The organism is Leifsonia sp. 2TAF2 (assembly GCF_052115085.1).
Taxonomy (GTDB): Bacteria; Actinomycetota; Actinomycetes; order Actinomycetales; family Microbacteriaceae; genus Leifsonia.
This window is the reverse complement of sequence record NZ_JBFRFY010000001.1, coordinates 674,756-1,123,469: the sequence shown is the minus strand read 5'-3', so window position 1 is coordinate 1,123,469 and position 448,714 is coordinate 674,756. Positions and strand designations below refer to the sequence as shown.

Sequence of the window (448,714 nt, the reverse complement as noted above, 5' to 3'; positions counted from 1 at the left end):
GTGGATGCGGTGGCCCGCCGCAGGGTCGGCCTCCCGTTCCATGTGAGCGGCGCGATCCTCAAACAGGCGCCCGCGACTTTCGTACTGATGGTGCCGATCGCCTTCGTCGCCTACGTCGCCACCTGGGCCGGCTGGATCTTCAGCAGCAACGGCTACTACCGCCACTGGGCGGAGAGCGTGCACCTGCAGTGGACCGGCGGCCTCAGCTGGGTGCCGCTGTGGGTCCAGAATCTCTGGCACTACCAGACGGAGATGTACAACTACAGCATCAACCTGCACACGCCGCATCCCTATCAGTCGAACCCCCTGACGTGGACACTGCAGCTGCGGCCGACGAGCATGTACTACGTCGGTACGACGCAGGGTCAGCAGGGATGCGACTTCAGCTCCTGCTCGGCGGCCATCACCTCCCTCGGCAACCCGCTGATCTGGTGGGCGGGGACGGCCGCGATCCTCTTCCTCACCTACCGGCTGGTGCGGTATCGCGATTGGCGCATCGGCCTCATCCTGACCGGATTGGCCGCCGGCTACCTGCCCTGGTGGCTGTACATGGGGCGCACGATCTTCTCGTTCTACGCGATCGCCTTCGAGCCGTACCTGATCCTGGCGCTCACTGCGGCCATCGGGATGGTGCTCGGCACACGGACCGATCCCGAGCCACGTCGACGGCGCGGCATCCTCTGGACGGGCGTCTTCCTGGCGGCGTGCGCCGTGCTGAGCGTGTTCTTCTGGCCGATCTGGACGGGTCAGCAGGTGCCGTTCTGGTTCTGGCAGATCCACATGTGGCTGCCCAGCTGGGTCTGAGAGCCGCCTCAGCCCGGGCTCGTCCCGGCTCTGTAGGTTGTCGGAGGCCGGTGGTAGACCGAGGGGTATGACCGATCCGCAGAAGCCCCTCGACCTCGTCCCCCTGCCCGGCAGCGACCGCCCCGACCGGCCCGGCTTCCAGGCGCACGGTGGCCTCGCGCCCGACTCGCGGGTGGAGGCCACCCTGGTCCTCCGGCGGAAGGCGGAGCTGCCGTCGAGCGCGTTCACTCAGCCTCTGACCCGGGACGAGCTGGCAGAAGGGTACGGTGCGTCGCCCGAGGACGTGGACCTGGTCCGCCGCACGCTGGAGGGGCTCGGCCTGACGGTCGAGGAAGTGGATGCGGGCGCGCGCCGCGTGCGCGTCTCCGGCCCGGTGCAGACGGTCGCCCGCGTCTTCGGCACCGACCTCGCCCAGTCGACGCGCGACGATGCCGGCGACGACGCGCCGACCTACCGTCAGCGGACCGGCGGCCTGAGCATCCCGGCGGCGCTCTCCGGCGTGGTGACCGCCGTGCTCGGACTGGACGACCGGCCGCAGGCGCGGGCGCAGTTCCGCTACGTGCCCGCCGCCGCCGTGAACACGAGCTACACCCCGCCGCAGCTGGGCACGGTGTACTCCTTCCCCGAGGGGACGGACGGCAGCGGCCAGACGATCGCCATCATCGAGCTCGGCGGCGGGTACGTGCAGTCCGACCTCGACACCTACTTCGCGGGCCTCGGCATCCCCACGCCGAGTGTGCGCGCAGTCGGCGTGGACGGCGGGTCGAATGCGCCGGACGGCAACCCGAACGGAGCCGACGGCGAGGTCATGCTCGACATCGAAGTCGCCGGAGCACTCGCGCCCAAGGCCGAGATCGTCGTCTACTTCGCCCCGAACACCGACGCCGGATTCCTGGATGCGGTGAGCACCGCCGCGCACGCCGACCCGACCCCGGCGGCGATCAGCATCAGTTGGGGCCAGTCGGAGGACCAGTGGAGCGCCCAGGCGCGGACCGCGTTCGACGAGGCGCTGCAGGATGCGGCCGCGCTCGGCGTCACCACCACGGCGGCGGCCGGCGACGACGGCAGCAGCGACCGGGTCGGCGATGGGCGTCCGCACGTCGACTTCCCCGCGTCCTCGCCACACGCGCTGGCCTGCGGCGGGACGCGACTGGAGGCCGACACGACGACGGGCGCTGTGCGGTCGGAGGTCGTCTGGAACAACGGCACCGGTGGTGGTGCGACCGGCGGCGGCGTCAGTGCCGTCTTCCCGCTTCCGTCGTGGCAGACGGGAGTCGGCGTGCCGTCGGGCGCTGACGGAACGGACGCGGGCGGCACGGCGAACGGCCCGGGCGGACGCGGGGTGCCGGACGTCTCCGCGGTGGCCGACCCGCAGACCGGGTACCGCATCCGCGTCGACGGGCAGGACACCGTGATCGGCGGCACCAGCGCGGTCGCTCCGCTGTGGGCGGCGCTCGTCGCCCGGCTCGTGCAGTCGACGGGGCAGCCGCTGGGGCTGGTGCAACCGCGCCTTTACGACTCGGTGCCCGCCGGGACCGTCGCGGACGGCTTCCGCGACATCGTCACGGGCGACAACGGCTCCTACCGGGCGGCTCCCGGCTGGGACGCCTGCACCGGCCTCGGCGTGCCGGACGGGACGCAGCTGCTGTCGTCGCTCTGATCCGACGAAGTGCTCGCCAGAATGTACTGGTGAGCACTCCGTCCTTCTCTGTTCGCCGACCCGTCCCCTGGCTGCCCGGCCTCGTCGTGTGCGCGGGGGCCGCGGCGGTCGCTTGGGCGGTGCACTGGCTGATCCCCGCGATCCCGCTGCTGACCGCCGCGGTGGTGCTCGGGATCGTGGTGGGCCAGGTCCCCGTCGCCCGTCCGGCCGTGGTGGGCCCTCTCGCGCCCGGCCTGTCGCTCAGCGCCAAGCGTCTGATGCGGGTCGGCGTAGTGCTCCTCGGGCTCAAACTGAGTCTCGGCGACATCGCAGGTCTCGGCTGGGTCACCATCGCGAGCACGGTCGCCGTCGTCTTGATCAGTTTCGCCGGGACGTTCTGGATCGGCCGGCTCTTCCGTCTGCCGGGGCACCAGCCGCTCCTGATCGCGACTGGGTTCTCCATCTGCGGGGCGTCCGCGATCGGCGCGATGAGCGGTGTGGTGAAGCCGAAGGACGAGGAGGCGGCCACCCCGGTCGCCCTGGTCACCCTCTGCGGGACGCTCGCGATCTTCGTGCTGCCGCTGCTGTGGCATCCACTCGGCCTGGATGCGGCGCAGTTCGGCCACTGGGTGGGCGCCGGTGTGCACGACGTGGGCCAGGTGGTGGCGACCGCGCAGATAGCCGGCGCCGGTGCGCTCGCCGTCGCCGTGGTGGTGAAGCTGACCCGCGTGCTGATGCTGGCGCCGATGGTGGCGATCGCGTCGGTGGTCGAGCGGCGGAGGCAGGTGGAGGGCGACCCGGCTGCCAAGCGGCCGCCCATCGTCCCGCTGTTCGTCGCGGGGTTCATCGTCGCCGCCCTGGTGCGCACGTTCCTCCCGCTGCCGGCCGTCGTGACCGATGGTGCCGACACCCTGCAGACGGTTCTCCTCGCGATGGCCCTCTTCGGCCTCGGGACGGCGGTCCGGCTCCGCACCCTCGTCGGCACCGGCTGGCGGGCGCTGGTGACCGGGCTCATCTCGTGGCTCCTCATCGCCGTGCTGGCCCTCGGCGCTGTGTGGTTGTCGGCCCGCTGACGCGGCCGATTTCCGTCTGTTACGCAACCGGCAGAAGCGTCGGTGGCGTCGGGTAGCGTGACCTCATGGCAGATCGTGAATATGGCTTCCGCACGCGTGCGATCCACGCGGGCAACATCCCCGATCCGGTCACCGGCGCGCGAGCGCTGCCGATCTACCAGACCAGTGCGTTCGTCTTCGACGACACCGCCGATGCGGCCGCGCGCTTCGCCCTGCAGAAGTACGGCAACATCTACTCGCGGCTCGCGAATCCCACGGTCGCCTCGTTCGAGGAGCGGATCGCCAGCCTCGAGGGCGGCCTCGGCGCGGTCGCCACGGCATCCGGTCTCAGCGCGCAGTACATCACCTTCGCGTCGCTCGTCGGCGCGGGCGACCATATCGTCGCCTCGGCCAACCTGTACGGCGGATCCATCACTCAGCTGGATGTGACCCTCCGCCGCTTCGGCGTGGAGACGACGTTCGTCCAGAGTTCCGACCCGGCCGACTACGCCGCTGCGATCACCGATCGCACCAAGATCGTGTTCGCCGAGACCATCGCCAACCCGTCGGGCGAGATCGCGGACATCGAGGGACTGGCGGAGGTGGCCCATGCGGCGGGGCTCCCGCTCGCCATCGACTCCACGATCGCGACCCCCTACCTCAACCGGCCGTTCGAATGGGGCGCCGACATCGTCATCCACTCGGCCACCAAGTTCCTCGGGGGCCACGGCACGACCCTCGGCGGCGTGGTCGTCGAGAGCGGCCGCTTCGACTGGCACTCCTCCAAGTTCCCGCTGTTCAGCCAGCCCGTCCCGTCCTACGGGGGCCTGCAGTGGTCAGGCAACTTCGGCGAGTACGCGTTCCTCACCCGCCTCCGCGCGGAGCAGCTGCGCGACATCGGGCCGGTGCTCGCGCCGCACTCGGCGTTCCTCCTGGCGCAGGGCGTCGAAACGCTGCCGTACCGGATCCAGGCGCACGTCGACAACGCCCGGGCGGTCGCCGAGTGGCTGGATGCCGATCCGCGCATCGAGAAGGTCTTCTGGGCGGGCTTGCCGGAGCACCCGCACCACGACCGCGCACTCAAGTACTTGCCCAAGGGTCCGGGCAGCGTCTTCAGCTTCGTCGTTAAGGGCGGCCGCGAGGTCGGCCAGAAGTTCATCGAGTCGGTCAACCTCGCCAGCCACCTCGCCAACATCGGAGACGCGAAGACGCTGGTGATCCATCCCGCCTCCACCACGCACGCGCAGCTGACCGAGCAGCAGCTGCTCGACGCCGGCGTGCTGCCGGGCGTCGTGCGGATCAGCGTCGGCATCGAAGACGTCGATGACATCATCTACGATCTGGATCAGGCGCTCACGACGGCCCTCGAGGAGGCGAACGCGGCATGACCACCGCCACCACCGAGCACACGGACGCGACCACGCAGGTTCAGCTCGCCAACGGGCTCAGCTGCGCCCTGCCGTCCGACTCGCCGCTCGCCAAGCTGCTGAAGTCGCAGCGCACGTGGGTCGGACCGGACGCCAAGGAGCGGCTGAAGATCCTGCGCGGCGCGAAGTCGATCGCGATCGTGGGGGCGTCGCCGAATCCCGCGCGCTCCTCCTACTTCGTGGGCACCTACCTCCAGCAGTCCAGCGACTACCGGATCTACTTCGTCAACCCGAACGCCGACACCATCCTCGGCGAGAAGGCCTACCCCGACCTGGCGTCGCTGCCGGAGGTCCCGGACATCGTGGACGTGTTCCGCAAGCCCGCCGACATCCCCGCGGTGATCGACGAGGCCCTCGCCGTCGGCGCACCGACGGTCTGGGTGCAGCTGGGGATCTGGAACCAGGAGGCCGCGGAGTACGGCGAGTCGAAGGGGCTGACGATCGTGATGGACCGCTGCGTGAAGATCGAACACGCACGCTTCCACGGCGGACTGCACCTGCTCGGCTTCGACACCGGACAGATCACGGCGCGCAAGACGATCCGCTGACCCGCCCCGGTCGACCGGCCGGCGGGATGGGTCCACGCCTCAGGCGCGCGCCACGATGTGGAAGACGTGCCAGTGCTTCGGGCCTTCGAAGGACATGCCGCGCTTGTCGTCCTCGACCAGCTGGATCACGTCCATCCCCGTGAGCATGCCCTCGACCTGGGAGCGGTCGTGGAAGCTCATGCCCGGCCGGCCGGCCCACTCGTCGTTCGGGCCGAACAGCTCGCCGGCGAAGAGCCCGCCTGGGCGCAGCGCCTCGCGGATGTCCGCCCAGAGGTACGGGAAGTGAGACTCGTCGCAGAACGGCAGCGCGAAGCCCGCGTAGACGAGATCGGCCGCGGGCAGCTCCCCCAGCTTCTCGAACGATGACCGGCGCACGGTGACGCGCTCCGCCGCCTGGCTGGAGAGTCCGGAGCGGACGCGCTCCTCGACGCCAGGGTCCGAGTCGACAGCGAGCACCCGCCAGCCGTGCTCGGCGAGGCTGCGCGTCTCCACGCCGTCCCCGCAGCCGAGGTCGACCGCTTCGCCCGGCGGGCCGTCCCACGCCTCCAGAGCGCTCTGGAACGTCGGCCTCACGCCGCGACCGCCCTGTTCCTCGTAGAACTGCGACCAGTCGAATGCCATGGGCTGAGCCTACGCGGCGCGCGCACCGGCGTCAGCGGCACTGGCTAAGATCGGCCCGTGCAGTCCGTCCCTCCGCCTCCCCGTGTGGCCGTGCTCGGCCCGGTGCTGGTCGAGGACCGCGCGGGCGCTCTCGCCGAGCCGGCGGGCGCACTCGGGAAGAGCCTCATCGTCGCACTGGTGCTGGCGCGCGGGGTCGCGACCGTCCCCTCCCTGATCGAAGACCTGTGGGATGACGCGCCTCCCCGTCAGGAGCGCGCCGCCCTGCAGACGCTCGTCTCGCGCGTCCGGACGACGAGCGCGGACGGACTGCTGGAGTCGACCCCCAGCGGATACACGCTGGCCGTCCCTCACGAGCAGACGGACCTGGGTCTTGCCCGTCGCGCCCTGGACCGTGCGACGCGAGCCCTGCAGTCCGGCGACGCCTCGACCGCGGTCGGCGAGTCGACCGGCGCGCTGGGGCTGTGGCGCGGCGAACCCGGCGCCGAGCTCGGTGCGACCCCGCTCGCCGGCGAGCTCAACCGGACGGCCGCCGCGCTGTACGACGACCTCTTGCTGACGCGTGCCCGCGGCCTGCTCGCCGCGGGCGATCCGGCGGGTGCGCTGGACGACCTCCGCCCGCTCATCGAGCGACGCCCGCTCGACGAGGGTGTGCGTCTGGAACAGCTCCGTGCCCTGGCGGCCGCCGGTCGCCGCAGCGACGCCCTGCTCGCCTTCGCCGAACTGAAGGAGGCGCTCCTCGACCGGCTGGGAACGCGTCCAGGGCCACAGCTCGTGGCCCTCAACGCCGAGCTGCTCGCCGCCGATGACGAGCAGCGGCCGAACGCTCCGCGCCGCGTCCGCATCGGGCTCCGGTCGGCTCCGAACGCCCTGGTCGGGCGCGAGTACGACGTGCAGGCCGTCGAAGACCTGGTCGCGACCTCCCGGCTCACCACCATTCTCGGCGCGGGAGGCCTCGGCAAGACGCGGCTGGCGCAGGAGATCGGAAGCCGCGCCGTCCACACGCCCGCGGTGATCGTGGTCGAGCTCGCGAGCGTTCGCAGCGGCGAGGATGTGGAGCTCGCGTTCGCCTCCACTCTCGGCATCCGCGAGGCACGCACCGCCCGGCCTGCCGACCCGGGCGCGCAGCTCGACCTGCGCTCGCGCATCCTGGGCGTGCTGTCCGAGCGCGACACCCTGCTCATCGTCGACAATTGCGAGCACATCGTGGATGCCGCAGCGGCCTACGTTCAGGACATCCTCGACTCCACCACCAACGTCCGCGTGCTGGCGACGAGCCGTGCCCCGCTCGCGATCGGCGCCGAGCACGTGTATCCGCTCGACTCGCTCCGGAGCACCGACGGAGATGCGGCAAGCGCGGGCGAGGCGGAGTACGGCCCCGCTGTCGCCCTGTTCCTCGAGCGCGCCCGGGCCGCCCGCCCCGGCGCCGTGCTGCCGGTCGACGTCGTCGCCCGCCTGTGCGACCGTCTCGACGGCGTGCCCCTCGCGATCGAGCTCGCCGCCGCACGCACGCGGTCCCTCTCCGTCGACGAGATCGAGCGCAGGCTCGGCAACCGCTTCGCGCTGCTGACCGGCGGCGAACGGACCGCACCGGAACGTCACCGCACCCTGTTCGCGGTGATCGAGTGGAGCTGGAACCTCCTCGGCACCTCCGAGCAGGCGCTGCTGCGACGACTCTCCCGCTTCCCCGACGGCTTCAGCGCCGACGCCGCGGAGGCCGTCGCCGGCACCCGCGGCGCCCTCTCTGTGCTCGACGATCTGGATGCGCTGGTCACGCAGTCCCTGGTGGCCGTGACAGAGGACCGCACCACCGGCCTGCTGCGGTACCGGATGTTGGAGACGGTCCGCGAGTTCGGCGACCGCGAGCTCGTCGCGGCCGGCGAGCAGGACGAGGTGCTGGCCGGCATGGACGCCTGGGCCGTCGCCTTCTGCCGGAGCACCCTGAGCGCCATGCACGGACGGGAGCAGGTGCCGACGTTCCAGCGGGTGACCGCCGAGCAGGACAACCTGGTGGCCGTCCTCCGGTCGGCGCTCGACGGCAGCAGGAGGGAGACGGTCGCGACCGTGTTCGCGACCCTCTCCTACTACTGGTCGCTGCGCAGCGCGCACTCCGAGGTGCTCGGTTTCGGCTCGGCCGTGATGGATGCGCTGAACGGCTGGCAGCCGACGACGGCACACCGCGACGCCGTCGCCGCCTGCTACACGATCATCGGCGGCACCTTCCTGTTCATCGACCTGCGGACCGCCGCCCGTGCGATCTCCCGGCTACGGCGGATGCGCCGCGCCGAGCCCTTCTCCGATTCGCGGCTGGATGCGCTGGCCTCCCTGGTGCTGCACGCCGGCCGAGCCGATTCCGGACTCGCTCTCCTCGCCGAGTACGCCGCGTCGAGCGATCCAGAGCGCGCCGCCGTCGGCAACCTCCTGACCGCGCAGCTGCACGAGAACGCCGGCGAGCTGGATCAGGCCCTGGCGGCGGCCACGCGCGCGTGGGCCAACGCGCAGCAGGCGGGGGACGCGTGGTCGATGGCGTCCGCGGCACAGTCGCTGGCGCAGTCGCACAGCCAGCTCGCGCATCCCGCCGAGGCCCTGGAGTGGGCGCAGCGGGCGTACGACCACATGGCGATGCTGCAGGCGGACGGCGACCTGCGTCAGCTCGACTGGCTGATCGCCATCAATGCGATCTCGAGCGGCGACACCGCCCGGGGCCGGCGCCTGCTGGAGCGCTACCTCGCCGTCGAAGTCGACCGCACCGGTTTCGACTACGCCGACTACTACGCGATCGGGTACGCCGGGATGGCGGAGATCGCGCTGGCGGAAGGAGACCAGGCGGAGGCGATCCGGCTGTACGGCCGGGCCCTCAGCGCCTTCGGCGGCTCCCCGGCGCCCCGGGAAGTGGCGCTCAACCCGTGGTTGACGATGCTGGGGGCCGCGGCCCTCGTCGTGCGCCTGCGCACGCATGCCGAGCATCCCGAACTGCTCTCCTGGGCCGAGACGGATGAGGCCGCCGCGACACTGCGCACCCGCACCCTGGTGAACGCGCGGCTGAACCCGCCGTACAACGACCGTCCGGTGATCGGTTCAGCCCTGGTCGGATACGCCGCGTGGATGCTCGACCCGCACACCGCGTCCGCTCACGGCGACGATGGGTGGGTCGCATCCGGCTTGTCGCTGTTCGCCTTCGCTGGGCGTGCGAACTCGCGTCAGGATGTCGCGAGCCTGCACCGGGAGGTCGTGGCCGACCGCCTCGCGGCGAGCTGGGGGCAGGACCGGGTGGATGCGGCGCTCGCGGCGGTCGGTTCCATCACGCCGGAGGTCGCCGTCACGCGCGCGCTCGCTCTGCTCTCCGACGTACGCGCCTAGCAACTTTGGTTGACAACTCGCAATAAGCAACTATAGTTGCTTCCATGAACCCCACACCGTTCCCGGACCCCGTCGGAGGCGTCGCCGACGGTCTCGCCGCCGTCGTCGCCCTCCGCGAGCTCGCCGACCGGCTCGAAGACGCCGAGGTCGAGCGCGCGCTCCGCGAGGGCTGGAGCTGGACGCAGATCGCCGACGCGCTGGGCATCACCCGGCAGGCAGTCCACAAGAAGCACCTGCGACGGGTCGCCGCCGCCGGCATCGAACTGAGGAGGCGCAATGTCTGACATCCATCACGGCGGCAATGCCAACCTGCCCGGGCAGCCGCTCTCCCGCGCGCTCCGGCAGCTGGTCGTCCGCTCGATCACCGAGGCGCAGCTGCGCAACGCAGGCCTCGTCGAGGCCGAGCACCTGCTGCTCGCCCTGTCGCGCGAAGGCAGCGCGCCGATCCGCTCGGCACTGGAGGGCGCAGGTCTCGACCCCGACGGACTGGGGACGGCCCTCGACGCCGAGCGGGCTGCCAGTTTGCGCGTCGCCGGGGTGACCCCCGTCCCCGCCGAACGGCTGGCGGCGTCTCCGCGGGTCATCCGGCCGCGCTGGGGCGCCTCCTTCAAGGATGCGCTCGCGCGGGCCCACCGGGTCGGCACGGCCAACCGTCACCAGCGGATGGGCGAGCTCGACCTGCTCGCCGCCCTGCTGGGCCTCGAGCTCGGCACGGTCCCCCGCGCCCTGACGCTCGCCGGGGTCGACCGGCAGGCAGTGCTGAGCGCAGCACGTCGCGCGGCCTGAGCGCGGGTCGCCGCTCACACCCGCTGACATCCACTTACACGAGCCCTCGCGCGCTGTAAGCGCCACGTAAGGGCGGTGTAAGCGCGCCCCGGCAGCATCGGAACATCACCAGTCCACACGAAAGGACCATCATGACTCGAAGCTCAGAATGGGCCGTCGAAGCCCACGGGCTCGTCAAGGTCTTCGGCGACAACCGGGCGGTCGACGGCGTCGACCTCACCGTGCGCGCCGGCGCCGTCTACGGCGTCCTCGGCCCCAACGGCGCCGGTAAGACCACGACCATTTCCATGCTCGCCACCCTGCTCAAGCCGGATGCCGGCGAAGCCTTCATCTTCGGCCACGACATCCGCAAGGAGCAGCAGGTCGTCCGCCAGCTGATCGGCGTGACCGCGCAGTTCGCCTCCGTCGACGAGACGCTCTCGGCCAACGAGAACCTCATGATCTTCTCTCGGCTCCTCGGCCTCAGCGGCCGGGAGGCCAAGCAGAAGACCGCCGAACTGCTCGAAGAGTTCGGACTGACCGAGGCGGCCAAGCGCCCGCTGAAGAAGTTCTCCGGCGGTATGCGCCGCCGCCTCGACTTGGCCGCCAGCCTCATCGCGCAGCCGCCGCTGATCTTCCTCGACGAGCCGACCACGGGCCTCGACCCGCGGACGCGCTCGCAGATGTGGGACACCATCCGCCGCCTCGTGGCGACCGGTTCGACCGTGCTGCTGACCACGCAGTACCTCGACGAGGCCGACCAGCTCGCCGACCGCATCGCGGTCATCGACCGGGGCCGCGTGGTCGCCGAGGGCACCGCCGACGAACTCAAGGCGTCGGTCGGAGAGTCCTCGCTGCAGCTGCGCCTGGCCGACCCGGCCGACATCGAGGACGCCCGCCGCGCCATCCAGACCGTGCTCGGTGTGGATGCGGTGGTCTCGCCCGAAGGCTCCCGCCTGACGGCCCCGATGCGCGACGCGGACGTGGTGACGGACCTGTTCGTCACGTTCCGCGAGGCCGGCATCCACCTGCAGGAGATGTCCGTGCAGAAGCCCACGCTCGACGAGGTGTTCCTCACCCTCACCGGCCACGGCGTCGAAGAGGAGACGGCGGATGAGACCCCCGCCGAGGAAGAGAGTGCCAAGACTGTAGAAGGAGCCAGGGCATGACCGCCATCGCCACCATCACCCCGCCGTCCGAGCGACGGCTCAAGAACCACGTGAGTGTCACGCAGACCGTCGCCAACACCTTGACGATGGCCCGCCGCGGCCTCCTGAAGATCAAGCGCACGCCCGAGCAGCTGTTCGATGTGACGCTCCAGCCGATCATCTTCACGGTGATGTTCGCCTACCTGTTCGGTGGGGCGCTCGCCGGGAGCGTCCAGGCATACCTGCCCGATCTGATCCCCGGCATCCTGGTGCAGACCGTTATCACCACCTCCGTCGTGACCGGGGTCCAACTTCGCGAAGACATGGACAAGGGCGTGTTCGACCGCTTCAAGTCACTGCCGATCGCCCGCATCGCGCCATTGTCCGGCGCTCTGCTGGCAGATACCCTGCGCTACACGATCGCGACGACGATCACCTTCGTGGTCGGGTTCGTCATGGGTTACCGCCCGGCAGCCGGGCTCGGCTTCGTCATCCTCGCCGGACTGCTGGTGGTCGCCTGCGCGTGGGCGATCAGCTGGATCTTCGCCTTCTTCGGCGTGATCGCGCGGACGGCCGGATCGGTTCAGGGCATCTCGTTCCTGGTGCTGTTCCCGCTGACGTTCTTCTCGAATGCCTTCGTGCAGCCGAGCACACTGCCGAGCTGGCTGGAGTGGTTCGTGAACGTGAACCCCGTGTCGCACCTCGTCACCGCAGTCCGCGACCTCGCGAACGCGGGCACCTTCGGCGCCGACGGCTGGATCGCCCTCGCCGGCGCCGCCGTCATCGTCGCGGTGTTCGCCCCGCTCACGGTGCGGGCCTACATGCGGAAGGCCTGAACGGCACTTCCGCTCCTCGAACGGCGGCCGTCACATCCTGCGGAGGGATGCGACGGCCGCTTTCGTGTGTGCGCGCGAATCGTGCGCGGATGCGCGCGCGGACGCCGAAAAGCGGCGCCACCGGCGACATACACTGGAGAAGTGACAGCGTACGTCTCGGCCTTCGACCTGTTCTCGATCGGCATCGGTCCCTCGAGTTCGCACACGGTCGGCCCTCTGCGGGCGGCCGCCGCGTTCGCCGAACGCCTCGCCGGCCAGGGGACGGACGCCGGGATGCTCGACCGCGTCGACCAGGTCACCTGCACCCTCTACGGGTCATTGGGTTCGACCGGGATCGGCCACGGAACACCGGACGCCGTCATCGCCGGCCTCCGCGGACTCCAGCCGGAGACGTGCCGACCGGAGGACGTCCGCGGCGCCTGGTCTGACCTCGCCCCGGGCGCGGAGCTGCTGCTCGCCGGCCGCCGCCGTATCCCGCTGTCGAAGGACGACATCGCTTTCGAGCCGCGCACCCGCCTCCCCGGCCACCCCAACGCATTGACGCTGCGCGCCTGGGGTAGGGATGAGACCGGCGACCGGTCGCCGCTCCCCCTGCTGGAGGAGACCTATTACTCGATCGGCGGCGGCTTCATCCGGCGCGACGGCGAGGAGGCGGACCTCGCGGCGCGGCACGCGCATCCACTGCCCTACGACAGCGCCCAGGAGCTGATCGCGATCTGCGACCGGAACGGCATCCCGATCTGCGAAGTCGCACGACGCAACGAGGTGGCGCTGCACGGCGAGGACGCGACCCGCGAGCGGCTCGACCTGATCTGGGAGGCGATGGCCGAGTGCGTCGCCCGCGGCCTCCAAGGCGACGGCACCCTGCCCGGCGGTCTCGGCGTGTGGCGGCGGGCCGCAAAAATGCGGGAGCACCTGGAAGCGGTGCAGGACGACCCCGGTCGCGCGACCGCCCTAGAGTGGCTGCATGCCTTCGCCCTCGCCGTGAACGAGGAGAACGCGTCCGGCGGCCGGGTGGTCACCGCCCCGACCAACGGCGCGGCGGGCATCGTTCCCGCTGTCGCCCACTACTACCTGCGGTTCGTTCCCGGCGCGTCGCTGGAGGGCATCCGCCAGTACCTGCTGACGGCCACCGCGATCGGCTCGCTGTTCAAGGCCAACGCGTCCATCTCGGGTGCGGAAGGCGGCTGCCAGGCCGAGGTCGGCTCGGCCTGCGCCATGGCCGCCGGCGCGCTCTGCGCTGTGCTCGGCGGGACGCCGCGCCAGGTGGAGAACGCCGCAGAGATCGCGATGGAGCACCACCTTGGCCTCACCTGCGACCCGGTCGGCGGGCTCGTGCAGATCCCGTGCATCGAACGCAACGCGATCGCCTCTTCCACCGCCGTCTCCGCTGCACGCTTGGCGCTGCACGGCGACGGATCGCACCTGGTGTCGCTCGACACGGTCATCGAGACCATGCGCCAGACGGGGATGGACATGTCCACGAAGTACAAGGAGACGAGCGAAGGCGGGCTCGCCGTCAACGTCATCGAGTGCTGAGGCCGCGTTACGGCCCATTGCGGTCTCCGTTCCCGGCGTCGGAGGTCAACGTTAGCGTGAGCGGGTGACCACGACCGACCTCGTATCCGACGTCCCGCCCGACTCCGGCGCGCTGCGCGCTCCCGACCAGGACCTCGCCTCCGCCGCGCTGGCCGCCGCCCTCGACGGCCCCCTCGTGTCGACGCAGTGGCTGGCCGACCACCTGGGCGCCGACGGACTCGTCATCGTCGACGCGACGGTGGTGCCCTCCCGGTCGGCGGAAGGAGGTGCCGCCTACCGGAGCGGACTCGAGGAGTTCGTGACGGAGGGACACATCCCCGGCGCCGTGTTCGCGGAGGTGCTCGACCGGTTCAGCGACCCAGCGGGCCGCTTCCCGTTCACCCGGCCGGATGCGGACGCCTTCGCCGCAGCGACCGCAGAGCTCGGCATCCGGGCTGGCACGACGGTCGTGGTGTACGACGCGGCCGTTGGGCAGTGGGCCGCGCGATTGTGGTACCTCCTCCGCTCCTTCGGGCACGATCGCGTCGCCGTGCTCGACGGCGGCGCGGTGAAATGGCGCGCCGAGGGGCGTCCCGTCGAGCGGGGCCAAGTGGCAACCGCTGCCGCGACCGCTGGGACCGAAGGGCCCGGCAACGCCGATGAGGGCGCCTTCCTGCCGCGCGAACGACCCGGCTTCTGGGTGGAGACGGCGGATGTCGCAGCCATCGTCGCCGGCGTACGCACCGGCACACTGGTGTGCGGAACCCCTCCCCGCGATTTCGCCGCCCGTCACATCCCGGGCAGTGTCAGCGCTCCCGCCGTGCGGCTGGTGGATCGGGAGAGCAACGCCGTTCTCCCCGCGGCGGAGTTGCGTGCGGTCTTCGCCGACGTGCTGGAGGCGCCCGGGCCTATCGTCGCTTACTGCGGCGCAGGAATCGCCGCGGCCGCCGACGCGCTCGCCCTCGCGCTGCTCGGGAGGGACGACGTGCTGCTCTACGACGGTTCCCTCTCCGAGTGGACAGCGGACCCGGCCGCGCCCGTCGCCTCCGCCGTCTCCCCGTCGGTCTCGCCGTCCACCTCCGCCGCCTGAGCAGACCCCCAGGGAGCCGCCCAGACTCCTAGGCGGCTCGAAGCGAAGCGCAATACGCTCTCCATCATGACCGTGATGGACATCCCCTTCCACACCATCGATGGCGAGCAGACCACCCTCTCCGCATATGCGGGGCAGGTCATCCTCGTCGTCAATGTCGCCTCCCGGTGCGGGCTCGCACCCCAATACGAGAAGCTGGAGCAGCTGCAGAAGACCTATGGCGACCGCGGATTCACCGTGGTCGGCTTCCCGAGCAACCAGTTCCTCCAGGAACTCAGCTCCACCGACGCCATCAAGGAGTACTGCTCCACGACCTGGGGCGTCACGTTTCCGATGATGGAGAAGGTGCGCCTCAACGGGCGGAACGCCCATCCCCTCTACCAGGAGCTGACGAAGTCACCCGATGGTGAGGGCAAGGCGGGCCGGGTGAAGTGGAACTTCGAGAAGTTCGTCGTCACACCGGACGGCGCCGTGCACCGCTTCCGGCCGCAGACGGAGCCGGACGACCCGGCGATCGTCGGCCTCATCGAGGAGTCGCTGCCCGCGGCTGCGTGAGCTGCTGGCGCTGCCGCGATTCAGGCGCGTCGCTCAGGCGCGTCGCTCAGGCGCGGCGGAACCACCGTCCGCCGACCCGCTCGGTGAGCCGCCACGCGCCGGTGTCAGCGAGCGTGCGGATGCGCGCCACGGTGTGCTCGGCGACCCGGAATGCCGTGCGCGCCGAGTCCTCGGTGAACCGGATGGTGAGCCGCGCCTCGCCCGCGACGACGCCCACACTTGACGCCTCGACGACGGCGAGTTCACTGGTCGCCGCGGCGGCCGTGGGCTCGATCGTCGTGGGGTCCACTCCCGGGTGCAGGCGGCCGACGGCAACGATGACGCGGAAGGAGGGCACCCGCTGAGCCTACGCGCGTCGCGGCCGCAGATCCGGCCGGGCGGGCGTACCCTGACTCGATCAGATGCGGTCGGGGGATCGGAAGGGATGCACTGATGCAGGAAGCACGGATGGATGAGCGGATGCGGACAGACGAGCCGGAGACCGGCGAACTGACGGTTCTGAAGGACGTCGACGTCCTCACCGCCGAGGAGCGCCAGGAGCTTGAGGCCCTGCTGCACGAGCGGCGGCGCGGCGATGTCGCCGAGGCACAACGCATGGCGGAGTCGCTGGGTGTGCTGCTGGCGTCGCGGTCGGAGTCGACGGCGGACGACGAGCACGATCCGGAGGGTCCGACGCTGTCCTCCGAGTGGAGCCGGCTGCAGGCGCTGCGGTCGGATGCCGCGCACGACATCATTGCGGTGGACGCCGCCCTCGAACGCATGGCCCGCGGCACCTACGGGGTGTGCACGCGGTGCGGTGAGGCGATCGGCGTCGATCGGCTGCGAGCGCGGCCGACCGCCGAGTTCTGCATCCGCTGCGCGGTCGCCGTCGAGAGCTGACGCCGGCCGCCGCGCCCGCCTCGGCGGGGTCAGGGCGGGGGTCAGGCGATCGGACGGGACGCCCGGTACACCGCTTCCGTGCGACTCGACGCGCCGACTTTGCGCAGGATGCTGGACACGTGCACGCTCGCGGTCTTGGCGCTGATGTAGAGCCGCTCGCCGATCTGCTTGTTGCTGAGGCCCTGTTCGATGAGGGCGAGCACCTGTTCTTCGCGCTCGGTCAGCGGCTGGCCGTGCGCGGTCGCGGAGGCGGCCGAGCGGCCTGCGGGATGCGCGGACAAGTCGTCCGCCGCGGCCACCAGGACGCGAATTCCTCCCGTCTCGGCCAGCGCGCGAGCTTGGGTGACGAGCACGTCGGCCCGCGAGCGGTCGCCCGCCGCCAGCGCGACCCGGGCCGCCCGCAGCAGGGCATACGGGTGCAGGTGCACAGGCGCGAGGGCGTCGGCAGTATCGACGGCGGCGCGCTCCCAGGCAGCGACGGCCTCGGCGAAACGCTCGGCGCGGTCGGCACGGTCACCACTCTCGGACCTCGCCGCCACCGCCGCTCGGGCGGTTGCGAGCTCTGCCTCGATCACCGGCGACCAGACGCGCGCGGTCGGCCAGTCGCGGAGCGGCTCGAGCACCTCCGTGAGCCGTTGCACCTCGGCGGGCACATCGAGCGCCCGGCCGTCGGCCGTAGCATCCCGCATCGCCAGTTCGGTCAGCGCTCGTGCTGCGGATGCCAGCACGGGGAGGTCGTAGCCGGGTAGTGACCGGAACGGCGGCGCGCCGATTCCGCGCGTCTCCGCCCACGCACGCTCGAAGTCGCCGAGGGCGATCGCCACCTCGGCGGTGGCGCGCGCCACCGCCAGCCGTGTCTGCTGCTCGAGTTCGGCGAGTGCCCGAAGTGCCGTGCGCATCCTTCGCAGCAAGGCGTCGGCCCGCTGCGGCTCGCCGTGCCAGACCCACAGACGGGCGCGCTGCAGCTGTGCGGTGACACCGGTGCGGTCGTCGGAGCCGAGCGCGATCCTCAGCATCTCCTCCGCGCGGTCGAACTGCCCGAGGGCGATCAGCGGCTCGGCCGTGTTGGCCGCAAGCCACACACCGGAGGTGCGCTCCACGCCGCGCTCGCGGGCGCGCGCGACGCCGGATTCGGCGAGGCGGACCGCCGCCGCGTACTGGCCGACCGAATTGAACGCGTCCGATGCATTGACCGCGTACCGCAGGGTCGCTCCGGCATCCCCCGCCGCGAGCTCCCCGGCGATCTCGAACTCGCCGAACCCTTCCTCGATCTGCCCGTATTCGATGAGCGAGGCGGCCAGGATGTTGTGCGCCACCGAACGCATCGGCGGCGCCGCCTGCTCCGCTTCGGCGATGGCTGCGCGCGCCGTGTCGATTGCAGAGCCGAAGGTGCCCGCCAGCATCCGCTGTGCCGCCAGCTCGGTCAGCAGGTGCGGCCGCAGCGGGTCGCCCGCGGGCACGGCGCCGGGCGGCACCAGCTCGAGCGCCTGCTCCAGCAGGTCGGCACTCCCCGGACGGTTGAGGTTGGCGAGGTACTGCCCCTTGTCACGGAGCAGCCGCGCCCGGCGCGACGGCGCGAGCTCGTCGGCCTCGGCCAGCGCCACCTCGACGAGGGCGAGCGCCCGCTCACTGTTGCCGGCGTTCCGCAGCGCCGACGCGGTCTTCGCGATCACGGCGACGCGGTCGCGGCCGCTGAGCTGCTCCGCATCCGGAACGCTGTCCCAGAGCTCCAGCACGCGATCGCCCATCGCGGCGGCGGTCGCGTAGGCGTACGAACGTCGCGCCTCCTCCATGGCCTCCACCGAGGCGACGAACGCGCGGCGCAGGTCGTGCGCAGCCAGCCAGTGCGCCGACAGCTGCACGGCGGAGCGCTGCGGGCTCGCCTCCAGCGCCTCCGCATACCGGGTGTGGAAACGCGTGCGCTCACCGGGCAGCAGGTCGGCGTGGATGGCCTCGCGCACCAGCGCGTGCCGGAACGAGTACTCGGTGGAGTCGGCCGAGAGCAGGTTCGCCATGACGGCCTCCCGAGCCGCGGCATCCAGCTCGTCGGGCGTGCCCTCGAAGACCGCCGCGAGCAGCTCGTGCGTCACGCAGACGCCGCCGGCCGCGAGCACGCGCAACAGCCGCTGCGCCGGATCGCTGAGCCGCTCGAATCGCGCCAGCACCAGCTCGCGCAAGGTCTCGGGCAGATCATCGCCGGAGCGCAGGCCGTCGATGCCCACGAGCTCCTCGACGAAGAACGGGACGCCCTCGCTGAGCTCCGTCACCCGCTGCAACGACTCCTCGTCCGGCGTGCGCCCGAGCAGCTCCTCGACGAGCTCGCCGATCTGCTCCCGGTCGAGCCGGGCCAGCTCCCAGCGGGTCACCCGTCGCGTCCGGTCGAGTTCCGGCAGCCATGAACGGAGGATGTGACCCCGCGGCACTTCGTCGCTCCGATAGGTGAGGAGCACCAGCAACCGGCCGCCCTCCGCCATCCGCACGATGAACCGGAGCAGTTCGAGCGTCGACCGGTCGGCCCAGTGCAGGTCTTCGATCGCGAGGATCACCGGCCGCTCGGCGGACAACTTCTCGAGCAGCACCGTGACCAGTTCGTACAGCCTCTCAGCGCCGGTCCGCGGCGGAACAGCCGACTCGTCGGCGAGTTCGGGCAGCAGGGCCGACAGCACTCCCGCGCCCGAGCCGGCCGCATCCAGGACCCGCTCCAGCCCCACCGTCTGGATGAGCCGGCGCAGCACCGCCGCGAACGGTGCGTACGGCGCCCCGTCGTCTCCCAGGTCGACGCACCTGCCCACGAGCACGATCGCCGCCGACTCCTCTTCGGCGCCTGACCCGTGATCGGACAGCGACTCCTGCGCCGCCAGGAACTCCTCGAGGACGCGGGACTTGCCGATCCCCGCTTCTCCCCCGATCACCACGGCCTGCGGGTCGCCCGACGCGGCCGTGCGAAGCGCTGCGCTCAGCGCTTCGAGGTCGGACTCCCGCCCGACCAGTGTGGTGCTCGCCGCCGCTGCTCGCATGACTTCATCGTGCCACCGACCACCGACATTCGAGCGGTCCGAATCGGCGGCTTCGCGGCGAGCAGACGGCGCACCCCCGCCGCCCTTACCGGGCGGCGTGGGCGAGCTCCCGCTCGTACTCCGCACCCTCCACGACGGCAGCCGCGACAGGGCGCTCCGCAGCGGGCTGCACCCCGCCCGCCCTCTCGGCGACCGCGCGCATCCGCCGTGCCGCCGACCGAAGCCACCGGCCGTGCTCCTCCACCTGCCGCGCCTGCTCGCGCTCGCGCTCCTGGCGAACCGCGTCCCCTGCACCAACTCGGAAATCAACGAATTCCTCGAACATCATCTTCCCGCTCCCTCTCCTGCGATGACCTCAGACTGCTCGCTAAGGCCCCCACCGGACATCGGGAAGATGCCCTATTCCGGCCCTTCCTTTACCCACCACCACCTCAGGGCTTCACACTCCGCACGGCGCGGGGCAGCATGGCACCCATGGCGACCATCAACGAACTCCAGCCCCCGTACGCGGTCGGTTACTTCGTGGGCAGTCTGTCCGCGACGTCGGTCAACCGCACGCTCTCCCGGGCGCTCCTGAAACTCGCGCCGTCCGACCTCACCTTCACCGAGATCCCCATCGGCGGCCTTCCCCTCTACAACCGCGACCTCGACGGCGACTTCCCGCCCGAGGCGCGCGAATTCAAAGCGCTGATCGCCCAGCAGGATGCGCTGCTCTTCATCACGCCCGAGTACAACCGGTCCATCCCGGGCGCGTTGAAGAACGCGATCGACTGGGCCAGCCGGCCGTACGGCGAGAACGTCATCGCGCGGAAGGCGACGGCCGTGATCGGCGCCTCCCCCGGCCAGATCGGGACGGCGGTCGGGCAGCAGCACCTGCGCAGCATCCTGAGCTTCCTGCAGGCGCCGCAGATGAACGCACCGGAGGCGTACATCTGGATGCGGCCCGGCCTCATCGAGGAGGACGGCACGGTCACCGATCCCGGCACGGAGGAGTTCCTCCGCAGTTACATGAATGCGTTCTTCGAGTACATCGAGCGCGTGCTGACGGTGGTGCCGAGCGCATCGTGAGACTGCAGGACGAGGGAGGTGGGCGCGGCGTCGAGCTGCGGCCGTCGGCGCGCGACGCGGACGGCGACCGCGTGGTCGTCGAGGCGGCGGTCGACGACGGCGACCGGCGCTGGACCCTCAGCGAGGCCTGCCTGACCTGGACGGAGGCGCGCGACCTCGCCGCGTGGCTGGCCGGGATCGCCGAGGACGCGACAGCAGGGGCCGACGAATGGACCTCGCTCACCTTCGCTTCGAACGCCCTCTCGATGAGTGGCCACCGCATCCCGGGCGGCACCGTGGAGCTGCGGATCGCGCTGCTCCGGATGGTCGCGGCGGCCGATCGCACCGCCGACGTTGTCGTCGGCTTACGCGCTCCGCAGGAGGAGGTCACCGCCGCAGCGCGCGACCTCCTCCGCGAGCTCGACGCGCTGCGCTAGCGACCGCCCTGTTCTAACCTCCGCCTTGGCGCCTCCCTGCCTCATTTCCGTCGAGTTGTCACAACACGCCGTCACGCGGGTGGACGCGACGGCGTGTTGTGTCAACTGGATGGGCGGATGGGCGGACCGCCGCTAGCGACCGCCCTCCCTCTTGCGGTGCCGCTGCTGCACGGCCTGCTCGCCGTACGGGTAGATGTCCGTGTGCGGGCTGCTCGCCTCATCCAGCCGCTCGCGCTGCGCGTCCGTGAGTTCTAGGTCGGCCGCGCCGAGGTTGTCCACCAGCTGCTCGACCGTCCGTGCGCCGAGAATGACCGAGGTCACCGCCGGGCGGTCGCTCAGCCAGGCCAGCGACACCTGCGACGCCGACGCGCCGGTCTCCTGGGCCACCGCATCCACGGCGTCGATGATCTCCCACGTGCGCGGATCGGCGTTGCGCGCCTCCCACGCCTCCATCCCGCGGGTCGGATTCTCGCCGAGGCGCGTCGCGCCGGTCGGCGGCTCGTCGCGGCGGTACTTCCCGCTCAGCCAACCACCGGCGAGCGGCGACCACGGCAGCAGCCCGACGCCCCCATCCAGTGCCGCCGGCACCACTTCGTGCTCGATGCCGCGCACGATCAGGCTGTACTGCGGCTGCAGCGTGACCGGCGGCGCCCAGCCCTCGGCACGCGCGACCTGCACCGCCTTCGTCAGCTGCCAGCCGAGGTAGTTGGAGAAGCCGTAGTACGAGATCTTGCCCGCCGTCACGGCGTCGTCGAGGAACCGCAGGGTCTCCTCGATCGGCGTGAGGGCATCCCACGCGTGCATCTGGTAGAGGTCGATGTGGTCGACACCGAGCCGGCGGAGGGATGCGTCGAGCGCGTAGCGCAGGTGCGTCCGCGACAGCCCGAGCTGGTTGGGCTCGTCGCCCATCGGGAACCGCCCCTTGGTCGCGATGACGACCTCCTCCCGACGGCCGGGGTTGCGGGCGAGCCACCGGCCGATGATCGACTCCGAGGTGCCTGCGCTATATACGTCGGCGGTGTCGATGAAGTTGCCACCGCCCTCCAGGTAGCGCTCCAGGATGGCGTGCGAAGTCTGCTCGTCGGCCTCCGCGCCGAAGGTCATGGTGCCGAGGGCGAACTCCGACACGATCGTTCCACTGTTTCCGAGGTTGCGTAGATCCATAGCGCGAAAAGTAGCCCCGTCCCGACGGTTTGCGTACTGTGTGCCTTCGTGAAGCTGCTTCTGATCTCCGACACGCACGTCCCGAAGCGCGCCCGGTCGCTGCCCGCGCAGGTGCTCGCGGCGGTGGATGCGGCCGATGTCGTCATCCACGCCGGGGACTGGGTGGATGCGGCGACGCTCGACCTGCTGGAGGAGCGTTCGCGGCGTCTGATCGGCGTCTACGGGAACAACGACGGCCCGGAGCTGCGCCGCCGGCTGCCGGAGGTCGCCCGGGTCGAGCTCGGAGGCGTGCGGTTCGCGGTCATCCACGAGACGGGGTCTGCGACCGGGCGGGAGGCGCGGTGCGAGCGCGAGTTCCCTGACGTCGACGTGCTCGTGTTCGGGCACTCGCACATTCCGTGGGACACCGTCTCGCCGCGCGGCCTGCGCCTCCTCAACCCCGGCTCGCCGACCGACCGCCGTCGGCAGCCGGTCGGCACCTATCTCACCGCGGAGGTCGTCGACGGGCTAATGGATGCGGTCACGCTCGTCCCCGTCGACCGCGGCCTCTGACCCCTACCCCCGCAGGAACCCGTCCACGAGGAGGCCGCGCACCGCGGTGAGCAGCTCGCGCCGGAGCGCATCCTCATCCACCTCCAGCAGCTGGGCGAGGGCTGCCGCGATCGCGCCGACCGAGAGCTCGCCGTCGCAGGCGCCGACCAGCGCCGCGAGCCCTGTGTCCGCCGAAACGACCCGGCCGAAGCCGCCACCCTGCCGCAGCAGGATCGCCGTCGGCGAGTCGGCGCCCGGCCAGAGGTGCCGCTCCTCGGTGACGTCGCCCGCGACCACCGGCCGCAGCCGGGCGAGCTCGTCGTCCTCCAGCGCCGCCTGGAGGTCGTGGGCGGCCAGCGCCTCCCCCAGGTGCACGCCGAGTCCCGCCTCGTTGGCTCCGAGCGATCCGTGCAGCCGCTCGAACCGGCGCAGCGTCGGGATGCCCGTCGCCACGCCCGCAGGGCGTCGGAGGAGGAGGTAGCCGAAACCGACCGACTGCACATCCCGCCGCTCGAAGTCGTCGAGCCACGCGCCCATCAACTGCTCGAACTCCGGCGTGCCGTGCCGCGTGCCGCCGTCGCGGATCCACGTCTCCGAGTAGCGCACCGCGTCCTCGACGTCGCGCTCGATCACCCAGGCGTCGAGCGGCGCCGGGGACGCATCCACCCAGTCGCGGACCCGCTCGAGCCCGTCGCCCGCGCCGCGGTACTCCCAGTTGCCGAGCAGCTGCGCGACCCCGCCAGGCGCGAGGTGCTCGCCGCAGCCGCTCACGAACGAGGCGACCAGGGCGTCGCCGACCATGCCGCCGTCGCGGTACTCGTAGGCGGGAACGCCCTCGACGCGCGGCGTGATCACGAACGGCGGGTTGGACACGATGTGGTCGAAACGCTCCCCCGCCACCGGCTCGAACATGCTGCCGAGCCGCAGCTCGACGCCGTCGATCTCGTTCAGGGCGAGGTTCAGGGCGGCGAGCCGCAGGGCGCGCGGCGAGATGTCGGTCGCGACGACCCGGCGGGCGTGCCGGGCGGCGTGCATCGCCTGGATGCCGCATCCCGTCCCCAGGTCGAGCGCCGTGTCGACCGGCGTCTGCAGCATCAGGCCGCTGAGGGTCAGGGAGGCGCCGCCGACGCCGAGGACGTGGTCCTCGGGGAGCGCATGCCCGAGCGCCAACTCGCCGAGGTCGGAGACGATCCACCACTCGGCGGGGCCCGCGGCATCCACGAAACCGTATGGACGGAGGTCGATGGCCGGAGCAGCGGTGCCGGTGCTCTCGTCGAGCGTCAGGAGACCGAGCTCGATCGCGCCGGCGACGCCCAGGGCCGGCAGCGCCGCGGCCGCCTCCGCCTGCGGCACCGGCCGGCCGAGCACGAACAGCCGCGCGAGGGTCGCCAACGCCGACGGCTCGCGCCGCGCGAGCGCACGCTCGGCCGGGGTCCGCTGCCCCCGGTGCAGCGCCTCCGCCGCCTCCTCGCCCCACAGTGCGGTCAGCGCGTCGACGGTCAGCCCGGCCCCGATCAGGTCGGACCGGAGGTCGGGGATGCGTTCGGCGGCCGGTGCGGTCATCCCTCCATTGAAGCGCATGCGCCCCCGGACGGATGCGGGGAGCACAATGGGCGTGTGATCCGTAGGAGAGCGATCGTGACCGGTGGCGTGCAGGGTGTCGGCTTCCGCTGGGGCGCGCGGGAGGCCGCGCAGCGCCTGGGGGTGACGGGATGGGCCCGCAACCGCCTCGACGGAAGCGTCGAGGTCGAGCTGGAGGGCCCACCGGAGCAGGTCGACCGGATGCTGGACTGGCTGCGCACCGGGCCGCCCGGGGCTGCGGTGACGGCCCTCGAGGTCTCCGACCTCCCCCCGACCGGCGACGACGCCTTCCGCATCCACGAAAGCGCCTGACCCGCATCCCTTCGGGGCAGAATGGGAGCCATGACGCGCGCGACTCTGCTGACCATCACCACTCCGACCGGGACGCCGGAGGCGGGCGACCCCGGCTTCGTGGTCTCCGACTTCGCCACGCCGCAGGTGCGCGTCACCGACCTGTCCGTCACCCGCGGCGATGGCGTGTTCGAGACCATCGCTGTCATCGACGGGCACCCGCAGGCGCTCGAGCCGCACCTGGCCCGTCTCGCCCACTCGGCCGAGCTTCTCGACCTTCCGGCGCCCGCGCTCGACGTCTGGCGGGAGGCGGTGCGCGCCGGTGTCGCCGACTACCTGACGCGCAACGGCGGCGGGGATGCGGAACTCTACGCGAAGCTGATCTACAGCCGCGGCGTCGAGGGGTCGAACCGGCCCAGCGGCTGGCTGTTCGTCGACCTCGGCGAGGACTTCTCGCAGGCGCGACTCGGCATCCGCGTCGTCGCGCTCGACCGGGGCGTCCGCCACGATGTCGCCGCGACCTCCCCGTGGCTGCTCGCCGGCGCGAAGACCCTCTCGTATGCGGTCAACCGTGCCGCGCAGCGCGAGGCCGTCCGCCGCGGAGCGGACGACGTGCTGTTCGTGAGCAGCGACGGCTTCGCCCTCGAGGGCCCGACCTCGAACGTCGTGACCCTGAAGGACGGCGTGGTGCGCACCCCCGACATCGATCAGGGCATCCTCGCCGGCACAACACAGGCCGCGGTGTTCGACTTCTTCACCACGCGCGGGTTGCGCACCGAGTTCGCCCCGCTCACCCTCGACGACGTGATCGCCGCCGACGCGATCTGGCTGGTCTCCAGCGTCCGTCAGGCCGCCCCGGTCACGCACCTCGACGACCGCGAGTACCCGGTGGATGCGGCACTCACCGCCGACCTGAACGCGTACCTCCTCGCACGCACGGAATGACCCCGGCGTAGCGCGCTGCCGGCACGAGTGTGGCGCCGGGATGACGCCGGGCCGCTCGCAGGACGTCGCCGCGATGTCACCGCGGCGACGCCCAGACGACACCCAGGCGACACCTTAGACGAATCGTTGCACCCCGATTCGCGCCGTGTCGGCGGCAGCGCCTAGGCTGTACGCACCGCGCGGGCGACGGAGCCCGGGCGTACGGCGCAGAGCCCGTCCACGACCCGGGGAAGGAGGGCGCGAGATGACCCATCAGGTGCCCCGCAGCATCGAGTTGCTGCGCCAGCAGGCGCGCGACGAGCTCTCCGCGATCATCGAGCACCGCTGCCGCGCGGGCGAAGACCCCTGGCAGTTCATCCCCGACCTTCCGAGCGTCGACGAGCAGGTGGTCATCAGTCTCCGCGCGACCGCGATCGAAGCATTCGACCTGGCCGAGGAGCAATCGCGGGCTCACCACCCCTCCGCCGGACGCGACGTGTTCACGCGGTTCGAGTACGGAGTGCTGCGCCGCATCGCGCTCGAGCATCCCGAACTCAGCGAAGCGGTGTGGGGGATGCTCGACAAGGTCGAGCGCGCCTGACTACCCTGCGGGCATGGGAATCGTCACCGCGGACATCGGAATCTCGCTCGACGGCTTCGCCGCCGGCCCCAATCAGTCGCTCGAGCAGCCGATGGGTGAGGGCGTCGACGGGCGCCTGCACACGTGGATGTTCGAGTACGCCGACGCGCACACCGAGGAGATCGACGCCATCACGGCCGCCGGCGCCTACGTGATGGGCCGCAATATGTTCGGACCGGTTCGGCACGAGTGGCCCGCTCCCGGTGAGCCGCTCGGCGACTGGGCCGGCTGGTGGGGTGACGAGCCGCCGTACCATGCGCCTGTCTTCGTGCTGACCCACTACGAGCGGGAGCCGCTGGAGCTCACCGGGACGACCTTCATCTTCGTCACCGACGGCATCCACTCGGCAGTGGATCAGGCCCGCGCGCTTGCAGGAGATGCGGACGTGTCCATCGCCGGGGGCGCCGAGACCCTCAACCAGGCGCTCTGGGCGGGCGTCGTCGACGAGCTGAGGCTGCACATCGTCCCGATCACCCTCGGCGCCGGCGAGCGCGTCTTCGACCGCGTCCCGTCACTCGATATGCAGCTGGTGCGCGAGCGGGTGACCCCCGAGGTCGCCCACCTCACGTACCGCGTGCTGCACTGAGCTCCTGCGGGGTCGTCGCGGGGAGGCGGCAGACGAACTCGCGGCACAGGTAGGCGGTGGGCAGCCCGTCCCGCGTGGTGCGCCCCTCGAACAGCGTGAAGCCGTCGGCCGCCAGCGTCTCGGCCTGCCCCTCGGTGGCGAAGGCCACCAGTGCTGCGTTGTGCCGACGCGCCGCGGACACGAGGTCGGATGCGGACCCTGCGCTCTCGCGCCCCTCAACCCCCTCCGGAAGGACCACGACGAGCTGCTCCGCCTCCGCCGCAAGCCGCGACATCAGCGCGAGCGAGGTCCCGAACGCGCTCGGCACCCGGACCGCCTGAGCGGCGACCAGCCGCATCCCCTCGCGCGCGGCGCGCTCGTACCGCCGCTCGCCCGTCAGCAGGTACAGCGTGTGCGCCGCCTGCGCCATCGACGACAGGCCCGACGGGTAGGCGCCCTCCGACGGGTCGACGTGCACGGCGAGGCCCGTCGCTTCGAGCACCGGATCGCCACCTCCGGGCGTCTCGAACGGGCACGTGCCCTCGCCCGCGGCGTCGAGGCACAGGTCGACCAGGTCCCGAGCGGATGCGGCAGCCGAGGCGTCCCCGGCTGCGAGCGCCAGCTCCAGGAGTCCCGACGCCAGGCCGCCGTAATCCTCGAGCGTCGCGCCGGCCTCCGAACTCCGGTCGCCGAGCGAGGTGCGCAGCAGCGTCCCGTCGTCGCGCCGATGCCGGGTGAGCACCGCATCCGCCGCCTTCCGCGCCGCCGCCAGCCACGCCGGACGGTTCAGGATGCGACCGGCCCGGGACAGCGCGCCGATCGCGAAGCCGTTCCAGCCGGTCAGCACTTTCGCGTCGAGGGGAGGCGGATCGAGCTGCGCCCGCTCGGCGACCGGAAGCGTGTAGTACGTGCCCTCCACCCGGGCGCCGTCGATCGTGCTCTCGGAGTCCTGTGCTGAGGCGAACCCGCCGGACGGCTGTCGCAGCACGTCGAGCAGGAAGGAGGCGATCCCGTCTGCCGTGCGCTCCGCCCACTCTTCGCCGGTCTGTTGCCAGGCGCGCGCGTACGCATCGAGGAGGAGCGCGTTGTCGTACAGCATCCGCTCGTAGTGCGGCTCGCTCCAATCGCGTCTCGTCGCGTACCGGAAGAACCCGCCGTCGACCGGGTCGCGCAGCGGCGACTCGGCCATCCGGCGGAGCGTCCGCGCGGCGAGCTCGTGGCCGGAGGGCCGGGCCAGCAGGAAGTCGAGCGTCGGCGCCACCGGGAACTTCGGCGCGCCGCCGAAGCCCCCGAACTCGGGGTCCTCCGCCTCGGCCAGCTGGGCGACCGCCGCATCCAACTCAGCGCCGCCCGGAAGGTCCGACACGGAGGTGGCGGCCTCGGCGGCTGCGGCGAGCGCCGCCTGGACCTTCCCGGCGTCGGACTCCACCTCGGCGCGACGCACGGTCCACGCATCCCACACCGCATCGAGCACCTGCCGGAACGACGCGCGCCCGGCCACCGGCTGCGGCGGGAAGTAGGTGCCGGCGAAGAACGCCTTGCCATCGGGCGTCGCGAACACGGTGAGGGGCCAGCCGAGGTTGCCGGTGAACGCGCTCGCCGCCGATAGGTACGCGGCATCGACCTCGGGATGCTCCTCCCGGTCGACCTTGATCGCCACGAACCGCGCGTTCAGCTCGTCGGCCGTGACCGGGTCGCTGAAGCTCTCCCGCGCCATGACGTGGCACCAGTGGCAGGTGGCGTAGCCGATCGACACCATCACGGGCGCATCCCGTCGACGTGCCTCGGCGAACGCCTCGGCGCCCCACGGGAACCAGTCGACCGGGTTGTCCGCGTGCGCGCGCAGGTAGGGACTGATCGCGTCCGCGAGCCGATTCGCCATGGGCTCACCCTACGACCGGGGGCCCCGAACGGAACCCCGGGCGGTCAGCCGACCGTGTCCATCCCGCGCAGCCGCACCGACGAGTTCAGGTAGAAGGCGGCGAGCACGGCGTAGCTGAGGCACGAGATGGAGGGGATGAACGCGTCCTCCGGGTCGCTCGCCAGCGCGCCGACGCAGGAGATGAACGCGGCGACGGCGAGCCCACCGCCGATCCAGAAGCCGGCCGCCGGCCGCGCTGTCGCACGCCACCAGGGCCGCGGATCGGTGCGGTTCTCCTCCGCTCCCCGGAAGATGCGGACGCCGATGACGACGTAGGCGATGTTCAGCGCAGCGACGATCATCACGTCGAACGTCGGGTTCACCAGCCGGTTGAAGATGAAGACGTTCAGGATGAGGATGAGCGCGAACACGCCGACGACGTAGCTGATCTTCCCCGTGACCGTCGTGATCCTCACCCCACGAGCCTAGCTGGGAGGGCCGACATCGCTACGCCGCGCCCTCCCGGCCGGGTCTCAGTTGACCTCGTTCGGGTGCGCGCTGACGCGTCCTTCGCGCTCGAGCGAGCTGATCGCAGCAACTTCGTCGGCGGTGAGCTCGAAATCGAAGACGTCGAAGTTCTCGACCATGCGCTCCCGCCGGTTCGACTTCGGGAAGACGATGTTGCCGGTCTGCAAGTGCCAGCGGATGACGACCTGCGCTGGGGTCTTGCCGTGCGCGTCGGCGGCCTGCGACACCTCGGGCGTCTCGAACAGCGGGTACTTGCCCTGGCCGAGCGGTCCCCACGCCTCGATCTCGATGCCCTGCTCGCGCGAGAACGCGGTCACTTCCGGCTGCTGGTGCGCGGGGTGCAGCTCGATCTGGTTGACGGCCGGGACGATGCCGGTCTCCGCGAGCAGCTTCTGCAGGTGCGGCACCAGGAAGTTGGAGACGCCGATCGCCTTCGCCCGACCGCTCGCGTAGATCTTCTCCAGCGACTTCCAGGCCTGCACGAAGGTGTCCTTCTGCGGCGTCGGCCAGTGGATGAGGTACAGGTCGACATAGTCGAGCCCGAGCTTGCCGAGGGACTCCTCGAAGGCGGCCTCGGCATCCGTCTGGCGGTCGTTCCACAGCTTGGTGGTGACGAAGAGTTCATCGCGCGGGATGCCGGATCCGGCGATCGCGCGGCCGACGCCCTCCTCGTTGCCGTAGATGGCGGCGGTGTCGAGGTGGCGGTAGCCGACCTCGAGCGCGTCGGTCACGATCCGCGTCGTCTCGGCCGGGTCGACCTTGAAGACGCCGAATCCGAGCTGCGGGATGGTCGTCCCGTTGTTGAGGGTCAGGAGCGGGGTATTTGCGTGTGCAACCATATCCGCCACGGTACCAGGGGCACCCGGGTCAGCCGACCGGCTGTGCGCCCTCCGCCTCGAACCGCGCCACCAGTTCCCGCTTCAGTACCTTCCCGCTCGGACCGAGCGGCAGCGTCTCCAGGATCTCGACCCGCCGCGGGAACTTGTATGCCGCCACCTTCTCCTGCGCGAACACGACCAATTCGTCCGGATCGGCCTCGCTCCCGGGCATGAGGGTGACGACGGCCATGATCTCCTGCCCGTGCGTCTCGTGCGCCACTCCGAACACCGCCACCATCGCGACAGCCGGATGGGTGGACAGCACCTCCTCCACCTCCCGCGGGTACACGTTGTAGCCGTTGCGCACGATCATGTCCTTCTTGCGGTCGACGATCGTGATGTAGTCGTCGTCGCTCTTGGTGCCCAAGTCGCCGGTCCGGAACCAGCCGTCGACGACCGCCTCGGCGTTCGCCTCGGGCAGGTTCAGGTAGCCCTTCATCAGGTTGTGGCCGCGCACGACGATCTCACCCAGCTCGCCGCGCGGCAGCAGCTCGATTCTGTCGTCCACCTCGGCATCGGCGATCTCCACATCCACGCCCCAGATCGGCGTGCCGACCGTGCCGACGCGGGTCGGGCGTCCCCGGTGGTTGAAGGAGGCGACGGGCGAGGTCTCGGTGAGCCCGTATCCCTCGTGCACGTCGATCCCGTAGACCTCCTTCATGCGCTCGATGACGGCGACGGGGATGGCCGCGCCGCCGCTCATCCCGTAGCGCAGCGGCGGCCGCTCCGGGTTGCCCTTCGCCGCCTCCAGCAGGGCGATGTACATCGTCGGGACGCCTGTCATGATGGTGCACGCGTGCGCGTTGAGCAGCTCCAGCGCCGTCGCGCCGTCGAACTTCGGCACCAGCACCACGGCGGCGCCCGCTCGGAAGCCCATGTTCATCACGCAGGTCTGCCCGAACGTGTGGAACAGCGGGAGGCAGCCCAGGATGCGGTCGTCCGGCGTCAGGTCGAGTGTCCCCTGCAGGAGTACGTTGACCTGTTCCACCAGCGAGAAGTGGCAGCCCTCTGCGCCCTTCGGCTTGCCGGTCGTCCCGCTCGTGTACAGGATCGTCGCCGTGTCGAACGGATCGCGTGGAACGTACGTGTCGACCGGCTCGGTGACGGCGGCGAGGTCCTCCAGCCGCGGGAACGGCGCCTGCTGCACCATCGCATCCGGAACCAGCACCGACACGGTCGGGATGCCGGCGAGCCCCGCACCGGGGGCGCCCTCGCCGAGCAGCGGGGCCGCGCAGATCAGCAGCGACGCGTCGGAGTCCTTGAGGACGTAGGCGATCTCCTCCGCCTTCAGCAGTGCGTGCACCGGCACCACCACGCCTCCGAGGGCGAGCACGGCGTAGTAGGCCCGGGGGAAGTCGGGCACGTTCGGGAGCATCAGAGCGACCTTGTCGCCCGGCTCGACGCCGAGGTCGCGCAGCGCGCCTGCGTACCGCAGGGTCTGCTCCCAGAGTTCGCCGTACCGGATCTCCTGCCCGGCGAAGATCAGGGCGACACTGTCGGGCATTCGCTGCGCCGTCTCCGCCAGGATGCTCGCGACCGACATGGTGGCATAGCCGTGACTCATGGGTTCTCCTCGTCTCCATCGACGCCGGACCCTCTTTTTCGGGTTGAGGCGAACCTACGTCACCCGCGTGCGGAGGGCAACGCCCCCGGGTGGGGCGCGTTCGCGGATAGACTGGAGGGCTCATGTCGACCACCGCGACCCTCCCCCGCATCGTCTTCCCGCCCGAGCTGCCGGTCAGCCGGATGCGGGACGACATCGCGCGCGCCATCCGCGACAACCAGGTCGTGATCGTGGCGGGAGCGACCGGTTCCGGCAAGACGACGCAGCTCCCGAAGATCGCGCTGGAGCTCGGCCGCACCAGCATCGGGCACACGCAGCCCCGGCGCCTCGCCGCGCGCACGATCGCCGAGCGCATCGCCGAGGAGCTCGGGCAGTCGGTCGGCGAACTCGTCGGCTACCAGGTCCGCTTCACCGACAAGGTGTCGCGCGCCACCCGCATCAAGCTGATGACCGACGGCATCCTGCTCAACGAACTGCGCCGCGACCGGATGCTGCGGGCCTACGACACGATCATCATCGACGAGGCGCACGAGCGCAGCCTCAACATCGACTTCCTCCTCGGGTACCTGAAGCAGCTGCTGCCCCAGCGTCCCGACCTCAAGCTGATCATCACCTCGGCCACGATCGACCCGCAGAGCTTCGCCGAGCACTTCGCCTCGGCCGACGGCACGCCCGCGCCGATCATCGAGGTCTCCGGCCGCACATACCCGGTAGAGATCCGCTACCGGCCTCTCGTTGCGGAGGCGCTGGAGGACGACGAAGACGATCCCGACCCCATCCCTTCTGCCGACCGCGACTACCTGCAGGGCATCAACGACGCGCTCGACGAGCTGGCACGGGAGGCCGCAGGCGACGTCCTCGTCTTCCTCTCGGGTGAGAACGAGATCCGGGATGCGGCCGACGCCATCCGCGGCCGCAATCTGCCCGGAACCGAAGTGCTGCCGCTGTACGGCCGGCTCTCCTCCGCCGAGCAGCACCGCGTCTTCCAGCGGTCGGCCACGCCCGGCGTCCGGCGCCGCGTCGTGCTCGCCACGAACGTCGCCGAGACCAGCCTCACCGTGCCGGGCATCAAGTACGTGGTGGATGCGGGGACGGCGCGCATCAGCCGCTACAGCACGCGCGCGAAAGTGCAGCGTCTGCCGATCGAGGCCATCTCGCAGGCGAGCGCGAACCAGCGCTCGGGCCGGTCCGGCCGCACCAGCGACGGCATCGCCATCCGGCTGTACTCGGAGGAGGACTTCGCCAAGCGTCCGGAGTTCACCGAGCCCGAGATCCTGCGCACCAACCTCGCGGCCGTCATCCTGCAGATGATCTCGCTCGGGCTCGGCGACATCGCGGCCTTCCCGTTCCTCACCCCGCCCGACTCGCGCGGCATCAAGGACGGCCTCGACCTGCTGACTGAGTTGGGCGCGATCACCGTCGCGAAGAGCGGGAACGAGCTCACGAAGGTGGGGCGCCAGCTGGCGCAGCTGCCGATCGACCCGCGCTTCGCGCGCATGGTGGTCGAATCCAAGCGCCACAACACCTCCCGCGAGGTCATGGCCATCGTCGCTGGGCTCACGATCCAGGATCCGCGCGAACGCCCCGTCGAGCGTCGCGGCTCGGCCGACGAGAAGCACGCCCGTTTCGCTGACCCGACCAGCGACTTCCTCACTCTGCTGAACCTCTGGAACTACCTGGAGGAGCAGCAGAAGGAGCTGTCCTCGAGCGCCTTCCGACGGCTGTGCAAGGCCGAATTCCTCAACTTCCTGCGGGTGCGCGAATGGCAGGACGTCTACCGCCAGCTGCGGCAGCTCGCCAAGCCGCTCGGCCTGACGATCGGCGACCCGTCCGCGAACCCGGATGGCATCCACCGCTCTCTGCTCGCCGGCCTGCTCTCGCACATCGGGTTGAAGGATGTGCGCGAGTCAGGCAACAAGGGCGGGGCGCGCGGTGCACGTTTCTCGGAGTACCTCGGCGCGCGGCAGACCCGCTTCGTGATCTTCCCCGGCTCGACGCTGGCGAAGAAGCAGCCCAACGCGGTGATGAGCGCGGAACTCGTGGAGACGTCCCGGCTGTTCGCGCGGATGAACGCCTCCATCGAACCGGCCTGGGCGGAGCCGATCGCCGGCGACCTCTGCAAGCGCCAGTACAGCGAGCCGCACTGGGAGAAGAGCCAGGGATCGGTCGTCGCCTACGAGCGAGTGACCCTGTTCGGCGTGCCGATCATCCCGCGGCGCCGCGCCCAATACGCCCGGATCGACGCGGCACTGTCGCGCGAGCTGTTCATCCGGCACGCCCTCGTCGACGGCGAATGGGATTCGCACCAGGCGTTCGACCGCGCCAACCGCAAGCTGCGGGCCGAGCTGCGCGAGCTGGAGGAGCGGACGCGCCGCCGCGACATCCTCAACGACGACGAGGCCGTCTTCGAGTTCTACGATGCGCGCATCCCGACGGATGTGGTGTCGACCCGGTCGTTCGAGGGCTGGTGGAAGAAGGCCCGGCAGGAGACACCGGACCTGCTGACGATGACGCAGGAGGCGCTGCTCGACGAGGACGCCGCGGACGTCGACGAGGAGGCGTTCCCGCCGGTGTGGCGGCAGGGCGACCAGCGGCTCACCCTCCGCTACCGGTTCGAGCCGGGCGCGGAGGACGACGGCGTGACCGTACAGGTGCCGCTGCCGCTGCTCGCGGGGCTGCTGCCCGACGGCTTCGACTGGCAGGTGCCAGGCCTTCGGCAGGAGCTGGTCACCGCGCTCATCAAGTCGCTGCCGAAGGCGATCCGCCGCCAGGTCGTGCCCGCCGCCGACTGGGCGCAGAGGCTGCTCGGTGAGCTCTCCACAACCGCCGGGATGCGCGCCCACGAAGGCGAGCGTCCGGCCGGCTCCCTGGTGGACACGCTAGCCGCAACGATCTCGCGGCTGACCGGCTCCCGTGTGAGCGGCTCCGACTTCGACCTGGATCGGCTCCCCGCACACCTGCGGCCGACGTTCCAGGTCGTCGGGGAGCGCGGACGAACCCTCGCGAGCGGCAAAGACTTGGCCGCGCTACAGGACCGCCTCCGCTCACGCGCTCGCGACTCCGTCGCCGCCGTCGCCGAGGCCCGCACCCCGAACGCGCTGGAACGCACCGGGCTGACGACCTGGGACTTCGACGAACTCCCCCGGTTCCTCGACTCGACGCACACCGGCCCTGGCGGCACGAAGAACGTGATCCGCGCCTACCCGGCGCTCGTCGACGATGGCGCATCCGTCAGCATCCGGCTCATGGGCACGCCCGCCGAGCAGGCGGCAGCCATGCCCGGCGGGGTGCGCCGCTTGCTGCTCGCGAGCATCCCCTCGCCTGTCGCCTACGTGCAGCAGCATCTGACGTCGACCGAGAAGCTGACCCTCGCGGCGAGCCCCTATCCGAACACGAAAGCACTTTTCGACGACTGCCTCCTCGCGGTCGTCGACTCGGTGCTGTACCGGATGAAGCCGGACGGCCAGCTGTTCATGCGGGCGGAGTTCGAGGCGGTCCGCGACCGCGTGTCGGCGATCGTGATGGATGCGATGTTCGAGACGGTCGGGCTCGTCACGCGCATCCTCACCGCCGCCCGCGCCGCCGAGAAGGCGATCTCGGGAGTGACCGCGCTGACGTACCTCTCCGCGCTGAACGACGCGAAGGGGCAGCTGGGCGGTCTGGTCTACCCGGGGTTCGTCTCAGCAACGGGCCTCGAGCAGCTGCGTCAGCTTCCGCGGTACCTCGCGGGAATCTCCCTCCGGATGCAGGCCCTGCCGACGAACCCCGGACGCGACCGGGCGTGGCAGACGCAGGTGGAGACGGCCGTCGCGCTCTACACGGACGCCGGCGGGCGCATCCCGCTCGCTCCGGGATCCCCACCTGCTCTCGTGCACGCCCGGTGGATGCTCGAAGAGTTCCGCGTCTCGCTCTTCGCCCAGTCTCTCGGCACCGCCGAGTCGGTCTCCCTGCAGCGCATCCGCAAAGTCCTCGCCTCCTGACGCCCGGCTCCCAAGCCAACAGCTCCTGAGTTTTTTCCGCCATTTCGCGCCGGTTAGCCCGAAAAACTCAGGAGCTGATGGATTGGGATGCGGACGCGAGTCAGACGCCGAGGTGGAAGCCGCCGTTGGAGTGCAGGAGCTGGCCGTTGACCCAGCCGCCGCTCACCGACAGGAGGAAGGCGATGAGGTCAGCGGTGTCCTGGGGGCGGCCGAGCCGGCCGAGGGCGGTCTCTGCGGCCAGCTGCTCGGCGAGCTCCGGCGTCATCCACCCGGTGTCGATCGGGCCGGGATTGACCAGGTTGGCCGTGATCCCGAGGTGCGCGAGTTCGACCGCGGCCGCCTTCACGATGCGGTCGAGCGCGCCCTTGCTCGCTCCATAGGGCAGGTTGTGCGCGGTGTGGTCGCTGGTCAGCGCCACGATGCGGCCGAGACCGAAGCCGGACGAGTACTGCTCGGCGAACGCCTTGATCAGCAGCCAGGTGCCGCGGGTGTTCACCGCGAAGTGCACATCGAACGCCTCGACGCTGGTGTCGAGGATGCCGCTGTCGACGGAATGCGCATGGCTCGCGACCAGCGCCTGGATCGGCCCGAGAGCGGCGCGCACCCGGTTCAGCGCCAGCGCAGGCGCGTCGGGGTGCGAAAGGTCTACAGCCACAGGAAGGGCGCGAGCACCGAGCGCCCGGAGTTCGTCCGCGAACACGTCGTGCGCCCGCTCATGGGCACCCCACGGCATCGAGGCGTCGTAGTCGTCCCAGAACGCGAACGCGACATCCCAGCCGAGGGAGGCCTGATTCCGGGCGATGGCGGCGCCGATCGACTCCGGCCGGCTGGCGCCGGTCACGAAGACGACGGGACGGGCTGAGCGGGCGTCGATGTCCATCCGACGATTCTGTCAGACGGCCGACGCCCGCTCCCGTATGACTAGAGCACCTTCGAGAGGAACGCCTGCGTGCGCTGGTGCTGGGGGTTGCTGAGCACCTCGCGCGGGTCACCGGACTCGACGACGACGCCGCCGTCCATGAAGACCAGCTCGTCGGCGACCTCGCGGGCGAAGCCCATCTCGTGCGTCACGACCACCATGGTCATGCCACTCGCGGCCAGCCCCTTCATCACGTCGAGCACTTCGCCGACGAGCTCCGGGTCGAGCGCGGAGGTCGGCTCGTCGAACAGCATCAGCTTCGGGTCCATCGCGAGCGCCCGGGCGATCGCGACGCGCTGCTGCTGCCCACCGGACAGCTGCGACGGGTAGTGGTCGCCCTTCTCACTCAGGCCGACACGGATGAGCAGCTCATTGCCGCGCTCCACCGCCTTCGCCTTCGAGAGGCCCTTCACACGGATCGGCGCCTCGATGATGTTCTCGAGCGCCGTCATGTGCGGGAACAGGTTGAACCGCTGGAACACCATCCCGATCTCACGACGCTGGCGGGCGGCCTCCTTCGGCTTCAGCTCGTACAGCTTGTCACCGTGCTGGCGGTAGCCCACCACCTCGCCATCCACCGAGAGGCGGCCGGCGTCGACCCGCTCCAGGTGGTTGATGCAGCGGAGGAAGGTCGACTTGCCGGATCCACTGGGGCCGATGATGCACAGCACCTCGCCCTGGTTCACCTTCAGATCAATGCTCTTGAGCACCTCGTTCGAGCCGAAGCTCTTCGAGACGCCCTCGGCCAGCACCATCGGTGTCGCTTTGGTGTCGGTCATCCCTTGCCTCCGAGGTCGTTGCCGTCCGGTGCACCGGCGGCAGGCAGAGCGCCGGTCGCGAGCGCGGGGTCGTTGCGGTCAGGGCGTCGAGCGTTGACGCCGCGCGAGAACCGCTTCTCCAGGAAGTACTGGCCCACCATCAGCAGCGAGGTGAACAGCAGGTACCAGAGCGACGCGACGATCAGCAGCGGGATGGGCGTGTACGTGACCGCGGAGATGTCGCGCGCGACACCGTACAGGTCGGTGGTCAGCGGGATCGCGGCCACCAGCGACGTCGTCTTCAGCATCGAGATGACCTCGTTGCCGGTCGGCGGGATGATGACCCGCATCGCCTGCGGGATCACGATCCGGGTCATGGTCTGCCACCACGACATGCCGAGCGCCGTCGCGGCCTCCTCCTGGCCTTCGTCGACCGAGAGGAGTCCTGCGCGGACGATCTCCGCCATGTAGGCCGCCTCGTTCAGCGCGAGGCCGATGATGGCGATGACGAACGCGTTCTGCATGAACCCGAGGTTCAGATCGAAGCCGACCTGCGTCCACGGCACGCCGAGGAAGACCTGCGGGTAGATCAGCGAGAACAGGCCCCAGAAGACCAGCTGCACGTACACAGGAGTGCCGCGGAAGATCCACAGGTACAGCCAGGCGACCGACTTCACCACAGGATTCGGCGAGAGTCGCATGACGGCGAGGACGAGGCCGAGGACCACACCGATGATCATCGAGTAGATCGTCAACTGGAGGGTGACGAGCGCAGCTGCACTGATGCGCCGGTCGAAGACGTATTTGCCGACGTACTGCCAGCCGTAGGCGTCGCGCTGGGAGGCGTCCACGATGAACCAGACCAGCAGCAGGATGAGGATGGCCGCGAAGACGATCCGCCACGGGTGCCGGAGCTTGATCGCCTTGATCGGTTCGGGGCGGGTCCCGCCCGGCGACGGGACGGATCCCGTCGCCGGCCGGGCGGTGTTGCTTTGGGACATGAAGGTCAGCCCTTCGAGGCCGCGTTGACCTCGGCGGACTGAACGGCGCCGTCGGCGACGCCCCACTTGTCGAGGATCTTCTTGTAGGTGCCGTCGTCGATCAGGGCCTGGACCGTCTTCTGGAGCACCGGCACCAGCTTCGAGTCCTTCTTGACCGGCAGACCGTACGGCGCCTCATCGAAGGTCTTGCCTGCCTCCTGGAGCTTGCCGTTCGACTTGGAGATCGCGTACAGCGTGACGGGCGAGTCGGCGCTGAGCGCATCCGCCTTGCCGAGGATGACGGCGTTGGTCGCGTCATCCTGGGTGTCGTACCGGAGCGCCTGGATGGCGGGCTTGCCCGCATCGGTGCACTTCTTCGACTTGGCGGGGACCTCGTCGGTGTCCTCGTACGTGGTCGACTGCACGGCGACCTTCAGGCCGCACGCGTTGTCCGGGTCGATGGTCTTGCCCTTCTGGGAAGCCCAGAGGATGCCGGCCGAGTAGTAGTTGACGAAGTCGACCTGCTGCTCGCGCTCGGTGGTGTCGGTGAACGACGACATCCCGAAGTCGTCCTTGCCGCCGGTGATGCTCGGGATGATGTTGTCGAATTTCGCGATGGCGAAGTCGACCTTCAGGCCGAGCTTCGCGGCGATCGCGTTGGTCAGGTCGACCTCCCAGCCGACGGGCTGGCCGTTGTCGTCCTTGTACTCGTTCGGCGGGTACGTGTTGTCCATGCCGACGACGAGCTTGCCGGCGTCCTTGATGTTCTGGGGCAGCTGCCCCGCGAGGGTGTCGTCCTTCTTCACATCCGCCGCAGCGCTCGACGTTGAGCCTGAAGTAGGGGTGGAGTTGTCGACGCAACCGGTGAGCGCGAGCGCTGCAACGGCGGCTACTGCGACGAATGGTGCCGCGGTACGAATGCGCATAGTGTCGTTGTCCTTCTTCCTGGTGCAGGAATGGTCGTGTGATTGCACGGGTAAGGGGAGGATACCCCAGCGGACGGGCCGCCCCTCAACACTAATTCGCGCAGGGAACGGCGTTTTTCGCGGAGGTTTCCGTCACGTTTCGGCGTTGAGGGCGTCGGAATCCTCCGAATCGTGCGTGATCAGGCACGGAAACGCGGGCTGTCAGTCCCCTTGTCGCGATGGGCCTGTGGCGATGGGCCGCTCGGGGTCGTTCGACCACGCGGAGTACGACCCCACGTAGAGCGACGGAAGCGGAAGACCGGCGACGACCAGCGCGAGCGCTTCGTGGGCCGCTGTGACGCCGGAACCGCAGTAGACGCCGACGGGCGTGTCGCCGTGGATGCCGAGAGCGGCGAATCGCGCGGCGAGCGTCTCCGCCGGAAGCATGCGGCCGTCCTCCCCGACGTTCTCGGTCGTCGGTGCACTGACCGCTCCGGGGATGTGGCCGGGGCGCGGATCCACGGGCTCCACTTCGCCGCGGAACCGTTCGCCCGCGCGGGCGTCGAGCAGCACGCCGTCGCGCGCCGAGGCGAGGGCCTCCGCGCCGTCGGCGTCGAGGGTCGGGAGTGCGCCGAAGTGCACGTTGATAGTGCCGGGAGCGGTCAGCACAGCGCCGGTTTCGACCGGCATTCCCGCCTCGCGCCAGGCGGCGAAGCCGCCGTCGAGAACTCGGACGTCGCTGACGCCCGCGTGCCGCAGCAGCCACCAGGCCCGGGCTGCGGAGGTGCCGGAGACGTCGTCGTAGACCACGACGGCGTCGCCGTCGCTGAGCCCCCACCGTCGTGCGGCCTCCTGGAAGTCGGCCTCCGTCGGCAGCGGATGGCGGCCGTCCGTCGGCGCGCCGTGCCCGGCGAGCTCGCTCTCGAGATCGACATATACCGCGCCGGGGATGTGACCGCGCTCGTACTCCTCGCGGCCTGGCGGCCCGCCCAGCTTCCAGCGCACGTCGAGCACGCGCCACGACGAACGCCGCCGGCCGGCGCCGCTCCACAGGGATTCAGCCCCGAGAGCGACGTCCAGCGCGGCGGCGGTGATCAGCGGAGGGGGCTCCGTGGTCATATTCAGCGTCCGTTGGAGTTTCAGCGTCCGGTGGATGCCTTGGCGTTCGACTCGTAGGAGGTGTTGGTGGCTTCGAAGAAGTTCACCAGCTCCAGCGTGTCGTTCGCGGTCGCCATCCACTTGGCCGGGTTCGACACCTTGTACTCGGCCTCGAAGCCCAGCTCCTCCAGGCGGCGGTCCGCCAGGTACTTCACGTACTGGTTGATGTAGTTGGCGTTGAGGCCCAGGATCCCGCCGGGAAGGAGGTCGCGGTTGTACTGCTCCTCCATCTCCACGGCATCCAGGATCATCTGACGGATCTCGTTGGCGAACTCCGGCGTCTGCAGCTCCGGGTTCTCCTCCAGCACGGTGAGGATGAGGTTGATACCGAACTTGAGGTGCAGCGACTCGTCGCGCACCACCCAGTCGATCAGCGATCCGAAGTTGCGCAGCAGGTTCCGCTGGCGGAACGACAGCGCGACCATGAAGCCCGAGTAGAACCAGATCCCCTCGAGGATGACGTTGTACGCCACCAGGTTGCGGATAAAGTCCTGCTTGCCCTCGGTCGTCGTGATGTCGAGGGTCTGCTCGGTCATCCGCTTGATGAAAGCGACCTCGAACTCCTCCTTCTTCGCCATCGACGGCACGTCGACGTGGGAGTTGTAGGCCTGCCCGCGGTCGATCGGGAACGTCTCGAGGACGTACTCGAACGACATGCAGTGGTTCGCCTCCTCCCACATCTGCTTGGCGAGGTAGAGGTGCGCCTCAGCCGCGTTGATGTACGGGTAGACGCCGAAGGCGAGGGCCTTGTTGACCAGCAGCTCGTTCGGGTTGAAGTAGCTCATCAGGAAGGTGACCGCGTGGCGTTCCTCGTCGGTCATCCGCTTGAAGTCGGCGATGTCCTCGCCGAGCTGGATCTCGTTCGGGAACCAGGTGTTCGCGACAGCCTGGTCGTAGAGGTCCATCGCCCACTGGTACTTCACGGGCTTGAGCAGCAGGCCCTCTTCGATTCCTGTTCCCAGAATCCCCATCGTTGTTCTCTCCTCGTTGCTTCTACGGCCGGATGCGGTGGTGGCCAGGACTACTGGCAGGACTCGCACTGCAGGTCGTCCATCGGGTCGACCGGCACGTAGTATTCCTCGATCTTGGTGCTGTTCACTTGTTCTCACCACCCGACGTGGTGCTGGTGGAGGACAGGCCGCCGAAGCCGAAGCCACGACGTGCGGGGGCCGGCGCCGGAGCAGTTTCGGTGATGGCCGGAGCGGCGGCGGGCGTGCCGGCGCCGACGGTGGCGAAGCCCTTACGGCCGCCCGAGATCTCCTCCGCCTTGTTCACCTTGACGGTGGACTGCTCGGCCTGGTGACGCGGCTTCATGTGGAGGTAGTACGTCGTCTTGACGCCCTTCTCCCACGCCGCGTAGTAGATGTCCATCATGTCGCCGAGGTCGCGCGTCTCGAGGTACATGTTCCGGCTGATCGCCTGGTCGATCCACTTCTGCGCACGGGCCGCGACCTCGATGAAGGAGTACGGCGAGAGCTGGAAGCTCGTCTTGAAGGTCGCCTTCACCTCGTCCGGGATCTCGGCGATGTTCTGGATGTCGCCCTGCGAGCGCAGGATCGCCTCACGGACGTCCTGCCAGAGGCCCCGCTCCTGCAGCGCCTCGACCAGGTTGCGGTTGACCTCGAGGAACTTGCCCGAGGAGGTCGCCCGGCTGAAGATCTGCGAGAACTGCGGGTCGAAGCCGGGCGTGGTGCCCGCGACGAGACCGATGGACGCGGTCGGCGCGATGGCCATGAGGGTCGCGTTGCGCATCCCGCCCTTGACCTTCTCGCGCAGGCGGTCCCAGTCGAGGCGGATGGTGCGGTCGACCGTGATCGGGACGCCGCGGTCGGCCTCGGTGAGGGCGATCGAGTCGTAGGGCACGAGACCCTTCGACCAGCGCGACCCCTCGAAGTTCGGGTACGCGCCGCGCTCCTGCGCCAGGTCGGCGCTCTCGTCGATGGCCGCGTACGAGACGTGCTCCATGATCTCGTCGATCAGGGCGTACGCCTCCTCGCTCTCGTAGCTGATGCCGAGGCGCTCGACGATGTCGGTGAAGCCCATCACGCCGAGGCCGATCGCGCGGTTCTGCTGGTTGGAGAAGTCGGCCTCGTCGACGCTCGACACGGTGATGTCGATCAGGTTGTCGAGCTGGCGCACCGCCTGGCGTGCGCTCGCCTCGATGCGCTCCCAGTCCATCTTCCCGTCGATCAGGTGGCGCGAGAGGTTGATCGACGCCAGGTTGCAGACCGATACGTTGTCGCGGTCCTGCGGCAGCGTGATCTCGGTGCACAGGTTGGAGAGGTGGATGGTGCCGGTGTTGTTGTTGAGGGCACGGTTGTTGATCGTGTCCTTCCAGGTCAGCCACGGGTGGCTGGTGGTCTGGAGGCTCATCAGGATGTCCTTGAACTGCGCGCGGGCGCTGATCTTCTTGAACATCCGCAGGTTGCCGGCCTCGGCCTCGGCGACGTAGTGGGCGTAGCGCTCGGAGAACGCCTTGCCGTACAGCTCGTTGAGGTCGCCGACCTCCAGCGGGTCGAAGAGGTACCAGTCCTCGTCGTTCTGGACGCGCTTCATGAACTCATCGCTGATCCACACGGCGGTGTTCGCCGTGCGGGTGCGGCGGTACGGGTCGCCCGAGTTCTGGCGCAGGTCCAGGAACTCCGGGAAGTCCATGTGCCAGTTCTCCATGTAGAAGCAGAGGGCGCCGAACTTCTTGCCGCCGCGGCTGACCGCGCGCAGCACCGAGTCGATCGTGTGCATGAACGGGATGGGACCCGTCGAGGTGGTGTTGTTCGAGCGGATGGGCGAGCCCTGCGCACGGAGCTTCGTGACCGCGAGGCCGATGCCGCCGGTGCCCTTGGTCAGCCACATGACGTCGCGCACGCTCTTCGCGATGTGCTCGATGTCATCCTGCATCTCCATGACGAAGCAGTTGGAGAGCTGCGGGTACGCCGTGCCGGCGTTGACCAGGGTGGATCCGGCGGCCAGGTACTCGAGCTTCGACATCTTGTCGTAGAACGCGATCGCGTGGCTGGTGGGGTCGGCCTCGTTGAGGGAGAGGCCCATCGCGATGCGCATCCAGAAGAACTGCGGGACCTCGAGCGAGTCGCCGTTGCGCGCCTTGATGCCGTAGCGGTTGTTGAGGGTGACGACGCCGATGTACTTCAGGAGCTCGTCGCGCGACGGGTCGAGGTACCCCGCGAGGCGGTCGAGGTCGAAAGCGGTGGTGAAGCGGCCGTCGAGGAGCGTCTCGGAGACACCGCGCTCGATGTAGCCACGGAAGCGGGAGGTGTGGAGCTCGACGAGCTCGTCGTGGCTCTCGTAGTCGCCGAGGACGCGCTTGTAGATCGTCTTGAGGAGGAGGCGTGCGGCGACGGTGTCGAACGCGGGGTCGTCCTTGACGTTCTGGAGGGCGACCTGGATGACCGCCTCGTCGAGCTGCTGCGTGGTGATGCCGTCGAACAGAGTGAGCTCGAGCTCGCTCGCGATCTGCGTCACCCACGTGATGTTGTCGTCCAGACCCTGGGCCGCGTTCTCGATGGCCAGGTTGATCTTGTTGGCGTCGTACGGCTCCCGCTCGCCGTTCCGCTTCACGACTGTGATACCCACTGTCTCTCCCTCTTCGATGTGCCGCCTGAGCGGCTGAAATCCCCGCCGAACCGTGCCCTCTCGCATCGTGGGAAGGCTGACCGGCTCTGTGTGCTCGACCACTATATAGCGGGGGTCCGACATTTCCATTCCCCCACATCTAGTGGGCGTGTCGTCCACAGGTGGGGAGAACTTATGCACAGTTTCCACACCCCGCGAAGTGGGGATAGCGCCCTGTGGAGACTCGCCGAAACCGCTCCCCGGACCGATAGTGTGGATGGCTGTGAGCACCTATTCGAGCCTCCTGAAGACGCCGGGCGTCGCCCGCATCATCGCGGCTCAGCTCACCGCGCGCTTCCCGTTCGGGATGCTCTCGCTCGCCTTCCTCCTCCACATCGAGCGGGTCCACGACTCCTACGGTGCGGCGGGACTGGTGCTCGGCGCGATGAGCATCGGTCAGGCGATCGCGGGCCCGATGACCAGCCGGCTCATGGGCGTGCTCGGGATGCGCGTCGTGCTCTGGACGACCCTCGGGTTCTGCTCCGCGGCCGTCGCGGCGATCGGCATCTTCGTGATGCCCATCCCGCTGACCATGGGCGTCGCCTTCTTCGCGGGCCTCAGCATGCCGCCCATCCAGCCGGCCGTGCGCACGATCTACCCCAAGATGGTGAACTCGCGGCAGCTCACCCCGCTGTTCTCGCTCGATGCGTCGGCCCAGGAGATCATCTGGATCGCCGGGCCCGTCGCGATCACGTTCGTCTCGACCCAGCTCGGCACGGTCGAGGGCATCCTCATGTCGGTCGCCATCATGCTGGCCGGCGGCTGCTGGTTCATCTCCTCCCCGGAGGTGGGGCGGGTGCGCATCCCGCGCAGCAAGCGGCGGTTCGGGACGGTGCTGGCGCGGCCGCCCGTGCTGCTCGCGACGGTCGTCGGGTTCCTGCTCATCGGCTCGTGCTCCGCGGTCGAGGCGGGCGTCGTCGCGACGTTCGGCGACGGTTCGCCCCTCGCCGGCATCGTGCTCGCCATCTGGTCGCTCGGGTCGCTGGTCGGCGGCCTGGCGTTCGGCCACATCCCGATCGGGCCGTGGGCGACCGCGCGCCGAATGCTGATCGTGTTCATCGGCGTCGTGCTGTCGTCCTTCATGCTCTGGTCCTGGTGGGGCCTGTCGCTCACGCTCCTGATCGCGGGTGTGGGCATCGCGCCCGCCCTGGCCGTGCTGTTCGCCATCGTGTCGGCAAGCGTGAAGTTCTCGGACACGGCCGAGGCGTACGGCTGGGTCGGCACCGGCCAGCTCATCGGCGCAGCCCTCGGGTCGGCGCTCGCGGGGTTCCTCATCGACGGTGTCGGACCGGTCGGAGCCTTCTGGGTCGCCGGGGCCTTCGCCGCGGTCGGCTTCGTGGTCCCCGCCCTCGCGCACCGCATCCACCCCGACCTCCGCGGCCGCGACGCATCCCCCATCCCCGACACGGAACCCGTCCCGGTCCAGCCCTCCTGACCGGCCCCCGTCTTCCCGCGCGGTTCCCCCCTCCCCTCATTCTGTGAGGTGCTCGTAGTTGCGCCCGACACGCCGGGCGCAAGCGCAACTACGAGCACCTCGCGGAGGTCTGTGGATAGTTCGCTGCGGGAAAGCGAGGTCGGTGGCAGGGTGTTCCGATGGATCACCGTTCACCGAGCACACCGTTCACAACGGAGGACGCCCTCCAGCAGGGTCTCTCGCGCGCCCATCTCCGTTCGCGCACCCTGGTCGCTCCGTTCCGAGGGATGCGGATCCTCCAGGAATCCGACGGCGCAGACGCTCGGCTGAGGGCGTTCGCCGTCCATCGCGCCGTCGATTTCGCGTTCAGCCATACGACCGCCGCCGAGCTTTATGGAGTGCCGCTGCCCTCCTGGTGCGCAGCGGACATCCACGTCAGCGTGCCGGGCTCCTGTCGGGCGCCCGTCGTTCGGGGATTCGTCGGCCACAAGCTCACGCGCTGGCAGACGGCCGAGGTTCGCGGGTTGCCGGTCACCCGTCCAGAACAGACCTGGCTCGACCTCGCGACGCTCCTCGAGGACGAAGACCTGATCGTCGCCGGCGATTTCCTCGCCGGAGGGCGGGAGCCGCTCACCACGTTCGAGCTGCTTTCGCCCGCGGTGGCGGACTCCGCAGGCCGCCGAGGCGCCGCCCGCGCACGGCGCGCGCTCGAGCACGTCCGCTGCGGGGCGGAGTCGCCAGGTGAGACTCGATTGCGTCTCCTCCTGGGCGACGCAGGGTTCCCGGAACCGACGCTGAATCACCGGATCGTCGACCGATCGGGGCGGTTCATCGCTCGTGTCGACCTCGCCTACGTCGACGCTCGGATCGCCCTGGAGTACGAGGGCGACATCCACCGCATCGACCGCGCGACGTGGCGGAGAGATATCTCGCGACGAGAAGAGGTCGAGGACTTGGGCTGGCGGATGGTGCGGATCACCGCCGCCGACTTGCACGACCGCGAGACCTTGATCTCGCGCGTCCAGCACCTTCTTCTCTCGCGCATCCGCATGTCGGAGACGTGAGGTGCTCGTAGTTGTTGCGGCCGACGGTGTGTCACCCGCAACTGCGAGCACCTCGCGCGCCCTGAGAAGCGAGCGCTACCAGCGGGGGTGGACGGCGGCGCGGAAGTGGGCGTCGTAGATGCGGTGGACTCCGGCGTCGAAGGTGTCGGGAAGGCGGACGGATGCGGCGGCAGCATTCGCTCGCGCCTGCTCCGGCGAGCGCGCACCCGGGATGACCGTGGTGACGCCGTCTTGGGCGACGATCCAGGCGATCGCGGCCTGCGCGGGCGTCGCACCTTCCGGGACCAAATCAGCGAACTCGCGCGCCGCCTTCACACCCTCGGCGAAGTCCACGCCCGAGAAGGTCTCGCCCACATCGAACGCTTCGCCGTGGCGGTTGTAGCTGCGGTGATCGTCCGCCGCAAACGTCGTCTGCTCGGTGTAGCGGCCGGTCAGCAGCCCGGAAGCGAGCGGCACACGGGCGATGATGCCGACGCCGGCCTCTCGCGCCGCGGGGAGCACCCGGTCAAGCGGCTTCAGGCGGAACGCGTTCAGGATGATCTGCACGGTCGCCGTTCCCGGCCGGGCGATCGCGGCGAGGGCCTCCTCCGCCGTTTCCACGCTGACGCCGTAGTTCTCGATCGCGCCCTCCTCGACGAGCGTGTCGAGGGCGTCGTAGACCACATCCGTCGAGAACACGGGCGTGGGTGGGCAGTGCAGCTGCACGAGGTCGAGCCGGTCGACGCCGAGGTTCCGACGGGAGCGGTCGGTCCACTCGCGGAACTTCTCGAGCGTGAAGTTCGCCGGGTCCTGCGCCTCGCGCCGTCCCATCTTGGTGGCGACGGTCAGGGGCAGTTCAGGATGCTCGGTCACGAATCGCCCGATGATCTGCTCGCTGCGCCCGTCGCCGTACACATCGGCCGTGTCGAAGAAGGTGACTCCGGACTCGGCGGCCGCTTCGAGCACGCCGAGCGCGTCCTCTTCCGAGACGTCGCCCCAGTCCGCTCCGAGCTGCCAGGTGCCGAGTCCGACGACCGACACCTCCCGACCGGTCCCACCGAGGATGCGCTGTTCCATGCTCCCAGCCTAGGCCGCGCCGACCGTGCCTACCGTGCCGACCCCGGCAGCCGGCCCGGCTGCCTCCAGCCCGGCTGCGTCCACCCCGACCTCGACCCCGCCGGTCCCGGGCCACCATGCCGGCGTGAGCCGCCGCACCAACGAGAGGAACGCATCCACGTCCCGTGGGCGCGGCCGGGTGAGCCACGCGTCGATCGCCCCGATGGTGCCGTCGGCGAGGTACCGCGAGATCGCCTCGCGCTCGATCTCGTCGCGGGCTGGCACGACCACGCTGTGCTGCTCCAGCAGCAGATTTATGGACCCCTGGAAGTGCTCGCTGAGCATCGCGTGGAGGCTGGCCGTTCCGCTCTCGGCCCCGAGGCCGCGCCGGTAGATGACGTCGTAGTGGTCGACGTGCCGGAGGACAGCGCGCGTGACGGCGACGACGGCGGCGGCCGCGTCCGGCGGCTCCACGTCGATGAGGTGCTCCGCACGCAGCGCATCGAGCTCGGCGCGCAGCACGCGTTCCAGCAGGTCGGCCGGTGAGGAGGCGTACTCGTAGACGGTCGAACGGTGGACTCCGGCCGCCGCCGCGAGCGCGGACACGGTCACGTCGGTGACCGGCATCCGCGAGGCGAGGTCGAGGATCGTGGCGCTCAGCCGGGTGAGCGTCTTCTGTTGGCGTGCGTCCACCGAACGATCGTACAATGGAGTTATCCGACAGGTGTCGGATAACGAAAGGAGTTTTCCCATGGCTCAGTACGACGTCGCCGAACGGTCCGCCATCGTGACCGGAGGCGGCTCGGGTATCGGCCGCGCCATCGCCCTGACCCTCGCGGCGAGCGGTGCTTCTGTCCTCGTCACCGACCTGAACGAGGCGAACGCGAAGGCGGTCGTCGCCGAGATCGAGGCAGCCGGCGGTACCGCCGCGGCCCTCGCGGGCGACGTGACCGACCCGGAGTTCGCGCAGGCCAGCGTCGCCGCCGCGAACGAACTCGCGCCCCTGCGCATCGCGGTCAACAACGCCGGCATCGGAGGCGCCTCCGCCCCGGTCGGCGACTATCCGCTCGATTCCTGGCGCGCGGTCATCGAGGTGAACCTCAACGCCGTGTTCTACGGGATGCAGCCCCAGCTCGACGCGATCGGCGCCAATGGCGGCGGCGCGATCGTGAACATGGCCTCCATTCTGGGAAGCGTCGGCTTCGCGAACTCCTCCGCCTACGTCACGGCGAAGCACGCGTTGCTCGGCCTGACGCAGAATGCGGCACTGGAGTACGCCGGCAAGGGCGTCCGCGTGGTCGCGGTGGGCCCCGGCTTCATCCGCACCCCGCTCGTCGCTTCGAACATGGATGCGGACGCGCTGGCCTTCCTCGAGGGCAAGCACGCTCTGGGCCGGCTCGGTGAGCCGGAGGAGGTCGCGGCGCTCGTCGCCTTCCTCGCCTCCGACGCCGCGAGCTTCATCACGGGCAGCTACCACCTGGTCGACGGCGGCTACACCGCTCAGTGATCCGTCCACAGGCGCCGCTTATCCACAGCTGCGCCCGAGGACTGCCGCGCTCGGTCACGCTCCCCTACTCTGAGGATCGTGACCGAGCACCCCACCCCCGCACCCGCTGACCCGCTTACCGATGATCTCCTGGCGCGCATCCGCGAGCGTGCGGCGGGCTACGACCGCGACAACCGCTTCTTCACGGAAGACTTTGCCGAACTGGCGGATGCCGGCTATCTGAAAGCACTGGTGCCCACAGAGTTCGGTGGGCTCGGACTGAGCCTGGAGCAGACGGCCCGGCTCCAGGTGCGGCTGGCGGGCGCCGCACCGGCGACCGCGCTCGCGGTGAATATGCATCTGGTCTGGACCGGCATCGCGAAGACCCTTCGCGACCGCGGCGACGATTCGCTCGAATTCGTCCTCCGTGAAGCGGGTGCGGGCGAGGTCTTCGCTTTCGGACTGAGCGAGGCGGGCAACGACCTCGTCCTGTTCGGCTCCACGACCGAGGCCCGACCGGAGCCCGACGGGTCGTACCGCTTCCACGGCCGCAAGATCTTCACCTCCCTCTCCCCCGCGTGGACGCGCCTGGGAACGATGGGGCTCGACAGCACCAGTCCCGACGCGCCCAAGATCGTGTACGGCTTCATCGAGCGCACCGGCGGCGGCTTCGAGATCCGGGAGGACTGGGACACGCTCGGGATGCGCGCGACGCAGAGCAATACGACCGTGCTCGACGGAGCCCGGTCGCCCGCCGACCGCATCGTGAGGCGGCTCGACCCAGGCCCCAACCCCGACCCGCTCGTGTTCGCGATCTTCGCCAACTTCGAGATTCTGCTCGCCGCGGTGTACACCGGCATCGGTGAGCGAGCCCTGGAGCTCGCGGTCGAGGCCGCTCACCGTCGCACCAGCCTGAAGAACGAGGGCCGGAGCTACGCCAACGACCCGGACATCCGGTGGAGGGTCGCCGAGGCGGCGATCGAACAAGACGCCTTACTCCCTCAGCTGGATGCTCTGGCCGGCGACGTAGATGCGCTCGCCGATCACGGGCGACTGTGGTTCCCCAAGCTGGTCGGCCTGAAGGTCCGCGCCACCGAGACGGCCCGCCGCGTGGTCGACCAGGCCATTCGCGTCTCCGGCGGCTCGACCTTCTTCGCGGGCAACGAGCTCGGACGCCTGTATCGGGATGTGCTGGCCGGCCTCTTCCACCCGTCGGATGCGGAGTCCGCCCACAACACGGTGGCGAACGCCTGGCTCGGGCCGGTCGAGGATTAGCCGCGGCACGGAGGGAGCAGCGACCATGAGGGAGATCACCGCGCGACACTTCGCCGAGCGCCTGCAGCGCGGGGCGACCCACGCGCACGCGGCAGGCTTCGACGGACTCGTGGTCGCGCCCGGTCCGGACCTCGCCTACTTCGCCGACTACCTGCCGGTGGCGACGACCGAGCGCATCACTCTGCTCGTGATCCCGGCAGACGGCGAGCCGACCATGCTGGTGCCTGCGCTGGAGCACGGAGGGGCGGCCGAGACCCGCGCTGCCGGCGCCATCCGGCTCATCGACTGGGCGGACGGCGAGGACGAGTACGTACCTGCGGCCGGGTTGCTCCGGCCGGACGGTCGCTACGCCATCTCCGACTCGACGTGGGCGATGCATCTTCTCGGCCTGCAGGACAAGCTGCCGGCAGCACGCTTCGCGGCGATTTCCACCGCCCTTCCGCTCCTCCGGGCGGTAAAGACGGCGGACGAGGTGGACCGGCTGGCCGCCGCGGGCGCCGCGGCCGACGCCACCTTCGAGGACGTCCTGCGGCTGCCGTTCGCCGGGCGCACCGAGCGTGACCTGGCGGCCGAACTCGACCGGCTGCTCCGCGAGCACGGCCACACGCAGGTCGACTTCACGATCGTCGCCTCAGGTCCCAACGGAGCGGATCCCCACCACGAACCGGGCGGGCGCACGATCGCCGACGGCGACATGGTGGTGCTCGACTTCGGCGGTCTGGCCGACGGTTACGGCTCCGACACCACGCGCACCGTTCACGTCGGCGAACCGACCGATGAGGAGCACGAGGTCTTCGAAGTCGTCAAGCACGCGCAGCAGATCGCGTTCGAAGCGGTCGCGGTCGGTGTCCCGTGCCAAGAGATCGACCGAGCCGCGCGCCGTGCCATCCGGGATGCCGGGTACGGCGAGTTCTTCATCCACCGGGTCGGGCACGGGATCGGCGTGACGACGCACGAACCGCCGTACCTGGTCGAGGGAGAAGAGCGTCCCATCGAAGCCGGGATGTGCTTCTCCATCGAACCGGGGATCTACCTGCCCGGCCGGTTCGGCGTCCGCATCGAGGACATCGTGGTCGCTGCGGAGGACGGCGCTCACCGGCTGAACAACTCCAGCCGGGAACTGCACATCGTCGGGTGAGGTCGGTCGGCTGAAATCTGTCGGGTGAGGTCGGTCTGCTGAGCTCGATCGGCTGAGGTCGGCCTAGCGGGTCGGGCGCTCCAACGCGGCAGGAGCCGCTTCCGCACTCCGCCGCCGGCGCGCGATCGGAAGGGCGACCAGGCGCCACCCGACGAGGAACACGCCCAGCACGACCGCGGCGACCGCGATGAACGACGGCTGCACGCCCTGGCCCGCGGAGGTGCGGATCAGCATCCCGACCGCGACGGTCATCAGCCACACGGGGATGCCGGCCCAGACGATCGCGAGGGGACGGCGCCACGCCCAGGTGACCAGCCATCCGACGACCAGCCCGACCAGGAACGGCCAGAGCGTCTCTGCGATGCCGGACACGGTGGCCGCCTCGGCGTGGCTGCGCCGGCCGACCAGCACGAAGAGGGTCACGAAGGCCGCGTCGATGACGAATGCGGCGAGCGCGGTCCTCCAAGATTTCACGGGCTCCAGGCTACGCGGAGACCCCCGAGCATTCCCTGGACGGCACCCGTGTTGATACCGAGGGTTATGCGCAATCGGCAGGTTGTCCACAGATGCGACGGGGCCTCGACACGGCGTCCGTGGCCGCTTATTAGACTGACCGCTGTCCGCCGCCGAGCCTGGGAGCCCCGTTGCCGAATTTCGACTTCCTCAGCCAGCCCGCGCTGCCCCGACCAGAGGTCACGCCGGAGGACGCAGCGTCGATTGCCGCCTCATATTTTGGTCTCGAGGGCACCGTCACTGAGCTGGGAAGCAATCAGGACCGCAACTTCCGCATCGACACGGGCACCGACCGCTACGTACTCAAGCTGGCGAATCCGGTGTTCGCAACCGACGAGCTGCTGGCCCAGAACGCGGCGCTCACCGCCCTCGCCGGCTCCGGCATCCGCATCCCCGACGTCATCCATTCACGGAGCGGCGAGGAGCTCGTCGCGGTCGATGTGCGCGGCGTCACGCTGCACGCGCGCGTCCTCCGTTACCTCGACGGAGACCCGCTGACCGACGTCGCCCGCCCGACGCGGGAGCAGCTGCGCACCCTCGGCACCCTCGCGGGCCGGGTGGCGGCCGGACTCGCCGGGCTACGGCATCCAGGGCTCGACCGCACGACGCAGTGGGACGCGCGGATCAGCGGCGAGGTGGTCGACCTGCTGCTCGACCACGTAGAGCAGCCCGCCAAACGTGCCGTCGTCCGGGAGGCGACGGATGCGGCGCTCGCCCGCCTGAAGCCCGTGCGCGAGCGGCTGCGCATCCAGGCGGTCCACGGCGACGTCACCGATGACAACATCGTGCTCGGTGACGGCGGCCCGGGCGTCATCGACTTCGGCGACGTCGCCGACGGCTGGCTGGTCGCCGAACTGGCCGCGACGGTCACGAGCGCGCTCCACCACGTTCCGGACGATCCGCTCGCCGTGCTGGAGGTGGTGGACGCCTTCCACGCCGAGGCGCCGCTCGACGATGCCGACCTCGCCGCCCTCTGGCCGCTGGTGGTCCTGCGCGGCGCCGTGCTGGTCGTCAGTGGTGAGCAGCAGGTCGCGCTCGAAGCCGACAATGCCTACGCCGCCGAGAACCGTGCGCACGAGTGGGTCGCGTTCGACGTCGCTCGCCGGTTGGATGCGGATGAACTGGAGACACTCATCCGCGCCCGGCTCGCCGCGCGGCCGACCCCGTCGACCGCGCTGCCGCCGTTCGGACGCCTCGTCTCCCTCGACAGCACTCCGGCGAACCTCGCCGACCTGTCCGTTCTCTCCCGCGACCTCGACGCCGGAGCCTGGCTCCGCTCCGACGCCGAGGACGCGACGCTCGCCCGCATCTGCCGCGAACACAGCCACGCCGTCACCCGTTACGGAGAAGCCCGGCTGACGCGCGCACGGCCCGACCGCTCCCTCCCCTCGGCGACGGTCGCCCTCGCCGTGACCGTCGAGGCGCCGACGGGCGTGGACATCACCGCTCCGTTCGGCGGCGAGCTCGCGCTCGCCGCCGACTCCTGGCTCCTCCGCGGTGAGGGGATCGACCTGTGGCTCGACGGTCTGGCACGGCCGCTCACGACGACCACTGTCACCGTCGGCGAGCGGATCGGCACCGCCGTGCGCCTCACCGCGCAGCTGAGCACGCTGCGCGGTCAGCGGCCTCCCGCGCTCGTCACGCCGCCACTGCCCTTCGACCGCTGGGCCGCCGTCTCCCCCGACCCATCCGTCCTGTTCGGGATCGACCTCACCGTCACCGCGCCGGATGAGGCCGAAGCGCTGGCCCGGCGGGATGCGACCCTCGCCGCCGTCCAGGAGCACTATTTCGCGCATCCACCGCTCATCGAGCGCGGCTGGCGCCATCACCTCGTCGACACGCGCGCGCAGAGCTACATCGACATGGTCAACAACGTCACGCAGATCGGCCACGGGCACCCACGACTGGTGGAGGCGGTGCGCGATCAATGGGCGCGGCTCAACACGAACTCCCGCTTCCACTACGACGAGTTGTCGCGCTTCACCGAGCGCCTGGCGGAGATCGCTCCGGACGGGCTCGACACCGTGTTCCTCGTCAACAGCGGCAGCGAGGCGGTCGACCTGGCGCTCCGGCTGGCGCAGATCCACACCGGTCGCCGCACCATCCTCGCCGTCACTGAGGCGTACCACGGCTGGACAATGGCCTCGGACGCCGTCTCCTCTTCTCTCGGTGACAACCCACGGGCCCTCGAGACGCGACCCGATTGGGTAACGCTGGTCGCGGCCCCGAACTCGCTGCGCGGCATCCATCGCGGCCCGGATTCCGCCGCGGCGTACCTTGCCGATCTGGATGCCGACCTCGCGCGCCTCGATGCGGCGGGCACCGAGGTCGCCGGCTACATCGCCGAGCCGGTCTTCGGCAACGCGGGCGGGCTGATGCTTCCGGACGGTTACCTGGCCGGGGTTTACGAGCGCATCCGGGCACGCGGCGGCGTCTGCATCGCCGACGAAGTGCAGGTCGGCTACGGCCGGCTCGGGCACTACTTCTGGGGCTCGGAGCAGCAGGGCGTCGTACCGGACGTCATCACCGTCGCCAAGGCTATGGGCAACGGCCAACCGCTCGGCGCGGTCATCACACGTCGCGAGATCGCGGAGTCGTTCGCCGCCGAGGGCAGCTTCTTCTCCTCGGCGGGCGGAAGCCCGGTCTCCGCCGTGGTCGGCCTCACCGTGTTGGATGTGATGCGCGACGAGGGCCTGCAGCAGAACGCGGCCGTCGTGGGCGATCACCTGGCCGCGCGCCTGCGCGCGCTCGCCGAATGGCATCCCCTCGTCGGCGCCGTACACGGCATGGGGCTGTATCTCGGGATGGAGCTGGTGCTCGACCGGGAGACCCTCTCGCCCGCGACATCCGAGGCTGCGCTGGTGTGCGAGCGGATGCTCGCCGAAGGCTGCATCGTCCAGCCGACCGGCGACTACAAGAACGTCCTGAAGATCAAGCCGCCGCTGTGCATCACTCGGGAGAGCGCTGACCGCTTCGTGGACGCGCTCGACCTGGTGCTGGCGACGCTGTAGGACGCAGCACTCGGCCCGCCTCCTCCGCGATGGCGCCGGCGACCGCATCCAACGCGCCCGACCGCAGCGACCACTGGTGCCAGTACAGCGGCACCTCCGCGACGCGCTCAGGATCGAGCACGACCAGTGCGCCCTGCGCGACCAGCGCGTCCGCCTGCAGGTCGGGCAGCATCCCCCATCCGATCCCGAGCACCGCAGCGTCGACGAACTGAGTGGATGCGGGAATGAGGTGCCGGGGCGGCCGCGCACCGGCGGCGAAGGCGTCGAGGTAGCGGTCCTGCAGGGCGTCCTTGCGGTCGAACACCAAGACGGGCGCTGACGCCGCCGCCTGCTGCGTCCACCCGTCCGGGGACCAGCGGCGGACGAACGCGGGACTGGCGACGGCGCGGTAGGTCATGGACCCGAGCGGCCGGGAGGTGCACCCCTGCACGGGTTCGGCATCCGATCCGATCGCCGCCATCGCCGTCCCGTCGCGCAGCCGATCGAGGGTGTGCTCCTGGTCGTCGAGGACGATCTCGAAAGCGATGCCCTCCAACCGCGCGAGGGCCGGGAGCACCCAGGTCGCGAACGAGTCCGCATTGACGACGAGTGGGATGGGAGTCGCGGCCACCTCGTCGTCGCCGGCGAGGGCGGCCGCCGCCTCCGACTCCAGCAGCGTGAGCTGCCGCGCGAGCCGGAGCAGCACGCTCCCGGCCTCGGTGGGCTCCACCGGCTTGCTGCGCCGGACCAGTACGCGCCCACTCTGCTCCTCCAGCGCTTTGATCCGCTGACTGACGGCCGACGGCGTGATGTGGAGCACGGCGGCGGCCGCCTCGAAGGTACCGCCGTCGACGACGGCTGCGAGGGTGCGGAGCTGTTCCACATTGGCGGCCATGAAGCCACACTAATCCACCATAAGAAACGTGAGCTGTACTTAGGGCCAGCCACGACCTAGCGTCGAAGGGTGCTCGCAACATTCTTCACCGGCCTCGGCTCGGCCGCCTCCCTCATCATCGCCATCGGCGCGCAGAACGCGTTCGTGCTGCGTCAGGGAATCCGGCGCCAGCACGTGCTCCCGGTCGTGGTGATCTGCGTGCTCAGCGACGCCATCCTGATCGCTGCGGGCGTCGCGGGGATCGGCGTCCTGGTGAAGAGCGCGCCGCTGGCCCTCGAGATCGTGCGCTGGGCCGGATTCGCGTTCCTGATGGGTTACGCCGTCTTCGCTGCGCGGCGGGCTCTTAGACCTGAGTCCCTGACCACGTCCGGCACCGTCGCAGGCTCGCTCGCCGCGGCCATCGGCACCTGCCTGGCGATCACCTGGCTGAACCCGCACGTGTACCTCGACACGGTCCTGCTCCTCGGGTCGCTCTCGGCCTCGCACGGGGACCCGGGCCGCTGGGTGTTCGGAGCGGGCGCAGCCACGGCGAGCCTGCTTTGGTTCAGCATTCTCGGATTCGGAGCCCGGTTCGCCGCCCCGGTCTTCGCCAAGCCGATCGCCTGGCGCATCCTCGACGGCGGGATCGCGGTACTCATGCTCGTGCTCGCCGTGCTGCTCGTCGTCTGAGCGAGCGCGCCAACCGCCCAAGAGACGAAAAAGGCCGCCCGAAACGGGCGGCCTTTCCGGTGGTGGTGGAGCTAAGGAGATTCGAACTCCTGACCTCTTCGATGCGAACGAAGCGCGCTACCAACTGCGCCATAGCCCCGGGAACTGCTTAGAAAGACTAGCACCCCACGCGGGTCGAGTCGAAATCGAGCGACGCTCAGCTGGCGGCCCGGCGGCGACGCAGGACGGCATCCAGATCGAGGCTCCCGGTCTCCGCGTCGTCCAGGATTCCCATGCTCGCGTAGCGGCTCGGGACGGGCGCGGCGGCGGCGACAGCGGCCACGGGAGCGGCAGCAACGGCGACCGGCGCAGCCACACCAGCGGCCGATGAGGCCGGCGCAACCGCCACGGGACGCAACGGCACCGGCGCAGCCGCGGGCGCCTCGGCCTCTGCGGCCTTGCGCTCGAACTCGGCGCGGGCGGCCGCCCGGCGCAGTTCCGCCGCCGCATCCACCGACGCCATCGCGGCGGCCGCAACAGTCCCCGGTGACAGGTGCAGCGGCTTCGGCAGCGGCCGGGGCGTCCAGCTCTGACGCAGGCGCTCCTGCACCGGCACCTCGTGCTGGGCGTGGTCGTAGAGTTCCGGCGCGACGACCGAGGTGCGAACCAGAGGCTGAGCGGCGGCGACGGGCTGCTGCGAGCGCGCCAGGCGCCCGAGCATCCACCCGGACAGCGCCACCGCTCCGGCGGAGACCACCGCCAGCAGGGCGGCGCCGGTCTCGAAGAGGACGACAGTTCCGGAGACGAGCCCGATCAGTCCGGCCACCAGCACGAGGGTCGAGAGTCCGCGGGCCCGGCGAAGCCGCCTGCGGCGCTGCGGCGACAGCGCGGGCTTGGCCGTCGCGGTCGCCAGGACACGAGCCCGCTGGGCCGCGGCCGCGCGTGCAGCACGCTCCATGGCGATCGCCTCCGCGGCCGCACGCTCCGCCTCCTCGGCGGCGCGACGGCGCTCCTCCGCGATGGCCTGCTCCCGGCGGGCGTGAGCGGCGGCCTCTGCGCGTGCGGCGGCCAGGGTCTTCTGCTCGGACCTGCGCAGGATGCGCTGCTGCTCGGCGACCGTGCGCGCGGTCGCCTCCATGCGCACCTCGTCGGGTAGCTCGCTGGTCTCGGCGAGGATGCGCAGCGTCTGCTGCAGCCGCACGGCGTTGCGCTCCGTCGCCAGGTATTCGCGGCGGCGCAGCCACACCGGGACAAGATAGGCCAGCCAGAGGGCGGCCGCTATGGCGACGACGACCCCACCGCCCATCACATCCCCGTTCATGACCTCTACGGTAGGGGCGGCGGCGCTCTGCCTCCGTGACGCCGGAGGGTGTGTCACGCGATCAGCGCCCTCCCAGCGGATGCTCGGGCTGCCGATCAGCGGGCTGCCGGTCGCCGGGCGAAGCTCAGCGGTGACGGGCGATGGGCAGCGGGACGGCGGCGGCCGCGCGATCCTCCGCGGGGACGACCGCCGCATCCGCCGGGACATTTCCGTCGAGCCAGCGCCGCAGGACGCCCTGACTCAGCTCCTCCGTCACCAGGCCGAAGCAGAAGTGGTCGCGCCAGTCCCCGTTGATGTGGATGTAGCGCCGGCGCAGCCCCTCGTAGCGGAAGCCGAGCTTCTCCACGACGCGCAGGCTCGGCCCGTTCTCCGGCCGGATGCAGATCTCCATCCGGTGCAGGCCCAGCTGGTAGAAGCAGTAGTCCGTCGCGAGCGCGACGGCGGTCGGCGTGATGTTGTGGCCGGCGAACTCCTCCGCGACCCAGTACCCGATCGTTGCGCTCGACAGCGAGCCGTAGGCGATGGATGAGACGTTCAGCTGGCCGGCCAGCCGCCCGTCCCACTCCACGATGAAGGGGAGCCCGTGCCCGGCGCGCGCATTCGACAGCAGCGACCGGATGCTCGCGCGGGTGTCGAACGAACCGGGCGCGTACGGGCTCGTCGCCTCCCACTGCCGCAGCCAGCTGCGGTTGTCGAGCAGCGACCGCTCCAGCGGACGCGCGTCACGCAAGCGGATGGGACGCAACCCCACGCGACCCTCCGAGAGGGTGGGGACAACGAGCGCCACAGAGTCCTCCTTCGGCGGTCGTCAGCGCGACCGGTCGGAGAGCGTCTGGATGGGCCCGGTCGGGTCGGCGGGCATCTGCTCGACGAACTCCGTGGGCGCATCCCCCAGGTCGGCGGCGAACTCGCGCAGCCACGGACGCAGCTCCGGCCCAAGGTCTTCACGATCGGCCGCGAGGCGCACGATCGCCTTGATGTAGTCCAGGCGGTCACCGGTGTCGTAGCGGCGGCCGCGGAAGACCACGCCGTAGACGCCGCCGGTCCAGTCGGGCGCCTCCGCCATCGACTGCAGGGCGTCCGTCAACTGGATCTCTCCGCCGCGACCCGGCTCCGTGCGCTCCAGGACGTCGAAGACCTCCGGGCGCAGCACGTAGCGGCCGATGACGGCGTAGTTGGAGGGCGCGTGCTCCTTGTCCGGCTTCTCGACGAGGCCCGTGATGCGGACGACGTCGTCCTCATCGGTGGCCTCGACGGCAGCGGCGCCGTACAGGTGGATGGAGTCGGGGTCGACCTCGAGGAGCGCGACGACGCTGGCGTGGCGTTCGGACTGCACGGTCAGCATCCGGCTGAGCAGCTCATCCCGCGCGTCGATGATGTCGTCGCCGAGGAGGACGGCGAACGGCACCCGCCCGACGTGCATCTTGGCGCGCAGCACGGCGTGGCCGAGGCCCTTCGGGTCGCCCTGGCGCACGTAGTGCATGTCGGCCAGGGCGGTGGAGTAGTTGACCTTCTCGAGGCGGTCGGTGTCGCCCTTCTTGGTGAGGGTCTCTTCGAGCTCGGCGTTGCGGTCGAAGTGGTTCTCGAGGGCGTTCTTGTTGCGGCCGGTGATCATCAGGACGTCGTGCAGGCCGGCGTCCACCGCCTCCTCGACCACGTACTGGATGGCCGGCTTGTCCACGACCGGAAGCATTTCCTTCGGCATCGCCTTCGTCGCCGGCAGGAACCGGGTTCCGAGGCCGGCTGCGGGGATCACTGCTTTCGTAACGCGGTCGTGATTTGCCATGCCGCCTACAGTATCCGCATTTCGGCGGCGCACAGGATGGCATCTCCTAGGATTGCCTCATGGACCCGGACACTGCCGCTCATCGCAAGCGCGCCCTGCGCGCCGAGCTCCGCGAGCGACGGCAGAACCTCACCAGCACCGAGCGCCAGAGCGCGACCGCCGGCCTCACCCGCAACCTGGTCGACCTCGCGACGGACCTCTCCGCCCGCTCCGTCTCCGCCTACCTGTCCACTCCGATCGAGCCAGACACCCGCCCGTTCCTGAACTGGGCGTACACGCAGGGGATGCGCGTGCTGCTCCCGATCTCGCGTGAGGACGGTCTCCTCGACTGGACCATCGGCGACGGCGAGAGCGAGACCGAAGGCCTCTACGGCCTCCCGGAGGCGATCGGCGAGCTGCTCGGACCGATCGCGATCAACGACGTCGACCTCATCCTCGTCCCGGCCGCCGCCGTCGACGCCAGCGGGATGCGGATGGGCTGGGGCCGCGGCTACTTCGACAAGACCCTCGGCAGCATGGAAAAATGTCCCCCGGTGTACGCCGTCCTGTTCGACGGCGAACTCGTGGACGAGGTGCCGCGCGAGCGTCACGACCAGCCGGTGGACGGTGCGGTCACCCCGACCCGGATCGTCCAGTTCACCTGACTCCCACGCGCAGCGGAAGAAGAATGCCCACCTACTCCTACTCGTGCCGCGACTGCGGCCACGCCTTCGACATCCAGCAAGCCTTCACCGACGACGCCCTCACGGTGTGCCCGAACTGCGGCGGCTCGCTCCGCAAAGTGTTCGGCGCGGTCGGCGTGACGTTCAACGGCTCCGGCTTCTACCGGACGGACTCCCGCGGCGGAGCGAAGGGCGGGGGCTCGTCGGGTTCGTCGGCGGCTAAGCCCGCGTCGACCGGCTCGGCGCCGAGCTCTCCGGCCCCGTCGTCGTCGCCGTCATCATCTCCGTCGTCCCCGTCATCCACCCCGTCCTCCGGTTCGGCAGCGTAGAGAGGGATCACCCGTGCTCAAAGGCTTCAAGGAGTTCATCCTCCGCGGAAACGTCATCGACCTGGCCGTCGCCGTGGTCATCGGCGCGGCGTTCACAGGTGTCGTCACAGCGATCGTGAACAACTTGATCAATCCCCTGATCAGCGCGTTCTTCAAGGCGAGCGATCTGGACAACGCAATGGTCGTGACACTGAATAACTCCGACATCAAGTTCGGGGCGGTGGTTGGCGCGATCATCAACTTCCTGATCGTCGCGGTGGTCGTCTACTTCGTGTTCGTCTACCCCCTCAACCACGTCAAGCAGCGTGCCGAGCGCCTACGTAAGAAGGGCGTGGTGGAGCCCGACAAGCCCGTTACGGAGCTCGACCTCCTATCGGAGATCCGCGACCTCCTCCAGACGCAGCAGGCCCCGCCGCAGGCCGCCGGCAAGCACGCCGACCCGCTCCCGTAGGCGAGCTGCCGTCGAGCGGTGACTCGTTGCGCCTATCGCGCGCGGGTTGCGACATCTTGTCACCACTCGGTGGACTGAAGCCGCCTTACCAGTGCGGCGGCACGTCCTGCCGGAGACGCTCGTCGTTGGACGACCACGAGGGCGTCGCGTCCGTGTCGGCGGCGGCCCCCTCCTCCGCAGGCTCGACGCGCGGCTCGGGGTCGGTCCCGGGCGCGCCGGGACGCTGCACGCGCCTGTGCCGCCGCCTCCCCGGTGTCTCGCTCATCCGTCCAGCCTAGAGCGACAGATGAAATCGCAGAGCGTCATCCACCTGGAACATGACCCACGACGGCGTGTCCCCGAGCTCCCTCACGACACGATCGACCGAGATCGCCCTCATCTGCTCGGGTTGCATTTTCGAAACGACCTGGAGTCCCATGTGCCTCAGGGCGTCTTCGTCATCGACGAGGACCTGAGCCGCGGGATGCACGTGGAGTGTGTTGGACGTGATGGGAACGACGACGAGCGTGCCGATTCGCGCGCTTACCGCGGCTCGGTTGGCACCGATGTTGCTCACAACGACGCAGGGCCGAGTCTTGGCGGCCTCACCGGGGTAAGCAGGATCGAACTGAGCGAGGAGGACGGTTCCGCGCCTCACTCGCTGCTGCCGAGTCCATCGGCCACCGTGGTGTTCCACAGCTTCTGGTCTTCGGACCCTTCCCATTCTTCGAACGCCTGACGATAAGCGTCCTCGTACCGGATCTCACGGAACAGGCGAACCATGTCGTGGATCACCGCGGACCGGTTGCCGTTGCGCTCGGCCGACGCGATTTCATCGAGGTAGGCCACGTCCTCGTCCGACAGGCTGACGCTCAGCTTGGTGGTCATACCGTGATCCTACCAGCGGCTGAGCAGGATGCGTCAGAGCGCCGGCAGCGTGATCGGCGCGGTCTCCGCATCCGGCTCGCCCTTGCCGATGAGCTTGGCGATGCGGCCGGCGACGGCGTCGGGGTCGGCGAACAGCTCGAAGCTGTGCACGCGCAGGTAGTGCCAGCCGAGGCGGCGGAGCACGTCCGGGCGGAGCCGCAGCGACTCACGGAGGCTGCCCTTCGACACATCCTGGTCCGTCTCGACGACCACCGCGCGGCCGCCGTGCGAGGCGACCAGCGTCAGCTTGCCGCGGTAGCCGAAGTGCACGTCGAGGCCGCGGCGCGCGAGGCGCTTGGCGAGGTCGAGCACCATCGGGTCCGCATCCTGGCTCAGGTATTCGGGTGCGGCCGCCTGCAACTGGTCCGCCTCCCCCAGCACCTGCGCGAGGGCGGCGATGCCGTGGCGCATCCGGGTCTCGTCGATGTCCTCCGGCGCGAAGCAGGAGACGATGTCCATGCCGCGGCGCCCGCGGGTCATGCCGACCGCGAGCAGGCGGTCGCCGCCCGGCTCGGCGAGGGCGCCGAAGTTCGACAGCAGCCGGCCGTGCGGGGTGCGGCCGTAGCCGATGGAGAAGATGACGCGGTCTCGGCTCTGCCCGACCGACTGCTCCAGTGTGACGACCGTGAACGGCTCGGCCCGGTCGCCCAGGATGAAGTCGGCGAGCTCGGTGCGCTTCGCGAACGCCGCCAGCACGGCCTGGTTGACCCGCACAGCGTGGCGCTCACTCGCGGTGATCACCATGAGGGATTCGCGCGGCCGCTCGGTCGCGTGCGCCAGCACCAGCTCGACCACCTTCGCCACCTCGGCGTCGGTCGACTCGACCGCTCCCGTGTCGCTGTCCGGCATCCCCTGGCCGCCGCTGACGTAGTGGAGGGCCAGGCTGCCGTGGCCGAGGTACGTTCCGGCCCACGGCAGGGAGTCGATCATCCCGCCGTAGAAGCGGCGGTTGACGAGCTCGGCGAGGTCTTCGCCGCCGGCGCGGTAGCTGCGGCTGAGCGTGTACACCGGGAGCAGTTCGGAGAGGCGGGCGAGCGCGGAGTCCGCGTGCAGCGCATCCACGTCGACGTTCTCGACCGTCGTGCCGTACTCGTGTACGCCGATATCGAACCGCGACGGCGTCTGCGTCACCGGGTCGCCGAACGCGACGACCTGCTTGGCGCGGCGGATGACCGGGACGTTCTCGGCGAGACTGGATGCGCCCGCATCCACCAGCAGCACGGCGTCGAAGGCGACCTCACGACCGATCGTGGGGATCTCGTACGGCGAGATCAGCCACACGGGAGCGAGCGGACGGGCCAGGTGCGGTGCCGCCTCGGTCAGCGTGCTGGCCGTAGGCGCACCGCTCTTCAGCAGACGCTTCAGCGCGGCGGCCTCGTCCGGCCAGTCCACGATGCCGATCTTCCAGGTCTCGGCGAGCATCCACGCGAGCTGCTTGCCGGTGGCGGACGCATGCGCCTCGTCGACCAGCCGGAAGTCGGCCTCCAGCCGGTCGAGCACGCCGGTGTTCGCGTTCAGCAGGGCGCGGTCGGAGGCGAGCAGCGACTCCAGCACCGACTGCCACCAGGCGAGCTCGAGTTCGGCGCTGACCTGCGACTCGGGCACGTGGCGGATCGAGAGGTCCGAGATGAGCGGGTCGAGCTCCAGGTCGCGCAGCTGCGTGAGCAGGGCGGTGCGCTCCTGCAGGTTGGCCAGCACCTCCGACTCGGCGGCGAGGCCGGCGACCTGCCGGACCAGCTCCTCCACGGGCAGCACGGCGAGCGACTGCGGTGTGCCCACGCGGCGCAGCGGGATGTCGAGCCGGGCGAGGTCTTCGGCGACGCGCTGGTACGCGACCTGCACGTCCGCGATGCCGACCGGCACCTCGGGCACGACGCCGGCGACGGCGAAACGGTTCCAGAGGATGCGCTGCTGCTGGATGCGCCGCAGGCTCTCGTTGAGGTCGGTCACATGCACGCCCGGGCGCACGTATTCGAGCGCGTGCTTGCGCAGACGGCGTCGGTTGGCGCTCGACATCGACGGCGACTCTCGGCGGGATGCCGTGGCCGCGATCAGCTCGGTCAGCGAGCGGTCGAAGACCGACGGCGTGAACTTGTCGAGCGTCTCGCGGATGTCGAGGAGCAGCCGCAGGTAGACGCCGAGCTCGGCGATGGAAGCGAACGGCCGCATCCGGGTCTGACCGATCAGGGCCTGCGCACGCTCGATGAGGCGCGGGAGTTCGGCGCGGCTGAGCTTCTTGGCGAGCTCGTGCGCGGCCTTCCCCTCCTCCGTCGTCGTGAAGGATGCGCCATACCAGGGCGAGTCGTTGGGGCCGTACTTGAACTCGCCCAGGCGAGCCGCGCGGATCAGCGCGTCGGCGGATGCCGCCCGGTCACGCGCGAGCAGCTCGATCGCCCGGCGACCGAGGCGCGCCGTGGTCGAGGGAGGCGACGGGAGCAGTGAGAGACGGGAGAGCTCGCGCAGCGCATCCAGCACGGAGACCCGAAGCACGGGGTCGCGACGGGTCAGCGCGGCGCGATAGTCGACCAGCACCTTGCGCAGGCGCACCAGCGCCTCGTCCACGTCGGTGACCTTCGGCTGCGCGGCCTTCTCGTTGCGGCCGATGGACTGGACGAGGTCACGGCGCAGCGTACGCGGCGTGACGGCGAGCCCGGCGAGGCCGACGTGGCTGAGCCGCTGGGCGATGTCGTCGAGGCTGGAGCGACGCGGGCTGACGACGAGCACTCGCTTGTGCTGGCCGACCAGGGCGCCGATCGCGTTGACGATGGTCTGCGTTCCGCCCGTGCCCGGCAGGGTCTTCACGACGAGGGAGTTGCCTGCCGCGACCTGGGCGACCACGTTCTCCTGCGCCTCGTCGGCGTCGAGGAGGAGGGTGTCAGTGGCGGGCGGGCGCTCGTCCTGCCGGATGGGCTCCACCGGGTTGAAGGCGCTCTCGACCGTCGTGCGGGCGCTCGGGTTGCCGGCCAGCGCATCCAGGAGCACCGTGTCGAGGTCGCGGGCTTCCTCGGTCAGCGCCGGGGCGACATCGGCGAACGAGGAGGCGACCAGCCGCGGCTGCACATTGAACCAGGGCAGGTGCGAGGTGAGCCCGCGGAGCCGGTCGATCACCGGCTGCGGCTTGAAGACGCCGTTGCTGACGGCGAGCGCGACGAAGGCGTCGGCATCCAGCGTGATCTGGAACTGCTCGTTGAGCGCCCGGGCGAGTTCCGGGTTGAGGAAGGTGTGGCCCTTCAGCTTCAGCTCGAAGTCGCGGCCGTAGCGGCGGATGGCAAGCGGACGCAGCAGGATCGGCGCGAAGTACTCCTCGGTGCCGTGCCGCCACTGGGCGAGGCCGATCGCGAGGTGCACCGACTCGATGCCGCGCACCGAGCGCAGCTCGATGCCCTTCGTCGTGATCGCGTTGGCCGCCGCGCGCGCGGTGCGCAGCGCCAGTTCGTCGCGGATCAAGCTGGACAGCAGCGTGCTCTGGCCCGTGATGAACTGCGGCAGACCGCCGGGATGCGTCGTGCTCAGCTCGATGCGCGTGCGCGGGCTGTCCTCGAAGTGGAGCAGCGGGGAGTCGCCGCCGATGGCCGCGATCTCGTCGCGCCAGCGCTTCCAGACCGGCTCGGCGATGTTGCCGGCGACGAGCCCCGGATCGCCCAGGCTGAGGGTGTGTGGAGCGGTCGACGTGCGCGGATTCAGGGCATCGTCGTCTGCGATGTCCGACGTCGCGTCGTCATCCTCGGTTTTCCTGTCCAGTCGCCACACACCGACACCCTACGTTCACATCCGCGCAATCACCGGGAACCCGGGCGGGTTTCGCGGCAATATCACGCGTGGAATGTCGGCAGAGCGAATGTGGGGCCCGCGCGTCAGCGCGACGGCGTGGGCGTCGGCGTCGGCGTGGACGTCTCCGGTGACGGGGTCAGCGTCCCGTACGGCACCAGCGCACCGGTGACCACCGGCACCTGCAGCCCGACCGACTCGCCCCCGCTCGTGACGGTCACCGTCGTCAGGGAGCCCGGCGCCGCATCCAGCCCGGTCACGAGGCTCTCCTCGGTCGGCGGACTCCCGATGCGGCGGGTGGCACGCGGGTCGAGTGAGAGCTTGATGCTCTGCCCGCTGGTGGGCACGATCTCGACCTGCTGCGTGTCCGAGCTCTCGTTGACGAGGGTGACGACGAGATTGGCGGAGTCACCTTCACCGCTCACCAGCACCGCGTTGCCGACGAACACCTCCCCGACCATCGCACTCACGCCGACGCTCGCCTCTTCGATGTAGAGGGTGTCCTGCGGGGCGAAGAGGTCGCAGGCGGTCAGTCCGGTCAACGCGGCGGCGGCGACGGCGGCCGCTGCGGCCGTGCGACGGAACAGCCGGATGCGGAGCAGCGGGGTGCGGGACATCATCAACCACCTCCGGAGGACCACGGTGGCAGCACCCTAGCGCCCGGAGGGGCCGCTAGGTAAGACGTGTCCTGTCGCGCAGGGCCACGATCCCGATCACACCGCACAAGAGATAGAGGGACGCCTGCACGTCGAGGATCGGCACGATGTCGCCCGAGTCGGCGAGCAGGCCGCCGACGAGCAGGCCGATCGCCTGGGCCGCGCCGTCCACCGTCGTGATCGCCGCGATCACCCGTCCGAGCGCACGCGGCGGCACCGACTTCTGCACCAGGGTGATCTCGCCCGTCGCCGTCGTGACGCCCGGGATGCCCATGGCGATGAACAGTCCCGCGTAGACCCACAGCGCCGTGGTGAACGGCGCGAGGTTCCAGGTGAGCAGGGACAGCATCCCGAACAGCAGGTACCCGCCGCCGATCATCGAGCGCGGGCCGAAGCGGCGCGCCAGCAGACCGGCGACGAGGCCGCCGAGCACTCCGCCGATCGCCTGGACGCCGCGGATGATGCCCGCTCCCGTATCCCCCGCGCCCAGGTTCTGCGTCACGTAGACGAGGAAGAGGACGAGGAAGAGGCCCTGCGCCACCCCGCCGAGACCGGCGATGAGCGCGATGGTGCGCAGGGTCGCCGAGCGGGCGATGAGGGCCAGGCCCTCCGTCCATTCGCGCAGGATGCGGCGCTCGGCCTTCGCGGTCGGTTCCTTGGCCGGGCCGCTCTCGCCGTCGGCTTCAGCACCGGCCGCCGCCGTCTCGGTCACCGCGAGGGGATGCGGCCGCACGAACGCGACCAGGCCCGCCGTCACCAGGTACGAGGCCGCGTCCGCGATCACCACCCCCGGCAGCCCCCAGAGTGCGAAGCTCAAGCCGCCGAGCGGCGAACCGACCAACCGCGCCAGGTTGTCGCTCACCGCGATGAGGGCGTTGCCGCGTGCGAGCTGGTCTGCCCCTACCAGTCTCGGGATCATCGCCTGCCGTGCCGGATTGATGATCGCCCCGAGCACCGCCTCCACCGCCGCGACGGCGTAGACGATGCCCATCCGGTCGGCGCTCGCCGCGAGCAGCGGCAGCAGCAGCACGCCCTGCAGCAGGGCGACGATCACGATCGTGCGGCGGTGATCCCAGCGGTCCACCAGCACGCCGAGGAAGCTGCCCACGAGGAGCATCGGTACGAGTTCCACCAGGAAGACGGTCGACGCGCCGAGGGCCGACCCGGTCGCCGACAGTGCGAACAGCGGCAGGGCGATCATGAGCAGCCAGTCGCCGGTGTCCGAGACGAGGCCGGCGGTCCAGACGAGCGCGAAGTCGCGACGGAACAGCGGCGAGCGCGAACGGCTCGGGGATTCGGTGGCGGTCATGAGCGGTCCTCGGCGTCCGGCTGCGCGATCGCCTGAGCGGCCGCGAGGGCGTCGGGATGCCGGAACGCGTTAAGATGCAGCGCGACGACGTCGCTCCCCTCGGGCGGGTCTGCGCGCGTCAGAGAGATGTACGGGCGGATCAGCGCATCCAGCTTCTCCCCCAGCTCGCGGAGTTCGGCGGGCGTCACCCGGAGCGCGTACCCGCTGAGCATGCTCGCGTCGCGCCACTCGACCGGCTGCTCGTCGCGCTGGGCGATGGCCCGGTGCACCAGCGCGCCCTCGTCGTCGACCTGCCGGTCGGCGAGAGCACGCTCGACGGTGTCGGTGCCGAAGCTGTACTCGGGGTCCTCCGTGCGACCCAGACTGAGCCCGGTGGAGGCGGACCGCCAGGGGCGCTCGCGGCCGTCCTCCGCCTCCGCCGCCTCGACCAGCCCGACGCGGGCGAGGGCCCGCAGGTGGTAGCTGCAGTTCGAGGGGGTCGAGCCGACGACCGCGGCGCATTCGCTCGCGGTGCGCGGACCGAACGACATCAGGTGGTCGAGCAGCGCGATGCGGAGGGGATGCGCGAGCGCACGGAGGGCGCGCGGGTCGGTGACCGTCGTGCGGCGCTCCTGGCGGGGAGCCGGCGCCGCCGCGTCCGCTGCGGCACTCGCAGCCGCACTCGCAGCCGCATCCTCGTCCGATATGAAAGACATGTTTCAGATTCTCGCGCGACTCTTCTTTCACGTCAAGTGGGAATGCCCGCACCCTCGACACGTTGTTGATGGATATGAACGAACCCACCCGAGCGAGTGTCGGCTTCCGCTCCGAGCGCGGTCCCATCCTGATCGCCCTGATGCTGACGACGGGGCTCGTGGCCATCGACTCCACGATCCTGGCGACGGCCGTGCCCTCGATCGTGCAGGACCTCGGCGGGTTCGCCCAGTTCCCGTGGCTGTTCTCGGTGTACCTCCTGGCGACGGCCGTGTCGGTCCCCGTCTACGCGAAGCTGTCCGACACCGTCGGCCGCAAGCCGATCGTGCTGATCGGGATCGCGCTGTTCCTGATCGGTTCCGTCCTCTGCGGATTCGCCTGGAGCATGCCCGCCCTCATCGCGTTCCGCGCCCTGCAGGGCCTCGGCGCCGGCGCCATCCAGCCCATGTCGATGACCATCGCCGGCGACATCTACACCGTCGCCGAGCGCGCCAAGACGCAGGGCTACCTCGCGAGTGTGTGGGCGATCTCCTCCGTCGTCGGACCGACGCTCGGTGGCGTGTTCTCGCAGTTCCTGTCGTGGCGGTGGATCTTCTTCGTCAACGTGCCGCTGTGCATCCTGGCCGGGTGGATGCTGATCCGCGCCTTCCACGAGAGCATCGAGCGCCGCAAGCACCGCATCGACTACGCGGGAGCTGCGCTCCTGACCGGCGGGATGACCCTTCTCATCCTGGCGGTGCTCGAGGGCGGCCAGGCGTGGGCGTGGAACTCGGTGTGGAGCATCGGCGCCTTCGCGCTCGGCGCGCTGCTACTGGTCGCCTTCGTCCTGGTGGAGCGCCGGGCCGCCGAACCCGTGCTGCCGCTGTGGGTGTTCTCCCGGCGGCTGCTCGTCACCACGACCCTGATCTCGCTCGGCGTCGGCGCCATCCTGATCGGCCTCACCTCGTTCGTGCCGACCTATCTGGAGGGCACGATCGGCGTCGCACCCATCGTGTCCGGCCTCGCGGTCGCCGCGCTGACCCTGGGCTGGCCTATCGCGGCCAGCCTCTCCGGCCGCTTCTACCTGCGCATCGGTTTCCGGAACACCGCGATCCTCGGGATGGGGATCGCGATCGTCGGCGCCGTCGCGCTCGCCGCGACCTCCGTCGCACCCTCGGTGCTGCTGGTCGCGGTCAGCTGCTTCGTCGTCGGCCTCGGGATGGGCCTCATCGCCACCCCGACCCTGATCGCGGCGCAGTCGAGCGTGCCGTGGCACGAGCGCGGTGTTGTCACGGGCAGCAACATGTTCGCCCGTTCGATCGGCAGCGCCGTGGGCGTCGCCGTGTTCGGCGCGATCGCCAACGCGATCATCGGCGCGTCGGCGGGCGGCGCGCATGCGGCCGCGACCATCCAGCAGGCGTCGACCGCGGTCTTCGTCTCCGTGGCGATCGCCGCGGTGCTGACCATCGTGGCCGGCCTGGCGATGCCGCGCTCCCGGGTGGAGGACGTCGAGTTCGACCGCACCGCTCCCGCTGCGGCCGACTAGCGCGCACTCGCCCTTTTCCCGACTCTCGCGGCATCTAATGGTCGCAACACGCCGTCACGGCGATGCGCCTAACGGCGTGTTGGGACCACTGGATGGGGCGCGACGGTCAGCCGTCGCAGCCGATGCCGTCGCCGTCCCGGTCGAGGCCGTAGATGTCACTGCCGACGACGCGGACCGGGCCTTGGACGTAGGCGGGGCCGTTACCGCTCCCGCCGGCGCAGTCGACATCGCTGGCGATCGGCACGCAGGCGTCCGCATAGTTGGGGTCGCAACCCGCTTGAGCCGGCGGCGCCTGGACCGGCGCTGGAGCCGGAGGTGGCGGAGGCGGAGGCGGCTGGCGCGTTCCGACACTGGTCACCTGGTCGACCGGCGCCTGAGTCACAGCCTCCGATACCAGCGACCGAGAGCTCTCCTTACCGTTGACGTAGATCACCTTGTACGTCCGAGTGGTCACACCGTTCTGGCCGGTTGTGGTGACGGCGCTCGTTCCGACATCCCTCGCTGGATCATCGACGTTGGTGCTGGCGAAGGGGACGGCGACATCCTCGGTGACCTCGCGCACGTCGACGCTGGAGGTCGGTTCCGTCGTCGGGGTCTCGTTGGCCTCCGCTACAGAGCTCGCGGACAACGGCTCCGCCGGGGAGCCGGAGTGCGATGCAGCGTTCGCCGCCATACCCACTCCCACGAGCAGGAGGGCGCCGACCCCAGCCGTCACCCACACTGTCTGACTGCGCTTCGTCACCGGAACCCTTCGCTCGCTTGGACGCGAGTATGAAGTGAGCGAAGCTCAGCGACAAGCCACCTCAACAGGGGGTGCGGCGGCGGAAGGCGGACTCCCCGGGTACGGCACGCGGTACAGGGCCTTCAAAGCAAAGTCCCCCTACGATCAGGTGAGAACTGTCAATTGTCGATGGGATGAGCTGAATGTCAAGTGGCCGGGGAACTTCGGGTCCGACCAAACGCGACCGCCGCGAAGAGGCACGCGAGACCGCCAGGAAGATGCGCGAGGAGGCCGCCAAGAAGGCCAAACGTCGCAAGGTGGTCGTTCAGAGCTCGGTCATCGTCGGCATCGTCGCAGTGCTCGCGATCATCGCCGTGTTCATCTTCACCGGCATCGGTGGGGCCGGTGGCGGCGCGGCCAACCCGAAGAACATGGCGAGCGGCGGCATCGTGCTCACCTCTCCGACCAAAGCGGTGACGACGCCCGCCATCGCGAACGGCGCGAAGCCCACGCCGACGAAGATGAAGCTCGACGGCAAGATCGCGCACATCCAGATCTGGCTCGACTACCAGTGCCCCTTCTGCAACCAGTTCGAGACCACGAACGACGACCAGATCAAGCAGTGGTTGAGCGAGGGATCGGCGACGCTGGAGACCCACCCGGTCGCGATCCTCGACAGCAGCAAGAACAACCAGTACTCGACGCGCGCCGCCGGTGCCGCATCCTGCGTGGCGAACTCGGAGCCGGACAAGTTCTTCGACATCAACTCGGCCCTCTTCGCCAACCAGCCGGATGAGCAGACCGGCAGCGGTCTCACCAACGCCGAGATCCTCAAGGTGTTCAAGGATGCGGGCGTCGAGTCCAAAGCGATCACCGACTGCGTGAACAACGAGACTTTCTCGTCGTTCGCGACGCGGATGACACAGGAAGCGACGGCCAACTCGCAGCTGAAGAACCCGACCAGCGGCGGTTTCGGCACCCCGACCGTGTTCGTCAACGGCGAGCGCTACCAGGGCGGCTTCACCGACGCGGCGCAGTTCGCGGCGTTCAAGGATGCGGCCGTCAAGGACGCAGGCAGCGGAAAAACGATCACCTTCCCGACCGCCAACTGACCTCCAACCCACCCACTCCAACCGGCCCCACCGTCGAGTCCGCAGAGTTTGCACACCGCTTCGGCGTGTCGCGTGCAAACATCGCGGACTTGACGGTGGGGCCGTTGCGTTGGAGGTGTAGGTTCCGAAGCGAAGCCAGTGAGAAGTGAGAGGGGCGAACGCATGGAACGCATTCCGGACGACGGCGTCGACGACGTCGAGGTCGGCGAGTCCGACGCCGGCGAGACTCCCGGCTGGTCCGACCCGGCCGACGGGGACGTGGACTACGCGCTCAACGACCCCGAAGCCGAGGCCAATTTCGCCGACGAGCTGGTCACGAACGACGCGGTCGCCGGCGAGACCATCTGGTCCGGCCCGGGCGACGGCAACGACGGCCCGACCGGCGGCCAGGCCCGCGAGGCCGAGCCCGAGTACGACGAGCACGGCGGCGACGACGTGGATGCGGGCGTGCTGACCGAAGAGGACGTCGAGGAAGAGGGCATCTAGCCCGCGCTGCTAATCCGCGGGCGCGCCCAGCGCATCCACGACCCCGCGGGCGCTGCGCTCGAGGAAGCCGACGATCTCCTCCGACGCCAGTTCGGTGCCGATCGCGCTCTCGACGAGCGCCTCCTCAGCGAAGGCGACCCACGAGCGGAGGGCGATCCGCAGCATCGGCGTGTCCGCCACCCCGAGTTCGAGGAACACGGCGATCACCCGCTCGGCCTGCTCGGCGCGCGCCTCCTCCACCACCTGCCGCACCTCCGTGTCACCGGAGGCGACGCCGCGGACCAGCGAGTAGAACGTGCCGCTGTGCTCGCGCACGAACGCGACGATCCGCGTCAGCGTGTCGTGCAGGCGGTCGAGCGGCGCGAGACCGGGGACCGGCTCCGTCGCGTGCAGCATGCTGTCGCGCGCCGTGCGGACCACCTCTCGGTGAAGCCCCTGCTTCGACCCGAAGTAGTGGAACAGGAGCCCCCGCGAGACGCCCGCGCGCGCCGACAACTCCTCGATGGAGAGCTCGTCCAGCGGGTTGTCCGCGAGGAACGCCACCCCGAGCGCCACCAGCTGCGCCCGGCGCTCGTCCGGCGTGAGCCGCGTCCGCCGGTCCGTCTCCATCTTCCGAGCCTAACCGCCGGGCCGCTGCGCCAGAGGTGCCGCCTCGACTATTGACACGGTGTCAATAACGTCTAAGCTCGCACCTGGACCTGACTGCGCTGAGGCTGTCAAGTCCCCCGAACAGGAGGATCGATGAAGTTCCGAAAGCTCGCCGGGTCGCACGCCGGACGGATCGTGCTCGCCGCGGTCCCCGTCGCACTCGTCTCCACCGTGCTCATGACCGGCGTGGCGCAGGGCGCCGTCCCGGTCTCGTTCGCGGTGTCCGGCAGCCAGTTCCAGATCAGCGCGTCGAAGCTCGACGGCACCGGCTTCTCGCAGTACGCGGGCGTGGCGCCCGACACCGCAGGCGTCCAGCACCAGGTCGCGATCGCCAACATCAAGTCCGCCACCCTCGCCGACCTCTGCCAGGCCGTCGTCACCGACACCCCGCTCGGCAAGGTCGGGATGCTGATCACCGCGGGCGGCGGCGGAACCCCGGCGTCCGCCTCCGACCTCCAGATCGGGATGACGGACCTCAAGGGCGACTCCGAGTTCCACAACATCCGCATCGGCGTCGATGCCTCCACGGTGAACACCACCGCCAAGGGTTCCGCCGGCGACTTCGCTCAGGATGCGGACGCGGTCACGATCACGGGTCTCCAGCAGACCGCGTGGAGCACCCAGGCGTCCGTCTTCACGCTCAGCGGCATGCACGTGCAGCTGACGGACGGCTCGAAGGGATGCTTCTGATCGTGGATCGCTTCCGCGCCTGGCGCCGTGGTCGCCCGTTCGTCGGCGGCGTCCTGACCGCGCTGGGCGGCATCGAGATGTTCTTCTCGGGCCAGCTCGACATCGGGAAGATCCACGTCCAGCTCGGCATCGAGGGGCTCCAGGCGACGATCATCCCGATCCTGCTGGTGCTGCTCGGCATCCTCGTGATCGCGATGCCCGCGCACCGCATCTTCTACGGCGTGATCGCGCTGGCCGTCGCGGTGTATTCGCTCGTCGGCGTCAACCTGGGCGGCTTCTTCATCGGGATGCTGCTGAGCAGCGTGGGCGGCATCCTGACCGTGGCGTGGATGCCGAAGAAGGACGTCGTGGAGGTGGATGCGGCCGAGCCCGCCGCGGAAACGACCGACGCTGGTCCGGTCGGACCGGCGACCGCCTCGACCGAGGGCACGACCGCATGAGGCGACCGAAGTCGGGGATCGTCGCCGGCGCCCTCGTCGCCTGTATCGCCGCCGCCTTGGCGGGCCTCGGCGCGGCCCGCGTCCCGACGGCAGCGCCGGCCGCACTCTGCATCCCGATCATCATGCCGTGCAGCACGCCCACACCGACGCCCGGCTCGACCGGCCCCGGCGCGCCCGGCGTCCCGTCGCTGCCGCTTCCCACGGCCTCCGCGACCCCGGGCGCACCCGCGCCCTCCGCGACTCCGACCGCTCCCCCGACCCCCGCCGGCCCGGACGCGACAGCCCCCGTCTTCACGCAACCGCCCGCGCAGCTCGGCAGCCAGTCCCTCTCCTTCTCAGGACTGAAGGGGATCAGCGTCGTCACCGTCCCACTCGCTGACGGCAGCCGCATCCCGGTGCTCAAGATCTCGGCCGACAGCATCACCATCGACGGTTTCAGCCTGACCGTGCGCAAGGACACCGGCCCGAAACTCGCGACGACGGCCGACCAGATGGCCTTGCGCGGCAACGTCCAGGTCTACGTGGATTCCGTGACCGCGACCGGCCCGGACGGCAAGTCCTTCACGCTCGGCGCCGCCACCCCGCCCCCGGCCGACGGCCTGCCGCCGCAACTGCTGCGCGTGACCCTCGGGCTCGTCGGAGTGACCGCTGACAGCATCCACTTCACCAACCCGCATCAGCACCTGACGGAGTAGCGGCCTACCCCGATCGATGGGTCGCAACGCGCCTCTCGCCCGGGTGGATCACGGCGTGTTGCGCCCCATGGATGCGTGCTCAGCGTCCCGACTGGCGGCGGAACCGGCGGCGCTCGCGCCACGACATCGCCGCGTACGCCTCCTGCTCGGCGCGGCGGTTCGCCTCGGCGTCGCGGAGGCGCTCCTGCCGACGCTGCCTCCAGCGCTCGAGTTCTGCGTCCACGTCGCGGGTGGGCGTGACGACCGGCGGTCCGCCCTGCAGCTGACGTCGCGCCTCTACGATGCGCCGGTTGAAGGTCTCGAGGTGCTCGCGGACCGCGCTCTCCGAGGCCAGCCGGTCGAGCTTCGCCTCCAGCTCTTTGTCCTCGGTCCGGAGGAGAAGCGCCGGCGGCCCGAGCCCGGTGAGCTGCTCGCGCTCGATCTTGCGGCGGATCCACCAGTCGGGGTCGTGCGTGCCGGTCAGGCCTGGAAGCGGTTTACCGGCCCCGGGGAGGTTGTCGAACTCGCCCCGGCGGATGGCCTGCTGGATGCTGTTCTCGATGATCTGCGCCCGCTGCTCCATGGTGGGCTGGCCGGGATTCGCCTCCTCCACCTGCTCCCCGCGCGCCTCCGCGTCACGCCGCACGCGGTACCGCGCGGCTTCGACGAGCGGGTCGGACTCGCGAGTCGCGCGACGGGTTTCGTCGCGGTTCCGGGCCATGTTTTCACCCTACGCCCGGCCTCCGACACCAGGTCAACCCCGCCTGCCGCACTGTCTGTGGTCACCGCTACGGTCAACAGATGGAGTTCCGTATCGAGGTACCGCAGCCCGTTCTCGACGACCTGCGGAGACGCCTGGACGCCGCCATTCTGCCGGAGCCGACGCCCGGCCCCGACTGGTCCAACGGCATCCCACCGCACATGCTCGCGAGCCTCGTCGACCGCTGGCGCACGGGGTACGACTGGCGCGCGTTCGAGCGCCGACTCGACCAGTACGAGCAGTGGATGGTCGACCTCGACGGCTGCGCTGTCCACGTCGCGCGGGCGCCGGCGCAGAATCCGAGCGGACTGCCGATCGTGCTCACCCACGGCTGGCCCTACTCGTTCGCCTCGATGCTCGACCTCGCCGACCTGCTCCGCGCCGAGCGCGACGTCATCATCCCGTCGCTGCCCGGTTACGGGTACTCCGCCGTCCTGCCCGAGCCGTTCTCCTCTGTGGGCGTCGCCGATCGCTGGAACGCCCTGATGACCCGCGAGCTCGGCTACGACCGCTACCTGACCTACGGGGAGGATGTCGGCGCCGGCGTCAGCGACTGGCTGGCGGGAGCGCATCCCGAATCCGTCGCGGGAATCATCGCGACGCACGCGTCCTTCTCCGGCCGCTCGCGGCCCGGCGTCGAACTGACGGACGAGGAGGCGGAGTTCCTCCGCTCGGTCGCGAACCCTCAGGAGTCGGGCTACGCGCACGAGCAGGGCACGCGACCGGACACCCTCGCCGCCGCCCTGATCGACTCGCCCAGCGGCCTCCTCGCCTGGATCGCCGAGAAGGTGGCCGCCTGGAGCGACGGCGACGGACTCGAACGCTTCGACGTGGATGACGTGCTCACCAACGTCGCGCTCTACTGGGTGACGAGGTCCATCGGCACCAGCTTCCGTCCGTACCGCGAGTCGCCCGACGGGGACGACCTGCACCCGATCGTCACGGTGCCGGCGTCCATCCTGATCCAGCGGCACGAAGCCGCCTACCCGCGGTCGCTCGCCGAGAATAGCTACGCCGACATCCGCGCCTTCGAACGTCTGGAACGGGGCGGGCACTTCACCGCCTGGGAGGCGCCGGCCGCGGTCGCCGCGGCCGTTCATGAACTCGAGGTGAACATACGAACATCCTCGCGCCAGAGCGGTTGACATTCGCGCCAGGCGTTTTATTGTGTGCACTAAGCAACGGATGGCAGGCTGAACCGCAGGGGGCGGGCAGCTGTACTGCGTTCCCGGTGCGCGGCGGTCGACTTTTTCGGGTGAGTCGACCGCCGCTATTTCTTTTCGGGCGTGAATCGGCCGGTTGCGCCGGGCGTTCGCGTCGCTACGCTGGCGTGCGTGACCGATGATGAGCGGGCCAGCCACGAGCAGGCCAGCGCCGAGCACCTGAAGGCCGTGCGCGAGCGGTTCGACGACCGCGCCCCCACCTACGACGACAGCGCGATGCACCGCGGGCTCGCTGCAGCCGTCGCCGCCTTCGCCGACCTGACCGAGGTGGATGCGGTGCTCGACGTCGCGACCGGAACCGGCCTCGTCCTCCGAGCCCTGCGCGACCGCGGCTACGCCCGTTCGATGACCGGCGTCGACCTCTCTCCACGGATGATCGATGAAGCGCGCCGCCACCTGCCCGACGCCGAGCTGCTCGCGGCGGATGCGACCGAACTGCCCTTCGCCGACGACACGTTCGACCTGGTCACGTGCGTCACCGGGCTGCAGCTCTTCCCACATCCACAGGCCGCCATCGCCGAGTGGATGCGCGTGCTCCGCCCCGGCGGCCGGGCGATCACCGCGACGTTTCTCGCCTTCGATCCGAGCCGCCACCGCGGTGCGCCCGCAGCCGCGCACATCGACCACACCCCGTTCGACTCGCTGGAGCGCCTCGGCGAGACGGTCGCGCCCGCAGGCTTCATCGTGAATCGCAGCGACACGTGGACGGACGGTGCCGACGAGGTGCTCATCGCCGAGCTGATCTCGGCGCGCTGAGCAATGCGGCTGCAGCCGGCTTACGCGCGCGACTCCCGCGACAGCCGTCGCATCGTCATGAAGCACCCGAGCACCGCGAACAGCAGCGCGAGCCCGACCTGCGGCAGGTACGCCTGCCACATCTCCCCGTTGCTGAAGACGTTGTCCGCGAACAGCTCCCAGAACTCTGGTCGCGTCAGCGCCTCCGTGAGCGGGATGCCGACCGCGCCCGCGAGGTCGGTGAAGATCCCGGCGAGCAGGCTGAGCACGATGGTCACGATGACGATCGCGACGATGCCCCAGAAGGCGCCGCGCGTGACGCGCGCCTTCGAGCCCACGCGGTACAGCCAGACGGCGCCGAGGGCCACACCCCACGAGACGATGGATGCGATGAAGCCGATGTTCCAGAGGACCGTCCACACGATGATTCCGGCGGGGATGATCAGCAGCGCGAGGGCGATTCCGCGACCGACCCGTTCGTCCTGAGTAAAGGAGGACGGCGACGGCGCCTGCTGGCCGGACGCGTCGGATGTCGTGTCCTCCGGCGTCGTCTCCCCGGTCGCTACCGGCGGCGCGTCGATCCCGTCGATCGCGTCGATCGCGTCGGTCGTTTCGCTCTTGTCGGTCGCATCGGTCGCGTCGGTCACGTGTCTCCCCCACCTGCGTCTCGCGGTGAGGCGCGGTGGACAGCCTGCCACAGCGGCGCCGCCCGCTGGGCCGCGGGCGTTCCCCCATTTCGGGGGAACGCCCGCGCCCTCAGCCTTCCGCCCCGAACCACCGCTGCAGGTGCTGGCCCAGCGCATCCTGCTGGTCGCCGATCCACGCGACGTGCCCGTCCGGACGCAGCAGCACCGCGGGAGCGTCGAGCGCGTCCCCGACGTCGGACACGTAGTCGACCCGGTCCGCCCATCCCCCGACCGCCAGAGCGCCGGTCCTGTCGAGCAGCAGCCCCGTGCCGTCGTGCATCAGCTCGTAGAGTCTCCCGTGGGCCAGCGGGAGGTCGCGCATCCGCCGTCCAAGCAGCTCTGGCCCCTCGCCGACGTCGTAGCGGATGCCGATCCCGGACACCTTTTCGGCGAAGAACCGGCCGACCTCCTCGAAGCCCATCAGCTCGGTCAGCAGCCGCCGGACCGCCTGCGGCCCCGGGTCGGGCGAAATCAGCTCGCTCTGCGCGCGGGTGATGGTCAGCACCTCCTGCGCAGCCGGGTGCCGCTCGGTGAAGTAGGTGTCGAGCAGCCCCTCCGGAGCCCGGCCGCCCACCTCGGCCGCCAGCTTCCAGCCAAGATTGAACGCGTCCTGGATGCCCAGATTCAGCCCCTGCCCGCCGAGCGGTGGATGCACGTGGGCCGCATCCCCGGCGAGCAGCACCCGCCCGACCCGGTACCGGTCGGCGAGCCGCGTCGCGTCCGTGAACCGGGTCAGCGAGCGCGGCGAGTGGACGCCGAAGTCGGTGCCCGCATACGCCCGCAACTGCGCCCGGAAGTCCTCGAGCGTCGGAGCGACCGTGCGATCCTCCGAGACGGACGCCGCCGGCACGACCGCGCGGAACAGTCCGTCGCCGGCCGGCCCGATCCCGAACCCCCGGTGTGTCTTGCGCACCTCCTCCGACACCGCCGCGATCTCGTCCGCCGACGCCGTCACCTGCACCTCGCCGAGCAGCCACTCGGTCGTCGCCATATCGCCCGGGAACCCGACCCCGAGCAGCCGCCGCACCAGGCTCCGCCCGCCGTCGCACCCGACGAGCCAACGCGACCGCAGCCGTTCGCCGTCGGCGAGCTCGACCGTCACGCCGTCCGCATCCTGATCGAACCCGGTGACCTCGCTCCCCCGCCGGATCACCGCCCGCAGCTCGGCCGCACGCTCGGCCAGGATGCCGTCGGTGACTGGCTGCGGAATGCCGAGGATGTAGTCGTGCGCCGTGTCCAGCCGGATGGGATGCGGGCTCACGATGCCGGCGAAGCGGCCGCCCATCCCGGGATACTGCGTTCCGTGGGCGAGGAACCGCTCCAGCAGCCCCCGCTGGTCCATGATCTCGAGGCTGCGCGGGTGCAGCCCGAGCGAACGGACCAGCCGGGTCGGCTCCGCGTCCCTCTCCAGCACCAGCACATCCACACCATGCAGTCGCAGCTCACTGGCGAGCATCATCCCCGTCGGGCCGCCGCCGCTGATGATCACGTCGAACACGTCAGAACCCATCGATTCCCCCTTCGTCGGCCGAACCGTTTCCGGCCGCGACCAGCCATTCTGGTGCACCGTGGGGGCCTTGCCGCAAGACCGGGGTCGTCCGGTATCCTGGAAATGCGGGAGGGGACGGTCAGGTCGTCGCGCGCTGCTGGTCCTCGCGCTGGCGATACTCATCCGCGAGCAGCCCGAGCAGCACCTCGTCCAGGAACTCCCCCATCACCCACGCCGACTTGCGCAGCACCCCCTCGCGGACGAATCCGTTGCGCTCGGCCGCCCGCAGCATCGCGTAGTTGTCGGCCAGCGTGTCCACCTGCAACCGCTGCAGCCCGCGCACGGTGAACCCGTACGCGCACAGCACCGCGACCACATCGCTCCCGTACCCCTTGCCCCGCTCCGCCGGCAGCAGCCCCAGCCCGATGTGCGCGAACCGGTTGTGCGTGTCGATGCCCCACAGGTTGGCGGTGCCGATCAGCCTCCCGCCCTCCAGCTCGATCACCGAGAACGAGACCACGTTCTCCTTGGATGCGTCGGGCTTCAGCCGCGCATCATCCGTCCCCGGCATGACCGGCCGCCACGGCCCGCCCTCGGCCCGCGAGGACCCGGCCACGTCGTCGAGCAGCTCGCTACGGAGAATCGGAATGTCGTCATCGTGGCGGGCGCGCAGCCCGACCGTGGTGCCGGTCAGCATGAGTCCTGTTTACCGGAGAGGGGTGGGGCTTCGCGAGGGGTGAGGGTGCGATGCCTCCGTGCTGCCACCGACGGCCGTCGCAATCAACCAAGTGTCGTCCGTTCCGCGCCCCCATACCGGCTGACGGTTGCTAGCGTGACATCGTGACGAACGAGACAGTGCGCGATGCTCTCCGCGCCTTCGTGGGTGAGCGCGATTGGGCGCAGTTCCACTCGCCGGAGAACCTTGCGAAGAGCGTGTCCATCGAGGCGGCCGAGCTCCTCGAGTGTTTCCAGTGGAGTTCTGACGCCGACCCGGATCGCGTGCGCGACGAGCTCGCCGATGTCCTCACCTACTGCCTCCTCCTCGCGGACAGGCTCGGCGAAGACCCTGACAGCATCGTGCTCGAGAAGTTGGCTCGAACACGCGAGAAGTACCCCGTCGAGAAGGCGCACGGCAGAAGCACGAAGTATGACCAGCTTTGACGTTGTGCCGTTCGACCGCACCGATGCGAGCGGCGCCGTCGCTGTCGATCCGCGACTGAAGAACTGGCCCGTCGTCTACGTCATGGACGGGCAGCGGCAGGTCTATGTCGGCGAGACCCTCAGCCTTATCTCGCGGATCCGCCAGCACGGTGCAGATTCTAAGAAGAACGCGCTCACGTCCGTCCGCGTCATCCTCCACGATGAGTTCAACAAGTCCGCCTGCCTCGATCTCGAGTCGTACCTGATCCGGATGTTCGCCGGCGATGGCAGGTACGAAGTGGTAAATGCCGTGCCCGGAGTTCGGGATGCGGCCTACTTCGATCGCCAGCGCTATCAGGCGTACTTCGATCACATTTTCGAGGAGTTGCGAGAGCGTGGGCTGTTCGAGCGCACCGTCCCCCAGATCATAAACAGCGACCTCTTCAAGTTCTCGCCGTTCAAGGCGTTGTCCGTCGATCAGGCCGTCGCGGTCGAGAACATCCTTGAGGGACTGTTCGAGGACATCCGCGAAGGATCCGCCGACCCGATCGTCATCCAGGGCGATCCCGGCACTGGGAAAACCGTTGTTGCGGTCTACCTGCTCAAACTGCTCAGCGACATTCGCGCCGAGTCATGGCAAGGCGATCCCGACGAGGAGACCGTCTTCGCCGAGTTCTTCGTTCCGGAAAACGCCGCACTTCTAAGCGACTTCTCTGTCGGGCTCGTGGTGCCGCAGCAGTCGCTTCGCGCAACTCTGCAGAGAGTCTTCGCTCTCACCCCCGGGCTCAAGGACGTGCCTGTGATGACGCCTTTTGAGGTCGGCAAGTCGGGCCGTTCCTTCGACCTGCTGATCGTCGATGAAGCTCACCGACTCAACCATCGGGCAAACCAGCCGGCGGGTCCGCTGAATGCTGCCTTCGCGTCCATCAACGAAGCGCTATTCGGCCGCGACGGCGACGAGTTCACCCAGCTGGATTGGGTGCGGGCCAAGAGCACGCATCAGATTCTCCTTGTCGACCCGGAACAGAGCGTTCGACCGGCCGATCTCCCCGCCGAGATCATGGCCGATCTCGTCGAGACAGCGAAAAGCACCCATCGGTACTACCCGCTCCGGTCGCAGCTAAGGGTCCAGGCCGGCGATGACTACACCCCCTATGTCCGACGAATCCTGCGCGGCGATCATGTCGCGCCGCGTAGGTTTCCGGGATACGACCTGCGGTTCTTCGACGACCTCGCGGCGCTGCGCGAACAGATCGAACTTCGCGATGCGGAAACCGGGCTCGCCCGCCTCGTAGCCGGTTACGCCTGGAAATGGCAGAGCAAAAAAGATCCTGAAGCGTATGACATCGAACTCGACGGCGTCAGCCTTCGATGGAACGGGACCCAAAGAGACTGGGTCTCCTCCCCAGGGTCACTTGCCGAGGTCGGATCTATTCACACTATCCAGGGCTACGACCTCAACTACGCCGGCGTCATCATCGGCCCGGATCTCCGTTACGACGTTGTCGAACGGAGGCTCGTCTTCGACCGTGACAACTACTTCGACACGAAGGGTATGGAGAACAACAAGCGACGCGGGATCACGTACACGGACGCCGATATCCTGGAGTACGTCACGAACATCTACGGCGTGCTGCTGACGCGCGGCATACGAGGGACGTACGTTTACGTTTGCGACCCCGCGCTGCGGGAGTTCCTGCGGCCCTATTTTGCCGGTAGCTAACACGTTGCCCTTACGCCCGAGCTCACATCGCTCGCGCCTCAGAGTGGCGATGTCGTTGCCGTTAGCCCCATTCGCTGCACCGGAGATCGCTTTGGTCAGGGCAAACGAAAGTGAATTTTCCTCACTCTCCCATAGCCGGGAGCCGGCGCGCGGGAATAGCGTGCCCCCATGCGCTTCTTCTTCGTTGTGCCGGTCGGGTTGGTGATCGCTGCACTGGTTCTGGCGGCCCAAGGCGCCTTCTGGATCGCAGTCACGGTGCTGCTCGTGGCCGCACCGTGTGTCGCTATCGCAAGCCTTCAAGGGGTAATCACCCGCTGGTGGGAACGGCGTTCGTTCGCCAAGACTCTCAGGCAACAACAGGCTGGCACTTACGTGGAGGAATGGCGGCGTCACGTATAAGCCGACCGCGCGGACACAATCCGCGCTTGGCTAGTGCACTGTCGCTACTTCATCGAAAGTCAACCCAAACTCAACGCATATCGTCTCGCGTTGGTCGACTCTGGAAAGGGCCGGCTGACGAGAGGCGGACGACCACGCAACAATGTAGTGACGAATTCACATCACTCTGTCATCCTGGTCGCGTCGGACCGACGGGACCCCCTGAACCACGGCTGGTCGCGTATCCATCCTCTCGATCGCCAGACGGCCCGCGTGATTACCGCCGCCGCCCCACCCGGGCACCGATGGCCCAGCCATCCCCGCACCTCCACACCACCCCACACCCGAGGGGATCCCGTCATGGACGCACTCCCGATTGTCTACTGCCGCGGCTACGCCGGCGCGACCAGCAACATCGACACCACCGTCGACGACCCCTTCTACGGGTTCAACGAAGGCGCCACCCACACCCGCGTCGACGGTGACGGCGATCCCCGCTTCTACCAGTTCGAGGGTCCGCTGCTGCGGCTGATGGGCGAGCACGACTACAAGCTGCTGGTCCGGGGAAGCCAGGCCGAGCTGCTCGCCGACGCCGTCGACGCCACCCTCGATCCGAAGACGATTTGGGTGAGCCGCTTCTACGATGTGGCCGCGACCACCTGGGCCGCCGACCCTGCCGACGAGCACGAGAACGCGGTCGAGAAGTTCTTCGACCGAGTGAAGCACGGCATCCATGACCACCTGACGGCCGACGGATTCGATATCGAGCGGGCCGCCACTGAGCTTTACACACTCATCACCACGGTGATCGACAAGACGGAGGGGCACCCGAAGGTCAACCTGGTCGCCCACTCCATGGGCGGACTCGTCGCACGCTGCATGATGCAGAAGATCTGCGAGACACCCGATCAGCACGGCAACCCTCGCCGCCCCGCGAAGGACATCGTCGCGCGGCTGTTCACCTACGCGACCCCGCATGGCGGCATCAACTTCACCGCGGGCCTGCTGAACTGGGCGATGGAGACGTTCGGCCCCGACGGATCGGAGGTCTTCTCGCCGCCCAAGATGTACGGGTACCTCACGAAGGGTGCAAAGTTCGGGGACACACCGCCCGCAGGCCTCAAGCCTCCGTGGGACCCCCGCGTCATCCCGACGGATATCTTCGACACCGACAACGTCTTCTGCCTGATCGGCACCGACCAGCAGGATTACGGCGTCTCGAAAGAACTCGTCGGTCCGCAGAGCGACGGACTCGTGCAGATCCAGAACGCCTACGTGAAAAACGCGCACCGGGCCTTCGTCTACAAGTCGCATTCCGGGCGCTACGGCGAGGTCAACTCCGAGGAGGGATACCAAAACCTCGCGCGGTTCCTCTTCGGCAGCTGGGCGGTGAAGGTGGAGTTGTCGGGGATGCCGCAGACGAACGACCTAGAGAACGGTGTTGCCTGGCAGGCGGACATGCGGCTGGCGATCCGCGGACTGTCGGTGCTGATGACCGAGCAGACGGCCGCGCACTACTGTCCCATCCAGTTGAACGAGGCACGGGATCCGGACGCGACCGACAGCATCGATACGCCCGTTCCGCTGGTCGGCACGTTCCTGCTGCAGAAGGAACCACCCGAAGACCTCGCCCCGACGCTTGTGGCCGCGGACGGTGACGCCACTACACCCGCCGACGCCCTCGCGCCGGCCCTCTCGTCGACCGCCGACCAGCTGTCGCGCTACGCGCTGAGCATGAAGGTCTACCAGGTCGAGACGAGCCGCCGGACCGGCGCGTTCGACTTCAGCGATCACCTTGAGCAAGTGGGCGACTGGAACGACGTACTCATCGTGGATGTCGGACGCCCGAACCCCGCTGCGCCCTTCGGAGTCTGGACCGGCTGGAACACAGAAGTCCAAGGCCCGATCGCCGAACGAGCTCAGATGCCGAATCCACTCGAGTTGTCGAAGCAGGAGAACACCGCGGTGCGCGTCGGTCGCGTCCCGCTGCCGGCGCGAGCGCTCACGCTCCCGATCTTCGACGAGAACACGACCCTCCTTATCACCATCACCGAGCGCCCCTGACTTCATTTGCCCACTTCGTGCTGCGCCTCCAACGGGGGACGGCGAAGACCCCTCGCGGCTCGCTAACGTCGAGAACGCTAGGCCGATACCAGTTCGGTCACCAATGCGGGAGTCGGGCGGGCATGCAGCAGGGACCTAGGGACTGGCTGTCCGGCGGGCGACACTGGGACGAGACCCCGACGGCGGGCCGATCCACCCCCCGGCCTCCGGCGGCTGGCCCGCGGCTCGCCTACCGTCCCGCATCCCGCCGAGGCTCGTGGTTTTGGACGGTGCTCGCCGTGATCATCGGAGCTGGGGCCGCCGCCGCCTTGTACGCGTCGTCGCAGCTCCCGGGTCGCGTGTCGCCCATCTTCGGGCTGGTCGGAGGCGTAGGCGCCGTGATATTCGGCATCGCGGCGTGGAGGACCCGCCCGTATCGGGGAGCCGGCTGGTCGGTCCTCCTTCCTGCTGCGGCGATAGCGGCCGGAATCCTGAGCACGGGGGTCACGGCTGCGACGTTCCACTCGCTGACCATGGCGCCTTCCGCGTCAGCGTCTACGGCCGGTCAGCGTGAGGTGGCTCCAATCGCGGCCCGCGCGGAGACTCCTGCTCCCCCGCCTGCCGCGGTTGCTACCCCGGTGCCGGCGGATGCTCCTGCAAGGCCAGCCGCAACTCGGCTTTCGCTGGCTCAGACCCTCGGAACTCTTCAATTCGCGTTGAAACTTAACCGCAGTGCGGACGGATTGGAGTCGCCCACCCTCGCGGTGACGAGCGACGGGCGCGTCCTCGACCCCTTCTCAGCATCGCCCGACTATGTCCTCGCGGTCCTGCCGCAGGATACGACCCTCACCTACGTTGCGTCGGTCGACCGGCGGAACTACGCACTTGTCCTCGTTTCCAACGCCGACCCAAGTCTCGTAGCTCGATTCGACACGGTGAACGGGACGGTCCAGTTCGGATGATCACCGGTCCTGGACGGATTCAGCGGCTCAGCGCCTGAGCGGGGATGATTCATCCCACCACGTACTGCAGCCCCACCGCCGACTCGAGAGTCGCACCCGCAGCACGAAGCGAAACGCCCCACGTCTGATCCCCCACGATGCCATCCGCCGTGACGCCACCCCACCGCTGAAACGCCTCAACCGCGGCCTTCGTGTGCGGGCCGAAGATCCCGTCGATCCCTTGCGGAGTGACTCCTCCCCACTGATCGGCGCCGTTCGTCAGCACAGTCTGCAGACTCGACACGACAGGCCCTCTCGAACCTTCCTGCAGCACCGGCATGGGGCCGCCATCCGGCAGCGCCGCCCACGTGAGCGGACCGACGATCCCGTCGGCCGCCAGGCCGGCCCCCTGCTGGAAGTCGACGACCGCAGCATGCGTCGCCGGGCCGAAGATGCCATCCACGACGATGCTCAGATTCGGTGTCCGCCTCAGCGCGCGCTGCAAACGCCTGACGGCGGTTCCGGTGTCGCCCTGATGCACCGTCGGCTGCCCTGGATTCGACATGATCGCGTTCCTCCCCCGAGCGCTGTCCCCAAGCCCGGCGGGTGTCGGTGCTCCGCGGCGTTCTGCGTGAAGTGTCCCAGACGGTGCTGTCTACGGCTAGCGTCCTTGCCGCTTCTTGTACGGCTTCGGCTGCCCCTTCACGGCCGGAGCGCGACCCTTGCCCTTCGAGGCTTTGGCTTTTCCGCCCGCCGGAACGACCGGCTTCTCGGCCGGCGCAGGGGCCGCAGCGATCTCCTCCCGCGCCGTCACAAGAAAGAGGGTTCCGGCTTTCGTCAGCCGGGTTCCGTTGGAGTCACGGGTGAAGAGCGGGGCTCCCACTTCGTCTTCGAGCTTCGAAATCGACGAGTAGAGCGAAGTGAGAGGGATGTTGAGGGCCTTGGCCGCCCGCGGAAAATGCAGCTCCTCCGCCACGGCGACGAACCGGACGAGCAGGGTGATGTTCACAGGAGGCCCTTCATGGTGGTGGATGCGCGCGGCTACGCGGTCAAACCGGACTGAGCGGGACGCGCTCCCCCGACGGGACCTCGACGCGGATTCGGTCGCCTCGCCGCACGATCCCTCCGGTGACGACGACGGCCATGACGCCGCCTTTTCGTTCCACCGAACCGTCCTCATCCCGGCCGAGCACCTCGCGCAGCAGTCCGGGCTCGAAGCCGTTGATCTGCTGGCACGGGTTCCGCAATCCCGTGACACGTACGCACGCGTCAGCGCCGAGGTACAACAGCGTGTCCGTCGGCAGGCCGAGGAGGTCGATTCCGCGAGTCGTGACGTTCTCGCCCAGCTCTCCCGGGGCGACCTCAAACCCCGCCTCGGCGACTTCGTCGAAGAGTTCGGCGTGCATCAGGTGCACCTGCCGCAGATTCGGCTGCGACGGGTCGCGGGCGACGCGGGATCGGTGCTGCACGGTCGTCCCCGCGTGCGCATCGCCCTCCACGCCCCATCCCTCGATGAGGACGACGTGGTCGACCACGGGCTTGCTGAAGCGATGGGCGGCATCCATGCTCACCTCGGCGACGTGGGGCTGGTCTCCCTGATTCGCGCTCACGGACAGACCCGGACCCTGCGTCCCTCGAAGGTGACGATGTCGCCGAGCTGCAGCTGCCGTCCGCGTCGGCGATCGACCTCACCGTTCACGCTCACGTAGCCGTCGATGATGGCCTCTTTCACGTTCCCGCCGGAGTCGAGGAGCCCAGCGAACTTCAGGAACTGCCCGAGGCGGATGCCGTCGCCGCCGATCGAAATGTCGTCGATCGGTGCCTGCTTGGTCATTCCCAAATGCTAGCCCAGCAGGTGGAGCGGCCGCGTTCAGCCTGCGATGGGCGTCAAACAGAAGGGATGGCCGGCCGGGTCCAGCATGACGACCCATCGTTCGTCGGGTTGGAAGGATGCCACCTCCGCCCCGCACTGCTCGGCCCGCGCCCGGAAGTCCGGTAAGTCATCCGGCTCGCAGGTCAGGTCGAGGTGGACGATCGACGCTCCCGGCCAGGTCGGCCGGGTATACGGCGACACCCGCTGCGCGATCAGCTTGTAGCTTCCGGCCGAGACCCCGGCCGCCCTATCGGTGAGCCAGTCCACCTCGCCGTCGAGAAGCCGCGCGTAGAAGTCAGCGAGCTCGCGATGATCCGCGCAGTCGAGCGAGACGCCGGCCACACGAGCATTCCGCACCACGTCATCCATGGATCGGATCGTAGACCTCGACCATGATGGACCCATGCCCGCTGCTCACCGTCCCGGCCTCCGGGTTGACGCCGGACTCACGATCCCCGAGTCCGAGCTGTCGTGGCGGTTCTCGCGGTCATCCGGTCCCGGCGGGCAGGGCGTGAACACCGCCGACTCGCGGGCGGAACTCGTGTGGGATGTGGCCGCATCGGCCGTTCTCTCGCCGTCGCAGCGCGAGCGGCTGCTCGAGCGCCTGGGCGGGCGCATCGTCGACGGAACGCTGACCATCGCCGCATCCGAGCACCGCGCGCAATTGCGCAACAGGGAGGCCGCGCGAGCTCGGCTGGCCGAACTCGTGCACGACGCCCTCCTGCCGCCGGCACCGCCACGACGACCGACGAGGCCGAGTCTCGGCGCCAAGAAACGGCGATTGGATGCGAAGAAGCGGCGCACCGACATCAAGCGGCTGCGCCGACCTCCGCACGACTGATCCCGGCCGAGCACACACGGACCGCGACAGAAGAAGTAGCCTCACACCGTGAAATCGATGTGGCTGTTCCTCGTACTCGGCGTCGTGCTCGTCCTCATCGGACTGCTGTGGACGCTCCAGGGCCTCAACGTGCTCGGCGGGTCCGTCATGAGCGGATCCCCGGTCTGGGGCACCATCGGGCCCATCGTGCTCATCGTCGGAGTCGTGCTGATCGTCGTCGGAGTGGTGCGCCGGCGCCGGCGCTCAGGCGCCTGACGCCGGACGACCGCTCCGTCTCCGCTCCGCGTCGAAGGCTGTCTCAGACGCGTCGACTTCCCGTGAGCATCCGGACGAGCCACACGATCACAGCGAGAACGAGCAGGACGATCCCGACCCAGAGCAGGAAGTTCAGCGACGAGACGAACCCTCCTGTGAGCAGGAGGATGATGGCGATCACAGCAATGACGATCAGAAGAATGTTCATCAGAGGACCCTTTCTGGTTGGTGGGCTGATGGTTCCAAACAACCACCGGCGAGGGTCGGTCGCCTCACCCCTAGGGGTGTAATCTCGCGCCATGTCGGCAGCCCCCGCAACAACGACGAAGCCGTTCACGATCGCACTCGTGGACGACTACGACGTCGTACTGCTGGGCCTCGCGCGCATGTTCGACGACTACCGCGACACACTCGTCGTCGCCGAAATCGACGCCAACGAGCCACTCAGCGAGCCGATCGACGTCGTCCTGTACGACGCCTTCGCTCAACCGGAGTCCAGTCACTCGCAGATCGGCGAACTCGTAAAGAACCCGCGCGCACGCCATGTCGTCGTCTACACGTGGAACTTCCATCCCGAACTCATCGAGAGCGCAAGCGCTCAGGGCGTTCACGGCTACCTCTCGAAGACCCTCCCGGCGCCAGAGTTGGTCGCAGCTCTCGAAGCGGTGCATTCGGGGAAGATCGTGGTGAGCGACTCCCCCGCACGCGCTCGCAGCGCTGAGGGACTGGATTGGCCCGGTCGGCAGGAAGGGATCACCGACCGCGAGTCAGAGATCCTGGCCCTGATCACGCAGGGCAAGAGCAACGCGGACGTCGCCGAGCTCACCTATCTCAGTCCCAACACGGTCAAATCGCACATCCGCAGCGTCTATCGCAAGATCGGGGCCGACAGCCGCAGCCAGGCCGTCCTCTGGGGAGTGGAGCACGGCTTCACCCCGGACCATCGGCGGATTGAGCGTTGGCTGGGCCCCGGGGAGTGAGCGGATGAGACCACTTCGCTACTCCATCAACGTCACGCTCGACGGCTGCGTCCATCACGAGGCAGGACTCCCGCCCGACGAGGAGTCGATGCGCTACTGGACCGCGGAAATGCAGCGAGCCGATGCCCTGCTCTTCGGCCGGGTCACCTACGGGATGATGGAGTCGGCGTGGCGGAGGCCGGTCTCGGGCGCATGGCCCGAGTGGATGGACGACTGGCAGCTCCCCTTCGCCGAGGCCATCGATGGGGCGAAGAAGTACGTCGTGTCGAGCACGCTTAGCAAGGTCGACTGGAACGCTGAGCTGCTGCAAGGCGACCTGCGGCAGGCGGTCGAGCGGCTGAAGCAGGAGCCCGGCGAGGGCCTGTTCGTTGGCGGGGTGACCCTCCCCTTGGCGTTGGCGAATCTCGGAGTGATCGACGAATACGTGTTCGTGGTACAGCCTGTCCTCGCCGGCCACGGCCCCACGCTGCTCGCGGGCCTGCGCGAGCGCATCCAGCTCGACCTCGTGGATCGCCAGGACTTCCGGTCGGGAGTGACCGCGCTGCGCTACCGGCCCGGCGAGTAGCGGCGACCTGCACCTACTTAAGCAGACCTTCTTTCGTCAGCCACTGCTGCGCTGCTGTCGACGCCTGGGTCTTTGTCGTGCCCTCGACCTGGTCGCGCAGGGCGATCAGCTCGCCGGTCGTGAGCTTTGCGGAGATCGAGTCGAGTACTGACGCGAGCTTGGCGCTGTAGATGCTCTTGTTCAGGAACGGTACGACGTTCTGCGCGGCGATCAGATGCTTCGGGTCGTCGAGGACCTTGAGCTTCTTCGACACCAGGTCGGGCGAGGTGGTGTAGATGTCTGCGACCTGCACCGCGTTGTCCACGAGGGCTTTGACGGTCGCTGGTCCGCCGTAATCTTCGATCGACGTGAAGGTGACCTTGGTGACGCCGTAGGTCTGCTTGAGTCCCGGGATGCCGTACGGGAGTTCCCCGAACTGCGGGTTGGCCCCGAGAGCGAACGGCTCGATCTTGGACAGGTCACTTATCGAGCTGAGCCCGTCCTTGGCAGCGGCGGCCTGCGTGACCACGTACGCGTCCTTATCTTCGGCCGGTGAAGGCGTGAGGATCTGGAAATCGCTCGGCACTGCGGTCTTGAGGGCGCTGTCCACCTCCGCCGTGGTTCGCGCTGTGGCTTTCGTGTCGTAGAAGAACAACAGGTTGCCGTTGTATTCGGGCATCAGGTTGATCGAACCGTCTTTGAGAGCGGGGATGGTGGTCTGGCGCGGTCCGAGATTGAACTTAGTAGAGACGTCGAAGCCTGCGTTCTTGAGCGCGAGAGCGTACATGTTGCCCAGGATCTCGCTCTCGGGGAAGTTGAAGGATCCGACCACGATCTTCGCCCCGTCGGCGCCGCCCGTGGCAGGCGCGGCCTTCGTCGGATCCGAGGTGGCGCAGCCCGAGAGCACGAGGAGCGCGCTGATCCCGAGGATGCCCGCGAGAACGCGGGTCTTCTTTGTGGGCATGAACATCAGGTGTTCCTTTCTTCAGCGGACGGGCCGCTGCTGCGGGCCGCAGAGGACAAAACGAGGGGCTCGGGTTCAGCGCGTGCCGGCCGACGACGCCCGTCGCGACGCGTGAGTCGCTGGACGAGGGCGAAGAGACCGTCGACCGAGAGGGCGAGCGCCGTGACCAGGAGAGCGCCCCCGAGGATCCGGTTGTTGTCGTTGAGGCTGATCCCTGACGCGATGATGGCGCCGAGTCCGCCCAGCGAGATGTAGGACGCGATCACTGCCGTTGCGATCACTTGCAGCACTGCAGCCCGGATCCCTCCGATGATCAAGGGCAGCGAAAGCGGGATCTCGACCTTAAACAGCAGCTGAAGCTCGCTCATCCCCACCGACCGCGCAGCATCCACGACTTCTTGGTCGACGGACTCCACGCCGGCGTACGCCCCGGCGAGGATCGAGGGGATGGCGAGAACGATGAATGCGATCATGGAGGCGATGAACGCGGTCGCGGTGAAGGGCACCGTCAGTCCGATGACGACGAACAGCGCGCCGAGGAGTCCCAGGGTGGGCAGAGCGCGCATCGCACCACTGAACCCGATGACGAACTGGCGGCCGCGACCGGTGTGACCGATGTAGAAGCCCAACGGCAGGGCGATCACCGCGGCAATGGCGACCGCGATGACGGTGTACAGCAGGTGTTCGAGGATCCTGTCTTGAATGGGCAGCGGACTTTGGGACCCGGGCACCCAGTTGGCGGGATCGACGAGCCACGCGAGAGCGTTGAGGAAGAACTGCATGGTCAGGCTCCCCGCTCGACAATGACGAGGGATGCCTTCCGTTGCAGGCGCTGCATTGGCTGGGGCCAGCGCATCAGGGAGCGTCCGATGAGGACCAGGATCGTGTCGAAGGCCAGTGCGATCACCAGACTCGCAATGACGCCGACCAGGATCTCCTCGAAGAACTGGCGTTGCATCCCGTCGGTGAACAGGTAGCCGAGATTCGCTGAACCGACGAGCGCTCCGACGGAGACCAAGGCCACCGTGCTCGCCGACACGACTCTGATCCCGGCCAGCAGGACGGGACCGGCAAGCGGCAGCTCGACCGCCCAGAAAAGCGACCGTCGGGAGTGGCCGACAGCCGTTGCGGCCTCGACGGTGTCCGCTGGGACGGAGGCGAACGCATCCGAGGCCGAGCGCACCATCACAGCGACCGCGTAGATCGTCAGCGCGACCACAATGTTGACCGGGTCTGTGATCCGGGTGCCCAGCACATACGGGAGGATCACGAAGAGAGGAAGGGACGGAATCGTGTAGAGCAGACTCCCGCCGCCGACGATGATCGACCGCCAGGGCTTCCACCGGCTGGCGAGCCAGCCCAGGGGCACGGCTGCGACGAACCCGATCAGAATCGGGGGGATGCTCAAGAGAACGTGGTTGAGCGTGAGCTCGCCGATGAGGCTGATATTCGAAATGATCCAGCCCATGCAACCGATCCGTTCGCCAGGGAAGACACGCGCTCGGCCGAGAAGCACTCGGCCGAGCCCGATTTATCTACCTTAGCTAGCAATTCCGGGTTGCGGCGAGGGTGGCGGACGCATTCGGGGAACTATGAGTCGCAGAGCCGGCGGGCCGCTAACGAGGCGAGCCTTATCGGGTGCCCCTGGAGGGACTCGAAAACTACGACCACCCTTTAAGCACCGTTCGCGTGATGCCAAAAACCGCGGAATTCCGCCCTTTTTGAGCTCCTGGAGATGACTGCGATCACATAGGAACTCGCCCGATTGTGGGCAAATTGTGGGCAAATCGGACGAGGGGTGAAATCTAAAATGAGAATTCGTCCTACCTGGGCCGAGGTGTAACTCGAGGGAGGTTGCTTAGCGACGCGCGCGTTTGACCACAGTCTCCGTCAGCCCGCGACTCTGGGTCGATACCCTAACTCTTTCGAACCTCCGCTCCTGAACGAACGCATCACTCGCAGATCCCCACCCACAGCCCATCACGCGGCCAGGGGCAAACCCACGTACAACTCGCGTCTTTGTGTCGATTCTCCGCACGTCTGGGAGCGTTCAGACGAACGGTGAGACGGCGACCACAGAAGTTGATGTGGACGGAGGCGCTAGAACTCTGTCGTCGGATTCTCGCCGCGAAGATGGGCTAGAAACTCGTGGACCGCGGCGGTTCTCATATTCGCCGGCTCACCCACCCAGTCAATGAACCTGTCCGTACCGAGGATGCGCATAACCCCGCTCAGCGCTTCGCTGTTACCCGCACGAACAGCTGCGGTGTACCACTCGACAGCAAGATCGAGCTTGTGTCGCTGTTCGTAGTTCCCGCCGAGGTACAGCATTGCTTCGGCCTCGCCGAGATCGGCCGCTTTCCTGTACCAGTGGATGGCCTGCTCCTGATGCCCCTGGTGCGTGAACACTCCACCGAGACCGGTCATCGCTGCACCGTCGCCGTCTCGAACGCGGGTTAGAAGGTCGAGAGTAGCGCCGGCGTCCGAGTTCACGGCCGCCATTCTCGTGTACCAATTCACGGCCTGGTCGATATCGCCCTGAAGCGCATAGTGGCCGGCGATGATTGGAAGGGCGTCGTCATCGCCCGCTTCCGCAGCGGCCTTGTACCAGCGGATCGACTGTTCGACGTCTCCTCGTTCGGCATAGCGGTTCCCCAGATTGAACATCGCGTCGCGGATCCCTGCGTCAGCAGCCTTGATGTACCACTGAATCGCCTTTTCGGTGTTGCCTAGCTCTTGCTCAACGATGCCAAGCCTGAACTTCGCTTCGGCGTGTCCTCCCATGGCCGCGTCTTCGTACGAAGGGACCGCTACCTCAAGTTGTCCACTCTGCTCAGCCGCCAGGCCGCGCCCGAACGCTGAAGCGGTGTCCGTCGTTGGGGCCTTCTTTCGCCATCGCTCAAAAGCCACGTGTGTCCGACCCTCTCTCAAAGTGATGCATCCAACGTCCTCCGAAGATCCTCCTGGCGCAGTCACGACCCGAACTACTGGCAGTGCGCGTTGTAGTCGGATTGCAGTTGCTCAGCCTGCTGCTTCAGTGACGGACCGCCATGCTCAACGTAGTAGGTGTAGCGATCCACATCGTCGTAACCGATCCCGTTGAACTTCTCCCAGTTCGTCACGCCCGTGACTGGACGCGGTGGCGAGGTTGGGGGAACCCACTTCGTCCAGGCCATCTTCGCGTTGATCTCGGCTACCAGTTCGTCGTGCTGCTGGTTCACAGCGGCCAACTCCGACTTCCAATCGGCGCACGTCTGAGCGACCTTTGCAGCTTCGTCGGCTTCCGCTTCGGCTCGGGCACCGGACACCGCAAGATTGACGACAACGAAGGCAACCAAGACCGTAATGGCGACGGGAAGCCAAATCCATGTCCACCAGGCCTTCCAGCTGCGGCACCACACCCACATCGCGATGCTCGCGACGAGAGCAACAATGCCGCCGGTGGACAGCCGCCCACCCCAGCCGACCTCGACCCCTAGGGTGGATGCTGCAAAATAGGGCGCGAAGGTTGCCGTCACGGCCAGAACGAGAAGGGCGGCAGCAGCAAATCTGCCCCCGCCGCTCTTCCGCGCGGACTCGTTCGGGCTCGACGGAGGAACGGCATTGGATGATGTGGGAACGCTCACAAATCGACGCTATCGTTCGACTGGATCGCGCGTGTACAACCAAATCGGGGGTCGCTGCGTGGCCGGGCTCCCCCGGTGGAGGGAACGTTCCCGTGATCACGAGGGAGCGGTCAATCCGTCTCGCTGTCCATGGGCGACCCGCCGGATGCAAGAGGACGTAACCTGCAAGCAAATCGTCGTAGCGACACATCTCCCGACATCGCGCTCAAAAACCGGATCTCATCGCCGCGGACTTCGGTCGAGTTGGTGCTGGTCGAGAACGAGCGGCCGCGATCAGGTGCCGTGGAGCTGATTCGGGCGACCTGACCCGCACGCGACTCGGAGACGCCCGTGTCGGACGCAAAGGCTGAGCGCACGGTCACTGTCGTGATAGAGCTCGGCCGGTTGAAATTCTGTTATCGAACGATCTCGATCTGTTCAGCGGAATGCAGCTCCATCTGCGCAACGCCGTTGTACAGCGTGATCGGGCCGGCGGCGCAGAGGGTCGTTCCCAGTGGAATAGCTTCGACCCCACCGACGTCCCAGAGGACGAACTGAAAGCGCCCCGGATCGGGATAGTCGAGCCCGAGATTGAGGAAGACGTCGTCCTCGGACTGTCCCGACCCGGCCAACGGCCCACAGACCCGCTGCGTCGTTCCGGTGTGATCGATTGCTTGATTCCAGGCAAGTCCGCCGCCGGGCTGAGCCTGCTCGCCGGACTGTCCGCTCGAGGGACCTCCGGTGCAAAGCGCATCAGCGCTCAGGAGTTCGACGGCTTCCTGCCTGATGCGCTGCGCCCATTCGCTGCACGCCTCGGTGCCGAACTGACGCGCTGAAATGCGCGCCGAGGAGTAGTCCGCGAACGTGTCGTACTCCGTCGGGCAATGCGTGGTGAGCCATGCGATTTGTTCGTTGATGTAATCGGTGGTATCCCCTGAGCGCTCCCGCTCGATAACAGTGGACAAGATCCCGCTGCAGGTCGCGCCAGGGTTCGGAGGGCGATCGCTGGCGCCGTACCCCTTGGTGCAGGCAGTAAACGCTGTGATCATGACGATGACGACAAGGATCGATCGGACGATTCTCGGTCCTCGTGTTCGCTCGTCCGTCATGCGACTTTCCTTGTCTGCGGATCGTGGATTTTTTCCGCTTTTCCGATGTTCGTCGAGGTACCGGTAACCGCTCGCACGGTGACGCGCAAGCTAACCGACGACCCTGTCGTCAAACTCGCCTTTCGATTCCCCACGCAACGACGCTACCGCCGCCATCCGCCAGTCAGCCTGCCCCAAAGGTGGGGATCAGCGGCGGCAACGTCGGCGCTTGCGCCTTGGGCGAGCCATCCCAACGGAGCCACCGGCGGAAACTCGCTACATCCGCCGCATCGCCCATCCACTCCGATGCGGCGAAGGGGCGGATCTGTTCGAGGAAGCCGAAGTGCCCGTCACGCGCAGGGTCCTCACCGGTCTCGCGGACGTAGAGAATCGCAATTCGGGCGGGCCGCCCATCCTTCTTCAAGCGGATAACGCGTCCCATGCGCTGAATCATCTGGCGTGGCGTCTGGCTTGCGGCGACGATCAACGCGAATTCCGCCTCGGGAACGTCGATACCCTCGTCGAGGATGCGCGGTGCGCACAACGCCTTGAGCCGCCCGCGCTCGAAGGCGCGTATGGTCTCGTCGCGTTCCGTTGCAGAGGAGTCACTCGTCAACGGGAACGCGGAGGTGTGGCGGTCGACGATATATGCGAGCCGCCGCGCGCTTTCGTTGGTCTCTGTGAAGATCAGGCTCCCCGACATGTCCCCCAGCTCCGAGGCAACGGCGCTCAGGAACGATTCCTTCGCTCCTGCTTCGGCCCTGAGTCGCCGCCGTTCGGCGAAGGCGCTCATGTAGGAGGAGCAGAGTTGGCGCTCTTCGTCCCAGTACGAGTCGTGAGCCAGCCGCGCGTTGACCGCTGCGAAGAAGGCGCTCCAGTCGCCGGGGTAGTCGAACTGCTCGATTAGGTCTGTCATCGCATCGCTGCATCGCTCGCGGGCCTGCTTGTATTCCCGCGCCTCGGCGTCGGAGAAGTCGACGCCGATCAGTGCCAGGTGAAAAGGGGCGACGACCTTGTCCTCGAGAGCCGATGCGTAGCCATACGAGGAGGTCACCCCGTCGAAGTACGGCAGGAGGTACCTCTCGACGCCTTCATCGAGCTGTCGCTCGAGAGTACCCGTCAAGCCGAGCCTGCGTTCGTAGCGCTCGTGTAGCGCTTTCGAGAAGGCTTGTGAGCCGTAGCGGTGCACCTCGTCCGCGACGACAAGCCCGAGGCTGATGGGAACCGGCTGCGCCCGATACGCAGACTGAATTGTCGCGACCAAGACGTCGTGGTCCCGAAAAGTGTCCGCTTGTCCGCTCGTGAGCAATCCGATGGAGGTGCCCGGAAGTGACTTCCGCAGCGTCAACGCCCACTGCTTCAGTAGCGCCCTGGTGGGGACCAGAACGAGCGCCTTCCCGCCGCCCACGACCACTGTTTCGTGGATCGCGGCGACGCCCACTAGCGACTTTCCAGTGCCCGTAATGGCCTCGACGATGCCCCGATGCCCCGCGGCGCGCCAGCGGTCAAGGGCGGTCGCCTGCCACGACCTCAGCGCTGGGCCGGCGTACGTTCCGTCGAGCGTCGAGGGCGCGGATGCGGAGGTCCACTCGTGTGCGTACGGGTCCTCCGGCACAGTGTCCGGGACCTCCTCCATAGCTAGCGCGATGGGGACGGAAGCACCCTTTGGCGCAAACGTGAGGGCGGAGGATGCTGCACACGTCGACCGCTGGAACAGATAATCTCGAAGAACGCCGCCGCGCGAGACTCTTACCAGTTCGCCACAACGAGGACACTGCTGTCTCTGGGGCGCCCTCGATGCCATGCTCCCATGTTATGGATACGCCCGTTCCGCGTCCGGCCCCTCTTCGAGCCACACTGCCGGCGGGCGCTCACTCGCCTCTACCGTGCCCGGTCTGCCACGCCTTCATGCGTTGGTTGCGTGCAGCGACGAACCGGAGCGTGGCGTCGCGGTACGCCGCGTAGTGCGGGAGTCTCCGCGGAAGCGGATCGCCGTCGAAGCCCTCGAAGGGCGAGAGGAATGCGATTTCGCCTGTCTCGCCGACAAGGTCCTGCAGGTGGAAGAACGTGACGTATCCGGAGAAGTCCACGAAGAGGTCGAAGAAGGCTCGGTAGCGGTCGAGGGTCGCTTCCAGCGGACTCGACTCTCCCCGGTAGAAGCGGCGGATGCACTCGAGCGTCAGGTCGAATCGGTCGCGGATGCGTGGACTCATCCCCCGGTGCTGGTTGATGCTCCATCCTCGCGTCGCGCCCCCGACCGGGAAGACGATGGAACCGCCGATCGAGTATCCGCGTCGGTGGAAGTCGAGGTTCTCCTCCGGAGGCATCTGCTGATAGAGCGCCCGGAGGGTTCCGCGGTGGGAGGTCACGATGGTGTCACTCGCCACCGTGTGGACGCCGAGCTCGTCGGATTCGTGGCGGAGGTAGACGCCGCGAGTTCCAGGGCGGAGCTGGAGTCGGTACCCATTCGGCAGCGGCTTGCTCCACAAGAGTTGGTGGTAGCGCCTCAATGTCGGGCTTGCTGCGTCAGGGTCGCGCCCATTCGCGTCCGACCGCATATCGAAGTCGATGTCGATCTCATCGTCCACGCCGGTCTCCCCACCCATCCTGGCACCTGCTGCCCGATCCACAGGCTATTGGAGCGGGCCCACCGGCATACGCCGGGTAGGGCACGCCCGGCGCTGACGCCGTACGGATCCCGGTCGATATGGTTCATTGTGTCGCCCCACCGCCCGTGAAAGGACGAAGATGAGTTTCGCTGAGACGCCGACGCAAGCCCACGACGACGCCGAGCTTCAGCAACTGGCCTCGGTCATCCTCCCAAACGGGCGAGGCGACCAGTCCGTGCGCGATGCCGCAGCACTCTTCGTTGACGCCGGCCTCAGGCGGGGCGACTCGGTCTTCGCGCCCGGACGGGCCGTGTGGACGCAGGCGAATGTCGACGAGCTGGTGACCCGCTTTGTCCAGCAGCCGCATGTGGCGGGCGGATCCTTCGCCGAGAAGCTGTCCCAGCAACTGGCGGATGCGCCGGACGACGCCAAGCTGCTCATGGCCGAGTTGGTGACCTGGCAGCTGCTCCCGATCTGGATCGGCACCATCGGCGAAAAGAAGAAGCGGGCGCGCGTCGAGGCCGTCCTCCGCCTGATGGAGCATCCGGTCACCATCCCCGAGAGCATCCTCGCCGCGTTCCCGGCCGGCGCCTTCAATCCCGGGACGCGGATGGGCAGCCAGTTGTACGAGGCGATGACGATCATCGTCAACATGGTGAAGGCGTGGACTCAGCTCTCGCCCGAGCGGCAGGAGGACCTCCTCGAACACCCACTGCGCCTGCGCGACTTCATACGCGACGAGGTCGCCGGCGAGTCGTTCCCGACACAGCGGAACGCCCTTCTCTATCTGATCCGGCCGGACTACTTCCAGTCCATCGTGGCCGCCGACCACAAGCTCGCCATCCGGGACGCCTTCATCGGCGACGCCGGCGGCGCGGCCGAGGACATCGACGCCGACCTGAACCGCATCTCGCTCGCCCTGCAGACGAAGGGCGGCAAGCCGTTCGACTTCTACGACGAGGAGTACCTCCGGGTATGGCGACCCGAGGAGGCTCCGCAGCCGGAAGATCAAGAGGACTTCGCCCCGACCCCGGTCTCCGACTACCCCGCGGCGAGCGAGGAGCTGGCCCGGCGGGTCTTCATCGGAACCGAGTGGCTCGACCGGACGCTTGCCTTACTCCATCGCCGCAAGCAGATCATCTTCTATGGACCGCCTGGCACCGGAAAGACCTTCATCGCTCGCGCGCTGGCCGACCACATCACCGGAGGCGATGGGGGCGTCCGGCTCCTCCAGTTCCACCCGAGCTACTCGTACGAGGACTTCTTCGAGGGGCTCCGGCCCAGCACGAAGGACGGCGCGCTCACCTACACGCTCCAGGCGGGACCGATGAAGCGGATCGCGGACGAGGCCGCCAAGAATCCGGAGCTCAACTACGTTCTGATCATCGACGAGATCAACCGCGGCAACCTGGCCAAGATCTTCGGCGAGTTGTACTTCCTGCTCGAGTACCGCGACGAACGAGTCAGCCTCCTGTACGAGCCGGAGACGACCTTCGCCCTCCCGGCGAACGTCTACATCATCGGCACGATGAACACCAGCGACCGATCCATCGCGCTCATGGACGCGGCCATGCGCAGACGATTCGCCTTCATCGAGCTCCACCCCGGCGAGGCGCCCATCGCCCGGGTTCTCCCCAACTGGCTGCAGGCCAACGGTCTCCCGGCAGAAGTCGGAGAGCTGTTCGCTCTCCTCAACGACCGGATCGAGGACCGGGACTTCCGCATCGGGCCGAGCTACCTGATGGCACGCGACGGCAACCTGAGCCCCACCCGTCTCGACGAGATCTGGATGTTCGAAGTGCTCCCTCTGCTCGCCGAGCATCACTACGGCGATGGGGTCGACGTGAACGCCCGCTACGGGCTGGAGGCGCTCAGGGCCGAACTCGAAAGTCGTTCCGCCTGACGATGCACATCCAGCTCGACGAGTGGGCCACGCCCCGGGACATCGACCTTCCGCGTGCGGTCGCATCCGCGCTGAATTCGCGCCAGGTGGCATCCGTGGTCCCCACCGAGATCGATGGCCGCTGGACGGTGAGCCAGGTCCGGAAGGTCGGTTCGCTCACGATCGACGGACACCGCGTCGACATCCGTCCGAAGCTCCCGATCAGCAGGCTGTTCTTCCTCTTCGGCTACGCCCAGCGCCGCAGGCTGTGGTTGGCGGAGGAGACGCGCCTCGACTCCACTCCCGATCTCGTCCCCGCAATCGCGACCGCGTTCCTGCGGCAGCTCGGCGTCGCCGTCGAACAGGGACTTCTGCAGGGGTACCGGGAGCGCCACGACAGCGACACCGTCGTGCGCGGGCGGATCAACTTCGTGGAGCAGTTCAAACGACGACCCGGGCTCGCCTCACCACTCGAACTGCGGTTCGACGAGTTCACCGTCGACATCGACGAGAACCGGATTCTGGCGGCTGCTGTAGAGCGGCTCATGCGGCTCCCCCTCCTGGACCCCGCTTCGAGACGCACACTGCTCCACTTCCGCGGCATGTTCGCCGAGGTCGAGGCATTGCCGCGCGGGCTGCCCCTGCCCCGGACCCGCGAAGATCGTCGCAGCGAGCACTATCAGCCCGCACTGTCCCTGGCTCGACTCATCCTGACGAACGCCTCGATCGAGCACCGCGTCGGCGAGCACACGGCGTCCGCGTTCCTCGTCGACGTCGCGCAAGTGTTCGAGGACTTCGTGTCCGTCGCGCTTCGAGACTCCCTCGAACGCTCGGGCGGCCAGGTGCTCAGCCAACGAAGCGACCGGCTCGACGCGTTGGGGTACGCAGTGGTGCGCCCGGACATCGTCTGGCAGAGCCACGAACGGATCGACGCGGTCATCGATGCCAAATACAAGGCGGAAAGGCCGGCCGGCTACCCGAACGCCGACCTCTACCAGATGGTGACGTACTGCACACGGTACGGCCTTCGCGACGGTCACCTCGTCTACGCATCCGGCGAGGAGACGCCCAAGAGCGTGAACATCATCGGAGCTCCCATCACGGTGCACTGCCACGCTCTGGAGTTGACCGGCTCGCAAGAAGAGATTCTTGGGAGCGTGGACCGCGTCGCAGAGGCGATTGTCGCGTCAAGGGCCTCGGCGGACCTCCCGCCACTCTTGAATGATGTCCGCTTCGACACGGAGATCGAGCGCTAAGCCATGCTCCACGTAAAGCCGCGGGCCGCTCGTGCCCTACGGTGGATCTCATGCAGGAGAAGAAGTCCGTGCTCGAGCAACACATCGCGGTGTTCGGTGAAAGCGGAAGCGGTAAGACCGTGCTGGTCTCGTCGTTCTATGGCGCGGCCCAGGAAGCATCGTTTTTGAAGCAGAGTCTCTATCGGGTCGTCGCTGACGACATCGGGCAGGGGTCGCGGCTAAACCGCAACTACCTCGGCATGCGGGACGAGGCTAAGGCCCCCGACGCGACGCGCTTCGCGGCGACGTCGTACGCGTTCTCGATCAAACTGAAGGATCCGCCGAGCGTCAAGGCGGCCAAGGCGCGCCCGTTCGAAGCGCTTCGCCTCGTCTGGCACGACTATCCCGGCGAGTGGTTCGAACAGGGCGTGAGCGGCGAGGAGGAGGCAACGCGCCGCGTCGACACCTTCCGTTCGCTCTTGGGGTCCGACGTTGCCTTGCTCCTCGTCGATGGTCAGCGTCTCGTCGACCACGCAGGCGAGGAAGAGCGGTACCTGAAGTCGCTCTTCAGCAACTTCTCGAACGGCCTTCTCTCCCTCAAGGATGACCTGCTCGATTCCGGGAAACCGCTTGCCCAATTCCCTCGGATCTGGATCATGGCTCTGACGAAAGCCGACCTCCTTCCGGAGATGGACGCTTTCAGGTTCAGGGACCTCCTGGACCTCAAGGCCGCCGATCACCTGAACGAGCTCCGCAGCGTCCTCGCCGGATTCGTGCAGTACCCCGACGCAATGTCGGTCGCCGAAGATTTCCTCCTGCTATCGTCCGCGAAGTTCGAGCCGAACAAGATCGAGGTCTCCAAGCGAGTCGGCATCGATCTCGTACTGCCGGTGGCTGCAATCCTGCCGCTCGAGCGCCACGCCAGGTGGGCCAGGGTCCAACAGTTGCCTGCCAAAGTGGCCGACGGGATCATCACCAACGGTGCGCGGTTGCTCGCTGCAGCGCTACTCGGGAAGGACCATCCCGGCGTGCTGGGGAAGGTCCTCGCATTGATCAATCCGGACGTTGTGGACGAGGCCGCTCAAATAGCCGGTGACAAACTTCGAGAGCTGAACCAGCAGGCAATCACCAAACAGAACTACGTCACTGCCACACTCACTCGCTTCCAGATGGACTTGGACCGAGGAGAGGAAAACCAGGTCCTGCTGCGGAGCCTCAAGTGACTCTTGAGCCGGGTTCGTTCATCTGGGCGACGCGCGGTCGTCGGTGGGGCTTCCGCTTCCTGCGCGACGGGGGCTACGACGACCCACTCCCGGTCTACGAAGCTGCCTTCGCCGGCTTAACCGATCGGCGGGAGGTCTGCCAGCAGGCGGACGAAGCGATTATCCTGCGCTTTCCGGATCCCGACGGACGGCAAGACCATTCGCGTCGAATCATCTCGCACGACTTCGTAATCCGGCCAACCAGCTCAGGCCAGCTGCCCGCCGTCGAGGATGCGCCCGATATTGCCTGGGCAACGGTGTCCGCGGACTACGCACAGCTGTGGGACGCAGATCCAGCGGACTGAGTAACACCTACCATCCTCAGTGCCTGGAGGGCATCTCGAACGCCTTGGCCCCGTCAGCCTCGACGAAGCGGAAAAGATTCGACCCACATCGGCTCGAGCTCGTCCCGGATCGGATTCAGGCGTTCCTCGTCACCCACCTCCTCGTAGTAACGCTCCAGGCTCTGGAGCGCCTCCCTCAGCTGGTCGCGGGCATGCGCTTTGCGGAGCGTAATGCCAGACCGACTCTCATCCGCTGTGACGTGCGCCACGGCGCGAAGAGAAGGCAACTGCGCTTCGAGCTCACGAGCCAGCTGGTGGGGCAACTGGTCGGCCCAGCTGAACTCCTGGCTCCCCAGCCACAGCTTCCCTTCCTCGTACCACCCGTGGAAGATCTCCCAATGGTTGGGAGCGCGGTAGGCGGCGACGGCGTACTCGAAAGCTTCGCGGCGGCGTAGGGCTTCAATTCCCACCTGGCACATGCGCTCCACGGCACCGTGCTCTTCGTCCGCGGGGAAGTCGTTGCCGAGCTGTTCCCGCAGCTCGTCGGGAGTCATGACGGAAGCGCGTCGGCCGTCGACGTTTCGCGCGACGAGAACAAGTGTCGTCTGGGGCTGCGACCGCTCGAGCTTGTGCAGAAGCGGCGCGAGCGACTCCGGATCGATCGCGCGCTCTGACACCGGCGGCTCCTCGACGAGGGTGAGTCCCGCCGCGGCCACCTCGCGGAGACCCACTCCGATCGGTCCGAATAGTGGACGCGTCCGCGGGCCGGCCTGGTCCATCGGGGTACCTCCCCACTGTCCCGGCCGCTCGGTATCGAACTCTCGCGCTTTCGGGTCAGCACCGGCATTGAGCAACAGCTGCACCAGCTCAACGTGGTCCTTGCCCGCCCCGAAATGCAAAGGAGTCGTACCCAGCGTCGTTCGGCGGTTGACGTCGGCGCCGGCGGCGATCAGCCGCTTGGCAACATCCACGAGCCCCCGCTGGCACACGGTGTGCAGCGCGGTGTGGTTGAGAACCTGCTTGCCAGGAAAGACGATCGCGTTGGCCGCATCGGGATCGGCTCCGTGCGCCAGCAGCGCTTCGACAGCGTGCGACCGCCCATCGACGCACGCGGTCAACAGCGGCGTCTCCCAGTGGGCGATGTCGTCGTCGTACTCGATGCGCGCGAGTCCGTTGAGCGGCGCTCCCTGACGGAGCCAGTAGCCGACGCCCTGCCGAGTGTCTTCCGCGTAAAGGCCCCACTGCGACCCCTGCGAGGCCATGAACTCACTGTCGAGCGATCGGGACGCGAACGCCTCTTGTGCTGCTCGCGCCGCGTCCGCTGACGAGTACGTATTTAGTACCAACCGCAAGATTTCCTGGGGGGTGGAGGGCTGGTCGCCGGCGTGGGGAATGAATTCCGCCGGGCCCGCCTGTGCGGACGGGAGAGACTTCTCGTCGCCGCCTGATTTTGCGCCCCCACCCAGCCGACCCCAAAATCCGCCTCGTCGCTGGTTCCGCACAGGTCCCCCATCATGTCCGCCGTCGGCTACACGGCCAGTTTCGAGCATCTGCAGCGCGACCGCTCGCCCCAATTCGAGTGGTGTGCGTTCTTACAGAATCGTCGAAGGGAGAGCGGAGAACATTCGCTGCGCGCAGCGTTTCGCGGAGGCGCGAGTTGGAGTCAATGAGCCCCAAGGTACACCTAAAGGACCTAGAAACTGCGACTACCCATCAATCACCACTACTGGCGGTCCAAAGTCGCGGAATTCCGCGCTTTTGACCTTCCCGAGACGACTGCGATCTCAAAGGAATTCACGGAATTCTGGGCAAATCGTGGGCCAAACGACTTTCTTGCCTCGCCGATGTCCCAGGAAGCAGCACGTCCTTCGCGCATCCCTCTTGTTGCCTCCGGCAAAGAGAACGAGCGGTCATCCTGGGACACGACCCTGGTTCAAATACCCCACAATCGGTGGTTTGTGCTACGCAGGCAGAAGCGCGTCGTGAGCGACCCGATCAAGTTCGCTGCTCGGTACCAGGTTCACGTCGAGGCTAGTCCAAGCTTCCCGCGCCGCGAAGAAAACATCCATTTGCGACTGTTGCTGACGCCTGCCCGCAGGAGTTTGATAGACAGCGGAGATCGGGACTTCGGGGGATATGCGCCGCTCAAATAGTCCTGGCTTGGCGCCGAGTACTCCGCCGCTATCACGAAGTCGGGTCACGAGGAAACTCCAAGCATGAATGTCCTGCTCTAACTTCTCCGTATCTGCAAGATCGAAAGACCAAACCTGTGAAAGCTGCGTGACGTCTTCATTGACCACGGCGAAATCAAACCTTCCGCGCTGAAGGCCCGCGCTTGCCTGGGGTCGCGTTTCAAGAGTCCTGCCAACATCGCTGAGTGCCACCAAGTCGTACTGCTCACGAAGCTGCGTTACAAGCCGGCGACGAGTCATCGAGCGAGAAGGTACTGAAGCCTCGCTGACCAAGAACTGATACAAGAAGTCCGCCGTCTCGGCTGCGCTCTCCCCTTCGACCGATGTTGGCTCGGAGATCTGGATCGCGTTGTTGAGGCGCGATTGGAGACGATGGACTCGCGCCGAGGTGAAGGCCTCAAACCTCTCGTCACGGAACATGGGGAGTGCTGGGCGCTGGTACGAGTCAATTTCGCGCTCTAGCCATTCGAGCCATGGACGGACACGACTCGCATCCCCTCCTAGCCGACCCGCGCGGCGGAAAGACGAAACTCGGCGAAGGGCCCAGTCACCTCCATCTCGCCCCACAAGTACCCCGACATTGACCATCTCTCCGCGCAGCGTATCCGGTACGTAACGGAGCAACCAGTAGCTGTATCGCATCACTAATTCTCCTAACCACTTATCGGCTTTAGCGTGCCGGCGAGGTGTGAAATTCTGTCAGCGACCACTGACTTTCGGTTGAAAAGAAACCAGCCTAAGGTCTCAAGGTCTTGATCAGATGTGCCCCATTCGGTCGGCACGCCGGCCAGGACCGCCAGGATCTCTTCCGCACTAATGGTATCGAGCCTACCTGCGCACTCGATGAGGCTACCCGGGTCCATCCCCTGGAGGTCTTCGGACCAAGACCAGTCGCGGTGCAGGAGTCTCCTGAGCATTTGCGCGTTCCAGTCGCCACCGTCACCTCCAAGCCAGAATCCGTGATCGAACGACCACAACCTGTAATCCCCAGCCTGGTCGTACAACCACTGAGGATCGCTTCCCATACACAGGTCCCAGAGTGCGGCGAGCGTCGCTCTGCGTTGTGGGTTCCCGTCCCGACGCAAATATACGATCTCGTCCCGCTCTTCCGCGTTCTCGAGATGTAGGGAGCCATGCGCGACGCCGGTTCGAAACCGAGCTGGCCCGTACTTGTCCCCATCGAATCCCGAAGGGATCTGGATCAATGCGGTCGGCCTGACCGGGGCGCCAATTAGTCTCCCAACTCCGGACACGACTGCTTCCGTAACCAGAATCTGATCCCCCTGCGGATTGCCTAGCGCTTTGATCCAGTAGCTCTTGCGATCGTCTGTGATGCAAAGCGTGGCATAAGTCCCGTCGCCGTAGGAGCGCACCTTTGCTCGCATCGTGGAGGTTGGGACCGCCCGCGGACGGTTCCCAAGTGCACCCATCCACGCCTCCAGAGACTCGGGCTGCACGATGGACACCACGGGGTGCAGTCTAGCGATTCGCACGGTTTGGCGAGCGTGAGCCCGCGCGACTCGCATTGAAATCACCTAGGGACCGGTCCACGTCGGTCTTGCAGCGATCGCTTCTACGGGCCGTCCCTTCTCTTACTCCGCCGATGCACCGATTCATGAAGGCTCGCGAATGTAGGTCACGCCGAACGTGACGACCTAACGAAACTCCTGGTGTCGGCACGGTGGCTGAGCAGGCATTCACGACAACCTCTGGGCTTATCAGAGATCGTCTGCCCGCTCCTAAGCGGTCGGAGGAGAGGGACGCGTCCGCTACCGACGTTGCAGACCTGCTCGGGCGGCCTGCGGCGCTGAGGGACTCGGGTGTCCTCACGGAGGAGGAGTTCCAGACGAAAAAGACTGAGCTGTTGATTCGGCTCTGACTGCCGAGCATAGCTACTCAGCGCGTCGGCCTATTCGAAAAGCGCACGACGTGTGCGGCGGGCTTCGGATTACACGCTGCTTCTTCGCTTCTGACCACCTCTCTCGCAAAATGGGAGGCGAACGGGAGAAGTTTGGTGATCGCCGTCCCCCGGTGGCAAAGCGAAGAGCTGCGACCACCCATCCAACACCGTTGCAGAGCGACCGCATTACTTCACGGATCGAATCTGGGGCGAATCACGTATGCCCAGCAAAGCCGAAGGCGTGCCCTTCCAGGAGACAACCAGACCGTCGCGGGCTCGACTCGCTGCCACGTAAAGCAACGAACGCTCCCTCAGCAGCGCATCGGCAAGCTCTTCTGGAGCGATGTCCTTGATAACCCACTGATTCGGGATCGTGCCGTCCGATACGTCAAACAAGACCACCCTCGAGAACTCCATGCCCTTAGCGGTGTGCATCGTCAGGACAACGGGCTGCTTCGCCGCGGAGCGTGCGGACGTGAGCAGAGTCACCGATTCGCCGCGCTGCGCGAGACCGTCTTGGACCTTCTTGGCTTGGTTGTTCGATCTTGCCAAAACGGCGATCGTCGGCGGCGCCACGCCCTCGTCGATCCATTCGCGAATCAGTTCCGCGATATTGCCAACTTGTTCCTCGTCGGACTTCGCCGGCAGCAGCACGGGCGCAGGCCCACGTCTCGCTGAGCGATAGCCAGCGACGCTCTCGAGTGCGGCTTCGCTATCGAGATAGTCGGCACCGGCGAGCACACCCAGCGCGAACTGTAGGTTCTGCTCGGTGGTTCGATAGTTGAGCGTAAGTCTACGGGAGCGGCCGGTGATCTTGATGCCGTATCGCGATAGCACGACGTGATGACCGTAGATTCGCTGATGCGAGTCTTCTGCAATGAAGAGGTCATTCTGTTGCGGGCTAACCAATGCCCTCAGAAGCTTCCAGTGCGAGGGTATGAGGTCCTGGCCCTCATCAACGAGTACGTGGTCGGAGACCGTGCTACCGCTCGCACGTTGTGTCTCAAGCCATGCAGCGCCAATTTCGGCGACCTCGGCAAAGCTCAGCGCGCCGGAAAGCCTCGCGGACTTTCGGTACTGTTCCACAACGGACCAGAGCGCGGCTCGCTTCTTGCGATCCAGCGCCACCCCGCGGCCCGGACGTCGGATCGACAGATAATCGTCCCAGGTCGTCACTCGACTTGGGAGCACAACCTGGAGATACTCGGCTTCGAAGAACGCTGGGTTGAGGATGGACTCGGGCAGGTCCGGGTCAATGTCGTCGATCGCGTCCTGCCACCCGTCGGCATTCGAGCGGAGAACCGCCGCCTGATCGAGCGGGACACCGAGTACAGCCAGAGCTGCGAGCCCGAAATCCTTTCCTGCCCGATCCCTCACTTCCGCGGCGAGGGCATCGATTCCCTTCACCAGAACGCCCGTGTCGCCAAGGGTCGTGGCTGTTTGGATCGACGGGTCGAGGCGTTCCAGGTCGCGCTGGAGGTTCCCTGCCAGTGCCTTCGTGAATGTCGTGAGCACGGTGCGGGTGCCGGGGTCTGCCTCTTGCAGGTGACGTGACCGGTGGAGCAATACGACGGTCTTTCCGGTGCCGGCCCCGCCCGAGAGCCGGAACGGCCCGTTGTAGTTCTGGGTCGCGTACTTGCGCTGCTCCGGGTGGAGGAAGACGCGCCAGGCTCCGAAATCCTCGTCCTCGAGAACGCGTCGAAGCTCCTCATCATCCTCGACAAAAGTGAACTGCATCTGCGCCGCAGGGTGTTTGAGCGACGACAGTATTCGTGCATCCTCGGACGGCGGCGCCGTGTCCTCCGCTACTGTCTCATCCTCGATTGCATTGTCGAGTCCCAGATCTGAGCGGATCTTCTCAATAGAGTCGCCGACGGCGAGTCCGAGTGCGGCCGCGCTCTGCCACTCGTTCTCAAGACGTTCGGCCGACTCAAGCAACGAATGCTCGTCCGTGGCGGCGAGCAGTGAGACCGCCACCGACTCGCTCAGGCCAAGGCCCTCCACAAGGTCGGTGCGCGAATAGCCTCGGGTTTCAAGGTAGGAGGCGGCTGGTGCGACTTGGACCGCCGCGCTCTCTTCGCCTTGCCACGCAGCTGCGATCGGCGCGGCATAGGGGGCGTCCGCTGGAGCCGTCACTTCGATCAGCTCTGCGATTCCGTTAATCGGGTTCACCTGAAGCTTGCGGGTGCGTGCCCGTTCTATTGCTTCGTCGTGCGGCCACGTTCCTGCGTACACGTAGGTGTGCTCGGCCTCGCCGACGTCGAGGCGGTAGAGAACCGCTCGAAGGCTCTGGTCGACGCGAGCCGTCCGCGCTCGAGAGTCGACGGAGTTCTGCATCTTCTCGATATGGAGCCCCGCTGACGTATCGTCCTCGGTCAGTTTCGAAAGGAAGTTGAGGATCTTCGCCTTCACCGATTTGTCGTGGTCCTGGCCTTTCACTTTGGTCAGCACGATGTGGGGCATGTCAGCTTCTCTTCTCGTCGAGCGCGGCGATGATGGCAATGGCGTCTAATCCAACGACCATCCACCCCGCGTCAGTCAGTTCGTGGATGTCAGACTCGGACAGATCAGCGCTGGCGGCTACGCGCTCCGTGGTCCAGACCAGCGAGACAGGGATGCCGTCGCCGAGTTCCAGCCCGATGTCGGGTGGCGAAACCGATCCATCGTTTGCCAAGGACACAAGCACGGCAGCCTCTTGGTCGTTTGCTTCGGCGAGTGCCTGTCGCCAGTTCTGATCAATCTCTTCGCTGACGAGTTCGGGTTTGCCTTCGGACGTCGCGGCACCGGAGGCGATTTCGCTGAACGCGACGATTCGCGCAGCGCTCGGGGAGGTATTCGGCCCTAAGACGTTGGCCAGCCGGAGCCACAGCCGCCACGCGTCGGGGAAGCCGGCGCCCTGGAGCGTCGCGCTACGGTCGTCGACGGCCAGGACGCATTCCGTCGTGCCGTTCTGATCGAGCAGGCGTCCCACCAGTGCTGTAGCTCCGAGCCGGAGCAGGAAAGTGTCGGGTTGATCGGTTGCAGCGATGTACGCACCCGAGAGCGCTTTAACCGCCACCTCGTCGAGGCCCAGTCCTTCTCGATCGATGAATGTCCCCATCGGATTCATCACGAGAACGGGTAGCGATCTCGCGATACCGGCCCACCGTTTCTGGGCCGAGACGGGGTCCTGAATCCAGTCCATGATCTGGTTGATCGGGTTGGCGACGATGTGATCGAGCGAACTGAGCGACAGCCCGAAATGGCCCGTGAAATTGGCCGCGACGTCCTTGCTGAACCACGCAGCACTGGGCTCGGGTTGTGCCTTCTCGGCGCGCTCAACGTCGTCCCAGGTCACAGCGATGACGTGGTATCCGAGATCCCGTGCCCCGCGTCGTTTTGCGGCGTCATCAGCGATGCGGTTGTGGGCGACCGTGGCGTGGAATGCTCGCCCGTCGGTGTAGATCGCGAGGGGTATCACCCCGCCGCCGTGGCTCTCGAGCACAAAATCGGGCGTCGTGTGTCCCAAAGGGACCTGGGGCCGCAACAACCAGATTCGTCGCGAACCGGGCACGGTCACCTGGACCTTGTTGCCCCAGTCTCCCGCGATCTCCTTGACGGTCGCACCGAGGGCACGTGCGCGATCGATGAACACCTTGCGGAAGTACTGCTCGATGACGGACTCTCCGGACTCCTGTCCGTTATCGACCTGCGTAACCGTCCAGCTTCCTGGCTCACCGTCGGAATCGACGTCGAGGAGCTTCCTCAGCGCTTGCTCTGCGCTGGCACGGGCAACGTTCTCGCCGTTTCTTCCCGGCGCGAACGGGAGAACACACCTATGACAGGCATTGCGGTTCTCGTTCGCGCACGGGCAATCCCGAACAATCCGCCACGCGGTCTCGAAGACCGATCGGATCTGGGGGACATTGGCCAGCTCGGCGAGATACCCGGTACCTCCGGGCACGGAATCGTGAATGAGGAGCGATGGGATGTTGTCGCCACCGTCGCTCAGAACGGGATCGACGATGCTCACCACACGCAGGTGATCGGGGTCTCCGCCGAGGGTTTCTCGCAGTCCGAGCATAATTGCCGCAACAAGGCTCGGGACGGCCAGACTGTCACCTATCGTGAGCGCCAGCGGCAGGCGGAGCACCACTCCCTGGGTCGTCAGCGTTCTGCTCAGCGCGAGATTAGTCACATGCTCGGAGGTTGAGGTCCGATACGGACACCAAAATCGATGCTCCCGCCGACTGTTGGCATTGGCCGCGCTGTCGAGCTTTCCACACACCTCGCATACCCGGAACAGGGAGCTCTGTCGTTCTTCGCCAGCGATGATTTTTGATGGGCTGAAGCCTCCGATCCGGCCGAGATTGAGCCAGCGGATCGTCAGGTCGCGAACGTACTTGACGCCGAAGCCCGTCTCAGCGACGAACCACTGGTTCGTGACTGAGGCTGGGTCGATGTCGGCTGCGACATGGATCGAGAATCGGGTCCGCTCGCGATCATCGCGACGATCGTTGATCGTGGCCTCATCACGTCGAACTTCGGCCGATACCCGCTCGAGCTCGACCACGCTCATCCGTTGGGCCGCGTCGGCGATTGCCTTCGAACCGCATCGTGGACACGTGTTTGGTGCAGGCGAGAGGGCCGTGTCCTGCGCGAATCCGCACGCCGGGCAGTAAATCCATTCCTTGACGGCTTCGCCTTCGATACCGAGGTCGACGGCGTCGATAGCGATCTCAGCTCCCTGCGCATAGAACGTGGCGCCGGGCGCGAGTTCGCCGAGAGCAACCCCGGCCCCGCGCTCGTAGGTGATCGCATCGTTCTGGAACTCTCCCGTGTCGGGCTCGATCCAGGACAGCGCAACATCGAGGCGCACCGCGTCGTCGAGGAGAGTGTAGTTCGGTAGGAGCCCGAACCGCTCAAGCGCCCCGATCCACGGCTCGTTCCTCAGCTCCTGGAGGACTCTCGAGACCAGTTTGTAGGAGGCTCGGGCGGCTCGCGCTTCCGTCTTCAGTTCCTCGGTCGCGGCTGGATGGTCGGCCTCCTTCTCGAGGCGCTCTAGCGCTTCAGAGACGGCCTTTCGACGATGTTTCAGTAACGAGAGCTCGGCATTCCACCGCTGCACCGCGTGCCGGGCCGCTTCTGCAAGTCCGCTGCTTCCGGGTTCCGTACCGGGTGCTGCCCACGCCCGGAGCGAATCGACGCTGGAGGCGCTCAGCCCCGGAAACGCGCCAAGGAAGTCTGCGGTACGCGCTGCGTGTTCTTGCTCCGCATCGGAGATCAGGTCTCCCAGGAAGCTCCGCTCCTCCGTGGAGGCGAGAACGTCACGCGCCCGAGTGGGCGGCGCGAGCAATCCGGATGCGCGCCGGTCGATGAGCCCCGCGAGGTACTGCCTGCGCAGGATCTCTTCGGCGTTGAGGTAGGTGGCCGGTGCCCGCACCTGACCGTTGATGACGGAGAGGGGGTCGCCGATCTTCGGCAGCTGTTCTCCTCGTCCCGTCACGAACGCCAGCGAAAGCGAGTTTCCGGTGAGACGTCCGGCGCGGCCGACTCGTTGCAGGTACGACGCAACGCTCCTGGGCAGCCCGGCCAGCATCACGGTCGACAGATCGCCGATGTCGATGCCCATCTCAAGCGTCGGCGTGGCAACGAGCACATTTGGAGCGTCAGGTTGGTCGCTGCCGGACTTGAAGCTGGTCTCATAGTCCAGGCGGATGGCGTCATCGAGCAGGCCCGTGTGCTCGCGCGCCACGACCCTCCGCATGTCACCGCCGCCGTAGAGCCGGCGGTAGTAGTTGTCTGCGGCACCTTCTCGTCGGAGCGTCCCTGGGCATCGTGCTGCAGTGCAGGGCCCGTCTGCGAGTTGATCGATGACCTGTGCCGTCCCGGTGACCGGGTTCTGACAAATGTCGCAGACGAGCAGGTGGCGCCGCAGCACCCAATCGTCCAGGCGAATCGGAGTGACGGTGACCCGGCTCGGGCTCAGTTGATAGGCGATCGCGCCGGATGCGCCGATGGGCACGGCACTGATGACGCCGTCGGCCGCCAAATGCGCTAGAAGCGATTTGCTCAGTCGCGCACCATCGCCCGCGGTGACACGGAGCACCTTGCGCGTCCACACCGCGAACCAACTTTGGGGAGAAGTCACCACGTCGAGCTGCGTCTTTTGATTGTCCTTGCCCCCTGGAGCCGGGCCGCCTACCCGTGGGTATCCGGGCGCATCCCGTCCCTCTGGGAACGCCGGCATGCCCTCGCCGCGGGGGCGGCCGCCCCAGACGGCCCAGCGCCGGCCATCGCTTTCGATGTATTTGGTGAACCACTCGTGTTGGATGGCTCCGCGGTCGCGCATCCGCTCGAGAACGCCTCGAACCCACAGCACGACGGTTTCTGGATACCGCTCTGCGGGTTCGATCTCACCGAGCTGCGCTTCTCGAGTGAAACCGTCGAGCGCGGTGCGTCCGATGCTCTCCAATTTCGACGGGGCACCGGCGTCTACTTCGGCGGCAACGGAGCCAGTGAGTTCGAGCGTTCGACCGACGCGGGACTGTAACCCGAACTCAAGTTCGACGTCGAGGAGGAGCCTTTTGCGCACCCTTCGCACGACCGGGGCCGGGACGGCGCGGGCTGTCGGCTTTTCCCAGAATGGTCGGAACTCGGCCCGTTCTGCGACGTCCGGCCCGAGCAGCCGATACCGTTTGAACCGGTCATCGCCGGCCAGTTTCAACAGTTCGTCGACGAGTGCATCGAGCGCGATCGGATAATCGCCGATGGCTTCTCGAATCGCGTTGCGAAGCGTGAAGACGTGCGATCGGCTCTGTACGAACCCAGCGCGATGCGCTGCATCCTGCACGCTGTCGGTGAAGACGAGCGCCTTCTTCTCGCTGCCGTCGAGCCGCGCGTCTCCGAAGATGGTGGTCACCGCGACGGAGAGCATGGTCGCGATGGCGCTACCGAGAAAGCGGATGCCGTCGGCCCGCTGACATGACGGGCAGGTATCGTTGCGCGAGTCGTCATCTGCATCTTCGCCGGTCAACGCTAGAACCGGGAGCACCTGGCCCCGCTCGAATGCGTCGCCCGACAGATCCGGGGTCTCTGGGCTGACCTTGCGTTCGACTGTCCAGAACCAGCGCAATCCCTCCATGGGAGGGGCATCGTGATCGCCCGTGATGCTCGGATCGTGATCGGCCTCGGCTGGCGCGTACATCAGCGCACGGAAACGCCCCTCCCGTGCCAGATGGTTTCGACGGATGGCGGCGTCGTCAGTGTCGAGGTCGTATCCGGTCGGGGCAAGCTGCACACCCCACCCGCTTCTGCCGCAGTGACGACAGTAAACCGCCGGATATTCGGGCCGCCCTTCAATCTCGAAAGGGTCGACGCTGTCCGTGACGTCGCTCAAACCATCGTCATCCCACCGGAACGCCGTGGTCGGCCCAGCAACACGGTTGATGCGTGTCAGCGCACGGGTCCAGAGGTGCAAGTCGACGGAAAGTGCGGCCCGGCCGACGAGGAAACGCACGTGACTCAGTGCTCCAATGATTGCGGCGAGGACCTCGTGTCTTGCGGCGGCGCGGTCTTCATATGTTTCCGTCGACGCGAGTCCGGCAGGTAGAACGGCCTCAGCAAGTTCGGTCAGCGACACGGCGAATTCCGCCCCGCGGGTCAGGTCGTGAGTGAACGGATGCGCCTGCGTCAGGGCCAGTGCGAATTCTGGATCGTCTCGCAGCCGACGCGAGTGCGGCTCGATCCAGCCGTCGTACAGGGCAGAGAATACGGCCTCCGTTAGGGCATCGGGCCCGCTCTCCTGCGAGCCTTCGCGAAGTGCCCGCACTCTGCTGGCCAGATTCGAAATCATCGCATTGTCCACCCGGGCGGCCGCAAGCCCGGCGCGTTCGATCTCCGCGGGTGCGCCATCCGCCCAGTCTTCGAGAGTCAGTCGTGTCTCGGTGATGACCGCGTCGTCATCGAACTGCTGCCCGAAGACCGTTTCAGCAAAGGTCAGCATCGCCTTGGGATCTTCCCTGTCGCCGAGCGTCGCCGACGTCGCGACCGGGGTCATCAAGCCGAGCGGACGCGCGTAGGCTTCCGCGTCGAGAAGCGGATGTTCGGACGGCCAGCCGCGCTTGAGAGCAAGACCGAGGCGGCGAAGAAGCATCGCGACGTCGGTGCCCTGTGCGCCGTCGTAGGTGTGGAACTCGTCGAGCACCAGATAGCGCAGGCTCGTGGCGCTCTCCTTCCACAGGTTCTGGTCGGCCGTGCGCAACAAGAGCTGATCAAGCATCTTGTAGTTAGTGAGCAGGATGTCGGGTGGGTCGGCCCGCATCGTTTGACGATCCGTGATCAGTCCGTCGGGGCTGACGACCGACCTATCCGGACCCTTCTGCCCGGTGTAAAGGGCGGCGCGAACGCCGGCGAGCGCCGGCTGAGTGGTGATGAGCTCGGTGAGTCGTCGAGCCTGGTCGTTGGCCAGGGCGTTCATCGGGTAGAGGATGAGCGCCTTAATGCCGGGCTCACCCGCGCGCTTGGCACGGATGACGTGGTCGAGGATCGGGTAGAGGAAGGCCTCGGTTTTGCCGGAACCGGTTCCTGTGGTTACCAGGGTCGCCAGCGGCCGCGGTTTGTCGGCGCTCAGGTTGGAGCTACTCAGTCGCTCGAATGCCCGGGCCTGATGACCGTAAGGAGCGAAGCCTTCGTGCCATTCGAGGCTGTCGCGCCACCCGTCATCGGCGGGTCGAAACGGAACACGCAAGCGAACGAACGGGCCCTTGAACACGCCATTTTCGGGGTCTGTGAGGAAGTCCTGCAGGGCGAGTCGTGCTTCCGGGTCGGACAAGGCGAAGGTCGTCGTGAGGTAGTCGACTAGACCTTCGCGGATGTCGTCGGCCTGGATACTCGGAAGCAGCTCGCTCAAAACTCTCCCTGGAGGATGCGCTCGAAGTGGGTGTATGCGTGCCGCATGTCCGCTTCTCGGTCGAGCGTTGTGAACGGCAGCTCGTACACGTACGTGTTGCCGCTCGCATTGGTCGCCGTGCGTTCGTCCGAGCTGATGCGTTCGCCCTTGGTGCGCCACATTCTGAGGACATCATTCGGAACGAGTCGGCCGTTCGCATCGTAGTAGTACGTGTTGCGGTCGTACCCGTAGAGCACCGCGAACTGGACGCGGTAGATGGTGCACAATTCGTCAGCTGTGAGTCCAAGTGCCAATGCGACGATTGCATCGATTTCCACGAGTGCCTGACGTCTGTCGGAAGCTCGCCTCAACGGAGTCGAGGGGGTCCAATCAAGCTCAACATCGTTGAGCTCCCTTCTTCCGGGGTAGTCGATACCCCCCGCCCACGTTTCCCCCGGACCAGATTCTGTTCCCGCGAGCGACCAGAGGGATCTATACGCATCGGTCGTGCAGGTGAGACGCAGATATCTGAGGGCCAACGCTCGACCAAAAACACCGAGGTCAGGAAGAGGCATTCTCGCGATTGTGGCGAAAAGTATCTCTGATTTTGAAACCGATCGAACACTGAAGTCGGCAACGAGGCTGGAAATCGCCGCCGCGGCGTGAACCAGCGTCAGGCTGTCCTGGACGCCTACCGCAAACGTGTGGACCGGATGGACGTGCGCTGCGCCGGGCGGGATTACTGCCGAGATGAGGGTCCTCTCCCCCGTGTTAGCGGCCATTCGTCTCCACGCGACACGGTAAAGGTCCCGAGCCGGAACGCGTGCTGGCCCCCAGTGCGTGTACGCGGCATCGTAGCGGGGGGCGCTGATTGCCGGCTTGTATGCGGTAATCGGGAGCGCGTCTTGAGGCAACGCCTCCAGGTCGATCGCTGACCAGTCCTGATTGTGCAGCATCGTCTCGTTCGGCGACTTGTAAAAGGGATTGGCGACGAACAGGTGTGGGCCCTGCAAGATTGCGTCCTTCCACGACGTGATCTGCCCCCATTCCTTCACGAAGTAGCCCTTATTGAAATCGGTCGTCTCGTTCCATCCTTGTGAGAATTCGAGACCAAGGTCCCCAAGCCGCTTCGCCCGAGACAGCTTGTCAAGCACGGCAGCGGTCGCACGGTTTACCGCGTAGACCATTCGTGTTTGGTGCACCGGAACTGCGCCGTCTTCGAGTACCGCATGCCATGTCAGGAGCGTCTCATCTCTAACGGAGACGATCCGATTTCGATGAGGACGAAGGTCCCAATGGCCATCTGGATCCTTGAGCCCAGGCTCCTCTCCCGAGCCGTCGTGAAGGTACGAGCGCTCGACAGTATCTGGATGATAGAGGGAAGTCGCCATGTCGAAGCGAACGCGCTCGACGGGACCGTAAACATGCACTCCGTACGACACAAGATGGTGAATCTCAAACAGTTGCAGTTCATTGACAAACTGCCAGTGGCGCCGTAGCCGAGAATATGCCGAAGACCGCAGCGGTCCGGCTTTCTCGTCTGTGAAATGCGTCTCAGGGTGGATGAGCCCGATGACCCCGCTCTCCCTGTTGTGCCTCCAAGTCTGTTCCATGAAACACCGGTAGAGGTCCGGCCGGAGTCCCTGGAGAAGTGGATAGCTCACGACGTGGGACAAGGACGCTCTTGTAGCGAGAACATCTAGAAGGTCAGCGAGATACGCGGAGCGCGCGGGCCCCAGCTCGAGCACTTTCTGCCGGTGGTTCGCGAAGCTTGCCGTTGATGGTTTATTTGTAAGGGCAAACCAAACGTCATGTTCGGCAAGTGAGGCAGTCTCGTCAAATTCGGGTCGCACCCATGGCGGGTTCCCCACTTGCAGGTCAAAACCTCCTGCGGCGAAGACTGTCGCGAAATCGAGTTCCCAGTGGAAGAAACCTCGCTGAGCAGCCAGGCGTTCAGCGACCCCGAGCCACGGGTGCGTCGCGACAACGACGTTGACGTCAAGCGCTCCTGCGAACCCGAGGTCGAGCTCTTCCGCATCCCCCAGCGCCTCCCACCCGGTCGGCAGCCCCAGCGTTTCGCCCCCTGCGGTTCTGCCTGTCTTCTTGCCCTCGAAGTGCGTGCCGAGGAGCCCGGTGAGTCCCGCGATCCACTGATCGAGGGAGGGCGGCTGCTCGCCTCGCGTGACCGTGTCCGTGAGCGGCCAGAACCACAGCGCGTTCCACGCGTCCATGACGCGATGAAGGCGCTGGAACGAGCCCTGCGCATCCTGAAGCTTTCGCTCGATCTCCTCGCGCGAGACCGCCTCGGCAACGAGTTCGTGCTCGGTCGTCCATTCGGCGCCCCATAGCGGGATCGCACGACGGACTTCTCGTTCGGCGATGTCGAGGCGGCGCAGCGCGAATTGCCAGAGCGTCTCCACCCGGAGGGCGAGGTTCACCAGCTGATCGAGCTGCTTCTTGGACGGCTTGGCCTTGATCGCCGTGCGCCACTTCTTGAGGGCGGCGAGAGCCTCCGGAGCCAACTCTTTGGCTTCCTTCGCTTCGACCGCGCTCCCCCAGCCGTCCGCCGGCAGCAGAAATTGGTGGATCGCGCCGGAAGCCTTGCCCGCAACACGACCCTCGAGGAGGTTTTCGGCAAGTTCCGTCAGCGGAATATCGCGTGGTGCCTCCTTGAGCCACGCCTTGCTGTTCACCTGGTCCCGCGTGTACACGGCCCGGCGGGCTCCGATAAGCGAATTGCCACGCTTGAGGTGGAGTCCGAACCATGGCGCGGCCAGCCCGCTCACCATGGTGTCCAGCCAGAGCGAGATCTCAGCCAATTCCACGGCGGTCGCGTTCAGGTCCACGCCGTAGACCTGATGGAGGGCGATCGACGCCTTCACCCGCTGCAACTCGGTCGGATACTGGTCGGGGTCGATCTTCGTACCGAGCTCGGCCTGACGCCGTTTCAGATACTCCTCGGCGAGCTGCCTGACCGCTTCGATGGCGAACGCACCGGAACCGAGCGCGGGCTCGCACACGCGCATCGTGAGGATTTCCGCCGCGGAGGTGATGCGATCATCCCGATCCATCAACTCCGCGAGGGCCTGCGACACCGTGAACCGGGTGAGCACTTCGGGGGTGTAGTACGACGCGGACTGCTGGCGCTCGCGCCCAGCGAGCCGGAAGACGAAACTTCCGGCGTTATGCAGTGCGGGCCGTGTTTCGCCGGTCAACGGATCGGTGACCTGCACGAAATCGACCGCATCGATCCCCGAGGAACGCTCGACTGGGACCACCCAGGAGCCTTTTTCGTCGTCGCCGCCCTTGGCGACCTCATACATATCAGTCTCCGCGAAGAAGCCGGTGTACGACATCAGGCCCTCGTACACCGCGCCCAGCTGGTTGATCCCCAGGTTCGCGTAGCTGATGAATCCACGGTCGGTGCCCGTCCGTTCCTTGCTTAGCAGGAGGTACGCAAGCACCTCCTGCAGTGCGGCGTCGCCGAGCTTAACCTCGTCGATGAGTGCGACGGCTTGGGGGAGGAAGAGGTCGGCTTTGAGGCTGTTGAACACGAGCCCGTTTCCGCTGGACGATCCGCTGCTTGCCGCGGACATCGACTCGCTGTGGTGCCCGACGTCGACCAGCCGGAACAGGAGCGCGAGCGACTCGTAGATGTGAGTTCGGTGCGCCGCGTCGTGGCTCAAGTCGACCTGCACGAGCTCGCGCAGTCTGTCGAGGCTGTACCCCTCTTCATAGTCCGCATCGTTCGTCGGAAGCACTTCGAGCTCGGGCGACGCCTCGGCGAAGAGCAGGAACAGTATCCGGTACAGATACCGCAGCGCCTGCTTTCCTAGGGGCTGCGCGAACTCCGCGCCGAGTGGTGGTAGCCCTCCACTACGCCGGCGTCGCACCACCTCATTGGCAATGATCTCGATCGACTGCCGCACGCCTTCGCGCAGGTCTTTGGAAACCCCCACGGTGTGCTTGACAGACTCGGCGAGCACGCCGGTCCACCACACCGTCCCATCCGACTGGGGAACCAGGGATTCCGCAGCCAGGCATGCGACCGCGCTATCGATCTCGCCGCCGCGCGCGGTGTGATGGCGGTCGGCCACGAGCTGAAGGTCGACAGCGAGATAGCGGCCCTCGGGCCAGTGTTCGCGATCGGTCAGCAGCGCCCATTTGCCGGCGAAGACCACGGCGAAGCCGACTCCCTCGTTCTCGACGAAGACGGAGGAGAGCAGACGCGCGACGGAGGTAATCGGATGATTGTCCTGTTCCGGCGGAAGGTACGGTTCAAGAAGGATGGCGTTGTCACGCTGCAGAACCTCTTCAACGGACTCGACAGCGACGGCCTCGATGGCCGCGAGCGCCGCGCCTTCTTGCTGGTCGATCGGGGCGATGAGCGTGAGCGGTCCGCGTGTTTCGCGTCGAAGCGCCGGCCCGTTGTATCCGAGAGCCGCGCGAAGCGGCTCGTAGATTCGAGCCCGTAATTCGTCGGCGGGCACGCCCTCCGCCAGAGTCGCGAACGCGCTCGATAGGTCGCCTCGCGCGGCCAGGAACTGCGAGCGCGCGGTCATCGCTCCGGCTGTCCCCGACTCGTCCCATTCCTTACGGGCCTGAAGTACTCGAGCGAGAAACGATTGCGATTTCGAGTCGGTCGTGAAGTAGTGCTCGCTGATCCACTCTTCGCCGACGATGAACGCATCCGACACTTACTTCTCCTCCACATCGCCGGCGGGAACAACGACCAGCAGCGGTCGTACCAACGTTTGCTCGGGAAGCATCGACTCGGCGATCTGACGTTCTTGCTCAACGGTCGTCCGACGCGATCGAAGCTCCGCAATCTGCGTCAGGCCGGTTGCCGCTTGCTGCCACTGATCAACTCGATCCGACCACTCGGCCACCCGCCGATGCACGTCCTCGCCGGCAGCGGCCGCGAGGGTGCGCATCTGGCTTATCGCCTGCGACACTGCCGGCGCGATGATCGCCTGGAGCTCATCCGTGATGTCAACGGGGCCGCTATTGACGAGCTGCCCGGTTAGCCCCGCGGCAGCGATCGCGGCACCGGCTGAGGGATGCGCGGAGACTAGCGCGAACTCCGGCGTATCTAGCATCGGAACTTCGACGGTCAGGTACGACGCGGCAACAGTCTGACCACGTCGATTCGTGAGGGTGCCCACTAGCACGACCGTCGGTGAACTCACGTCACCGCGGATGGCGAACACCTCATTTCGCCCGAGTCGCCCCAGAGCTCTGTCGCTGGCCCACTCGAGGACCGGGTGAAGCGGTCCCAGATAGTGTGCCTCCGGCCACAGCGTCCGCCCCTCCGGATCGTCGATGGCGTCCTGCAGCACCGTCTTGGCACGCTGTCGCGTCGTCGCGAGCATCAGGCGCTCTGTCACGTGTCGTTCGGCGAGGTAGCTCTGGGGCAGCACCGAAAGGCGCTGCTTGAGGTCCTTGCGTGGGGCGAGTTCCACGGTTCCATGTGCACCGTGCTCGCGCCAACTGACCCCTCCACCTCCATCCGGCGTCGCCGATGCGCCCGGGGTGGTGTAGACCTCGGTCAGTGCCTCGCGCAGGTAATCGAGTTCCGACGCGAACAGACCGTTTTCCGCGCCCTGGCCGGATGTGAGCGGAGCGGGCGCGAGATCCGGCGCTGTTCCCGCCAGTCGTGCCAGCAACGCACCGACCGAGTCTCCCGCCGTCAGCGCATGCTCAACCGCTGGAACGACCTGGTCGATGTTCGCCTGGTTCGCCAGGGCCTGTTTGATCGCCTCTTCTTCGGCTCCAACGTCGTATTTCCCCATAAGAGAGGCGGCGTCGCCCAGCGCGGTGTGGGCCTCTTCTTCACGCTCCAGAAGCCGCTGCAAGACGCGCACATCCCCCGAGAAATCCGCGTTATCGGGGCTGAGCAGCAGGGTCGTGATCTGTGGCCGCTGCCGCTGCCCGTATCGGTCGATACGACCGTTTCGCTGCTCGATCCGGATCAAGCTCCAGGGGATGTCGAAGTGGATAAGCTCGTGACACTGCGAGTGCAGGTTGACACCTTCGGATGCGACGTCGCCCGTGACCAGCACCCGGATCGGCGAGGACTGCTGCTTGAAGCTCTCGACGATTTCCTGCTGCTCGACGTCGGTCAGGCCGCCGTGAAGAATGCGGATCTGGTCGTCTTTGAGCTTGAGGTCGCGGCCCAGATTCTTGCGCAGCCAATCGAGGGTCGCGACGCGTTCGGAGAAGACGACGGCACGCACATCACTCGGCGAGCCTACGCTGATCGATCGCAGGTATTCGAGGAGTCGCACGTACTTCGCAGAGGGCTGATCGAGCGATGTCCTGGCGAGCACAAGGAGGTGCTCAAGCGCGTCACGTTCGCGGCGCTGCTCAATTGACAACGCAGTTCCCAGGCGACGGACGCGCTCGGAAATCGATTCGACGAGTGCCGCCGGCGAGGAAAGGAAGGCTTTGGCGAGGGTCCAGGGGAACAGCCCTTTGTTACTCCCGGAGTAGGGAGAGGACCCGGATTCGGGGTGAAGCCACACGCTCGAAAGCTCGTCAGCGACCGCGTTTTCCGCGGGCGACGCCGCGACGAGGAGATTCCGGGGCGGCATCCGTTCAGCCCAGTCCGCACCGACCTCACGGGCGACCTCCGGACTGTGACGATGGCGGCGGATGATGAGGCGGCGCACTTCATCCTCGATGATGTCTCCGTCGGGTGTGACTGCCGTCGGCTCCAACAGGCGGATCAGCTCTGCGAACGACTCCTTCTTTCCGTTGTGAGGAGTCGCGGATGCGAGGATGAGCGCCTCGGTGTTCGGCGCGAGGGTTTTCGCGAGTCGATTGTTCAGAGTCGCACCGGTGATGTTGTGCGACTCGTCGATGACCACCGCATCCCATCGCTGCTTCGCAAGGTGCGCACGGTACTTCTCCTGCTTGAGCGTGTCGATCGAGATGATCGCTCGCTTGTACAAGCTGAAGGGGTTGCGGGTCGCGGGCAGAGTCTGCCTCACCCGCTGGATGCCGACAGAGTCCAGGCGCACGAACGGTAGCGCGAATCGCGTCCACATCTCGTACTGCATTTGCTCGAGCACGTGGCGTGGAGTGACGATGAGGATTCGCTCCCCACGGCCGCGGCGCACCAGCTCCGAAAGGATCATGCCGATCTCGATTGTCTTCCCAAGACCCACAGCATCGGCGATTAGAATTCGCGGTCGAAGTGTCGCGGAGCTGAGCACCTGTCGCACCGCGGCCTGTTGGTAGTCGAGCGGATCCGACAACATTTGAGTGGAGACGGTTAGCTCGTCGGCTCCGAGAGGAACAGCAGTCTTCCGCAGCGTCGCCTCAAGCCACAGCTTCGCTCGTCGATACCCCGCCGAACTATCGCCCACAATTCGCGCCTGCGATGGGTCGAGCGGAGTGATCTCGTCAATAGATTCGTAAAAGGCCGCAGTCGTATCGCGCACCAGTTCGGAGAGACCCTGCACGCGAATCAGCGCACCGTCACCCGTCGACTCGACTGCCGTTACCAGCCACTCCATGTCTCGAACGACAACGACGGAGCCCGGCGCCACGTTCAGGCGCTCATCTTGCTTCCGCTCACCCGTCGGAGACAACGACATTCAGTTTCCTATCTGTGGCGAGGACGATCGTGGCGAAGTCGCACGGGCTGACGCACTGCGGAGCATTCTTGGCGGATGCACACCTCGTCGGATCGCCACCGAGTGGATGATCACACATGCAATGCGTGCATTCAGGCTACCGGGCTTGAACGGGACCACGTTTACCCCGCTTTGGGTGACGACAGACGTCCCAACGGGTTCGATCGTCCATCGACTGACCGTCGTTAAAGCCCGGGCATCCCCTCGTCGGGCGGCGCTACGCACCGCCCGACGAGGCAGAGTTCTCAGCGTCACCTTCGCGCTGCTAGGGATGAATGGTCACTGAACGCTGTCGCAGGTCAAGCACCCTGCGAGCCGACAGGCGGCTGCCCAATCGGACCTGCGCCATGCAACGCCCACCCTCGAGAGGCTCCCTCGGCACAGGTCAACCAGCGATCGGTCTGGCCGTGGACAGGGCTTGAGACGAGGTATCAATTGTTCACGGGCGCCGCGGGAGTTGTGTAGCAGACCAATGACCGGTCCGCAGAATGGCCCGAGCTTTTGTCACCGGGGAAAGTGACGAAGGGGGCCACCAAGACGAACGGAGACTAGAGATCGGAAATAACGATCGAACCCAAGCCAAGAGATGCACGAGACTAGGACCGAATCGAACCAGGAGCAAATGAAGCCAGAGCGAATGCACGTAGGCACTTCAGTGGAACGGCCCGCGAAGTCGTGCGCACAGAGGGTCCTTCAGCCTCACTTTCGGGCCCGATCTCGCTGCCTCTTTCCGCTGAGCGGATGCGGGTGCTTGCCCTGCCGGCAGGTAAGCTCTCCGGGGTTAGAGCTCGCTGATGATCGCGGCCCAGGGGCTGTCGAGCAGGTCGGAAGTGTCGCCTGTGTAGTGCGCGGTCGTGGTCACGCACGCCCCGCGGTTCGGGATGAGGATTCTGAACTGGCCGTAGATGTTCGGCAGGCTCCTTCGCGGCGTAGTGGCAATCGTCGTCTACTTCATCACCCGATAGCCGCCGGATCTCGGACGCCGCGAGCGGCGCTGCCCCTTGTCGTTTGAGGGCCTTTCCGTCGCCCGATCGTAGTTCGCTCCCGGTGCTCCGTGCCGGGCTTTCGCGGCATATCCTCGCTCCGCTGCGGTATTCCACGGTCCCGGCTCTGCACACCTCCCACTCGCTCTCGATCACCCGCCGGAAAGGCACTCAAAAACGATCGACCTAGGGAGTGAGTGAGATGCGGGTATTCATCATCGACGCCATCAACATGGATCCGGAACTGCACGGCGGACTCATTGGAGTGGAAGGATCTGCGAACCCGTCACCTGCTGAGAAGCAGGAGTGCACAGAGACCGTCAGCCGGTCCGTGCTCGACGGGTGGGCCATCGCAGCCGACCCGCACACGCCGATTGGATGGCTCCCCGCTCTCACCGCCGAGACGGCATGCGTTCCCTTCGTCAACGTTACCCGACTCGCTCCGAAAGCAATCCACCCAGACCGAGCACGTCTAGCTCATCGAGCTCCGCCGCCGTGCTCTTGATGCGTCGGCGCCATCCGGCGGAACGCTTCCCGACGAATTTCGGATTTGCGCGTCAAAACCGGCTCGGGAACACAACGTGTAGGTATGAGGGCATTCGATCTCAGGAGTGCGATGCAACGCGGCCCCGCGCTGGCGTCCATCACAAAGGCGACACACGCCGTCGCGGCTGAAGACAAGAGACCTGCCGGAAGAAGGTCCGTGCGCGCTCATAGCGCGCGAAAAAATCCCGCCAACCGGAAGTACTAAGTGAGAGCGAGAAGTCTCAACTCTTAGCAGAGCCAGACGACGACCGGACACGAAGGGAGGCGGGCACCGGTGCGAGGTGGAGTAGCCAGATGGAAGCGGGGACAGCAGTCCCACGGTGTCAACCAGGCGGTGAACTACGCGTTCAACGGCACCTGCGACGCCACCCTCACCGCAAAGACTCCTGAGGGTGTCATCGCCGCCGCCGGCTACGCCGATGCCGTCATGACCCGGTACATCGTCGAAAACGGCGCCATTCGCGACGACCTCCTCACCCGCGACCAGCTCAAAGACTGGGTCGACGGACTCGACCCGCTCAGTGGGGAGCGTCGCGGCCGTGACCTTGAGTCGCCCGTCGCGGACCTGATCTTGGATGCGACGATCAACGCTCCGAAGTCGTTCTCGATCGCCGCCATGCTCGACTCCGACATCGCCGCCGCGTATGACGACCTCCAAGACCGGCTGCGGGACCGGATCGTGAAGCTGTGGCAGTCTGAGCTCAACGCCCGCCGCGGCAGGGGCGGTGCGATCCGCGAGGACTTGGCCCGGATTGAGGTCGTCGAGCTCCGACACGAACGCTCTCGTTCTTTGGATCCGCACAAGCACCGCCACCTCTGGCTGAACGTCAAAGCGCAAGGCCGGGACGGCAAGTGGTCCAACATCGACACTCGCGTTGCGTTGCGGTTCCAGAACGTCATCAATGCCGAAGGCGATCTCGCCTCCCGCACCGACCCGGCCTGGATCCGTGCACTTGCCGCCAAGGGGTTCACCCTCGACGAGGACGGCGAGATCGCCCAGCTGCAGCCCTTGGTGCGGCCGCTGTCGAAGCGGTCCGCACAGATCGAGGCGAACAAGAGCATCCGCACCGCCTGGTGGAAGGAACAGCATCCCGGCCAGGAGCCTTCGCACGATGTGCTCAGCCAGATCGACCATTGGGCGTGGGCTGTTGGCCGGCCCAACAAGCCCGGCGACCTGGACGAAGACGGGTGGGCCGCGCTCGTCCGTGAGGAACTTCTTGTCGCCGACCCCACGCTCGGCATGCAGCGTTCTCCTGCGCGGCTGACTAGCATTGCCGTTCAGGCTCTCGACCTCGAGTTGCTGGCCGCGAAGGCCGTCGTCGACGCCGACGCCCGATCAACTGGCAGCGGTGGCCGCTTCAGCATCATGGATGTGCGGGCCGGCGCTCTGCGCGCGATCGCCACGACAAGAGTGGTCGCCGACCGAGACGAACTCGCCGACCTCGCCGACGACGTCGTGTCGCATTCAGAAACAGTGACACTGATCTCCGAACCAGACGCCCCGAAGCACATCAAGCACCTCATGGCTGTCTCCACCGCGTCCCTGAAGGCCACCCTCGCCCACAAAGTCGACGTGCTCTCCGCCCCCGGGCAGATCCTGGACAGGGACGTGGTCGCTGCGATCGGTCGTGCGATCGAACCCGACCGGAGGCTGGATGACGGTCAGCTCGCTGGTGCGGCCGCGATCGCCGGTACCTCCCGCAACGTCGTCATCTCCGGCCCGGCCGGGACCGGCAAAACCACGATGCTCAAGGTGGCCGGGGCCGCGCTCGGCCGACGCGGCCACAAGATGATCGTCGTTGCGCCAACCAAGAAGGCTTCGGTTGTGGCGGGACGCGAGACGAAGAGTCACTCATCGTCGCTCCACCAACTCCTGCACGATTACGGATGGCGCTGGTCGACCACCGCGTCTGGCGCAACTGAGTGGCGGCGGCTCTCGGTCGGCGAGAGTGACCTGACATCGGGCGGCATCTATCGCGGCCCTCGAATCAGCATCAACCCTGGCGATCGCATTGTCGTGGACGAGGCCGGAATGCTGGACCTCGAGGCCGCCTCCGCGCTCCTCGACGTCGTACATCAAACCGGCGCGGGCGTCGCTTTGATCGGGGACCAGCGACAGGCGTTGCCAGTCGGGCATTCGGGCGCGATGGCGCTATTCTGGCGCCGTTCAGCCGATCGTGTCGAGCTCACAACTACCCACCGCTTCGACGACCAAGCCTGGGCCCAACTAGCTCTTCGTCTCCGCGACCCACACGGCCCAGACGAAATTCACGAGATCGCAAAGGAGCTCATCCGGACAGAGCACGTCGTATTCGCAGATAACGACGTCTCCGCCCGCGAAGCGATGGTCCAAGGATGGTTCGACGCGACGCAGCGCCGTCAGACGATTGCTCTAGTCACGTCGACCCACGCCGAAGCGCAGGAGATCAGCGAAGCGATCCAACGCCGCCGGCTCGAATCTGGAGCGATCCGTCCCGGGCCTGCACTCACCGGGCAGTTCGGACAGCCGATCTTTGTCGGTGACGTTGTCCAGACGCGACGCAACGACAGCGCTGCGGACGTGCAGAATCGTCAAAACTGGGTAGTGAAGGCGATCGGCGACGACCATGTGATCCTCGCCGCCAGCACCGACACGACCGACCTTCGGAATGTCAGTCTCGCTTACGCCGAAGAGCACATTCACCTCGCCTACGCAACAACCGTCTACGGAGTCCAAGGCGAGACCACCGACACCGCCCTAGTTGGACCCGGCGTCGATGCCGCGGGCCTCTATGTCGGGCTCACTCGTGGGAAGCAGCACAATGCCGCAGTGCTGGTGGCCTCGACCGCGGACTCAGCAAAGTCGCAACTGGTCGAGCTGATGCAACGAAGCGCGCTCGAAGAGACAATGGCGAAGTCCCGAGCCGCGGCGCAGGCCGAACTTAGGCGAGCTGCTCGAACGCCTGCAGCACAGATTGTCACGTCGCCTGATCCTCAACCTTCCTCGGTCGGCGTCAGATGACCCGATCGCTAGTTCGGCGAGGTTGTAGCCTTCGCAAGCAAATCGCGGCCAAGCATGTTCACACCGTCCAGCGTGCCGCCCTGAACGTCGAACCAGAAAATGGCGATCGCGAGTTCGTCGGCTCTAACTCGAGCGAATGGACTCACGCCGTGGCGCGCGAAGACCAATCCCCGACGACCGTCAGCCGCGACAACTGCCGCCGCCCGCTCAACGAGTTCGACTTCCAAGTTGCCTCTCTTGTTCTCGACCCAGCCGAGATAGCGAGATCCATACAAGTCACAGACCCGGCGGGAATCACCCGCAGCGACGACCGCATCTGTGGCGCCGAGGTAACGCATCCACTCCCGACAAAGCTCAACTACCTCTTCGTCCGATGCTCCCAAGTGCTTTGGTTCCGGCGGCTCTCTCACACGTCTAGAGTGCACCCATCCTCAGATAGCCGGCGAACGCGCTTGCTCCGATCGATGCCAGCGGGCCCGGTCGGTGGCGAGCGTTAGGTTCTGCAAGTGGGAAGCATCGACGCGTACGATTCGGCCAAAGGCCGGCGCTATCGCGTGCGTTGGCGCGACCCCGAACATCAGCAACGCGAGAAGCGCGGGTTCCGCACCAAGCGCGAAGCGGAGCTCTACAACGCAACCGTCGAGGTAGCGATGATGAAGGGGAGCTACTTCGAGGCGTCTCAATCCAAGATCACTGTCGGTGAACTCGCCGAGGAATGGCTCGCCAACAAGGAGCAAGCGCTCAAACCCTCCAGCTTCTCCCCCATCCGTATCGCTTGGCGCGTCTACGTCGAGCCGCGCTGGGCCGCAACCCCCATCGGCGCGATTCGCCCTTCCGCGGTCGAGAAGTGGATCCGAGAGCTCAGCCAGGGCAAAGCTGTCACGGTGCGGGTCCGCGTGGGCAACGCGGGCAAACCCCGATCAGCCGGCGTCGTCCTCCGCGCGGTCGGGATCCTCGCCGGAATTCTTGACGTTGCGGTACGCGATGGCAGGATTCCCGCGAATCCGGCACGAGGCGCCAGCAATCTGCCACGGAAGGGGACCAAGAAGCGTCGCCGGTATCTGACCAACGAGGAGGTCTTCCGCTTCTCGCGCGCTGTGCCCGATGACAAGCGCAGCGTCCTCGTGCTGACACTGGCTTACACCGGCATCCGGTGGGGTGAAGCCGTCGCGCTCACCGTCAATGACATCGACCTTGAGCGTTGCCGTATCGCCATACACGAGACCGCCACTGAAGTGGACGGGCTGATTCACGTCGGACCGCCGAAGAGTTGGGAAGCTCGTTCGGTACCCTTCCCTGCGTTCCTCGCCCCTCGCTTCGAGGCGCTCCTCGATGAGAAGAAGGGCGGCGACCTCGTATTCCCCGCCCGTGCCGGCGGCTACCTCGCGCGACCAGACACCGCCTGGAACCGTCAATCCTGGTGGCTGACCGCGCTGCGCGATGCCGGACTCGAGCACATGACCCCGCACGACCTCAAACACACTGCCGCAAGCCTGGCCGTTAGTGCCGGCGCCAACGTCAAAGCCCTTCAACGTATGCTCGGGCACAAGTCGGCGGCAATGACACTGGACACCTACGCCGATCTGTTCGAGGACGATCTCAGGTCGGTGGCGGATCGACTCAACGAGCGGGTGCTCTCAGAAAGCGGCGGCAGCTTGTGGCAGCTGAAGCGACCTTGATCCGACCAGACCAGCCCGTCAGACGCTCAGCCCCCGCCGTCGCCGTCGCCGAAGCACGATCAGCAGGATCCCAGACAGCAGCAGCCCCACACCAGCGAGACCGAGTCCCCATCCGATGATGCTCCCGGTCGAGGCCAGACCGGCCGGGTCCGCCGTCGCCGCGACATGGTCGATGCGCGCGCTCGACGGGCCTGAGCCGACCCGGCCGCCGCCGGGCGTGCCGGCGGTGGCGGTGGCCGTGTTGGACAGGGCGGTCCCGTCGAGGTCGGCGCTCACCACGGTGTAGGTGGCGGTGCAGGTGATCGTCTGGCCGGGAAGGAGTTCCCCGGTCGCGCACGTCGCGACCGGTTTCGGGCCATGTCCGGTGAAGTCGCCCTCGATGACCGAGATCCCGGAGGCGGTGGTGTTGCCCGTGTTCGTGACTGTGAAGGTGTACGGCACTTGCTGGCCCGCGGCCGTGATGTGCAGCACGTCCGTCGTCTTCGACAGGGCCAAGCCCGGCTTCGCGGGCTCGGGCACGGTCACCGTCGACACCGGTGAGGTCGGCGGGGTGACTCCGCTTGGTCCGGTTCCGGTGGCGGTGGCACTGTTCGCCACCGAGCCGGCATCGATATCGGCCTGCGTGACGGTGTAGATAGTGGAGCACACCAGTTGTGCCCCGGGCGCCAGCGGACCAGTGCTCGGGCACGTCGGTGCGGAAAGGGGCCCGGATCCGCTGAAGGTGCCCTCCTGCACTCCGGCTCCGGTAATGGTCACATTGCCGGTGTTGGTGATCACGAACGAGTAGGTGATCGTCTGACCGGCCCGGAAGTCCGCCGGTGCGGCCGGCTGCGCCGACTTCACGAGAGAGAGCGCCGGAGTGCGGTCGATCGTCACCGTCGCGGTCGCCGGTGCGGAGTTCACAGCCCCCGCGGAGGCGACGGCTGTGTTTGTCAGCGTGCCCGCGTCCACGTCGGCCTGCGTCACATTGTAGGTGATCGTGCAGGTGCGGTCGGCTCCAGGAGCGAGTGGACCGGCGCCGCAGTCGGGCGCTGTGAGCACTCCCGTTCCCGAGAACGCGGTCTCCGCGATCGTGACGCCCGAAAGGGTCGTGTTGCCGGTGTTCGTGAAGTGGAACGTGTACTTTACGGCGTCGCCGGCGGCATCCACGGTCCCCGGGGACGCGGTCTTCTGCAGCGCGAGCGAGGGCGACTGGGTGGCAGCTACGGCGACGGTCGACGGGTCGGACAGGACCGGTGCGCCGTCGGGCCCCTGCGCGAGCGCGGTGGCCGTGTTGTCGACGCTACCGCGGTCGAGGTCCACCTGGGTCGCCGCGTATTCCGCGGTGCAGGTCACGCTCTCGCCCGCTGCCAGCTCGGTCGTCGGGCACAGGATGTCGCCGAGCCGGCCGGTGCCGCTGAACGCGTCTTCGATCACGCCGACTCCGGTGAGGGTGATGTTGCCGGTGTTCGTGATGAGGAACGAGAACCCGATCGGATCGCCGACCGTGTCGTAAGTTGCGACATCGGCCGACTTCACCAGCGTGAGGGCCGGCGCGGCGTTCGCCGTGACCGTCGCGGTCGAGAGGGCCGATGCCATCTCGGCGTCGGTCGGGTCGCTACCGACGGCGCGGGCCGTATTGACGATGGACCCGGCGTTCATGTCCGCCGCCGTCACCGTGTAGGTGGCGGTGCAGTCGACCCGCTGACCCGGCACGAGGATGCTCGTCGGGCATGTGATCGCCGGTTCGCCTCCCGATCCCGAGAAGGCGGTCTCCTCCACGTGGACGCCGTGGGCGGTCACATTGCCGCTGTTGACAACGGCGAACGTGTACGTGATGGCGTCGCCGGCAGCGTTCACGAAACCCGTGTCCGCGGTCTTCGTCAGCGTCAGCCGTGCGAGGGGTGTCTGCGGTGTCGTCACCGTAGAGTCGCCCGAGACGACCGGACCGGAGGGCGCGGTACCGGACGCGTGCGCCGTGTTGATCAGCGAGCCGGAGTCCACATCTGCCTGAGTGAGCGTGTACGTCGCGGTGCAGGTGAACTGGCTCGCCGGAGGGAGCGATGTCGCCGGGCAGCTGATCGCTGTCAGCGCGCCGGAGCCCGTGAAGGCGACCTCGTCGACGGTGATCCCGGTGACCGGCACGTTGCCTGTGTTGGAGACGACGTAGGAGTAGGTGATGACCTGCCCGGCGTTGTACGCGGCCGCCTCCGACGGCGTCGCGGACTTCACGACGGTTAGGCCCGCCACCTGGTCCACCGTCACAGAGGCGCTGGAGTCGGCGGAGGTCACCGAGGCGCCGGACGGGTCGAGCGCGGCCGCCTCCGCCGTGTTCACGATCGAGCCCGCCGTCAGGTCGGCCTGCGTGACGGGGTAGCTGGCCGTGCACTCCACGGACTGACTGGGAGCCAACGCATCCGGAGGGCAGCTGATCGTCGACAGGGATCCGGAGCCGCTGAACGATGTCTCGTCGACGCCGACCCCGTGCAGCGTGACATTGCCCGTGTTCGTGATCTGGAACGTGTAGTCCACTTCATCGCCGACAGCATCCACCGTCCCAGGGGTTGCGGCCTTGGTAAGGCTGAGCGCGCCGTTCTGGGTCGCGGTGACGATTACGACGCCGCTGCTGTTGCTGAGGCCCGGACCTGTGGGCGGGTCGGCGGTTGCGGTTGCCTGGTCGGCGATCCGTCCGTGGTCGAGGTCCGCCTGCGTCGTGATGTACGTCGCCGTGAACGTCGCCGACTGACCCGCCGCCAGGGAGGTCACCGCACCGGAGCACGGCGCAGCGGGGGCGGTGAGGGATGCGCAGCTCGCCGTGGGTGCGACGCTGGACGCCGCCGAGTCCACAAGCGCGTCGGCGACCCGCACGTTGCTCAGGGTCACAGCCGTGTTGTTGGTGACGGTGAACGTGTACACGATCGGCTGGCCCACCGCATCCACCGTCGCCCGGTCGGCGGTCTTCGTGATCGCCGGCTGCGCGCTCTGCGCCTGCAGACCGGTCAGTGACGACTCGGCGGCACCGAGGAGGGCGTCGCCGGCGGTGACGTTGGTGCCGATGCTGTTCCAGGCGACGTTCCCCGCCGCGGACGGCGGCGTGCTGACCGTGTAGGTCGCTGTGAACCCGGTCGAGACGAGCACGTTTCCTGTGTACGTGAACCGCAGCGCCGTCGTCTTCGAGGGCGGGGACGGCGGTGCCGGCGACCAGTCGTCGACGCATCCCGGGTTGGAGGTGAGCACCTCGGGACGGCAGGGATTCGTGGCCTGCGAGTACGCGACCGCGAGGTTGGCGGGCAGCGTCCCGATCGCGGCCAGCGTGACCGGGAACTGCGAGTTGCGTGGCGCCGTGGACGTGGCTCTGGTGTCGCCGACCCGTGGAAGCAGGTCGTACATGACCGGGTTCGCCAAGGTCGACTGTCCGGTGTTAGTGAAGGAGATCGTGTAGGCGGCGGTACCGCCGGCGGCGCTCACATGACCGGTGCCTCCGGAGCCGATCGGCGTCGGGTCCAGGTTGCCCTGCACCTTCTTGTCGACGCTGAAGCCCGGGTTCGTGGCCGTGACCTTCAACGGCGCGGATGCCCCGCAATAGTTGCCCGCGACCGGGGAGCCGTTGGTGTTCAGCGCCGGGTCGCCGGCGGGCGCCAGCGGCGGCGTCTGATTGACCCCGGAGACGGCGCAGCCCGGGATGGCCGTCCCGTAGCCGATGGTCATCGCGTTCTGGAACGTCCCGGCGCATCCCGCACCGAGATTCACGTCGAATCCGGTCATGCCGAGGGTGTAGAACCCGGGCACCGTCGCCAGACCCGCCGGAATGGTCCACTCGATCAGGGTGCGGCCCGTGCCGTTGTAGTCGGTGACCTGCCTCGTCGGCACGACACCTGCAGCGGTGAACGTCTTGCCGTTCCCGCCGGTCAGGGTGAAGGAGAGCGCGGGAACGGTGATCGCGCCTACGCCCGCCGGCGCCAGGTAGTCCAGGTAGATGGCCTTCGACGGAGCCTGGGTGATCTCCATCCCGCTGCCGGTCGGCTGCACTCGCTCCACGCAGCCTCCGCTGTACGCGGTGCTGAACGTCGCGAACGTCAGTGCGCCGTCGCCGTTCGCGGTCGGGTCGGCGACGAGGATGCTCGCCGACTGCCCTTGCGCCGTCTTGATCGGGGTGGAGGTGCCCGACAGGTACGCGTTGACGGCCGTCGTGTTGGTGAGGATGTGGCCGGGAATGGCGGCCGGCGAGGCGTACCCCGTGATGTGGAAGGTGATGACCGCGAAGGTGTTGGAGCCCTCCTGCGTGAAGGGCGGGATGTCGATCTCCGAGACCGCGGGCGAGGTGGGAAGCGTCCAGCCGGTCCCGGCCACGTACGCCACGGTGCGGGTGGTCCCGTCGGACATGAGCAGGGTGATGGTCGCGCCCGCTGCGGGGGTGAAGCCGCTGACCGTCACGACCCGCGGAATGTAGGCCGGATTCGCGCAGACGGCGCCGGGCGCGTTGCTCTGGTACTTCGCTCCCGAGACGTTGTCGATGCACGGCAGCGGATCCTTCAGGTCGTAGCTGAGGCCCGAACCGGCCGTCGCCGGCTTCGTGTTGACGGTGAGGTCGTAGGTCGTGGTGCTCCCGCCATCCCAATCGCCGGGGAAAGTGTAGAGCGTCGGGGTGCTGCCGTCGAGCGCCGTGTACTGGCCCCGGTTGACCATGGTCTTCGGCGTGACGACCTTGTTCGTCGTCCAGTCGATGTCGATGACCGTGGCGCACGGTGATGCCGGCGTCGAGGTCGCCGTGGCGGCGACGCCGTCGATGTAGGTGAAGCTCGCGCTCGCCGTGTGGCACACCTTCGTGCCGACCGCGTCCGGCACCCCGTTGGTGGATGCGGTGCCCTGCACCGTGAACACGATGCGGTTGTTCGTCGGGTTCAGGCACTCCGATCCGTCGCCCGTGTAGGTGATCGACCCACCCGAGCTGCCGACGGCCGGCACGGTCAGGGTCCCCGGGAGCGCGGCCGGCGCTGTCGAGACGCCTGCGAAGGTGAAGTTCGCGGGCAGCACGTCGGTGATGTTCAGGGCGGACAGCCCGAGGTCGCCGGCGGGGCTGGTCTGGCTGGAACCGCACCCGAAGCTGAAGCTGAGGGTCGTGGCGGCGCCGCTGAGGACGCTCGACGGGTTGACTCCGGCGCCCATGCTGTCGTTGTGGCCGGCCGTCAGGGTGAGGACAGCGGGCGACGGAGCGGTCGCCGACCCCCCGCTGCTGGTGAAGGTCGGCGTGATCGTCGCCTTCGCCCCGTTGAGCGTCGTCTTGTTCGGAGCGCGGACGGTGAAGTTGCACGAGTGGGTGCCGGTCTGGACCGTGCCGAGCGTGAAGACGACCTGGCCCGCCGACTTCGTCAGCGCCGGGCACGTGCCCGCTGCCACCCACGAGGAGAAGTCCGTGTTGGATCCGTTTCCGGTGACCGTGTTCGTGGGGATCGTCACCGCCGCGTTGAGGCAGTTGCCGGAGGTGCTGCAGGAGTACGTGAGTGTGTAGGTCGTCAGCACGTTGCTGGCGGCGGTCGTCGAGGCCGGCGAGACCGAGATCGAATCGACAGCGTACGCAGGGGCGGCGACGGCCGTCCCTCCGATGATGAGGCCGAGAACGGCGACTCCGGCAGCGATCAGCCGGGCAGCGCGTGAGCGCGTGTGCATCTGACTCCCTCTCACGGGCCAGCACACAGCGCTGCCCTCGCTCGCACGCTATCGGCGGCTGCGCGCTCAGACGGCGTTTTTCACCAGCCGATCACCCCTCCCCCGTCCGGGGGTGGCGTCGTGGCGTCGACGTGGCTTCGCCCGTCCGGTCAGTCCTCCGCGACGAGCAGATGCCGCTCCAGCGCGACGGCGACCGCATCCTCCCGGTCGGAGACGCCGAGTTTGCGATAGATGCTCCGCAGCTGCGTCTTGACCGTGTTGGCGGAGACGACGAGCGTAGTCGCGATCTCGGGGATCGTGCGGTTGTGCATCACCTGCTCCAGCACCGCCAGCTCGCGCGCGGTGAGCAGGAGGCGGGGCTCGACGTCGGGAAGGAGGTAGCGGTCAGGAAGCTCGGCTGTGATCGCCCCGTAGCCAGCGGCGTCCAGCGCCTCGGCCACGCGTTGCCGGTCCTGCGGTGGGAGGAGTGCGACGGCGAGCCGCTGCCCGGTCCGCTGCAGGAGGGTGCCCAGCCGTTCGATGACGCCGTCGCGCCGAGGCGTCGGTGAGATCCGGAGGAGTACGGCCGCCTCGATCGCGGCGGCGTCGGCCACCTGCCGGCTCGACAGGTGCTCGGCGGTGATCGACCGGAGCTCGGTCAGCGCGCTCCCGTTCTGCCCCAGGGCCAGGGCGACGCGGGCCCGCTCCAGGTGGCCGACCGGTCCCCCGGCGATCTCCCGCTTCACGATCGCCGCGGCCGCGTCCGGGTTGCCGAGCGCGAGCTGGAGCTGCGAGCGGATCGGCGCGAGCGCGGCGTAAACGCGCGGGGATCTGCCGCCGAGGCCGTGCTCGGCCACGGACGCGTCGAGCTCGGCCAGGCCGGTGCCCGGGTTTCCGGCGACCAGCTCGGTGAGTGCCCGGACCTGGGCGACGGTCACCCAGTGCTCCGTGCCGTGACGGCCGTGGATCAGAGAGCCGAGCTCGGCGCGCGCCCGGTCGGCGTCGAACCGTTCGAGCGCTACCACCGCCTCGGCGATCCGGTAGAACACTCCCGAGTACATGCTCCGCTGCAGGTCCGTCCACGGACCAGTCCGCGCGTAGTGAATGTGTTCCAGCGCGTAGGGAATGTCCCCGCGCAGGGCGTGCACGCCGGCGAGCAGGGCGAGTGCGCCCATCCCCGTCGACGGCGGCGTCGTGGGCGCCTCGGCCAGCCCGTGCGCGGCCGCATCCAGTGCCTCTTCCGGAAACCCGCCGTAATAGAGCGAGACACCGATGACCGCGTAGATGCGGGGCACGTCCGCGATGAGGGCGCGCTCCTCGTCGCTCAGCCGCTCGAGCTGTTCGCGTGCGGCCCGTGCCGCCGGAACGGATGCCGCCGTTCGGCCGAGCAGACGGAGCGCGCCCGACTCCGCCGCCCGGATGAGCACGCGGTCCACCGGGAGCAGGTCAGAGGCCTGGGTCGACCGGGCGGCGCGCACGGCCATGACGAAGTAGCGGATGGCGCGCAGACGGTGAAACCGGAGCTTGTTGAGGACGATCCCGAGTTCCGTCGCGATCAGCGGATCCGCGCGGAGCACGTGTGCCGGCACCCGCTCGAGCAGTGCCCGGGTGGTGTCACTGTTCTCGTCGGTGACCAGCATGAACCATCCGCTACGCACGGCGTCCGTCACCGCCGGCCAGTCGGCCGCCTCAATGGCGGTGCGGAGCGCACCGAACGCGTCTTCCCTCGAGTCCTCCGACGCTTCGTCCGCGGTAGCCGCGCCCTCCCGATCGCTCACCGCCGCGAACCCGCCCGGGCGGCCGGCCCGCGGCGCAGCGCCACGCGTGCTGCCAGCCCGGCCAGCGTCGACGCGGCCACCTGCCCGACCAGCCTTCCGCCGAGCACCGCGAGGAGGAACAGCCAACCCCGGTTCGTCAGCACCGGCATCGAGACAAGGAACAGCACGAGGGCCGAGACCGCCGCAGCGGCGACGAACACCCCTTCCGGCGAGCGGCCGTCACGGCCGAAGCGGGCGAGCGCCCAGATCGTGGCATCGTAGGCGGCTCCCCCGGCAAAGAACGGCACCACGATCAGCACCCCGACCGGGCTGATCGGCACGGAGAGCATCCCAGCGACCACCCCGGCCGCTGTCGCCGCCCATCGGAAGCCCAGCACCCGCCGCGCGAGGAAGGGGAACACGCTGTACCCGCCCGCGACCACGGCATACAGCGGCGCGGAGAACGCGGCCGTCGCCGCGCTGTACGGCGAGAACGCCAGGACCACCAACGCACTGGCCACACCCGCGATCACCACCGACATCAGTACCTGCAGCAAGGACAAACGACGGTCGGCTGCTGCGGCCTCCGGGTAGATCGACACAATGGCTCCTTCGCGGGGAGGACGACATTCGTATTTTGGCACATGGGCGGGCGGGCTTTTCCTTCTGCCTGCACAACGGATACCTCGACTGTGGCAGACCCGCAGCGTCCGCCCCGTGGCGACAAGCTGGACTCTGGCCGCGACGCTCATGGGTGACCTGGTCGAGTCCGTCGACCCAGGCTCTGAGCTTCGAGCTACGAAGGCGAGCGAGCGCCGAGCTGCTGGGGCGCGAACCACAACCACACGCTCAGAGTCTGTTGGAGCTTTTCGGGCATTGCTGTGGGCAAATTGTGGGCAAAATCGAATCGGAGAGTTCCGATTTCCCGAAAAAACAGCCCTGACCAGCAATTCCGTTGCACTAGAAAGGTGCCCCTGGAGGGACTCGAACCCCCAACCGTTTCCTTAGGACGGAACTGCTCTTCCATTGAGCTACAGAGGCTGGCCCCCCGAGTCTAGCGAACGCCATCCCGCGCCCAGAAAAAACTCCACTATTCAGTCTTGCTATCTACCGGTACTCATGCTTACTATGTACCGGTAATCAGCAACACTGACTAGTGAGGAGGTTCCCATGGGCAAGCAAGAGACCGAGATGCTCAAGGGGACGCTTGAGGGCATCGTGCTTGCCGTCCTGTCACGCCAGCCGGCGTACGGGTACGAGATCACCGCATGGCTACGCGACCAGGGGTTCGCCGACATCGCGGAGGGCACGATCTACGCCCTCCTCGTCCGGGTCGAACAGCGCGGGCTCGTCGATGTCGAGAAGGTTCCATCCGAGAAGGGTCCGCCGCGCAAGGTGTACTCGCTCAACGCCCGGGGTCGTGACTACCTCGAAGAGTTCTGGAGGACGTGGAGCTTCCTCGCAGAACGTATCGGACAGCTCCGCGAAGGGAACTAAACATCATGGCCGCGAAGTGGATCGAGACCCTCACCGGATCTCTGGAACAGAAGAAGCAGTACAAGCAGTACAAGGCCCGCGTGCAGGCCCTGCCGGAGCCGTACCGCGGCGCCGCGAAGGCGTTCGAGCGGTACTTCATGTACAACGGCGGCATCACCGACGGCGACACGCTCGTCACGATGCTGACCGATTTCGCCGACCTGGTCGAGCGCGCTGCGGTCGACGGGACGCCGGTCAGCGACATCGTGGGTGCAGACCCGGTCGAGTTCGCCGAGACGTTCACCGAGTCGTACGGCGGCACCAAGTGGATCGACAAAGAGCGGGCACGCCTCAACAAGGCGGTCCAGGAGGCGGAGAAGGAGCAGGAGCGATGACAGACACGGCAATCAGCGTCAGCGGCATCCACAAGTCGTTCAAAGACCTCGAGGTGCTCCGCGGAGTGGACTTCGACGTGCAGGCGGGCACCATCTTCGCCCTGCTCGGCTCCAACGGGGCCGGCAAGACGACGCTGGTCCGCATCCTCTCGACCCTGCTTCGCGCAGACTCGGGAACCGCCACCGTTCGCGGCGTCGACGTGGGCGAGAAGCCCGCCGACGTGCGCGCACAGATCAGCCTCACGGGGCAGTTCGCCGCAGTGGATGAGGTGCTCACCGGACGCGAGAACCTCATCCTGGTCGCGAAGCTTCGCCACCTGAAGAACCCGGGCGAGGTCGCCGACGAGCTGCTCGCCCGGTTCTCGCTCACGGATGCCGGCAAGCGCAAGGCGGCCACCTACTCCGGCGGGATGCGGCGCCGGCTCGACATCGCGATGAGCCTGATCGGCAACCCGCCGATCATCTTCCTCGACGAGCCGACCACCGGGCTCGACCCGCAGGCGCGCATCGAGGTCTGGGAGACGGTCAAACGCCTCGCCGGGCAGGGCACCACGGTGCTCCTCACCACGCAGTACCTGGATGAGGCCGAGCAGCTCGCCGACCGCATCGCCATCCTCCACAAGGGGACGATCATCCAGAACGGCACCCTCGCCGAGCTCAAGCGGCTGCTGCCGGCGGCGAAGGTCGAATACGTCGAGAAGCAGCCGACGCTCGAGGAAGTGTTCCTCGCGCTGGTCGGCGAGACCGGCGAGACCGGCGAGACAGCCGCGACAGACAACACCGACCACGACCGCGCCGCGGACGCCGTCCCCACACGGAAGGAAGGACGATGACCACCCACGTTCTCGCGGACACCGGTGTCCTCACCGGCCGCTCGCTCCGCCACATTCTGCGGAGCCCCGACACGATCATCACCACCGCGGTCACGCCGATCGCCCTGATGCTGCTCTTCGTGTACGTCCTCGGCGGCGCCATCAACACCGGCGCCAGCGGCTCGTACGTCAACTACCTGCTGCCGGGCATCCTGCTCATCACGATCGCCTCGGGCGTCGCGTACACCTCGTACCGGCTGTTCCTGGACCTGCAGGGCGGCATCTTCGAGCGGTTCCAGTCGATGCCGATCGCCCGGTCGAGCGTGCTCTGGGGGCATGTGCTGACCTCTCTGGTGGCCAACATCGTCTCGATGGCGATCGTGGTCGGCGTCGCGCTCATCATGGGGTTCCGCACGGGGGCGTCGGTCGCCGCGTGGCTCGCCGTCGCCGGCATCCTCATCCTGTTCACGCTGGCGCTGACCTGGCTGGCGGTCATCGCGGGGCTCTCGGCGAAGACGGTGGACGGGGCCAGCGCGTTCAGCTACCCGCTGATCTTCCTGCCCTTCATCAGCTCGGCGTTCGTCCCGACGGACTCCATGCCCGGGCCGGTGGCCTGGTTCGCCGAGAACCAGCCGGTCACCTCCATCGTCAACACCATCCGCGCACTGTTCGAGCAGCAGCCCGTCGGAGGCGACATCTGGATCGCGCTCGCCTGGCTGGTCGGCATCCTCGTCATCGCCTACGCGTTCGCGATGACCATCTACCGCCGCAAGATCACCGCAGGCTGACCGGGCGCCAACGCGGCCGACGCCCGGCCGCCGAACGGGAGGTTCCGACAGGACCTCCCGCTTCGGCCGTTAAGAATCAACCGGCCAGCTGCAGCTCGTGACGACGCCAGGGCTCGGTGAACTCCTCCCAGCTCGGGTCGTTCCAGCGCATGCTGATCAGGGACGCCATGTTCAGGTGCGGCTCCTTCAGCTCGAACGGCAGCTTCCAGCCCAGCTCGCTCAGCAGGCGGTCCGACTTCACGTTGTTGCAGCGGAAGCAGGCGATCACCACGTTGTCCCAGGTGTGCGTGCCCCCACGCGCACGCGGAACCACGTGGTCCAGCGTGTCGCCGAACTTGCCGCAGTACGCGCACACGTGCCCGTACCGTTCCAGCGCCGACTTGCGGGTCAGCGGGATGCGGCGGTGCGGAACCTTGATGAACTGGTTCAGCAGGACGACGCTCGGCGCATCCAGCACCAGGGAGCGGCTGTGCAGCTGCGCCCCGCTTTCAGCGATCGTCGACGCCTTCCCACCGAGCACCAGCAGGATGGCGCGCCGCGTCGAGATGACACCGAGCGGCTCATAGCTGGCGTTGAGGACCAGAGTCTTCATCTGCGACCTTCCTGGGCAAGGGTGAAGGGAGTGTTCGGGATGTTCGGGATGCGCGAGATGCGCGGGGAAACAAAAAGGGCACTGTCCGTGCGGACAGCGCCCAAGGAGGAGGCGGCATGGTGGCGGCAGGCCACATGGTGGCGGTGGCAGGCCTCGACGTGGTGACGGCAGGCGAGGAAGTCGCCCCAGCGGGAGAGCACCATGCTCGATCCCGTCAGGAGGCCGCACTCGTCCCACCCGGTCGCACTGAGCGGCCCGGCGGAACGTGTTCCGGCCATCGGATCCTCCGAGTTCTGCGGCTGCGCAGCGCAGCGTCAGAACGCCAGGGTAACCCAGAAACGGCGCGCCACCTATTCGGGGCGCGCCGTTTCCGGTGCTGTGGGGCGGAGCTCAGATGCCCAGACGGACGATGTAGTAGTCGCTCGTCCAGATCGGGCGGATCGAGATGGAGCGGCCCGTGTCGGGTGCATCCATGATGTTGCCGTTGCCGGCGTAGAAACCGTCGTGGCCCGGCATGATCACCAGGTCGCCCGGCTGCGCGTCGGCGATCGAGATGCGCTTGCCCATGGCGGCCTGACCGGAGACCGAGTGCGGGAGCGAGATCCCGAACTGGGCGTACACATACATCACGTAGCCGGAGCAGTCGAAGCCCGCGGGGCTCGCGCCGCCGTAGACGTACGGGGTGCCGATGTACTGCTGGGCCACCGAGAACACCTGCGGAAGGCTGAAGCTGGGGTACGGCGGGTTGGCCAGGAAGTCGGACACCGAGGGGCCGGTGGAGTTGCTGGCGTAGGTCGTGAGCTCGATCGCGGCCTGGCGACGGGCGGCTTCTGCGGCAGCAGCGGCGGCGACGGCCGCCTTCTGCGCATCCAGCTGCTCCTGCGTGGTCGCAGAGGCGACGTCGCGGCTGACAGCGGAGGCGGCGACCCCGCCGACCTCGACGGTCTGCGACTGGGCCTTCTTCATGGAGTCGGCTGCGCTCGGGCCGAAGCCCGCGCTCTTCGCGTCGGCCGGGTTGAAGGCGAACGCGGGAAGGGACATGGTGGCGACGAGTCCGGCCGCGACGGTGATGACTCCGGCGTTGAGGATCCAGCCGCCCTTGCGCTTCTTCTTCGCCTGGGCGGGCGTGGAGCCGGTGGTCGCGCGGGCCGGCGACACTGCCGGGCGGGTCGCGGCGGTGGTCTCACGCACCGCGCGCTGGGCGCGACGGGAGACGGCGGAAGAACTGTGGACCGGGTTCGTTCGGTCCTGGGTGGGACCGGGCGTGCTCGAGTCTGCCAAGGTATGACCTCCAACGCTCCGGCAGCACTAGGGAACTGCCCCCGTCCGACGAGTGGCTTCGGCGTCACGGATCGAGAGACGGGTAAGGGGGGTGGAGCGTCTCGATCCGGGGTCCTGATGGGCCGGCTTCTGACCCGTTAGGACTTGTTAGACCCTACGGGACCGAGCGCGGTTTGTCACACTTTTTGAGCCCTTTTTAACGAATCGGTAACGGGATTCAGGCGTCGACGAAGATGTGTGCGGCGAGCTCGTTGGGCAGTTCGAGTCCCGATTCGAACCCGTCGATCTGCACCGCGACATACGATCCGGCAGGAGAGAAAGTGCCGGTGGAGCCGGGAAAAACACCCGCCTGCTTGAGCTGGAGCAGCAGCTCGGGGTCGATCTGGGCCGGCTCGCCGAGACGACGGATCCTGGCAGTCACCCCCGAATCGCTGCCGCGGACGACGTCGACGAGGTTGATCAGGCTCTCGGTGGAGACGGACGACTCGACGGCGCCCAGCTCTCCGAGCCCGGGGATGGGGTTGCCGTACGGAGACTCGGTCGGGTGACCGAGCATCGTCAGCAGCTTGCGCTCGACCTGCTCGCTCATCACGTGCTCCCAGCGGCACGCCTCTTCGTGGACGTACTCCCACTCCAGCTCGATGACATCGCTCAGCAGGCGCTCGGCCAGCCGGTGCTTGCGCATCACGTGCACGGCCTTGCGGCGGCCGTCGTCGGTCAGCTCGAGGTGGCGGTCGCCGGAGACGACAACGAGACCGTCGCGCTCCATGCGGCCCACCGTCTGCGACACCGTCGGCCCGGAGTGACCCAGACGCTCGGAGATGCGCGCACGCAGGGGGACGATGTTGTCCTCCTCCAGCTCGAGGATGGTGCGAAGGTACATCTCGGTGGTGTCGATCAGGTCGGTCATGGGCCCCTCCATATGACGGCGCGCGAATGCCGGATATCAGACTACTTGGTGCGGCTGACAGGCGTCGGCAGGCACGACCGGAATGCGGTGCCCGGGCCGTCCCCCTCCTGCAACAGCCAATACACTTCAGTTATGCCGGACGTCACGATCCCCTCTGACTTGCTGCCCGCCGACGGTCGATTCGGATGCGGACCCTCCAAGGTCCGGCCCGAGCAGGTCGCCTACCTCGCCGGCCCCGGCGCCGAGCTGCTGGGCACCTCCCATCGCCAGGCTCCGGTCAAGAACCTGGTGGGCCGCGTGCGCGAGGGCCTCGGCGAGCTGTTCCGGCTCCCCGAGGGCTACGAGGTCGTCATCGGCAACGGCGGTTCCACCGCGTTCTGGGATGCGGCCGCGTTCGGCCTGATCGAGAAGCGCAGCGAGAACCTCGTCTTCGGCGAGTTCGGCGGGAAGTTCGCCAAGGCGGCGCAGACGCCGTGGCTCGACGCACCGCACGTCATCGAGGCGCCCGGCGGATCCCGCAGCGAGGTGGAGGTCGTCGCCGGCGTCGACCTGTACGCCTGGCCGCACAACGAGACCTCGACGGGCGTCATGGCGCCGGTCCGCCGCGTGAACGGCGACGAGGGCGCGCTGACGGTGATCGACGCGACGAGCGCGGCCGGAGGCGTCGACCTCGATGTCAGCGAAGCGGATGTCTACTACTTCGCGCCGCAGAAGAACTTCGCGTCGGACGGCGGCCTCTGGCTCGCCCTCTTCTCCCCCGCGGCCCTGGAGCGGGTGGAGCGCATCGCATCCAGCGGCCGCTACATCCCCGAGTTCCTGAGCCTTGCGAACGCGGTCGACAACTCCCGCCTCAACCAGACCCTGAACACGCCGGCCATCTCCACCCTGGTGCTGCTGGAGAACCAGCTCGAGTGGATGAACGGCAACGGCGGTCTCGCCTGGGCCGACGCCCGCACCCGCGAATCGTCGCAGGCCCTCTACACCTGGGCCGAGGGTGTGGACTACGCGACGCCGTTCGTCGCCGACCCCGCACATCGCTCCCAGGTCGTCGTCACGATCGACTTCGACGACCGGGTGGATGCGGCAGCCGTCGCCAAGACGCTCCGCGCGAACGGCGTCGTCGACACCGAGCCGTACCGGAAGCTCGGCCGCAACCAGCTCCGCGTCGCCACCTTCACGGCCATCGAGCCGGCGGATGTGCGGGCGCTGATCGGCTGCATCGAGTACGTGGTCGAGCGACTGGGCTGACGAGCGCCATGCGCCTCTGGCTCCGCGACGACGAACGACGGCCCGACCCGGTCCCCGTGAAGACGGATGACCGGCGGGCCGTCGTGGTCGGTCTACTGCTGTGGGTGATCGCCCTGGTCGTTATCCTCGTCGCCGGCGGCACCGGCCTCGGCGGCGGCACCTGGCTGTGGACGATCGTCGTCGGACTCGCCCTCGGCGTCGTCGGACTCGTCTACCTCACGGTCACCCGTCGTCGCTGACGCGGCGCCGTCGTCTTTGTCTTCTTCGTCGTCGTCGACATCCTCGTCGGAGTCATCGTCGTCGTCGTCCTCGTCCGAGAGGGCCGCAGCCTCCTCGGCCTCCAGGTCGAGATCGCTGTCGACGTCGGTCTCCTCGTCGAAGTCCACATCCACGCTGTCGATGTCGACCCCGTCGAGGTCGTCATCGTCGTGCAGGTCGTGAACGTCACGGTCGTCCTCGGAGTCGTCGAACGCATCCTCGTCGTCTTCGTCGTCCTCGTCCCGATCGTCGTCATCGTCCGACTCGGCGGATTCGTCCCCGTCGTGCGGCCCGTCGGCGGCCAGCGCCTCCTGAGCGGCCTGGTAGTCGGCCAGGCGCTCCGACCACGGCACCCAGTCGGGCGCGAGCAGCGAGCCGTCGCCGGGCATGAGTTCCGCCTCGAGCACGGTGGGCTCGTCGTCGTCGGTGCGGCCGACGGTGACGGTCCAGTGCCAGTCCGGGTAGCCGGACATGCGGCTGGCGAAGAACAGGGAGACGACGCCCGGCGCCTCGACGACGTGACCGAGAGGCTCGCCGATCGTGTTCGCCGGTGTGATCTCGGTCAGCGCCTGGAGGGCAAGCGGCCGCGCCGCGAGCAACTCGGGGTCGGCGACAAGCTCGACCTCGACGGCCTCGGTCTCGACCGCCTCGGTCTCGACTGCCTCGCCCTCGGCGGCGGAATCGTCGCCCAGCTCAGGCATCCAGGTCGTCCGCGACCTTGCGGAGCACGGCCGCGATCTTCGCGCCGTGCGCCTTGTCGGGGTACTTGCCCCGGCGCAGGTTCGCGCCGATGCCGTCGAGGAGCTTCACCAGGTCTTCGACGATGATCGCCATGTCGTCGGCCGACTTGCGCTTCATCTTCACCAGGCTCGGCGGAGCCTCCAGCACGCGCACCGACAGCGCCTGTGCACCGCGCTTGCCGTCGGCGATGCCGAACTCGAGACGGGTTCCCGCCTTGACGACCGCGCCGGCCGGGAGGGCCGAGGCGTGCAGGAAGACTTCTTGGCCGTCATCGGAGCTGATGAAGCCGAAGCCTTTCTCCTCGTCGTAGAACTTGACCTTGCCGGTTGGCATGGGAACCTCACTTCGCATGGGGGATGGGGCGTATCCAATTATCCTTGATTTCGTGACCCAGCAGACCCCGCCGCCCGCATCGCGGCCCCAGCGCATCCTCGCCTACATCGTCGCCGCGCTCGTCATCGTTTCCCTGGTCTGCATCGCAGCCATCCTGATAGGCACCGCGGCGGGGCAATTCGCCGCCCAGGGCTCCGGTCAGGGGCTGTGGCCGGCCGTGTTCCTGTTCCCGCTTGTGGGCCTCCCGATCGCCTTCGTGCTGATCATCGCGCTCATCATCGTGAGCGCCCGCCGCAACCGGGCCGCGAACCGCGCGTCCGGCGGCGGACCGGGCCGGCGCTAGCGGCGACGGCCGGTCGCGCGCGATGACGACGACACTCGCTCTTGCAGCCCGACTGCGGGAGCTGGACGACGCCGTTCTCGTCGCCTCTCTGCACCGACGTTCCTACCGCCGCACGGGCGTCGCGGACTTCTTCGATCTCGCCGACGCGCTGCTCGACGCAGACTCGCTGCAGCGCGCTCTCGCTCCGCTCGACCGCACCCGCCTAGCGGCGCTGGTTGTGCTGGGGCGCGCAGGCGCAGCGCTTCCGGCTCGGGAGCTGACGGCACTGCTCGACGGGGAACCGGCGACCGCCGGAATCTCGGCCGAGGCCGTCGACGCCGCGCTGGAGGAGCTCGACGGACTGCTCCTCGTCCATCCGGGCGAGGGAGCGGGCGCGGCGGATTGCGCCGTCTACGTCGCCGTCGCCGATCACCTCGAATCCTGGCCGGCCGCGGGCCTGCCCTCGCCTCGCGAACTGCTGACCGCTCCCCCGCCGCCGGCGCTGGCTCCGGTTCCCGACACGGAGACGCGCTTCACCGACCGCCTGGCCGCCGAGCGGGCGTTCGAAGCGGTGACGGCCGTGTCCGAGCTGCTCGCCGAGCTGGCCCGCGAGGGCGCCAGGCGCCTGCAGAAGGGCGGGCTCGCCCTCCCCGCCGTCAAGCGGCTGGCCGAGGCGCTGTCGGTGGACGCCGACCTCGTCCCGGTCGCACTGTCGGCCGCCGAGCGTGCGGGCCTCGTCGCCGTCGAGGACGGGATGTGGCTGCCCACCGAGCGCGCATCCGGCTGGTCGCACTCCCCCACGCCGAACCGCTGGCGCGCCCTCGCGGCCGCCTGGCTCGACGCCCTGCCCGCGGACGTCCGCATGCTCCTGGCGCTGCGCAGCCGTGCCACCTGGGGCGACAGCCTCCGCGAACACGTCGCGTGGCTGCATCCCGCTGCCGTCGAGGAGGCGCAGCGCCGGGTGGATGCGCACACCCGGCTCGCCGAGTGGCTCGGGATCACGGCGCACCAGGCGCCGTCCTCCGCTGGCGGCGCGCTGGTCGAGGAGGGCCCGGACGCTGCGACCGCCGCGATGACGGCACTCTTCCCCGCGGAGGTCGACAAGGTCTACCTGCAGCACGACCTCACGATCGTGTCCCCCGGACCGTTGACGCCGGAGATCGAGTCGCGGCTCCGCGGCTTCGCCGACGTGGAGTCACGTGCGCTCGCCTCGACGTTCCGCCTGTCTGCGACGTCGGTGGATCGCGCGCTCACCGCGGGCGAGACCGCGGACGGCATCCGCGACTTCCTGGCCGCGATCTCCCTCACCGGGCTTCCCCAGCCGCTCGAGTACGTGATCGCCGACGCCGCAGAGCGGCACGGGCGCGTGCGCGTGCACGACGCGAGCGGTGAGAACGTGAGCGCCGCCGTGCGGTCGTCGGATGCGACGCTGCTCCGCACCATCCAGGTCGATCAGGCACTCAGTTCGCTGCGACTGGCACCGAGCGGCGACGGGCAGCTGGTGAGCCGGTTCCCGCGGGATGTCGTGTTCTGGGCGCTCAGCGACGCGCGATACCCGGTGGTCGCGGAGGACGCGGACGGCCGCGAGGTGACCCTCCGCCGGCAACGCGTGGCGCATCCCCGGGAAGCCGAGACGGATGATCGCGACGCGGAGCTGGTGACTCGGCTGCGGCAGGCGGACGCCGACGCGGACGAGGACACGGGCGAGCGCTGGCTGGCGCGCCAACTCGACACGGCCGTGAAGGCGCGGCAGACCGTGATCGTGGAGGTCGGCATGCCGGACGGCAGCGTCGTGGACTACCTGCTGGAGCCGACAGGCGTGGGAGGAGGACGGCTGCGCGGACGTGACCGCGCCGCCGACATCGAGCGCACGCTGCCGCTGTCGAGCATTCGGGGCGTGCGCCCGGCGCCATAAGCCTCGCCGCCGCGAGCCTGAGAAGTCGTGCGTTCGTGCTCTGGTCCGGTGCCGAACCCTCCCCCTAGGTTGTTCTCAGCGGACGGAACGGGGATGTCGTGGCCAGGTATCTTCTCGAGGTTCCCGGCTTCGCCCGTCGGAGCACGTGGGGGTACAACGAGCTGGACGAACTCCTCGTCGCATCCGTCCTGCCCGACGACGCGCCCGACTCGACGCAGCCGGCGCTCGTGACGGCCGTGACGATCGACCAGTTGCTCGACCGGATCGACCTGGCCACCGGTTCGCGTCATGGCATGGCCCGGATGGTGCTGCTGCTCGGCCGTGCGGAGGTTCGCGAGCCGGTGCGGTCGTGGCTGGCGTCGCGCATCCGGCTGGTCACCGATCGCGCGCTCCTCGGTGAAGCGGCCGGATCGGACGCAGCATGGCTGGCGGCCGAAGCCCGGAACCACCCGCTCTTCGAGCGCGCTGCACACGACGCGGTCGTCTGCCCGGAATGCGGGGCGTCGGCGATGCCGTAAGGGTGCAAGGGCGCGCTCCGCCCACCCACAGGAGGCATGCCGCGCGGGGGCGTAGGCTGATGAGCTATGTCTGATGGCCCCCTGATCGTCCAGAGCGACCGCACCGTGCTGCTCGAAGTCGCGCACCCGGACGCCGAGGATGCGCGGCATGACCTCGCCGTCTTCGCCGAGCTGGAGCGGGCGCCCGAGCACATCCACACCTACCGCATCACCCGGCTGGGGCTGTGGAACGCGCGAGCCGCCGGGCACACCGCCGACGACATGCTCGGGACGCTGGAGCGCTACTCGAAGTTCCCCATCCCGCAGACCGTCACCGTCGACGTCTCCGAGACCGTGGCCCGCTACGGCCGGCTCGTGATCGAACGCGACGACGAGGGGACGCTGCTGCTCCGGTCCGCCGACCTGGCCGTGCTCACCGAGGTCGCGAGCGCCAAGCGGATCGCCCCGCTGCTGCTGCAGCGGCGCGACGACACGACGTTCGTCGTGGAGGCGTGGGCACGCGGGCAGCTCAAGCAGGAACTGGTCAAGCTCGGCTGGCCGGCCGAGGACCTCGCCGGCTACACCCCCGGAACTCCCCACGAGATCGGGCTGAAGGAGGACGGCTGGGCGCTACGCGACTACCAGCGCAAGGCCGTCAGCAACTTCTTCGACGGCGGCTCTGGCGTCGTCGTGCTCCCCTGCGGCGCGGGCAAGACCCTCGTCGGCGCCGGGGCGATGGCGACGGCGAAGACCACGACACTCATCCTCGTCACCAACACGGTGTCAGCGCGGCAGTGGCGCGACGAGCTGCTGCGACGGACCACGCTGACGGCGGAGGAGATCGGCGAGTACTCCGGCCAGGTGAAGGAGGTCAAGCCGGTCACCATCGCGACCTACCAGATCCTCACCGCCAAGCGGAAAGGCGAGTACGCCCACCTCGCGCTGCTCGACGCGCTCGACTGGGGCCTCGTCGTCTATGACGAGGTCCACCTGCTCCCCGCGCCCGTGTTCAAGCTGACGGCCGAGTTGCAGGCCCGCCGTCGCCTCGGGCTCACCGCGACGCTGGTGCGCGAGGACGGCCGCGAGGGCGACGTGTTCAGCCTGATCGGGCCGAAACGCTTCGACGCCCCGTGGAAGGAGATCGAGGCCCAGGGCTTCATCTCGCCCGCCGCCTGCTACGAGGTGCGCATCGACCTGCCGCCGTCGGAGCGGCTCAGCTACGCCGCCGCCCCCGACGACGAGCGCTACCGCCTGGCCGCCACCGCGCCCGCCAAACTCGACATCGTGCGGCAGCTCGTCGATCGGCACGAGGGCGAGCGCATCCTGATCATCGGGCAGTACCTCGACCAGATCGACGAGCTCGCGGAGGCGCTCGACGCGCCCAAGCTGACCGGTGCGACGCCGGTGGATGAGCGCGAGCGGCTGTTCCAGGAGTTCCGCGACGGCCGCACCAAGGTGCTGGTGGTCAGCAAGGTGGCGAACTTCTCGGTCGACCTGCCGGAGGCGACCGTCGCCATCCAGGTGTCCGGGTCGTACGGCAGCCGGCAGGAGGAGGCGCAGCGACTGGGCCGCCTGCTGCGGCCGAAGGAGTCGGGGCTGTCGGCCAACTTCTACACGCTGGTCGCGCGCGACACGGTGGACCAGGACTTCGCGCAGAACCGGCAGCGCTTCCTCGCCGAGCAGGGCTACTCGTACACGATCCTCGACGCGCACGCCCTGCAGGCGGCCTGAGCCGTCTCGTCCCCCCTCCTCACCTCGCCTCGCCTCGCCGACGGCACATTCGGCACGAATGTCGCTTTTGGTACCGCCAAAGGCGACATTCGGCACGAATCTCGCCGTCACCACCGAGCGGGATTCGGCACGAATGTTGCTTTTCGCAGCGTGGAAGGCGACATTCGGCACGAATGTGCTGCTGCGGAGGCGCGGGAAGAGTGCGTGCGAGGGAGAGGGAGAGCGTCAGGCGAGGAGGCGGGCCAGCGTCGCGCGCGACTCGGCGTCGTCGGGGCGGTCGCGCACGGTGATCGCGGCCTTCCACAGGGCCCAGCCGCGCGCTCGCGACCAGGTCGCCTCGTCGAGGCCGACGGTCTCGCGGAACGCGTCGCGGGCGGCGCCCTCGAACATCGTCCACGCGGGCACCAGGTCGCACGCGGGGTCGCCCACGCCCGAGGTGCCGAAGTCGATCACCGCCGACAGCCGGCCGTCGGTGGTGAGCAGGTTGCCGGGCGCCACATCCCCGTGGAACCAGACCGGCGGCCCCTCCCAGCGCGACGCCGTCGCCTCGTGCCAGAGTCCGCGGGCGCGGTCCGCGTCGGAGCCGAGCAGCGCGAACGCGGCGAGCGCCTCCTCGCCGTAGACCTCCGGCGGGGCGCCACGGAAGAAGTTGTGCGTGCCCAGTCCCGGGCCGTCCTCCGCCGGGATCGACCGCAGCGCCACCAGGAATCGCCCGATCGCCGAGGCGAGCACGGCGTCCTGGGACACATCGCCCAGCAGCACCACCGGCCGCCCCGGCAGCCACCGGTACACCGACCAGGGCAGCGGATACTCCGCGGTCGGCGCACCCTCTGCCACCGGCTCCGGGATGGGCAGCGGCAGCAGCGGCGCGAGGCGTGGCAGCCAGCGCTGCTCCTTCGCCACCTGCTCCCGGTACCCCGCTGCGCTCGGGAGCCGGACGCTCAGCTCGTCGCCGAGCCGGAACGTGCGGTTGTCCCACCCGTCGTGCTGCACCGTCCGGATCGGCAACCCGCTCCACTGCGGGAACTGCGCATCCACCAGCCGACGGACCAGCCCCGCGTCGATCTGCGGACGCAGTTCGCTCACATCACTTCCGGACATACCGGAGCAGCAGCGTGTCGTCTCCCGTCAGCGTGTGCGCCAGCCGCAGCCCCTGCGGAACGATCGGAGCCGCCCCGGTGGCGATCCGCGACGACGTCCCGCCCTCCAGCCGCGGGCTGATGGTCAAGCACAGCTCGTCGACGGCACGGGCGGCGATCAGGTCGGCGAACAGGTGCGGACCCCCTTCACAGTGGATGCGCGTCAGCCCGCGCTCATGCAGCACCGCGAGCCCGCGCTCGGCCTGCACCCGCTCGCGTCCGCACACGACCACGTCGGCGACCTCGGACAGCGCCTTTCGCGCCTCCGGACGCGACAGCTCGGTGGTCAGCACGATCGGCCGCTCGGGCGCCTCCGCGAAGATGGAGCTGCGCGGGTCGAGGTCGAGTCCGGCCGAGACGATGGCGAACACGGGATGCGCCGTCATCCCGGCCACGCTCCGCACGCGGGCAGACGCCGGGGCGACCCGCATCGCGCCGTAGCCTTCGGCACGCACGGTGCCCGCGCCGACCAGCACCACGTCGCAGAGGCGGCGGAGCAGCTCGAACACGCGGCTGTCCACATCGCTGGAGAGGCCGCCGGAGAGTCCCTGATGCGTGGCGGCACCATCCACGCTGCTGACGAAGTTGACGCGCAGCCACGGCTCGCCCGCCCCCTCCTGGTACAGCGCGGTGATGTCGTCGTCGCTGAGCTCGGTCTGCGACGGCAGCGGCGATAGCCGGTGGATGGCCGATTCAGTCATTCACGTCTCCCATGTTGTGGCGGAGGTAGGCGGGTTCGCGCAACCCCAGCACCGCCTCGGTCATCCGGACTGCGGCGACCGAGGCGCGCACGTCGTGCATCCGCACGATCCTGGCGCCGTTGACGATGCTGATGACGGCGGCCGCGAGCGAGCCCTCCAGCCGCTCCGCCCGCGGCGCGTCGAGCGTCTCCCCGATGAAGTCCTTGTTGGAGACGGCGGCGAGCGCGGGGAACCCGAGATCGGCGATCTCGGCGAACCGGCGCGTCAGCTCGAGCGAATGGAGGGTGTTCTTGTTGAGATCGTGGCCCGGGTCGACGATGATGCGCTCCTCGGGGACGCCTGCAGCCATCGCGCGCTCCACCCGGTCGAGCAGGAACGCGGACACCTCCGCGACGACGTCGTCGTAGTGCGGACGCGGGAAGGGGCGGCGCGGCTCGGCCAGGCTGTGGGTGATGACGAGCGTCGCCTCGCTGTCGGCGACGACCGGCGCGAGGTCCGGGTCGCGGAGCCCGGTCGTGTCGTTGATCACGGTCGCGCCGGCGGCGATCGCCTCGCGTGCCACAGCGGAGTGGAAGGTGTCGACCGAGATCACCACGTCCGACCCGGCGCGCAGCGCCTCGACGACCGGGACGACGCGCTCCACCTCCTCCTCGACCGGCACCGGCTCGCCCGGCGCGAACGGCGCTCCGCCGATGTCGACCCAGTCGGCGCCCAGCGCGACGGCCTCGAAGCAGGCGTCGACTGCGCGGTCGAAAGCGTACGTCCGGCCCTGGTCGAAGAAGGAGTCCGGAGTGCGGTTCACCACCGCCATGACGGCCACCTGCCGCGAGAAGTCGAAGGTGCGTGCACCGATCCGCCGGACGGGGATGCGCAGCGGCGGCAGGTAGGGCACCGCGGGGCGCACGTCAGAGGGCGGCAAGGTCGACGCTCTCGTCGGCGAGACGCTGCGCATCCACCCGGTCGCCCGAGCGGATGAGGCGCTGGATGTCATCCTGCACGTCCCACACGTTCACATTCATGCCGGCGACGACGCGGTCGTTCCGCAGCCAGAACGCGATGAACTCGCGCGACTCGGTGTCGCCGCGGTACACCACCTGTGCGCCCGCGGCGAGCGGCGCGTAGCCCGAGTACTCCATCCCCAGATCGTATTGGTCGGTGTAGAAGTACGGGATGTCGTCGTACGACGCGCGCTCCCCGAGGATCGCGTGGGCGGCCACCTTGCCTGTCGTGATCGCGTTCGCCCAGTGCTCGCTGCGCAGGTGACGGCCGATCGCCGGAAGGAACGGGTTGGCGACGTCGCCCACGGCGTACACGTCGTCGATGCTGGTCCGCATCCCCTTGTCGGTGAGGACGCCGTCGGCGACGCGCAGGCCGGACCGTTCGGCGACCTGCGTGTTGGGCACCGCGCCGACACCGGCGATCACCACGTCGGCCGGGATGCGCTCCCCCGTCGTGAGCACGACCGCCTGCTCCTCGCCGCCGTCCACGCCGACGACGCCGGCGCCGTTGCGGAAGTCCACACCGTTGTCGCGGTGCAGCCGCTCGAACACGCCGCCGAGCTCGCGCCCGATCGCCCCGCTGAGCGGCACGGCCGAGTGCCCGATCACGGTCACGTCGTTGCCGTAGCCGCGGGCCGCCGCAGCAACCTCCAGGCCGATCCAGCCGGAGCCGACGACGACCACCCTCCGGCCGCCGACCTCGATGGCCGCGCGCAGCCACGCCGAGTCCTCGCGCGTGCGCAGCGTGAACACGGCGCCGTGGCCGCTGCCGGGAACACCGAGGGGACGCGCGGTCGCTCCGGTGGCGAGCACCAGGCTGTCGTAGGTGATCCGGCCGGCGTCCGAGACGAACAGCTCGTGCGCTCCCGGTTCGAACGACCCAGCCTCGACGCCTGGCACGAATTCGACCGCATTGTCCGTGTACCAGGCGGCGGGATGCACGTCGGCCTGCTCGATCCCGCCCTCGCCCTTCAGGTACTCCTTGGACAGCGGCGGGCGGATGTACGGGTGGTGCTCCTCGGCGCCGAGCAGCAGGATGCGGCCCTCGAAACCGTGCTCGCGCAACTCGGTCGCGGCGGTCGCTCCGGCGAGGCCGGCGCCTGCGATGACGACGGTGGGATTCGACATGACTTCAGCATCCACTCTTCACACGGACGGCGCCAGACCTGCGCACTCACCACACACCGACGGCTCACAGGTAAGACCCAGCCGACGCGCAGATACTGTCTTCATGAACGCAGGACCCCGCATTCTCATCGTCGACGACGAGCCGAACATCCGCGATCTCCTCACCACCAGCCTCCGCTTCGCCGGGTTCGCCGTGCGCGCGGTCGGCAACGGGGCTCAGGCGATCTCCGCGGTCCTCGAAGAGGAGCCCGACCTGATCATCCTCGACGTCATGCTGCCCGACATGAACGGGTTCGGCGTTACCAAGCGCCTCCGCGGTGCGGGCTACACGGCCCCGATCCTCTTCCTCACGGCGAAGGACGACACGGAGGACAAGATCACCGGCCTCACGGTCGGCGGCGACGACTACGTCACCAAGCCGTTCAGCCTCGACGAGATCGTCGCCCGCATCAAGGCCATCCTGCGCCGCACGATGCAGGCCGACGAAGACGCGGTCATCCGCGCCGGCGAGCTGACCATGGACCAGGACACCCACGAGGTGTTCGTCGGAGACACTCCGATCGAGCTGAGCCCGACCGAGTTCAAGCTGCTTCGCTACCTCATGCTCAACCCCAACCGCGTGCTGTCGAAGGCGCAGATCCTCGACCACGTGTGGGAGTACGACTTCAACGGCGACGCCGGCATCGTCGAGTCCTACATCTCCTACCTCCGCCGCAAGGTGGATGCGCACTCCAGTGAGCCGCTCATCCAGACCAAGCGCGGGTTCGGGTACATGCTGAAGGCCGCCAAGGCCTGAGATGCCGGGCCGGGCGGTGCGCGACGGGGCCCACACGTCGCGCACATCCCCGGCACAGCATCCCCTGCATAGACTGACGGCCTGATGCACTCACGCCTGCTCGACCGCTGGAACGCGATCTCCCTGCGCACGAAGATCACGGGCGTGACCGTGCTCATGCTGACCCTCGGCCTGCTCGTCACGGGCATCGGCACGATGTCGATGCTCAAGCCGGTGCTGCTCGACCAGCTGGATGCGCAGCTCTCGGCCGCCTCCGGCGCCTCGTATCTGAACACCTACCTGTTCAAGTCGACCGCAGACCAGGACCAGATCGCCACCGACGCCAGCCCGTCGGACTACTTCGCCGCGCTGTACGACAGCAACGGCAAGCTGGTGACGACGAACTGGAAGAACATCCCCTACGCGCACCGGCCTGACATCCCGAAGAGCCTGACCCTGTCCGAGGCCAAGGCGATGCCCGCCGGCGGGTTCACGCTGCACAGCAACGACGGCCGCACCACTTATCGGGCTCTGACGACGACGCAGACGTTCGAGGGCACCGGCGAGCTCGCCACAGCGCTCGTCGCGACCACGACCTCCCAGATCGACACCGTGATGGCGAGCTTCCTCGCGATCTTCCTCGGCTTCGGCGTGATCGTCATCATCGTGGGCGCCGGACTCACGCGGATGCTCGTCACCACCACGTTCTCGCCGCTGCGCGAAGTGGAGCAGACCGCCGCCGCCATCGCCGACGGCGACTTCAGCCAACGTCTGGGCGGCGCGACGCCCAATACCGAGGTCGGGCGCCTCAACCGCTCCCTCAACACGATGCTGAACCGCATCGACCGCGCCTTCAGCGACCGCGCGCGCACGATCGACCAGATGCGCCGCTTCGTCGGCGACGCCTCCCACGAACTCCGGACGCCGCTGGTGTCGCTGCGCGGTTACGCCGAGCTCTACCGGATGGGCGCACTGCAGACCCCGGAGGACGTCACGCAGGCGATGGACCGCATCGAGAAGGAGGCGATCCGGATGGGCATCCTCGTGGAGGACCTGCTCGAGCTCGCCCGCCTCGACGAGACGAAGCCGCTCGACGTTCGGCGTGTCGACCTCGTGAAGATCGCGCAGGATGCGGCGATGGATGCGATGGCCGGCTCCCCCGGGCGCGTGGTCAGCGTCCTCCTCCCGACGCCCGTCGTGCCCGAGTTCGAGGACGACGAGGAGCCTGGACTCGACACCGTCCCGATGACGGTGCCGGACTCTGCCGCGCGGGCGGCGAACACGACGGGACCGATCTCGTTCGCGGGGAGCGCCCTGGCGCGCCTGCGCCGCGGGCGCGGCCGTCGCGCCACGAGCGACCCGCTGCCCATCGCCACCGGCGAGAAGATCGTGCTGGCGCAGCCGGCGCCGACGGAACCCGCGATCGTGCTCGCGGAGGAGAACAAGCTCCGCCAGGTCGTCACCAACCTCGTCGGGAACGCTCTGCGGTACACGCCGGAAGGCACGCCCATCGAGATCGCCGTGCAGCTCGACCACCGCACCCAGCGAGCCATCATCGAGGTGCGGGACCACGGCGAGGGCATCCCGCCGCAGATCCGCGAGAAGATCTTCCAGCGGTTCTGGCGTGCGGACACGTCCCGTGCCCGCGAGACCGGCGGCAGCGGGCTGGGGCTCGCGATCGTGTCGTCCATCGTCGCGGCGCACAACGGCACCGTCGACGTCGTCGACACGGAGGGCGGCGGAGCGACGTTCCGCGTCTCGCTGCCGCTGGCGGACTCGCCGGCCGCGCCCAAGCCGCTCACGCCGTAGCGGCCTCGCGCAGGAGGGTCGCTGAGCGGCGCACGTCCTCGACCATGGAGCGCGCGGGGGTCATCTCCACGGGATGCCACAGTTCGAGGCCCAGCCAGCCGTCGTAGCCGGAGTCCACCGCCGCGCGCACGATCGCTTGGATGTCGAGGTCGCCCTCGCCGAGGTCCTCGGTGGGGACACTGCCCCGCATGTTGCGGAAGTGGAAGGCGAACACTCGCTCGGGATGCTCGCGCAGCCAGCCGAGCGGGTCGTGGCCGGCGAACCACGCCCATCCCGTGTCGACGCACAGCCCGACGGACGCGTCGGCGTACTGCAGCACCGAGTCGAGGTCGAGCTGCGCCTCGTCGAACGTGTGGGCGTGATTGTGCAGCGAGACCCGCAGGCCCAGCGGGGCAGCGAGGTGCGCGACCCGGGAAAGGTTCTCGCCCTGGCGGCGTGCGCCGTCGCTGGTCTTGGCGACGGGATGGTCCCAGTCGGCCTGGTCGGCGTTCAGGATGAGGTCGGTGCCTCCCGCCGCAGCCAGACGCTCGGCGATAGGCAGGACGGTGCGATCGGTGTCGAGCTCCTCCCACGGCAGATGCAGCGGCAGCCCGATGTACGACGACGAGACGGCGAGTCCGAGCCGCCGGGCGACCGCGACCTTGTGCGGCTCGGGGTCGGTCTCCACCGCGTCCACGCCGGACTCGGCGCAGGCGCCGTAGAGCGCATCCCAGTCCCACTCGACGCCGTCGTGGGCGAAGCGCTCCATCCAGCCGTACAGGGCGGTGGTGACGCCGCGGATCACGCGACGGTCCGCGTGGTCTGGTCGCCGAACGGGATGCTGGCGGGTTCGCCGGTCGCAGCGACCTCGTAGAGCGCGCGCACGGTGCGGAACGCATCCACCGCCTCCCGTCCCAGCAGCGCCCGGCTGGGCCGTCCGCGGACCGCGTCCACGAAGTGCTTCAGCGGGTAGTCGAAGATCGTGAAGGGCGCTCGCGGCTCCGGGTCGGCGACCCGCTCGACGGGGCCGTCGCCCTCGTCGGTGCGCAGGATGACGTCGGCCTCGGAGTCGAAGGGAGCCCAGCGGACCGATCCCCGGGTGCCCTCGAGCTCGGCGCGGAAGATCTCCTCGCCGTGGGTGCCCGAGGCGCGCTGGAAATCGACCAGCAGGTCGCCCGCAGCCCGGTGCAGCACGAGGGATGCCGCCGCGGCGGTCTCGACATCGAAGACGGTGTCGGACGGGTCGGCGCTGGTCACCGGACGCGACGTGGTCGCGGCGGTGACCGAGATCTGGTCTGGCGCGAAGAGGTCGGTGAGGGTCGCGAGGTCGTAGGGCCCCCAGTCCATCAGCACGCCGCCTCCGCTCTTCGACCGGTCCAGGAACCAGCGGCTCGCCGGCTGGTACTCGATGCCCGAGCGGCTGCGCGCCCACTTGTTGACCCAGCTGAGGTGGGTGAGCTCGCCGAGCACTCCTGAATTCAGGACGCGCTTCACGGTCTCGGTGTGCGGCAGGCCGCGGAAGCGGACGCTGCAGCACCCCAGCAGGCGACCGGCCGCCTCGGCCGCGTCGAGCATCCGCTCGGCCTCGTCGGTGGACATGGCGAGCGGCTTCTCGCAGAGGACATGGCGGCCGGACGCGAACGCCTGCAGGGTCGGCTCCAGGTGCGCGAACGGTGGGGTGGCGACGATGACGATGTCGTCTTCGCGGGCGGGCTCCGCCAGCATCGAGGCGGCGTCAGGGTAGCGCGGGATGTCGGGGTACGCCTCGCCGAAGGCGGCCAGCATGGCGGGGCTCACGTCGGCGACGCGGAACTCGATCGGTCCGTCGAGCTTCGCGGCAGCCTCCACGTGCGTGCGGGCGATGACTCCCGCTCCGACCAGGTACACCCTCATTGGACCCTCGCTCTCCGTCGCGCTTCGTGGTGTGGGAACGTTACCACACCACCGAGTGCGATCGAGTGGTCGCAACACGCCGTATGGACAGGGGCGAGACGGCGTGTTGGGACCACTAGATGCTTCGAGAGGCGGAGGCGGAGCACGAGGAGGAGGCGCTGGCCGCCGCCACCGCAGACGCGAAGAGGGCGCCTCCCGAACGGGAGACGCCCTCTTGACGTGGTTCGGACTTAGAAGTCCATGCCCGCACCCGGGTCGCCCACGGGCGCCGGGTTCTTCTCGGGCTTGTCGGCGACGACGGCCTCGGTGGTGAGGAACAGTCCGGCGATCGACGCGGCGTTCTGCAGCGCGGAGCGGGTGACCTTCACCGGGTCGTTGATGCCGGCGGCCAGCATGTCGACGTACTCACCGGTCGCGGCGTTGAGGCCGTGGCCGACAGGCAGGTTGCGGACCTTCTCGACGACGACGCCGGCCTCGAGGCCCGCGTTGATCGCGATCTGCTTCAGCGGAGCCTCGATGGCGACCTTGACGATGTTGGCGCCAGTGGCCTCGTCACCGGTCAGCTCCAGCTTCTCGAACGCGGTCTTGCCGGCCTGGATGAGGGCCACGCCACCACCGGCGACGATGCCCTCCTCGACGGCGGCCTTCGCGTTGCGGACGGCGTCCTCGATGCGGTGCTTGCGCTCCTTGAGCTCGACCTCGGTTGCCGCGCCCGCCTTGATGACGGCGACGCCACCGGCGAGCTTGGCGAGGCGCTCCTGCAGCTTCTCGCGGTCGTAGTCCGAGTCGGTCGACTCGATCTCGTTGCGGATCTGCTGCACGCGGCCGGCGATGGCCTCGGAGTCACCGGTGCCCTCGACGATCGTGGTCTCGTCCTTGGTGATGACGACCTTGCGGGCCTGGCCGAGCAGGTCGAGGGTGACGTTCTCGAGCTTGAGACCGACCTCCTCGGAGATGACCTGGCCGCCGGTGAGGATCGCGATGTCCTGCAGCATGGCCTTGCGGCGGTCGCCGAAGCCCGGAGCCTTGACGGCGACGGACTTGAAGATGCCGCGGATCTTGTTGACGATCAGGGTCGCCAGGGCCTCGCCGTCGACGTCCTCAGCGATGATCAGGAGCGGCTTGCCGGCCTGGATCACCTTGTCGACGATCGGCAGGAGGTCCTTGATGTTGCTGATCTTCTGGTTGGCGATGAGGATGTACGGGTCCTCGAACACCGCCTCCTGGCGGTCCTGGTCGGTGACGAAGTACTGCGACAGGAAGCCCTTGTCGAAGCGCATGCCCTCGGTCAGCTCGAGCTCGGTGCCGAAGGTGTTCGACTCCTCGACGGTGACGACGCCCTCCTTGCCGACCTTGTCGATCGCCTCGGCGATGATCTCGCCGATGGTGGTGTCGCCGGCGGAGATGGATGCGGTTGCCGCGATCTCTTCCTTGGTCTCGACCTCCTTGGCGGAGGCGACGAGCTCGGCGGTGACTGCCGCGACGGCCTTCTCGATGCCGCGCTTCAGCGTGATCGGGTCGGCGCCGGCGGCGACGTTGCGAAGGCCTTCCTTGACGAGGGCCTGAGCGAGGACGGTCGCGGTGGTGGTGCCGTCACCTGCGACGTCGTCGGTCTTCTTGGCGACCTCCTTGACGAGCTCCGCGCCGATCTTCTCGTACGGGTCGTCGAGCTCGATCTCCTTCGCGATGGAGACGCCGTCGTTGGTGATGGTCGGGGCGCCCCACTTCTTCTCGAGCACGACGTTACGACCGCGCGGGCCCAGCGTCACCTTGACCGTGTCGGCCAGGGTGTTCAGGCCGCGCTCGAGGCCGCGACGCGCGTCCTCGTTGAAAGCAATGATCTTTGCCATGTGTTTCTCGTCCCTCCCGGACGTCTGCGAAAGATTCCGTTTATTAGCACTCGATCAGATGGAGTGCTAAAGCGATTCTGGCACTCGACGTGGTGGAGTGCAAGGCGCGCGGTGGGGAACGGCGAAGCGCCGCCCCCGACGGGGACGGCGCTCGCGCACTCGATGTATCGCTGTTGCTCAGGCCAGCCGTACCGACTCGGCCTGCGGGCCCTTTTGCCCGGAGCCGACCTCGAACACGACCTGCTGGCCCTCTTCGAGAACCTTGTATCCCGCCATGTCAATCGCGGAGTAATGAACGAAAACGTCCTGTCCCCCACCCTCGACGGTGATGAAGCCGTAGCCCTTCTCAGCGTTGAACCACTTCACGGTCCCGTTCGCCATGCATTACTCCCATTGCTGTGTCGCTCGCGCGATCCATCGCCGCACGTTGACTCCCGATCCTAATGCTTGCAATGGCCCCGGATACCAGTGTTTTTCTGAATCGATTACGAAATGAAGCGAAACTTAAACACGGCTGAAACAAAGCCGGATGTGCGCCGCGGAGCTCCCGGTCAGCCCTGGTAGTTCGCACCGACGACGACCGTGATATCGGCACCGGTGTCGTCGAACGCGGTGCTCTGCTGAATGGTGGCCCCGGGAAGCGACTGCACGACCCCCAGCGCCGCCGCCTGGTTGGCCGGGTCGCCGTAGTAGACGATGGTCGTCGCGAGGTCGGTGCGGTCGGCGTTCGCGAGCGCCGCGACCTTCCAGCCGGCGGCGGTCAACTTGTCGCCGACGGTCTGCGCCAGGCCCTCCGTCGCCGTGCCGTTCAGCACGTTCACGTTGAGCGCGGGGTTCACGGTCGGGACGATCGTCGGCGTCGGTGTGGGGGTCGGTGTCGGCGTACGGCTCGCCGAGGAGGACGGCCCGTGGAACGAGAGGTTGCCGTTGATCACGGACAGGCCGAAGATACCGGCGCCCACGAGGACCACGGTCGCGAGCGCCGCCCAGCCGACCGCGATCCAGGCCCTGCCGCGGGGACGGGGGGCCCGGTGTGCGCCGACGCGCTTCAGGTCGTCCGGGATCTCGTCGAACCGGTCGCGGGGGAACTTCTCTGCCATCAGGGGGTGTGGTCCTTGGGGGTCAGTCGCCGGACGGGAGGGTCCGTGCGTGTCGTGCGGCCAGCCGCGCTTCGCGCAGCCGCAACAGCCTCTTGACGAGCATGGGGTCGTGGCGGAGTGCGGCGGGACGGTCGATGAGCGCGCCGAGCAATTGATAGTACCGAGCCGCGGAGAGACCGAACTCCTCGCGGATGGCCTGCTCCTTCGCTCCGGCGTGCCGCCACCACTGGCGTTCGAACGCGAGGATCGAGGCATCCCGATCGCTCAGCGCGTCCGCCCCCGAGTGGTCCTGCTCGGCGGTGGGCCGTTCGTCGGCTGACCGGGTCACGCGCACCGCCTTCCCTCGTGGCGAACGCCAAGCGGCCGGCATGCCGGTCGAGCCCCGCGCTCGCGGATCATCCTAGGGCGCAGGTGCTGTGTGTTGGCCGTTTCGCAGCGGCACGTCGCAGGACGAAACAGGGAACAGACGCGGGACGACGCCCGTTTAGTCTGGAGACGACGAAAGGGAGAGGTATGTCACAGAACGACACGGCCCAGGACGGCTACACCGTCGCGAAGAGCGAGAACGAGTGGCGCGAGGAGCTCAGCCCCGAGCAGTACGCGGTTCTCCGCGAGGCCGCGACCGAGCGTCCGTGGACCGGCGAGCTGCTCGACGAGGGTCGCGCCGGCCTCTACACCTGTGCGGCGTGCGGTGCGGAACTGTTCAAGTCCGGCACCAAGTTCGACTCGGGATGCGGCTGGCCGAGCTTCTACGAGTCCGTGCGGCCGGAGGCGGTCCAGCTCATCGAGGACACCAGCCTCGGCATGGTGCGCACCGAGGTCCGCTGCGCCTCCTGCGGCTCCCACCTGGGTCACGTCTTCCCGGACGGCTTCGGCACGCCCACCGGCGACCGTTACTGCATGAACTCGATCTCCCTCAACTTCACGCCGGAGGCCTGATGGTCGACGGCGGGCCGGCGGCCGACCTCGTCGATCGCGTCGCCGCGCGGAGGTCGTTCTCCCGGGTGACCCCGGATGCGCCCAGCCACGAGGAGCTCCTGCCGCTGGTGGCAGCTGCCGGACGGGTCGCCGACCACAGCGCGCTGCATCCGTGGCGCATCATCGAGCTGCGCGGCGACGCGCGGATGCGGCTCGGGCAGGCGTTCGTGACGGATGCGAAGGCGAGCGGATCGGACGCCGAGAAGCTGGCGGCGAAGCCGCTGCGCTCCTCTCTTCTGCTGGCGATCGTCTCGGTGCGGTCAAAGAGCGAGAAGGTTCCCGGCTGGGAGCAGGACGCCGTCGCGTCCGGCGTTGCGCACATCCTGAGCCTGCTGCTGCACGACGCCGGCTGGGGTGTGATGTGGCGCACGGGTCATCACACGCGCTCGAAGGCGGTGCACCGGATGCACGGCCTGGCTAAGAACGAGCGGCTGCTCGGGTGGCTTTATGTGGGCGGCATCCCCGCCGACAGTAAAGAGGGACACCGGAAGGCGCTCGATCCCGAGCGGTTCCTGACGACGCTGGAGTGACCGGGACGCCGTCCTGTATTCAGGACGGACGGACGCGGTGGCCCCACCGCACGCTGGCGATGCCGACCGCGACGATGGCGAGGAGGGTCCCGCCGATGGTGGAGAACGCGAGCGGGTGACCCGCCGTCGGCAGGAGCAGGTCGAGCATCAGGGCGGACGCCAGCTGGCCGGCGACTGTCGCTAGGCCGAGGAGCAGTACGCCGGTGATGCGCACCAGCAGGGCCGTGACGCCGATGAAGACGCACCCCAGCGCGCCACCGACGTAGAGCCACGGTTCGGTGGGCAGTTGCGCGGGAAGGCCCGCGACCGCCCAGCGGCCGAGCATGAGCACGACCAGCACGGTCGTCCCGACGGCGAAGTTGATGAACGTCGCCGTGAGGGCGCTGTTCGCCACGAGCCTCACCTGGCCGTTGACGGCCTGCTGCCAGCCCGTGCCGAGGCCCGCGATGAACGGCAAGAGCATCATCCACACCGGAGCACTGCCGCCGAACTGGGCCGAGACCGCCCACGTGACGGCGACGAGGGCCAGCAGCGCGCCGACGAGGCGAGCGGCGGTCAGCGGGCGGCGGCCGCCCGGGCCGAGGCCCACCCGGTCGAGGACGAGGCCGCTGATCGTCTGACCGGCGACGACGGCCACCGTGAACAGGGCGACGCCGAGCGCGGCCGCTGTGAGCCCCTGCGAGAGCACGAGGAACGAGCCCGCAGCGCCGCCGCAGACGTACCACCAGCGAAGGCCCCGCCCGCGGAGCGCCTCGCGTACCCGCGCGAGTCCGCGGCGGCCGGCCGGGGCCACGGCGAGCCCGACCGTCAGGATGATGAGCCCCGAGCCGAACGAGATCGCGGCGGCGGTGAAGCCGTCACCGAGACGGGCGCCCAGTTCACCGTTGATCCGCGATTGGATCGCGACGAGCGCGCCGCACAGCAGCGCGAAGACGAGGGCCAGCCAGAGCGGGAGGGATCGGGGAGTCACTCCGTCAAGCCTAGGCCCGGGCCCGATCGATCAGGGCGCGGGCGCGTCGCCGTCGGTCGGCTCCGGCTTGGGCAGCCAGTCGATGTTCTCCTCGGGCGCGACCTCTTTCTCCACGCTGAGGTCGTAGTCGTCGTCGTTCTTCTTGTCGCTCATGCCGCCACCCTACGCTCGGCCCCCGACAGCGCCAGGGAGGTCGGCGAGGGCGCCGAGCGGCGACTCGATGGCGTCGGCGACCTCACGCAGGAACCCCGCCGCGACTCCCCCGTCGGTGACCCGGTGGTCGAACACCAGCGAGAGCTGCAGGATGCGCCGGGGCACGATCGCGCCGTCCACGACCCAGGGCCGTTCGATGGCGCGGCCGAGGCCGAGGATGGCGACTTCCGGGTGGTTGATGATGGCCGCGCTGCCGTCCACGCCGAGGCTGCCGTAGTTGTTGATCGTGAAGGTGGAGCCGGCAAGCTCCGCGGGTGGGAGCGTGCCCTCCCGCGCGGCGCGCGCCAGCCGGTCGAGCTCCGCGTCGAGCTCGCGGACCGACATCCCCTCGGCGTGCCGTACGACCGGGACGAGCAGGCCGCGGTCGGTGTTCGCCGCGAAGCCGAGGTTCACGCCCTCGAACGTGATGAGCCCCTGGCCGTCGGCGCCGACGCGACCGGCGAGTTCGGGATGCCGCGCCAGCGCCGCCAGGGCGAACCGGGCGACGAACGACAGGAACGACGGAGCGCGTCCGGTCGCGCCGAGGCGGCGGCGGCCGTTCCAGAGGTCGGTGGCGTCCACATCCACCCACACGGTCGCCTCGGGGATCTCGGACCGGCTGCGCGTCATGGTCTCGGCGACCGTGCGGCGGAGGCGCGAGAAGGGGGTCGTGGCAGCGACGGCGAGCCCGGTGCGCGGGTCGGTGTCGCGGGGCTGCGGGGAGGGAGATGGCGAGGGCGACGGCGTCGGCGAACCGGCGAACGCTTCCTCCACGTCGCGTCGGGTCACCACGCCGTCCGGGCGGCTGGGACGCAGCGTCGAGAGGTCGATGCCGTGGCTGCGCGCGAGCGAACGGACCACCGGCGAGACCACCGGGACGATGCGGGAGGATGCGCGGGGCGCCGTCGCCGCGGACGGTGCGGTAGCCGTCGCAACGGCCGGCGTACGCGTCGCAGCGGGTGCCGAGCCGCGGGATGCGCGAGCACGACGCCCGGCGTGGGTCGTGGTCCCGTAGCCGACCAGCACCTGGCCGGAACCGCTCGACGCCTCCTCCACCTCGATCAGCGGAGCCCCGACCAGAATCGTCTCCCCTTCGTCGCCGTGCAGCGCCGCCACCCGGCCCGCATACGGCGACGGCACCTCGACCACGGACTTCGCGGTCTCCACCTCGGCGATCGGCTGGTCGGTGGTCACCGTGTCGCCGACGGACACCAGCCAGTGCACCAGTTCGGCGTCGGTGAGGCCCTCCCCGAGGTCCGGGAGGGTGAAGATGCGGGCGGTCACGCGTCCTCCCACTGCAGCGCATCCACCGCATCCAGCACACGATCCACGTCGGGCAGGTAATACCGCTCCAGCTTCGGCGGCGCGAACGGGGTGTCGAAGCCGGTCACCCGGCGGACCGGGGCGAGGAGGTGGTGGAAGCAGCGCTCGGAGACGCGCGCCGCGATCTCGGCCGCCATGCTCGCGAAGCCCGGGGCCTCGGCGATGACCACGGCACGGCCGGTCGCGCGGACAGCAGCGCACACGGTCTCGTCGTCGAACGGCACGAGCGACCGCAGGTCGATCACGCCGAGGCTGCGTCCGTCTTCGGCGGCCGCCTCGGCGGCGGCGAGCGCGATCGGGACCGACGGACCGTACGCGATCAGCGTCGCATCCGTGCCCTCCCGCGCCACGCGCGCCCTCCCGATCTCGGGAAGCGGCGCGTGCGTATCCACCTCGCCGGTCGACCAGTACAGCTTCTTCGGCTCGAGGAAGATGACCGGGTCGGGATGCGCGATCGCCGCACGCAGCAGCCCGTATGCGTCCTGCGGCGTGGTCGGCGACACAACGGTCAGTCCAGGCGTGTGCACGTAGTACGCCTCAGACGAGTCGGAGTGGTGCTCGACCCCGCCGATCCCTCCTGCATACGGGATGCGGATCACCATCGGCAGGCGCATCCGGCCCCGCGTGCGGTTGCCCATCTTGGCGACGTGATCGACGATCTGCTCGAAGGCGGGATACGCGAACGCGTCGAACTGCATCTCGACGACCGGGCGCATCCCGTTCATGGCCATGCCGACGGCGGTGCCGACGATCCCGGCTTCGGCGAGGGGAGTGTCGAAGCAGCGGTCCTCGCCGAACCGGGCGGTCAGACCGTCGGTGATGCGGAAGACGCCGCCGAGAGTGCCGACGTCCTCGCCGAAGACCAGCACGGACGGGTCGGCGGCGAGCGCGTCGGCGAGGGCGCGGTTGAGCGCCTGCGCCATCGTCAGGGTGGCAGGAGCGGGCGTGGCTGTCGGCGCGGTGGTCGCGTCGCCCGGCCGCTCGGCCGGAGCATCGTGCATGAGCGTCATCGGGAGACCCCCTCGGTGCTGCTGCTGTTCGCCGCCGCGAGTTCGGCGGACAGTTGCTCCGCCTGCTCCCGCAGCTGCGGGGTCGGCGTCGCGTAGACGTGGGCGAACAGATCCTCGGGGTGCGGCTCCGCATCCGTCATGATCGCCGCCCGCAGGTCGGCCGCGACCCGCTCGGCGTGCGCGTGCGCCTCCGCGTCGTCGCCCTCGTCGAGCGCGCCCTTCGCTGTCAGCCAGGAACGCATCCTGAGCAGCGGGTCGCGCGCGAGCCACGGCTCCACCTCGTCCTTCGTGCGGTAGCGGGTGGCGTCGTCGGCGTTGGTGTGCGACTTGACGCGGTAGGTGACCGCCTCCACGAGGGTCGGGCCGCCACCCTCACGAGCCTCCTCGACCGCCTCCCCCAGCACCGCGAGCAGGGCGGCCAGGTCGTTGCCGTCGACGAGGCGGCCACGCATCCCGTACCCGACGCCCTTGTGCGCCAAGCTCGGCGCGGCTGTCTGCCGGCTCAGCGGCACCGAGATCGCGAAGCCGTTGTTCTGCACCAGGAAGACGACCGGCAGGTGGAAGACGGCGGCGAAGTTCATCGCCTCGTGGAAGTCGCCCTCACTGGTGGCGCCGTCGCCGCACATCGCGAGCACCACGGTGTCCTCGCCGCGCATCCGCGCCGCATGGGCGAAGCCGACCGCGTGCAGCAGCTGGGTGGCGAGCGGTGTGGACTGCGGAGCGACGTGGTGCTCCGTCGGGTCGTAGCCGCTGTGCCAGTCGCCGCGCAGCAGCACGAACGCCTCGAACGGGTCGACGCCGCGCTCGATCACGGCGACCGTGTCGCGGTAGGTGGGGAACATCCAGTCCTCGTCGGCGAGCACCATCGCGGCGGCGACCTCGCACGCCTCCTGGCCGTGCGACGACGGGTACACCGCGAGGCGTCCCTGCCGCACCAGCGCATCGGCCTGGTCGTTGAGCCGGCGGGCGAGAACGAGCCGGCGGTAGCCCTCGCGCAGGAGCTCCGGCGAGGGGATGCGGGCGGGGGCGATCGCCGCAGAACCGGCGGGATCGTCCGCCCCGTCCTGGTCGATGAGCCGCAGCGGGGTGTCGCCCGGCAGCAGGTCGTCCGCGCGCAGCGGTGCGTCGGCGTGCATCCGTTCTCCTTTGAAAGACGTCGCTCCCCTTCAGGATGACTTTGCTGGACCTCCGGCGCTACGGGTCGTACGGAGTTGAGACGAATGGATGCGGTGGCGCGGTTTCGGTGCCAGACTGTCCACCACCATGGACGACATCGACGTACGCATCCTGGACGCTCTGCGCACCGACGGCCGCGCCTCCATCACCGCGGTCGCGGAGGCGGCGCACGTGTCGCGCGCCAACGCCTACGCGCGGGTCGCCCGGATGGTGTCGGACGGCGTCATCACGGGGTTCACCGCGAAGGTCGACCCGCGGCTGGCGGGGCGGACGTCGTCCGCGTACGTGACCATGCGCGTGGAGCAGTCGGCGTGGCACGACCTGCGCGACCGGCTGCGGAGCATCCCCGAAGTGGAGCACTTCGCCCTCACCGGCGGCGACTTCGACGTGATCCTGCTGGTGCGGGCGCGCGACAACGAGGACCTGCGGCGGGTGGTGCTGGAGGAGTTGACGAGCATCCCGTCGGTGCGCGACACGAAGACCTCGCTCGTGTTCGAGGACCACGACCAGCGCTGAAGACCCGGAGTCGGTCACCGGGCGGCCTTTCCCGCCTGAGCCATCGTCGGTGTGAATCGTGCAAATCTCCGACGTACCGCGGTGGGGACGGAGATTCGCGCGCTTTGGCAATGGATCTCCGCCCGTGACCCGAGGATCTCCGACCGTGGCAGGGAGGGGGTCGGCGCCACGCAGTGGCGGCCGGCAGCTAGCGGCCGCGCCGAGCACTTGCCCGGCTGCGGCGATTCTGCGACGATGCAATTGCTGAACGTTCGTTCGGTAATTCGTGCGTTCGAGGAAGAGGGCAGCGATGGCGGAGGCCTACCTCGTCGGCGGCGTGCGCACGCCGGTCGGCCGCTACGGCGGCGCCCTGGCCGGCGTTCGGGCCGACGACCTCGCCGCGCTGGTCGTCGCCGAAGCGGTCCGCCGCTCCTCCGCTCCGCCGGAGCTGATCGACGAGGTGATCCTCGGCGCTGCCAACCAGGCCGGTGAGGACAACCGGAATGTGGCACGGATGGCGGTCCTGATTGCAGGACTCCCCGACGAGATCCCGGCGATGACCGTCAACCGGCTCTGCGCCTCCGGACTCACCGCTGTGATCCAGGGCGCGCAGGCGATCCGGGCCGGGGATGCCGACCTGATCGTCGCGGGCGGCGTCGAGTCGATGACCCGAGCGCCGTGGGTGCAGGCGAAGCCGGAGAAGCCGTGGTCGCGTCCCGGCCCGCAGTTCGACACCTCCATCGGCTGGCGGTTCACCAATCCCCGCCTGCTCGCCCGCGACAAGGCGACCTACACGATGCCGGAGACCGCGGAGGAGGTGGCCCGGATCGACGGGATCAGCCGCGAGGAGGCCGACGCCTTCGCCCTCGAGAGCCACCGGCGGGCGGCCGCCGCAGCGGACGGCGGACGATTCGACGCCGAACTCGTGGCCGTCGAGACGCCCGGTGGCATGGTGGATGCCGACGAGGGCATCCGGCGCGACACCAGCGCCGAGGCGCTCGGGCGGCTGAAGCCCGTCGTCGCCGGCGGCAGCGTGGTCACCGCGGGCAACGCCTCCCCGCTCAACGACGGCGCCTCTGCGATCGTCATCGCGAGCGGAGCCGCTGTCGAGCGCTACGGCCTACTCCCGCGGGCACGCATCGTCGCCGGGGCCAGCGCCGGGGTCGCGCCCGAGGTCATGGGACTCGGACCGGTGCCCGCGACGCGCAAGGCGCTCGCCCGCGCCGGACTCGACATCGCCGACCTCGACGCCGTCGAACTCAACGAGGCGTTCGCCAGCCAGGCCATCGCCTGCATCCGCCGCCTCGGCCTCGACGAGACCCGGGTGAACGCAGACGGCGGCGCCATCGCACTCGGCCACGCGCTCGGGTCGAGCGGGTCGCGCATCCTCGTCACACTGCTCGGCCGGATGGGGCGGGAGGGCGCCCACCGCGGGCTCGCCACCATGTGCGTCGGCGTCGGCCAGGGCACCTCGCTGATCGTGGAGGCGGTATGAGCGACGACCGTAGCCTCCGGGTCGAGGAGCGCGCCGACCGTGTGGTCGTGACGCTCGACCGCCCCGACCGCCGCAACGCGATCGACCAGGCGATGGTGAACGAGCTGCACGCGGTGTGCGCGGCGCTCGAGAGCGAGCCGCGCATCCTGCTTCTCACCGGCGCCGGCGGGGTGTTCGCCTCGGGGGCCGACATCGCCGAACTGCGAGAACGCACCGCCGCGGACGCCCGGCGCGGCATCAACGACACGATCTTCGACCGCATCGCCGCCCTCCCGATGCCCGTCATCGCGGCCCTCGACGGGTACGCGCTCGGCGGCGGCGCCGAACTCGCCTACGCCGCCGACCTGCGGATCGGCACCCCGCGCTTGCGGATCGGCAATCCGGAGACCGGCCTCGGGATCATCGCCGCCGCGGGCGCACTTTGGCGGCTGCCCCAGCTGGTCGGCCTGCCGCTCGCGACCGAGCTGGTGCTGACCGGGCGCATCCTGGACGGGGCGGAGGCGCTCGCAGCCGGCCTGGTGTCGTCGCTCCACGAGCCGGACGACCTGCTGGCCGCCGCCCACACCCTCGCCGACCGGATCGCCGCGAACGACCCGCTCGCGACGCGGCTGACGAAGCGCGTGCTGCGGGCGCCGCTCGCCGAGCATCCCGACGCCGAGCGGGAAGCGCAGGCCGAGCTGTTCGAGTCGCCGGAGAAGCGGCGGCGGATGACCGAGTTCCTGGAACGGAGGAAATGATGAGCAGCGAGGCGAGTAACCACTTCCCCGAGCGGGTCGCCGTCATCGGCGGCGGACGGATGGGCGCCGGGATCGCGCACGCCTTCCTCATGGCGGGAGCCGACGTCGCCGTCATCGAGCGTGACGCCTCGGCGGCCTCCGAGGCGCGCGACCGCATCCTCGCCGCGGTCGAGGGCAGCGTCCTGCGCGGTGCGGCGGCGCCCGACCCGGCACGACTCATCGTCACGGTGACCTGGGAGTCGCTGAGCAGCGCAGGCCTCGCGATCGAGGCGGTGCCCGAGGTGCTCGGGCTCAAACGCGAGGCGCTACGGCGTGCAGAGGATCTGCTGCCTGTGGATGCGGTGCTCGTCACCAACACGTCGTCGCTGTCGATCGACGCCCTGGCGGCGGCCCTCCAGCGGCCGGGCGCCTTCCTCGGGCTGCACTTCTTCAACCCGGTTCCCGCATCCACTCTGGTCGAAGTGGTGCTCGGCACGGCCACCGCGGCGACGGCTGCGGAAGCCGCCGAACGCTGGGTGCGCGCCCTCGGCAAGACCGCCGTGACCGTGCGCGACTCCCCCGGCTTCGCCTCCTCGCGGCTCGGCGTGCTGCTGGGTCTCGAGGCCATCCGTATGGTGGAGGAGGGCGTCGCGACACCCGACGACATCGACACGGCGATGGAGCTCGGCTACAAGCATCCGGTCGGCCCGCTCCGGTTGACCGACATCGTCGGGCTGGATGTGCGGCTCGACATCGCCGAGTACCTCACGCGCGAGCTGGGGCCGCGGTTCGAGCCGCCGGAACTGCTGCGACGCATGGTCGCAGAAGGGATGCTCGGCCGGAAGACCGGCCAGGGGTTCTTCGCGTGGAATGCCGACGGGTCGCCGCTGCCTACCGCTGGGGAGCGTCCACGATGAGGTTGGTGATGCGCGCCGTGCAGAGCCGGTTGCCGTCCTCATCCGACACCACCACCTCGTGCGAGGTGATCGTGCGGCCGAGGCGGATCGCCGTTGCCACACCGGTCACGACCCCCGCGCGGGCGGCCCGGTGGTGCGTCGCGTTGATGTCGACGCCGACCGCGCTCTTACCTGGACCGGCATGGATGACGGCCGCCCACGACCCCAGCGCCTCCGCGAAGGCGACCGAGGCGCCGCCGTGCAGCAGCCCGAACGACTGGCGGTTGCCCTCCACCGGCATGGTCGCCACCACGCGTTCTGCGGACTGCTCCAGGATGCGCACGCCCATCTTCACATCCAGCTCGCCCAGTTCGATCGTCCAGTCAGCGTCGGCCATGCGGCCAGCATACGCATCCCACCACGTCCCCTTTTCCGGAGGTCACCGATGATCCTGCCCAGCTACGTTCGCGACGAATGGTGGACGCCCGATACCGAAGACGGCGCGGAAGACGCCGCCGCCGAGGTGCTGGATGCCTCCACCGGCGCACTGCTCACCCGCGTCAGCACCGCAGGGCTCGACCTCGCCGGCGCCCTCGACCACGCCCGCACGGTCGGTCAGCGCTCGCTCGGCGAGCTGACCTTCCACCAGCGCGCCCTGCTGCTGAAGGGACTCGCGCAGGCCCTGACCGAGCACAAGGACGAGCTGTACGAGCTCTCGGCCCAGTCGGGAGCGACCCGGGCTGACGCCTGGATCGACGTCGACGGCGGGATCGGCGCCATGTTCACGTACGGGTCGAAGGGCCGCCGCGAGCTTCCCAACGCGCAGGTCGTGCTCGACGGTCCGGCGGAGCAGCTGTCGAAGGACGGCAGCTTCCTCGGCCGTCACGTCTACACCCGTCTGCCCGGTGTCGCGGTGCAGATCAACGCGTTCAACTTCCCGGTCTGGGGGATGCTCGAGAAGCTGGCCCCGTCGTTCCTGGCGGGCATGCCGACGCTCGTGAAGCCCGCGACGCCGACGGCATTCGTGGCCGAGGCGGCGGTCAGGATCATGGTGGAGTCGGGACTGCTGCCCGCTGGCGCCCTGCAGTTGGTGAGCGGGTCGGTTCCCGACCTGTTCGAGAACCTGCGGCTGGGCGACCTCGTGGCCTTCACCGGGTCGGCGAGCACCGCCGAGCGGCTGAAGGCCCACGACTCGGTGCAGACCGGCGGAGTGCGGTTCTCCAGCGAGACCGACTCCATCAACGCTTCGGTCCTGGGGCCGGATGCAGTCACCGGCACGCCCGAGTTCGACGCGTTCGTGAAGGGGCTGGTCGTCGAGGTGACCGCCAAGTCCGGGCAGAAGTGCACCGCCATCCGCCGAGCGATCGTGCCGGAGCCGCTCGTGGAGGACGTGATCGGCGCCGTGCGCGAGCGCATCGCCTCCCGTGTCGTCCTCGGCGACCCTCGCGCCGAGGGGGTGACGATGGGGCCGCTCGCCTCGCGCACCCAGCGCGAGGAGGTGCTGCGTCAGGTCTCGCGGCTCGTCGCCGCGGGTGGCGAGCTCGTGATCGGCGGCCTCGACCAGCCGACCGTGACCCACGCGGACGGCACGGTCGGCGCAGCACCCGAGGGTGCGTTCGTCGGACCGATGCTGCTCCGCTTCGCCGACGCGTGGACGCCCGAGGCGCACACCGTCGAGGCGTTCGGGCCGGTCGCCAGCGTGCTGCCGTACGGCAGCCCGGACGAGGCCGTGGCGCTGGTCGCCCGCGGCGGCGGATCCCTTGTGACGAGTGTCGCGACGCACGACCCCGCGTTCGCACGCACCTTCGTGCTGGGGTCGGCGGCGTACAACGGCCGCATCCTGGTGCTCGACCGGGATGACGCGCGCACCTCCACCGGCCACGGTTCGCCGATGCCGCACCTCGTCCACGGCGGACCGGGGCGAGCGGGCGGCGGCGAAGAACTGGGCGGGATCCGCGCAGTGCTGCACCACATGCAGCGGACGGCCTTGCAGGGCTCGCCCGACCAGCTGACTGCGATAACGGGTGTGTGGCATCCCGGCGCCGCGGCCGATGCTGCGCCGCCGCATCCCTTCCGCAAGTCCCTCGCCACCCTGAAGATCGGCGACCAGGTGCAGTCCGGCTCGCGCCGCGTGACCCTCGACGACATCGAGACGTTCGCGACCTTCACCGGCGACACCTTCTATGCGCACATGGATGAGGAGGCCGCAGCCGCGAATCCGTTCTTCCCCGGACGGGTCGCCCACGGCTACCTGCTCGTGTCGTGGGCCGCCGGGCTGTTCGTCGACCCTGCGCCCGGGCCGGTGCTCGCCAACTACGGGCTGGAGGATCTGCGCTTCTTGACGCCCGTGGTCGCCGGCGACAGCATCCGCGTCGCCCTCACTGCGAAGCAGATCACGCCGCGCGAGACCGACCCGTACGGCGAGGTGCGGTGGGATGCGCGCATCCTGAACCAGCGCGACGAGCTCGTCGCCACCTACGACGTCCTCACCCTCGTCTCCAAGTAACTCCCGCCTCCCAAGCAAACAGCTCCTGACTTTTTCGCGTTCGCAACGGCGATTCGCCCGAAAAACTCAGGAGCTGTTGGCTTGGGCTCCGGGGAAGCGCGGTCAGCGGAGGGCCAGGGCGAGGATGGTGTCGGCGAGGTCGTCTGCGGTCAGCGAGCCGGCGGGGGTGTACCACTCGGTGAGCGAGTTGATCATGCCGAAGAGGAGGCGCGCGACCACGGCCGGGTCGGCGTCGGTGCGCAGCGCGCCCTCGGCGCGGGCCTCGGCGACGAGTGCGGCGACGGCGTGGTCGAAGTCGCGCCGGCGGGCGAGCGCGGCGCGCTCCACCTCGGTGTTACCGCGCACCCGCAGCAGCAGCGTCACGTACGGCAGTCGGTCGGCGAGCACACGGACGGCGCCGCGCAGCACGAACGCCAGCCGTTCGGCCGCAGCGCCGGTGGTCGCGTCCGGCGCACGCAGCACGCCCTCCAGGCCGTCGAGGGCCTCGTCGAGGGCGAGCCGCAGCAGCTCCTCCTTGGAGGCGACGTGGTGGTAGATCGCCGACTTGGAGAGCCCGAGGCGGTCGGCGAGCATCCCGATGGAGGTGGCGTCGTAGCCGTGCTCATTGAACGCGGCCACCGCGACTTCGAGGATGCCGCGCTGGTCGTATCCGGGCCTCCCCCTGCGGAGCGCCTCGGTACTCGCCACATCGACGGTCTCGGTCACCCGCCCAGTCTGGCATGCGGCCTCCTCGTACGGATATACTGAACGAACGATCAGTAAGTTAGTGATCAGTGACTGGAGGGTCGACGATGACCACCGCAACGGAACTCGACGCCGATACCGACGCCGACACAGCCGCCGGCCGAGCGCGCTTCGACGAGCTCATCGCCGCCGACTCCCGCGTCGAGCCGCGCGACTGGATGCCCGACGACTACCGCCGCACCCTGATCCGGCAGATGTCGCAGCACGCGCACTCCGAGATCATCGGGATGCAGCCCGAGGCCAACTGGATCACGCGGGCCCCGAGCCTCAAGCGCAAGGCCATCCTGATGGCGAAGGTGCAGGACGAGGCGGGCCACGGGCTCTACCTCTACTCGGCGACCGAGACCCTCGGCATCACCCGCGACGAGCTGACCGAGCAGCTGCTCTCGGGCCGCGCAAAGTACTCCTCGATCTTCAACTACCCCACCCTCAGCTGGGCCGACATCGGTGCCATCGGCTGGCTCGTCGACGGCGCCGCCATCTGCAACCAGGTGCCGCTCTGCCGCTGCTCGTACGCGCCGTACGGCAGGGCGATGGTCCGCATCTGCAAGGAGGAGTCGTTCCATCAGCGGCAGGGGTTCGAGATCCTGCTCTCGCTCATGCGCGGCACCCCCGAGCAGCAGCGGATGGCTCAGGATGCGGTGGACCGCTGGTACTGGCCGTCGCTGATGATGTTCGGACCGCCGGATGCGGACTCCCCGAACTCAGCCCGCTCCATGGCCTGGCACATCAAGCGGTTCTCGAACGACGAGCTGCGCCAGCGCTTCGTCGGCATGCTGGTTCCGCAGGCGGAGGCGCTCGGCGTCACCCTGCCCGACCCGGACCTGCGCTGGAACGAGGAGCGTCAGGCGTACGACCTCGGCCCGATCGACTGGAGCGAGCTGCAGGAGGTCATCGCGGGCCGCGGCGCCTGCAACGCGCAGCGGCTGCAGCGCCGGCGGGAGGCGCACGAGGAGGGCCGCTGGGTGCGTGAGGCCGCTGCCGCGTATGCGGCCGCCAAGAGCGAGTCCGCCCGCGAGGCTGCCGCCGCCGAAACCGCAGGAGCCGTCGCATGACCGCCGAGCAGTGGCCGCTCTGGGAGGTGTTCGTGCGCGCATCCCGAGGCCTCAGTCATGTGCACGTCGGCTCGCTGCACGCGCCCGACGAAGAACTCGCCCTCCGGAACGCGCGCGACCTGTACACCCGCCGCAGCGAGGGCGTCTCGATCTGGGTGGTCCGCTCTGACCTCATCACCGCGAGCGACCCGGATGCGAAGGACGCGTTCTTCACCTCGCCCGAGGGCAAGAACTTCCGCCACGCCACCTACTACACCGCAGCCGAAGGGGTGAAGCACCTGTGACGGATGCGACAGACCTCGACGCAGACCACGACCACGACCACGGCCACGGCCACGTGGAGCTCAGCGCCGTCATCCTCTCCGACGAGTTCGTCTCCGGCACCGCTCCCGCCTCCCCCGAGGTCGCCGAGTACGCGCTGTGGCTCGGCGACGACTCCCTGATCCTGGCCCAGCGGCTGGGGCAGTGGATCACCCGCGCACCGGAGCTTGAGGAGGATGTGGCGCTCGCGAACATCGCGCTCGACCTGCTCGGCCACGCTCGCTCCCTGCTCCGCTACGCCGGCTCGGCGACGGGCCGCACCGAGGATCACCTGGCGTATTGGCGCGAGGAGGGCGACTTCCGGTCCGCTCACCTGTTCGAGCAGCCGAACGGCGACTTCGCGCACACGATCGTCCGCCAGTTCGCGGCCGCCCACTACCTGTTCGCGCTGTACGACAGACTGCGGCTCTCCTCCGATCCGGTGCTCGCCGGGGTCGCCGCGAAGGCGGTGAAGGAGGTCGACTACCACCGCGATCACGCCGACCAGTGGATGCTGCGCCTCGCGCTCGGCACCGACGAGTCCCGCCGCCGCACCCTCCGCGCGCTGGACGACGTCTGGCCGTACGTCGACGAGCTGTTCTCCGACGAGTCGACCGGCGCCGAGCCGCTTCTGGATGCGCTGGACGGCATCGCCCCGCGCCCGTCGACCCTGCGCGAGCCGTTCGACACCGACATCGCGCCGATCCTCGCCGAGGCCCGGCTCGAACTCCCGACCGCCTTCCATGCGGCCGGGGGCGGGCGACGCGGACGCCACTCCGAGCACCTCGCGCCGCTCCTCGCCGAGCTGCAGGTGCTGGCGCGCCAGCACCCGGGGGCATCGTGGTGACGCATCACGCAGAGGCCGCGCGCGCCTGGTCGGCCGCGGCATCCGTCGTCGACCCGGAGGTCCCGGTCGTCAGCATCGACGACCTGGGCGTGCTGCGCGCGGTGACGGTGACCGACGACGGGGTCGACGTGGTCATCACGCCGACGTACTCGGGCTGCCCGGCGATGGATGCGATCCGCGAGGACGTGGTCCGCGCCCTCACCACGGCTGGCTTCGGGGACGTCCGCGTGCACCTCTCCCTGTCGCCCGCCTGGACGACCGACTGGATCAGCGCGGAGGGCCGTTCCGCCCTCCGCGACTACGGCATCGCTCCTCCATCGGCCGCGGGCTCGGTGCGCCTCCGCCTCGCGGTGAAGTGCCCGCACTGCGACTCGCTCGACACCCGCGAGGTCGCCCACTTCGGCTCCACCTCGTGCAAGGCGCTGTTCGTCTGCAACGGCTGCGGCGAGCCGTTCGACCACTTCAAGCCGCTGTGAGCGTCCGCTGATGGCGCGGGCACGATTCCATTCGCTCGCGGTCGCCGAGGTACGGCCGCTCACCTCGGCGAGCGTCGAGGTCACCTTCGCGGTGCCGGAGGACCTGCACGGCGAGTACGACTACCTGCCCGGGCAGCACGTCGCGCTCCGCGCGCACGTCGGCGGCCGGGAGTTGCGCCGCAGCTACTCGCTCTGCCGCCCGCCGACGCCCGGCCGGATCAGCGTCGCCATCAAGCGCGACCTCGGCGGAGCCTTCTCGAGCTGGGCGACCAGCGAGCTCCGCCCGGGCGATGTGATCGACGTGATGAGCCCGCAGGGCACTTTCACCCTCGCGCCGGACCGGATCGAGGGCCGCCACATCGTCGGGATCGCCGCCGGCTCCGGCATCACCCCGCTGATGGCGCTCGCCTCCGGCATCCTGTCCGGGTCCACCTCATCGCGCGTCACCCTCGTGTACACGAACCGCACGGCGATCGACGTGATGTTCCTGGAGGAGCTCGCCGACCTGAAGGACCGCTACCCCTCGCGCCTGGCCCTCCACCACGTCCTCTCGCGGGAGCAGCGGTCCGCGCCGCTGCTCTCCGGCCGCATCGACGAGGAGCGGCTGCACCGGATGCTGGATGCGCTCATCCCGCCGACCACCGTCGACGAGTGGTTCCTGTGCGGGCCGTTCGAGCTGGTGCAACTGTGCCGCGACGTGCTGGAGGGATACGGGGTGGAGCGGTCGCGCGTCCACTTCGAGTTGTTCACCACGGGCGAGCCGACCGAGCCGCGCGGCGACGTCGGCCGGCCGGTGGTCGTGCACGACGGCGAGCGCACCGCCCGCATCGACTTCACCCTGGACGGCCTCTCCTCGAGCGTGACCACCCCGGTGGATGCGAACGAGTCGGTGCTGAACGCGGCCCTGCGGGTGCGCCCGGACGTCCCGTTCGCCTGCACCGGCGGCGTGTGCGGCACCTGCCGTGCGCGCCTCGTGTCGGGCGACGTGCGGATGACGGAGAACTACGCGCTGGAGCCCGAGGAGCTGGAGCGCGGCTACGTGCTGACCTGCCAATCCCATCCCCTGACCGACCGCGTCGTGGTCGACTACGACGTCTGAGCCGCGGAGGCCGCAGTGATCGATCTGGACATCGCCGACGGGATCGCCCGTGTCACACTGAACGCGCCCGAGCGGCTGAACGCGCTCGGGCCCGACGACCTGCGCGCGCTCGACGCCGCGTACGAGGAGGCCGAGCGCGCCGGCGTGCGCGCCCTGGTGCTTCGGGGTGAGGGCCGCGCGTTCTGCGCGGGCCGCGACATCGCGGGCGTGGACCCGGCGACGGATGACGTGACCGGCTACCTCGACGGCCTGGTCACGCCGCTGCTCCGGCGGATCGCCGCGTTCCCGGCGCCGACCTTCGCCGCCGCGCAGGGCGCCTCCCTCGGGGTGGGGCTGGGGCTGCTGATCGCGACCGATGTGGTGTACGTGGCCGAGGATGCGAAGGTCGGCTCGCCGTTCGCCGCCCTCGGCGCGGCCCTCGACTCGGGCGGCCACTGGCTGCTGGTCTCCCGGCTCGGCCCGCACCGGGCGCTCGACCTGATCTACTCGGGGCGGCTGCTCTCCGGGGTCGAAGCGGTCGCGGGCGGACTGTTCTCGCGCGCGGTCCCCACCTCCTCCCTTCAGGACGACGTGGATGCGGCCGCCGCGGCCGCAGCATCCGGCGCCACCCAGGCGTTTCTCGCGAGCAAGCGCATCGTGGGGGGCCTCCGCGACGGTTCCCTCGACCTCTGGGCGTCGGTGGATGCGGAGAACGCCGCCCAGGCGCAACTGCGCGACACAGCCGACTACCGCGAGGGCTTCCGCGCCTTCCAGGAGAAGCGGAAGCCGGGCTTCACCGGCCGCTGACCCGCCTCAGCCGACGCGCGTCGCCAGCAACCGCTGCACGGCCGCGAGCGGGATGGGGATCCACGCCGGGCGGTGCCGCGCCTCGTACGCGATCTCGTACACCGCCTTGTCGAGCTCGAATGCGTCGAGCAGCTGCTGGAAGTCCTCGACCTCGGAGCCCGCGACCGAGGCGTAGCCGTCGAGGTACGCCTTCCGCGCGTCGGACGCCCACGCGCTCGCGTCGACCGGCGGCTCGCGGCGCGCCAAGGAACCGGCGACGTAGTCGAAGGAGCGCAGCATCCCGGCGACATCCCGCATGGTCGCGTCCGGTATCGCCCGCTCGGAGAGCGGCCGCAGCGGCTCCCCCTCGAAGTCGATGAACTGCCACCCGCGCTCCGGCGAGTACAGCACCTGGCCCAGGTGCAGGTCGCCGTGGATGCGCTGCAGCACCGGGAGCGGCGCCGCGGCCGCCTCCTCGTACACGGCGGCGATCCCGGCTCGCAACTCCTCGACCTCCGGCACCTCGGTCGTGGTGACCGTCAGCCGCCGGAACATGCCGTCGAGGGCGAGCGCCACATCCTCCTTCGACGCACGCTTGGTGGGCAGCACCTGCGCCATCGACCGGTGCAGCTCGGCGGTCCCTGCTCCCAGCAGGAAGGCGCGCTCGGTGAAGTCCTCGCCCGCCTCCGCGGCACTGACGGCCAGCTCCCATCCGTCCTCCGAGCCGGGCAGGAAGTCCTGCATGAGGGCGAGCTCCCCGGATGCGGTGCCGCCGTCGGCGGTCGGCCAGCGCCCGGTCAGCCAGCCGAGCAGTGACGGAGTCCGCCGCGAGCCGCCGGCGGTGAGCGCGGCCAGCGTCGAGACGTCCGGGTTCTCGCCGTCCTGCACCACCCGGAAGACCTTGATGAGGGCGGGGCGGCCATCCTCCAGCTCGCCGACGATGGAGGTGTTGGACTGTTCGCCCGTCAGCCGTCGGGACGACCGGACCGCCACCCGCTCGCCGAGCGTGTGGCCCTGTGCGTGCGCGTCGCGCCCCTCCGCCCGGTCCTCCCCGGTCATCAGCTGCACCAGCGCGGCGACATAGGCCTCCTCGGTCGGCCCGTCGTACAGGAACCGACCGCCCGCCTCGCCGATCAGCGCGGCCTCATCGCCGTCGCGGTTCGTCCGGGCCACCACGGGCACCTGGTAGACGCGCGGTGTGCGCGGCGCGTCGTCGCAGAAGAAGTGGGTGACGATGCGGACGTCGGGTTCCGCCGGTTCTACGTCGAACGAGGCAAGCAGTCGAAGGCGCGGCTCGACATTCTTCGTCGAATACCACCGCTGGCGTCGCATCCACGTCCCGACCAGCTCCGTGAGTTCCGTCATGCCTGAACCGTACGCCCGCTCCGGCGTTTGCGGGCGGGGTCCAGGGAATCCAGAGGATCAGCGGATTCCGAGCACCACCCCGCGGGCTGCCATGAACGGCTGCGGGTCGATCTGGAGGCCGTTGACGCGCACCTCGAAGTGCAGGTGGCATCCGGTGGAGAGGCCCGTGGAGCCCACCTGAGCGATCGGCTGACCGGCCACGACCTGCTGGCCGACGGTCACGCCCAGCCCTCCGTCACGGATGTGCCCGTACGCCGTCTCGACGCCCCCGCCATGGTCGATGAGGATGAAGTTGCCGTAGCCGCTGAACGGGCCCGCGCGCTCCACGGTGCCGGAAGCGGCCGCATAGATCGTCGTGCCACATGCCGCGCCGACGTCGTCGCCGGGGTGGAACGGGTCCGTGCCGAGCGGGCGGGAGGGGCGGGGTCCGAACACGTCGGTGAGGGAGCCGTGAACCGGGAGCGCCCATCCGCTCGCCACCAGCGCCGGGTCGGACGTGAGCACCTGCCAGTTCGAGCCCGCCTCGATGACCGTAGGAGCCGCGGCGAGCGCCGCCGAGGCGGCGTTGACCTGGTCCTGGGCGGCCAGTACGGCCTGCTGGCTGCTCTCGACGTCGATGGCTGCGACCGCATCCGCCGCACCCTGCGCCTTCTCCGCCAGGGACTTGGCCGTCTTACGCTGCGCCGAGGCCTCGCGGATCGCGGTGTCGCGGGACGCGGACAGTGCGGACAGCCGGTCTGCGGCGCCCAGCTTGGTCAGCAGGTCGCCGGGACCCTGGAGGGCCGCGCTCACCGGATCCTGCGTCAGCAGACGGGTTCCGGAGGAGCGGATGAGGGCCGTCGCGAAGGCCGCCGCCTTCGTGGCCTGCTTCTGTGCCGCGTCGGCCTGCGCCTGAAGTGCGTCGGCCGCTGCCTGTGCGCGGTCGTGCTCACGCTGGACGCTCACCGATTCGTCGTTCGCTTCGGCGAGCTGCTCCTGTGCGGTCGCGAGGTCACTGGCGAGCTGAGCCGCCTGCGCCAGGTCAGCGGGATTGGGCTCCGGGAATTCCGGCAGGTCGGGAGCGGAGAGGGTGATCTCGTCCGTCGGCGCGGGGGCCGGGGCGGGAGGCTGCTGGGCGGGAGGCTGCGGAGAGGGCGGCGTCGGGGTGGGAGTCGGTGTGGGCGTGGGAGTCGGGGTCGGTGTGGGCGTCGGTGTCGGTGTCGGTGTCGGGTCCGGCGTAGGCGTGGGGTCGGGAGTCGGCGTCGGGTCCGGCGTGGGTGTCGGGTCGGGCGTCGGGGTGGGTGAGGGCGTCCCCTTCGCTCCTGCGCCCGGATCGCCCGAGCCGTCGACGACCGACGGGACGCATGCCGTCGTGCACTCGTCGGCTACGGCCGCCTGCGGAACGCCCAGAAGGCTGCCCGCGACGAGCACGAGCACCGCCCACGCGGGAGCCAGGCGCAACCCCGTGGGCCGCGTCGCCGTCCTGTGTCGTGCGAGCGATCTCCGCATAATGCAAACGGGCTGACAGCACATGCTGGCAGCCTTACTGAGATGTTCTCACCGCGCGCCGCAGCGAGCAAGACACCCGAACGAGGTTGGATGCGGCTCACAGGCTCCGCACGTTACGGTGAGAGATTGTGACCGACAGTACTGCCACCGCGCGCCCGCGCCGAGCCGCCCGGCGCACGTCCAGCTGGAAGACGCTGCTGCGCGATGTGGTGGTCATCTTCGTGGTCGCGGTGCTGGTGTCGTTCCTCATCAAGACGTTCGTCGCCCGCTCGTTCTACATCCCCTCCGGGTCGATGGAGAACACGCTTCAGATCAACGATCGCATCATCGTGAACGAGCTTCAGCCGAAGGTCTTCGGCCTGCAGCGAGGCGATGTCGTCGTCTTCAAGGATCCGGGTGGATGGCTGCCGCCCGCCCCTCCGGAGACCGGCAACGCCTTCCAGCAGGGCGTCGGGGCTGTGCTCGACTTCGTCGGTCTTGGTGCGTCCGACTCCGATCAGCACCTGGTGAAGCGCCTCATCGGATTGCCGGGCGATCACATCAGCTGCTGCAACGCGCTCGGTCAGCTGAGCGTCAACGGTGTTCCGCTCAAGGAGCCGTACGTGCTGCTTCCCGCAGGAGTGCAAGCGGTGTCGGAGAAGTCGTTCGACGTCACCGTGCCTGCCGGGTCCGTCTGGGTGATGGGCGACAATCGCTACAACTCGGCCGACTCCCGCTACCACATGGACGATCCGGGCAAGGGCTTCGTCCCGCTCTCGGACGTCGTGGGCAAGGCGTTCGTGATCAGCTGGCCGGTCAGTCACTGGTCGTGGCTCGATGACTACCCGGATGTGTTCCGCGGCGTCGAGCGCGACGACAAGTAGCCCGTCCTGTATTCAGGACTCCGCGCCACGCATCCACGCCGAGGGGTGAGTTGTTGCGCTTATCGGGGCCGAATAGCGACAACTAGTCGCACCTCGGCACCGCCCGGCACGGGGACGGTCCTGAATACAGGTCAGTTCTCGGAGCGGCCGAGGCGCCAGTAGCCCATGAACGCGACGCGGGAGCGGTCGATGCCGTGCTCGCGCACGAGCAGCCGTCGCAGCGTCTTCACCGCGGCGGACTCCCCCGCGATCCACGCGTAGAAGCCGGTGTGGGCACCCTCCGGACTCTCCCAGAGGATGTCGCGGTCCACATCCACGTCGTCGAGGCTCTGCGACCCTGCCGCTGCGGCGCCGGCGACGATGCGCGCGTTGTCGGCGAGCCAGCGCTGCACAGCGGGCAGCAGCACGGCTCCGGGATGGGCCCCGCCGCGGGGCAGCCACGTCGCCGTGACCTCGTCTGCCGTGCGCAGCGGGAGGGCATCCTCCGGCGAGGGCGCCTCGATGAAGGCCCGCGCGCGGCGTCCTTCTGGAAGCGACTCGAGAATTGATGCGATGGCCGGCGCAGCCGTCTCGTCCCCGACGAGCAGCAGCTCGCGCGCATCCCCGGGGCGCCAGTCGATGCCGACGCCGCGGTGGGGACTGCGCGCGTCCGGGCCGATGATCACGACCTCGTCGCCGGCTCCGGCGCCGAGGAGCCAGCGTGCGGCCGGACCGCCGTCGCCGTGGACGACGAAGTCCACGTCCAGGCGGCAGCCCTCCGTGTCGATCGCGCGCGCCGTGTAGGTGCGGAAGGCGTTGCGGCGGTGGTCCGGCAGTGCGCGCCAGCGCTCGTACCAGTCGCCGGCCAGCAGCGCCTCTTCGTCGTCGAGCCCGAGGTCGCCGAAGGTGCCGTCGGCGAGCGGGAACAGGAGCTTGATGCGCTGATCCAGGCACTCCGTCCCGAAGTGCTCGAAGTCGTCGCAGCGGAACGTCACCCGGGTGAAGTGCGGACTCAGTCGCTGGACCCGGTCCACGGTGGCGCGGTACGGCCGGTAAGCGGGCCTCGGGCGCTGGGTGGGGGTCGGGGCGATGATCGTCACGGCGGCCTTCCGGGCGGAGTCGGAAACGGGGTCGGGAACTAAGGTAAGGCTACACTAACCTCGTTCTGAACCGCCTGTCGATCGGCCGAAACCTTCACCCCGGAGAGCATCCGGGACAGAATGTCGAACAGGGGCCGTCCTGTTCGACGTCCGGATGAAGCGTTCGCGATCGAAAGGACAGAACGATGAAGTACATGATGTTCGTGGTCACCGACACCCAGCGGGACACCGAGTCCGATGAGTCCGATGTCAACGTCTGGGTAGACGAGCTCGACGCGTCGGGGAAGCGCGTGATCGGGGAGGTGCTGCAGGCGCCGACCGAGTCGCGCGTCGTGCGCGTCCGCGACGGCAAGCGGTACGTCACCGACGGGCCCTTCGCCGAGACGAAGGAGTGGATCTGCGGGTTCGACATCCTCGAGGTGGACAGCCTGGAGGAGGCCATCGATATCGCTTCCCGGCACCCCATGGCGCGCAACGGCCAGCTCGAGCTGCGCCCGTTCATGCAGTGGGAGGAGACCTCCCCGGCGTGAACGGTCGACCGGTCGTCGTCGCGGCAGCGGGCGCGGTCCGCGGCCGTTACGACGGCCGCGTCGCCGCCTGGCGCGGTATCCGCTACGGCGAACCGCCCACCGGCCCTCTCCGCTGGCGCGCGCCTGTACCGGCGGCGTCGTGGAGCGGGATCGCCGACGCCGACCAGTTCGGACCGGCCGCGCCGCAGCGACCCAACCCGGCGGTCCCACTCGGGCCCGACGGCGCTGTTCGCATGGACGAGGACTGCCTGTTCCTCAATGTCGTGCGCCCGTCGGGCGATCCACCCTCCCGCAACCTCCGGCCCGTCATGGTGTGGCTGCACGGCGGCGCCTACGCGCTGGGCGCATCCAGTCAGCTGATCTATCGCGGCGACGTCTTGGCGACGAGCGGGGATGTCGTGATCGTCACCCTCAACTACCGCCTGGGAGCGCTCGGCTTCCTCGACCTGCGCTCGGCCGGCGTCGACGGCGCCGAGACGAACCTCGCGCTGCGGGATGTGCTGCTCGCGCTGCAGTGGGTGCGCGACAACATCCGCGCGTTCGGCGGGGATCCGTCGGCGGTGACGATCTTCGGCCAGAGCGCTGGGGCGGGTCTCGTGACCGCGCTGCTGGCCTCCCCCGCCGCGGCCGGCCTGTTCCACCGGGCGATCGCGCAGAGCCCTCCCGCCGGCTCCATGTACGGGCCCGAGCGGTCGGCGACGGCCGCGCGGAGTTTCCTCGACCGTCTGGGCATCGCGCAGGGCGACGGCGACGCGCTCCGGGCGTTGCCGGTCGACGCCATCGTGGATGCCGCCGCTGAGGTGTACACGGACATCCCGCGCGAGCATCCGGGCATGCTGGCCTTCGCCCCGGTGGTCGGAGACGACCTCCTCCCCGAGGCACCGATCCGTGTGCTCAGCGGAGGCCGGGGGCTTCCCGTCCCGCTGCTGATCGGCACGAACCGCGACGAGGCGACGTTGTTCCGGCTGATGCGGTCGCCGCTGCTGCCCATCCGGCGCGCTGCGCTGCAGCGGATGTTCGACACGATGCAGGCCGAGCAGGAGCAGGGTGTTGAGCTGCCGCCGGCTGACCGGATGCTGGCCGCCTACGACGGACGCCGGTCGTCCCGAGGCGTCCGGGTGGCCACCGACATCGCGTTCCGGATGCCGGCGCTGTGGGCGGCCGCCGGTCACAGCGCCGTCGCCCCCACGCACCTCTACCGCTTCGACTTCGCCCCGCCGCTGCTGCGGCTCAGCGGCATCGGGGCGGCGCACGCCACCGACCTGCCCTACGTCTGGGGAGAGTTCGGCGCGCTCCCGCGCGATCCGTCGTTCCTTCTCGGCGGGCGGCGGGATGCTGCCGCCGTCTCCGAGCGGATGCGCGCCCGCTGGGCCGCGTACGCCCACGACGGCATCCCGGGCGACGACTGGCCGGCCTACGACGCCGACGGGCGGGCGACCCTCGTCATCGACCGGCGCGACCGGCTGGTGCCGGATCTCGACGGACGGCTTCGGCAGAGTTGGGGCGAGCGGGTCCTGACCTTCGGCTGAGGCCCCCTAGAATCGCGACATGCTCGTCGTGCCGCTGCTCGTGCTCACACTGTTCGTGTTCGCGCTCGTCGACCTCATCCTGCGCCGGAGCGACCACGTGAAGCACCTGCCGAAGGTGGCGTGGGTGTTCATCGTGATCCTCCTGCCGCTGATCGGCAGCATTTTGTGGTTCGCCGTCGGGCGCGAGTACGAGACGAGCGTCTCCCGGCCGCGCACGCTCCGGATGCCCGCAACGCGCAGCGACCCGTGGTCCGCCAGCGGCCGATCGCGGGCGTCCGACCTCGACCCGGCGAGCACGGAGGCCCAACTCGCCGCCCTCGAACGCGAGATCGAGGACGCCGAGCGCGCCGAGCGTATCCGACGGCTCGAGGACGAGCTGCGCCGCCGCAGCGACACCGGCGAGACCGCCTGAGCCCGCGGCCTGCTCAGCGCCACGACGCGTCGCTCACAGTTCTGTTGAGCGCTCCGAGATGAAGCGCAGCGTGTCCTCCACCATCGCCTCCGGGATGTCGTGCCCGGCATCCGGGTACACCCGCTCCTCGAGGGTCGTGTGCGCAGGAAGGAACTCGTGCATGCGGGCGATGTCCGTCGGGTTGATGACGTCGTCCTTCGCACCATGACCCCAGAACACCGGCGGTCGGCGTTCCGCGAGCACCGCATCCCCCCGCTCTGCATCGAGCGTCGTGAAGCCGCCGAGCGTCGCCACGAATCGCAGGCTGTCGGGGGCGCGCCGCAGAGCGTGCAGCGCGGTCGCGCCACCCTGCGACCAGCCGACCGCAGCCACCGGCGCGTCGCCGACGTTCTCGTCGATCCACGCGAGCAGCCGATCCGCCGCCGGAGCGGCATCACTCGACATGGCTCCCGGCGCCTCCTCGTAGGCGACCGAGAACCACTCGAACCGATCGCCCAACGGCACAGAGCCCTGGAGCAGCACCGTGCGCCACGGCGACGGCACCTGTTCGGCGATCCAGGCGAGGTCGTCGCGCACCCCGAAGCGGCCGTGCAGGAAAAGCAGGACGGGCTGAGAACCGGTGGTCATCTCCCCATTCAGCCCCGTCGGAGGCCGAGCGTCCAGCCATTCGTGCGGTGATCCACAGGTTCGGTCGCGTCATACCGGCCGCCCACGGACCGTCAGTACCTATGGGACGACACGATCGAGACGCCCCCGGATCGGAGGAGAGAAATGGCCGACATCACCATGACGGAGCGCGCCTCCGACCGCAGCGCAGTGCGCCAGATCGCCTGGCTGCAGTTGCGGTGCGCGATCGCCGAGGAGTACGTCTCCAAGCTGCCCGAGACCCTCACCATCGACGAGTTCGCTCGCTTCGCCGGCATGACCATCGGACAGGTGAGGCATGCCACCACGACGGGCGACCTGGTCGTGTCGATCCGCGAAGGCCACCGCGGAATCGCCCCCGCCGACAACGTGGCCTTCCTGCTGCGTGAGCGGATGCTCCAGCTCCACTTCGACAAGCCGGCGTGGCCCGCAAGCGACCGGTCCCTGTCGATCAGCGAAGCCGCCTACGAGCGGGTCTGGGAGGAAGCCGTGCGCTCCTCCACTACGCCGATGGATGCGCTCGACCGGCTGATCCTCGCCTCGACCGCCGCTTCGGCTGCTGCTCCGGCACCGGGAAGGGTCGAGTAGCCAGCCTCCTCCGAGGTCCCGCTGCGACGGTCGATAAGCCATGCGCTCAGGCCGCCGGCGAGGACCAGGGTGACGACGAGCCCGGTCGCGACCGCTGCGACCACCACCGCCGCGCCGCCCAGCGGGGCGACCCACAGGTGGATCACGCCGAGTGCCGACACGAGCAGGCAGGTCGCGCCGATGAGGGTGGCGACGAGCGCGGCGAACGTGTCGCGTTCCAGCCGGCGCCGTGGCGCGGGGGCACCGAGCACGTGGTGGGTGCGGGAGGACAGTGCCGCCCAGGTCTCGTCGCGGGAGTCATTGGTCACATCAACAAGAGACGCGCGAAGCGCGTTCACTATGACGCGAGGGAGCCGGCTGCGGGACTCGAACCCGCGACCGCTCGCTTACAAGGCGAGTGCTCTACCAACTGAGCTAAGCCGGCGGCGGCGGTCACCCGCCGCCTACATCCTAGGGCAGCGGGCGCGACCGCCCGGTTACGGGGTGGGCGTGGGCGTCGGGGTGGCGGTCGAGGTGTACTCGTCGCCCTGCGCCTGCAGCACGAACGCCTTGAAGTCGTCCGCGTCGGTGAGCGAACCCGTGTACGGCTTGCCGTTGACGAGCACGAGCAGGGCGTTCGTCATCTTCTTGACGTCGGAGTGCGGGATGGGCCCGCTCAGAGCGCGATCGCTGGCGGTCATCACCCAGGTCTTGAAGCGGCCGTCGTCGATGCAGGAGTCGATGTCGCCGGTCTTGGTGGCACCGGCCGCGGCGGCGCGCTTCTTCAGCCCGTCGTCGCTGAGGCCGGGTCCGCCTTCGGCAGGCTGCTTCTCGAACAGGGAGGCGTTGAACTTCCAGAACGCACTCGGCTCGTAGTTGGCCACGCAGGCCGCCGCGTTCGCTGCCCGCAGCGAATACTTCGTGCCGGCGGAGTGGCTCGTGTAGATGGCGACCGGGTGCATCTCGACCGTGACGGCACCGGCCTTCACCAGCGGCTCCAGCTGCTCGAGGTTGGTGCGCTGGAAGTCGCCGCACAGCTTGCACAGATAGTCGGCGTAGATGCGGATGTCCACAGTGCTGCCCGCGGGATCCGGCGTGCTCGCGACCGGCTTGGCGTCGGCCGCCAGGGCGGTCGTGGTCTTCACCTTCAGCCCGGAACCGACGACGACACCGTCGCTGGCCATGTTCTTCGGTCCGGGAACCGTCGGCCGGATCGCGCTCACGATGACGACGGCGACGATGGCCACCACCGCCAGGACGGCCAGCGCGATGCCGCCGGAGAGCAGCAGGCGGTTGCGTCGGTCCTTCTTCTGCTGCGTGGTGCGGAGCTGGCGTGCCTTCTCCCGCGCGGCTGCGCGGACGTCGCCGTTGCGGCTGTCGTCGGGATAGTTCTCTGGGCTCATATCTTCCGGATACTGCTCTCGGGGTCGAACGGGCCGCGCGGGGGACGCGGCGGGCAGGCGCACCCTTCGGCGCGTACAACCGGGACAGCGTAAACCGGCAGTCTGGGAATGAACCAGACGGTGGCTGGACGCGCGGGGCACAGCGGGACAGCACTCACTGAGTGACGGTTCGCGCACAACCGGGTGGGGGCCCGGTCGAAGCAGGTCCGTCGATGCCATATTATGGCCACGTGGCATCGACGCCATCGGACGTCGACCACGTTCATCCATTCACAACGGATCGTCCGGCACGTACCTGCCGGTGAAGGAGACAAGAAGAAAATGGCGACAGTCACCTACGACAAGGCGACCCGGCTCTACCCGGGATCCACCCGCCCCGCCGTGGACGCACTGGACCTGGAGATCGCAGACGGGGAATTCCTCGTTCTCGTCGGTCCCTCCGGTTGCGGCAAGTCCACCTCCCTCCGCATGCTCGCGGGCCTCGAAGAGGTCAACGACGGCAACATCTTCATCGGTGAGCGCAACGTCACCGATGTGCCGCCGAAGGACCGCGACATCGCGATGGTGTTCCAGAACTACGCGCTCTACCCGCACATGACCGTGGCGGAGAACATGGGCTTCGCGCTCAAGATCGCCGGCGTCGGCAAGGAGGAGCGTGCACAGCGCGTCCTCGAGGCCGCCAAGCTGCTCGACCTCGAGCCGTACCTCGGCCGCAAGCCGAAGGCCCTCTCCGGTGGTCAGCGTCAGCGTGTCGCCATGGGCCGCGCCATCGTGCGTTCGCCCCAGGTGTTCCTCATGGACGAGCCGCTGTCGAACCTCGACGCGAAGCTCCGCGTGCAGACCCGCACGCAGATCGCGTCGCTGACCCGCCGCCTCGGCGTCACCACGGTCTACGTCACCCACGACCAGACCGAGGCGCTGACCATGGGCGACCGCATCGCGGTGCTCAAGGACGGCGTCCTGCAGCAGGTCGGCACCCCGCGCGACCTGTACGCGCAGCCGAACAACGTGTTCGTCGCCGGCTTCATCGGCAGCCCGGCCATGAACCTGTTCTCGGCCGACGTCACCGATGGCGGCGTCAAGTTCGGCACCTCGGTCGTCCCGATCGAGCGCGAGATCACCGCGAACGCCGGCCCGTCCGTCACCATCGGCGTGCGCCCGGAGGACGTCGTGGTCTCGACCACCGAGGGCACCGGCCTGAAGGTGACCGTCGACCTGGTCGAGGAGCTCGGCGCCGACGGCTACCTGTACGGCCACTCCGAGATCGAGGGCAAGCGCACCGACATCGTCGGCCGCGTCGACGGCCGTATCCACCCGAACGCGGGCGACACCGTCTACATCACCCCGAAGCCGGGCCACGTCCACGCGTTCCACGCGGAGTCGGGCGAGCGCCTCGGTGGGGCGGTCGTCGACTAAGGTCTCGTCGACTACAGTCCTAGAGGCGAATCCTCACTCTGCCGCAGTCCGAATCTCCGGGCTGCGGCAGAGTGGCATTAACCGCACGCGCTTCGCCGCCCCTGCTACCGACCGGAGGAACACCGTGGCCGGATCCGTGAACATCACCGCAGCGACCGTCGACCCGGCGCTCCTCGACCTCCCCTGGAACATCCCGCTGGAGGACTGGTCGAACGAGCACATCGCCCTCCTGCCGAAGGGCATCAGCCGGCACCTCGTCCGCTTCGCCAACCTCTCCGGGTACGTCATCGCCATCAAGGAGACGACGGCGGAGATGGCTCAGCGCGAGTACGACATGCTGCGCACGCTCCAGCGCTACGACGTGCCCTGCGTCGACCCGGTCGCGGTGATCAAGAACCGCAGCGACGACGACGGCACCCCGCTGAACGCCGCTCTGGTCACCCGGCACCTCAAGTTCTCGCTCCCCTACCGCGCCCTGTTCTCGCAGACGCTCCGGCCCGACACCGCGACCCGGCTGGTGGATGCGCTGGCCGTGCTGCTGGTGCGCCTCCACATCGTCGGGTTCTTCTGGGGAGATGTCTCCCTGTCCAACACGCTGTTCCGTCGCGACGCGGGCGCGTTTGCCGCGTATCTGGTGGATGCGGAGACCGGGCAGCTGTACGAGGGCGGCCTCTCGAACGGTCAGCGCGAGAACGACCTGGAGATCGCCCGCGTGAATATCGCCGGCGAGCTGATGGACCTGGAGGCCGGCGGCCGTGCCGACGAGGAGCTCGACCCGATCCGCGTCTCCGACGGCATCGTGGCCGCGTACCGGTCGCTCTGGAAGGAGCTGACCGGGAGCGAGTCGTTCTCGTCGTCGGAGCGCTGGCGGATCAGCGAGCGGGTGGAGCGACTCAACGAGCTCGGCTTCGACATCGAGGAACTCGCGATCAAGACGTCGGAGGAGGGCACCAAGGTGCGCATCCAGCCGAAGGTCGTGGATGCGGGTCACCACCAGCGGCGTCTGCTGCGGCTGACGGGCCTCGATACCGGCGAGAACCAGGCGCGACGGCTGCTGAACGACCTCGACTCGTACGCGGCGACCCTCGGCAACCCGGGGCTGGACGAGGAGGCGATGGCCCACGAGTGGCTGTTGCGCGTCTTCGAGCCGGTCATCCGGTCGATCCCGTCCGACCTGAAGGGAAAGCTGGAGCCGGCGGAGGTCTTCCACCAACTTCTGGAGCACCGCTGGTTCATGTCGCAGAAGGAGGGGCGCGACGTGCCCCTCGCCGAGGCTCTCACCTCGTACATCAACGACATCCTCCGCCACCGCCGCGACGAGGCGACCGTGATCGCCCCGCCGACCGAGACGATCAGCATCCCCGTCCTCGGCGGCGCAAGCGCGACCGACGACGAGGACGAGGACGACTGGCGGTCGAAGGTCTGACGGCCGCGGCGGCGCCCGCGCCCGCTGCGGCGGCAGGCCGCTGTCGCTACCGCTTCGCGGCCGCGGCCTCCGCTCGCAGCTTCGAGATCTCGTAGAGCGTGACGCTCGCCGCGATCCCGGCGTTCAGCGACTCCGTCGTTGCGGTGATCGGGATGGACACGACGGCGTCGCACGTCTCGGTGACGAGACGCGACAGGCCCTTGCCCTCGCTGCCGACGACGATCACCACGGGGCGATCGGCGAACGACAGCCCGGGGAGGGTGGTGTCGCCTCCGCCGTCGAGCCCGAGGACGAAGACGCCGGCCTTCTTGAACTCCTTGAGCGTGGCGGTGAGGTTCGCCGCCATCGCGACGGGGGTCCGCGCGGCAGCGCCGGCCGACGTCTTCCAGGCCGCGGCCGTCATCCCGACGGAGCGGCGCTGCGGGATGATGACGCCCTGCCCGCCGAACGCCGCGGTGGAGCGGATGATCGCGCCCAGGTTCCGTGGGTCGGTGATGCCGTCGAGCGCGACGAACAGCGGCGTCTGACCCGTGCGGACCGTCCGGTCGAGCAGTTCTCCCGGGTGCGCGTACTCGTACGGCGGCACCTTCAGGGCGACGCCCTGGTGCACGGCGTCGCGGCCGGCGAGCCGGTCGAGCTCGGGCCGCATCACCTCGAGGATGGGGATGCCGCGACCGGTCGCGATGGAGAGGATCTCCTTCATCCGGTCGTCGAACTCGACGCGGGCTGCGACGTACAGCGTCGACGAGGGGATGTGGGCGCGCAGTGCCTCGAGCACCGAGTTGCGGCCGGTGACGATCTCGCTCTCATCGCCGCTCTTGGCGCGGCGCGAGGCTCCGGACGCGCCGCGCGGCGCCGTATCCCGTCCTCCCCCGCGCTGCGCAGCCTTGGCGGCCGCCCGCTCGCGCAGGGCCTTCGCCTTGCCCGCGGGATGGTAGTCGCGGTCCTCCGCCTTGGGCGTCGGCCCGCGGCCCTCCAGTGCCTTGCGTCCGTGCCCGCCGGTGCCGACCGTGGCGCCCTTCTTGCTCTTGCGCACCGCCCCGGCGCGGGGCTTTCCACCCGAGTTCTTCATGATCCGATGCTCCAATGCGACCCCGATGGGGTGTCTTCGATAGTGATTCCTGCCGCCGTCAGTTCCTCGCGGATGCGATCGGCTGCGGCGAAGTCGCGTGCGGCCCTGGCATCCTGCCGGTCGGCCAGCAGCCGGTCGATCAGCTCGCCCAGCGCCGATTCGGCGGCCGACGTGCCACCGCTCCGCCACTGCGGCGAGAGCGGGTTGATGCCCAGTACCTCCGTCATCGCGAGCGCGTGCCCACGAGCGGTGGCGGCCGCCTCCAAGTCTTCCGCATCCAGCGCAGCGTTGCCTGAACGTACGGTGTCGTGCAGCACGGCGAGCGCCTGCGGCACGGCCAGGTCGTCATCCATGGCCTCCGCGAACGCGTCGGGGACGACCTCCACGCCGTGGCCGGCGAACCGCGTGCCGGCGAGCCGACGCTCGACGCGCTCGAAGAATCCGGCGATGCGGTCGAGTGCTGCTTCGGCCTCGCTCAGTGAGCCGTCGTGGTAGTCAATGGTCGACCGGTAGTGCGCCGATCCGAGGTAGTACCGCACCACCAGCGGGCGAGCGGCACCGAGCAGGTCGGCCGCGTAAACCGAGTTGCCGAGCGACTTGCTCATCTTCTGACCGTTGACGTGCACGAGACCGTTGTGCACCCAGTAGTTCGCGAAGGGGTCGCCCGCTGCCGTCGACTGCGCGATCTCGTTCTCGTGATGCGGGAACCGCAGGTCGAGCCCGCCTCCGTGGATGTCGAACTGCGGGCCGAGGTAGCGGCGCGACATCGCGGAGCACTCGATGTGCCATCCGGGCCGGCCGTCTCCCCAGGGCGATGGGAAGGCGGCAGACTCGGGCTCGTCGTCCTTGCGGCCCTTCCAGAGCGCGAAGTCGCGGGGATCGCGCTTCGCCCGTGGGTCGGCGTCGGCGGCAGCCTCCATGTTGTCGATGCTCTGACGGGTCAGCTGGCCGTACGACGGCCAGCTCTTCACGTCGAAGTAGACATCGCCCGAGCCGTCTTCCGCCGCGTAGGCGTGACCGCGTTCGATCAGCCGGCCGATGAGCTCCTGCATCTGAGGGATGCTGGCGGTCGCGCGCGGCTCGTACGTCGGCGCCTGCACGCCGAGCGCCCGGTAGGCGTCGGTGAACTCGAGCTCGAACCGGTACGCCAGCGCCCACCACTGCTCGCTGCCGCCCTCGGCCAAGCCCGCGGCGGCGTTGACGAGGATCTTGTCGTCGATGTCGGTGACGTTGCGGACGAGGGTGACGTCGAACCCGCGGTAGCTGAACCACCGGCGCAGCTGGTCGTACACGAGCGCGGAACGGAGGTGACCGATGTGCGGCGACGACTGCACCGTGGGGCCGCAGACGTACATTCCGACTTCGCCGTCGCGAAGCGGGACGAAGTCGCGCAGCGCGCCCGCCTGGGTGTCGAAGAGTCGAAGAGTCACGGCATAAGCCTACGGGCCGCGCCCCTTCCCCCGCGTCGCCGTGTCGGACCGGTGGAGAAGTCCCCTCCGGGCGGCGCTGTGGACGAAATCAGCCCAGCAGCAACGCCGTCGCCTGAGCGGTGAGGCCTTCACCCCTCCCGGCGAAACCCAGGCCGTCGGTCGTGGTCGCGCCCACGGAGACCGGGGCCCCGAGGATCTCCGACAGGGTCTCCTCCGCTTCCCGCCGACGCGGCGAGAACTTCGGCCGGTTTCCGATCAGCTGGACGGCAACGTTGCCGATCCGGAACCCGGCCTCCTCCACCAGTCGTCGCGCCTCCGTCAGGAAGACCTCGCCGTGCGCCCCGGTGAAGCGCGGATCCCCCGTCCCGAAGACTCCCCCGATGTCGCCCAGGCCTGCGGCCGACAGCAGGGCATCCACGATCGCGTGAGCCACCACGTCGCCATCGCTGTGACCAGCGAGCCCCGGCTCCCCCGGCCAGTGCAGGCCGGCGAGCCACAGGTCGGCCGCCGGATCGAAGGCGTGCGTGTCGCTTCCGGCGCCGATGCGGGGAACCGCCGAGCCACGCAGCAGCTCCTCGGCCCGTCGGAGATCCCAGGGGGTGGTCACCTTGAACGCGTGCGCATCCCCGGGCACCACATCCACCCGGAAACCGGCGGCGGCGACGAGGCCCGCATCGTCTGTCTCGTCGCTCGTCGCGAGCGCGTAGGCGGTCAGCAGCTGTTCGCGGGGAAACCCCTGCGGCGTCTGCACGGCGGAGAGACTCGACCGGTCGACGGTCTCGTGCACCTCGCCGTCGTCGGTCACCCGCTTGACGGTGTCGCTCACCGGCAGCCCGGGGATGACGCCGTACCCGCGCTCGCGCACCGAATCCACGACCGCATCGAAAAGGGACGACGGCGCCAGGGCGCGCGCCGCGTCGTGCACCAGCACCACGTCGGTCGCAGGATCGACGACCACCAACCCCTCTGCCACGGAGGCCTGCCGCGTCGAGCCTCCCGCGACCACGGTGATCTCGCCACCCATCACGCGCGCTGCGATCGAGCGGGCCTCGTCGAGGTGATCCGCCGGCGCGACGACGATCGGCTCGGCCGCGTGCCTCATGCCGCGGACGGCATGAAGCGACCGCTCCAGCAGCGTCCGCCCCTGCAGGTCGACGAACGCCTTAGGAAGGTCGGCACCCAGGCGCGTCCCGGATCCGGCTGCGACGATGACGACCGCGACCCGCGGTCCGGTGAAGCTGTCCACGCGACGAGCGTACCGCCCGCCGCGCGCGCATCCGCCGCGCGCGACCGCACCCCCGCACGACGACGGCCCCGCTGCCGAAGCAGCGGGGCCGTGGATTCGTCGGGAGCGACCTTAGGAGGCCAGCACCTCGTCGAGCAGGCTCGAGGCCTTCTCGTCGTCGGTCTTCTCGGCCAGCGCCAGCTCGGAGATCAGGATCTGCCGGGCCTTGGCGAGCATGCGCTTCTCGCCGGCGGAGAGACCGCGGTCCTGATCGCGGCGCCACAGGTCACGAACGACCTCGGAGACCTTGATGACATCGCCGGAGGCGAGCTTCTCAAGGTTGGCCTTGTAGCGGCGGGACCAGTTGGTCGGCTCCTCGGTGAAGGGAGCTCGCAGCACCTCGAAAACGCGGTCGAGGCCCTCTTTGCCGATGACATCGCGCACACCGACCAGGTCGACATTCTCGGCGGGAACCTCGATGGTGAGGTCACCCTGAGTCACGTTGAGCTTGAGGTACAGCTTCTCTTCACCCTTGATGATTCTCTTCTTTACTTCGGTGATCGTTGCGGCACCGTGGTGCGGATAGACGACGGTCTCGCCAACCTCGAAAAGCATAGATTTGTTGTCCCTTCAGCAATGAATAGGATACCACACGAGGCACGTGCTAAGGTTCGCCCTCACGCCTCCGCGGGGCCAGGAGCCCCGTCCCGATGCGATAGAGTTGCAGGGAAAAATCGCACCTGGAGGGTCATCCGTGAAAGCTCGAGTCGTGACGTCCGTCGCCCTCGCCCTGGCCGTCGCATTCGGCACTGCCGGATGCGGTTTCATCGCCCCGCAGGCCACGACCAAGCACTACGACGCGAGCGACGGCGTGAGCGGAAGCGTCGGCTCGATCGACGTCCGGAACGCCATCATCGTCACGGATGCGAAGGACGGCACGGTCGGCAACCTCGTCGTCACCCTGGTGAACACGGGCTCCGAGAGCCGCCGCGTCGCGATCAGCGCCGGCGACCAGAGCTCAACCGCCGCGCACGTGACGGTGCAGCCGGGCCAGGTGAAGCAGCTCGGGCAGGACCCGGAGAACGGTGGAGCGAGCAACGTGCTCATCCCCGAATTCACCACGAAGCCGGGCGGCCTCTACTCCGTCTACTTCCAGTACGGCGACCAGACCGGCGTGAACCTCAAGGTCCCGGTGCTCGACGGCCAGCTGCCCGAGTACTCGAGCCTCGTGCCGCCGACCATCCTTCCGGCCGCCCAGTAAGCCGAGGCGCAACGGCGCGACCCGGCCGGCACCGCCTCACGCGTTGAAGCGGTACCCGAGTCCCCGTACCGTCACGAGCATGCGGGGCTCCGACGGGCTCTCCTCGATGCGCGAGCGGATGCGCTTGATGTGCACATCCAGCGTCTTGGTGTCACCGAAGTAGTCGCTCCCCCACACCCGGTCGATCAGCTGACCGCGGGTGAGCACTCGTCCGGCGTTGCGCAGGAGCAGCTCCAGCAGCTCGAATTCCTTGAGCGGCATGGAGATCTCCTGGCCGCTCACCGCGACGGTGTGACGGTCCACATCCATCCGCACGGTTCCCGCCTCGAGCACGCCGTCCTCCTGCTCGTCCTCCTCGACGCGGCGGCGGAGAACCGCGCGGATACGTGCCAGCAGTTCGCGCGAGGAATACGGCTTGGTCACGTAGTCGTCCGCCCCGAGCTCCAGCCCGACGACGATGTCCACCTCGGAGTCCTTCGCCGTCAGCATGATGATCGGCACGTTGGAGCGGGTCCGGATCTCGCGGCAGACCTCGGTGCCCGGGATTCCAGGAAGCATGAGGTCGAGCAGGATGAGGTCGGCGCCGACCCGGTCGAAGGCGGCGAGGGCCGACGGGCCGTCCTCCGCCACCTCCACCTCGTAGCCCTCCCGCTTCAGCAGGTACGCGAGCGGCTCGCTGAGCGCGGCCTCATCCTCGACGAGCAGGATGGTTGTCACGGAGTGTCTCCTATCGGGGGTCGTACGGTGGAGGCTTCAGGCAGCCGGATGGTGAACGTCGAGCCGCGGCCGGGCTGGGACCAGACGCGGACCTCGCCCCCGTGGTTCTGTACGGCGTGCTTGACGATCGCGAGCCCCAGCCCCGTCCCGCCGGTGTTACGCGAGCGCGCCTGGTCGACACGGAAGAAGCGCTCGAACACGCGGTCGAGGTCGTCTTCGGGGATGCCTTCGCCCTGGTCCGTCACGGCGATCTCGACCACGCCTCCCGAGGTCCGGACGCCGATGCCGATGCGGGAGTCGTCCGGCGAGTACTGGATGGCGTTCGAGATGAGGTTGTGCACGGCCGTCACGAGCAGACTCTCGTTGCCGAGCACGAACGCCTGCTTCTCGCCCCGCATGGCGAGTTCGATGTTGCGCCTCTCGGCGGCCACCCTGTTCTGGTCGATGGCCGCTTTGACGACCTTGCTTGCCGACAACTCGGACGCGTCGCCGAGCGCATCCGTCGCCTGCAACCGGCTCAGTTCGATGATGTCCTGCGTGATCCGGGCCAGACGCTGGGCCTCCTCGGAGAGCCGCAGGGCGAAACGGCGCACCTGGTCGGGGTCGTCGGACGCGTCGTCGAGCGCTTCGGCGAGAAGGCCCACGGCTCCGATCGGCGTCTTGAGTTCGTGGCTGATGTTGGCGACGAAGTCGCGGCGCACGGCCTCCAGCCGGAACGACTCCGTCCGGTCCTCCGCGAGCAACAGGATGTACCGCGACCCCAGCCGCGCCACCCGGACGCTGAGGTGGATGTTGGCGTCGCCGAACGGCCCACGGGAGAGCTCGCACTCCTCGGTGAGGGACTCGCCGGTCCGGCGGACGCGATTCACCAGGTCGATGAGATGAGCGTGGACCAGGGCGCCGTTCCAGACCAGCCCCACCGAGTGAGCACCCGGGGAGGCCTTGATCACGTTGTTGGACGGGTCGAGCACCACGCCGGCGGACTCGAGCGCGTCCAGCACCTGGTCGACGCCGTCCGGCACCGCAGGGCTGACCACCTGGCGCGCGTGGTCGCCCCGTCGCGCTGCGATGTGCAGGATCCACACGAAACCGGCGCCGACGGCGAGCCCCAGGCCCAGCGACAGCAGCACCAACCAGGTGGAGTCCATGGCCCCAAGCGTAGGTGATGGCGATGTACGCCCAGCGACGCGTCCCTCCCCTCGCCGCGTGTTTTCGCGGGTACGTTAGACACTGTTCAGCCCCGCGGCACCGTTTGTTAACCTGCCGCGGCGAACATGCAATACGGGGCCAGAAGGCCCCGACATCCCGCGTGCCCTCGCACGCCAGGAAGGACCACACCCCATGCGCGAAGTCTTCCAGCAGGAGCTGGCGGAGGTTCAGGACCGCCTCGTCGAGATTGCCGAGCTGGTCGTCCACTCCATCAAGAATGCGACGCTGGCGTTCAACGAGTCGGACGTGAGCCTCGCCGAGGACGTCATCGTCAACGACCACCGCATCGACGAGCTCACCGTCCTCCTGGACGAGCTGTCCATCCAGATCCTTGCCCGCCAGCAGCCGGTCGCCCGCGACCTGCGCATCGTCGTTAGTGCGCTCCGCATCAGCGCGTCGCTGGAGCGCATGGGCGACATGGCCGAGCACATCGCGCAGCTGGCGCGCTACCGCTTCCCGGACAAGGTGGTCCCGAAGAGCCTGCGCTCGACGTTCGCGGAGATGGGCCGCCTCGACGTTCAGATCGCGGAGAAGCTGACGGAGCTGCTGCGCACGCAGGACATCCGTCTCGCCGACGAGATCCGTAACGACGACGACGACATCGACGAGTTGCACATCAGCGTCTTCGACAAGGTGCTCGGCGAGACGTGGAAGGGCCAGGCGGTCGACACGGTGGATGCGACCCTCGCCTCCCGCTACCACGAGCGTTTCGCCGACCACGCGGTGTCGATCGCGAAGAAGGTGCAGTACCTCGCGACGGGCGACTGGGCTCCCGAGCTCGCCTCCTGACGCCCTTCGTTCGGAACGCCTGCCGTCGAGGTCAGGTGGCGACGGCCGTGCAGCCCGTGACGATTCCGGCGAGCGTCAGGGTGAACGAGTAGACGACGGCTCGCGACATCCACCCCGTCGCCGGGTCACGGACGACGACGTGGATCGCGATGGTCCCCCCGAAGAACGTGCTGCCGAGGCCTTCCAGGAGGGTGTCCGGGATGGTGGTCGTGTACACGCCTCCGGCGAGCGAGGAGGACTGTCCGGTGACAGTCTGACTCTCCCCGTCCTTGTGGGCGCTGAAGGTCACGTTCGCCAGGGAGTAGCCGCTCGGGAGCGCCCATTGCATGCTCAGAGTCTGGTTGGTGAGCACGTTGGTCCAGGAGCAGTGGGGAGCGGCACCAGCGATGGTCACCGGCGGGATGGTCTTGGCCGTGAACCTGGCCGTCACGATCTCTCGATCCGGCCAGGACGCTTCGGCCGGGGCCCCTACACTGCCGACGGCGAGCACGCACGCCGCCACCACCGCAGCGAGCACGGCACGCCTCCGCACCTCACGCATGGTCACCCCCGAGGGCGGCGGTCGAGCGTTCCGATCGTCGACGCCGTGAGGCACATCCGGCCAGCATGAGGCCTGCGACGACGGCCGCTGCCGCCAGTGCGCCGTATACGCCGAGCCTGGCCCCGGTATCCGCGAGAGCCGATCCCGCCTGATCCGGACCGCCGTCGGGTCCCGAGGCATCCACTCGCAGCACAGCGACTGCGAGCAGGCCCGCCGTGTCGTTCGTGGACTGTGGCGTGTAGGTGACGCGGACCTGCAGGTAGCTCGTCGTCGAGGAGGGACGCACCCCCGCCTGCAGGTTCTCGCGCACCCCGGGCAGCCGGTCGACCCGGGTGAGGGGCAGCACAGCGCGGGAGCCGACCCGGCACCGGTCGCCTGCCCAGGGCGCGGTGCAACTGAGGACCTCTGCCGAGAGCGCTCCGGATGCGGCCAGCTCGCCGGTGGCGGAGAGCTGGCCCTGGAGGCTGTCCACGGCTTCCCTCACGGTGCGGACCTCGACCGGCCAGACCACGGTCTCGCCCGGCACGAGCAGATGCACCGTCCCGGACGGTTCGCTGGTCACGACCAGCGCCGGGACGGACGACGGGCCGGGTTCGACGGCTGCCGCGGCGGGCGCTGCGCCGAGGAAGCCTGCCCCGAGAAGACCTGCCGTGATCCCGCCCAGCGCCAGCGCAGCGGCCACGAGCGCGAGCAGCCGCCCCCTCATGTCGGCCCCGACGCCGGGGGACGCCGCCGACCGGCCGGCCAGAACGTCCACGCCACCAGCCCCGCCACCGCGACGGTCAGCGCGCCGATGACAGCCGGATGACCGAGCCAGCTCACGACGTACGCGAGGCCGGGCGCCGACCACAGCACCGTGCGCACTGTGCCGACGTCGTATGGCTCTGCGTCCACAGTGGGATTCGCGTCGCCCTTGAGCACGAGACGTGCCCATCCGGACGGCGACCCCGCCGGCACGCTGGTCGACACCACCCGGTGGGTCACCGGCAGCGCGCCGGGGCGATCGACGGTCACCACCTCCCCCACCCGGGCGTCCGCTGTCGGGATCCGGTGCACCAGCGCCAGAGACCCGGCCGGGATGGTCGGCGACATCGAGCCCGTACGGAACATGACGAGACTCAGCTGGAACCCCACCGCAGCCACCACGCACGCGAGACAGAGCACCCCGCCCGCCGCCGCGACGGTGAGCAGCCCCGTCCGAACCACCTCGGCCGGCCGGCGCTTGGTGATCGGGACGGCCTCCGCGGTCAGTTGGACGCTGCCTGGAACTGCCACGTCGCGGTCCCCGTCTGAGATTGCGTCAGCCCCGCTCCCGCGCGGACCACGAAGCACAGCGGCACGGCGGTCCCTGGGTTCGTCGTCGGCGTCCCGGCCGCAAGCGCGAAGGTCACCGTTCCCGGCACCGAGCCCACCGCGGTGTTCGTGGGAACCAGGGTCGTGCCCGTCGTCGCAGCCGAGCATCCGAACGTGCTCGGCTGGATCAGCGAGTAGGTGAGGTTCGCCACCGTGCCCGAGGTCGACGGAGCCGTGACCGTCACCGTGGCGGGGCTGCTGGTGTTGGCGGCGAGCCGCACCGCGTACGGCGCATACACGACGTCTCCCGGCGAGAGGTTTGCCGCATTCACGCTGAACCCGAGCGCTGCGCCCGGTGCGGAGGCGTGGTCGGAGTACGCGGCCCCGTCGGTGGAGCCCTGCATGTTGAAGCTCCCCGCCTGGAACGTCCCGGTGACGAACTCGGAATCGTTCCATGCGGCCAGCGTCACGGTCGCGCCGACCCCCAGCACCAGTCCGGCGGCCAGGATCGCGCGCACCCTCCCGGACCGTGCAACCACCGTGTCATCCGTCTGTCGAACTGCCTTCTGCGTCATTGCATCCCCATCTCATCGAGCCGGCCTCGCAGGCCGGCGCTCAGGCAGGTCGTTCTCCCGCCTCACTGAGGTAGACGAGTGGTTCTGCATTCTGTGACGCGATGTTTTCAAAACGGGCAATATTGGCCCACGCGGGATGTGCTCAGGGAGTGAGCGGGATGCGCGCGGCGACCAGGCGCGTGGATCGCGGCGCCCGCGCGACGACGGACACCTCGGCGAGGAGCGCATGCTCGCCCGGGTGCAGCCGGCCCTCACGCTGGTCGGTGACGTGCGGGCGATACCCGTCGCGGAGGTGTCGCTGGTCACGGATGCTCGCACCCGCCGCCTCCAGCGCATCCACCATCGCGGTGTGCAGCGACTGCAGGGCGGCGGACTCGCGCAGCACGGTGACCGGGACGGTCGCGTGCGCGCCGAACCGGTCCCGGCCGGAGGCGACCACCGGGATAGGCGCGACCTGCGGCACGAGCTCGGCCACAGCTGCAGCGTCGAGCTCCGTCTCGAACGGGGGCACCAGGGTGACGTGCAGCGGCCAGTCCCCGGCCGGGAACTGCTCCGGAGACGCGTCGTCGCCGCGTCCCCGGAGGAACGCGACGACGACGAAGGTGCTGGTCGTGGCTACTTCTTGCCCTGCGCGGCGACCGCGGCCGCACCGGCCGCTGCGGCCTCCGGGTCGAGGTAGTACGACGGCTCGAGCGGCGTGAAGTCCTCACCGAGCTTGTAGACCAGCGGGATGCCGGTCGGGATGTTGAGCCCGGCGATGTCCTCGTCCGAGATGCCGTCGAGGTGCTTCACCAGCGCACGCAGCGAGTTGCCGTGCGCCGTCACGAGCACCGTCTTGCTCTCGGCGAGGTCGCGCGTGATGTCCGACTCCCAGTAGGGCAGCATCCGGGCGATGACGTCCTTCAGGCACTCGGTGCGCGGGAGCTGGTCGCCGAGTCCGGCGTACCGGGGGTCGCCGACCTGCGAGTAGCGGCTGTCGTCGGCGAGCGGCGGCGGCGGCACGTCGAACGAGCGGCGCCACAGCTGAAACTGCTCGGGACCGTACTGCTCGAGCGTCTCGGCCTTGTCGAGGCCCTGCAGCGCACCGTAGTGGCGTTCGTTGAGGCGCCAGGAGCGCTGCACGGGGATCCACAGCCGGTCGGATACATCGAGCGCGTAGTTCGCCGTCTGGATGGCGCGGGTCAGAACCGACGTGTGCAGCACGTCCGGCGCGAGGCCCGAGTCGCGCAGGAGTTCGCCCGCGCGCTTGGCCTCGGCCACGCCGGTCTCGCTGAGTCGCACGTCGACCCAGCCGGTGAACAGGTTCTTCTCATTCCACTCGCTGCTGCCGTGGCGCAGGAGGATCAGGGTGTAGGGAGCGGCCATGCCCCCAATCTATCGGACGCTGCCAGGATGGATGCATGGCTTCCGGCGCCGTCGGCACGGTCACCCGTGGCACGACCAACACCAACCGGCTGCGTCGTGTGGATCGGTGGATCGCGGCGCAGCCGGAGCTCCGCCGCGCCTCCGACCCGGTCGCGGTCGACCTGGGCTACGGCGCCAGCGGGGTCACCGCCCTGGAGCTTCACCAGCGGCTGTCGAAGGTGCGCCCGGACGTCGAGGTGGTCGGGCTGGAGATCGACCCGGGCAGGGTCCGGACGGCCACCGAGCAGCTGGAGGCGGTGCACGCGGGCCGGACGGGCTTCGCCCGGGACGCGCACATCCGGTTCGCCCTCGGCGGCTTCGAGGTGCCCCTGAATGGCGGCCGGAAAGCGGCCGTGATCCGCGCTTTCAACGTGCTCCGGCAGTACCGGGAGGACGATGTGCCGGCGGCCTGGGACCGGATGCGGGCACGCCTGCAGCCGCAGGGCCTGCTGGTCGAGGGCACCTGCGACGAGATCGGCCGGATCTCCAGCTGGGTGGCCCTCGGCGCCGAGGGTCCGCGATCCCTCACGGTGTCCCTTCGGTTGCGGGAACTCGAGGCGCCGTCGATCGTGGCCGAGCGGCTGCCGAAGGCGCTCATCCACCGCAATGTCCCCGGCGAGCGCGTGCACGCGTTCCTGTCCGACCTCGATCGGCTGTGGCGCATCCACTCGCCGCTCGCCGCCTACGGACCGAGCCAGCGCTGGATCGCGGCCGTGCAGGGGATGCGCGACTCCGGCTGGCCGGTGAGCGGCGGCCGCTCCCGCTGGCGGCTGGGCGAGCTCACGGTCGCGTGGGACGCCGTGGCGCCGCGAGCGTGAGAAGGGCGGGCGCGCGTCACGCGTCCGCCCGTGACCGCCACAGCAACCAGAGGAAGTAGGGCGCACCGACAACCGCGGTGACGAGCCCGACCGGGATCTGCGCGGGCGCGATCAGCGTCCGGCCCACGGTGTCGGCGACGCTGACGAGGATCGCCCCGAGCAGCGCGGCCACGGGGAGCACGCGCGCGTGCCGCTGTCCGACGAGTGACCGGGCGGCGTGCGGGGCGACGAGCCCGACGAATCCGATGACGCCGACCGCCGCCACCGCCGCGCCGGCCAGGGCGACCGCGATGGCCAGCAGGCCGAACCGCGCTCGGCCGAGATGCACGCCGAGCACCCGTGGAGTGTCCGGGTCGAGGCGCACCAGGTCGAGTTCCCGAGTGGATGCGGCCAGCAACGGCACCGCCACCAGTAGGACGACCAGCACCGGCAGCACCTGCGGGAACGTCCGCCCATAGGTCGAGCCGGAGAGCCACACCAGCGCTTTCGCCGCGTTGTACGGATCGGTCAGCACGATGAGCAGGCTGGTCAGGGCCGTCGCACCGGAGGAGACGCCGATCCCGATCAGGATGAGACGGTTCTGCTCCAGGCCACGTCGCGCGGCGAGGCCGAACACGAGCAGGGCGGCCGCCGCCGCTCCCGCGAGCGCCGCGCCTCCCACCAGCCAGAAGCTCGCCAGCGGGATGGCCGTGATGACCGCGATCGCGCCCACTCCCGCTCCCCCGACGACGCCCAGGATGCCCGGCTCGGCGAGCGGATTGCGCGAGACGGCCTGAACGATCGAGCCGGACAGCGCCAGAGCGGCGCCGGCGAGAAGTGCGGCGCTGACGCGCGGGATGCGAGTGTCGAGCACGAACGTGACGACCCGCCCGGCGTGCCCCGTGATCCCGTTCCACACGTCGCCCAGGAGGAGGCGCGCATCCCCGAGCAGCACCGCGGCGACCACCGCTGCGATCAGGGCTGCACAGCACACCACGAGGGTGAGCAGGAACGCCCGTCGGCTGCGGAGCTTCACGAAGGCCCCGGACATCGTCTCCGACGAGGTGTCGCGCGACCGGTACGCCAGGTACACGAGCACCCCGGCGCCGAAGACGGTCGTGACGATGCCGGTCGGGACGGCGACGGCCGTCTGCGCCCCGAACACCGCTCGCAGGAGAATGTCGGCGATGAGCACGACCAGCACCCCCGCGACCGCTGAGGCGGGCAGGAATGCGCGGTGGCGGGCGAGCCCGGGGATGCGCGGTGCAAGCAGACGCACGATCGCCGGCGCGCACAGACCGACGAACGCGATCGGACCGGCGATCGTCACCGCGACCGCCGAGAGCAGCACCGCGAGCACGACCACGACAGTGCGGGTCGTCCGGGGGTCGACGCCCACGGAGACCGCGCCGTCGTCGCCGAGGGCGAGGATGTCGAGGCGCCGGCCGAACACCAGGAGGCCTACGAAGGCGACGACCGCGAGCGGCAGCAACGGGGCGACCCCGTCCATCCCGGACTGCCCGAGTGAGCCGTTGCCCCACGCGAACAGGCCCGTCGTCTCCTGCGAGTACAGGAGGAGCAGCATCCCGCTGACGCCGCTGAGCGCGAGGGCCAGAGCGGAGCCGGCCAGCACGAGCCGCACCGGGCCTGCCCCTGCGCGCGAGAGCCCGAGCACGACGACGGCCGCCAGCAGGCCGCCGACGAACGCGGTCGCTTCGGCTGGGAGGGCCGGAAGAGCCACACCGAAGGCCGCCACGGCGACAACCGCCAGGTAGGCACCGGCGTTGACCGCGAGGGTGTCCGGCGAGGCCAGCGGATTACGCGACACGGACTGCAGGGCCGCGCCCGCTGCTCCCAGCGACGCGCCGACGACGAGACCCGCAGCAAGCCGGGGCAGCCGGGATGCCGCGAGCACCGCATCCGCTTGACCCGCTCCCGTGCCAGTCATGGCCCGCCAGAGGGCATCGGTTCCGACGGCGGCCGTGCCCTGCGAGAGATGGACCAGCGCGAGCGCGAGCACCGCGACGACGGCGGCGCCCGCGAGCAGGGCGAGCCGCCCACCGCGGAGACGGCGGGCGGCGACCGCCTGGCTCACGCCGTCAGAGCGTCGACCAGCGCCGCGACGTACTGCGTCATCGAGGCGGGACCGCCGAACATCCAGATGCCGTCCGGGAGGCGGTGCACGTCACCCGCCTGGACGAAGGGGAGGGAGGTCCAGACGGCGTTGTCCTTCAGCGCATCCTGGAACGGGTCGGTGCCGTCGCTCTCGTTCGCGATGTAGGCGAACTGCACGTCGCCCAGCGCCGTGAGACCCTCTACGTCGGTCGCCGCCAGCCCATAGGCCTCGTCGCCCTTCAGCTTCCAGGGGTCGACGAGTCCGAGTTCGGTGTTGACGTCGGAGATCAAGGACCCGGCGGCGTACGGGCGCACCGACACGGTGTTGCCCTGCACCCAGCCGTCGGCGAAGGCGACCTCGGCGCCCGCGAGCCCCGCGTCGGCCAGCCTCTTCTTACCCTCGGCCAGCGCCTTCTCGAAGGAGGCCAGTTCGGTCTTCGCGCGAGCCTCGGTGCCGGTCGCCTTCGCGATCAGGTTCACGTTGTCGGAGAGCTGATCCAGCTGCCGCGAGGCGTCGGCCGAGCGGACAACCAGCACGGGCGCGATGCGCTCGAGCTGCTCGATGGCCGAGTCGGACAGGTCGGTCGTTCCAACGACCAGGTCGGGCTTCAGGGCGGCAACTGTGTCGACGCTCGGCTCGCCGCGCGTCCCGATGTCCGTGACGCCCTCCGGCAGCTTCTCGGCGGTGTCCCATGCGGAGTAGCCCTTCACATCCGCTGCGCCCGCCGGAGTAACTCCGAGGGTCAGCAGCATCTCGGTGACGCCCCACTCGGTGGCGACGACCCTCTTCGCTGGGCCGTCGAGCGTGACCTTCTCGCCGCGGGAGTCGGTGACCGTCAGGGACGAAGCGCCGGCGGTCTCCCCGCTCGCGGGTTCGGTCGTGCCGCAGCCGGTGAGGGCGAGCGCGGCCGCGGCCACGAGGGCCGCCGCGGGGAGGAGTCGTCGGCTGTTCATCGGATCCTTTCGGTTCGGAGGTGGTGGGAGCCGACGGCCCGCGTGCGCGGGACGCCGGAGATCGGGTCGGGCTCGACCTCGATACGAATGCCGTAGACGTCGGTGAGGAGTTCGGGGTCGTACACCTCAGCTGCCGTGCCTGCGGCGACGACGCGGCCGGAACGCAGCAGCACGACGCGGTCCGAGACGGCGGCGGCCTGATCGAGGTCGTGCAGGACGAGCCCCACCGTCACGCCGTGGACGTCGGCCAACTCGCGCACCAGATCGAGGATCTCCACCTGGTAGCGCAGGTCGAGGTAGGTCGTCGGCTCGTCGAGAAGCAGGATGTCCGTCTCCTGCGCCAGGCCGCAGGCCAGCCACACGCGCTGCAACTGCCCGCCGGAGAGCGATTCCACGCCGCGATCCGCGAGCTCGGCCACACCCGTGAGCGTGAGCGCGCGCTCGATGGCGGCGAGGTCCGCCGCGTCCGGCGAACGGAAGCGGCGGCGGTAGGGGTGACGGCCGAAGCCGACGACTTCCCGGACGCTGAGGCCCGCCGGCGTCGGTCGGCTCTGCGCAAGGAGGGTGACGCGGCGGGCGAACTCGGCGCGGGAGAGCGCGAGCGCGTCCAGCATCCCGGTGCCGTCGCCGTCGCCGCTGCCGTTGCCGTGGCCGTTCTCCGCGATCAGCACCGACCCGCTCCGCGGCTGCTTCAACCGCGCGACGGCTCGGAGAAGAGTGGACTTGCCGCTCCCGTTCGGCCCGATGAGTGCCGTGACGCGGCCTCTCGGAAGGAGGAGGTCGGCGCCGTGGACGACGTCGGTTCCGTCATAGGCGATCGTCACGTCGGAGGCGGAGAGGCCGGCGGTCGCAGTCACGGAAGTTAGGTTAGCTTAACCTAACTCGACTGCCAAGCGGCAAGCGAAATCCAGCGGCCCAGCGGGAAGCAGGCTAAGCGCGCGGCGTACGCGTGACCGCGCCGAGGCGAGGGATGCGAGGGATGTGCGCCTCCGCACCGGCCTCCGGCGGCACCACGATCTCCTGCGCCGCCGCGACAGCCGTGCCATCCGCATCCACGATCAAAGTCGCGGCCGGGTCGGTGGACCTCTTCACCACGGCCAGCGCGATCGGCCCCAACTCGTAGTGCAGACCGGCCGAGGTGACGGCCCCCACCTCACGTCCGTCGAGCGTCACGACAGCTCCCGGCGAGGGATGCACCCCCTCCGACCCGTCGAGGTGCAGCATGACCAGCCGGCGCGGCGGATGCCCGAGGTTGTGCACCTTGGCGACGGTCTCCTGCCCGCGGTAGCAGCCCTTGCTGAGGTGGACGGCCGTGCGCAGCCAGTCCAGCTCGTGCGGGATCGTGCGCTCGTCCACCTCGGTCGAGAACCGCGGACGCCACGCGGCGATCCGGAGGGCGTCGGCCGCAAGCGTGCCGGCGACCGAGAGCTCGCCGGACTGCACCCGGCCGACCAGCGAGGGGAGGGCGTCCCGCGGGACGAGGCGCTCGCTCCACGACCAGCCCGCGCCGGGATGGTCCCCGACGGCGTACTGGTGGCCTCCGGGGGCAACCGCCCGCCACGGGTCGTGCCAGATGAGCGGCACTGCGTTCGGCGCGGCGATCGGCAGCGGCGGATCGCCGAGCGTGCCGATCGTGGCGAGCTCCGCCGTGCGGTCGGCTAGCTCGACCCGCAGCATGAAACGCATGCGGTCGAGCCACGCCAGCAGGCCCTCGGCCTCGGGGCGGTCGACCAGCATCCACAGCGTCTCGCCGTCATCGAGCAGCCGGACGGCATGCTCGACGCGGCCCGTCACATCCAGCAGCAGGGTCTCGGACGACTCCCCCGGCCGCAGCCCGGTCAGCGCCTGGCTGGTGAGCGAGTTGAGCCAGCTGAGCCGGTCGGGGCCCTGGATGGTGAGCACCGCACGGTCGGACAGGTCGACGATCGCATCGCCCTCGGTCAGCGCCCGCTGTTCGGACAGGGGGCTGCCGTAGTGGGCCGGAACGCCGTTGCCCTCCGTGTCGACCGCGCCGGGAAGGTCGAGGAACGGCGAGCGCGCCGCCGTGTCCGTGTGTCCGTCCGTGTGAGCGTCCATCAGGCCGCCGTCTCCTTCAGTCGACTTTGGCGAGCCGCGCGGACGCGTGCGTCCGCAGCTCCTGGCCGAGCGCGGCGATGTCCCACGCCCACAGCAGGTGTCCCTCGACCAGGCCGTACAGGCGGGTCGCCGCCGTGTACTCCTTGGCGCCGGCCGTCCGCAGCACGGCGTCTGTGGCGAGGTCGATGCGCGGACCGGCCACCTGGCCGAGGTAGAGCTCGCTCACGCCGTCCGGGTGAATGATCGACACGTCGATGTCGAAAGCGCCGTTCGAGTTGCGCAGCGCTTCGACGGACTGCGCGGTGCTGAACGGCCGCACACCGGTGCCCGGGAGCATGGCCGGGCCGGCATCCCCCTCCACCAGCTTGCGGTGCAGGCGCCAGTAGCCGGTCTCGGCGGCGAGCGGAGTGCTCTGTTCGTCGAGCACCCACGAGCTGGCCGAATAGTTCAGGTAGCCGAGCCCGTCATGGCTGAAGCTGATGCGCTGGCCGAACTCCAGCTGTGTGTGCTCCTCGTCGATGGCGTAGTCGAGCACGCCGGTCCCCTCCCAGACCCCGATGAGCCAGGAAAGAGGAACCAGCTCGGCGGGGAGGTCGGTGGGGATCTCGATCATGACCCGGACCTCGACGCTCAGCGCTGACCGCGGAAGAGGTTGTAGACGACCAGCCCCGAGACGCCGAGGATGGCGAGAGTTGCCAGGCCCAGAAGGCCGACGAAGAAGAGTTCGAGAGCGACCAGCATGAGTCCAGTCTAACCAGGCAGAACCGACATCCGGTCAGGATGCGACGTCGATGAGAGCCAACACGCCGCCGATGAGACCGAGGACGACGAAACTGCCGGCGAAGGTCACCGCCAGACGGTCGATGAACCCGTCCTTCTGCTGCGTCGCCAGCTGGGCCACGAAGCCGAGCAGCACGCACACGGCGAGCCCCAGCGAGATCCAGGAGGCGTACCCCGCGGGCTGCGAGAGCACACCGATGAGGATGCCGAAGACGACGGCGACCAGCCAGACCGAACCGATGCTGACGACGCTCGCCCACAGCGGCAGCGGCGGCTGCGCGGGCCCCGCCGCCGCGGCCGGGCCCATCACGTGCGGGGTCGGAGTGTCCGGAGTGTCGTCGCTCACGCCTCCATTCTGCCCCGGCTCGGCCGTGTGAAGGCTGCGGGAAGAGCGGGCGGCCGTTTCCGGTAGCATTACGGCACGAACGGTGAGGAGGAATGAGTGGCGCAACTTCTGATCCTCACTTCCGCGCCCTCGTCGTCCGCTCCCCGCACTCCGGGGTCCCCCGCTTCCTCCGCCGATTCCGGGCCGGGCGCAGAAGTACTGCCGTCCCTCGCACTGCTCAGCCACCGCGTCCGCCAGATCCCCGCCGAGCCGGCCTCCCTCGTCAACGCCCCCAGCTGCGACCTGATCTTCGTGGATGCGCGACGCGACCTGGCCAGCGCCAAATCGCTCTGCAAGATCCTCACCACGACCGGTGTCACCGTCCCCCTCCTCCTGGTGCTCACCGAGGGCGGGCTCACCGCCGTCAGCGCCGACTGGGGCGTCAGCGACGTCGTGCTCGACAACGCCGGGCCGGCAGAGCTGGATGCGCGCATCCGGCTGGCCATCGGCCGCCAGACGCAGGAGCACTCGCAGTCCAAGATCCAGGCGTCGGGCATCACCATCGACGAGGCGAGCTACTCGGCCAAGGCGCACGGCCGCCAGCTCGACCTCACGTTCAAAGAGTTCGAGCTGCTGCGGTTCTTCGCGACGCATCCCTCACGTGTGTTCACTCGGGAGCAGCTGCTCAGCGAGGTCTGGGGCTACGACTACTTCGGCGGCACCCGCACGGTCGACGTTCATGTGCGGCGCCTCCGGGCGAAGCTCGGCGACCTCGAGTCGCTGATCGGCACGGTGCGCAACGTCGGCTACCGGTTCAACGTCTACGAGGAGGAGAATGACCGCCTCCCTACGTCTGTCCGTCCCTGACCTAGCCGATCCGCAGCAGCGGGAGGCGTTCTTCGGCGTCGCCGCTGCGGCCTCCGAGGAGGACGGCGCCGACGCCTTCAACGAACAGGCGCGGCTCGACCTCCATGCCGGACGCCGCTCTCCCGTCGTCGCGACCGCGACGGGCGGCGCGGGCGACGGCCGGATCGTCGCGGCCGCGGCACTCGGGCGGGGCGAGCTCGACCTGGTCGTCGATCCCCTCTTCCGCGGCCTCGGGTTCGGCGAGGCGATGCTGGACGGAGTGCTCGCGACCGCGAAGGGCACGCTCTCCGCGTGGTCGCACGGCGACCATCCCGCCGCTGCCCGGCTCGCCGAGCGGTTCGGGTTCGAGCCCGTCCGCCGGCTGCTGCGGCTGACGGCGCCGATCGCTCCGGACGTCGCGTCGGCCGACGAAGTGCCCGCTCCGTTCACGCTGTCCGCCTTCCGGCCCGGCGTCGACGAGGAGGAGTGGGTGGAGCTGAACGCCACGGTCTTCTCCTCGCATCCCGAGCAGGGTTCGCTCACCGTGGCGGATCTGCGGGACCGGATGGCCGAGCCGTGGTTCGACGCCGCCGACCTGCTCGTGCTGCGCGATGGGGACGGACGCATGGTCGGATTCGACTGGCTCAAGGTGGAGGGCGGCGCGGCCGAGGTCTACGTGCTCGGCGTCGATCCGCGGCTGGCCGGGCGAGGGCTGGGGCGTTCGCTGCTGCGGGCGGGATTCGCCCGGCTCTCCGACCGTGGCGCCGACCGAGTGGACCTGTACGTCGAGGGCGACAACACCACCGCGCTTGCGCTGTACCGCTCGGCCGGGTTCATGGACGACACCGTCGATGTGCAGTACCGCCGGGAAGGGCGGGCGCAGGCGACCTGACCGTCCTGAGCTGCGCACATTTCTCCACAGGCGCCGTTTATCCACCGTTTACGTCCGGCCGTCCCTGCCAGGTGTCGGCGGTGACATGATGGGTGGATGGACGAGCGCACGACTCTGGAGAACGGCCTTCTCGACACGGGGCTGGGCGGGAGCCTGGGCAGCGATTTCGACGACGACTTCGCTCCCTTCATCTACGAGCCCGACCCGACGCTTCCGGACAACCGGTACCTCGACCGCGAACTGAGCTGGCTGGCGTTCAACCAGCGGGTGCTCGAGCTCGCGGAGGATCCGCTGCTGCCGGTCCTCGAGCGAGCCAACTTCCTCGCGATCTTCGCCAGCAACCTCGACGAGTTCTTCATGGTCCGGGTCGCAGGACTCAAGCGGCGCATCGCCACCGGCCTCGCGGTTCCGACCAACGTCGGCCGCGCTCCGCAGGAGGTGCTCGCCGACATCTCCGAGAAGGTGCACGAGCTCCAGTTGCGTCACGCCCGCGCCTACCACGACCTGGTGCTCCCGGCACTTCTCGAAGCGGGCATCTCGGTGGTCACCTACGACGGCCTCGACGACGCCGACAAGCTCCAGCTCCGCGAGATCTTCTCGCAGCAGATCTTCCCGGTGCTGATGCCGCTCGCTGTCGACCCGGCGCATCCGTTCCCGTACATTTCCGGCCTCTCGCTCAACCTGTCGGTGCGCGTGCGCAACTCGCGCACAGGCAAGGAACAGTTCGCCCGGCTCAAGGTGCCGCAGATGCTGCCGCGTTTCGTCCGCATCGACCAGCGCGAGACCGTCGGCCAGGTGCGTTTCATCACGCTCGAGGAGCTCATCGCCAACCACTTGGGCGACCTCTTCCCCGGCATGGAGATCCTCGACCACCACGTCTTCCGCGTCACCCGCAACGAAGACGTCGAGATCGACGAGGACGAGACCGAGAACCTCATCCAGGCGCTCGAGCGCGAACTGCTGCGCCGGCGCTTCGGGCCGCCCATCCGGCTCGAAGTGACCGACGACATGGATCCGGTGACCCTCGGGCTGCTGGTGCGCGAGCTGGATGTGACCGAGCAGGAGGTCTACCGCCTCCCCGCGCCGCTCGACCTCGGTGGTCTGTTCGACCTGGCCAAGATCGACCGGCCCGACCTCCACTACCCGAATCACGTGCCGACCACCCCGGCGCAGCTGATGCCGAGCGAACCGAACGCCAAGCCCGACATCTTCGCGGCGATCTCGCGGCAGGACGTCCTGGTCCACCACCCGTACGAGTCGTTCGCGACCAGCGTGCAGGCGTTCCTCGAGCAGGCCGCCGCCGACCCGCACGTCCTCGCCATCAAGCAGACGCTGTACCGCACCTCGGGCGACAGCCCGATCGTCGAAGCCCTGATCGACGCCGCCGAGGCGGGCAAGCAGGTGCTGGCCCTGGTTGAGATCAAGGCCCGTTTCGACGAGCAGAACAACATCTCCTGGGCCCGCAAGCTCGAGAAGGCCGGCGTTCACGTCGTGTACGGGCTGGTCGGGCTGAAGACCCACTGCAAGCTCGCCCTGGTCATCCGAGAGGAGAAGGGCGTTCTGAGGAGCTACAGCCACATCGGAACGGGCAACTACAACCCGAAGACGTCACGCATCTACGAAGACCTGGGACTCTTCACCGACGACGACCAGGTCGGCAAAGACCTGACGCGCCTCTTCAACGAGCTCTCCGGCTACGCCATCGAGAAGAAGTTCAAGCGGCTGCTCGTCGCTCCCTTGCACCTGCGCAAGGGACTCCTGAAGCGCATCGAGACCGAGCGGGCAAACGCCGAAGCGGGGCGTCCGTCCGGCATCAAGATCAAGCTGAACTCCATCGTCGACGAGGCCATCATCGACGCGCTGTACCGTGCCAGCAACGCCGGTGTGCCCGTCGACCTCTGGGTCCGCGGCATCTGCGGCGTCGTCCCGGGGCGCGAGGGGCTGTCCGAGAACATCAGGGTGCGCTCCGTGCTCGGCCGCTACCTGGAGCACTCCCGCGTCTTCGCGTTCGTCAACGGCGGTGAGCCGCAGGTCTACATCGGCAGCGCCGACATGATGCACCGCAACCTCGACCGCCGGGTCGAGGCCCTGGTGCGGCTGACCGACCCCGACCACCTGCGCGAGCTGGAGGACCTCTTCGCCCTCGCGTTCGACGAGCGGACCGCCACCTGGCGCCTCGACCAGGATGGTGTCTGGACGAGGCATCACCTCGACAAGGATGGCAAGCCGCTGGCCGACCTGCAGAGCAAGCTCATCCAGCAGTACAGCCACCGTCCGCGCAGCACCCGTACGGGAACGAGGCGGTGAGCCCGGCCATCTACGCCGCGGGCGCCCTCTGCTGGCGGGTCGTGGAGGACCGCATCGTGGTGCTCGTGGTACACCGCACCAAGTACGGCGACGTCACCATCCCCAAGGGCAAGGTCGACCCCGGCGAGACGCTGCCGCAGACGGCCGTCCGCGAGATCCTCGAAGAGACGGGGCTCAGGATCGGCCTGGGCGTCCCTCTCGGCGTCTCGACGTATGCGCTCGGGAGCGGCCGCGACAAGATCGTCCACTTCTGGGCCGCCGAAGTGTCCGACAAGGCCATCGAGCGGTCGACGTTCGTCCCCAACAGCGAGATCGCCGCCATCGAGTGGGTCACGATCAAGAAGGCCCGCGGCTACCTGACCTACGAGCGCGACGTCGAGATCCTGGATGCCTTCGACGGTCTCGTCCACCAGGGGATCACCTCGACGTTCGCCCTCATCGCGCTCCGGCACGGGAAGGCAGCGCCGCGTGACCGGTGGGACGGCTCCGACGCCGCCCGGCCCCTCACCGAGCGCGGCGTGAAGCAGGCCGCCGCCGATGTCGGCACCCTGCAGGCGTGGCGTCCCAAGCGGATCGTGACGAGCGACGCCGTCCGCTGTGTCACCACCGTCGCCCCGCTCGCGGCGGCGACAGGCATCAAGCCGCACCGCGACCACGGCATCAGCCAGGAGGCCTACGAAGAGGGCCAAGGGGATGTACGCGGCGTCGTCGGCAAGCGCATCCGATCGCGGAAGACGGCGGTGCTGTGCAGCCATGGGCCTGTGCTCCCCGAGATCATGCGCGAGATCGCCCTTGCCACCGGAACCATGCCGGGCGCCTACCTGAACGATGCGGCAGATCTCGACACCGGTGGCTTCTCGGTGGTGCATCTCTCGGCCACGAATCCCGCCTCGGGCATCGTGTCGATAGAGACGTACGCCCCCGCAGAGACATGACGGTATTGACCGCAATTATGAAACATCGGTGAGTCTGAGATTTCACTCTGGTAGCGTCGGCGCGTGCCGCTCCGGCACGTCACAGAACCAGAGGAATTGAATGACCAGCTCAACGCGCATCCGTTTCGGCGCACTGGCCGCAGCCGCAGCCGTCGTCGCCGGCGGCTTCTTCGCCGCCGCCCCCGCCAACGCCGCCACCGGCACCATCACCATCGCGAACACCACCTTCACCGAGGGCGACTGGGGCACCGGCCTCGACGTCACCGGGAGTGGCTTCACGGCGGACGCTGTGGTCACGATCACGGTGGCCGACTCCAGCCCGGCGACGCTCGACTCGCACCAGGTGACCGCCGACGCGACCGGCGCCTTCCACGAGGTCTACGTACCCACCGGCGCGCTGGCACCTTCCCTCGGCTCCACCGTCTCCGTCACGGCGACCAGCGACCAGGGCGACACCGCGAACGAGGTTCCGCTTGCCCTGCTGCTCCCCAAGGGCATCGCGTCCAGCGTCTCCACCATCTCCACTGCCGACCTCACGAACAAGGACAAGGGCATCGCGATCCTGGCCACCGGGTACACCCCTGGCGAGACCGTGACCGCGACAGTCGACTACAACGGTTCCACGCTGGACGCCGGCACCTACACGGCCTCCGCCGAAGGCGCGGTGCTCTTCCGCGTCTGGCTGGCGAGCGGCGACGCGGTGGCGGGCACCTTCACGGTCACCGTGACCGGCGAGACGTCCACGGTCACGCAGTCCGTCGACATCCAGGTGACCGGCGACGACCTCGTCGTCGGCGGTCCGCCGGCCGTCGAGGGTTCGACGACCGCTCCGGCCTCCGTGCCGGCACAGGCGACCAAGCTCCCCGTCGTCAGCGGCTGACACCCTTCCGGCGACGCGGCGGCGTGGACCTCGGTCCGCGCCGCCGCGTCGTAGCATCCGATCTCTTCCCTCTACCCGTGAGACCCATGCCGAATCGCCGCATCCTTCCCGCCCTCCTCGCCTCTCTGTCTGCCGTCGCGCTCGTGGCCGCCCTCTCCGCCTGTAGCACCGGTGCGCCCGCCCCGACCTCTCGCGCCTCCAGCACAGACGGCCCCACGGCGGATGCGGGCCCCGCACTCCCGCCCGCGCTGCCGGGAGACGACCTCGCCGCGCTCCCGGCCACGACGTACGACGCCGTCATCCCCGGTCTCCTCGTGGCGCCGGCAGACCCACGCATCCGCGCGGCGGCCCGGGTCGCGTTCGACACCGCCGCCTACGCCGCCGACTTCACGACGCCCGTCGCGCGCATCCCGGCCACCGACTTCCTCGGGCAGCCGACGGTCATCGTGCCGGTTCAGACCAGAGGCCGGTGGTCTCTCGTTCTCACTCCTTCCCGCCAGCAGCTCCCGTCGAAGTCGACCGAAGCCGCCCCCGCTGCCGCCCAAAGTGCCGCCTGGGTCCTCACCCAGTCGCTGCTCCCCGCGGGGCCCCTGACGAAGCGGATCGTGATCTCGACGTCGAAGCAGACCCTCAGCATCCTCAACGACAAGGGCGCGAGTCTCCAGAGCTTCCCTGTCGGCATCGGCACGAGCACGACGCCCACTCCGACCGGGACCGGATACCTCCAGGCGCGCTACCTCGACCCTGCGCAGGGCCAGGGCGAGCACCGCATCCAGCTCACCTCGCTGCACGCGACGGCGGCGGACGAGCCCTACGGCGGTTCCGACGGCGGCCTGATCGGCATCCACTTCCAGACGACGGCGACCGGCGCCGTGTCTCACGGCTGTGTGCGGCTCTCCGCCGAAGCCATTGCCGCGGTCGACGCCCTGCCGCTCGGAACAGCGGTGCAGATCACGGGGTGATCCGCGGATTCACAGGACCACAGGGCCAAGAGAACACCCCGCGTTAACCTTCCGTTTACCGCTGCGGGGGACTCTGGACAGACACCGGGAATAGCGTCTCACGCGGGTCGCACCGACCCCGTCCTGTTGTTACTGATCCCCGAAGGGACAACTGTGAAACTCAAGCGCATCGGCGCTCCCGTGGCGCTCCTCGCCGCAGCCGCCATCTCCCTCACCGCGTGCGCGGCGAACGAGGGCAGCACGCCGTCGACCACGACGGCCAAGGCCTCGAACCTGTCCGGAACGCTGAACGGCATCGGCTCGTCCGCACAGGGCGCGGCGCAGACCGTGTGGGCGGCCGGCTTCCAGGAGGCGAACCCCAAGGCCACCATCAACTACGACCCGCAGGGCTCCGGCGCCGGACGCAAGAGCTTCATCGCGGGTGCGGCCGACTTCGCAGGCTCCGACGCCGCGCTGAAGGACGAGGAGCTCGCCTCCACGTTCGCCGGTTGCGCCGCGGGCAGCAAGGGCATCGACCTCCCCGTCTACATCTCCCCGATCGCGATCGCGTACAACGTGGACGGCGTGAAGGACCTCAAGCTCGACGCCGCGACCATCGCGGGCATCTTCTCGGGCAAGATCACCACCTGGGACGACGCGAAGATCAAGGGCCAGAACTCGGGCGCGACGCTCCCGTCGGCTCCGATCACGGTCGTGCACCGCTCCGACGACTCGGGCACCACGCAGAACTTCACCGAGTACCTCGCGGCGAACGCGCCCGACGTCTGGACGGCTCCGGCCTCGCAGACCTTCCCGTTCCAGGTAGGTGACGCGGCCAAGGGCACCTCGGGTGTCGCGGACGCTACCAAGAACGCGAAGAACGCGATCACGTACATCGACGAGTCGGGCTCGGCGGGCCTCAGCATCGCCCAGCTCAAGGTCGGCGACAACTACGAGAAGATCAGCGCCGACGGTGCTGCCGCCGTGGTCGCCGCCTCCCCGATCGCCGACGGCCGCGAGGCCAACGACCTGGCCATCAAGATCGACCGTAAGGACACCTCGAAGGGCGCCTGGCCGCTCGTCCTGGTCTCCTACGTGATCGCGTGCCAGGAGTACAAGGACGCCACCAAGGCGGACCTGGTGAAGGGCTACGTCGACTACATCATCTCCAGCGACGCCCAGAAGGCCGCCGCGGAGCAGGCCGGCTCGGCCCCGCTGTCGAGCGACCTGGCGGACAAGGTCTCGAAGGCCACCGCCAGCATCAAGTAACACCGGACCGCTCGGCCTGGGCTGCACTCGCTGCCCGGGCCGAGCGGCGCTTCCGTCCTCAGCCTCCCCCCAGGCGCACCCGATGAGAGAAAGCACTAAATGACCGCCGGAACCGCAGGAGCCATCAGGCCGAAGGCGAAGATCCGCCTCGGCGACCGGGTCTTCTCCAGCAGCACGATCGTCGCAGGGTCCCTGATCCTCGCCACCCTGGCCGCCGTGGCGCTGTTCCTGGTCGTCCAGAGCATCCCGGCCCTGTTCGCCCACGCGGGCGAGCTCCCCAACAACGCCACCAACTTCTGGTCATGGGTGTGGCCGCTGGTCTTCGGCACGATCTGGGCGGCGCTGATCGCCCTCCTGATCGCGACACCGCTCTCCATCGGCATCGCCCTCTTCATCTCGCACTACGCGCCCCGCCGGGTCGCCGCGGCGCTCGGTTACATCATCGACCTGCTCGCGGCCGTCCCCTCGGTCGTCTTCGGCCTGTGGGGCATCGCGACCCTGGCCTCGTTCGTCCAGCCGTTCTACGTCTGGCTCGGCGAGAACCTGGGCTGGATCCCGCTGTTCGCGCCCCCGGTCTCCGGCACCGGCCGCACCATCCTCACCGCGGGTCTCGTGCTCGCCGTGATGGTGATCCCGATCATGACCGCCATCTGCCGTGAGATCTTCCTGCAGACGCCGCGTCTCCACGAGGAGGCCGCACTCGCCCTCGGCGCGACCCGTTGGGAGATGGTCAAGATGGCCGTGCTCCCCTTCGCGCGCAGCGGCATCATCTCCGCGATCATGCTCGGCCTCGGTCGTGCCCTCGGCGAGACGCTCGCCATCGCGATGGTCCTCTCCCCCGCACTCATCGTGAAGTTCGCGGTGCTGCAGGCGCAGAGCCCGAACACGATCGCCGCGAACATCGCCCTCCAGTTCCCGGAGGCGACCGGCATCAGCGTCAACGCGCTCATCGCCTCGGGTCTCGTGCTGTTCGTGGTGACCCTGCTCATCAACATGCTCGCCCGCTACATCGTCAGCCGCCGCAAGGCCTTCTCAGGAGCGAACTGATGGCCACCACGACCGCCGGCGCCCCGCCGCGTCCCCTCGCCAACTCCTACACCGCCGGAAAGCTGCCCGGCTGGGCTCCGTGGACGATGCTCGTCGCATCCTGGATCATCTTCGGCGCCGTCTTCGCCATGCTGGCCGCGAGCGGGGCCACCAAGGACTTCAACATCGTGGGTGCCGTGTTCTTCGGAACCGTGTTCTTCGACGTCGCGATCTATACGACGTCTCTGCTGATCGAGGGCTCGCGCAAGGCGGCGGACCGGCTGGTCACCTCGCTCGTCGCCACCGCCTTCATCATCGCGCTGCTCCCACTGATCTCCCTCGGCTGGACCGTCATCGCGCAGGGCCTCGCCCGCTTCGACGTAGCGTTCTTCTCGGAGTCGATGCGCAACGTGATCGGCGCGGGCGGCGGCGCACTGCACGCCATCACCGGGACGCTCGTCATCACCCTCCTGACCGCCGTCATCTCGGTACCGATCGGCCTGCTGACCTCCATCTACCTGGTGGAGTACGGGCGCGGGATGCTCGCCCGCGGCATCACCTTCTTCGTCGACGTCATGACCGGCATCCCCTCGATCGTCGCCGGCCTGTTCGCCTACGCGCTGTTCGCTCTGATCTTCGGTCCGGCGGTCCGCAACGGCTTCATGGGCGCCATCGCGCTCTCCGTGCTGATGATCCCGGTCGTGGTCCGCTCGAGCGAGGAGATCCTGCGGATCGTCCCGAACGAGCTGCGCGAGGCGTCGCTCGCCCTCGGCGTCCCGAAGTGGCTGACGGTCCTGAAGGTCGTGCTGCCGACCTCCATCGCGGGTCTCGTCACCGGCGTGATGCTCGCCATCGCCCGCGTGATCGGCGAGACGGCCCCGCTCCTGATCGTCGCCGGTTTCACGACCAGCATGAACTACGACCCCTTCAACGACCGGATGATGACCCTCCCGGTGTTCGTGTACACCCAGTACACGCAGGCGGCCGGGCTGCACGCGCAGGCCTCCATCGACCGCGCGTGGACGGGCGCCCTCGCCCTCATCATCATCGTGATGCTGCTCAACCTGGCCGGCCGCATCATCGCCAAGGTCTTCGCCCCCAAGTACGGCCGCTGACCGCGTCCGCCACCCGAAAAGTCAAGGATTCAAGGAATAACGTGTCCAAGCGCATCGAAGTCAACGACCTCAACGTGTACTACGGCAACTTCCGCGCCGTCGAGGGCGTGTCGCTCACCATCGAGCCTCGCACCGTCACGGCCTTCATCGGCCCGTCGGGCTGCGGCAAGTCGACGTTCCTCCGCACCCTGAACCGTATGCACGAGGTCATCCCCGGCGCATACGTCGAGGGTGAGGTTCTGATCGACGGCAACAACCTGTACGGCACGGGTGTCGACCCAGTGCTCGTGCGCCGCCAGGTGGGGATGGTGTTCCAGCGCCCGAACCCGTTCCCGACCATGAGCATCCGCGACAACGTGCTCGCCGGCGTGAAGCTCAACAACCGCCGGATGTCGAAGAGCGATGCGGACGACCTCGTCGAGAAGTCGCTGCAGGGCGCGAACTTGTGGAACGAGGTCAAGGATCGCCTGGCCCTTCCCGGCTCGGGGCTCTCGGGCGGCCAGCAGCAGCGTCTGTGCATCGCGCGCGCCATCGCGGTCTCCCCCGACGTGCTGCTGATGGACGAGCCGTGCTCCGCCCTCGACCCGATCTCGACCCTCGCGATCGAGGACCTGATCGAGGAGCTGAAGAACGACTACACGATCGTGATCGTCACTCACAACATGCAGCAGGCGTCGCGCGTCTCCGACCGCACCGCCTTCTTCAACATCGCGGGCACCGGCAAGCCGGGCAAGCTGATCGAGTACAACGACACGAACCAGATCTTCTCGAACCCGACCGTCCAGGCCACCGAGGACTACGTCTCCGGCCGCTTCGGTTGATCCGCGATTCCGGCCGTCCGGCCGGGTAATTCCCGCAGGTCGTTGTTATGCACCCCGCTGATCGATAGCGTGAGCCCATCGGGGAGGGGTCACCATGGGGATGGACGCACAGGGTCTGCCGGGCGAGCTCGCGGGGGTCGTGATGGACGGCGAGCTGCCCGCTCGCAGTTCGCTGCCCGTGATCTTCGACGAGCTGGACTACCAACTGGCCTGCCAGGCGTATCTGTGGGCCCTGCCACTCGTGTCGTTCGCCGAGTGGCAGAACCAGAACCGCGAGGTGCTCGGCGCGACATCGAGCGATCTGGTACGCTACGTCACCTACCGCGACCGCCTGGGAATCATCACCGCAAACGCGACGACCCCGTACATCCTCAGCTTCGTCGACCTCAGCGAGACCGGACCGTTGGTCGTGGATCTTCCGCCCGGTCCGACGGCCGGCGGTGTCAGTGATTTCTGGCAGCGTGAGATCGCGGCGATGGGCGAATTGGGCCCGGACCACGGCGAGGGCGGCAGGTACCTGATCCTGGCTCCCGGCATGGATGCGCCTTCCGATCTCCCCGACGACTACCGAGTACTGACCGCGACCGGGGTGAACATCCTGCTGGGCTTCCGCACCCTCGACCCCGACCCTGTGCGGGCCGAGGCACTGGTGGCCGCCCTCCGGGTCTTCCCCTACAGCCAGCGGGATGCGCCACCGCCGACCCGCCTCCTCTCGCCCGAGGGACGGGCGTGGTCAGGTGTCCAGCCTCGAGGACTGGCGTATTGGAAGCGACTGCACGCGATCTACCAGGACGAGATCGTCGACGAGCGCGACCGCTTCTATCTGGCGATGCTGAAGCAGTTGGGTATCGAGAAGGGCAAGCCGTTCGAACCGGATGAGCGTCTTACGCGCATCCTCGAGCAGGGCGCTGCTGCCGGGGAGCTGATGGCGCAGGCCAACACGTTCGCGAAGCGTTTCGACCAGGGCACGTACTGGCCCGACCGCGTGTGGGAGCTCGCGATCGTGCTCGACAACTCCGCTCAGCGCGGCGACGACTACGACGAACTCCTGGAGCGCGCATCGTGGTTCTACGAGGCCGTCACGTTCTCCGAGGCGATGAAGAGCCGGACACCCGGAGCCGGACAGGCCTACCTCGGCTCGTACACCGACAGTGACGGCGACTGGCTTGACGGCGGCCGGAACTACACGCTGCACGTGCCCGCCGACGTGCCGGCGAAGCTGTTCTGGTCCGCCACGGTCTACGATGCGGCATCTCGCTGCCTGATCGACAACGAGCAGCAGCGCGGCGACCGGGGTTCCCGTGACACGGACGTGGTCGTGAACGACGACGGCTCGGTCGACCTGTTCTTCGGGCCGGAAGCCCCGGAGGCGGGAGAGTCGAACTGGGTGCAGACCATCCCGGGCGCGCACTGGTTCTCCTACTTCCGCTTCTACGGTCCCCTCGAACCGTACTTCGACCGCAGCTGGAAGCTCGGCGACATCACGAAGGCCGCCTGAGCATGGGCAGCGTGATCGGGGACATCCTTCCCCTCGCCATCGGGATCGCGATCAGCCCCATCCCGATCATCGCCGCGATCCTCATGCTGCTGTCGCCGAAAGCGCGCGGCACGAGCGTCGGCTTCCTGATCGGCTGGGTCCTGGGCATCGTGGTCGCGGTCGTCGTGTTCACGCTGCTGTCGTCGATCATTCCGCAGGACAGCGGCGGCTCGAAGCCGATCGCCGGCGTCATCAAGATCCTGCTGGGCCTCGGACTGCTGTTCCTCGCGTTCCGGCAGTGGCGAGGGCGGCCCGCTGCGGGCGTCGAACCGGCCATGCCGAAGTGGATGTCGGCCATCGACACGATGACCGCGGCGCGCGGACTCGTGCTCGGGTTCCTGCTCTCGGCGCTGAACCCGAAGAACCTGCTGATGGGGATAGCCGCGGGCGTCGCCGTCGGGTCCGGCGGGCTCACCGTCGGAGAGTCGGCCGTCGTGATCGTCGTCTACACGATCATTGCGTCCATCACCGTCGCCGGCCCGGTGATCGCCTACCTCGTCGCATCCACGCGGATGGTCGGGCCGCTCGAATCCCTGCGCGGCTGGTTGCTGCACAACAACGCGACCGTCATGGCGGTGCTGCTGCTCGTGATCGGCGTCGTCGTCATCGGCAAGGGCATCGGCAGCTTCTAGGCGAGCTTGCCGGGCCTCGGCTGGCCTGGGCGACTAGGAGGCGATGGTGACGACCGGCTGCGTGGTCGGCTGATCGGAACCGCCGCGCGGTTCGACCGTGACCCCGACCGTGTCCCCCGCGGCCATGTCGCCGGCGAGGACGCGCCAGGTCGACCCGGAGCCCTCCGGGGTCATGGTGCCGGCCGGGATCGCCTTGCCGTCGCGCATGTACCAGAGCTCGTAGGTCTTGTCGTTCGGCAGGGACGGCAGGTCGTTCGCGACGAGCGCTGAGCGCCCCAGCTCACCGGACCAGACCAGAGTGGCGGTTCCTCCGCCCTCGACCGAGGCCGTCGCGCGCTGGGCGTCGGGTGCCGCGTTGATCTCGGCGAGCGCGGACGCCTGCTGCGCCTGATAGGAGTTGTTTCCGGAGAGCGTGGAACCGACGAAGGCGCCGCCGATGAACAGCACGACCGCGGCGGCCGCGGCGGCGAGGATGAGTCCGGGGCGCTGAAACCAGCGGCGCTGGGCGGTGCGCTCGGCGGGTCCCGCGGGTGCGGCCGGCGCGGCGGGCGCGGCGGGCGCGGCATCCTGAGCGGGGAGTTGCGGCGTGCTCGCCAGCCGGGCGAACAGCGCCGCTTTCAGCTCCGGGCGTGGCTCGACGGGGTCGGCGGCGAGAGCCAGCTCGGCGGCGACGTCCTCGAAGGCGCCAGCTTCCTGGTCGTCGTCCGCACCCAGGCGGTAGCCGAGGCGCGCACCGTCGCGGTGGTCGTCGCGGTCGTCCTCGTAGCTCATGTCGTCACCCCCAGTTCCTCTCGCAGCCGTATCATCGCATCGCGCAGCCGAGTCTTGGCTGTGCCGAGCGGGATGCCCAGTTCGGCCGCCACTTCCGACTGGCTGAGCCCGCCGTAGTACGCGAGGGTGACGGCCCGTCGCTGCGGCTCACTCAGTTTCGCCATGGCCACCTCCACCCTCTCGTGCTCGACCCGCACCTCGACCGTCTCGGCCACCTGGTCGTACGCGGTCGGCAGGTCCCGGATGCCGATCGCGGTGTCCCGGTCGCGCGACGCCTGCGAGGCGCGGATCCGGTCCACCGCGCGCCGGTGTGCCATCGTCAGGATCCACGTCTGCGCTCGACCTTTATTCGGATCGAACCGCGCAGCGGATTGCCACGCCTCCAGGAACACTTCCTGGGCGACCTCCTCCGACTGAGCACTGTCGATGAGGAGCCGGCGAATGAGCCCGAGGACGCGCGAGGCGGTCAGATCGTAGAAGCGCGAGAAGGCGTCCTGGTCGCCGGACGCCGTGCGGATGAGGAGCGCGTCGAGGTCGGCCGCAGGGGCGTCGTCCACGTCGTCTCCGCTTCTCGTCCGGTCCGTCAGCGGTGAATGCTGCCTCTAACAGGCTGCCTCTGACAGAAAGTGCCGGGCCGCAGAACGCCTCTCGGCGCGAGGCCGCTCGAAGCGGCTAGTTTTGGAGCCCGGGGTTACTGCGGCCCGGCGACATCCAGTGTACAGGAGCGGTTCTGCCGTCGTCCGGCGTGGCGTTCGCGGCCCGAGAACGCGGATCCCGTCGGAGGGGTTGACCGCTCGCCTCGTCAGTCGAGCGAGTCGGACCGCCACAGCCGGGCGCATGCCGTCAACTCCTCAGCCGTGCGGGTGAAGCGCAGGGCGCGCGTCGTCAGCTCGCTGGCGCGCTCCGGGTCGAGCACGTCCCGATCGTCGGCGACGGATGCGGCACCCGCCGCGGCGACGCGGCAGAACGCCGCAGCGCGGTCCAGCGCGACGGCGAAGTCGCCCTCGAACAGCCCACGCAGGATGCGGTCCGCAAGCTCGGTGATTTCGGTCGGCCCCGTCGGATTCGGCGCCCCCGCGACGACGACGTCGATCGACCCGAGCACCTCGGTTCCCCGCTGGTAGAGGTACGCGGTGCCCTCCGCATCCTGCCGGATCAGCAGACGCAGCAGGTAGATTCGCCACAGGGCGCCCGGCAGCGTGCGCGGGTTGGACCGCGACCACAGCTCGGCGAGCGCGTCGATGCCATGCGCGTCGGTGAACGCGACCAGCCGGTCCACCACCTCCGGGTCGGGCTTCTCGCGCACTCGGGCGAGCAGCGCCCGCGCCGTCTCGTGCGCGACGCGGCTGATCTGCGCGGGATCCTCGCCGCCCATGAAGGCCTCGAACATCCCGCTCGTGAACAACGCCGGCTTGTGGAAGCGGTCAGACATCCCCCTATTCTGCCCCTGCGACGCGACCGGGTGAATCCACGCTAGATTGGAGGCGAGGGCCTGTAGCTCAGTTGGCAGAGCATCGGACTTTTAATCCGCGGGTCGTGGGTTCGAGCCCCACCGGGCCCACCCTCTTCGCCCGCCCGAGGTGCTCGTCGTTGCGGAGCCACACGGCGTGTCGGGCGCATCTGCGAGCACCTCACGGCACGCCTGGGGCGGCGGCGGCGGCGCGGGGCGCGCTCACGCCACGCCGGTGACGCGCGCTCGCTCGAGGAGGTAGCCGACGGCGACCGCACCCGCGATGCACAGCATGAGGGGGACGAGCAGGTCGGGGCCCTGGTTGGTGAACTCAATCGTGAGGAGCAGCGCCGTGATCGGCGCGCGCATGGTGACGGCCAGGAAGGCCGCCGCGCCGATCAGGGCGAAGGCGGGGAGTTCGGCGCCCGGCCAGAGGAGGTTCCAGGCGGCCCCGCCGGCAAGTCCGAGGCCTGCGCCGATGGCGAGCGACGGGGTCAGGGTTCCGCCGGCCGCGCCTGAGCCGATGGTGCCGAGCGTCGCCGCGGCCTTGACGAGGGTGGTGATCAGGATGAGCAGCACCGGGAGGGAGGCGGCGAACGCCAGCTGGCCGAGGGCGCGGCCGTTCCCCAGGATGGCCGGCAGCCAGAGGGACGCGATCCCCACGGCGATGAACGTCAGCGGCATCGCGATGAGGATGCCCCACGACGCCGGCCGGTGGGCCTGCGCGAACCGGGCGGCGCGGACGAACGCGACGGCGGCGAACCCGATCAGCGGACCGGCCAGCACCGACCAGACCACGACGGTCGCCGTGAGGTGCATCGGGGGCAGCGCGTACAGCGGGTTCGCGGGCACCCAGATCCGCGCGACCAGGGCGGCGACGGCGGACGCGGCGAACGCCGGCAGCACGGTCGCGAAGCTGATCTCTGCGAGCAGGATCTCGATGGCGAAGACCGCGCCACCGAACGGGACGTTGTAGACCGCCGCGAGTCCGGCGCCCGCCCCGCAGGCGACGAGGATGCGACGCTCGCGCGCCGAGAGACCGGCCCGCTCCGCAAGCCAGCCGGCCCAGAGGGCGCCCACCTCGCGCGGCGCGACTTCCCGGCCGATGGAGGCGCCGAGACCGACGATGATGACCTGCAGCGCGGCGTTCAACAGCGTGACCAGGGCGGGCATCCGCCGACCGTTCACCGACTGCTCCACCGAGACCACGGCGTGGGACGGCGAGCGCCTCCCCCAGCGCCGCAACGCCCACCAGCCGACACCGCCGAGCACACCGGCGATGGCGAGCGCCACCACGCGGTTGAGCGGGGGCGCATTGAGCAGCCCCTCGAAGAAGTCGCCCTCGGAGTAGCCGAACGCGAGGTGCTGGAGGGCGTGCAGCCCGAGGTACACCAGGCCGCCGCCGACGCCCGCGCCGGCACCGACGAGCGCGGTCACCACGACGAGGCGGACGACCCACTGCGGCGTCGCCGAGCCGGGCGCGAAGCGGGCGGAGGGCACGAGCCCAGCGTAACGGCGTCGCCGGGTGGCAACCGTCCGGAATCCCGCAACGAACCGTTCACCGGCCGCCGCTAGCCTGACGACGTGTCCATCACCCGTGACGGGATCCCCGAGCTCGCGCTCGATCCGGCGCGCCCGGAATCCGACGAGCGGCCGTCACGACTTCCGTCCGGGCGCGTCAGTGTCCGGGTGATGACTCTTCTGATGATCCACCGGCTGTGGCCGGCGTTGACCGCGCTCGCGCTCGGCTGCCTGACGGCGGTCGTGATCCTGGCCCTCGCGCTGCAGACCGAATTCCCGCTCTTCTCGGAGGCGTCTGCGGCACGCGGACGCGACTGCGCGACCATTCGCAGTGCTCGGCACGCACTGGACCGCCAGCTGGAGGTAGAGCTGGCTGCGCTGAGCGCGCATCCGATCGAAGCGGGGCAGGGCGTCCAGGATGCGGTGGCAGGGTTCCACGCGGCGACCCGCGACCTCGGCACGCCCTCAGTGGCCAGGGCCCTCGGTGACGTCGACCGGCGGCTCGATGCTCTGACGAGCGCGGTCAACGGGACGGGGACGGACTCCGCCGGCGCGGACACCGCCGCGGAGATCGCGCGGGCCAACGGCGAGGTGCAGGTCTCCTGGGAGGGCGCGATCGCGCGCGTGTGCTCCTGAAGCCAGCGGCGACAGGTCAGCCCGCGACCAGCGCGCCCACGGTCAGCAGCGAGACCGACTCCGAGGTGCAGGCCGTCACGCCCGCATCCTTCACGAACAGCGACTCCGTCGAACCGGGCGGGTAGACGCGGAAGCCGTCGGCCGGCTTCGGCTTGCAGTCCGCCTCCGGGTAGTTCAGCGCCTGCGTGATCTTCAGCGGCGCCTGGGCGGTTCCGCCGGGCTGCAGCACGACCGTGGGATGCGGCGTGCTGCGGTCGAGCTCGGCCGCGGCACCCAGCTGCGTGCCGTTGCCATCGCCCACGAGGGACACGCCCGGCCAGCCCTGGAGCGAGCACTCCTTCGAGCCGTTGTTGGTCAGCACGATGGTCACCTCGACACTGCCGGCCGCTCCCCCGCCGCCCTTGCCGATGGTCCCGGAGAGGTCGCCCGTGTCGCACTGCCCGTCGATCGGCACGGCGGTCGTTGTGGATGTCGGCCGCGGGGACGACGACGCGGAGCCCGACGCCGACGGCGATGCGCTGTCGGTGGTGGGCGCCGAGTTGGGCGTGCCGCATCCCACCATCGCGAGCGCGAGCGAGAGAGCGACGACGGCGGGGCCTGCGACGCGGAGCGTCCTCATCCTGGTCATGGCTCCATCCAACAGGCCGGGCCGCGCAAAATCCTGCGACCCGCCGAAGCGCGGCTGGCAGGATGGACGCATGAAGGCGATCGGATCCTGGCTGGCACGGTGGTGGACGATCGGGGTGCCGGCCATCGGCGTGGTGGTGCTGATCGCGTTCTGGACGGTGGAGCTGAGCCCCGTCGCCGTCGGCTTCATCGCGGTGGTGCTGGCGGGCACCGTGCTCGCGGCCGTGCAGCACGCGGAGGTCGTCGCCCACCGGGTCGGCGAGCCGTTCGGCTCCCTCGTACTGGCAGTGGCGGTGACCGTCATCGAGGTGGCGCTGATCGTCACCCTCATGACGACGGGCAAGGATTCGCCCGAACTTGCCCGGGACACCGTCTTCTCCGCCGTGATGATCACGATGAACGGAATCGTGGGGCTGTCGCTGCTGTTGGCCGCCTCCCGGCACCAGTCCACGAAGTTCAACGCGGAGGGCAGCGGCGCGGCCCTCGCGACCGTGGCGGCGCTCGCGACTTTGACCATGGTGCTGCCCAGCTTCACCTCCACGCCCGGGCCGGTCTTCTCGGCGCCGCAACTGGTGTTCGCGGCAATCGCCTCCCTCGCCCTGTATGGGATGTTCGTCTTCACCCAGACGGTCGCCCACCGCGACTTCTTCCTTCCGGTGGGGAGCAAAGGCCTGCCGCTGCCGGAGGACGAGCACGCCGACGCGCCCACGACGCGGACCGCCTGGATCAGCCTGGGCCTGCTCCTCGTCTCCCTCGTCGCGGTCGTCGGACTGGCGAAGCTGGAGTCGACCCCGATTGAACGCGCGGTGACCGGGCTCGGCCTCCCGCAGTCCTTCGTCGGTGTGGTGATCGCGCTGCTGGTGCTGCTGCCGGAAGGCATCGCGGCATCCAAGGCGGCGATCCGCAACCGCACCCAGACGAGCCTCAATCTGGCGCTGGGCTCGGCGATGGCGAGCATCGGCCTGACGATCCCGGCGATCGCGGTCGCCTCGATCTGGCTCCCGACCGCGCTTCACCTGGGGCTCGGCGCGAGTCAGATCGTGCTCCTGGTGCTGACGGTGCTCGTCAGTACCCTGACCATCGTGCAGGGACGAGCGGTGCGGCTGCAGGGCGGCATCCACCTGGTGCTGTTCGCCGCGTTCATCTTCCTGTCGATCGCGCCGTAGGCCGGCCCGGCGGGTTCAGGCGTGCGCGACCGCCGCGTCGAACAGCTGCTCGGCCGCGAGGCGTGCCGCCTCCGGTGTCCCCCCGCGCATGGCGGCACTCGCGGACGCACCGTCGAACAGCAGGGTGAGCTGGATGGCGAGGATGTGCGCATCCACGGCGCCCGCGGCGACCGCCTGGCGCTCGAAGTAGGCGGTCAGCTCCTCCTTGAAGTGGCGGGCGACAACGGCGGCGGGATGCTCGCGGTCGCGCAGCTCGGTGGCCACGTTGACGAAGGGGCAGCCGAAGAACTCGGCGACCTGGGCCGCCTCGTGCAGCGCCTCGAAGACGTGGAGCGTGCGCTCGCGCGGAGTGCCCTCATCGTCTGCGGCGAAGTACCCCGCGACCACGCGCGGCCCGTACTCGCTCAGCATGGCGGCGACGATGTCGTCCTTGCCGTCGAAGTGCTGGTAGATCGAGCGCTTCGAGACCTCCGCCTCCTGCGCGAGGCGATCCACTCCGACCGCGTTGACGCCCTCTCGGACGAACAGCTCGGCCGCCGCAGCGAGCACGCGCTCGCGGGGCTTCGGCCTGGGCAGGGTCTGTGGGGTGGTCACGGAGCGATTCTACGGAAGGGGTTGTGAAAAGTAAACCGATCTGTGTACATTGCTCGTACACCGATCGGTGTACTTTTTGGAAGGAATCCCCCATGACCGACATCACCGGACGCGTCGCCCTCGTCACCGGCGCCAACCGCGGCCTCGGCGCCGCCTTCGTCGCCGCTCTCCTGGAGCGCGGAGCGACCAAGGTCTACGCCGCGGCCAGGCGCCCCGAGACCGTCGCGTCCGACGACCCGCGCGTCGTTCCGCTGACGCTCGACGTGACCGACGCGGACAGCATCCGCCGGGCGGCGGAGACCGCTGGCGACGTCAGCATCCTCGTCAACAACGCCGGGATCGCCTCCGGCGAGTCGCTCGTCACCGGCGACTTGGATGCCATCCACCGCGAATTCGACACGAACTTCTGGGGTCCCGTGCTCCTCACCCGCGCCTTCGCCCCGGTGCTCGAAGCGAACGGGGGCGGTGCCATCGTGAACATGCACTCGGCCCTCAGCTGGCTCGCGGTCGGCTCCTACAGCGCGACCAAGGCCGCTCTCTGGTCGGCCAGCAACTCCGCGCGCGTGGAGCTGGCGCCGGCGGGCATCCAGGTCGTCGGCGTGCACGTCGGCTACGTCGACACCGACATGGCGGCCGACGTCTCGGCCGAGAAGGTGCCGCCGCGCCAGGTCGTCGACGAGGCGCTCGACACCGTGGCGGACGGCGGAGCCGAGGCGATCGTCGGCGACACCGCGAAGCACGTCAAGTCGCGGCTGCACGAGGACGTCCGGGCGCTCTACCCCCAGCTCGCCAGGTAGGCCTCGCCGCCGAACCCATCCGGACGGATGCCCCAGCTCACGGTCCAGGTCTCGCCCGGCGCAAGCCAGCGCAGCCCTCTCCCTGAGTTGAAGGCGTCCGCCGGAGCGGTCATCGGCTCGATCGCGAGCGCGACACCGCCCGGCTTCGTGGCGAACGAGCGATGCGTGAACACCTGCACGTAGCGGAAGGCCTCGTCGCCCCACAGCACGACCTGCCGGCCGTCGTCCGCGGCGAGAACATGCTCCACGGGCCCGGCGGGCAGTTCGGCGAAACCGGTGTCGAGGTCGAGGTCGCTGACGCGGCGGCCGCCGGAGAGGTCGAACGGGGTGCCCTCCACCGGGAGCTCGTCGGTGACGTTGCTGCGCGCATCCACCTCGAAACGGGTGCGTGCCGCGACGGTCACCGTCAGCTGCTCGGGCGGCACGTCGGCGATCCGGAGGTAGGGATGCGCCCCCACAGCCACCGGCGCCGCCTCGTCGCCCACGTTCGTCACGACGTGGCTGACCTGCAGCCCTTCGGTGTGCAGTTCGTGCGTCACCGCGGTGTCGAGCAGGAACGGGTACCCCGGCTCCGGGTAGATCGTGGCCGCCTGCGTCACCACCGAGTCGGTGCGCTCCACCAGCTCGTAGGGGCGTCGCCGCAGCAGGCCGTGGATCGCGTTGCGCTTCGCCGGCTCGGTCAGATCGAGCTGCCGCGGCTGGCCCTCGTGCACCCAGCGTCCGTCGGCCACCCGGTTCGGCCACGGGACGAGCACGATTCCGCACGCCGACGGCGGCTGCTCCTCGGCGGGGTAGGGCTCGGTCAGGTCGGATTCGCCGAAACGGAGCGAGCGGATCCCCGCCCCCACCTGCACGATGGTGGCGCTCAGGTCGCCGAAGTCGAGTTCGTACTGTTCACCGGTCGCGGGTCGCATGGAACCAGGTTAGGCCTCAGGCGACGACCACCGGGAGTCCGGCTTCGCGGAGGGCGTCGACGGCGTCCCGCGGCGCCGACGCGCCCGTGATCAGCTCGGCTACCTCATCCACGGCGGCGATCCGGCCCAGGTGCGTCCGGCCGAGCTTCGTGCCGTCGGCGACAACCACGGCCCGCTCCGCCGAGCGCACCATGACCCGCTTGAGGTCGGCCTCCGGCAGGTTGACGTTGGTGATGCCGCCCGAGGGATGCACGCCCGTGCACCCGATGAACGCCACGTCGGCGTGCACCCGCTCCAGCAGGACGGCGGCGAGCGGCTCGACCAGTGAGTGCTGGAGCGGACGCAGCGTCCCTCCCGTCACGACGACCTCGAACCTCGGGATGGCGCGCTCCAGTTCGAGCGCGATGGTGAGGCCGTTGGTGATGACGGTGACCTGCTCCAGGTCGTCGCGCTCGACGAGAGCGCGCGCGATCGCGGCGGTCGTGGTGCCGACGTCGAGCAGGACGCTGCTGCCGGGCGCGACCATCGCCGCAGCGGCCTGCCCGATCCGGCGCTTCTCGTCGGCGGACGCCTCCAGGGCCTCTTCGAAGCTCGGCTCGCGCATCCCGGCTGTTCGCAGCATCGCCCCGCCATGCACCCGGCGGATGCTGTTCTCGCGGTCGAGCGCGTCGAGGTCGCTGCGGACCGTGACGTCGGAGACCTGGAACGCCTCACTGAGGTCGGCCACGCGCGCGAACCCCGATCGCCCGATCAGTTCGAGCATGCGTTCACGGCGGAGAGCCGCGGGCAGAGGTTCGCTCATATCCTCATGCTGGAGCGCTTCCGAATTCTTGTCAATACAGAAGCGATTGCGTATTCTGACTTTCGGAATCGAAAGGATCTGATGGCCGCGATCACGAAGCGTCCCACCCGTCTCTCCGACGGCCGGGACCTCATCTACTACGACGACGCCGACACGACGCTCGGCGCCGAGCGCAAGCCGGACCTGCGGGAGCCGTCGCCGCGCCCCGCGACCGCCACCATGCGGCAGGATCCCCTCACCGGCGAATGGGTCTCGATCGCGGCGGCCCGTCAGAACCGCGTGATGCTGCCGCCCGCCGAACTCGACCCGCTCGCGCCGGCCACCCCGTCCAATCCCTCCGAGATCCCCGACCTGTACGACGTCGCCGTGTTCGAGAACAAGTCACCGTCGTTCGGTCCGCTGCTCGAAGACGACAACGCCCCCGAGGGCACGGACGACCTGGCGCAGGTCGGGCTTGAGCGCACCCGCACCTCCGTCGGGCGGTGCGAGGTCGTCTGCTTCAGCCCCGCGACCGCCGGGGCGTTCGGCAGCCTCACCCCCTCCCGTGCCCGCACCGTGATCGAGGCCTGGGCCGACAGGACCACCGCGCTCTCCGCCCTCCCGGGCGTGCGCCAGGTTTTCCCGTTCGAGAACCGCGGCGAGGCCATCGGCGTGACGCTGCACCACCCGCACGGGCAGATCTACGCCTACCCGTACATCACGCCGCGGACCTCCGCCCTCATCCGCTCGCTCGACTCGTACGGGCCCACACTCTTCGCCGACATCCTGGAGCGGGAGCGCGCATCCGACCGCGTCGTGCTCGCGGGCGAGCACTGGACGGCGTTCGTGCCGTTCGCCGCGCGCTGGCCCATCGAGATCCACGTCCTGCCGCACCGGCACGTCGCCGACCTCGCCGAGACGAACGATGCGGAGCGCGACGAGCTCGCCACCTTCTACCTGCGGGTGCTGCGCGGGGTGGATGCGCTGTACGACTCCCCCACGCCCTACATCGCCGCCTGGCATCAGGCGCCGGTCGGCGTCCGCCGCGACGAGATCCGCCTGATGCTGCAGTTGACCTCGCCCCGGCGCGGCGCGGATAAGCTGAAGTTCCTGGCCGGCTCCGAGGCCGCCATGGGCGCGTGGGTCGGCGACATCCCGCCGGAGCAGGCTGCCGCAGCCCTCCGCGAGGCCGTCGCCAGGGCCGACCGGGACGACCCGGTCGGCGAGCTGCCCGTCGCGGTGTCGGGACTCGTCACCGCCCCCACCACAGACCGAGAGGCTGACCGATGACCGACCTGCGCACCGGCGTCCGCGACGACTTCGCCGAGGTGTTCGGCCACGAGCCCGACGGCGTCTGGTCGGCGCCCGGACGCGTCAACCTGATCGGCGAGCACACGGACTACAACCTCGGCTTCGTCCTGCCCTTCGCCATCAACCGGCGCACCGTCGCGGCCGTCGGCGCTCGGGACGATCGGGTCATCCGGGTCGGCAGCACCTTCGCCGACGAGTTGGTGGAGGTGCCGCTCGACGGCCTCCGGTCCGATGACCTCAGCGGCTGGTCGGCGTATCCGCTGGGTGTCGCCTGGGCTCTGAGCGAGTTCGGCGCCGACCTCGGCGCCGTGCCGGGCGTCGACATCCTCATCGACTCGAACGTACCCGTCGGCGCAGGCCTGTCCTCGTCGGCCGCCATCGAGAGCGCCGTGGCGGTCGCCCTCAACGAGCTCTGGCGGCTCGGACTCGACCGTCGCACGCTCGCCCGCGTCGGCCAGCGCGCCGAGAACGTCGCCGTCGGTGCGCCGACCGGGATCATGGACCAGTCCGCCTCCCTTCTCGGCGAGGCCGACGCTGCCGTCTTCCTCGACTGCCGCTCGCTCGACTCCGAGGTCGTGCCGCTGGGGCTCGAAGCCGCCGGCCTCGAGATCCTCATCATCGACACAGGCGTGGAGCACTCTCACGCGACGGGCGGGTACGCCGACCGCCGCGCATCCTGCGAGAAGGGCGCCCGCATCCTCGGCGTCGAAGCGCTCCGGGATGTCTCGGTCGCCGACCTCGATCGGGCGCGCGACCTGCTCGACGACGTGACGTTCCGGCGCGTCCGCCACATCGTCACCGAGGACCAGCGGGTGCTCGACACGGTTCGCACGCTGCGGGAGCAGGGACCGGCGGCGATCGGCGACCTGCTGGACGCCTCCCACGTGTCCATGCGCGACGACTTCGAGATCTCCGTCCCCGAGCTCGACCTCGCCGTCGAGACGGCACAGGCGAACGGCGCGATCGGCGCCCGGATGACCGGCGGCGGCTTCGGAGGCTCGGCGATCGCTCTCGTCCCCGCCGACGCGCTGAGCCGGGTGCAGGTGGCCCTCGACGGCGCATTCGCCGAGCACGGGTTCGGGGCGCCGGACGTCTTCACGGTCCGGGCGTCGGAGGGCGCGCGCCGCGAGAGCTGAACGGGGCCGCAGCGGGCCTCGCCGAATCGTTCACCCGCCGGTTACCGGCACGCGGCAGACTGTGACGCGTGAATGGACAGCGCGTGAACGACCCGGTCATCGAATGGCTGGATGCGGACACCGTCCAGGTGCGGCAGCCGAAGGCATCGCACTGGGAGGCGCCCTTCCTGTACCTGCTGTTCGGGCGGGAACGGGCGCTCCTCATCGACACCGGCGCGACGGCCGATGAGGCGGTGTTCCCGCTGCGCGCGACAGTGGAGGGGCTGATCGCCGACTGGCTGCGCCGCAACCCCGTGGTGTTCACCCGGCCCTATCCCCTGGTGGTGGCGCACTCGCACGCGCACGGCGACCACATCGCCGGGGACCCGCTGCTGCGGGACCGGCCGGGCACGACGGTCGTCGGGACGAGTCCGGCCGAAGTCATCGGGTTCTTCGGCTTCCGCGCGTGGCCGGACGAGTCGGTCGCTTTCGACCTGGGTCGCCGGGTCATCGACGTGATCGGCGGGCCCGGCCACGAGCCGTCCGCTGTGGTCTTCTTCGACCGGCGGACGGGCATCCTGTTCACCGGCGACACGGTGCTGCCCGCACGCCTGTACGTGCGCGACCTCGCCCAGTTCCGGGCGACCATCGACCGGCTCATCCGCTTCCGCGACGACCCACCCGCGCCGGTGCGCGAGCTGCGCGGCGCGCACATCGAAATGTCGACGACGGGCTTCGACTACCCGGCGGGCACCGTCGACCAGCCGGATGAGGCGCCCCTCCCCCTGCGACCCGGGATCCTCGATCGGGTGCGCTCAGCGCTCGACGACCTACGGGGCGAGCCGGGCGAGCGCGTCGAGCGCAAGCGCTTCGTCGTCGTGCTCGACCGCTAGGGGTCGACCGCTAGGAGTCGGCCGCTAGGGCTCGGCCGCTAGGGCTCGACGGGAGTGGGCTCCCCGCCGGTGAGGCGGACGAGCTCGTCGAAGGTCGTCGGGAAGACAGTGTGGGCGTGGCCGGCGGCCGCCCAGACTTCCGGGTAGGCGGCGAGCGCCACATCCACCACCGTGCGGAGCGGCGCAGGATGCCCGACCGGCGCGACGCCGCCGATGGTCTGGCCGGTCGCCGCCTTCACCGTCTCGGCGTCGGCACGGCGGATCCGACCGCCCAGACGTTCACCGAGGAACGCGGTGTCCACCCGGTGGGCGCCGGAGGTCATGACGAGAAGCGGCTCGCCGTCGAGCGTGAAGACGAGGGAGTTCGCGATCGCGCCGACCTCGATGCCCAGTTCGGCCGCGGCTGCGGCAGCCGTGGGGGTCGCCGTCTCGAACCAGCGCACGCGCGGTTCGACTCCGGCCGCCAGCAGGGCCGCCTCCACGCGCTCGACGGCAGGATGCGTCCGCTCCGCCGATGCTGCCCGCTCGTCCGCCGCTCCACTCACCGCAGTCCCCTCTCCGCCGCCTCGACCACATTCTGCAGCAGCAGGGCCCTGGTCATCGGGCCGACGCCGCCAGGGTTGGGCGAGATCCACGACGCCACCTCAGCGACCTCGGGCGCCACATCCCCGGCGACGACGCTCTTGCCGGTGACCGGATCCTCGATGCGGCTGACGCCCACGTCAACGACGACCGCGCCCGGCTTCACCTGGTCCGCAGTCACCAGCCCGGCGACCCCGGCGGCGGCGATGATGATGTCGGCCCGGCGCAGGTGCGCGTCGAGGTCGCGCGTGCCGGTGTGCGTGAGGGTGACGGTGGCGTTGAACTCGCGGCGGGTGAGCAGGGCGCCGATCGAACGGCCCACGGTGACGCCGCGCCCGACGACCACCACATCCGTGCCGCGGATGTCGATGTCGTGCCGCAGCAGCAGCTCGATGACACCCCGCGGCGTGCAGGGCAGCGGCGAGGTGATCGGGCGGTTCGCGTTGAGCACGAGCCGGCCGAGGTTCGTCGGGTGGAGCCCGTCCGCATCCTTCGCCGGGTCCACCAGCTCCAGGATGGCGTCGGTGTCGAGGTGCCGGGGCAGGGGCAGCTGGACGATGAAGCCGGTGCAGTCCGGGTCCTCGTTGAGCTCCTCCACCGCTCCCTCGAGCTCGGTCTGGGAGATGTCGGCGGGCAGGTCGCGGCGGAGGGAGGCGATGCCCACCTCGGCGCAGTCGCGGTGCTTGCCCGCGACGTACCACTGCGAGGCGGGGTCGTCGCCGACGAGGATGGTTCCGAGCCCGGGGACGACGCCGCGCTCACGCAGTGCGCTGACCCGCTCCTTCAGCTCCGCCTTGATCTCGACGGCGGTCGCCTTCCCGTCCAGAATCCGTGCCGTCACGTTCGCACCTTCCGCAGAACGACGCCGCCAGCTCCTGAGTTTTTCGCCTCGAACGGCGTGAATCGCCCGAAAAACTCAGGAGCTGTTGGCTTGGGGATGCTAGATCGAGGAGGGGAGCTCGACGGGGAAGCCCTGCTGGCCGGAGGCGGTCAGGCCGGGGTAGAGCGGGAACGCGGCGGTCAGGGCGTCCACCCGGGCGCGCAGGGCCCGGGTGTCGGCGCCAGGACGCAGCGCGAGCGCGATGATGTCGGCCACCTCGGTGAACTCGGTGTCGCCGAAGCCGCGCGTCGCGAGCGCCGGGGTGCCGATGCGCAGGCCCGAGGTCACCATCGGCGGGCGCGGGTCGAACGGCACGGCGTTGCGGTTCACCGTGATGCCGACCTCGTGCAGCACGTCCTCCGCCTGCTGGCCGTCGAGCTCCGACGTGCGGAGGTCGGCCAGCACCAAGTGCACGTCGGTGCCGCCGGTGAGCACATCCACGCCGGCCGCCCGGGAGTCCTCGGCGGTCAGTCGCTCGGCGAGGAGCTGCGCGCCACGGATGGTTCGCTCCTGGCGGTCCTTGAACTCCTCCGTCGCCGCCAGCTTGAACGCCGTCGCCTTCGCGGCGATCACGTGCATGAGCGGTCCGCCCTGCTGGCCGGGGAACACGTTCGAGTTGAGCTTCTTCGCAAGCTCCATGTCGCGGCTCACGATGAAACCGGAGCGCGGGCCGCCGATCGTCTTGTGTACGGTCGAGCTGACGACGTCGGCGTACGGCACCGGCGACGGGTGCAGGCCCGCGGCGACGAGACCGGCGAAGTGGGCCATGTCGACCCAGAGCTTGGCGCCGACCTCGTCCGCGATCTCGCGGAAGGCGGCGAAGTCGAGCTGGCGCGGGTAGGCCGACCAGCCCGCGATGATGACCTGCGGCTTGTGCTCGAGGGCCTTGTCGCGCACGACGTTCATGTCGACGAGGAAGGTCTCCGGGTCGACGCCGTACGACACGGCGTTGTAGAGCTTGCCCGAGAAGTTGAGCTTCATGCCGTGGGTGAGGTGGCCGCCGTGCGACAGCTCCAGGCCCAGGATGGTGTCGCCGGGCGTCGCGATGGCGGAGAGCACTGCGGCGTTCGCGGACGCACCGGAGTGCGGCTGCACGTTCGCGTACTCGGCGCCGAAGAGGGCCTTCGCCCGGTCGATCGCCAGCTGCTCGGCGATGTCGACGTACTCGCAGCCGCCGTAGTAGCGACGGCCGGGGTAGCCCTCCGCGTACTTGTTGGTGAGCACCGAGCCGACCGCTTCGAGCACGGCACGCGGCACGAAGTTCTCGGAGGCGATCATCTCGAGGTAGTCGCGCTGGCGACCGAGCTCGAGCTGCAGTACCTCCGCGATCTCGGGGTCGACTTCCGCCAGGGGGGCGGTGAAGGTCGAGGGGAGGGTATCGGTCATTGCCGGCTCCTTCGTACAGGGATGGACCAATTGCGTAGCGACCCAGGCGCGCGGCCGCATCCATCCGTGTTTTCGAGGTACCGTGTCGCTCCCCGATGGTGACCATCTGAGCGCCAGTCGCGACGTGGGCAAGCATAGCAAAGGCCGCACTGCGCGGAACCCTTGCCGATAAGTTAGGACCCCTGCAATACTCACTGTGGCCGACCTACGGGGCGGGCGGGTGCCGGCCGTTCCGCACCCCTGACGACTGAGGAGCCCCAGCGTGGTCGTGCCCCGTCCTGTCCGCGTCGAATCGCATGACGCGTCGCCGTTCGTCCTCAGCCCGTCCGGGCGTATCAGCATCGCCGGTCCTGGAGCGGATGCCGTGGCCCGCCTCCTCCGCGCCGAGCTCGCCGCCGATTGCGGTCGCGCGCCGACCATCGTGGACGAGCCGCCCGAGTTCGGCGACATCGCCATCGTGATCGCGCCGGGCGAGGGTCCCCACGAGGACGGCTCGGACAGCGAGGAGGGCTACACCCTGGAGGTCTCCGCCGAGGGCGTCCGCATCGGCGCGGCGACCGAAGCGGGCGCGTTCTGGGGCGTGCAGACGCTCCGCCAACTGCTGCCCGCCGCCTGTGACGGCGAGGCGCTCAGCATCGATCCCGTCCGCATCCACGATCACCCGCGCTTCGCATACCGAGGGGCGATGCTGGATGTCGCCCGGCACTTCTTCACGCCTGACGAGGTGAAGCGGTTCGTGGATGCGATCGTGCTGCTCAAGGTGAACCATCTGCACCTGCACCTGACGGACGACCAGGGCTGGCGCATCCACATCGAGTCGTGGCCAGAACTCACGCGCATCGGCGGCTCGACCGGCAGCGACGGCAGCCGCGGCGGCTTCTACTCGCAGGACGAGTTCCGCGACATCGTCGCGTACGCGGCCGAACGGCACGTCACCGTCGTGCCCGAGATCGACATGCCCGGGCACACGAATGCGGCACTCGCGTCGTACGCGGAACTCAACGCCGACGGCGTGGCGCCCGCGCTCTACACGGGCTCGGACGTCGGGTTCAGCACCCTCCGGACCGGGGACGAGCTCACGGAGCGCTTCGTCCGCGACGTCGTGCGCGAAGTCTCCGCCTTCACCCCCGGCCCGTTCCTGCACCTCGGCGGCGACGAGTGCCTGAGCACGCCGCCCGCTGACTTCATCGCGTTCGTGGAGGATGCCGCCGCCGTCATCGAGGAGAACGGCAAGACGCCGGTCGGCTGGCACGAGGTCGGGAAGGCCGGCCGGTTGCCTGCAGGCACAATCGGCCAGTACTGGGACTTCACCACCCCGCGCGGCCGTGCCGCCGAGCTCGCCCTGACGTTCGTGCGGGGCGGGGGTTCGCTGATCATGTCGCCGTCCGACGTCTCCTACCTCGACATCGTGTACGAGGAGGGCGACCCGATCGGGCAGGACTGGACGGGCGGTCCGACCACCCTGCGAAGCTCGTTGGTCTGGGACCCGGCCCGCATCGTCCCCGGGGTGGGCGATGCGCACATCCTGGGCGTCGAGGCCCCACTGTGGACCGAGACGGTCGCCACCATCGAGCAGGTGGAGGAGATGGTGTTCCCGCGGCTCGCCGCCATCGCTGAGATCGGGTGGTCACCGGCCCCTGCGGACACCGAGCCGGTGGAGGCGGCCCGTGACCTGGACGAGTTCGCCGAGCGCCTCGCCCGCCTGGCGGAGCACTGGGATGCGGCGGGCACCCAGTACCGGAGCGCGGTGGAGCTCAGGGCAGCGCGGAGCGGTGCCGCGACCCCAGCGCCGAGGGAGCCTGCGACCGAGGTACAGACGGTATGAAAGGTCGACGCCGAGCCCGGCTCACGGGTACCCGATGAACCACAGCAGCACGATCGCGACCGGCTGAAGTGCCACGCAGGTGATCAGCGCCGCTTTACGCGCGCGCCGGTTGCGCGTCAGCCCACGGGCGCCCGCCAGCGGCGACAGCGGCAGCAGCAGCCGGAACGTGCTCTGCTGCGGCAGGAACACGGCGAACAGATACAGCCCGTAGCTCACCGCGTAGGCGACCATCTCCGTCCCGAGCGCACGGACCGACGGCCGCGTGACCACCCAGGTGAAGCCCGCGACGATTGCGATCACGATGAGCGCCCCGAGGATGCTGAGGTACCGCCAGCTGAGCAGGAACCACGGCGTGAGCGGGATGAACGCCACGTTGCCGATGAACCCGGTCCACCACGACAGCTCGGTGCTGAGGTAGGCGTCGCCCGTGCCCGTCACCGCTGCGGCGATGATCGGCCAGGAGAGCCCCGCCAGGGCTAGGATCCCGCCCGTCACGATGATGGCGATCCGCTCCCGGGGGAGGAACCCGTCGCCGCCCCGCCGCGATTGAACGGTACGGACGATGAACACGATCGCGAGTGCCAGCGGCAATGCGAGCTCCCCCGGCCGGGTGAAGGCGGCGGCCACGCCGAAGGGCAGCATGAGCCAGTGCCGGCGCTGAATCATCATCAGCAGCGCGGCGAACATCAGAAAGAAGAACAGGCTCTCGGCGTAGGCGATCTGCAGGACGAACGAGAGCGGCCCGAAGCAGAAGAACGCGGTCGCCCAGAAGGCACTGGAGACGCCGGCCCGCGCTGCGACCAGCCGGAACAGCACGACGCTCGCCGCCGCTCCGAAGGCCATCGCCACCGCGAAGCCGGCCGGATAGAAGCTCATCCCGGTCAGCAGCATCACGACCCGCACGATCATCGGGTACAGCGGAAGGAAGGCCCACGGGTTCTGCTGCACCGAGCCGTCGCTGTCGAGCGGCAGCGAGGTCGGGTAGCCCTGCTCGACGATCTGGCTGTAGTAGGCGCCGTCCCAGGATCCCGAGAACGTGAAGAATGTCGGGTTCATGCTGGGGCTCGCGAAGTCCCAGTGCCCGAGCGTCGCAGCGAGGAACATCGCCAGCATCAGCATCGTGGTCAGCACCCGCGAGACCGCGTACAGGATGAGCACGGCGGCCCACCAGGGCACCTCGCGCCCGGCGAAGCGGAGTCTGCGCGGTACGCCGAGGGGGGCTCCCGTGATCTCCGGTCGCCTGGTGCTGGTGGTGCCCGCTGTCATCGTCCCGTCCGGTAGCCGTCCATGAATCGCCTTTCGGATGGTACCGCCGACGAACGGCCCCGGGCAGCGGTTGACTCGGGCCTGAGAATGTCCTCATCCGGCGGGAGGCGACCGCATCGCGCCACACGAGCGGCGCCTCCCGCCTGGCCCTTACTCGAGAAGCTTCCAGACCGAGGGGCTACTTCACGCTGCCGGCGGTGAGGCCACCGACCAGCCGCTTCTCGATGAGCATGAACAGGATCACGACGGGGATCACCGCGACCACCGACACCGCGAACACGTACTGCCAGGCCGCGTCGTACTGCCCGACGAACTTGGTGAGCGCCACCGACAGCGGCTGGTTCGCATCCGTCGAGAGGATCACCAGGCTCGCCGCGAACTCGTTCCACGACGCCACGAACGTGTAGATGATCGCCGTGACGATCCCCGGCCAGACCAGCGGCAGCTGGACGCGGAACAGGACCGTCCACTTGCCCGCACCATCCAGCTGTGCCGCCTCGTCGACCTCCTTCGGCACACCGGCGAAGAAGCTGTGCATGATCCAGATCGCGAACGCGAGGTTGAACGCCGCGTTCACGAGGATCATCGCGAGCCAGGTGTCGTTGATTCCGAGCGCCACCATCTCCTTGAAGAGGCCTGTGGCGAGCACGGTCGGCTGCAGCATCTGCGTGACGATCACGAGGAACAGGAAGATCCCTCGGCCCGGGAAGCGGAACCGCGCGGTGTAGTACGCGGCCGGCACGCACACCAGCAGCACCAGCGCCGTCGCGAACACGGAGATCACGATCGTCGAGATGAGGTTGTACGGCAGAGGGGTCTCCGGCGTCGACCACATCGTGAGGTAGTTCTCGGGATGCCACTGCTCGGGCAGGTAGGTCGGCGGCACCGCGAGGATGTTGTTCCTGCTCTTGAACGAGCCGACCAGCATGATCAGGTACGGCGCGATGAAGACCAGGGCGATGACGAGCCCTGCGAGCATCTTCCCGGCGGTGCGCCAGGTGAACGCGGACTCGCGGGGGCGGCGGCTGCGCGCTTTCGGCGCTCCAGCGATCAGAGTCGGGGCCGGCGCGGTCACGAGACCTCCTTCATCGGCTTGACGACCCACAGGTAGATGCCCACGACCACGAGCACGATCAGGAAGTTGATCACGCTGAGCGCGCTGGAGAGGTCGATGCGCTGCTCGTTCTGCAGCAGCTTGAACACGTACGTGGTGGTGGTGTCGGCCTTGTAGCCGGGGATCGACCCCGTCATGAGTTTCAGGATGGGGAGCGAGTTGAACACGTTGATGATGTTGATCAGCGCAGCCAGTGCGATGGCGTTGCGCAGGTTCGGCAGCGTCACGCTGAAGTAGGAGCGGGTGGCGCTGGCCCCATCCATTTTCGCCGCCTCGAGCATGTCGCCCGGGATGCCGGCGAGCCCGGCCAGGATTGTGTAGGTCGTGAACGGCAGGGAGACGAACACGGCGATCCCGATGGACGAGATGAACGCCGGGATGGGCTCCTTGGTGAAGCCGAACGGCTCGGCGAGCACGTGGATGTCGACCAGGAACTTGTTGATGATGCCGTAGAACGGGTCGAGCCCGTACACGAAGACGGTCGTGGTCATCACGACGCTGGCGGCCCACGGGACGATGATCGCCATCCGTACCCAGCGCCGGCCCGGGAAGTTGCGGTTCAGGAACTGCGCCAGGGCGAGCGACACCACGACGGTGATCACGACGACCGAGACCACCCAGACGAGCGTGTTCAGCAGGATGCCCGGAAGCTCCGGGCGGGAGAGCACCGTGAGGTAGTTCTTCAGGCCGACCGATCCGTGGTCGACGCCGGCGAGCGAGATCTTCCGGGTGGAGTTGTAGATCATGTAGCCGGCCGGGAACAGCACGACTCCGAAGATCAGGATGAGGGCGGGCAGCGTCCACGGCACGGCGTGCCAGAGGTCGGACGATCCGCCGCGGGGCTTGGGGGACGCCCCGCCGCGGGGACGGCCGGTGGCCGCCCCCGCGCGGGTCGCTTCAGTGGTGCTGGTCATCCGGACTACTGGCCGTCGGCCTTCGCCTGGATGGACTTCAGCAGCTCTTCGGGGTTCGCACCCTGACCGAGCTGACCGATCTGGCTCTGGATGGCGCCCTGCGCGGCCGACCAGTTCGGGTTGGTGGACGGGTAGAACTTCGCGTTCGGCAGCAGGTCGAGGAAGGGCTTGATGGTCTCATCCGAGCCCATCACGTCGGCGCCCGACTTGGTGGTGGGCAGGAAGCCCTCCGCCTTGACCCACTTGGTGTAGACGTCCTTCGAGTAGAAGTAGTCGAGGAACTTCTTGATCGAGGCGGTCTTGTCCGTCTTGTTCTTGAAGGCCATCAGGTGGTCCGCCACGCCCAGCGTGAACGCCGAGCCGTCCTTGGTGGGGATCGGCGCGATGCCGTACTGCAGCGACGGGTTCTTGTCCTTGAGCTGTCCGACTGTCGGCGGGAGGCCCACCTGCATGCCGAGCTGGCCCTGGATGAAGACGTTCAGCAGCGGTGTGCGGTTCGTCGAACCCGGGTTCGGCTGGGTGTAGCCCTGGTCGATGATCTTCTTCATCTCCGTGGCGCCTGCGACGTTCTCAGTGGAGTCGATCGTCAGCTTCTTGGCGTCGCCGTAGCCGCCGCCTGCTCCGTAGAACCAGAGGGCGGTCTCGGCCTGGGCCTCCTCGCTTCCGAGCGGCATGCCGTAGGGGGTGACGCCGGCCGCCTTGAGCTTGGCAGCGTCCTCCTCGAACTCGGCCCAGGTTTTCGGCGGGGCCGAGATGCCGGCCTTGCTGAAGTCGTCCTTGTTGTAGAACAGCGCGCGGGCCGAGGCGATGAACGGCAGGCCGTACTGGGTGCCGTCGATGCTCGCGTTCTTCTTGAAGGCGTCCTGGAAGTCGTTCAGCGTGGCCGAGGAGACGATGTCCTTGGCCGGGTAGAGCAGGTCGTCGGCGGCGAAGCCGGCGAACGCGTCGATGTTCAGGATGTCCGGCTGCTTCTGAGCCTGGATGCGCGTCTTGATGACGTTGTTGATGTCGGTCCAGGATTCGACGTCGAGGTTGACCTTGATGTCGCTGTTCTTGGCCTCGAAGTCCTTGATGATCTGCTGCCACTCGGACTTGGTGTTGTCCGAGTAGCTCGCGACCATCAGGTCGAGGGACTGCGCGCCGCCGGACGAGCCCCCGGACCCGCCGCTGAAGCCGCAGGAGGCGAGCGTCGTGGTGGCTAGAGCCGCGGTCGCAATCGCAGCACCCCACCGCAGTGACTTCTTCATTGACTTCCTCACTTCTTGGAAAGAACACGAACCGTCACTGCTGATGGTGCCCTGCGCGACGATGCGTAGCTGTTGATGCTTAGTGATTTGTTTCGTGAAGAAACAAGCACTTGCACTCATTGGATGTTCGAAATCATGGCGCGTCCGTCTCCCCGCGTCAAGGAGCGGGCGGAAGATCGTTACATGGGGTTTACACGGGAGGCTGCTGGCTCCGCCTCCTGGGTCGTAAACGATTGAACATGATCACTAGACAGAGCGATCGATCATCAGCGATCATTGAGCCCAGAGATGCGCGCACTCAGCCGCGAAGAGCAGAACAGGAGCGATCAGTGACGCACGCACCCACCGCCGGAGCCCACATGGAGGCCGAGCTGCGGTCGCAGCCGCAGACCTGGGCGACCGCCGCGGACCTGCGCGAGGAGCAGTCCCTGCTGCCCGCCGCCGGTGAGCGCATCGCCGTCGTCGGCTGCGGCACCTCGTGGTTCATGGCGCAATCGTATGCGGCGCTCCGCGAGAGTGCGGGCCACGGGGTCACCGACGCCTTCGCCGCTTCCGAGGCGTTCGTGGACCGCGGTGCATTTCTTGCCAGGAACTATGGTGCGGTCGTCGCGATCACCCGCTCGGGCACCACGACTGAAGTGCTCGAACTGCTCGATGCGATGCGGACTTCCGGCAACAGCGCGCGGACGATCGGCATCGTCGGCGACCCGGAGACGCCGCTGGTCGACCTGGTCGACACGGCCATCCGCCTGCCGTTCGCCGACGAGCAGTCGGTGGTGCAGACCCGCTTCGCGACGACGGCGCTCGCGCTCATCCGCGCCTCCCTCGGCCATGACCTCTCCCCCGCCATCGACCAGGCGGCCGCCGCCATCGAGGAGGAACTCGACGACGAGTTGATCGCCGCCGAGCAGTACGCCTTCCTCGGCGCCGGATGGACGGTCGGCCTCGCGCACGAGGCGGCGCTCAAGATGCGCGAGGCCTCGCAGTCATGGACCGAGTCGTACCCGGCCAAGGAGTACCGGCACGGACCGATCGCGATCGCGGCCCCGGGCCGCGTGACCTGGATGCTCGGCGAAGCGCCCGCTGGACTCGCCGGCGACCTCGCGGTCACCGGTGCGCGCTTCGAGGACCGCCCCATCGACGGGATGGCCGACCTGGTCCGCGCGCAGCGGGTGGCGCTGGCGCGTGCCCGCCGTGCGGGCCTCGACCCGGACAGCCCGCGCAACCTGACCCGATCGGTCATCCTCCCCTCGTGAAGCCGGACCCCGTGAGCGCAGACCCCGTGAACCCAGACCCCGTGAACGCCGACGTGGCGCACCCGTCACCGGCCGCCGCCCCGCTGGGGGCAGGCGAGCCGGTGCTGGCGTTCGACGTCGGTGGGACCGACACCAAGGCGGCGCTGGTCGATGCCGAGGGTCGGCTGGCGAGCGTGGTGCGCATCCCCACGCCGCATGCCGGGGCGGCCACGGGCGAAGCGGTCGTGTCCGCACTCGGTGAGCTGGCCGCGCGATTCCGCGCGAAGCACCCGGAGATCGTGCCGGGGGCCGCAGGCCTGCTGGTTCCCGGTCACGTGGATGACGACGCCGGCATCGGCATCTTCGCCGAGAACCTGGGTTGGCACGATTTCCCGTTCCGCGACCGCGCGACAGACGTGCTCGGGATCCCCGTCTCGTTCAGCCACGACGTGCGCGGCGCGGGCGAGGCGGAGCACCGGCTCGGTGCGGCGGCGCCCTACCGGGACGTCGTCGTGATGGTGATCGGCACCGGCATCGCCGGGGCGATCTTCCTCGACGGTCACCTCTACGCGGGAGGCGGCCTGGCCGGCGAGATGGGACACTCCCGGGTCGCCGACGGACCGCTCTGCGCGTGCGGCGGGATCGGCTGCCTCGAGGCGGTCGCGTCGGCTGCGGCGATCGCCCGTCGCTACAACGCCGCGACCGGAGCCGACCTGCCCGGGGCGCGCGAGGTGCTCGCCCGGGCGAAGGACGGTGATCCGATCGCCGCGCAGGTCTGGGACTCGGCGCTCGACGCGCTGGCGCTCGACCTCTCGCACACCGTCGCGCTGCTCGCACCGGAGGCCGTGGTCATCGGCGGCGGACTGGCGCAGGCCGGCCCCGCACTGTTCGAACCGCTCGCCGAGAAGCTGGACCGCATCCTCACCTTCCACCGGCGGCCCGCGCTGCTGCCGGCGAGCATCGGTGAGAACGCAGGCGTGATCGGGGCGGCGCTGCGAGCGCGCGATCTGCTCGCGCTGACCGCATCCACTCGGGTGATGGATGCGGAGGCCGCGACATGATTCTCACCGTCACGCCGAACCCGGCTCTCGACCTCACCTATCGCGTCCCCGCGCTGCTGCCGGGCGAGACGCATCGCGCCGCTCCCCCGGCCATGCGCGCCGGGGGCAAGGGGCTCAACGTCGCGCGGGTCATCGCGCAGACCGGCGGGCATGCGTTCGCGCTGACCACGGCGGGCGGCCCAGCGGGTCTGCGGCTGGCCGACGAACTGGAGTCCGCTGGGCTGCCGTCCGAACTCGTCCCGGTCGAGGCGGAGACCCGGAGCAGCGTCGCGATCGTCGACGCGACCACCGGCGAGACGACGGTGATCAACGAGACCGGGCATGCGCTCACCGCTGCAGAGTGGACCGCGCTGGACGACGCCGTCGCCCGGCTCGTCGTGCCCGCGGCGTGCGTCGCCGGCTCGGGAAGTCTGCCCGCGGATGCGCCAGACGACTTCTACGCGCGGCTCGTGGCCGCCGCCGAAGCACGCGGACTGCCCAGCGTCATCGACGCCGTCGGAGCGGCGCTCGTTCTCGCGGCCGAGGCCGGGGCCTCCGTCGTGAAACCCAACCGTCGCGAACTCGCTGAGACCACCGGAAACGACGACCCCGTCGAGGGTGCCCGCGTCCTCCTCGACCTCGGCGCAGGGCTCGTTCTCGTGTCGCTCGGCGCCGAGGGGATGCTCGCCGTTCCGCGCTCGGGCGAGCCCCTGCACGCACGGCTGCCCGAGCCGCTGACCGGCAACGCCACCGGGGCAGGGGATGCCGCCGTCGCGGCGGTCGCCTCCCTGCTCGCCGAGGGGATCGACGACCCCGGCACCCTGCTGCGCCGGGCCACGGCGTGGTCGGCCGCCGCCGTACTCGCGCCGCTCGCGGGCGAACTCGATCCGTCTTACCCGGAGTTCGAGGCACGCCTCGTGACCGGCTGAACCCATCCCGCCACCGTCCACCGCATCCATCGCACCCATCGCACCCGCCGGAGCCGCCGTCATGCCTCTCGTTCCCACCGCCGACCTGCTGCACGCGGCCGTCGGCCGCCGCACCGGGCTCGCCGCCTTCAACGTCATCCAGCTGGAGACCGCCGAGGCGCTCGTTGACGCTGCCGAAGTCACCGGCCTCCCCGTCATCCTGCAGATCTCGCAGAACTGCGTCGCCTACCACGGCTCGCTCGAGCCCATCGCCGCGGCGACGCTCGCCCTCGCCCGCGAGTCGAGCGCGCACGTCGCCGTGCACCTCGACCACGCCGAGGACGAGCAGCTGGCCCGGCGGGCTGTCGAATCCGGCTTCGGCTCGGTGATGTTCGATGGATCGAGACTCGACTACGAGCACAACGTCGCCGCGACCGTGCGCGTGGTCGAGCACGCGCATGCCAATGACGTGCTGGTGGAGGCAGAGTTGGGCGAGATCGGCGGCAAGGACGGCGCCCACGCGCCCGGGGTGCGGACGGACCCCGAGGAAGCCCGGCGCTTCGTCGAGGAAACCGGGGTGGATGCGCTCGCGGTCGCCGTCGGCAGCTCCCACGCCATGACGGAACGCAGCGCCGAGCTCGACCTCGACCTGATCGCCCGGCTGCGACACGCCGTACCGGTTCCGCTCGTCCTGCACGGGTCGAGCGGCGTCGCGGATGAGACGATCATCGCGGCGATCCGCGCAGGGATCACCAAGGTCAACGTCTCCACCCACCTCAACCGGTTCTTCACCGAAAGCGTCCGGGAGTACCTGGCCGCGCATCCCGAGGCGGTGGACCCGCGGAAGTACGTGCGGGAGGGGCGGACCGCGGTGACGCGGGAGGCGGCTCGACTGATGATCCTGTTCGACGTGGCAGGCGGAACGGAAGCGGGACAGCGATGAACAGAGCGGAGCGCCTCAACGCCGTGCTCGACCTCCTGGCGGAGGCCGGAACGGTCGAGGTCGACGACATCGTCGCCAAGCTGGATGTCTCCGCCGCGACCGCGCGGCGCGACCTCGACGCCCTCGCCTCCCAGCAGCTGCTCACCCGGACCCGCGGCGGGGCGATCGGCCAGTCCGTCGCCTACGACCTGCCCATCAGGTACAAGCGCGAGCAGCGCGCGCCCGAGAAGCTGCGGATCGCGCAGGCGGCGAGCGCGCTCGTGCCGCGAGGCGCGGTCGTCGGCCTCTGCGGGGGGACGACGAGCACCGCGGTCGCCACCGTGCTGGGATCGCGCCCGGACCTGATGGAGCCGTCGCCGCATCCCAGCCTCACCGTCGTCACCAACGCGATCAACATCGCCGCGCAACTCGTGATGCGCCCGCAGATCAAGACGGTGATGACCGGCGGCGTCGTGCACGCCCGCTCGTACGAGCTCGTCGGCCCGTACAGCGATGTGGTGCTGGAGAAGATCACCATGGACATCGCCTTCATCGGCGTCAACGGCATCGACCCCATCGTCGGCGCCACCGTCCACGACGAGGGCGAGGCGAGCGTCAACTCGCTGATGGCCCGCCGCGCGACCCGGGCCGTGGTCGTCGCGGACTCGACCAAGATCGGCCGCAAGGCCTTCGCGACCCTGGGCGGCCCGAAGGTGCTGACGACGCTCATCACGGACGACGGGATCACCGCCGAGCAGCGGGCCGCGTTCGTGGAGCAGGGCATCGAGGTGATCGTCGCGTGAGCGGCGGCCACGTCATCCACTCGGCACGGCTGGTCGACGGCGGGACGATCGTCGACGACGGCTGGGTGCGGTTCGAGGGCGACCGGGTCGCGGCTGTCGGTACGGGCGGGGGCTGGCGGGAGGCGGGTGCTGACGCAGACGCCGACTCGTCGACGGATGCGGCGGGCGCCTGGCTGACCCCCGGCTTCATCGACATCCACGTGCACGGCGGAGGCGGCGCGAGCTTCGACGACGGCGGCGAGGCCATCGCGCGCGCGCTCGACCTGAACCGGCGGCACGGAACCACCCGGACGGTGATCTCTCTGGTGACCGCTCCGGTGGAGGACCTGGCCGAGCGACTGCGGGAGGTGGCCCGTCTCACGGCGGTCGACCCGCGCATCCTGGGCTCGCACCTGGAGGGGCCGTTCCTCGACGTCGGTCACAAGGGCGCGCACGATCCGTCGCTGCTGCGCCCGCCCACCCCGGCGGACGTCGGGCTGCTGCTGGACGCCGCCGACGGAACCCTGCGGCAGATCACCATCGCGCCCGAACTTCCCGGTGCGATGGATGCGGTGCGCGCGTTCTCCGCAGCGGGCGTCGCGGTCGCGGTCGGGCACACCGACGCGGACTACGACCAGACGCTGGCGGCGTTCGACGCCGGGGCGAGCATCCTCACCCACGCCTTCAACGCGATGCCGGGGCTGCACCACCGGGCGCCCGGACCGGTCGCCGCAGCCGCGCGGACGCCCGGCGTGACCCTGGAGATCGTCAACGACGGCGTCCATGTGCACCCGGAGATGGTGCGGATCGCGTTCGCCTCAGCGCCCGGACGGCTGGCCCTGGTGACGGATGCGATGGCCGCAGCCGGCGCCGCCGACGGAGACTACCTGCTCGGGTCGCTGGAGGTGGAGGTGCGCGACGGCGTCGCCCGGCTGGCCGGCGGCGGCTCGATCGCGGGCTCGACCCTGACGCTGGACGACGCGCTCCGGCGCGCGGTGCTCGACGTCGGCATCCCCGTCGACGACGCCGTGCGCGCGCTCACCGAGACGCCCGCCGCCGCGATCGGCCGCGGCTCCGACCTCGGCCGGCTGCAGCCCGGCTACGCTGCCGACGCCGTCCTGCTCGACGCCGACTTCCGCGTCCGCCAGGTCTGGAGCGCGGGCACGCCCGTCCTCCCGTGATCTAGTGGTCGCAACACGCCGTCAGCGGGGGCCGAGTGACGGCGTGTTGCGACCACTCGATCGCAGGATCCGGTCAGACGGCAGCCTCGGCGCCGACGGGAACGCGGCTGTCGGCGGCGTCGACCGTCACGTCGCCGCACAGGTGCACGTTCACGCCCAGCTCGGCGAAGAACGCCGCCTTCGCGCGCAGCGCCCGATCGGCGGCCTCCGCATCCGGAGCGTAGGCGACCTGCGCGTGGTTGGCCTTGTGCCGGGCCATCAGCTGGTCGCGGCTGACCCCGTGCAGCACCGCGTGCATGATCGGCCACTGCGGGTCCGTCGCGTCCAGCCGGCGCTGCGTCTCCTCCTCCGGGAGCTCGACCACATGACCGCGACCGAGGTCGACGTGCAGTTCGCCGTCCATGATGAACACGCGCGACCAGACGATCTCCCCGGGCTTGGAGACGCCGCTCAGCGTTCCGCCGCCGAGGGGGAAGAACATGGGAGGCTGCCGCATGCTGTAGCTCTTGTCGTAGCCGCCGTTGTGGGAGGCCGGCACGGAACCTGAGATCTCGAACACCCAGACGAACTCGCCGTCGAACTCCTCGCCCCAGCGGATGTCGTGCAGGGTCGTCGCCGGGTCGAATCCCATCGCGGTCCAGATGCGGTTGGTGACCAGCGCGTCCACCGCGACGCCTTCATCCACCTCGTTGAAGTGCGGCAGCGGCGCACCGGCGTAAAGCTCGCGCGCGCCGTCGCGGCTGAGCACCGGCGGGCGCTCGACGTTGTTGAGCAGCCCCTCCGCCAGGTCACTGGCCGGGACGGTGTCCTTCAGTCCCTGCTGATACTGGATGCCGACCGCATCCAATCCGAAGTCGTCGCTGATGCGCACGGCCGCGATGTACATCTTGAACTGGCTGAGCACCTGCGCCTCGGTCAGCTCGGTCGCCTCATCCGTCCCGAAGTGGAACGTGAACCCGCGGTCGTCGAGCCAGCCGCGCACGGCGAGGGCCTCCTCGTCGGTCACCCGGTTCATCTCGGCGACGAGCGCACTCTGCGAGAGGCGCTCCTTGTAGATGCCGAGCGGGTTCAGGAGTTCGTCGTCGATGATCGCGTTGTACATGCCCATGCAGCCCTCGTCGAACACGCCGACGATGGCCTTCTCGTCGGCGAGCTGCCGCGCGAGCGCCGCCCCGAGGGCGACCTCCGGGTCCTCCGGGTCGAGAGCGGGCAGGTCGCGGACGTGCGACTGGTCGTGCTCCACGTGCCCGGTCTCCAGCCACGCCCGCAGGCCGTCGCGGGCCCAGTCATCGGTGAAATCGGGACTCCAGAGGGCCGAGTACTCGACGCCTGCCTTCGTCATGCTGCCGGTGAGGTTCAGAAGGCCGACGAGTCCAGGGAACTCCCCCGACCAGTTCGCGACGACGAGGATCGGCCCGCGGTGCGTTCGCAGCCCGGCGAGCACGTGGTGGCTGTACTGCCACACGGCGTCGACCACCACGAGCGGTGCGGTCGGCGGGATGTTCTTGAACACCTCGATCCCGGCACGCTGACTGTCGATGAATCCGTGCCCCTTGGCGGCGTCGAAGGAGTGCCCGCGCTCCACCGACCAGCCGAGCGACTCGACCGCGCCGGCGAAGTCCCGCTCCAGCTGCTCCTGCGTCGGCCAGCACTTGATGTTGGCGCTCGGCCGCAGATCGCCGCTCGCGACGGTGTAGACGGTGCGGGGGCGCGCCTCCGGCCGGGAGAGCGGCTGAGGCAGCGAGTAGGTGCTCATGGGCGTGTTCCTCCGATGTGTTGTTGTGGTTCGTAGGCCGGGACGAGCTCGAGCACGTCACCCGGACGCAAGTGGATGTGCGATGCGCCGAAGCGGGCCCCGTCGGGGTGGTCGAAGCGGAGCTCGTCCGCGTCGATCCGCCCGCCGTGGACGAGGAGCCGGGCGACTCCGTCGCGAAAGGTCAGCTCGCCCCAGCCGCTGCCGGTGGTGACGATGGTGCGCAGCTCGCCGTCGCGGAAGGCCGCGGGCCGGGGGCTCAGCGACAGCGTCCGTTCGACCGCATCCGCTTGCACGCCCGTCAGTGCGAGCAGCACGCCCCAGCTGGCGAGGGAGCGTGCGTAGTGGTTGCCGCACTCGACCTCATTCCAGGGGTTGCGACGGATGCCGTCATGGCGGAATCGGACGGCTCGCACGATCTCGAGGCCCTCGTCGACGAACCCCTCGAAGATGAGATGGGCGGCGACCTGGTACTCGATCCCCGTCCAGACCTCATCGGAGTACACGAACGGAATGCGCGGGCGGCCGCCGCGCGGCCAGGAGCACAGCACCAGGCCGGACTCGTCGTCCAGCGCGTAGGTGCGCTGCGCGCTGCGGTGCCCGGTCAGCTCACGCCGGAAGTTGTGCGCGTGCACGGCCTTCACCGCACTTCGGACATGATCCGGCGGCAGGATGTGCCCCAGACCGGCGAGGTGGGCGACGCTCTGGCCGAACAGCTGGTCGCTCAGGCAGCCGGTCCCGTACTGGTAGCGGCGCTCGTCCACATCGTCGAGTCGCTGCTCGTAGTACTCGCCGTTGAACAGGAGCGCGTCCATCCGCTCTGCTCCGCGCGCCGCGGCCTCCCGGAACCGGGTCGCGGTCTCGCGGTCGCCAACATGCTCGGCCATGGCGGCCGCCGCCGTGAGCGCGGCGAAGAACATGGAGTTGGCGAGGGAGTTGGGGCCGTAGAACTCGATGTCGTAGGTGTTGTGCTGGCGGCTGTCCAGGACGCCGTCGCCGTCCGCATCCCACTCGGTGAACGCGAACTCGACCGCACGGCGCGCGGCCGGCCACAGCTCGAGGAGGAACTCGTCGTCGCCGCTGTACCGCCATTCCCGGTACAGCCGGACGACCGCCCCCAGCTGGCCGTCGACGGCGGGATGGAAGTCCCACGGTTCGTTGCCGAACACGCTGTTGGCGCGGAAGTTCATCCTGCCGTCCTCGCGCGTCTCGTGCAGGAACTCCGTGCGCCGGGCGCTGCGTTCGAGCTCCGGGAAGAGCTGGGCGAGCGTCTGCGCGTAATTCCACACGTGCGTGCACGTGCCCTCGCAGCTTCCGGAGTGGTCGAAGCTGCCCTCCCACGCGGCAAAGACCCCACCCTCCAGGCGGAAGCATGTGGTGCTGCGGGCGGCGACCAGCGTCGAGGTGACGGCGTCGACAACCTCGGGCGGGAGCGTGCCGTCGAAGAGCACGTCGTGGAATGTGCGGGTCGCAGCTTCCAGCTCCGGAAGCCGGTCGACCAGGTGACGCGCCGCGTCCCACGCGCTCTCGAACAGAGTCGCGTAGTGGTTGCGGACGGTCTCGCCGGCGTTACCGTTGTCGAGGTTGATGTTGCCTTGCCAAGCGCGGTGCCGGTTCGGGAAGTGCCAGGCCAGCTCGAACTCGAAGTCACGGCTCTCGCCCGGTGCGAGCGTGTGGACGATCCCGAGAGAGCCGACCCGCAGGCGAGCGAACCAGTCCGGATAGGGCGGCTCGTCGATGCTGAACGCCGTCTCCGGCTCGAGCAGGCCGTCAGCACTGAAGTCGTCCCAGAAGACCTGGACGCCGTCCTGCCAGAAGCCGGACAGCCACTGGGGCTTCACCGTCACCGAGGTGTCCGCCGTCGTGAGGGCGACGGTGCCGGCGAGCGGGTCACGGGCGGGAAGGTCGCTGCTGCAGCGAAGGCCGCGGAGTGTTCCGTCGTCGGCGTAGTCGATCCGGGGTTCGCCCCTGAACTCGGGGAAGTGGAAGACGTTCCAGCCGGTGATCCCGACAGGGTTGGCGAGCGAGCCGGCGATCGTTACGTCGACCGGTGCGGTGGTCGGGTTGGTGACGGTGTAGCGGAGGACGGCGGCGGGGATGCCGGAGGCATCCGCATCCAAGGGCACAAGGGGGGTGAAGGCGGTCAGCCGGACGTCGACGGGCAGTTCGTCGTCGTCGAAGTCGACCGTGGCGATCGGATACTCGCCACGCAGCCGGCTTCCGGCGAGGCGCGGAAGGCCGGCGAGGCGGCCGGCGTCGTAGCCCTGGTCGCCCTCGTGCGGCCCGGGCAGCCGGCCCTCTAGGATGCGGGTGACCCGCTCCCCGCCCGTTGCGGTGTGGATGGCGAAGAACGTGAACGGCAGCACCGTGCCCTTGTCTGGCCCGTTGACCAGCTCCCAGTCGCGGAGTTCGCCGCGGGCTCCGAGCGAGACGTTGCCGGTGCCAATCCCGCCGAGCGGGAAGGCGGCGACCCGCGCCTCGGGGCCGAGCTCGCGGGACGCGCGAGGCGGTGCTGCGTTCGTCGTCATCGACGCTCCTCGTTTCTCGGCCAACGTGGCGTGAAATCGGTTTCAAGTATGTCGCGCTTCTGGCGCCGATGCAAGCTCATGACGCCTGAAACAAGCGGGATGCTGTCGTGAAATCGAATGCAGTACCGCGCGCGGGTCGTTATCCAGCCAGCACCAGCGACGCGGACCGTCGCTGCAGGTCCGCCAGCGCATGCGCGGTCTCCGCCGTGCGCACGTAGAGACCGCGGTACAGCGCGTACAGCTCGTCGTAGAGTTCCGCCGCCTCCGCACGCGGCGAGCGCACGTCGACGACGGGGTTCCACCGGTCGATATCGGCCGGACCGACTGCGGCAGCGGCCAGGAACGCGGCGCCGAGGCTCGCTCCGACGACAAGTGACGGGATGGCCTGCGGGCGTCCCGTCACATCGCTCACGATCTGGGTCCACAGCGTCCCCTGCGCACCGCCGCCGACCGCGACGATCCGGTCGATGCGACCGCCCGCCGCCTCCATCACCTCGATGTTGTGGCGGACCCCGAACGCAGTGGCCTCCAGGGCTGCACGGTAGAGGTCGCCGCGGGTGTGGCTGACGGTCAGGCCGACGATGACGCCGCGCGCGTCCGGATCGGCGATGGGCGTCCGCTCGCCCGCGAAGTACGGCAGCATCAAGAGCCCTCCGGCTCCGGCGGGCGAGCGCTCCGCGAGTGCGATCAGCTCCGGGTATCCCGGAGAGCCGAACAGCTCGCGCAGCCAGGCGGTGATGGCGCCCGAGGTGGCCATCCCACCTGCGAGGTTGTGCGTGCCGGGAAGAGCGCCGACGGTGCCCCACAGCGCGGACGAGGTCACCGGCTCCGGCACCGTGTTCACCAGGAACATGGTCGTCCCGTACATCAGCATGAGGTCGCCGTCGTTCTGCGCGCCGACGCTGAGGGCCTCCGACCAGGCGTCGATCGTCCCGGCGATGACGGGCACGCCGGCGGGAAGGCCGGTCGAGGCGGCGGCGTCCACGGTGACTCGCCCGGCCACCTCGCCGGGCCACAGCAGCGGCGGCAGGTCGACCCACGGCGCGACGTCGTGCGCCCATTCGGGGATCCAGTCCTGCGCGGACGCGTCGTGCAGCGGCGTGCACTGGCTCGCCGAGTGGTGGTCCAGGTAGTACTCGCCGGTCAGCCGGAAGCCGAGCCACGAGCTCGGCATGAAGAGCCGCCGGCGCCGGGCGGCGACTTCGGGTTCGTTCTCGGCAAGCCAGGCGAGCTTGGGGCCGACCGCCTGGGTCGACAGGGCGGAGCCGCAGCGCTCGCGGATGGCGTCGGCTCCTCCGAACTCCTCCGTGAGCCGTTCGATCTGAGCGGTGGACCGGGTGTCGATGCCGTACAGGATGGCCGGGCGAAGCGGCTCCCCCGCGTCGTCGGTGATGAGGGCGCACGGCCCCATCCCGCTCACACCGACCGCGACCACCGCGACGCCGTCGGCAGCCGGGGCGGACAGCAGTTCGCGGCAGATGCCGGCGAACTCGTCCCACCAGATGCGCGCATCCATCTCGACGAACCCCGGCTTCGGACGGTCGACCGCGTGCTCGCGCGTGGCGGTGGCGAGGACATCGCCGTCGGTCGTGACCAGCACGCCCTTGCTGCTGGAGGTGCCGATGTCGACGCCGACGGTGGCGGCTCTGCTCATGCGCACAGCGTCGCAGAAATCGATTTCACCGTCAAGCAGGGATGCGGCGCCCGCGCGTCAGCGGGGCGCCCGGGCCCTACTCGCCGGTTCCCACCTCGTTACGCAGCACGATGGTGCGCGCGGGCTGGTCGTCGCCGTTGATCCGGTCGAGCAGCAGCTTGGCTGCCGTCACTCCGAGGTGTCGCGCAGGAAGGTGGACGACCGTGATCTCCTTCGGGGCGAACCCCGCGTACGGCAGGTCGCCGAAGACGGCCATCCCGAACGCCGGCGGCACCATCCCACGCTCGGCCAGCAGCTGCAGAGCGCCGACGCTCATCAGGTTGTTGGTCACGAACACCGCGTCCGGCGGCTCCGGCAGCTCCAGGAGTTCGCTCATCGCCTCGAAGCCACCACTCACCCGGTAGTTGGAGTAGCGCAGGTAGCGGTCGGGATCGGAGACCCCGGACCCTGCGACGACCTCGCGCCATCCATCGGCGCGCTCCTGCGCGGTCTCGACGTCACTCGGGCCGGTGATGCAGGCGATCCGCCGGAAGCCCTGCTCCAGCAGTCGACTCGTGGCCGCATGGCCGCCCGCGCGGTTGTCGACCATTACCGCGTCGATGTCGAAGCCGTGGGGACCACGGTCGACCGCAACGACGGGCCGGCGGCGCTCCAGCAGCTTGCCGAGGTCGGTGTGGTCGCCGGCGACGGCGATGATGACGCCGGCCATGTTGTCGCTGATCGCGATGTCGAGGTACTTGGTCTCCTTCTCCGGGTCCTCATCGGTGTTGCAGAGGACGACGGAGTACCCGGCCTCCTGCGCCACATCCTCGACACCGCGCGCGAGCGAAGTGAAGAACGGGTTCTCGATGTCGGGGATCAGGAGGGCGATGACCTCCGAGTGCTGGCGACGCAGGGTGCGGGCCGCGCGGCTCGGGGTGAAGGACAGCTCGGCCGCAGCCTCGCGCACCAGGCGAGACTTCTCGGGAGAGACATTGAGGCCGTTGAAAACGCGTGAAACCGTCGCGGGAGACACCCCCGCCAGGGCCGCCACTTCGTAGATCGTCGGCATCGGCTCTCCGTGTCTTCGTGCGGCGAACTCGCCGGTTTCCGTACTGTAGCGCGCACGGCGTCCGTTGTTGACACCCCCGCTCCTCGACTCTACAGTGATGAAATCGATTGCACCAAGGTCCTGGTTGACAGCAGGATCCGTCGGCTGCAGCAGACGCGCCCCTCTCATCCGCACGACGACGTACAGGAGAATCCGTGACGAACGCCGACCTCAGCTCGATCTCGCACTTGCGGGCCGTGGAGACCCGCTCGATCAGCCCGGAGAACTTCGACGGCTCCCGCGGCGGCGGCGGCCGGGCGACCGAAGGCACCGGCGCCGCCAGCGCACGCGACCTCGGACCAGGGTGGAAGATCTCCCCCAGCGTGGACATCCCGGCCGGTGAGACGTTCGAGCTCGTCTCGATCGCCGGTGCGGGCAAGATCACCCACATCTGGATCACCACGCACAAGGACAACTGGCGGACGCTGTTGTTCCGCGCGTACTGGGACGGCGCTGATGAGCCTGCGATCGAGGTGCCGTACGGCGACTTCTTCTGCAACGGCTGGGGCGAGTTCGCCCAGGTCAGCTCGCAGCCCATCGCGGCCAATCCGAACGGCGGGTTCAACTCCTACTGGCCCATGCCGTTCCAGGATGGCGCCCGCCTGACCATCGAGAACGTCTCGACCGTGCCCGTGCGGGTCTACTACCAGGTGACGTACGAGCTCGGCGGCGACTATAGCGCCGACGGCTACCTGCACGCCCAGTGGCGGCGCAGCAACCCGCTCGAGCACCTCACACCGCACACCATCGTGGAGGGCATCGAGGGCAGCGGCCACTACGTCGGCACGTACATCGCCTGGGGCGTCAACAGCAACGGCTGGTGGGGCGAGGGCGAGATCAAGTTCTACCTCGACGATGACGACGAGTTCCCGACCATCTGCGGCACCGGCACCGAGGACTACTTCGGCGGCGCCTGGAACTTCGACATCCCCGGCCAGGGCTACACCGAGTTCACCACGCCGTACCTCGGGATGCCGCAGGTGCTCCGGCCGGACGGCCTGTACCGCAGCCAGCAGCGTTTCGGGATGTATCGCTGGCACCTGCTCGACCCCATCCACTTCGCCGAGCGCCTGCGCGTCGACATCCAGGCCCTCGGCTGGCGTTCCGGCTGGCGCTACCTGCCGCTGCGCGACGACATCGCCTCGACGGCGCTGTTCTACCTCGACCGGCCGACCGCACGCCGGCCGAAGACCCCGAGCGCCGACGACCTGGAGGTGCACTTGGGCAAGGAGGCCGTGCCGGACCTCGGCGCCCTCCCACCTCGCGACCCGAGCTGACCCGCCGAACGCCGAACCGCCCCTGCCGTCAGCGACAGGGGCGGTTCTGCGTCTCCTCAGAGCGCGAGCGGCACCGCGAGCCCTTTGCGCAGGATCAGATTCCCGAACGCCCGCGTCTCGCCCGTGCGGACGAGGGCGAACGCCTCCGCCGCCCCGCATAGAGGGCATCGCGGCCGAGAAGCGGCAGCGAGCGGTCCGCGAGGCCCACCGCAGCGTCCGTCTCGGAGTGGATGGCCGGCCACCGGGGGCGGCGTCGGGTCCATCGTCGGCGATCCCTAGCGAACGACAACGTGCCCCGAATCTCCTTCAACTGGCAGTAGTGAAGGAGATTCGGCCGCAACGGATCCGAATCTCCTTCACTGGCGACGGGGCAAACGTCGGAGAAACCGGCCCGATTCTCCGACCCACCGCGGTGCGGATGGTGATCCGCGCCCAGATCGCACATATCTCCGACGGTGGCCTTCGGATCTCCGACGGTGCCAGGCGGTGCGGCGGCACACGCCCCTCCTAGCTCGCCGCGAGCGAGACGTCGTCGAGCTGGACCCAGATGTCGCCGTGATCTGTCCAGACCCCGCCGTAGACGATCACCGCGGTACGGCTCCCACTTGCGAAGTCGACCGTGAACCGCGTCCACGAGCCCACCGAGGTGAAGTGCGCCTCGGAGATCACCGCGCCGGCCGTGTCCCGGACCCCGAAGAACCCGTTGTCGCTGTTCGCGGAGGTCCGCACCCAGCCGGTCAGCCGATACGAGGTGTTCGCGGTGACCGGCACGGTCTGGTGCACGTCCTGCCAGCCGCTGTTGTACCGGGCGAACGCATTGTTGTCACCCGAGTAGCCCCAGTGGCCGGTGTCGATGCCGCAGTTGGCGCTGCACGCCCACGAGCCCCCGGTGCCGGCCGATGTGAGCGCCGACCGCTCGAAGCTCGGGTCCCCGACCAGGTTGGGCTTCACGATCTGCGCGCTCGTGTTCAGCTGCACCTTCATCAGGTAGACGTTGTACGGATCCCACTGCGACATCGTGAAGTAGATCGTGCCGTTGGCGCTCCACGGGTGCATGAACCCGCCGTACAGCCCCGGGTAGTCGGCCGAACTGACGACGACCTGAGCGGAACTCCAGGGCCCGGTCGGGCTGGATGCGGTGCGCAGGATGATGTCCTCGCCCTGCAGGTACATCATCAGCCACTTGCCGGTGTACGCGTCGTACCGCACGGAGAGCTCCGACACCGGGGCACTGACGATCGCCGCGGCCGAGCTCTCGGAGGCGACCCAGGAGGAGCCGTTCCAGTACTGATACGCCGACTGCGTCAGCACCGACGCCTCGGCGACCCGGGCGACGTAGGCGCTGCCGCCGCGGCCGCTGGGCGTGCCGAAGACGTAGAGGTAGCCGCCATTGCGCGCGAATGCCTGCATCTGGAAGTGGTCGGTCAGCGACGGGTTGTTCCAGGTCGGCGTCCCGGTCGTCGTCCAGGTGGTGCCGTTGTCGTCCGAGTAGGCGAGCCGCGCGTAGTTGGTGTCCCACTGGCCGGGGTCGCCCCAGTGCTTCACCGACATGTACGAGAGGTACTGCCGGGAGCCGATGGAGATGCCCGCTGTCGGGATCTTCGTGACCTCTCCCGCCGCCTCGTTGTGCACTCCCGGGATGATCTCGCGAGCGCGGCCGTCGCTGGCGGTGACGGCGCTGGAGTAGTCCATTCCGTCGGCGAGCGTGGTGTCGGTGGAGCGGAGCAGGACGTTGCTGCGCCAGTTCGCATCCCCGGCGCCGAGTGCCCCGCCGCCCGGCCCGACCCAGGCGTCGCCGAAGGTGTCGCCGAACGCGGAGAGTACCTGGCCTGCGCCGTTGTCCCACATGATGCCGAGGTCGGTCGCCTTCACGTTCCAGCGGCCGTAGGTGTTGTTCGGCGAGTCCGGCCCGGTCAGCTTCTCCACCAGGCTGGCCGGGGTATGCGTCGTGCTCGCGACTGCAGGCGTGGAGCCGACGATGCCGCCGGCCACCAGGCCGGCGGCGGCGAGGACGGCGGCCACGCCGCCTGCCGCCCGCCGGTGGAATCGGAGTTCGTGCGTCATTGCGTTTCCTCTCTTCCTCGCGGGGCCGATCAGCTCCGCGTCAGCAGTGCCTCCAGCGTCGCCTGGGCGCCGTCGCGGTGCAGGGCGACCAGCGCCGCCGCGTACTCGCGGGTGAAGCGGTCGTCCTCGGCCAGGTCGCCGAACAACGAGGGCTCGCGCAGGAACGCGAGCTCGTCGTCGCCGTAGCGCCGGGCGTTCGCCATCACGGTGTCGCGTAGTCGATCGACCACCTCGAAGCTCTCGCCGCTCTCACCAACGCCCTCGGCGTAGCGTGCCCAGCTGGCGACGATCGCCGCCGAGAGGCGGACCGGTCCACCGGCGGCGAGCTGCTCGCGCACGACCGGCAGCAGCCACTTCGGGATGCGGTCGGACGACTCCGCGCACAGCCGCGCCAGCGTGTCGAGGACGTACTCGTTGCCGAACCGCTCGAGCAGCGTCCGCTTGTACACGCCTAGGTCGACGCCGGGAACCGGACGGAGCGTCGGAGTGGCTTCCTCGTCCATGTACCGCATCAGCAGCTCCGCGATCAGCGGATCGCGCGCCGCCTCGTGCGCGTACGTGTAGCCGCTCAACCGGCCGAAGTAGCACATCCCCTGGTGGCTGGCGTTGAGGAGCCGCAGCTTCATCAGCTCGTACGGCTCGACGTCGTCGACCAGCTGCACGCCCGCCCGCTCGTACGGCGGGCGTCCGCCGGGGAACGCATCCTCGAGCACCCACTGGAAGAACGGCTCGGCGACCACGGGCCAGGAGTCCTCCACCCCGAATTCGGCGGCGATCTCCTCCCGGTCGCGATCCGTCGTCACGGGGGTGATGCGGTCGACCATCGAGTTCGGGAAGGAGACGTTGCTCCCGATCCACTCCCCCAGCTCAGCGTCCTTCAGCCGCGCGAAGGCGGTGAACACGCGCTGGGCGATATGACCGTTGCCCTGGATGTTGTCGCAGGACATCACCGTGAACGGCGGGATGCCCCGCTCGCGCCGGCGTCGCAGCGCCTCGGTCACGAGGCCGAAGACGGTGGAGGGTACCGCGCCCGGCTGCAGATCGGCCACGACTGCCGGGCCGGTCGCGTCGAACTCCCCGGTCACCTGGTCGATGCTGTAGCCGCCCTCGGTGATCGTCAGCGAGACGATGCGGACGCCGGGGTCGGCCATCCGCTCGATCGCCGCCTCCGGGTCGTCCGGCGCGTACAGGTACTGCACGATGGAGCCGATCTCGCGTGCCTCCCGCCGGCCGTCCGGGTGCTTCAGCACCAGCGTGTAGCGGCCGTCCTGCGCGCGCAGCACGTCGCGCATCCGCTGGTCCTGCGGCAGCACGCCGATGCCGCAGATGGCCCAGTCGGTCGCGAGCCCCTCCCGCATCAGATTGTCGACCACCATGGCCTGATGCGCGCGGTGGAACCCGCCGACGCCGAAGTGGACGATGCCCACGGCGAGCGCGGAACGGTCGTACTGCGGACGGTCCACCTGCCCCTGCCCGGCGGTCACTTGATCCCCGAGATGCGCACACCGTTCACGATGAACCGTTGGAAGATCAGCAGCAGCACGATGGTCGGCAGAGCGGCGAGCGTCGAGCCTGCCATGAGCATCCCCCAGTCGTTTCCGCGATCCGAACGGAAGTTGCCGAGGAACTGCATGATCTGCGTCAGGTTGGGGTCGGTGATCGTGAGGATGGGCCAGACGTACGCGTTCCAGTAGGCGAGGTAGGACGCGATCCCCATGACCACGAACGGCGCGGCCGACTGCGGCAGGAACACCCGCAGGAAGATCTGCCAGCGGGTGGCGCCGTCGATCAGCGCCGCCTCCTCCACCGCCACCGGGAAGCCCAGGTAGAACTGCCGGATGAAGAACATCTGAGCAGCGGATGCCGCACCCGGGATGATCAGCACGGCCAGGGTGTTCAGCATCCCGAGGGCCGACACGACCATGAACGAGGTGAGCAGGATGGCCATCATCGGGATGAACATCGGCATGATGCAGTAGACCCACCAGAACCGCTTGCCCCGGAAGTCGAGCCGGGCGAACGCGTAGGCGGCGAGGGAGTTGATCACGAGGCTCAGCGCCGTGAAGATCAGTGCACCGACGAACGTGATCACCATCGCCCGCGAGAACTGCGGGTCCTGCAGGATCTTGACGTAGTTGTCGAACCGCCACACCTCAGGGAAGAACTGGAACGGCGAACGCAGCACCTCGGTCTTGCCCTTGAAGCCGGCGATCGCCATCCAGGCGAGCGGGAACAGGACGCTGACGCTGATCAAGACGATCAGCACCGTGGACAGCACCCGCTGGGGGACGCTCTTCTTCATTCGTTCTCTCCCGCTATCCGTCGACTGCTTTGTCGGAGTTGATGAGCCTGAACACGACGATCGAGATCGCGCCGAGCACGACGAACAGCAGTAGCGCCGCGGTGAGCGAGAAGCTGGTCGCGTACGGCGTGAGATCGCGGAAGCTGTTGAAGATGAACAGGTTCGGTGTCGTGGTCGCGTCGACCGGGCCGCCGCCGGTCATGATCAGCGGCAGGTCGAGCATCTGGATCGCCAGGGTGAACCCCGTGACGATGAGGTACAGGAAGACGTTCTTCAGCAGCGGGATGGTGATGAACCAGGTCCGCTGGAGGAAGTTGGCCCCATCCAGCTGTGCCGACTCGTAGTAGCTGTCCGGGATGTCGAGCAGCCCCGCCAGGAGGATGAGCGTGGTGACGCCGAAGCCCAGCCAGATGCCGGGGATGGCGATGGCGGGGAGGGCCGTGGCCGGGTCGTTCAGCCAGGCGACCGGTCCGGCGTTCAGCAGGCTGAGCAGCCAGTTCGCCACTCCCTGGTCCTGGTAGATGAACACGAACAGGACGGACGCGACGACGGTGGATACGACCGCGGGCAGGTAGACCGTCGTCTTCATGAAAGATGCCGCCTTCTTGCTCAGCGTCTTGATGAAGCTCGCCAGCAGCAGCGCGAGGATGAGCCCCGTCGGCACAACCAGCACCGCGTAGTACAGGCCGACGCCGATGGACTTCCAGAACCGCGGACTGACCAGCACGTACTGGTAGAACTGCAGGCCGACGAACTCCGGATCCTTGTAGAAGCTGATCTTGAACGTGCTCAGGTAGACGGAGTAGATGAGCGGCCAGATGACGAAGATGGTGAGCAGGATCACCATCGGCGCGATCATCAGGTACGCCGTCCTGTTGTCGCGCAGATGCTTGGCGACAGGCTGCACGGTCTCCCGGCGCCGCCTGCGCCTGGTCGCGGTGCCGTCGGCGGCGTCGGCGATCACCTGGGCTTCGGCCGGCGGGGTCTGAACCTCGCCGGCGGGATTGAGAACTGACACGGGAGATCCCCTCGGCTGGCCGGTGCCCGGCGACGCGGGGGGACGTCGCCGGGCACCGGGTACTCGTGACTACTTCTTGGGCGCCGTCCCGGCGAGCGACTGCTTCTGGATGACGTCGTTGATGGCGTCGTCAGCCGTCTTCAGCGAGGTGGGCACGTCGGCGCTTCCCTTCATCGCGGACTCCAGCGCCGTCCCGAAGGCGAGCGAGATGTCCCACGGGTAGGAGGGCTCCTGCTTGCCGTTCGGCACGATCTGGTCCGAGATGATCTTCATGAACGGATCGTTGTGCGCCTCCGGAGTGTTGGCGAGGGCGTCGTCGACCGAGGTTCGGACGGTGTACTTGGAGTAGCCGCTGGTCTTGAAGAAGTCGGCCATGATCGCGGGGTCGCCCGCGAGCAGGTACTTGATGAAGTCGGCGGCCTGCTGCTTGGCCTTCGACTTGCCGTCGACGGTCAGCGTCCATCCACCCAGGGTCGCCGTCGTCTTGTCGGGCGAGCCGGACATCGACGGGAACGGAGCGACGGCAGTCTTGGCGACCATGTCGGGGAAGTCGTTCTTCAGCTGACCGACGGCCCACGAGCCGTCCGCCATCATCGCGACCTCGCCCTGACCGTACGGCGTCGCGTCCGCATAGCCGACCTTCGGCTGCTGAGGCATGAGTCCGCCCTGGTAGAGCGACTTGTAGAAGTCGGCGAGCTTGGCGAAGCACGGGTCGGTGGCCGTCGCCTTCGACCAGTCCTCATTGACGGGCAGGTGGCCGCACGCGCTGTACTGCAGGCCCCAACTCGACCAGCCGAGGTCGGCCGCCACCGAGGCGATGGTCATGCCCTTCGTGTCGCCGGAGGTGAGCTTCTTGGCCCACTCGAGGAGCTCGTCCCACGTCTTGGGCGGGTTGGCCGGGTCGAGACCGGCCGCCTGGGCGAGATCCGTGCGGTAGTACAGCACGGTCGACGGCTCGACGAGCATCGGGTAGGCGAAGTGCTTGCCGCCGATGGTGACGAAGCTCTTGACGTTGTCCTTGATGTCGCTGAACGCCTTCGCCGGGATGAGCCCGTCGAGGTCGGCGAACTGTCCGTTCGCGACACCGGCGGCGATGTTTCCGTAGTTGGTGGTCGCGACGTCCGGCGACTTCCCCGCCGCCTGCGCGGCCTTCAGCTTCTGCGGCCAGGTGTCGGCGGGGACGACCTGGTAGTCGATCTTCACCTTGTCCTGGGACGCGTTGTACTTGTCCACATACTTCTTGAACCAGGCCTGCTGGTAGTCCTCGAACTTCTGCTGCCAGAAGGTCACGACCGTCTTGCCGTTCTCGGTCTTGGCGCCTCCGCCCGCGCCGGAACAGCCGGCGAGGACGAGGCCGGCCGCGACCGTGGCGGCCACTGCGAACAGCAGCCTGCTGTGCCTCTTGTGCATGTGTTGTTCCTCCTCGTGATGCGGCTCGTCGTCGAGCCGGGGTGGTGGGCTATCGGCGGACCAGGTCGGCCTTGTACCAATAGACGTTGTAGGGGTCCCAGACGGAGAGCGTGAAGTAGATCGTGCGCCCGCCGTTCGCGGTGAGATTCGGGGAGAGGAACGGGGCGTAGAGGCCGGGCACCTCGTCCTGGGATGCGAGGGTGATCTTCTCGCCCCACGGTCCCCACGGCGTCGCTCCCTCGCGGATGACCGCGCTCGCGGCGCCGCCGTCGGTGTAGCTCATGATCCAGCGCGAGAGGTAGTCGTTCCAGACGACCGACAGCTCGCCGACCGTGTCGTCGACGATGGTCTTCGCGTCGGAGGCGCTGGAGCTCCACCGCGGCGAGCCGTCCGCGGCGGTCCCGGAGAAGTACCGGTATGCCGCCTGCTTCTCCACATCCTTCTCGGGCACCGTCATGAGCTGCACGCCGCCGAAGCGGCCATGGGTAACGCCCCAGAAGTACAGGTCGCCGTCGAGCTTCGACACGCTCACCTGGACGAAGTTGCTCTCGCCGCCCCAGCGTGGGGCGTCGAGCTTGGTCCAGGTATGGCCGCCGTCGGTCGAGCGGGCGAAGCCGGCGTAGTTGGTGTCCCACTCGCCGGGCTCGCCCCAGTGCTTGACGGACATGTAGGCCAGGTACATCGCGCCGTTCGCCTCGAAACCGTAGGTCGGGATCGCGGTCATCTCGGTGCCGTCGACCTTCTTGCTGTCGATCAGCTCCTTCGCCCAGCCAAGATCGTCGGCGACGTACCCGTCGAAGCGGATGCCGTCGGAGGGGTCCGTGTCCGTGGAGTAGGCCAGCGCGTTCGAGCGCCACTCGGTGCCGCCTCCACCGGTCAGACCGGCGTCGCGCTGGCCGAACGTGTCGCCGAAGACGAACCACGTCTTGCCGTCGGCCTGGAACATCGAACCGAGGTCCTGGCCCGCGATTTCGAACCGGGCCGTGGAGTTGAGAGAATCATGCCCGGTGAGCTGCGCCACCCGCTTCACACCGGTCACCGCTGACAGAACGAAGGGCTTGTGCGAGACATCGAGCCGAGCGGCGGAGGCGGACGTGCAGCCCGCGAGAACCACTGTGGAGAGGAGAGCCGCCGTCGCCACGACCGCACCACGGCGGGTGCGGGTGCCGATCGGCTGGCGCGATGTCACGGTGGTCCTCTCCGTCGAGTGCCGATTCCGCCCCGGAATCGATGGCTATCAGTAGATCGCAAGAAATCGGTTTCGTCAAGAGGCCATGCCAAACGCCACGAAGTGGCCGCGATCACAGTGACTGATTGCCAGAAACCGATTTCACGTCCGAGCCTTTCGCGCTACAGTATCGGGCGACGCCGCCACGCCGCTCGGCGCCGAGGAAGGAGCTCGCCGATGAGCCGCACCGAGACATCCCCGCACCAGCAGAGCTGGCTGCGCCCGGACGCTACCACGGCCGCTGAGCCGGCCGCAGAGCCGCGGTGGGGACACCCCGACGGCATTCAGGTGGGCCTTCACCCGCTCCCCGGTCCGCGCGGTCTGCTCCGGATCTTTGCCCCCTACCTCGGCCACCCCCGAGATCGCCTGCTCAATTTCATCGCGCTGGAGCCGATCCCTCAGGGAGAGACCGCGCGCGGCTACTCGGAGCTCGAACACAGCGCACTCGACGACGCGCCCGGCAAGCGCTTCTGGAGCGCCGACGATCTCTCTGACATCGCCCCGCGGGATCCGTTGTCCCCGGCCCAGGGTGTGGTGGAGCTGGTGGATGGCGTCGAGACGCTCACCGTGCACATCCTGTCGGAGCGGTTCGACAACGGCGCCGAGGTGGCCGTGCGGGTCCGGTTCCGGAGCGATCGGCCGCACGAGCTGGCACTCGCGACGCTCGCGCTGCCCGGGTCGGCGCCGCTCGAGTACCTCGTCGTCACGGCGACGATGGGCAACTACGCGCGGCTCCGCCGACTCGCGCTGGCGGACGCGACCGTCACCCCGGCCGAACTCTGGCCCGGCTTCACTGGCGCCCACTTCGCCGAGCACGCCGAGTTCGCGCTGGACCGCCTGCCGAGGAACGCGGCGGGCGAGGTGGAGGTGTCCGCGACGACCGACGAGGCGGATCCGGAAGCAGCCGTCTACGACTCCGACGTCGCCGAGCACTGGAAGTACTCGGGCCTCCGCGCAGTGCAGACCTGGATCGCCGCCGATCCCGACCCGCGCCTGCGAGTGCTGGTCAACGCGCGGGCGGCGTACTGGGCGAGCACCGCGACGATCCCCGGCGGCCCGTCCTTCGAGAACTTCGAGTTCGTCGAGCCGTTCCGGCAGGGCCGCGAGTTCCGCTTCCGGATCGAACCGGTCGCCTAGATGCGGTCAACTAGAGCGCGCGCCTGCGCGTCATCCGGCCGACCACCGCCACCAGAACGACCGACACCAGCAGCAGGCCGACGTAGCACCACGGCAGCAGCATCAGACCGCCCGCGTCGTAGACGAGCGAGCCGACCAGGGCTCCGCCGCCGATCCCGACGTTGAAGGAGGTCGTGTAGAGCGCGCTCGCGGTGTCACGGAAAGCCGGGGATGACGTGTGCAGCAGGCGGGTCTGCAGCAGCGGCGGCAGGGCGCCGAAGGCGAGCCCCCACAGCATGAACGCGATGAGCGCGGGGATGGGCTGCGCGGCGATCACGGCCAGCGCAGCCACCGCCGCGCCGGTCACGAGCAGCGCCAGGATCAGCCCGAGCTGCGGGCGCGGCCCGAAGACCGAGCCGGCCAGGATGAGACCGACCGCCCCCACGATGCCATAAAGGAACAGCAGAGCTCCGACGTTGCCCGACGGGATGCCCATCGGACCGGTCAGGAACGGCACTACGAACGTGTAGAACGCGTAGTGCCCCACCATCGTGACCGCCGCGATCAGGCAGACCATGATGACGGCCGGGATGGTGCGGTCCTTCTGGCGGGGAGCCGAGCGGTCTCGGCGGCGCCCGCCCGCATCCGCGTCGCGCTCCACGGCGGGCAGCAGCTTCCACACGACGACGGCGCCCACGACCATGAGCGCGGCGAGCAGCGCGAACGACAGGCGCCAGCCGAAGACATGGCCGGCGAACGTGCCGAGCGGCACGCCGAAGATGAACGCGAGAGTGCCGCCGCCCAGCGTGATCGACACAGCCCGGCCGATCTGCTCCTTGGGCACCAGGTGGCCGGCGTACGCGCCGACGATCGACCAGAACATCCCATGGGCGACACCACCGAGCACGCGCGAACCCACGACGAAGGCGTAGTCCGGCGCGATCGCCGTGAGGGCATTCGAAATGCCGAGCACGACGAGGATGCCGATGAGCAGCCCGTGCCGGGGCCAGCGTCGCGTGAGCGCGGTGAGCGGGGTGCTCGTGACCACGACGGTGAACGCGAACACGGTCACGAGGAGCCCGATCTGGGCTTCGCTCACCCCGAGCGACGCGCTCATGTCCGGCAGCAGGCCGGTGGGGATCATCTCGCTCGTGACCGAGAGGAAGGTGGCCGCGGCGAGCGCGATGAGGCCCACCCACGGGAATTTCGGCGCGACGCGCGCCGGAGTCGGCGAAGTGACTGTCATACGGATTCGTCCAACGGACGGCGTTCCCCGGCCATTCCGCGCAGGATGCGTCGGACCGGATGAACCGGGAAGGAATGGCGGGTCGACTACGCGCCCATGTGCGCGCCCAGGGCCGTGCGGGAACCGCCGACCACAAACGATTCTACGGCAGGTCCCTGAGTACGGAAGAGCTGTCCGTGATCTCGATCAGCGGGGCGTACAGGGCCATGGCGTCGAGGGCCCGCTGATGGTCGGCATCCGAGAGCCCCGCGCAGGCGTCCGCGGCGACTCGGATACGCACCCCGGCATCCGCTGCGCCGAGTGCCGTGCTGAGAACGCAGCAGTCGGTCGAGACCCCGGCGAGGACCACATCCTGAGCGCCGCCGAGTGCCTCGCGGAGGTCCGGACCCCACTTGCCGAAGGTCGGCTCGCTGACGACCGGGTGGCCGGTGTCGCGGAACGGGAGGACGAGGTCGTAGATCGGGTCGTCCGCCGGCACCAGCGCGAACGGCCACTGCTCGTAGTACGGCACCCACGCGCCTTCCGGTCGCTCGGGTGCGATAAACCGCGTGAAGATGACGCGGCGGCCGAACGCGGGCACCATCTCCGCGATCACGGCCTCCGCCTCCGAGAAGCGCGGGGTGAACCACTGGCTTGCAGGGTTGCCGAACACCTGCTGCATGTCGATGACGACGAGGACGGGGTCGCTCATCGCGGTACGGTCCCGGTGCTCGCCGCCGACTCTGCGGCCACCGGCAGCTCCTCCTGGCGGCGGACCGCTGCGCGGGAGAAGAGCAGCGTTCCGAGGTAGCCGATCACGAGTGCGACCAGCACTCCGAGATTCGCGAACGCCCAGTCGCCCTCCTTGCCGCCGATCGGCCCGAGCAGGTAACCCTGCCAGGTGAGCCAGGCGGCGGAGCCGTTCGTGACCAGGCCCCACCCGATCGCGGTGCCGACGACGATGAGCGCGATGGGCAGCCAGCGCACCGCGCCGTACCGTCCGCGGCGGTCGTACAGCTCGGCTTCCGCATAGTCACGGCGGCGCAGCTGGATGTCCGCGACGAAGATGCCGCACCACGCGGCGATCGGAACGCCGAGCGTGATGAGGAAGCCCTGGAACGGCACCAGGAAGTCGGTGGCGAAGAACACCACGTAGATGGCACCGGCCGTCATGATCACGCCGTCGATCAGGGCCGCGACGTAGCGCGGGACGCGGACGCCGACGCTCAGCAGGGCGAGCCCGGAGGAGTAGATGTCGAGCACCGCGCCGCCGACGAGACCGAGCACGGCGACGATCACGAACGGTACCAGGAACCACGTGGGCAGCAGCGAAGCGAGCGCACCGATCGGGTCGGAGGCGATCGCGTCGCTGAGCTTCGACGACGACCCGGCGAGCAGCACACCGAAGATCAGCAGGATCACCGGCGCGAGCGACGAGCCGAAGGTAGTCCAGCCGACGACTCCACCGCTGCGAGAACTCCGCGGCAGGTAGCGCGAGTAGTCGGCGGCGGCGTTCACCCAGCCGAGTCCGAATCCGGTCAGCATGAAGACGAAGCCGCCGATGACGTGCGGTGCGTCGCCTGCGGGCAGCGCGGCCACGGCGCCGAGATTGATGTGATTCAGGACGAGCAGGATGTACACGACGGTGAGCACACCGGTCACGATCGTGATGATCATCTGCATGCGCATGATGAGGTTGAAGCCGATCACGCCGCCGATGATGACGAGGGCGACCACGACGATGAGCGCGACCAGCTTGGTGACGACGCCGCCCTCCCAGCCGAGCTGCTCGAACACGGTCGCGGTGGCCAGGGCCGCAAGCGACACGAGCACCGTCTCCCAGCCGACTGTCAGCAGCCACGAGAGCAGCGACGGGACGCGGTTGCCCTCCACCCCGAACATCGCGCGGCTGAGCACCATCGTCGGGGCCGACCCGCGCTTGCCTGCGAGCGAGATCACGCCGCAGAGAAGGAACGACGCGACGATCCCGACCACGCCGACGATCGTCGCCTGCCAGAACGAGATCCCGAATCCGAGCAGGAACGAGCCGTAGCTGAGCCCGAACACCGACACGTTCGCGCCGAACCACGGCCAGAACAGGTCGCGCGGCCGCCCCTTCCTCTCACTCTCGTGGATGGTGTTGAGCCCGTTCAGCTCGACGTTGAAGGCGGACGCTGCGCTCGTACGGGTATCGGGCGCATCCTCACCGGTGCTGGTCATGCACCGATCGTGGTCCACCGTGCGTCCGCGCGTCAACAGCCGCGCCGTCGGCCTGCGCAGGGATCTCTTCGAAGGCTTCCACGCGGTTCCGGACGTACTCGACGAAGCCGATCTTCCGGATGCCCGGCCGCGGATCGACGGGTTGGCCCACCGCCGCCTGACCGAGAATGTACTGCACCTCTTCCGCGAGGCTGCGCCGGGACCCCTCGGCCAGCCGCTCGATCGTTTCGTAGATGTCCTTGTCGACACCGACCGTGACCGTCACTTGTTCCATCATCGCGAGCCTCCTAATGCAGACATATTTTGCATATCACGTCAGGCTAGCACCCCGACCGCTACCCTGATCTGGTGACCGACTCCTCCCCCTCCAATCACTGGGTGCTCACCTTCAGCTGCGCCGACCGCCCCGGGATCGTGCACGCCGTCAGCGGCGCGATCGTCGCCGCCCGCGGCAACATCACCGAGAGTCAGCAGTTCGCGAGCACCGACACCGGCCGCTTCTTCATGCGGCTGCAGGTGGAGTCGGAGGCCGGTCGCGACGAGTTCGAGCGGGCCCTCGCCCCGGTCGTCGAGACGTTCGGGATGACGCACCGCGTCGACAACGTCGGCCGACCGCTGCGAACGCTCGTGCTGGTCTCGAAAGCGGCCCACTGCCTCAACGACCTGCTGTTCCGGCAGCGCGCGGGACAGCTGCCGGTCGAGATCCCGCTGGTGCTGTCGAACCACGACACGCTGAGCGACCTCGCCGGCTTCTACGGCGTGCCGTTCGAGGCGCGGGCGGTCACGGGGCCCGAGTCGAAGGAGGCGTTCGAGGCGCGCATCCTCGACGCGGTCGAGGAGCACGATATCGAGCTCGTGGTCCTCGCCCGCTACATGCAGATCCTCTCGCCGGAGCTGTGCGCGCGGCTCGCGGGCCGGGCCATCAACATCCACCACTCCTTCCTCCCCGGGTTCAAGGGCGCGAACCCGTACCGGCAGGCGCACGCGCGCGGAGTCAAGCTGATCGGCGCGACCGCCCACTTCGTCACCAGCGACCTGGACGAAGGGCCCATCATCGAGCAGAACGTCGTGCGGGTCGACCACAGCAACACGGTGCAGGAGCTGGTCGCGATCGGTCAGGACGAGGAGAGCCGCACGCTCACCCAGGCGGTGAAGTGGTTCGCCGAGGACCGGGTGCTGCTCGACGGCGCCCGCACCATCATCTTCCGCTGACGGTCGCGTAGTCTGCTGTGGTGACATCCGCACCCGAACAGCACGCCCGCCCGACGGTCGGGCCGAACGACATCCTGCGCTTCGTCCTGGAGCTGTTCGCCATCGTGTCGCTCGGCATCTGGGGCTTCCTGGCGTGGCCGCTCCCCTGGAACATCGTGGTCGGCATCGGCGCGCCGGCCATCGCGATCCTGCTGTGGGCCCTGTTCCGCTCGCCCCGGGCCGTGCTGCACGTCGACCCCTTCGTGAAGGCGATCGTCGAGATCGTCGTGATGGGGTCGGCGGCTTTCGCCTGGTGGGACCTCGGGCAGCCCGTCGTCGCGATCGTCTTCGCGGTGATCGCGACGGTCAGCGGCGTCCTCAACGGCCGGCGCGAGTTCTCATGACCGGCCTCGTCGTCCACAGTGCCCGCAAAGTGGATGCGGAGGGCCTGGTCGACGACTTCTGGCTGGTCACCGACGGCGCGCACATCACTGCCACCGGCACCGGCGCGAGCTGGCGCGAGGCGGCCCGCGACAACGCAGACGCCCGTGTCATCGACGCGAAGGGGCACTGGCTGACCCCCGGCTTCATCGACCTGCACTGCCACGGCGGAGGCGGCCATCCGTATGACGACGGCATCGAGCAGATGCGCGCTGCACTCGCCACTCATCGTGCCCACGGCACCACGCGCTCGCTCATCTCGCACGTGGCGAACCCGCTGGCCTCGCTGCGCGAGAGCCTCGCGGTCGTGGCCGAACTCGCCGCCACCGACCCGCTCGTGCTCGGCTCCCACCTGGAGGGGCCGTTCCTTGCCCCGGAGCGGCGCGGCGCGCACGACGCGCGCTTCCTCCGGGACCCCGAGCCGGAGGCCGTCGAGCAGCTGATCGCGGCCGCACGCGGAACGCTCCGCACCGCCACCATCGCTCCGGAGCTGCCGAACGCGCTGGAGGCGATCGGCGTGCTGATCGAAGCGGGCGCGGTCGTCGGCGTCGGGCACACGACGGCCGACTACGACCTGGCGGCCCGCGCTTTCGAGGTCGGAGCGCGCCTGCTGACGCACGCGTTCAACGCGATGCCCGGCATCCATCACCGCGCGCCGGGGCCGGTGCTCGCAGCGATCGACAACTCCGAGGTGACGCTCGAGCTCATCCTCGACGGGCTGCACGTGCATCCCACCGTCGCGGCCATGCTGTTCCGCGAGTCGCCGGACCGCGTCGCCCTGGTGACCGATGCGATGGCGGCCGCGGGCGCGAGCGACGGCAACTACCGTCTCGGCGACCTCAACGTCACCGTGCATGACGGGCTCGCGGTGCTGTCCGGCACGAACACGATCGCCGGATCGACCTTGATGCAGGATGCGGCGCTCCGCAACGCGGTGACGCGCGCCGGAGTGGACCCTGTCCACGCCGTCGCCGCCCTCACCCGCACGCCGGCGCGGGTGCTCGGCGAAAGCCACCGCCTCGGCCGGCTGCATGCCGGTTACGTGGCCGACGCGGTGCTGCTCGACCACGACTGGCGCGTGACGACGGTGGTCGCCGACGGCGCCGTCCTCAGCTGACGCGATCCCCTGCCGCCGAGCGGTGAGTCGTTGCGTGAATCGCGGCCGAGTGGCGAAATGATGTCACCACTCGTGGCCGCTACAGCGTCTGCCAGGCGGGCTTGTTGGTGTAGGCGTAGCGGTAGTAGTCGATGTTCTTCAGCCGCGAGGCCGCCGCTTCGTCGACGAGCACCGTGACGTGCGGGTGCAGCTGGATGGCCGAGCCCGGGTTCGAGGCCGACACCGGTCCCTCGACCGCGCCCGCCAGAGCCTCCGCCTTGCCCTCGCCGAACGCCAGCAGCATCAGGTGGCGCGCTTTCAGGATGGTGGACAGCCCCTGCGTGATGCAGTGCATGGGCACGTCGTCCTCCGACTCGAAGAAGCGCGCGTTGTCCTTGCGCGTCTGCTCGGTCAGCGTCTTCACGCGGGTGATCGAGGCGAACGATGAGCCGGGCTCGTTGAACCCGATGTGGCCGTCCGTCCCGATGCCGAGGAGCTGCACATCCACCCCACCGGACTCAGCGATGGCCTTCTCGTAGTCGGTGCCGGCGTGCTCGATGCCCTCCAGCGACCCGTTCGGCACGTGGATGAGCGACGGCGTCAGGCCCAGCGGCTCCACCACTTCGCGGGTGATGACCGCGCGGTACGACTCGGGGTGACCCGCGGGCAGCCCCACGTACTCGTCGAGCGCGTAGCCGCGGACGTGGGACACATCCACACCGCGTTCATGGATGCCGCGCTCGAGCGCTCGGTAGACCGCCAGCGGGGTGGAGCCGGTGGCGAGCCCCAGCACCGCCTCGGGCTTCGCGGTGATGAGGTCCAGGATGCTGCGCGCGGCGAGGTCGCCGGCGGCGTCCTGGTCGCGGACGACGACGATTTCGGCCATCAGTTCTCTCCTACGAGCGCCGCGCCCAGGGCTGCGACGGGGGTGCCTTCGGGAACGAGGCGCACCCGGGCGGGAAGGTCGAGCGACGCCAGGAACGGCGACGTGCGCTCCCAGTCGTGCAGCACCTCGTGGACGCCGCCGAGCAGGCGCGACCCCAGGTGGCTCAGTCCGCCGCCGATGACGACGGTGCCGACATCGACGGTGAGCACGAGGACGCGCACCGCGGAGGCGATGCCCGCTGCCAGCCTAGCCGTGATCGCCCGGGCTTCGGGGTCGCCCGCGGCGGCCGCTGCGAAGAGCGCGCGGACGGGCAGCGGGTCGTCGGTCGGCCACTGCCGTGCGACGCCCGAGCCGCTGGCGACCGTCTCCAGGCAGCCACGCTGTCCGCAGGCGCAGAGGGCTCCGTTCGGGTCGACCGGCAGGTGGCCGATCTCGCCCGCGATGCCCGTGCTCCCGCGCCACAGCCGGCCGTCGACGACGATGCCGGCGGCCATCCCGGTGCCGAGGTTGAGGAACGCCATGCTGCCACTCAGCCCGAGCAGGTGGTAGGCGCCGAGCGCCGCGGCCTTCACGTCGTTCTCGACGCGGACGCCGACCCCCAGCCGGCCGGCGAGCATCCCGCCGAGTTCGAGTCGCTCCAGCCCCAGGTTGACCGCGTGCGCGACGTCGCCGGATGCGGTGTCGACCATCCCGGGCACACCGATGCCGATGGACTGGAAGCCGCCGGGCGCGAGGCCTGTCAGCTCGCCGATGCGGGCCACCGCCGTGACGGCCGTCTCGACGACGGCCGCGTCGCCGAACCCGGTCGCCAGGCGAACCCGCTGGGCGAGCGCTCCTCGCTCATCGACGGCGACCGCGTCGGTCTTGGTGCCGCCGATGTCGATCCCCAGCCTCACGAGCGGCGCCCGAGCAGTTCCAGCAGGGCGCGGCCGACCAGCCGGGAGGCGCCGAAGGTGGCGATGTCGGCGTAGGCGCGGTCGTCGCTCGGCCAGCCCATGTCGACGACGAGCACGCGCTCCCGCTCGGCCCGAAGGCGGTCGATCGCGGCGCGCGCGAATGCGTGCCGGTGGTTGTCCCTGCCGATGACGAGGACCGGCGACTGCGCGGCGAGCACGAGGTCGGGATGGTCGTCCTCGGTGAAGAGGACCGCCGGGTTGGCGCTGAACGCGACCGCCCACGGACTCGCCGGGTCGGCTTCCACCTCGGCGAATGGTCCCCACGGCGCGGTTCCGACTGCGATGTTCGCGACCGTATCGATGCGCACCACCGAGTACCGTCCCCCGGCATGCTCCTGCAGCCACTCACCGGCGTACGCGCTGACGTCGAACGCCCGCCCGACCGCTGCGACATCCCCCTCCCAGATTCCCGCCGCCTCGCCCCGGCCGGCTCCGCCTTCCGTCGAGTCCGCGATCTTTGCACGTCCCTCCGGCGCGTCGCGTGCAAACTCTGCGGACTCGACGGTGGGGGCGGGAGAGAGGGAGACGGCGCGAGCGAGGGTGAGGACGCGAGTGGCGGCTGCGGCGACGCGAGTGGGGGCGAGGCGACCGGAGGTGACGGCGGCGGCGATCGAGTTCTCGATGGTGGCCAGCTGCTCGTCGGTGTTCTCGGTGCCGATGCAGAGCAGGTCGCAGCCCGCGGCGAGCGCCAGCACGGCCGCCTCGGGGATGCCGCGTTCCCCACTCGCGCCGTGCATGTCGAGCGCATCGCTGACGACCACGCCCTCGAATCCCAGCTCGCCGCGCAGCATCCCTTGGATGATCGCCGGGCTGAGCGTCGCAGGCAGGACGGCGTCGAGCTGCGGCAGCAGGATGTGCGAGGTCATCACGGCGCGCGCCCCGGCTTCGATGACGGCGCTGAACGGGACCAGCTCGCGCTCGCGCAGCTGCTCAGCCGACAGGTCGACCACGGGCAGTTCGAGGTGCGAGTCCGTGCCGGTGTCGCCGTGCCCCGGGAAGTGCTTCGCGGCGACCGCGACGCCCGCGGACTGCAGCCCGCGCGTCCATGCCGCCCCGTGCTCGGCCACCACCGTGGGCGACGTGCCGAAGCTGCGGACGCCGATCACCGGGTTGTCCGGGTTGGAATTGATGTCGATGTCGGGCGCGAAGTCGAGGTTCACCCCGGCCCCACGAAGCTCCTCCCCCACCCGCTGAGCGACGCGCTGCGTGTACGCGGCGTCACCGAGCCGGCCAAGGATGGCGTTGCCAGGGTAGGGCGAACCGCTCCCGTAGTACAGCCGGGTGACGTCGCCTCCCTCTTCGTCGATGGCGACTATGGCGTCCGGGTTCGCCGCGTAGATCGCGTCGGTGAGGGTGCGCAGCTGGTCGGCCGAGACGATGTTCTGGCCGAACAGGCACACTCCGCCGAGGCCGCCGCGGAGCCGAGCCTCCAGCCACGCGGGCAGCGTCGTCCCGAGGAACCCCGGGAGCAGGGTCGCGGCGATGCTGCGGCGCAGGTCCGGATCGGTGACGGCGGTATCGGCGAGGGACGCGCCGCTCACCCCTTCACCGCCCCGCTGACCAGGCCGCTCGTCATGCGGCCCTGCACGATGAGGAAGAAGATGATCACCGGGACGGCGACCAGCGTCGACGCCGCCATGACCTGACCCCAGTCCGTGGCGCGGGAGGCGGACTGCTGCACGAAGCCGCGCAGCCACAGCGGGAGCGTCGCACTGCTCGACTGCGGCAGGATGACGAGCGCCACCGTGAACTCGTTCCAGGCCTGCAGGAAGGCGTAGACGCCCGAGGCGACGAGTCCGGGTGCGAGCAGCGGGAAAGTGATCCGCAGGAACGCCTGCGTGCGGCTGAGGCCGTCCACCATCGCGGCTTCCTCCAGATCCGCGGGGATGCCGGCGACGAAGCCGCGCAGCATCCAGATCGTGAAGGGCACGACCGCGGCGATGTACAGGATGCTGACGCCGATGACCGTGTTCAGGAGACCGAGGGTGCCCATCAGCTTGTACTGCGCGATGAACAGCCCTTCGGCCGGAAGCATCTGGATGAGCAGCACCGCGAGCACGAACGACCGCCGCCCGCGGAAGCGGAACCGGCTGATGGCGAGGGCGGCGAGGAACGCGAACGCCAGGCAGCACACCACGGTGATCAGCGCGACGGCGACGCTCATCCCGAGCGCCGGGAAGAACGTCCCGCCGTCGACGACGGCCGAGAAGTTGTCGAACGAGCCGCCGAACGGCAACCAGGTGGGCGTCGAGTTCTGCAGGAGGACGTTCGGCAGCAGCGACGAGTTCACCATCCAGTAGACCGGGAACACCCAGATCAGGGCGAGCACGACGGCGAGCGCGCCGAGGAGGACACGGGACGGACGGATGCGGCGGCGGAAACGCGGGCGCTCCGTCACGGCGGGCGGTCGGGTGCCAGATTTACGCAGCGGGGTGGCGGCGGTCACGATTCGTCCTCCTTGAGCAGGGAGCGCACGTAGAACCAGCTGAGCGCGATAGTGAGCACGAGCACGAAGACGCTGACGGCGCTGGCCATCGCGAAGTCGCTCGAGCCGACGCCGAGCTGATAGATGTAGGTGCCGAGCAGGTTGGTCTCGCTGGCGATCGAGCCCTTGTCCTGCAGCAGCTTGATCTGCGCGAACACGCGGAGGTCCCAGATGATCTGCAGCAGCAGCACGATCCCGAGCACCGGCCGGATGATCGGCAGGATGATGTAGCGCAGTCGCTGCCAGCCACGCGCCCCGTCCATCTGCGCGGCCTCGACGACCTCGGTCGACACCTGTGTCAGACCGGCGTACACCGAGAACGCGACGAAGGGGACGCTCATCCACGTCACGATGACCATCGCGACGAAGAAGAACGAGAGCGGATTCTGCAGCCAGTTGTGGTCCTGGAAGTCGAGTCCCCACGAGCTGAGCGTGTAGTTGACGACGCCGCGGCGCCAGTCGAAGAGCCAGTTCCAGACGGTCATCGCCGCGACCACGGGCATCGCCCAGGCGAGCAGCAGCGAGACCTGCAGGATGATGCGGACGGCCTTGTTCACCGCGTTCATGAGCAGCGCCATCCCGATGCCGATGACGACGGTGACGAGGGCTGTCACCAGGCAGAAGGCGATGGAGCGCCCGACGACCACCCACGTGTAGGAGTCGGTGAACAGTGTGATGTAGTTCTCGAACCAGACGAACTCGGCGGGCTTGCCGAACTGCTGGGCCAGGCCGAAGTGCTGCATCGAGGTGACGAGCTGCCACACGATCGGGTAGCCGAGCGCGACGAGCAGGATGATGATGGCCGGCAGCAGCAGGGTGTACGGCGTGAGCTTGCCGCGTCGGCGGCGCTGGGCGTCCCGCTTCGGGATGTGCGGCGGGGCCACGGCGATGCGGGTGTCCTCGGTGGCGGTCACGTTCGGCCTCCTTCCGTGATTGTGGTCGAGTTGACGCAACACGCCGCGCCGGTGCGTTCCGGCACGGCGTGTTGCGTCAATCAGGTGACGAGCTAGCTCTTGACGTTGAGCAGCGCGTCGATCTTCTTGTCGTACTCCTGCGCCAGCGCCTTCAGGTCGGCGGCGTCGCGGATCTTGGAGAAGAACTCCTCCATCACGTTGCCCGCCTCGACCGACGCCCAGCCGGGTGCGGCCGGGGTCAGCTTGGAGTTGGAGGCCGACTCGATGAGCGCCTTGGCGAACTGGTCGTCCCCGAGCGAGGAGGTGTACTTCGAGTTCGCCGGGCCGAGGCCGTTCTTGCCCAGCATCTCCTGGTACTCCTTGGAGAACATGATCTTCAGGAGGGTCTTCGACAGGCCCGGCTCCTTGGTCTTGGCCGAGATGCCGATGTTGGAGCCGCCCGCGAACACCGGGGCCGGCTTCCCGTCGTTGCCCGGGAGGACGAAGGTGCCGAAGGTGGCGTCGTTCCAGGTGCGCGTCGGCTTGCCGTCGTCACCCTTCCCGAGGTCGCCGATCGACCAGTGCGCCCATCCCGGAGCCATGATGGTGGCGGCGGCAAGGGACGTGTCACCCGTCTTGTTGCCGTCGGCGTCCAACGTCTGGTCGGTGTCGTTGAGGTAGATGTACTGGTTCGAGTCCTTTGCGTCGTTCGGCGCCTTGGATGCGTTCTTGTACAGGTCCTGCAGCTGCTGGAGGCCCTTCAGCGAATCCTCGGACTCGAGGGTGGCCTTCCACTTGTCGCCGTCCTTCTTGGCGATGTCACCGCCGTTGGCGAAGATCCAGGAGATGCCGTCGCGCCAGTCCTGCCCGCCGAGGAAGAAGCCGGAGAAGTTGGCGATCCCCTTCGGGTTCTTGGCCGTGATGTCCGTCACGCCCGTGTTGAACTGGTCGAGCGTCGTGGGGACACTCACGCCGGCCGCCTGGTAGACGTCCTTGCGGTAGAACATGTAGCGGGATCCGAAGTAGTACGGCAGTGTGTAGTTCTTGCCGTCCACCTTGCCGGCCTCGACGAACGACTGGAGCAGGTCACTTCCGCCCAGGTCCTTGTACATGTCGGAGATGTCGAGGAACGCGCCGACGTTCGTGAAGGTCGGCGACTGGGTGTTGCCCATCTCCGTCACGTCCGGCGTGTTGTTGGCGTCGGGCAGCGCAGTGGTGAGCTTGGTGACGATGTCGCCCCAGTCCTGCTGCTCGATCTTCAGGTTCGCACCGGTCTCCTTGTTGAACTCCGTCTTCAGGTAGGTGCGGAGTGCATCCGGAGTGTCGGAGCCGACGAGCCACAGGGTGACCGTCTTGCCCTTGCCGTCGGTGCTGGCTCCGGTGGAGCCTCCCGAGGCGCATCCGGCGAGCACGAGAGCGGAAGCTGTTGCCACAGCGGCGAGGCCGACGAGCTTTCTCTTCATTGCTGGTTCCTTTCGTGAATGTCGGTGTGTGCGGGTGCAGACACCGTCGGTGCAGGGGTCGTTGATTCGGGTGGTGCTGTGTTAAGAGACCCCGAGTTGTCCGGAGAGGACGAGTACGGCCGCGCCGCGGAGGACGATGTCCTGCCCCTGCGTGGTCATCCGGAGGGACAGATCGGCGTGGTTCTCGGCCATCGTCCGGTTCCGGAGCGTGTGGACGGTCGCCTCGGCGAGGGGGCCGTCGAGTAGTTCGGTCGGGCCGCTGAGCACGATCTCCGACAGGTTTAGCGCACCCACGACGGGCGCGAGCGCGATGCCGAGCCGCTGGCCGGCTTCGCGCAGGATGGGCGTCGCATCCACACCGTCGGCCTGGGCCTGCTGGATGCCGCGCTGCAGCTGCGGGACGCTCAGCCAGTGCTCGAGCACCTGATCCCGGCTGTACGTGGCCTCGAGGCCGAGGTCGGTACCGACCATGACCTGCCCGATCTCGCCGGCGGCGAAGTGGCTGCCGTAGACGAGCGCGCCCGCGACGAGGAGGCCGGCGCCGATGCCGTGGCCGATGCGGATGAGCATCATGTCGCCCTCCGCGTCGCCGTAGGTGTGCTCGGCCAGGGCTGCGACGTTCGCGTCGTTCGCGACCACGACCGGGCGTCCGGTGCGGGAGGCCAGCTGCTGCTGGAGCGGCAGGTCCAGCCAGCCGAGGTTCGGCGCGGTGAGGATGGTGCCGGTCAGGTCGACGACACCGGGCGACCCGACGCCGATGCCGAGGATCGGCGCGGTGGCCGCGGCGATCAGGCGGTCGACGAGCGCATCCACCTTGGCGGCTGCGGCCTCGCCTGTCGCGGGATCGGCCCCTTCACCGTCGGCGAGCATCACCTCGGCGCGGGCCAGGATGTCGCCGTCGAGGTTCATGACGGCGCCGCGGAAACGATCGTGGTCGCTGAGGTCGACGCCGATGATCTGGTGCGCCGCGCGGTCGATGTCGAGCAGCACGGCGGGCTTGCCGGGCCGCGCCGATTCGCGCTGGCCCAGCTCGATGACGAGACCCTCAGCCAGGAGTTCGGCGACGAGATCCGAGACGGTGACGCGGGTCAGTCCGGTCTCGCGGGCCAGGTCGGCCCGGCTCCGCTGCCCCGAGCGGTACAGCGTCTGCAGGACGAGGGACCGGTTGTGGCTGCGGGCGTGCTCAGGGAGCACTTTGGCGCGCGGACGGAGCACCCGGCCCGGGGTCAATCCCCCGGTGCTGCTCTGCACCTCGGTCGTCGTCATGTTTGTTAGTAAAGCTTACGAACAAATGAAATGCAAGAGACGAAACGAAGTCGTTACATGCACGATCCGGTGCCGCCCGCGGGAGGATGAGCAGATGACGAACTCGAGCCCCACCGTATCCACTCGCGCCCCCTTCTCCCTCGCCGGCTCGCGCGCCCTGGTCACCGCCGCCAGCCGCGGACTGGGCCGGGAGATCGCGCTGGAACTCGCCGGGCAGGGGGCGGACGTCGTGCTCGGCGTCCGCGACCCGGACAGCTCGAGCGCGCTCGTCGACGAGCTGCGCGCGTTCGGCGTCCAGGCGACGGCCATCCGGACGGATGTGCTCGACCTGGATGCGTGCCGCACGGCGATCGACGCGGTCACCGCCGACCTCGGGCCGATCGACATCCTGGTCAACAACGCCGGAGGAGGTATCGATGCGCCTGCGCTGGAGGTCACCGAGGACGACTTCGACCACGTCTGGCGGCTGAACACGCGCTCGACGTTCTTCGTGTCGCAGCACGTCGCGAGGAGCATGCTCGAAAACGGAGGCGGTTCGATCGTGAACATCGCCTCGCAGGCGGGGCTCGTCGCGCTCCCCGGCGAATCGTCCTACTGCACCGCCAAGGCCGCGGTCGTGCACCTCACCCGCTGCCTGGCGGTCGAATGGGGCCAGTACGGCATCCGCGTGAATGCCGTCGCGCCGACGTTCATCGAGACCGACGGCACCTCCGCGGCGCTCTCGGACGACGCCTTCCGCGCGGACACGGTCGAGCGCATCGCGGCCCTCCACCGCATCGGGGTACCGCGGGAGGTCTCCGGCGCGGTGGCGTTCCTCGCCTCCCCCGCCGCATCCCTCGTCACCGGCCAGACCCTCGCGATCGACGGCGGCTGGACCGCCCGCTGAGCCGCGGCGCGCGCGGCACCCGCAGCACCCGCAACTACTCGGCCGCCCGCTCCGCGACCCGGCGCCGCCGGAGCGACGGCTCCCCCACCTCCGGGCCGCGGTAGACCATGTCCATCGCGCCGATGCTCTCCCCCGGCGGGACGATCGCGTCGATGCGGTCGAGCACCTCGTCCGGTAGCGAGACACCCACGCCGGCGAGAGTGTCCTCGAGCTGCTCCATCGTGCGCGGACCGGCGATCGCCGACGTCACCCCCGGGTGCGCGATGACGAACGCCATGGCGAGGTGCGTGAGCTTCACGCCGACCTCGTCGGAGAGTGCCACGAGCTGCTCCACGGCGGCGAGCCGACGCTCGTCGCGGAAGTGCTGCATCCCGGTGCGAGTGGAGCGGAAGTTGTCATTCTCCCCTCCCGCCCGGTATCGGCCGGTGAGCGTTCCGCCGGCGAGCGGGCTGTAGACCAGAGTGCCCATGCCGTAGCGTTGGGCGACCGGCAAGATCTCGCGTTCGATCTCCCGGTCGAGGATGGAGTAGTTGGGCTGCTCGGTCCGGAACCGTTCGAATCCCCGCCGCTCCGACGTCCACTGCGCCTCGACGATCTCGGAGCCCCGCATCGACGACGACCCGATCGCCCGCACCTTGCCTTGACGGACCAGGTCGGTGAGCGCCGAGAGCGTCTCGTCGATGTCGGTGTCCGGGTCCGGGCGGTGCAGCTGGTAGAGGTCGATGTGGTCGGTCTGGAGGCGGCGGAGCGACCGCTCGACGGCTTGGACGATCCACCGCCGGGATGCGCCGCGGTGGTTGATGTCATCGTCGACCGGCCCCCAGAACTTGGTGGCGAGCACCACGTCGTCGCGCCGGCCCTTCAGCGCCTCGCCCACGACGTCCTCGGAGTCCCCGTAGCGGTCGGCGGTGTCGATGAAGTTGATTCCGGCGTCGAGCGCCCGGTGGATGATGCGGATGCCCTCCGCGCGGTCGGGATTGCCGAGCGAGCCGAGCATCATCGCGCCGAGCGCGTAGGGGGTGACCTTGATGCCGGTGCGGCCGAGGGTTCGATACTGCATGAGTTCTCCTGAGGTCTATGATCGGATGAATCGGAACGTCATTCCGGTTGCGCTCGCATGCGTATCCGGAACGTTGTTCCGCTTAACCGACTGTACACCGCATCGCATCCCGACCACCAGAGGAGTCGCCCATGCCCGCCGGATCACGGGCCGCAGCGGCCGCCGTCGCGCCGACCCGCCCGCAGCGCGCCGACGCCCGGCAGAACGTCGCCTCCCTCGTGGAGGCTGCGAAGGCGGTCTTCGGCGAGTCCGGCGTGGATGCGCCGGTCCGGGCCATAGCGGAACGCGCGGGCGTCGGAGTGGGCACGCTGTACCGGCACTTCCCGCTCCGGTCGGACCTGATCTCGGCCGTCTTCCGTCACGAGATCGACGCCTGCGCGGAGGCGGCCGTCGCGATCGAAGCCAGCTACCCGCCCGGCGAGGCCCTGGACCGCTGGATCATGCGGTACACCGAGTTCGTCGCCACGAAGCGCGGCCTGGCTGCGGCGCTGCACTCCGGCGATCCGGCCTATGAGCCGTTGGCGGAGTACTTCTCCAGCCACCTCTCCCCTACTCTGGCCCGACTGCTCGACGCGGCCCGCGCCTCCGGGAGCATCGCCCAGGAGGTCGATCCCACCGAGCTCCTCGGCGCCGTGGCCAACCTCTGCCACGCCGACGGCCCGCACGCCGCCGGGACGCCCCCTCGCGCCGGCCGCATGGTGCAGCTCCTCCTCGCCGGCCTTCGCACTCCGGCACCGTGAGACGCAGAAGGGCCCGGCGGACAGTGTCCGCCGGGCCCTTCCGTTTGCGTCAGGCTCAGGCCAGGCGCGCCTTGAGGTTCTGCGCGATCGCGTCGAGGAACTCCTCGGTGGTGAGGAACTTCTGCTCGGGGCCGACGAGGAGCGCGAGGTCCTTCGTCATCTTGCCCTCCTCGACCGTCTTCACCACGACGTCCTCGAGGGTGTGGGTGAAGTCGATGAGGTCCTGGTTGCCGTCGAGCTTGCCGCGGTGCGCGAGGCCGCGCGTCCAGGCGTAGATCGAGGCGATCGGGTTGGTCGAGGTGGGCTTGCCCTGCTGGTGCTGACGGTAGTGGCGGGTCACCGTGCCGTGCGCGGCCTCCGCCTCGACGACCGAGCCGTCCGGAGTGGTCAGCACCGAGGTCATGAGCCCGAGCGATCCGAAGCCCTGCGCGACGGTGTCGGACTGCACGTCGCCGTCGTAGTTCTTGCAGGCCCAGACGTAGCCGCCCTCCCACTTGAGGCTGGAGGCGACCATGTCGTCGATGAGGCGGTGCTCGTAGGTCAGGCCGGCGGCCTCGAACTTGTCCTTGTACTCGGCGTCGAACACCTCCTGGAAGAGGTCCTTGAAGCGGCCGTCGTAGGCCTTCAGGATGGTGTTCTTGGTCGACAGGTACACCGGGTACTGGCGGTCGAGACCGTAGTTGAAGGACGCGCGCGCGAAGTCGCGGATCGACGCGTCCTGGTTGTACATCGCCAGCGCGACGCCGGCACCCGGCGCCTGGTAGACCTCGAACGACTGGGCCTCGCCGCCGTCGTTCGGCTGGAAGCTGAGGGTCAGCGTCCCTGGGCCGTCGAAGACGAAGTCGGTTGCGCGGTACTGGTCGCCGAAGGCGTGACGGCCGATGACGATCGGCTTGTTCCAGCCCGGCACCAGCCGCGGGATGTTGGAGATGATGATCGGCTCGCGGAAGACGACGCCGCCGAGGATGTTACGGATGGTCCCGTTCGGGCTCCTCCACATCTTCTTCAGCCCGAATTCCTCGACCCGCGCCTCGTCGGGCGTGATGGTCGCGCACTTGACGCCGACGCCGTGCTTCTGGATGGCGTGGGCGGCGTCGATCGTGATCTGGTCGTCGGTCTCGTCGCGCTTCTGGATGCCGAGGTCGTAGTACTCGAGGTTCACGTCGAGGTACGGGTGGATGAGAGAGTCTTTGATGGCCTTCCAGATGATGCGTGTCATCTCGTCGCCGTCGAGTTCGACGACCGTTCCGTCAACCTTGATCTTGTCCATGGTTCTCCTGAGGTGTCTGCCGTTTTACGCCGACGACAGCTTACCTGAGCGCGACAACTATCTTGACATCGAGACAGTTTCTCTCGGCGGACGGTCGGGAAGAGCGCGACTATGCTGCGATCGTTCCCGCACGTTACCCTTTCGTCATGGCTGAGTTGAGACTGGAAGAGTTGAGCGCGCGGACCGTCGTGGCGGCGAACGCGCTGACACTGAAGCCGGGCCAGGAGCAGTTCATCGCTCCGGTCTCCTACTCGGCTGCGGCCGCGGTCGCCGACCCGAACACGTCGTGGCAGCGCGTCGTGCTCGACGGCGACGAGGTGGTCGGCTTCATCATGGGCAATTTCGACCCGAACGCGGAGCACGACGAGTTCAAGGCGATCCTCTGGCGCATCAACGTGGATGCGGACGATCAGGGTCGCGGGATCGGCACGTTCGCCGTCCGCGCCCTCGCCGACGAGGCGCGCGCCCGCGGGCACGACCGTCTCCACGTCATCTGGGAGCCCGGCGAGCAGGGTCCGGAGCAGTTCTTCCTGCGCAGCGGGTTCCAGCCGGTGGGCGAGACGCAGTACGGCGAGACGATCGGCGCGCTCCACCTTTGACAGGGGATGCGCCGACGGACGATCTGCCGACAGAGGATGCGCCCGGAAGCGACTCGTTCGTCGAGCGTGTCCTCGAGGTCGTCGACGCCATCCCGGCCGGTCGGGTGATGACCTACGGCGATGTCGCGGCCACCCTCGGCTCCCGCGCCGCGCGGATGGTCGGCCAGGTGATGGCCTACTACGGGAGCGACGTGCCGTGGTGGCGTGTGGTCCGGGCGAGCGGCCATCCGGCTGTCAACCACGAGCACATCGCCCTGCAGCACTACCGTGCCGAGGGCACGCCGCTGCTCGGCGGCGGCAGCGCGCCGTACCGCGTGGACCTGCGGGCCGCTCGCGTCGGGGCTCCCGAACCGCGGCGCGACGCGCGGAATCATTCCTCCGACCGATGAACCGTTCAGTTCCGTAGTGTTCACTTCGTAAGAGAACCCTGTCCCCTTACCCTGGAGCTGCCGTGCCCCGCATCCGTACCGCCGGAGTCATCGCGACGACGTCCGCCCTCGCCCTGGCCCTGTCCGGTTGCTCGGTGGTGAGCGCCTTCGAACCGCACGTCGACTCCGCCATCTGGGACACCGCGAAGGAGATGAAGGCCTCGGACACGGCCGTCTTCGGCTCGCCCACCTTCATTCCGGACGACGCGACGATCATCCGTGTCGACTACGACACGCAGGCGGGAACCGCGATCCTGACGTACACCTCCAAGACGCACGTCATCCCGAAAGTCTGCACGAAGTCGGTCCCCATGCCGAAGCCGGACATCCAGGACAGCTGGTGGCCGGTCGACGGCCTCCCCCCGAAGGCGTCCGGCTGCCCGGGCGGCTGGTCGGCGTTCACCGTCGGCGACCAGGTGTGGGCTGCGAAGGCCCCGACGAAGTAGGGCCGATCCCGAGCCGATCAGGACACCGGCACCGGGATCGTCAGCTCGATGATCGTGCCGAGGCCCTCCACCGAGCGGACGTCGGCGCGGCCGGAGACCGCCTCCACCCGGTCGCGCAGGCCCTCCAGTCCGCCGCCGGGTTCGATCCTCGCCCCGCCCTGGCCGTCGTCCTTCACGACGACGGTGACCGTTGCGTCGGCGCGAGTGACGAGCACCGTGCAGTTGCGGGCGCTCGCGTGCTTGGCGGCGTTGGCCAGGCACTCGGAGACGCAGTAGTAGATGGTCTCCTCGATCACCTCGGGAAGACGCTCCGCGATCTCCACGTGCACCTCCACCGGCAGGTGGCTGCGCAGCCCGAGCTCCTCGATGGCCGAGCGGAGGTCGCCGTCGCTGAGCACCGTGGGGTGGATGCCGCGGGCGAGCTCCCGGAGCTCACGGAGCGCGTCGGCCAGCTGGCTCGAAGCGCGCTGGAGGTCGACGGCGAGTTCCTCATCCCCGCGTGCTTCGGCCTTCGCCGTCGCGATGCGCAGGCTGATCGCCAGCGAGACGAGCTGCTGCTGGCTCCCGTCGTGCAGGTCCCGCTCCAGCCGGCGGCGGGCCAGGTACCCCTCCTCGACGATGCGGAGTCGCGACTCCCGCAGCTCCTGGATCGTGCGCTCCAAGCGCGCGCGCAGCCGGTCGTTGTCGACCGACAGCAGCAGCGCGGAGGAGACCGCGTCGAGCAGCCGGTCGTCCTGCGTGAGCGCCACGTCGTGCTCGATGAGGGCGATCGGGCCCTGGTCGGAGTCGATCGCGAGCGTGGAGCGGCCGGGCCGCTGGATGAGCCCCGCATCCGGCACCCGCTGCCCGTCGCTCGTCTGGTAGCTCTGCAGGGGTTCGTCCCACCAGAACACCCGCAGCGAACCGTCATGCAGAGTGCGGGCGAGACTCGATTCCCACAGTCCGCGGTCGACCTTGTCGCGGGCGACGATCACGAGGTCGGCGACGCGGGAACGGAGTCCCCTCGCGTACAGCACCCCGCCGACCCAGGCGGGTGGGATGAGCGCGATGGCGATGGGCGGGATGAACTGCAGCCAGCCGCCGTCCCAGCCGAGCGCGAAGCTCAGCGAGTCCTGCACCGTGCCGTAGCACCAGAGCAGGATGGCCAGCGGCATCACGAAGGCGACCCGGCGGGCCGGGAGGGAGCTGGTGAACCAGCGGGCGATCAGCCGCGCGGCGACCGTCAGCATCAGGATCAGGCCGACGCTACGCCAGGCGATGCCGAGCCAGTAGTCGGCGGTGTCGCTCGGCAGCACGGCGTACGGGTTCGCCGCGCAGCCGCACTCGGCTGCCTCGGGCGAGGAGAACAGCAGGATGCCGCCCAGCCGCACCAGGAACGCCACCGACACCGCTATCACGAGCACGCGGTCGAAACGCGCCACCAGCCGGCCGGTGGGATAGCAGAGCACCAGGACGCCGACCAGCACCGCCCAGAGGTCGGTGACCCCGGCGACCCACGGCCAGACCCATCCCCACGGCCGGACCATCGGATACCAGGCCCCGGCGGACCAGAAGATGGCCGCACCCACCATCAGCCAGCCGGGAATCGGACTGCGCACCAGCCGCCAGGCGACCACTGCGCAGATGAGGTAGTCGATGGCGACCGCGACGAAAACGATCGCCCAGCCGGCGCCGGAGGGGCGCGGGCCGTAGTTCCCGGTCGTGGCGCTCAGCACCTGGGCGAGCACATTGGAGGCGAGCGCCACGGTGACGGCGAGCGCGCGTATCCCCCAGCGGAGGGCTCCAGGACGCCCGGCGTCCATGTCGGTCAGGCGTCCCGGCCGAGGAAGCGCAGGACGGCGAGCACCCTCCGGTGGCCCTCGGTCGAGTCCTCCACTCCGAGTTTGGCCATGATGTGGCCGATGTGCGACTCGACGGTGCGAAGGCTCAGGTGCAGCTCCCCGGCGATGCCGACGTTCGAGCGGCCCTCGGCCATCAGCCGGAGCACATCGCGTTCCCGGGCGGACAGCCCCTCGACCGTGGCCTCGGACGAGCGGGCCGAGACGAGCAGCTGCACGACCTCCGGATCGACGACCGAGCCGCCGCGCGCGACCGTCCGCACGGCGGTGACGAGGGTATCGGCGTCGGCGATCCGGTCCTTCATGAGGTAGCCGGTGCCGCTGCCGGCGCTCATCGCCCGGATGGCGTAGGACGCGGTCGTGTACATGGAGAGCAGCAGGATGCCGGCCCGCGAGCCGCCGGCGCGCAGCTGCTCCAGCGCGCGGAGTCCTTCGTCGGTGTGGGTGGGCGGCATCTTGATGTCGAGCACGATCGCATCCACATCGCCGTCGGTCGCGACCGCGCCGAGGAGTTCCTCGGCGGTGTCCACCGAGGCGATCACCTCCATGCCCCCCGCGCGCAGGATCTGGCCGATTCCTTCGCGCAGAAGCACTGCGTCGTCGGCGACGGCCACCCGGAGCGCGCGAGAACCTTCTGTCTGTCCCCCGCTCACGCGCTTACCCTAGCAGGATGCGGATCGCCTCACCGGTCAGCTCTTCTTTGTTGATGAAGCCCTCCGCGCCGCTGTCCGCCACGCGCCTGCCGTAGTCGTTCGCCGACCGGCTCGAGGTCAGCACCACGACGGCGCCGGTCGCCCGCACGGCGGTGACGATATCGAAGCCACTGGCGTCCGGGAGCCCGATATCGAGCAGCACCACGTCCGGGGACAGACGCCTGCTCAGCTCGACCCCGCCTGCGGCGGTGTCCGTGTCCCCGACGACGGTGAATCGCTCCAGGCGCAGCAGTTCGGCGGCCTGAGCTCGGAACCGCTCGTGGTCGTCGACGATCACAACACGGAGGGACATGTCGTCCATCATCTCCGCACAGACCCCCGGCTTCATCCGTGCCTCCACGCAATCGGAATGAGGTGACCCCCCGGATGCGGGCCACCTGCGTCAGGACGAGCATATGAGACAACCTCACCGACCCGAACGGTGAGGGCCGTCCGCCCGATGAGAGCGGACCGACGATCCACCCGAGGAGATGGCGATGTCCACCGTGACCCGAACCGCCGACCCGACCGGCGCCGCCGTGGTCCCCACCGCGGCGACCGGGGCGGTCGCGGTGGACGGCCCCTCCCTCGGGCTCCCGGTCGTTCTGTTCGATCTGCCGCGTGCGGCGCAACGTCTGTGCGAACTCCGCGAAGCCCTGCCCTGGATGGACGTGCGATTCGACGTGAGCGCACTGGCGCATCCCGAACTCCTGCGGGCGATCGCGGCGGAAGGCGCAGGGTTCACCGTGTCGCATCCCGCCGCCGTGCCCGCCCTGCGCCGTGCGGGCATAGACCTCGGCCGCGCGCTCTACGCCGTCTCCGGCGCGCACTGGCAGGACCGCCGCTCCGCCTGGGAGGCCGGCGTCCGCCTGTTCGCGGTGGACGAGCCGTACGAAGTCGACGCCTTCGTCGCTGCGCCCGCCGGAACCTCTGTGCTGCTGCGGATGCCCACAGACGCGGCGGTAGCGTCGACGCGCCGGGCGGTATCGCTCGGCGTGCCGGTGGCCGGATTGTCGCTGGACGCGTGCGGACCGTCTCGCCTCGCTGCCGACCTTCGCAGCGCGGTCGGCACCCTCGGGAGTCTCGCTGCCCTCGCCGCGGAGGCCGGCGGGCGCGTGCAGACACTCGATCTGGGCGACGTCTTCGGCAGGCGGCCGGCCACGCGATCCGCCGACTGGGCGGAACTCGGCCGCACGGTCCGCTCCCTCGTCGCACCCGCGATCTCCCGCACGACCGTGCTCGCCACCGCCGGCCGCACCCTCGTCGCCGACTGCATCACCGTCGTCGCCGGCCAGAGCGAGCGCTACGCGGACCCCGCCTCCGCCAGCGCGTACATCGACGCCGGTGCGGAGGTCGTCGTCCTTCGCGACGGGCTCACCGCACGCACCCGAATCACCCGCACGAGCCCAGCCAGGCACCGCATCCTGCCGTCGCGTGCGCGCACCACCTGGTCCCCGGCCGGCTGATCAACCCTCGCCGTCCGGAGACAGGCGGCGGGGACCACGGGAGGGCTTCCCCGTGGTCCCCGCCGGATTTCCGTCGGAGCGTCGCCCGCTACACGAGCGAGTCGCGCCAGGCCGCGTGCAGCTGGGCGAAACGCCCGGTGCCGGCGATCAGGTCGTCCGGCGTGCCGTCCTCGACGACGCGTCCGTGCTCCATCACCAGCACCCGGTCCGCGATCGCGACCGTCGACAGACGGTGCGCGATGATCACGGCCGTGCGATCCGCTAGCAGTGTCTGCAGCGCCTCCTGCACCAGGCGCTCGCTCGGGATGTCGAGCGAGCTCGTCGCCTCGTCCAGGATGAGCACCGACGGGTCGGCGAGGAACGCCCGGGCGAACGAGATCAGCTGGCGCTGCCCCGCGGACACCCGGCCGCCGCGCTTGTTCACGTCGGTGTCGTAGCCGTTCGGCAGACCCTCGATGAACTCGTGCGCACCCACCGCTTCGGCGGCCCGCACGATCTCGTCGCGCGTCGCATCCGGCTTACCCAGCGCGATGTTGTCCGCGACCGAACCGCTGAACAGGTACGCCTCCTGCGTGACCATCACGATCGCACGGCGGAGGTCCTTCGGGTGCAGGTCGCGCAGATCCACACCGTCGAGCTGCACGGAGCCTTCGCTCGGGTCGTAGAACCGCGAGATGAGCTTCGCCAGCGTCGACTTGCCCGCTCCGGTGGAACCGACGAGCGCGACCGTCTGACCAGCCGGGATGTCGAGCGTGAACGCGGGCAGGATGACGCGGTCCTTCTTGTAGGCGAAGGTGACGTCGTCGAACCGCACGTGGCCCTGCGCCGACCAGAGGTCGACCGGCTTCACCGGATCCGGCACGCTCGGCTGCTCCTCCAGGACGCCGGAGATCTTCTCCAGCGCCGCGGCCGCCGACTGGTAGGAGTTGTAGAACATCGCCATCTCCTCCATCGGGTCGAAGAACCGGCGCGTGTACAGCAGGACCGCGAGCAGCACGCCGATCGCGAGCTGGCCGTCGGCGACGCGGAAGCCGCCGACGAGCAGCACGACGCCGACCGTCACGTTGCCGATCATCACGAGCCCGGGGTCGAAGATCCCGAACAGCTGGATGACGCGCGCGTTCACATCCCGGTACTCCTCGACCAGGCCGCCGAACTCCTTCTCGTTGCGCTTCTCCTTGCGGAACGCCTTGACCGCACGGATGCCGGTCATGGTCTCCACGAAGTGCACGATCAGCTTCGCCGATGCCACCCGCGAGATGCGGAACAGCACCTGCGACCGCTTCTGGAACCAGCGGGTCAGCACGTAGAGCGGCACCAGCGACGCCAGCAGCACCACGCCGCTGAGCCAGTCGATCGAGAACAGCGCGATCCCGATGAACAGCATGTACAGGAAGCCCTGCACGAGCTGGTTGATGCCCGAGTCGAGCAGCTCACGGATCGAGTCGAGGTCGCTCGTCTGGCGCGAGATGATGCGGCCGGACGTGTACGACTCGTGGAACTCCAGCGACAGCCGCTGCGTGTGCAGGAACACCCGCTTGCGCAGGTCGATCAGGATCGCCTGGCTGATGCGCGCGCTCAGGACCGTGTACCACGCGATCAGGACCGCGCCGATGATGCCGGTGAACAGGTAGGCGATGCCGGCAGCAGCCAGCGGGAACCAGTCCTGCTTCATCAGTGCAGGCAGGCCGTTGTCGATGCCGAACGCGATGATCGCGGGGCCCGCCACCTGGGCGGCCGTACTCACCACGACCACGATCGCGGTCAGCACCAACCGCATCCGCAACGGCTGCATGAGCGAGCCCAGCAGACGCAGCGAGCGGCGCCGGACCTGCCGGCTCTCCTCCGTGTTGAGGTCGTTGCGCTCTTCGCCTTCGACGCCCAGCACACTCGTCGTGCTCACAGGTTCACCCCCTCGAGGATCTCTTCGTTTTCTTCGTCTTCCAGGCTGGAGATGACGAACCGGTAGTGCTCGCTGGTCGCGAGCAGTTCGTGGTGGGTGCCGACGGCCGTGATGCGACCGTCCTCGAGCAGCGCCACCCGGTCGGCCAGCATGACCGTGGAGGGGCGGTGCGCCACGATGAGCGCCGTGGTCGCGGCCAGGATGCGCCGCAGCGCCGCCTCCACCAGGGCCTCGGTGTCGACGTCGAGGGCCGACAGCGGGTCATCGAGCACCAGGACCGACGGGTTCGCCGCCACGGCCCGCGCCAGCGCGAGGCGCTGCCGCTGACCGCCGGAGAGGCTCAGCCCTTCCTCGCCGACCTTCGTCTCCACCCCTTCAGGCAGGTCGTAGACGAAGCCGGCCTGGGCGATCTCCAGCGCTTCGGTCAGCACCCGCTCTGCTTCCGCCGACGTGGGATCGAGCTCGTCCCGGCCGAGCAGGACGTTGTCGCGCACGGAGGCGGAGAACAGCGTCGCATCCTCGAAGGCCATGGCCAGCGCCTTGCGCAGGTCGTAGCGGGTGAGGTCGCGCACATCCACGCCGTCCACCCGGATCGAGCCGCCGGTCACGTCGTACAGGCGGGTCGTCAGCGCGGTCAGCGTCGACTTCCCTGAGCCGGTCAGCCCCACCAGGGCCATGGTCTCCCCAGGCTGCACCGTCAACTGGATGCCGTCGAGCAGGTCGGGGAAACGCTCCGGCGAGTCCTGGTACCGGAAGTGCACGTCGTCGAACACCAGTTCGCCGCGCGGGTCGGTGATCTTCTTGGGGTCGGCGGGGTCGGTGATCGCGTTGACCTCATCCATCACCTCGAAGTAGCGGTCCGCTGCCGTGCGAGTGTCGAAGGTCATCGAGAGCAGGAACCCGATCGACTCGATCGGGAAGCGCAGCACCGTCGCGGTGGCGAAGAACGCCACCAGCTCGCCGACGGACAGCTGGCCCTGCGACGCGAGCCAGACGCCGACCACCAGGCTGATGCCGAACGCGATGTCCGGGACCATGAGCAGCCACAGCCAGATGCCGGCGATCGCCTTGGCCTTCTCGATCTCCGTGCCGCGCAGCTGCTCGGCCTGCGACTCGAAGCTCTTCAGAGCGTGCTTGCCACGACCGAAGGCCTTGAGCACGCGGATGCCGTGCACCGACTCCTCGACCGCGGTCGCCAGGTCTCCGGCCTGGTCCTGGCTGCGCCGGGCGATGACGGAGTACTTGTTCTCGAACACGAAGCCGTAGATCCACAGCGGGATCGAGCAGACCAGGAAGATGAGGCCGAGGATCCAGTTCCAGCCGATCAGGATGGCGAAGCCGACGACGATCGTGACCACATTGACCACCAGCAGCACGATGCCGAACGACAGCCAGCGACGGATCATGCTGAGGTCGCTGACGGCGCGCGACAGCAGCTGGCCACTCGGCCAGCGGTCGTGGAAGGCGACGGGAAGGTCTTGCAGCTGCGCGTACAGCGCGTTGCGCATCCGCGCCTCGACGTGGGTGCCCGGGGTGAGCACGAACCAACGCCGCAGCGAGATGAACACGGCCTCCGCAGCCCCCAGACCGACGACGAGCAGGGCCGCAGGCCACACCGCGGACGGGTCACCCGTCGACAGCGGACCGTCGACCAGCCACTTCAGCACCTGCGGGATGCTCAGCGCGACCAGGCTGGCGAGCAGCGCGGCCACCATCCCGAGCACGATGCGGGGCGCGGCGAACTTGGCGAAGGGCAGGATGCGCAGCAGGGTGCGCGCGGTGCTCGACCGCTTCGTGTTCGTGGCCTTGTACGGCGTCTGGGTTTTCGGCGTCTGGTCGACAGACATGGATGATCCGTTTTCTGTGAGTGGTCCGACATCGTGGGTCGGCGGCGAGCACGCTAAGGAGTCGCCGAAGGCCTGGCCTCGTGGGCAGGCCCCGTGTTGGGGACGCGTGGGCGCCCGCCGGCGCTCACGGTGCGTTGCGCGCGGACGACGCGCAGCGGTGGGGGCGGAGAGCTAGTGCCCCGACGGTCGGGTGGAGGCCGCGAGGGCGGCGACGAACCCGGGCACGGTGGTCTTTCGTGCGGTCTCGGTCGTCGTCATGGCTTCCTCCCAGCCTCGATGAATGCATCCGTCATGCTGCAACACGGCAGCCCTACAGGTTATTGCCAGGGTGCAGCGCAAAGCAAGGATTTTCTCGCGGACCCGAGGAAAAAGCCGGATGTCGGGGGCGCCGGGTACGGTGGCGGGCATGCGCAGAGGGGCCGTGACCGTGCTGTGCCTGGTGCAGTTCGTCGACGTGCTGGGGGTCACGAGTGCGACGACGGCGATCCCTGCGATCCTGGCCGGTGTCGGGGCGCCGGCGTCCGCAGCCGGCCCGCTCGCGACGGTCTACGCGATGTTCTTCGGCGGCGTCCTCATCCTAGGCGCGCGGCTCGGCGACCGCTTCGGCCATCGCCGGATCCTGCTCACCGGCGTCGCCCTGTTCGGGGCGGTGTCGGTGCTGGGAGCGACGGCGGGGCTCTGGGGACGAGCCGGACTGGCCGGCGTGCTGGTCGCACGCGCACTCCAGGGAGCGGCCGCCGCGCTCTCCGTACCGTCCGCGTTGCGGCTGCTGCTGTCCGCGACTCCCGACGACCGGCGCCGCCGGGGAGCCCTCGCGGCCTGGAGCGCGACCGGAGCGGCCGCGGGCGCGTCGGGCTTCCTGGTGGGCGGCATCCTCGTTCAGGCCTTCGGCTGGCCGGCCGTCTTCTGGGTCAATCTGCCGCTCGCGGCCGGGCTCATCGCCGGGATCGCGGTCACCGTCACACACCTGAGTGAGCAGAGCGAGCGGGTGCCGTTGGATGCGCTGGGCGCCGCCCTGCTCATCCTGGCGGTGATGGCCGTGATCGCCGGCGCTGCGTGGCTGGAGCAGCCGTCGACGCTCGTCCTGGGAGTCGCGTGCATCGTCGTCGGTGTCGTGCTCGGCGCGCTGCTCGCCCTGCGGCTGCGCACCGCCGCTTCACCGCTCATTCCGAGGGAGGCCGCACGCTCGCGCCCGCTCCGGCACGGTACCGGCCTCTCCTTCGTGAACACGGCGACCACCAGCTCGACGGCCGTGCTCGCGACCCTCTTTCTGCAGGACCGCCTGGGGCTCGATCCCATCGCCACCGGTCTCACCCTGATGGCGCTCAGCGTCGCCGTGATCATCACGTCGACGAGCACCCGCGCTCTGCTCGCCCGATTCAGCGCGTACACGGTGTGCGGGATGGGGATCGCCACCATCGCTCTGGGCTGCCTGCTCATGGCACTGACGGTCGGGATGTGGTGGGGCGTCTTCGTCGGCGTCGCACTGGCGGGTGCGGGGCTCGGGCTGTCCTCCGTCGCCGCGACGACGATCGGGACGACCGTGCCCGATCGGCTCTCCGGGAGCGCGAGCGGAGTCCTGAATACGGGAGCCCAGCTCGGCACGGCGCTCGGAACGTCGATCTTGGTGCTCATCGCCTCGTTCGGCGGCGTCAGAGCGGGGTGGCTGGCAGCGGCCATCATCGCCGCCGTCACGGCCGGCTGGTGCCTGCTCCCCCGTCGAGCTGCGCCGTCGAGTTGACGCGACACGCCGTCCCGGACCTCGCCCGGACGGCGTGTTGCGTCAACGGGACGATCAGCGGATGCGGATCGACAGGCAGGTGACGCATCCCTCGAGCTTCTCGAACTCCGAGATGTCGACCTGGATGACGGTGTAGCCCAGGCTCTCGACCAGCGCGACCGACTGCGGGGCGGACGACGACATGAGCACGGTGTCGTCCGACAGGACGACGACCGCGGTGCCCTCCGCCTCCGGCACGGGGAGGAAGCGCTCGAAGATCCGCGGGTCGTCCACGATGGGCTCGTAGCCGATGATCGTGCCGTCCGGAAGCGCGGTCACCGCCGTCTTCAGGTGCAGGGCCTTGGTGACGGGAACGGCGACGACGGTGTACCCGAGCGGCGCAACGAGTGCGCGCAGCTGACGAATCCCCTCGGCGTTCGTGCGGCCGCCTCGGCCGACGTACACGGTGGAGCCGACCTTCAGGACGTCTCCACCCTCGAGGGTCCCCGGCGCCTCGATCCGCTCCAGGTGCAGCCCCTGCGCGCGCAGGGCGGCCTCGGTGCCGGCGATCTCGCCTCGGCGCGACTCCGCGCCCGGCAGCGTGATGACGGCCGTGTCGCCGAACACTACCGCGGTGTCCTCCACGAAGACAGAGTCGGCCATGCGGTCGGCACTCGCCACCTCGACGGTCTGCCAGCCGGCCTCGGAGAGCGCGGCGACGTAGGCGTCCCACTGCTTGTCGGCGAGCTCGGTCTCCACCGGCTGCCGGTCGATGTGGGTCACGAGACCCTCGGCGACATTGGCGGCCGGGATGCGGACCAGCGCGACCTTGCGGTCGGTCTCGAACCGGCTGCGGGTGCCTTCGACGACGCGGAAGAGCCAGCGCCCGAAGGTCGGGGTGAGCGCGGTGATGGCGACCGCGTACAGCAGGTTGATGCCGAGCAGGGTGCCCAGCACGGCGACGAGCAGGTCCCCGCTGAACGGCGAGCCGCCGGAGGTGGCGGTGAGCACCGTGCCGACGCCTGGCGCCAGCACACCGGCGAGCGCGCCCGCGATGAGGGCGGTCCACCAGCGGTCGAAGGCGCCGACGAAACCGGCGATCCACAGCAGCACGAAGGCGATGACGCTCGTCAGCGAGAAGTAGTTGCTGACGGCGACGATCAACGCCCCCGACGGGGCCGACGACCCACCCAGGGCCCCCACGTAGAAGGCGGAGATCATCGCCGCGTGGACGATGAGGACCACCACGAGGGCGGCGACAAGGGATGCGATGAGCCGGCGGCCCCAGGAAGACGTCATAGGGACCAACCTATCGGAGCGCTGCTATGCGTTCGCTGGCTCCCGCAGCCGGCCGAGCGCGAGCTCCTCCGCCGCCTGGAGCGTGGTCACCCCGCGCTCGTCCGCGACGCGGAAGATCTCGGCGACCGAATCTCCGATCCGCTCGACCCGCTCCTGCGTCGCCTCCGCGGTGACGCCCGGCTCCCCCGCCATGGACAGGAAGATGACGCCGCCCGCGTTGACCACGAAGTCGGGCGCCCAGAGGATGCCGCGCGCGGAGAGCCGCTCGGCGCCGTCCCGCTTCGCCAGCTGGTTGTTGGCTGGGCCGACGACCGCCGCGACCCGCAGTTCGTCGATGACGCGGTCGGTCAGAGCGCCACCGACGCCCGCCGGCACAAATAGGTCGCCCTCGACCCTGTGCGCCTCCTCCGGCTCGACCCAGGTCGCACCCAGCGCGTCCGCGAGGGCCCGCTTGGCCGGGTTCACGTCGGTCACGGTCAGCACCGCGCCTTCGCTCGCCAGGCGCATCGCGATGAGCGAGCCGACATGGCCGAGGCCGAGCACCGTCACCCGGCGCCCGTCCACGGATCGCGAGCCGAAGACGCGGTCCAGGGTCGCCTGCAGGCCGGCGTACACGCCCGCCGCGGTCGCGTCGCTGGGCTCTCCGACACCGCCCTCCGACGGCGGAAGCCCGCAGACGTGGGCGGTGCGGGTCGCGACGACCGACATGTCCTCGGCGCTGGTGCCGACATCCTCGGCAGTCATGTAGCTGCCGCCGAGCGTCTCGACCGCGTCACCGAGGTCGAGCATCGCCTCGAAGCGCTCGGTCGGCGTGAGCACCGTGCCGCGCGGGAGGTAGACGACGGCCTTGCCGCCTCCCCGGTTGAGTCCTGCGGCGGCGTTCTTGAGCGTCATCCCCTCGGCCAGCCGCAGGGAGTCGGCCACCGCCTCCTGCCAGGAGTCGTACGTCCAGACCCGGCAACCGCCGAGGGCGGGGCCGAGGATGGTGGAGTGCACCGCGATGCTGATGGTGAGGCCGCTCCGCCTCCCCTTCACCACATGCAGTGTCTCGTGCGGCAGATCGCCGGGCAGGGTGGTTGCGGGCAGGACGGACATCGGTGTCTCCTCGTGGGATCGCGGTGAAAAATGGTGCGGTCTTGTGGACCGCCGTCCATTCTCTCCCGAGCCCGGCGAGGAGGCAACGCCTGGGGCGTCTCAGTGGAAGAAGTGCCGCTCCCCGGTGAAGTACATCGTCACTCCGGCAGCCTTCGCCGCGGCGATGACCTCTTCGTCTCGGATGGAGCCGCCCGGCTGCACGATCGCCGCGACACCGGCGTCGATGAGGATCTGCGCGCCGTCGGCGAAGGGGAAGAAGGCGTCGGACGCCGCGACGGATCCCGCCGCGCGCTCCCCCGCCCGGCTCACAGCGAGGTGGCACGAGTCCACCCGGTTGACCTGCCCCATCCCGACGCCGACCGATGCGCCGTCGTGGGCGAGCAGGATGGCGTTCGACTTGACCGCGCGGCACGCCTTCCAGGCGAACTCGAGGTCGGCGCGGGTCGCAGCATCCGCCTCTTCGCCGGCGACCAGCGTCCAGCCCTCGGACGAAAACTCGTCGAATCGGTCGGAGTCCTGCACCAGCACGCCTCCGGAGATCTGCCGGAACTCGGTCAGCGCGCGCGCATACCCTTCCGGGAGCTGCAGGATGCGCAGGTTCTTCTTGGTCTGCAGCAGCTCGAGCGCCTCGGGCTCGTAGCCGGGCGCGATCAGCACCTCGGTGAAGATGCCCTTGACGGTCTCCGCCATCGCCAGTGTCACCGTGCGATTGGCCGCGATCACGCCGCCGTACGCCGACACCGGGTCGCACTCGTGCGCCTTGCGGTGCGCCTCGGCGATGTCCTCCGAGACGGCGATCCCGCACGGGTTCGCGTGCTTGATGATCGCGACCGCAGGCTCGTGGAAGTCGTACGCGCTGCGCAGGGCCGCATCCGCATCCACGTAGTTGTTGTACGACATCTCCTTGCCCCCGAGCTGGGTCGCCTGGGCGATGCCGCGGCCCTTCGGGTCGGCGTAGAGGGCGGCCGCCTGGTGCGAGTTCTCGCCGTAGCGCAGCGTCTGCTTGAGTTCGGCGCGCGCCTCCCAGCGCTCCGGGAAGTCGTCGGTCGAAGGCGCCTCCCCCGCGAACCAGGCGGCGACCGCACCGTCGTAGGCGGCCGTGTGGGCGAACGCCTTCGACGCGAGCTCGCGCCGCTGGTCGAAGGTCGTCCCGCCGGCTGCGACCGCCGCGGTGACATCCGCGTAGTCCGACGGCGACACGACGATGGCGACGTTGGCGTGGTTCTTGGCCGACGCGCGCACCATTGCGGGGCCGCCGATGTCGATCTGCTCGACCACATCGTTCCCGACGGCGCCGGACGCCACGGTCTCGACGAACGGGTACAGGTTGACGACGACGAGCTCGAACGGCTCGATACCGAGCTCCTTCAGCTGCTCCTCGTGCGACGCGAGCCGCAGGTCGGCGAGCAGCCCCGAGTGGATGGCCGGGTGCAGCGTCTTGACGCGCCCATCGAGCGACTCCGGGAAGCCGGTGACACTCGCCACATCCGTCACCGCGTAGCCGGCATCGCGGATGGTCTGCGCGGTCGAGCCGGTCGAGACGATCTCCACGCCGGCCTCGGCGAGCGCTGTCGCCAGCTCGAGGAGGCCGGTCTTGTCGCTCACCGAGATCAGCGCCCGGCGGATCGGGACGAGGTCCCGCTCACGGTAGAGGCTGGCGTCGTGGTGGGGTCCGCTCATGCTCGGGCAAGCTCCTCGAGGTCGATGTGTCCGTTGGCGATGTCGAGCACGGCGTCGATGAGCAGCCGTCGCTCGACAGGTTTGATGCGTTCGTGCAGGCTGCCCTCGGTATCGCCGGGCTCCACCTCCACGCGCTCCTGGCTGATGATCGGGCCCGCGTCCACTCCGTTGTCGACGACGATGAGGCTGGCCCCGGTCTGCGTCACGCCCGCGGCCAGCGCGTCGCGGACCGCGTGCGCTCCGGGGAACTCCGGCAGGTACGCCGGGTGCGTGTTGATCAGGTCGGGCGAGAGCGCGTCGACCACCCGCGGGGGCACCAGTCGCATGAACCCCGAGAGGATGGTCAGGTCGGGTTCCCACTGCCGGATCTGCTGCAGCAGGGCGTCACCCCACTCCTCGCGGCTCGGGTATGAGGTGTACGGGACGGTGAAGGTGGGGATGCCGAACCGCTCGGCGTGCTCCAGCCCGTCCGCCTCCCGGTCGGCACCGACCGCGACGACGCGCGCGGGGAACTCGGCGTCCTCCGATGCCTCCAGCAGAGCACGCAGATTCGAGCCACCGCCGGAGATCAGGACGACAATCGAGAGCACGCCACCAGCCTAGCGGCGCGCGACCGGGGCGCTCACCGCCCGGTGCTCAACGCTCGATCCTCACCGCCGGACGCGGCCGCTCGCCGCCAATCCGATCGCCGCCGCCACGGCGACCTCGCCCGCGGCCAGCGCCGCGACCAGCCACGGGTTGGGTCCGACGTCGTGGAGGCGGCCGGGGCCGAGGGCGCCGGAGGACCACCACGCGAGCAGGCCGAGCTGCACGCAGGCGACCACGCCGATCCCGGCGGCGGTGAGCAGGATGGCCCGAACTCCACGCAGGCCGTCCACGGTGCGCCCGCGCAGCAGCACCGCCGCGATGAAACCGGCGAGCACCGGCACGACGACGCCGACCAGGCCGAAACTGTACCCGCCCGGCGGGATGACGCCGAAGAGCGGCAGGCCGGGCAACGGCCCGAGAGCGGTGCCGATGGGGCTGACGGCGGAGCCGGTTCCGAGGGCGAATCCCGGACCGATGAGCCAGGATGCCATCCACACCACAACGTTCGGCAGGATCGCCAGCTGGCCGATCGTCAGCGCCGCCCCGCCCGCGACGCCGCTCTGCAGCTGCTCATAGAGGCTGATGATCGTGCCGTAGTTGCCGAAGATCAGCAGCGCGAGCACGAGCGCCGCAGCGCCGATCACAATCGCGGTCGCCGCGCTCCCTGCGCGAAGCGCTGCCAGTGCGCCCGAGCGGAATCCGTCCGGCACCGCGAGCGTGCGGCTCCGCAGCGCGGTCAGCGCGATGGGTGCGGCTCCACGGGCCGGCGACGCGTCGCGCACGTCTGCGTCCGAGCCGCTGACATCGCGGTCGCGCTCGCGGGCCCGCTCCCGGTCCCGGCCGTCGTCGCCTGAGGGCAGCATCCCGTCGTCTGCACTCCGTCCCCGCAGCGCAGCGAAGCCGAACCCTGCGCCGATGCCCAGTGCGTAGACGAACGGCGGCAGCACGATCCCCTGCCACACCGAGGGCTGCACGACCGCGGAGCCTGCGGTCAGCACCACCAGGGACGAGATCACGGCGAAAGCGGCGAGGGCGCTGACCGCACCCACCACCCGCTCCTCGGTCTCGGCGGCGCGCATCCCCGTCCGCACGCCGAGCCCGGCGGTGAGCACGGCGAAGCCCAGCAGTGCGATGGTCACCTGGAACGGCGTGCCTGCGCCAGGAAGGCCGAGCTGCGCGACCGTCTGCGGATCGAGCATGACCGTCAGGTTCACGCCATGGCCGACCAGCCACACGTCGGCGGCCGAACGCCAGACCACGCCGAAGTCCGCGCCGAGCTGGTACTGCGCCGCCCAGAGGATTGTGATCGGGACCAGGCAGATGCCGATGCCGATGGCGGCGACGATGAGCGCCTCCAGCGCGGCGAGCAGGGCGACGGTTGTGCGACTCATGACCGAACGGAGCCTACCGGGGCGGTGGCGGCGGCGACCGCCGACACTTCGGCACTCAGGAGACCGTGACCACCGGCGTCTCCTCGTCAGCCGACTCGGGCACCGTCACGACAGGACGCTGCAGGAGCTCCAGCAGACCGATGACCAGCGCGGCCAGCACGAGCGTCCAGATGATCAGCGACGGTGTCAGCGGACGCACGAAGAGCACGACAGCGGCGGCTATCGCGGCGACGAGCGCACGGAGCAGGGCTCGCTGGGTGTAGATCCACTCGCCCGTGCGGCCGGTCGTGATGCCATGCCGCTCCGCGGAGTCGCGCACCCAGGTCACGCCCGATCCGAAGAAGCCGCGCAGGCGCCTGGACACTCCGAACGGACCCGAATACCAGGCGACGAGGGCGACGACCACCGCCAGCACGAGGACCGCCACCGCGGTGTCGAGCATGGCGGTCGTCACGGTTCCGAACAGAGTCCTGGCCAGGTTCGACGGAATGAGCGACGGGGAGGCGGAGGCGATGAACACGACCCGGCCGATCCCGATGGCGGCGAGCACCAGTCCCATCCCGAGGCCGAGAGCCACAGCCGCCCAGACCAGGGCGAGCGCCCGCCTCCGGGCGACCAAGACACCCAGCGCCAGGAGGCCAAGGGCCACCCACGGCAGCCACACACCCGCCCCCACCGCGAGCCCGTACACCACCTGCAGGGTCGGGATGGACGAGCTCTGCGCGATCGTCACCGTGCGATTCACGGTGGGGATCCGCTCGGCGAACGTCAGGCCCTGATCGACCAGCAGCTGTTTCACCCGGGCGATGATCGGCGCCAGCTGTATGCCGACGGAGCCGTCCGCACCGACGGTGACGGCCGCCTTCGGATTGTTCTGCATTGTGGCTATCAGCTGATCGTGACTGGTCCGAAGAGCCTGCTGCCAGATCTGCGCGAAGGCGTCCGAGGCGACGAACCGCTGCACCGTCGAGCGCATCAGCGAGACGATGCCCTCCGCAAGCGGCGCCTTCAGAGCCTCCAGAGCCTTCGTCGCGACGGGACCGGTGCCGAGGCCCGTGATGCCATCGATGACCTGCGAGGTCACCTGATTGACGTCGACGTGCTCCTGCACCGCCTTCAACGCCTCGTTCGTGACGAACGCCTGCACGCCCGGGTTGTGGGCGAGCGGGGCATAGGTGGCGACGAATGAGTCGGTGTCCGTCAGCTGCACCTTCGCCCATGAGGCGACGACCGCCACGGGAGCGAGGATGGAGCCCAGCACGATAAGGACGGTCGCCAGCAGCGTCCAGGCCCAGCTGCGCTTCTTGCGTGCGGGGGTCGCAGCGGGTTCGTCCACTCCGTCGACGGCGACATCGGGGATGCGTTCGCGCAGGACGGCGTTCTCGGCCTCCAGTTCGGAGACGCGCTTCAACAGGTCCGCGTTGCTGAGTTGAGGCATCGCATCCCCCTCCGCTCGGCCGAGAGGCCTCGGCGCGCTCACTGTAACTCTCGCCGACCACCCGCGGACAGACTGCATTGCAGCGGGTACGAAGCACAGAAGGCCGGATCCGTTCCCGGATCCGGCCTTCTGAAGGATGCGGACTACAGCGCCGCGTAGACCTCGCGCAGCAGCGCGGCCGTCTCGGACGGCGTCTTGCCGACCTTCACGCCCGCCGCCTCAAGCGCCTCCTTCTTGGCCTGCGCCGTGCCCGCGGAGCCCGAGACGATCGCGCCTGCGTGGCCCATCGTCTTGCCCTCTGGGGCGGTGAAGCCGGCGACGTAGCCGACGACCGGCTTGGTCACGTTGGCCTTGATAAAGTCGGCCGCGCGCTCCTCGGCGTCGCCGCCGATCTCGCCGATCATGACGATCGCCTTCGTCTCCGGGTCCGCCTCGAACGCGGCGAGCGCGTCGATGTGGGTGGTGCCGATGACGGGGTCGCCGCCGATGCCGATCGCGGTCGAGAAGCCGAGATCGCGCAGCTCGTACATCATCTGGTAGGTCAGCGTGCCCGACTTCGACACGAGGCCGATCGGGCCCTTGCCCGTGATCGTCGCCGGGGTGATGCCGACCAGCGACTCGCCCGGCGTGATGATGCCGGGGCAGTTCGGGCCGATGATCCGGGTCTTGTTGCCCTTCTCCTGGGCGTAGGCCCACGCCTCGGCGGAGTCCTGCACCGGGATGCCCTCGGTGATGACCACGAGCAGCGGGATCTCGGCGTCGATGGCCTCCACCATCGCGTCCTTCGCGAACGCCGGCGGCACGAAGATGATCGACACGTCGGCGCCGGTCTTCTCGATCGCCTCCACGACGGTGCCGAAGACGGGCAGCTCGACGTCGCCGTGCGTGACCGTGGTGCCGGCCTTGCGGGCGTTCACACCGCCGACGACCTTCGTGCCGGCCTTCAGCATCAGCGCGGTGTGCTTGGTGCCCTCGCCGCCGGTGATGCCCTGGACGATGACCTTGGAGTCCTTGTTGAGGAAGATAGACATTCTCGTTCGTCCTTCGCTTACTTCGCGGCCAGCTCGGCGGCCTTGTCGGCGCCCTCGTCCATGGTGAGCGCCAAGGTCACCAGCGGGTGGTTCGCATCCTTCAGGATGCGGCGGCCCTCGTCGACGTTATTGCCGTCGAGGCGCACCACCAGCGGCTTGTTGGCCTCGTCGCCGAGGATCTCCAGGGCCTTCACGATGCCGTTGGCGACGGCGTCGCACGCGGTGATGCCGCCGAAGACGTTCACGAAGACGCTCTCGACCTGAGGGTCGTTCAGGATGACGTCGAGCCCCGCCGCCATGACCTCGGCCGACGCGCCGCCGCCGATGTCGAGGAAGTTCGCGGGCTTCACGCCGTTGTGCTTCTCACCGGCGTAGGCGACGACGTCGAGGGTCGACATGACGAGCCCTGCACCGTTGCCGATGATGCCGACCTGGCCGTCCAGCTTCACGTAGTTCAGGTTGGCCTTCTTGGCCTTCGCCTCGAGCGGGTCGGCGGCGTCCTTGTCCTCGAGCGCCTCGTGGTCGGGGTGGCGGAAGTCGGCGTTCTCGTCGAGGGTGACCTTGCCGTCGAGGGCGATGATGTCGCCCTCCTCGGTGAGGACGAGGGGGTTGACCTCGACCAGCGTGGCGTCCTCGCCGGTGTAGACGTCGTACAGCTTGACAAAGACGTCGGCGACCTTTTCGACGAGGTCGTCAGGGAAGCCGGCGGTCCGGGCGATCTCGACGGCCTTCGCGTGGTCGAGACCACCGCGCGGGTCGACCTCGACGCGGGCGAGGGCCTCCGGCTTCTCGACCGCGAGCTGCTCGATCTCCATGCCGCCCTCGACGCTGGTCAGCGAGAGGTACGAGCGGTTGGCGCGGTCGAGGAGCACCGAGAAGTAGAACTCCTGGGCGATGCGGGCGCCACCGGCGACCATGACGCGGCGGACCACGTGTCCCTTGATGTCGAGCCCCAGGATGGCCTTTGCGGCCTCCTCGGCCTCGTCCGCGTTCTTCGCGACCTTGACACCGCCGGCCTTGCCTCGACCACCGACCTTCACCTGCGCCTTGACGACGGTCACGCCTCCCAGCTTCTCGGCTGCGGCGCGCACCTCCTCCGGAGTGTCTGCGACGATGCCCGGCAGCACCGGGACCCCGTACTTCTCAAACAGGTCTCTGGCCTGGTACTCGTATAGATCCACGGTTATCCAATCCGCTGCTGGTCCGGCGCTTGTGGCTTCCGGCTGATTTCTCTGGCGGGACGACGCGAGAATAGCTCGACGCCGAGACAAATTCGCCAGGAAGAACTGTAGTCCCTCCGCCTGAACGGGCCGAAACCGGCACTCTGTCCACAGGCAGGCAGCGCGCGTGGTTCTCCACCGATCAGCCGCTGCCCGGTCGACGGCGTGGCCCATCCGGCGACCGTGGAGGCATGACACAACGACCTCTCACTCTGATCACCGCGGTGAGCCTCGCGGGGCTGGCGGTATTCCTCGGCATCCTGCAGAGTCTCTTCGCCGCAGCACCCGCCCGAGCGCTGTCCGGCGACGGCCACGGACCCGGGTACATGTCCGCCGACGGCTGGTGGCTCGGCGCGTACCACCTCGACGACGGAGCCCTCGGATTCTGCCTGAACCCGGGAAAGGTCGCTCCGACCGGGCTGCACTACACCTACGCGGATCCTGCAGGGACGGGCTGGTGGACACCAGAGCAGTCCGCGATCTTCGCGTACATCGCACGCACCTGGGCGGGAAGCGGAGATCGCTTGACCGCTGCGGCCGGACAACTCGCTACCTGGGGGACCGCCGGGATGTCGGACGCCGACGTACAGGCCCACGCCAGACGCGCCGGCGGCGACACCGACGCCGTCTATGCGCGAGCGGCGGCCATGCTGGCCGAGGCGCGCAACCGTGCTTCCACGGGCGTGCATGCGGCGGTCGTGGTCGAATTGGCGGAGGCCGGCCCGGGTCGGGTGCGGGTCGAGTTGACGGTGGATCGCATCAGCGGCCCGGAACTCCTGCCGGCAGGGGCGCATCCCATCTCCGTGACGCTCGACGGAGCCACGTTCGCCGACGGGGCGTCCACCGCGACGATTCGGTCAGGGACCGACGTCAGCATCCTGCCGACCGGGACCGAGGCCAGCGTGTCGGTGGCCGCCACGGCTCGCAGCGGCGACCTGCCGTACGGCAATCGGCTCATCGTGGCCGTGCCGACGGTCGACGCGCAGTCGGTCCTGATCGCCCAGTCCTCGAACGCCTCCGCACAGTCCGAAGCGCATGCGACAGGACCATCCCCGTTGCCCTTTCAGCCGCGAGTCGAGACGCGGACGTCGACACCGGAGGCGCTGCCAGGCAGCGAAGTCACCGACCGCATCGTCGTTGGTGTTGACGAGGCGGACGGCTTACTCCCGACCTGGGGGGTGCGTCCCACGGACGATGGGTTCGCCCCTGTGACGGCGGTGGTCGAGAGCACTCTTCACGGGCCCTTCGCCGATCCGATCGTCCTGGCTCCGACGGCTCCGGCCGATGGCCCCGTTGTATGCACGGTCGAGACCGTCGTGACGGGGCCCGGCGAGTACACCACTCCCTCCTGCGTCGTGCCGTCGGACGGCTACTACGTCTGGACGGAGCGGATCGATCCCGCGCGCACGGACCCCACAGGCGGAGGAGCTCGCCTCCGCCCGTGGGCCTCGCAGTTCGGCGTGGCAAGCGAGATCACCCGAGCGCAGGCGGCGCTCGTGCCGGAGGCACACCCGTCCGTCTCCGAGGTCCGGCTGGCCGCGACAGGATCGGACGTGGTCGCACCCGCGCTCTGGGGAGGCGGAGCGGGTGTGAGCGGGGCCGCTCTGATGGTCGTCGGGAGGGTGCGGACCCGGCGGGCGCGCGGCCGCGCGGCGTTCCTGGACGACGCACCATCGATCGCTCTCGCAGAGCGCCGTCCCGGGCGGCCGCCCCGTATCGCTGGACGGCGGACGTCGGGCCCTCGCCGGGCCCGCAGCACGTGGGTCGCACCGTGACAGGCGACGGGGAGGCCTTCTCCGCTCCCTCGCAGAATGCGACGGCAGGATGGCCGGGTGCGCTCCTTTCGCCCCAGCCGGCCCGTCGCGGTCGCGGAGATCGCGTCGGAGGCGCTGACGCTCGCGGGTGGCATGCGGGCGCTCCTGCTCCAAATCGCGCACCCGGCGGTCGGGCGAGGAGTGGTGGAGCACAGCGACTTCGCCGAACGGCTGATGGACCGTTTCGACGGGACCATGCTGTACCTCACGGCGACGATGTTCGGCACGCCCGAGGAGCTAGCGACTGTGCGGAGGATCGTCAACCGTGCGCACGCGCCGGTTCGAGGCGACCGGGCACCGTCGGGGCCGGCGTACAACGCCTACGATCCCGACCTTCAGCTCTGGGTCGCTGCCACGCTCTATCAGACGATGATGGAGCTGCACGGGCGGGTGTTCGGGGGGCTGACACCGAATCAGGCCGACAATGTGTACCAGGAACTCTCGCGGGCGCTCTCGAACCTGCAGCTGTCGCACGATCGCTGGCCGGCCTCCCGAGCCGCCTTCGACGACTACTGGGAGGGCATGATCGCGTCCCTCCGCGTCGACGACCAGGTTCTCGCCGTGTCCCGGCAGATTCTTCATCCCGGGCGGGTGCCGTGGTCGGTTCGGCCGACTTTGCCGCTGGTTCGGCTGGTGACGGGCGGGCTGCTCCCGCTGGAGGTCCGGCAGCAGTTCCCCCTTCCCTGGGACGAACGCAGGCAGCGCCGGTTCGACCGCGTGATGCGCTGGACGGCCGCCATCTACCCGCGGCTGCCTATGTGGCTGCGGCACATTCCCCGCGACCGGTATCTCGCGAAACTCCGTCGCGTGGCGGGCCCCGGCTCGTCGCCGCGGCGACCCGACGCCGGCTAGCCCGCCAGGCCCCGGCCTCGCTCCCAGACCCGCGCGAGAAGCACGAGGGCGATGCCGATTCCGGCGCCGAGCAACGTTTCGAGCACGCGGTCGAACAGCAGGACATTGACCGGCGTCGGACTCGCGAGGTGAGAGACCGAGAGCGCCAGCGGCGTGATGAAGACCAGGGCGGCACCGTAGTGGCGCGCGACCAGCACCTCGGCGAAGAACTGGCAGACGACGATCACGCAGATCAGCACGACCGCCGGCGGCGACCAGACGAGCAGCAGGGCGGTGACGCCGACACCCACCACGGTGCCCACGATCCGGTGCAGCGAACGCGAGAGCGAATGGGCGGCACGGGCGGGAGGGATCACGGCGACCACACTGACGACCGCCCAGTAGGCGTGGCCGAACCCGAAGCTCAGGGCGATGCCCCCCGCGATCAGGACGCCGGCGACATTCTGTACGACGGTGAGCCAGACTCGCGGGTCGCGGAGCGCGGCGAGGTCGACGGTCGGGTGGCGACGGAGCTCCGTGACGAGACCCCAGCGGGCCAGCGCACCTCGGGAGGCGCCTGGGAGGCGGCGGATGGCCCATCCCGACATGGTCACGAGCCAGGCGAACGCCGCCGACGCCGCGGCGAGCACCAGCCGGGGCAGGGCGTCGGCCGCCGGGGTCGGCACGGCGGCGCACACCAGCAGGGCGAACACGAAGAACAGTGCCTGCGGCGGAACCATCTGGAACACGGTGACGAACAGGGTGCCGGCGCCGACGATCACGACCAGCGCGAGCGCCACCAGAGCGAGCGGCTCGCCCAGTACGGCGAGCCCGATCCCGGCGCCGATGCTCGCCAGAAGGGCGACGGCGGCCACGGTGAGGGTGCGCACACGCACGCGATACGGCTCGTTCCTGCCGTACAACGCCGTGAATGCCCCGAAGGTGGCGTACGCGGTGAGATCCAACCGGCCGACGGCGAACAGCACGAACAGCGGAACGGCCACGGCGAGCGCCGCCCGGAGCCCCACCTCGAGGTTCCGTGGCGCGGAGACGCCGGCCCTCACAGCTTGTCGATCGGGGCGATCTTGATGAGGAGCTTCTTCGCCCCTACCTTCTCGAACTGCACGTGCGCCACCCGCTTGGCGCCCTGTCCGGTAACCTGCGTGACGCGACCGTCGCCGAAATCGGCGTGCCGGATGCGGTCGCCGGGCGCAAGCTCCAGGTCGCCATTGTCGCGCACCTTGCCGGTGACCCGGTTGGGCCACTCGGCCTTCGGGCGCTCCTGGCGGAACGTCGACGCGGCGAGGCTGTCATTCCATCCGGACCCGCCGGATCCCGCGCCGATCCCCGGGCGTCTGGCGTTGAGCGCACGCGACTGCGAGCCCCCGCGTCCGTTCGCCGAGCCCGGCGACTGCCGCCAGTCGATGAGGTCTGCGGGGATCTCTTGCAGGTAGCGACTCGGCATGGCCACCGCGGTCTCGCCGAACTGGGCGCGCGTCATCGCGAGAGAGAGGAACAGGCGCTTCTTCGCCCGGGTGATGCCGACGTAGAAGAGTCGCCGCTCCTCCGCTGGGCCGCCGGGCTCGTTCGCCGACATGCGGTGCGGGAGGAGGTCCTCCTCGATGCCGGTGAGGAACACGGCGTCGTATTCGAGGCCCTTCGCCGTGTGCAGCGTCATGAGCGAGACGGCGCCGCTCGAGTCGTCGATCTCATCCGCGGCCGCCACCAGCGAGACCTCCGTGAGGAAGTCGACCAGCGTCCCGTCCGGGTTGTTGCGCGCGAACTCCTTCGTCACCGCCACCAGTTCGTCCACGTTCTCTGCACGCGCTTCGTCCTGCGGATCGCGGCTGTTGCGCAGCGCTTCCAGATACCCGCTCCCGTCGAGAAGGAACGTCAGCACGTCGGCGACGGGCGAGATGCCGGCCGGATTCGACGGGTCGACCTTCGCCGCCGCCTCGTCCAGCAAGTTCGACAGTTGCAGGATCGCGCCCGTCACCTTCGGGCCGAGACCCAGCGAGCCCGCGTCGCGCATGGCGCCGCGGAAGCTCAGGCCGTTGTCCTGGGCGTAGCTGGAAAGCTGGGTCTCCGTCGCCGGCCCGATGCCGCGCTTCGGCGTGTTCAGGATGCGTCGCAGCGCGAGGAAATCGTCCGGGTTGGCGACGGTGATCAGGTACGCCATCGCGTCCTTGATCTCGGCCCGCTCGTAGAACTTGGTGCCGCCCATCACCTTGTACGGCAGCGCCGAGCGGATGAAGATCTCCTCCAGCGCACGCGTCTGGGCGTTCGTGCGATAGAAGACCGCGATGTCCTTGTACGCCATCCCGGCGCCATGCAGCTTCTCGATCTCGTCGGCGACGAACTGCGCCTCGTCGTGTCCCGAATATCCCGTGTAGCCGACGATCTTCTCGCCGTCGCCGACGGCGGTCCACAGCTTCTTGTCTTTGCGATCGAAGTTGTTGGCGATGACGGAGTTCGCGGCGCTCAGGATGTTTTGCGTCGAGCGGTAGTTCTGCTCCAGCAGCACGACCTTCGCGCCCGGGAAGTCGCGCTCGAACTCGACGATGTTGCGGATGTCGGCGCCACGGAAGGCGTAGATCGACTGATCCGAGTCACCCACCACCGTCAGCGAGGCGCTCGGGATGACTCCCGCCGCGTCACGGAGCGGCCGCACATTGCGACCATGGGCCTCCAGGTCATCCACGATGTCGGGGGCGACCGGCATGGTCAGCTCGCGGATGAGCGAGTACTGGGCATGGTTCGTGTCCTGGTATTCGTCCACCAGGATGTGACGGAACCGGCTTTGGTAGAGCGCCGCCACACGCGGAAAGGCCCGGAACAGGAACACCGTCTCGGCGATGAGGTCGTCGAAGTCGAAGGCGTTCGCGCGCCGCAGCTCTCGCGTGTACTGCCGGAAGATCTCGAGGAACATCACCTCTTGCGGATCGCTCAGATTGGCGGTGCGCGCGTGCGTCTCGAGGTCGGTCAGCTCGTTCTTCAGCTTCGAGATGCGATTGGCGGCACTTCCGACGGTGAAGCCGAGGGTGTCGGCGTCGAGCTCCTTGATGATCCGCTTCAGAAGCGCACGCGTGTCGCCGGAGTCGTAGATCGTGAAGCTCGGCGTCTTGCCGATGGTCTCCGCCTCGCGACGGAGGATGCGGACGCAGGCGGAGTGGAACGTCGAGATCCACATGCCCTGCGCCTTGCCGCCGAGGAGGTGCTCGACGCGTTCGCGCATCTCGTTGGCCGCCTTGTTGGTGAACGTGATCGCCAGGATCTCGCTCGGCCACGCCTCGCGGCTCTCGATCAGCCCCGCGATGCGGCGCGTCAGGACGCTGGTCTTGCCCGAGCCTGCGCCGGCGACGATCAGCAGCGCCTGCCCTCGGTACTCGGCCGCCTCGCGCTGCTGCGGGTTCAGCCCGGCGAACAGACGCTCGCTCGGCCCCTTCCAGTGGCCAGAGCCTTGGCCGGAGCCGTCACGCCCGGAGCCGTCACGCACGGCCCCGCCGTCGGCGGAGGCCGCACCGTCGCCCTGCCACCCGTCGAGGATGATCGGGACGGAGGAGGGGGTGGTCTGCGGGGCGTCGGGGAGGCTCGTCATGTCTCCCACGATTTTAGCCGCTGCCACCGTCATTCCGTCCGGGAGGTCGTTCAGGCGTTCGATGGCCGTCCGGGCCCCCAGCGGACGACGTCAGTGGCCGTCCCGAACGGCCACAGCGAGGTCCGGATGATCGGCGAAGACACCATCCACTCCGGAGTGCAGCAGGATCGAGAAGAACCGGCGCCAGTCGCCCCAGTCCGCCTCCGCCCCGGCGGTCCGGAAGTCGTCGGGGAGCATCCTGTTCTCCGGCCGCAGGGTCCAGCAGAAAACGGCGAGGCCCGCCGAATGCGCCAGGTCGACCAGATCCGACGTCACGGCCCCGACGTCCGCGCCGTCGTCTTCGCCGAAGAGCGCCATCGAGACGGAACCCGACGAGAGCACCTGCGAGGTCTCCACGCTGATGCCGTCGACGCGGTCGGCCGCGGAATGGGCGGCGGAGCCGAGAGCGTACAGTCCGCGCAACGTGAGGTCGGTGTCGTAGCCGGGCGCGGTGGCGCCCAGGGCGGCCACCCGATCGGCGGGCGCGCCGGTGTCCTCGAGCAGGTAGACGCGCCGGCCGCGAAAGCCGCTCTCGTGGAGCTTCGCCAGCACGGTGCGTTCGAAACTCTCGACGACGACGCCCGCGCGATCGGTCCATCCGGCCTCCGAGAACTCCGCCAGGAGCAATTCGTCGAGCGGGAGTCCCGCCGCCTCGAAGTACGTGGCGTGCTTGAGCTCAGCGACCAGCCCGGGCGCACGCCCCGGACCATCGGCGGCGCGGTCGAGCAGGTCCAGCAGGTCCCGGAGGCGCAGCAACGGATAGTGGCCGTCGAATGTCGAACTCGCCTGCCGCAGCGCAGGGATGCGCTCCCGCGCCCGCAGGGTCGACAACTCATCCCAGGTGAAGTCCTCGGTGAACCAGCCGGTCGCAGCGACGCCGTCGACCTCCTTGGTCGTGCGGCGGGCGGCGAACTCGGGATGGTCGGCCACGTCGGTCGTGCCGGAGATCTCGTTCTCGTGCCGCAACACCAGCACGCCGTCCTTCGTCGCGACGATGTCCGGCTCCAGAGCGTCGGCACCGAGCTGCAGCGCGAGTTCGTAGGAACCGCGGGTGTGTTCCGGCCGGTAGCCCGGCGCGCCACGGTGTCCGATGATCATCGGGGCCGTCCGCGCTCGCATGGCCCGATCCTAGCTCCCGACCTGCAGCCGCCGGCGGAGGCGGGGAGGTGCCAGAATCGACGGGTGCCCGCCGACCCGAATAAGAGCTGGAGCGAGCCGGCGTCCCGGCTTCCGCTGCGATGGGGCGCCTATCGCCCTCGCCTCCTCACCGGTCTCGCGATGCTCGTCGTGGGTACCGCCTGCGTTCTCGGCACCACGACCTACAGCCTCCCGTTGCTGCTGGTCGGGTCCCTGATGCAGCCCGCGGGCTGGGCCGTCCTGCCCTCCACGATCGGCCGGCGCGTCGCGGTGCCCCTGCCCGTCCTCGGCTTCACCTGGCTCATGCTCGGCGGTTCGGGCTTCGCCTGGTGCTACGCGATCATCCTCGCCGCGTGGCTGCTGGTGCGACTGCGGCCGCTCCCCTCGTTCGCCGTGCTGCTGCTCCCCATCGCGTGGAGCATCCTTCTGCCCCTGTTCGTCCACGACTACCAGGAGGGCTGGGTCACCATCCTGACCAGCACCCTGGTCATCGTCGGGGCGGCGTGGCTGGCGAAGTGGATCGCTCTCCGATTCGATTCATGGCAATCTGTCAGAACTCTCAGGAAACAACACAATAGAGTTGATGATGTGAGACCGTCTTAGGTCCCCGACGAACCGAGGAGCACATGGCTACGTCCAACCCGGCATTCTCCCAGAGCCCGGCGTTCCGTAACGGGACGGCGGCGCCCAGCGCCGAGCAGCTTCAGAACTTGTATGAGGCACCGTCTGCGACGGCGGTCGACACAGACCGCATGACGGTCGAAGACACCATCCGCAAGACCGCGGTCAGCTTCGCCGTCCTGCTGGCAGGCGCCGTGGTCGGCTGGTGGGTGCCCGGCCTCTGGATCGTCGGCATGATCGCGGGGCTGGTCCTCGCGTTCGTCAACATCTTCCGCAACCGCAAGAAGCTCCCGTCTGCCGGACTGACGCTCGCCTACGCGGCAGCAGAGGGCGTCTTCATCGGCGGCATCTCGCGGTTCTACGAGGCGTTCGCCGGCGGCGTGGTCGTCCAGGCCGTCATCGGCACCATCGTGGTGGTCGGCGTGACCCTTGCGCTCTTCGCCTCCGGCAAGATCCGCGCATCGGCACGAGCGACCAAGATCTTCCTGATCGCGATGATCGGCTACCTCGTGTTCTCCGTGGTGAACATCCTGCTGGTCGTCACCGGCGCCGTCAGCGACCCGTGGGGTCTGCGCGGATCGTTCCACATCTTCGGCATCCCGCTCGGCCTCGTCATCGGCGTCCTCGTCGTGATCATGTGCGCGTACTCGCTCGTGCTCGACTTCGACGCCATCCAGCAGGGCGTCAAGAACCGGGCACCGCGCGCCTACGGGTGGGCAGGCGCCTTCGGCGTCATGGTGACGGTCGTCTGGCTCTACCTGGAGCTGCTGCGCATCTTCGCTCTGTCGCGAAACTGACCGCTTACACCGAAAAGGCCCGGGATGCTCTCAGAGCATCCCGGGCCTTTTTCGTCAGTGGAGCGGGATCACTCCCACTCGATGGTCCCCGGCGGCTTCGACGTGACGTCGAGTACCACGCGGTTCACGCCGTCGACCTCGTTGGTGATCCGGTTCGAGATCTTCGCCAGCAGGTCGTACGGCAGACGCGTCCAGTCCGCCGTCATGGCGTCTTCGCTCGACACCGGACGCAGCACGATCGGGTGCCCGTAGGTGCGGCCGTCGCCCTGCACGCCGACCGAACGGACGTCCGCCAGCAGCACCACCGGGCACTGCCAGATCTCGGTGTCGAGCCCCGCGGCGGTGAGCTCGGCACGCACGATCGCGTCCGCCTCGCGCAGCAGGTCCAGACGCTCCTGCGTGACCTCTCCGACGATGCGGATGCCGAGGCCAGGACCGGGGAACGGCTGGCGCCCCACGATCTCCTCGGGAAGCCCGAGCTCGCGGCCGATCGCGCGCACCTCGTCCTTGAACAGGGTCCGCAGCGGCTCGACGAGCTCGAACTGCAGGTCCTCCGGGAGGCCGCCCACGTTGTGGTGGCTCTTGATGTTCGCGGTGCCCGAGCCTCCGCCGGACTCCACGACGTCCGGGTACAGGGTGCCCTGGACGAGGAAGCGGATCGGGTCGCCCTCGTTCGCCGCCTCGGCGATCAGGTCGGCCTGCGCCTGCTCGAAGACGCGGATGAACTCGCGGCCGATGATCTTCCGCTTCGTCTCCGGATCGCTGACCCCGGCGAGCGCGTTCAGGAACTGCTCCTGCGCGTTGACCGTGACGAGCCGCACGCCGGTGGAGGCGACGTAGTCGACCTCGACCTGACGCGCCTCGTCCTTGCGGAGCAGGCCGTGGTCGACGAACACGCACACCAGCTGGTCGCCGACGGCCTCATGAACGAGCGCCGCGGCGACGGCGGAGTCGACTCCGCCGGAGAGACCGCAGATCACGCGACCCGAACCCACCTGAGCGCGGATGGCGGCGACCTGGTCGGCGATGACGTTGCCGCTGTTCCACTCGGCCGGGATGCCCGCGGCGCGGTGCAGGAAGTTCTCCAGAACGGCCTGGCCGTACGTGGAGTGCTTCACCTCGGGATGCCACTGGACGCCGTAGAGCTTCCGCTCGTCGTTCGCGAACGCGGCAACGGGCGTTCCATCGGTCGAGGCGAGCACCTCGAAGCCCTCCGGAGCGCGGGCGACCGAGTCGCCGTGACTCATCCACGCGGTCTGCTCGGCCGGCTGGCCGTCGAGCAGGACCCCTGAGTCAGAGATGCGGACCGCAGTGGAGCCGTACTCGCGCTGGCCGGTCTTCGCGACCTCCCCGCCAAGGGCGGTCGCCATCACCTGGAAGCCGTAGCAGATGCCGAGCACGGGCACGCCGAGGTCGAAGATGGCCTCGTCGAGTTGCGGCGCGCCCTCCTCGTAGACCGAGGACGGACCACCCGACAGGATGATGCCGGACGGGCGCTTGGCGGCGATCTCCGAGGCCGTCACCGCGTGCGGCACGATCTCCGAGTAGACGTTGGCCTCACGCACGCGGCGGGCGATCAGCTGCGCGTACTGCGCGCCGAAGTCGACCACGAGCACGGGGCCGGCGGGGTTGGCTGAGTCGGCTCCGCCCAGCAGGTCGGTGAACGCAGCGTCTGCACTCATGGAATCTCCGCTCCGGGGCTCTGGGCTCAGGGAATCGCTAATTTGTCGCCTCCACAGGGATCACGGCCTCCGCCTCACGGCCGGCCAGGTACGACTTCACCTGCTTGGTGATGCGAGCCTCCACGAAGAACGAGAGGAACGGCACGACGCCACCGAGGGCGATCATGACGAACTTCGTGAACGGCCAGCGCATCAGGCTCCACAGGCGGAAGTCGGAGATGAGGTACACGACGTAGAGCCAGCCGTGTGCGATGAGAATGCCCGTGCTCAGGTCGACCCCGGTCGGAGCCACTGCCGTCTGGACGGGAACGAACGTCAGGACGCCGTAGTTGCTGAACGCGAAGAGCTCGTAACCGAGGCCGTACTTCACGATCATCTCTGCGCACAGGAGCAGCAGCATGATGCCCGTGACGTACGCGAACACCTGGTAGAACCGGAGCGCCCCGCGGATCTTCGGGAAGTCTTCGAGCTTGGGAGCGAGGGGCATGCGCCTATTCTAAAGGCTCGGCCTGCGGGTTCTTCCCGGCCGCAGCCTGCAGTTCTTCCGACTCTCGCAGCTCGTCCTCGCGCTCTTTCGCGTCCTTCACCAGCCGGTACCAGAGGAACACGGCGAACCCGGCGAAGATGATCCACTCGGCGGCGTAGAAGATGTTCAGCCAGTTGAGCTCGGTCTGCGCGATCGGCGGCGGGGAGTCGATCTGGACCAGACCGTCCGGAGCGCCCCGCTCGACGACGTACGCGGCGTACACGTCCATCCCGTCGACACCGGTCCAGAGGTTGACGAGCGCCCCGACGCCGAGGGTGCGCATCGCGGTCGGGTCCTTCTTGTCCTGCGGGACCTCGGGCTGTTCGTCGGGCAGGATGCGTCCGACCAGTCGCTGCGGCGTCTGCGGCTCCTCGGCGAGGCGGGCGACAGCAGCTTCGGCCGTGGCCTTGTCGGGTGCCCAGCCGCGAGCCACGGCGAGGGCCACGGTGCGTCCGTCGCGCTCGAGGTTCGCATGGCCGACGACCCACCATCCGCTCTTCCCGAAGTTGAGCCGCCCGTGCAGCAGCTGGTAGTCGCCCGGGACGAACGTGCCGGTGAACTCCACCAGCTGCCCGACGGCGACGTCGCGCAGGGGCGACGACGGACCGGCGACGTCCGCGAGCGGCAGCACGGTCTCACTGGGCGCTTCGACGGCTTTGCCGGATTCGACCGCTCGCTCCAACTGCCACTGGCCGAGCCAGGCGAACCCGGCGGCGAGGAGCAGCGCGAAGATCAGCGCGCCGATCCAGCGCGGACGCAGCATCATGCGGAAGAGGGTCGTCTCACCGGTCGCGGGCGAGGTCCCCGTGGTCGTTTCGATGGTCAGTCCCGTTCCCGTTCGCCGCTCGTATCCCGCTGCTGCATGGCCTGCTCGACGATCCGGTCGACGGCCTGCTGCGTCTCGTCCGCGCCCGTGTTCCGGCGCTCTGCGGGAGCGTCGAAGTCGGCGGTGGCCGCCTCGACGAGCGCGATCTCCTCGTCGAGCATCGGATCGCGCGCGGCCTTCTTCCGTTTGCGCTCGCGTTTGGGCCCGGACCGTAGGATCATCGCACCGATCTTCTCGGAGTTCGCTGCGAGGATCGGCCCGATCACGGCCATGATCAGCACGTAGAGACCGGCGAACGGCTGGATGCGCTCATCCAGCCCCGCCGCCAGCGACAGCGTCGCGAGGATGAGGGCGAACTCGCCGCGGTTCTGCAGGATCACGGTGGTGTTGATGCCCGCCTGCACGCCGAGCCCGTTGATCCACGCCACGAACTGCCCGGCGCCGATGTTGAGCACGATGGTCATCACCACCGCGATCAGCACCGGCAGAAGCACTGAGGGGAACTTCGCCGGGTCGAGCGCCAAGCCGAAATTGAGGAAGAAGAACGCGGCGAACACATCCCGCAGCGGGATGGCGATCTGCTCGATCTTCTTGCGGTACTTCGTGGCGCCCAGCACGAGCCCGATCAGGAAGGCGCCGATGGCGTCGGTCACGCCGAGGATCTCGCCGATGCCGGCGAAGAGCACCGCGAAGCCGAAGAACAGGATAGTGAAGAGCTCGTCGTCCTTCGTCCGGAACAGCCGCGAGACGAATCGGCCGCCCCAGCGGGCGATGGTGAACATCACGACGAGGAACGCGAACGCGACGGCCAGTTTGCCGACCACCGGCCAGAAGTCGGTCTCGCCACTGAGGACGACGGACACGATCGCCAGGTAGATGGCGATGAAGATGTCCTCGACCACCGTCACGCCGAGGATCATGGGCGTCTCAGTGTTGGGCAAACGTCGCAGCTCGATGAGGAGCTTGGTGACGATCGCTGAGGACGAGGTCGCCGTCATCCCGGCGATGATCAGCGCCTCGCGGGTGCCCCAGCCGACCATGAAACCGAAGATCAGTCCCACGCCCATGTTGATGACGATGTACGAGCCGCCGGAGACGATCAGCTTGCCGAAGTTGCCGAAGAACTCGTCCTGGTCGAACTCCAGGCCCAGATTGAACAGCAGCAGGATGAGCCCGAAGATCGCGATGAGCTCGATGTACTTGCTGTCGAAGTTGAGCGGGAACCAGCCGGTGTGCGGACTCGCCAGCAGGCCGACGATCATGTAGATGGGGATCGCGGGGAGACTCACCAACCTGCCGAGGCGACCGAGCACGTACGCGACGAGCAGGAGGATGCCGAGAACGATGAGGTCTTCGCCGAGATGCATCGTCGATCAGCCTCCGGGCGGCGCGTCGGCGGTCATGCGGTGGGCGACTTCGCCCGTGCGGAAGAACGAGAACGCCTTGGCGACCTTCTCGGGCGTCCCCGCGACGACGAGCGTGTCGCCGGGGAAGACCTTGAAGTCGGGAGCGGGGGCCGGGTTCGCGGAGTCTCCGCGCACGACGGCGACGACCGTGAGGCCGACGAAGCCGCGGTCGCCGGGGGCGCCGAGCTGCTGGCCGGCGATGTAGTCCTCGTAGTCGACCGTGAACCAGTCGATGCTGAGGCCGGGGATCTGGTCGAGCGCCGTGAGCGCCTCGGTGATCTGCGTTCCGCCGAGGAGCTCGGCGAGCGTGTGCGCCTCGTCCTCGTTGAGTCGGAGGGACACCTTGGTGACGTCGGTGCCGTCCTCGTGGTCTGAGAAGGTGATCAGGTCGCTGTGGCCGGAACGGTGTGCGATGACGCCGACTTTGCCGCCATCGTCCGTCACGAAGGTGTGCAGCACCCCGACCCCGGGCAGTTTGACCCGTCGAACGTCTACCATCATCCGTCTCCATCCGCCGGGTTCGCCGGCATTGGGGGTGAGGTTCCAGCCTACCGGAGGCGCGCGAAGGCCCTCCCGGTGTTCGCTCTCCAGGAGGGCCCTCTGCGGTGCTTCTCAGCCTCGACGCGCTCAGCCTCGACGCGGTCAGCCGTCCGTCGCCGGCGCCTCCTCTGCTCCAGCACCCTGGACGTGCTTGGGCGCCTGGTCGGCGCTCGTCGGTGTCCCGGCCTTCGCGGCGCCCGACGGCTTGCCCGCCGCCGCCTTCGCCGCCGCGGCATCCGCCTCGACGATGTCCGGAGCCTCGAGCCGGATGCGGTCCGCCGACTCGTCGTCGGGCTGCAGCTGGCTCGACCGCTCCGCCTCGACACGCCGCAGATAGGTGCGCACCTCGCGCTTCTCGCGCTCCGGGTCCCACCCGAGCACCCCGGCCATGAGGGATGCGGCGACGGGCGCCGCGGAGACGCCGCGGTCCCACGCCTCGATCGAGATGCGGGTCCGTCGTGCGAGCACGTCCTCGAGATGCAGCGCGCCCTCGTGCGTGGCCGCGTAGACGACCTCGGCCCCGAGGTAGTCGTCCGCCCCGGGCAGCGGGTCGGCGAGCGACGGGTCCTCCCGGATGAGCGCCAGGATGTCTTCGGCGAACGTCCCGTAGCGGTTCAGCAGGTGCTCGATACGGGCGACGTGCAGCCCCGACTCCTGGGCGATGCGGCTCCGGCGGTTCCAGGCCGCCTGGTACCCCTCCGCACCGACCAGCGCGATGTCCATCGTTGTCGATTTCGCGATCTTGCCGTCGAGGGCGCTGACCGCCGCATCCACCGCATCCTGCGCCATCACCCGGTACGTCGTCCACTTGCCGCCTGCGATCACGACGAGACCCGGCACCGAGTGGGCCACCAGGTGCTCGCGCGACAGCTTGGAGGTCTGGTCGGACTCACCGGCGAGCAGCGGCCGGAGACCGGCGTACACGCCCTCGACGTCCTCACGCGTCAACGGCACGTTGAGCACCTCGTTGACGTGCGCCAGCAGGTAGTCGATGTCGGCCGCGGTCGCCGCCGGATGCGCCTTGTCGAGGTGCCAGTCGGTGTCCGTCGTTCCGATCAGCCAGTGCCGGCCCCATGGGATGACGAACAGCACGCTCTTCTCGGTGCGCAGCAGCAGCCCCATCTTCGACTGGAACCGGTCCCGCGGGACGACGAGGTGGATGCCCTTGGACGCGCGCACCTTGAACTGGCCGCGCTCCCCCACCATCGACTGCGTGTCATCCGTCCAGACGCCGGTCGCGTTGACGACCTGCTTCGCGCGGATCTCGAACCGCTCATCGGTCTCCAGGTCGTGGGCGCGCACGCCGACCACGCGCTCCCCGACCTTGACGAAACCCTCCACCCGGACGCGCGAGGCGACCTGTGCGCCGTAGTGCGCGGCGGTGCGGACCAGGTTGGCGACGTAGCGGGCATCATCCACCTGGGCGTCGTAGTACGTGATGCCGCCGACCAGGGCGTCCTTGTTCATCGACGGGATGGCGCTGAGCACCTGTCGCTTGCTGAGGTGGCGGTGGTGCGGGACACCGGGAGGGCGGCCGCCCGAGTAGGAGAAGATGTCGTACAGCAGCATCCCGGCGCCGATGTAGACCCGCTCGATGACCCGCTTGTGCAGCGGGTAGAGGAAGCGCACGGGCTTCACCAGGTGCGGCGCGATCCGCTGCAGCAGCAGCCCGCGCTCGATGAGCGCCTCGCGGACCAGCCGGAAGTCGAGCTGCTCGAGGTAGCGGATGCCGCCGTGGACGAGCTTCGACGAACGGCTGGAGGTGCCGGAGGCGAAGTCGCGCGCCTCCACCAGCCCGACGCTGAGACCGCGGGTCGCGGCGTCGACCGCGGACCCGGCTCCCACGATCCCGCCGCCGACGACGAGGATGTCGAGTTCGGTGTCCTTCAGCGCCGCGATCGCGGCTGCCCGCTCGGCCGGACCCAGACGAGACGGATACGTCACCGCCGGATTCGACGCCGGAGTGGCATGCCTGTCGCCGCCCGGGGCAGATTGGGACTTCACCATGGTTCTCTCCCTCCCCGGCCGCCTTCGGCCGGCGCTCTACTGCGTACGGTACGGCGCGACGACGACCTCGACGCGCTGGAACTCCTTCAAGTCCGAGTATCCCGTCGTGGCCATGCTGCGGCGCAAGGCTCCCACGAGATTCGCAGAGCCCTCGGCGACCGGGGCCGGGCCGTAGAGGATCTCTTCAAGGGGCGCCACCTGGCCCACAGCGACGCGGTTTCCGCGCGGAAGCTGCGAGTGGTGCGCCTCGGCACCCCAGTGCCAGCCGCCGCCGGGCGCGTCCGTCGCGCGGGCGAGCGTCGTGCCGAGCATGACGGCGTCGGCGCCGCAGGCGATCGCCTTGACGATGTCGCCGGAGCTGCCGAGCCCGCCGTCGGCGATGACGTGCACGTAACGTCCGCCCGACTCGTCCATGTAGTCGCGTCGTGCGCCGGCGACATCCGCGACGGCGGTCGCCATGGGGGCGTGGATGCCGAGGGTCGAACGCGTCGTGGATGCGGCTCCCCCGCCGAACCCGACCAGCACACCGGCCGCTCCCGTGCGCATCAGGTGCAGGGCCGCCGTGTAGGTGGCGGCGCCGCCGACGATGACCGGCACATCCAGCTCGTAGATGAACTTCTTGAGATTCAGCGGCTCGACGTTCTTGGAGACGTGCTCGGCGGACACGGTGGTGCCGCGGATGACGAACAGGTCGACGCCCGCGTCCACCACGGTCTCGTAGAGCTCCTGGGTGCGCTGCGGCGAGAGCGCGCCGGCGACGGTGACGCCGCCCTCGCGGATCTCGGCGAGGCGCCGCGTGACGAGCTCGGGCTTGATCGGCTCGGAGTAGATCTCCTGCATCCGGCTCGTTGCGCGCTCGGCCGGCAGCTTGCGGATCTCGGCCAGCAGCGGCTCCGGGTCCTCGTACCGGGTCCAGAGGCCCTCGAGGTCGAGCACGCCCAGGCCGCCCAGCTGGCCCATCATGATGGCGGTCGACGGCGAGACGACCGAATCCATCGGCGCCGCGATGAACGGGATGTCGAACTGGTACGCGTCGATGGTCCACGAGACCGAGACGTCCTCCGGGTCGCGGGTTCGCCGGCTGGGAACCACGGCGACGTCGTCGAAGGCGTACACACGGCGGGCACGCTTGGCGCGGCCGATCTCGATCTCCATACTCACGCGCTTCAGTCTAGGCCGCAGGGGCGCTGGGCCGAGTCGGGGGTGCGTGGGAAGGTGGTGTGGTGATCGTCGAAGCCGAACCTCTCAGCCGCCTCCGCCAGCGCACGAGCGAGAAATGGCGCGCCTACCCCGACGACGTGCTGCCCCTGTTCGTCGCCGAGATGGACTACCCGCTCGCGCCTCCCATCGCCGCGGCGCTGCACGCTGCCGTCGACCGCAGCGACACCGGCTACATCGGGCCCGACGACCGCACGCAACGGGCGTTCGCCGACTTCGCCCGCGACCGGTGGGGCTGGTCCGTCGACCCCGCGCAGACCCGCACGACCGCCGACGTGGGCGTCGTGATCGTGGAGGCGTTGCGGATGCTCATCGAGCCGGGCGACCGCGTGGTCATCACCCCTCCGGTCTATCCGCCGTTCTTCGACTTCATCCAGGAGGCCGGCGGCGTCGTCGAAGAGGTGCCGCTGCTCGACGGCGGCACGGACGGCCGAGGCTGGGCTCTCGACCTCGCCGGGCTGGAGCAGGCATTCGCGAGCGGTGCCAAGGCGTTCCTGCTCTGCAACCCGCACAACCCGCTCGGGCTGGTGCACCCGCGAGAAGAACTGGAAGCGGTCGCGGCACTGGCGGCGCATCACGGAGTGTCCGTCGTCAGCGACGAGGTGCACGCACCGCTGACGCACTCGGATGCGACCTTCACGCCGTTCCTGACGGTGTCGGACGAGGCGCGGCGGGTCGGCGTCGCGGCCCACGCGGCCAGCAAGGCGTGGAACCTCGCCGGGCTCAAGTGCGCGCTGTTCGTGACGGGCTCGGCCGAGCAGGCGGAGCGCATCCACGCGTTGCCGATCGAAGTGGAGGTCCGCACCAGTCAGTTCGGGCGGATCGCCACAGAGGCGGCCTACCGAGACAGCCGGGAGTGGCTGGATGGCGCACTCACGGCGATCGAGACGAACCGCGCCCTGCTCTCCGTGCTGCTCACCGACCGGCTCCCGCGCGCCCGCTACCGCGAGCCTCTTGCGAGCTACCTCGCCTGGATCGACCTGCGCGAGCTCGGCTGGGGCGACGACCCCGCCGCACGCATCCTCGAGGAGGCACGCGTGGCGGTCAACCCCGGGACGGACTTCGGCCCGCAGGGCGCCGGTTTCGTGCGGCTCAACCTCGCGTGCTCACCTGAGGTGCTCACGGAGGCCGTCGACCGAATCGCAGAGCTGGCGCGCGGTTAGCGGGCGACGACTGCGCCGCCCGCTAACGCAGGTCAGCGCCGGTAGTTGGGCGCCTCGACGACCATCTGCACGTCGTGCGGGTGCGACTCCTTGAGCCCGGCCGGGGTGATGCGGACGAACTTGCCGTTCGACTTGAGCTCCGGGATGGTGCGCGCGCCGACGTAGAACATCGACTGCCGCAGGCCCCCGACCAGCTGGTACGCCACAGCGGAGAGCGGGCCGCGGAACGGCACCTGGCCCTCGATGCCCTCGGCGATGAGCTGCTCGTCGCTCGGCACATCCGCCTGGAAGTAGCGGTCGCGCGAGTACGAGGTCTTCTTGCCACGCGTCTGCAGGGCGCCGAGCGACCCCATCCCGCGGTAGTTCTTGAACTGCTTGCCGTTGACGAACACCAGCTCGCCCGGGGACTCGGAGGTTCCGGCGAGCAGGGAGCCCAGCATCACGCTGTCCGCACCGGCGACGAGCGCCTTCGCGATGTCGCCCGAGTACTGCAGCCCGCCGTCCGCAATGAGCGGGACGTTCGCCTCGCGCGCCGCCAGCGACGCCTCGTAGACCGCCGTCACCTGGGGCACGCCGACACCGGCGACCACGCGCGTGGTGCAGATCGAGCCCGGGCCGACGCCGACCTTGATCGCGTCCGCGCCTGCGTCGATGAGCGCCTGGGCGCCCGAGCGGGTGGCCACGTTTCCGCCGATGACATCCACGTGGGATGCGCGCGGCGACGCCTTCAGCCGGCGGATGATGTCGAGCACGCCGGCGCTGTCCCCGTTGGCGGTGTCGACGACGATGACGTCGACCCCTGCGTCGACGAGGGTCATCGCGCGCTCCCAGGCGTCGCCGAAGAAGCCGATCGCGGCGCCGACACGGAGCCGGCCCTCGTCGTCCTTCGTGGCGTCCGGGTACTTCTCGCTCTTGTCGAAGTCCTTGACAGTGATGAGGCCGCGCAGCTTGCCGTCCGCATCCACCAGGGGCAGCTTCTCGATCTTGTGCTCGGCGAAGATGGCGACCGCCGAGTCCGGGTCGATTCCGACCGGGGCGGTGATGAGCGGCTGCCGCGTCATGACGTCGCGGACCTTCGTGGTCGACCGCTCGAACGGCGACACGAACCGCATGTCGCGGTTGGTGATGATGCCGACGAGGGTGCCGTCCGGCTCGATGACCGGCAGGCCGCTGACGCGGAACTGCCCGCAGAGGGCGTCGACCTCTTCGACCGACGCGTCGGGCGTCGTCGTCACGGGGTTCGTGATCATCCCGGACTCGGACCGCTTCACCTTGTCGACGTGCGACGCCTGGTCCTCGATGGAGAGGTTGCGGTGGATGATGCCGATGCCGCCCTGGCGCGCCATGGCGACGGCCATGCGCGACTCCGTGACGGTGTCCATCGCGCTCGACAGCAACGGCGTCGCCATCGAGATGCGCTTGGTCAGGCGAGTGGAAGTATCAGCTTCACTCGGGATGACGTCGGTATGCCCCGGGAGCAGCATGACGTCGTCGTAGGTCAAACCGATGAATCCGAACGGATCCGCCTGGTCCATTTCACCCCTATCAAGGTTGCGCGACTGTGGATGCTCAATGGTAACGGCAGAACCTGGCCGGCTATTCCGTGAGGCGAGGGCCTAGTCGACCGCCGCCAGATCGAGTTCGGCGGCGCGCTTGCCCTGCCGCGCGGCGACGATCATGTCGATGCTCAGGATGAGCAGCGCCAGCCACACGATCGCGAAGCCCAGCCAGCGCTCCGGCGGCATGGCCTCGTGCAGGATGGCGACGCCGACGACGAACTGGATGAACGGCGCGAAGTACTGGATGAAGCCCATGTACACCAGCGGAAGGCGGCGCGAGGCGGCGGCGAAGAACAGCAGCGGCACCGCGGTGATGACGCCGGCTCCGACCAGCAGGACGGCGTGCCACGGACCGTCCGAGCCGATGGTGAGGCCGACCGTCACACCGACGACGATGAGCTGGATGACGGCCACCGGCGTGAGCCACATCGTCTCCAGAGTCAGACCCGAGAGCGCATCCACCCGATTGCCGACGCGCTTCTTGATGAGGCCGTACAGGCCGAACGAGAACGCCAGGATGAGCGCGATCCACGGCACGGACCCGTAGCCGACGGCGAGGACGATCACGGCGACGATGCTGACGCCGACAGCCACCCACTGGGCGATGCGGAGGCGCTCGCGCTGCACGACGACGCCGAGGAACACGGTGACGATGGGATTGATGAAGTAGCCGAGCGCGGCCTCGACCACATGCCCGCTGACCGTGGCGAGCACGTACGTCTGCCAGTTGACGTAGATGAGTGCGCCGGCGAGACCCATGGTGAAGAGCACGCGCTTGTCACGCAGGAGCGCGGCGAAGGTGCCCCAGCTGCGGGTGACGCTGAGGGCGACGGCGCAGAACCCCAGCGAGAAGACCACGCGCCAGCCGACGATCTCCCACGCTCCGGCCGGCGCGAGCGCCAGGAAGTAGATCGGGAGGATGCCCCAGAGGACGTACGCGCTGATCGCGTAGACCAGCCCCGAGGTGCGGTGGGAGGAGAGGTCGTCAGGCTGTGCCACTCGTCCGACTCTACCGTCGCCTTCCGACATCGCTGCCGAAAACGACGACGGCCCGGATGCTCAGAGCATCCGGGCCGTCGGAGGAAGTGTCTGCGTCAGCGGACGACGACCGCGAGCACGTCACGGGCCGACAGGACGAGGTAGTCCTCGCCGCCGAACTTGACCTCGGTGCCGCCGTACTTGGAGTAGATGACCTTGTCACCCACGGCGACGTCGAGGGGGACGCGGTTGCCGTTGTCGTCGATGCGGCCCGGGCCCACGGCGACGACCTCGCCCTCCTGCGGCTTCTCCTTGGCGGTGTCGGGGATGACCAGACCAGAAGCAGTGGTCTGCTCAGCCTCGACCTGCTTGATGACGATGCGATCCTCGAGCGGCTTGATGGAGACCGACACGTTGACCCCTTTCCTATGAAGAACAGTGTCTCGACTAAGACTGAATTAGCAACCTCGCACTGAGAGTGCTAACCCGAGTCTAGGGGGTGCGTTAGCAGTCACGCAACGTGAGTGCCAGGGTAGCGTTGAGGTCATGGAACGCTCCGAGCTGGTGGCCCTGCTGAGTCCGGAAGGGCTGCGTCTGCTCGACTCACTGCCCCCGTATCGCAGCGAGCAGGATGTGCTGCGGATCGTCAGTGACCTCCGCAAGCAGGGCCACTCCCCCGCGCTCGTGGCGGCCGTGCTCACGCAGTCGAAGCTCCGGCGCAAAGCGGAGGCCAAGTTCGGCGACTTCGCCTCGCAGATGCTCTTCACAGAGGCCGGGCTGGAGCAGGCGACGCGGCTGCCGGTCGCCGCCCGGCACGCGGGCCGCTTCCGCGCGGCCGGCATCAACCGTGTTGCGGACCTCGGCTGCGGCATCGGCGGCGACGCGCTCGCCCTCGCGGCGCTCGAGCTGGAGGTGACCGCCGTCGAGGCGGACGAGGTGACCGCGGCGATCGCGTCGTTCAATCTCGCACCCTTCCCCTCCGCCGTCGTGGAGCACGGCCGCGCGGAGGAGGTGGACCTCCGCGAGATCGACGGCGTCTTCCTCGACCCTGCCCGGCGCACCGCCGGCCACACCCAGACCGAGCGCCTCACCGACCCGGACGACTACACCCCGTCCCTCGGATTCGCGTACGAGCTGGCGACCGGCCGCTCGGTCGGACTGAAGCTCGGGCCGGGCTTCGACCGCGACCTGATTCCGTCGACCGCGGAGGCGCAGTGGATCTCGGCCGACGGCCAGGTGGTGGAGCTCGGCCTCTGGTTCGGCGCGCTCGCCCGGCCGGGCATCCGCCGTGCCGCACTCGTGCTGCGCGGCGACCAGGCCGACGAGCTGACCGCCGACGCCGACAGCCCCGACGAGGAGACGGGCCCGCTCGGCGAGTACCTGTACGAGCCGGATGGCGCGGTCATCCGCGCCCGCCTCATCGGCGACCTGGCGCGACGGATCGGCGGCAGGATGCTGTCCGACCAGATCGCCTACATCACCGCGGACGCGGCGGCCGACACCCCGTTCGCGGCGGGATTCCGCATCCTCGAGACACTGCCGTACGCCGAGAAGGACCTCAAGCGTGCCCTGCGGCAGCGCGGCATCGGGACGCTGGAGATCAAGAAGCGCGGAGTGGATGTCGACCCGGCGGCCCTGCGTCGACGGCTCGCGCTCAACGGCGACCGCCCGGCGACCCTGATACTCACCAGGGTGGCCGGGCGGCACACCGCGCTGCTCGCCGAGCGGCTCTGAGGCCGCCGGCGGAGCGCTCAGTACGTGTTCGAGTAGTTCGCGAGGCTGGCGAAGATCACCGCGAGGATGATCCAGTAGATGATCGCGATGGCGATGCTCACGAAGCCCAGGATGATGCCCGTCAGCCAGAAGCCACGCGCCTGCGGCTCCTTGTTGCGGCCGATGAAGCCGAGGACGATCGCGGCGATGCCGAACAGGAAGCCGATGCCCCACGCGAGGTTGAGCACGATGCCGACGATGCCGCCGACGAGCGACAGGATGCTGAGGATCGGCGACTTGGCGGCCGGCTGTCCGTAGGGCTGCGCGTACCCGGGGGCGGGTTGCCCGTAGGCCGGCTGGCCGTACGGCTGCTGCCCCGGCTGCTGACCGTACGGCTGCTGGTATCCCGGCGCGGGCGGCTGCTGACCATAGGGCTGCTGGTATCCGGGCGCGGGCGGCTGCTGACCGTATCCGGGCGCCGGCGGCTGCTGACCGTATCCCGGTGCAGGCGGCGGCACGGCTCCCGTGTCACCCGCAGGCGCAGCGGCGGGAGGAGGCGGAGGCGGAACCGAGCCGTTCTGGGTGTTGGGGTCCACCGGGTCGGTGGGGGCGTTCGGATCGGTCATGAGACCCATCTCCTTCAGTGAGGCAAGCTGGCGATCAGCGTTTCTGCCGGAATCCCTCGGTCGGAGGAATCCTGAGAGAACGCTGTATCCCCATGGTGACAGGGCAGGCGCAAGAGTGTCAACGCACCGTGTCAGGCGGTGACCTGAATCTCCGTGACCGGGAGGGTGGAGTCGGACGAGAAGGTCAACTCGCTCGGCTCGTGACCTGCCATGATCAGCTGCGCACCGAGCGCCGCGATCATCGCCCCATTGTCCGTGCAGAGCGACAGGGCCGGAATGCGCAGGGCGACTCCCGCCTCGGCCGCTCGCGCCACCGCCAGCTGCCGCACCCGGGCGTTGGCGACGACGCCACCGCCGAGCAGCAGCCGGGGCACACCGTGGTCGCGGCACGCCGTGAGGGCCTTTGTGAGCAGCACGTCGGCGACCGCTTCGCGGAACGATGCGGCGACATCCGCCACGGGCACCTCCTCGCCGGCGTCCTGACGCTGTTCGACCCAGCGGGCGACCGCCGTCTTCAGCCCCGAGAACGAGAAGTCGTAACGGTGCTGTTCGAGGTCCTTCGGCCGGGTCAGGCCGCGCGGGAACCGGATGGCCTTCGGGTCCCCGTCCGCCGCGACCCGGTCGATCTGCGGGCCGCCCGGATACGGCAGCCCCAGCACCCGCGCCACCTTGTCGAACGCCTCCCCCGCCGCGTCGTCGATCGTCTCGCCGAGGAGCTGCACATCCGACACGAGGTCGCGGACGAGAAGGAGGGAGGTGTGGCCTCCCGAGACCAGCAGGGCGACCGTGGGCAGCTCGACCGGATGCCCGGGACCGCCCTGGGCGTCGAGGAGGTCAGCGCCGACATGGCCGACCAGGTGGTTCACCGCGTAGAGCGGCTTGCCCAGCGACACGGCGAGCGCCTTCGCCGCGCCGACGCCGACCATGAGCGCGCCGGACAGCCCCGGACCACTGGTCACGGCGATCGCATCCACGTCGGCAAGCTCGATCCCCGCATCGGCGACGGCCGTCCGCAGCGTCGGCTCGAGCGCCTCGAGATGCGCTCGCGCCGCCACCTCCGGCACCACGCCGCCGTACCGCGCGTGCTCCTCCATCGACGACGCGATCGTGTTGGCGAGCAGCGTCGTGCCGCGCACGATGCCGATGCCGGTCTCGTCGCAGGAAGTCTCGATCCCGAGCACGAGAGGTCCGCTCGAGAAGTCGGATGGGTTCGGGTCGAGACGGGTCATGCGATGGTGGTCTCCGGTGCGGGGACGGCGAGACGCATGACGACCGCATCCACGCCATCCGGCTGGTAGTACTGGGGGCGAACGCCGATCTCCTCGAACCCGAGCTCGCGGTACAGCGTCTGCGCGCCCGGGTTGTCGGCGCGGACCTCGAGGAAGACCTCGCGCGCACCCCGCTTCCGCGCCTCGCCGATCAAGGCGAGCATGAGGAGGCGCCCGAGTCCGCGACGCCGGGCGTGCGGCGCGACGGCGATGGTCTGGATGTCGCCCTCGACCCCTCCGCGCGGTGCGAGGAGTCCGGCGTACGCGTCGATGCGGTCCGGCGTCTCGGGGTCGAAGGCGACGAGGTAGTAACCGTGCTCGCCGGTGACCTCGGAGAGCATGGACCGCTCGGACCACGCGTCGTTCACGAAGATCGAGTGCTCGAGCTCCATGATGGCGGGGACATCGCCCGCCTGTGCGCGACGCAGCTCGTAGGCGGTGCGGGCGGTGGGCTCGTCCCCCGCCTCGCCGGTCATGCGGTCACCCGCTTGGGACCTGTGGAGAGGGTCACATCCGGCGAGCGCAGGTAGAGGGCGTCGTCGGGATCCATCGGGAGGCCGTGCGCGTACCGGAATTCGGCGATCATCCCGAGGCGTCCGGCCGGCACGACCTCGGCCTCGAAGCGGGGGGTCTCGGGATGCGGCAGTTCGTCGGGCTTCGCAAGTCCTGGTCCATCGAGGCGCACCGGAAGTCCGATGTCGTCCACGCCGGAGTAGGCGGTCCAGTAGCGCTCGCGCCGGCGCGCGTCCGTGACGACGAGCAGGGGCCCCTCATGGCCGGAGGCGTAGCGCTCGAAAGCGACGGCGTCGTGGCTGACGACCGGGACGAGCGGCCTGCCCGCACCGATGGCGAACGCCTTCGCCGCGGCAATGCCGACGCGCAGCCCGGTGAACGGCCCCGGCCCCATCCCCGCGACGACGCCCGACAGCTCACGAACCGCGATGCCGGCGACGGTCAGGGCCTCGTCGATGAGGGTGCCGATGACTTCGGCGTGCCGCATGGTGTCGGTCTCGATCACTTCCGAAAGGACACCGCGGTCGCGATCCACGACGGCCACGCTGGTGCCCGCGGACGTGTCGATGGCGAGAAGCATGCGTCCAGCCTAAGCGGGATCGCCGGTCTGCGAGCCCGCCGGTGCGGCCCAGCGCGGTCCGAAACCGGTGAGGGTGACCGTGCGCGGCTCGTCGGTCTCGTCCACCTCGGTCTGGGCCTCGGTCTCCTCGAGATCGGCCGCGACCTCCTCGCCGCCAACCGCGCGCTCATCCGCCCCGGTGGGCCGTTCGATCGCGACCTCGAGCCACGACTCCGCCACGCCGTCCAGCATCCCGCTGCCCCACTCCACCACGACGACCGAGCGGGCGAAGTCGATGTCCAGGTCGTCGAGCTCCAGCGCACTCGACAGCCGGTAGGCGTCGACGTGGACTAGGGGCGCGCCGCCGGAGAGGCTGGGATGCGTCCGGGCGAGCACGAACGTGGGGCTCGTCACGGGCCCCCGAACGTCTAGGCCCTCGCCGATGCCCCGGGTGAGGGTCGTCTTCCCGGCGCCCAGCGGCCCGGAGAGGACCACCAGGTCGCCCGCCCGCAGCACAGCGGCGAGCTCCCGGCCGAGCGCGTGCATGTCCGCAGGCGACGCGACGCGACGTGTTGCGGGGAGCAGCAACGCCTCGGTCATCGACCGCCTCCGGTGAAGCTGCGCTTCAGGCGGCCGCCAAGGCGCGTCACGATCTCGTAGTTGATCGTGTCCGCCGCCTCAGCCCAGTCGTCGGCGCCCGGCACACCGGTCGCCGGGTCGCCGAACAGCACCACCTCGTCGCCGACCTGCACGTCGAGGTCACCCACGTCGACCACGAACTGGTCCATCGCGACCCGGCCGCTGATCCGGAACGTGCGCCCGCCGATCGACACCGGCCCCCGATTGGACGCGTGCCGCGGGATGCCCTCCGCGTAGCCGAGCGGCACGAGCACGAGCGTCGACTCCGTCTCGGTACGGTACGTGTAGTCGTACGAGACGCCCTTGCCCGCGGGCACGCGCCGAACGGCCGCCACGCGGCCTCGCAGCGTCATCGCCGGGCGCAGGCCGAGTTCGACCGCGGAGTCGCGGCCGAAGGGAGACAGTCCGTAGACCGCGATCCCGAGGCGCACGAGGTCGAACCGGGCCTCCGGCAGCGAGAGGGCAGCCGCACTTGCGGCGATGTGCCGGAGTTCCGGCGTGAGCCCTGCGGCCGCAGCGCGTTCCAGTGCCCCCTCGAACACCGCGACCGCGGCGCGGTCGTCCTCCGCCGAGGCGTTGGACAGGTGCGAGAAGACGCCGCGCACGACGATGTGACCGCCGGCCTCCAGCTCACGAGCACGTGTGAAGACGGCATCCCACTCGGACTCCGGGATGCCGTTGCGGCTGAGTCCCGTCTCGACCTTCAGCTGCACGAACACCGGGCGATCGTTCGCGCGCGCGGCCGCGGCCGCCTCGAGCTGGGCGAGCGATGAGAGCCCGAGGTCGAGATTTGCGCGGGCCGCCTGGGCGAAGTCCTCGTCGGGGTCGTGCAGCCACGCCAGCACCGGCGCCGTGATGCCGGCCTCCCGCAGAGCCAGACCCTCGGCGATCTCCGCGACGCCTAGCCAGTCGGCGCCACCGGCGAGCGCGGCGCGCGCGCTCTCCACCGCGCCGTGGCCATAGGCGTCCGCCTTGACGACCGCCATGGCGTGCCGAGTACCGAGCAGCTCACGCAGGCGTGCGACGTTCGCACTCACCGCATCCAGGTCGACGACCCGCTCGCGGAACGCCGCACTCACGGCGCGCACTCCGTCACCACGAACGCCGTCGCCACCCCCGCGTCGTGCGTCATCGACACGTGGATGCGGTCGATACCGCGCTCGCGCACCTGCGCCTCGACCACGTTGTGCAGCACGAAACCGGGATTCCTCTCCTCGTCTGGAACGATCTCCATGTCGTGCCAGCGCACGCCCTCAGAACCGCCCAGCGCCTTGATCAGCGCCTCCTTCGCGGCGAACCGCGCGGCGAGCGAGTGCACCGGCAGCGCGCGCTCCGCCTCCGTGAACAGCCGCTCGCGGAGCTTCGGGGTGCGCGCGATCGAGCGCTCGAAGCGCGCCAGATCGACCACGTCGACCCCTATGCCGGCGATCACGGCGTCACTCGACGGTGACGGACTTGGCCAGGTTGCGCGGCTGGTCGACGTCGAGACCCTTCGCTGCGGACAGCTCCATCGCGAAGATCTGCAGCGGCACGACGGCGAGCAGCGGCTCGAAGAGCGGCGCAGCCAGCGGGATGCGGATGACCTCGTCGGCGAACGGCAGCACCGCGGCGTCGCCCGCCTCGGCGATCGCGATGACCCGGGCGCCGCGCGCACGGATCTCCTGGATGTTCGACACGACCTTCTTGTGCAGCTCGTCCGACCAGCGCGGGCTCGGAACCACCACGAAGACCGGCTGACCGGGCTCGATGAGGGCGATCGGGCCGTGCTTCAGCTCACCGGCGGCGAAGCCCTCCGCGTGGATGTACGCGAGCTCCTTGAGCTTCAGCGCACCCTCCAGCGCGATCGGGTAGCCGACGTGACGGCCGAGGAAGAGCACGGAGCGCGTGTCCGACATCCACCGCGCCAGCTGGGCGATCTCGGCGTGCGACTCGAGCACGGTCGCGATCTTCGCCGGAACCGCCTGCAGCTCGTCGATGGCGTCGCGCTGCTGGGCGGTGCTGAGCGTGCCGCGAACCCGCGAGAGGTGAAGTCCGAAGAGGTAGAGCGCGGTGATCTGCGCGACGAACGCCTTCGTCGAGGCGACAGCGACCTCAGGTCCGGCGTGCGTGTACAGCGCGGCGTCCGACTCGCGCGGGATGGTCGCACCCTGCGTGTTGCAGACCGAGATGGCCTTGGCGCCGCCCTCGCGGGCGTACTTGACCGCCATCAGCGTGTCCATCGTCTCGCCGGACTGGCTGATCGAGATGACGAGCGTGCCCTCGGTCAGCACCGGCTCGCGGTAGCGGAACTCGTGGCTGAGCTCGACCGTCACGGGCACGCGGGCCCACTTCTCGATCGCGTAGCTGCCGACGATCCCGGCGTACGCCGCCGTACCGCAGGCGATGATCGTGATGCGGTCGATGCCCGCGAAGTACTCGTCTCCGAGAGCGTCGAGCTCCGGGATGTGCACCGTCTCGCCGACCAGGCGGCCGCGCAGCGTGTTGGCGACCGCATCCGGCTCTTCGGCGATCTCCTTCGCCATGAACGACGACCAGCCGCCCTTTTCGGCCGCGGAGGCATCCCAGGCGACCTCGAACGGCTCCACCTCGACCGGCGCGCCGGCGAAGTCGGTCACCGTGACGTTGTCCGGCGTGATGGTGACGATCTGGTCCTGCCCGATCGCCATCGCACGGCGGGTGTGCTCCACGAACGCCGCAACGTCGGAGCCGAGGAAGTTCTCGCCCTCGCCCAGCCCGATGACGAGCGGTGAGTTGCGGCGCGCGCCGACGACGACGTGCGGCTGGTCCTGATGCATCGCCAGCAGCGTGAACGCGCCCTCGAGGCGCGAGACGACGCTCTGGAACGCCTGCGGCAGGTCGCCGGTGCGGCGGTACTCGCGGCCGAGCAGCACCGCTGCGACCTCGGTGTCCGTCTCGGACTCGAAGGCGAACCCGTCGGCGAGCAGCTCGTCCTTCAGGGTCGAGAAGTTCTCGATGATGCCGTTGTGGATGACGGCGAGGCGGCCGTCGTCGCCCAAGTGCGGGTGCGCGTTCACGTCGGTCGGCCCGCCGTGCGTCGCCCAGCGGGTGTGACCGATGCCGGTCTGCCCGTTCGGGATGGGGTTCACCTGGAGGTCCTCGGTCAGCACCGAGAGCTTTCCGGCCTTCTTGGCCGTGCCGAGGGCCCCGTCCGGGCCGATCACGGCGATGCCTGCGGAGTCGTATCCGCGGTACTCCAGGCGCTTCAGACCGCCGAGAAGCACCTCAAGGCTCTTGTCGGTACCGACGTACCCCACGATTCCACACATGCATGCGAGTCTAACGTGGGCCCGGGTGGGAGCCCGCTTGGAGCGCACCTGGACCTCGACGCGCCCCTAGACTTGGTGCCCTATGGCAGAGAACGGCGACTCCTCCACTCCCTTCGTCGAGCTGAGCCGGACGGACTGGGCAGAACTGGCGGAGAACACCCGCCTTCCGCTGCAGGAGACGGAGATCGTCCAGCTGCGCGGGCTCGGCGACCCGCTCGACATGCGCGAGGTGGAGCAGGTCTATCTTCCGCTCAGCCGCCTCCTGAACCTCTACGTCGGGGGCACGAAGCAGCTGCACCGCGTCACCAGCGACTTCCTGGGCGAGCGCGCGGCGAGCACCCCCTTCGTCATCGGTGTGGCGGGCTCGGTCGCCGTCGGCAAGTCGACGATCGCGCGTCTGCTGCGCGAGCTCCTCTCCCGGTGGGATGACACCCCCCGCGTCGAGCTGGTCACCACGGACGGCTTCCTCCTCCCCAACGAGGAGCTGGAGCGGAGGGGACTGATGGAGCGGAAGGGCTTCCCCGAGTCGTACGACCGGAAGGCGCTGCTTCGGTTCGTCACGGCGATCAAGAGCGGGGCGCCGGAGGTGCGCGCACCCTTCTACTCCCACCTCAGCTACGACATCGTGCCGGACGCGGAGATCGTCGTGCGGCGTCCCGACGTCCTCATCGTCGAGGGTCTCAACGTGCTGCAGCCCGCCGGAGGCGGCAACCGTCTGGCCGTGAGCGATCTCTTCGATTTCAGCGTCTACGTGGATGCGCGCACCCGCGACATCGCCCGCTGGTACGAGGAGCGCTTCCTGAAGCTGCAGCGTGGTGCCTTCGCGAACCCGAAGTCGTACTTCCACCGCTACTCAGAGCTGACCGAGGAGGAGGCGCGCGCCCGCGCCGCCACCATCTGGACGCGGATCAACGAGCCGAACCTGCTGCAGAACATCCGGCCTACGCGTTCGCGAGCCAAGCTCGTCCTCCGCAAGGACGCGGACCACGCTGTCAGCTCGGTGCTGCTGCGGAAGCTCTGACGTCCACGACGGATCGGGCTTTCAGACCACAGGCGCATACGGCGGGGGTCGTCAAGCTCTGGCCAGGGATGTGCGCATCCCGTATGCATGAGGCATGCCAGCACCACGCTCCCGCGCCGCACAGGTCTTCGGCCAGCGCGTGCGCGACGCACGGATCGCGCTCGGCATGAGCCAGGAGGACATCTCCAACCTGGCCGACATGCACGTGACGAACTACGGTCGCGTCGAGCGGGGCGAAGCGAACTCGGAGCTGCACACGATCGTGCGCATCGCGACGGCGCTCAATGTCGACCCCGCCGAACTGCTGGCGGGCCTCTACGGCTCCGAGATGCTGCCGGATCGCACGCGCGCGTACTCCGTGGCCGACTTCATCGCGGCACGGCGGGCGCACGAGTCGCACTGACGCACAGCGTCAGAAGGCCAGCCGCTCCCGCACGACGTCCGCGAGCTCGCTAGCCAGACGTTCCGCAGTCTCCTGATCGGCCGCCTCCACCATCACGCGGACCAGCGGCTCGGTGCCCGAGGGTCGCAGCAGGACGCGTCCACTGTCCCCGAGTGCGCTCTCGGCCGTCTTCACGGCGGTGCGGAGTCCCTCGTCGGTGTGGACGGCGTGGTGGTCGACGTTCTTCACGTTCACCATGACCTGCGGATACACGGTCATCACTCGGGCGAGCTGCGCCAGCGACTTGCCCGTTCGGGCCATCTCGCTCAGCAGGTGCAGCCCGGTGAGGATGCCGTCCCCAGTGGTCGCGAACTCGCGCATGATGACGTGACCGGACTGCTCGCCGCCGAGCGAGTAGTCGTTCTGGTTCATCTCCTCGAGCACGTAGCGGTCGCCCACGGCGGTCTCGACGACCCGGATGCCGTTGTCGCGCATGGCCAGCTTCAGCCCGAGGTTGCTCATCACGGTGGCGACGAGCGTGTTGTCGCGCAGCTTGCCGCGCTCCTTCATCCCGACCGCGAGGATCGCCATGATCTGGTCGCCGTCGACGATGTTGCCCTCCGCGTCGACCGCGAGGCAGCGATCCGCATCGCCGTCATGGGCGATGCCGACGTCGGCACCGGCGGCGAGCACAGCCCGGGAGAGGTTGTCGAGGTGGGTGGAGCCCACGCCGTCGTTGATGTTCATGCCGTCCGGCGCGTCGCCGATGACAGTGACGCGGGCTCCCGCGTCCGTGAATACCTCGGGCGAGATGCCGGCGGCGGCGCCGTGAGCGCAGTCGAGCACGACGTGGATGCCGTCGAGGCGGTGGGGCAGGCTCGCGAGCAGGTGGAGGACGTAGCGATCCTCCGCGTCGGCGAACCGGCGGATGCGACCGACGTGCGCGCCGGTCGGGGTCAGCTTCTCGAGGTCGAGGTGCTGCTCGATGCGGTCCTCGACCACGTCGGGCAGCTTCGTCCCACCGCGGGCGAAGATCTTGATCCCGTTGTCGGGCGCCGGATTGTGCGACGCGGACACCATCACGCCGAAGTCGGCGTCGAAGTCGGCGATCAGGAAGGCCGCTGCTGGGGTGGGGATGACTCCGGCGTCGTAGACGTCGATGCCGGAGCTCGCGAGCCCGGCCGCGACCGCGGACGCGAGGAACTCGCCCGAGACCCGGGGGTCGCGGGCGACGATGGCCGTCGGGCGCTTGCCTGCGGCGCGGCGCGCCTCGGCGCTTCGGCCTTGCGTCAGTACAGCAGCAGCTGACTGCGCAAGGCCGAGCGCCAGGTCGGCAGTGAGACTTCCGTTCGCGAGACCGCGAACGCCGTCGGTTCCGAAAAGGCGAGGCATGGACCGAAGCCTAAACGCTCGCCAGCGTCAACGCTTGGAGAACTGCGACGCCTTGCGGGCCTTCTTGAGACCGGCCTTCTTGCGCTCGGTGACGCGGGCGTCACGGGTGAGGAAGCCGGCCTTCTTCAGGGTCGGGCGGTTGTTGTCGCGGTCGATCTCGTTGAGGGCGCGCGCGATGGCGAGGCGCAGGGCGCCGGCCTGGCCGGAGGGGCCACCGCCGGTGATGCGGGCCACGACATCGTACGAGCCGAGCAGGTCGAGGACCTTGAACGGGTCGTTGATCAGCTGCTGGTGCAGCTTGTTGGGGAAGTAGTCGGCGAACTCACGGCCGTTGACCGTGATGCTGCCGGATCCCGGGACCAGGCGCACGCGCGCGATGGCCTCCTTGCGGCGGCCGACGGCCGCGCCGGGAACGGAGAGGACGGCGCGGGGCGCCGCCGGGGCCTCGGAGGCCGGGGTCTCGGTCGAGTAGGACTCGACGTTGTCGGCCTGGGCCGACTCGATGCTGTCTGCGATCTTCGCCACGATGGTGATAATCCTTTGGTCTCTATTAAGTCGTGAAGGTCTGCGTCGCCGGCGGGATTACTGGGCGACCTGGCCGAGCGTGTACGGCTTCGGCTGCTGGGCGGCGTGCGGGTGCTCGCTTCCGGTGTAGACCTTCAGCTTGCGGAGCTGGGCGCGACCGATGGAGTTCTTCGGCAGCATCCCGCGGACGGCCTTCTCGACGGCGCGAGTCGGGTTCTTCTCGAGGAGCTCGGCGTACGTGGTGGCCTTGAGGCCGCCCGGGTAGCCGGAGTGGCGGTACGCCTTCTTCTGCAGCGCCTTCTGACCGGTCAGCGCGACCTTGTCGGCGTTGACGATGATGACGAAGTCACCCATGTCCATGTGGGGGGCGAAGGTCGGCTTGTGCTTGCCGCGGAGGAGGGCCGCGGTGTGGCTGGCGAGACGGCCGAGCACGACGTCGGTCGCGTCGATGATGACCCAGTCGCGCTGGATCTCGTCTGCCTTCGGGGAATAGGTGCGCGTCACAGTAGTGGCTGCTTTCTGTCTCGAACGGAGGTGTTCGTGAATCCCGCTCCGTGGGGGTTCTCCTTCCGAAGGAAGGGAACCGGGCCGGTGGAGGGCTCACGTTCGCATGTTGCGCCCGCAGTTGGGCGCGGACACCAAAGATCAATCGTACGCGAGAGCCGCACCCCTGGTCAAACCGACTGAGTTGCGCTCATCCTCAGGGCTGAAAGTGCAGGCGATCACCCGCGGAGATCCTCGGACGCACCATAGCGTAACCGGTATGAGATCCCTCCTGCTCCGTAGCCGCTGGCTGCTCGAACCGGCAATCGCGGTGGCCTTCTTCGTCTTCTGGGCGATCGCCCTAGTGGGCAGGAACCAGCTGGTCCCCGGTCACCTCCGCTCGGAGGGCCCGTTCTGGGCGGCGCTCCTCATCCTGGCGTGCGCGATCGGGCTGGCCCGGCTCAGTCCGATCGTCGCCATGGCCGCCGGAACGGCGGTGCTCATCGGCCAGCTCTTGTTCCCGGCCGGGATCTTCGACGATCCCCTGGTCTACCTGGGCTACGGGATCGTCGCCCTGGTCGTCGCCGCGACGGTCCGTGGCCGGATGCGCGTCGTCGCCTTCATCTTTGCTGTGGGCGCTGGAGTCTCGACCGCTGGGCTGCTCGCGTGGTGGCTGGGCGTCGGCCGCGGTGACGCTGCCGCCAGAGCGCTGTTCTTCATCCTTTGTGCCGTCGCGGGCGCGGTGGCGTGGCTGATCGGAACGCTCATTGGGGTCTGGGCCCGGTCGCTTCAGAAGGAGGTCGAGCTGGAGCAGGCGACCAGCCGACTACGCCTTGCCGAGGTCGAGGCGCTGGTCAGCGACGAGCGCGAGCGCATCGCGCAAGATGTGCACGACATCATGGCGCATTCACTTTCGGTCATCCTCGCCCAAGCCGACGGCGCCCGCCTCCTCGCCGAAGGCCGGCCTTCCGCAGTCGCCCCGTCGCTCGCCACCATCGCGGATACGGCGCGGTCGTCCCTGACCGAGGTGCGGGTGCTCATCGAGACTCTGGTCGGCGCACCGAGCGGGGACGCGCATCCAGGGCTCGAAGAGCTCGACGCCCTGGTGAAGCGGCTCTCGGACGCCGGCCTGTCCGTCTCGGTAGAGCGGTTCGGCGAGCCGGACGACCTCACCGCAGCCCAGCAGCTGGCCGTCTACCGGATCGTCCAGGAGGCACTCACGAACGCACTGAAGCATGCCGGCCGCGGCGCGGTCGCCCGGCTCGCCCTGGACGCGCGCGACGACGGGATGTCGATCTCTGTCGCCTCGCATCCCGCGGACTCAACACACTCGTCGCCGGCCGCGGGCGCCGCCGGCCGCGGGCTGATCGGGATGCGCGAACGCGCCAGATTCGCCGGCGGGTGGCTCGACGCAGGGCCGGACGACGACGTGCCGGGCGGCTACCTGGTGACCGCGTACATCCCGGCGGTTGGACGCGCGACGGTGACCGCGTGATCCGGGTGGCGGTGGCCGACGACCAGCCACTGTTCTGCGCCGGCCTTCAGATGATGATCGAGTCGCAAGCGGATCTGAAGTTCGCGGGGGCGGCCTCCGATGGCGCGGAGGCCGTCGCACTCGCGCGCACGGCATCCCCGGACGTGATCCTCATGGACCTTCGGATGCCCAACGTCGACGGCATCGCCGCGACGGAGGCCATCCGCGCGGATGGGTCAGCTGCTCTCCCCCGCATCGTCGTGCTCACCACATTCGAGCGGGACGAGGCGGTCGCCGCTGCCCTGCGCGCGGGCGCGGACGGCTTCCTGCTGAAGGACGCGACACCCGACTTCATTCTCGCCGCCATAAGGACCGTGCACGACGGCCACTCGGTGATCGCACCCAAGGCGACGAGCGAACTGTTCCGCACCCTCGCCCGCCGCCGTCCCGAAATGATCGAGCACCTGTCGGTGCGCGAAAAGGAAGTGTTCCTGCTGGCGGCGCGCGGTCTCGGCAACGCGGAGATCGGCCGCACGGCGTTCATCTCGGAGGCGACCGTCAAGACGCACATCCGCAGCATCCTTGCCAAGCTTGGCCTCAGCTCCCGCGTCCAGTTGGTCGCGTTCGCCTACGAGAACGGGCTGGTCCGTTGAGCCGGGAGGCTACAGCTCCCGCAGCGCCCGGGTGCGCTCTGCGCGCAGCGCCAGCTCCGCGCCTTCGGGATATCCGACCTCCAGGAGGGTCAGTCCACGGGCCGGCATCACCTTGAATGCGCTGGTGCGCTGCCGCTCGTCGCGCAGCGACACCAGGTCGCCGGCGCCCAGCTTGCCCTCCCCCACCTCGACGCACGCCCCGACGAGCGCGCGGACCATGCTGTGGCAGAAGGCGTCTGCGGTGAGGTCGGCGACGAGGACCCCGTCGGGATCGCGCCGCCACGCGAAGGCCTGCAGCGTGCGGATGGTCGTCGCACCCTCCCGCGCCTTGCAGTAGCTGGCGAAGTCGTGCAGGCCGAGCAGCCCGTGGGCGGCCATGTCCATGGCGTCAGCGTCGAGGTCGGAGGACACCCACGCGGTGCGGTGACGTTGCAACGGGTCGCGCAGCGAGGCGCGGTCCGCGACCCGGTACTCGTAGCGGCGCCACAGCGCGGAGAAGCGGGCGTCGAAACCGTCCGGCGCGAGGGATGCCGCCAGCACCACCACATCGGAGACTGGGCCCAGGATGCCGTTGAGCCTGCGGCCCAGCGCCTCCTCGGCGGAGAGCGGCGGACGCTTGCCGTGCGGTTTGCGCAGCACGGCCTCCTGCTCCGGGGTGAGGTCGACGTGGGCGACCTGGCCGACGGCATGCACCCCCGCGTCCGTCCGGCCGGCCACCGTGAGCGCCGGCGCCTCACCCGCGCGCCGGAAGATGGTCGCGAGGGCGTCCTCCAGCGTTCCCTGCACCGTGCGCAGGCCCGGCTGGCGACCCCAGCCGGTGAAGTCGGTGCCCTGGTACGCGATGTCGAGCCGGTAGCGGCGCGACGTTTCAGTAGGCACGGACCAGGCCCGTCTCCGCCTGCGTCGAGACGAAACCCATGCCGGTGTACAGCCCGAGGGCCCCGGTCGGATTCTCGGCGTCCACATCCAGGGCCACCTTGTCCCAACCCCGAGCGGCGCACGCCTCGAGCACCGCACGCAGCAGCGACGGCGCGATGCGACGACCGCGGAACGGCCGCGTCACGGCGACGGTGGAGACATAGGCGCCGGTGTAGCCCTGACCCGGCCAGTCATCCTCGTTCACGTCCGTGAGCAGCACGCCGGCCACCTCGTCACCGGCGAGCGCCACGAACGACAGCTCGGGCACGAAGCTGCCCGAGACCAGCCCCGCGAACTGCTCGTCGCTCAACGGCTGACTGCCCCAGTGGTCGCGGAACGCGTCGTCGCGCGCAGTGTGCACCTCGTCCGCGAGCTCGGTGGTGTACGGAACGATCCGCACATCCATCGTCGGGACGACCTCGGGGATCGGCTCCCGCAGGTCCCGCTCCATGGTGTGGAAGTAGCGGGCCACCTCGAACCCCCCGGCGAGCAGCAGCCGCTCCCGGTCCGGCGCGCGCCTGTCGGCGTATCCGACGAGCCAGCCAGGCAAGGTCTTCTCCGAAGCGGCGAGCTTCTGCTCGCCACGGCTCCGTTGCCAGGCGAGAAGCTCGCGCCCGATCCCCCGCCCGCGGAACTCGGGATGCACGCCGCCGTTCATGAATTCGCGCACCAGCGACTCCTGCCGTGGTGGCTCCATCACGATGCCGACCGCGACCGCGCGTCCATCGGCTGTGATGGCTAGCAGCGTGTCCTTCTCCAGGTCGATGAAGCTGTACCCCAGCTCCTCCTCGACCTCCTCGCGGGTCGTCACATAGTTCGGGTGATCCTGCGTGTCGATCGCGCGGTAGACCTCGTGCACCGTCGCCGCATCCTGTGCCGTCACCGGCCGCCACTCGGCGATCAGGGGATGCTCCGGGCGGTGCAGGTCGGACAGCGGAACGCGGGCGCTCAGCGGCGGCAGCGAGGCGTCGTCGGTCGAGGTCATGCTTCTCACCTTAGAAGACCCGGGAACGGCGAAGGCCCCGCATCACTCGGATGCGGGGCCTTCGGACGTGGGGAAGAAGGGTGTTACGCCTTCTCCGCCTCGGTCTCGGCGTCGGTCTCACCGGCGGCGTCGGCGTCAGCGGTCGCGTCCTCGGCGACCTCGGCCTCAGCAGCGGCAGTCGCGGCGCTGGTCTCCTCGGCCGGGGTCTCCTCGGTGCTGGTCTCTTCGGTGCTGGTCTCCTCGGCGACGGGCGCCTCCTCGACCGGCGCAGCCGCGGCTGCAGAAGACGACTTCGTCGACTTCACCTTCGGGGTGACGGGCTCGAGCACGAGCTCGATCTGCACCATCGAGGCGTTGTCGCCCTTACGGAAACCGAGCTTGGTGATGCGGGTGTAGCCGCCCTCACGCTCGGCGACCAGCGGCGCGATCTGGGTGAAGAGCTCGTGAACCACGGTCTTGTCCTGGATCACAGCGAGGACGCGACGGCGGGCGTGCAGGTCGCCGCGCTTCGCGAACGTGATCAGACGCTCGGCAACGGGGCGCAGGCGCTTGGCCTTCGTCTCGGTGGTCTTGATGCTCTTGTGCGTGAAAAGCGCAGCGGCCAGGTTGGCGAGCATGAGGCGCTCGTGCGCCGGGCCGCCCCCGAGGCGGGGGCCCTTGGTGGGCTTAGGCATGATCGGTTATCTCCAGTGTTGAAAAGGTTCGATGGCGGGTCGGGAGAGACGCACCTCAGATGGTGGTGGACTCGTCCTCGTCGTAGCCGCTGTAGAAGTGGGCGCCGTCGAACCCGGGGACCGAGTCCTTCAGCGACAGGCCCATCTCCGTCAGCTTGTCCTTGACCTCATCCACCGACTTCTGACCGAAGTTGCGGATGTTCATGAGCTGCGTCTCCGACAGCGAGACGAGCTCGCTCACGGTGTTGATGCCCTCGCGCTTGAGGCAGTTGTACGAGCGGACCGACAGGTCGAGGTCTTCGATCGGCATCGACAGCTCGGAGCTGAGGACGGCGTCGACCGGCGCCGGGCCGATCTCGATGCCCTCGGCCGCGCTGTTGAGCTCGCGGGCCAGGCCGAACAGCTCGACCAGCGTGCGGCCGGCCGAAGCGATGGCGTCGCGCGGGCTGATCGCGGGCTTGGTCTCCACGTCGACGACCAGACGGTCGAAGTCGGTGCGCTCACCGGCGCGGGTGGCCTCGACGCGGTAGGTGACCTTGAGCACCGGCGAGTAGATCGAGTCGATCGGGATCTGGCCCGCCTCGCTGTACTCGTTGCGGTTCTGCTGGGCCGAGACGTAGCCGCGGCCGCGCTCGATGGTCAGCTCGACCTCGAACTTCGCCTTGTCGTTGAGCGTCGCGATGACGAGCTCGGGGTTGTGGATCTCCACACCGGCCGGAGCCGAGATGTCGGCCGCGGTGACCTGACCGGCACCCGTCTTGCGGAGGTACGCGGTGATCGGCTCGTCGTGCTCGCTCGAGACGACCAGACCCTTGATGTTCAGGATGATCTCGGTGACATCCTCCTTGACACCCGGGACGGTGCTGAACTCGTGCAGCACGCCGTCGATGCGGATGCTGGTGACAGCCGCACCGGGGATGGAGGAGAGGAGGGTGCGACGCAGGGAGTTGCCGAGGGTGTAACCGAAGCCCGGCTCCAGCGGCTCGATGACGAACCGCGAGCGGAACTCGGAGATGTTCTCTTCGGTGAGCGTAGGACGCTGTGCAATGAGCACTATTGATTCCTTCCGGCTAAGTGTCCGCTATATGACACTTGCTTCTACTGAGGGGGTGTTCGTCACGCCGCCAGGCGGCGGCCCGGATCGGACCGCCGCCTGCGGCGTACGCGAAGAGAATTAGACGCGACGGCGCTTCGGCGGGCGGCAGCCGTTGTGCGCCTGCGGGGTGACGTCGTTGATCGAGCCCACCTCGAGGCCGGCGGCCTGAAGCGAGCGGATCGCGGTCTCACGACCCGATCCGGGGCCCTTGACGAAGACGTCGACCTTCTTCATGCCGTGCTCCTGCGCCTGACGCGCAGCCGACTCGGCCGCGAGCTGCGCCGCGAACGGGGTCGACTTGCGGGAGCCCTTGAAACCGACGCCGCCGGACGAAGCCCAGCTGATGACTGCACCGGTGGTGTCGGTGATCGAGACGATGGTGTTGTTGAACGTGCTCTTGATGTGGGCCTGGCCCACAGCGATGTTCTTCTTTTCTTTCTTACGCGGCTTACGAGCGGCCGACTTGGGTGCTGCCATTTCTTCTCCTGAATCCTAAGAGCGTGAGCCCGCGGGCCTTAGCGCGCCTTCTTCTTGCCGGCCACGGTGCGCTTCGGACCCTTGCGGGTACGAGCGTTCGTCTTGGTGCGCTGGCCGCGGACCGGGAGGCCCTTGCGGTGGCGGATACCCTCGTAGCTGCCGATCTCGACCTTGCGACGGATGTCGGCGGCGACCTCGCGGCGGAGGTCACCCTCGACCTTGAAGCTTCCCTCGATGAAGTCGCGAAGGGCGACGAGCTGCTCGTCGGTCAGGTCCTTGACGCGGATGTCGCCGGAGATCCCGGTCTCGCGCAAGGTCTGCAGCGCACGAGTGCGCCCGACGCCGTAGATGTAGGTGAGTGCGACCTCCACGCGCTTTTCGCGCGGGATGTCGACGCCTGCTAGACGTGCCATGTGTTGGCTTCTCCTGTATTGAGTGGAGGTCTTCAGCAGTCCCGGTGCCCCGGCCTCCTCCGGGGGTGTCCCCCGCCTCCCTGTCAGGGAGATGGGTTCTGGGATTGCCTTCTTGTTATTCGGTTACGCGTTCTCCGCGATCAACCCTGGCGCTGCTTGTGGCGCGGGTTCTCGCAGATGACCATGACCCGGCCGTTGCGACGGATGACCTTGCACTTGTCGCAGATCCTCTTGACGGAGGGGTTCACCTTCATGAGTGTTTCTTTACCTTTGTTCGCTGTCCTCGTACCTCGCCGGGGGCAACCCGATGGCGAGGCCGTTACTTACAGCAGACCCTTACTTGTAGCGGTAGACGATCCGGCCGCGTGTCAGATCGTAGGGGCTCAGCTCTACGATCACGCGGTCCTCGGGGAGGATGCGGATGTAGTGCTGGCGCATCTTGCCGGAGATATGGGCAAGAACCTTGTGACCGTTCGTCAGCTCGACGCGGAACATCGCGTTGGGGAGAGCTTCGATCACGGATCCTTCGATCTCGATGACACCGTCTTTTTTGGCCATAGCCTCACTGTCGCTAAAAGTCGTGGTTTGCTGGTCGTGCGTTACTGGCGGAAGACACGGAGAAAACGCGCCTAAGACACCAAGGATCTATCTTATGGGAAAGGGCGCGTCTTCGCCAATCGGAGTGTATGATCCTCCGCCGCTCTGGGCGAACACCGCCGTCAGCGCGCCGATCACGGGATCGGCACCGGCGTGACGCCGAACGGAGCGAGGCCTTCCGCCCCGCCGTCCTGCGCGGTCAGGACCCAGATGCCGTCCGCGTGGACGGCGACGCTGTGCTCCCAGTGGGCGGCGGCGGAGCCGTCCTCGGTCGCGACGGTCCAGCCGTCGTCCTTCACGTATGTCTCCTGCGAACCGCGGACCACCATCGGCTCGATGGCGACCACGAGCCCCGGGCGCACCTCCGGACCCTTGGCGCGGACGCTGTAGTTGAAGACCGGTGGCTCCTCGTGCATCCGGCGGCCGATGCCGTGTCCGATGTAGTCGGTGAGGATGCCGAAGTCGCCCCGCGAAAGAATGTACTCCTCGATCGCGTCGCCGACCTCGTTGAGGTAGCGGGCCGACGCGAGCGTCGCGATCCCGCGCCACAGCGACTGCTCGGTCACGTCCGAGAGCAGCTGCCGGTCGGCGACCCGCTCGGGGTGGGCGGGGTCGGGCAGCACGAACGTGCGCGCCGCATCCCCGTTCCAGCCGCCCAGGATGGCCCCGCTGTCGACCGACAGGATGTCGCCCGGCTCGAGGATGCGCCGGCCGGGGATGCCGTGGACGACCTCGTCGTTCACCGACGCGCAGATCGTGTGGTGGTAGCCGGGCTCCAGCGTGAAGTTCGAAGCGCCGCCCGCCTCGACGATCGCCCGCTCGGCGAGGACGTCGAGTTCGAGGGTCGAGACCCCTGGGGCCACCGCGGCCGCGACGGCGTCGAGGGACGCCGCCGTCGCCCGCCCGGGCGCGACCATGTCGCGCAACTGGGAGGGCGTCTTGTAGATGGACCGCTTGAATACCACTATGCGACGGATTCGCCGGCCGAGGCGCCGGCGACGGGGTGGATACCGCGCTCGGTCAGAGCGGACGTGATGCGCTCGGCGACCTCGTCCATCCCGCCCAGACCATCGACCGGGACGAGGAGTCCGCGGTCGCGGTACACCTCGATGAGCGGCGACGTCTCGCGCAGGTAGACCTGCTGGCGGTGACGGATGGCTTCTTCGGAGTCGTCAGCACGGCCCTGCTCCTGCGCGCGCTTGGTGAGCCGCTGGACGATCTCGTCCTGGTCGGCCGTCAGCTGGATGACCGCATCCAGCTTCTGTCCCTTACCGGCCAACAGCTGGTCGAGGTAGTCGACCTGGGCGAGCGTGCGCGGGTAGCCGTCGAGCAGGAAGCCGTTCTTCGCGTCGTCCTCGTCGAGGCGGGCAGCCACGAGCTCGTTCGTCAAGGTGTCCGGGACATAGTCCCCCGCATCGACGATCGCCTTGACCTGCACGCCGAGGGGAGTCTCGTTCTTGATGTTCGCGCGGAAGATGTCGCCGGTGGAGATGTCGGGGATCCCGTACGTGGAGGTGATGCGGGAGGCCTGAGTGCCCTTGCCCGCTCCGGGGGGACCGACGATCAGCATTCGGCTCAACGCAGAAGCCCTTCGTAATGCCGCTGCTGGAGCTGAGAGTCGATCTGCTTGACCGTCTCCAGCCCGACACCGACGATGATCAGGATGGACGTACCGCCGAACATGAAGTTCTGGCTTGCGCCGATCAACGCGAATGCGACAAGGGGTATCAGCGCGATGATGCCCAGATAGAAGGAACCGGGCAGGGTGACCCGCGTGAGCACGTAGTCGAGGTACTCGGCCGTCGGGCGGCCCGCGCGGATGCCGGGGATGAAGCCGCCGTACTTCTTCATGTTGTCTGCGACCTCCTCCGGGTTGAAGGTGATCGCCACGTAGAAGTAGGTGAACCCGACGATCAGGAGGAAGTAGAGCAGCATGTAGAGCGGGTGGTCGCCCTTGGTCAGGTAGTTCGTGATCCAGGTCACCCAGGGGGCAGGGGCCTTGCCCGCGGCCGGCTGGTTGAACTGCGCGATCAGGGCAGGCAGGTACAGCAGCGACGACGCGAAGATGACGGGCACGACGCCGGCCATGTTCACCTTGATCGGGATGTAGGTGTTGTTGCCGCCGTAGGTGCGGCGCCCGACCATTCGTTTGGCGTACTGCACGGGGATGCGCCGCTGCGACTGCTCGACGAAGACCACGCCCATGACGATGAGCAATCCGATCGCGATCACGACCAGCAGGATCTCGATGCCCTGCGACTGCCCGACGGCCCAGAGGGAGGACGGGAACTGCGCGGCGATGGAGGTGAAGATGAGGAGCGACATGCCGTTGCCGATGCCGCGCTCGGTCACGAGCTCGCCCATCCACATGATGAGGCCGGTGCCGGCGGTCATGGTGATGACCATGAGCATGATCGCGTACCACGAGTCATCCGTGATGAGCTGCGTGCACTGAGAGACAGCGGTGGTGCCGAAGAGCGCACCGCTACGGGCGACGGTGATCAGGGTCGTCGACTGGAGGACGCCCAGCGCGATCGTGAGGTAGCGCGTGTACTGCGTCAGCTTGGCCTGACCGGCCTGGCCCTCCTTGTAGAGGGTCTCGAAGCGCGGGATGACCACGCGCAGCAGCTGCACGATGATCGACGCGGTGATGTACGGCATGATGCCGAGCGCGAAGATCGAGAGTTTGAGGAGCGCGCCGCCGGAGAACAGGTTCACCAGCGAGTACAGGCCGGACGTGTCCTGGTTCGCGTTCAGACAGGTTTGGACGTTGCCGAAATCGACGAACGGCGCGGGGATGAAAGACCCCAGACGGAACAGGGCGATGATGCCCAGCGTGAAGAAGATCTTCCGGCGAAGATCCGGGGTGCGGAAGATCCGCCCAACGGCGCTAAACAATGCTGCGTCCTGCTTTCGTAAGAGTCAGTCGGGTGGCCGGTCTCCCGGCCACCCGACTGAACTGCTCGACGGGTGGCTACTTGACGGAACCACCAGCGGCGACGATCTTCTGCTCGGCAGAGCCGGAGACCTTGTCGACCGCAACGATCAGCTTAACCGCAATGTCCCCGTTGCCGAGAACCTTGACCTTTTCGTTCTTGCGAACGGCTCCCTTGGAGACGAGGTCCGCGACGGTGACGTCACCGCCGGACGGGTACAGCTCGGCGAGCTTCTCCAGGTTCACGACCTGGTACTCGACCCGGAACGGGTTCTTGAAGCCGCGCAGCTTCGGCGCACGCATGTGCATCGGAAGCTGGCCGCCCTGGAAGCCCGGACGGACCTGGTAGCGCGCCTTGGTGCCCTTGGTACCACGGCCGGCCGTCTTACCCTTGGAACCTTCACCGCGTCCGACGCGGGTCTTGTCCTTCTTGGATCCGGCGGCTGGGCGCAGGTGGTGCACCTTGAGGACCTGCTCGCGGGGCTCCGCGACATCCTTCTTGGCCGAAGCCTTGGAGGACGCCTTGGGCGCCACGGTCTCGTCCTTCGAGGAGGCGGCGGCCTTGTCGGCGGAGGCCGAAGCCGTCGCCTTCTTGGCCGGAGCCTTCTTCGTGGTGCTCTTCTCAGAGGTCGCCTTGTCGGCGGCCTTCGTGCTCGCGGCCTTGGTCGCGGGCTTCTTGGCGGCCGGCTTCTCAGCGGCCTCGGTGGTGGCCTTCTCTTCAGCCATTAGTCAATCTCCTCGACCTTCACCAGGTGGGCGACGGTGTTGACGTACCCACGGTTCTGCGGGTTGTCCTCGCGGACGACGACGTCACCGATGCGCTTCAGACCCAGACTGCGCAGCGTGTCGCGCTGGTTCTGCTTCTCGCTCACTTTCGACTTGATCTGCGTGATCTTCAGACGCGCAGCCATCAGGAACCTGCCTTAGCGGTCGCGGCGGCCTCGGCCAGCGCTGCCTCGGTGCGAAGCAGGCGCGCCGGGGCGACCTGGTCGTAGTCGAGGCCGCGGCGGGCAGCCACGGCACGGGGCTCCTCGAGCTGCTTCAGCGCCTCGACGGTCGCGTGCACGATGTTGATCGTGTTCGACGAGCCGAGCGACTTGCTCAGGACGTCGTGGATCCCGGCGCACTCCAGCACGGCGCGGACCGGACCACCGGCGATAACACCGGTACCGGCAGCAGCCGGACGCAGGAGGACCACACCGGCGGCGGCCTCACCCTGCACGGGGTGCGGGATGGTGTTGCCGACGCGCGGGACGCGGAAGAAGTTCTTCTTCGCCTCCTCGACGCCCTTCGAGATCGCCAGCGGCACCTCGCGGGCCTTGCCGTAGCCGACGCCCACCAGACCGTTGCCGTCGCCGACGACCACGAGAGCGGTGAAGCTGAAGCGACGACCACCCTTCACGACCTTCGAGACGCGGTTGATGGTGACGACGCGCTCCAGGAACTGGCTCTTGTCGGCGTCACGGCTGCCACGGTCGCGGTTGGGGTTGCGCTCGCGGCCACCACGGCGCGGCTCGCGCTCGGTCCGGGTGTTGTTGTCGGTGCCCGCAGCGGTCTCGACCGGCTGCGCGCTGTCCGTTACCTGATCGGCCACGGTCTGCTCCTTGTTGTTCTCGTCGCTCACAGGTTCAGTCCACCCTCTCGAGCGCCCTCGGCGACAGCGGCGACGCGACCCGCGTACTTGCTGCCTCCACGGTCGAACACGACGGCCTCGATACCGGCGCTCTTCGCGCGCTCGGCGACGAGCTCTCCGACCTTGCGGGCCTTGGCGGTCTTGTCACCGTCGAAGGTGCGCAGGTCCGCTTCCATGGTCGACGCGGAGGCCAGCGTGTGACCCTGCGCGTCGTCGACGACCTGCACGAAGACGTGACGGGCCGAACGGTTCACGACCAGGCGCGGGCGAGCCGCGGTGCCCTCGATCTTCTTGCGAAGGCGGGTGTGACGGCGGTCGCGAGCGGCCGCCTTGCTCTTTCCTCTGGTACCCAGAGCCATGATTACTTACCAGCCTTTCCGGCCTTGCGACGAACGACCTCGCCGGCGTAGCGCACGCCCTTGCCCTTGTACGGCTCGGGCTTGCGGATCTTGCGGATGTTCGCGGCGACCTCGCCCACGGCCTGCTTGTCGATGCCGGCCACGGTCACGCGGTTGTTGCCCTCGACCGTGAACGTGATGCCGGCCGGCGGCTCGACGGTCACCGGGTGCGAGAAGCCGAGCGCGAACTCGATGGCCGCACCCTTCTGGGCGACGCGGTAACCGGTACCGACGATCTCCAGGCCCTTGGAGTAGCCCTGGGTGACGCCGATGATCTGGTTGTTGATGAGCGTGCGGGTCAGGCCGTGCAGCGAACGCGATGCGCGCTCGTCGTCCGGACGGGTCACCAGAACCTGGTTCTCCTCCAGCTTGACCTCGATCGGGTTCGCGACGGTGAGGCTCAGCTCACCCTTCGGGCCCTTCACGGTGACGGCCTGGCCGTCGATCTTCACATCGACCCCGGTCGGGATGTCGATGGGCAGTCTTCCAATACGCGACATGGCGGCTTACCACACGTAGGCGAGGACTTCCCCACCCACGCCCTTCTTCTCAGCCTGACGGTCCGTGAGCAGACCGGAGGAGGTGGACAGGATGGCGACGCCGAGCCCGCCGAGCACCTTGGGGAGCTCCGTGGACTTCGCGTAGACGCGAAGGCCGGGCTTCGACACGCGCTTGATACCGGCGATGGAACGCTCGCGGTTCGGTCCGAACTTGAGCTGCAGGGTCAGCGTCTTGCCGACGCGTGCGTCGGTGACGTCCCAACCGGCGATGTACCCCTCGTTGGTGAGGATGTCGGCGATGTGGGCCTTGAGCTTCGAGTGCGGCATCGACACGGTGTCGTGGTGAGCCGAGTTCGCGTTGCGCAGTCTGGTCAGCATGTCTGCGACCGGATCTGTCATGGTCATTGCGATTTTCCTTACATACACCAGGTTTCGTTCAGCCGTTACACGACTGACGACCTGTGGTGGAAGCGGGCCGGCCGGGTCGGCCGGCCCGCGGTGGGCCTAGTTGGCCGCGTCGTTGGAACGGAACGGGAAGCCGAGCTGCTTGAGCAGCGCGCGGCCCTCGTCGTCGTTCTTGGCGGTGGTCACCACAGTGATGTCCATACCGCGGACGCGGTCGATGCGGTCCTGGTTGATCTCGTGGAACATCGACTGCTCCGTGAGACCGAACGTGTAGTTGCCGTTCCCGTCGAACTGCTTGTCGCTGAGGCCGCGGAAGTCGCGGATACGCGGAAGCGCGAGCGAGAGGAGGCGGTCGAGGAACTCCCACATCCGGTCGCCGCGCAGCGTGACATGCGCGCCGATCGGCTGACCCTCGCGCAGCTTGAACTGCGCGATGGACTTGCGGGCCTTGGTGACCTGCGGCTTCTGGCCGGTGATCAGAGTGAGGTCGTTGACCGCACCGTCGATCACCTTGCCGTCGCGGGCCGCCTCGCCGACACCCATGTTGACGACGATCTTCACGAGACCGGGCACCTGGTGCACGTTCGTGAAGCCGAAGTCACCCTGGAGCTGCTGGGAGATCTCGGTCTTGTACTTCTGCTTCAGGCGCGGCTGGATTTTGCCAGCAGCGGTTGCAGTGTCGGTCATTACAGGTCCTTACCAGACTTCTTGGCGTAACGAACGCGGACCGTCTTGGTGACGCCGTCCTTCGTGACACTCTCTTCGCGGAAGCCGACGCGGGTCGGCTTCTTGGTCTCGGGGTCGACCAGGGCCACGTTCGAGACGTGGATCGAAGCCTCGTGGGTCTCGATGCCGCCGGTCTTCGTGCCACGCTGCGTCTGGCCGACGCGCACGTGCTTGGTCACGAAGTTGACGCCCTCGACGATCACGCGGTTCTGTTCGACCAGAACCTCGATCACGCGACCCTGCTTGCCACGGTCACCACCGCGGGCCTGCGAGCGGCCCGAGATGACCTGGACCAGGTCGCCCTTCTTGATGTTCGCCATGGGTTACAGCACCTCCGGTGCGAGCGAGATGATCTTCATGAACTTCTTGTCGCGGAGCTCGCGGCCGACCGGTCCGAAGATACGAGTGCCGCGGGGGTCACCGTCGTTCTTCAGGATGACGGCAGCGTTCTCGTCGAACTTGATGTAGGAGCCGTCCGGGCGGCGGGTATTCTTGCGAACACGCACGACGACCGCCTTGACGACGTCGCCCTTCTTGACGTTCCCACCCGGGATCGCATCCTTGACCGTGGCGACGATGACATCGCCGAGGCCGGCGTACCGACGGCTGGAGCCGCCGAGCACGCGGATCGTGAGGAGCTCCTTGGCGCCGGTGTTGTCGGCGACCTTGAGTCGGGATTCCTGCTGGATCACTTGGCCTTCTCCAGAATCTCAACCAGGCGCCAGCGCTTGCTGGCGCTCAGGGGACGGGTCTCGTTGATGAGAACGAGGTCGCCGATGCCGGCGGTGTTGTTCTCATCGTGCGCCTTCACCTTGGAGGTGCGGCGGATGACCTTGCCGTACAGGGGGTGCTTCACGCGGTCCTCGACCTCGACGACGATGGTCTTATCCATCTTGTCGCTGACGACGTAACCGCGACGGGCCTTGCGGTACCCGCGGACGAGGGCCTCGTCGGCCGCCGACTCCGCGGCCGCGGCCTTGGTGGTCTCAGCCATTACTTGGCCTCCTCATTCGTGGTGTCGGCCTCGGCCTCGGCTGCCGGGGCAGCCTTCTTGGCGCGGGCCTTCTTCTCAGCCTTCGGCGCGGCCTCGGTCACAACCGGGGTCGCCCGGATCCCGAGCTCGCGCTCACGGATCACGGTGTAGATACGGGCGATGTCGCGCTTCACGGCGCGCAGGCGGCCGTGGCTCTCGAGCTGACCGGTGGCCGACTGGAAGCGCAGGTTGAACAGCTCTTCCTTGGCCTTCTTCAGCTCGTCGACGAGTCGCTCGTCTTCGAAAGTGTCGAGCTCGCTCGAGGCAAGCTCCTTGGATCCGATCGCCATTACGCGTCGCCCTCCTCGCGCTTGATGATGCGTGCCTTGAGGGGCAGCTTGTGGATTGCACGGGTCATGGCCTCGCGAGCGAGCTGCTCGGAGACGCCGGAGACCTCGAAGAGGACTCGACCCGGCTTGACGTTGGCGACCCACCACTCCGGCGAACCCTTACCGGAACCCATTCGGGTCTCGGCCGGCTTCTTCGTGAGCGGACGGTCGGGGTAGATGTTGATCCACACCTTGCCGCCACGCTTGATGTGACGCGTCATGGCGATACGAGCGGACTCGATCTGACGGTTGGTCACGTAAGCGGGCGTCAGGGCCTGGATGCCGAACTCGCCGAAGGAGACCTTCGTGCCACCGGTCGCCTGGCCGCTACGGCCGGGGTGGTGCTGCTTGCGGTGCTTGACTCTGCGTGGGATCAACATGGTTATGCCTCAACTCCTGCTGCGGCCGGCGCGTTCGAGGACTCGGGGGCGTTGCCCCGGCCACCGCGACGCGGACGGTCGTTGCGCTCGCGCGACGGCTTCTGGTTAGCCTGCTCGCGAGCCAGTTCCTTGTTCGTGATGTCGCCCTTGTAGATCCACACCTTGACACCGATGCGACCGAAGGTGGTCTTGGCCTCGTAGAAGCCGTAGTCGATGTTGGCGCGGAGCGTGTGCAGCGGCACACGACCCTCGCGGTAGAACTCGGAGCGGCTCATCTCGGCGCCGCCGAGACGGCCGGACACCTGGATGCGGACACCCTTGGCGCCGGCGCGCTGCGCGCCCTGCAGACCCTTGCGCATCGCGCGGCGGAAGGCCACGCGGGCGGCGAGCTGCTCGGCGATGCCCTGAGCGACGAGCTGGGCGTCGGCCTCGGGGTTCTTCACCTCGAGGATGTTCAGCTGGATCTGCTTGCCCGAGAGCTTCTCGAGGTCGGCGCGGATGCGCTCGGCCTCGGCGCCACGACGACCGATCACGATGCCCGGGCGGGCGGTGTGGATGTCGACGCGGACGCGGTCACGGGTGCGCTCGATCTCGATACGGGACACGCCCGCGCGGTCGAGCGACGTCTTCAGCAGCGTGCGGATCTTGACGTCCTCAGCGAGGTAGTCGCTGTAACGCTGACCCGGCTTGGTGCTGTCCGAGAACCACCGCGACACATGGTCGGTGGTGATGCCCAGACGGAAGCCGTACGGATTGACTTTCTGACCCATTACTTGCTCGCCTTCTTGCTGACGGGGGCGGCCTCGGCCTCATCCGGCGTCGTCAGGACGACGGTGATGTGGCTGGTGCGCTTGTTGATGCGGAAGGCCCGACCCTGTGCACGCGGCTGGAACCGCTTGAGGGTGGTCCCCTCATCCACGAAGGCGCGGCTCACGTACAGGTCCTGCTCGTCCAGGTAGGTGTTGCTCTGGTCGGCCTTGACTCGCGCGTTGGCGATGGCCGAGGCGACGAGCTTGTATACCGGCTCGCTCGCACTCTGGGGGGCGAACTTCAGGATGGCCAGGGCCTCCTGAGCTTGCTTGCCGCGGATCATGTTGACGACGCGGCGGGCCTTCATGGGGGTAACGCGGATGTGTCGCACTCGGGCGATCGACTCCACCATTTCTCTCCTCCTTACGCCACCGCGGTCAGCGGCGGCGACCCTTCTTGTCGTCCTTCACGTGTCCACGGAAGGTGCGGGTCGGCGCGAACTCGCCGAGCTTGTGACCGACCATGGTCTCGGTGACGAACACCGGGATGTGCTTGCGACCGTCGTGCACCGCGATGGTGTGACCCAGCATGGCCGGGACGATCATCGAGCGGCGCGACCAGGTCTTGATCACGTTCTTGCTGTTGGCCTCGTTCGCGGCGACCACCTTGCGAAACAGGTGCTCGTCGACGAAGGGGCCCTTCTTGAGACTGCGTGGCATCTTCTCGAACTCCTACTTACGCTTCTTGCCGGCGTTACGACGGCGGACGATGAGCTTGTCGCTTTCCTTGTTGGGGTGGCGCGTGCGGCCTTCCTTCTGACCCCACGGGCTGACCGGGTGGCGACCACCGGAGGTCTTGCCCTCACCACCACCGTGCGGGTGGTCGATCGGGTTCATGGCGACACCGCGGACGGTCGGGCGGACGCCCTTCCAGCGCATACGGCCGGCCTTGCCCCAGTTGATGTTCGACTGCTCGGCGTTGCCGACCTCGCCGACGGTCGCGCGGCAGCGCGCGTCGACGTTGCGGACCTCGCCCGAGGGGAGGCGCAGCTGGGCGTAGGGGCCGTCCTTCGCGACGAGGCGGACCGAGGATCCGGCCGATCGGGCGATCTTCGCGCCGCCGCCCGGCTTCAGCTCGATCGCGTGCACGACGGTACCGGTCGGGATGTTGCGCAGCGGCAGGTTGTTGCCCGGCTTGATGTCCGAACCGGCGCCCGACTCGACGACGTCGCCCTGCTTCAGGCCGGCGGGCGCCAGGATGTAGCGCTTGGTGCCGTCCACGAAGTGCAGCAGCGCGATGCGCGCCGTGCGGTTGGGGTCGTACTCGATGTGGGCGACCTTGGCGTTGACGCCGTCCTTGTCGTTGCGACGGAAGTCGATCACGCGGTACTGGCGCTTGTGGCCACCACCGATGTGACGGGTCGTGATGCGGCCCTGGTTGTTGCGGCCACCGGTCTTCGACAGCGGACGGAGAAGGGACTTCTCCGGCGTCGAGCGGGTGATCTCGGCGAAGTCTGCGACCGAGGAGCCGCGACGACCGGGGGTCGTGGGCTTGTAATTACGAATAGCCATGTCTGTCTTCCTCTAGTCCTTCGCTCAGCCGACGGCCGTGAAGATGTCGATGGAACCGGACTTCAGCGTCACGATCGCACGCTTGGTGTCCTTGCGCTTGCCCTGACCGAACTTGGTGCGACGGGTCTTGCCCTGACGGTTCAGGGTGTTCACCGACGCGACCTCGACCTTGAAGATCGACTCGATGGCGAGCTTGATCTCGGTCTTGTTCGAACGCGTGTCGACGAGGAAGGTGTACTTGCCCTCGTCGATCAGGCCGTAGCTCTTCTCGGAGACGACCGGGGCGATGATGACGTCGCGCGGGTCCTTGTTGACGGCGGCCATTACGCGTTCACCTCTTCCTTGTTCTTGCTTGCGATGAACGCCTCGAGGGCGGCCTGCGAGAAGACGATGTCGTCGCTCACCAGGACGTCGTACGCGTTCAGCTGGTCCTGGGTCAGGACGTGCACGGTGGGGACGTTACGGACGCTCTTGAAGGCCAGCTCGTCATCGCGCTCGATCACGACGAGGACGTGCTTCGAGGTCGCGATGCCGCTCAGCAGGTCGACGACGGCCTTGGTCGAGGGCGCGTCACCAGTGGTGAAGGCCTGGACGGCGTGGATGCGAGCGCCACGGGCGCGGTCCGAGAGAGCACCGAGCAGAGCAGCGGCGATCATCTTCTTCGGGGTCCGCTGGGCGTAGCTGCGGGGCGTCGGGCCGTGCACGATGCCACCACCGGTCATCTGAGGAGCGCGGATCGAGCCCTGACGAGCGCGACCGGTGCCCTTCTGCTTGAACGGCTTGCGGCCGGCGCCGGAGACCTCGCCACGACCCTTGGTCTTGTGGGTGCCCTGGCGCGCTGCGGCGAGCTGGGCGGTCACGACCTGGTGGATCAGCGGGATGTTGGTCTGAACGTCGAACAGGGCCTCGGGAAGCTCGATGGAGCCGGCCTTCTTGCCCTTGAGGTCGACGACGTCAATCGAGGTAGCCATCTACTTAGGCCCCCTTCACTGCGTTGCGGACGAAAACGATGCGGCCACGGGCGCCGGGAACGGCTCCCTTGACCAGCAGCAGGCCCTTCTCGGCGTCGATGCCCTGAACGGTGAGGTTCAGGACCGTGACGCGCTCGCCACCCATACGACCGGCCATGCGCATGCCCTTGAAGACACGGCTCGGGGTCGAGGAGGCGCCGATGGAACCCGGCTTGCGGTGGTTGCGGTGCGCACCGTGCGAAGCGGAGACGCCCTGGAAGTTGTGGCGCTTCATCACACCGGCGAAGCCCTTACCCTTCGACGTACCGACGACGTCGACCCGCTGGCCGATTTCGAAGGTGGCGTCGACGGTGAGCTCCTGACCGGCCGCGTACTCGGCGGCGTCGGAGGTGCGGACCTCGGTGAGGTGACGGCGCGGCGTGACGCCGGCCTTGTCGAAGTGGCCGGCGGACGGCTTGTTGACCTTGCGCGGGTCGATCTGGCCGTAGGCGATCTGGACGGCGTTGTAGCCGTCGGCCTCGGGGGTACGGACCTGGGTCACGACGTTCGGCGTGATCTCGATGACGGTCACGGGGACGAGCTTGTTGTTCTCATCCCAGACCTGGGTCATGCCGAGCTTCTTGCCGAGGAGGCCCTTGGAGGTCTTGCCCGACACGGCTGCGCTGTTGGAGTTAGGCATAGTGGCATTCCCCCTTAGAGCTTGATCTCGATGTTGACGTCGGCGGGCAGGTCGAGACGCATGAGCGAGTCGACGGCCTTCGGCGTCGGGTCGATGATGTCGATCAGCCGCTTGTGCGTGCGCATCTCGAAGTGCTCGCGGCTGTCCTTGTACTTGTGGGGCGAACGGATGACGACCACCACGTTCTTCTCGGTGGGAAGCGGCACCGGGCCGACGACGGTCGCGCCGGCACGGGTCACCGTGTCGACGATCTTGCGCGCCGAGGAGTCGATGACCTCGTGGTCATACGACTTAAGCCGAATGCGGATCTTCTGTCCCGCCATGTCTGACTCTCTCTCTTGTTATGGCGTCGTACGAGACGGCTCGTGGAGAGCCGTTCTTCGCATTGGACGCGGTGCGACGTACGCGTGGGGAACGCCACTATTCTTCTGTCAACTCCTCGACCGGACCTTTCGAGGCACAGGGGTAGCCCCTGACTTCTGAGGTGATCGAATTGAGCGTGTTCTGCTGCCTGCGGCCTAACCAACGACCCGCCGGTCTCGCTAGGGACCCGTGCGGTGGGCTATGCACTGCCTGGCAGTGATCCGGTTCGCGAGCGCACAGGCGCACACGTTCCGAAATGTTGAACTAGACAAGTTTGCCAGATCGCGGCCAATGCTGCAACCCGGGCGTGTCGCGCCCGCGTGTCGCGCCATCCCGAGCATCCGGCGAGTGGTGAGTCTTTGCTCTTTTTCCAGGCGACTCGTGACGAGATGTCACCACTCGGCAGAGGGGCTGACACAAGAGAGCGGGGCCGGCGTTGCCGGCCCCGCTCGAGTGGCGCCTCGCGCCGCCACTCAGCTGAATGTTCCACGACCGCTAGGCGGCCCCCGAACTTCCGTTACGAGAATCTGTCAGCGGCGTGGGCTGGTTTGCGAGGCTGTGGGAATCCATAGGCGCTCCTCTCATCGACGGAACCGTCCGGATGAAACGGTGCGTCAATTCTGCGACGCCCTGCTCGGTACGTAAACCCCCTGGAGAGGACTGCCAGGAACGCGAAAGAGGGCCGGGCCCGAAGGCCCGACCCTCTTGCGAGTGAGTCGCGAAGGACTTACTTGTTGATCTTGGTCACCGTACCGGCGCCAACGGTGCGGCCACCCTCACGGATGGCGAAGCCGAGGCCCTCCTCCATGGCGATCGGCTGGATCAGCTCGACCGACATGTCGGTGGTGTCGCCGGGCATGACCATCTCGGTGCCCTCGGGCAGCGAGATGACGCCGGTGACGTCGGTGGTACGGAAGTAGAACTGCGGGCGGTAGTTCGTGTAGAAGGGGTTGTGACGGCCACCCTCATCCTTGGACAGGATGTAGGCGGTGCCCTCGAAGTTGGTGTGAGGGGTCACAGAACCCGGCTTCGCCACGACCTGGCCGCGCTCCACGTCCTCGCGCTTGGTGCCACGGAGGAGCAGACCACAGTTCTCGCCGGCCCAGGCCTCATCGAGCTGCTTGTGGAACATCTCGATACCGGTGACCGTGGTCTTCTGCGTCGGGCGGATGCCGACGATCTCGACCTCGGAGTTGATGGCGAGGGTTCCGCGCTCGGCGCGACCGGTGACGACGGTGCCACGACCAGTGATCGTGAAGACGTCCTCGATCGGCATCAGGAACGGCTTGTCCTTGTCGCGAACCGGGTCCGGGATGGAGTCGTCCACGGCCTCCATGAGGTCGAGGATGGACTGGGTCCACTTCTCGTCGCCCTCGAGAGCCTTGAGGCCCGAGACGCGGATGACCGGGGCGTTGTCGCCGTCGAAGTCCTGGCTGGAGAGCAGCTCGCGGACCTCGAGCTCGACGAGCTCCAGGATCTCCTCGTCGTCGACCATGTCGGACTTGTTCAGCGCCACGAGCAGGTACGGCACGCCGACCTGCTTGGCGAGCAGAACGTGCTCACGGGTCTGAGCCATCGGGCCGTCGGTGGCGGCGACCACGAGGATCGCGCCGTCCATCTGAGCCGCACCGGTGATCATGTTCTTGATGTAGTCGGCGTGACCCGGGGCGTCAACGTGCGCGTAGTGGCGCTTCGGCGTCTCGTACTCCACGTGGGAGATGTTGATCGTGATACCGCGCTGACGCTCTTCCGGAGCCGAGTCGATCGACGCGAAGTCGCGCTGCACGTTGGTCGCCGAGGGGTACTTGTCAGCAAGCACCTTGGAGATCGCCGCGGTGAGCGTGGTCTTGCCGTGGTCGACGTGACCGATGGTTCCGATGTTGACGTGCGGCTTAGTCCGCTCGAACTTGGCCTTAGCCACTGTGGGTCCTCCTCAGGACTCTCGTGCACATCCCCCGGTCGATGGATTTCGACCGGTGGGATCTGCGGATTGGTTTCTTATGTTACGGGATGTTGCCTGGGGTGAGTGACCGAGGTCACTCGCCCTTGCTCTTCTGGACGATCTCGTCGGCCACAGCCTTCGGGACCTCCGCGTAGCTGTCGAACTGCATCGAGTACACCGCGCGGCCCGAGGTCTTGGACCGCAGGTCTCCGATGTAGCCGAACATCTCCGACAGCGGGACGTTCGCGCGAACGACCTTGACGCCACTCGCGTCCTCCATGGACTGGATCTGTCCACGACGGGAGTTCAGGTCGCCGATGACATCGCCCATGTACTCCTCCGGCGTACGCACCTCGACCGCCATGAGCGGCTCGAGGAGCACCGGGTTCGCCTTACGAGCAGCCTCCTTGTAGGCCATCGAGCCGGCGATCTTGAACGCCATCTCCGAGGAGTCGACGTCGTGCGCTGCACCATCGAGGAGCGTCGCCTTGACGCCCACCGTCGGGAAGCCGGCGAGGACGCCGACCTGCATCGCGTCCTGGATGCCCGCGTCCACCGAGGGGATGTACTCGCGCGGCACGCGACCGCCGGAGACGGCGTTCACGAACTCGTACGAGGTCTCCGGGGTGACCTCGATCGGCTCCAGGCTGATCTGCACCTTTGCGAACTGACCGGATCCACCGGTCTGCTTCTTGTGGGTGTAGTCGTACTTCTCGACCGTGCGGCGGATCGTCTCGCGGTAGGCCACCTGGGGCTTGCCGACGTTCGCCTCGACGTTGAACTCGCGCTTCATGCGGTCGACGAGGATGTCGAGGTGGAGCTCGCCCATGCCCTTGATGACGGTCTGGCCGGTCTCCTGGTTCTGCTCGGTGCGGAACGTCGGGTCCTCTTCGGCCAGCTTCTGGATCGCGGTGCCCAGCTTCTCCTGGTCGGCCTTGGTCTTCGGCTCGATGGCGACCTCGATCACGGGCTCCGGGAAGGTCATCGACTCGAGCACGACCTGGTTGTCCGGGTCGCTCAGGGTGTCACCGGTGGTGGTGTCCTTGAGGCCGATCACCGCGTAGATGTTGCCCGCGGTGACGGAGTCGACGGGGATCTCCTTGTTGGCGTGCATCTGGAAGATCTTGCCGATGCGCTCCTTCTTGCCCTTGGTCGAGTTGATGACCTGGGCACCGGAGTCGAGACGGCCCGAGTAGACGCGCACGTAGGTGAGGCGACCGAAGAACGGGTGGACGGCGACCTTGAAGGCCAGCGCCGAGAACGGCTCGGTGGCGTCGGCGTGACGCAGGATGACCTGCTCCTCGTCGCGCGGGTTGTGCGCCTCGATGGCGGGCACGTCGAGCGGCGACGGGAGGTAGTCGATCACGGCGTCGAGCATCGGCTGGACACCGCGGTTCTTGAACGCGGAACCGCAGAGGACCGGGTAGATCTCGTTGTTCACGGTCAGCTTGCGAATAGCTGCCTTGATCTCGGGGATCGTGATCTCTTCGCCCGCGAAGAACTTCTCGAGGAGCGCGTCGTCGGTCTCGGCGACGGTCTCGAGCAGACGGTTGCGGTAGTCCGCGGCCTTCTCCTGAAGGTCGGCCGGGATCTCCTGGACCTCGTACTTGGCGCCCATGGTGACATCACCCTTGGAGTCGCCCGGCCAGACCAGCGCGCGCATCTCGACCAGGTCGACGACGCCGACGAAGTCGGACTCGGAACCGATCGGGAGCTGCATCACCAGCGGCTTGGCGCCGAGGCGGGACACGATGGTGTCGACCGTGAAGTAGAAGTCGGCGCCGAGCTTGTCCATCTTGTTGACGAAGCAGATGCGCGGGACGACGTACTTGTCGGCCTGACGCCACACGGTCTCCGACTGGGGCTCAACGCCCTCCTTCGCGTCGAACACGGCGACGGCGCCGTCGAGGACGCGGAGCGAACGCTCCACCTCGACGGTGAAGTCGACGTGACCGGGCGTGTCGATGATGTTGATCTGGTTCTTGTTCCAGAAACAGGTGACGGCCGCGGACGTGATGGTGATGCCGCGCTCCTTCTCCTGCTCCATCCAGTCGGTGGTCGAGGCGCCGTCGTGCGTCTCGCCGATCTTGTGGTTGACGCCCGTGTAGAACAGGATGCGCTCGGTCGTGGTGGTCTTGCCGGCATCGATGTGGGCCATGATGCCGATGTTGCGGACCTTGTTCAGGTCAGTGAGCACGTCCTGTGCCACAGGGTTCCTCCGAAAAATAGAAAGTGGAAGGTGTGCCGTCCGGGCGCGGCACCTCTGAGAAGTGCAACGCCCGGACGGACCACAGTGTTCCTACCGGCTGGGTTACCAGCGGTAGTGGGCGAAGGCCTTGTTCGACTCGGCCATCTTGTGCGTGTCCTCGCGGCGCTTGACAGCGGCACCGAGGCCGTTGGAGGCGTCGAGGATCTCGTTGGTGAGACGCTCGGTCATCGTCTTCTCGCGACGACCCTTGGCGTAGCTGGTGAGCCAGCGGAGCGCGAGCGTGTTCGCGCGGTGCGGCTTGACCTCGACCGGCACCTGGTAGGTCGAGCCACCGACGCGGCGGCTGCGGACCTCGAGGGTCGGACGAACGTTGTCGAGAGCCTTCTTGAGCACGACGACCGCGTCCTGACCGGACTTGGTGCCGACGCCCTCGAGCGCGTCATAGACGATGCGCTCGGCGAGGCCCTTCTTGCCGTCGAGGAGGATCTTGTTGACGAGCTGGCTGACCACCGGCGCGCCGTACACCGGGTCGGCGACGACGGGGCGCTTGGGAGCGGGACCCTTGCGAGGCATTACTTCTTCTCCATCTTCGCGCCGTAACGGCTGCGAGCCTGCTTGCGGTTCTTGACGGCCTGGGTGTCCAGGGCGCCGCGAACGATCTTGTAGCGGACGCCGGGGAGGTCCTTCACACGACCGCCGCGGACGAGCACCATCGAGTGCTCCTGCAGGTTGTGGCCCTCACCGGGGATGTAAGCGGTGACCTCGGTCCCGTTCGACAGCTTCACACGGGCGACCTTGCGGAGCGCGGAGTTCGGCTTCTTGGGGGTGGTGGTGTAGACACGGGTGCACACGCCGCGCTGCTGGGGGTTGGCCTTCAGGGCGGGAGCCTTGGTCTTGGTGACCTTCGGCGTCCGTCCCTTGCGGACCAACTGCTGAATGGTTGGCACTGAACTTCTCCTTTTATGGACTGCACGGTGACAGTTGTTGCCTTTTCCCCATGAACGACCAACCCGCTTCGCGGGCTTCTCGTTTCCGGGGGGGATCGGCCGACAGGCGTTGTCTGCCAGCCGATATGCCGTGGGGGCGGGGATTCCGTGCGGTCTCCCTGCCCATCGGATGAGTACGTGCCAGCCCACTCGCTCCTGGCCCGGGAAACGGGCACGAAGCAAGCGCGCGACAGAGCGCACACCCGGTAAATACTATCGTCCGGGTGTCGGCCGGTCAAATGAGCGAGGCCGCCGGAGGCCCATGTCCGCGGAGGGCGAAAGAGCCGGGACGCAGAAGAGCGCGGGCACCCGTTCGGGTACCCGCGCTCGTCGTACGGTGTGCGCTCGGCTCAGCCGCCGATGCCCTTGGCGAGCTCGCTGTCGACGTTCTGCAGGGCGTCGGCCGCCTTGGTGAGGAACTGCGACATCCCGTCGAGTCCGTTCACCGCGTCCGTGGTGCCCTTGGTGAACTGCTCGTAGGAGGAGTGGAAGGCGCCGGACGCCTGATCGGTGACGAAGCCGCCGTTGACGAGCCCGTTCACCAGGTTCTGGAGCTCGTGGAGCTTCGCGGTGATGTCGTCCTTGCCCGCGGTGAGGCGGTTGGCGGCATCGGTCATCTCGCCGTACGTGACGTTCATGTTGGCCATGACGGTCCTTATCCCTTCGGTTCGAAAGAGGCCGTACCCCCGGGGCCGACCAGCTACGTCTACCTAACCAGGCGAGAGGAGGGGATGGAATGGGGAGCACTCCCCATGCCGCCGGGTTCACCGGCGCAGGGCCAGCGGGATAGCCTGGCAGCCATGCCGTCGTACAGCCCGATGAAGCCGAACCGGAACTCCGCCGCCGCACGCACGCGGCTGCCACGCTCGGACCGGGCTGCGACACCGCCGTCTGGCGCCGAGCGGGTCCTCCGGCCGGTGGGATACCTGCTGATCGCCGTCGTATGGACGGCGCTCGGGCTCATCACCCTGCTGCTGCCTGCGGCCCTGCCGTTCGCGCTGTGGAGCACCAACCCCGAGTTCAGCTCGCGCGACTTCGTCACCGGGGACGACGTGGTGGTCACCGTGCTGTTCCTGCTGTTCGCGGTCGTCGTGCTGGTTCCGCTGCTGGGGTACGCCTTCGTCGCCCTCCCCCTCGCATCCATACCGCTGGCGGTGCTCTCGTGGACCTACGTCGTGCGGAGCCTGCTCCCCTCGTACGCCGGTGAGCGTCTCTCCAGCACGGGATGGTCGCGCTCGGTGATCGGACCACCGACGCTCGGGCCGACGGCCCTCTCCCTCCTGCCGGTGCGCCTGACGCCGTGGACGCGGTTCTGGACCGAGCTGATGCTGCTCGGCTGGCGGCCCGGCCGCGGCGTGCTGCTCGCCGGAATCCCGTACGGGCTCGCGTCGTTCCTGGTCGCCGGCTGGCTGTTCTGGCCGGTGGGAACGGTCGGCGCCATCGTCTGGTGGATCATCACCGTCGCGCTCGTCGCGGTCTCGGTAACGCTCGTGGTGCGGGCGTTCCGGGCGCGCGTCAGCGGCCGGCGGCCGGTTCCGGAAGCGGTGCGCGGAAGCTGATCGAGTCGATCATCGCGTCGAACAGCTCCAGGTAGAGGTCCGGAGCGGTCGCCATCGGGGCGTTCACGCGCGCATGGATGAGGCGCTCGCCTCCCGGAGCGGGGAAGCGGTAGTCGGCCACCAGCTCCGGCGACGACTCCTCGTCGTAGGTGGTCTGACGGACCTGCGAACGACGTCGGGCCGGGCCGATCGAGAGGTCCAGCGCGTCGTCGTCGGGGAAGCTGCGCGCCAGGTGCACCGCCAGGTCGGCATCCTCCTCCGGCGCGGTCGGCCACTCCTCGCGCGAGAGCACGAGGGAGGCAGGGAAGGGCACGCCCGGGAGGATCTCCAGCGACAGAGCGAGCGCGAAGGCCGTGCTGTCGTTCGCCATCGCCACCAGGCGCTCAAGCTCGGTCTTCGCCGTGCGGCGTACGCGGGCCAGCCGGTCCGCCCGGCCGACACGCTCCGTGACGAGGCGCTGGATGCGGCGGGCTGCCGCCTCGTCGTCGTGCAGCGGGACCATGACCCAGGTGCCGGGGAAGACGATGGTGAGCTCGTCATCCAGCGACGTCAGGCGCGTCTCGCTCATGCGTACTCCCCCAGCGTGACGCGCAGCGAGTCGGCGATCTCCTGCGTCTCCGCGACCATGTCGGCGAAGCCGCCGACGAACGCCGACCGGAACACCATGTGGAAGGCCTGAGCCGCGCCGACCGGGAAGATGGCGAAGACGACGCGCTGCTCGAGGAGCGCATCCCCGGCGTCGGCGTCGGCGATCGCGGTCAGGTGCGTGAACCCGACCAGCTCACCGGTGGCGTGCGCCGTGCGCCAGGAGCGGTAGCCGAGGATCTCGTAGCCGGGCTCGCGGTGGGCGCCTTCGGCGTCGGTGGCGGCGAGGTAGCTCTCGGGGGTGTCATCCACCTCCAGCTGCAGCAGCTCGAAGGTCTGGAACGCGTTCAGCACGCCGGTCGACGGAACCGGGATGTAGGCGCGGGCACGCGTCGCGCCCGTCGGATCCTCCGCGTGCAGCAGCTGCTGCAGCGCCCGCAACCGTTCGGCGAGCTCACCCGCGAGCGGCCCGGCGCCGCCCGAGGCCGCGAGGCGCTCCGGCCAGTCGTCGCTGCCCTGCTCCCCCAGCAGCTCGACGTCGTACCAGCCCTCTGGAGCGTCGAAGGAGAAGTCGACGATGTCCTGCGGTCGCAACGTCATGCGTATCCCCCTCAGCCGTTGTGGCTCTTGTACGTCGGCACGTACTTGTCGCCGGCGCCGATCGCGAACTTCTGCAGGTCGATGTTCGGCACCTGCGGCAGGTCGGTGTGGTTGCGTCCGCCGTCCAGCTTGTTCACGATCGAGTCGACCTTACCCGGCACGTTCACGAGGTCGATGCCCTTGTTGATGAGCGCCGAACCCTGGTGGTAGGCAGCGACCGCGGTGAGCGGGTTGAACTCGCGTGCGCCGACGTCGTGGGAGACGGCGCGGACGACGTTCTGATCGATGCCGAGGAGCGCGCGCATGGCCTTGGCCTTGTCCGCGCCGTTCGTGACCAGCGCTTTGTAGGCCTCCCGCTGTGCGGCGGCGGAGTCGCCGGCCGCCTTCCAGACGTTGAGATCCTTCGACGGGTTCTCGAACAGCTTCTTGGTGGCCGACTTCATCAGGCGCTTGCCGATCTGCATCTTCAGCATGGCGTTGGGGCTGGTGCGGACACCGCCGACGGCCTTAGGCACGCGGGCGAGCGCCTTGATCCGGGCGGCCTTGCCGAGGAAGGCGAAGATCCGGCCACCGAACACGCTGAGGACAACGGTCACCGCAGCGCCCAGCACGTCGAGGAAGCTGCCCTCGCCGTTCGCGAACTTCACCACGGCATCCACGAGCTTGATGATGGAGGCGACGAGCGCGATGACGACCAGGACCTGGCCGAGGATGGGTACCCAGGCGAAGAAGATGGCGAGCACGCCGGCGATGTCGCCGATGGTGCTGATCACATCCATCACCTTGTCCCAGAAGCCCGGGTTCTTGAGCCCGTTATTGTGGTGGTCGACCACATCCACGATCGCGTCGACGGCCTTGTCGGCGGCGCGGTTCTTCTTGTCGCGGGCGTCGAACCAGGCCTGGTGCGCCGCGTGCAGTGCGGCGTTGGCATCCCGGGCCGCGTCATCGGCCTTCGACGCGGCCTTGTTCGCCGTGGAGGCGTCTTCTGGCTTGGCGCTCTGAGCGTCCGTGTGCGCTGTGGATGCGGCCGTGTGCGCGGCGTCGGCCGCACTCTGCTTCTGGTCGATCAGGGCGATGGCCTTGTCGGCGTCGTCCTGTGCCTCGCGCAGCTCGGCAGCGTAGGCGATCAGCGCGGCGGCCGTCTTCGAGTAGCGGTCCTTGGCCTTGTTGATGTCGTCCGCCGTGTCCTTCGACATCTCCTGCAGCTTGGAGACGGCCTGCGACTTGTAGCCGTCGACGTCGTGAATCTTGTTCAGCTCCTTGACCGAGCGCTGGATGGCCTCGCCGATGGCCTGGTAGTGCCGGGCCTTCGCCTCGAGGACGTCCGGATCGCCGGTGAGGGGCTGGAACTCCTTGTCGCTCATCTCGTCCCTCAGTTCTTCTTCGTGTCGAGCGCTTTGGCGAGGTCGCCGTCGACCTTGATGAAGTTGTCGGCCACCGCCGCGATGACCTGCTGCACGTTCTTCACGTTCTCGGTCATCTCCTTGCGCTTCTCGTTCCACTTGTGGGCGAAGTCGCGGACGTGGCCCTGCAGATCGTCGTGCCCGGTCGCCGCGGCGACGGAATCGCTGAAGTCGTCGGCGTTCTGGAACTCGCGCACGACGGCGTCGAGGTCGTCGCGCAGCTGCACCAGTTCGTCCAGCTTGAGTACGAGATCGGACACTGTTCCTCCCCTGTCGGTCCACGACGGCCCCATGCCTGGGCCATCCTGCCTACAGCAACGTACCGGTGGACCAGCGGGGAAGCGATGGGGAGCGGTCCCCATCCACTCCATGTGAAGGAGTCGGTATGGTGCTGAAGTGCGACTGAAACTGACCCTCGCCCGCCCGTCCGGCAGCAGCGACGACATCGTGGTCACCGCGGACGCCGCCGCCAGCATCTCGGAGGTCGCCGCGACGGTCGCGCGCATCGACCCGCGCCGCACGGGGCCGGTCGCGGCGCCCGGGGCGCTGACGCTCCGCGCGCAGCTTCCCGGCCAGGCGGACCCTCTCGTGCTCCCGCCGGACGCCCCGGTCGGCGAGGCCTGGATCGGCAGCGGCGCGACGGTCGCCCTGGCCGACGCCGGCCTCCACTACGCCTCGCCTGAGCTGGGAGACGTTCCCGTCGTCGCGACCCTGCGGGTGCTCAGCGGCCCTCAGGAGGGGACCGAGTTCCCCCTGCGCGCGGGGTCGACCGTGCTGGGACGCGACGAGTCGTGCGACATCGTGCTGCAGGATCCCCTCGTCTCCAAGCGCCACGTGCGGTTCGAGGCAGGCGACGGCGTGGAGGTCGTCGACCTCGGGTCGGCGAACGGGGTGGTTGTCGACGGCGGCCTCGTCACCCGGTTCACCGTCCGGCGCTCGGAGACGCTGCTGCTCGGCGACACGGAGGTGTCGCTCGAGGTGAAGGCGGGGTCGGAGCTGCCCGCTGCCGCCCCGACTGCGGGGCCGGTGTTCTTCAACCGGTCGCCGCGGGTCGAGCGCCGCTACGCCGGACAGGCGTTCCAGGCGCCCGAGGTCCCCGGCGAGAAGGACGACCCGCCCTTCCCGCTTCTCGCCATGATCACCCCGCTGCTGCTCGGCGGCGCGATGTTCGCCCTCACCCATCAGCCGACGACGCTGCTGTTCGTCCTCCTGTCGCCGGTCATGCTGATCGGAAACTTCATCAGCGGCCGCACGCGCGGCAAGCGCAAGCTGAAGAAGCAGATCGCGCTGTTCGAGCAGCGGCTGGAGGCCCTCTCCACCAAGCTCGCGCAGGAGCGCCGCACCGAGGTGGAACTGCGGCAGGCCGAGACGCCGACGACCGCCGACGCCCTCTCAGAGGCGGTGCGGCGCGGTCCCCTGCTGTGGACCCGGCGCCCCGAGCACTGGTCGTTCCTCAACCTGCAGCTGGGCCGCGGGACGATGCGCTCGCGCAACACCGTGCAGGCCGTCGACCGCGGCGAGCTCATCGTCGAGTTCCAGGAGCGATTGGATGCGGTCATCGAGGCGAACGCGCACGTGGACGACGTGCCCGTGCTCGACAACCTCTATGAATCCGGGGCGCTCGGGATCGCCGGCCCCGCCGACCTCATCGCGGGCTCAGTCAATTCCGTCCTCGTGCAGCTCACCGCGCTGCACTCCCCCTCGGAGCTGGCCGTGGCCGCCCTCGTCTCGCCGCGCTGGTCGCGCGAACTCGGGTGGCTGAAGTGGATGCCGCACACGTCATCCCCGCACAGCCCGCTCGCCGGTGGCCACCTCGCGGACAGCGCCTCCAGCGCCGCCGGGGTGCTCAGCGCCCTCGAGGGTCTGGTCGAGGAGCGCCTCGCCGCGGCGAAGGCCGGCCCGCAGCGTCGCGGCGCGATGGAGCAGGAGCGCGCGGCCCTCGAACGCGGCGCGGACGTCGGCCGGTCGCAGACCACCGACGGTACGCCGTCGCCGGTCCCTGCCGTCGTCGTGGTCATCTCCGACGACGTCGCCGTCGACCGCGCCCGGCTGGTTCAGCTGGCCGAGGCGGCTGCCGACGCCGGCATCTTCCCGGTCTGGCTCTCGGACGACGTCGACCGGCTTCCGGCTGTCTGCCGCACCTTCCTGCAGCACACCGACCAGCCGCACCGCGCGCGGGCCGGTTTCGTCCGGATCGGCGAGACGATCGAGGACGTCGTCACCGAACCGGTCACCGCCGCGACCGCCCTCGACTACGCGAAGCGGATGGCGCCGGTTATCGACGCCGGCGCCCTCGTCGCCGACGCCTCCGATCTTCCGCGCTCCGTCTCGCTCGTGACCTTGCTCGGCCACGAACTGGCCGAATCGTCGAGTGCTGTGGTCGACCGCTGGCGGCAGAACGCGTCCATCCACGACCGCGCCGCCGGCGCAAAGCCGGCACGCCGACGCCCGGGCACACTCCGCGCCACCATCGGGTCGGCCGGTGTCGACGCCATGCACCTCGACCTCCGCACGCAAGGCCCGCACGCCCTGGTCGGTGGCACCACCGGTGCGGGTAAGAGCGAGTTCTTGCAGGCGTGGGTGCTCGGGATGGCCGCCGAGTACAGCCCGGACCGCGTCACCTTCCTCTTCGTCGACTACAAGGGCGGCTCGGCGTTCGCGGACTGCGTCGCCCTCCCCCACTGCGTCGGACTGGTGACCGACCTCAGCCCGCACCTGGTCCGGCGGGCGCTCACGAGTCTCCGGGCCGAGCTGCACTACCGGGAGCACCTGCTCAACCGGAAGAAGGCCAAAGACCTCCTGGAGCTGGAGAAGCGCGGCGACCCGGACAGCCCGCCCGCCCTCGTGCTGGTCATCGACGAGTTCGCCGCCCTCGTCGGCGAGGTGCCCGAGTTCGTCGACGGCGTCGTCGACATCGCCCAGCGCGGACGCTCGCTCGGCATCCACCTCATCATGGCGACGCAGCGGCCCGCTGGGGTCATCAAGGACAACCTGCGCGCCAACACCAACCTCCGCATCGCGCTGCGGATGGCGGACGAGTCCGACAGCCAGGACGTCGTCGGCGTCGCGGATGCCGCCCACTTCGACCCGAGTATCCCCGGTCGCGGCATGGCGAAGACCGGCCCCGGGCGCCTGGTGCGCTTCCAGTCCGCCTACGCCGGCGGATGGACCACCCGCGAACCGGAGCGCGCGGGCGTCGAGGTCGCCGAGCTGCGGTTCGGTGGCGAGGTCCGCTGGGAGGAGGAGCGTCCGGCCGAGGAGCCGGAGCGCGACCTCGGGCCGACCGACCAGCAGCGGATGGTCGCCTCGATCGTGCGGGCGCAGGCGGCCGCGCACATCCCGGCTCCCCGGCGCCCATGGCTCGACGAACTCGCGGCTGCCTACGACCTGGGGCTGCTGCGGCAGCGGACCGATGCGGAGCTGCTGCTCGGCGTCGCCGACATCCCCGACCGCCAGGAGCAGCGGCCGGTCTACTTCCAGCCCGACGTCGACGGCAACATCGCCGTGTACGGCACCGGCGGCTCCGGTAAGTCGACCGTGCTGCGCACACTCGCGTCGGCCGCCGCGATCACGCCGCGGGGCGGGCCGGTCCACGTCTACGGCCTCGACTTCGGCGCCGGCAGCCTCCGGATGCTCGAGAAGCTGCCGCACGTCGGCTCGATCATCGCGGGCGACGACCCGGAGCGGATCATCCGGCTGTTCCGGATGCTGAAGGAGACGCTGGAGGACCGCGGGCCGCGCTTCGCCGAGGCGAACGCCTCGAACATCACCGAGTACCGGTCGCTGACCGGGCGGCAGGACGAGCCGCGCATCCTGCTTCTCGTCGATGGGTTCCCCAGCTTCCGGGAAGACTTCGAGATCCCGGCGGGACGCTCGCAGTGGTACGACGTCTTCCGCGACCTGCTCGCCGACGGACGACGCCTTGGGATGCACGTCGCGCTGACCGGCGACCGCGCCGGCGCCGTGCCGACCGCCATCGGTTCACTGGTCCAGCGGCGGGTCGTGCTGCGCCTGGCGGACGACGGCTACGGGATGCTGGATGTGCCCAGCGACATCCTCTCGCCCGCGTCTCCCCCCGGCCGGGCCATCGTCGACGGCTACGAGACGCAGGTCGCCGTGCTGGGCGGCTCGCGCGCGGTCTCCGACCAGTCGGAGGCGGTGCGGCGGCTCGCCGAGGCGATGGAGCGCGCGGGGATCGCCCACGCGCCCGCCGTCGGGTCGATGCCGAAAGAACTCGCGCCGGCGTCGCTGCCCGATGAAGTGGCAGGCCTGCCTGTGCTGGGGATCGGCGACGTGGATCTGGGGCCGCTCGGCTTCGAACCGTCGGGCACGCTGCTCGTCGCGGGGCCGCCCGCCAGCGGACGGACGACCGCCCTCGCCGCGATCGCGGACGCTGCGTCTCGGTTCGATGCGGAGACCCGCCTGTACTACGTCGGAAGCGCACGCTCGCCGCTATCGGCGTCGGAGCTGTGGACGGACCGTGCCCTGAACCCGGCGGACGCCGCAGCGCTGGCGAAGGACCTCGCGGTCGCGGTGGCGGACCCCGACACGGAGGGACGCATCGCCGTGTTCGTGGAGAGCATCGGCGACTTCCTGCAGACGCCCGCAGACGCCGCCATCGTGGAGCTGGTTCGGACGGTGCGGCGCAGCGACCACCTGCTGGTCGCCGAGGCCGAGTCGAGCGCCTGGGGCACGTCGTGGCCGCTGCTCGGGGAGGTCAAGAACGGCCGTCGTGGCCTGCTGCTGCAGCCCGACTCCATCGAGGGCGACCTGCTGCTCAAGACGCCGCTGCCCCGCCTCAACCGGTCGGAGTTCCCTCCCGGACGCGGGGTGTTCATCCAGAAGGGCGGCTTCACCCGGGTGCAGGTGCCGCTGGTGGATGCGTCGCTGCCGACCCGCGTGCGGGTCTGAGCCGGGCGGCGGCGCCTACTCGCCGTCCGCCTACTCGCCGTCCTCCTGCTCCCACGGCCAGCGGGGGCGGCCGCGCTGGCGGAACCGGCCGACCAGCACGAGCTGGTAGAGCAGGGTGACGAGGAACGCCAGCACCCCGGCTGTGATCGCCGGCCAGCGGAGGAGCTCCCCGAGCGCGAACAGGACATAGTGCAGCGGGTCGCCGGGGTGGCCGAGCGCTCCGGCGATCCCGCCCGCGGCGATGAACACCGCGTAGCAGGCGACGCCGACGCCGAACGCCACGCCCGGCGACACCTTCTGACGATCGCCGGGGACGCGCGTCCCGAGCACGATGAGGAAGACGAGCAGCATCAGGGTCGCCGCGACGACCATCACCGGGCCCACGAGAGGGCCGACGGCGGGGTCGGTCACCACATCCGTCTCCGCCGCGAGCGAGATCAGCCCGAAGGCGGCGACGACGAGCGCGGCGTACAGCCCCGCCGCGAAGAAGGCGACGACGGTGGCGTACGCGCGCTCATCACGCATGGATCGCCGCCGGTCAGTAACCCTGTTGCGTGTAGGCGGTGACCGCCTGGTTCTGGGCGTCCGCCACCTGCTGCTCGTAGTCCGCCTGGGCTTCGGCGTTGCGCGCCTTCAGCTTGCGGCCGCGCGCGGCGAGCCACGCGCCCGTCCAGATCGAGATCTCGCGGGCGATGACCCCAGCGAGAACCGCGAACGGGTTCACCCAAGCGCTGCGCAGCAGCACCGCGAACTCGTCGGGCGTGCGTCGCCAGTACTCCGCGTCGATCAGGTTGGCGCCGATGTAGACGAAGTAGACGAAGACCGCGACGAACAGTCCGCCGAGGATGTACGCCCACCAGCGAGCGCGGTTCAGGATCTGGATGAGCACGACCATCCCGATGAAGAACGCCAGTATGGGCGCCCAGCCCCGGAGGCCGAAGGCGACGCCGCCGGTGAAGAACTGCTGCAGCGCGGGTAGGAACTCGTCGCTGGGTGTCAGCAGGGAGCCGACGATCAGCACCGCAGCCGCCCACAGGACCGCGAACGCGATCGTGCCGACGAGGGCGATCAGGATGCCGACACCGCGGTTGCTCTTCTTCTTGGGCGGCTCGGGGCGTTGCAGGTAGATCGGGGCGACTGGCTGCGGGCCGGGCGCGGGAACCGCGGCTGCCGTTGCGGCACCTGCGGTGGCCGCGGTCGCGATCCCTTCGCCTGCCGGTGCGGTGCCGTACGCGGAGGTGGCGGTGTTCGCCTGGCTCAGGTTGGCTGCCTCGGCCGCAACGATGACGGGCGTGGCGGACTCGACCGGAGATGCCGTGTCGACTGTCGCGTCGCCGCCGGCGCTCGCGCCGGGCTCAGCGCTCGACCGAGCGACCGCGGCAGCGACGTCGTCCTCGCTCGACACGACGGGCTCCGGCTCCGCGATGGCGGCGGGGCGCGCCGGCTCGGCTGCAGCGGCGGGGACGGCGGCGGGGACGGCGGCAGCCGCCTCCGCATCCTCTGCCGGGCTGTTGATGTGGCCGCGGGCGGAGACGGGGTTCGACGGCGGCTCCACGACCTGCGGCCCGGTGTCCTGCGGCTCGGCGGCGGCCGACGCGGCAGGAGCCGTCGCGGGGGCCACCTGCTCGCCGGCGCCCTGATCGGCGTCAGCTCGATCGGCTTCCGGCCCCGGCTCGTAGGTCGCGCGCTTCGGCGCGTCCGGCGTGTCGCTCATCGTGGCTCCTCCATCGGCCCGGCGGGCCCGTCGCGCCCCACTGTAGCAACGGGGACCGCCGTGTCCAGGGAGGCGGGACCGGGGCCGTGCGCTACTTGGCCGCGACCTCCTCTGTGGAGGAACCGAGGACGTAGACGAGACCTCCCACCTTTCCGTCGAATCCTGGTCCGTTCGCGGCCGGGCCGATGTTCACGCTGTTCACCATGAACAGGCGCTGTGACTTCTGCGCAGCAGCCACGAACGCCACGATGTTCGCGTACTCGCCCCGCACCGACACGGAGATGGGGATGACGGTGAAGTTCTGGTCGTTCAGCAGGGGACTCGCCGCGGGGGGCATGCCGGGCACCGCTGACGGCGCCGGAGTGGGTGCGGGGGCTGCCGTCTGCGCCGCCGTCGGGGTGGGCGTCGAGGTGGGTGCGGGCGTCGAGGTCGACCCGCCTGCGGCAGTCGCCGGAGGCGCCGGGGCGGCGGGGGCGACCGGCGGCACGAAGCGCTGCGCGTCCGTCATCTGCCAGCCGGTGATCGTGACACCGTTCGCTGCGGCGAAGGCCGTCAGTTCGTCGGCGAATGCTGGCGTCTGGGCGACCGCGGGAACAGAAGTGCCCAGGGCTGCGAGTTGTTCCTTCAGAGCCGGCAGTTCGGCGCTCTCCTGCTTCAATTTCGTCAGGACCGCCTGGTTGGCCGCATTGGTCGTGTTCACCTGAGCGGTCTGAGCGTCCGCCGCCGCGGACTGGTCGAGCTGCGGCTGGATGCCGAGCACCCAGCCGATCGCTGCAACGACCACCATCGCGAGGACGGAACCGATGATCCAGAGACGCGTCTTGTCCATCGCGTTCACTTACCCTTCGTGTCGAAGCGCTTGCTGTAGAGGCTGTCGGACAGATGGATCGTCACCGTCGACTTGTAAACGTTGTTCACTTCGTCGAGGGTGACGGTGCCGGGCACAACGTCCGCCACGCCTGGGATCTTCTGAAGCTGGACCACCCAGGCCGGAACGTTCGGCAGCGCAGCGCTCACACCCACGATCGTCACGGTGGCGACGCGCGGACCTTGCAGGGGATCTGCCGACTGCTGATACAGGGCCAAGGGGGAGATCGAGTCGACGGCCACCGAGGAAATCGCGAGCCCGGCCGGCTGAGCGGCTCCAACCTGATCAAGGAACCCCTTCCAGTCGATCTCGGTGGATGCGCCCGTCTGCTGCGCTGCTTGGGCGAGCGCCACCTGTTTCTTCAACTCGCGCACCGGTGCGAATTGCCGTTGCTGAGCGAGCAGGGATGCCGTCTCGCTCCGCGCGGTGAGCAACTGCGCCTGCGACACGACGTTGAGACCGAAAGCTCCACCTGCCGCGACCAGGACGATGAGCAGGACGGCAAGAACGCCCCAGCCGAATGCACGACGCGTGCGGGCGTTGCGTCGCTCCGCCCGTACCTCGGGCGGGAGGAAGTCGACACGCGGCTCGGCCCCGATCGCGAGTGCTTCGCGTTTCGAGGACGAAGCCTCGGCCGCGACGGTGGACGATCCTCCTCGTGAGGTCTTCTCGGCCTTCGAGGACTTCTTCGTCCGCGAGGGCTTCTGCGTCGTGGACGCTGTGTTAGCCGTTGTGGACTTCGTTCCCTTTCGACCCCGCGCGGCAGTGGCCGGTTCGGAACCCTCGGTTTCGGCGTCGCTCGGACGCCGTGCGGTGAGACTCATGCTGCTCTCCTGAATGCCAGACCGATCGCTGCGGCCAGCGTCGGAGTTTTCTGCCGAAGGATCTGGGCGTCGAGGCGACGAGAGAGTCCGACACCATGGAATGGGTCGCCGAGGACGGCCGGTAGTCGGGTCATCTCGCTCAACGCGTCGGCCAGCCCGGCGAGCTGCGCTCCCCCACCGGTCAGGACGATGTCTCCGACCGGGGTGGTGGGGCGCGTGTTGACGAAGTAGCTGATCGTGTTGCGCAGGCTCGTGAGGAGCTCGCCGGTGACCCGGTAGATGATCTCGACCGCTTGCTGTTCTTCGTGGCTGGAGACCTGGCGGGCAAGGCCGACCGTCGCCTTGATCCGTTCGGCCTCCCCGGCGTTCACCTCGAGCCCGGCGCACAGTGCCTGCGTCAATTCGGCACCACCCGCCGGGATGATCCGGACGAATTGGGGGACGTCATCGGTGAGGATCACCACGCTCGTCGTGTTCGCGCCGATGTCGACGAGGGCGACGGTCCCTGTTCGGCCGGCGCGCGTGACCAGGGAGCGTGCCACCGCGAACGGGAGGAGGTCGACATCCACCGCCGTGAGCCCCGCCAGGGTCGTCGCTTTGACGTTGTTCAGCACGGCCTCCTTGACAGCCGCGACCAGCAGGCCGTTCACTACGGGACCGGAGTCGCCGGTCTCCTCGGAGATCGGGTAGAAATCGAGAAGCGCGTCCGCGACGGGGACCGGGAGCATGTCCTGCACGTGGAACGGCAGGCTCTCACGAATCCTCGTCTGCGACATGCGAGGCACGGTCAGTTCGCGGGCGAGCACCCGCTGGTTACCCATCCCGAGCACGACCTCTTTGCTCGTGAAATCACCCTGCTGCCACAGCCGGCGGAGGCTTGCTGCGACCGTGTTGGGTTCGAGCACTTCACCACGGCTCGCCGCGCCGTCGGGCAGGGGCACCTCCGCGTGGCGCAGGAGAGTCGGTCTCGGCTTCTGCGGGTCACCGAGTTCCACCGCACGTATTGACGTGCTGCCGAAGTCGATGCCGACGATGCTTCGCGCCATCCCGTCCTCCTTTTCTTCTGGTGAGTTGTCTTCACGAAAGTCCGAGGAGCGCCAGGTAGGCGTCCCAGATGGCCGGCCCGGCCAGGATGCCGAGCCAGGTCCCGGCCAGCATCCATGGACCGAACGGTATGCCGCTTCCTCGGCCCGCACGCCGGGCGAGGACGAGCGCGAGCGAGAACACCCCGCCGAGCACGAAGGCGCCGAAGCCGCCGACCACGAGCGGCCCCCAGCCCAGGTAGCCGAGGAACATCCCGAGCACGCCCGCCAGCTTGACGTCGCCGAAGCCCATCCCGCCGGGGTAGACGAGGGCGAGTACGAGGTACAGCAGGAACAGCGCAGCCCCGCCGATCGCCGTCCCAAGGAGGGCGCTCCAGTCGCCCGTCAGCACACACGCTGTGCCGAGCAGCACGGCACCGACGAGGTAGGAAGGCAGCACGACAGCATTGGGCAGGCGATGCGTGTCGATGTCGATGAGAGCCAGCACGATGCTGATCGCAGCGAGGTAGAGGAAGGCGACCACCTGGATGACCCCAGCTGTGAGCGACCATCCTGTGCGGTCCACCGGAGCCTCAGGCCCGGCCCAGAACCACCAGGCGACCCCGACGAACGCGAGAGCGGTGGCGGCCTCCACCAGCGGATACCGAATCGAGATCCGAGTGCGACAGAAACGGCACCGTCCGCGCAGCGCGAGCCAGGATAAGACCGGGATGTTGTCATAGGGCTTGATTTCCGTGCCGCACCCGCCGCAGGCGCTCGGCGGGAAGACGATCGAGCGGCCGGCGGGCACACGGTAGACGACGACGTTCAGGAAGGAGCCGATCAGTGCGCCGAACACCCCGAGGAAGCCGACGCCCATGAGAAGAAGAGGTGCGGTCATGAGAGTGGCGCTCCCGTCGGCGCGAACGCGGTCTTGACCTCGATCTCGGTGGACACGTCGTACGAGGTCGTCCGCGGGGTCGGGAACTTGGGCGGTGGCGAATTCAGGAGGCGCGTGTCATAGCTGTACCGCTTCAGGAAGCCGCTGGAGCCGGATCCCGTACCGACCGGGCCCCGGAACTCCTGAGCGATGGACCCGGTCACGCAGAGGTATCCGGCGAAGTCAGCCGTGCTGTAGTTCTGCACCTCGAAGCTGTGGTCGTTGGAGAGGATCGCGGCGTTGATCGTGCGGGCGCAATTCCCGCTGGACGACGTCGCCTCCCAGGTCAGGTAATCCGAACTCGAGAAGCAGCGAGGGTTCGCGGCGGTAGGGTACGGCGTCGGGTTCGTGCAGACCTGTGGGTCCCACACCCAGACGGCGCCGGCACCGACGAGACCGAGCATGTCGGCGGCCGGGTCCTTGTAGGTGAGCTTGCCGGTGATCCAGGCGAAGTGATCTGCGCTGATCGTCACGCTGCTGTGCATGGTGCCCTGCACAAAAACATCGCCGGCACGGCAGTTGTAGGGGGCGTACGAGGAGACGACCTCGTTGGCGACCGGGAACCCCAAGCCGTTGCCGGTGCCGCAGCTGAAGGTCTTGTTGTTGGGTGCGTCGGTCGACAGCCAGTAGTTCGGGTCGCCGGCGGCCGTGGGGAGGCTCTGCACGTAGATCAGGTTGTTGTAGAGCTGCGACGCCGGGCCGATCGCGATGGTCTGGCCCGCCGCGCCGGACAGCGTGTTCGCGTTTGCGGTCAGCGACTTGGTGGGGTCGCCCGGGGTCCCGCAGAAAGCAGGGCTCGAGGCCTTCACCGTCGCTGTAGGGCTGAGCTGAGTGAACCGGGTCCACGGTGACATGACGGTCATGTACGCGGTGGTCCCGGACACGGTGAACGTGATCTTCGTCGGACCCGTGTACAGGCATCCAGGCAGCGGCACCTTCGCCGGGATGTCGGTCCGCACCTGATCGAGCTGCGCCTGGACGGGCGGCATGGTGATGAGCGCGGCGTTCGCCGGTGCACCGGCGGTGAAGACGGGCGTACCCGAGCAGTTCGTCTGCGTATACAGGTTCCCGGACGAATTGCGGTTGGGGTTCGCGGTTGTGACCTTCTGCTTGAAGGTTCCGCCGCAGATGTTGAGGGTGTCGTTGGAGTGCACCTGACCATCGAAGGTGTCACCGGCGACGAAGTTGATGATGCAACCGGCCGGTCGTGTCGGATCCTCCCAGGCGCGCGTCTTCGGGCAGCCTCCTGAGTTGAGGGCGGGGTCCAGTTCTTCGTAGTCGGTGAAGTAGACGTAGTTGGTGAAGCCGGTCTGCTTGATGTTCGCGACGACGCTGCGGGTCACGTTGTCGACGCGACCGGTCGACCGGATATGCAGCACGCCGTTGCTGGCGTACTTCGAGTTGTCGATCTCGTAGCGGTACGACGCGTTCGCCGGGAGGCCGTCAGTGAGAGGAACACTGGCCCATCGGCCGCCCTCGGCGATCTCGAACGCCGGGTTGGCGTTCGTCCCAGTGGGGAGCGTCACCGTACCCTGCGAGTTGTTCGCCCTGGTGAACGGGGCACCGGGATTGCCCCACTGCTGATAGCTCGGGTCGTTGGTGAGGCGCCCCTGGTACTCGCCTATCCCGGCGAAAGCGGCCGACATGGCCGCGTCCCAGTCCGCGTCGTGGTTCGAACGCACGATCCCGGAGACGGAGAACGCCATCGTCGTCGCCACGAGCAGGAGCAGGACAGCGCCGATACCGACGACCAGGGACAGGGCGACCCCGCGGTCGCGCGTCGCCCGGAGGTGGCGTAGTCGGAGAGTCAGCCGCAGGCGGCCTCGGGTGGACATCATGATCCTGCTCCGATGTTGGCCATACCGATGGTGTTGGTCAGCGTCACGGCGCTCGCGGCACCAGTCGGCTGAATGGTGATGGTGACCTGGACGGAGGTGATCGCTCCGCGTGATGTCGCGTCGGTAAAAGTGGCCGGGAGGAGTTCGGTCCCCACCTTGTTGAAGTAGCGGAAGACGGCTGTACTTGCCGGGATCGAATTGCAGAGCGCGCGCGTAGACGTGGCGGCAGTGGCGAAGTCCCAATGCCCATTGACGCCGGCAGTGGTCGTCGTGGCGGCGTACTGCCACTCCTGGAGGACCCCGCCCACGACCTGATAGGTGACCTTGACCGGCGCTTCGCCCCCACTCAGGTTCACGTAGGCGTAGAACGTGATGGCCTGCGCGGACGCGGAGATGATCGCCGGGTCGTTCTGCGGAGTGCCCACCGGAGGATTGGCCAGCGGATCGGGGGTGGCCGCACGCAGCATGCGCGCGAGCTGATTCATCCCGTTGGATGCCTGACGGGTGCCACCGTCGACCGACTGCGCGAGACTCACGCTGTGGGTCCCGATCGCGAACAGGGACACGGCGAGTCCCGTCACCACGGTGGTGAGCGCTATCGCGACGAGCAGTTCGATCAGCGAGAGTCCCGCATCAGCGGACACGCGTGCACGGGCGCGCAGGCTGCGCGCCAGGCGGATCACGGCAGCCTCGGATCGAGCGTGAAGATGTTCGAGCCGGTGAATGCCGGGCTTCCGGCCGGAAGGGCGATCTTCGAGGAGTCGACGAGGGCGGACGTAGTGAGCGAGTCGTTCTGGTTGCTCAGGGCGTAGAGCTTCCAGCTGCCGTAGGGAAGCGCGATGATCGCCGAGTTGCCGCCCGACTGTGCGAAGTTCAGTCGCAGGCCGGTCGCCGTGCAGCCCGGATCGCCGGGAGTCGTCGACACGGCATTCACCGCGACGAGCCACTTACTGGAGGTGGTGATGGTGACGCGCGGCATGGGGACAATGCCCGTCGAGCCTGGATCAACGGCGATCGGGGGGTCCTGGAGCTGGCCCACGTGGCCGGTCGCATTCGGGATCACCCACTTCGACGGGTTGGAGGAGAGGCACACCGGACTTCCGCCCGAGGTGCCGACCGCGACGTACGTGCCCGCGAACGCTTGATAGCCCGACGCGAAGGGGAACAGCGGGGTGGACGTCGTGGTGACGTTCGCAACTGTTGTCTTGACCACTTGCACCGTGTACGGGTCGCCCTGGGGCAGGTAGGTGACCGGAAGATTGGTGGGAAACATGGTGTTCGCCGGCGCGCCCGGTGACAGGGTGAGCTTGGGCGTCGCCGCCGAGTCGTATTGCTTGTCGATCACCGACGACTGCCCCGCCGTCACCGGGACGCTCAGCTTGATCGGGTTCTTCTGATCGGTGCTGATCCGGCCGTCGCCCGCGGCTCCGATGGTGACCACGTAGGTCCCCGGGATCACCTTGAGGATGTAGCTGCAGCCGTCGATGTCCGTGGCGGGAGGCGCCGGGCTGACGGTAGTCGCCGTGTTAGGCGAGACGGTGCTGTCGGGAGCGACCGCGATGGGCACTCCCCCGACGCCCGAGCCGTCGGCTCCACGGGCGTGGATGATTATCGTGCCCGTTGACGGGTCGTTGATAGGGCCCGCGGGAGCGAGGAGGGTACTGGCCTGCACGGGCGTGGCGCCCGATCGCATCCCGGACCAGGTGACCGAGACATTGAGGGTCTTGTTCTGGAGGAGTCCGGATGTGCCGCAGTCGGATGCAGCGCCGGTGTTCGTCAACCAGCCGGCTGCGCGGGTGACCGTGTAGGTGGTCCCATCCACCGTCGTGGTGGTCGCGCCGCTCACGACAGTGAAGACGTCGGTGGCTGAACGGGCTTTGTCGATCGCCTGAGCCGCCAGATTGGCGGCCACCTCGCTCGACCGGCTGGTGCGGGTGAGCGTCATGGCGGTCGTCAGCAGGTAGGCGACGAGAACGGAGAGGACGCCGAAGACCATCATGGCGACCAGGACCTCGATGAGGGTGAACCCCCGGTCGCGGGCGTCACGCGTGCGTTCGATGCGGTCTTGTACGTTCATGGGGATCACCTCCGTGGTCGGGTCCGTGGGGTGGTTTCCTGTGTTGGGGGAAGTGGAGCTGGTGGAGACGATGGAGCGGAAACGCGTGCGGGGCGCCGCTGGTGCGACGCCCCGCAGGCGAGGACTAGTCGAGAACTACTGACATGCTCCGGAGGCCGGTCCGGTCGAATCGGTAACGTTGAACGTCCCGTTCGGGCTGGCGGCCGAGATGCAGAATGTGGTTGCGGTCGAACCGGACTTCAGGGACCAGGCCGACGTCGTCTCGCTGCTGGTGAAGCCGTAGTTGCCGAGACCCGTGGTGGTGTTGGTGCTGAGAGTCGGGGCGGTCACCGTCGAGCCTGAACCTTTGTCGGTGTAGTACGCCACGTACGCCGTCTTGGCGTTCGCGAGGTCGGACTTGGTGGCCGAGTCCTTGGCGTTGTTCTGGACCCCGATGTAGATCGGGATGGCGATGGCGGCGAGGATGCCGATGATGATGACCACCACGAGGAGCTCGATCAGGGTGAAGCCCTTCTCGTCCTCTTCGAGCAGCCCCTGGCGGCGAGCGTTCAGCTTGCCCATGAGACGGAAGTACATTGCGATATCCAATCGGTCGGGTGGAATGATGCGGGGTGAGCGACCAGCGAATGCCGCTACGGGGATGACCATATTTCTCAGGCGATTAGGAGAAATATCCCCCGTCAGAGGGGTTTTCACTGCTTTCCCGACCCCAGTACAGGGGCGATTGCGGGCCGGTGGCCCCCGGCGGAGGGTCACCCGCCGATGGCACCGGCGATGCCGAAGATGGGCAGGTAGAGGGCGATGACCATGCCACCGATGACGACACCGAGGAACGCGATCATCAGAGGTTCGATGAGCGAGGTGAGCTGCTCGGTCGTCGACTCGACCTCTTGCTCGTAGAAGTCGGCGATCTTGTCCAGCATGGTCTCGAGCGAGCCGGCATCCTCTCCGACCGCGACCATCTGGGTCACCATCGAGGGGAAGACGGTCTGCTTGCTCAGCGGGGTCGCGATGGACTCACCCTGACGCACGCCCTCTGCGACCTCGAGAAGCGATCTCTCGATCACCCAGTTGCCACTGGTCTCACCCACGATCCGCAGGGCCTGCAGGATCGGGACGCCGGCCGAGATCATGTTGGCGAAGTTGCGGCTGAAGCGCGCGATCGCGATCTTCTTGATCAGCGGGCCGAACACAGGCATCCGGAGCTTGAACGGGTCCAGGCGTCGCCGCACGGACTCGTCGTTCTTGTGTCGCGGCCACCAGATCGCGAAGGCGATCAGGAGCACCGCAAGGATCGGCCCGACGTAAACCATCGCGTGGGACAACTCCACGAGGAGTTGTGTTGGCAGCGGAAGCTGCTTCCCGAGTCCGGCGAACATCTTCTCGAAGACGGGCACGATGAAGATCAGCATGGCGAGCACGCCGAGCAGCGACATCAGCAGGACGATGACCGGGTAGGTCATCGCCGACTTGATCGCCCCGCGAAGCTTGACCTCCTTCTCGAAGTTCTCGGCCACGGCCTCCAACGCGCCATCGAGGAAGCCGCCGGTCTCTCCGGCGCGAACCATGTTGATCATCAGCGGCGGGAAAACCTGAGCATGCCTGCGCATCGCATCGGATATGGCGGTGCCGCTTTCGACCTGGTCACGCACATCCGCGAGCACTGTCTGGAGCTTCTTGTTCGCCGACTGCTCGGCCAGGATGTTCAGCGTCCGCAGGAGGGACAAGCCCGCGCCGATCATCGTCGCCATCTGGCGGCTCATGATCGCGAGGTCTTTGAGCTTGACGCCCGAGCCTCCGCCGAACGTGATCTCCCGGTTCAGGCCGGTGCCTGCGGCCGCTTCGGAAATGGCTACCGGCGACAGACCCATCGTGCGCAACCGCGAGGCGACTGCGGCCTCGCTGGACGCATCCACGCGGCCCTTGACGATCTTGCCGTTCGCATCGCGCCCCTTGTACGCGTACGCGGTGGTGACCGGCATCAGCGCACGACCGTTCCGGAGTAGCTGTCGCCGAAGTCGGGCCCGATCCCCATCACGGAGCTCTCTGCGGGCGACTCGACGCGTTGGATGAGCCGGGTGAGCCCCTCGACGTCGTGCGCCTTCTCGATCGCTGCGCGACGTGTGATGACGCCCGCGTTCACGAGCTCGGCGAGGTGCTGGTCCATCGTGCGCATCCCGGACTCGCGGCCGGCCTGCATCATCGACGCGATCTGATACGTCTTGCCTTCACGGACGACGTTGGCGATGGCCGGCGTCATCATCAGGATCTCCGTCGCCACCACCCGGCCCTTGCCGCTCGCACGCTTGATGAGCGTCTGCGAGACGACGCCCTGCAACGTTCCGGCGAGCTGCGCGCGAACCTGGTCCTGCTGGTGCGGCGGGAAGACGTCGATGACGCGGTCGATGGTCTGGGGCGCGTCCTGCGTGTGCAGGGTCGCGAAGACGAGGTGACCGGTCTCTGCGGCGGTCAGCGCGACCGAAATGGTCTCGAGGTCGCGGAGCTCGCCGATGAGGATCACGTCCGGGTCCTGACGGAGGACGTGTTTGAGCGCGTTGTTGAAGCTGTGCGTGTCGTAGCCGACCTCGCGCTGGTTGACGATCGACTTCTTGTGCACGTGCATGAACTCGATGGGGTCCTCGACGGTCACGATGTGGTCGGACCGGGTGCTATTAACCAGGTCGATGAGCGCCGCCAGCGTCGTGGACTTGCCTGAACCGGTTGGGCCCGTCACGAGGACCAGACCGCGCGGGAGCTGCGCGAACTGGGCGACGGTGTCCGGCACGCCAAGAGCATCCAGCTGCTTGATCTCGGTGGGGATGAGACGGAATGCGCCGCCGTAGGAACCGCGCTGCTGGTAGAGGTTGACGCGGAAGCGGGAGTTCGCCGAGATGGTGAAGGCGAAGTCCAGCTCGTGCTCCTCTTCGAAGACGCGCAGCTGCCGCTCGTCGAGGAGGCTCAAGAGCGCTTCCCGCGTGCGGTCGTGGTTCCACGCCTCCGTGCTGCCGGCCGGTCGGAGTGCACCGTCGACGCGAATCGTCGGGGCTGCACCCACGGTGATGTGGAGGTCCGACGCTTTCTGGAACACCACCTCGTGGAGGGCGGCGACGAGGGCCTTGTCGGCCTTCTGCAGTGCCTCCCGTTCCGGCTGGGTGAGGGTCTCGTCGATGGCCGCCTCGGCGGCACGGGCGACCGCCTCCGCAGCGATCGCCTCCGGCATGGGAGCGGCGGCACGGCGGCCCTCGGGGATCAGCCTCCTCACCGGTTCGGGCGCCAGCGGCGCAGCCAGGACGTCCGGGGCGGGGACGGGTGGCACCGGGTACAACGGTGCCGGTGCCAAGAGCGGCGGTGCCGCGTCCACGACGGGTGGCGCCGCATTCACGACAGGCGGCGTCGCATCCACGGCGGGCACCGGTAAAGCCGGCACCGCATCCACCGGCGGCGCCCAGACCGGCGGCGCGCTCAGCGGCGTCCCCGGCCCCGGCGTCCATCCCCCGGCTGCGGCTCCCGGTGGGGTCACCGGGATCTCGTAGACCGGCTTGGCCGTCGGGGGCGGGAAACCGCCCCAGCTGTCGTCGTTCGTCATGTGCCCTCCTAGGCGACCACTCTCAGGATCTCTTCGATGGATGTCAGGCCGAGCTTGACCTTCTCCCAGCCGTCCTCGCGGAGCGTGAGCATGCCCTGCTCGCGTGCGGCGCGGCCGATCTCGGCACTCGATGCGCGTTCGACGGCGAGACGCTCGATGTCCTCGGTCACCGCCATGACCTCGTGCACGGCGATGCGGCCGCGGTAGCCCGTGTTCGAGCACGCGGGGCAGCCGATGGGCACGAACATCAGCGGCTGCGTCTCCTCCGGGATGGTGAACCGCAGCCGTCGCAGGTCGTCGGGCGAGTAGACGCCCGGCTGCTTGCAGCGGTCGCAGAGCCGGCGGGCCAGGCGCTGGGCGACGACGCAGTCCAGAGCGGAGCCGACGAGGAAGGGCTCGATGTCCATCTCCGTGAGGCGCGTCACGGCGCTCGGGGCGTCGTTGGTGTGCAGTGTGGAGAGCACCAGGTGGCCGGTGAGCGACGCCTCGATGGCGATCTGAGCGGTCTCGTGATCGCGGATCTCCCCCAGGAGCACCACGTCCGGGTCCGAGCGCAGGATGCTGCGCAGGGCGCTCGCGAAGGTGAGCCCCGCCTTCGGGTTGACCTGCACCTGGTTGATGCCCGGCATCCGGTACTCGACCGGGTCCTCCACGGTGATCACATTGATCTCGGGGCGCGCGACGGCGTTCAGCGTCGTATACAGGGTGGTCGATTTGCCGGAGCCGGTCGGACCGGTGACGAGGATCATCCCGTACGGCTTCGAGTACGAGTCGCGGTAGACCTCGAAGTTGTGCTCCAGCAGGTTGAGGTCGCTCAGCGTCATGCCGGTGTTGGTGTTGTCCAGGATGCGCATGACGACCTTCTCGCCCCACACCGTCGGGAGGGTGGCGACACGGAGGTCGATCTGACGGCCGCCGTGGACGACCGACATGCGGCCGTCCTGCGGCTTCCGCCGCTCGGCGATGTCGATGTCCGACATGATCTTCAGGCGCGAGATGACGCCGTTCTGGATGCTCTTCGGCGCGGACTGCATGGCATGGAGCACGCCGTCGATGCGGTACCGGACGCGCACGTCGTGCTCGGCCGGCTCGATGTGGATGTCGGACGCGTGATCCTGGATCGCCTGGCTCACCAGGAGGTTCACGAACCGGACGATCGGTGCGTCGTCGTCGGACGACTCCGACACCGCGGTGTCCTCCGACGGGGCCGTCTCCTCCTCGAGGGTGGAGGTCAGGTCGCTCAGTTCGTCGTCGGCGCGGATGTACCGGTCGATGGCCGCCTGGAGGTCGGACTCCTCTGCCACAGCCGCCGCGACGGTGAGCCGGGAGGCGGCACGCACGTCGTCGATGGCGAACACGTTGCCGGGGTCGGCCATCGCGACGATGATCGTGCCGTCGGCCGTGCCGATCGGGAGGACGGTGTGGCGCCTGCAGATGGAACCGGGGATCAGGGCGACCGCGGCGCGGTCGACCGGGTAGTCGGAGAGCTCCACGAAGGGGAGGCCGGCCTGGGTGGCGCGGGCGCGCGCCAGCTGCGAGGACGTGATGGCGCCGCGCGACATGAGTTCGCGCACGACGGACTCGTCGGCTGTCGGCTCCGTGGCCACCCGATCGAGGTATTCGATCGGGAGGTGGCCGTGGAGGATGAGGATCTCGGTCATGGACGCCACGGGGGACCTCCTACGGGTACGCGGCTGCCGACGGGTCGGGTGGACGACAGACCCGGCAGGTCAGGGGCGAGAAATCCCTGGTCGGCTGGGCGTTGTCACCCTATGCAGCGGCGGATCAGGACAACAGACCCGCGAGAGGGTGCCACCGTGGTGGGGGGCACCCTCTCGCGGGGCGTGAGTCCATCGTCGCCTGAAGGCTCGGCGGGTCGCCAGAGCGCCGACGCGCGGCAATGCCTGCGAACCGGACAGCCGGGCGGGCGCGCCTCAGCGCAGCTTGCCCCGGCGGCTCGCCAGGAACACCAGCACGCCCGCCACGACCGCGCATCCCATCGTCGTCAGCCAGAACGGGAGGGTCGCAGCAGCGTGCCCGAAGGACGCCTGGGCGATCCCGACGGCGAAGCTCACCACGGCGACGACGAGCAGCACCGCGGCGAAGCCGACCATCGCCCGCCCCGCGGTGTCGGTGTACTGGAGGAGCTGACGCCACATGCGTCCATCCTCCCAGACCGGGCACCGGAGGAAGGACGCACGGAAACGAGGAAGGCCCCCGGCGCGAGCCGGGGGCCTTCCTGGTACGGGAACCTTAGTTGTAGGTGCCCGGGGTGTAGTCGTCCGAGCTGAAGCTGTCGAAGTCGACGAAGCTCAGGTCGCTCTCGCTGAACGCGGAGTCATCGGCGAAGATGCGGTTGGGGTACCGCTCCGCCTTTGCCTCCTCGGTCGCCTCGACGGAGACGTTCCGGTAGCGCGCCAGGCCGGTACCAGCCGGGATGAGCTTACCGATGATGACGTTCTCCTTCAGGCCGATCAGCGGGTCGGACTTGCCCTCCATGGCCGCCTGCGTCAGGACGCGGGTGGTCTCCTGGAAGGACGCGGCCGACAGCCACGACTCGGTCGCCAGCGAGGCCTTGGTGATACCCATGACCTCCTGACGTGCGGAGGCGGTCTTCTTGCCCTCCTGCAGGTGAGCGCGGTTGATCTCGTTGTACTTCGACCGGTCGACCAGCTCGCCCGGCAGCAGGTCGGTGTCGCCGTGGTCGACGACGGTGACCTTGCGGAGCATCTGGCGGACGATGACCTCGATGTGCTTGTCGTGGATCGGCACACCCTGCGAGCGGTAGACGCCCTGCACGCCGCCCACCAGGTGCTTCTGCACCTCGCGGACACCCTTGACGCGAAGGACTTCCTTCGGGTCGACGGTGCCGACGATCAGCTGCTGTCCGAGCTCGACGCGCTGTCCGTCCTCCACCAGGAGGGTCGAACGGCGCAGCACCGGGTACACGTGCGGCTCGTCGCCGCTGTCCGGGGTCAGGATCACCTTGCGGGACTTGTCGGTCTCCTCGATGGTGATCCGGCCGGCGGCCTCGGCGATCGGGGACGCACCCTTGGGGGTACGAGCCTCGAACAGCTCCTGGACGCGCGGCAGACCCTGGGTGATGTCGTCCGCAGAGGCCGAACCACCGGTGTGGAACGTACGCATGGTGAGCTGCGTTCCGGGCTCGCCGATCGACTGGGCGGCGATGATGCCGACCGCCTCGCCGATGTCCACCAGCTTGCCGGTCGCGAGCGACCGACCGTAGCAGGCGGCGCAGACGCCGACCGCCGACTCGCAGGTCAGCACGGAGCGGACCTTGATGTCGGTGACGCCGGCGGCGACCAGCTTGTCGATGAGCACGTCGCCCACGTCCTCGCCCGCCTTCGCGACCACGGAGCCGTCCGTGCCCACCGCATCCGCGGCCAGGGTACGAGCGAACACCGAGTTCTCGACGTTCGGGTCGCGGGTCAGGGTGCCGTCCGCACCGACCGTGGCGATCGGCAGGTCGAGACCCTTGGTCGTGCCGCAGTCGTCCTCACGGATGATGACATCCTGCGAGACGTCCACCAGACGACGGGTCAGGTACCCCGAGTCGGCCGTACGGAGGGCCGTGTCGGCCAGACCCTTTCGGGCACCGTGCGTCGCGATGAAGTACTCCGCCACCGACAGTCCCTCGCGGTACGAGGAGATGATCGGGCGGGGGATGATCTCACCCTTCGGGTTGTTCACCAGACCGCGCATACCGGCGATGTTGCGGACCTGCAGCCAGTTACCACGGGCACCGGAGGTGACCATGCGGTTGATGGTGTTGTCCGCAGGGAAGTTGGCGCGCATGGCCTCGGCGACCTCGTTGGTCGCCTCGGTCCAGATCTTCACCAGTTCCTGGCGACGCTCGAGGTCGGTCGTCAGACCCTTCTCGAACTCGGAGGTGATCTTGGCGGCCTTCTTCTCGTAGCCGGCCACGATCTGCGCCTTGTTCGGCGGGGTCAGGATGTCGCTCAGCGACACCGTGACGCCCGAGCGGGTGCCCCAGTAGAAGCCGGCGTCCTTGATCCGGTCGAGCGCAGCTGCGACCTCCACCTTCGGGTACCGCTCCGCCAGCGCGTTCACGATCGACGAGATCGTGCCCTTGTCGGCGACTTCCTCCACGTAGGGGTAGTCCGCCGGCAGCGTCTCGTTGAAGAGAGCGCGGCCGAGGGTGGTCTCCACGATGGCGGTGATCGGCGTGGCACCCGTGTCGGCGGCATCCGACGGCACGTAGTTGTCCAGACGGATCTTGACCTTGGAGTTCAGGTGCAGCGAACCCTGGTCCTTCGCGAGGATCGCCTCGGAGACCGAGGAGAACGCGCGACCCTCGCCCACAGCGCCCTCGCGGACGGTGGTGAGGTGGTGCAGACCGATGATCATGTCCTGCGAAGGCAGGGTGACCGGGCGGCCGTCCGACGGCTTCAGGATGTTGTTCGAGGCGAGCATCAGGATGCGAGCCTCGGCCTGAGCCTCCACCGACAGCGGCAGGTGCACAGCCATCTGGTCGCCGTCGAAGTCCGCGTTGAACGCGGCGCAGACGAGCGGGTGAAGCTGGATGGCCTTGCCCTCGACGAGCTGCGGCTCGAACGCCTGGATGCCCAGACGGTGCAGGGTGGGCGCACGGTTCAGCAGCACGGGGCGCTCGCGGATGATCTCCTCGAGCACGTCCCACACCTGCGGGCGCGAACGCTCCACCATCCGCTTCGCGGCCTTGATGTTCTGAGCGTGGCTCAGGTCGATCAGGCGCTTGATGACGAACGGCTTGAACAGCTCCAGCGCCATCTGCTTGGGCAGACCGCACTGGTGCAGCTTGAGCTGCGGACCCACGATGATGACCGAACGGCCCGAGTAGTCCACGCGCTTTCCGAGCAGGTTCTGGCGGAAGCGTCCCTGCTTGCCCTTCAGCATGTCGCTGAGGGACTTGAGGGCGCGGTTGCCGGTACCCGTGACGGGACGACCGCGGCGGCCGTTGTCGAACAGCGCGTCGACGGCCTCCTGCAGCATCCGCTTCTCGTTGTTCACGATGATCTCGGGGGCGCCGAGATCGAGCAGACGACGGAGACGGTTGTTGCGGTTGATCACGCGGCGGTACAGGTCGTTCAGGTCGCTGGTGGCGAAACGGCCACCGTCCAGCTGGACCATCGGGCGCAGCTCCGGCGGGATCACCGGGACGACGTCGAGGACCATCGCGGCCGGCGAGTTGCCGGTCGCCAGGAACGACGACACCACGCGCAGGCGCTTGATCGCGCGGATCTTCTTCTGACCCTTGCCGTTGGCGATCTGATCGCGCAGCAGCTCGGCCTCGGCGGCCAGGTCGAAGGCCTGCAGACGACGCTTGATCGCCTCGGCACCCATGTACGCCTCGAAGTAGAGGCCGTACCGGTCGAGGAGCTCGTTGAAGTCCGCGTCCTCCGGCTTGAGGTCGCCGACCTTGAGGGTGCGGAACGACTCCCACACGCGCTCCAGACGGGCGATGTCCTCGTCGAAGGACTTGCGGATCTGGCCCATCTCCTTCTCCGCCGTGTCCTTGACACGACGCTTCTGGTCGGCCTTCGCGCCCTCCTCCTCCAGTGCGGCGAGGTCGGTCTCGAGGCGCTGCAGACGCTCGGCGACGCGGGCGTCGCGCTGGTCGGACAGCGTCTTGATCTCCAGGCGCAGCTCGTTCTCGAGGCCGGGGAGGTCGGCGTGACGGCCGTCCTCATCCACCTCGATCACCATGTACGCGGCGAAGTAGATGACCTTCTCGAGGTCCTTCGGCGCCATGTCGAGCAGGTAGCCGAGACGGCTGGGCACACCCTTGAAGTACCAGATGTGCGTGACCGGGGCGGCGAGCTCGATGTGGCCCATGCGCTCACGACGGACGGAGGACTTGGTGACCTCCACGCCGCAGCGCTCGCAGACGATGCCCTTGAACCGGACGCGCTTGTACTTGCCGCACGAGCACTCCCAGTCGCGGGACGGTCCGAAGATCTGCTCTCCGAACAGGCCGTCCTTCTCGGGCTTCAGGGTCCGGTAGTTGATGGTCTCCGGCTTCTTGACCTCGCCGTAGCTCCACCGACGGATGTCGTCAGCGGTGGCCAGGCCGATACGCAGCTCGTCAAAAGTTGTTGACTCGAGCAATGTTCCTTCTCTCCTGTGGAAGATTCGTCAGTTTGTCCGTGGCCGCTTTAGATCTCGTCGATCGACGACGACTCAAAGCGGGAGGAGATGTTGATGCCCAGCTCTTCCGCAGCACGGAAGGCCTCGTCGTCCGAGTCGCGCAGACTGACCGTCTGGCCGTCGGCCGAGAGCACCTCCACGTTCAGGCAGAGGGACTGCATCTCCTTGATGAGGACCTTGAAGGACTCCGGGATGCCCGGCTCCTGGATGTTCTCACCCTTGACGATGGCCTCGTAGACCTTGACGCGGCCGAGAATGTCATCCGACTTGATGGTCAGGAGCTCCTGCAGCGCGTACGCGGCACCGTAGGCCTCGAGGGCCCACACCTCCATCTCACCGAACCGCTGACCACCGAACTGCGCCTTACCACCGAGCGGCTGCTGGGTGATCATCGAGTACGGACCGGTCGAACGGGCGTGGATCTTGTCGTCGACCAGGTGGTGCAGCTTCAGGATGTACATGTAACCGACCGACACAGGGTCCGGGTACGGCTCGCCGGAGCGGCCGTCGAACAGCTGCGTCTTACCGGAGGACCCGATCAGGCGGTCGCCGTCGCGCGTCGGGAGCGTCGAGTCGAGCAGACCTGCGATCTCCTCCTCCTTCGCACCGTCGAACACGGGGGTCGCGACCTTGGTGCCGGGAGCGGCGCTGAAGGCGGCCTCGGGGAGCTCTGCGGCCCACTTCGGCTTGCCCTTGATCTCCCAGCCGTTCTGGGCGATCCACCCGAGGTGGATCTCCAGGACCTGACCGAAGTTCATGCGACCGGGGACACCCAGCGGGTTCAGGATGACATCGACCGGCGTCCCGTCGGCGAGGAACGGCATGTCCTCGACCGGAAGGATCTTGGAGATGACGCCCTTGTTGCCGTGACGGCCGGCGAGCTTGTCGCCCGCGGTGATCTTTCGCTTCTGGGCGATGTAGACCACCACGCGCTGGTTCACGCCGGAGCCGAGCTCGTCGTCGCCGTCCTGCGAGTCGAAGACCTTGACACCGATGACGGTGCCCTCTTCGCCGTGCGGGACCTTGAGGGAGGTGTCGCGCACCTCGCGGCTCTTCTCGTTGAAGATCGCGCGAAGCAGGCGCTCCTCGGCCGACAGCTCGGTCTCGCCCTTCGGCGTGACCTTGCCGACGAGGATGTCGCCGGGGCGCACCTCGGCGCCGATGCGGATGATGCCGCGCTCGTCGAGGTCGGCCAGGAGGTCCGGGCTGACGTTCGGGAGGTCGCGGGTGATCTCCTCCTTGCCGAGCTTGGTGTCGCGGGCGTCGACCTCGTACTCCTCGATGTGGATCGAGGAGAGGGTGTCGTCCTTCACCAGGTTCTGGCTGAGGATGATCGCATCCTCGAAGTTGTGGCCCTCCCACGGCATGAACGCGACCAGCAGGTTCTTGCCGAGCGCGAGCTCGCCGTTCTCGGTCGCGGGACCATCGGCGACGACCTCACCCTGCTCGATGCGGTCGCCCTCGTCCACGACAACACGGTGGTTGTAGGACGTGCCCTGGTTGGAGCGGTCGAACTTGCGCAGGTAGTAGGTGTTGATCGTGCCGTCGTCCGCCTGGACGGTGACAGCGTCGGCCGAGACCTCGGTGACGACTCCGGCCTTGTCGGCCGTGACCACGTCACCGGCGTCGATGGCCGCGTAGCCCTCCATACCGGTTCCGACGACCGGGCTCTCCGAGCGGAGCAGCGGCACCGCCTGGCGCTGCATGTTCGCACCCATGAGGGCTCGGTTGGCGTCGTCGTGCTCGAGGAAGGGGATCAGCGACGTACCGACCGACACCATCTGGCGCGGGGAGACGTCCATGTAGCCGATCTCGTCGGCGGGGATCAGGTCGACCTCGCCGCCCTTCTGACGGGCGAGCACGCGCTCCTCGACGAAGTGGCCGTTCGGGTCGAGCGGGGCGTTGGCCTGCGCGACGACGAAGTCGTCCTCCTCGGAAGCGGTCAGGTAGTCGATCTGGTCGGTGACCCGGCCCGCGACGACCTTGCGGTACGGCGTCTCGATGAAGCCGAACGAGTTGATCCGCGCGAACGATGCGAGCGAGCCGATGAGGCCGATGTTCGGGCCTTCCGGGGTCTCGATCGGGCACATGCGGCCGTAGTGCGACGGGTGGACGTCACGGACCTCGACGCCCGCGCGCTCACGGCTCAGACCGCCGGGGCCCAGCGCCGACAGGCGGCGCTTGTGGGTCAGACCCGCGAGCGGGTTGTTCTGGTCCATGAACTGCGACAGCTGCGACGTTCCGAAGAACTCCTTGATCGCGGCGACGACGGGGCGCACGTTGATCAGGGTCTGCGGCGTGATCGCCTCGATGTCCTGCGTGGTCATGCGCTCGCGGACGACGCGCTCCATGCGGGACAGACCGGTGCGGACCTGGTTCTGAATGAGCTCGCCGACGGCGCGGATACGACGGTTGCCGAAGTGGTCGATGTCGTCGACGTCGAGACGGATGTCGGTCTCGACACCGTTCCGGAGGCCCTTGAACGTGGTCTGGCCGTCGTGCAGGGCGACCAGGTACTTGATCGTCGCGATGATGTCCTGGACGGTCAGCACCGAGTCCGACAGCGGGGCCTCGAGGCCGAGCTTGCGGTTGATCTTGTAACGGCCGACCTTGGCGAGGTCGTAGCGCTTCGGGTTGAAGTAGAAGTTGTCGAGCAGCGCACGCGCGGCCTCGGCAGCGACCTGCTCGCCCGGACGGAGCTTGCGGTAGATGTCCTTGAGGGCCTCCTCCTTGGTGAGGATGGCGTCCTTCTCGAGGGTCAGCTCGATGGACTGGTAGCCGGCGAACTCGGAGAGGATCTCCTCGCTCGTGAGCCCCAGGGCCTTCAGGAACACAGTGACCGACTGCTTGCGCTTGCGGTCGATGCGGACACCGACCTGATCGCGCTTGTCGATCTCGAACTCGAGCCATGCACCACGGCTCGGGATCACGCGTGCCGAGTAGATGTCCTTGTCGGACGTCTTGTCGGCCGTGGCCTCGAAGTACACGCCCGGCGAGCGGACGAGCTGCGAGACGACGACGCGCTCGGTGCCGTTGATGATGAACGTTCCGCGCTCGGTCATGAGCGGGAAGTCGCCCATGAAGACCGTCTGCGTCTTGATCTCACCGGTGAGGTGGTTCATGAACTCGGCCTCGACGTAGAGCGGGGCAGCGTACGTCTTGCCCTTCTCCTTGCACTCGTCGATCGAGTACTTCTTCTCCTCGAGGAACGGGTTCGTGAACGAGAGCTGCATGGTCTCGCCGAGGTCCTCGATGGGAGAGATCTCCTCGAAGATCTCCTCGAGGCCCGTGTTGGCGGGCAGATCCTGGCGACCCTGCTCCTCGGCCTCGGCGACGCGTGCCTTCCACGCGTCGTTTCCGACCAGCCAGTCGAAGCTCTCCGTCTGCAGTGCGAGCAGATCGGGAACCGTGAGAGTGTCCGTGATCTTGGCGAACGAAAGACGAGATGCGGCTCGTCCGTTCTTGGGTGTCTTGTCAGTGTTGGTTGCGTTGCGCGCAGCAGCCAAGGAAATAACCTCCGCGGCCTGGTGAGGGCCAGTTATTGTCGGTCGTGTAGTTATCGGGACGAGAACTCCCAGTCGCATCGCGTTGCCGTATTTGACCCGAAACGACGGGACCAGGCACGCGGAGAAAGTCAGAGCCGACCGCAATATGAAGGCAGAAGTTTGACTGGGAGCGCAAAGAACCACTATATGTCAAACAGACGCGCCGTGTCCAGTCTTTTCTTGACCCGGGACGCGTCCTGATGTATAACGCGAGGTCGACGACGGTATTCCCGCCGGTCCGGTGGTGTTTCTGAGCCGATCGAGGGCCGGTTCAGGGCCGCCGCGGGTGGTAGGTCGGGAGGGTGTCGACCGTCGCGATGACCGCCTCCTCCCGCGACCGCGGAGACCAGCCGAGCACTGAGATGGCCTTCTGGGCCGAGGCGCGGCGGACCGTCCCGAGGTCGGGTAGCGAGTCGCGCACACGCCGGCTGAACGGGGCGGCGGCCTTCAGCATCCACGGGGCCATCAGCTTCGTGCTGACCCGTCGGCCGGCGGCTTCGCCGAGATGTCCCCGGATGAGGAGCGCCACCTCCTGAGCACTCATCACCTCGCCCGCGATGGCGAGGAACCGCTGCCCCGCCGCCTCGGAGCGCGTCATGGCGAGCAGGTGCAGGGCCGCGACATCGCGCACGTCGACGATTCCGAAACGGACGTCCGGCAGCCTCGGGAGGCGTCCCTCCTTGAGCAGGCGCACCAGCTCGACGGACGCCGAGACATCCGGGCCGAGCACCGGGCCGAGAATGCCGACCGGGTTCACCGTGGCGAGCTGCAGCGCTCCGCCCTCGTCGTGGACGAACCGCCAGGCGGCGCGCTCGGCGATCGTCTTCGAGCGCACGTAGGGGCTGATGCGGCGTCCGCTGTCGAGCTCGGTCCAGTCCTCCTCGGTGAACGGCCGGTCGGTGGGCGCGTGCCCGTAGCCGATGGCGGCGAAGGAGGAGGTGAGCACGACCCGCTCGACGCCGGCGTCGCGGGCGGCCCTCAGCACGCGAAGGGCGCCGTCGCGGGCGGGGACGATCAGCTCGTCCGGATCCTTCGGCTGCCGGGACGGGAACGGCGAGGCGACGTGGAGGACGAAGCGGCAGCCGGCCACCGCATCCACCCAGCCGTCGTCGGCCGTGAGATCGGCGATGGCGAACTCCAGGCGGTCGCCGGGGTCATCCACCCCTCCGGCGGCGAGCTGCGCGCGCACATCCGCCGCCCGAGCTGGGGAGCGGATGGTGGTGCGCACCCGGTAGCCGGCGTTGAGCAGTGCGAGGACGCAGTGCGCGCCGAGGAAGCCGGAGCCGCCGGTGACGAGGACGAGGTCGGGGTTCGGGTCGGTCACGGCCCCATCCTTCCCCCGGAGCGCCCATCCCGCTACCGCCGCGGCCGCGGCCGCCGCGGTGAGCGCTGCCGTTTGTCACGTGCGAGCCAGCTTGGCGAAGATCGCGTTGATGTGCGTCTTCACGGCGGCCACGCTGGCTAGGCTGCCGGTTGTGTCCCCGAACCCGCCATCCCCCCTCCCCTCGGTCGTTCTGTCGGAGAGCGGCTACCTGGCGACGGTGGAGCCGGACCGGTACGTCCCCGGGTCGTACCAACTCGTCGTGGACGGCACCCCGCAGTCCCACGTGAACCTCGACGATCCGTCCCAGCTGTTCTTCGAGTACGTGCAGCGGATGGGCAACGTCATCGACCTGATCGGCGACCCGGGCGAGCCGATCACCGCGGTTCATCTCGGCGCGGGCGCTTTGACCCTGCCGCGCTACATCGCCTATACACGGCCGGGCTCGCGCCAGCAGGTGGTGGAGCTGGAGAGCCGGCTGGTGGACCTGGTGCGCGAGCAGCTGCCGCTCCCCCGCTACGCGCAGATCCGCATCCGCCACGGCGACGCGCGGGAAGTCGTCGGCAAGCTGCCCGCCGGCCTCCGCGGGTCTGTCGACCTGCTGGTGGTGGACATCTTCAGCGGGTCGCGCACTCCCGCGCACGTGACCAGTGTGGAGTTCTACCGGTCGGCCGTCTCGCTGCTCAAGCCGGACGGCATCGTGCTGGTCAACGTGGCCGACGGTCCGCCGCTGACGTTCGCCCGCAGCCAGGTATCGACGCTCGGCGCGGTCGTCGAAAACGTCGCGGCGCTCGCGGAGACGCAGGTACTGAAGGGGCGGCGCTTCGGGAACGTGGTGCTGGTCGGATCGAACTCGCCGCTCCCCCTCGACTGGCTGCCGCGCCTGCTGGCGAGCGGTCCGCATCCGGCCAAGGCGGTCGCCGGGGCCGAGCTTCGGACGTTCGCCGCGGGCGCGCCGATCGTCACGGATGCGACCAGCGTGCCGTCGCCTCCGCCCGCCCGCAGCATCTTCCAGTCGGGCACCCGCCGCGACTGAGTCGAGCTTCGGCACGAATGTCGAGAATGGCGCGCCCAAAGTCGACATTCGGCACGAATGTCGGCGCAGTCAATCGGGTCAGGCGTGGCGGAACGTCACGGGCTGGCCGGGGCGGAGCTGGGCGAAGGCGTCCAGGGACGCGTCGCTGACGACGGCGACCACGGGGTAGCCGCCGGTGACGGGATGGTCGGCGAGCAGCACGGTCGGCCGTCCGTCGGGCGAGACCTGCACGGCGCCGGCGACCATCGGCTCGCTCGGCAGCTCGCGGGTGACGGCCCGTTCGAGGAGCGGCATGGGATGCGGCCGCACACCGGCCGCATGCGCGGGCGCCCTCGCCGCTTCGAGCCGCACGCCGATGCGGTCGCTCTCGGCGGCGACCCGCCACTCGATGGTGAAGAAGGCATCCAGGGCGGCCGGAGTGAACCAATCCGCCCGGGGCCCGAGGTGCGCCCGGACCTCGACGGCGCCCTGCACTGGGTCGGCGACCGGCACGAAGTCGAGCAGGGGGAGGTCGCTCCCGGGATGCTCGCCGAGCGGCAGGACGTCGCCCGCACGCAACGGCGAGGGGCCCAGCCCCGCGAGAGTGTCCCGCGAGCGGGACCCGAGCACGGGGGCCACAGCGACACCCCCGCGGACGACGAGGTACCACCGAGCGCCGGAGGTCGCCATCCCGATGCACAGCACCTGGCCGGGGCTCGCGCGGACGGCGAGGTGCGCATCCACTTCGCGGTCGTCCAGCAGCAGCGGACCCGCCGCACCGGTCACGGCGAACCACGTGTCGTGCTCGAAGCGCGCTTCGAACCCGCCGAGCAGCACCTCCACCCCGGCCTCACCCTCGTCGTTGCCGACGAGCCGGTTTCCGAGCCGCAGGGCGCCACGGTCGAGGGCGCCCGATCGTCCCACCCCGACGGCGGCGAGGCCCGGCCGCCCGAGGTCCTGAACGAGCGCGAGCGGTCCTGTATTCAGGACGTGGAGGACGTTCATCGCACCTCCCGGAATCGCACCACCGTGCCGGGACGGAGCAGCGCGGGAGGGTCGGCCGTCTCGTCCCAGAGCGCGGCATCGGTGCTCCCGATCAGCTGCCAACCACCGGGACTCGAGCGCGGGTAGACGCCGCTGAAGACACCCGCCAGCCCGACAGAACCGGACGGCACGGTGGTGCGCGGGGTCTCACGTCGGGGCACGTCGAGCGTCGCGCCGTCGCCGACGAGGTAGGCGAATCCGGGCGCGAAGCCGCCGAAGGCGACCCGCCACGGCGTCCCGGTGTGGAACGCCACCACCTCGCGCTCGGTGAGACCGGTCAGCCGGGCGACGTCCGCAAGGTCCTCGCCGTCGTAGCGGACGTCGAGGACGACCTCCCGCTCCTCGACCTCCTCCGCGTCCAGCGGCTCCGACCGCTCGATCCACCCGCGGGCGGCGCTGAGCGACAGGATGCGCGGCTCCACGACGACCGCGATGGTCCGGGCGGCGGGCACCAGCTCGACCACGCCGGACGGACGGGTCGCATCGAGCCCGCGGAACAGGGCGAGCACCGCATCCAGGTCGTCCAGCTCCACGAGCAGGGCGTGATCGCCGTACGGGAGGATGCGCCGGCTCATGCGAACGGCCCCACCTCGATGCCCGCCTGCGTGAGCGCGTCGCGCACGGCCTGCGCCATCGCGACCGCGCCGGGCGTATCCCCGTGCACGCAGAGGGAGTCGACGGTCACGTCGATGACCGTGCCGTCGGCGGCCTCCACCGTTCCTGCGGTCACCATGCGGACAGCGCGCCCGGCGATGCCGGCCACATCCGACAGCAGGGCGCCCGGCTCCGTGCGCGGAACGAGGGTGCCGTCGGAGCGGTACCCGCGATCCACGAAGGCCTCGCGGACGAAACGCACGCCGGCCTCCTCCGCGGCCCGCTCGACCGCCGAGCCGGCCAGCCCCAGGAGGGCGAGGGTCGGATCGAACGCGGCCACCGCATCCACGACGGCGCGTGCCTGCGTCTCGTCGGTGACGATCCGGTTGTAGAGCGCGCCGTGCGGCTTCACGTACCACACGGCGGTGCCCGCCACGCGGGCCAGCCCGGTCAGCGCCGCGAGTTGGTAGAGCACCTCGTCCCGCAACTCGCCGGGCGGCACGTCCATGGCCCGCCGGCCGAACCCGGCCAGATCGCGGTATGACACGTGCGCGCCGACGGTCACACCGTTGGCCGCCGCCTCGCGGCAGGTGGCCAGCATGGTGGATGCGTCGCCGGCGTGGAACCCGCACGCCACGTTGGCGCTGGAGACGATCCGCAGCAGAGCTGCGTCGTCGCCCAGGGTCCATGCGCCGAAGGACTCGCCCAGGTCGCTGTTGAGGTCGACGGAACGCGCCATCCCCCTATTGTGGCGTGCCCGCCCGCCTACCGCGCCTACTGCGCGGCCCGCGCCGCGCGCGCCCGGTGGGCCCGGACCTTCGCCCGGTTGCCGCAGCGCTGCATCGAGCACCAGCGGCGGGTGCCGCTGCGCGACGTGTCGAGGTACACCAGCCGGCAGTCCTCCGCCGAGCACTCACGGATGCGGCCGTCGACGTCCGGTCCGAAGAGGCGCACGGCGTCGCGGGCGATCGTCCCGAGCGCCTGGTGCGGGCGCGCCTTCGTGCGGCCCGCCTGACGGCCACCGCCGGCGAGCACCGGCGGGATGTCGGGCGTCGCCGCGAAGAGGTTGACCACATCCACGTCGTCGGGTGAGAGGGTTTCGCCGAGGCTCGCCTGGCGGGCGAGGCGGCCGATCGCGGAGCGCAACGCGTCGGCGTCCTGGAACTCGCGGGCGCCCGCGCTCGGTGCGACCTCGGGGAACCGCTCTACGAGCCAGGCGTTCAGCGCCGCCGCGTCGCGCACCGAGTGCCACTCCGCCACGTCGGGCTCATCGAGGCCGCCCGTGTAGGCGAAGTCGAGGGCGAGTGCGCCGGAGTCGAACCACCAGCGCTGCCCGTCGCCCGGTTCGATCCACTGGCCGGTGCCTCGGGTGAGTATCGCTTCGGTCGCCATGTAACCAATATAGTCGGTTACTTCGGCGTCAGTGCTGGCGTCGCGGCCTCCCACACCCTATCCGACGAGAGGCCGCCGGCCCGCTGGCATACTGAACGGATGATCGCGACGCGCCCGGACCCGCACGCGCAGCTCGAGGGAGCGACGGTGCGCCTGCGCGCCCTCACCCTCGACGACCTGCCGGACCTGTTCGATGCGATCGGGCGCCCGGAGGTGTTCGCCGGAGGCTGGGGAGGCGGACCGGCCGCCTACCGGGACACGTACGAGGAGTGGCGCGAGTTCTTGCTCGGCTACCTGGCGTGGGAGTCCGGCAACGTCACCGCCGTCGTGCTCCGCGACGGCGATCGGCTGGTCGGCACCACGACGCTCGGCGACTTCGACCTGGTGAACGGATCCGCCCACATCGGCTGGACCGCGTACGCGCCCGAAGCCTGGGGCGGCCGTGTCAACGCCGAGACGAAACGACTGCTGCTCGGAACGGCGTTCGACCACGGCTTCGAGCGCGTCAAGCTGCAGGCCGACGTGATGAACGAGCGCTCGCGGGCCGCGATCCTGCGGCTCGGCGCGCACTTCGAGGGCGTCCTGCGGCACACGCAACTGCGCGCGGACGGCACCTGGCGCGACACGGCCGTGTACTCGATCCTGCGCGAAGAGTGGCCGGGCGTTCGGGATGCGCTCGACGCGCGCCTCGGCGTCGCGCACGCCTGACCGCCGCGTCTGAGCGAGGGTGCTGAGCGGCAGCGCCGCCCTACTCCGTCGCGGCCGCCGCAGCCACTCGGCGCTGAGCGGATGACACCTCGCGGTGCTGCCACGAGATGAGGTTCGCCGCGTCGAACCGGCGGCTGCACGCCCCGCAGGCCAGCGCCCGCGCGGGCTTGCGGTACCGGTAGTGCGTGTGGCCGTTCGGGCACGTGCCGACCCAGGGCGCGAGGTCGTCCGCGATGGCGCCGCCGTGCAGGCGTTTGCCTTCGTACCCGAGGTCGAGAGCAATGGCACGCCAACGCGGTCCGTGCCCTGCGCGCGAACCGGCGAGCGCGTGCGCGACCTCGTGCAGCAGGATCTGGTGGATCTCGTCGTCCTCGTAGCGCGCGGCGAGGTAGCGGGAGACGGTGATCCGCTTGGACGTGTAGTTGCAGAGCCCTGCGCGGGTCTTCGCGTTGTCGAAGCCGAAGCTCCAAACGTCCGGATCGAGGTGGAGGGCGATCAGCGCCTCCGCCCAGCGGCGCACGCGGTCGAGTTCGGCCATCAGCGACGAGTCCCGTCCGGGCCGCTCCGGTCCTCCATGCCGAGCATCCTACGCGTGATCGGCGTCGCTCTCACCGCGCGCGGTGGGCGACGTGCCGCGCTGCGCGTCGAGGGCCGACTGCACGACGGCCACCGCGGTGAGCGCCGCCTGGATCTCGGCCGGCGACGCGCCCAGCTTCTCGCGCAGGAACACCGCGGCCGTCATGTCGGCGAGCGCATTCTCGTAGTCGCCGGTGTCGAAGTAGACCTTGCCCCGGTTCTGGATGGCGAACGCCTCGAGCGCCGTCCACTCCCGACCCCGCGCCTCGTCGACGCATCCCGTGAGCTCCACGACCGCTTCGTCGGTCTTGCCCTGGTACTGCAGCACCTGACCGCGACGAATGCGCGCGCCGAGCAGCTGCTCGCGGTCGCCGGTGAAACGCGCCTGGCGGACCGCCTCGTTGGCGATCTCGATCGCCTCGTCCAGCCGGCCCAGCAGCCGCAGCAGCACGGTCTTCTCATTGAGCGCGCTGAGGCTCCGCAAGCTGCCGAGCTCATCCAGACGCTCGCCGGCAGCGCGCAGATCGACGCGCTCGCGCAGGGTGGTCGGATCGTATCCGAGGATGATGCTCAGGGTTCTGCTCCCGATCGGTGATTCTCCCCCAGACTACCCGCAGGAGGGGCTCACCCCGGGCGCTTGACCGCCTGCGCCGGAGTCAGTGCCACCTCGATCAGCCGATCGTCGCCTGTGCGCGGCGAGCCGCGGCCGTCCGTATTGTTCGTGAGCAGCCACAAGCGGTCACCGACGGCGACCACATCCCGGAGGCGCCCGAACTGTCCCTCGAAGAATGGCGCAGCGGTCACCGGGGCGGCTCCGTTGGTCGCCCAGGCGGTCCACAGCCGCTCGCCGCGAAGGGCCGCGAGGAACACGGTGTCGCCCACCACGGCGAGGCCGCTCGGGCTCGCGGCGTCGGTGGGCCACTGGTACACGGGGTCGGTGTACTTCGGGTCGCCGCCGACGCCCTCCACGTTCGGCCAGCCGTAGTTCGAACCTGGGTGGATGATGTTGAGCTCGTCCCACGTGTTCTGGCCGAACTCGCTCGCCCACATCGTGCCGCGGGAGTCCCAGCCGATGCCCTGAGGATTGCGGTGGCCGTACGACCACACCGGCGAACCCGGGAACGGGTTGTCGCCAGGCACCTGACCCTCCGGCGTGATGCGCAGGATCTTGCCGCCGAGAGAGGCGACGTCCTGCGCGTTCGCGGGATCGGAGGCGTCACCCGCGGTGATGTACAGCATCCCGTCTGGACCGAAGGCGAGCCGGCCACCGTCATGGTTCGATGCCGTGGGGATGCCCGTGATCACGGGCTCGGGTGCGCCGATCGCGTAGCTTCCGGGGACGCCGCTGAGCGGCATCCGCACGACGCGGTTGTCGTCGGCGGTCGTCAGGTACGCGTAGAGGGAAGGCGGGGCGGAGACGGGCCGCACCGCCAGTCCCAGCAGACCGCTCTCGCCGTTGTGGACGACGCCGGGCACGGTCCCCACCTCACGCAATCCGCCACCCGGGAGACGCTCGCGGATGGTTCCGGAGTCGCGCTCGCTGATGAGCGCCGAGCCGCTCGGCAACGGCACCACCGACCACGGAGCGTCGAGCCCGGTCTCGAGGACCGTCGTCTGGTCGCTCGGCTGCCACGGGACGGCGGCGACGGCCGCCGAGCTGCCGGTCGGCCGCGGTGTCGAGGTCGGCGTCCGGGTCGCGGTCGGCGTCGGCGGCGGAGCGGTGCATCCGGCCAGGACGAGCGCGGCCGCCGCCAAGGCCGTGAGGCCCAGGCGGCGGCCGGAACGCATCATCGTGGCCTCCGGCCGTCAGTCGACGACGCGGACGTCCTTCCAGAACGCGACGTAGTTGCTGTAGTCCTTACCGACACGGTCGAAGGAGCTCGGGTACGGGGTCGGGTAGCTCCACGCGCGGTCCTGCAGCACACCGTTGTCGGACTTCACCGAGAAGTACTGGCACTCGCCCTTCCACGGACAGGTGTACGGGGTGGCGCTCTCGACCAGGTATTCGGACTTCACGCTCGCGGGCGGGAAATACCAGTTGCCCTCGATACGGATGAGGTCCTCTTGCGGCGCCTCGGCGATCACGGTGTCGTTCAGTACAGCTTTCATCGATAAAACCTCCTGTGCTGCGCAACGTACGCCGGCCGGCGATCATTCCGCGCCGGGTGCACCGTTCTGCCGGGGAGCTCGGAGCACGGTCACAGCGTCGGAGGAGCCGAGGCGGCCTGATGCTGCGATGTCGGCCGGGGTCGCGCCCTCTGCGATGCGCTCCTGGCCCGACACAGAGGCCGTCAGGAGGTGCGCCACGGCGCCGCGGAGCCCCGCGAAGGCGGCGCAGGCGGCCGCGGCCTCCGGCGAGGAGAAGTCGATGCCCGCCACGGCGAGCGCGTCGACGACGGCGCCTGCCGCCAGCAGGTCTTCGACGGCGAAGCGGGTGGAGCCTGCCGGCGTCGTATCCCCTGCGGCGACCACCGCGATCATCGCGCGCCGGCCCAGCCGCACCTGCTCGTCGAGGATCCAGCGCGCCACCGCCGCGGCGTCGGTGAGCCCGGCGGTCAGCACTGCTCCGTCACCAGGGAGCTCGGGAACCTCCGCAGTCTCGGCGCCGAGCGCATCCACCCAAACGACGATGTCGGCGTCGGCGGCCACCGCTGCGGCGCCGTCGCCGGCCCAATCGAAGCGCACCTGGTACTTCGTCTGGCGGTGCGCGGCGGGGATGTCGGCGAACTCGGGGGTGAGCTCAGAGGCGAGCTCAGGAGCGAGCTGGGGAGCGGTCGGCTGGGTCACCGGGCCATCGTAATGCGGGTGTCCGGGCCGCCTCGCCGTGTTTCGCCCGGTGACGGCCGCATCTGCCGTCGGATCAGCTCGAAGTCGTGACGCGACAATTCGATCAGCCCTCGACGCAGCTGGTAACCCCAGTCGGGGCGGTCGCGAGTGAAGTCGAGCGCGCCGAGCAGGGGCCGGATGGGCGTCGCAACCGCGTCGTGGTCCCACTCGACCAGGCGCCGCCAGGGCAGGAAGTCGCCCTGCGGCCCGCGCATCATCGCACCCTGCGTCACCTGGAACACGTTGTCGTCGGCCAGCCGGCCGACGGCGGTGAACTGCTTCAGCGGCTCCCCGTCCGGGTAGGACGCGCGCGGCGAATAGAAGACGAAGCCGTCGGACTCGCCCATCCGTTCGAGCGGAGCACGCGCCCCGTGATTGACCTGGGCGAAGCCGCCGGCCACCCCGCGGAGGACGTGGTCGAGCTGCACCACGCCCAGCCAGTAACGGATCGCCATGCTCCCGTTGTAGCGCACACCACCGTCACTCGTGTCGAAACCACGGCGTCCGGTTCGACGTATCCGTGACGGACGGCCGTTTCGACGAGAGGATGTGACCATGCGTTTCGTGCTGATGGCGCTCGCCTGCGATGGCGAGGCGGCGGCGCTCGACTCCTACGAGCAGGAGCTGGTGCGCGCGGGGGTGCTGCTCGCCGCGGAGCCGCTGGAGCCCGCGGGGACCGGCGCGCGCATCCGGTTCGACGGGGAGGACCGCATCCTGAGCCGCATCCCCTCCGGCGCCCAGCCCGCCGACGACGCGGTGACGGCGATCTGGACGCTGCACACCGCGGGCGAGGACGAGGCTCTGGAATGGGCGCGGCGACTTCCGCTGACCCGCGGAACCGTGGAGGTGCGCCGGGTGGCGGGCGACGCGAGCCGATGACGGAGGAGGAACAGCCCGCGCGCACGGCCTCCGCCGAGGAGGCGCGGCGGACCGTCGAGTCGGTCTGGCGCATCGAGTCGGGACGGCTGATCGCGGGGCTGGCCCGGGTGACCGGCGACGTCGGCCTGGCCGAGGAGCTTGCTCAGGATGCCCTGGTCGCCGCCCTGGAGCAGTGGCCGGAGACCGGAGTGCCGCGGAATCCCGGCGCCTGGCTCACCACCGTCGCCAAACGCCGCGCCGTGGACGGCTGGCGCCGCCGGGAGCGGCTCGACGACCGGTACGCCGCCATCGCGCACCACCTGGAGCAGGAGCTCGGCGCCGACGACCCGGCCCGGGTGACCCAGGAGCCGATCGGCGACGACCTGCTCCGGCTCGTCTTCGTCGCCTGCCACCCCGTCCTGGCCCAGGCGTCGCGGGTCGCGCTCACGCTCAAACTGCTGGGCGGACTGTCGACCGAGGAGATCGCCCGGGCATTCCTCGTCCCGCCCGCCACCATGGCGCAGCGCATCGTACGGGCCAAGCGGACCCTCAGCGCCGCCGGCGTTCCGTTCGAGGTCCCGGAGCGCGCGGAGTTCGCCGAGCGCCTTGCGTCGGTGCTCGAGGTGATCTACCTGATCTTCAACGAGGGCTACTCGGCGACGGCGGGCGACGATTGGATGCGTCCCGACCTCTGCCGCGAAGCGCTCCGGCTCGGCCGCGTGCTCGCCGAGCTCACCCCGCGCGAGCCCGAGGTGCACGGGCTGGTCGCGCTGATGGAGTTCCAAGCGTCAAGGCTCGGAGCGCGGACCGCGGCCGACGGCTCGCCCGTGCTGCTGCAGGACCAGGACCGGTCCCGCTGGGATCGCCTCCTGATCGGCCGCGGAGTGGCGGCGCTCGAACGCTCCGACGCCCTGCGGCTGACCAGGCGACCCGCAGTTAGCCGCGGACCGTACGCCCTCCAGGCGGCGATCGCGGCCCGGCATGCGACCGCGCCGACCCCGGAGGCGACCGAGTGGGAGGAGATCGTGGCGCTCTACGGTGCGCTCGCCGAGCTTCGGCCGTCGGCGGTCGTCGAGCTCAACCGCGCAGTCGCGCTGTCGATGGCGTACGGCCCGGAGGCGGGCCTCGAGGTGGTCGACCGGCTCGCCATCGACGGTGCGCTCGAGTCGTACCACCTGCTCCCCTCGGTCAGGGCCGATCTGCTGCTGCGGCTGGGCCGCACTGCGGAGGCCGGCCAGGAGTTCCGGAGGGCCGCGGCGATGACCGGCAACGCGCGCGAGCGTGAGCTGCTGCTGGCGCGAGCCGAAGAATGCCTCTGAGTCGAACATCCTGAAGCCCCCGGCGCCGTCGGAGGGGTGAGACTGGGACCATGCGCGTGCTCCTCAAGCTGACGCTCGACTGCGACCCCGACGCCGCCTGGCGTGCCCTGCAGAGCCCGACCGCCTTCCGCGAGGTCGCGATGCCGTGGCTCGACTTCAGGTCGGACGAGCCGGGAGGGTTCCCCACGACCTGGGGCTCGGACCACCGCGTGCGGGTGAAGGCGCTCGGCGCGTTCACCGTCGGAACCCAGGCGATCCGGCTCGACACGCTGCGGTCGACCGATCCGCGCGAGCAGGCGACCCGCATCCTGCACGACAGCGGCGGAGGGACGGGCGGAGCGCTGGCCGCGATCCCGCACCTCGACCACCGCATGGCCATCGCCCCTGATCCGGCCGGGCCGGACGAGGACGGGCGGCTGCGGACGCTGTATCGCGACCAGCTGATCGTGCGGGCCGGAGTCCTCACGCCGTTCGCCTGGTACGCCTTCTGGGCGTTCTGGCAGTGGCGGGGAGTGCGCCTCCGCAAGCTGGCGCCCACCTGGGCTTACGATCCCGAAGTGCGGGAGCCGGACGAAACCGTCCCCGCAAGCGACCAGACAAAGGTGGAGCAGCCATGACGAACGCAGAACCGGCGACCGCCGGAGAGACGGACGACCGCCCCGCGCGCGCCGTCACCGCGGTGCAGACCGCCGACTGGCGCCGCCGCGTCTTCGCGCTGTACGCCTCCGTCCGTCGTCTGGCCGCGCACGACCCCGCCGAGGCGCACGCGCACTGGGTCTCCTGCCGCAACGACCTGTTCTCCTCGCATCCCGCTTCGCCGCTGCTGCCGGAGGACCGTGAGCGCTTCACCGGCCTCCCCGTGTCCTCCTACGACCCCGAATGGCGGTTCGAGCTGCCGATCCACCCGGCGGCCGAGGCCGTGCGAATGGATGTGGAGACCGGCACCGACGGCGTCGTGCCGTTCGAGCTGCTCGGCACCGTCCGCATCCCCTTCGCGGGGTCGCTCGACGTCTGGCGGCTCTCCTCCTACGGCGGCGGCCTGTTCGTGCCCGTGAAGGATGCGCTGGCCGGCCGCCCCGGCGGCACCTACGGGGGCGGGCGCTACCTGATCGACACGATCAAGGGCGCCGACCTCGGGCTCGACGCGGACGACGGCGAGGCATCGCTCGTGCTCGACTTCAACTTCGCGTACAACCCGTCGTGCGCCTACGACCCGGCGTGGGCGTGCCCGCTGGCGCAGGCCGGCAACACCCTCGCCGTCGAGGTGCCCGTCGGCGAGCGCTACGCCGGCACCGACGCGTACAGCTCCTGAGTTTTTCGCGCCAGCGACGGCGTGTCGGGCGAAAAAGTCAGGAACAGATGGCGGGGGTCGGGAGTGGGCGTCAGCGCGAGACCAGGGTGAGGCGCTGGGTCGGGCGGGTCATCGCGACGTAGAGGGACGCGGCGCCGCGCGGTGACTCGGCCGCGAGCGCATCCGGGTCGGCCAGCACGACGGCATCGAACTCGAGACCCTTCGCCTCGTAGCCGGTCAGTACCGCGATCGGGCGCCCGAGTCCGGAAGCGCCGCGACCGGCCGCATCGCCGAAACGTTCCAGCACGGCGGCAGACACCACTGGCAGGTCGGCCTTAGTCGTTATGACGGCGAGCGTTCCGCCTCCGTCGATCGCGCGGTCGCCGGCCACGGCCTCAGCAACAGCGGCGCCGAGCGCGTCGGGATCCCGGCTCTCGGCCTGCACGCGCAGGATCGGCCAGTCGCCCTCCCGGACCGCCCGCGTCGGCGTGATCGGAAGGCCCGCCTGCGTCGCGATGCGCTCGGCCTCGCGGGTGATCTGCGCGGGCGTCCGGTAGTTGACCGTCAACTCCTCCAAGCGCCACGCATCCTTGAACACCGGATTGAGCGCCTCCTGCCAGCTGGACGCGCCGGCCGCGGAGGCGACCTGGGCGATGTCGCCGACGATCGTGAACGACTTCATCGGGCAGCGCCGCACGAGCACGCGCCACTGCATGGGCGACAGCTCCTGCGCCTCATCGACGACCACGTGCCCGTACGTCCAGCTGCGGTCGGCTGCCGCTCGCTCCGCGGTCGTGCCGCGCTCGGCCTGCTCGGCGAAGCCGTCGGCCAGCTGCTCGGGGCTGACGAGCCCCTGCACTCCCATGTTGCGGATAGCCGCCTTGGCGTTCTCCAGGTCGCGCTTGCGCTGTCTGTCGCGCTCGCGGTCCACCGCATCCTGCCGCCCGGGGAAGTCGCCGAGCAGCTCTGCCGCCTCGTCGAGCAGCGGCACGTCGGAGACGGTGAACGGCGCGGTGCGCTCGCGGCGCAGGGCGTCCCGCTGCTGCGGGGACCAGCGCGGGGCCAGCTCGGCGAGCCACGCGGGTCGCGCGTAGAGGTCCTGGAGCAGCTTCTGCGGCGTCAGCGGCAGCCAGGCCGTGTTCAGCAGGACCCGCACGTCGTACGAGGTGCGGAGATCCTCATGCAGCACCTTCAGGTCGGCATCGTCGATGGTCGAGCCGGATGCACGCAGCTGCGCGGCGAGCTGCTCGGTCAGTTCGGCCAGCGCGTGCTTCACGAACGTCACGCGGGCGACATTGTGCGGCTTCCCGGTGCGCTGCGCCTTCGCCATGGCGCGGTGGATGAGGTCCGGCGCCACCACCAGGCGCTCGTTGTCGACGACGATGGTCTGCTCCTGATCCGGAGCCTTCTGCCGCGACTTCACGGCGCGGGCGAGCAGCCGGGCCATCTGCGCCGAACCCTTGAGGATGGCAGCCTCCGGCGCATCGTCGGCCGTCGCCTCCACGCCCGGGAAGAGCTCACCCAGCGTGGACATGACGACGCCCGTCTCGCCCAGCGACGGCAGAACCGCCTCGATGTAGCGCAGGAAGGCGGTCGACGGCCCGACCACCAGGACACCGGACGTGCTCAGCCGTTGACGGTTCGCATACAGCAGGTAGGCGGCGCGGTGCAGCGCGACAGCGGTCTTGCCGGTGCCCGGGCCGCCCTGCACCACGAGAGCGCCGCGCAGGTCGGAGCGGATGATGCGATCCTGCTCGGCCTGGATCGTGGCGACGATGTCGTGCATCCTGCCGGTCCGCTGTGCGGTGAGCGCCGCCAGCAGTGCACCCTCGCCCTGCACCTGCTCCCCGGCGCGGTCGCCATTGAGCAGCGCCTCGTCGAACACCTCGTCGTCGATGCGGGTGACCTGGCGGCCCGTCATCGTGAGGTGGCGACGGGCGCGGACACCCATCGGCTCGTTCCCGGTCGCCTGGTAGAAGGCGCCCGCCTGCTGGGCGCGCCAATCCACGAGCAGCGAGCGCTGGTCGTCGTCCCGCAGGCCCACCCGACCGATGTAGCGGTGGTCAGAGCCGTCCACCGGCTCCTGCAACAGCAGCCGCCCGAACACGAGTCGCGCATCCACGTCGCGCAGCTGCGTGAGTTGATCCTCATAGAGGCGCGCGAAAGCGTCTCGCTCGCTGCGCGCCTGATGGTTGCTCCCGACGCTGTCGCGGCGCACGCGGGCCAGCCGTTCCTCCGTCTCGGCGCGCAGCTCATCCAGCCTCTGATAGAGCCCCGCGACCACGGCGCGTTCGCGTTCGAGCTCTGACTCCAGCACGCCCATGGCCACCTCTCGATTCCGGGCCGACAGTCTACGACCTTCCGATGTGAACGCGCTCCCAGCACTCGTTCGGCCGTATGCCCTAGACTGAAGGCTGCGGGCCATGTTGCCCGCTGCGTCGTAGAACGCTTCGCGTCGCGCCGGGCCAACGCCCCGCACGCTTCTCTTCATACGGCGAACGATCGCGCCGCTCGGTGCGCTCGCCACCCAGCCCGGTCCGCCGTATGCCGACCGGGACGATGCCCGAAAGGCACACCCCTTGACTCAGACTTTCGCCGAACTCGGCGTACCCGCGCCCCTCGTCGCCGTTCTCGCGGCCGACGGCAAGACCGACGCGTTCCCCATCCAGGCCGACACCCTCCCCGACGCCCTCGCGGGCAAGGATGTGCTGGGCCGCGGCAAGACCGGCTCCGGCAAGACCATCGCCTTCGCCCTGCCCCTCGTCGCCCGCCTCGGCACGGTGCTCGCCGGCGGCCGCCGCCGGCCCGGACGCCCGCTCGCGCTGGTGCTCGCCCCGACCCGCGAACTGGCCACCCAGATCGCCGCCACCTTCCGCCCGCTGGCCGACGCCTACGGGATGCGCGTCTCGACCGTCTTCGGCGGCGTCTCGCAGAACAAGCAGGTCGCCGAGCTGAAGGCCGGCGTCGACGTGCTCGTCGCCTGCCCCGGCCGCCTCGAAGACCTCATGAAGCAGGGCTTCGTCTCCCTCGACGCGGTCGAGATCACTGTGCTCGACGAGGCGGACCACATGGCCGACCTCGGCTTCCTGCCGGTCGTCACCCGCATCATGACCGCCACGCCGAAGGACGGGCAGCGCCTGCTGTTCTCCGCCACGCTCGACAACGGCGTGGACAAGCTGGTCACGCGCTTCCTGCACTCCCCGGTGCTGCACTCCGTCGACGACGAGAACAGCCCCGTCGAGGCGATGACCCACCACGTGCTGCAGGTCGACTCGACCGACGAGAAGAAGGACCTCGTGGAGGCGCTCGCCTCGGGCACCGGCCGCCGCATCCTCTTCACCCGCACCAAGCACCAGGCGAAGAAGCTCGCCAAGCAGCTGACCGCGTCCGGCATCCCGGCCGTCGACCTCCACGGCAACCTCGCGCAGGGCGCCCGTGACCGCAACCTCGCCGCATTCGGCGACGGCAGCGTCAAGGTGCTCGTCGCGACCGACGTCGCCGCGCGCGGTGTCCACGTCGACAACGTCGAGCTCGTCGTGCACGTCGACCCGCCGGCCGAGCACAAGGCGTACCTGCACCGCTCCGGCCGCACGGCCCGCGCCGGCAGCGCCGGTGACGTCGTCACCGTCATGATGTCGTCGCAGGCGAGTGACGTGAAGACGCTCCTCAAGAAGGCCGCGATCGCGGCGACCCCGCAGCGGGTCACTGCCTCCTCCCCCGCGGTCGTCACCCTCGTCGGCGACGTCGCGCCCCGCGTGGCGCCGTCGCTGCACGAGCAGCGGCCCGCCGGTGGCGGCGGAACATCGCAGGGCGCGAACGCGCAGCGCAAGCGCGCACGGCGCGCGGGCGGCCAGGGCAACGGCGGAGCTGCGAACGGTGGCGCCGGCAACGGCGGCCGTGGCGGCAACGCCGGCGGCCGTGGCGGTCGCCAGGGCGGCGGCTCCGGCCAGGGCGACGCTGCGGCGGCCGGCACTGCGGGCGGTTCGCGCCGTCGCGGCGGCCAGCGTCCGGCGGGCGCTCAGCAGAGCGGCGCCCCGCGCACCGGCGGCCAGCGTGACGGCGGATCCCGCTCCGGCGGCGCACCCCGCGCCACCGCTGCACGCGGCGGCGAGGCCTCCGTGCGTCGCGGCAACGGCTCGCGCCGCGCCCAGGGCTGAGTCCCGACACTTCGGCGAGCGCCCGGCCCTTCGGGGTCGGGCGCTCGCTGCGTTTCCGGTGCTCGGCGGTCGGCGTTGGCGTTTCGCCTGGCGCTACGCCGCGAGCCGCTCGACGCCGGCGATGACGCCCTCGATGAGAACGGCGTAGCTGCGATCGAGGTCGTCCGGCAGACCGAAGCCGCCACCCAGTTCGAGCGTGACGAAGCCGTGGATGGCGCTGCGGAGCATCCGGATCGCATCCACCAGCTCGTCCTCGGGCAGTCCGAAGCCGCGCAACACACCGGCCAGCACGGTCACGGTCTCCTGGGCCCGCGCGACCAACTCCGCGTCCGCCGGATCGACACCGTGCGGAGCCACCTGGGCGGCGGCATACCGGCCGGGATGCCGGTGTGCGAACGCGCGCACTGCATCGGCGGCGGCGCGAACCGCCTCGGGACCGGCCCGGCCGATCGTCGCACCGGCGAGGACGCGGGTGAGTTCGCTCACCGATTCGATCGCCACGAGCCGGCGCACGTCGCCGAGCGAAGCCACATGCTTGTACAGGCTCGGGACAGCGACGCCGGCGCGCCCGGCCACGGCCGCCAGGGTGAGGCGATCGAAGCCGTCGGCGCCCCCCTCGTCGACCAGGTCGACGGCCACCGCAGCCACGGCCGCCCGGGTCAAGCCGGCCCTAGGCACCGGTCGTCCACTCCGAGCCGTCGGCCGTCCGCCGCTGAGCGAGAAACGCCAGCGTCCCCGGCACCGTGATGTCGGGACGCTGTGCGTGCGGGTAGTGCGCCGCGTCCGGCACGCGGACGACCTGCGCGCCGATGGACTCCATCCACTCGCACTCCGCCGCGACATCGCGGAAGTCAGGATCGCGGTCGCCCACGTACGCCAGCATCGGCGCCTGGACCTCCGGCAGCCGCGGCTCGACGACCGAGTGGGTGAGCTGCAGGGTGAGCCGGCGGAAGGCGCGCAGCCGGCCCGGCTCCGACAGAGACGCGCGAATGTCGGCGGTGTGCGCCTCCAGCCAGGGCACCGTGCGGCCCCGGTTCAGGATGCGGCGGTAGTAGCCGGCCCACGCCGCGGCTCCCCAGGGCCGGGCGAACAGGACGCGGTACATCACGTGGATCAGTCCGGTGACGGCTCCGCTCATGACGGGGTCGCGAAGCAGCGGGCCGTAGAAGACGAGGCCTGCGACGAGGTCGGGGCGCTCGGCCGCCGCCCACGCGGCAGCGGCGGCGCCCATCGAGTTGCCGAGCACGACGGCGGGGCCGCCCAGTTCGTCGATCAACGCGATGAGGTCTCTGGCCGTCGCGATGTCGCCGAACTCGGCGAAGGTCGTGTCGGAGTCGCCGTGCGCCCGGAGGTCGGTGACCGCGACCCGGTAGCCCGCTTCGAGCAGCGGCTCGACGAGCTCACGGAAGCTGGAGCGGAGGTCGCCCATGCCGGGGACCGCCACGACGAGAGGACCTTCGCCCTCGACGGTGTAGCTCACGCGCCCCTCGGGGCGCTGCAGGTAGCGGACCTGCGATTCGACGGAAGTGTTCATAGCCGTAAAGCTAATACCATTAGCCGGAAAGCACAATACCTTTCCCGCATCCGGCGAAAGGGTCGATGTGGACGGACGTCAGGCGATGCGACCCAGGGACGCCATGGCGGCTTTCACCAACGCGCTCCGACCGCCCTCCAACTCCTCGGACACCGTCACGGACGTCGCCTCCTCCGGCGTCATCCACGTCAGCTCCAGAGCATCCTGCCGTGGCTCGCACGTCCCGGTGACGGGCACCACGTAGGCCAGGGAGACGGCGTGCTGCCGTTCGTCGGTGTACGGGGACACCCCTGGCATCGGAAAGTACTCGGCCACCTGGAACGGCACAGGGCTCGCCGGAAGCTGCGGGAACGCCATGGGCCCGAGGTCTTTCTCGAGGTGACGGAACAGCGCCTCACGCAGCGTCTCCCCGTACATCACGCGTCCGGAGACGAGGGTGCGGGTCATCTGTCCCACCGCATTCGCCCGCAGCAGGATGCCGACCTCCGTCACCTGGCCGAGGCCGTCCACCCTCACGGGTACCGCCTCCACGTACAGCAGAGGGAGCCGGCGGCGGACCTGCTCCAGCTCGATGTCGGACAGCCAGGCGGGGCCCGGACGCGGGCCGTCGCCGGGCAGCGGGTCGGGCGTGGGGTCCGGATCCGGGGTGCGTACGCTCATGCATGAATCCTACGGACGTGCGCAGCCCCGGCCTACGAGGGACAGAACTTCCTGTGGATGAGCGGCACTCCGACGGGGGCTGTGGACGAATCCCCGCGGGGGCAGACAATGGAGGGTGCCGTTTCCCACTCCCGACCTGCGCATCGACCGCGACGCCGTCCTGTGGTCCGCCTCCGAACGCGACCGGGCCGGGCGTCCACTGCTGATCCTCCTGCACGGTTATGCGTCCGACGAGGCCGACCTGTTCGGCATCGCCGCCTATCTTCCGCTGGAGCCGGTGATCGCGTCGCTTCGCGCCCCGATTCCCGAGGGCTCCGGTTTCGCGTGGTTCTCTCGGTTCACGAACGTCGCCGGCGATCCGCTCGCCGGCAATGCGGACGCGGCGGCGCGAGCCGTCCTCGAGTGGCTCGATGAGCAGCCCCGCGTGCCGACCGGCCTGCTCGGCTTCTCGCAGGGCGGCGCGATGGCGCTGCAGCTGCTCCGCCTCGCCCCCGAGCGCTTCGACTATGCGGTTCAGCTGTCGGGCTTCGTCGTGAAAGGCAGCCAGCCGGGGGATGCGGAGCTCGCCGAGTCGCGCGTGCCCGTGTTCTGGGGCCGCGGAACGCTCGACGACACGATCCCGACGGCATCCCTCGATCGGACGACCGAGTGGCTGCCGGGCCACGCATCCCTCGACGCCCGAATTTATGAGGGGATGGGTCACGCCATCTCGCCCCTGGAGCTGGGCGACATCTCGTCGTTCATCCGCGGGAACCTTCCGCGCTGAGGCGTCGCGCCTATCCGCCCTGCCCGGCGTGGGTCCGGCGGAAGCGTGCCGGGGTGTCCCCGACCTCGGCCCGGAACGCGCGCGTGAAGGCCGCCTCCGAGCGGTAGCCGACCCGCGAGCCGACGGCGGCGACCGTCAGCCCCGACCCGAGCAGGAGGTCGGAGGCGGCCATCATGCGCACCCGCGTCAGAAACTTTCCGAAGCTCATCCCCGTCGCCGACGGGAAGTAGCGGAAGAACGATGCGCGCGAGATCATCGCCCGCCTGCTCGCCTTCTCCACGGACCAGTCGGCGCCTGGCTCCTCGACGACCTCCCTGATGACGGCGCCGATGCGCGGATCGGAGGCCGCCGTCCAGAACGGGTCATGCGCCCCGGCTCCGGGCGACGACCGGAGGACCAGAGCGAGCAGGACGGTGCAGAAGGCGGACATGATGGCGGACGATCCGGCCCCGTCGATCTCGGCTTCCCTGCGCATCAGGGCACTGAGCTGGGTCAGGACCGAGCGACCCTCCTCGGACCGGAACAAGGAGACGTGCATGGGCGTCGGCAGCGAGGAGAAGAGCAGGGATCCGGCGCCCGGTGCGACGCTGTAGTGGCCGCAGAACAGATCGATGACAGCATCCGACCCGTCCGAACTGGTGGTCACGGCGAAGGTCCGCCCCGGCGCATCGCTCGTCGTCCGCATCCGACCTGCTCCCGCGGTGAGGATGCGATGCCGGCCGCCCGACGGGATGACGACGACATCTCCCGCGGTCATGGAGTAGAGGGAACCCTCGACCTCGAGCTGGCACTTCCCTTCCAGCAGGACGTGGAAGGGGACCTCGCGTTCGCCGTACAGCACATCCATCCGGGTCGCGCCACCGAGAAGGCAGCGCTTGTCGAGGGTCGCCCGGAGCCGGGCCAGTCCCAGCAAACGGCTGATGTCATCCATGCTGAGACTTTAGAGCAGCTTTCTGAGGTCCGACACACTATTTGTCGCGGGCCGATCGGATCACACTCGGTGCATGGACACCACGACAGCACTCACCGCCGACGTCCTCGTTCTGGGATTCGGCAAGGGCGGGAAGACCGCCGCGCACGCATTGACCGACGCTGGAAAGCGCGTCATCCTCATCGAGCAGTCGGAGGAGATGTATGGGGGCACCTGCCCGAACGTCGGCTGCGTCCCGACCAAGATGCTCGTCCACTACTCCAACTCGAAGCGGCTGGAGGACGAGGCCCAGGAGTTCTTCGCCAATTCGATCGAGGGAGTCCGGGCCCTCACCAGCGCCTTCCGCGCGGGCAACCTCGAGGCCCTCGACGGGAAGGACTCGGCGACGGTGATCACCGGGCGTGCCCGCTTCGTCGACGACCACACCGTCACCGTCGGAGAAGGTGCGGACCGGATCACCATCACCGCGCCGACGATCCTCATCAACAGCGGATCCGTTCCCATCGAGCCAGACATCGCGGGTGTCTCGGAGAGCGTGCACCGGGTCAGCAGTACGGACCTCACGCGGGCCGACAGGCTCCCCGGCCACCTCGTCATCATCGGCGGCGGCTACCTCGGGCTCGAATTCGCCTCCATCTATCGTCATTTCGGCTCGCAGGTGACCATCCTCGAAGCTGCCGATCGTCTCCTTCCGAAGGAGGACGACGACATCGCCGAGGTGGCCACGGGCATCCTCGCGGGCGAGGGGATCACGATCGTCACCGGCGCCCGCGTCACGGCCGTCCGCGATCAGGACGGAGGCGCCGCCATCACCTACGAGAGTGCTGGGCGGACGACGACCGTCGAAGCGGATGCCTTCCTCGCCGCCACCGGCCGGCGTCCTGCGACCGACGGGCTGGGACTGGAGGCCGCAGGCGTCGAGACGACCGCCCGCGGAGCCGTCGTGGTCGACGAGCGCCTCCGGACCAGCCGTCCGCACATCTTCGCCCTAGGCGACGTCACCGGCGGTCCGCAGTTCACCTACGTCTCCCTGGATGATGCGCGCATCGTGCTCGATCAGCTGCTCGGCGACGGGACGCGCAGCACGGCCGATCGGGTGGCCGTGCCGCGCACACTCTTCATCACCCCTCCGCTGGCGACGGTGGGCCTGACGGAGCGGGAGGCTCGCGCAGCCCGGCTGAACTTCCGGGTCGCTCGCAAGAACGTCGCCGACATCGTGGCGATGCCGAGGGCGTACACAGTCGAAGAGACGCGTGGGGTGATGAAGTTCATCCTGGATGCGGACACCGATCTCATCCTCGGAGCGGCGATCCTCAGCATCGACGCCCAGGAGGTCATCAACACCGTGGCCCTCGCCATGCGTCAGAACGTGACCGCGACGCAGCTGAAGACGGCGATCTACACGCACCCGAGCACGACGGAGGCCTTCAACGAGGTCTTCGACGCGATCGTGTCCTGATCGTCCACAGCGAACGCACGCTGAGCGTTATCCACCGGTCCTCGCCCATCCGCTGCCACTGTCGGCGGCCGGGTGCAGGATGGAGGGATGGGCGACGTCCTCGATCGATTCTCCCCCGCGACCCGAGAGTGGTTCCGCGGGGCGTTCGCCGCGCCCACCCCTGCGCAGGAGGGCGCGTGGGGGGCGATCTCGCACGGTAAGCACGCGCTGGTGATCGCCCCGACCGGCTCGGGCAAGACCCTGGCGTCGTTCCTGTGGGCGATCGATCGGCTCGCGAGCGAGCCACGGCCGGCGGACGGCAAGCCCGGCACGCGGGTCCTCTACATCTCGCCGCTGAAGGCGCTCGGCGTGGATGTCGAGCGCAACCTCCGCGCTCCGCTCGTCGGCGTCACACAGACGGCCAAACGCCTCGGGTCCGAGCCGCCGCATGTGAGCGTCGGCGTGCGCTCGGGCGACACTCCGGCCTCCGACCGGCGGGCCCTCGTCTCGAACCCGCCGGACATCCTGATCACGACGCCCGAGTCGCTGTTCCTCATGCTCACCTCGCAGGCGCGCGAGACCCTGACCTCCGTCGAGACGGTCATCGTCGACGAGGTGCACGCCGTCGCGGCCACCAAGCGTGGAGCGCACCTCGCGCTGTCGCTGGAGCGCCTCGACGCGTTGCTCGAACGGCCGGCGCAGCGGATCGGGCTCTCGGCGACCGTCCGGCCGCCAGAAGAGGTGGCGCGATTCCTGGCCGGTAACGCGCCCGTGGAGGTCGTGGCGCCTCCGGCGGGCAAGCGCTTCGACCTCCGGGTCGTCGTACCGGTCGAAGACATGAGCGAGCTCGGCACGTCGACGTACGCCAGCGAGAACCCGGGTGATGGTTCTCCGCCGCAGGCGGGCTCGATCTGGCCGCACGTCGAGGAGGCCATCGTCGACCGCGTGCTCGAGAACCGGTCGACCATCGTCTTCGCGAACTCGCGGCGCCTGGCCGAGCGCCTCACCGCGCGGTTCAACGAGATCTACGAGGAGCGCGTGCTGGGCGGCTCGGCGGGCGATCCTCCGCGTCGCGCACCGGCCGAGCTCATGGGCGGGTCCGGGCAGACGCGTGGGTCGCAGGCGGTCGCCGATGCGGAGACGCTGGTGCTCGCCCGCGCCCACCACGGTTCCGTCAGCAAGGAGCAGCGGGCGCTCATCGAAGACGACCTCAAGTCCGGGCGGCTGCGCTGCGTGGTCGCGACCTCCAGCCTCGAACTCGGCATCGACATGGGCGCCGTCGACCTGGTCGTCCAGGTCGAGGCGCCGCCGTCGGTCGCGAGCGGTCTGCAGCGCGTCGGACGCGCCGGTCACCAGGTCGGCGAGATCTCCCGCGGAGTCGTGTTTCCCAAGCACCGGGCAGACCTCATCCACTCGGCCGTGGCCACCGAGCGGATGACGGCGGGGCTCATCGAGTCGATCAAGGTCCCGGCCAACCCGCTCGACATCCTCGCCCAGCAGACCGTGGCTGCCACGGCCCTCGAACCGATCGACGCGGACGACTGGTTCGACACCGTCCGGCGCAGCGCGCCCTTCTCCACCCTCCCGCGGAGCGCCTACGACGCCACCCTCGACCTGCTCGCCGGCCGCTACCCGTCGGATGAGTTCGCCGAGCTGCGGCCGCGCGTCGTGTGGGATCGCGACACAGGCGTGATCACCGGACGGCCGGGAGCGCAGCGACTGGCGGTCACGAGCGGCGGCACCATCCCCGACCGCGGCATGTTCGGCGTCTACATGGTCGGCGAGAAGGCCAGCCGGGTCGGCGAGCTCGACGAGGAGATGGTCTACGAGTCGCGCGTCGGCGATGTCTTCGCCCTCGGGTCGACCAGCTGGCGCATCCAGGAGATCACGCACGACCGGGTGCTCGTGACACCTGCCTTCGGCGAACCGGGCCGCCTGCCGTTCTGGAAGGGCGACGGCCTGGGCCGCCCCGCGGAACTGGGCAAGGCGGTCGGAGCGTTCACCCGCGAACTCAGCAGCGCCTCCCCCGCCGATGCGGAACTGCGGTGCGTCGAGGCGGGTCTCGACGCCTGGGCGACCGCGAACCTGTTGGCGTTCCTGCGCGAGCAGAAAGAGGCGACCGGCCACGTTCCGACCGACCGCACGCTCGTCGTGGAGCGCTTCCGCGACGAGCTCGGAGACTGGCGGGTCGTGCTGCATTCCCCGTACGGCATGCAAGTGCATTCGCCGTGGGCGTTGGCGGTCCAGGCGCGTGTGCGGGAGCGGTACGGGATCGATGCGGGGGCGATGGCGGCCGACGATGGGATCGTGGTGCGCATCCCGGACACCGAGGCGCAGCCTCCCGGCGGCGAGCTGTTCGTATTCGAGCCACAGGAGCTCGACGAGCTCGTGACCGCCGAGGTAGGCGGCTCCGCGCTCTTCGCCTCGCGGTTCCGTGAGTCGGCAGCGCGCGCTCTGCTGCTCCCGAAGTACAACCCGGGCAAGCGTTCGCCGCTGTGGCAGCAGCGTCAGAAGGCGGCGCAGCTGCTGGATGTGGCACGCAAGTACCCGAGCTTCCCCATCATCCTGGAGACCATCCGGGAGGTGCTGCAGGATGTGTACGATCTCGGGGCTCTGACCGAGGTGGCCACCCAGATCGAGCAGCGCAGCATCCGCATCGTCGAGGCCGCGACCGAGACGGCATCGCCCTTCGCTCGGTCACTGCTGTTCGGATATGTCGCTGCGTTCATGTACGAGGGCGACAGCCCACTCGCCGAGCGCAGAGCCGCAGCGCTGTCGCTCGACGCCGGGCTCCTCGCGGAACTTCTGGGCCGTGCCGAGCTGAGGGAGCTGCTCGACCCGGCCGTCATCGAGCGGGTCGAACTGCAACTCCAGCGGCTGGCGCCCGACCGTCGCGTGCGCGGCGTTGAAGGTGTCGCCGACCTGCTGCGCCTCCTCGGTCCCCTGTCGGTGGACGAGGTCGCCGAGCGACTGGAAGGCGAGGCCGAGGCTGCGAGCGCCGCCGCCGAGACCGGTGCGGCGACCGAGCCGACCGATGAGTCGCTCGCCTCTGCGCCGCACGCCGACCGCGCGACGGCCGGCGCGCACCTCGCGACGTTGGTGGACACGCACCGGGCGTTGGCCGTGAACATCGCCGGCACCGAGCGATTCGCCGCGATCGAGGATGCCGCCCGCCTGCGCGATGCTCTGGGCGTCCCGCTGCCGATCGGAGTGCCGGTCGCCTTCATCGAGCCCGTCGACGATCCCCTCGGCGACCTGGTCGGCCGGTTCGCCCGCACCCACGGCCCGTTCGAGACGGCCGACATCTCCTCGCGACTCGGGCTGGGTCCGGCGATCGTGCACGACGCTCTACGTCGCCTCGCGCGCGACGGGCGGGTCGTGGAGGGCGAGTTCCGGCCGCACGCACACGGAAGCGAATGGAGCGACGCCGAGGTGCTGCGGCGCCTGCGGCGGATGTCGCTCGCCGCGCTCCGGCACGAAGTCGAGCCGGTCGACACCATCACGTTCGGCCGGTTCCTGCCCGAGTGGCAGCACGTCGGCTCGACCCTGCGCGGCGTGGACGCCGTCGCGTCGGTGATCGAGCAGCTTGCCGGGGCGCGCATCCCGGCCTCGGCGTGGGAATCGCTCATCCTGCCGAGCCGCGTCGCCGACTACAGCCCCGCCATGCTCGACGAGCTCACGGCGACCGGCGAAGTGATCTGGGCCGGCGACGGCAGCCTCCCCGGCGACGACGGCTGGATCAGCCTGCACCTGGCCGACTCCGCCCCGCTCACCCTGGCGCCGCCGTCGGACCATGAGCCCGACGAGTTGCAGCGCGGCATCCTCGAGGCGCTCGCGCGCGGCGGGGGCTACTTCTTCCGTCAGCTGTCGGACACGCTGGGCGCCGAGCGCGGGTCGGCGATCGACGACTCCGAGCTGGTGACGGCCCTGTGGGATATGGTCTGGGCGGGCCGCATCACCAACGACACCCTCGCCCCGCTCCGCACGCTCACCGCGGGCGGTTCCGGCGCCCACAAGCGGCCACGCCAGCCGACGAGAGCGCGGATGTACCGCGGCCGCACCACCACGCGTTCGGCGATGGTCACCCGGATGGGCCCGCCGACCGTCGCCGGGAGATGGTCGGTCCTTCCGGAACGCGACCTGGACTCGACGGTGCGCGCCCACGGGCAGGCCGAGACGCTGCTCGATCGCTACGGCGTCGTCACCCGCGGCTCGGTGATGAACGAAGGCACGCCCGGTGGATTCGCCCTCGCCTACAAGGTCCTCAGCGGGTTCGAGGAGACCGGTCGGGCGCGCCGGGGCTACTTCATCGAGACTCTGGGCGGGGCGCAGTTCGCCAGCGGAGCGACGGTCGACCGGCTGCGCTCGTTCGCTCGCGACCACACGCAGGAGCGGCCGTACGAGGCCGTCGCCCTCGCCGCGACCGACCCCGCGAACGCATACGGCGCAGCTCTCCCGTGGCCGGCCGCGCCGGCAGAGAGCGGCACCGGACACCGTCCAGGCCGGAAGGCCGGGGCGCTCGTCGTGCTGGTCGACGGCGAGCTCGCGCTGTACGTCGAGCGCGGCGGAAAGAGCCTGCTCTGTTTCGTGGCGGGCGCGACCGGGTCCGAGGCCGAGGCAGCCGCGGCGGCCGACACCGTGCAGCCGGGCGAGGAGGACGCACGGCGGGTCCTCGCGGCGGCCGCCCGGGCGCTCGCGGCGCTCGTCACCTCGCGTCGCGTCGACAAGCTCGCGGTGGAGACGGTCAACGGCGGCTTCGTTCTCGGCTCACCGGTCGGCGCTGCTCTCGCCGAGGCCGGATTCCTCGCCACCCCGCGCGGATTGCGGCTCCGCGGATGAGGCGGGGACTCCCCGCGCCGCGGGCATCCAGGAGCCCGGATGCCTGAAGGCGACACCGTCTACCAGGCCGCCCGCCGGCTCGACCGCGCACTCGGCGGGAAGGTCCTCACGCAGACCGACTTCCGGGTGCCCGCGTACGCGACGGTCGACCTCTCCGGGCAGCGCATGGACGAGGTGGTCAGCCGCGGCAAGCACCTACTAATGCATGTGGGTGAGCACACCATCCACAGTCACCTCAAGATGGAGGGCAGCTGGGAGGTGTATCCGCCCGAGGGTCGCTGGCGACATCCCGCCTACCAGGCCCGTGCGGTGCTCACGACGGAAGACGTCCAGGCCGTCGGGTTCCAGCTGGGCGTGCTGGAGGTCCTCCCGCGTGACCGCGAAGAAGACGTCGTCGGGCACCTCGGCCCCGACCTGCTCGGTCCCGATTGGGACCGGGAGGAAGCGCTGCGGCGCCTCGCCGCGCATCCCGACGTGCCCGTCGCCGTCGCCCTGCTCGACCAGCGCAACCTGGCAGGGCTCGGAAACGTCTACGCCAACGAACTCTGCTTCCTGCGCGGGATGCTGCCCACACGACCGGTGAGCGAGGCCGACCTGCCTGCGGCCGTCGACCTGGGGCACCGGCTCATCACGGCGAACCGCGACCGCACCGTCCGTGTCACCACCGGCGACACGCACCGGGGACGGAACACCTGGGTCTACGGCAGGCGCGGGCAGCCGTGCCGCCGATGCGGTACGCCGATCCGCAGCGGCTCACTGGGACGGACGGAGCTGGAAGAGCGTGTGACGTACTTCTGCCCGGTCTGCCAGAAATAGCAGACCGGGCAGAGGAGACCCGGCGGAAGCCCGGCGGGTGAGGGCGAGAAGGGCTTAGGCCGCGACCTCGTCCTCGTCCTGCTCGGCACCTGCGCGCACGTTCTCCAGCGCCGCCGACCAGGCCTCGACCTGGTCGAACAGCGGGGTCAGGGCGGCGGTCTGCTGGTCGGTCGGCTTGAGCTGCCAGTTCTCGAAGTCGTGGGCGAGGCTCAGGCCGACATGGGCGCTGACCGTCGCGACCTGCAGCTGCGAGAGCACCAGGCGGAGGTGCTCGACCGCGCGGGCACCACCGAAGACGCCGTAGCTGACGAATCCGGCGGCCTTGTTGTACCACTCGGCGCCGACGTAGTCGATCGCGTTCTTGAGGGCGCCGGAGGTGCTGTGGTTGTACTCGGGGGTGACGAACACGAAGCCGTCGAACTCGGCGATCTTGGCCGCCCAGGCCTTCGTGTGCTCGCCGGCGTACTGCCCCATGGCGGCAGGCATGGCCTCGTCGAGGTGCGGGAGGTCCCAGTCCTTCAGGTCGACCAGCTCGTACTCCACGCCGGAGCGCTGTGCGGCGTTCTCGTAGACCCAGCGGGCGACGGCCTCGCCGTTGCGTCCGGGACGGGTGCTACCGATGATGATGGCGATCTTCGTCATGTCAGCCTTTCCATGTTGATGACGTGTCATCCAACGCGAACCATGTCCTGCTCCGGTTCATTCCCGCTAGGCTCACGGGCATGTCCGACGAGCGCGCGCACCGGAGCGACGACATCCACCTCCCCGCCGACGCCAGCGAGGATGAGCGTCGCCAGGCCGGCGACCGGCTGCGGGAGCGCATCTACGTGACCTTCACCGCTCTCGCGCTGCTGATGGCCATGAACTCGCACGGCGAGGCGCTCGACTCCCCCACGGTGCTCTGGACGCTCGTCATCTCGGTCGTCGGCGTCCTGCTGGCGGGCCTCGCCTCCGACCTCGTGTCACACATGATCGTGCACAACACCCTCCCGTCGGCGGCCGAGTTCCGGCACATGCTCGCGGTGTCCTCGCGCGCCCTCGGCGTGATCGTCGTGCCGCTGATCGCCGTCGGGCTGGCCGTGTTCGACGTCATCCCGGACCGCACCGGGCTCGTCATCGCCATCACCGCGCTGATCATCTCGCTGGCGGTCATCGCGCGGATCGCGGTCGCCCGCACCGGCCTCTCCGGCTGGCGGCAGCTCGCGGTCCTCGGCGCGCTCGTCGCCCTCGGCGTGCTGGTCGTCTTCCTCGAAGCGCTGGTGCACTGAGCGCTTCGCCTCGTGCCTGCCGGGCCGCGCATGTCAGGATGATCTATGGCCACCGCGCGCACCCGTCCCGACCCGCGGAAGCTGACGGACGACGAGCTCGAACTGTTCCATGCCTTCTACCTCATGCGCCGGGGGTTCGACCGGGCGTTGGATGCGCAGCTGCAGCGCGACGACGGCATCTCGATCTCCGAACTGGAGGTGCTCATGGCGCTTGTCCGCTCGCCCGGGAGGCGCCTCCGCATCCGGGATCTCGTGGACTCGACCGGGTGGGAGAAGAGCCGCGTGTCTCATCAGGTGACACGGATGGCCGCGCGCGGTTTCGTCGAGCGCCAGGAGTGCATCGAGGACCGCCGGGCCAGCTGGATCCACCTCACCGGCGAGGGTCGGCACGTGGTGGTTCGGGCGCTGCCGAAGCACTCGGCGACGATCCGGCGCGTCCTGTTCGACGCTCTCTCACCTGACCAGCAGGAGGGACTGCTCGGGATCGCGTACGCCATGAACGCCGCCATCGACAGCGAGGAGCTCGCACCGCCGGAGGAGTCCGACGACTGAGCGTTCTCGCAGGAGTGGCGCCAGCGCATCCGCCTTCCGACTGATCCTGCTGAGAGGCGCGGGCGGAAATGCTGGCGATTCGTCGGGAACACCGCGCGAAACCAGGCTGTTCCAAGGCGGCGCCCCCTAGCGTTTCCGTGTGCGACGCCCGAACTTCCCCGCCTCTGATCCCGGTGCAGGCCGCAGCGACCAGCAGCTGCCCCCCACCGAGGTCTTCGGACGCGCGCCGTCCGCCGACCCGCGACGCCCGGTCCGTGCCACCCGGCCGGCTTCCGGCGTACCGAGCGGTGGTGCGGCGGCGCCCCTCGACCCGTTCGGTCTCGGCGGCGACGCTCCAGGGCTGGGCGGCGGCGGCGCCGGGCGACGTGGCGGCAACGGAAACGGGCGCGGCGGCAACGGAAACGGCGGCGGCGGCACGGGTGACGGCGGCAACGGCGGCGACACCCCCGAGACGCCCGGCACCCCCGGCACCCCCGGCCGTCGAGGCGGCAAGTCCCCGCGCTCGCGTCGCCGCGCCAAACGCATCGTCGGCTGGACCGCTGCCGCCCTCGCGGTGCTGCTCGTGGTCGTCGGCGGGTACGCCGCGTACAGCTACTTCCGTTTCGTCGGCGGGGTGAAGCACGTCGATGTCATCTCGAAGCCCGCGAACGACGTCGACGGACAGGACCAGAACATCCTGCTGGTCGGCGATGACCACCGGCCGGACGGAGCCAGCCAGGCCGAGCTCGACCAGCTGAGCACCACCGACGACGGCGGTGGGACCAACACCGACACGATGATGATCCTGCACCTCCCCGCCAACGGAAAGTCGGCGACGCTCATCTCGCTTCCCCGCGATTCGTGGGTGGATGTGCCGGGTCACGGCATGAACAAGCTCAACGCCGCGTTCTCACTGGGGGGCGGCGGGTCGGATGCGGCGAGCGGCGCCAAGCTGCTCATCCAGACGGTGCAGAACCTGACCGGTCTGAGCATCGACCACTACGTGCGCGTCTCGCTGCTCGGCTTCTACACGATCGCGCAGGCGCTCGGCCCGGTGCAGGTGTGCCTCAACAACGCCGTCGACGACCCGTATTCTGGCGCGAACTTCCCGGCCGGGGTCTCGACGCTCGACGCAAAGCAAGCGCTGTCGTTCGTCCGTCAGCGTCACGGCCTCCCCCGCGGGGACCTCGACCGGGTGGTGCGTCAGCAGTACTTCCTCTCAGTCGAGGCGCACAAGTTCCTCTCCGCCGGGACGCTGCTGAATCCGGCGAAGCTGACGAAGGTTCTGGATGCGGTGAGCGGCTCCCTGGAGACGGACCCCGGCCTCAACTTCCTGCAGCTGGGCGCCCAACTGCAGGGCCTGACGGGGGGCAAGATCCAGTCGGCGACCATCCCGATCTCGGGCACTCCCACGATCGATGTCGACGGGAACGAGATCTCCATCGTCGAGGTGGACACCGCCGCGATGCCCGCGTTCATCCAGGGCCTGATGGGCACGCCGACCGCGTACGAGAACGCGACCGCGGCGAAGCCGGCCGACACGTCGGTCACCGTCCTGAACGGCGGCAGCGCGAATGGCGCGGCCACGACCGCGACCCAGACCCTCGGGGCCGCCGGCTTCAAGACGGGCACCCCCGGCGACGCCGACACCCGCGCGACCACGGTCATCCAGTACCCATCGGGGCAGGAGGCGCAGGCGAAAGCGGTCGCCGCTTTCCTCCCTGGCGCCTCCGTTCAGGAGACGAGCTCGGTCAGCACGGTCACGGTTGTGCTGGGCGACGACGGCATCATGCCCGCAGCGCCAGCCGCCGCCGGGACCGCGCCGAAGCCGAACCCGGCTCCCGCACCGACGCCGAGCGGCCCGGCGACGAACTACAGCGCCACGGTCTGCATCAACTGACGGCAGCCGCGATCAATCGAACAGCCGGCGGAACACGTTGGTGTCGGCAAGGTCGATGAGCTCGTCGCCACGGCCGTTCATGATGGTGCGCAGCGCGTACAGCGTGAACCCGCCGACCTGCTTGGCGGTGATCGCCGGCGGGATGCTCAGCTCCTGACGCGCGGTCACCACATCCACCAGCGCCGGTCCGTCGTGGGCGAAGGCCGTCCGCAGCGCACTCTCCAGCTCATCCGGCTTCTCGACGCGCTGCCCGTGCAGACCTGCGGCCTGCGCGAGCTGCGCGAAGTCGGGGTTCTCGAGCCCCGTGCCGAAGTTGACGAAACCGGCGGCCTTCATCTCCACCTCGACGAAGTTGAGCGACGAGTTGTTGAACACGACGATCTTCACCGGGAGCTTGTTCTGGCGCAGCGTCAGCAGCTCGCCGAGCAGCATGGCGAGGCCGCCGTCACCGGCGAGGGCGACCACCTGACGCTGCGGGAACGCGGTCTGCGCACCGATCGCTTGCGGGAGCGCGTTGGCCATGCTGCCGTGCGTGAACGAGCCGATCAGGCGCCGGCGGCCGTTCATGCGCAGGTAGCGGGCGGCCCACACGACCGGCGATCCGACATCCGGGATGAACACGGCGTCGTCGGACGCCAGCTCGCTGATCAGCCGGGCGACGTACTGCGGGTGGATGGGTGTGCGGTTCCGGTCGTTCACCGCCAGGTCGTCGAGGCTCTTGCGCGCCTTCGAGTAGTGCGACAGCGACGATTCGAGGTGCTTCCGGTCCTTGCGCTCGTTCAGGAGGGGCAGTAGGGCTTCGACGGTGTCCTTCACGCTGCCCACGAGCCCGAGGTCGAGCGGAACGCGGCGCCCCAGGTTCTCACCGCGGAGGTCGACCTGGATGATCTTCGCCTTGGACGGATAGAACTGCTGGTACGGGAAGTCGGTGCCCAGCATCAGCAGCGCGTCGCACGACTCCATCGCGCGATACCCGGACGAGAAGCCGAGCAGGCCGGTCATCCCGACGTCGTAGGGGTTGTCGTACTCGATGAACTCCTTGCCGCGCATCGCGTGGACGATCGGCGCCTGCAGCGCAGCCGCGATCGAGACCAGCTGCGGGTGCGCGCCCTCGGCTCCGGCGCCGGACAGGATGGTGACCCGCTTCGCACCGTTGAGGATGTCGGCGGCCGCCTGAAGTTCGGGATCGGTGGGGCGCGTCACGCGCGGAGAGAAGGCGATCGGCGCGGACTTCCGTCGGCCGGCGCTGTCGGCGAGGAATATCTCGCCGGGCACGACGACCACCGCGACGCCTCGGCGCTCGACCGCAGTGCGCATCGCGATCTCGAGGATGCGCGGCATTTGGTCGGCCTGGCTGACCAGCTCCGTGTAGACGCTGGCCTCGCGGAAGAGCTCCTGCGGGTGCGTCTCCTGGAAGTATCCGCTGCCGATCTCGGCGCCCGGGATCTGGGCCGCGATGGCGAGAACGGGCACGCGACTGCGGTTCGCGTCGTACAGGCCGTTGATGAGGTGGGTGTTGCCCGGGCCGCAGCTTCCGGCGCACACCGCCAGCTGACCCGTGAGGGCCGCCTCCGCCGACGCCGCGAACGCGGCCGCCTCCTCGTGCCGCACGTGCTCCCAGGTGACGCCGTCGTTGCGCCGGATGGCGTCGGTGAAGCCGTTCAGCGAGTCCCCGGGGATGCCGTAGACGCGGGTGACCCCCGCATCCCGCAGGATCTCGACGGTGGTGTCGGCGACAGTGGGCATGGGCGTCTCCCCTCGGCACGGCGGTTCGTTCTGGGCCAACGCTACGCCCGCCACGTGAACTGTTCAGCCACCGCATGGCAAGTGTGCGTTAACGTGAGCGCATCATGGTCAAGCAGGAGAGAGCGCAGGTGACGCGGGAGTCGATCGTGGCCGGCGCGGCCGCGGTCTTCGGCCGCCGCGGGTACGGCCTCGCCTCCATCGCCGACATCGCCACCGAGTCCGGAATGACGAAGGGCGCACTGTACTTCCACTTCCCGTCGAAGGATGAACTCGCCCGCGCGGTGATCGCCGAGCAGCATCGCCGGACGATGGCCGCCGCGGCCGAGGCGATCGAGGAGGGACGCCCGGGCTTGGAGACCATGGTCCTGCTGAGCGCCGTTCTCGCGCGCCAGCTGCTGACCGATCCGGTGGTGCAGGCGGGCATCCGGCTGACGACGGACGTCTCGCTCTTCGACCCGCCGGTCACCGAGCCGTATCAGGACTGGCTCAGTACATCCGAAGCGCTGTTCCGCCAGGCGGTGGTCGAAGGCGACCTGCGCGCGGACCTCGACCCAGGGATGCTCGCGAGCGTCGTCGTGCCCGCCTACACCGGCGTGCAACTCCTCTCGGAGACGATGACGAACCGCGCGGACCTGCTGGATCGCGTGCGTGACCTGTGGACGGTGCTGCTGCCGGGGATCGTACCGCCGTCCGAGTGGGAGCGGCTGCGGGACCTGCCTGAGCTGATCCGCTGAGCGGCGGATCCGCTACTCCGCTGATCCCTGCGCGACCCGATCGCACCCGAACCGACCCGGCCGCAGCGCCCCCAATCCGCTACGGCCGCGCCGGGGGTATGCACGCATTCTACGCTAGAACCGGACGATCGGTATGGACTCTCGGCGGACGTCCAGCGCGACCGGCGAGGGCGGCGCGATCCCGTCCCGTAGACTTGGCCCCCGGGGAGCGCCGGCGACGGCGGAAGCAACATGGGGAGGGGCCGCATGCCGTCTCGGGGCAGCAAGCAGAAGAAGAAGCGCGCGACGATGCGGCTGGTCTACGTCGACTTCTGGTCCGCTCTCAAGATGTCGTTCCTGGTGAGCATCATCGTTGCCGCCATCACCGTCGTGATCGGCCTGGCGCTCTGGGCCGCGCTCGAGCGTTTCGGAGTGGTCGCCACGGCCAGTAGCTTCCTCGAAGACATCGCCGGTGCGCAGGGCGCCGACCTCGTGTCCGGACTCACCTTCCCGAACGTCATGACGTTCACCCTGGTCGTCGCGCTGCTCGAAGTGATCGTGGTGTCGGCACTTGGAGCGATCTTCGCCGCGCTGTTCAACCTGGCCGTGCACGTCGTCGGCGGCTGGAAGGTCACCTTCGGGAGCGACTGAGTTCCAGTCCGCCGACCAGCAGGTCGACGCCGAAGGCGAACGCCGCAGCAGGGTCGTCCTCGTCCAAGGGCGAGCTCTCCCCGCCGGCGAGCACCCCGAGCGAGTCGTACTGCAGCCGCTGCTGCTCGTGCGAGACGTGACCCAGCACGAAATGGAGCAGCGCCGTCGCGGAGCGCCGCGAGGTCTCGGCGTCGAATCCGCCGCGAGCGACGGCGCGGGCGAGCCGGTCGACGGTCTCCGGCGACCCGAGTCCGAGCGCGAGCGTGCTGGAGACCACCTCGGCGCCGTCGCGGTAGGCGAGGAGCGCATCCCGCAACGCTGCCGCCTCGGCGCGCACCGCATCCCGCCAGTCGTCGAGACCGTCCGTACCCGCCCAGCCCGCCGGGCGCGCCGCGACGATGCGGTCGGCCAGCTCGGCGAGGAGGGTCTGCTTGTTCGGGAAGTGCCAGTAGAGGGCGCTCGGCTGCACGTCGAGCGCCGCGGCCAGGCGCCGCATGGTCAGATCCGGCAGCCCGAGGTCGTCCAGGATGCGGAGTGCTGCCTCCGCCACGTCGTCTCGCGAATGCCGTCGACCGTTTTCGTTCCCTGCCACCTTCTCACTATAGTGAACACCGTTCAGGTGAACAGTGTTCAGGTAAAGGATGCGCTCATGACCCACCCCGCCCCCACGACCCCCCGCCGTCGGCTCGACGCGACCGACCTCGCCCGGGTCGCCGTCTTTGCGGCCCTGGTCGCCGTGCTCGGCCTCCCCGGCGGTCTCTCGGTCTTCGGATCGGTGCCGATCACCGCACAGACCCTCGGGGTGATGCTCGCCGGCGCCATCCTCGGACCCTGGCTCGGCGCACTCTCGATGGCCGTGCTCCTCGCCCTCGTCGCGGTCGGGCTCCCCCTGCTGTACGGCGGCTCCGGCGGCATCGGCGTCTTCTTCGGGCCGTCCGCCGGCTACCTGTTCGGCTGGGTCGCCGGAGCCTTCGTCATCGGCCTCATCGTGCACGCGGCGGGTCGCAAGCCGGTGTGGTGGCGCACCTTCCTCGGGATGATCGTCGGCGGGATCCTCGTCGTCTACGCCTTCGGTGTGCCCGTCCAGAGCCTGGTCACCCGGCTGCCGCTCGACGCGACGGCGGCCATGAGCCTGGTCTTCATCCCGGGCGACCTCGTCAAGGCCGTCATCGCGACCGCCATCGTGATGACGCTGGTGCGGGCGTACCCTCGGGCGTTCCGGCGCACCTGGACGACCGGTGCTGCGGATGCGTCGGCCGACACGGTAACGCCCACGCCGGTCGAGCCCCGGGTGCCGTGACCCCCGCGCTCCAGCTGGATGCGGTGGGCGTCCGCCTCGGCGAGGTGGACGCGCTTCGCGACGTCAGCCTCGCGCTGGACGCCCGTACCGTGGCCGTCATCGGCGAGAACGGCTCGGGCAAGTCGACCTTCGCCCGCCTGGTCGCGGGGCTTCTGCCTCCGACGGCCGGCTCGGCACGGGTGCTCGGGCTCGACCCGGTGCGGGATGCCGCAACGCTGCGGCGCAAGGTCGCCGTGGTGTTCAGCAACCCGGACGCGCAGGTCGTCATGCCGACCGTCGCCGAGGATGTCGCCTTCTCCCTGCGGCCGGACCGTCTGGGACGCGACGAGCAGCGACGCCGCGTCGACGAGACGCTGGAGCGGTTCGGCCTGGAGTCGCTGCGCGACCGGCCCTCGTACGACCTGTCGGGTGGTCAGAAGCAGCTGCTCGCTCTCGCGGGCGCCTTCGTGCGCCGCCCCGAGCTGGTGGTCGCGGACGAGCCGACCACGTACCTCGACGCCCGCAACGCGCGACGCGTCGCGGAGTACCTGCTGGAGGACGCCGGCCACCGCCTCGTCCTGGTCACCCACGACCTCGCACTGGTCGAGCGGTGCGAGACCGCGGTGCTGTTCGCGGGCGGCCGGGTCGAGGCGGTCGGGCGCCCCGCCGAGGTGATCGCCGAGTACGAGGCGGCTCTCGCATGCTGAGCCTGTATCGGCCGGGCGACGGCATCCTGCACCGCATGCCTGCTGGCCCGAAGCTGCTCCTGGTGCTCGTCGCAGTGCTCGCCGTGTCGCTGCTGCCCTCGCAGTGGTGGGCCGCGGTCGTCGCAGCCGCGGCCGCCGTCGTCGCCTACGCCGTCGCAGGACTTCGGGACGGGATGCTCGGGATGCGCGAGCTCGCCCGCGCGACGGTCGCCCTGCGCTGGCTCATCGTGGTGACCCTCGCAGCGCAGCTGATCTTCCTCGGGCCCGAGGCAGCCGTCTCCAACACCGCCCGGGTGACCGCCGCGGTGCTGCTGGCGGGCTTGCTCGTGCTCACGACCCGCGTCACCGCGCTGCTGGATGCAGTCGAGCGCGGACTGCGTCCGCTCGGTCGCCTCGGATTCGACTCGGAGCGCGCCGCCGTTCTGCTGACCGTCACGTTCACCACCATCCCGGTGCTCGCCCGACTGGCCAGTGAGGTGCGCGAAGCGCAGCGGGCTCGCGGAGGGCGGCCCGGGCTGCGGTTCTTCGCCGTGCCGTTCCTCATCCTGTCGCTGAAGCACGCCGACCAGCTCGGCGAAGCGCTGGCCGCGCGGGGTGTGCGATGAGCGCGCGACCCCGCGTTCTCGGGGCCGTCGTCGACGACGAGACCCGCTGCATCCACTACCGGTCGCCGCTGGATGTCATCGCGATCCGCTTCGCGTGCTGCGGCGAGTACTACCCGTGCCACCTCTGCCACGCCGAGTCCGCCGGGCACACGGCGAAGCAATGGCCGCTGGATGCGCGTGCGGAGCGGGCGGTGCTCTGCGGCGTCTGCGGCCACGAGCTGACGATCGCCGAGTACGTGGTGACCGACGGTTGCCCGGAGTGTGGCGCTGCGTTCAATCCGGGCTGCCGCCTGCACACGGACCTGTACTTCGAGGTGTGAAGCGGCTACGTCGCGCGTTCGAGCTGCTGCACGTCCCAGTAGACGCACTCGACGAGCGAGTGCGCGGGGCACGCCCGAGCGCCGGAGCCGTCGGGGACGGCGATACGGTCGAACTCGCCGCGAGCCTTGTCGAGCAGGATGGCGAACTCGGCCTCGCTCACGACGCACTGATCAGTGGTCAGCCATTCGCGCAACAGGACTTCCACGTCCTGGTGGTAGACGCGGGAGTCAGCCCAGACGCGTTGCACGATTCCCGCTATCTGATCCTCGCGCGGCGCCGGCTGTGCGCCATCCATCACCGGGAAGTGCGGCGGATCCCTGCGCTTCTTGTCATTCATGATTACCTCCTGTCGGACTTCCGCAGCCCAGGGAGTCCGGGGTCGACCAGGTCGGCGTACCCGGGGTTGCGGTCGATGAAGGCCCAGACGATCGGGCACAGGATCGTGACGGTCTTGCCGCGCGTGCGCACGTCTTCGAGGACGCGCCGGATCAGTTCCGTGGCGACGCCCTGCCCGCGGTACTCGGGGAACACGGCGGCTGCGACCAGCACGAGCCGGGAGTCGGTGGCGACGTTGTAGGTCAGGCCGCCGATCACCGTGTCACCGGAAATCGCCTCGTAGGTGGAGATTGACTCGTTGTCGTTGACGAAGAAGGTGACCCCGGGCGAGTGGTCGTCTCTCACCTCGTCGATGAGGACGACCTGGTCCTGGGTGAGGGTGCCGACTCCATCGGGGTATCCGGCCTCGTCGGGGTACTCGAATTCGGTGCTGGCCATGGTTGATTCCTTCGGGGTTCGAGCGGGGTCTTCAGGAGCGGATGCTGATGACGGTCTTGCCCTTGCGGCGTCGCGTCGGGTTGAGCGCGGCGACGGCATCGGCGAGCGGGGCGACCTCGTCGATGTTCGTGCGGAGCCGCCCATCGCGGACGCGCTGGACGATCTCCGCGAGCTGCGACGGCACGGACTCGACGACGAAGTCGACGGAGAGGCCATCCGGTCGCACGTCGCCCAGTCCGGTGACAGTCACGAGCGTGCCGCCCGGGCGGATCAGGAGCGCGGATTTCTCCTGGATGGCGCCGCCGATGACGTCGAACACCAGGTCGACTCCGCCGACGTCATCGAGGTCGTCGTTCTCGAGGTCGACGAACTCGTGCACGCCGTAGTCGAGTGCCTTCTCCCGGTCGGTGGCGCGTCCGGTGCCGATGACGTACGCGCCGGCTTCACGCGCGAGCTGGGTCACCATCGTGCCGACGGCGCCGGCCGCACCGTGCGCGAGGACCGTCTGCCCGGACCGCAGACGGCCGTGCTGGAACAGGCCCTGCCACGCGGTGAGGCCGGAGATCGGAAGGCTCGCGCCGACGGTGAAGTCGACATCGCCCGGAAGCGGCGCGAGGTTGCGGGACTCGACCGCCACGTACTCGGCGAGCGTCCCGTCGCGGTGCCAGTCCGAGATGCCGAACACCCGCTGTCCGACCGTCAGGCCGGTGGTGCCGTAGCCCAGCGCGCTGACGACCCCGGCAACATCGTGGCCGAGGATCGAGGGGGCGCGGTCCTTGCCCGCGCGGTCGGCCCAGGTGGACGGCCAGTCGACCTCGGTCGGAACGTAGGCCGCGGCGTGCACCTCGACGATGACGTCGTTGATGGCCGGCGTGGGTTCGGGACGGTCCACCAGCTGCATCCCGGCCGTCCCCTGTGCCTGATCGGTCACGACTATCGCCTTCATGAGGGCCTCCTCCATCCAGGGTCGACCTAGTGGTCGTCCTTGGGAACATCCTAATTCGAAACAGGACTATTTAGTCCAGTTTAGGCTGGTCGCAGGCTCTCGATGTGCGTGAGGGCCATGTCGATCGAGCTGGCCATGGGGGTAACATCGTGCGCCGTCTGCGCCAGCAGATACCCGCCCTGCACCGCGGCGAGGAGCCCGACGGCGAGTTCGTCGACCGGCGCATCCGCGGAAAGCGCGCCGTTCTCCTGGAGCCGACGAATCGCCCCCGCCAGGAGGTCCTTCCACTCGGCGAAGAGTGCCAGGAGTGCCCGGCGGGCGACGTCATCGTGGTCTGCGACCTCGGAGGCGAACGAGCCGAGCGCACAGCCGTAGGCGCCGTGGCGCAGCGCGTTGTTCTGCACCAGCGCATCCCGCCAGCGCCGTAGCCCGGCCATGGTCGAAACTCGGCCGAGAGCGTTCTGCTCGCGCAAGATCACGCGCTCGCCCATGAGCTCGATGACAGCGCGAACGATTTCGTCCTTGTTCGCGAAGTGGCGGTACAGCTGCGACTTGCTGACCGCGCTGGCTGCGAGCACATCGTCGAGCGTGGTCGCTGCGACGCCGCGGACGTACATCAGGTCCGCTGCCGCCGTGACGATCCGCTCACGAGTCTTCGCGCCACGCGCGGTCAGGCGCGTGGCGCTCGTTTCGGCGGTCACGGACACCCCCTCATGGTACGTCGGCGACCGGGCGGCCGACGCTTGTCCGCGCGGCGCCGCGGCGTATGGTTCGGGATGCCGTGCCCACGGAGCTGTACCTCCAGGTGCGAGGCGGTTCCGGGGCGGTGTGCGGTCCTGTTTTCAGGAGAATCGGCCATCCACGTGCACCTATGCCCTTTATTCAGGACCCTCAGCGCCTCGGGAGCCCGAATCTCCTGAAAACAGGACCCGCGGCGGCCGCGAAGTCCTGAAAACAGGACCCGCGGCGGCCGCGAAGTCCTGAAAACAGGAGCGGGGCCCGCGAAGTCCCGAAAACAGGAGCCCGGCCCGCGAAGTCCTTGACGCACGGAACCCCGGGCGCGAGGCGCGCGCCCGGGGTTCCCTGTCTCAATCCGCTAGAACCAGCCGAAGATGCGGTCCAGCAGGTCGATCAGCCAGTCGAGCACGGGGTTGCCGGTGTGCGGCTTCTCCGCCTTGACCTTGAGCGTGGTCCAGCCCACCACCCCATTGGAGGCGTTCTGCACCGAGAGCTTGTGCTGCCCGTTGCCCGCATCCTTCGGCAGAGCCAGCTTCAGCACGCCGTCGGCCGGCACCTGAACCCAGCCACCGCTGATGTTCTGCGGCTTTGAGTACAGCCAGACCGACACCCACTCGCCGGCGTGCTGCTTGCCGACGGTGACGAGGACGGCCTCGCCGGGACGGTAGGTGTCCTTGTCGACGGTGACCTTGTCCTCGAGCGCCTTCGTGAGCGCCGACTCCTTGGCCGCCTTCGGGTCGGTCCCCGGCTTCGGGTTCGAGGGAGCGTCCGCCACGGTGAGCGGGACGCGGACCGTCGTGCCGGAGTCGGGAGCGGTCAGCACCAGGGTGCTGGCGCCGGCCGCATTCGCCGGGACGGTGAAGGCGACGGTCGCGTTGCCCGCGGCATCCACCGGCACCGAGCCGAGCGTGGCCGAGCCGTTCCAGGAGAGTGTCAGCGTGGTGTTCGCCGGGCTGCCCAGCGAGGTCAGGTTCAGCTTGGACACCTGGAGGGTGACCTGCTGACCGCGCTGCAGGGTGCCAGTGGGCACTCCGCTGACACCGACGCCGCGCTTCTCGAAGCTCGGGGACAGGGGGCTGTTCTTCTGGATGTAGCTGATCCACGCATCCCGGTCGATCAGACCCGAGTCCTTGGTGTTGGACCCGGCGGCGAAGGCCCGGAAGTTGTCACCGCCCTGGAGGAGGAACGAGAACGAGCCGATGCGGTACGACTTCGCCGGGTCGATCGGCTGACCGTTCACGGTGATGCTCGTGATGCGGTCGCCCTCTGGCCGGGTGGCGTCGTACGTGTAGCTGACGTTCTTCGACAGTCCCAGGTTCAGGAACGGCCGGCTCGGCACGGTGCCGTCGGCGTTCCGCTGCCACTGCTGCTCGAGCGCCTGCTTGAACTGCGCCCCGGTGAGGGATGTGGTCCACAGGTTGTTCACGAACGGCAGCACCGCGTTGGCCTGGGCGTAGGTGACGGAGCCGTCCGTGCCGTAGAGCAGCTCGGCGCGGAGTCCGCCCGGGTTGACCACGCCGATCTCGGCGCCGCCCAGCTCCTGCGAGGAGAGGGACGACAGCAGCGAGTCCGCGACCAGGTTGCCGAGGGTGGATTCGCTCATCCGGTCATCGCGCGCACCGTTGAGGTAGGCCGTGGTGATGTCCTTCGTCACCGAGCCGACCTTCTGGTTGCCGATCACCGCGGCATCGGCGAGCGCCTTGTCGACGATCGTCTTGACGGCAGCGACCCGCGGGTACGCAGCGACGAGGGCGTCGTCGGCGTCGGTCGTCCGGGCGACGTTGCGGGCGGTGTACGCGGTGACCGTGTCGGTCTCCGGGTCCACCGTCAGTTTCACCTGTCCGATGTTCTCGCCGTAACTGCCGGTCTGGAGGATCGGGCGCGTCTTGCCCGCGACTCCGGGCACCGGGCCGTCCCACGCGTACTGCTTGTGGGTGTGGCCGGTGAAGATCGCCGCGACCTTGGCGCTCGTCTTGGTGACGATGTCGGCGAACGCGCCGCCCGCAGCGACCTCCTGCTCCAGCGTGGCGCCTTCCGGCGTGCCGAAGCCGGCGCCCTCGTGGTATTCCGCGATCAGCACGTCGGCCTCGCCGTTGGCGGGGTCGCCGTCGGTGAGCTCACCGGCGACGCGGTTGACCGCCTCCACCGGGTCGCCGAAGTCGAGCGACGAGACGCCACCCGGCGAAACCAGCGTCGGCGTCTCCTGGGTGACCGCTCCGATGACGCCGACTGTCAGGCCGTCCACCGTGAATGTCGCGTACTGCGGCAGCGCGGGCGTCTTCGTGCCCTTCTCGTAGACGTTCGCGCCGAGGTAGGAGAAGTCAGCCGCATCCTTCACCCGTCCGGTGAGGTCGGCGTAGCCCTTGTCGAACTCGTGGTTGCCCACCGCGCTCGTCTTGAGCTCGAGGGCGTTCAGCACGTCGATCGTCGGGATGTCGCCCGCCGTCGCCGAGGCGAACAGCGAGGCGCCGATGTTGTCGCCGCTGGAGAGGAACAGCGAGTTCGCGTCGCCGCCCTCCGCGCGCAGCTTCTCGATCGTCCCCGCGAACTTCACCGTGTTGGCGTCGATCCTGCCGTGGAAGTCGTTGATGTTCAGCAGGTTGAGCGTCACCGGCTTGGCCGCAAGGCCCAGGCCCACCACGATGGGGTCGTGGTCGCTCGACCGGTACTGGTCGGGCGCGTAGAGGTTCGTGACGTTGTAGTTGTAGCGGCTGTACTCCAGCGCCACCGACTCGCCCGAGTTGATGTTCCAGACATCCGCGCCGGTGATCGCCGCGTTCAACGACGGCGAGGCGAGCACGTGGTCGAGCGATCCGACCGTTCCGCCGAAGGAGTAGGTCGCCTTCGTCGTGCGCGTGCTGACCTGGTCGACGTAGCCCGCGTCGGTCAGGACCTTGATCGGGTCCTCCTGCAGGTAGGCGTTGAAGTCACCGATGAGGAGGACCTTGTCGGTCTTCAGCGCGGCCTTCCGCTCGTCCGCGAACGCGACCAGAGCGTGCGCCTGCTTGACGCGCGAGGCGTTGGATGCGCCCTGCCCGTCGCCCTGGTCGGCGTCTTCACCAGAGCCGGAGCCCTTCGACTTGAAGTGGTTGACGATCGCGAGGAACGCCGAGGTGTCCTTCGCTCCGACCTTCTTGAAGGCCTGCGCGAGCGGCTGCCGGGCGTTCGAGAACGCCGGGTCGTCGAGGATCTTCGCGTCGCCGACCGGGACCGCGTTCGCCTTCTTGTAGATGAAGGCCGTGCGGATGACGTCCTCGGTCGCCGGAAGCGCCGACGGGGACTTCACGTACGCCCACACCTCGGAGCCGGCCGCGGCGTTCAGCGCTCCGACCAGGGTCGCAAGGGCGGAGTCGCGGTTCTCGCCGAAGCGGGCCGAGTTCTCGATCTCCTCCAGCGAGACGACGTCCGCCGTCAGGCCGTTGATGGCCGCGACGATCTTGACCTGCTGGCGCTTCAGGTTGGCGGCGTCGGCGGCGCCGCGGGCGTCGCATCCGCTGTTGACGGTGATGGGGTTGCCGTCGCGGTCGGTGTAGAAGGTGCAGCCGCTCAGCTGGTCGCCCGTCGTGGTGAAGTAGTTCAGCACGTTGAACGTGGCGAGGCGGAGGTCGCCTCCGACGTTCTCGGGGGCCGCGGTGCGGGTGTTGGTGAACGTGACCGGCTGCACCGTTGCGGCGTTCGCCGGGGTGAGCTCAGCGGTGGGCTGGAACTTCCACGTGTTGTTGCGGTAGTCGAGGACGACCGGCTTGGTGAACGCGACCGGCTCGCCGACCCGGACCGGGTTGCTCAGCGACAGGTACGGCAAGGGCTTCGATTTGTTCGCAGCGCTCAGGAAGTTGGTCGAGGCACCGTCGTCGAGCGTGACCGCGCGGGCGGCGTTGTCGGCGACCACCGCGGCGTACTCGGGCGAACCGGGACGCGCGGCCTCGGTCGGCTGGATGAGCGGCTTGTCGCCGGCGGCGAGGGCGATCTCGCCGTACTGGTTGGAGGCGTAGACGTCGGTGACGGTGAACGCGCCCTGCGGTGCCAGCAGCATCCCCTCGAGGCTCTCGCGCTGGGCTGCGGTGGCCGGGAGGCCGACCGTTGCCGGTGCCGGGGCGGTGACGGTGGAGGCGTCGAGCTTGGTCACTCCGGTCGCCGTGATCTCGGTGAGACCGGCGAACTCGCTGACTGCGCCGGTCACCTTCACGTAGTCGCCGACGGCGACCGTTCCCGTGAAGGACGAGCCGTACACGAAGACCGCGTCGGACGCCGTGTGCGACGCGAGGTCGACGGCGCCACCTGTGCCCGGGGTCTGGATGTAGAAGCCGTTGAAGCCGCCGGTCGCGTACTGCGCGGTGACGATTCCGGCCGTGGTGACCGTGGTGCCGGCCTTCGGGCTGGCGTCCCCCGTGCCCTGGATTTCGGCGATCGGTGTGGTGGTTCCGTCACCCGGCGTTCCCGGGTCGCCCGTCCCGGGGTCGCCGGGGGCCGATGCGGCGTTCTGCGGGGTGATCGTGGCGCTGAGCGTGAAGTCTGCGCTGTTGTCGTCGCTGTCGGCGAAGTTCGTGCGCACGAGCGACTTGACGTCGGTGTTGCCGGTCGGCGCCGTGGCCTTCGCCTTCTCGAACGTGTTGGAGGTGCCGTAGCCGAGGAGGTCGGCGACATTCGGGTTCCCGGTGACCGAGCCGGCCGGGAGGGTGAGCGCGGACGAGCTCTTCGCGAGGATCAGCGTCCCCGTCGTTCCGCTCGGGTTCAGGGCGTTGCTCGCGACATCCGGCGCCGGCAGCGCCTGCCCGTTGGTGCCGTTGGAGCCGCCACCGACCAGGTAGTAGCCCTTGGCGCCGATCGATCCGGTCAGCGGGACGACGCCCGTCGAGGCGCTCGTGCCGGTGGCCGGCCGGTACTGGATGCTCCAGCCGGCGAGGCTGACCGCACTGTCGCCCGGGTTGTAGAGCTCGACGAATTTGTTCGTGAAGGCCGCACCGGCGCTTCCGCCGGAGAGGTAGGCCTCGTTGATGACGACACCGGTGCCGTCCGTGCTGGCGTACGCGGGGGTCGCGACGAGCGCACCGGCAGCGAGGCCGGCTCCCGCGATGGCGGCGGCAGCGACGCGCGCCAGCCTGCCGAATCTGATTGACATTGTTCTCCTCGGTCGGTGAGGTGCGGGATGAGTCCGCGCTCACGCTAGAGACGGCATGGAACGGGACTGTTTCTCGTGTGTGAACGTACAGAAAACTCGTTGTGGGGTAGACCGCTCATTTGAGCACCGCCCGGGGGATATTCGGAATGCGCCATGATGAGAGGCATGCGGATCGACGAGATCGCCCACTTCCGGGCCCTGGCCGCGGAGGGCCATCCCGCCCTCGCCGCCGAGACCCTCGGCGTCTCCCAGTCGACGCTGACCCGCTCCCTCGCCCGCCTGGAGCAGGAGATGGGCGTCGAGCTCTTCGACCGCCGCCGCGGGCACCTCGAGCTGAACCAGTACGGCGAGATCCTGCTGGCCCATGCCGTGCGCGCTGAGTCGGAACTGGAGAACGCACGCGCCCGCATCGATGCGCTGCGCGACCCGTCCGGCGGGACCGTCTCGCTCGCGTACGTCTCCTCCTTCGGCGGCTGGCTCATCCCCCGGGTGATCAGCGAGTACCGCGGACTGTTCCCCGACATCCGCTTCGTGCTGAACGGCGGGACGGCGGACACGGTGCTCGACGCGCTCCGCGACGGCGCGGCCGACCTCGCCTTCCTCAGCCCCGACCCGCGGGATCCGGAGATCGACTGGCAGCCGCTGACCGCCGAGCGGCTCGTGCTCGGGGTGCCGGAGGGCCATCCCCTCGCCGGCCGGGATGCGGTGAGCGTGCCGGACCTCGAACCGTACGACCTGGTCGCCCTGCGCACGGGATCGGGCCTGCGGCACATCGCCGACGCCTACTTCGCCGCGCACGGCGTCGTCATGAACCCGGTGATCGAGGTGACCGAGCTGTCGACCCTGCGCGGGCTGGTGCGCGACGGCGTCGGAGCAGCGCTCATCCCGGACACCCCCGCCGAGCCGGGCATCGTCGCCGTGCCGCTGCGCGACGAGGCCACCCGCATCATCGGGCTGGCCCGCAACCGCACGCGCTCGCAGTCCGCCGCGGCCGAGCAGTTCGCCCGCTTCGTGCACGAGGAGCTCGACTCGCTGCGGTGAGGATCGGGCGGGCGGCCGGGTTCAGCGGGCGGTATTCTCCGACCGCTGTGCGAGGAACTCGTCGCGCTCGTCGGCCTGCACAGCGGTCATTGTGCGGAGCTCCTCGTCGAATTCGAGGATGACGTCGGTCGCCGCGCGGACATTCTCGTCGGTGGAGTCGACGACCTTCTGGAACTTGGATCGAAAGTCGGGATGGTAGGTGAGCCCCTGACTGTCGGCCACTGCGTAGAACGCCTCCAGCATCTTCGTCGTCTCCGACCGGTAGAAGCTGAGGTGCTCCTCCGCCTCCTCGATGCGGCGACGTGCCGCCGACGTCGCTTCGTCCTGAGCGGCCTCGAGGGCACCGAGCGTGGAGTAGGCCGCCATCAGATGCTCTCGATTCCTTGCGAGTATCCGCTGTGGGAGGTGAGCTCGGCGATGCCGTCCTTCACCTTGTGGGCGACCGCGCCGGAGAGGATGCCCTCGCTGACGTCTGCGGCCAGGACGGAGGAGATCTGGCGGGCGGCTTCGCTCACCGTCTTCAGTTGTTCCGCTCTGATGGAGGCGTAGCGCTGGGTGACGTCCGGCGGGAAGACGGAATCGAGAAGGTTCACGCGCGCGCGACGGATCTCGGCATCCAACGCGTCACGGGTGGCGTCGGGCTTCGCCTTCTGAGAGAGGATGTCGGCGATCGGGTTGCGGTCGGAGTTGTAGTCGGCCACGGTCGTCCTTTCTGGGGAGTGTGCTTCTAGTGACCAGCGAATTCCGCTGCGGCGCGGACGTCCTGCGCCAGGGTGTTGACGACGGCATTGTTGATGCCGTCCTCCAGCGCGGTCACCAGCGTCAGGTGGCGATCCACGAGCGTGTTCACGGACGCCACCGCGTCGCGGTCCAGGTTCTCGTGCACTGACAGCTGATGCGTCACGACACTGTTCTCGATATCGAACTCGGTCATCGTCGGGTGAATCGAGATGTAGAGATTCTTCGCATCACGCAGGGCCTTCTCCATCTCGGACTCGACGCCGCCGTTCGCGGTCTTGATCGTCTTCAGCTGCTCGGACAGGCCGCCGATCTTCTTCGCCAACTCCAGCGCCGGCTCCATCGCCACGAGCACCTTCGGATACGGCGAGTCCTTCTGAACGCTCCACACCGCCTGAGCGGCCGAAGTCTGGCCCAGGTTGTAGAGGATGACCCCGAAATCGACCGGCTTGCACCCGGCGCCGATGATCTCGCCGCCGGGGCCGAACCGGAACGCCTGCGGCTTTCCCGCGTTGTCCTTGCCGATGTTGTGATAGCCGAGAAGGGAGCCGTCGGGATCGTCGTAGACGAAGATGCCCGCGCCCGTCTGGTTCCCGAGAGCGTTCCCGACCGTGTCGAAGCGGTTCACGTAGTTCTTCAGCGGGTTCGTTCCCGCCGCCTTCTGCGCCTTCAGCCACTCCTTCGCCTTCGGCGACAGCACCCGCCACGGGTCGGGGCCGTTGAACGACGTCGACGGCCACCGATTCTCGGCCGCGACCAGCAGGGCGAGAAAGCCGCCCAGCGAGTGCCCCACCGTCGTGAAGGCAGCCTCCGGGTGCTCCTTGTGCACGAGCTCCTTCACCTTCGCGGCGAACACTTTCGCATCCTCGGCCTGGGCGGTCTGGGTCCCGGCCACCACTCCGGCGTCGGTGGCGACATCGTGAGCATCGGCGAAGTTCGTACCGGCGAACGCGATGGAGACCTGCGAATAGTCCTCGACGCCATTCACGATGGGAACAACGGCCATGCCCTGGAAACCGTCCTCCACGTTTGCGGAGACGTTGATGACTCTCCACTTCTGCTTCCCGAGATCGTCGTCCGTATGAAACTCTTCCCCGGCACGAAGTGGCGGTTTCTGAGCCAGCGGGTCCACTTTGTAAGCCCATCGGGAAATCGACTCGAAGTCCTCTTCAGTCGTCATTCCAGAACCTCCGAGGTCCCATCGCTGTAATTGACCGTGACCGGCGTGGATACGAACGAGGTCGGAGGCGTCGGAAGCGGCTGACCTCCAGTAGCCCAGGGGCCGAGGATTTCTTGGTACTCCTTGCCATCGATGGTCACGATCGCGTTGGTTGTCCACTCACCTGATCCGTCGATAGCTCCCTCTCTAGTGAAGGTGATTTCCTCGACGTTCGGCCATCTGCTCTTAAACTTCAAAGCCGTCGTTCGCTGATAGTCCAAGTTCTCCTGTGGTGTCGTCTTCTGCTGCAAGGCATCTCCTATCAATGAACATCCACTGAGCCCGGCGAGCAGCGCAGCGATCATGGCGACGATCAGCGCAAGACGTGCCCCGTTTTTTGTCTTTCCGTAACGTAGGAAGTGCCGCCCGGTGCCATCGACTGCGTTCACCCGAGTACCTCCGACGTGCCGTCGCTGTACTTCACAGTGACGGCCTGCGGTGAGAACGAATCTGGCGGACCCGGTAGGTCGTCGCCTACTGTCTCCCAGGGCCCGATGATTTCGGCATATGTCTTGCCCTCAATGGTGACGATGGCGTTGGTGGACCACTCCCCCGATCCGTCGATGCTGCCCTCCCGGGTGAACTCGATGATCTCCACAGTCGGCCAGTTGCTGATGAACTTCTGAGCCGAAATCCGCTGATTTTCCAAGTTCTCCGTCAACGTCCTCTTCTGCGCCAGCGCATCTGTGATGTAGGTGCAGCCGCTGATCCCGGCCAGTACCAGCGCGCTGACGCCGACGGCCACCGCCACACGTCGCAGTCGTCCCATCGCCTTTCCTCACCCGGAAGCATCCGACGTACCAGTACCAATACAAGTTCCGATGACCCTAGCCGATCCGGCGTATCCACCACCGATTGCGGCCAGTAACGGACGCCGCCCCCTCGACTTCCCGGTGGGCCACGCAGGACACGCCGCGTCACGTAAGACGCACAGGGGTCTCACATGCGGTTGACTATGCCCGCCCGATAACCCAGAACACGTGTCTTGGAAAGGACTCCTCGTGACGTCTCCGCAATACCCGACCGCCCCCGCCGCTTCGCCCAACGGCGAAGCCCCGCTGTGGGCTCCGCTCTACGGCGCCTCTCTCGGGCAGGCCGTCCAGCGCTTCTTCAGGAAGTATGCGGACTTCACCGGCCGCGCCAGCCGCAGTGAGTACTGGTGGTGGGCTCTTGTCTCGATCGTCGTCGCCATCGTGCTCGAAGTCATCGCGCTGACGCTCGGCACCGCAGGTGCGACCTCCAACGGCGACGGCACCTCGACGCCCGGCCCGCTGTTCTGGCTGCCCGCCCTGCTGATCATCGTCTGGGGTCTGGGCACCGTCGTCCCGCACCTCGCCCTGACCTGGCGCCGGCTGCACGACGCGAACTTCGCCGGCCCGTTCTTCTTCCTCGGCTTCATCCCGTTCGTCGGCAGCATCATCGTGCTCGTGCTGACGATCCTGCCCTCGAAGCCCGAGGGCGCACGCTTCGACCGCCCCCGCGCTTAGCGGGAGCCGGGCCGGCTCCTCAGCAGGAGTCGGCCCACAGTCGGCGCGGCCGCTCGGGGTCGGTGTCGTCCAGCAGGACGGATGCGACCTCGCGCGGCGCGCCCAGCGGATCCTTTTGCCCGGTGGTCACGAACGACCAGTCCGGGCTCCGCTCCGGGTCGTGCTCGACCCAGAGCGAGAAGTTCCAGAATCCACGGAAGTCCGCGCCGAGGAGTCCCGGACCGTCCACCACGAGGACGCCGTCACGCGAGCGGAACGGCGTCACCACCTCCGCGCGGAAAGCATCGGGCGTCGTCCCGGCATCCACGCTCGCGCGCTCAGCGGTCTGCCCCGCGTCGCGCAGAGCCACCGCGAAGAGTTCGGCCACGCGGGCCGGATCGGCCTGAGGGACGCCGGTGACCGCGACGAAGCGGGGCCCGCGCGTGTAGTGCTGCAGGAACTCGGCCGCGAGCCCGGCGTAGAAGTCCCGGGTCTGTGCCTCCACGCTCGCCGCATCCACCTTCGATGCATCCACCTTGCTGGCGTCGGTCATCCTGAAGTCCCTTCCTTCGTCCCCACCAGAGTGAACGCTACGCGCCCGGTTCGGATTCCGGCATCCTCCCCTGAGCGTTCGCTGCGACCCCCTCCACCTCTTCCCTCTCGCGATATATCGTGTCACCATCGACTGTCACCAGGTGGGAGGAACAGTTTCATGCATGACACGCGCGAAGAAGACCTGCGGCCCCCGGATGCCGTCCCCGAGCTGCCAGAAGAGCAGGCTGTCGGCATGGTCGCCGTCTCGGCCGAACGCGAGGCCGAACTCGAGACCCGGGCGCGCGATTTCATCCGCGAGCTCGCAGCCGCGGAACCCGGAAGCGACGCGTTCACACGGAAGATCACGGGATTCTCGCACCTCGGCGACGCCGAGATGCGCGCCTCCAGCGACGCCTCCCGGCAGCTGCTCAGCCGGCCCGCGTCCTCCCTCGCCGCCGCGCGCGGCAAGGCCGTGCGGTCCGACCCGCAGTACGGCGTCATCCGCACGTTGCAAGACCTCCGGGCGACGGTCACCGATTTCGACCCGCAGCACCTGACCGGCCACAACCGGATGCTGGCGCGCCTTCCCGGCGGCCGGCGCCTCCGGCAGTACGTGCAGCGTTTCGAGTCGGCCCAGAAGCAGCTCGACGGCATCGTGGCCGCCCTGGACCACGGCCAGGAGTGGCTCGGGCGC

430 protein-coding genes, 4 tRNA genes, 2 pseudogenes and 1 riboswitch (2 of these 437 cut by a window edge) are annotated in these 448,714 nt (G+C 68.9%); of the genes and pseudogenes, 163 read left to right on the top strand and 273 right to left on the bottom strand.

Going from position 1 to position 448,714, the window contains the following annotated elements:
• The 5 genes from AB4Z18_RS05405 to AB4Z18_RS05385 all read left to right on the top strand — a co-directional run.
• Positions 1-804: the 3' portion of a dolichyl-phosphate-mannose--protein mannosyltransferase gene (locus tag AB4Z18_RS05405; protein WP_441781668.1), read on the top strand. Its footprint begins 810 nt before the window's first position; 804 of the gene's 1,614 nt are visible here — the last part of the coding sequence; its start codon lies off the left edge, out of view; the stop codon is at positions 802-804.
• Between the two features lie 67 nt (positions 805-871).
• Positions 872-2,464, top strand: coding sequence for a S53 family peptidase (locus tag AB4Z18_RS05400; RefSeq protein ID WP_441781667.1), 1,593 nt, complete (start codon positions 872-874; stop codon positions 2,462-2,464).
• A 29-nt stretch (positions 2,465-2,493) separates the two neighbouring features.
• Positions 2,494-3,516: a YeiH family protein gene (locus AB4Z18_RS05395; protein ID WP_441781666.1), complete on the top strand. Its 1,023-nt coding sequence runs from the start codon at positions 2,494-2,496 to the stop codon at positions 3,514-3,516.
• A 65-nt stretch (positions 3,517-3,581) separates the two neighbouring features.
• Positions 3,582-4,883, top strand: coding sequence for an O-acetylhomoserine aminocarboxypropyltransferase/cysteine synthase family protein (locus AB4Z18_RS05390; RefSeq protein ID WP_441781665.1), 1,302 nt, complete (start codon positions 3,582-3,584; stop codon positions 4,881-4,883).
• On the top strand, positions 4,880-5,470 hold the full coding sequence (locus AB4Z18_RS05385) for a CoA-binding protein (RefSeq protein WP_441781664.1): 591 nt from the start codon (positions 4,880-4,882) through the stop codon (positions 5,468-5,470). Before AB4Z18_RS05390 ends, AB4Z18_RS05385 begins: the two co-directional genes overlap by 4 nt.
• A 39-nt stretch (positions 5,471-5,509) precedes the next feature.
• Here the strand turns inward: AB4Z18_RS05385 and AB4Z18_RS05380 are convergent, their stop codons facing one another.
• Positions 5,510-6,091, bottom strand: a complete 582-nt coding sequence (locus tag AB4Z18_RS05380) for a class I SAM-dependent methyltransferase (RefSeq protein WP_441781663.1) — start codon at positions 6,089-6,091, stop codon at positions 5,510-5,512.
• A gap of 57 nt (positions 6,092-6,148) precedes the next feature.
• Between AB4Z18_RS05380 and AB4Z18_RS05375 the strand changes: the two genes are divergently transcribed.
• The 8 genes from AB4Z18_RS05375 (at position 6,149) to AB4Z18_RS05340 (ending at position 15,360) form a co-directional block, all read left to right on the top strand.
• Entirely contained in the window at positions 6,149-9,448 is a 3,300-nt protein-coding gene (locus AB4Z18_RS05375) for an ATP-binding protein (protein WP_441781662.1), read from the top strand.
• Between the two features lie 44 nt (positions 9,449-9,492).
• The gene (locus AB4Z18_RS05370; RefSeq protein ID WP_441781661.1) at positions 9,493-9,732 is read left to right on the top strand and encodes a helix-turn-helix domain-containing protein; all 240 of its coding nucleotides are present in this window, start codon (positions 9,493-9,495) and stop codon (positions 9,730-9,732) included.
• On the top strand, positions 9,725-10,234 hold the full coding sequence (locus tag AB4Z18_RS05365) for a Clp protease N-terminal domain-containing protein (protein WP_441781660.1): 510 nt from the start codon (positions 9,725-9,727) through the stop codon (positions 10,232-10,234). Before AB4Z18_RS05370 ends, AB4Z18_RS05365 begins: the two co-directional genes overlap by 8 nt.
• A 131-nt stretch (positions 10,235-10,365) precedes the next feature.
• A complete protein-coding gene (locus AB4Z18_RS05360) occupies positions 10,366-11,382 on the top strand; it encodes an ATP-binding cassette domain-containing protein (protein WP_441781659.1) in 1,017 nt (338 codons plus the stop codon).
• On the top strand, positions 11,379-12,197 hold the full coding sequence (locus AB4Z18_RS05355; RefSeq protein ID WP_441781658.1) for an ABC transporter permease: 819 nt from the start codon (positions 11,379-11,381) through the stop codon (positions 12,195-12,197). The genes AB4Z18_RS05360 and AB4Z18_RS05355 overlap by 4 nt, the downstream gene beginning before the upstream one ends.
• A 141-nt stretch (positions 12,198-12,338) precedes the next feature.
• Positions 12,339-13,736 carry an L-serine ammonia-lyase gene (locus tag AB4Z18_RS05350; protein ID WP_441781657.1) on the top strand — a complete coding sequence of 466 codons (1,398 nt, stop codon included), beginning with the start codon at positions 12,339-12,341 and terminating at the stop codon, positions 13,734-13,736.
• Between the two features lie 64 nt (positions 13,737-13,800).
• A complete protein-coding gene (locus AB4Z18_RS05345) occupies positions 13,801-14,805 on the top strand; it encodes a sulfurtransferase (protein WP_441781656.1) in 1,005 nt (334 codons plus the stop codon).
• A 66-nt stretch (positions 14,806-14,871) separates the two neighbouring features.
• The gene (locus AB4Z18_RS05340) at positions 14,872-15,360 is read left to right on the top strand and encodes a glutathione peroxidase (protein WP_441781655.1); all 489 of its coding nucleotides are present in this window, start codon (positions 14,872-14,874) and stop codon (positions 15,358-15,360) included.
• A 46-nt stretch (positions 15,361-15,406) separates the two neighbouring features.
• Here AB4Z18_RS05340 and AB4Z18_RS05335 read toward each other — a convergent pair whose 3' ends face one another.
• The gene (locus tag AB4Z18_RS05335; protein ID WP_441781654.1) at positions 15,407-15,697 is read right to left on the bottom strand and encodes a hypothetical protein; all 291 of its coding nucleotides are present in this window, start codon (positions 15,695-15,697) and stop codon (positions 15,407-15,409) included.
• Positions 15,698-15,792: 95 nt separating this feature from the next.
• Here AB4Z18_RS05335 and AB4Z18_RS05330 point away from each other — a divergent pair, with 95 nt between their 5' ends.
• Complete coding sequence (locus AB4Z18_RS05330; RefSeq protein WP_441781653.1) at positions 15,793-16,239, top strand: TraR/DksA family transcriptional regulator; 447 nt, start codon at positions 15,793-15,795, stop codon at positions 16,237-16,239.
• A gap of 41 nt (positions 16,240-16,280) precedes the next feature.
• On the opposite strand, the gene AB4Z18_RS05325 is transcribed toward AB4Z18_RS05330, so the two are convergent.
• Positions 16,281-19,256, bottom strand: a complete 2,976-nt coding sequence (locus AB4Z18_RS05325) for a helix-turn-helix transcriptional regulator (RefSeq protein ID WP_441781652.1) — start codon at positions 19,254-19,256, stop codon at positions 16,281-16,283.
• 85 nt (positions 19,257-19,341) lie between these two features.
• Complete coding sequence (locus tag AB4Z18_RS05320; RefSeq protein WP_441781651.1) at positions 19,342-19,584, bottom strand: hypothetical protein; 243 nt, start codon at positions 19,582-19,584, stop codon at positions 19,342-19,344.
• A 137-nt stretch (positions 19,585-19,721) separates the two neighbouring features.
• On the opposite strand from AB4Z18_RS05320, the gene AB4Z18_RS05315 reads away from it, so the two are divergent.
• A complete protein-coding gene (locus AB4Z18_RS05315) occupies positions 19,722-20,324 on the top strand; it encodes an NADPH-dependent FMN reductase (RefSeq protein WP_441781650.1) in 603 nt (200 codons plus the stop codon).
• Entirely contained in the window at positions 20,321-20,740 is a 420-nt protein-coding gene (locus tag AB4Z18_RS05310; protein WP_441781649.1) for a WapI family immunity protein, read from the top strand. Before AB4Z18_RS05315 ends, AB4Z18_RS05310 begins: the two co-directional genes overlap by 4 nt.
• Before the next feature lie 132 nt (positions 20,741-20,872).
• Here AB4Z18_RS05310 and AB4Z18_RS05305 read toward each other — a convergent pair whose 3' ends face one another.
• Positions 20,873-21,904: an aldo/keto reductase gene (locus tag AB4Z18_RS05305; RefSeq protein ID WP_441781648.1), complete on the bottom strand. Its 1,032-nt coding sequence runs from the start codon at positions 21,902-21,904 to the stop codon at positions 20,873-20,875.
• 48 nt (positions 21,905-21,952) lie between these two features.
• Between AB4Z18_RS05305 and AB4Z18_RS05300 the strand changes: the two genes are divergently transcribed.
• A complete protein-coding gene (locus AB4Z18_RS05300; protein WP_441781647.1) occupies positions 21,953-22,456 on the top strand; it encodes a metallophosphoesterase family protein in 504 nt (167 codons plus the stop codon).
• Between the two features lie 3 nt (positions 22,457-22,459).
• On the opposite strand, the gene AB4Z18_RS05295 is transcribed toward AB4Z18_RS05300, so the two are convergent.
• The gene (locus AB4Z18_RS05295) at positions 22,460-23,998 is read right to left on the bottom strand and encodes a DUF7059 domain-containing protein (RefSeq protein ID WP_441781646.1); all 1,539 of its coding nucleotides are present in this window, start codon (positions 23,996-23,998) and stop codon (positions 22,460-22,462) included.
• Positions 23,999-24,052: 54 nt separating this feature from the next.
• On the opposite strand from AB4Z18_RS05295, the gene AB4Z18_RS05290 reads away from it, so the two are divergent.
• The 4 genes from AB4Z18_RS05290 (at position 24,053) to AB4Z18_RS05275 (ending at position 26,457) form a co-directional block, all read left to right on the top strand.
• Positions 24,053-24,328 (top strand): acylphosphatase, encoded by a 276-nt coding sequence (locus AB4Z18_RS05290; protein ID WP_441781645.1) that lies wholly within the window; start codon positions 24,053-24,055, stop codon positions 24,326-24,328.
• A 30-nt stretch (positions 24,329-24,358) separates the two neighbouring features.
• Positions 24,359-25,252 carry an aminodeoxychorismate lyase gene (locus tag AB4Z18_RS05285; RefSeq protein ID WP_441781644.1) on the top strand — a complete coding sequence of 298 codons (894 nt, stop codon included), beginning with the start codon at positions 24,359-24,361 and terminating at the stop codon, positions 25,250-25,252.
• Between the two features lie 244 nt (positions 25,253-25,496).
• Positions 25,497-25,832 (top strand): hypothetical protein, encoded by a 336-nt coding sequence (locus AB4Z18_RS05280; protein WP_441781643.1) that lies wholly within the window; start codon positions 25,497-25,499, stop codon positions 25,830-25,832.
• Between the two features lie 13 nt (positions 25,833-25,845).
• Positions 25,846-26,457, top strand: a complete 612-nt coding sequence (locus AB4Z18_RS05275) for a dihydrofolate reductase family protein (protein ID WP_441781642.1) — start codon at positions 25,846-25,848, stop codon at positions 26,455-26,457.
• Here AB4Z18_RS05275 and AB4Z18_RS05270 read toward each other — a convergent pair.
• Genes AB4Z18_RS05270 through AB4Z18_RS05255 form a run of 4 tightly spaced genes read right to left on the bottom strand, consistent with a single transcriptional unit; the run spans position 26,435 to position 31,267 of the window.
• The gene (locus AB4Z18_RS05270) at positions 26,435-28,318 is read right to left on the bottom strand and encodes a thioredoxin domain-containing protein (protein WP_441781641.1); all 1,884 of its coding nucleotides are present in this window, start codon (positions 28,316-28,318) and stop codon (positions 26,435-26,437) included. The two genes, AB4Z18_RS05275 and AB4Z18_RS05270, sit on opposite strands and share 23 nt — an antisense overlap.
• 44 nt (positions 28,319-28,362) lie before the next feature.
• Positions 28,363-28,773: a hypothetical protein gene (locus AB4Z18_RS05265; RefSeq protein ID WP_441781640.1), complete on the bottom strand. Its 411-nt coding sequence runs from the start codon at positions 28,771-28,773 to the stop codon at positions 28,363-28,365.
• Positions 28,774-28,830: 57 nt separating this feature from the next.
• Positions 28,831-29,664: an aldo/keto reductase gene (locus AB4Z18_RS05260; protein ID WP_441781639.1), complete on the bottom strand. Its 834-nt coding sequence runs from the start codon at positions 29,662-29,664 to the stop codon at positions 28,831-28,833.
• Positions 29,665-29,692: 28 nt separating this feature from the next.
• Positions 29,693-31,267: a long-chain-fatty-acid--CoA ligase gene (locus AB4Z18_RS05255; RefSeq protein ID WP_441781638.1), complete on the bottom strand. Its 1,575-nt coding sequence runs from the start codon at positions 31,265-31,267 to the stop codon at positions 29,693-29,695.
• Positions 31,268-31,389: 122 nt separating this feature from the next.
• Here AB4Z18_RS05255 and hrpA point away from each other — a divergent pair, with 122 nt between their 5' ends.
• Positions 31,390-35,247: an ATP-dependent RNA helicase HrpA gene (gene hrpA, locus AB4Z18_RS05250; protein ID WP_441781637.1), complete on the top strand. Its 3,858-nt coding sequence runs from the start codon at positions 31,390-31,392 to the stop codon at positions 35,245-35,247.
• Positions 35,248-35,347: 100 nt separating this feature from the next.
• Here hrpA and AB4Z18_RS05245 read toward each other — a convergent pair whose 3' ends face one another.
• The 7 genes from AB4Z18_RS05245 to AB4Z18_RS05215 all read right to left on the bottom strand — a co-directional run bounded on the left by AB4Z18_RS05245 (position 35,348) and on the right by AB4Z18_RS05215 (position 43,558).
• Positions 35,348-36,127: an SDR family oxidoreductase gene (locus AB4Z18_RS05245; protein ID WP_441781636.1), complete on the bottom strand. Its 780-nt coding sequence runs from the start codon at positions 36,125-36,127 to the stop codon at positions 35,348-35,350.
• Positions 36,128-36,168: 41 nt separating this feature from the next.
• The gene (locus AB4Z18_RS05240; protein WP_441781635.1) at positions 36,169-36,945 is read right to left on the bottom strand and encodes an amino acid ABC transporter ATP-binding protein; all 777 of its coding nucleotides are present in this window, start codon (positions 36,943-36,945) and stop codon (positions 36,169-36,171) included.
• The gene (locus AB4Z18_RS05235) at positions 36,942-37,925 is read right to left on the bottom strand and encodes an amino acid ABC transporter permease (protein ID WP_441781634.1); all 984 of its coding nucleotides are present in this window, start codon (positions 37,923-37,925) and stop codon (positions 36,942-36,944) included. Before AB4Z18_RS05235 ends, AB4Z18_RS05240 begins: the two co-directional genes overlap by 4 nt.
• A 5-nt stretch (positions 37,926-37,930) precedes the next feature.
• Positions 37,931-38,830 carry an ABC transporter substrate-binding protein gene (locus AB4Z18_RS05230; RefSeq protein WP_441781633.1) on the bottom strand — a complete coding sequence of 300 codons (900 nt, stop codon included), beginning with the start codon at positions 38,828-38,830 and terminating at the stop codon, positions 37,931-37,933.
• 201 nt (positions 38,831-39,031) lie between these two features.
• Positions 39,032-39,928: a sulfurtransferase gene (locus AB4Z18_RS05225; RefSeq protein ID WP_441781632.1), complete on the bottom strand. Its 897-nt coding sequence runs from the start codon at positions 39,926-39,928 to the stop codon at positions 39,032-39,034.
• A gap of 20 nt (positions 39,929-39,948) precedes the next feature.
• A complete protein-coding gene (locus AB4Z18_RS05220) occupies positions 39,949-40,938 on the bottom strand; it encodes a ribonucleotide-diphosphate reductase subunit beta (protein WP_441781631.1) in 990 nt (329 codons plus the stop codon).
• Positions 40,939-41,062: 124 nt separating this feature from the next.
• A complete protein-coding gene (locus AB4Z18_RS05215; RefSeq protein ID WP_441781630.1) occupies positions 41,063-43,558 on the bottom strand; it encodes a ribonucleoside-diphosphate reductase subunit alpha in 2,496 nt (831 codons plus the stop codon).
• A gap of 262 nt (positions 43,559-43,820) precedes the next feature.
• Here AB4Z18_RS05215 and AB4Z18_RS05210 point away from each other — a divergent pair, with 262 nt between their 5' ends.
• Together AB4Z18_RS05210 and AB4Z18_RS05205 are read left to right on the top strand one after the other, a co-directional pair.
• Positions 43,821-45,032, top strand: coding sequence for an MFS transporter (locus AB4Z18_RS05210; RefSeq protein WP_441782974.1), 1,212 nt, complete (start codon positions 43,821-43,823; stop codon positions 45,030-45,032).
• 158 nt (positions 45,033-45,190) lie between these two features.
• On the top strand, positions 45,191-46,075 hold the full coding sequence (locus AB4Z18_RS05205) for a hypothetical protein (protein WP_441781629.1): 885 nt from the start codon (positions 45,191-45,193) through the stop codon (positions 46,073-46,075).
• 75 nt (positions 46,076-46,150) lie between these two features.
• On the opposite strand, the gene AB4Z18_RS05200 is transcribed toward AB4Z18_RS05205, so the two are convergent.
• The gene (locus AB4Z18_RS05200; protein ID WP_441781628.1) at positions 46,151-47,131 is read right to left on the bottom strand and encodes an aldo/keto reductase; all 981 of its coding nucleotides are present in this window, start codon (positions 47,129-47,131) and stop codon (positions 46,151-46,153) included.
• A 9-nt stretch (positions 47,132-47,140) separates the two neighbouring features.
• On the bottom strand, positions 47,141-47,803 hold the full coding sequence (locus AB4Z18_RS05195) for a TetR/AcrR family transcriptional regulator (protein WP_441781627.1): 663 nt from the start codon (positions 47,801-47,803) through the stop codon (positions 47,141-47,143).
• A 58-nt stretch (positions 47,804-47,861) separates the two neighbouring features.
• Between AB4Z18_RS05195 and AB4Z18_RS05190 the strand changes: the two genes are divergently transcribed.
• The 3 genes from AB4Z18_RS05190 to AB4Z18_RS05180 all read left to right on the top strand — a co-directional run bounded on the left by AB4Z18_RS05190 (position 47,862) and on the right by AB4Z18_RS05180 (position 51,009).
• The gene (locus AB4Z18_RS05190; RefSeq protein WP_441781626.1) at positions 47,862-48,617 is read left to right on the top strand and encodes an SDR family NAD(P)-dependent oxidoreductase; all 756 of its coding nucleotides are present in this window, start codon (positions 47,862-47,864) and stop codon (positions 48,615-48,617) included.
• A gap of 78 nt (positions 48,618-48,695) precedes the next feature.
• Positions 48,696-49,871 (top strand): acyl-CoA dehydrogenase family protein, encoded by a 1,176-nt coding sequence (locus AB4Z18_RS05185; protein WP_441781625.1) that lies wholly within the window; start codon positions 48,696-48,698, stop codon positions 49,869-49,871.
• A 25-nt stretch (positions 49,872-49,896) separates the two neighbouring features.
• Positions 49,897-51,009, top strand: coding sequence for an aminopeptidase P family protein (locus AB4Z18_RS05180; protein WP_441781624.1), 1,113 nt, complete (start codon positions 49,897-49,899; stop codon positions 51,007-51,009).
• A 63-nt stretch (positions 51,010-51,072) separates the two neighbouring features.
• Here AB4Z18_RS05180 and AB4Z18_RS05175 read toward each other — a convergent pair whose 3' ends face one another.
• Positions 51,073-51,483 (bottom strand): DUF3054 domain-containing protein, encoded by a 411-nt coding sequence (locus tag AB4Z18_RS05175; protein ID WP_441781623.1) that lies wholly within the window; start codon positions 51,481-51,483, stop codon positions 51,073-51,075.
• 170 nt (positions 51,484-51,653) lie between these two features.
• On the opposite strand from AB4Z18_RS05175, the gene AB4Z18_RS05170 reads away from it, so the two are divergent.
• Positions 51,654-54,533 (top strand): aminotransferase, encoded by a 2,880-nt coding sequence (locus AB4Z18_RS05170; protein WP_441781622.1) that lies wholly within the window; start codon positions 51,654-51,656, stop codon positions 54,531-54,533.
• Here AB4Z18_RS05170 and AB4Z18_RS05165 read toward each other — a convergent pair.
• Positions 54,472-55,407, bottom strand: a complete 936-nt coding sequence (locus tag AB4Z18_RS05165; RefSeq protein WP_441781621.1) for a LysR family transcriptional regulator ArgP — start codon at positions 55,405-55,407, stop codon at positions 54,472-54,474. The genes AB4Z18_RS05170 and AB4Z18_RS05165 overlap by 62 nt on opposite strands.
• A 69-nt stretch (positions 55,408-55,476) precedes the next feature.
• On the opposite strand from AB4Z18_RS05165, the gene AB4Z18_RS05160 reads away from it, so the two are divergent.
• The gene (locus tag AB4Z18_RS05160; protein ID WP_441781620.1) at positions 55,477-56,076 is read left to right on the top strand and encodes a LysE/ArgO family amino acid transporter; all 600 of its coding nucleotides are present in this window, start codon (positions 55,477-55,479) and stop codon (positions 56,074-56,076) included.
• A 63-nt stretch (positions 56,077-56,139) separates the two neighbouring features.
• Here AB4Z18_RS05160 and AB4Z18_RS05155 read toward each other — a convergent pair.
• The 4 genes from AB4Z18_RS05155 to galU all read right to left on the bottom strand — a co-directional run bounded on the left by AB4Z18_RS05155 (position 56,140) and on the right by galU (position 59,162).
• Positions 56,140-56,215, bottom strand: a tRNA-Ala gene (locus AB4Z18_RS05155).
• A gap of 57 nt (positions 56,216-56,272) precedes the next feature.
• Positions 56,273-57,376, bottom strand: coding sequence for a hypothetical protein (locus AB4Z18_RS05150; protein WP_441781619.1), 1,104 nt, complete (start codon positions 57,374-57,376; stop codon positions 56,273-56,275).
• Between the two features lie 124 nt (positions 57,377-57,500).
• Positions 57,501-58,163, bottom strand: coding sequence for a GNAT family N-acetyltransferase (locus AB4Z18_RS05145; protein ID WP_441781618.1), 663 nt, complete (start codon positions 58,161-58,163; stop codon positions 57,501-57,503).
• Between the two features lie 21 nt (positions 58,164-58,184).
• A complete protein-coding gene (gene galU, locus AB4Z18_RS05140) occupies positions 58,185-59,162 on the bottom strand; it encodes a UTP--glucose-1-phosphate uridylyltransferase GalU (RefSeq protein ID WP_441781617.1) in 978 nt (325 codons plus the stop codon).
• 59 nt (positions 59,163-59,221) lie between these two features.
• Here galU and AB4Z18_RS05135 point away from each other — a divergent pair, with 59 nt between their 5' ends.
• The 3 genes from AB4Z18_RS05135 to mscL are packed head-to-tail and all read left to right on the top strand — an operon-like array spanning position 59,222 to position 60,604.
• A complete protein-coding gene (locus tag AB4Z18_RS05135) occupies positions 59,222-59,806 on the top strand; it encodes a 5-formyltetrahydrofolate cyclo-ligase (protein ID WP_441781616.1) in 585 nt (194 codons plus the stop codon).
• 23 nt (positions 59,807-59,829) lie between these two features.
• A complete protein-coding gene (locus tag AB4Z18_RS05130; protein WP_441781615.1) occupies positions 59,830-60,153 on the top strand; it encodes an FmdB family zinc ribbon protein in 324 nt (107 codons plus the stop codon).
• 13 nt (positions 60,154-60,166) lie between these two features.
• The gene (gene mscL, locus AB4Z18_RS05125) at positions 60,167-60,604 is read left to right on the top strand and encodes a large conductance mechanosensitive channel protein MscL (protein WP_441781614.1); all 438 of its coding nucleotides are present in this window, start codon (positions 60,167-60,169) and stop codon (positions 60,602-60,604) included.
• Between the two features lie 85 nt (positions 60,605-60,689).
• On the opposite strand, the gene AB4Z18_RS05120 is transcribed toward mscL, so the two are convergent.
• From AB4Z18_RS05120 to AB4Z18_RS05090, 7 genes are all read right to left on the bottom strand, one after another.
• On the bottom strand, positions 60,690-60,869 hold the full coding sequence (locus tag AB4Z18_RS05120) for a hypothetical protein (protein ID WP_441781613.1): 180 nt from the start codon (positions 60,867-60,869) through the stop codon (positions 60,690-60,692).
• A gap of 9 nt (positions 60,870-60,878) precedes the next feature.
• On the bottom strand, positions 60,879-61,307 hold the full coding sequence (locus tag AB4Z18_RS05115) for a type II toxin-antitoxin system PemK/MazF family toxin (RefSeq protein ID WP_441781612.1): 429 nt from the start codon (positions 61,305-61,307) through the stop codon (positions 60,879-60,881).
• Positions 61,238-61,471, bottom strand: coding sequence for a ribbon-helix-helix domain-containing protein (locus AB4Z18_RS05110; RefSeq protein ID WP_441781611.1), 234 nt, complete (start codon positions 61,469-61,471; stop codon positions 61,238-61,240). The genes AB4Z18_RS05115 and AB4Z18_RS05110 overlap by 70 nt, the downstream gene beginning before the upstream one ends.
• Positions 61,472-61,504: 33 nt before the next feature.
• Complete coding sequence (locus AB4Z18_RS05105) at positions 61,505-65,260, bottom strand: AAA family ATPase (protein WP_441781610.1); 3,756 nt, start codon at positions 65,258-65,260, stop codon at positions 61,505-61,507.
• Between the two features lie 104 nt (positions 65,261-65,364).
• Positions 65,365-65,895: a hypothetical protein gene (locus AB4Z18_RS05100; RefSeq protein ID WP_441781609.1), complete on the bottom strand. Its 531-nt coding sequence runs from the start codon at positions 65,893-65,895 to the stop codon at positions 65,365-65,367.
• A 55-nt stretch (positions 65,896-65,950) separates the two neighbouring features.
• Positions 65,951-67,243 (bottom strand): MFS transporter, encoded by a 1,293-nt coding sequence (locus tag AB4Z18_RS05095; RefSeq protein ID WP_441781608.1) that lies wholly within the window; start codon positions 67,241-67,243, stop codon positions 65,951-65,953.
• Positions 67,240-67,938 carry an ArsR/SmtB family transcription factor gene (locus AB4Z18_RS05090; protein WP_441781607.1) on the bottom strand — a complete coding sequence of 233 codons (699 nt, stop codon included), beginning with the start codon at positions 67,936-67,938 and terminating at the stop codon, positions 67,240-67,242. The genes AB4Z18_RS05095 and AB4Z18_RS05090 overlap by 4 nt, the downstream gene beginning before the upstream one ends.
• Before the next feature lie 74 nt (positions 67,939-68,012).
• Here AB4Z18_RS05090 and AB4Z18_RS05085 point away from each other — a divergent pair, with 74 nt between their 5' ends.
• A complete protein-coding gene (locus AB4Z18_RS05085) occupies positions 68,013-69,461 on the top strand; it encodes an MDR family MFS transporter (protein ID WP_441781606.1) in 1,449 nt (482 codons plus the stop codon).
• Between the two features lie 106 nt (positions 69,462-69,567).
• Here AB4Z18_RS05085 and AB4Z18_RS05080 read toward each other — a convergent pair whose 3' ends face one another.
• Positions 69,568-70,203: a G5 domain-containing protein gene (locus AB4Z18_RS05080; RefSeq protein WP_441781605.1), complete on the bottom strand. Its 636-nt coding sequence runs from the start codon at positions 70,201-70,203 to the stop codon at positions 69,568-69,570.
• A 257-nt stretch (positions 70,204-70,460) separates the two neighbouring features.
• Between AB4Z18_RS05080 and AB4Z18_RS05075 the strand changes: the two genes are divergently transcribed.
• Positions 70,461-71,294, top strand: coding sequence for a DsbA family protein (locus AB4Z18_RS05075; protein WP_441781604.1), 834 nt, complete (start codon positions 70,461-70,463; stop codon positions 71,292-71,294).
• A 162-nt stretch (positions 71,295-71,456) separates the two neighbouring features.
• On the top strand, positions 71,457-71,780 hold the full coding sequence (locus tag AB4Z18_RS05070; RefSeq protein ID WP_441781603.1) for a hypothetical protein: 324 nt from the start codon (positions 71,457-71,459) through the stop codon (positions 71,778-71,780).
• Positions 71,781-71,789: 9 nt separating this feature from the next.
• Here AB4Z18_RS05070 and AB4Z18_RS05065 read toward each other — a convergent pair whose 3' ends face one another.
• Complete coding sequence (locus AB4Z18_RS05065; protein WP_441781602.1) at positions 71,790-72,389, bottom strand: TetR/AcrR family transcriptional regulator; 600 nt, start codon at positions 72,387-72,389, stop codon at positions 71,790-71,792.
• A 132-nt stretch (positions 72,390-72,521) separates the two neighbouring features.
• Here AB4Z18_RS05065 and AB4Z18_RS05060 point away from each other — a divergent pair, with 132 nt between their 5' ends.
• The 3 genes from AB4Z18_RS05060 to AB4Z18_RS05050 are packed head-to-tail and all read left to right on the top strand — an operon-like array spanning position 72,522 to position 74,253.
• The gene (locus tag AB4Z18_RS05060; RefSeq protein WP_441781601.1) at positions 72,522-73,118 is read left to right on the top strand and encodes a DUF6230 family protein; all 597 of its coding nucleotides are present in this window, start codon (positions 72,522-72,524) and stop codon (positions 73,116-73,118) included.
• On the top strand, positions 73,109-73,558 hold the full coding sequence (locus tag AB4Z18_RS05055; RefSeq protein ID WP_441781600.1) for a DUF6114 domain-containing protein: 450 nt from the start codon (positions 73,109-73,111) through the stop codon (positions 73,556-73,558). The genes AB4Z18_RS05060 and AB4Z18_RS05055 overlap by 10 nt, the downstream gene beginning before the upstream one ends.
• Entirely contained in the window at positions 73,555-74,253 is a 699-nt protein-coding gene (locus AB4Z18_RS05050; RefSeq protein ID WP_441781599.1) for a hypothetical protein, read from the top strand. Before AB4Z18_RS05055 ends, AB4Z18_RS05050 begins: the two co-directional genes overlap by 4 nt.
• A gap of 79 nt (positions 74,254-74,332) precedes the next feature.
• Here the strand turns inward: AB4Z18_RS05050 and AB4Z18_RS05045 are convergent, their stop codons facing one another.
• Positions 74,333-74,953 (bottom strand): J-domain-containing protein, encoded by a 621-nt coding sequence (locus tag AB4Z18_RS05045; protein WP_441781598.1) that lies wholly within the window; start codon positions 74,951-74,953, stop codon positions 74,333-74,335.
• Between the two features lie 80 nt (positions 74,954-75,033).
• On the opposite strand from AB4Z18_RS05045, the gene AB4Z18_RS05040 reads away from it, so the two are divergent.
• Positions 75,034-76,137 carry an epoxide hydrolase family protein gene (locus tag AB4Z18_RS05040; protein ID WP_441781597.1) on the top strand — a complete coding sequence of 368 codons (1,104 nt, stop codon included), beginning with the start codon at positions 75,034-75,036 and terminating at the stop codon, positions 76,135-76,137.
• A 189-nt stretch (positions 76,138-76,326) separates the two neighbouring features.
• Positions 76,327-76,971, top strand: a complete 645-nt coding sequence (locus AB4Z18_RS05035) for a class I SAM-dependent methyltransferase (protein ID WP_441781596.1) — start codon at positions 76,327-76,329, stop codon at positions 76,969-76,971.
• 20 nt (positions 76,972-76,991) lie between these two features.
• On the opposite strand, the gene AB4Z18_RS05030 is transcribed toward AB4Z18_RS05035, so the two are convergent.
• The 3 genes from AB4Z18_RS05030 to AB4Z18_RS05020 form a co-directional block, all read right to left on the bottom strand.
• Positions 76,992-77,597 (bottom strand): hypothetical protein, encoded by a 606-nt coding sequence (locus AB4Z18_RS05030; RefSeq protein WP_441781595.1) that lies wholly within the window; start codon positions 77,595-77,597, stop codon positions 76,992-76,994.
• A 109-nt stretch (positions 77,598-77,706) separates the two neighbouring features.
• Entirely contained in the window at positions 77,707-79,146 is a 1,440-nt protein-coding gene (gene rox / locus AB4Z18_RS05025) for a rifampin monooxygenase (RefSeq protein WP_441781594.1), read from the bottom strand.
• Between the two features lie 118 nt (positions 79,147-79,264).
• Positions 79,265-79,822: a GNAT family N-acetyltransferase gene (locus AB4Z18_RS05020; RefSeq protein WP_441781593.1), complete on the bottom strand. Its 558-nt coding sequence runs from the start codon at positions 79,820-79,822 to the stop codon at positions 79,265-79,267.
• 143 nt (positions 79,823-79,965) lie between these two features.
• On the opposite strand from AB4Z18_RS05020, the gene AB4Z18_RS05015 reads away from it, so the two are divergent.
• The 4 genes from AB4Z18_RS05015 (at position 79,966) to AB4Z18_RS05000 (ending at position 84,430) form a co-directional block, all read left to right on the top strand.
• Positions 79,966-80,286, top strand: coding sequence for a nucleotide pyrophosphohydrolase (locus AB4Z18_RS05015; RefSeq protein ID WP_441781592.1), 321 nt, complete (start codon positions 79,966-79,968; stop codon positions 80,284-80,286).
• Positions 80,273-81,988, top strand: coding sequence for a DNA/RNA helicase domain-containing protein (locus AB4Z18_RS05010; RefSeq protein ID WP_441781591.1), 1,716 nt, complete (start codon positions 80,273-80,275; stop codon positions 81,986-81,988). Before AB4Z18_RS05015 ends, AB4Z18_RS05010 begins: the two co-directional genes overlap by 14 nt.
• 168 nt (positions 81,989-82,156) lie before the next feature.
• Positions 82,157-82,387: a hypothetical protein gene (locus tag AB4Z18_RS05005; RefSeq protein WP_441781590.1), complete on the top strand. Its 231-nt coding sequence runs from the start codon at positions 82,157-82,159 to the stop codon at positions 82,385-82,387.
• A gap of 339 nt (positions 82,388-82,726) precedes the next feature.
• The gene (locus AB4Z18_RS05000) at positions 82,727-84,430 is read left to right on the top strand and encodes an esterase/lipase family protein (RefSeq protein WP_441781589.1); all 1,704 of its coding nucleotides are present in this window, start codon (positions 82,727-82,729) and stop codon (positions 84,428-84,430) included.
• 990 nt (positions 84,431-85,420) lie between these two features.
• Here the strand turns inward: AB4Z18_RS05000 and AB4Z18_RS04995 are convergent.
• The 5 genes from AB4Z18_RS04995 to AB4Z18_RS04975 all read right to left on the bottom strand — a co-directional run bounded on the left by AB4Z18_RS04995 (position 85,421) and on the right by AB4Z18_RS04975 (position 87,592).
• Positions 85,421-85,915 carry a peptidoglycan-binding domain-containing protein gene (locus tag AB4Z18_RS04995; protein WP_441781588.1) on the bottom strand — a complete coding sequence of 165 codons (495 nt, stop codon included), beginning with the start codon at positions 85,913-85,915 and terminating at the stop codon, positions 85,421-85,423.
• Positions 85,916-86,011: 96 nt separating this feature from the next.
• Positions 86,012-86,359 carry a LysR family transcriptional regulator gene (locus AB4Z18_RS04990; protein WP_441781587.1) on the bottom strand — a complete coding sequence of 116 codons (348 nt, stop codon included), beginning with the start codon at positions 86,357-86,359 and terminating at the stop codon, positions 86,012-86,014.
• A gap of 40 nt (positions 86,360-86,399) precedes the next feature.
• Positions 86,400-86,915, bottom strand: a complete 516-nt coding sequence (locus AB4Z18_RS04985; protein WP_441782973.1) for an MOSC domain-containing protein — start codon at positions 86,913-86,915, stop codon at positions 86,400-86,402.
• A 41-nt stretch (positions 86,916-86,956) separates the two neighbouring features.
• Positions 86,957-87,184, bottom strand: a complete 228-nt coding sequence (locus tag AB4Z18_RS04980) for an RNA-binding S4 domain-containing protein (RefSeq protein ID WP_441781586.1) — start codon at positions 87,182-87,184, stop codon at positions 86,957-86,959.
• A 36-nt stretch (positions 87,185-87,220) separates the two neighbouring features.
• Entirely contained in the window at positions 87,221-87,592 is a 372-nt protein-coding gene (locus AB4Z18_RS04975) for a VOC family protein (RefSeq protein ID WP_441781585.1), read from the bottom strand.
• Positions 87,593-87,626: 34 nt separating this feature from the next.
• Here AB4Z18_RS04975 and arfB point away from each other — a divergent pair, with 34 nt between their 5' ends.
• A complete protein-coding gene (arfB, locus tag AB4Z18_RS04970) occupies positions 87,627-88,064 on the top strand; it encodes an alternative ribosome rescue aminoacyl-tRNA hydrolase ArfB (protein WP_441781584.1) in 438 nt (145 codons plus the stop codon).
• A gap of 57 nt (positions 88,065-88,121) precedes the next feature.
• A complete protein-coding gene (locus AB4Z18_RS04965) occupies positions 88,122-88,319 on the top strand; it encodes a hypothetical protein (protein ID WP_441782972.1) in 198 nt (65 codons plus the stop codon).
• Between the two features lie 43 nt (positions 88,320-88,362).
• On the opposite strand, the gene AB4Z18_RS04960 is transcribed toward AB4Z18_RS04965, so the two are convergent.
• Entirely contained in the window at positions 88,363-88,527 is a 165-nt protein-coding gene (locus tag AB4Z18_RS04960; RefSeq protein WP_441781583.1) for a hypothetical protein, read from the bottom strand.
• Between the two features lie 91 nt (positions 88,528-88,618).
• Here AB4Z18_RS04960 and AB4Z18_RS04955 point away from each other — a divergent pair, with 91 nt between their 5' ends.
• Both AB4Z18_RS04955 and AB4Z18_RS04950 read left to right on the top strand, forming a co-directional pair.
• Positions 88,619-89,299: a response regulator transcription factor gene (locus tag AB4Z18_RS04955; RefSeq protein ID WP_441781582.1), complete on the top strand. Its 681-nt coding sequence runs from the start codon at positions 88,619-88,621 to the stop codon at positions 89,297-89,299.
• 4 nt (positions 89,300-89,303) lie between these two features.
• Positions 89,304-89,864: a dihydrofolate reductase family protein gene (locus AB4Z18_RS04950; protein ID WP_441781581.1), complete on the top strand. Its 561-nt coding sequence runs from the start codon at positions 89,304-89,306 to the stop codon at positions 89,862-89,864.
• Positions 89,865-89,877: 13 nt separating this feature from the next.
• Here the strand turns inward: AB4Z18_RS04950 and AB4Z18_RS04945 are convergent, their stop codons facing one another.
• The 8 genes from AB4Z18_RS04945 to AB4Z18_RS04910 form a co-directional block, all read right to left on the bottom strand.
• Complete coding sequence (locus AB4Z18_RS04945) at positions 89,878-90,813, bottom strand: ABC transporter substrate-binding protein (protein WP_441781580.1); 936 nt, start codon at positions 90,811-90,813, stop codon at positions 89,878-89,880.
• A complete protein-coding gene (locus tag AB4Z18_RS04940; protein ID WP_441781579.1) occupies positions 90,813-91,589 on the bottom strand; it encodes an ABC transporter permease in 777 nt (258 codons plus the stop codon). Before AB4Z18_RS04940 ends, AB4Z18_RS04945 begins: the two co-directional genes overlap by 1 nt.
• A gap of 2 nt (positions 91,590-91,591) precedes the next feature.
• Positions 91,592-92,275, bottom strand: coding sequence for an ABC transporter permease (locus tag AB4Z18_RS04935; protein WP_441781578.1), 684 nt, complete (start codon positions 92,273-92,275; stop codon positions 91,592-91,594).
• Positions 92,276-92,907: 632 nt separating this feature from the next.
• Entirely contained in the window at positions 92,908-93,717 is an 810-nt protein-coding gene (locus AB4Z18_RS04930; RefSeq protein WP_441781577.1) for a tetratricopeptide repeat protein, read from the bottom strand.
• Between the two features lie 74 nt (positions 93,718-93,791).
• Positions 93,792-94,433, bottom strand: a complete 642-nt coding sequence (locus tag AB4Z18_RS04925; protein ID WP_441781576.1) for a hypothetical protein — start codon at positions 94,431-94,433, stop codon at positions 93,792-93,794.
• Positions 94,434-94,828: 395 nt separating this feature from the next.
• Positions 94,829-95,521, bottom strand: a complete 693-nt coding sequence (locus tag AB4Z18_RS04920; protein WP_441781575.1) for a hypothetical protein — start codon at positions 95,519-95,521, stop codon at positions 94,829-94,831.
• 163 nt (positions 95,522-95,684) lie between these two features.
• On the bottom strand, positions 95,685-97,115 hold the full coding sequence (locus AB4Z18_RS04915) for a DEAD/DEAH box helicase (protein ID WP_441781574.1): 1,431 nt from the start codon (positions 97,113-97,115) through the stop codon (positions 95,685-95,687).
• 256 nt (positions 97,116-97,371) lie between these two features.
• Positions 97,372-98,088, bottom strand: a complete 717-nt coding sequence (locus AB4Z18_RS04910) for a DUF6994 family protein (RefSeq protein WP_441781573.1) — start codon at positions 98,086-98,088, stop codon at positions 97,372-97,374.
• Positions 98,089-98,248: 160 nt separating this feature from the next.
• On the opposite strand from AB4Z18_RS04910, the gene AB4Z18_RS04905 reads away from it, so the two are divergent.
• Genes AB4Z18_RS04905 through AB4Z18_RS04890 form a run of 4 tightly spaced genes read left to right on the top strand, consistent with a single transcriptional unit; the run spans position 98,249 to position 102,793 of the window.
• Complete coding sequence (locus AB4Z18_RS04905) at positions 98,249-100,012, top strand: McrB family protein (protein WP_441781572.1); 1,764 nt, start codon at positions 98,249-98,251, stop codon at positions 100,010-100,012.
• A 2-nt stretch (positions 100,013-100,014) separates the two neighbouring features.
• The gene (locus AB4Z18_RS04900) at positions 100,015-101,247 is read left to right on the top strand and encodes an McrC family protein (RefSeq protein ID WP_441781571.1); all 1,233 of its coding nucleotides are present in this window, start codon (positions 100,015-100,017) and stop codon (positions 101,245-101,247) included.
• Between the two features lie 50 nt (positions 101,248-101,297).
• Complete coding sequence (locus AB4Z18_RS04895) at positions 101,298-102,449, top strand: TRAFAC clade GTPase domain-containing protein (protein ID WP_441781570.1); 1,152 nt, start codon at positions 101,298-101,300, stop codon at positions 102,447-102,449.
• The gene (locus AB4Z18_RS04890) at positions 102,446-102,793 is read left to right on the top strand and encodes a hypothetical protein (RefSeq protein ID WP_441781569.1); all 348 of its coding nucleotides are present in this window, start codon (positions 102,446-102,448) and stop codon (positions 102,791-102,793) included. Before AB4Z18_RS04895 ends, AB4Z18_RS04890 begins: the two co-directional genes overlap by 4 nt.
• A gap of 53 nt (positions 102,794-102,846) precedes the next feature.
• On the opposite strand, the gene AB4Z18_RS04885 is transcribed toward AB4Z18_RS04890, so the two are convergent.
• The 3 genes from AB4Z18_RS04885 to AB4Z18_RS04875 all read right to left on the bottom strand — a co-directional run bounded on the left by AB4Z18_RS04885 (position 102,847) and on the right by AB4Z18_RS04875 (position 106,433).
• A complete protein-coding gene (locus AB4Z18_RS04885; protein WP_441781568.1) occupies positions 102,847-104,034 on the bottom strand; it encodes an ankyrin repeat domain-containing protein in 1,188 nt (395 codons plus the stop codon).
• 699 nt (positions 104,035-104,733) lie between these two features.
• On the bottom strand, positions 104,734-105,606 hold the full coding sequence (locus AB4Z18_RS04880; RefSeq protein ID WP_441781567.1) for a DUF3037 domain-containing protein: 873 nt from the start codon (positions 105,604-105,606) through the stop codon (positions 104,734-104,736).
• 11 nt (positions 105,607-105,617) lie between these two features.
• A complete protein-coding gene (locus AB4Z18_RS04875) occupies positions 105,618-106,433 on the bottom strand; it encodes a hypothetical protein (protein ID WP_441781566.1) in 816 nt (271 codons plus the stop codon).
• Positions 106,434-106,645: 212 nt separating this feature from the next.
• Here AB4Z18_RS04875 and AB4Z18_RS04870 point away from each other — a divergent pair, with 212 nt between their 5' ends.
• Complete coding sequence (locus AB4Z18_RS04870; RefSeq protein WP_441781565.1) at positions 106,646-106,843, top strand: SHOCT domain-containing protein; 198 nt, start codon at positions 106,646-106,648, stop codon at positions 106,841-106,843.
• A 207-nt stretch (positions 106,844-107,050) separates the two neighbouring features.
• On the opposite strand, the gene AB4Z18_RS04865 is transcribed toward AB4Z18_RS04870, so the two are convergent.
• Genes AB4Z18_RS04865 through AB4Z18_RS04850 form a run of 4 tightly spaced genes read right to left on the bottom strand, consistent with a single transcriptional unit; the run spans position 107,051 to position 123,334 of the window.
• Entirely contained in the window at positions 107,051-109,327 is a 2,277-nt protein-coding gene (locus AB4Z18_RS04865; RefSeq protein WP_441781564.1) for a 3'-5' exonuclease, read from the bottom strand.
• A 1-nt stretch (position 109,328) separates the two neighbouring features.
• The gene (locus tag AB4Z18_RS04860) at positions 109,329-115,754 is read right to left on the bottom strand and encodes a DEAD/DEAH box helicase (protein ID WP_441781563.1); all 6,426 of its coding nucleotides are present in this window, start codon (positions 115,752-115,754) and stop codon (positions 109,329-109,331) included.
• The gene (locus tag AB4Z18_RS04855; RefSeq protein ID WP_441781562.1) at positions 115,751-120,430 is read right to left on the bottom strand and encodes a DNA methyltransferase; all 4,680 of its coding nucleotides are present in this window, start codon (positions 120,428-120,430) and stop codon (positions 115,751-115,753) included. Before AB4Z18_RS04855 ends, AB4Z18_RS04860 begins: the two co-directional genes overlap by 4 nt.
• Positions 120,431-123,334 carry a helicase-related protein gene (locus AB4Z18_RS04850; protein ID WP_441781561.1) on the bottom strand — a complete coding sequence of 968 codons (2,904 nt, stop codon included), beginning with the start codon at positions 123,332-123,334 and terminating at the stop codon, positions 120,431-120,433.
• Between the two features lie 1,902 nt (positions 123,335-125,236).
• Here AB4Z18_RS04850 and AB4Z18_RS04845 point away from each other — a divergent pair.
• On the top strand, positions 125,237-127,903 hold the full coding sequence (locus tag AB4Z18_RS04845; RefSeq protein ID WP_441781560.1) for an AAA family ATPase: 2,667 nt from the start codon (positions 125,237-125,239) through the stop codon (positions 127,901-127,903).
• Between the two features lie 8 nt (positions 127,904-127,911).
• On the opposite strand, the gene AB4Z18_RS04840 is transcribed toward AB4Z18_RS04845, so the two are convergent.
• Positions 127,912-128,313 (bottom strand): hypothetical protein, encoded by a 402-nt coding sequence (locus tag AB4Z18_RS04840; RefSeq protein WP_441781559.1) that lies wholly within the window; start codon positions 128,311-128,313, stop codon positions 127,912-127,914.
• Positions 128,314-128,409: 96 nt separating this feature from the next.
• Here AB4Z18_RS04840 and AB4Z18_RS04835 point away from each other — a divergent pair, with 96 nt between their 5' ends.
• Complete coding sequence (locus tag AB4Z18_RS04835; protein ID WP_441781558.1) at positions 128,410-129,582, top strand: tyrosine-type recombinase/integrase; 1,173 nt, start codon at positions 128,410-128,412, stop codon at positions 129,580-129,582.
• 18 nt (positions 129,583-129,600) lie between these two features.
• On the opposite strand, the gene AB4Z18_RS04830 is transcribed toward AB4Z18_RS04835, so the two are convergent.
• From AB4Z18_RS04830 to AB4Z18_RS04815, 4 genes are all read right to left on the bottom strand, one after another.
• Positions 129,601-135,228, bottom strand: a complete 5,628-nt coding sequence (locus tag AB4Z18_RS04830; RefSeq protein WP_441781557.1) for a DUF7507 domain-containing protein — start codon at positions 135,226-135,228, stop codon at positions 129,601-129,603.
• A 149-nt stretch (positions 135,229-135,377) separates the two neighbouring features.
• Entirely contained in the window at positions 135,378-136,985 is a 1,608-nt protein-coding gene (locus AB4Z18_RS04825) for a response regulator transcription factor (RefSeq protein ID WP_441781556.1), read from the bottom strand.
• Positions 136,982-137,566 (bottom strand): hypothetical protein, encoded by a 585-nt coding sequence (locus tag AB4Z18_RS04820; RefSeq protein ID WP_441781555.1) that lies wholly within the window; start codon positions 137,564-137,566, stop codon positions 136,982-136,984. Before AB4Z18_RS04820 ends, AB4Z18_RS04825 begins: the two co-directional genes overlap by 4 nt.
• Positions 137,567-137,933: 367 nt before the next feature.
• Positions 137,934-138,005: transfer RNA gene (locus AB4Z18_RS04815), tRNA-Arg, on the bottom strand.
• A gap of 129 nt (positions 138,006-138,134) precedes the next feature.
• On the opposite strand from AB4Z18_RS04815, the gene AB4Z18_RS04810 reads away from it, so the two are divergent.
• The 4 genes from AB4Z18_RS04810 to AB4Z18_RS04795 are packed head-to-tail and all read left to right on the top strand — an operon-like array spanning position 138,135 to position 140,435.
• The gene (locus AB4Z18_RS04810) at positions 138,135-138,461 is read left to right on the top strand and encodes a PadR family transcriptional regulator (RefSeq protein ID WP_441781554.1); all 327 of its coding nucleotides are present in this window, start codon (positions 138,135-138,137) and stop codon (positions 138,459-138,461) included.
• 5 nt (positions 138,462-138,466) lie between these two features.
• Positions 138,467-138,835, top strand: coding sequence for a DUF1048 domain-containing protein (locus AB4Z18_RS04805; protein WP_441781553.1), 369 nt, complete (start codon positions 138,467-138,469; stop codon positions 138,833-138,835).
• Positions 138,832-139,668: an ABC transporter ATP-binding protein gene (locus AB4Z18_RS04800; RefSeq protein WP_441781552.1), complete on the top strand. Its 837-nt coding sequence runs from the start codon at positions 138,832-138,834 to the stop codon at positions 139,666-139,668. The genes AB4Z18_RS04805 and AB4Z18_RS04800 overlap by 4 nt, the downstream gene beginning before the upstream one ends.
• A complete protein-coding gene (locus tag AB4Z18_RS04795; RefSeq protein WP_441781551.1) occupies positions 139,665-140,435 on the top strand; it encodes an ABC transporter permease in 771 nt (256 codons plus the stop codon). The genes AB4Z18_RS04800 and AB4Z18_RS04795 overlap by 4 nt, the downstream gene beginning before the upstream one ends.
• Before the next feature lie 76 nt (positions 140,436-140,511).
• Here AB4Z18_RS04795 and AB4Z18_RS04790 read toward each other — a convergent pair whose 3' ends face one another.
• The 4 genes from AB4Z18_RS04790 to AB4Z18_RS04775 all read right to left on the bottom strand — a co-directional run bounded on the left by AB4Z18_RS04790 (position 140,512) and on the right by AB4Z18_RS04775 (position 143,218).
• Positions 140,512-141,027, bottom strand: coding sequence for an HNH endonuclease (locus tag AB4Z18_RS04790; RefSeq protein WP_441781550.1), 516 nt, complete (start codon positions 141,025-141,027; stop codon positions 140,512-140,514).
• Entirely contained in the window at positions 141,024-141,305 is a 282-nt protein-coding gene (locus AB4Z18_RS04785; RefSeq protein WP_441781549.1) for a hypothetical protein, read from the bottom strand. Before AB4Z18_RS04785 ends, AB4Z18_RS04790 begins: the two co-directional genes overlap by 4 nt.
• Before the next feature lie 112 nt (positions 141,306-141,417).
• Positions 141,418-142,308 (bottom strand): C40 family peptidase, encoded by an 891-nt coding sequence (locus tag AB4Z18_RS04780; RefSeq protein WP_441781548.1) that lies wholly within the window; start codon positions 142,306-142,308, stop codon positions 141,418-141,420.
• Positions 142,309-142,525: 217 nt separating this feature from the next.
• Positions 142,526-143,218, bottom strand: a complete 693-nt coding sequence (locus tag AB4Z18_RS04775) for a metal-dependent transcriptional regulator (RefSeq protein ID WP_441781547.1) — start codon at positions 143,216-143,218, stop codon at positions 142,526-142,528.
• A 132-nt stretch (positions 143,219-143,350) separates the two neighbouring features.
• On the opposite strand from AB4Z18_RS04775, the gene serC reads away from it, so the two are divergent.
• Both serC and AB4Z18_RS04765 read left to right on the top strand, forming a co-directional pair.
• On the top strand, positions 143,351-144,466 hold the full coding sequence (gene serC / locus AB4Z18_RS04770) for a phosphoserine transaminase (protein ID WP_441781546.1): 1,116 nt from the start codon (positions 143,351-143,353) through the stop codon (positions 144,464-144,466).
• A gap of 8 nt (positions 144,467-144,474) precedes the next feature.
• Positions 144,475-144,639 (top strand): annotated as a pseudogene (locus AB4Z18_RS04765) (DUF2530 domain-containing protein); the annotation flags it as partial.
• Here AB4Z18_RS04765 and AB4Z18_RS04760 read toward each other — a convergent pair.
• Positions 144,559-145,425: a DUF3027 domain-containing protein gene (locus tag AB4Z18_RS04760; protein ID WP_441781545.1), complete on the bottom strand. Its 867-nt coding sequence runs from the start codon at positions 145,423-145,425 to the stop codon at positions 144,559-144,561. The pseudogene AB4Z18_RS04765 and the gene AB4Z18_RS04760 sit on opposite strands and share 81 nt — an antisense overlap.
• Positions 145,418-145,798 (bottom strand): cold-shock protein, encoded by a 381-nt coding sequence (locus AB4Z18_RS04755; protein WP_018191747.1) that lies wholly within the window; start codon positions 145,796-145,798, stop codon positions 145,418-145,420. Before AB4Z18_RS04755 ends, AB4Z18_RS04760 begins: the two co-directional genes overlap by 8 nt.
• 52 nt (positions 145,799-145,850) lie before the next feature.
• On the opposite strand from AB4Z18_RS04755, the gene AB4Z18_RS04750 reads away from it, so the two are divergent.
• The 4 genes from AB4Z18_RS04750 (at position 145,851) to AB4Z18_RS04735 (ending at position 150,263) form a co-directional block, all read left to right on the top strand.
• A complete protein-coding gene (locus AB4Z18_RS04750) occupies positions 145,851-146,141 on the top strand; it encodes a hypothetical protein (protein ID WP_441781544.1) in 291 nt (96 codons plus the stop codon).
• Positions 146,142-146,163: 22 nt separating this feature from the next.
• Positions 146,164-148,035: a helicase-associated domain-containing protein gene (locus AB4Z18_RS04745; protein ID WP_441781543.1), complete on the top strand. Its 1,872-nt coding sequence runs from the start codon at positions 146,164-146,166 to the stop codon at positions 148,033-148,035.
• 98 nt (positions 148,036-148,133) lie between these two features.
• Positions 148,134-148,553: a hypothetical protein gene (locus AB4Z18_RS04740; RefSeq protein WP_441781542.1), complete on the top strand. Its 420-nt coding sequence runs from the start codon at positions 148,134-148,136 to the stop codon at positions 148,551-148,553.
• Positions 148,554-148,619: 66 nt separating this feature from the next.
• Entirely contained in the window at positions 148,620-150,263 is a 1,644-nt protein-coding gene (locus tag AB4Z18_RS04735) for a DNA repair helicase XPB (protein WP_441781541.1), read from the top strand.
• Between the two features lie 225 nt (positions 150,264-150,488).
• Here the strand turns inward: AB4Z18_RS04735 and AB4Z18_RS04730 are convergent, their stop codons facing one another.
• Genes AB4Z18_RS04730 through AB4Z18_RS04715 form a run of 4 tightly spaced genes read right to left on the bottom strand, consistent with a single transcriptional unit; the run spans position 150,489 to position 154,229 of the window.
• Complete coding sequence (locus AB4Z18_RS04730) at positions 150,489-151,349, bottom strand: aminoglycoside phosphotransferase family protein (protein WP_441781540.1); 861 nt, start codon at positions 151,347-151,349, stop codon at positions 150,489-150,491.
• Position 151,350: 1 nt separating this feature from the next.
• The gene (locus AB4Z18_RS04725) at positions 151,351-152,103 is read right to left on the bottom strand and encodes a pyrimidine reductase family protein (protein WP_441781539.1); all 753 of its coding nucleotides are present in this window, start codon (positions 152,101-152,103) and stop codon (positions 151,351-151,353) included.
• The gene (gene folP, locus AB4Z18_RS04720) at positions 152,096-153,055 is read right to left on the bottom strand and encodes a dihydropteroate synthase (protein WP_441781538.1); all 960 of its coding nucleotides are present in this window, start codon (positions 153,053-153,055) and stop codon (positions 152,096-152,098) included. The genes AB4Z18_RS04725 and folP overlap by 8 nt, the downstream gene beginning before the upstream one ends.
• On the bottom strand, positions 153,009-154,229 hold the full coding sequence (locus AB4Z18_RS04715; RefSeq protein WP_441781537.1) for an NAD(P)/FAD-dependent oxidoreductase: 1,221 nt from the start codon (positions 154,227-154,229) through the stop codon (positions 153,009-153,011). Before AB4Z18_RS04715 ends, folP begins: the two co-directional genes overlap by 47 nt.
• Positions 154,230-154,332: 103 nt before the next feature.
• Between AB4Z18_RS04715 and AB4Z18_RS04710 the strand changes: the two genes are divergently transcribed.
• Both AB4Z18_RS04710 and AB4Z18_RS04705 read left to right on the top strand, forming a co-directional pair.
• A complete protein-coding gene (locus tag AB4Z18_RS04710) occupies positions 154,333-155,025 on the top strand; it encodes a response regulator transcription factor (RefSeq protein WP_018191755.1) in 693 nt (230 codons plus the stop codon).
• 84 nt (positions 155,026-155,109) lie between these two features.
• Positions 155,110-156,813: an ATP-binding protein gene (locus AB4Z18_RS04705; protein ID WP_441781536.1), complete on the top strand. Its 1,704-nt coding sequence runs from the start codon at positions 155,110-155,112 to the stop codon at positions 156,811-156,813.
• Here AB4Z18_RS04705 and AB4Z18_RS04700 read toward each other — a convergent pair.
• The 6 genes from AB4Z18_RS04700 to AB4Z18_RS04675 form a co-directional block, all read right to left on the bottom strand.
• Positions 156,803-157,597 (bottom strand): sugar phosphate isomerase/epimerase family protein, encoded by a 795-nt coding sequence (locus AB4Z18_RS04700; protein ID WP_441781535.1) that lies wholly within the window; start codon positions 157,595-157,597, stop codon positions 156,803-156,805. The genes AB4Z18_RS04705 and AB4Z18_RS04700 overlap by 11 nt on opposite strands.
• Positions 157,594-158,685 carry a Gfo/Idh/MocA family protein gene (locus AB4Z18_RS04695; protein ID WP_441781534.1) on the bottom strand — a complete coding sequence of 364 codons (1,092 nt, stop codon included), beginning with the start codon at positions 158,683-158,685 and terminating at the stop codon, positions 157,594-157,596. The genes AB4Z18_RS04700 and AB4Z18_RS04695 overlap by 4 nt, the downstream gene beginning before the upstream one ends.
• A 230-nt stretch (positions 158,686-158,915) precedes the next feature.
• Positions 158,916-160,535: a chaperonin GroEL gene (gene groL, locus AB4Z18_RS04690; RefSeq protein ID WP_441781533.1), complete on the bottom strand. Its 1,620-nt coding sequence runs from the start codon at positions 160,533-160,535 to the stop codon at positions 158,916-158,918.
• Positions 160,536-160,712: 177 nt separating this feature from the next.
• Entirely contained in the window at positions 160,713-160,916 is a 204-nt protein-coding gene (locus AB4Z18_RS04685) for a cold-shock protein (protein WP_115695343.1), read from the bottom strand.
• Positions 160,917-161,086: 170 nt separating this feature from the next.
• On the bottom strand, positions 161,087-161,635 hold the full coding sequence (locus AB4Z18_RS04680) for a LytR C-terminal domain-containing protein (RefSeq protein WP_441781532.1): 549 nt from the start codon (positions 161,633-161,635) through the stop codon (positions 161,087-161,089).
• Between the two features lie 22 nt (positions 161,636-161,657).
• Complete coding sequence (locus tag AB4Z18_RS04675) at positions 161,658-161,969, bottom strand: DUF3263 domain-containing protein (RefSeq protein WP_441781531.1); 312 nt, start codon at positions 161,967-161,969, stop codon at positions 161,658-161,660.
• Between the two features lie 179 nt (positions 161,970-162,148).
• On the opposite strand from AB4Z18_RS04675, the gene msrB reads away from it, so the two are divergent.
• Together msrB and AB4Z18_RS04665 are read left to right on the top strand one after the other, a co-directional pair.
• On the top strand, positions 162,149-162,574 hold the full coding sequence (gene msrB, locus AB4Z18_RS04670) for a peptide-methionine (R)-S-oxide reductase MsrB (RefSeq protein WP_441781530.1): 426 nt from the start codon (positions 162,149-162,151) through the stop codon (positions 162,572-162,574).
• On the top strand, positions 162,574-163,143 hold the full coding sequence (locus tag AB4Z18_RS04665) for a nitroreductase family protein (RefSeq protein ID WP_441781529.1): 570 nt from the start codon (positions 162,574-162,576) through the stop codon (positions 163,141-163,143). Before msrB ends, AB4Z18_RS04665 begins: the two co-directional genes overlap by 1 nt.
• A gap of 19 nt (positions 163,144-163,162) precedes the next feature.
• Here the strand turns inward: AB4Z18_RS04665 and AB4Z18_RS04660 are convergent, their stop codons facing one another.
• The 5 genes from AB4Z18_RS04660 to pdhA are packed head-to-tail and all read right to left on the bottom strand — an operon-like array spanning position 163,163 to position 167,774.
• Positions 163,163-164,113: a DMT family transporter gene (locus tag AB4Z18_RS04660; protein WP_441781528.1), complete on the bottom strand. Its 951-nt coding sequence runs from the start codon at positions 164,111-164,113 to the stop codon at positions 163,163-163,165.
• Between the two features lie 30 nt (positions 164,114-164,143).
• Positions 164,144-164,266, bottom strand: a complete 123-nt coding sequence (locus AB4Z18_RS04655; RefSeq protein WP_441781527.1) for a hypothetical protein — start codon at positions 164,264-164,266, stop codon at positions 164,144-164,146.
• A 9-nt stretch (positions 164,267-164,275) separates the two neighbouring features.
• Positions 164,276-165,589, bottom strand: coding sequence for a dihydrolipoamide acetyltransferase family protein (locus tag AB4Z18_RS04650; RefSeq protein ID WP_441781526.1), 1,314 nt, complete (start codon positions 165,587-165,589; stop codon positions 164,276-164,278).
• On the bottom strand, positions 165,586-166,638 hold the full coding sequence (locus tag AB4Z18_RS04645; protein ID WP_441781525.1) for an alpha-ketoacid dehydrogenase subunit beta: 1,053 nt from the start codon (positions 166,636-166,638) through the stop codon (positions 165,586-165,588). The genes AB4Z18_RS04650 and AB4Z18_RS04645 overlap by 4 nt, the downstream gene beginning before the upstream one ends.
• On the bottom strand, positions 166,635-167,774 hold the full coding sequence (pdhA, locus tag AB4Z18_RS04640; protein WP_441781524.1) for a pyruvate dehydrogenase (acetyl-transferring) E1 component subunit alpha: 1,140 nt from the start codon (positions 167,772-167,774) through the stop codon (positions 166,635-166,637). Before pdhA ends, AB4Z18_RS04645 begins: the two co-directional genes overlap by 4 nt.
• Before the next feature lie 127 nt (positions 167,775-167,901).
• Here pdhA and AB4Z18_RS04635 point away from each other — a divergent pair, with 127 nt between their 5' ends.
• The 4 genes from AB4Z18_RS04635 to AB4Z18_RS04620 all read left to right on the top strand — a co-directional run bounded on the left by AB4Z18_RS04635 (position 167,902) and on the right by AB4Z18_RS04620 (position 171,437).
• Positions 167,902-168,330 carry an Lrp/AsnC family transcriptional regulator gene (locus AB4Z18_RS04635; RefSeq protein WP_441781523.1) on the top strand — a complete coding sequence of 143 codons (429 nt, stop codon included), beginning with the start codon at positions 167,902-167,904 and terminating at the stop codon, positions 168,328-168,330.
• 289 nt (positions 168,331-168,619) lie between these two features.
• Positions 168,620-169,804, top strand: a complete 1,185-nt coding sequence (locus AB4Z18_RS04630) for a thiolase family protein (protein ID WP_441781522.1) — start codon at positions 168,620-168,622, stop codon at positions 169,802-169,804.
• On the top strand, positions 169,801-170,541 hold the full coding sequence (locus AB4Z18_RS04625) for an enoyl-CoA hydratase/isomerase family protein (RefSeq protein WP_441781521.1): 741 nt from the start codon (positions 169,801-169,803) through the stop codon (positions 170,539-170,541). Before AB4Z18_RS04630 ends, AB4Z18_RS04625 begins: the two co-directional genes overlap by 4 nt.
• Positions 170,538-171,437 (top strand): 3-hydroxyacyl-CoA dehydrogenase family protein, encoded by a 900-nt coding sequence (locus AB4Z18_RS04620; protein WP_441781520.1) that lies wholly within the window; start codon positions 170,538-170,540, stop codon positions 171,435-171,437. The genes AB4Z18_RS04625 and AB4Z18_RS04620 overlap by 4 nt, the downstream gene beginning before the upstream one ends.
• Here the strand turns inward: AB4Z18_RS04620 and AB4Z18_RS04615 are convergent.
• Positions 171,412-171,813 carry a PaaI family thioesterase gene (locus AB4Z18_RS04615; protein ID WP_441781519.1) on the bottom strand — a complete coding sequence of 134 codons (402 nt, stop codon included), beginning with the start codon at positions 171,811-171,813 and terminating at the stop codon, positions 171,412-171,414. The genes AB4Z18_RS04620 and AB4Z18_RS04615 overlap by 26 nt on opposite strands.
• A gap of 48 nt (positions 171,814-171,861) precedes the next feature.
• Between AB4Z18_RS04615 and paaZ the strand changes: the two genes are divergently transcribed.
• A complete protein-coding gene (paaZ, locus tag AB4Z18_RS04610; RefSeq protein ID WP_441781518.1) occupies positions 171,862-173,922 on the top strand; it encodes a phenylacetic acid degradation bifunctional protein PaaZ in 2,061 nt (686 codons plus the stop codon).
• Positions 173,923-174,024: 102 nt separating this feature from the next.
• Here the strand turns inward: paaZ and AB4Z18_RS04605 are convergent, their stop codons facing one another.
• On the bottom strand, positions 174,025-174,627 hold the full coding sequence (locus AB4Z18_RS04605; RefSeq protein ID WP_441781517.1) for a TetR/AcrR family transcriptional regulator: 603 nt from the start codon (positions 174,625-174,627) through the stop codon (positions 174,025-174,027).
• Between the two features lie 86 nt (positions 174,628-174,713).
• Between AB4Z18_RS04605 and paaA the strand changes: the two genes are divergently transcribed.
• From paaA to AB4Z18_RS04575, 6 genes are read left to right on the top strand one after another with little or no spacing between them, the layout of a single operon-like run.
• The gene (gene paaA, locus AB4Z18_RS04600; RefSeq protein ID WP_441781516.1) at positions 174,714-175,721 is read left to right on the top strand and encodes a 1,2-phenylacetyl-CoA epoxidase subunit PaaA; all 1,008 of its coding nucleotides are present in this window, start codon (positions 174,714-174,716) and stop codon (positions 175,719-175,721) included.
• Positions 175,718-176,005, top strand: a complete 288-nt coding sequence (gene paaB / locus AB4Z18_RS04595; RefSeq protein WP_441781515.1) for a 1,2-phenylacetyl-CoA epoxidase subunit PaaB — start codon at positions 175,718-175,720, stop codon at positions 176,003-176,005. Before paaA ends, paaB begins: the two co-directional genes overlap by 4 nt.
• Positions 176,002-176,868, top strand: coding sequence for a 1,2-phenylacetyl-CoA epoxidase subunit PaaC (gene paaC, locus AB4Z18_RS04590; RefSeq protein ID WP_441781514.1), 867 nt, complete (start codon positions 176,002-176,004; stop codon positions 176,866-176,868). Before paaB ends, paaC begins: the two co-directional genes overlap by 4 nt.
• A complete protein-coding gene (gene paaD / locus AB4Z18_RS04585; RefSeq protein WP_441781513.1) occupies positions 176,862-177,344 on the top strand; it encodes a 1,2-phenylacetyl-CoA epoxidase subunit PaaD in 483 nt (160 codons plus the stop codon). The genes paaC and paaD overlap by 7 nt, the downstream gene beginning before the upstream one ends.
• Positions 177,345-177,354: 10 nt before the next feature.
• A complete protein-coding gene (gene paaE, locus AB4Z18_RS04580; RefSeq protein ID WP_441781512.1) occupies positions 177,355-178,443 on the top strand; it encodes a 1,2-phenylacetyl-CoA epoxidase subunit PaaE in 1,089 nt (362 codons plus the stop codon).
• Positions 178,444-178,458: 15 nt separating this feature from the next.
• A complete protein-coding gene (locus tag AB4Z18_RS04575) occupies positions 178,459-179,229 on the top strand; it encodes an enoyl-CoA hydratase/isomerase family protein (RefSeq protein ID WP_441781511.1) in 771 nt (256 codons plus the stop codon).
• A 6-nt stretch (positions 179,230-179,235) separates the two neighbouring features.
• Here the strand turns inward: AB4Z18_RS04575 and AB4Z18_RS04570 are convergent, their stop codons facing one another.
• Together AB4Z18_RS04570 and AB4Z18_RS04565 are read right to left on the bottom strand one after the other, a co-directional pair.
• Positions 179,236-180,573, bottom strand: a complete 1,338-nt coding sequence (locus AB4Z18_RS04570) for a maltokinase N-terminal cap-like domain-containing protein (RefSeq protein WP_441781510.1) — start codon at positions 180,571-180,573, stop codon at positions 179,236-179,238.
• A 57-nt stretch (positions 180,574-180,630) separates the two neighbouring features.
• Positions 180,631-182,013: a M23 family metallopeptidase gene (locus tag AB4Z18_RS04565; protein WP_441781509.1), complete on the bottom strand. Its 1,383-nt coding sequence runs from the start codon at positions 182,011-182,013 to the stop codon at positions 180,631-180,633.
• 176 nt (positions 182,014-182,189) lie between these two features.
• Here AB4Z18_RS04565 and lepB point away from each other — a divergent pair, with 176 nt between their 5' ends.
• Positions 182,190-182,924, top strand: a complete 735-nt coding sequence (gene lepB / locus AB4Z18_RS04560) for a signal peptidase I (RefSeq protein WP_441781508.1) — start codon at positions 182,190-182,192, stop codon at positions 182,922-182,924.
• Between the two features lie 131 nt (positions 182,925-183,055).
• On the opposite strand, the gene AB4Z18_RS04555 is transcribed toward lepB, so the two are convergent.
• Positions 183,056-184,003, bottom strand: a complete 948-nt coding sequence (locus tag AB4Z18_RS04555) for a siderophore-interacting protein (protein ID WP_441781507.1) — start codon at positions 184,001-184,003, stop codon at positions 183,056-183,058.
• A gap of 185 nt (positions 184,004-184,188) precedes the next feature.
• Here AB4Z18_RS04555 and AB4Z18_RS04550 point away from each other — a divergent pair, with 185 nt between their 5' ends.
• Genes AB4Z18_RS04550 through AB4Z18_RS04540 form a run of 3 tightly spaced genes read left to right on the top strand, consistent with a single transcriptional unit; the run spans position 184,189 to position 186,474 of the window.
• Complete coding sequence (locus AB4Z18_RS04550; protein WP_441781506.1) at positions 184,189-184,533, top strand: YciI family protein; 345 nt, start codon at positions 184,189-184,191, stop codon at positions 184,531-184,533.
• Positions 184,530-186,062 carry a carboxylesterase/lipase family protein gene (locus AB4Z18_RS04545; protein ID WP_441781505.1) on the top strand — a complete coding sequence of 511 codons (1,533 nt, stop codon included), beginning with the start codon at positions 184,530-184,532 and terminating at the stop codon, positions 186,060-186,062. Before AB4Z18_RS04550 ends, AB4Z18_RS04545 begins: the two co-directional genes overlap by 4 nt.
• A gap of 19 nt (positions 186,063-186,081) precedes the next feature.
• A complete protein-coding gene (locus tag AB4Z18_RS04540) occupies positions 186,082-186,474 on the top strand; it encodes a PLD nuclease N-terminal domain-containing protein (RefSeq protein ID WP_441781504.1) in 393 nt (130 codons plus the stop codon).
• Between the two features lie 33 nt (positions 186,475-186,507).
• Here AB4Z18_RS04540 and AB4Z18_RS04535 read toward each other — a convergent pair whose 3' ends face one another.
• Positions 186,508-187,101: an alpha/beta hydrolase gene (locus AB4Z18_RS04535; protein ID WP_441781503.1), complete on the bottom strand. Its 594-nt coding sequence runs from the start codon at positions 187,099-187,101 to the stop codon at positions 186,508-186,510.
• A gap of 144 nt (positions 187,102-187,245) precedes the next feature.
• On the opposite strand from AB4Z18_RS04535, the gene AB4Z18_RS04530 reads away from it, so the two are divergent.
• Positions 187,246-187,707 carry a hypothetical protein gene (locus AB4Z18_RS04530; RefSeq protein WP_441781502.1) on the top strand — a complete coding sequence of 154 codons (462 nt, stop codon included), beginning with the start codon at positions 187,246-187,248 and terminating at the stop codon, positions 187,705-187,707.
• Positions 187,708-188,058: 351 nt separating this feature from the next.
• Here the strand turns inward: AB4Z18_RS04530 and AB4Z18_RS04525 are convergent.
• Together AB4Z18_RS04525 and AB4Z18_RS04520 are read right to left on the bottom strand one after the other, a co-directional pair.
• Positions 188,059-188,131: transfer RNA gene (locus AB4Z18_RS04525), tRNA-Thr, on the bottom strand.
• A 52-nt stretch (positions 188,132-188,183) separates the two neighbouring features.
• Entirely contained in the window at positions 188,184-189,089 is a 906-nt protein-coding gene (locus tag AB4Z18_RS04520) for a DsbA family protein (protein WP_441781501.1), read from the bottom strand.
• Positions 189,090-189,410: 321 nt separating this feature from the next.
• Here AB4Z18_RS04520 and AB4Z18_RS04515 point away from each other — a divergent pair, with 321 nt between their 5' ends.
• On the top strand, positions 189,411-190,505 hold the full coding sequence (locus AB4Z18_RS04515) for an ABC transporter ATP-binding protein (RefSeq protein WP_441781500.1): 1,095 nt from the start codon (positions 189,411-189,413) through the stop codon (positions 190,503-190,505).
• 124 nt (positions 190,506-190,629) lie between these two features.
• Positions 190,630-191,931 carry a DUF4032 domain-containing protein gene (locus AB4Z18_RS04510; RefSeq protein WP_441781499.1) on the top strand — a complete coding sequence of 434 codons (1,302 nt, stop codon included), beginning with the start codon at positions 190,630-190,632 and terminating at the stop codon, positions 191,929-191,931.
• Between the two features lie 46 nt (positions 191,932-191,977).
• On the opposite strand, the gene rlmB is transcribed toward AB4Z18_RS04510, so the two are convergent.
• From rlmB to AB4Z18_RS04490, 4 genes are all read right to left on the bottom strand, one after another.
• Positions 191,978-193,003 (bottom strand): 23S rRNA (guanosine(2251)-2'-O)-methyltransferase RlmB, encoded by a 1,026-nt coding sequence (rlmB, locus tag AB4Z18_RS04505; RefSeq protein WP_441781498.1) that lies wholly within the window; start codon positions 193,001-193,003, stop codon positions 191,978-191,980.
• A complete protein-coding gene (gene cysS / locus AB4Z18_RS04500) occupies positions 193,000-194,433 on the bottom strand; it encodes a cysteine--tRNA ligase (RefSeq protein ID WP_441781497.1) in 1,434 nt (477 codons plus the stop codon). Before cysS ends, rlmB begins: the two co-directional genes overlap by 4 nt.
• 88 nt (positions 194,434-194,521) lie before the next feature.
• A complete protein-coding gene (gene ispD / locus AB4Z18_RS04495) occupies positions 194,522-195,679 on the bottom strand; it encodes a 2-C-methyl-D-erythritol 4-phosphate cytidylyltransferase (protein ID WP_441781496.1) in 1,158 nt (385 codons plus the stop codon).
• 111 nt (positions 195,680-195,790) lie between these two features.
• The gene (locus AB4Z18_RS04490) at positions 195,791-196,273 is read right to left on the bottom strand and encodes a CarD family transcriptional regulator (RefSeq protein ID WP_021763858.1); all 483 of its coding nucleotides are present in this window, start codon (positions 196,271-196,273) and stop codon (positions 195,791-195,793) included.
• A gap of 154 nt (positions 196,274-196,427) precedes the next feature.
• Here AB4Z18_RS04490 and AB4Z18_RS04485 point away from each other — a divergent pair, with 154 nt between their 5' ends.
• Positions 196,428-196,919, top strand: a complete 492-nt coding sequence (locus AB4Z18_RS04485) for a hypothetical protein (RefSeq protein ID WP_441781495.1) — start codon at positions 196,428-196,430, stop codon at positions 196,917-196,919.
• A gap of 36 nt (positions 196,920-196,955) precedes the next feature.
• On the opposite strand, the gene AB4Z18_RS04480 is transcribed toward AB4Z18_RS04485, so the two are convergent.
• Both AB4Z18_RS04480 and AB4Z18_RS04475 read right to left on the bottom strand, forming a co-directional pair.
• Complete coding sequence (locus AB4Z18_RS04480; protein WP_441781494.1) at positions 196,956-197,636, bottom strand: response regulator; 681 nt, start codon at positions 197,634-197,636, stop codon at positions 196,956-196,958.
• Entirely contained in the window at positions 197,633-198,784 is a 1,152-nt protein-coding gene (locus AB4Z18_RS04475) for a sensor histidine kinase (protein ID WP_441781493.1), read from the bottom strand. The genes AB4Z18_RS04480 and AB4Z18_RS04475 overlap by 4 nt, the downstream gene beginning before the upstream one ends.
• A gap of 193 nt (positions 198,785-198,977) precedes the next feature.
• Here AB4Z18_RS04475 and phoU point away from each other — a divergent pair, with 193 nt between their 5' ends.
• Entirely contained in the window at positions 198,978-199,634 is a 657-nt protein-coding gene (gene phoU, locus AB4Z18_RS04470) for a phosphate signaling complex protein PhoU (protein ID WP_441781492.1), read from the top strand.
• A gap of 31 nt (positions 199,635-199,665) precedes the next feature.
• Here the strand turns inward: phoU and AB4Z18_RS04465 are convergent, their stop codons facing one another.
• The 6 genes and pseudogenes from AB4Z18_RS04465 to AB4Z18_RS04440 form a co-directional block, all read right to left on the bottom strand.
• Entirely contained in the window at positions 199,666-200,175 is a 510-nt protein-coding gene (locus AB4Z18_RS04465) for a hypothetical protein (RefSeq protein WP_441781491.1), read from the bottom strand.
• On the bottom strand, positions 200,168-200,932 hold the full coding sequence (locus AB4Z18_RS04460; protein ID WP_441781490.1) for a hypothetical protein: 765 nt from the start codon (positions 200,930-200,932) through the stop codon (positions 200,168-200,170). Before AB4Z18_RS04460 ends, AB4Z18_RS04465 begins: the two co-directional genes overlap by 8 nt.
• Positions 200,878-201,450, bottom strand: coding sequence for a S26 family signal peptidase (locus AB4Z18_RS04455; RefSeq protein WP_441781489.1), 573 nt, complete (start codon positions 201,448-201,450; stop codon positions 200,878-200,880). The genes AB4Z18_RS04460 and AB4Z18_RS04455 overlap by 55 nt, the downstream gene beginning before the upstream one ends.
• Complete coding sequence (locus AB4Z18_RS04450) at positions 201,423-202,007, bottom strand: SipW-dependent-type signal peptide-containing protein (RefSeq protein ID WP_441781488.1); 585 nt, start codon at positions 202,005-202,007, stop codon at positions 201,423-201,425. Before AB4Z18_RS04450 ends, AB4Z18_RS04455 begins: the two co-directional genes overlap by 28 nt.
• 178 nt (positions 202,008-202,185) lie before the next feature.
• Positions 202,186-202,572 (bottom strand): annotated as a pseudogene (locus tag AB4Z18_RS04445) (2'-5' RNA ligase family protein); the annotation flags it as partial.
• A gap of 86 nt (positions 202,573-202,658) precedes the next feature.
• Positions 202,659-203,408 (bottom strand): phosphoglyceromutase, encoded by a 750-nt coding sequence (locus tag AB4Z18_RS04440; RefSeq protein WP_441781487.1) that lies wholly within the window; start codon positions 203,406-203,408, stop codon positions 202,659-202,661.
• Between the two features lie 35 nt (positions 203,409-203,443).
• Between AB4Z18_RS04440 and AB4Z18_RS04435 the strand changes: the two genes are divergently transcribed.
• Positions 203,444-204,265 carry a class I SAM-dependent methyltransferase gene (locus AB4Z18_RS04435; protein ID WP_441781486.1) on the top strand — a complete coding sequence of 274 codons (822 nt, stop codon included), beginning with the start codon at positions 203,444-203,446 and terminating at the stop codon, positions 204,263-204,265.
• Between the two features lie 16 nt (positions 204,266-204,281).
• On the opposite strand, the gene AB4Z18_RS04430 is transcribed toward AB4Z18_RS04435, so the two are convergent.
• The 6 genes from AB4Z18_RS04430 to AB4Z18_RS04405 all read right to left on the bottom strand — a co-directional run bounded on the left by AB4Z18_RS04430 (position 204,282) and on the right by AB4Z18_RS04405 (position 210,515).
• Positions 204,282-206,339, bottom strand: coding sequence for an iron ABC transporter permease (locus AB4Z18_RS04430; protein ID WP_441781485.1), 2,058 nt, complete (start codon positions 206,337-206,339; stop codon positions 204,282-204,284).
• Entirely contained in the window at positions 206,336-207,313 is a 978-nt protein-coding gene (locus tag AB4Z18_RS04425; protein ID WP_441781484.1) for an ABC transporter substrate-binding protein, read from the bottom strand. Before AB4Z18_RS04425 ends, AB4Z18_RS04430 begins: the two co-directional genes overlap by 4 nt.
• Positions 207,310-208,170, bottom strand: a complete 861-nt coding sequence (locus AB4Z18_RS04420; RefSeq protein ID WP_441781483.1) for an ABC transporter ATP-binding protein — start codon at positions 208,168-208,170, stop codon at positions 207,310-207,312. Before AB4Z18_RS04420 ends, AB4Z18_RS04425 begins: the two co-directional genes overlap by 4 nt.
• Positions 208,171-208,243: 73 nt before the next feature.
• On the bottom strand, positions 208,244-209,389 hold the full coding sequence (gene ygfZ, locus AB4Z18_RS04415) for a CAF17-like 4Fe-4S cluster assembly/insertion protein YgfZ (RefSeq protein ID WP_441781482.1): 1,146 nt from the start codon (positions 209,387-209,389) through the stop codon (positions 208,244-208,246).
• A gap of 16 nt (positions 209,390-209,405) precedes the next feature.
• Positions 209,406-210,002 carry an FABP family protein gene (locus tag AB4Z18_RS04410; RefSeq protein WP_441781481.1) on the bottom strand — a complete coding sequence of 199 codons (597 nt, stop codon included), beginning with the start codon at positions 210,000-210,002 and terminating at the stop codon, positions 209,406-209,408.
• Positions 210,003-210,164: 162 nt separating this feature from the next.
• Positions 210,165-210,515, bottom strand: a complete 351-nt coding sequence (locus AB4Z18_RS04405) for a hypothetical protein (protein ID WP_441781480.1) — start codon at positions 210,513-210,515, stop codon at positions 210,165-210,167.
• A 96-nt stretch (positions 210,516-210,611) separates the two neighbouring features.
• On the opposite strand from AB4Z18_RS04405, the gene AB4Z18_RS04400 reads away from it, so the two are divergent.
• The 12 genes from AB4Z18_RS04400 (at position 210,612) to AB4Z18_RS04345 (ending at position 223,695) form a co-directional block, all read left to right on the top strand.
• The gene (locus AB4Z18_RS04400) at positions 210,612-211,361 is read left to right on the top strand and encodes a response regulator transcription factor (protein WP_441781479.1); all 750 of its coding nucleotides are present in this window, start codon (positions 210,612-210,614) and stop codon (positions 211,359-211,361) included.
• Positions 211,330-212,232 carry a mycothiol synthase gene (mshD, locus tag AB4Z18_RS04395; RefSeq protein WP_441781478.1) on the top strand — a complete coding sequence of 301 codons (903 nt, stop codon included), beginning with the start codon at positions 211,330-211,332 and terminating at the stop codon, positions 212,230-212,232. Before AB4Z18_RS04400 ends, mshD begins: the two co-directional genes overlap by 32 nt.
• 96 nt (positions 212,233-212,328) lie before the next feature.
• Positions 212,329-214,539, top strand: coding sequence for an RNA degradosome polyphosphate kinase (locus tag AB4Z18_RS04390; RefSeq protein WP_441781477.1), 2,211 nt, complete (start codon positions 212,329-212,331; stop codon positions 214,537-214,539).
• Positions 214,536-215,474, top strand: a complete 939-nt coding sequence (locus tag AB4Z18_RS04385) for an NUDIX hydrolase (protein WP_441781476.1) — start codon at positions 214,536-214,538, stop codon at positions 215,472-215,474. The genes AB4Z18_RS04390 and AB4Z18_RS04385 overlap by 4 nt, the downstream gene beginning before the upstream one ends.
• Before the next feature lie 100 nt (positions 215,475-215,574).
• Entirely contained in the window at positions 215,575-216,354 is a 780-nt protein-coding gene (locus AB4Z18_RS04380) for a hypothetical protein (RefSeq protein WP_441781475.1), read from the top strand.
• A gap of 86 nt (positions 216,355-216,440) precedes the next feature.
• The gene (locus AB4Z18_RS04375; protein WP_441782971.1) at positions 216,441-217,316 is read left to right on the top strand and encodes a L,D-transpeptidase; all 876 of its coding nucleotides are present in this window, start codon (positions 216,441-216,443) and stop codon (positions 217,314-217,316) included.
• 153 nt (positions 217,317-217,469) lie between these two features.
• Positions 217,470-218,564: a phosphate ABC transporter substrate-binding protein PstS gene (pstS, locus tag AB4Z18_RS04370; protein WP_441781474.1), complete on the top strand. Its 1,095-nt coding sequence runs from the start codon at positions 217,470-217,472 to the stop codon at positions 218,562-218,564.
• A gap of 99 nt (positions 218,565-218,663) precedes the next feature.
• Positions 218,664-219,611 (top strand): phosphate ABC transporter permease subunit PstC, encoded by a 948-nt coding sequence (gene pstC / locus AB4Z18_RS04365; protein WP_441781473.1) that lies wholly within the window; start codon positions 218,664-218,666, stop codon positions 219,609-219,611.
• Entirely contained in the window at positions 219,611-220,705 is a 1,095-nt protein-coding gene (gene pstA / locus AB4Z18_RS04360; RefSeq protein ID WP_441781472.1) for a phosphate ABC transporter permease PstA, read from the top strand. The genes pstC and pstA overlap by 1 nt, the downstream gene beginning before the upstream one ends.
• Before the next feature lie 41 nt (positions 220,706-220,746).
• Entirely contained in the window at positions 220,747-221,526 is a 780-nt protein-coding gene (gene pstB / locus AB4Z18_RS04355; RefSeq protein ID WP_441781471.1) for a phosphate ABC transporter ATP-binding protein PstB, read from the top strand.
• A gap of 94 nt (positions 221,527-221,620) precedes the next feature.
• The gene (locus AB4Z18_RS04350) at positions 221,621-223,024 is read left to right on the top strand and encodes a DUF1254 domain-containing protein (RefSeq protein ID WP_441781470.1); all 1,404 of its coding nucleotides are present in this window, start codon (positions 221,621-221,623) and stop codon (positions 223,022-223,024) included.
• Between the two features lie 2 nt (positions 223,025-223,026).
• Positions 223,027-223,695, top strand: a complete 669-nt coding sequence (locus tag AB4Z18_RS04345; protein WP_441781469.1) for a GAP family protein — start codon at positions 223,027-223,029, stop codon at positions 223,693-223,695.
• A 33-nt stretch (positions 223,696-223,728) separates the two neighbouring features.
• On the opposite strand, the gene AB4Z18_RS04340 is transcribed toward AB4Z18_RS04345, so the two are convergent.
• From AB4Z18_RS04340 to AB4Z18_RS04330, 3 genes are all read right to left on the bottom strand, one after another.
• Positions 223,729-224,466, bottom strand: a complete 738-nt coding sequence (locus AB4Z18_RS04340; RefSeq protein WP_441781468.1) for an anti-sigma factor — start codon at positions 224,464-224,466, stop codon at positions 223,729-223,731.
• The gene (gene sigK / locus AB4Z18_RS04335; protein ID WP_441781467.1) at positions 224,463-225,023 is read right to left on the bottom strand and encodes an ECF RNA polymerase sigma factor SigK; all 561 of its coding nucleotides are present in this window, start codon (positions 225,021-225,023) and stop codon (positions 224,463-224,465) included. The genes AB4Z18_RS04340 and sigK overlap by 4 nt, the downstream gene beginning before the upstream one ends.
• Before the next feature lie 245 nt (positions 225,024-225,268).
• The gene (locus AB4Z18_RS04330; protein WP_441781466.1) at positions 225,269-225,898 is read right to left on the bottom strand and encodes a DNA-directed RNA polymerase subunit beta; all 630 of its coding nucleotides are present in this window, start codon (positions 225,896-225,898) and stop codon (positions 225,269-225,271) included.
• 56 nt (positions 225,899-225,954) lie between these two features.
• Between AB4Z18_RS04330 and AB4Z18_RS04325 the strand changes: the two genes are divergently transcribed.
• Positions 225,955-226,027, top strand: a tRNA-Lys gene (locus tag AB4Z18_RS04325).
• Between the two features lie 111 nt (positions 226,028-226,138).
• Here AB4Z18_RS04325 and AB4Z18_RS04320 read toward each other — a convergent pair.
• Entirely contained in the window at positions 226,139-227,416 is a 1,278-nt protein-coding gene (locus AB4Z18_RS04320; RefSeq protein WP_441781465.1) for a chloride channel protein, read from the bottom strand.
• Positions 227,417-227,500: 84 nt separating this feature from the next.
• Between AB4Z18_RS04320 and AB4Z18_RS04315 the strand changes: the two genes are divergently transcribed.
• Positions 227,501-228,073, top strand: coding sequence for a transporter (locus AB4Z18_RS04315; protein WP_441781464.1), 573 nt, complete (start codon positions 227,501-227,503; stop codon positions 228,071-228,073).
• Between the two features lie 16 nt (positions 228,074-228,089).
• Here AB4Z18_RS04315 and AB4Z18_RS04310 read toward each other — a convergent pair whose 3' ends face one another.
• The gene (locus AB4Z18_RS04310) at positions 228,090-228,701 is read right to left on the bottom strand and encodes a DUF4232 domain-containing protein (protein WP_441781463.1); all 612 of its coding nucleotides are present in this window, start codon (positions 228,699-228,701) and stop codon (positions 228,090-228,092) included.
• A 70-nt stretch (positions 228,702-228,771) separates the two neighbouring features.
• Here AB4Z18_RS04310 and AB4Z18_RS04305 point away from each other — a divergent pair, with 70 nt between their 5' ends.
• Positions 228,772-229,866, top strand: a complete 1,095-nt coding sequence (locus tag AB4Z18_RS04305) for a calcium:proton antiporter (protein WP_441781462.1) — start codon at positions 228,772-228,774, stop codon at positions 229,864-229,866.
• 15 nt (positions 229,867-229,881) lie between these two features.
• Here AB4Z18_RS04305 and AB4Z18_RS04300 read toward each other — a convergent pair whose 3' ends face one another.
• Positions 229,882-230,460: a TetR/AcrR family transcriptional regulator gene (locus AB4Z18_RS04300; RefSeq protein ID WP_441781461.1), complete on the bottom strand. Its 579-nt coding sequence runs from the start codon at positions 230,458-230,460 to the stop codon at positions 229,882-229,884.
• A gap of 92 nt (positions 230,461-230,552) precedes the next feature.
• Here AB4Z18_RS04300 and AB4Z18_RS04295 point away from each other — a divergent pair, with 92 nt between their 5' ends.
• Positions 230,553-231,257 (top strand): SDR family oxidoreductase, encoded by a 705-nt coding sequence (locus AB4Z18_RS04295; protein WP_441781460.1) that lies wholly within the window; start codon positions 230,553-230,555, stop codon positions 231,255-231,257.
• Here the strand turns inward: AB4Z18_RS04295 and AB4Z18_RS04290 are convergent.
• Both AB4Z18_RS04290 and AB4Z18_RS04285 read right to left on the bottom strand, forming a co-directional pair.
• Complete coding sequence (locus tag AB4Z18_RS04290; RefSeq protein ID WP_441781459.1) at positions 231,236-232,171, bottom strand: aldose 1-epimerase family protein; 936 nt, start codon at positions 232,169-232,171, stop codon at positions 231,236-231,238. The genes AB4Z18_RS04295 and AB4Z18_RS04290 overlap by 22 nt on opposite strands.
• A gap of 16 nt (positions 232,172-232,187) precedes the next feature.
• Entirely contained in the window at positions 232,188-232,973 is a 786-nt protein-coding gene (locus AB4Z18_RS04285; RefSeq protein ID WP_441781458.1) for a DeoR/GlpR family DNA-binding transcription regulator, read from the bottom strand.
• Positions 232,974-233,054: 81 nt separating this feature from the next.
• Here AB4Z18_RS04285 and galT point away from each other — a divergent pair, with 81 nt between their 5' ends.
• The 3 genes from galT (at position 233,055) to AB4Z18_RS04270 (ending at position 236,271) form a co-directional block, all read left to right on the top strand.
• Positions 233,055-234,242, top strand: coding sequence for a galactose-1-phosphate uridylyltransferase (gene galT / locus AB4Z18_RS04280; protein ID WP_441781457.1), 1,188 nt, complete (start codon positions 233,055-233,057; stop codon positions 234,240-234,242).
• Complete coding sequence (gene galK, locus AB4Z18_RS04275) at positions 234,239-235,399, top strand: galactokinase (RefSeq protein ID WP_441781456.1); 1,161 nt, start codon at positions 234,239-234,241, stop codon at positions 235,397-235,399. The genes galT and galK overlap by 4 nt, the downstream gene beginning before the upstream one ends.
• Before the next feature lie 68 nt (positions 235,400-235,467).
• Positions 235,468-236,271 carry an MBL fold metallo-hydrolase gene (locus AB4Z18_RS04270; RefSeq protein WP_441781455.1) on the top strand — a complete coding sequence of 268 codons (804 nt, stop codon included), beginning with the start codon at positions 235,468-235,470 and terminating at the stop codon, positions 236,269-236,271.
• Positions 236,272-236,309: 38 nt separating this feature from the next.
• On the opposite strand, the gene AB4Z18_RS04265 is transcribed toward AB4Z18_RS04270, so the two are convergent.
• The 3 genes from AB4Z18_RS04265 to glyA form a co-directional block, all read right to left on the bottom strand.
• Positions 236,310-236,816 (bottom strand): YbaK/EbsC family protein, encoded by a 507-nt coding sequence (locus tag AB4Z18_RS04265; RefSeq protein WP_441781454.1) that lies wholly within the window; start codon positions 236,814-236,816, stop codon positions 236,310-236,312.
• Positions 236,813-237,694 (bottom strand): bifunctional methylenetetrahydrofolate dehydrogenase/methenyltetrahydrofolate cyclohydrolase, encoded by an 882-nt coding sequence (locus tag AB4Z18_RS04260; protein WP_441781453.1) that lies wholly within the window; start codon positions 237,692-237,694, stop codon positions 236,813-236,815. Before AB4Z18_RS04260 ends, AB4Z18_RS04265 begins: the two co-directional genes overlap by 4 nt.
• Positions 237,695-237,793: 99 nt before the next feature.
• Complete coding sequence (glyA, locus tag AB4Z18_RS04255; RefSeq protein WP_441781452.1) at positions 237,794-239,119, bottom strand: serine hydroxymethyltransferase; 1,326 nt, start codon at positions 239,117-239,119, stop codon at positions 237,794-237,796.
• 33 nt (positions 239,120-239,152) lie between these two features.
• A riboswitch (ZMP/ZTP riboswitch) is annotated at positions 239,153-239,250 on the bottom strand.
• 131 nt (positions 239,251-239,381) lie between these two features.
• Between glyA and AB4Z18_RS04250 the strand changes: the two genes are divergently transcribed.
• Positions 239,382-240,944 (top strand): beta-N-acetylhexosaminidase, encoded by a 1,563-nt coding sequence (locus tag AB4Z18_RS04250; RefSeq protein WP_441781451.1) that lies wholly within the window; start codon positions 239,382-239,384, stop codon positions 240,942-240,944.
• A gap of 21 nt (positions 240,945-240,965) precedes the next feature.
• Here AB4Z18_RS04250 and AB4Z18_RS04245 read toward each other — a convergent pair whose 3' ends face one another.
• The 4 genes from AB4Z18_RS04245 to AB4Z18_RS04230 form a co-directional block, all read right to left on the bottom strand.
• Positions 240,966-242,210, bottom strand: coding sequence for a hypothetical protein (locus AB4Z18_RS04245; protein WP_441781450.1), 1,245 nt, complete (start codon positions 242,208-242,210; stop codon positions 240,966-240,968).
• Positions 242,211-242,388: 178 nt separating this feature from the next.
• On the bottom strand, positions 242,389-243,285 hold the full coding sequence (locus AB4Z18_RS04240; RefSeq protein WP_441781449.1) for a carbohydrate ABC transporter permease: 897 nt from the start codon (positions 243,283-243,285) through the stop codon (positions 242,389-242,391).
• Positions 243,282-244,238: a carbohydrate ABC transporter permease gene (locus tag AB4Z18_RS04235; RefSeq protein ID WP_441781448.1), complete on the bottom strand. Its 957-nt coding sequence runs from the start codon at positions 244,236-244,238 to the stop codon at positions 243,282-243,284. The genes AB4Z18_RS04240 and AB4Z18_RS04235 overlap by 4 nt, the downstream gene beginning before the upstream one ends.
• A gap of 5 nt (positions 244,239-244,243) precedes the next feature.
• Positions 244,244-245,485 carry an extracellular solute-binding protein gene (locus AB4Z18_RS04230; protein WP_441781447.1) on the bottom strand — a complete coding sequence of 414 codons (1,242 nt, stop codon included), beginning with the start codon at positions 245,483-245,485 and terminating at the stop codon, positions 244,244-244,246.
• A gap of 359 nt (positions 245,486-245,844) precedes the next feature.
• Here AB4Z18_RS04230 and AB4Z18_RS04225 point away from each other — a divergent pair, with 359 nt between their 5' ends.
• The 6 genes from AB4Z18_RS04225 (at position 245,845) to nagA (AB4Z18_RS04200) (ending at position 251,553) form a co-directional block, all read left to right on the top strand.
• Complete coding sequence (locus tag AB4Z18_RS04225) at positions 245,845-246,741, top strand: SIS domain-containing protein (RefSeq protein WP_441782970.1); 897 nt, start codon at positions 245,845-245,847, stop codon at positions 246,739-246,741.
• A 101-nt stretch (positions 246,742-246,842) separates the two neighbouring features.
• Positions 246,843-247,781, top strand: a complete 939-nt coding sequence (locus tag AB4Z18_RS04220; RefSeq protein ID WP_441782969.1) for an ROK family protein — start codon at positions 246,843-246,845, stop codon at positions 247,779-247,781.
• Complete coding sequence (locus AB4Z18_RS04215) at positions 247,778-248,689, top strand: 1-phosphofructokinase family hexose kinase (protein ID WP_441781446.1); 912 nt, start codon at positions 247,778-247,780, stop codon at positions 248,687-248,689. The genes AB4Z18_RS04220 and AB4Z18_RS04215 overlap by 4 nt, the downstream gene beginning before the upstream one ends.
• A 61-nt stretch (positions 248,690-248,750) precedes the next feature.
• Positions 248,751-249,611 (top strand): class II fructose-bisphosphate aldolase, encoded by an 861-nt coding sequence (locus AB4Z18_RS04210; RefSeq protein WP_441781445.1) that lies wholly within the window; start codon positions 248,751-248,753, stop codon positions 249,609-249,611.
• Entirely contained in the window at positions 249,608-250,393 is a 786-nt protein-coding gene (locus AB4Z18_RS04205) for a DeoR/GlpR family DNA-binding transcription regulator (protein WP_441781444.1), read from the top strand. Before AB4Z18_RS04210 ends, AB4Z18_RS04205 begins: the two co-directional genes overlap by 4 nt.
• Positions 250,390-251,553: an N-acetylglucosamine-6-phosphate deacetylase gene (nagA, locus tag AB4Z18_RS04200; RefSeq protein ID WP_441781443.1), complete on the top strand. Its 1,164-nt coding sequence runs from the start codon at positions 250,390-250,392 to the stop codon at positions 251,551-251,553. Before AB4Z18_RS04205 ends, nagA (AB4Z18_RS04200) begins: the two co-directional genes overlap by 4 nt.
• 73 nt (positions 251,554-251,626) lie before the next feature.
• On the opposite strand, the gene AB4Z18_RS04195 is transcribed toward nagA (AB4Z18_RS04200), so the two are convergent.
• The 4 genes from AB4Z18_RS04195 to AB4Z18_RS04180 form a co-directional block, all read right to left on the bottom strand.
• The gene (locus tag AB4Z18_RS04195; RefSeq protein WP_441781442.1) at positions 251,627-253,309 is read right to left on the bottom strand and encodes a fucose isomerase; all 1,683 of its coding nucleotides are present in this window, start codon (positions 253,307-253,309) and stop codon (positions 251,627-251,629) included.
• Positions 253,306-255,834: a GH116 family glycosyl-hydrolase gene (locus tag AB4Z18_RS04190; protein ID WP_441781441.1), complete on the bottom strand. Its 2,529-nt coding sequence runs from the start codon at positions 255,832-255,834 to the stop codon at positions 253,306-253,308. The genes AB4Z18_RS04195 and AB4Z18_RS04190 overlap by 4 nt, the downstream gene beginning before the upstream one ends.
• A 139-nt stretch (positions 255,835-255,973) precedes the next feature.
• Entirely contained in the window at positions 255,974-257,488 is a 1,515-nt protein-coding gene (locus AB4Z18_RS04185) for an FGGY-family carbohydrate kinase (RefSeq protein ID WP_441781440.1), read from the bottom strand.
• 76 nt (positions 257,489-257,564) lie between these two features.
• Complete coding sequence (locus AB4Z18_RS04180; protein ID WP_441781439.1) at positions 257,565-258,539, bottom strand: LacI family DNA-binding transcriptional regulator; 975 nt, start codon at positions 258,537-258,539, stop codon at positions 257,565-257,567.
• Positions 258,540-258,733: 194 nt separating this feature from the next.
• Here AB4Z18_RS04180 and AB4Z18_RS04175 point away from each other — a divergent pair, with 194 nt between their 5' ends.
• Positions 258,734-259,855 carry a glycoside hydrolase family 172 protein gene (locus tag AB4Z18_RS04175; RefSeq protein WP_441781438.1) on the top strand — a complete coding sequence of 374 codons (1,122 nt, stop codon included), beginning with the start codon at positions 258,734-258,736 and terminating at the stop codon, positions 259,853-259,855.
• 56 nt (positions 259,856-259,911) lie between these two features.
• Here AB4Z18_RS04175 and AB4Z18_RS04170 read toward each other — a convergent pair whose 3' ends face one another.
• The 7 genes from AB4Z18_RS04170 to AB4Z18_RS04140 form a co-directional block, all read right to left on the bottom strand.
• On the bottom strand, positions 259,912-260,118 hold the full coding sequence (locus AB4Z18_RS04170; protein ID WP_441781437.1) for an RbsD/FucU domain-containing protein: 207 nt from the start codon (positions 260,116-260,118) through the stop codon (positions 259,912-259,914).
• A gap of 244 nt (positions 260,119-260,362) precedes the next feature.
• Positions 260,363-261,919, bottom strand: a complete 1,557-nt coding sequence (locus AB4Z18_RS04165; protein WP_441781436.1) for a DUF4185 domain-containing protein — start codon at positions 261,917-261,919, stop codon at positions 260,363-260,365.
• Between the two features lie 29 nt (positions 261,920-261,948).
• Positions 261,949-263,403 (bottom strand): mannitol dehydrogenase family protein, encoded by a 1,455-nt coding sequence (locus AB4Z18_RS04160; protein WP_441781435.1) that lies wholly within the window; start codon positions 263,401-263,403, stop codon positions 261,949-261,951.
• Positions 263,400-264,221 carry a carbohydrate ABC transporter permease gene (locus AB4Z18_RS04155; RefSeq protein ID WP_441781434.1) on the bottom strand — a complete coding sequence of 274 codons (822 nt, stop codon included), beginning with the start codon at positions 264,219-264,221 and terminating at the stop codon, positions 263,400-263,402. Before AB4Z18_RS04155 ends, AB4Z18_RS04160 begins: the two co-directional genes overlap by 4 nt.
• Positions 264,222-264,234: 13 nt before the next feature.
• Positions 264,235-265,239 carry a carbohydrate ABC transporter permease gene (locus AB4Z18_RS04150; protein WP_441781433.1) on the bottom strand — a complete coding sequence of 335 codons (1,005 nt, stop codon included), beginning with the start codon at positions 265,237-265,239 and terminating at the stop codon, positions 264,235-264,237.
• 69 nt (positions 265,240-265,308) lie between these two features.
• Positions 265,309-266,649, bottom strand: coding sequence for an ABC transporter substrate-binding protein (locus tag AB4Z18_RS04145; RefSeq protein ID WP_441781432.1), 1,341 nt, complete (start codon positions 266,647-266,649; stop codon positions 265,309-265,311).
• Positions 266,650-266,698: 49 nt separating this feature from the next.
• A complete protein-coding gene (locus AB4Z18_RS04140) occupies positions 266,699-267,838 on the bottom strand; it encodes a DUF4185 domain-containing protein (RefSeq protein WP_441781431.1) in 1,140 nt (379 codons plus the stop codon).
• Positions 267,839-268,054: 216 nt separating this feature from the next.
• Between AB4Z18_RS04140 and AB4Z18_RS04135 the strand changes: the two genes are divergently transcribed.
• Positions 268,055-269,014 carry a hypothetical protein gene (locus AB4Z18_RS04135; protein ID WP_441781430.1) on the top strand — a complete coding sequence of 320 codons (960 nt, stop codon included), beginning with the start codon at positions 268,055-268,057 and terminating at the stop codon, positions 269,012-269,014.
• Between the two features lie 10 nt (positions 269,015-269,024).
• On the opposite strand, the gene AB4Z18_RS04130 is transcribed toward AB4Z18_RS04135, so the two are convergent.
• From AB4Z18_RS04130 to AB4Z18_RS04115, 4 genes are all read right to left on the bottom strand, one after another.
• On the bottom strand, positions 269,025-270,239 hold the full coding sequence (locus AB4Z18_RS04130) for an MFS transporter (RefSeq protein ID WP_441781429.1): 1,215 nt from the start codon (positions 270,237-270,239) through the stop codon (positions 269,025-269,027).
• A 142-nt stretch (positions 270,240-270,381) separates the two neighbouring features.
• Positions 270,382-270,930, bottom strand: coding sequence for a cysteine hydrolase family protein (locus tag AB4Z18_RS04125; protein ID WP_441781428.1), 549 nt, complete (start codon positions 270,928-270,930; stop codon positions 270,382-270,384).
• The gene (locus AB4Z18_RS04120) at positions 270,927-272,438 is read right to left on the bottom strand and encodes a purine-cytosine permease family protein (RefSeq protein WP_441781427.1); all 1,512 of its coding nucleotides are present in this window, start codon (positions 272,436-272,438) and stop codon (positions 270,927-270,929) included. Before AB4Z18_RS04120 ends, AB4Z18_RS04125 begins: the two co-directional genes overlap by 4 nt.
• Complete coding sequence (locus AB4Z18_RS04115; RefSeq protein ID WP_441781426.1) at positions 272,422-272,703, bottom strand: hypothetical protein; 282 nt, start codon at positions 272,701-272,703, stop codon at positions 272,422-272,424. The genes AB4Z18_RS04120 and AB4Z18_RS04115 overlap by 17 nt, the downstream gene beginning before the upstream one ends.
• Positions 272,704-272,786: 83 nt before the next feature.
• Here AB4Z18_RS04115 and purU point away from each other — a divergent pair, with 83 nt between their 5' ends.
• From purU to nagA (AB4Z18_RS04100), 3 genes are read left to right on the top strand one after another with little or no spacing between them, the layout of a single operon-like run.
• Positions 272,787-273,650: a formyltetrahydrofolate deformylase gene (gene purU, locus AB4Z18_RS04110; RefSeq protein ID WP_441781425.1), complete on the top strand. Its 864-nt coding sequence runs from the start codon at positions 272,787-272,789 to the stop codon at positions 273,648-273,650.
• A gap of 17 nt (positions 273,651-273,667) precedes the next feature.
• Positions 273,668-274,033 carry a YrdB family protein gene (locus AB4Z18_RS04105; RefSeq protein WP_441781424.1) on the top strand — a complete coding sequence of 122 codons (366 nt, stop codon included), beginning with the start codon at positions 273,668-273,670 and terminating at the stop codon, positions 274,031-274,033.
• Positions 274,030-275,187, top strand: coding sequence for an N-acetylglucosamine-6-phosphate deacetylase (gene nagA / locus AB4Z18_RS04100; RefSeq protein ID WP_441781423.1), 1,158 nt, complete (start codon positions 274,030-274,032; stop codon positions 275,185-275,187). Before AB4Z18_RS04105 ends, nagA (AB4Z18_RS04100) begins: the two co-directional genes overlap by 4 nt.
• 79 nt (positions 275,188-275,266) lie before the next feature.
• Here the strand turns inward: nagA (AB4Z18_RS04100) and nagB are convergent, their stop codons facing one another.
• The 7 genes from nagB to AB4Z18_RS04065 all read right to left on the bottom strand — a co-directional run bounded on the left by nagB (position 275,267) and on the right by AB4Z18_RS04065 (position 283,115).
• Positions 275,267-276,052: a glucosamine-6-phosphate deaminase gene (gene nagB / locus AB4Z18_RS04095; RefSeq protein ID WP_441781422.1), complete on the bottom strand. Its 786-nt coding sequence runs from the start codon at positions 276,050-276,052 to the stop codon at positions 275,267-275,269.
• Positions 276,052-276,948, bottom strand: coding sequence for an ROK family protein (locus AB4Z18_RS04090; RefSeq protein WP_441781421.1), 897 nt, complete (start codon positions 276,946-276,948; stop codon positions 276,052-276,054). The genes nagB and AB4Z18_RS04090 overlap by 1 nt, the downstream gene beginning before the upstream one ends.
• The gene (locus AB4Z18_RS04085) at positions 276,945-278,549 is read right to left on the bottom strand and encodes a glycoside hydrolase family 3 protein (protein WP_441781420.1); all 1,605 of its coding nucleotides are present in this window, start codon (positions 278,547-278,549) and stop codon (positions 276,945-276,947) included. Before AB4Z18_RS04085 ends, AB4Z18_RS04090 begins: the two co-directional genes overlap by 4 nt.
• Positions 278,546-279,454 carry a carbohydrate ABC transporter permease gene (locus AB4Z18_RS04080; RefSeq protein WP_441781419.1) on the bottom strand — a complete coding sequence of 303 codons (909 nt, stop codon included), beginning with the start codon at positions 279,452-279,454 and terminating at the stop codon, positions 278,546-278,548. Before AB4Z18_RS04080 ends, AB4Z18_RS04085 begins: the two co-directional genes overlap by 4 nt.
• Positions 279,451-280,407, bottom strand: a complete 957-nt coding sequence (locus tag AB4Z18_RS04075) for a carbohydrate ABC transporter permease (RefSeq protein ID WP_441781418.1) — start codon at positions 280,405-280,407, stop codon at positions 279,451-279,453. The genes AB4Z18_RS04080 and AB4Z18_RS04075 overlap by 4 nt, the downstream gene beginning before the upstream one ends.
• Positions 280,408-280,499: 92 nt before the next feature.
• On the bottom strand, positions 280,500-281,849 hold the full coding sequence (locus AB4Z18_RS04070) for an extracellular solute-binding protein (RefSeq protein WP_441781417.1): 1,350 nt from the start codon (positions 281,847-281,849) through the stop codon (positions 280,500-280,502).
• 81 nt (positions 281,850-281,930) lie between these two features.
• The gene (locus AB4Z18_RS04065) at positions 281,931-283,115 is read right to left on the bottom strand and encodes an ROK family protein (protein ID WP_441781416.1); all 1,185 of its coding nucleotides are present in this window, start codon (positions 283,113-283,115) and stop codon (positions 281,931-281,933) included.
• 94 nt (positions 283,116-283,209) lie between these two features.
• On the opposite strand from AB4Z18_RS04065, the gene AB4Z18_RS04060 reads away from it, so the two are divergent.
• Positions 283,210-284,001 (top strand): SDR family NAD(P)-dependent oxidoreductase, encoded by a 792-nt coding sequence (locus tag AB4Z18_RS04060; protein WP_441781415.1) that lies wholly within the window; start codon positions 283,210-283,212, stop codon positions 283,999-284,001.
• A 34-nt stretch (positions 284,002-284,035) separates the two neighbouring features.
• Here the strand turns inward: AB4Z18_RS04060 and AB4Z18_RS04055 are convergent, their stop codons facing one another.
• Positions 284,036-285,061, bottom strand: coding sequence for an aldo/keto reductase (locus tag AB4Z18_RS04055; RefSeq protein WP_441781414.1), 1,026 nt, complete (start codon positions 285,059-285,061; stop codon positions 284,036-284,038).
• A gap of 131 nt (positions 285,062-285,192) precedes the next feature.
• On the opposite strand from AB4Z18_RS04055, the gene AB4Z18_RS04050 reads away from it, so the two are divergent.
• Positions 285,193-285,801 carry a TetR/AcrR family transcriptional regulator gene (locus AB4Z18_RS04050; protein ID WP_441781413.1) on the top strand — a complete coding sequence of 203 codons (609 nt, stop codon included), beginning with the start codon at positions 285,193-285,195 and terminating at the stop codon, positions 285,799-285,801.
• A gap of 55 nt (positions 285,802-285,856) precedes the next feature.
• Here AB4Z18_RS04050 and AB4Z18_RS04045 read toward each other — a convergent pair whose 3' ends face one another.
• Positions 285,857-287,071 (bottom strand): NADP-dependent isocitrate dehydrogenase, encoded by a 1,215-nt coding sequence (locus AB4Z18_RS04045; protein ID WP_441781412.1) that lies wholly within the window; start codon positions 287,069-287,071, stop codon positions 285,857-285,859.
• Positions 287,072-287,217: 146 nt separating this feature from the next.
• On the opposite strand from AB4Z18_RS04045, the gene AB4Z18_RS04040 reads away from it, so the two are divergent.
• The 3 genes from AB4Z18_RS04040 to AB4Z18_RS04030 all read left to right on the top strand — a co-directional run bounded on the left by AB4Z18_RS04040 (position 287,218) and on the right by AB4Z18_RS04030 (position 288,544).
• Positions 287,218-287,670, top strand: a complete 453-nt coding sequence (locus tag AB4Z18_RS04040) for a GNAT family N-acetyltransferase (protein ID WP_441781411.1) — start codon at positions 287,218-287,220, stop codon at positions 287,668-287,670.
• Positions 287,667-288,059, top strand: a complete 393-nt coding sequence (locus tag AB4Z18_RS04035) for an MGMT family protein (protein WP_441781410.1) — start codon at positions 287,667-287,669, stop codon at positions 288,057-288,059. The genes AB4Z18_RS04040 and AB4Z18_RS04035 overlap by 4 nt, the downstream gene beginning before the upstream one ends.
• Positions 288,060-288,121: 62 nt before the next feature.
• Positions 288,122-288,544, top strand: a complete 423-nt coding sequence (locus AB4Z18_RS04030; RefSeq protein WP_441781409.1) for a hypothetical protein — start codon at positions 288,122-288,124, stop codon at positions 288,542-288,544.
• Between the two features lie 17 nt (positions 288,545-288,561).
• Here AB4Z18_RS04030 and AB4Z18_RS04025 read toward each other — a convergent pair whose 3' ends face one another.
• Genes AB4Z18_RS04025 through AB4Z18_RS04015 form a run of 3 tightly spaced genes read right to left on the bottom strand, consistent with a single transcriptional unit; the run spans position 288,562 to position 291,387 of the window.
• Positions 288,562-290,346: a sensor histidine kinase gene (locus tag AB4Z18_RS04025; protein ID WP_441781408.1), complete on the bottom strand. Its 1,785-nt coding sequence runs from the start codon at positions 290,344-290,346 to the stop codon at positions 288,562-288,564.
• A 5-nt stretch (positions 290,347-290,351) separates the two neighbouring features.
• Positions 290,352-291,035 carry a LuxR C-terminal-related transcriptional regulator gene (locus tag AB4Z18_RS04020; protein ID WP_441781407.1) on the bottom strand — a complete coding sequence of 228 codons (684 nt, stop codon included), beginning with the start codon at positions 291,033-291,035 and terminating at the stop codon, positions 290,352-290,354.
• Positions 291,036-291,039: 4 nt separating this feature from the next.
• Positions 291,040-291,387, bottom strand: a complete 348-nt coding sequence (locus tag AB4Z18_RS04015) for a response regulator (protein ID WP_441781406.1) — start codon at positions 291,385-291,387, stop codon at positions 291,040-291,042.
• Positions 291,388-291,571: 184 nt separating this feature from the next.
• Between AB4Z18_RS04015 and AB4Z18_RS04010 the strand changes: the two genes are divergently transcribed.
• Entirely contained in the window at positions 291,572-292,540 is a 969-nt protein-coding gene (locus tag AB4Z18_RS04010) for a hypothetical protein (protein WP_441781405.1), read from the top strand.
• An 88-nt stretch (positions 292,541-292,628) separates the two neighbouring features.
• Here the strand turns inward: AB4Z18_RS04010 and AB4Z18_RS04005 are convergent, their stop codons facing one another.
• Entirely contained in the window at positions 292,629-294,443 is a 1,815-nt protein-coding gene (locus AB4Z18_RS04005) for an ABC transporter ATP-binding protein (RefSeq protein ID WP_441781404.1), read from the bottom strand.
• Positions 294,440-296,290, bottom strand: coding sequence for an ABC transporter ATP-binding protein (locus AB4Z18_RS04000; RefSeq protein ID WP_441781403.1), 1,851 nt, complete (start codon positions 296,288-296,290; stop codon positions 294,440-294,442). Before AB4Z18_RS04000 ends, AB4Z18_RS04005 begins: the two co-directional genes overlap by 4 nt.
• A gap of 406 nt (positions 296,291-296,696) precedes the next feature.
• Here AB4Z18_RS04000 and AB4Z18_RS03995 point away from each other — a divergent pair, with 406 nt between their 5' ends.
• Entirely contained in the window at positions 296,697-298,031 is a 1,335-nt protein-coding gene (locus AB4Z18_RS03995) for an MFS transporter (protein ID WP_441781402.1), read from the top strand.
• A 54-nt stretch (positions 298,032-298,085) separates the two neighbouring features.
• Here AB4Z18_RS03995 and ddaH read toward each other — a convergent pair whose 3' ends face one another.
• The 8 genes from ddaH to sucC form a co-directional block, all read right to left on the bottom strand.
• Positions 298,086-299,309, bottom strand: coding sequence for a dimethylargininase (ddaH, locus tag AB4Z18_RS03990; RefSeq protein ID WP_441781401.1), 1,224 nt, complete (start codon positions 299,307-299,309; stop codon positions 298,086-298,088).
• A 24-nt stretch (positions 299,310-299,333) separates the two neighbouring features.
• Positions 299,334-300,404, bottom strand: a complete 1,071-nt coding sequence (locus AB4Z18_RS03985; RefSeq protein ID WP_441781400.1) for a Glu/Leu/Phe/Val dehydrogenase dimerization domain-containing protein — start codon at positions 300,402-300,404, stop codon at positions 299,334-299,336.
• Between the two features lie 99 nt (positions 300,405-300,503).
• Entirely contained in the window at positions 300,504-302,084 is a 1,581-nt protein-coding gene (gene purH / locus AB4Z18_RS03980) for a bifunctional phosphoribosylaminoimidazolecarboxamide formyltransferase/IMP cyclohydrolase (protein ID WP_441781399.1), read from the bottom strand.
• Positions 302,081-302,674 carry a phosphoribosylglycinamide formyltransferase gene (gene purN, locus AB4Z18_RS03975; protein ID WP_441781398.1) on the bottom strand — a complete coding sequence of 198 codons (594 nt, stop codon included), beginning with the start codon at positions 302,672-302,674 and terminating at the stop codon, positions 302,081-302,083. The genes purH and purN overlap by 4 nt, the downstream gene beginning before the upstream one ends.
• A 60-nt stretch (positions 302,675-302,734) precedes the next feature.
• Entirely contained in the window at positions 302,735-304,063 is a 1,329-nt protein-coding gene (locus AB4Z18_RS03970; protein ID WP_441781397.1) for a cell division protein PerM, read from the bottom strand.
• 55 nt (positions 304,064-304,118) lie between these two features.
• Complete coding sequence (locus tag AB4Z18_RS03965; protein WP_441781396.1) at positions 304,119-305,501, bottom strand: hypothetical protein; 1,383 nt, start codon at positions 305,499-305,501, stop codon at positions 304,119-304,121.
• A 143-nt stretch (positions 305,502-305,644) separates the two neighbouring features.
• On the bottom strand, positions 305,645-306,532 hold the full coding sequence (gene sucD, locus AB4Z18_RS03960) for a succinate--CoA ligase subunit alpha (RefSeq protein ID WP_441781395.1): 888 nt from the start codon (positions 306,530-306,532) through the stop codon (positions 305,645-305,647).
• A 17-nt stretch (positions 306,533-306,549) separates the two neighbouring features.
• Entirely contained in the window at positions 306,550-307,713 is a 1,164-nt protein-coding gene (gene sucC / locus AB4Z18_RS03955) for an ADP-forming succinate--CoA ligase subunit beta (RefSeq protein WP_441781394.1), read from the bottom strand.
• Between the two features lie 230 nt (positions 307,714-307,943).
• On the opposite strand from sucC, the gene AB4Z18_RS03950 reads away from it, so the two are divergent.
• Both AB4Z18_RS03950 and AB4Z18_RS03945 read left to right on the top strand, forming a co-directional pair.
• Positions 307,944-309,527 (top strand): hypothetical protein, encoded by a 1,584-nt coding sequence (locus tag AB4Z18_RS03950; protein ID WP_441781393.1) that lies wholly within the window; start codon positions 307,944-307,946, stop codon positions 309,525-309,527.
• Between the two features lie 57 nt (positions 309,528-309,584).
• The gene (locus AB4Z18_RS03945) at positions 309,585-310,418 is read left to right on the top strand and encodes an oxygenase MpaB family protein (protein ID WP_441781392.1); all 834 of its coding nucleotides are present in this window, start codon (positions 309,585-309,587) and stop codon (positions 310,416-310,418) included.
• On the opposite strand, the gene AB4Z18_RS03940 is transcribed toward AB4Z18_RS03945, so the two are convergent.
• From AB4Z18_RS03940 to AB4Z18_RS03930, 3 genes are all read right to left on the bottom strand, one after another.
• The gene (locus AB4Z18_RS03940; RefSeq protein WP_441781391.1) at positions 310,415-311,461 is read right to left on the bottom strand and encodes an FUSC family protein; all 1,047 of its coding nucleotides are present in this window, start codon (positions 311,459-311,461) and stop codon (positions 310,415-310,417) included. The two genes, AB4Z18_RS03945 and AB4Z18_RS03940, sit on opposite strands and share 4 nt — an antisense overlap.
• Positions 311,458-313,995, bottom strand: coding sequence for an ATP-dependent helicase (locus tag AB4Z18_RS03935; protein WP_441781390.1), 2,538 nt, complete (start codon positions 313,993-313,995; stop codon positions 311,458-311,460). The genes AB4Z18_RS03940 and AB4Z18_RS03935 overlap by 4 nt, the downstream gene beginning before the upstream one ends.
• 90 nt (positions 313,996-314,085) lie before the next feature.
• A complete protein-coding gene (locus tag AB4Z18_RS03930) occupies positions 314,086-315,153 on the bottom strand; it encodes a glycerophosphodiester phosphodiesterase family protein (RefSeq protein WP_441781389.1) in 1,068 nt (355 codons plus the stop codon).
• 63 nt (positions 315,154-315,216) lie between these two features.
• Between AB4Z18_RS03930 and AB4Z18_RS03925 the strand changes: the two genes are divergently transcribed.
• Positions 315,217-315,774 (top strand): hypothetical protein, encoded by a 558-nt coding sequence (locus tag AB4Z18_RS03925; protein ID WP_441781388.1) that lies wholly within the window; start codon positions 315,217-315,219, stop codon positions 315,772-315,774.
• 23 nt (positions 315,775-315,797) lie between these two features.
• On the top strand, positions 315,798-316,589 hold the full coding sequence (locus tag AB4Z18_RS03920; RefSeq protein WP_441781387.1) for a Bax inhibitor-1/YccA family protein: 792 nt from the start codon (positions 315,798-315,800) through the stop codon (positions 316,587-316,589).
• Between the two features lie 68 nt (positions 316,590-316,657).
• Here AB4Z18_RS03920 and guaA read toward each other — a convergent pair whose 3' ends face one another.
• The 7 genes from guaA to AB4Z18_RS03885 form a co-directional block, all read right to left on the bottom strand.
• A complete protein-coding gene (guaA, locus tag AB4Z18_RS03915; protein WP_441781386.1) occupies positions 316,658-318,271 on the bottom strand; it encodes a glutamine-hydrolyzing GMP synthase in 1,614 nt (537 codons plus the stop codon).
• Between the two features lie 37 nt (positions 318,272-318,308).
• Positions 318,309-318,758 (bottom strand): DUF3817 domain-containing protein, encoded by a 450-nt coding sequence (locus AB4Z18_RS03910; protein ID WP_441781385.1) that lies wholly within the window; start codon positions 318,756-318,758, stop codon positions 318,309-318,311.
• 4 nt (positions 318,759-318,762) lie between these two features.
• The gene (locus AB4Z18_RS03905) at positions 318,763-319,563 is read right to left on the bottom strand and encodes an SURF1 family protein (protein WP_441781384.1); all 801 of its coding nucleotides are present in this window, start codon (positions 319,561-319,563) and stop codon (positions 318,763-318,765) included.
• Positions 319,564-319,619: 56 nt separating this feature from the next.
• Positions 319,620-320,990 carry a cation:proton antiporter gene (locus tag AB4Z18_RS03900; RefSeq protein WP_441781383.1) on the bottom strand — a complete coding sequence of 457 codons (1,371 nt, stop codon included), beginning with the start codon at positions 320,988-320,990 and terminating at the stop codon, positions 319,620-319,622.
• Positions 320,991-320,996: 6 nt separating this feature from the next.
• A complete protein-coding gene (locus AB4Z18_RS03895) occupies positions 320,997-321,527 on the bottom strand; it encodes a cation:proton antiporter regulatory subunit (protein WP_441781382.1) in 531 nt (176 codons plus the stop codon).
• Between the two features lie 144 nt (positions 321,528-321,671).
• Positions 321,672-323,513: a glycerol-3-phosphate dehydrogenase/oxidase gene (locus AB4Z18_RS03890; RefSeq protein WP_441781381.1), complete on the bottom strand. Its 1,842-nt coding sequence runs from the start codon at positions 323,511-323,513 to the stop codon at positions 321,672-321,674.
• 99 nt (positions 323,514-323,612) lie between these two features.
• Positions 323,613-324,731 (bottom strand): GuaB3 family IMP dehydrogenase-related protein, encoded by a 1,119-nt coding sequence (locus tag AB4Z18_RS03885; RefSeq protein ID WP_441782968.1) that lies wholly within the window; start codon positions 324,729-324,731, stop codon positions 323,613-323,615.
• Positions 324,732-324,799: 68 nt separating this feature from the next.
• On the opposite strand from AB4Z18_RS03885, the gene AB4Z18_RS03880 reads away from it, so the two are divergent.
• Entirely contained in the window at positions 324,800-325,957 is a 1,158-nt protein-coding gene (locus tag AB4Z18_RS03880; RefSeq protein WP_441782967.1) for a MalY/PatB family protein, read from the top strand.
• Between the two features lie 32 nt (positions 325,958-325,989).
• On the opposite strand, the gene guaB is transcribed toward AB4Z18_RS03880, so the two are convergent.
• From guaB to groES, 3 genes are all read right to left on the bottom strand, one after another.
• Complete coding sequence (guaB, locus tag AB4Z18_RS03875) at positions 325,990-327,492, bottom strand: IMP dehydrogenase (protein WP_441781380.1); 1,503 nt, start codon at positions 327,490-327,492, stop codon at positions 325,990-325,992.
• 81 nt (positions 327,493-327,573) lie between these two features.
• Entirely contained in the window at positions 327,574-328,515 is a 942-nt protein-coding gene (gene rarD / locus AB4Z18_RS03870) for an EamA family transporter RarD (RefSeq protein WP_441781379.1), read from the bottom strand.
• 95 nt (positions 328,516-328,610) lie between these two features.
• Positions 328,611-328,907: a co-chaperone GroES gene (gene groES, locus AB4Z18_RS03865; protein ID WP_055894868.1), complete on the bottom strand. Its 297-nt coding sequence runs from the start codon at positions 328,905-328,907 to the stop codon at positions 328,611-328,613.
• Between the two features lie 133 nt (positions 328,908-329,040).
• Between groES and AB4Z18_RS03860 the strand changes: the two genes are divergently transcribed.
• On the top strand, positions 329,041-330,228 hold the full coding sequence (locus tag AB4Z18_RS03860) for a THUMP-like domain-containing protein (protein WP_441781378.1): 1,188 nt from the start codon (positions 329,041-329,043) through the stop codon (positions 330,226-330,228).
• A 17-nt stretch (positions 330,229-330,245) separates the two neighbouring features.
• On the opposite strand, the gene AB4Z18_RS03855 is transcribed toward AB4Z18_RS03860, so the two are convergent.
• The 8 genes from AB4Z18_RS03855 to glmS form a co-directional block, all read right to left on the bottom strand.
• On the bottom strand, positions 330,246-330,833 hold the full coding sequence (locus tag AB4Z18_RS03855) for a DUF4190 domain-containing protein (RefSeq protein WP_441781377.1): 588 nt from the start codon (positions 330,831-330,833) through the stop codon (positions 330,246-330,248).
• 131 nt (positions 330,834-330,964) lie between these two features.
• Complete coding sequence (tsaD, locus tag AB4Z18_RS03850; RefSeq protein ID WP_441781376.1) at positions 330,965-332,062, bottom strand: tRNA (adenosine(37)-N6)-threonylcarbamoyltransferase complex transferase subunit TsaD; 1,098 nt, start codon at positions 332,060-332,062, stop codon at positions 330,965-330,967.
• The gene (gene rimI, locus AB4Z18_RS03845; protein WP_441781375.1) at positions 332,059-332,577 is read right to left on the bottom strand and encodes a ribosomal protein S18-alanine N-acetyltransferase; all 519 of its coding nucleotides are present in this window, start codon (positions 332,575-332,577) and stop codon (positions 332,059-332,061) included. The genes tsaD and rimI overlap by 4 nt, the downstream gene beginning before the upstream one ends.
• Positions 332,574-333,194, bottom strand: a complete 621-nt coding sequence (gene tsaB / locus AB4Z18_RS03840) for a tRNA (adenosine(37)-N6)-threonylcarbamoyltransferase complex dimerization subunit type 1 TsaB (RefSeq protein WP_441781374.1) — start codon at positions 333,192-333,194, stop codon at positions 332,574-332,576. Before tsaB ends, rimI begins: the two co-directional genes overlap by 4 nt.
• Before the next feature lie 9 nt (positions 333,195-333,203).
• The gene (tsaE, locus tag AB4Z18_RS03835) at positions 333,204-333,773 is read right to left on the bottom strand and encodes a tRNA (adenosine(37)-N6)-threonylcarbamoyltransferase complex ATPase subunit type 1 TsaE (protein ID WP_441781373.1); all 570 of its coding nucleotides are present in this window, start codon (positions 333,771-333,773) and stop codon (positions 333,204-333,206) included.
• On the bottom strand, positions 333,770-334,900 hold the full coding sequence (alr, locus tag AB4Z18_RS03830) for an alanine racemase (RefSeq protein WP_441781372.1): 1,131 nt from the start codon (positions 334,898-334,900) through the stop codon (positions 333,770-333,772). The genes tsaE and alr overlap by 4 nt, the downstream gene beginning before the upstream one ends.
• Positions 334,888-335,244, bottom strand: coding sequence for a holo-ACP synthase (locus tag AB4Z18_RS03825; RefSeq protein ID WP_441781371.1), 357 nt, complete (start codon positions 335,242-335,244; stop codon positions 334,888-334,890). The genes alr and AB4Z18_RS03825 overlap by 13 nt, the downstream gene beginning before the upstream one ends.
• Positions 335,245-335,248: 4 nt before the next feature.
• Positions 335,249-337,099 carry a glutamine--fructose-6-phosphate transaminase (isomerizing) gene (glmS, locus tag AB4Z18_RS03820; protein ID WP_441781370.1) on the bottom strand — a complete coding sequence of 617 codons (1,851 nt, stop codon included), beginning with the start codon at positions 337,097-337,099 and terminating at the stop codon, positions 335,249-335,251.
• 82 nt (positions 337,100-337,181) lie between these two features.
• On the opposite strand from glmS, the gene coaA reads away from it, so the two are divergent.
• Both coaA and AB4Z18_RS03810 read left to right on the top strand, forming a co-directional pair.
• Complete coding sequence (coaA, locus tag AB4Z18_RS03815; protein ID WP_441781369.1) at positions 337,182-338,120, top strand: type I pantothenate kinase; 939 nt, start codon at positions 337,182-337,184, stop codon at positions 338,118-338,120.
• A gap of 94 nt (positions 338,121-338,214) precedes the next feature.
• Entirely contained in the window at positions 338,215-338,523 is a 309-nt protein-coding gene (locus AB4Z18_RS03810; RefSeq protein WP_441781368.1) for a helix-turn-helix domain-containing protein, read from the top strand.
• Positions 338,524-338,532: 9 nt separating this feature from the next.
• On the opposite strand, the gene glmM is transcribed toward AB4Z18_RS03810, so the two are convergent.
• The 3 genes from glmM to rplM are packed head-to-tail and all read right to left on the bottom strand — an operon-like array spanning position 338,533 to position 340,923.
• Complete coding sequence (gene glmM, locus AB4Z18_RS03805) at positions 338,533-339,894, bottom strand: phosphoglucosamine mutase (RefSeq protein WP_441781367.1); 1,362 nt, start codon at positions 339,892-339,894, stop codon at positions 338,533-338,535.
• A gap of 27 nt (positions 339,895-339,921) precedes the next feature.
• Positions 339,922-340,419, bottom strand: a complete 498-nt coding sequence (rpsI, locus tag AB4Z18_RS03800) for a 30S ribosomal protein S9 (protein WP_441781366.1) — start codon at positions 340,417-340,419, stop codon at positions 339,922-339,924.
• A 57-nt stretch (positions 340,420-340,476) separates the two neighbouring features.
• Positions 340,477-340,923 carry a 50S ribosomal protein L13 gene (rplM, locus tag AB4Z18_RS03795; RefSeq protein ID WP_441781365.1) on the bottom strand — a complete coding sequence of 149 codons (447 nt, stop codon included), beginning with the start codon at positions 340,921-340,923 and terminating at the stop codon, positions 340,477-340,479.
• A gap of 259 nt (positions 340,924-341,182) precedes the next feature.
• On the opposite strand from rplM, the gene AB4Z18_RS03790 reads away from it, so the two are divergent.
• A complete protein-coding gene (locus AB4Z18_RS03790; RefSeq protein ID WP_441781364.1) occupies positions 341,183-342,397 on the top strand; it encodes a sensor histidine kinase in 1,215 nt (404 codons plus the stop codon).
• A complete protein-coding gene (locus AB4Z18_RS03785; RefSeq protein ID WP_441781363.1) occupies positions 342,394-343,029 on the top strand; it encodes a response regulator transcription factor in 636 nt (211 codons plus the stop codon). The genes AB4Z18_RS03790 and AB4Z18_RS03785 overlap by 4 nt, the downstream gene beginning before the upstream one ends.
• 9 nt (positions 343,030-343,038) lie before the next feature.
• Here AB4Z18_RS03785 and truA read toward each other — a convergent pair whose 3' ends face one another.
• The 36 genes from truA to AB4Z18_RS03605 form a co-directional block, all read right to left on the bottom strand.
• Positions 343,039-343,908, bottom strand: a complete 870-nt coding sequence (gene truA, locus AB4Z18_RS03780; RefSeq protein WP_441781362.1) for a tRNA pseudouridine(38-40) synthase TruA — start codon at positions 343,906-343,908, stop codon at positions 343,039-343,041.
• Positions 343,898-344,932 carry a GNAT family N-acetyltransferase gene (locus AB4Z18_RS03775; RefSeq protein WP_441781361.1) on the bottom strand — a complete coding sequence of 345 codons (1,035 nt, stop codon included), beginning with the start codon at positions 344,930-344,932 and terminating at the stop codon, positions 343,898-343,900. The genes truA and AB4Z18_RS03775 overlap by 11 nt, the downstream gene beginning before the upstream one ends.
• An 83-nt stretch (positions 344,933-345,015) precedes the next feature.
• On the bottom strand, positions 345,016-345,606 hold the full coding sequence (gene rplQ / locus AB4Z18_RS03770) for a 50S ribosomal protein L17 (RefSeq protein WP_441781360.1): 591 nt from the start codon (positions 345,604-345,606) through the stop codon (positions 345,016-345,018).
• A 55-nt stretch (positions 345,607-345,661) separates the two neighbouring features.
• Complete coding sequence (locus AB4Z18_RS03765) at positions 345,662-346,660, bottom strand: DNA-directed RNA polymerase subunit alpha (RefSeq protein ID WP_018191943.1); 999 nt, start codon at positions 346,658-346,660, stop codon at positions 345,662-345,664.
• 120 nt (positions 346,661-346,780) lie between these two features.
• A complete protein-coding gene (rpsK, locus tag AB4Z18_RS03760) occupies positions 346,781-347,179 on the bottom strand; it encodes a 30S ribosomal protein S11 (protein ID WP_018191944.1) in 399 nt (132 codons plus the stop codon).
• 38 nt (positions 347,180-347,217) lie between these two features.
• On the bottom strand, positions 347,218-347,592 hold the full coding sequence (gene rpsM, locus AB4Z18_RS03755; RefSeq protein ID WP_441781359.1) for a 30S ribosomal protein S13: 375 nt from the start codon (positions 347,590-347,592) through the stop codon (positions 347,218-347,220).
• Positions 347,593-347,732: 140 nt separating this feature from the next.
• Positions 347,733-347,846, bottom strand: coding sequence for a 50S ribosomal protein L36 (gene rpmJ, locus AB4Z18_RS03750; RefSeq protein WP_018191946.1), 114 nt, complete (start codon positions 347,844-347,846; stop codon positions 347,733-347,735).
• A gap of 82 nt (positions 347,847-347,928) precedes the next feature.
• Positions 347,929-348,150: a translation initiation factor IF-1 gene (gene infA, locus AB4Z18_RS03745; protein WP_011186713.1), complete on the bottom strand. Its 222-nt coding sequence runs from the start codon at positions 348,148-348,150 to the stop codon at positions 347,929-347,931.
• A gap of 173 nt (positions 348,151-348,323) precedes the next feature.
• A complete protein-coding gene (map, locus tag AB4Z18_RS03740) occupies positions 348,324-349,154 on the bottom strand; it encodes a type I methionyl aminopeptidase (protein WP_441781358.1) in 831 nt (276 codons plus the stop codon).
• Complete coding sequence (locus AB4Z18_RS03735) at positions 349,154-349,768, bottom strand: adenylate kinase (RefSeq protein WP_441781357.1); 615 nt, start codon at positions 349,766-349,768, stop codon at positions 349,154-349,156. Before AB4Z18_RS03735 ends, map begins: the two co-directional genes overlap by 1 nt.
• Positions 349,765-351,087, bottom strand: coding sequence for a preprotein translocase subunit SecY (secY, locus tag AB4Z18_RS03730; RefSeq protein ID WP_441781356.1), 1,323 nt, complete (start codon positions 351,085-351,087; stop codon positions 349,765-349,767). The genes AB4Z18_RS03735 and secY overlap by 4 nt, the downstream gene beginning before the upstream one ends.
• Positions 351,088-351,163: 76 nt before the next feature.
• A complete protein-coding gene (gene rplO / locus AB4Z18_RS03725) occupies positions 351,164-351,850 on the bottom strand; it encodes a 50S ribosomal protein L15 (protein ID WP_441781355.1) in 687 nt (228 codons plus the stop codon).
• The gene (gene rpmD, locus AB4Z18_RS03720) at positions 351,850-352,035 is read right to left on the bottom strand and encodes a 50S ribosomal protein L30 (protein ID WP_064109770.1); all 186 of its coding nucleotides are present in this window, start codon (positions 352,033-352,035) and stop codon (positions 351,850-351,852) included. The genes rplO and rpmD overlap by 1 nt, the downstream gene beginning before the upstream one ends.
• Positions 352,035-352,748 (bottom strand): 30S ribosomal protein S5, encoded by a 714-nt coding sequence (rpsE, locus tag AB4Z18_RS03715; protein WP_441781354.1) that lies wholly within the window; start codon positions 352,746-352,748, stop codon positions 352,035-352,037. Before rpsE ends, rpmD begins: the two co-directional genes overlap by 1 nt.
• The gene (gene rplR, locus AB4Z18_RS03710) at positions 352,745-353,116 is read right to left on the bottom strand and encodes a 50S ribosomal protein L18 (RefSeq protein ID WP_441781353.1); all 372 of its coding nucleotides are present in this window, start codon (positions 353,114-353,116) and stop codon (positions 352,745-352,747) included. Before rplR ends, rpsE begins: the two co-directional genes overlap by 4 nt.
• Before the next feature lie 2 nt (positions 353,117-353,118).
• Positions 353,119-353,655: a 50S ribosomal protein L6 gene (gene rplF / locus AB4Z18_RS03705; RefSeq protein WP_441781352.1), complete on the bottom strand. Its 537-nt coding sequence runs from the start codon at positions 353,653-353,655 to the stop codon at positions 353,119-353,121.
• Between the two features lie 6 nt (positions 353,656-353,661).
• A complete protein-coding gene (gene rpsH / locus AB4Z18_RS03700; protein WP_441781351.1) occupies positions 353,662-354,060 on the bottom strand; it encodes a 30S ribosomal protein S8 in 399 nt (132 codons plus the stop codon).
• 99 nt (positions 354,061-354,159) lie between these two features.
• The gene (gene rplE / locus AB4Z18_RS03695; protein ID WP_441781350.1) at positions 354,160-354,747 is read right to left on the bottom strand and encodes a 50S ribosomal protein L5; all 588 of its coding nucleotides are present in this window, start codon (positions 354,745-354,747) and stop codon (positions 354,160-354,162) included.
• On the bottom strand, positions 354,747-355,106 hold the full coding sequence (rplX, locus tag AB4Z18_RS03690) for a 50S ribosomal protein L24 (RefSeq protein WP_374009690.1): 360 nt from the start codon (positions 355,104-355,106) through the stop codon (positions 354,747-354,749). Before rplX ends, rplE begins: the two co-directional genes overlap by 1 nt.
• A 3-nt stretch (positions 355,107-355,109) precedes the next feature.
• Positions 355,110-355,478: a 50S ribosomal protein L14 gene (gene rplN, locus AB4Z18_RS03685; protein ID WP_021759574.1), complete on the bottom strand. Its 369-nt coding sequence runs from the start codon at positions 355,476-355,478 to the stop codon at positions 355,110-355,112.
• Positions 355,475-355,780, bottom strand: coding sequence for a 30S ribosomal protein S17 (gene rpsQ / locus AB4Z18_RS03680; protein WP_018191959.1), 306 nt, complete (start codon positions 355,778-355,780; stop codon positions 355,475-355,477). Before rpsQ ends, rplN begins: the two co-directional genes overlap by 4 nt.
• Positions 355,780-356,109 carry a 50S ribosomal protein L29 gene (gene rpmC, locus AB4Z18_RS03675; RefSeq protein WP_441781349.1) on the bottom strand — a complete coding sequence of 110 codons (330 nt, stop codon included), beginning with the start codon at positions 356,107-356,109 and terminating at the stop codon, positions 355,780-355,782. Before rpmC ends, rpsQ begins: the two co-directional genes overlap by 1 nt.
• Positions 356,109-356,528: a 50S ribosomal protein L16 gene (gene rplP, locus AB4Z18_RS03670; RefSeq protein WP_018191961.1), complete on the bottom strand. Its 420-nt coding sequence runs from the start codon at positions 356,526-356,528 to the stop codon at positions 356,109-356,111. Before rplP ends, rpmC begins: the two co-directional genes overlap by 1 nt.
• Before the next feature lie 2 nt (positions 356,529-356,530).
• Positions 356,531-357,298 carry a 30S ribosomal protein S3 gene (rpsC, locus tag AB4Z18_RS03665; RefSeq protein WP_441781348.1) on the bottom strand — a complete coding sequence of 256 codons (768 nt, stop codon included), beginning with the start codon at positions 357,296-357,298 and terminating at the stop codon, positions 356,531-356,533.
• Positions 357,298-357,690, bottom strand: coding sequence for a 50S ribosomal protein L22 (gene rplV, locus AB4Z18_RS03660; protein WP_441781347.1), 393 nt, complete (start codon positions 357,688-357,690; stop codon positions 357,298-357,300). The genes rpsC and rplV overlap by 1 nt, the downstream gene beginning before the upstream one ends.
• A 25-nt stretch (positions 357,691-357,715) precedes the next feature.
• Positions 357,716-357,997, bottom strand: a complete 282-nt coding sequence (gene rpsS / locus AB4Z18_RS03655) for a 30S ribosomal protein S19 (protein ID WP_018191964.1) — start codon at positions 357,995-357,997, stop codon at positions 357,716-357,718.
• A 12-nt stretch (positions 357,998-358,009) separates the two neighbouring features.
• Entirely contained in the window at positions 358,010-358,849 is an 840-nt protein-coding gene (rplB, locus tag AB4Z18_RS03650; protein WP_441781346.1) for a 50S ribosomal protein L2, read from the bottom strand.
• A gap of 24 nt (positions 358,850-358,873) precedes the next feature.
• On the bottom strand, positions 358,874-359,173 hold the full coding sequence (rplW, locus tag AB4Z18_RS03645) for a 50S ribosomal protein L23 (RefSeq protein ID WP_441781345.1): 300 nt from the start codon (positions 359,171-359,173) through the stop codon (positions 358,874-358,876).
• Positions 359,173-359,820, bottom strand: coding sequence for a 50S ribosomal protein L4 (gene rplD / locus AB4Z18_RS03640; RefSeq protein ID WP_441781344.1), 648 nt, complete (start codon positions 359,818-359,820; stop codon positions 359,173-359,175). Before rplD ends, rplW begins: the two co-directional genes overlap by 1 nt.
• 4 nt (positions 359,821-359,824) lie before the next feature.
• On the bottom strand, positions 359,825-360,499 hold the full coding sequence (rplC, locus tag AB4Z18_RS03635; protein WP_441781343.1) for a 50S ribosomal protein L3: 675 nt from the start codon (positions 360,497-360,499) through the stop codon (positions 359,825-359,827).
• A gap of 14 nt (positions 360,500-360,513) precedes the next feature.
• Positions 360,514-360,822 carry a 30S ribosomal protein S10 gene (rpsJ, locus tag AB4Z18_RS03630; RefSeq protein ID WP_441781342.1) on the bottom strand — a complete coding sequence of 103 codons (309 nt, stop codon included), beginning with the start codon at positions 360,820-360,822 and terminating at the stop codon, positions 360,514-360,516.
• Between the two features lie 767 nt (positions 360,823-361,589).
• Positions 361,590-362,783, bottom strand: coding sequence for an elongation factor Tu (gene tuf / locus AB4Z18_RS03625; protein ID WP_441781341.1), 1,194 nt, complete (start codon positions 362,781-362,783; stop codon positions 361,590-361,592).
• Between the two features lie 115 nt (positions 362,784-362,898).
• Positions 362,899-365,013, bottom strand: coding sequence for an elongation factor G (gene fusA, locus AB4Z18_RS03620; protein WP_441781340.1), 2,115 nt, complete (start codon positions 365,011-365,013; stop codon positions 362,899-362,901).
• A gap of 102 nt (positions 365,014-365,115) precedes the next feature.
• On the bottom strand, positions 365,116-365,586 hold the full coding sequence (rpsG, locus tag AB4Z18_RS03615; protein ID WP_441781339.1) for a 30S ribosomal protein S7: 471 nt from the start codon (positions 365,584-365,586) through the stop codon (positions 365,116-365,118).
• Positions 365,586-365,960 carry a 30S ribosomal protein S12 gene (gene rpsL / locus AB4Z18_RS03610; protein ID WP_011186743.1) on the bottom strand — a complete coding sequence of 125 codons (375 nt, stop codon included), beginning with the start codon at positions 365,958-365,960 and terminating at the stop codon, positions 365,586-365,588. Before rpsL ends, rpsG begins: the two co-directional genes overlap by 1 nt.
• A gap of 389 nt (positions 365,961-366,349) precedes the next feature.
• The gene (locus AB4Z18_RS03605) at positions 366,350-366,646 is read right to left on the bottom strand and encodes a WXG100 family type VII secretion target (protein WP_441781338.1); all 297 of its coding nucleotides are present in this window, start codon (positions 366,644-366,646) and stop codon (positions 366,350-366,352) included.
• Positions 366,647-366,799: 153 nt separating this feature from the next.
• Here AB4Z18_RS03605 and AB4Z18_RS03600 point away from each other — a divergent pair, with 153 nt between their 5' ends.
• Positions 366,800-367,558 (top strand): hypothetical protein, encoded by a 759-nt coding sequence (locus tag AB4Z18_RS03600; protein WP_441781337.1) that lies wholly within the window; start codon positions 366,800-366,802, stop codon positions 367,556-367,558.
• Here AB4Z18_RS03600 and AB4Z18_RS03595 read toward each other — a convergent pair.
• Genes AB4Z18_RS03595 through AB4Z18_RS03580 form a run of 4 tightly spaced genes read right to left on the bottom strand, consistent with a single transcriptional unit; the run spans position 367,515 to position 370,406 of the window.
• A complete protein-coding gene (locus AB4Z18_RS03595; protein ID WP_441781336.1) occupies positions 367,515-368,126 on the bottom strand; it encodes a hypothetical protein in 612 nt (203 codons plus the stop codon). The two genes, AB4Z18_RS03600 and AB4Z18_RS03595, sit on opposite strands and share 44 nt — an antisense overlap.
• On the bottom strand, positions 368,123-368,743 hold the full coding sequence (locus tag AB4Z18_RS03590; RefSeq protein ID WP_441781335.1) for a hypothetical protein: 621 nt from the start codon (positions 368,741-368,743) through the stop codon (positions 368,123-368,125). Before AB4Z18_RS03590 ends, AB4Z18_RS03595 begins: the two co-directional genes overlap by 4 nt.
• An 11-nt stretch (positions 368,744-368,754) precedes the next feature.
• Positions 368,755-370,107, bottom strand: a complete 1,353-nt coding sequence (locus tag AB4Z18_RS03585) for a putative T7SS-secreted protein (protein WP_441781334.1) — start codon at positions 370,105-370,107, stop codon at positions 368,755-368,757.
• An 8-nt stretch (positions 370,108-370,115) separates the two neighbouring features.
• Positions 370,116-370,406 carry a hypothetical protein gene (locus AB4Z18_RS03580; RefSeq protein ID WP_441781333.1) on the bottom strand — a complete coding sequence of 97 codons (291 nt, stop codon included), beginning with the start codon at positions 370,404-370,406 and terminating at the stop codon, positions 370,116-370,118.
• A gap of 136 nt (positions 370,407-370,542) precedes the next feature.
• Here AB4Z18_RS03580 and AB4Z18_RS03575 point away from each other — a divergent pair, with 136 nt between their 5' ends.
• Entirely contained in the window at positions 370,543-375,057 is a 4,515-nt protein-coding gene (locus AB4Z18_RS03575) for an FtsK/SpoIIIE domain-containing protein (protein WP_441781332.1), read from the top strand.
• Between the two features lie 30 nt (positions 375,058-375,087).
• Here the strand turns inward: AB4Z18_RS03575 and AB4Z18_RS03570 are convergent, their stop codons facing one another.
• From AB4Z18_RS03570 to AB4Z18_RS03490, 17 genes are all read right to left on the bottom strand, one after another.
• A complete protein-coding gene (locus tag AB4Z18_RS03570; protein ID WP_441781331.1) occupies positions 375,088-375,582 on the bottom strand; it encodes a DUF6121 family protein in 495 nt (164 codons plus the stop codon).
• Positions 375,583-375,595: 13 nt separating this feature from the next.
• Positions 375,596-376,771: a hypothetical protein gene (locus AB4Z18_RS03565; RefSeq protein ID WP_441781330.1), complete on the bottom strand. Its 1,176-nt coding sequence runs from the start codon at positions 376,769-376,771 to the stop codon at positions 375,596-375,598.
• Positions 376,772-376,862: 91 nt separating this feature from the next.
• On the bottom strand, positions 376,863-377,600 hold the full coding sequence (locus AB4Z18_RS03560; RefSeq protein ID WP_441781329.1) for a hypothetical protein: 738 nt from the start codon (positions 377,598-377,600) through the stop codon (positions 376,863-376,865).
• Positions 377,601-377,605: 5 nt separating this feature from the next.
• A complete protein-coding gene (locus AB4Z18_RS03555) occupies positions 377,606-378,463 on the bottom strand; it encodes a hypothetical protein (RefSeq protein ID WP_441781328.1) in 858 nt (285 codons plus the stop codon).
• Complete coding sequence (gene pilM / locus AB4Z18_RS03550) at positions 378,460-379,509, bottom strand: type IV pilus assembly protein PilM (RefSeq protein WP_441781327.1); 1,050 nt, start codon at positions 379,507-379,509, stop codon at positions 378,460-378,462. The genes AB4Z18_RS03555 and pilM overlap by 4 nt, the downstream gene beginning before the upstream one ends.
• A 31-nt stretch (positions 379,510-379,540) precedes the next feature.
• Positions 379,541-380,386 (bottom strand): prepilin peptidase, encoded by an 846-nt coding sequence (locus AB4Z18_RS03545; RefSeq protein WP_441781326.1) that lies wholly within the window; start codon positions 380,384-380,386, stop codon positions 379,541-379,543.
• Positions 380,383-382,263: a hypothetical protein gene (locus AB4Z18_RS03540; protein WP_441781325.1), complete on the bottom strand. Its 1,881-nt coding sequence runs from the start codon at positions 382,261-382,263 to the stop codon at positions 380,383-380,385. The genes AB4Z18_RS03545 and AB4Z18_RS03540 overlap by 4 nt, the downstream gene beginning before the upstream one ends.
• The gene (locus tag AB4Z18_RS03535) at positions 382,260-382,946 is read right to left on the bottom strand and encodes a PulJ/GspJ family protein (RefSeq protein WP_441781324.1); all 687 of its coding nucleotides are present in this window, start codon (positions 382,944-382,946) and stop codon (positions 382,260-382,262) included. Before AB4Z18_RS03535 ends, AB4Z18_RS03540 begins: the two co-directional genes overlap by 4 nt.
• On the bottom strand, positions 382,943-384,340 hold the full coding sequence (locus AB4Z18_RS03530; protein WP_441781323.1) for a type IV pilus modification PilV family protein: 1,398 nt from the start codon (positions 384,338-384,340) through the stop codon (positions 382,943-382,945). The genes AB4Z18_RS03535 and AB4Z18_RS03530 overlap by 4 nt, the downstream gene beginning before the upstream one ends.
• Positions 384,341-384,475: 135 nt before the next feature.
• The gene (locus AB4Z18_RS03525; protein WP_441781322.1) at positions 384,476-384,916 is read right to left on the bottom strand and encodes a type II secretion system protein; all 441 of its coding nucleotides are present in this window, start codon (positions 384,914-384,916) and stop codon (positions 384,476-384,478) included.
• Positions 384,917-385,092: 176 nt separating this feature from the next.
• Positions 385,093-386,322, bottom strand: coding sequence for a type II secretion system F family protein (locus AB4Z18_RS03520; RefSeq protein ID WP_441781321.1), 1,230 nt, complete (start codon positions 386,320-386,322; stop codon positions 385,093-385,095).
• Positions 386,322-387,926: a PilT/PilU family type 4a pilus ATPase gene (locus AB4Z18_RS03515; protein ID WP_441781320.1), complete on the bottom strand. Its 1,605-nt coding sequence runs from the start codon at positions 387,924-387,926 to the stop codon at positions 386,322-386,324. Before AB4Z18_RS03515 ends, AB4Z18_RS03520 begins: the two co-directional genes overlap by 1 nt.
• Positions 387,927-387,934: 8 nt before the next feature.
• Entirely contained in the window at positions 387,935-389,596 is a 1,662-nt protein-coding gene (locus AB4Z18_RS03510; RefSeq protein WP_441781319.1) for a GspE/PulE family protein, read from the bottom strand.
• A gap of 264 nt (positions 389,597-389,860) precedes the next feature.
• Positions 389,861-390,085: a hypothetical protein gene (locus AB4Z18_RS03505; RefSeq protein ID WP_441781318.1), complete on the bottom strand. Its 225-nt coding sequence runs from the start codon at positions 390,083-390,085 to the stop codon at positions 389,861-389,863.
• 94 nt (positions 390,086-390,179) lie between these two features.
• Positions 390,180-394,055, bottom strand: coding sequence for a DNA-directed RNA polymerase subunit beta' (gene rpoC / locus AB4Z18_RS03500; protein ID WP_441781317.1), 3,876 nt, complete (start codon positions 394,053-394,055; stop codon positions 390,180-390,182).
• Positions 394,056-394,102: 47 nt separating this feature from the next.
• On the bottom strand, positions 394,103-397,600 hold the full coding sequence (gene rpoB / locus AB4Z18_RS03495) for a DNA-directed RNA polymerase subunit beta (RefSeq protein WP_441781316.1): 3,498 nt from the start codon (positions 397,598-397,600) through the stop codon (positions 394,103-394,105).
• Between the two features lie 310 nt (positions 397,601-397,910).
• On the bottom strand, positions 397,911-398,963 hold the full coding sequence (locus tag AB4Z18_RS03490) for an SDR family oxidoreductase (RefSeq protein ID WP_441781315.1): 1,053 nt from the start codon (positions 398,961-398,963) through the stop codon (positions 397,911-397,913).
• Between AB4Z18_RS03490 and AB4Z18_RS03485 the strand changes: the two genes are divergently transcribed.
• Positions 398,929-399,996: a spermidine synthase gene (locus AB4Z18_RS03485; RefSeq protein ID WP_441781314.1), complete on the top strand. Its 1,068-nt coding sequence runs from the start codon at positions 398,929-398,931 to the stop codon at positions 399,994-399,996. The two genes, AB4Z18_RS03490 and AB4Z18_RS03485, sit on opposite strands and share 35 nt — an antisense overlap.
• A gap of 78 nt (positions 399,997-400,074) precedes the next feature.
• Here the strand turns inward: AB4Z18_RS03485 and AB4Z18_RS03480 are convergent, their stop codons facing one another.
• The 4 genes from AB4Z18_RS03480 to AB4Z18_RS03465 are packed head-to-tail and all read right to left on the bottom strand — an operon-like array spanning position 400,075 to position 403,005.
• Positions 400,075-400,980 (bottom strand): biotin-dependent carboxyltransferase family protein, encoded by a 906-nt coding sequence (locus AB4Z18_RS03480; RefSeq protein WP_441781313.1) that lies wholly within the window; start codon positions 400,978-400,980, stop codon positions 400,075-400,077.
• Entirely contained in the window at positions 400,977-401,594 is a 618-nt protein-coding gene (pxpB, locus tag AB4Z18_RS03475) for a 5-oxoprolinase subunit PxpB (protein ID WP_441781312.1), read from the bottom strand. Before pxpB ends, AB4Z18_RS03480 begins: the two co-directional genes overlap by 4 nt.
• A complete protein-coding gene (locus AB4Z18_RS03470) occupies positions 401,591-402,352 on the bottom strand; it encodes a LamB/YcsF family protein (RefSeq protein WP_441781311.1) in 762 nt (253 codons plus the stop codon). Before AB4Z18_RS03470 ends, pxpB begins: the two co-directional genes overlap by 4 nt.
• A 35-nt stretch (positions 402,353-402,387) precedes the next feature.
• Positions 402,388-403,005 carry a CGNR zinc finger domain-containing protein gene (locus AB4Z18_RS03465; protein ID WP_441781310.1) on the bottom strand — a complete coding sequence of 206 codons (618 nt, stop codon included), beginning with the start codon at positions 403,003-403,005 and terminating at the stop codon, positions 402,388-402,390.
• 99 nt (positions 403,006-403,104) lie between these two features.
• On the opposite strand from AB4Z18_RS03465, the gene AB4Z18_RS03460 reads away from it, so the two are divergent.
• Complete coding sequence (locus AB4Z18_RS03460) at positions 403,105-403,713, top strand: GNAT family N-acetyltransferase (RefSeq protein ID WP_441781309.1); 609 nt, start codon at positions 403,105-403,107, stop codon at positions 403,711-403,713.
• Positions 403,714-403,753: 40 nt separating this feature from the next.
• Here AB4Z18_RS03460 and AB4Z18_RS03455 read toward each other — a convergent pair whose 3' ends face one another.
• From AB4Z18_RS03455 to AB4Z18_RS03430, 6 genes are all read right to left on the bottom strand, one after another.
• Positions 403,754-404,251 carry a SprT-like domain-containing protein gene (locus tag AB4Z18_RS03455; protein ID WP_441781308.1) on the bottom strand — a complete coding sequence of 166 codons (498 nt, stop codon included), beginning with the start codon at positions 404,249-404,251 and terminating at the stop codon, positions 403,754-403,756.
• Between the two features lie 48 nt (positions 404,252-404,299).
• Positions 404,300-404,773, bottom strand: coding sequence for a tetratricopeptide repeat protein (locus AB4Z18_RS03450; RefSeq protein WP_441781307.1), 474 nt, complete (start codon positions 404,771-404,773; stop codon positions 404,300-404,302).
• Between the two features lie 140 nt (positions 404,774-404,913).
• Positions 404,914-406,080 (bottom strand): PQQ-dependent sugar dehydrogenase, encoded by a 1,167-nt coding sequence (locus tag AB4Z18_RS03445; RefSeq protein WP_441781306.1) that lies wholly within the window; start codon positions 406,078-406,080, stop codon positions 404,914-404,916.
• Positions 406,081-406,095: 15 nt separating this feature from the next.
• On the bottom strand, positions 406,096-406,398 hold the full coding sequence (locus AB4Z18_RS03440) for a DUF427 domain-containing protein (RefSeq protein ID WP_441781305.1): 303 nt from the start codon (positions 406,396-406,398) through the stop codon (positions 406,096-406,098).
• Positions 406,399-406,440: 42 nt separating this feature from the next.
• Positions 406,441-407,076, bottom strand: coding sequence for a 2-phosphosulfolactate phosphatase (locus AB4Z18_RS03435; RefSeq protein WP_441781304.1), 636 nt, complete (start codon positions 407,074-407,076; stop codon positions 406,441-406,443).
• On the bottom strand, positions 407,073-407,570 hold the full coding sequence (locus tag AB4Z18_RS03430; protein WP_441781303.1) for an EVE domain-containing protein: 498 nt from the start codon (positions 407,568-407,570) through the stop codon (positions 407,073-407,075). Before AB4Z18_RS03430 ends, AB4Z18_RS03435 begins: the two co-directional genes overlap by 4 nt.
• Positions 407,571-407,670: 100 nt before the next feature.
• Between AB4Z18_RS03430 and AB4Z18_RS03425 the strand changes: the two genes are divergently transcribed.
• The 4 genes from AB4Z18_RS03425 to AB4Z18_RS03410 are packed head-to-tail and all read left to right on the top strand — an operon-like array spanning position 407,671 to position 410,604.
• Positions 407,671-407,994, top strand: a complete 324-nt coding sequence (locus tag AB4Z18_RS03425) for a YciI family protein (RefSeq protein WP_441781302.1) — start codon at positions 407,671-407,673, stop codon at positions 407,992-407,994.
• Entirely contained in the window at positions 407,991-409,292 is a 1,302-nt protein-coding gene (locus AB4Z18_RS03420; RefSeq protein ID WP_441781301.1) for an RNA polymerase sigma factor, read from the top strand. Before AB4Z18_RS03425 ends, AB4Z18_RS03420 begins: the two co-directional genes overlap by 4 nt.
• Positions 409,293-409,342: 50 nt before the next feature.
• Positions 409,343-409,909: a hypothetical protein gene (locus AB4Z18_RS03415; RefSeq protein WP_441781300.1), complete on the top strand. Its 567-nt coding sequence runs from the start codon at positions 409,343-409,345 to the stop codon at positions 409,907-409,909.
• On the top strand, positions 409,906-410,604 hold the full coding sequence (locus AB4Z18_RS03410) for a DUF1684 domain-containing protein (RefSeq protein ID WP_441781299.1): 699 nt from the start codon (positions 409,906-409,908) through the stop codon (positions 410,602-410,604). The genes AB4Z18_RS03415 and AB4Z18_RS03410 overlap by 4 nt, the downstream gene beginning before the upstream one ends.
• Positions 410,605-410,674: 70 nt before the next feature.
• On the opposite strand, the gene AB4Z18_RS03405 is transcribed toward AB4Z18_RS03410, so the two are convergent.
• Positions 410,675-412,906, bottom strand: coding sequence for a HelD family protein (locus AB4Z18_RS03405; RefSeq protein WP_441781298.1), 2,232 nt, complete (start codon positions 412,904-412,906; stop codon positions 410,675-410,677).
• A 256-nt stretch (positions 412,907-413,162) separates the two neighbouring features.
• On the opposite strand from AB4Z18_RS03405, the gene AB4Z18_RS03400 reads away from it, so the two are divergent.
• A complete protein-coding gene (locus tag AB4Z18_RS03400; protein ID WP_441781297.1) occupies positions 413,163-414,740 on the top strand; it encodes a DEAD/DEAH box helicase in 1,578 nt (525 codons plus the stop codon).
• Between the two features lie 93 nt (positions 414,741-414,833).
• On the opposite strand, the gene AB4Z18_RS03395 is transcribed toward AB4Z18_RS03400, so the two are convergent.
• The 3 genes from AB4Z18_RS03395 to AB4Z18_RS03385 all read right to left on the bottom strand — a co-directional run bounded on the left by AB4Z18_RS03395 (position 414,834) and on the right by AB4Z18_RS03385 (position 416,934).
• Positions 414,834-415,403 carry a TetR-like C-terminal domain-containing protein gene (locus AB4Z18_RS03395; RefSeq protein ID WP_441781296.1) on the bottom strand — a complete coding sequence of 190 codons (570 nt, stop codon included), beginning with the start codon at positions 415,401-415,403 and terminating at the stop codon, positions 414,834-414,836.
• A gap of 7 nt (positions 415,404-415,410) precedes the next feature.
• On the bottom strand, positions 415,411-416,274 hold the full coding sequence (locus AB4Z18_RS03390; RefSeq protein ID WP_441781295.1) for an alpha/beta fold hydrolase: 864 nt from the start codon (positions 416,272-416,274) through the stop codon (positions 415,411-415,413).
• Between the two features lie 78 nt (positions 416,275-416,352).
• The gene (locus AB4Z18_RS03385) at positions 416,353-416,934 is read right to left on the bottom strand and encodes an NUDIX hydrolase family protein (RefSeq protein WP_441781294.1); all 582 of its coding nucleotides are present in this window, start codon (positions 416,932-416,934) and stop codon (positions 416,353-416,355) included.
• Between the two features lie 115 nt (positions 416,935-417,049).
• Here AB4Z18_RS03385 and AB4Z18_RS03380 point away from each other — a divergent pair, with 115 nt between their 5' ends.
• Entirely contained in the window at positions 417,050-417,700 is a 651-nt protein-coding gene (locus AB4Z18_RS03380; RefSeq protein WP_441781293.1) for an alpha/beta hydrolase, read from the top strand.
• A 10-nt stretch (positions 417,701-417,710) separates the two neighbouring features.
• Here the strand turns inward: AB4Z18_RS03380 and AB4Z18_RS03375 are convergent, their stop codons facing one another.
• Positions 417,711-418,631: an AraC family transcriptional regulator gene (locus AB4Z18_RS03375; RefSeq protein ID WP_441781292.1), complete on the bottom strand. Its 921-nt coding sequence runs from the start codon at positions 418,629-418,631 to the stop codon at positions 417,711-417,713.
• A gap of 73 nt (positions 418,632-418,704) precedes the next feature.
• On the opposite strand from AB4Z18_RS03375, the gene AB4Z18_RS03370 reads away from it, so the two are divergent.
• The 3 genes from AB4Z18_RS03370 to AB4Z18_RS03360 all read left to right on the top strand — a co-directional run bounded on the left by AB4Z18_RS03370 (position 418,705) and on the right by AB4Z18_RS03360 (position 425,724).
• Positions 418,705-420,090, top strand: coding sequence for a dihydrolipoyl dehydrogenase family protein (locus tag AB4Z18_RS03370; protein ID WP_441781291.1), 1,386 nt, complete (start codon positions 418,705-418,707; stop codon positions 420,088-420,090).
• Between the two features lie 87 nt (positions 420,091-420,177).
• On the top strand, positions 420,178-424,908 hold the full coding sequence (locus tag AB4Z18_RS03365; RefSeq protein ID WP_441781290.1) for an Lhr family ATP-dependent helicase: 4,731 nt from the start codon (positions 420,178-420,180) through the stop codon (positions 424,906-424,908).
• Between the two features lie 39 nt (positions 424,909-424,947).
• Complete coding sequence (locus tag AB4Z18_RS03360) at positions 424,948-425,724, top strand: DNA-formamidopyrimidine glycosylase family protein (protein ID WP_441781289.1); 777 nt, start codon at positions 424,948-424,950, stop codon at positions 425,722-425,724.
• A gap of 54 nt (positions 425,725-425,778) precedes the next feature.
• Here AB4Z18_RS03360 and AB4Z18_RS03355 read toward each other — a convergent pair whose 3' ends face one another.
• Positions 425,779-426,366, bottom strand: a complete 588-nt coding sequence (locus AB4Z18_RS03355; protein WP_441781288.1) for an NADPH-dependent FMN reductase — start codon at positions 426,364-426,366, stop codon at positions 425,779-425,781.
• Positions 426,367-426,446: 80 nt separating this feature from the next.
• Here AB4Z18_RS03355 and AB4Z18_RS03350 point away from each other — a divergent pair, with 80 nt between their 5' ends.
• The 3 genes from AB4Z18_RS03350 to AB4Z18_RS03340 all read left to right on the top strand — a co-directional run bounded on the left by AB4Z18_RS03350 (position 426,447) and on the right by AB4Z18_RS03340 (position 429,423).
• Positions 426,447-426,992: a hypothetical protein gene (locus AB4Z18_RS03350; protein WP_441781287.1), complete on the top strand. Its 546-nt coding sequence runs from the start codon at positions 426,447-426,449 to the stop codon at positions 426,990-426,992.
• A 45-nt stretch (positions 426,993-427,037) separates the two neighbouring features.
• Positions 427,038-427,544 carry a MarR family winged helix-turn-helix transcriptional regulator gene (locus AB4Z18_RS03345; RefSeq protein WP_441781286.1) on the top strand — a complete coding sequence of 169 codons (507 nt, stop codon included), beginning with the start codon at positions 427,038-427,040 and terminating at the stop codon, positions 427,542-427,544.
• A gap of 139 nt (positions 427,545-427,683) precedes the next feature.
• Positions 427,684-429,423, top strand: a complete 1,740-nt coding sequence (locus AB4Z18_RS03340) for an LCP family protein (RefSeq protein WP_441781285.1) — start codon at positions 427,684-427,686, stop codon at positions 429,421-429,423.
• Positions 429,424-429,435: 12 nt separating this feature from the next.
• Here the strand turns inward: AB4Z18_RS03340 and poxB are convergent, their stop codons facing one another.
• The gene (gene poxB / locus AB4Z18_RS03335) at positions 429,436-431,169 is read right to left on the bottom strand and encodes a ubiquinone-dependent pyruvate dehydrogenase (protein ID WP_441781284.1); all 1,734 of its coding nucleotides are present in this window, start codon (positions 431,167-431,169) and stop codon (positions 429,436-429,438) included.
• A 104-nt stretch (positions 431,170-431,273) separates the two neighbouring features.
• On the opposite strand from poxB, the gene AB4Z18_RS03330 reads away from it, so the two are divergent.
• The gene (locus AB4Z18_RS03330) at positions 431,274-431,903 is read left to right on the top strand and encodes a ScbR family autoregulator-binding transcription factor (RefSeq protein ID WP_441781283.1); all 630 of its coding nucleotides are present in this window, start codon (positions 431,274-431,276) and stop codon (positions 431,901-431,903) included.
• Between the two features lie 246 nt (positions 431,904-432,149).
• Complete coding sequence (locus tag AB4Z18_RS03325) at positions 432,150-432,533, top strand: DUF3566 domain-containing protein (RefSeq protein ID WP_441781282.1); 384 nt, start codon at positions 432,150-432,152, stop codon at positions 432,531-432,533.
• On the opposite strand, the gene AB4Z18_RS03320 is transcribed toward AB4Z18_RS03325, so the two are convergent.
• Entirely contained in the window at positions 432,514-433,029 is a 516-nt protein-coding gene (locus AB4Z18_RS03320) for a TetR/AcrR family transcriptional regulator C-terminal domain-containing protein (protein WP_441782966.1), read from the bottom strand. The genes AB4Z18_RS03325 and AB4Z18_RS03320 overlap by 20 nt on opposite strands.
• A gap of 153 nt (positions 433,030-433,182) precedes the next feature.
• On the opposite strand from AB4Z18_RS03320, the gene AB4Z18_RS03315 reads away from it, so the two are divergent.
• From AB4Z18_RS03315 to AB4Z18_RS03300, 4 genes are read left to right on the top strand one after another with little or no spacing between them, the layout of a single operon-like run.
• Positions 433,183-433,833 carry a biotin transporter BioY gene (locus tag AB4Z18_RS03315; protein WP_441781281.1) on the top strand — a complete coding sequence of 217 codons (651 nt, stop codon included), beginning with the start codon at positions 433,183-433,185 and terminating at the stop codon, positions 433,831-433,833.
• Positions 433,830-434,519, top strand: coding sequence for an energy-coupling factor ABC transporter ATP-binding protein (locus AB4Z18_RS03310; protein WP_441781280.1), 690 nt, complete (start codon positions 433,830-433,832; stop codon positions 434,517-434,519). Before AB4Z18_RS03315 ends, AB4Z18_RS03310 begins: the two co-directional genes overlap by 4 nt.
• Entirely contained in the window at positions 434,513-435,124 is a 612-nt protein-coding gene (locus tag AB4Z18_RS03305) for an energy-coupling factor transporter transmembrane component T (RefSeq protein ID WP_441781279.1), read from the top strand. Before AB4Z18_RS03310 ends, AB4Z18_RS03305 begins: the two co-directional genes overlap by 7 nt.
• Entirely contained in the window at positions 435,121-435,444 is a 324-nt protein-coding gene (locus tag AB4Z18_RS03300) for a CHY zinc finger protein (protein ID WP_441781278.1), read from the top strand. Before AB4Z18_RS03305 ends, AB4Z18_RS03300 begins: the two co-directional genes overlap by 4 nt.
• Before the next feature lie 5 nt (positions 435,445-435,449).
• Here AB4Z18_RS03300 and AB4Z18_RS03295 read toward each other — a convergent pair whose 3' ends face one another.
• From AB4Z18_RS03295 to AB4Z18_RS03275, 5 genes are all read right to left on the bottom strand, one after another.
• On the bottom strand, positions 435,450-435,782 hold the full coding sequence (locus AB4Z18_RS03295) for a hypothetical protein (RefSeq protein WP_441781277.1): 333 nt from the start codon (positions 435,780-435,782) through the stop codon (positions 435,450-435,452).
• A 2-nt stretch (positions 435,783-435,784) separates the two neighbouring features.
• On the bottom strand, positions 435,785-436,219 hold the full coding sequence (locus tag AB4Z18_RS03290) for a GNAT family N-acetyltransferase (protein ID WP_441781276.1): 435 nt from the start codon (positions 436,217-436,219) through the stop codon (positions 435,785-435,787).
• Between the two features lie 31 nt (positions 436,220-436,250).
• Positions 436,251-437,150, bottom strand: coding sequence for an NADP-dependent oxidoreductase (locus tag AB4Z18_RS03285; RefSeq protein WP_441781275.1), 900 nt, complete (start codon positions 437,148-437,150; stop codon positions 436,251-436,253).
• Between the two features lie 95 nt (positions 437,151-437,245).
• The gene (locus AB4Z18_RS03280) at positions 437,246-437,866 is read right to left on the bottom strand and encodes a TetR/AcrR family transcriptional regulator (RefSeq protein ID WP_441781274.1); all 621 of its coding nucleotides are present in this window, start codon (positions 437,864-437,866) and stop codon (positions 437,246-437,248) included.
• Between the two features lie 395 nt (positions 437,867-438,261).
• Positions 438,262-443,022, bottom strand: coding sequence for an ExeM/NucH family extracellular endonuclease (locus AB4Z18_RS03275; protein ID WP_441781273.1), 4,761 nt, complete (start codon positions 443,020-443,022; stop codon positions 438,262-438,264).
• A gap of 165 nt (positions 443,023-443,187) precedes the next feature.
• Here AB4Z18_RS03275 and AB4Z18_RS03270 point away from each other — a divergent pair, with 165 nt between their 5' ends.
• Positions 443,188-444,063, top strand: coding sequence for a LysR substrate-binding domain-containing protein (locus AB4Z18_RS03270; RefSeq protein ID WP_441781272.1), 876 nt, complete (start codon positions 443,188-443,190; stop codon positions 444,061-444,063).
• A gap of 21 nt (positions 444,064-444,084) precedes the next feature.
• On the opposite strand, the gene AB4Z18_RS03265 is transcribed toward AB4Z18_RS03270, so the two are convergent.
• The 5 genes from AB4Z18_RS03265 to AB4Z18_RS03245 form a co-directional block, all read right to left on the bottom strand.
• Positions 444,085-444,429, bottom strand: a complete 345-nt coding sequence (locus AB4Z18_RS03265) for a hypothetical protein (protein ID WP_441781271.1) — start codon at positions 444,427-444,429, stop codon at positions 444,085-444,087.
• On the bottom strand, positions 444,429-444,764 hold the full coding sequence (locus tag AB4Z18_RS03260; protein ID WP_441781270.1) for a hypothetical protein: 336 nt from the start codon (positions 444,762-444,764) through the stop codon (positions 444,429-444,431). The genes AB4Z18_RS03265 and AB4Z18_RS03260 overlap by 1 nt, the downstream gene beginning before the upstream one ends.
• Positions 444,765-444,790: 26 nt before the next feature.
• Entirely contained in the window at positions 444,791-445,828 is a 1,038-nt protein-coding gene (locus AB4Z18_RS03255) for a DUF6792 domain-containing protein (protein WP_441782965.1), read from the bottom strand.
• 149 nt (positions 445,829-445,977) lie between these two features.
• Positions 445,978-446,409 carry a hypothetical protein gene (locus AB4Z18_RS03250; RefSeq protein WP_441781269.1) on the bottom strand — a complete coding sequence of 144 codons (432 nt, stop codon included), beginning with the start codon at positions 446,407-446,409 and terminating at the stop codon, positions 445,978-445,980.
• A complete protein-coding gene (locus AB4Z18_RS03245) occupies positions 446,406-446,789 on the bottom strand; it encodes a hypothetical protein (RefSeq protein WP_441781268.1) in 384 nt (127 codons plus the stop codon). The genes AB4Z18_RS03250 and AB4Z18_RS03245 overlap by 4 nt, the downstream gene beginning before the upstream one ends.
• A 232-nt stretch (positions 446,790-447,021) precedes the next feature.
• On the opposite strand from AB4Z18_RS03245, the gene AB4Z18_RS03240 reads away from it, so the two are divergent.
• Positions 447,022-447,507, top strand: coding sequence for a DUF805 domain-containing protein (locus AB4Z18_RS03240; RefSeq protein ID WP_441781267.1), 486 nt, complete (start codon positions 447,022-447,024; stop codon positions 447,505-447,507).
• 19 nt (positions 447,508-447,526) lie between these two features.
• Here the strand turns inward: AB4Z18_RS03240 and AB4Z18_RS03235 are convergent, their stop codons facing one another.
• Positions 447,527-448,039 (bottom strand): hypothetical protein, encoded by a 513-nt coding sequence (locus AB4Z18_RS03235; protein WP_441781266.1) that lies wholly within the window; start codon positions 448,037-448,039, stop codon positions 447,527-447,529.
• A 159-nt stretch (positions 448,040-448,198) separates the two neighbouring features.
• Between AB4Z18_RS03235 and AB4Z18_RS03230 the strand changes: the two genes are divergently transcribed.
• A protein-coding gene (locus tag AB4Z18_RS03230) for a toxic anion resistance protein (protein ID WP_441781265.1) crosses the window boundary here: on the top strand, positions 448,199-448,714 show its beginning. Its footprint extends 654 nt past the window's final position; 516 of the gene's 1,170 nt are visible here — the first part of the coding sequence; it begins with the start codon at positions 448,199-448,201; the stop codon falls past the right edge of the window.

Excerpts from the sequence above, each read along its gene's own strand:
- AB4Z18_RS04210 (WP_441781445.1), top strand. The coding sequence starts at position 248,751 with ATGCCTCTCGTTCCCACCGCCGACCTGCTGCACGCGGCCGTCGGCCGC.
- AB4Z18_RS04880 (WP_441781567.1), bottom strand. The coding sequence starts at position 105,606 with ATGCGATACAGCTACTGGTTGCTCCGTTACGTACCGGATACGCTGCGC.
- AB4Z18_RS03315 (WP_441781281.1), top strand. The coding sequence starts at position 433,183 with ATGACCCACCCCGCCCCCACGACCCCCCGCCGTCGGCTCGACGCGACC.
- AB4Z18_RS05390 (WP_441781665.1), top strand. The coding sequence starts at position 3,582 with ATGGCAGATCGTGAATATGGCTTCCGCACGCGTGCGATCCACGCGGGC.
- AB4Z18_RS04745 (WP_441781543.1), top strand. The coding sequence starts at position 146,164 with ATGACGACGACACTCGCTCTTGCAGCCCGACTGCGGGAGCTGGACGAC.
- AB4Z18_RS04540 (WP_441781504.1), top strand. The coding sequence starts at position 186,082 with ATGCTCGTCGTGCCGCTGCTCGTGCTCACACTGTTCGTGTTCGCGCTC.
- AB4Z18_RS03365 (WP_441781290.1), top strand. The coding sequence starts at position 420,178 with ATGGGCGACGTCCTCGATCGATTCTCCCCCGCGACCCGAGAGTGGTTC.
- AB4Z18_RS04295 (WP_441781460.1), top strand. The coding sequence starts at position 230,553 with ATGACCGACATCACCGGACGCGTCGCCCTCGTCACCGGCGCCAACCGC.
- rpsK (WP_018191944.1), bottom strand. The coding sequence starts at position 347,179 with ATGGCAGCACCCAAGTCGGCCGCTCGTAAGCCGCGTAAGAAAGAAAAG.
- AB4Z18_RS05085 (WP_441781606.1), top strand. The coding sequence starts at position 68,013 with ATGAACGAACCCACCCGAGCGAGTGTCGGCTTCCGCTCCGAGCGCGGT.
- AB4Z18_RS04885 (WP_441781568.1), bottom strand. The coding sequence starts at position 104,034 with ATGGCCTCGCAGGGGTCGCAGTGGGGCCTTTACGCGGAAGACACTCGG.
- AB4Z18_RS04380 (WP_441781475.1), top strand. The coding sequence starts at position 215,575 with ATGACCAGCTCAACGCGCATCCGTTTCGGCGCACTGGCCGCAGCCGCA.
- AB4Z18_RS05315 (WP_441781650.1), top strand. The coding sequence starts at position 19,722 with ATGGCACCCATGGCGACCATCAACGAACTCCAGCCCCCGTACGCGGTC.
- rplF (WP_441781352.1), bottom strand. The coding sequence starts at position 353,655 with ATGTCGCGTATTGGAAGACTGCCCATCGACATCCCGACCGGGGTCGAT.
- AB4Z18_RS03320 (WP_441782966.1), bottom strand. The coding sequence starts at position 433,029 with ATGCGGCGCCTGGCCGCGGCGCTCGACGTGCAGCCGAGCGCCCTCTAC.
- AB4Z18_RS04305 (WP_441781462.1), top strand. The coding sequence starts at position 228,772 with ATGAAGGCGATCGGATCCTGGCTGGCACGGTGGTGGACGATCGGGGTG.
- AB4Z18_RS04830 (WP_441781557.1), bottom strand. The coding sequence starts at position 135,228 with ATGCACACGCGCTCACGCGCTGCCCGGCTGATCGCTGCCGGAGTCGCC.
- folP (WP_441781538.1), bottom strand. The coding sequence starts at position 153,055 with ATGCGCAGCGTCTCGCCGACGAGAGCGTCGACCTTGCCGCCCTCTGAC.
- AB4Z18_RS04410 (WP_441781481.1), bottom strand. The coding sequence starts at position 210,002 with ATGATCGAGATCCCCACCGACCTCCCCGCCGAGCTGGTTCCTCTTTCC.
- AB4Z18_RS05165 (WP_441781621.1), bottom strand. The coding sequence starts at position 55,407 with ATGGCCGCCAATGTGGAACAGCTCCGCACCCTCGCAGCCGTCGTCGAC.
- AB4Z18_RS03520 (WP_441781321.1), bottom strand. The coding sequence starts at position 386,322 with ATGCCGGTCACCACCGCGTACGCGTACAAGGGGCGCGATGCGAACGGC.
- AB4Z18_RS04520 (WP_441781501.1), bottom strand. The coding sequence starts at position 189,089 with ATGAGCCCAGAGAACTATCCCGACGACAGCCGCAACGGCGACGTCCGC.
- AB4Z18_RS05005 (WP_441781590.1), top strand. The coding sequence starts at position 82,157 with ATGCGCTTCTTCTTCGTTGTGCCGGTCGGGTTGGTGATCGCTGCACTG.
- AB4Z18_RS03910 (WP_441781385.1), bottom strand. The coding sequence starts at position 318,758 with ATGCCCCTCGCTCCCAAGCTCGAAGACTTCCCGAAGATCCGCGGGGCG.
- AB4Z18_RS04285 (WP_441781458.1), bottom strand. The coding sequence starts at position 232,973 with ATGAGCGAACCTCTGCCCGCGGCTCTCCGCCGTGAACGCATGCTCGAA.
- paaA (WP_441781516.1), top strand. The coding sequence starts at position 174,714 with ATGACCACCGCAACGGAACTCGACGCCGATACCGACGCCGACACAGCC.
- AB4Z18_RS04475 (WP_441781493.1), bottom strand. The coding sequence starts at position 198,784 with ATGGACTCCACCTGGTTGGTGCTGCTGTCGCTGGGCCTGGGGCTCGCC.
- AB4Z18_RS04060 (WP_441781415.1), top strand. The coding sequence starts at position 283,210 with ATGACGAACTCGAGCCCCACCGTATCCACTCGCGCCCCCTTCTCCCTC.
- AB4Z18_RS05100 (WP_441781609.1), bottom strand. The coding sequence starts at position 65,895 with ATGTCCCGCACCCCGCTGCTCCGCATCCGGCTGTTCCGTCGCACGGCC.
- AB4Z18_RS04230 (WP_441781447.1), bottom strand. The coding sequence starts at position 245,485 with ATGAAGAAGTCACTGCGGTGGGGTGCTGCGATTGCGACCGCGGCTCTA.
- AB4Z18_RS03905 (WP_441781384.1), bottom strand. The coding sequence starts at position 319,563 with ATGATGCTGCGTCCGCGCTGGATCGGCGCGCTGATCTTCGCGCTGCTC.
- hrpA (WP_441781637.1), top strand. The coding sequence starts at position 31,390 with ATGTCGACCACCGCGACCCTCCCCCGCATCGTCTTCCCGCCCGAGCTG.
- AB4Z18_RS04055 (WP_441781414.1), bottom strand. The coding sequence starts at position 285,061 with ATGCAGTATCGAACCCTCGGCCGCACCGGCATCAAGGTCACCCCCTAC.
- AB4Z18_RS04165 (WP_441781436.1), bottom strand. The coding sequence starts at position 261,919 with ATGACGCACGAACTCCGATTCCACCGGCGGGCGGCAGGCGGCGTGGCC.
- AB4Z18_RS04010 (WP_441781405.1), top strand. The coding sequence starts at position 291,572 with ATGTCCACCGTGACCCGAACCGCCGACCCGACCGGCGCCGCCGTGGTC.
- AB4Z18_RS03540 (WP_441781325.1), bottom strand. The coding sequence starts at position 382,263 with ATGATGTCCACCCGAGGCCGCCTGCGGCTGACTCTCCGACTACGCCAC.
- AB4Z18_RS04785 (WP_441781549.1), bottom strand. The coding sequence starts at position 141,305 with ATGGCCGGAACACGTTCCGCCGGGCCGCTCAGTGCGACCGGGTGGGAC.
- galK (WP_441781456.1), top strand. The coding sequence starts at position 234,239 with ATGACCGACCTGCGCACCGGCGTCCGCGACGACTTCGCCGAGGTGTTC.
- paaZ (WP_441781518.1), top strand. The coding sequence starts at position 171,862 with ATGATCCTGCCCAGCTACGTTCGCGACGAATGGTGGACGCCCGATACC.
- pstC (WP_441781473.1), top strand. The coding sequence starts at position 218,664 with ATGACCGCCGGAACCGCAGGAGCCATCAGGCCGAAGGCGAAGATCCGC.
- AB4Z18_RS04000 (WP_441781403.1), bottom strand. The coding sequence starts at position 296,290 with ATGTCTGTCGACCAGACGCCGAAAACCCAGACGCCGTACAAGGCCACG.
- AB4Z18_RS03555 (WP_441781328.1), bottom strand. The coding sequence starts at position 378,463 with ATGAGTCTCACCGCACGGCGTCCGAGCGACGCCGAAACCGAGGGTTCC.
- pilM (WP_441781327.1), bottom strand. The coding sequence starts at position 379,509 with ATGGCGCGAAGCATCGTCGGCATCGACTTCGGCAGCACGTCAATACGT.
- AB4Z18_RS04995 (WP_441781588.1), bottom strand. The coding sequence starts at position 85,915 with ATGTCGAATCCAGGGCAGCCGACGGTGCATCAGGGCGACACCGGAACC.
- AB4Z18_RS04665 (WP_441781529.1), top strand. The coding sequence starts at position 162,574 with ATGGTCGACGGCGGGCCGGCGGCCGACCTCGTCGATCGCGTCGCCGCG.
- AB4Z18_RS04290 (WP_441781459.1), bottom strand. The coding sequence starts at position 232,171 with ATGCGACCCGCGACCGGTGAACAGTACGAACTCGACTTCGGCGACCTG.
- AB4Z18_RS05075 (WP_441781604.1), top strand. The coding sequence starts at position 70,461 with ATGCGCGAGGAGGCCGCCAAGAAGGCCAAACGTCGCAAGGTGGTCGTT.
- AB4Z18_RS03585 (WP_441781334.1), bottom strand. The coding sequence starts at position 370,107 with ATGAGCGACAAGGAGTTCCAGCCCCTCACCGGCGATCCGGACGTCCTC.
- AB4Z18_RS05270 (WP_441781641.1), bottom strand. The coding sequence starts at position 28,318 with ATGGCGAATCGGCTCGCGGACGCGATCAGTCCCTACCTGCGCGCGCAC.
- purH (WP_441781399.1), bottom strand. The coding sequence starts at position 302,084 with ATGAGCGGACCCCACCACGACGCCAGCCTCTACCGTGAGCGGGACCTC.
- AB4Z18_RS04550 (WP_441781506.1), top strand. The coding sequence starts at position 184,189 with ATGAAGTACATGATGTTCGTGGTCACCGACACCCAGCGGGACACCGAG.
- AB4Z18_RS04185 (WP_441781440.1), bottom strand. The coding sequence starts at position 257,488 with ATGAGCAGAGCCGCCACCGTCGGCGTCGACATCGGCACCTCCAGCAGC.
- rpsM (WP_441781359.1), bottom strand. The coding sequence starts at position 347,592 with ATGGCACGTCTAGCAGGCGTCGACATCCCGCGCGAAAAGCGCGTGGAG.
- paaB (WP_441781515.1), top strand. The coding sequence starts at position 175,718 with ATGACCGCCGAGCAGTGGCCGCTCTGGGAGGTGTTCGTGCGCGCATCC.
- AB4Z18_RS03885 (WP_441782968.1), bottom strand. The coding sequence starts at position 324,731 with ATGGAGATCGAGATCGGCCGCGCCAAGCGTGCCCGCCGTGTGTACGCC.
- AB4Z18_RS04015 (WP_441781406.1), bottom strand. The coding sequence starts at position 291,387 with ATGTCCCTCCGTGTTGTGATCGTCGACGACCACGAGCGGTTCCGAGCT.
- AB4Z18_RS05240 (WP_441781635.1), bottom strand. The coding sequence starts at position 36,945 with ATGACCGACACCAAAGCGACACCGATGGTGCTGGCCGAGGGCGTCTCG.
- rplQ (WP_441781360.1), bottom strand. The coding sequence starts at position 345,606 with ATGCCTAAGCCCACCAAGGGCCCCCGCCTCGGGGGCGGCCCGGCGCAC.
- AB4Z18_RS04025 (WP_441781408.1), bottom strand. The coding sequence starts at position 290,346 with ATGGACGCCGGGCGTCCTGGAGCCCTCCGCTGGGGGATACGCGCGCTC.
- AB4Z18_RS03965 (WP_441781396.1), bottom strand. The coding sequence starts at position 305,501 with ATGCCTCAACTCAGCAACGCGGACCTGTTGAAGCGCGTCTCCGAACTG.
- tsaD (WP_441781376.1), bottom strand. The coding sequence starts at position 332,062 with ATGACCCGTCTCGACCCGAACCCATCCGACTTCTCGAGCGGACCTCTC.
- AB4Z18_RS04535 (WP_441781503.1), bottom strand. The coding sequence starts at position 187,101 with ATGACCACCGGTTCTCAGCCCGTCCTGCTTTTCCTGCACGGCCGCTTC.
- AB4Z18_RS04530 (WP_441781502.1), top strand. The coding sequence starts at position 187,246 with ATGGCCGACATCACCATGACGGAGCGCGCCTCCGACCGCAGCGCAGTG.
- AB4Z18_RS04170 (WP_441781437.1), bottom strand. The coding sequence starts at position 260,118 with ATGGACCCGACGCCGCCCCCGGTGGCCGGCCATCCACTCCGAGACGGA.
- pdhA (WP_441781524.1), bottom strand. The coding sequence starts at position 167,774 with ATGCACGCCGACGCACCGCTGCGCGCGGACGACCTGCTGCCGGGCGAC.
- AB4Z18_RS04490 (WP_021763858.1), bottom strand. The coding sequence starts at position 196,273 with ATGCTTTTCGAGGTTGGCGAGACCGTCGTCTATCCGCACCACGGTGCC.
- AB4Z18_RS04810 (WP_441781554.1), top strand. The coding sequence starts at position 138,135 with ATGGGCAAGCAAGAGACCGAGATGCTCAAGGGGACGCTTGAGGGCATC.
- rox (WP_441781594.1), bottom strand. The coding sequence starts at position 79,146 with ATGGGTTCTGACGTGTTCGACGTGATCATCAGCGGCGGCGGCCCGACG.
- AB4Z18_RS05040 (WP_441781597.1), top strand. The coding sequence starts at position 75,034 with ATGGAGTTCCGTATCGAGGTACCGCAGCCCGTTCTCGACGACCTGCGG.
- AB4Z18_RS05320 (WP_441781651.1), bottom strand. The coding sequence starts at position 19,584 with ATGATGTTCGAGGAATTCGTTGATTTCCGAGTTGGTGCAGGGGACGCG.
- AB4Z18_RS03515 (WP_441781320.1), bottom strand. The coding sequence starts at position 387,926 with ATGACGAACGACGACAGCTGGGGCGGTTTCCCGCCCCCGACGGCCAAG.
- sucD (WP_441781395.1), bottom strand. The coding sequence starts at position 306,532 with ATGTCTATCTTCCTCAACAAGGACTCCAAGGTCATCGTCCAGGGCATC.
- AB4Z18_RS05380 (WP_441781663.1), bottom strand. The coding sequence starts at position 6,091 with ATGGCATTCGACTGGTCGCAGTTCTACGAGGAACAGGGCGGTCGCGGC.
- AB4Z18_RS04630 (WP_441781522.1), top strand. The coding sequence starts at position 168,620 with ATGGCGGAGGCCTACCTCGTCGGCGGCGTGCGCACGCCGGTCGGCCGC.
- AB4Z18_RS03935 (WP_441781390.1), bottom strand. The coding sequence starts at position 313,995 with ATGACGAGCCTCCCCGACGCCCCGCAGACCACCCCCTCCTCCGTCCCG.
- AB4Z18_RS03900 (WP_441781383.1), bottom strand. The coding sequence starts at position 320,990 with ATGCATCTCGGCGAAGACCTCATCGTTCTCGGCATCCTCCTGCTCGTC.
- AB4Z18_RS05275 (WP_441781642.1), top strand. The coding sequence starts at position 25,846 with ATGGGAATCGTCACCGCGGACATCGGAATCTCGCTCGACGGCTTCGCC.
- AB4Z18_RS04215 (WP_441781446.1), top strand. The coding sequence starts at position 247,778 with ATGATTCTCACCGTCACGCCGAACCCGGCTCTCGACCTCACCTATCGC.
- poxB (WP_441781284.1), bottom strand. The coding sequence starts at position 431,169 with ATGCCCACTGTCGCCGACACCACCGTCGAGATCCTGCGGGATGCGGGG.
- AB4Z18_RS05130 (WP_441781615.1), top strand. The coding sequence starts at position 59,830 with ATGCCCACCTACTCCTACTCGTGCCGCGACTGCGGCCACGCCTTCGAC.
- AB4Z18_RS05050 (WP_441781599.1), top strand. The coding sequence starts at position 73,555 with ATGAGGCGACCGAAGTCGGGGATCGTCGCCGGCGCCCTCGTCGCCTGT.
- AB4Z18_RS03235 (WP_441781266.1), bottom strand. The coding sequence starts at position 448,039 with ATGACCGACGCCAGCAAGGTGGATGCATCGAAGGTGGATGCGGCGAGC.
- AB4Z18_RS04680 (WP_441781532.1), bottom strand. The coding sequence starts at position 161,635 with ATGGCAGAGAAGTTCCCCCGCGACCGGTTCGACGAGATCCCGGACGAC.
- tsaB (WP_441781374.1), bottom strand. The coding sequence starts at position 333,194 with ATGCTTCTCGCCATCGACACGTCCGCGGGCACCAGCGTGGCCGTCGTG.
- AB4Z18_RS05220 (WP_441781631.1), bottom strand. The coding sequence starts at position 40,938 with ATGGGGATTCTGGGAACAGGAATCGAAGAGGGCCTGCTGCTCAAGCCC.
- AB4Z18_RS04735 (WP_441781541.1), top strand. The coding sequence starts at position 148,620 with ATGTCTGATGGCCCCCTGATCGTCCAGAGCGACCGCACCGTGCTGCTC.
- AB4Z18_RS04425 (WP_441781484.1), bottom strand. The coding sequence starts at position 207,313 with ATGAACAGCCGACGACTCCTCCCCGCGGCGGCCCTCGTGGCCGCGGCC.
- AB4Z18_RS04655 (WP_441781527.1), bottom strand. The coding sequence starts at position 164,266 with ATGAGCGACAAGAAGAACGACGACGACTACGACCTCAGCGTGGAGAAA.
- AB4Z18_RS04050 (WP_441781413.1), top strand. The coding sequence starts at position 285,193 with ATGCCCGCCGGATCACGGGCCGCAGCGGCCGCCGTCGCGCCGACCCGC.
- AB4Z18_RS04950 (WP_441781581.1), top strand. The coding sequence starts at position 89,304 with ATGAGACCACTTCGCTACTCCATCAACGTCACGCTCGACGGCTGCGTC.
- AB4Z18_RS04180 (WP_441781439.1), bottom strand. The coding sequence starts at position 258,539 with ATGCCGACGATCTACGAAGTGGCGGCCCTGGCGGGGGTGTCTCCCGCG.
- AB4Z18_RS04620 (WP_441781520.1), top strand. The coding sequence starts at position 170,538 with ATGATGAGCAGCGAGGCGAGTAACCACTTCCCCGAGCGGGTCGCCGTC.
- ddaH (WP_441781401.1), bottom strand. The coding sequence starts at position 299,309 with ATGACGTCTTCCTGGGGCCGCCGGCTCATCGCATCCCTTGTCGCCGCC.
- AB4Z18_RS03360 (WP_441781289.1), top strand. The coding sequence starts at position 424,948 with ATGCCTGAAGGCGACACCGTCTACCAGGCCGCCCGCCGGCTCGACCGC.
- AB4Z18_RS05360 (WP_441781659.1), top strand. The coding sequence starts at position 10,366 with ATGACTCGAAGCTCAGAATGGGCCGTCGAAGCCCACGGGCTCGTCAAG.
- AB4Z18_RS03600 (WP_441781337.1), top strand. The coding sequence starts at position 366,800 with ATGCCGTCGTACAGCCCGATGAAGCCGAACCGGAACTCCGCCGCCGCA.
- rplB (WP_441781346.1), bottom strand. The coding sequence starts at position 358,849 with ATGGCTATTCGTAATTACAAGCCCACGACCCCCGGTCGTCGCGGCTCC.
- pxpB (WP_441781312.1), bottom strand. The coding sequence starts at position 401,594 with ATGAGCCGGCGCATCCTCCCGTACGGCGATCACGCCCTGCTCGTGGAG.
- rpsH (WP_441781351.1), bottom strand. The coding sequence starts at position 354,060 with ATGACCATGACAGATCCGGTCGCAGACATGCTGACCAGACTGCGCAAC.
- AB4Z18_RS04775 (WP_441781547.1), bottom strand. The coding sequence starts at position 143,218 with ATGACCGACCTGATCGACACCACCGAGATGTACCTTCGCACCATCCTC.
- AB4Z18_RS03470 (WP_441781311.1), bottom strand. The coding sequence starts at position 402,352 with ATGGCGCGTTCCGTCGACCTCAACAGCGACCTGGGCGAGTCCTTCGGC.
- rplO (WP_441781355.1), bottom strand. The coding sequence starts at position 351,850 with ATGGCTGAAGAGAAGGCCACCACCGAGGCCGCTGAGAAGCCGGCCGCC.
- AB4Z18_RS03265 (WP_441781271.1), bottom strand. The coding sequence starts at position 444,429 with ATGGCGGCCTACTCCACGCTCGGTGCCCTCGAGGCCGCTCAGGACGAA.
- rplP (WP_018191961.1), bottom strand. The coding sequence starts at position 356,528 with ATGTTGATCCCACGCAGAGTCAAGCACCGCAAGCAGCACCACCCCGGC.
- AB4Z18_RS04070 (WP_441781417.1), bottom strand. The coding sequence starts at position 281,849 with ATGAAGAGAAAGCTCGTCGGCCTCGCCGCTGTGGCAACAGCTTCCGCT.
- AB4Z18_RS04040 (WP_441781411.1), top strand. The coding sequence starts at position 287,218 with ATGGCTGAGTTGAGACTGGAAGAGTTGAGCGCGCGGACCGTCGTGGCG.
- AB4Z18_RS05110 (WP_441781611.1), bottom strand. The coding sequence starts at position 61,471 with ATGACCACCAAGCTGAGCGTCAGCCTGTCGGACGAGGACGTGGCCTAC.
- AB4Z18_RS04390 (WP_441781477.1), top strand. The coding sequence starts at position 212,329 with ATGGACGAGCGCACGACTCTGGAGAACGGCCTTCTCGACACGGGGCTG.
- rplC (WP_441781343.1), bottom strand. The coding sequence starts at position 360,499 with ATGCCTAACTCCAACAGCGCAGCCGTGTCGGGCAAGACCTCCAAGGGC.
- AB4Z18_RS03465 (WP_441781310.1), bottom strand. The coding sequence starts at position 403,005 with ATGGCGACCGAAGCGATACTCACCCGAGGCACCGGCCAGTGGATCGAA.
- rplW (WP_441781345.1), bottom strand. The coding sequence starts at position 359,173 with ATGGCCGCCGTCAACAAGGACCCGCGCGACGTCATCATCGCCCCGGTC.
- AB4Z18_RS05020 (WP_441781593.1), bottom strand. The coding sequence starts at position 79,822 with ATGCTGACCGGCACCACGGTCGGGCTGCGCGCCCGCCACGATGACGAC.
- AB4Z18_RS03565 (WP_441781330.1), bottom strand. The coding sequence starts at position 376,771 with ATGAGCGACACGCCGGACGCGCCGAAGCGCGCGACCTACGAGCCGGGG.
- AB4Z18_RS05045 (WP_441781598.1), bottom strand. The coding sequence starts at position 74,953 with ATGGCCCGGAACCGCGACGAAACCCGTCGCGCGACTCGCGAGTCCGAC.
- rplR (WP_441781353.1), bottom strand. The coding sequence starts at position 353,116 with ATGGCTCTGGGTACCAGAGGAAAGAGCAAGGCGGCCGCTCGCGACCGC.
- AB4Z18_RS03455 (WP_441781308.1), bottom strand. The coding sequence starts at position 404,251 with ATGGCCGAACTCGACCGCGTGCGCCGCTGGGCGGAGGCGCTGATCGCC.
- AB4Z18_RS03505 (WP_441781318.1), bottom strand. The coding sequence starts at position 390,085 with ATGTGGCGTCAGCTCCTCCAGTACACCGACACCGCGGGGCGGGCGATG.
- AB4Z18_RS03985 (WP_441781400.1), bottom strand. The coding sequence starts at position 300,404 with ATGTCCGTCCTGCCCGCAACCACCCTGCCCGGCGATCTGCCGCACGAG.
- AB4Z18_RS04065 (WP_441781416.1), bottom strand. The coding sequence starts at position 283,115 with ATGACGACGACCGAGGTGCAGAGCAGCACCGGGGGATTGACCCCGGGC.
- AB4Z18_RS03385 (WP_441781294.1), bottom strand. The coding sequence starts at position 416,934 with ATGAGCGTACGCACCCCGGATCCGGACCCCACGCCCGACCCGCTGCCC.
- glyA (WP_441781452.1), bottom strand. The coding sequence starts at position 239,119 with ATGACCGATACCCTCCCCTCGACCTTCACCGCCCCCCTGGCGGAAGTC.
- AB4Z18_RS05190 (WP_441781626.1), top strand. The coding sequence starts at position 47,862 with ATGGCTCAGTACGACGTCGCCGAACGGTCCGCCATCGTGACCGGAGGC.
- AB4Z18_RS05285 (WP_441781644.1), top strand. The coding sequence starts at position 24,359 with ATGACGCGCGCGACTCTGCTGACCATCACCACTCCGACCGGGACGCCG.
- AB4Z18_RS03545 (WP_441781326.1), bottom strand. The coding sequence starts at position 380,386 with ATGACCGCACCTCTTCTTCTCATGGGCGTCGGCTTCCTCGGGGTGTTC.
- rpmJ (WP_018191946.1), bottom strand. The coding sequence starts at position 347,846 with ATGAAGGTGAACCCCTCCGTCAAGAGGATCTGCGACAAGTGCAAGGTC.
- AB4Z18_RS05305 (WP_441781648.1), bottom strand. The coding sequence starts at position 21,904 with ATGGATCTACGCAACCTCGGAAACAGTGGAACGATCGTGTCGGAGTTC.
- AB4Z18_RS03425 (WP_441781302.1), top strand. The coding sequence starts at position 407,671 with ATGCGTTTCGTGCTGATGGCGCTCGCCTGCGATGGCGAGGCGGCGGCG.
- AB4Z18_RS04705 (WP_441781536.1), top strand. The coding sequence starts at position 155,110 with ATGCACTCACGCCTGCTCGACCGCTGGAACGCGATCTCCCTGCGCACG.
- AB4Z18_RS04905 (WP_441781572.1), top strand. The coding sequence starts at position 98,249 with ATGAGTTTCGCTGAGACGCCGACGCAAGCCCACGACGACGCCGAGCTT.
- coaA (WP_441781369.1), top strand. The coding sequence starts at position 337,182 with ATGGCAGAGAACGGCGACTCCTCCACTCCCTTCGTCGAGCTGAGCCGG.
- AB4Z18_RS04205 (WP_441781444.1), top strand. The coding sequence starts at position 249,608 with ATGAACAGAGCGGAGCGCCTCAACGCCGTGCTCGACCTCCTGGCGGAG.
- AB4Z18_RS04685 (WP_115695343.1), bottom strand. The coding sequence starts at position 160,916 with ATGGCGAACGGGACCGTGAAGTGGTTCAACGCTGAGAAGGGCTACGGC.
- infA (WP_011186713.1), bottom strand. The coding sequence starts at position 348,150 with ATGGCCAAAAAAGACGGTGTCATCGAGATCGAAGGATCCGTGATCGAA.
- AB4Z18_RS03595 (WP_441781336.1), bottom strand. The coding sequence starts at position 368,126 with ATGAGCGAGACGCGCCTGACGTCGCTGGATGACGAGCTCACCATCGTC.
- AB4Z18_RS04635 (WP_441781523.1), top strand. The coding sequence starts at position 167,902 with ATGGACGACATCGACGTACGCATCCTGGACGCTCTGCGCACCGACGGC.
- rpsJ (WP_441781342.1), bottom strand. The coding sequence starts at position 360,822 with ATGGCGGGACAGAAGATCCGCATTCGGCTTAAGTCGTATGACCACGAG.
- AB4Z18_RS03430 (WP_441781303.1), bottom strand. The coding sequence starts at position 407,570 with ATGGCGATCCGTTACTGGCTGGGCGTGGTGCAGCTCGACCACGTCCTC.
- AB4Z18_RS04710 (WP_018191755.1), top strand. The coding sequence starts at position 154,333 with ATGAACGCAGGACCCCGCATTCTCATCGTCGACGACGAGCCGAACATC.
- AB4Z18_RS04755 (WP_018191747.1), bottom strand. The coding sequence starts at position 145,798 with ATGCCAACCGGCAAGGTCAAGTTCTACGACGAGGAGAAAGGCTTCGGC.
- AB4Z18_RS03350 (WP_441781287.1), top strand. The coding sequence starts at position 426,447 with ATGTCCGACGAGCGCGCGCACCGGAGCGACGACATCCACCTCCCCGCC.
- AB4Z18_RS04900 (WP_441781571.1), top strand. The coding sequence starts at position 100,015 with ATGCACATCCAGCTCGACGAGTGGGCCACGCCCCGGGACATCGACCTT.
- AB4Z18_RS03560 (WP_441781329.1), bottom strand. The coding sequence starts at position 377,600 with ATGGACAAGACGCGTCTCTGGATCATCGGTTCCGTCCTCGCGATGGTG.
- AB4Z18_RS04125 (WP_441781428.1), bottom strand. The coding sequence starts at position 270,930 with ATGAGCGACCCCGTCCTCGTCGTCATCGACATGCAGCAGGTGTTCGGC.
- rpsS (WP_018191964.1), bottom strand. The coding sequence starts at position 357,997 with ATGCCACGCAGTCTCAAGAAGGGCCCCTTCGTCGACGAGCACCTGTTT.
- glmS (WP_441781370.1), bottom strand. The coding sequence starts at position 337,099 with ATGTGTGGAATCGTGGGGTACGTCGGTACCGACAAGAGCCTTGAGGTG.
- AB4Z18_RS03810 (WP_441781368.1), top strand. The coding sequence starts at position 338,215 with ATGCCAGCACCACGCTCCCGCGCCGCACAGGTCTTCGGCCAGCGCGTG.
- groL (WP_441781533.1), bottom strand. The coding sequence starts at position 160,535 with ATGGCAAAGATCATTGCTTTCAACGAGGACGCGCGTCGCGGCCTCGAG.
- rpmC (WP_441781349.1), bottom strand. The coding sequence starts at position 356,109 with ATGGCGATCGGATCCAAGGAGCTTGCCTCGAGCGAGCTCGACACTTTC.
- AB4Z18_RS04570 (WP_441781510.1), bottom strand. The coding sequence starts at position 180,573 with ATGACGGAACTCACGGAGCTGGTCGGGACGTGGATGCGACGCCAGCGG.
- AB4Z18_RS05365 (WP_441781660.1), top strand. The coding sequence starts at position 9,725 with ATGTCTGACATCCATCACGGCGGCAATGCCAACCTGCCCGGGCAGCCG.
- AB4Z18_RS03970 (WP_441781397.1), bottom strand. The coding sequence starts at position 304,063 with ATGAGTCGCACAACCGTCGCCCTGCTCGCCGCGCTGGAGGCGCTCATC.
- rlmB (WP_441781498.1), bottom strand. The coding sequence starts at position 193,003 with ATGAAGAACTCGGGTGGAAAGCCCCGCGCCGGGGCGGTGCGCAAGAGC.
- AB4Z18_RS04935 (WP_441781578.1), bottom strand. The coding sequence starts at position 92,275 with ATGGGCTGGATCATTTCGAATATCAGCCTCATCGGCGAGCTCACGCTC.
- AB4Z18_RS03245 (WP_441781268.1), bottom strand. The coding sequence starts at position 446,789 with ATGGGACGACTGCGACGTGTGGCGGTGGCCGTCGGCGTCAGCGCGCTG.
- AB4Z18_RS04895 (WP_441781570.1), top strand. The coding sequence starts at position 101,298 with ATGCAGGAGAAGAAGTCCGTGCTCGAGCAACACATCGCGGTGTTCGGT.
- AB4Z18_RS04330 (WP_441781466.1), bottom strand. The coding sequence starts at position 225,898 with ATGTCTGACCGCTTCCACAAGCCGGCGTTGTTCACGAGCGGGATGTTC.
- nagA (WP_441781423.1), top strand. The coding sequence starts at position 274,030 with ATGACCGGCCTCGTCGTCCACAGTGCCCGCAAAGTGGATGCGGAGGGC.
- AB4Z18_RS04345 (WP_441781469.1), top strand. The coding sequence starts at position 223,027 with ATGGGCAGCGTGATCGGGGACATCCTTCCCCTCGCCATCGGGATCGCG.
- rpsQ (WP_018191959.1), bottom strand. The coding sequence starts at position 355,780 with ATGGCTGAGACCACCAAGGCCGCGGCCGCGGAGTCGGCGGCCGACGAG.
- AB4Z18_RS03445 (WP_441781306.1), bottom strand. The coding sequence starts at position 406,080 with ATGATGCGTTCCGGCCGCCGCCTGGGCCTCACGGCCTTGGCGGCGGCC.
- rpsG (WP_441781339.1), bottom strand. The coding sequence starts at position 365,586 with ATGCCTCGCAAGGGTCCCGCTCCCAAGCGCCCCGTCGTCGCCGACCCG.
- AB4Z18_RS03270 (WP_441781272.1), top strand. The coding sequence starts at position 443,188 with ATGCGGATCGACGAGATCGCCCACTTCCGGGCCCTGGCCGCGGAGGGC.
- AB4Z18_RS04965 (WP_441782972.1), top strand. The coding sequence starts at position 88,122 with ATGTGGCTGTTCCTCGTACTCGGCGTCGTGCTCGTCCTCATCGGACTG.
- guaA (WP_441781386.1), bottom strand. The coding sequence starts at position 318,271 with ATGAGTGCAGACGCTGCGTTCACCGACCTGCTGGGCGGAGCCGACTCA.
- AB4Z18_RS03570 (WP_441781331.1), bottom strand. The coding sequence starts at position 375,582 with ATGCGTGATGAGCGCGCGTACGCCACCGTCGTCGCCTTCTTCGCGGCG.
- AB4Z18_RS04045 (WP_441781412.1), bottom strand. The coding sequence starts at position 287,071 with ATGGACAAGATCAAGGTTGACGGAACGGTCGTCGAACTCGACGGCGAC.
- AB4Z18_RS04715 (WP_441781537.1), bottom strand. The coding sequence starts at position 154,229 with ATGTCGAATCCCACCGTCGTCATCGCAGGCGCCGGCCTCGCCGGAGCG.
- galU (WP_441781617.1), bottom strand. The coding sequence starts at position 59,162 with ATGGCAAATCACGACCGCGTTACGAAAGCAGTGATCCCCGCAGCCGGC.
- mshD (WP_441781478.1), top strand. The coding sequence starts at position 211,330 with ATGACCGCCTCCCTACGTCTGTCCGTCCCTGACCTAGCCGATCCGCAG.
- AB4Z18_RS03370 (WP_441781291.1), top strand. The coding sequence starts at position 418,705 with ATGGACACCACGACAGCACTCACCGCCGACGTCCTCGTTCTGGGATTC.
- AB4Z18_RS03530 (WP_441781323.1), bottom strand. The coding sequence starts at position 384,340 with ATGAACGTACAAGACCGCATCGAACGCACGCGTGACGCCCGCGACCGG.
- AB4Z18_RS03405 (WP_441781298.1), bottom strand. The coding sequence starts at position 412,906 with ATGGGCGTGCTGGAGTCAGAGCTCGAACGCGAACGCGCCGTGGTCGCG.
- AB4Z18_RS05180 (WP_441781624.1), top strand. The coding sequence starts at position 49,897 with ATGAGGGAGATCACCGCGCGACACTTCGCCGAGCGCCTGCAGCGCGGG.
- ygfZ (WP_441781482.1), bottom strand. The coding sequence starts at position 209,389 with ATGGACGCTCACACGGACGGACACACGGACACGGCGGCGCGCTCGCCG.
- AB4Z18_RS04120 (WP_441781427.1), bottom strand. The coding sequence starts at position 272,438 with ATGACCAGCACCGGTGAGGATGCGCCCGATACCCGTACGAGCGCAGCG.
- AB4Z18_RS04130 (WP_441781429.1), bottom strand. The coding sequence starts at position 270,239 with ATGACAGTCACTTCGCCGACTCCGGCGCGCGTCGCGCCGAAATTCCCG.
- AB4Z18_RS04850 (WP_441781561.1), bottom strand. The coding sequence starts at position 123,334 with ATGTCGTTGTCTCCGACGGGTGAGCGGAAGCAAGATGAGCGCCTGAAC.
- AB4Z18_RS05400 (WP_441781667.1), top strand. The coding sequence starts at position 872 with ATGACCGATCCGCAGAAGCCCCTCGACCTCGTCCCCCTGCCCGGCAGC.
- AB4Z18_RS05370 (WP_441781661.1), top strand. The coding sequence starts at position 9,493 with ATGAACCCCACACCGTTCCCGGACCCCGTCGGAGGCGTCGCCGACGGT.
- galT (WP_441781457.1), top strand. The coding sequence starts at position 233,055 with ATGGCCGCGATCACGAAGCGTCCCACCCGTCTCTCCGACGGCCGGGAC.
- guaB (WP_441781380.1), bottom strand. The coding sequence starts at position 327,492 with ATGGACCAGGCGGATCCGTTCGGATTCATCGGTTTGACCTACGACGAC.
- AB4Z18_RS04790 (WP_441781550.1), bottom strand. The coding sequence starts at position 141,027 with ATGAAGACTCTGGTCCTCAACGCCAGCTATGAGCCGCTCGGTGTCATC.
- AB4Z18_RS05355 (WP_441781658.1), top strand. The coding sequence starts at position 11,379 with ATGACCGCCATCGCCACCATCACCCCGCCGTCCGAGCGACGGCTCAAG.
- AB4Z18_RS04695 (WP_441781534.1), bottom strand. The coding sequence starts at position 158,685 with ATGAGGGTGTACCTGGTCGGAGCGGGAGTCATCGCCCGCACGCACGTG.
- rplX (WP_374009690.1), bottom strand. The coding sequence starts at position 355,106 with ATGGCGAACATCAAGAAGGGCGACCTGGTCCAGGTCATCTCGGGCCGC.
- AB4Z18_RS03895 (WP_441781382.1), bottom strand. The coding sequence starts at position 321,527 with ATGGTAGACGTTCGACGGGTCAAACTGCCCGGGGTCGGGGTGCTGCAC.
- AB4Z18_RS05055 (WP_441781600.1), top strand. The coding sequence starts at position 73,109 with ATGCTTCTGATCGTGGATCGCTTCCGCGCCTGGCGCCGTGGTCGCCCG.
- AB4Z18_RS04795 (WP_441781551.1), top strand. The coding sequence starts at position 139,665 with ATGACCACCCACGTTCTCGCGGACACCGGTGTCCTCACCGGCCGCTCG.
- AB4Z18_RS04515 (WP_441781500.1), top strand. The coding sequence starts at position 189,411 with ATGGCGACAGTCACCTACGACAAGGCGACCCGGCTCTACCCGGGATCC.
- AB4Z18_RS04920 (WP_441781575.1), bottom strand. The coding sequence starts at position 95,521 with ATGACGGACGAGCGAACACGAGGACCGAGAATCGTCCGATCGATCCTT.
- rpmD (WP_064109770.1), bottom strand. The coding sequence starts at position 352,035 with ATGGCTGCGCGTCTGAAGATCACGCAGATCAAGTCGAAAGTGAGCGAG.
- AB4Z18_RS04190 (WP_441781441.1), bottom strand. The coding sequence starts at position 255,834 with ATGACGACGAACGCAGCACCGCCTCGCGCGTCCCGCGAGCTCGGCCCC.
- AB4Z18_RS04645 (WP_441781525.1), bottom strand. The coding sequence starts at position 166,638 with ATGACGCTCATGCACGATGCTCCGGCCGAGCGGCCGGGCGACGCGACC.
- AB4Z18_RS03415 (WP_441781300.1), top strand. The coding sequence starts at position 409,343 with ATGCGCGTGCTCCTCAAGCTGACGCTCGACTGCGACCCCGACGCCGCC.
- msrB (WP_441781530.1), top strand. The coding sequence starts at position 162,149 with ATGTCACAGAACGACACGGCCCAGGACGGCTACACCGTCGCGAAGAGC.
- AB4Z18_RS04615 (WP_441781519.1), bottom strand. The coding sequence starts at position 171,813 with ATGGCCGACGCTGACTGGACGATCGAACTGGGCGAGCTGGATGTGAAG.
- AB4Z18_RS04865 (WP_441781564.1), bottom strand. The coding sequence starts at position 109,327 with ATGCCCCACATCGTGCTGACCAAAGTGAAAGGCCAGGACCACGACAAA.
- AB4Z18_RS04985 (WP_441782973.1), bottom strand. The coding sequence starts at position 86,915 with ATGGATGCCGCCCATCGCTTCAGCAAGCCCGTGGTCGACCACGTCGTC.
- AB4Z18_RS05060 (WP_441781601.1), top strand. The coding sequence starts at position 72,522 with ATGAAGTTCCGAAAGCTCGCCGGGTCGCACGCCGGACGGATCGTGCTC.
- AB4Z18_RS04800 (WP_441781552.1), top strand. The coding sequence starts at position 138,832 with ATGACAGACACGGCAATCAGCGTCAGCGGCATCCACAAGTCGTTCAAA.
- AB4Z18_RS03390 (WP_441781295.1), bottom strand. The coding sequence starts at position 416,274 with ATGAACACTTCCGTCGAATCGCAGGTCCGCTACCTGCAGCGCCCCGAG.
- AB4Z18_RS03410 (WP_441781299.1), top strand. The coding sequence starts at position 409,906 with ATGACGAACGCAGAACCGGCGACCGCCGGAGAGACGGACGACCGCCCC.
- rplE (WP_441781350.1), bottom strand. The coding sequence starts at position 354,747 with ATGACCGACACTGCAACCGCTGCTGGCAAAATCCAGCCGCGCCTGAAG.
- AB4Z18_RS05205 (WP_441781629.1), top strand. The coding sequence starts at position 45,191 with ATGGATCACCGTTCACCGAGCACACCGTTCACAACGGAGGACGCCCTC.
- AB4Z18_RS05330 (WP_441781653.1), top strand. The coding sequence starts at position 15,793 with ATGCAGGAAGCACGGATGGATGAGCGGATGCGGACAGACGAGCCGGAG.
- AB4Z18_RS04145 (WP_441781432.1), bottom strand. The coding sequence starts at position 266,649 with ATGCACAAGAGGCACAGCAGGCTGCTGTTCGCAGTGGCCGCCACGGTC.
- AB4Z18_RS04440 (WP_441781487.1), bottom strand. The coding sequence starts at position 203,408 with ATGGCCGCTCCCTACACCCTGATCCTCCTGCGCCACGGCAGCAGCGAG.
- rimI (WP_441781375.1), bottom strand. The coding sequence starts at position 332,577 with ATGACCGGCGAGGCGGGGGACGAGCCCACCGCCCGCACCGCCTACGAG.
- AB4Z18_RS05280 (WP_441781643.1), top strand. The coding sequence starts at position 25,497 with ATGACCCATCAGGTGCCCCGCAGCATCGAGTTGCTGCGCCAGCAGGCG.
- AB4Z18_RS04980 (WP_441781586.1), bottom strand. The coding sequence starts at position 87,184 with ATGACCAAGCAGGCACCGATCGACGACATTTCGATCGGCGGCGACGGC.
- AB4Z18_RS03300 (WP_441781278.1), top strand. The coding sequence starts at position 435,121 with ATGAGCGCGCGACCCCGCGTTCTCGGGGCCGTCGTCGACGACGAGACC.
- rplD (WP_441781344.1), bottom strand. The coding sequence starts at position 359,820 with ATGGCTACCTCGATTGACGTCGTCGACCTCAAGGGCAAGAAGGCCGGC.
- arfB (WP_441781584.1), top strand. The coding sequence starts at position 87,627 with ATGCCCGCTGCTCACCGTCCCGGCCTCCGGGTTGACGCCGGACTCACG.
- AB4Z18_RS04310 (WP_441781463.1), bottom strand. The coding sequence starts at position 228,701 with ATGACCAGGATGAGGACGCTCCGCGTCGCAGGCCCCGCCGTCGTCGCT.
- AB4Z18_RS03995 (WP_441781402.1), top strand. The coding sequence starts at position 296,697 with ATGCGCAGAGGGGCCGTGACCGTGCTGTGCCTGGTGCAGTTCGTCGAC.
- AB4Z18_RS05135 (WP_441781616.1), top strand. The coding sequence starts at position 59,222 with ATGGACCCGGACACTGCCGCTCATCGCAAGCGCGCCCTGCGCGCCGAG.
- AB4Z18_RS03440 (WP_441781305.1), bottom strand. The coding sequence starts at position 406,398 with ATGAAAGCTGTACTGAACGACACCGTGATCGCCGAGGCGCCGCAAGAG.
- AB4Z18_RS05150 (WP_441781619.1), bottom strand. The coding sequence starts at position 57,376 with ATGAACGGGGATGTGATGGGCGGTGGGGTCGTCGTCGCCATAGCGGCC.
- AB4Z18_RS04155 (WP_441781434.1), bottom strand. The coding sequence starts at position 264,221 with ATGAAGAAGAGCGTCCCCCAGCGGGTGCTGTCCACGGTGCTGATCGTC.
- AB4Z18_RS03855 (WP_441781377.1), bottom strand. The coding sequence starts at position 330,833 with ATGACCGATCCGAACGCCCCCACCGACCCGGTGGACCCCAACACCCAG.
- AB4Z18_RS04625 (WP_441781521.1), top strand. The coding sequence starts at position 169,801 with ATGAGCGACGACCGTAGCCTCCGGGTCGAGGAGCGCGCCGACCGTGTG.
- AB4Z18_RS03590 (WP_441781335.1), bottom strand. The coding sequence starts at position 368,743 with ATGACGTTGCGACCGCAGGACATCGTCGACTTCTCCTTCGACGCTCCA.
- AB4Z18_RS04960 (WP_441781583.1), bottom strand. The coding sequence starts at position 88,527 with ATGAACATTCTTCTGATCGTCATTGCTGTGATCGCCATCATCCTCCTG.
- AB4Z18_RS05235 (WP_441781634.1), bottom strand. The coding sequence starts at position 37,925 with ATGTCCCAAAGCAACACCGCCCGGCCGGCGACGGGATCCGTCCCGTCG.
- AB4Z18_RS05340 (WP_441781655.1), top strand. The coding sequence starts at position 14,872 with ATGACCGTGATGGACATCCCCTTCCACACCATCGATGGCGAGCAGACC.
- AB4Z18_RS04940 (WP_441781579.1), bottom strand. The coding sequence starts at position 91,589 with ATGCAGTTCTTCCTCAACGCTCTCGCGTGGCTCGTCGATCCCGCCAAC.
- serC (WP_441781546.1), top strand. The coding sequence starts at position 143,351 with ATGCCGGACGTCACGATCCCCTCTGACTTGCTGCCCGCCGACGGTCGA.
- AB4Z18_RS04435 (WP_441781486.1), top strand. The coding sequence starts at position 203,444 with ATGGCTTCCGGCGCCGTCGGCACGGTCACCCGTGGCACGACCAACACC.
- phoU (WP_441781492.1), top strand. The coding sequence starts at position 198,978 with ATGCGCGAAGTCTTCCAGCAGGAGCTGGCGGAGGTTCAGGACCGCCTC.
- AB4Z18_RS03950 (WP_441781393.1), top strand. The coding sequence starts at position 307,944 with ATGACACAACGACCTCTCACTCTGATCACCGCGGTGAGCCTCGCGGGG.
- AB4Z18_RS04375 (WP_441782971.1), top strand. The coding sequence starts at position 216,441 with ATGCCGAATCGCCGCATCCTTCCCGCCCTCCTCGCCTCTCTGTCTGCC.
- AB4Z18_RS03295 (WP_441781277.1), bottom strand. The coding sequence starts at position 435,782 with ATGAATGACAAGAAGCGCAGGGATCCGCCGCACTTCCCGGTGATGGAT.
- AB4Z18_RS05200 (WP_441781628.1), bottom strand. The coding sequence starts at position 47,131 with ATGGAACAGCGCATCCTCGGTGGGACCGGTCGGGAGGTGTCGGTCGTC.
- AB4Z18_RS04760 (WP_441781545.1), bottom strand. The coding sequence starts at position 145,425 with ATGCCTGAGCTGGGCGACGATTCCGCCGCCGAGGGCGAGGCAGTCGAG.
- AB4Z18_RS03930 (WP_441781389.1), bottom strand. The coding sequence starts at position 315,153 with ATGCGAGCGCGGACGGCCCCGATGATCATCGGACACCGTGGCGCGCCG.
- AB4Z18_RS03460 (WP_441781309.1), top strand. The coding sequence starts at position 403,105 with ATGATCGCGACGCGCCCGGACCCGCACGCGCAGCTCGAGGGAGCGACG.
- AB4Z18_RS03860 (WP_441781378.1), top strand. The coding sequence starts at position 329,041 with ATGGAACGCTCCGAGCTGGTGGCCCTGCTGAGTCCGGAAGGGCTGCGT.
- nagB (WP_441781422.1), bottom strand. The coding sequence starts at position 276,052 with ATGGCCGAAATCGTCGTCGTCCGCGACCAGGACGCCGCCGGCGACCTC.
- AB4Z18_RS04945 (WP_441781580.1), bottom strand. The coding sequence starts at position 90,813 with ATGTTCATGCCCACAAAGAAGACCCGCGTTCTCGCGGGCATCCTCGGG.
- AB4Z18_RS05255 (WP_441781638.1), bottom strand. The coding sequence starts at position 31,267 with ATGAGTCACGGCTATGCCACCATGTCGGTCGCGAGCATCCTGGCGGAG.
- AB4Z18_RS05120 (WP_441781613.1), bottom strand. The coding sequence starts at position 60,869 with ATGAGCGAGACACCGGGGAGGCGGCGGCACAGGCGCGTGCAGCGTCCC.
- paaE (WP_441781512.1), top strand. The coding sequence starts at position 177,355 with ATGGCGCGGGCACGATTCCATTCGCTCGCGGTCGCCGAGGTACGGCCG.
- AB4Z18_RS03290 (WP_441781276.1), bottom strand. The coding sequence starts at position 436,219 with ATGGCCAGCACCGAATTCGAGTACCCCGACGAGGCCGGATACCCCGAT.
- AB4Z18_RS03305 (WP_441781279.1), top strand. The coding sequence starts at position 434,513 with ATGCTGAGCCTGTATCGGCCGGGCGACGGCATCCTGCACCGCATGCCT.
- AB4Z18_RS05090 (WP_441781607.1), bottom strand. The coding sequence starts at position 67,938 with ATGTCTTTCATATCGGACGAGGATGCGGCTGCGAGTGCGGCTGCGAGT.
- AB4Z18_RS03480 (WP_441781313.1), bottom strand. The coding sequence starts at position 400,980 with ATGAACGTCCTCCACGTCCTGAATACAGGACCGCTCGCGCTCGTTCAG.
- AB4Z18_RS04975 (WP_441781585.1), bottom strand. The coding sequence starts at position 87,592 with ATGGATGACGTGGTGCGGAATGCTCGTGTGGCCGGCGTCTCGCTCGAC.
- AB4Z18_RS03355 (WP_441781288.1), bottom strand. The coding sequence starts at position 426,366 with ATGACGAAGATCGCCATCATCATCGGTAGCACCCGTCCCGGACGCAAC.
- AB4Z18_RS05245 (WP_441781636.1), bottom strand. The coding sequence starts at position 36,127 with ATGGACATCGACGCCCGCTCAGCCCGTCCCGTCGTCTTCGTGACCGGC.
- pstA (WP_441781472.1), top strand. The coding sequence starts at position 219,611 with ATGGCCACCACGACCGCCGGCGCCCCGCCGCGTCCCCTCGCCAACTCC.
- AB4Z18_RS04350 (WP_441781470.1), top strand. The coding sequence starts at position 221,621 with ATGGGGATGGACGCACAGGGTCTGCCGGGCGAGCTCGCGGGGGTCGTG.
- AB4Z18_RS05295 (WP_441781646.1), bottom strand. The coding sequence starts at position 23,998 with ATGACCGCACCGGCCGCCGAACGCATCCCCGACCTCCGGTCCGACCTG.
- AB4Z18_RS05385 (WP_441781664.1), top strand. The coding sequence starts at position 4,880 with ATGACCACCGCCACCACCGAGCACACGGACGCGACCACGCAGGTTCAG.
- AB4Z18_RS03525 (WP_441781322.1), bottom strand. The coding sequence starts at position 384,916 with ATGTACTTCCGTCTCATGGGCAAGCTGAACGCTCGCCGCCAGGGGCTG.
- rpsC (WP_441781348.1), bottom strand. The coding sequence starts at position 357,298 with ATGGGTCAGAAAGTCAATCCGTACGGCTTCCGTCTGGGCATCACCACC.
- AB4Z18_RS05095 (WP_441781608.1), bottom strand. The coding sequence starts at position 67,243 with ATGACCGCCACCGAATCCCCGAGCCGTTCGCGCTCGCCGCTGTTCCGT.
- AB4Z18_RS05260 (WP_441781639.1), bottom strand. The coding sequence starts at position 29,664 with ATGGTTGCACACGCAAATACCCCGCTCCTGACCCTCAACAACGGGACG.
- AB4Z18_RS03420 (WP_441781301.1), top strand. The coding sequence starts at position 407,991 with ATGACGGAGGAGGAACAGCCCGCGCGCACGGCCTCCGCCGAGGAGGCG.
- tsaE (WP_441781373.1), bottom strand. The coding sequence starts at position 333,773 with ATGACCGAGGCGTTGCTGCTCCCCGCAACACGTCGCGTCGCGTCGCCT.
- AB4Z18_RS03790 (WP_441781364.1), top strand. The coding sequence starts at position 341,183 with ATGAGATCCCTCCTGCTCCGTAGCCGCTGGCTGCTCGAACCGGCAATC.
- AB4Z18_RS04195 (WP_441781442.1), bottom strand. The coding sequence starts at position 253,309 with ATGAGCACCTACTCGCTGCCTCAGCCGCTCTCCCGGCCGGAGGCGCGC.
- AB4Z18_RS03605 (WP_441781338.1), bottom strand. The coding sequence starts at position 366,646 with ATGGCCAACATGAACGTCACGTACGGCGAGATGACCGATGCCGCCAAC.
- AB4Z18_RS03275 (WP_441781273.1), bottom strand. The coding sequence starts at position 443,022 with ATGTCAATCAGATTCGGCAGGCTGGCGCGCGTCGCTGCCGCCGCCATC.
- AB4Z18_RS05225 (WP_441781632.1), bottom strand. The coding sequence starts at position 39,928 with ATGACCACGGAGCCCCCTCCGCTGATCACCGCCGCCGCGCTGGACGTC.
- AB4Z18_RS05010 (WP_441781591.1), top strand. The coding sequence starts at position 80,273 with ATGACCAGCTTTGACGTTGTGCCGTTCGACCGCACCGATGCGAGCGGC.
- AB4Z18_RS04135 (WP_441781430.1), top strand. The coding sequence starts at position 268,055 with ATGAGCCGCACCGAGACATCCCCGCACCAGCAGAGCTGGCTGCGCCCG.
- AB4Z18_RS03775 (WP_441781361.1), bottom strand. The coding sequence starts at position 344,932 with ATGACCTCGACCGACGACGCCTCGCTGCCGCCGCTGAGCGCCCGCGTT.
- AB4Z18_RS03325 (WP_441781282.1), top strand. The coding sequence starts at position 432,150 with ATGCCGTCTCGGGGCAGCAAGCAGAAGAAGAAGCGCGCGACGATGCGG.
- glmM (WP_441781367.1), bottom strand. The coding sequence starts at position 339,894 with ATGCCTCGCCTTTTCGGAACCGACGGCGTTCGCGGTCTCGCGAACGGA.
- AB4Z18_RS05000 (WP_441781589.1), top strand. The coding sequence starts at position 82,727 with ATGGACGCACTCCCGATTGTCTACTGCCGCGGCTACGCCGGCGCGACC.
- AB4Z18_RS04955 (WP_441781582.1), top strand. The coding sequence starts at position 88,619 with ATGTCGGCAGCCCCCGCAACAACGACGAAGCCGTTCACGATCGCACTC.
- rplV (WP_441781347.1), bottom strand. The coding sequence starts at position 357,690 with ATGGTGGAGTCGATCGCCCGAGTGCGACACATCCGCGTTACCCCCATG.
- AB4Z18_RS04725 (WP_441781539.1), bottom strand. The coding sequence starts at position 152,103 with ATGACTGAATCGGCCATCCACCGGCTATCGCCGCTGCCGTCGCAGACC.
- AB4Z18_RS05115 (WP_441781612.1), bottom strand. The coding sequence starts at position 61,307 with ATGGGAAGGGTCCGAAGACCAGAAGCTGTGGAACACCACGGTGGCCGA.
- AB4Z18_RS04340 (WP_441781468.1), bottom strand. The coding sequence starts at position 224,466 with ATGAGCTACGAGGACGACCGCGACGACCACCGCGACGGTGCGCGCCTC.
- AB4Z18_RS04245 (WP_441781450.1), bottom strand. The coding sequence starts at position 242,210 with ATGACAGCGGGCACCACCAGCACCAGGCGACCGGAGATCACGGGAGCC.
- AB4Z18_RS05230 (WP_441781633.1), bottom strand. The coding sequence starts at position 38,830 with ATGCGCATTCGTACCGCGGCACCATTCGTCGCAGTAGCCGCCGTTGCA.
- AB4Z18_RS03345 (WP_441781286.1), top strand. The coding sequence starts at position 427,038 with ATGGCCACCGCGCGCACCCGTCCCGACCCGCGGAAGCTGACGGACGAC.
- AB4Z18_RS03375 (WP_441781292.1), bottom strand. The coding sequence starts at position 418,631 with ATGGATGACATCAGCCGTTTGCTGGGACTGGCCCGGCTCCGGGCGACC.
- AB4Z18_RS04805 (WP_441781553.1), top strand. The coding sequence starts at position 138,467 with ATGGCCGCGAAGTGGATCGAGACCCTCACCGGATCTCTGGAACAGAAG.
- AB4Z18_RS05070 (WP_441781603.1), top strand. The coding sequence starts at position 71,457 with ATGGAACGCATTCCGGACGACGGCGTCGACGACGTCGAGGTCGGCGAG.
- AB4Z18_RS03330 (WP_441781283.1), top strand. The coding sequence starts at position 431,274 with ATGGTCAAGCAGGAGAGAGCGCAGGTGACGCGGGAGTCGATCGTGGCC.
- AB4Z18_RS04465 (WP_441781491.1), bottom strand. The coding sequence starts at position 200,175 with ATGCGTGAGGTGCGGAGGCGTGCCGTGCTCGCTGCGGTGGTGGCGGCG.
- AB4Z18_RS03920 (WP_441781387.1), top strand. The coding sequence starts at position 315,798 with ATGGCTACGTCCAACCCGGCATTCTCCCAGAGCCCGGCGTTCCGTAAC.
- AB4Z18_RS04235 (WP_441781448.1), bottom strand. The coding sequence starts at position 244,238 with ATGACCAGCACCACTGAAGCGACCCGCGCGGGGGCGGCCACCGGCCGT.
- AB4Z18_RS05325 (WP_441781652.1), bottom strand. The coding sequence starts at position 19,256 with ATGCGAGCAGCGGCGGCGAGCACCACACTGGTCGGGCGGGAGTCCGAC.
- AB4Z18_RS04225 (WP_441782970.1), top strand. The coding sequence starts at position 245,845 with ATGGAGGCCGAGCTGCGGTCGCAGCCGCAGACCTGGGCGACCGCCGCG.
- AB4Z18_RS05065 (WP_441781602.1), bottom strand. The coding sequence starts at position 72,389 with ATGGAGACGGACCGGCGGACGCGGCTCACGCCGGACGAGCGCCGGGCG.